General features: G+C 50.8%; 428 protein-coding genes, 4 tRNA genes, 1 other RNA gene, 10 pseudogenes and 1 other annotated feature (1 of these 444 only partly in view). Of the genes and pseudogenes, 240 read left to right on the top strand and 203 right to left on the bottom strand.

The features are described from left to right. Positions 1 to 47: 47 nt before the first annotated feature. The 5 genes from WC1_RS11650 to WC1_RS11665 all read right to left on the bottom strand — a co-directional run bounded on the left by WC1_RS11650 (position 48) and on the right by WC1_RS11665 (position 1,939). A tRNA-Tyr gene (locus tag WC1_RS11650) sits at positions 48 to 132 on the bottom strand. A 36-nt stretch (positions 133 to 168) separates the two neighbouring features. Then, positions 169 to 300, bottom strand: a non-coding RNA gene (locus WC1_RS23725) — RtT sRNA. A gap of 44 nt (positions 301 to 344) precedes the next feature. Next, positions 345 to 429: transfer RNA gene (locus WC1_RS11655), tRNA-Tyr, on the bottom strand. Between the two features lie 156 nt (positions 430 to 585). Continuing rightward, entirely contained in the window at positions 586 to 1,428 is an 843-nt protein-coding gene (purU, locus tag WC1_RS11660; RefSeq protein ID WP_003020737.1) for a formyltetrahydrofolate deformylase, read from the bottom strand. 55 nt (positions 1,429 to 1,483) lie between these two features. Beyond that, on the bottom strand, positions 1,484 to 1,939 hold the full coding sequence (locus WC1_RS11665; protein ID WP_016150345.1) for a YchJ family protein: 456 nt from the start codon (positions 1,937 to 1,939) through the stop codon (positions 1,484 to 1,486). Positions 1,940 to 2,050: 111 nt separating this feature from the next. Between WC1_RS11665 and rssA the strand changes: the two genes are divergently transcribed. The 3 genes from rssA to galU all read left to right on the top strand — a co-directional run bounded on the left by rssA (position 2,051) and on the right by galU (position 5,179). Continuing rightward, positions 2,051 to 2,962, top strand: a complete 912-nt coding sequence (gene rssA, locus WC1_RS11670) for a patatin-like phospholipase RssA (RefSeq protein WP_003020732.1) — start codon at positions 2,051 to 2,053, stop codon at positions 2,960 to 2,962. Positions 2,963 to 3,052: 90 nt separating this feature from the next. Beyond that, a complete protein-coding gene (gene rssB, locus WC1_RS11675) occupies positions 3,053 to 4,066 on the top strand; it encodes a two-component system response regulator RssB (RefSeq protein ID WP_003841305.1) in 1,014 nt (337 codons plus the stop codon). 204 nt (positions 4,067 to 4,270) lie between these two features. Beyond that, positions 4,271 to 5,179 carry a UTP--glucose-1-phosphate uridylyltransferase GalU gene (gene galU / locus WC1_RS11680; RefSeq protein WP_003020727.1) on the top strand — a complete coding sequence of 303 codons (909 nt, stop codon included), beginning with the start codon at positions 4,271 to 4,273 and terminating at the stop codon, positions 5,177 to 5,179. Positions 5,180 to 5,315: 136 nt separating this feature from the next. On the opposite strand, the gene hns is transcribed toward galU, so the two are convergent. Then, on the bottom strand, positions 5,316 to 5,729 hold the full coding sequence (gene hns, locus WC1_RS11685) for a histone-like nucleoid-structuring protein H-NS (protein WP_003020723.1): 414 nt from the start codon (positions 5,727 to 5,729) through the stop codon (positions 5,316 to 5,318). Between the two features lie 610 nt (positions 5,730 to 6,339). Here hns and tdk point away from each other — a divergent pair. Further along, complete coding sequence (gene tdk / locus WC1_RS11690) at positions 6,340 to 6,957, top strand: thymidine kinase (RefSeq protein ID WP_003020720.1); 618 nt, start codon at positions 6,340 to 6,342, stop codon at positions 6,955 to 6,957. A 236-nt stretch (positions 6,958 to 7,193) separates the two neighbouring features. Here tdk and adhE read toward each other — a convergent pair whose 3' ends face one another. Continuing rightward, positions 7,194 to 9,872: a bifunctional acetaldehyde-CoA/alcohol dehydrogenase gene (gene adhE, locus WC1_RS11695; protein WP_003020717.1), complete on the bottom strand. Its 2,679-nt coding sequence runs from the start codon at positions 9,870 to 9,872 to the stop codon at positions 7,194 to 7,196. A 487-nt stretch (positions 9,873 to 10,359) separates the two neighbouring features. Between adhE and ychE the strand changes: the two genes are divergently transcribed. From ychE to WC1_RS11730, 7 genes are all read left to right on the top strand, one after another. Then, entirely contained in the window at positions 10,360 to 11,007 is a 648-nt protein-coding gene (gene ychE / locus WC1_RS11700; RefSeq protein WP_003020714.1) for an NAAT family transporter YchE, read from the top strand. Positions 11,008 to 11,778: 771 nt separating this feature from the next. After that, positions 11,779 to 13,410 carry an oligopeptide ABC transporter substrate-binding protein OppA gene (oppA, locus tag WC1_RS11705; RefSeq protein WP_016150344.1) on the top strand — a complete coding sequence of 544 codons (1,632 nt, stop codon included), beginning with the start codon at positions 11,779 to 11,781 and terminating at the stop codon, positions 13,408 to 13,410. Between the two features lie 122 nt (positions 13,411 to 13,532). Beyond that, complete coding sequence (oppB, locus tag WC1_RS11710; RefSeq protein ID WP_003020708.1) at positions 13,533 to 14,453, top strand: oligopeptide ABC transporter permease OppB; 921 nt, start codon at positions 13,533 to 13,535, stop codon at positions 14,451 to 14,453. Between the two features lie 14 nt (positions 14,454 to 14,467). Beyond that, on the top strand, positions 14,468 to 15,376 hold the full coding sequence (gene oppC, locus WC1_RS11715) for an oligopeptide ABC transporter permease OppC (protein WP_016150343.1): 909 nt from the start codon (positions 14,468 to 14,470) through the stop codon (positions 15,374 to 15,376). 11 nt (positions 15,377 to 15,387) lie between these two features. Next, positions 15,388 to 16,401, top strand: a complete 1,014-nt coding sequence (gene oppD, locus WC1_RS11720) for a murein tripeptide/oligopeptide ABC transporter ATP-binding protein OppD (protein WP_003833364.1) — start codon at positions 15,388 to 15,390, stop codon at positions 16,399 to 16,401. Further along, positions 16,398 to 17,402, top strand: a complete 1,005-nt coding sequence (gene oppF / locus WC1_RS11725; protein WP_003020696.1) for a murein tripeptide/oligopeptide ABC transporter ATP-binding protein OppF — start codon at positions 16,398 to 16,400, stop codon at positions 17,400 to 17,402. The genes oppD and oppF overlap by 4 nt, the downstream gene beginning before the upstream one ends. A gap of 45 nt (positions 17,403 to 17,447) precedes the next feature. Continuing rightward, complete coding sequence (locus WC1_RS11730) at positions 17,448 to 18,284, top strand: ion transporter (RefSeq protein ID WP_003020693.1); 837 nt, start codon at positions 17,448 to 17,450, stop codon at positions 18,282 to 18,284. 37 nt (positions 18,285 to 18,321) lie between these two features. Here the strand turns inward: WC1_RS11730 and WC1_RS11735 are convergent, their stop codons facing one another. Together WC1_RS11735 and cls are read right to left on the bottom strand one after the other, a co-directional pair. Continuing rightward, positions 18,322 to 18,651 carry an HI1450 family dsDNA-mimic protein gene (locus tag WC1_RS11735; RefSeq protein WP_003020691.1) on the bottom strand — a complete coding sequence of 110 codons (330 nt, stop codon included), beginning with the start codon at positions 18,649 to 18,651 and terminating at the stop codon, positions 18,322 to 18,324. A 34-nt stretch (positions 18,652 to 18,685) separates the two neighbouring features. Then, entirely contained in the window at positions 18,686 to 20,146 is a 1,461-nt protein-coding gene (gene cls, locus WC1_RS11740) for a cardiolipin synthase (RefSeq protein ID WP_003020687.1), read from the bottom strand. A 142-nt stretch (positions 20,147 to 20,288) separates the two neighbouring features. On the opposite strand from cls, the gene WC1_RS24720 reads away from it, so the two are divergent. Next, complete coding sequence (locus WC1_RS24720) at positions 20,289 to 20,462, top strand: YciY family protein (RefSeq protein ID WP_003020684.1); 174 nt, start codon at positions 20,289 to 20,291, stop codon at positions 20,460 to 20,462. Between the two features lie 50 nt (positions 20,463 to 20,512). Here WC1_RS24720 and WC1_RS11745 read toward each other — a convergent pair whose 3' ends face one another. Next, positions 20,513 to 20,809 carry a YciI family protein gene (locus tag WC1_RS11745; RefSeq protein WP_003020675.1) on the bottom strand — a complete coding sequence of 99 codons (297 nt, stop codon included), beginning with the start codon at positions 20,807 to 20,809 and terminating at the stop codon, positions 20,513 to 20,515. A 215-nt stretch (positions 20,810 to 21,024) separates the two neighbouring features. Between WC1_RS11745 and tonB the strand changes: the two genes are divergently transcribed. After that, positions 21,025 to 21,753, top strand: a complete 729-nt coding sequence (gene tonB / locus WC1_RS11750; protein ID WP_168150127.1) for a TonB system transport protein TonB — start codon at positions 21,025 to 21,027, stop codon at positions 21,751 to 21,753. A gap of 64 nt (positions 21,754 to 21,817) precedes the next feature. On the opposite strand, the gene yciA is transcribed toward tonB, so the two are convergent. The 4 genes and pseudogenes from yciA to WC1_RS24970 form a co-directional block, all read right to left on the bottom strand. Further along, a complete protein-coding gene (yciA, locus tag WC1_RS11755; protein ID WP_003020670.1) occupies positions 21,818 to 22,219 on the bottom strand; it encodes an acyl-CoA thioester hydrolase YciA in 402 nt (133 codons plus the stop codon). Positions 22,220 to 22,384: 165 nt separating this feature from the next. After that, on the bottom strand, positions 22,385 to 22,924 hold the full coding sequence (locus WC1_RS11760) for a septation protein A (protein WP_003020667.1): 540 nt from the start codon (positions 22,922 to 22,924) through the stop codon (positions 22,385 to 22,387). A gap of 54 nt (positions 22,925 to 22,978) precedes the next feature. Continuing rightward, the gene (locus tag WC1_RS11765) at positions 22,979 to 23,722 is read right to left on the bottom strand and encodes a YciC family protein (protein ID WP_003020663.1); all 744 of its coding nucleotides are present in this window, start codon (positions 23,720 to 23,722) and stop codon (positions 22,979 to 22,981) included. A gap of 28 nt (positions 23,723 to 23,750) precedes the next feature. Then, positions 23,751 to 23,837 (bottom strand): annotated as a pseudogene (locus WC1_RS24970) (YkgJ family cysteine cluster protein); the annotation flags it as partial. A gap of 283 nt (positions 23,838 to 24,120) precedes the next feature. On the opposite strand from WC1_RS24970, the gene ompW reads away from it, so the two are divergent. Continuing rightward, positions 24,121 to 24,774 carry an outer membrane protein OmpW gene (ompW, locus tag WC1_RS11770; RefSeq protein WP_016150342.1) on the top strand — a complete coding sequence of 218 codons (654 nt, stop codon included), beginning with the start codon at positions 24,121 to 24,123 and terminating at the stop codon, positions 24,772 to 24,774. Between the two features lie 568 nt (positions 24,775 to 25,342). Next, complete coding sequence (locus WC1_RS11775; protein ID WP_003020658.1) at positions 25,343 to 26,059, top strand: YebC/PmpR family DNA-binding transcriptional regulator; 717 nt, start codon at positions 25,343 to 25,345, stop codon at positions 26,057 to 26,059. Between the two features lie 72 nt (positions 26,060 to 26,131). Here the strand turns inward: WC1_RS11775 and WC1_RS0122800 are convergent, their stop codons facing one another. Next, positions 26,132 to 26,569 (bottom strand): hypothetical protein, encoded by a 438-nt coding sequence (locus WC1_RS0122800; RefSeq protein WP_227761066.1) that lies wholly within the window; start codon positions 26,567 to 26,569, stop codon positions 26,132 to 26,134. 260 nt (positions 26,570 to 26,829) lie between these two features. Between WC1_RS0122800 and WC1_RS11780 the strand changes: the two genes are divergently transcribed. After that, a complete protein-coding gene (locus WC1_RS11780; RefSeq protein WP_003841288.1) occupies positions 26,830 to 27,105 on the top strand; it encodes a hypothetical protein in 276 nt (91 codons plus the stop codon). A 186-nt stretch (positions 27,106 to 27,291) separates the two neighbouring features. Next, a complete protein-coding gene (locus WC1_RS11785) occupies positions 27,292 to 28,764 on the top strand; it encodes a GGDEF domain-containing protein (protein ID WP_016150341.1) in 1,473 nt (490 codons plus the stop codon). 32 nt (positions 28,765 to 28,796) lie between these two features. Here WC1_RS11785 and trpA read toward each other — a convergent pair whose 3' ends face one another. From trpA to trpL, 6 genes are all read right to left on the bottom strand, one after another. Then, a complete protein-coding gene (gene trpA / locus WC1_RS11790) occupies positions 28,797 to 29,603 on the bottom strand; it encodes a tryptophan synthase subunit alpha (RefSeq protein WP_003020647.1) in 807 nt (268 codons plus the stop codon). After that, positions 29,603 to 30,796 (bottom strand): tryptophan synthase subunit beta, encoded by a 1,194-nt coding sequence (gene trpB, locus WC1_RS11795; protein ID WP_003020645.1) that lies wholly within the window; start codon positions 30,794 to 30,796, stop codon positions 29,603 to 29,605. The genes trpA and trpB overlap by 1 nt, the downstream gene beginning before the upstream one ends. Before the next feature lie 10 nt (positions 30,797 to 30,806). Continuing rightward, positions 30,807 to 32,165: a bifunctional indole-3-glycerol-phosphate synthase TrpC/phosphoribosylanthranilate isomerase TrpF gene (gene trpCF / locus WC1_RS11800; protein WP_003841280.1), complete on the bottom strand. Its 1,359-nt coding sequence runs from the start codon at positions 32,163 to 32,165 to the stop codon at positions 30,807 to 30,809. A gap of 3 nt (positions 32,166 to 32,168) precedes the next feature. Next, on the bottom strand, positions 32,169 to 33,764 hold the full coding sequence (trpD, locus tag WC1_RS11805; protein WP_003020639.1) for a bifunctional anthranilate synthase glutamate amidotransferase component TrpG/anthranilate phosphoribosyltransferase TrpD: 1,596 nt from the start codon (positions 33,762 to 33,764) through the stop codon (positions 32,169 to 32,171). Further along, complete coding sequence (locus WC1_RS11810; protein ID WP_016150340.1) at positions 33,764 to 35,326, bottom strand: anthranilate synthase component 1; 1,563 nt, start codon at positions 35,324 to 35,326, stop codon at positions 33,764 to 33,766. The genes trpD and WC1_RS11810 overlap by 1 nt, the downstream gene beginning before the upstream one ends. Positions 35,327 to 35,349: 23 nt before the next feature. Then, positions 35,350 to 35,444, bottom strand: a sequence feature (Trp leader region). Next, entirely contained in the window at positions 35,421 to 35,465 is a 45-nt protein-coding gene (trpL, locus tag WC1_RS24715) for a trp operon leader peptide (protein WP_191229385.1), read from the bottom strand. Its footprint overlaps the feature before it by 24 nt. Positions 35,466 to 35,600: 135 nt before the next feature. On the opposite strand from trpL, the gene rnm reads away from it, so the two are divergent. From rnm to rluB, 3 genes are all read left to right on the top strand, one after another. Next, positions 35,601 to 36,479 carry an RNase RNM gene (rnm, locus tag WC1_RS11815; RefSeq protein WP_016150339.1) on the top strand — a complete coding sequence of 293 codons (879 nt, stop codon included), beginning with the start codon at positions 35,601 to 35,603 and terminating at the stop codon, positions 36,477 to 36,479. Further along, a complete protein-coding gene (locus WC1_RS11820; protein WP_003020628.1) occupies positions 36,476 to 37,096 on the top strand; it encodes an L-threonylcarbamoyladenylate synthase in 621 nt (206 codons plus the stop codon). The genes rnm and WC1_RS11820 overlap by 4 nt, the downstream gene beginning before the upstream one ends. A gap of 100 nt (positions 37,097 to 37,196) precedes the next feature. Beyond that, positions 37,197 to 38,072: a 23S rRNA pseudouridine(2605) synthase RluB gene (rluB, locus tag WC1_RS11825; protein WP_016150338.1), complete on the top strand. Its 876-nt coding sequence runs from the start codon at positions 37,197 to 37,199 to the stop codon at positions 38,070 to 38,072. Positions 38,073 to 38,155: 83 nt separating this feature from the next. On the opposite strand, the gene cobO is transcribed toward rluB, so the two are convergent. Together cobO and WC1_RS11835 are read right to left on the bottom strand one after the other, a co-directional pair. Continuing rightward, positions 38,156 to 38,746: a cob(I)yrinic acid a,c-diamide adenosyltransferase gene (gene cobO, locus WC1_RS11830; protein ID WP_016150337.1), complete on the bottom strand. Its 591-nt coding sequence runs from the start codon at positions 38,744 to 38,746 to the stop codon at positions 38,156 to 38,158. Beyond that, on the bottom strand, positions 38,743 to 39,504 hold the full coding sequence (locus WC1_RS11835; protein WP_016150336.1) for a YciK family oxidoreductase: 762 nt from the start codon (positions 39,502 to 39,504) through the stop codon (positions 38,743 to 38,745). The genes cobO and WC1_RS11835 overlap by 4 nt, the downstream gene beginning before the upstream one ends. Positions 39,505 to 39,725: 221 nt before the next feature. Here WC1_RS11835 and sohB point away from each other — a divergent pair, with 221 nt between their 5' ends. Next, on the top strand, positions 39,726 to 40,772 hold the full coding sequence (sohB, locus tag WC1_RS11840; protein WP_003843986.1) for a protease SohB: 1,047 nt from the start codon (positions 39,726 to 39,728) through the stop codon (positions 40,770 to 40,772). 110 nt (positions 40,773 to 40,882) lie between these two features. On the opposite strand, the gene WC1_RS11845 is transcribed toward sohB, so the two are convergent. Beyond that, the gene (locus WC1_RS11845) at positions 40,883 to 41,134 is read right to left on the bottom strand and encodes a YciN family protein (RefSeq protein ID WP_003020616.1); all 252 of its coding nucleotides are present in this window, start codon (positions 41,132 to 41,134) and stop codon (positions 40,883 to 40,885) included. A gap of 398 nt (positions 41,135 to 41,532) precedes the next feature. On the opposite strand from WC1_RS11845, the gene topA reads away from it, so the two are divergent. The 5 genes from topA to acnA all read left to right on the top strand — a co-directional run bounded on the left by topA (position 41,533) and on the right by acnA (position 48,922). After that, on the top strand, positions 41,533 to 44,130 hold the full coding sequence (gene topA / locus WC1_RS11850; protein WP_016150334.1) for a type I DNA topoisomerase: 2,598 nt from the start codon (positions 41,533 to 41,535) through the stop codon (positions 44,128 to 44,130). A gap of 208 nt (positions 44,131 to 44,338) precedes the next feature. Next, on the top strand, positions 44,339 to 45,313 hold the full coding sequence (gene cysB / locus WC1_RS11855; protein ID WP_003020610.1) for an HTH-type transcriptional regulator CysB: 975 nt from the start codon (positions 44,339 to 44,341) through the stop codon (positions 45,311 to 45,313). Between the two features lie 314 nt (positions 45,314 to 45,627). After that, positions 45,628 to 45,768 carry a YmiA family putative membrane protein gene (locus WC1_RS23705; protein WP_231385734.1) on the top strand — a complete coding sequence of 47 codons (141 nt, stop codon included), beginning with the start codon at positions 45,628 to 45,630 and terminating at the stop codon, positions 45,766 to 45,768. A gap of 2 nt (positions 45,769 to 45,770) precedes the next feature. After that, entirely contained in the window at positions 45,771 to 45,941 is a 171-nt protein-coding gene (locus tag WC1_RS24860) for a hypothetical protein (protein ID WP_008322403.1), read from the top strand. Positions 45,942 to 46,246: 305 nt separating this feature from the next. Continuing rightward, positions 46,247 to 48,922 carry an aconitate hydratase AcnA gene (gene acnA, locus WC1_RS11860; protein WP_016150332.1) on the top strand — a complete coding sequence of 892 codons (2,676 nt, stop codon included), beginning with the start codon at positions 46,247 to 46,249 and terminating at the stop codon, positions 48,920 to 48,922. A 49-nt stretch (positions 48,923 to 48,971) separates the two neighbouring features. Here acnA and ribA read toward each other — a convergent pair whose 3' ends face one another. Then, positions 48,972 to 49,562 (bottom strand): GTP cyclohydrolase II, encoded by a 591-nt coding sequence (ribA, locus tag WC1_RS11865; protein WP_003020601.1) that lies wholly within the window; start codon positions 49,560 to 49,562, stop codon positions 48,972 to 48,974. 202 nt (positions 49,563 to 49,764) lie between these two features. Here ribA and pgpB point away from each other — a divergent pair, with 202 nt between their 5' ends. From pgpB to yciH, 5 genes are all read left to right on the top strand, one after another. Then, positions 49,765 to 50,529 carry a phosphatidylglycerophosphatase B gene (pgpB, locus tag WC1_RS11870; RefSeq protein WP_003840717.1) on the top strand — a complete coding sequence of 255 codons (765 nt, stop codon included), beginning with the start codon at positions 49,765 to 49,767 and terminating at the stop codon, positions 50,527 to 50,529. 149 nt (positions 50,530 to 50,678) lie between these two features. Further along, on the top strand, positions 50,679 to 50,987 hold the full coding sequence (locus tag WC1_RS11875; RefSeq protein WP_003020595.1) for a LapA family protein: 309 nt from the start codon (positions 50,679 to 50,681) through the stop codon (positions 50,985 to 50,987). 6 nt (positions 50,988 to 50,993) lie between these two features. Continuing rightward, positions 50,994 to 52,163 carry a lipopolysaccharide assembly protein LapB gene (gene lapB, locus WC1_RS11880; protein ID WP_003020592.1) on the top strand — a complete coding sequence of 390 codons (1,170 nt, stop codon included), beginning with the start codon at positions 50,994 to 50,996 and terminating at the stop codon, positions 52,161 to 52,163. A 190-nt stretch (positions 52,164 to 52,353) separates the two neighbouring features. Then, entirely contained in the window at positions 52,354 to 53,091 is a 738-nt protein-coding gene (pyrF, locus tag WC1_RS11885) for an orotidine-5'-phosphate decarboxylase (protein WP_003840720.1), read from the top strand. Further along, positions 53,092 to 53,418 carry a stress response translation initiation inhibitor YciH gene (yciH, locus tag WC1_RS11890; RefSeq protein ID WP_003843984.1) on the top strand — a complete coding sequence of 109 codons (327 nt, stop codon included), beginning with the start codon at positions 53,092 to 53,094 and terminating at the stop codon, positions 53,416 to 53,418. A gap of 91 nt (positions 53,419 to 53,509) precedes the next feature. On the opposite strand, the gene osmB is transcribed toward yciH, so the two are convergent. The 7 genes from osmB to fabI all read right to left on the bottom strand — a co-directional run bounded on the left by osmB (position 53,510) and on the right by fabI (position 61,622). Next, positions 53,510 to 53,728, bottom strand: coding sequence for an osmotically-inducible lipoprotein OsmB (gene osmB / locus WC1_RS11895; protein WP_003020583.1), 219 nt, complete (start codon positions 53,726 to 53,728; stop codon positions 53,510 to 53,512). A gap of 268 nt (positions 53,729 to 53,996) precedes the next feature. Then, the gene (locus WC1_RS11900; protein ID WP_003020580.1) at positions 53,997 to 54,749 is read right to left on the bottom strand and encodes a DNA-binding transcriptional regulator YciT; all 753 of its coding nucleotides are present in this window, start codon (positions 54,747 to 54,749) and stop codon (positions 53,997 to 53,999) included. Between the two features lie 95 nt (positions 54,750 to 54,844). After that, positions 54,845 to 55,027, bottom strand: a complete 183-nt coding sequence (locus WC1_RS11905; RefSeq protein WP_003020577.1) for a YciZ family protein — start codon at positions 55,025 to 55,027, stop codon at positions 54,845 to 54,847. A gap of 183 nt (positions 55,028 to 55,210) precedes the next feature. Further along, positions 55,211 to 57,202, bottom strand: coding sequence for a cyclic di-GMP phosphodiesterase (gene pdeR / locus WC1_RS11910; RefSeq protein ID WP_016150331.1), 1,992 nt, complete (start codon positions 57,200 to 57,202; stop codon positions 55,211 to 55,213). A 264-nt stretch (positions 57,203 to 57,466) separates the two neighbouring features. Continuing rightward, complete coding sequence (locus WC1_RS11915) at positions 57,467 to 59,401, bottom strand: exoribonuclease II (RefSeq protein WP_016150330.1); 1,935 nt, start codon at positions 59,399 to 59,401, stop codon at positions 57,467 to 57,469. 89 nt (positions 59,402 to 59,490) lie between these two features. Then, positions 59,491 to 60,636, bottom strand: coding sequence for a CMD domain-containing protein (locus tag WC1_RS11920; protein ID WP_016150329.1), 1,146 nt, complete (start codon positions 60,634 to 60,636; stop codon positions 59,491 to 59,493). A 197-nt stretch (positions 60,637 to 60,833) separates the two neighbouring features. After that, positions 60,834 to 61,622, bottom strand: a complete 789-nt coding sequence (gene fabI / locus WC1_RS11925) for an enoyl-ACP reductase FabI (RefSeq protein ID WP_003020565.1) — start codon at positions 61,620 to 61,622, stop codon at positions 60,834 to 60,836. A 442-nt stretch (positions 61,623 to 62,064) separates the two neighbouring features. On the opposite strand from fabI, the gene WC1_RS11930 reads away from it, so the two are divergent. Next, positions 62,065 to 62,754 carry an EAL domain-containing protein gene (locus WC1_RS11930; protein WP_016150328.1) on the top strand — a complete coding sequence of 230 codons (690 nt, stop codon included), beginning with the start codon at positions 62,065 to 62,067 and terminating at the stop codon, positions 62,752 to 62,754. Between the two features lie 37 nt (positions 62,755 to 62,791). On the opposite strand, the gene sapF is transcribed toward WC1_RS11930, so the two are convergent. The 5 genes from sapF to sapA are packed head-to-tail and all read right to left on the bottom strand — an operon-like array spanning position 62,792 to position 68,074. Beyond that, positions 62,792 to 63,598, bottom strand: coding sequence for a peptide ABC transporter ATP-binding protein SapF (gene sapF / locus WC1_RS11935; protein ID WP_003020558.1), 807 nt, complete (start codon positions 63,596 to 63,598; stop codon positions 62,792 to 62,794). Position 63,599: 1 nt separating this feature from the next. Beyond that, a complete protein-coding gene (gene sapD, locus WC1_RS11940) occupies positions 63,600 to 64,592 on the bottom strand; it encodes a peptide ABC transporter ATP-binding protein SapD (protein WP_003020556.1) in 993 nt (330 codons plus the stop codon). Further along, complete coding sequence (gene sapC, locus WC1_RS11945; protein ID WP_003020550.1) at positions 64,592 to 65,482, bottom strand: peptide ABC transporter permease SapC; 891 nt, start codon at positions 65,480 to 65,482, stop codon at positions 64,592 to 64,594. The genes sapD and sapC overlap by 1 nt, the downstream gene beginning before the upstream one ends. After that, positions 65,469 to 66,434, bottom strand: coding sequence for a peptide ABC transporter permease SapB (gene sapB / locus WC1_RS11950; protein WP_003020545.1), 966 nt, complete (start codon positions 66,432 to 66,434; stop codon positions 65,469 to 65,471). The genes sapC and sapB overlap by 14 nt, the downstream gene beginning before the upstream one ends. Next, positions 66,431 to 68,074 carry an ABC transporter substrate-binding protein SapA gene (gene sapA / locus WC1_RS11955; protein WP_003840735.1) on the bottom strand — a complete coding sequence of 548 codons (1,644 nt, stop codon included), beginning with the start codon at positions 68,072 to 68,074 and terminating at the stop codon, positions 66,431 to 66,433. The genes sapB and sapA overlap by 4 nt, the downstream gene beginning before the upstream one ends. 311 nt (positions 68,075 to 68,385) lie before the next feature. On the opposite strand from sapA, the gene WC1_RS23690 reads away from it, so the two are divergent. Further along, entirely contained in the window at positions 68,386 to 68,709 is a 324-nt protein-coding gene (locus tag WC1_RS23690) for a hypothetical protein (protein ID WP_003840736.1), read from the top strand. 8 nt (positions 68,710 to 68,717) lie between these two features. On the opposite strand, the pseudogene WC1_RS0122795 reads toward WC1_RS23690, so the two are convergent. Both WC1_RS0122795 and pspF read right to left on the bottom strand, forming a co-directional pair. Then, positions 68,718 to 69,005: pseudogene (locus tag WC1_RS0122795) on the bottom strand (pentapeptide repeat-containing protein); the annotation flags it as partial. A 44-nt stretch (positions 69,006 to 69,049) separates the two neighbouring features. Next, positions 69,050 to 70,039, bottom strand: coding sequence for a phage shock protein operon transcriptional activator (gene pspF / locus WC1_RS11960; protein WP_196809693.1), 990 nt, complete (start codon positions 70,037 to 70,039; stop codon positions 69,050 to 69,052). A gap of 155 nt (positions 70,040 to 70,194) precedes the next feature. Here pspF and pspA point away from each other — a divergent pair, with 155 nt between their 5' ends. From pspA to WC1_RS12035, 15 genes are all read left to right on the top strand, one after another. After that, positions 70,195 to 70,863, top strand: a complete 669-nt coding sequence (pspA, locus tag WC1_RS11965) for a phage shock protein PspA (protein WP_016150325.1) — start codon at positions 70,195 to 70,197, stop codon at positions 70,861 to 70,863. Positions 70,864 to 70,917: 54 nt separating this feature from the next. Continuing rightward, complete coding sequence (gene pspB / locus WC1_RS11970) at positions 70,918 to 71,142, top strand: envelope stress response membrane protein PspB (RefSeq protein WP_003020509.1); 225 nt, start codon at positions 70,918 to 70,920, stop codon at positions 71,140 to 71,142. Further along, on the top strand, positions 71,142 to 71,501 hold the full coding sequence (gene pspC, locus WC1_RS11975) for an envelope stress response membrane protein PspC (RefSeq protein ID WP_003020497.1): 360 nt from the start codon (positions 71,142 to 71,144) through the stop codon (positions 71,499 to 71,501). The genes pspB and pspC overlap by 1 nt, the downstream gene beginning before the upstream one ends. An 8-nt stretch (positions 71,502 to 71,509) precedes the next feature. Further along, positions 71,510 to 71,740, top strand: coding sequence for a phage shock protein PspD (gene pspD, locus WC1_RS11980; RefSeq protein WP_003020493.1), 231 nt, complete (start codon positions 71,510 to 71,512; stop codon positions 71,738 to 71,740). Between the two features lie 164 nt (positions 71,741 to 71,904). Continuing rightward, positions 71,905 to 73,611 carry a sugar phosphorylase gene (locus tag WC1_RS11985; protein WP_016150324.1) on the top strand — a complete coding sequence of 569 codons (1,707 nt, stop codon included), beginning with the start codon at positions 71,905 to 71,907 and terminating at the stop codon, positions 73,609 to 73,611. 16 nt (positions 73,612 to 73,627) lie between these two features. Then, the gene (locus tag WC1_RS11990; RefSeq protein ID WP_003840753.1) at positions 73,628 to 74,920 is read left to right on the top strand and encodes an ABC transporter substrate-binding protein; all 1,293 of its coding nucleotides are present in this window, start codon (positions 73,628 to 73,630) and stop codon (positions 74,918 to 74,920) included. Positions 74,921 to 74,940: 20 nt separating this feature from the next. Beyond that, entirely contained in the window at positions 74,941 to 75,822 is an 882-nt protein-coding gene (locus tag WC1_RS11995) for a carbohydrate ABC transporter permease (RefSeq protein WP_003840754.1), read from the top strand. Continuing rightward, a complete protein-coding gene (locus tag WC1_RS12000; protein WP_016150322.1) occupies positions 75,809 to 76,651 on the top strand; it encodes a carbohydrate ABC transporter permease in 843 nt (280 codons plus the stop codon). The genes WC1_RS11995 and WC1_RS12000 overlap by 14 nt, the downstream gene beginning before the upstream one ends. A 27-nt stretch (positions 76,652 to 76,678) precedes the next feature. Continuing rightward, on the top strand, positions 76,679 to 77,731 hold the full coding sequence (locus WC1_RS12005) for a D-guloside 3-dehydrogenase (RefSeq protein ID WP_003843972.1): 1,053 nt from the start codon (positions 76,679 to 76,681) through the stop codon (positions 77,729 to 77,731). Positions 77,732 to 77,747: 16 nt separating this feature from the next. Then, a complete protein-coding gene (locus WC1_RS12010; RefSeq protein WP_003843971.1) occupies positions 77,748 to 78,536 on the top strand; it encodes a 3-dehydro-D-guloside 4-epimerase in 789 nt (262 codons plus the stop codon). 10 nt (positions 78,537 to 78,546) lie between these two features. Next, positions 78,547 to 79,602: a D-glucoside 3-dehydrogenase gene (locus WC1_RS12015; protein ID WP_016150321.1), complete on the top strand. Its 1,056-nt coding sequence runs from the start codon at positions 78,547 to 78,549 to the stop codon at positions 79,600 to 79,602. Next, entirely contained in the window at positions 79,599 to 81,875 is a 2,277-nt protein-coding gene (locus tag WC1_RS12020; RefSeq protein WP_016150320.1) for a glycoside hydrolase family 65 protein, read from the top strand. Before WC1_RS12015 ends, WC1_RS12020 begins: the two co-directional genes overlap by 4 nt. After that, on the top strand, positions 81,872 to 82,540 hold the full coding sequence (pgmB, locus tag WC1_RS12025; protein WP_016150319.1) for a beta-phosphoglucomutase: 669 nt from the start codon (positions 81,872 to 81,874) through the stop codon (positions 82,538 to 82,540). Before WC1_RS12020 ends, pgmB begins: the two co-directional genes overlap by 4 nt. 10 nt (positions 82,541 to 82,550) lie before the next feature. Continuing rightward, a complete protein-coding gene (locus WC1_RS12030) occupies positions 82,551 to 83,633 on the top strand; it encodes an ABC transporter ATP-binding protein (protein WP_016150318.1) in 1,083 nt (360 codons plus the stop codon). A 67-nt stretch (positions 83,634 to 83,700) separates the two neighbouring features. Next, positions 83,701 to 84,606, top strand: coding sequence for an OmpG family monomeric porin (locus tag WC1_RS12035; protein ID WP_016150317.1), 906 nt, complete (start codon positions 83,701 to 83,703; stop codon positions 84,604 to 84,606). Between the two features lie 32 nt (positions 84,607 to 84,638). On the opposite strand, the gene WC1_RS12040 is transcribed toward WC1_RS12035, so the two are convergent. Beyond that, positions 84,639 to 85,649: a LacI family DNA-binding transcriptional regulator gene (locus tag WC1_RS12040; RefSeq protein WP_016150316.1), complete on the bottom strand. Its 1,011-nt coding sequence runs from the start codon at positions 85,647 to 85,649 to the stop codon at positions 84,639 to 84,641. A 228-nt stretch (positions 85,650 to 85,877) separates the two neighbouring features. Here WC1_RS12040 and pspE point away from each other — a divergent pair, with 228 nt between their 5' ends. The 4 genes from pspE (at position 85,878) to tyrR (ending at position 90,484) form a co-directional block, all read left to right on the top strand. Beyond that, positions 85,878 to 86,195, top strand: coding sequence for a thiosulfate sulfurtransferase PspE (pspE, locus tag WC1_RS12045; protein ID WP_003020447.1), 318 nt, complete (start codon positions 85,878 to 85,880; stop codon positions 86,193 to 86,195). Between the two features lie 142 nt (positions 86,196 to 86,337). Next, positions 86,338 to 87,735: a YcjX family GTP-binding protein gene (locus WC1_RS12050; RefSeq protein WP_016150315.1), complete on the top strand. Its 1,398-nt coding sequence runs from the start codon at positions 86,338 to 86,340 to the stop codon at positions 87,733 to 87,735. Continuing rightward, positions 87,732 to 88,793 carry a YcjF family protein gene (locus tag WC1_RS12055; RefSeq protein WP_016150314.1) on the top strand — a complete coding sequence of 354 codons (1,062 nt, stop codon included), beginning with the start codon at positions 87,732 to 87,734 and terminating at the stop codon, positions 88,791 to 88,793. Before WC1_RS12050 ends, WC1_RS12055 begins: the two co-directional genes overlap by 4 nt. 146 nt (positions 88,794 to 88,939) lie before the next feature. Continuing rightward, entirely contained in the window at positions 88,940 to 90,484 is a 1,545-nt protein-coding gene (gene tyrR / locus WC1_RS12060; protein ID WP_003020438.1) for a transcriptional regulator TyrR, read from the top strand. A gap of 53 nt (positions 90,485 to 90,537) precedes the next feature. Here tyrR and tpx read toward each other — a convergent pair whose 3' ends face one another. After that, positions 90,538 to 91,044, bottom strand: a complete 507-nt coding sequence (gene tpx / locus WC1_RS12065) for a thiol peroxidase (RefSeq protein ID WP_003020437.1) — start codon at positions 91,042 to 91,044, stop codon at positions 90,538 to 90,540. A 115-nt stretch (positions 91,045 to 91,159) separates the two neighbouring features. Here tpx and ycjG point away from each other — a divergent pair, with 115 nt between their 5' ends. Beyond that, the gene (gene ycjG / locus WC1_RS12070) at positions 91,160 to 92,125 is read left to right on the top strand and encodes an L-Ala-D/L-Glu epimerase (protein ID WP_003840784.1); all 966 of its coding nucleotides are present in this window, start codon (positions 91,160 to 91,162) and stop codon (positions 92,123 to 92,125) included. On the opposite strand, the gene mpaA is transcribed toward ycjG, so the two are convergent. Next, on the bottom strand, positions 92,100 to 92,828 hold the full coding sequence (gene mpaA / locus WC1_RS12075; RefSeq protein ID WP_003020433.1) for a murein tripeptide amidase MpaA: 729 nt from the start codon (positions 92,826 to 92,828) through the stop codon (positions 92,100 to 92,102). The two genes, ycjG and mpaA, sit on opposite strands and share 26 nt — an antisense overlap. A 184-nt stretch (positions 92,829 to 93,012) precedes the next feature. Here mpaA and mppA point away from each other — a divergent pair, with 184 nt between their 5' ends. Continuing rightward, on the top strand, positions 93,013 to 94,626 hold the full coding sequence (gene mppA / locus WC1_RS12080) for a murein tripeptide ABC transporter substrate-binding protein MppA (RefSeq protein WP_003840789.1): 1,614 nt from the start codon (positions 93,013 to 93,015) through the stop codon (positions 94,624 to 94,626). A gap of 37 nt (positions 94,627 to 94,663) precedes the next feature. Here mppA and WC1_RS12085 read toward each other — a convergent pair whose 3' ends face one another. Continuing rightward, on the bottom strand, positions 94,664 to 95,227 hold the full coding sequence (locus WC1_RS12085) for a MarR family winged helix-turn-helix transcriptional regulator (RefSeq protein ID WP_003840791.1): 564 nt from the start codon (positions 95,225 to 95,227) through the stop codon (positions 94,664 to 94,666). A gap of 114 nt (positions 95,228 to 95,341) precedes the next feature. Between WC1_RS12085 and WC1_RS12090 the strand changes: the two genes are divergently transcribed. Both WC1_RS12090 and WC1_RS12095 read left to right on the top strand, forming a co-directional pair. Next, positions 95,342 to 95,572: a glutaredoxin family protein gene (locus WC1_RS12090; RefSeq protein WP_016150313.1), complete on the top strand. Its 231-nt coding sequence runs from the start codon at positions 95,342 to 95,344 to the stop codon at positions 95,570 to 95,572. A gap of 66 nt (positions 95,573 to 95,638) precedes the next feature. Next, complete coding sequence (locus WC1_RS12095; RefSeq protein ID WP_016150312.1) at positions 95,639 to 95,923, top strand: Rho-binding antiterminator; 285 nt, start codon at positions 95,639 to 95,641, stop codon at positions 95,921 to 95,923. Here WC1_RS12095 and WC1_RS12100 read toward each other — a convergent pair. Further along, complete coding sequence (locus WC1_RS12100) at positions 95,920 to 96,690, bottom strand: DeoR/GlpR family DNA-binding transcription regulator (RefSeq protein ID WP_003843948.1); 771 nt, start codon at positions 96,688 to 96,690, stop codon at positions 95,920 to 95,922. The two genes, WC1_RS12095 and WC1_RS12100, sit on opposite strands and share 4 nt — an antisense overlap. A 120-nt stretch (positions 96,691 to 96,810) precedes the next feature. Between WC1_RS12100 and WC1_RS12105 the strand changes: the two genes are divergently transcribed. Both WC1_RS12105 and WC1_RS12110 read left to right on the top strand, forming a co-directional pair. After that, positions 96,811 to 97,194, top strand: a complete 384-nt coding sequence (locus WC1_RS12105) for a VOC family protein (RefSeq protein WP_016150311.1) — start codon at positions 96,811 to 96,813, stop codon at positions 97,192 to 97,194. 172 nt (positions 97,195 to 97,366) lie between these two features. Next, complete coding sequence (locus WC1_RS12110; protein ID WP_016150310.1) at positions 97,367 to 97,876, top strand: zinc-binding dehydrogenase; 510 nt, start codon at positions 97,367 to 97,369, stop codon at positions 97,874 to 97,876. Between the two features lie 37 nt (positions 97,877 to 97,913). Here WC1_RS12110 and WC1_RS12115 read toward each other — a convergent pair whose 3' ends face one another. Next, on the bottom strand, positions 97,914 to 98,945 hold the full coding sequence (locus WC1_RS12115; RefSeq protein ID WP_003843943.1) for a mechanosensitive ion channel family protein: 1,032 nt from the start codon (positions 98,943 to 98,945) through the stop codon (positions 97,914 to 97,916). A 244-nt stretch (positions 98,946 to 99,189) separates the two neighbouring features. Between WC1_RS12115 and WC1_RS12120 the strand changes: the two genes are divergently transcribed. Next, positions 99,190 to 99,450 carry a DUF2534 family protein gene (locus tag WC1_RS12120; protein WP_003020403.1) on the top strand — a complete coding sequence of 87 codons (261 nt, stop codon included), beginning with the start codon at positions 99,190 to 99,192 and terminating at the stop codon, positions 99,448 to 99,450. Between the two features lie 48 nt (positions 99,451 to 99,498). Here WC1_RS12120 and uspE read toward each other — a convergent pair whose 3' ends face one another. The 3 genes from uspE to ogt all read right to left on the bottom strand — a co-directional run bounded on the left by uspE (position 99,499) and on the right by ogt (position 102,063). After that, the gene (uspE, locus tag WC1_RS12125) at positions 99,499 to 100,449 is read right to left on the bottom strand and encodes a universal stress protein UspE (RefSeq protein ID WP_003840808.1); all 951 of its coding nucleotides are present in this window, start codon (positions 100,447 to 100,449) and stop codon (positions 99,499 to 99,501) included. A gap of 151 nt (positions 100,450 to 100,600) precedes the next feature. After that, positions 100,601 to 101,353 carry a fumarate/nitrate reduction transcriptional regulator Fnr gene (fnr, locus tag WC1_RS12130; RefSeq protein WP_003020397.1) on the bottom strand — a complete coding sequence of 251 codons (753 nt, stop codon included), beginning with the start codon at positions 101,351 to 101,353 and terminating at the stop codon, positions 100,601 to 100,603. Positions 101,354 to 101,547: 194 nt separating this feature from the next. Continuing rightward, entirely contained in the window at positions 101,548 to 102,063 is a 516-nt protein-coding gene (gene ogt, locus WC1_RS12135; protein ID WP_016150309.1) for a methylated-DNA--[protein]-cysteine S-methyltransferase, read from the bottom strand. Positions 102,064 to 102,288: 225 nt separating this feature from the next. On the opposite strand from ogt, the gene smrA reads away from it, so the two are divergent. Further along, on the top strand, positions 102,289 to 102,852 hold the full coding sequence (gene smrA / locus WC1_RS12140; protein ID WP_003843940.1) for a DNA endonuclease SmrA: 564 nt from the start codon (positions 102,289 to 102,291) through the stop codon (positions 102,850 to 102,852). Positions 102,853 to 102,864: 12 nt separating this feature from the next. Here the strand turns inward: smrA and WC1_RS12145 are convergent, their stop codons facing one another. Further along, positions 102,865 to 104,097: a sensor domain-containing diguanylate cyclase gene (locus tag WC1_RS12145; RefSeq protein WP_016150308.1), complete on the bottom strand. Its 1,233-nt coding sequence runs from the start codon at positions 104,095 to 104,097 to the stop codon at positions 102,865 to 102,867. 67 nt (positions 104,098 to 104,164) lie between these two features. Then, positions 104,165 to 106,279: a putative bifunctional diguanylate cyclase/phosphodiesterase gene (locus WC1_RS12150; RefSeq protein ID WP_016150307.1), complete on the bottom strand. Its 2,115-nt coding sequence runs from the start codon at positions 106,277 to 106,279 to the stop codon at positions 104,165 to 104,167. Between the two features lie 411 nt (positions 106,280 to 106,690). Here WC1_RS12150 and WC1_RS12155 point away from each other — a divergent pair, with 411 nt between their 5' ends. The 4 genes from WC1_RS12155 to dbpA all read left to right on the top strand — a co-directional run bounded on the left by WC1_RS12155 (position 106,691) and on the right by dbpA (position 110,783). Then, positions 106,691 to 107,800: a methyl-accepting chemotaxis protein gene (locus tag WC1_RS12155; RefSeq protein WP_016150306.1), complete on the top strand. Its 1,110-nt coding sequence runs from the start codon at positions 106,691 to 106,693 to the stop codon at positions 107,798 to 107,800. A 154-nt stretch (positions 107,801 to 107,954) separates the two neighbouring features. Beyond that, positions 107,955 to 108,938, top strand: a complete 984-nt coding sequence (zntB, locus tag WC1_RS12160; protein ID WP_003020379.1) for a zinc transporter ZntB — start codon at positions 107,955 to 107,957, stop codon at positions 108,936 to 108,938. A gap of 275 nt (positions 108,939 to 109,213) precedes the next feature. Further along, positions 109,214 to 109,381, top strand: coding sequence for a proline-rich small protein YnaL (locus WC1_RS25080; protein WP_008322343.1), 168 nt, complete (start codon positions 109,214 to 109,216; stop codon positions 109,379 to 109,381). A 28-nt stretch (positions 109,382 to 109,409) separates the two neighbouring features. Beyond that, positions 109,410 to 110,783 (top strand): ATP-dependent RNA helicase DbpA, encoded by a 1,374-nt coding sequence (gene dbpA / locus WC1_RS12165; RefSeq protein WP_003843930.1) that lies wholly within the window; start codon positions 109,410 to 109,412, stop codon positions 110,781 to 110,783. 93 nt (positions 110,784 to 110,876) lie between these two features. On the opposite strand, the gene ttcA is transcribed toward dbpA, so the two are convergent. The 5 genes from ttcA to nifJ all read right to left on the bottom strand — a co-directional run bounded on the left by ttcA (position 110,877) and on the right by nifJ (position 117,930). After that, a complete protein-coding gene (ttcA, locus tag WC1_RS12170) occupies positions 110,877 to 111,812 on the bottom strand; it encodes a tRNA 2-thiocytidine(32) synthetase TtcA (RefSeq protein WP_003833209.1) in 936 nt (311 codons plus the stop codon). 198 nt (positions 111,813 to 112,010) lie between these two features. After that, positions 112,011 to 112,445: a universal stress protein UspF gene (uspF, locus tag WC1_RS12175; RefSeq protein ID WP_003020369.1), complete on the bottom strand. Its 435-nt coding sequence runs from the start codon at positions 112,443 to 112,445 to the stop codon at positions 112,011 to 112,013. Between the two features lie 81 nt (positions 112,446 to 112,526). Beyond that, positions 112,527 to 112,739, bottom strand: coding sequence for a KTSC domain-containing protein (locus tag WC1_RS12180; protein WP_003020366.1), 213 nt, complete (start codon positions 112,737 to 112,739; stop codon positions 112,527 to 112,529). Between the two features lie 145 nt (positions 112,740 to 112,884). Beyond that, positions 112,885 to 114,039, bottom strand: coding sequence for a porin OmpC (gene ompC, locus WC1_RS12185; protein ID WP_016150305.1), 1,155 nt, complete (start codon positions 114,037 to 114,039; stop codon positions 112,885 to 112,887). Positions 114,040 to 114,405: 366 nt separating this feature from the next. Next, entirely contained in the window at positions 114,406 to 117,930 is a 3,525-nt protein-coding gene (gene nifJ / locus WC1_RS12190; RefSeq protein WP_016150304.1) for a pyruvate:ferredoxin (flavodoxin) oxidoreductase, read from the bottom strand. A gap of 274 nt (positions 117,931 to 118,204) precedes the next feature. On the opposite strand from nifJ, the gene WC1_RS23680 reads away from it, so the two are divergent. Beyond that, positions 118,205 to 118,471, top strand: coding sequence for a putative hemolysin (locus WC1_RS23680; RefSeq protein WP_003020360.1), 267 nt, complete (start codon positions 118,205 to 118,207; stop codon positions 118,469 to 118,471). 13 nt (positions 118,472 to 118,484) lie between these two features. Here the strand turns inward: WC1_RS23680 and hslJ are convergent, their stop codons facing one another. Both hslJ and WC1_RS12200 read right to left on the bottom strand, forming a co-directional pair. Next, a complete protein-coding gene (gene hslJ, locus WC1_RS12195) occupies positions 118,485 to 118,904 on the bottom strand; it encodes a heat shock protein HslJ (RefSeq protein ID WP_003840829.1) in 420 nt (139 codons plus the stop codon). Positions 118,905 to 119,016: 112 nt separating this feature from the next. Beyond that, a complete protein-coding gene (locus tag WC1_RS12200) occupies positions 119,017 to 120,006 on the bottom strand; it encodes a 2-hydroxyacid dehydrogenase (protein ID WP_003020354.1) in 990 nt (329 codons plus the stop codon). A 615-nt stretch (positions 120,007 to 120,621) separates the two neighbouring features. Here WC1_RS12200 and WC1_RS12205 point away from each other — a divergent pair. From WC1_RS12205 to WC1_RS0122790, 4 genes are all read left to right on the top strand, one after another. Further along, positions 120,622 to 123,261, top strand: coding sequence for a YdbH family protein (locus tag WC1_RS12205; RefSeq protein WP_016150303.1), 2,640 nt, complete (start codon positions 120,622 to 120,624; stop codon positions 123,259 to 123,261). Further along, a complete protein-coding gene (locus WC1_RS12210) occupies positions 123,258 to 123,449 on the top strand; it encodes a YnbE family lipoprotein (protein WP_003020350.1) in 192 nt (63 codons plus the stop codon). Before WC1_RS12205 ends, WC1_RS12210 begins: the two co-directional genes overlap by 4 nt. A gap of 7 nt (positions 123,450 to 123,456) precedes the next feature. Continuing rightward, the gene (locus WC1_RS12215) at positions 123,457 to 123,783 is read left to right on the top strand and encodes a YdbL family probable chaperone protein (RefSeq protein ID WP_016150302.1); all 327 of its coding nucleotides are present in this window, start codon (positions 123,457 to 123,459) and stop codon (positions 123,781 to 123,783) included. Positions 123,784 to 123,905: 122 nt separating this feature from the next. After that, positions 123,906 to 124,097 (top strand): hypothetical protein, encoded by a 192-nt coding sequence (locus tag WC1_RS0122790; RefSeq protein ID WP_003020344.1) that lies wholly within the window; start codon positions 123,906 to 123,908, stop codon positions 124,095 to 124,097. A 43-nt stretch (positions 124,098 to 124,140) separates the two neighbouring features. Here WC1_RS0122790 and azoR read toward each other — a convergent pair whose 3' ends face one another. Further along, positions 124,141 to 124,746: an FMN-dependent NADH-azoreductase gene (gene azoR / locus WC1_RS12220; RefSeq protein WP_016150301.1), complete on the bottom strand. Its 606-nt coding sequence runs from the start codon at positions 124,744 to 124,746 to the stop codon at positions 124,141 to 124,143. Between the two features lie 201 nt (positions 124,747 to 124,947). Between azoR and hrpA the strand changes: the two genes are divergently transcribed. From hrpA to aldA, 3 genes are all read left to right on the top strand, one after another. After that, positions 124,948 to 128,850, top strand: coding sequence for an ATP-dependent RNA helicase HrpA (hrpA, locus tag WC1_RS12225; RefSeq protein WP_016150300.1), 3,903 nt, complete (start codon positions 124,948 to 124,950; stop codon positions 128,848 to 128,850). An 80-nt stretch (positions 128,851 to 128,930) separates the two neighbouring features. Then, positions 128,931 to 129,728, top strand: a complete 798-nt coding sequence (locus tag WC1_RS12230) for a YdcF family protein (RefSeq protein ID WP_171820670.1) — start codon at positions 128,931 to 128,933, stop codon at positions 129,726 to 129,728. A gap of 199 nt (positions 129,729 to 129,927) precedes the next feature. Continuing rightward, entirely contained in the window at positions 129,928 to 131,367 is a 1,440-nt protein-coding gene (gene aldA / locus WC1_RS12235; protein ID WP_016150298.1) for an aldehyde dehydrogenase, read from the top strand. 41 nt (positions 131,368 to 131,408) lie between these two features. Here the strand turns inward: aldA and WC1_RS12240 are convergent, their stop codons facing one another. After that, on the bottom strand, positions 131,409 to 132,335 hold the full coding sequence (locus tag WC1_RS12240; protein WP_016150297.1) for an alpha/beta hydrolase: 927 nt from the start codon (positions 132,333 to 132,335) through the stop codon (positions 131,409 to 131,411). 126 nt (positions 132,336 to 132,461) lie between these two features. Then, positions 132,462 to 133,463 carry a type I glyceraldehyde-3-phosphate dehydrogenase gene (gene gap / locus WC1_RS12245; RefSeq protein ID WP_003020325.1) on the bottom strand — a complete coding sequence of 334 codons (1,002 nt, stop codon included), beginning with the start codon at positions 133,461 to 133,463 and terminating at the stop codon, positions 132,462 to 132,464. A gap of 189 nt (positions 133,464 to 133,652) precedes the next feature. Between gap (WC1_RS12245) and cybB the strand changes: the two genes are divergently transcribed. The 3 genes from cybB to WC1_RS12260 all read left to right on the top strand — a co-directional run bounded on the left by cybB (position 133,653) and on the right by WC1_RS12260 (position 136,046). Beyond that, positions 133,653 to 134,183 (top strand): cytochrome b561, encoded by a 531-nt coding sequence (cybB, locus tag WC1_RS12250; protein WP_003020322.1) that lies wholly within the window; start codon positions 133,653 to 133,655, stop codon positions 134,181 to 134,183. A gap of 172 nt (positions 134,184 to 134,355) precedes the next feature. Then, on the top strand, positions 134,356 to 134,775 hold the full coding sequence (locus WC1_RS12255) for a translesion error-prone DNA polymerase V autoproteolytic subunit (RefSeq protein WP_016150296.1): 420 nt from the start codon (positions 134,356 to 134,358) through the stop codon (positions 134,773 to 134,775). Positions 134,776 to 134,777: 2 nt separating this feature from the next. After that, positions 134,778 to 136,046: a Y-family DNA polymerase gene (locus WC1_RS12260; RefSeq protein WP_016150295.1), complete on the top strand. Its 1,269-nt coding sequence runs from the start codon at positions 134,778 to 134,780 to the stop codon at positions 136,044 to 136,046. Positions 136,047 to 136,168: 122 nt separating this feature from the next. Here the strand turns inward: WC1_RS12260 and fdnI (WC1_RS12265) are convergent, their stop codons facing one another. Genes fdnI (WC1_RS12265) through fdnG (WC1_RS0122785) form a run of 3 tightly spaced genes read right to left on the bottom strand, consistent with a single transcriptional unit; the run spans position 136,169 to position 140,765 of the window. Beyond that, on the bottom strand, positions 136,169 to 136,822 hold the full coding sequence (gene fdnI, locus WC1_RS12265) for a formate dehydrogenase-N subunit gamma (protein WP_003020312.1): 654 nt from the start codon (positions 136,820 to 136,822) through the stop codon (positions 136,169 to 136,171). Then, positions 136,815 to 137,702, bottom strand: coding sequence for a formate dehydrogenase subunit beta (gene fdxH / locus WC1_RS12270; RefSeq protein WP_003020306.1), 888 nt, complete (start codon positions 137,700 to 137,702; stop codon positions 136,815 to 136,817). Before fdxH ends, fdnI (WC1_RS12265) begins: the two co-directional genes overlap by 8 nt. 12 nt (positions 137,703 to 137,714) lie before the next feature. Continuing rightward, positions 137,715 to 140,765: a formate dehydrogenase-N subunit alpha gene (fdnG, locus tag WC1_RS0122785; RefSeq protein ID WP_016150294.1), complete on the bottom strand. Its 3,051-nt coding sequence runs from the start codon at positions 140,763 to 140,765 to the stop codon at positions 137,715 to 137,717. Positions 140,766 to 140,940: 175 nt separating this feature from the next. Between fdnG (WC1_RS0122785) and WC1_RS24710 the strand changes: the two are divergent. The 6 genes and pseudogenes from WC1_RS24710 to WC1_RS12295 form a co-directional block, all read left to right on the top strand. Continuing rightward, positions 140,941 to 141,116 (top strand): annotated as a pseudogene (locus tag WC1_RS24710) (DUF4113 domain-containing protein); the annotation flags it as partial. A gap of 175 nt (positions 141,117 to 141,291) precedes the next feature. Continuing rightward, positions 141,292 to 141,891 (top strand): reactive chlorine resistance membrane protein RclC, encoded by a 600-nt coding sequence (gene rclC / locus WC1_RS12275; RefSeq protein ID WP_032948090.1) that lies wholly within the window; start codon positions 141,292 to 141,294, stop codon positions 141,889 to 141,891. Between the two features lie 34 nt (positions 141,892 to 141,925). After that, positions 141,926 to 142,384 carry a DUF302 domain-containing protein gene (locus tag WC1_RS12280; protein WP_008322331.1) on the top strand — a complete coding sequence of 153 codons (459 nt, stop codon included), beginning with the start codon at positions 141,926 to 141,928 and terminating at the stop codon, positions 142,382 to 142,384. A 121-nt stretch (positions 142,385 to 142,505) separates the two neighbouring features. Next, complete coding sequence (locus tag WC1_RS12285) at positions 142,506 to 142,781, top strand: metal/formaldehyde-sensitive transcriptional repressor (RefSeq protein WP_003020296.1); 276 nt, start codon at positions 142,506 to 142,508, stop codon at positions 142,779 to 142,781. 32 nt (positions 142,782 to 142,813) lie between these two features. After that, positions 142,814 to 143,932 carry an S-(hydroxymethyl)glutathione dehydrogenase/class III alcohol dehydrogenase gene (locus WC1_RS12290; RefSeq protein ID WP_003020293.1) on the top strand — a complete coding sequence of 373 codons (1,119 nt, stop codon included), beginning with the start codon at positions 142,814 to 142,816 and terminating at the stop codon, positions 143,930 to 143,932. 169 nt (positions 143,933 to 144,101) lie between these two features. Next, positions 144,102 to 145,790, top strand: a complete 1,689-nt coding sequence (locus WC1_RS12295) for a methyl-accepting chemotaxis protein (RefSeq protein ID WP_003836088.1) — start codon at positions 144,102 to 144,104, stop codon at positions 145,788 to 145,790. A gap of 49 nt (positions 145,791 to 145,839) precedes the next feature. Here WC1_RS12295 and WC1_RS12300 read toward each other — a convergent pair whose 3' ends face one another. From WC1_RS12300 to pcaQ, 7 genes are all read right to left on the bottom strand, one after another. After that, a complete protein-coding gene (locus WC1_RS12300) occupies positions 145,840 to 146,916 on the bottom strand; it encodes a fimbrial protein (RefSeq protein ID WP_016150292.1) in 1,077 nt (358 codons plus the stop codon). Positions 146,917 to 146,936: 20 nt separating this feature from the next. Beyond that, on the bottom strand, positions 146,937 to 147,518 hold the full coding sequence (locus WC1_RS12305) for a fimbrial protein (RefSeq protein ID WP_003836094.1): 582 nt from the start codon (positions 147,516 to 147,518) through the stop codon (positions 146,937 to 146,939). An 8-nt stretch (positions 147,519 to 147,526) separates the two neighbouring features. After that, positions 147,527 to 148,069: a fimbrial protein gene (locus WC1_RS12310; protein ID WP_003843747.1), complete on the bottom strand. Its 543-nt coding sequence runs from the start codon at positions 148,067 to 148,069 to the stop codon at positions 147,527 to 147,529. A 3-nt stretch (positions 148,070 to 148,072) separates the two neighbouring features. Next, on the bottom strand, positions 148,073 to 150,658 hold the full coding sequence (locus tag WC1_RS12315) for an outer membrane usher protein (RefSeq protein ID WP_016150291.1): 2,586 nt from the start codon (positions 150,656 to 150,658) through the stop codon (positions 148,073 to 148,075). Positions 150,659 to 150,682: 24 nt separating this feature from the next. Continuing rightward, positions 150,683 to 151,405: a fimbria/pilus periplasmic chaperone gene (locus tag WC1_RS12320; RefSeq protein WP_032935666.1), complete on the bottom strand. Its 723-nt coding sequence runs from the start codon at positions 151,403 to 151,405 to the stop codon at positions 150,683 to 150,685. A gap of 85 nt (positions 151,406 to 151,490) precedes the next feature. Beyond that, complete coding sequence (locus WC1_RS12325) at positions 151,491 to 152,048, bottom strand: fimbrial protein (protein WP_003836101.1); 558 nt, start codon at positions 152,046 to 152,048, stop codon at positions 151,491 to 151,493. A gap of 387 nt (positions 152,049 to 152,435) precedes the next feature. Further along, positions 152,436 to 153,359, bottom strand: coding sequence for a pca operon transcription factor PcaQ (pcaQ, locus tag WC1_RS12330; protein ID WP_003843743.1), 924 nt, complete (start codon positions 153,357 to 153,359; stop codon positions 152,436 to 152,438). A gap of 231 nt (positions 153,360 to 153,590) precedes the next feature. On the opposite strand from pcaQ, the gene WC1_RS12335 reads away from it, so the two are divergent. From WC1_RS12335 to WC1_RS12350, 4 genes are all read left to right on the top strand, one after another. Further along, complete coding sequence (locus tag WC1_RS12335; protein ID WP_016150289.1) at positions 153,591 to 154,493, top strand: manganese-dependent inorganic pyrophosphatase; 903 nt, start codon at positions 153,591 to 153,593, stop codon at positions 154,491 to 154,493. A gap of 120 nt (positions 154,494 to 154,613) precedes the next feature. After that, positions 154,614 to 155,957 (top strand): 2-oxoadipate dioxygenase/decarboxylase HglS, encoded by a 1,344-nt coding sequence (locus tag WC1_RS12340; protein ID WP_003020282.1) that lies wholly within the window; start codon positions 154,614 to 154,616, stop codon positions 155,955 to 155,957. A 193-nt stretch (positions 155,958 to 156,150) separates the two neighbouring features. Further along, a complete protein-coding gene (locus tag WC1_RS12345; RefSeq protein WP_003836107.1) occupies positions 156,151 to 157,806 on the top strand; it encodes a glucan biosynthesis protein D in 1,656 nt (551 codons plus the stop codon). A gap of 167 nt (positions 157,807 to 157,973) precedes the next feature. Continuing rightward, the gene (locus tag WC1_RS12350) at positions 157,974 to 158,198 is read left to right on the top strand and encodes an HP1242/YdcH family protein (protein WP_003020276.1); all 225 of its coding nucleotides are present in this window, start codon (positions 157,974 to 157,976) and stop codon (positions 158,196 to 158,198) included. Positions 158,199 to 158,264: 66 nt separating this feature from the next. Here the strand turns inward: WC1_RS12350 and alr are convergent, their stop codons facing one another. Beyond that, positions 158,265 to 159,491: an alanine racemase gene (gene alr / locus WC1_RS12355; RefSeq protein ID WP_016150287.1), complete on the bottom strand. Its 1,227-nt coding sequence runs from the start codon at positions 159,489 to 159,491 to the stop codon at positions 158,265 to 158,267. 218 nt (positions 159,492 to 159,709) lie between these two features. Here alr and rimL point away from each other — a divergent pair, with 218 nt between their 5' ends. Then, positions 159,710 to 160,255 (top strand): 50S ribosomal protein L7/L12-serine acetyltransferase, encoded by a 546-nt coding sequence (gene rimL / locus WC1_RS12360; RefSeq protein ID WP_016150286.1) that lies wholly within the window; start codon positions 159,710 to 159,712, stop codon positions 160,253 to 160,255. On the opposite strand, the gene ydcK is transcribed toward rimL, so the two are convergent. After that, complete coding sequence (gene ydcK, locus WC1_RS12365; protein WP_016150285.1) at positions 160,247 to 161,227, bottom strand: YdcK family protein; 981 nt, start codon at positions 161,225 to 161,227, stop codon at positions 160,247 to 160,249. The genes rimL and ydcK overlap by 9 nt on opposite strands. A 113-nt stretch (positions 161,228 to 161,340) precedes the next feature. On the opposite strand from ydcK, the gene tehA reads away from it, so the two are divergent. From tehA to WC1_RS12380, 3 genes are all read left to right on the top strand, one after another. Then, positions 161,341 to 162,342 (top strand): dicarboxylate transporter/tellurite-resistance protein TehA, encoded by a 1,002-nt coding sequence (gene tehA / locus WC1_RS12370; RefSeq protein WP_003020259.1) that lies wholly within the window; start codon positions 161,341 to 161,343, stop codon positions 162,340 to 162,342. Further along, entirely contained in the window at positions 162,342 to 162,938 is a 597-nt protein-coding gene (tehB, locus tag WC1_RS12375) for a tellurite resistance methyltransferase TehB (RefSeq protein ID WP_016150284.1), read from the top strand. Before tehA ends, tehB begins: the two co-directional genes overlap by 1 nt. Before the next feature lie 168 nt (positions 162,939 to 163,106). Continuing rightward, the gene (locus WC1_RS12380) at positions 163,107 to 163,778 is read left to right on the top strand and encodes a DUF3313 domain-containing protein (RefSeq protein WP_003020253.1); all 672 of its coding nucleotides are present in this window, start codon (positions 163,107 to 163,109) and stop codon (positions 163,776 to 163,778) included. 37 nt (positions 163,779 to 163,815) lie between these two features. Here the strand turns inward: WC1_RS12380 and WC1_RS12385 are convergent, their stop codons facing one another. Further along, complete coding sequence (locus tag WC1_RS12385) at positions 163,816 to 164,724, bottom strand: DMT family transporter (RefSeq protein WP_016150283.1); 909 nt, start codon at positions 164,722 to 164,724, stop codon at positions 163,816 to 163,818. 185 nt (positions 164,725 to 164,909) lie between these two features. Here WC1_RS12385 and WC1_RS12390 point away from each other — a divergent pair, with 185 nt between their 5' ends. Continuing rightward, positions 164,910 to 165,779: an AraC family transcriptional regulator gene (locus WC1_RS12390; protein WP_003836123.1), complete on the top strand. Its 870-nt coding sequence runs from the start codon at positions 164,910 to 164,912 to the stop codon at positions 165,777 to 165,779. Here the strand turns inward: WC1_RS12390 and WC1_RS12395 are convergent. Continuing rightward, a complete protein-coding gene (locus WC1_RS12395) occupies positions 165,762 to 166,928 on the bottom strand; it encodes a benzoate/H(+) symporter BenE family transporter (RefSeq protein WP_016150282.1) in 1,167 nt (388 codons plus the stop codon). The genes WC1_RS12390 and WC1_RS12395 overlap by 18 nt on opposite strands. Before the next feature lie 104 nt (positions 166,929 to 167,032). On the opposite strand from WC1_RS12395, the gene WC1_RS12400 reads away from it, so the two are divergent. Next, complete coding sequence (locus WC1_RS12400; protein ID WP_003836127.1) at positions 167,033 to 167,569, top strand: helix-turn-helix domain-containing protein; 537 nt, start codon at positions 167,033 to 167,035, stop codon at positions 167,567 to 167,569. A gap of 79 nt (positions 167,570 to 167,648) precedes the next feature. Further along, on the top strand, positions 167,649 to 169,616 hold the full coding sequence (locus WC1_RS12405; RefSeq protein WP_016150281.1) for a peptidase U32 family protein: 1,968 nt from the start codon (positions 167,649 to 167,651) through the stop codon (positions 169,614 to 169,616). Here the strand turns inward: WC1_RS12405 and WC1_RS12410 are convergent. The 4 genes from WC1_RS12410 to WC1_RS12420 all read right to left on the bottom strand — a co-directional run bounded on the left by WC1_RS12410 (position 169,613) and on the right by WC1_RS12420 (position 172,571). Continuing rightward, positions 169,613 to 169,843: a DUF2554 family protein gene (locus tag WC1_RS12410; protein WP_003020233.1), complete on the bottom strand. Its 231-nt coding sequence runs from the start codon at positions 169,841 to 169,843 to the stop codon at positions 169,613 to 169,615. The genes WC1_RS12405 and WC1_RS12410 overlap by 4 nt on opposite strands. Before the next feature lie 189 nt (positions 169,844 to 170,032). Next, on the bottom strand, positions 170,033 to 170,158 hold the full coding sequence (locus tag WC1_RS23655) for a DUF2474 domain-containing protein (RefSeq protein ID WP_003020230.1): 126 nt from the start codon (positions 170,156 to 170,158) through the stop codon (positions 170,033 to 170,035). Next, entirely contained in the window at positions 170,158 to 171,168 is a 1,011-nt protein-coding gene (gene cydB, locus WC1_RS12415) for a cytochrome d ubiquinol oxidase subunit II (protein WP_003020227.1), read from the bottom strand. Before cydB ends, WC1_RS23655 begins: the two co-directional genes overlap by 1 nt. Next, complete coding sequence (locus WC1_RS12420; protein ID WP_003020224.1) at positions 171,168 to 172,571, bottom strand: cytochrome ubiquinol oxidase subunit I; 1,404 nt, start codon at positions 172,569 to 172,571, stop codon at positions 171,168 to 171,170. The genes cydB and WC1_RS12420 overlap by 1 nt, the downstream gene beginning before the upstream one ends. Positions 172,572 to 172,834: 263 nt before the next feature. Between WC1_RS12420 and WC1_RS23650 the strand changes: the two genes are divergently transcribed. From WC1_RS23650 to patD, 8 genes are all read left to right on the top strand, one after another. Then, positions 172,835 to 173,011, top strand: coding sequence for a type II toxin-antitoxin system HicA family toxin (locus WC1_RS23650; RefSeq protein WP_003020221.1), 177 nt, complete (start codon positions 172,835 to 172,837; stop codon positions 173,009 to 173,011). A gap of 46 nt (positions 173,012 to 173,057) precedes the next feature. Next, positions 173,058 to 173,474: a type II toxin-antitoxin system HicB family antitoxin gene (locus tag WC1_RS12425; protein ID WP_123924900.1), complete on the top strand. Its 417-nt coding sequence runs from the start codon at positions 173,058 to 173,060 to the stop codon at positions 173,472 to 173,474. 92 nt (positions 173,475 to 173,566) lie between these two features. Further along, positions 173,567 to 174,976, top strand: coding sequence for an aminotransferase-like domain-containing protein (locus WC1_RS12430; protein WP_016150280.1), 1,410 nt, complete (start codon positions 173,567 to 173,569; stop codon positions 174,974 to 174,976). 327 nt (positions 174,977 to 175,303) lie between these two features. Then, positions 175,304 to 176,449, top strand: coding sequence for a putative ABC transporter substrate-binding protein YdcS (gene ydcS / locus WC1_RS12435; protein WP_003020212.1), 1,146 nt, complete (start codon positions 175,304 to 175,306; stop codon positions 176,447 to 176,449). A 16-nt stretch (positions 176,450 to 176,465) separates the two neighbouring features. Then, entirely contained in the window at positions 176,466 to 177,482 is a 1,017-nt protein-coding gene (locus WC1_RS12440; protein WP_003020210.1) for an ABC transporter ATP-binding protein, read from the top strand. Then, positions 177,483 to 178,427 carry an ABC transporter permease gene (locus tag WC1_RS12445; RefSeq protein ID WP_003843727.1) on the top strand — a complete coding sequence of 315 codons (945 nt, stop codon included), beginning with the start codon at positions 177,483 to 177,485 and terminating at the stop codon, positions 178,425 to 178,427. Continuing rightward, complete coding sequence (locus WC1_RS12450; RefSeq protein ID WP_003020204.1) at positions 178,417 to 179,223, top strand: ABC transporter permease; 807 nt, start codon at positions 178,417 to 178,419, stop codon at positions 179,221 to 179,223. Before WC1_RS12445 ends, WC1_RS12450 begins: the two co-directional genes overlap by 11 nt. Before the next feature lie 21 nt (positions 179,224 to 179,244). Continuing rightward, the gene (patD, locus tag WC1_RS12455) at positions 179,245 to 180,672 is read left to right on the top strand and encodes an aminobutyraldehyde dehydrogenase (protein WP_016150279.1); all 1,428 of its coding nucleotides are present in this window, start codon (positions 179,245 to 179,247) and stop codon (positions 180,670 to 180,672) included. A gap of 193 nt (positions 180,673 to 180,865) precedes the next feature. Here patD and WC1_RS12460 read toward each other — a convergent pair whose 3' ends face one another. Next, positions 180,866 to 181,993 (bottom strand): multidrug effflux MFS transporter, encoded by a 1,128-nt coding sequence (locus WC1_RS12460; RefSeq protein WP_016150278.1) that lies wholly within the window; start codon positions 181,991 to 181,993, stop codon positions 180,866 to 180,868. Between the two features lie 101 nt (positions 181,994 to 182,094). On the opposite strand from WC1_RS12460, the gene WC1_RS12465 reads away from it, so the two are divergent. Then, complete coding sequence (locus WC1_RS12465; protein ID WP_032948089.1) at positions 182,095 to 182,874, top strand: AraC family transcriptional regulator; 780 nt, start codon at positions 182,095 to 182,097, stop codon at positions 182,872 to 182,874. A 120-nt stretch (positions 182,875 to 182,994) separates the two neighbouring features. On the opposite strand, the gene yncL is transcribed toward WC1_RS12465, so the two are convergent. Beyond that, complete coding sequence (yncL, locus tag WC1_RS23645) at positions 182,995 to 183,090, bottom strand: stress response membrane protein YncL (protein ID WP_071524268.1); 96 nt, start codon at positions 183,088 to 183,090, stop codon at positions 182,995 to 182,997. 192 nt (positions 183,091 to 183,282) lie between these two features. Here yncL and WC1_RS23640 point away from each other — a divergent pair, with 192 nt between their 5' ends. Then, entirely contained in the window at positions 183,283 to 183,456 is a 174-nt protein-coding gene (locus WC1_RS23640; RefSeq protein ID WP_003020198.1) for a GhoT/OrtT family toxin, read from the top strand. A gap of 19 nt (positions 183,457 to 183,475) precedes the next feature. On the opposite strand, the gene WC1_RS12470 is transcribed toward WC1_RS23640, so the two are convergent. The 3 genes from WC1_RS12470 to WC1_RS12480 are packed head-to-tail and all read right to left on the bottom strand — an operon-like array spanning position 183,476 to position 189,928. Then, the gene (locus WC1_RS12470) at positions 183,476 to 185,638 is read right to left on the bottom strand and encodes a virulence factor SrfC family protein (protein ID WP_016150276.1); all 2,163 of its coding nucleotides are present in this window, start codon (positions 185,636 to 185,638) and stop codon (positions 183,476 to 183,478) included. Continuing rightward, entirely contained in the window at positions 185,635 to 188,616 is a 2,982-nt protein-coding gene (locus tag WC1_RS12475) for a virulence factor SrfB (protein WP_016150275.1), read from the bottom strand. Before WC1_RS12475 ends, WC1_RS12470 begins: the two co-directional genes overlap by 4 nt. Positions 188,617 to 188,620: 4 nt before the next feature. Continuing rightward, complete coding sequence (locus WC1_RS12480; RefSeq protein WP_016150274.1) at positions 188,621 to 189,928, bottom strand: SrfA family protein; 1,308 nt, start codon at positions 189,926 to 189,928, stop codon at positions 188,621 to 188,623. Positions 189,929 to 190,210: 282 nt separating this feature from the next. Between WC1_RS12480 and WC1_RS12485 the strand changes: the two genes are divergently transcribed. Further along, a complete protein-coding gene (locus tag WC1_RS12485; RefSeq protein WP_003836160.1) occupies positions 190,211 to 191,809 on the top strand; it encodes an ABC transporter substrate-binding protein in 1,599 nt (532 codons plus the stop codon). A 17-nt stretch (positions 191,810 to 191,826) separates the two neighbouring features. Continuing rightward, positions 191,827 to 192,060: a YdcY family protein gene (locus WC1_RS12490; protein WP_003020183.1), complete on the top strand. Its 234-nt coding sequence runs from the start codon at positions 191,827 to 191,829 to the stop codon at positions 192,058 to 192,060. 60 nt (positions 192,061 to 192,120) lie between these two features. On the opposite strand, the gene WC1_RS12495 is transcribed toward WC1_RS12490, so the two are convergent. Together WC1_RS12495 and mddA are read right to left on the bottom strand one after the other, a co-directional pair. Then, positions 192,121 to 192,570 (bottom strand): DMT family transporter, encoded by a 450-nt coding sequence (locus tag WC1_RS12495; protein ID WP_016150273.1) that lies wholly within the window; start codon positions 192,568 to 192,570, stop codon positions 192,121 to 192,123. Beyond that, positions 192,567 to 193,085, bottom strand: coding sequence for a GNAT family N-acetyltransferase (gene mddA, locus WC1_RS12500; RefSeq protein ID WP_003836165.1), 519 nt, complete (start codon positions 193,083 to 193,085; stop codon positions 192,567 to 192,569). Before mddA ends, WC1_RS12495 begins: the two co-directional genes overlap by 4 nt. A 37-nt stretch (positions 193,086 to 193,122) precedes the next feature. On the opposite strand from mddA, the gene WC1_RS12505 reads away from it, so the two are divergent. The 4 genes from WC1_RS12505 (at position 193,123) to WC1_RS12520 (ending at position 196,476) form a co-directional block, all read left to right on the top strand. After that, positions 193,123 to 193,698, top strand: a complete 576-nt coding sequence (locus tag WC1_RS12505) for a helix-turn-helix domain-containing protein (RefSeq protein WP_003020168.1) — start codon at positions 193,123 to 193,125, stop codon at positions 193,696 to 193,698. A gap of 58 nt (positions 193,699 to 193,756) precedes the next feature. Next, the gene (locus WC1_RS12510) at positions 193,757 to 194,791 is read left to right on the top strand and encodes an NADP-dependent oxidoreductase (RefSeq protein ID WP_016150272.1); all 1,035 of its coding nucleotides are present in this window, start codon (positions 193,757 to 193,759) and stop codon (positions 194,789 to 194,791) included. A gap of 264 nt (positions 194,792 to 195,055) precedes the next feature. Continuing rightward, the gene (locus tag WC1_RS12515) at positions 195,056 to 196,117 is read left to right on the top strand and encodes a 7-bladed beta-propeller protein YncE (RefSeq protein ID WP_003020161.1); all 1,062 of its coding nucleotides are present in this window, start codon (positions 195,056 to 195,058) and stop codon (positions 196,115 to 196,117) included. A 137-nt stretch (positions 196,118 to 196,254) separates the two neighbouring features. After that, the gene (locus WC1_RS12520) at positions 196,255 to 196,476 is read left to right on the top strand and encodes a YgdI/YgdR family lipoprotein (protein ID WP_003020157.1); all 222 of its coding nucleotides are present in this window, start codon (positions 196,255 to 196,257) and stop codon (positions 196,474 to 196,476) included. A 41-nt stretch (positions 196,477 to 196,517) separates the two neighbouring features. Here the strand turns inward: WC1_RS12520 and ansP are convergent, their stop codons facing one another. Together ansP and WC1_RS12530 are read right to left on the bottom strand one after the other, a co-directional pair. Further along, positions 196,518 to 197,960 (bottom strand): L-asparagine permease, encoded by a 1,443-nt coding sequence (gene ansP / locus WC1_RS12525; protein WP_003843715.1) that lies wholly within the window; start codon positions 197,958 to 197,960, stop codon positions 196,518 to 196,520. A gap of 279 nt (positions 197,961 to 198,239) precedes the next feature. Continuing rightward, a complete protein-coding gene (locus WC1_RS12530; RefSeq protein ID WP_016150271.1) occupies positions 198,240 to 199,781 on the bottom strand; it encodes a methyl-accepting chemotaxis protein in 1,542 nt (513 codons plus the stop codon). A 507-nt stretch (positions 199,782 to 200,288) separates the two neighbouring features. Between WC1_RS12530 and WC1_RS12535 the strand changes: the two genes are divergently transcribed. The 6 genes and pseudogenes from WC1_RS12535 to WC1_RS12565 all read left to right on the top strand — a co-directional run bounded on the left by WC1_RS12535 (position 200,289) and on the right by WC1_RS12565 (position 206,905). Further along, on the top strand, positions 200,289 to 201,287 hold the full coding sequence (locus WC1_RS12535) for an MsnO8 family LLM class oxidoreductase (RefSeq protein ID WP_016150270.1): 999 nt from the start codon (positions 200,289 to 200,291) through the stop codon (positions 201,285 to 201,287). Beyond that, complete coding sequence (locus WC1_RS12540; RefSeq protein WP_016150269.1) at positions 201,287 to 202,408, top strand: amidohydrolase; 1,122 nt, start codon at positions 201,287 to 201,289, stop codon at positions 202,406 to 202,408. The genes WC1_RS12535 and WC1_RS12540 overlap by 1 nt, the downstream gene beginning before the upstream one ends. A 25-nt stretch (positions 202,409 to 202,433) precedes the next feature. Then, positions 202,434 to 204,692, top strand: a pseudogene (locus WC1_RS24855) (NtaA/DmoA family FMN-dependent monooxygenase). A 10-nt stretch (positions 204,693 to 204,702) separates the two neighbouring features. Then, on the top strand, positions 204,703 to 205,212 hold the full coding sequence (locus WC1_RS12555) for a GNAT family N-acetyltransferase (protein WP_003843710.1): 510 nt from the start codon (positions 204,703 to 204,705) through the stop codon (positions 205,210 to 205,212). A 9-nt stretch (positions 205,213 to 205,221) separates the two neighbouring features. Further along, on the top strand, positions 205,222 to 206,148 hold the full coding sequence (locus tag WC1_RS12560; RefSeq protein WP_003836182.1) for an amino acid ABC transporter permease: 927 nt from the start codon (positions 205,222 to 205,224) through the stop codon (positions 206,146 to 206,148). Next, on the top strand, positions 206,132 to 206,905 hold the full coding sequence (locus tag WC1_RS12565) for an amino acid ABC transporter ATP-binding protein (RefSeq protein WP_003836184.1): 774 nt from the start codon (positions 206,132 to 206,134) through the stop codon (positions 206,903 to 206,905). Before WC1_RS12560 ends, WC1_RS12565 begins: the two co-directional genes overlap by 17 nt. Before the next feature lie 36 nt (positions 206,906 to 206,941). Here the strand turns inward: WC1_RS12565 and WC1_RS12570 are convergent, their stop codons facing one another. Together WC1_RS12570 and WC1_RS12575 are read right to left on the bottom strand one after the other, a co-directional pair. After that, the gene (locus WC1_RS12570; protein ID WP_016150267.1) at positions 206,942 to 207,931 is read right to left on the bottom strand and encodes a zinc-dependent alcohol dehydrogenase family protein; all 990 of its coding nucleotides are present in this window, start codon (positions 207,929 to 207,931) and stop codon (positions 206,942 to 206,944) included. A gap of 98 nt (positions 207,932 to 208,029) precedes the next feature. Further along, on the bottom strand, positions 208,030 to 208,950 hold the full coding sequence (locus WC1_RS12575; protein WP_016150266.1) for a LysR family transcriptional regulator: 921 nt from the start codon (positions 208,948 to 208,950) through the stop codon (positions 208,030 to 208,032). A gap of 112 nt (positions 208,951 to 209,062) precedes the next feature. Here WC1_RS12575 and WC1_RS12580 point away from each other — a divergent pair, with 112 nt between their 5' ends. Beyond that, the gene (locus tag WC1_RS12580; RefSeq protein ID WP_016150265.1) at positions 209,063 to 209,680 is read left to right on the top strand and encodes a glutathione S-transferase family protein; all 618 of its coding nucleotides are present in this window, start codon (positions 209,063 to 209,065) and stop codon (positions 209,678 to 209,680) included. Positions 209,681 to 209,749: 69 nt separating this feature from the next. Here WC1_RS12580 and WC1_RS0122780 read toward each other — a convergent pair. Beyond that, positions 209,750 to 209,872 (bottom strand): annotated as a pseudogene (locus WC1_RS0122780) (glucarate transporter); the annotation flags it as partial. Positions 209,873 to 209,879: 7 nt separating this feature from the next. Here WC1_RS0122780 and WC1_RS23635 point away from each other — a divergent pair. The 3 genes and pseudogenes from WC1_RS23635 to pptA all read left to right on the top strand — a co-directional run bounded on the left by WC1_RS23635 (position 209,880) and on the right by pptA (position 210,408). Beyond that, entirely contained in the window at positions 209,880 to 210,023 is a 144-nt protein-coding gene (locus WC1_RS23635) for a LacI family DNA-binding transcriptional regulator (RefSeq protein ID WP_016150264.1), read from the top strand. Continuing rightward, positions 210,010 to 210,129 (top strand): annotated as a pseudogene (locus WC1_RS24705) (GntR family transcriptional regulator); the annotation flags it as partial. The gene WC1_RS23635 and the pseudogene WC1_RS24705, both read left to right, overlap by 14 nt. Before the next feature lie 51 nt (positions 210,130 to 210,180). Beyond that, on the top strand, positions 210,181 to 210,408 hold the full coding sequence (gene pptA, locus WC1_RS0122775; RefSeq protein WP_032947978.1) for a tautomerase PptA: 228 nt from the start codon (positions 210,181 to 210,183) through the stop codon (positions 210,406 to 210,408). Positions 210,409 to 210,436: 28 nt separating this feature from the next. On the opposite strand, the gene WC1_RS12585 is transcribed toward pptA, so the two are convergent. Then, positions 210,437 to 211,009 (bottom strand): flavin reductase family protein, encoded by a 573-nt coding sequence (locus tag WC1_RS12585; protein ID WP_003020117.1) that lies wholly within the window; start codon positions 211,007 to 211,009, stop codon positions 210,437 to 210,439. A 157-nt stretch (positions 211,010 to 211,166) separates the two neighbouring features. Here WC1_RS12585 and nhoA point away from each other — a divergent pair, with 157 nt between their 5' ends. Both nhoA and WC1_RS24965 read left to right on the top strand, forming a co-directional pair. After that, positions 211,167 to 212,012 (top strand): N-hydroxyarylamine O-acetyltransferase, encoded by an 846-nt coding sequence (gene nhoA / locus WC1_RS12590; RefSeq protein WP_016150262.1) that lies wholly within the window; start codon positions 211,167 to 211,169, stop codon positions 212,010 to 212,012. 44 nt (positions 212,013 to 212,056) lie between these two features. Continuing rightward, a pseudogene (locus WC1_RS24965) lies at positions 212,057 to 212,155 on the top strand (hypothetical protein); the annotation flags it as partial. A gap of 37 nt (positions 212,156 to 212,192) precedes the next feature. Here the strand turns inward: WC1_RS24965 and WC1_RS12595 are convergent. From WC1_RS12595 to WC1_RS12630, 9 genes are all read right to left on the bottom strand, one after another. Continuing rightward, positions 212,193 to 212,606: a hypothetical protein gene (locus WC1_RS12595; protein ID WP_016150261.1), complete on the bottom strand. Its 414-nt coding sequence runs from the start codon at positions 212,604 to 212,606 to the stop codon at positions 212,193 to 212,195. Then, a complete protein-coding gene (locus tag WC1_RS24960; protein ID WP_016150260.1) occupies positions 212,584 to 214,374 on the bottom strand; it encodes a PAAR domain-containing protein in 1,791 nt (596 codons plus the stop codon). Before WC1_RS24960 ends, WC1_RS12595 begins: the two co-directional genes overlap by 23 nt. Positions 214,375 to 214,927: 553 nt before the next feature. After that, positions 214,928 to 215,821 carry a PhzF family isomerase gene (locus tag WC1_RS12600; protein WP_016150259.1) on the bottom strand — a complete coding sequence of 298 codons (894 nt, stop codon included), beginning with the start codon at positions 215,819 to 215,821 and terminating at the stop codon, positions 214,928 to 214,930. A 98-nt stretch (positions 215,822 to 215,919) separates the two neighbouring features. Further along, complete coding sequence (gene narI / locus WC1_RS12605; protein WP_003020109.1) at positions 215,920 to 216,600, bottom strand: respiratory nitrate reductase subunit gamma; 681 nt, start codon at positions 216,598 to 216,600, stop codon at positions 215,920 to 215,922. Beyond that, the gene (gene narW / locus WC1_RS12610; RefSeq protein WP_003836210.1) at positions 216,597 to 217,292 is read right to left on the bottom strand and encodes a nitrate reductase molybdenum cofactor assembly chaperone; all 696 of its coding nucleotides are present in this window, start codon (positions 217,290 to 217,292) and stop codon (positions 216,597 to 216,599) included. The genes narI and narW overlap by 4 nt, the downstream gene beginning before the upstream one ends. After that, positions 217,292 to 218,836 (bottom strand): nitrate reductase subunit beta, encoded by a 1,545-nt coding sequence (gene narH, locus WC1_RS12615; protein WP_003020103.1) that lies wholly within the window; start codon positions 218,834 to 218,836, stop codon positions 217,292 to 217,294. The genes narW and narH overlap by 1 nt, the downstream gene beginning before the upstream one ends. Next, entirely contained in the window at positions 218,833 to 222,573 is a 3,741-nt protein-coding gene (locus tag WC1_RS12620; RefSeq protein ID WP_003843700.1) for a nitrate reductase subunit alpha, read from the bottom strand. Before WC1_RS12620 ends, narH begins: the two co-directional genes overlap by 4 nt. 49 nt (positions 222,574 to 222,622) lie before the next feature. Beyond that, positions 222,623 to 224,008: a NarK family nitrate/nitrite MFS transporter gene (locus WC1_RS12625; protein ID WP_003020098.1), complete on the bottom strand. Its 1,386-nt coding sequence runs from the start codon at positions 224,006 to 224,008 to the stop codon at positions 222,623 to 222,625. A gap of 211 nt (positions 224,009 to 224,219) precedes the next feature. Further along, on the bottom strand, positions 224,220 to 224,798 hold the full coding sequence (locus tag WC1_RS12630; RefSeq protein WP_016150258.1) for a TetR family transcriptional regulator: 579 nt from the start codon (positions 224,796 to 224,798) through the stop codon (positions 224,220 to 224,222). Positions 224,799 to 224,914: 116 nt separating this feature from the next. Here WC1_RS12630 and WC1_RS12635 point away from each other — a divergent pair, with 116 nt between their 5' ends. Beyond that, a complete protein-coding gene (locus WC1_RS12635) occupies positions 224,915 to 226,399 on the top strand; it encodes an MFS transporter (protein ID WP_003836218.1) in 1,485 nt (494 codons plus the stop codon). A gap of 3 nt (positions 226,400 to 226,402) precedes the next feature. Here WC1_RS12635 and WC1_RS12640 read toward each other — a convergent pair whose 3' ends face one another. From WC1_RS12640 to yddG, 3 genes are all read right to left on the bottom strand, one after another. Next, positions 226,403 to 226,783: a GFA family protein gene (locus WC1_RS12640; protein ID WP_085951544.1), complete on the bottom strand. Its 381-nt coding sequence runs from the start codon at positions 226,781 to 226,783 to the stop codon at positions 226,403 to 226,405. 143 nt (positions 226,784 to 226,926) lie between these two features. Further along, positions 226,927 to 228,009, bottom strand: a complete 1,083-nt coding sequence (ompD, locus tag WC1_RS12645; protein WP_003836220.1) for a porin OmpD — start codon at positions 228,007 to 228,009, stop codon at positions 226,927 to 226,929. A gap of 460 nt (positions 228,010 to 228,469) precedes the next feature. After that, positions 228,470 to 229,351, bottom strand: a complete 882-nt coding sequence (gene yddG / locus WC1_RS12650; protein ID WP_016150257.1) for an aromatic amino acid efflux DMT transporter YddG — start codon at positions 229,349 to 229,351, stop codon at positions 228,470 to 228,472. A 287-nt stretch (positions 229,352 to 229,638) separates the two neighbouring features. Between yddG and fdnG (WC1_RS12660) the strand changes: the two genes are divergently transcribed. From fdnG (WC1_RS12660) to WC1_RS12675, 4 genes are all read left to right on the top strand, one after another. Beyond that, positions 229,639 to 232,686, top strand: a complete 3,048-nt coding sequence (gene fdnG / locus WC1_RS12660) for a formate dehydrogenase-N subunit alpha (protein WP_119174237.1) — start codon at positions 229,639 to 229,641, stop codon at positions 232,684 to 232,686. 13 nt (positions 232,687 to 232,699) lie between these two features. After that, on the top strand, positions 232,700 to 233,584 hold the full coding sequence (gene fdnH / locus WC1_RS12665; protein ID WP_003833024.1) for a formate dehydrogenase N subunit beta: 885 nt from the start codon (positions 232,700 to 232,702) through the stop codon (positions 233,582 to 233,584). Next, the gene (gene fdnI, locus WC1_RS12670) at positions 233,577 to 234,233 is read left to right on the top strand and encodes a formate dehydrogenase-N subunit gamma (RefSeq protein WP_003020054.1); all 657 of its coding nucleotides are present in this window, start codon (positions 233,577 to 233,579) and stop codon (positions 234,231 to 234,233) included. Before fdnH ends, fdnI (WC1_RS12670) begins: the two co-directional genes overlap by 8 nt. Positions 234,234 to 234,362: 129 nt before the next feature. Further along, entirely contained in the window at positions 234,363 to 234,965 is a 603-nt protein-coding gene (locus WC1_RS12675; RefSeq protein WP_016150255.1) for an inorganic diphosphatase, read from the top strand. Between the two features lie 43 nt (positions 234,966 to 235,008). Here WC1_RS12675 and WC1_RS12680 read toward each other — a convergent pair whose 3' ends face one another. The 3 genes from WC1_RS12680 to WC1_RS12690 all read right to left on the bottom strand — a co-directional run bounded on the left by WC1_RS12680 (position 235,009) and on the right by WC1_RS12690 (position 237,507). Beyond that, positions 235,009 to 235,293, bottom strand: a complete 285-nt coding sequence (locus tag WC1_RS12680; protein ID WP_003836231.1) for a HigA family addiction module antitoxin — start codon at positions 235,291 to 235,293, stop codon at positions 235,009 to 235,011. Continuing rightward, positions 235,293 to 235,571, bottom strand: a complete 279-nt coding sequence (locus WC1_RS12685) for a type II toxin-antitoxin system RelE/ParE family toxin (RefSeq protein ID WP_003836234.1) — start codon at positions 235,569 to 235,571, stop codon at positions 235,293 to 235,295. Before WC1_RS12685 ends, WC1_RS12680 begins: the two co-directional genes overlap by 1 nt. A gap of 220 nt (positions 235,572 to 235,791) precedes the next feature. Continuing rightward, positions 235,792 to 237,507: an ABC-F family ATP-binding cassette domain-containing protein gene (locus tag WC1_RS12690; RefSeq protein ID WP_016150254.1), complete on the bottom strand. Its 1,716-nt coding sequence runs from the start codon at positions 237,505 to 237,507 to the stop codon at positions 235,792 to 235,794. A gap of 418 nt (positions 237,508 to 237,925) precedes the next feature. Between WC1_RS12690 and WC1_RS12695 the strand changes: the two genes are divergently transcribed. Continuing rightward, positions 237,926 to 238,828 carry an endonuclease/exonuclease/phosphatase family protein gene (locus tag WC1_RS12695; RefSeq protein WP_016150253.1) on the top strand — a complete coding sequence of 301 codons (903 nt, stop codon included), beginning with the start codon at positions 237,926 to 237,928 and terminating at the stop codon, positions 238,826 to 238,828. A 68-nt stretch (positions 238,829 to 238,896) separates the two neighbouring features. Here the strand turns inward: WC1_RS12695 and maeA are convergent, their stop codons facing one another. Both maeA and sra read right to left on the bottom strand, forming a co-directional pair. Beyond that, positions 238,897 to 240,594: a malate dehydrogenase gene (gene maeA, locus WC1_RS12700; RefSeq protein ID WP_003836239.1), complete on the bottom strand. Its 1,698-nt coding sequence runs from the start codon at positions 240,592 to 240,594 to the stop codon at positions 238,897 to 238,899. Positions 240,595 to 240,773: 179 nt separating this feature from the next. Then, a complete protein-coding gene (gene sra, locus WC1_RS12705) occupies positions 240,774 to 240,914 on the bottom strand; it encodes a stationary-phase-induced ribosome-associated protein (RefSeq protein ID WP_003020039.1) in 141 nt (46 codons plus the stop codon). A gap of 227 nt (positions 240,915 to 241,141) precedes the next feature. Between sra and osmC the strand changes: the two genes are divergently transcribed. Continuing rightward, on the top strand, positions 241,142 to 241,573 hold the full coding sequence (osmC, locus tag WC1_RS12710; RefSeq protein WP_003020036.1) for a peroxiredoxin OsmC: 432 nt from the start codon (positions 241,142 to 241,144) through the stop codon (positions 241,571 to 241,573). Positions 241,574 to 241,620: 47 nt separating this feature from the next. On the opposite strand, the gene WC1_RS12715 is transcribed toward osmC, so the two are convergent. The 6 genes from WC1_RS12715 to WC1_RS12740 are packed head-to-tail and all read right to left on the bottom strand — an operon-like array spanning position 241,621 to position 247,330. Beyond that, positions 241,621 to 242,391: a 3-hydroxybutyrate dehydrogenase gene (locus WC1_RS12715; protein WP_003843689.1), complete on the bottom strand. Its 771-nt coding sequence runs from the start codon at positions 242,389 to 242,391 to the stop codon at positions 241,621 to 241,623. Positions 242,392 to 242,402: 11 nt separating this feature from the next. Then, positions 242,403 to 243,797, bottom strand: a complete 1,395-nt coding sequence (locus WC1_RS12720; protein WP_196491835.1) for a GntP family permease — start codon at positions 243,795 to 243,797, stop codon at positions 242,403 to 242,405. 37 nt (positions 243,798 to 243,834) lie between these two features. Beyond that, the gene (locus tag WC1_RS12725) at positions 243,835 to 244,758 is read right to left on the bottom strand and encodes a 3-hydroxyacyl-CoA dehydrogenase family protein (RefSeq protein ID WP_016150252.1); all 924 of its coding nucleotides are present in this window, start codon (positions 244,756 to 244,758) and stop codon (positions 243,835 to 243,837) included. Continuing rightward, on the bottom strand, positions 244,748 to 245,953 hold the full coding sequence (locus WC1_RS12730) for an acetyl-CoA C-acetyltransferase (RefSeq protein WP_016150251.1): 1,206 nt from the start codon (positions 245,951 to 245,953) through the stop codon (positions 244,748 to 244,750). Before WC1_RS12730 ends, WC1_RS12725 begins: the two co-directional genes overlap by 11 nt. A 10-nt stretch (positions 245,954 to 245,963) precedes the next feature. Further along, entirely contained in the window at positions 245,964 to 246,620 is a 657-nt protein-coding gene (locus WC1_RS12735; RefSeq protein ID WP_003020022.1) for a CoA transferase subunit B, read from the bottom strand. A 2-nt stretch (positions 246,621 to 246,622) separates the two neighbouring features. After that, positions 246,623 to 247,330 carry a CoA transferase subunit A gene (locus WC1_RS12740; RefSeq protein WP_016150250.1) on the bottom strand — a complete coding sequence of 236 codons (708 nt, stop codon included), beginning with the start codon at positions 247,328 to 247,330 and terminating at the stop codon, positions 246,623 to 246,625. Between the two features lie 142 nt (positions 247,331 to 247,472). On the opposite strand from WC1_RS12740, the gene WC1_RS12745 reads away from it, so the two are divergent. Further along, the gene (locus WC1_RS12745) at positions 247,473 to 248,363 is read left to right on the top strand and encodes a LysR family transcriptional regulator (protein ID WP_003020016.1); all 891 of its coding nucleotides are present in this window, start codon (positions 247,473 to 247,475) and stop codon (positions 248,361 to 248,363) included. A gap of 19 nt (positions 248,364 to 248,382) precedes the next feature. Here WC1_RS12745 and WC1_RS12750 read toward each other — a convergent pair whose 3' ends face one another. The 7 genes from WC1_RS12750 to WC1_RS12780 are packed head-to-tail and all read right to left on the bottom strand — an operon-like array spanning position 248,383 to position 255,300. Then, the gene (locus tag WC1_RS12750; protein ID WP_016150249.1) at positions 248,383 to 249,318 is read right to left on the bottom strand and encodes an ABC transporter ATP-binding protein; all 936 of its coding nucleotides are present in this window, start codon (positions 249,316 to 249,318) and stop codon (positions 248,383 to 248,385) included. After that, a complete protein-coding gene (locus tag WC1_RS12755) occupies positions 249,311 to 250,297 on the bottom strand; it encodes an ABC transporter ATP-binding protein (protein ID WP_003020012.1) in 987 nt (328 codons plus the stop codon). The genes WC1_RS12750 and WC1_RS12755 overlap by 8 nt, the downstream gene beginning before the upstream one ends. After that, positions 250,294 to 251,190, bottom strand: a complete 897-nt coding sequence (gene ddpC, locus WC1_RS12760; RefSeq protein WP_003843682.1) for a D,D-dipeptide ABC transporter permease — start codon at positions 251,188 to 251,190, stop codon at positions 250,294 to 250,296. Before ddpC ends, WC1_RS12755 begins: the two co-directional genes overlap by 4 nt. After that, positions 251,187 to 252,209, bottom strand: a complete 1,023-nt coding sequence (locus WC1_RS12765; protein WP_003020008.1) for an ABC transporter permease — start codon at positions 252,207 to 252,209, stop codon at positions 251,187 to 251,189. Before WC1_RS12765 ends, ddpC begins: the two co-directional genes overlap by 4 nt. Before the next feature lie 44 nt (positions 252,210 to 252,253). Further along, positions 252,254 to 253,816 (bottom strand): ABC transporter substrate-binding protein, encoded by a 1,563-nt coding sequence (locus WC1_RS12770; protein ID WP_003843680.1) that lies wholly within the window; start codon positions 253,814 to 253,816, stop codon positions 252,254 to 252,256. A gap of 15 nt (positions 253,817 to 253,831) precedes the next feature. Further along, positions 253,832 to 254,419, bottom strand: a complete 588-nt coding sequence (gene ddpX, locus WC1_RS12775) for a D-alanyl-D-alanine dipeptidase (protein ID WP_003020004.1) — start codon at positions 254,417 to 254,419, stop codon at positions 253,832 to 253,834. A gap of 14 nt (positions 254,420 to 254,433) precedes the next feature. Further along, complete coding sequence (locus tag WC1_RS12780) at positions 254,434 to 255,300, bottom strand: MurR/RpiR family transcriptional regulator (RefSeq protein ID WP_003843679.1); 867 nt, start codon at positions 255,298 to 255,300, stop codon at positions 254,434 to 254,436. Between the two features lie 401 nt (positions 255,301 to 255,701). Between WC1_RS12780 and hdeB the strand changes: the two genes are divergently transcribed. The 5 genes from hdeB to WC1_RS12805 all read left to right on the top strand — a co-directional run bounded on the left by hdeB (position 255,702) and on the right by WC1_RS12805 (position 260,461). Beyond that, positions 255,702 to 256,031: an acid-activated periplasmic chaperone HdeB gene (gene hdeB / locus WC1_RS12785; protein WP_003019999.1), complete on the top strand. Its 330-nt coding sequence runs from the start codon at positions 255,702 to 255,704 to the stop codon at positions 256,029 to 256,031. Between the two features lie 155 nt (positions 256,032 to 256,186). Next, positions 256,187 to 258,130, top strand: a complete 1,944-nt coding sequence (locus WC1_RS12790; protein WP_003843677.1) for a methyl-accepting chemotaxis protein — start codon at positions 256,187 to 256,189, stop codon at positions 258,128 to 258,130. A 179-nt stretch (positions 258,131 to 258,309) separates the two neighbouring features. Next, on the top strand, positions 258,310 to 258,624 hold the full coding sequence (locus WC1_RS12795; RefSeq protein WP_003836258.1) for a helix-turn-helix domain-containing protein: 315 nt from the start codon (positions 258,310 to 258,312) through the stop codon (positions 258,622 to 258,624). Then, entirely contained in the window at positions 258,617 to 259,888 is a 1,272-nt protein-coding gene (locus tag WC1_RS12800; RefSeq protein ID WP_016150248.1) for a type II toxin-antitoxin system HipA family toxin, read from the top strand. Before WC1_RS12795 ends, WC1_RS12800 begins: the two co-directional genes overlap by 8 nt. A gap of 54 nt (positions 259,889 to 259,942) precedes the next feature. Further along, on the top strand, positions 259,943 to 260,461 hold the full coding sequence (locus WC1_RS12805; protein ID WP_003836260.1) for a hypothetical protein: 519 nt from the start codon (positions 259,943 to 259,945) through the stop codon (positions 260,459 to 260,461). On the opposite strand, the gene WC1_RS12810 is transcribed toward WC1_RS12805, so the two are convergent. From WC1_RS12810 to WC1_RS12830, 5 genes are all read right to left on the bottom strand, one after another. After that, positions 260,458 to 261,825 carry a glycoside hydrolase family 10-like protein gene (locus tag WC1_RS12810; protein WP_016150247.1) on the bottom strand — a complete coding sequence of 456 codons (1,368 nt, stop codon included), beginning with the start codon at positions 261,823 to 261,825 and terminating at the stop codon, positions 260,458 to 260,460. The two genes, WC1_RS12805 and WC1_RS12810, sit on opposite strands and share 4 nt — an antisense overlap. 12 nt (positions 261,826 to 261,837) lie before the next feature. Continuing rightward, complete coding sequence (locus tag WC1_RS12815; RefSeq protein WP_003019974.1) at positions 261,838 to 262,125, bottom strand: VF530 family protein; 288 nt, start codon at positions 262,123 to 262,125, stop codon at positions 261,838 to 261,840. A 134-nt stretch (positions 262,126 to 262,259) separates the two neighbouring features. Then, positions 262,260 to 263,588 (bottom strand): HlyD family type I secretion periplasmic adaptor subunit, encoded by a 1,329-nt coding sequence (locus WC1_RS12820; RefSeq protein WP_170926215.1) that lies wholly within the window; start codon positions 263,586 to 263,588, stop codon positions 262,260 to 262,262. Next, the gene (locus WC1_RS12825) at positions 263,588 to 265,327 is read right to left on the bottom strand and encodes a type I secretion system permease/ATPase (RefSeq protein ID WP_016150245.1); all 1,740 of its coding nucleotides are present in this window, start codon (positions 265,325 to 265,327) and stop codon (positions 263,588 to 263,590) included. The genes WC1_RS12820 and WC1_RS12825 overlap by 1 nt, the downstream gene beginning before the upstream one ends. Positions 265,328 to 265,337: 10 nt before the next feature. Next, complete coding sequence (locus WC1_RS12830; RefSeq protein ID WP_016150244.1) at positions 265,338 to 270,668, bottom strand: peroxidase family protein; 5,331 nt, start codon at positions 270,666 to 270,668, stop codon at positions 265,338 to 265,340. Between the two features lie 1,001 nt (positions 270,669 to 271,669). Here WC1_RS12830 and WC1_RS12835 point away from each other — a divergent pair. The 7 genes from WC1_RS12835 to WC1_RS12865 are packed head-to-tail and all read left to right on the top strand — an operon-like array spanning position 271,670 to position 278,697. After that, complete coding sequence (locus WC1_RS12835; protein ID WP_016150243.1) at positions 271,670 to 272,224, top strand: fimbrial protein; 555 nt, start codon at positions 271,670 to 271,672, stop codon at positions 272,222 to 272,224. Positions 272,225 to 272,238: 14 nt separating this feature from the next. Beyond that, positions 272,239 to 272,952 (top strand): fimbrial biogenesis chaperone, encoded by a 714-nt coding sequence (locus WC1_RS12840; protein ID WP_016150242.1) that lies wholly within the window; start codon positions 272,239 to 272,241, stop codon positions 272,950 to 272,952. Then, positions 272,939 to 275,416, top strand: a complete 2,478-nt coding sequence (locus WC1_RS12845; RefSeq protein WP_016150241.1) for a fimbria/pilus outer membrane usher protein — start codon at positions 272,939 to 272,941, stop codon at positions 275,414 to 275,416. Before WC1_RS12840 ends, WC1_RS12845 begins: the two co-directional genes overlap by 14 nt. Then, positions 275,413 to 276,756, top strand: coding sequence for a fimbrial protein (locus tag WC1_RS12850; RefSeq protein WP_016150240.1), 1,344 nt, complete (start codon positions 275,413 to 275,415; stop codon positions 276,754 to 276,756). The genes WC1_RS12845 and WC1_RS12850 overlap by 4 nt, the downstream gene beginning before the upstream one ends. 7 nt (positions 276,757 to 276,763) lie before the next feature. Further along, positions 276,764 to 277,420 (top strand): fimbrial biogenesis chaperone, encoded by a 657-nt coding sequence (locus WC1_RS12855; protein ID WP_016150239.1) that lies wholly within the window; start codon positions 276,764 to 276,766, stop codon positions 277,418 to 277,420. 55 nt (positions 277,421 to 277,475) lie between these two features. Continuing rightward, a complete protein-coding gene (locus WC1_RS12860; RefSeq protein ID WP_016150238.1) occupies positions 277,476 to 278,240 on the top strand; it encodes a winged helix-turn-helix domain-containing protein in 765 nt (254 codons plus the stop codon). Next, on the top strand, positions 278,227 to 278,697 hold the full coding sequence (locus WC1_RS12865; protein ID WP_016150237.1) for a hypothetical protein: 471 nt from the start codon (positions 278,227 to 278,229) through the stop codon (positions 278,695 to 278,697). Before WC1_RS12860 ends, WC1_RS12865 begins: the two co-directional genes overlap by 14 nt. Positions 278,698 to 278,966: 269 nt before the next feature. Here WC1_RS12865 and WC1_RS12870 read toward each other — a convergent pair whose 3' ends face one another. Next, positions 278,967 to 279,500 (bottom strand): GNAT family N-acetyltransferase, encoded by a 534-nt coding sequence (locus tag WC1_RS12870; RefSeq protein WP_016150236.1) that lies wholly within the window; start codon positions 279,498 to 279,500, stop codon positions 278,967 to 278,969. A 110-nt stretch (positions 279,501 to 279,610) separates the two neighbouring features. On the opposite strand from WC1_RS12870, the gene tam reads away from it, so the two are divergent. Both tam and WC1_RS12880 read left to right on the top strand, forming a co-directional pair. Further along, entirely contained in the window at positions 279,611 to 280,369 is a 759-nt protein-coding gene (gene tam, locus WC1_RS12875; protein WP_003836295.1) for a trans-aconitate 2-methyltransferase, read from the top strand. A 131-nt stretch (positions 280,370 to 280,500) separates the two neighbouring features. Continuing rightward, positions 280,501 to 280,878: a GFA family protein gene (locus WC1_RS12880; protein WP_016150235.1), complete on the top strand. Its 378-nt coding sequence runs from the start codon at positions 280,501 to 280,503 to the stop codon at positions 280,876 to 280,878. Here the strand turns inward: WC1_RS12880 and WC1_RS12885 are convergent. From WC1_RS12885 to sad, 7 genes are all read right to left on the bottom strand, one after another. Further along, the gene (locus tag WC1_RS12885; protein WP_016150234.1) at positions 280,875 to 281,789 is read right to left on the bottom strand and encodes a bestrophin family protein; all 915 of its coding nucleotides are present in this window, start codon (positions 281,787 to 281,789) and stop codon (positions 280,875 to 280,877) included. The two genes, WC1_RS12880 and WC1_RS12885, sit on opposite strands and share 4 nt — an antisense overlap. A gap of 215 nt (positions 281,790 to 282,004) precedes the next feature. After that, positions 282,005 to 283,456: a tagaturonate reductase gene (locus WC1_RS12890; protein WP_016150233.1), complete on the bottom strand. Its 1,452-nt coding sequence runs from the start codon at positions 283,454 to 283,456 to the stop codon at positions 282,005 to 282,007. A gap of 106 nt (positions 283,457 to 283,562) precedes the next feature. Then, entirely contained in the window at positions 283,563 to 284,090 is a 528-nt protein-coding gene (locus tag WC1_RS12895; protein ID WP_016150232.1) for a GNAT family N-acetyltransferase, read from the bottom strand. A gap of 80 nt (positions 284,091 to 284,170) precedes the next feature. Beyond that, positions 284,171 to 284,530, bottom strand: a complete 360-nt coding sequence (locus WC1_RS12900; protein ID WP_003836300.1) for a DUF4186 domain-containing protein — start codon at positions 284,528 to 284,530, stop codon at positions 284,171 to 284,173. Next, entirely contained in the window at positions 284,530 to 285,456 is a 927-nt protein-coding gene (gene glsB / locus WC1_RS12905) for a glutaminase B (RefSeq protein WP_003032436.1), read from the bottom strand. Before glsB ends, WC1_RS12900 begins: the two co-directional genes overlap by 1 nt. A 62-nt stretch (positions 285,457 to 285,518) precedes the next feature. After that, the gene (locus WC1_RS12910) at positions 285,519 to 287,096 is read right to left on the bottom strand and encodes a methyl-accepting chemotaxis protein (protein ID WP_016150231.1); all 1,578 of its coding nucleotides are present in this window, start codon (positions 287,094 to 287,096) and stop codon (positions 285,519 to 285,521) included. 103 nt (positions 287,097 to 287,199) lie between these two features. After that, positions 287,200 to 288,588: a succinate-semialdehyde dehydrogenase gene (sad, locus tag WC1_RS12915; RefSeq protein ID WP_016150230.1), complete on the bottom strand. Its 1,389-nt coding sequence runs from the start codon at positions 288,586 to 288,588 to the stop codon at positions 287,200 to 287,202. 103 nt (positions 288,589 to 288,691) lie between these two features. Here sad and WC1_RS12920 point away from each other — a divergent pair, with 103 nt between their 5' ends. Together WC1_RS12920 and WC1_RS12925 are read left to right on the top strand one after the other, a co-directional pair. Next, on the top strand, positions 288,692 to 289,567 hold the full coding sequence (locus tag WC1_RS12920) for a putrescine utilization regulator PtrR (protein WP_003832938.1): 876 nt from the start codon (positions 288,692 to 288,694) through the stop codon (positions 289,565 to 289,567). A 222-nt stretch (positions 289,568 to 289,789) separates the two neighbouring features. After that, positions 289,790 to 290,986 (top strand): sugar transporter, encoded by a 1,197-nt coding sequence (locus tag WC1_RS12925; RefSeq protein ID WP_003032430.1) that lies wholly within the window; start codon positions 289,790 to 289,792, stop codon positions 290,984 to 290,986. Positions 290,987 to 291,022: 36 nt separating this feature from the next. On the opposite strand, the gene WC1_RS12930 is transcribed toward WC1_RS12925, so the two are convergent. Next, the gene (locus WC1_RS12930; RefSeq protein WP_003032428.1) at positions 291,023 to 291,688 is read right to left on the bottom strand and encodes a MarC family NAAT transporter; all 666 of its coding nucleotides are present in this window, start codon (positions 291,686 to 291,688) and stop codon (positions 291,023 to 291,025) included. A gap of 257 nt (positions 291,689 to 291,945) precedes the next feature. Between WC1_RS12930 and marR the strand changes: the two genes are divergently transcribed. Genes marR through marB form a run of 3 tightly spaced genes read left to right on the top strand, consistent with a single transcriptional unit; the run spans position 291,946 to position 293,031 of the window. After that, positions 291,946 to 292,380: a multiple antibiotic resistance transcriptional regulator MarR gene (gene marR / locus WC1_RS12935; RefSeq protein WP_003032426.1), complete on the top strand. Its 435-nt coding sequence runs from the start codon at positions 291,946 to 291,948 to the stop codon at positions 292,378 to 292,380. Between the two features lie 18 nt (positions 292,381 to 292,398). Beyond that, positions 292,399 to 292,782 carry an MDR efflux pump AcrAB transcriptional activator MarA gene (marA, locus tag WC1_RS12940; protein ID WP_003032424.1) on the top strand — a complete coding sequence of 128 codons (384 nt, stop codon included), beginning with the start codon at positions 292,399 to 292,401 and terminating at the stop codon, positions 292,780 to 292,782. 30 nt (positions 292,783 to 292,812) lie between these two features. Then, positions 292,813 to 293,031 (top strand): multiple antibiotic resistance protein MarB, encoded by a 219-nt coding sequence (marB, locus tag WC1_RS12945; protein WP_003032422.1) that lies wholly within the window; start codon positions 292,813 to 292,815, stop codon positions 293,029 to 293,031. A gap of 30 nt (positions 293,032 to 293,061) precedes the next feature. Here marB and eamA read toward each other — a convergent pair whose 3' ends face one another. Continuing rightward, a complete protein-coding gene (gene eamA, locus WC1_RS12950; protein WP_016150229.1) occupies positions 293,062 to 293,961 on the bottom strand; it encodes an O-acetylserine/cysteine exporter in 900 nt (299 codons plus the stop codon). 198 nt (positions 293,962 to 294,159) lie between these two features. On the opposite strand from eamA, the gene ydeE reads away from it, so the two are divergent. Beyond that, positions 294,160 to 295,347, top strand: a complete 1,188-nt coding sequence (gene ydeE, locus WC1_RS12955) for an efflux MFS transporter YdeE (protein ID WP_016150228.1) — start codon at positions 294,160 to 294,162, stop codon at positions 295,345 to 295,347. Positions 295,348 to 295,390: 43 nt separating this feature from the next. On the opposite strand, the gene urtE is transcribed toward ydeE, so the two are convergent. From urtE to urtA, 5 genes are read right to left on the bottom strand one after another with little or no spacing between them, the layout of a single operon-like run. Then, complete coding sequence (gene urtE, locus WC1_RS12960; RefSeq protein ID WP_003032416.1) at positions 295,391 to 296,089, bottom strand: urea ABC transporter ATP-binding subunit UrtE; 699 nt, start codon at positions 296,087 to 296,089, stop codon at positions 295,391 to 295,393. A gap of 9 nt (positions 296,090 to 296,098) precedes the next feature. Continuing rightward, positions 296,099 to 296,896, bottom strand: coding sequence for an urea ABC transporter ATP-binding protein UrtD (gene urtD / locus WC1_RS12965; protein ID WP_003032414.1), 798 nt, complete (start codon positions 296,894 to 296,896; stop codon positions 296,099 to 296,101). Next, positions 296,896 to 297,969: an urea ABC transporter permease subunit UrtC gene (urtC, locus tag WC1_RS12970; protein ID WP_016150227.1), complete on the bottom strand. Its 1,074-nt coding sequence runs from the start codon at positions 297,967 to 297,969 to the stop codon at positions 296,896 to 296,898. The genes urtD and urtC overlap by 1 nt, the downstream gene beginning before the upstream one ends. After that, positions 297,969 to 299,543: an urea ABC transporter permease subunit UrtB gene (urtB, locus tag WC1_RS12975; protein WP_016150226.1), complete on the bottom strand. Its 1,575-nt coding sequence runs from the start codon at positions 299,541 to 299,543 to the stop codon at positions 297,969 to 297,971. Before urtB ends, urtC begins: the two co-directional genes overlap by 1 nt. Positions 299,544 to 299,586: 43 nt before the next feature. Continuing rightward, positions 299,587 to 300,858, bottom strand: coding sequence for an urea ABC transporter substrate-binding protein (urtA, locus tag WC1_RS12980; RefSeq protein ID WP_003032408.1), 1,272 nt, complete (start codon positions 300,856 to 300,858; stop codon positions 299,587 to 299,589). Positions 300,859 to 301,344: 486 nt separating this feature from the next. Here urtA and mgtS point away from each other — a divergent pair, with 486 nt between their 5' ends. Further along, positions 301,345 to 301,440, top strand: a complete 96-nt coding sequence (gene mgtS, locus WC1_RS24695; protein ID WP_003032406.1) for a protein MgtS — start codon at positions 301,345 to 301,347, stop codon at positions 301,438 to 301,440. Between the two features lie 283 nt (positions 301,441 to 301,723). On the opposite strand, the gene WC1_RS12990 is transcribed toward mgtS, so the two are convergent. The 3 genes from WC1_RS12990 to dcp form a co-directional block, all read right to left on the bottom strand. Next, positions 301,724 to 302,650, bottom strand: coding sequence for a diguanylate cyclase (locus tag WC1_RS12990; protein WP_016150225.1), 927 nt, complete (start codon positions 302,648 to 302,650; stop codon positions 301,724 to 301,726). Positions 302,651 to 302,847: 197 nt separating this feature from the next. Then, positions 302,848 to 303,066 carry a hypothetical protein gene (locus WC1_RS12995; RefSeq protein WP_003836310.1) on the bottom strand — a complete coding sequence of 73 codons (219 nt, stop codon included), beginning with the start codon at positions 303,064 to 303,066 and terminating at the stop codon, positions 302,848 to 302,850. Positions 303,067 to 303,354: 288 nt separating this feature from the next. Beyond that, complete coding sequence (gene dcp, locus WC1_RS13000; protein WP_016150224.1) at positions 303,355 to 305,400, bottom strand: peptidyl-dipeptidase Dcp; 2,046 nt, start codon at positions 305,398 to 305,400, stop codon at positions 303,355 to 303,357. A gap of 137 nt (positions 305,401 to 305,537) precedes the next feature. On the opposite strand from dcp, the gene ydfG reads away from it, so the two are divergent. The 3 genes from ydfG to ydfZ all read left to right on the top strand — a co-directional run bounded on the left by ydfG (position 305,538) and on the right by ydfZ (position 307,452). Continuing rightward, a complete protein-coding gene (gene ydfG / locus WC1_RS13005) occupies positions 305,538 to 306,284 on the top strand; it encodes a bifunctional NADP-dependent 3-hydroxy acid dehydrogenase/3-hydroxypropionate dehydrogenase YdfG (protein ID WP_003032398.1) in 747 nt (248 codons plus the stop codon). Positions 306,285 to 306,370: 86 nt separating this feature from the next. After that, positions 306,371 to 307,057 carry a GntR family transcriptional regulator gene (locus tag WC1_RS13010; protein ID WP_003032396.1) on the top strand — a complete coding sequence of 229 codons (687 nt, stop codon included), beginning with the start codon at positions 306,371 to 306,373 and terminating at the stop codon, positions 307,055 to 307,057. A 191-nt stretch (positions 307,058 to 307,248) separates the two neighbouring features. After that, positions 307,249 to 307,452: a putative selenium delivery protein YdfZ gene (ydfZ, locus tag WC1_RS13015; RefSeq protein WP_003032393.1), complete on the top strand. Its 204-nt coding sequence runs from the start codon at positions 307,249 to 307,251 to the stop codon at positions 307,450 to 307,452. A 75-nt stretch (positions 307,453 to 307,527) separates the two neighbouring features. Here the strand turns inward: ydfZ and WC1_RS13020 are convergent, their stop codons facing one another. From WC1_RS13020 to WC1_RS13035, 4 genes are all read right to left on the bottom strand, one after another. Further along, a complete protein-coding gene (locus tag WC1_RS13020) occupies positions 307,528 to 308,994 on the bottom strand; it encodes a mannitol dehydrogenase family protein (protein WP_016150223.1) in 1,467 nt (488 codons plus the stop codon). 163 nt (positions 308,995 to 309,157) lie between these two features. Then, a complete protein-coding gene (locus WC1_RS13025) occupies positions 309,158 to 310,492 on the bottom strand; it encodes an MFS transporter (RefSeq protein WP_003836325.1) in 1,335 nt (444 codons plus the stop codon). A gap of 60 nt (positions 310,493 to 310,552) precedes the next feature. Continuing rightward, positions 310,553 to 311,767, bottom strand: coding sequence for a starvation-sensing protein RspA (gene rspA / locus WC1_RS13030; RefSeq protein WP_003032386.1), 1,215 nt, complete (start codon positions 311,765 to 311,767; stop codon positions 310,553 to 310,555). A 107-nt stretch (positions 311,768 to 311,874) separates the two neighbouring features. Then, on the bottom strand, positions 311,875 to 312,201 hold the full coding sequence (locus tag WC1_RS13035) for a YnfA family protein (protein ID WP_003032384.1): 327 nt from the start codon (positions 312,199 to 312,201) through the stop codon (positions 311,875 to 311,877). A gap of 153 nt (positions 312,202 to 312,354) precedes the next feature. On the opposite strand from WC1_RS13035, the gene WC1_RS13040 reads away from it, so the two are divergent. Continuing rightward, positions 312,355 to 312,696: a DUF1283 family protein gene (locus WC1_RS13040; RefSeq protein WP_003032382.1), complete on the top strand. Its 342-nt coding sequence runs from the start codon at positions 312,355 to 312,357 to the stop codon at positions 312,694 to 312,696. A 35-nt stretch (positions 312,697 to 312,731) separates the two neighbouring features. Beyond that, positions 312,732 to 313,292: a spermidine N1-acetyltransferase gene (gene speG / locus WC1_RS13045; protein ID WP_003032379.1), complete on the top strand. Its 561-nt coding sequence runs from the start codon at positions 312,732 to 312,734 to the stop codon at positions 313,290 to 313,292. Between the two features lie 7 nt (positions 313,293 to 313,299). Here the strand turns inward: speG and WC1_RS13050 are convergent, their stop codons facing one another. After that, a complete protein-coding gene (locus tag WC1_RS13050; RefSeq protein ID WP_003843601.1) occupies positions 313,300 to 314,010 on the bottom strand; it encodes a YnfC family lipoprotein in 711 nt (236 codons plus the stop codon). A 102-nt stretch (positions 314,011 to 314,112) separates the two neighbouring features. Here WC1_RS13050 and WC1_RS13055 point away from each other — a divergent pair, with 102 nt between their 5' ends. From WC1_RS13055 to clcB, 6 genes are all read left to right on the top strand, one after another. Beyond that, a complete protein-coding gene (locus tag WC1_RS13055) occupies positions 314,113 to 314,421 on the top strand; it encodes a DUF1161 domain-containing protein (RefSeq protein ID WP_096890173.1) in 309 nt (102 codons plus the stop codon). Between the two features lie 148 nt (positions 314,422 to 314,569). Then, on the top strand, positions 314,570 to 317,008 hold the full coding sequence (gene ynfE / locus WC1_RS13060) for a selenate/tellurate reductase subunit YnfE (protein ID WP_016150220.1): 2,439 nt from the start codon (positions 314,570 to 314,572) through the stop codon (positions 317,006 to 317,008). Between the two features lie 10 nt (positions 317,009 to 317,018). Beyond that, positions 317,019 to 317,636, top strand: coding sequence for a DMSO/selenate family reductase complex B subunit (locus tag WC1_RS13065; protein ID WP_016150219.1), 618 nt, complete (start codon positions 317,019 to 317,021; stop codon positions 317,634 to 317,636). A 1-nt stretch (position 317,637) separates the two neighbouring features. Continuing rightward, positions 317,638 to 318,492 (top strand): dimethyl sulfoxide reductase anchor subunit family protein, encoded by an 855-nt coding sequence (locus tag WC1_RS13070; protein ID WP_016150218.1) that lies wholly within the window; start codon positions 317,638 to 317,640, stop codon positions 318,490 to 318,492. Between the two features lie 42 nt (positions 318,493 to 318,534). Further along, positions 318,535 to 319,149 carry a Tat proofreading chaperone DmsD gene (dmsD, locus tag WC1_RS13075; protein WP_003028918.1) on the top strand — a complete coding sequence of 205 codons (615 nt, stop codon included), beginning with the start codon at positions 318,535 to 318,537 and terminating at the stop codon, positions 319,147 to 319,149. Between the two features lie 119 nt (positions 319,150 to 319,268). Next, positions 319,269 to 320,558 (top strand): voltage-gated ClC-type chloride channel ClcB, encoded by a 1,290-nt coding sequence (gene clcB, locus WC1_RS13080; protein WP_032941314.1) that lies wholly within the window; start codon positions 319,269 to 319,271, stop codon positions 320,556 to 320,558. Here clcB and bioD read toward each other — a convergent pair. The 3 genes from bioD to WC1_RS13095 form a co-directional block, all read right to left on the bottom strand. Next, complete coding sequence (gene bioD, locus WC1_RS13085; protein WP_003028922.1) at positions 320,514 to 321,209, bottom strand: dethiobiotin synthase; 696 nt, start codon at positions 321,207 to 321,209, stop codon at positions 320,514 to 320,516. The genes clcB and bioD overlap by 45 nt on opposite strands. Positions 321,210 to 321,334: 125 nt before the next feature. Further along, a complete protein-coding gene (mlc, locus tag WC1_RS13090; protein WP_003028923.1) occupies positions 321,335 to 322,555 on the bottom strand; it encodes a sugar metabolism global transcriptional regulator Mlc in 1,221 nt (406 codons plus the stop codon). Between the two features lie 118 nt (positions 322,556 to 322,673). After that, complete coding sequence (locus WC1_RS13095; protein WP_003836337.1) at positions 322,674 to 323,582, bottom strand: LysR family transcriptional regulator; 909 nt, start codon at positions 323,580 to 323,582, stop codon at positions 322,674 to 322,676. A gap of 107 nt (positions 323,583 to 323,689) precedes the next feature. On the opposite strand from WC1_RS13095, the gene WC1_RS13100 reads away from it, so the two are divergent. Beyond that, entirely contained in the window at positions 323,690 to 324,943 is a 1,254-nt protein-coding gene (locus WC1_RS13100) for an MFS transporter (RefSeq protein ID WP_016150216.1), read from the top strand. 30 nt (positions 324,944 to 324,973) lie between these two features. On the opposite strand, the gene WC1_RS13105 is transcribed toward WC1_RS13100, so the two are convergent. The 3 genes from WC1_RS13105 to WC1_RS13115 all read right to left on the bottom strand — a co-directional run bounded on the left by WC1_RS13105 (position 324,974) and on the right by WC1_RS13115 (position 328,016). Then, positions 324,974 to 325,663, bottom strand: coding sequence for a CPBP family intramembrane glutamic endopeptidase (locus WC1_RS13105; RefSeq protein ID WP_003028926.1), 690 nt, complete (start codon positions 325,661 to 325,663; stop codon positions 324,974 to 324,976). 143 nt (positions 325,664 to 325,806) lie between these two features. Then, complete coding sequence (locus WC1_RS13110) at positions 325,807 to 327,297, bottom strand: sensor histidine kinase (RefSeq protein WP_016150215.1); 1,491 nt, start codon at positions 327,295 to 327,297, stop codon at positions 325,807 to 325,809. Then, positions 327,294 to 328,016, bottom strand: coding sequence for a response regulator transcription factor (locus WC1_RS13115; protein WP_003028928.1), 723 nt, complete (start codon positions 328,014 to 328,016; stop codon positions 327,294 to 327,296). The genes WC1_RS13110 and WC1_RS13115 overlap by 4 nt, the downstream gene beginning before the upstream one ends. A gap of 189 nt (positions 328,017 to 328,205) precedes the next feature. Here WC1_RS13115 and msrP point away from each other — a divergent pair, with 189 nt between their 5' ends. The 5 genes from msrP to WC1_RS13140 all read left to right on the top strand — a co-directional run bounded on the left by msrP (position 328,206) and on the right by WC1_RS13140 (position 332,996). Beyond that, the gene (gene msrP / locus WC1_RS13120; protein WP_016150214.1) at positions 328,206 to 329,210 is read left to right on the top strand and encodes a protein-methionine-sulfoxide reductase catalytic subunit MsrP; all 1,005 of its coding nucleotides are present in this window, start codon (positions 328,206 to 328,208) and stop codon (positions 329,208 to 329,210) included. Then, complete coding sequence (gene msrQ, locus WC1_RS13125; protein WP_016150213.1) at positions 329,210 to 329,836, top strand: protein-methionine-sulfoxide reductase heme-binding subunit MsrQ; 627 nt, start codon at positions 329,210 to 329,212, stop codon at positions 329,834 to 329,836. The genes msrP and msrQ overlap by 1 nt, the downstream gene beginning before the upstream one ends. A 47-nt stretch (positions 329,837 to 329,883) precedes the next feature. After that, the gene (locus WC1_RS13130) at positions 329,884 to 331,371 is read left to right on the top strand and encodes a carboxypeptidase M32 (protein ID WP_016150212.1); all 1,488 of its coding nucleotides are present in this window, start codon (positions 329,884 to 329,886) and stop codon (positions 331,369 to 331,371) included. A gap of 137 nt (positions 331,372 to 331,508) precedes the next feature. Then, positions 331,509 to 331,904 carry an acid resistance repetitive basic protein Asr gene (gene asr / locus WC1_RS13135; RefSeq protein ID WP_003028934.1) on the top strand — a complete coding sequence of 132 codons (396 nt, stop codon included), beginning with the start codon at positions 331,509 to 331,511 and terminating at the stop codon, positions 331,902 to 331,904. Between the two features lie 270 nt (positions 331,905 to 332,174). After that, positions 332,175 to 332,996 carry a trypsin-like serine peptidase gene (locus tag WC1_RS13140; RefSeq protein WP_003836367.1) on the top strand — a complete coding sequence of 274 codons (822 nt, stop codon included), beginning with the start codon at positions 332,175 to 332,177 and terminating at the stop codon, positions 332,994 to 332,996. 34 nt (positions 332,997 to 333,030) lie between these two features. Here the strand turns inward: WC1_RS13140 and mdtI are convergent, their stop codons facing one another. Next, a complete protein-coding gene (gene mdtI, locus WC1_RS13145) occupies positions 333,031 to 333,360 on the bottom strand; it encodes a multidrug/spermidine efflux SMR transporter subunit MdtI (RefSeq protein WP_003028939.1) in 330 nt (109 codons plus the stop codon). Next, entirely contained in the window at positions 333,347 to 333,712 is a 366-nt protein-coding gene (mdtJ, locus tag WC1_RS13150) for a multidrug/spermidine efflux SMR transporter subunit MdtJ (protein WP_161799268.1), read from the bottom strand. The genes mdtI and mdtJ overlap by 14 nt, the downstream gene beginning before the upstream one ends. 416 nt (positions 333,713 to 334,128) lie before the next feature. On the opposite strand from mdtJ, the gene WC1_RS13155 reads away from it, so the two are divergent. Further along, positions 334,129 to 335,163 (top strand): AI-2E family transporter, encoded by a 1,035-nt coding sequence (locus WC1_RS13155; protein ID WP_016150211.1) that lies wholly within the window; start codon positions 334,129 to 334,131, stop codon positions 335,161 to 335,163. A 46-nt stretch (positions 335,164 to 335,209) separates the two neighbouring features. Here the strand turns inward: WC1_RS13155 and pntB are convergent, their stop codons facing one another. Then, positions 335,210 to 336,598 (bottom strand): Re/Si-specific NAD(P)(+) transhydrogenase subunit beta, encoded by a 1,389-nt coding sequence (gene pntB / locus WC1_RS13160; RefSeq protein WP_003028943.1) that lies wholly within the window; start codon positions 336,596 to 336,598, stop codon positions 335,210 to 335,212. Positions 336,599 to 336,608: 10 nt separating this feature from the next. Next, positions 336,609 to 338,138 (bottom strand): Re/Si-specific NAD(P)(+) transhydrogenase subunit alpha, encoded by a 1,530-nt coding sequence (gene pntA / locus WC1_RS13165; RefSeq protein WP_016150210.1) that lies wholly within the window; start codon positions 338,136 to 338,138, stop codon positions 336,609 to 336,611. Between the two features lie 525 nt (positions 338,139 to 338,663). Between pntA and ydgH the strand changes: the two genes are divergently transcribed. The 3 genes from ydgH (at position 338,664) to folM (ending at position 341,995) form a co-directional block, all read left to right on the top strand. Continuing rightward, positions 338,664 to 339,608 carry a DUF1471 family protein YdgH gene (gene ydgH, locus WC1_RS13170; RefSeq protein ID WP_003028946.1) on the top strand — a complete coding sequence of 315 codons (945 nt, stop codon included), beginning with the start codon at positions 338,664 to 338,666 and terminating at the stop codon, positions 339,606 to 339,608. A gap of 245 nt (positions 339,609 to 339,853) precedes the next feature. After that, positions 339,854 to 341,236: an amino acid permease gene (locus WC1_RS13175; RefSeq protein ID WP_016150209.1), complete on the top strand. Its 1,383-nt coding sequence runs from the start codon at positions 339,854 to 339,856 to the stop codon at positions 341,234 to 341,236. A gap of 36 nt (positions 341,237 to 341,272) precedes the next feature. Further along, positions 341,273 to 341,995, top strand: coding sequence for a dihydromonapterin reductase (gene folM, locus WC1_RS13180; protein ID WP_016150208.1), 723 nt, complete (start codon positions 341,273 to 341,275; stop codon positions 341,993 to 341,995). On the opposite strand, the gene WC1_RS13185 is transcribed toward folM, so the two are convergent. After that, complete coding sequence (locus tag WC1_RS13185; protein ID WP_003028950.1) at positions 341,992 to 342,327, bottom strand: GlpM family protein; 336 nt, start codon at positions 342,325 to 342,327, stop codon at positions 341,992 to 341,994. The genes folM and WC1_RS13185 overlap by 4 nt on opposite strands. 118 nt (positions 342,328 to 342,445) lie before the next feature. On the opposite strand from WC1_RS13185, the gene rstA reads away from it, so the two are divergent. After that, a complete protein-coding gene (rstA, locus tag WC1_RS13190) occupies positions 342,446 to 343,189 on the top strand; it encodes a two-component system response regulator RstA (protein ID WP_170864051.1) in 744 nt (247 codons plus the stop codon). A 246-nt stretch (positions 343,190 to 343,435) separates the two neighbouring features. Next, a complete protein-coding gene (locus WC1_RS13195; RefSeq protein ID WP_016150206.1) occupies positions 343,436 to 344,776 on the top strand; it encodes an L-cystine transporter in 1,341 nt (446 codons plus the stop codon). A gap of 52 nt (positions 344,777 to 344,828) precedes the next feature. Here the strand turns inward: WC1_RS13195 and WC1_RS13200 are convergent, their stop codons facing one another. Beyond that, complete coding sequence (locus WC1_RS13200) at positions 344,829 to 345,857, bottom strand: HoxN/HupN/NixA family nickel/cobalt transporter (protein ID WP_016150205.1); 1,029 nt, start codon at positions 345,855 to 345,857, stop codon at positions 344,829 to 344,831. 115 nt (positions 345,858 to 345,972) lie between these two features. Then, entirely contained in the window at positions 345,973 to 346,815 is an 843-nt protein-coding gene (locus tag WC1_RS13205) for an aminoglycoside phosphotransferase family protein (RefSeq protein WP_016150204.1), read from the bottom strand. 190 nt (positions 346,816 to 347,005) lie between these two features. On the opposite strand from WC1_RS13205, the gene WC1_RS13210 reads away from it, so the two are divergent. After that, the gene (locus WC1_RS13210) at positions 347,006 to 347,797 is read left to right on the top strand and encodes an MBL fold metallo-hydrolase (RefSeq protein ID WP_016150203.1); all 792 of its coding nucleotides are present in this window, start codon (positions 347,006 to 347,008) and stop codon (positions 347,795 to 347,797) included. Positions 347,798 to 347,823: 26 nt separating this feature from the next. Here the strand turns inward: WC1_RS13210 and WC1_RS13215 are convergent, their stop codons facing one another. After that, complete coding sequence (locus tag WC1_RS13215) at positions 347,824 to 348,168, bottom strand: DUF1294 domain-containing protein (RefSeq protein ID WP_003028959.1); 345 nt, start codon at positions 348,166 to 348,168, stop codon at positions 347,824 to 347,826. Positions 348,169 to 348,402: 234 nt separating this feature from the next. Here WC1_RS13215 and WC1_RS13220 point away from each other — a divergent pair, with 234 nt between their 5' ends. From WC1_RS13220 to tus, 3 genes are all read left to right on the top strand, one after another. Next, entirely contained in the window at positions 348,403 to 348,921 is a 519-nt protein-coding gene (locus WC1_RS13220; protein ID WP_003028960.1) for a membrane protein, read from the top strand. A gap of 228 nt (positions 348,922 to 349,149) precedes the next feature. Further along, a complete protein-coding gene (gene rstB, locus WC1_RS13225; RefSeq protein ID WP_003028962.1) occupies positions 349,150 to 350,451 on the top strand; it encodes a two-component system sensor histidine kinase RstB in 1,302 nt (433 codons plus the stop codon). Between the two features lie 73 nt (positions 350,452 to 350,524). Then, positions 350,525 to 351,454 carry a DNA replication terminus site-binding protein gene (gene tus, locus WC1_RS13230; RefSeq protein ID WP_016150202.1) on the top strand — a complete coding sequence of 310 codons (930 nt, stop codon included), beginning with the start codon at positions 350,525 to 350,527 and terminating at the stop codon, positions 351,452 to 351,454. Here the strand turns inward: tus and fumC are convergent. After that, positions 351,451 to 352,854 (bottom strand): class II fumarate hydratase, encoded by a 1,404-nt coding sequence (fumC, locus tag WC1_RS13235; RefSeq protein ID WP_003028966.1) that lies wholly within the window; start codon positions 352,852 to 352,854, stop codon positions 351,451 to 351,453. The two genes, tus and fumC, sit on opposite strands and share 4 nt — an antisense overlap. A gap of 141 nt (positions 352,855 to 352,995) precedes the next feature. Beyond that, positions 352,996 to 354,642, bottom strand: coding sequence for a class I fumarate hydratase (gene fumB / locus WC1_RS13240; RefSeq protein ID WP_003028969.1), 1,647 nt, complete (start codon positions 354,640 to 354,642; stop codon positions 352,996 to 352,998). Positions 354,643 to 354,904: 262 nt separating this feature from the next. On the opposite strand from fumB, the gene manA reads away from it, so the two are divergent. Next, on the top strand, positions 354,905 to 356,080 hold the full coding sequence (manA, locus tag WC1_RS13245) for a mannose-6-phosphate isomerase (RefSeq protein WP_016150201.1): 1,176 nt from the start codon (positions 354,905 to 354,907) through the stop codon (positions 356,078 to 356,080). A gap of 106 nt (positions 356,081 to 356,186) precedes the next feature. Further along, positions 356,187 to 357,695 (top strand): YdgA family protein, encoded by a 1,509-nt coding sequence (locus tag WC1_RS13250; protein WP_016150200.1) that lies wholly within the window; start codon positions 356,187 to 356,189, stop codon positions 357,693 to 357,695. A gap of 47 nt (positions 357,696 to 357,742) precedes the next feature. On the opposite strand, the gene WC1_RS13255 is transcribed toward WC1_RS13250, so the two are convergent. Next, positions 357,743 to 358,771, bottom strand: a complete 1,029-nt coding sequence (locus tag WC1_RS13255) for a Mal regulon transcriptional regulator MalI (RefSeq protein ID WP_003843556.1) — start codon at positions 358,769 to 358,771, stop codon at positions 357,743 to 357,745. A gap of 169 nt (positions 358,772 to 358,940) precedes the next feature. On the opposite strand from WC1_RS13255, the gene malX reads away from it, so the two are divergent. The 3 genes from malX (at position 358,941) to add (ending at position 362,818) form a co-directional block, all read left to right on the top strand. Next, positions 358,941 to 360,533 (top strand): maltose/glucose-specific PTS transporter subunit IIBC, encoded by a 1,593-nt coding sequence (gene malX / locus WC1_RS13260; protein ID WP_003843555.1) that lies wholly within the window; start codon positions 358,941 to 358,943, stop codon positions 360,531 to 360,533. Between the two features lie 10 nt (positions 360,534 to 360,543). Continuing rightward, a complete protein-coding gene (locus tag WC1_RS13265; RefSeq protein WP_016150199.1) occupies positions 360,544 to 361,716 on the top strand; it encodes a MalY/PatB family protein in 1,173 nt (390 codons plus the stop codon). A gap of 100 nt (positions 361,717 to 361,816) precedes the next feature. Next, positions 361,817 to 362,818 carry an adenosine deaminase gene (add, locus tag WC1_RS13270; RefSeq protein WP_003843551.1) on the top strand — a complete coding sequence of 334 codons (1,002 nt, stop codon included), beginning with the start codon at positions 361,817 to 361,819 and terminating at the stop codon, positions 362,816 to 362,818. A 101-nt stretch (positions 362,819 to 362,919) separates the two neighbouring features. Here the strand turns inward: add and WC1_RS13275 are convergent, their stop codons facing one another. Then, entirely contained in the window at positions 362,920 to 363,960 is a 1,041-nt protein-coding gene (locus tag WC1_RS13275; RefSeq protein ID WP_016150198.1) for an oxidoreductase, read from the bottom strand. A gap of 240 nt (positions 363,961 to 364,200) precedes the next feature. Between WC1_RS13275 and blr the strand changes: the two genes are divergently transcribed. The 12 genes from blr to gstA all read left to right on the top strand — a co-directional run bounded on the left by blr (position 364,201) and on the right by gstA (position 374,461). Beyond that, positions 364,201 to 364,326 (top strand): division septum protein Blr, encoded by a 126-nt coding sequence (blr, locus tag WC1_RS0122765; RefSeq protein ID WP_003029134.1) that lies wholly within the window; start codon positions 364,201 to 364,203, stop codon positions 364,324 to 364,326. Positions 364,327 to 364,617: 291 nt separating this feature from the next. Next, a complete protein-coding gene (gene ydgT / locus WC1_RS13280) occupies positions 364,618 to 364,833 on the top strand; it encodes a transcription modulator YdgT (RefSeq protein ID WP_003029138.1) in 216 nt (71 codons plus the stop codon). 91 nt (positions 364,834 to 364,924) lie between these two features. Then, positions 364,925 to 365,365: a DUF2569 domain-containing protein gene (locus WC1_RS13285; RefSeq protein WP_016150197.1), complete on the top strand. Its 441-nt coding sequence runs from the start codon at positions 364,925 to 364,927 to the stop codon at positions 365,363 to 365,365. A gap of 76 nt (positions 365,366 to 365,441) precedes the next feature. Next, positions 365,442 to 366,023, top strand: a complete 582-nt coding sequence (gene rsxA / locus WC1_RS13290) for an electron transport complex subunit RsxA (protein WP_003029144.1) — start codon at positions 365,442 to 365,444, stop codon at positions 366,021 to 366,023. Next, positions 366,023 to 366,601, top strand: a complete 579-nt coding sequence (gene rsxB / locus WC1_RS13295; RefSeq protein ID WP_003029148.1) for an electron transport complex subunit RsxB — start codon at positions 366,023 to 366,025, stop codon at positions 366,599 to 366,601. The genes rsxA and rsxB overlap by 1 nt, the downstream gene beginning before the upstream one ends. Further along, the gene (gene rsxC, locus WC1_RS13300) at positions 366,594 to 368,618 is read left to right on the top strand and encodes an electron transport complex subunit RsxC (RefSeq protein WP_016150196.1); all 2,025 of its coding nucleotides are present in this window, start codon (positions 366,594 to 366,596) and stop codon (positions 368,616 to 368,618) included. Before rsxB ends, rsxC begins: the two co-directional genes overlap by 8 nt. After that, positions 368,619 to 369,671, top strand: a complete 1,053-nt coding sequence (gene rsxD, locus WC1_RS13305) for an electron transport complex subunit RsxD (protein WP_016150195.1) — start codon at positions 368,619 to 368,621, stop codon at positions 369,669 to 369,671. A 9-nt stretch (positions 369,672 to 369,680) separates the two neighbouring features. Continuing rightward, positions 369,681 to 370,301, top strand: coding sequence for an electron transport complex subunit RsxG (gene rsxG, locus WC1_RS13310; protein ID WP_003029155.1), 621 nt, complete (start codon positions 369,681 to 369,683; stop codon positions 370,299 to 370,301). A gap of 3 nt (positions 370,302 to 370,304) precedes the next feature. Next, positions 370,305 to 371,000, top strand: coding sequence for an electron transport complex subunit E (locus tag WC1_RS13315; protein WP_003843545.1), 696 nt, complete (start codon positions 370,305 to 370,307; stop codon positions 370,998 to 371,000). Continuing rightward, positions 370,997 to 371,632 carry an endonuclease III gene (gene nth / locus WC1_RS13320; protein ID WP_003029161.1) on the top strand — a complete coding sequence of 212 codons (636 nt, stop codon included), beginning with the start codon at positions 370,997 to 370,999 and terminating at the stop codon, positions 371,630 to 371,632. Before WC1_RS13315 ends, nth begins: the two co-directional genes overlap by 4 nt. 613 nt (positions 371,633 to 372,245) lie before the next feature. Further along, positions 372,246 to 373,751, top strand: a complete 1,506-nt coding sequence (gene dtpA / locus WC1_RS13325) for a dipeptide/tripeptide permease DtpA (RefSeq protein WP_003029162.1) — start codon at positions 372,246 to 372,248, stop codon at positions 373,749 to 373,751. Between the two features lie 104 nt (positions 373,752 to 373,855). Next, a complete protein-coding gene (gene gstA, locus WC1_RS13330) occupies positions 373,856 to 374,461 on the top strand; it encodes a glutathione transferase GstA (protein WP_003029164.1) in 606 nt (201 codons plus the stop codon). Positions 374,462 to 374,544: 83 nt separating this feature from the next. On the opposite strand, the gene pdxY is transcribed toward gstA, so the two are convergent. The 5 genes from pdxY to anmK all read right to left on the bottom strand — a co-directional run bounded on the left by pdxY (position 374,545) and on the right by anmK (position 379,125). After that, positions 374,545 to 375,405 carry a pyridoxal kinase PdxY gene (gene pdxY / locus WC1_RS13335; RefSeq protein ID WP_016150194.1) on the bottom strand — a complete coding sequence of 287 codons (861 nt, stop codon included), beginning with the start codon at positions 375,403 to 375,405 and terminating at the stop codon, positions 374,545 to 374,547. A 64-nt stretch (positions 375,406 to 375,469) separates the two neighbouring features. Continuing rightward, on the bottom strand, positions 375,470 to 376,744 hold the full coding sequence (tyrS, locus tag WC1_RS13340) for a tyrosine--tRNA ligase (RefSeq protein WP_003029168.1): 1,275 nt from the start codon (positions 376,742 to 376,744) through the stop codon (positions 375,470 to 375,472). Between the two features lie 126 nt (positions 376,745 to 376,870). Further along, positions 376,871 to 377,527 carry a pyridoxamine 5'-phosphate oxidase gene (gene pdxH, locus WC1_RS13345; protein ID WP_003029169.1) on the bottom strand — a complete coding sequence of 219 codons (657 nt, stop codon included), beginning with the start codon at positions 377,525 to 377,527 and terminating at the stop codon, positions 376,871 to 376,873. A gap of 59 nt (positions 377,528 to 377,586) precedes the next feature. Then, positions 377,587 to 377,916 carry a C-type lysozyme inhibitor gene (gene mliC, locus WC1_RS13350; protein WP_003029170.1) on the bottom strand — a complete coding sequence of 110 codons (330 nt, stop codon included), beginning with the start codon at positions 377,914 to 377,916 and terminating at the stop codon, positions 377,587 to 377,589. Positions 377,917 to 378,003: 87 nt separating this feature from the next. Continuing rightward, positions 378,004 to 379,125: an anhydro-N-acetylmuramic acid kinase gene (gene anmK / locus WC1_RS13355; RefSeq protein WP_003029171.1), complete on the bottom strand. Its 1,122-nt coding sequence runs from the start codon at positions 379,123 to 379,125 to the stop codon at positions 378,004 to 378,006. A gap of 274 nt (positions 379,126 to 379,399) precedes the next feature. Here anmK and slyB point away from each other — a divergent pair, with 274 nt between their 5' ends. Continuing rightward, positions 379,400 to 379,867, top strand: a complete 468-nt coding sequence (gene slyB, locus WC1_RS13360) for an outer membrane lipoprotein SlyB (RefSeq protein WP_003029175.1) — start codon at positions 379,400 to 379,402, stop codon at positions 379,865 to 379,867. A 47-nt stretch (positions 379,868 to 379,914) separates the two neighbouring features. On the opposite strand, the gene slyA is transcribed toward slyB, so the two are convergent. After that, positions 379,915 to 380,355 (bottom strand): transcriptional regulator SlyA, encoded by a 441-nt coding sequence (gene slyA / locus WC1_RS13365; RefSeq protein WP_019076732.1) that lies wholly within the window; start codon positions 380,353 to 380,355, stop codon positions 379,915 to 379,917. Between the two features lie 192 nt (positions 380,356 to 380,547). On the opposite strand from slyA, the gene WC1_RS13370 reads away from it, so the two are divergent. The 3 genes and pseudogenes from WC1_RS13370 to WC1_RS13380 all read left to right on the top strand — a co-directional run bounded on the left by WC1_RS13370 (position 380,548) and on the right by WC1_RS13380 (position 383,687). Further along, entirely contained in the window at positions 380,548 to 380,784 is a 237-nt protein-coding gene (locus WC1_RS13370) for a DUF1656 domain-containing protein (protein ID WP_003029180.1), read from the top strand. 2 nt (positions 380,785 to 380,786) lie between these two features. After that, positions 380,787 to 381,650, top strand: a complete 864-nt coding sequence (locus WC1_RS13375) for an efflux RND transporter periplasmic adaptor subunit (RefSeq protein ID WP_003836440.1) — start codon at positions 380,787 to 380,789, stop codon at positions 381,648 to 381,650. Continuing rightward, a pseudogene (locus tag WC1_RS13380) lies at positions 381,647 to 383,687 on the top strand (FUSC family protein). Before WC1_RS13375 ends, WC1_RS13380 begins: the two are co-directional and overlap by 4 nt. Here the strand turns inward: WC1_RS13380 and sodC are convergent. The 3 genes from sodC to WC1_RS13395 form a co-directional block, all read right to left on the bottom strand. After that, a complete protein-coding gene (gene sodC, locus WC1_RS13385) occupies positions 383,663 to 384,187 on the bottom strand; it encodes a superoxide dismutase [Cu-Zn] SodC (RefSeq protein WP_003029187.1) in 525 nt (174 codons plus the stop codon). The pseudogene WC1_RS13380 and the gene sodC overlap by 25 nt on opposite strands. Positions 384,188 to 384,268: 81 nt before the next feature. Continuing rightward, a complete protein-coding gene (locus WC1_RS13390; protein WP_003029189.1) occupies positions 384,269 to 385,165 on the bottom strand; it encodes an aldo/keto reductase in 897 nt (298 codons plus the stop codon). A 49-nt stretch (positions 385,166 to 385,214) separates the two neighbouring features. Next, complete coding sequence (locus WC1_RS13395) at positions 385,215 to 385,454, bottom strand: DUF1289 domain-containing protein (RefSeq protein WP_003029191.1); 240 nt, start codon at positions 385,452 to 385,454, stop codon at positions 385,215 to 385,217. 101 nt (positions 385,455 to 385,555) lie between these two features. Between WC1_RS13395 and WC1_RS13400 the strand changes: the two genes are divergently transcribed. The 4 genes from WC1_RS13400 (at position 385,556) to rnt (ending at position 388,555) form a co-directional block, all read left to right on the top strand. Next, positions 385,556 to 386,155 carry a TetR/AcrR family transcriptional regulator gene (locus WC1_RS13400; protein ID WP_016150191.1) on the top strand — a complete coding sequence of 200 codons (600 nt, stop codon included), beginning with the start codon at positions 385,556 to 385,558 and terminating at the stop codon, positions 386,153 to 386,155. A gap of 54 nt (positions 386,156 to 386,209) precedes the next feature. After that, positions 386,210 to 387,307: an alkene reductase gene (locus WC1_RS13405; protein ID WP_003029197.1), complete on the top strand. Its 1,098-nt coding sequence runs from the start codon at positions 386,210 to 386,212 to the stop codon at positions 387,305 to 387,307. A gap of 97 nt (positions 387,308 to 387,404) precedes the next feature. Further along, positions 387,405 to 387,812, top strand: a complete 408-nt coding sequence (gloA, locus tag WC1_RS13410) for a lactoylglutathione lyase (RefSeq protein WP_003029198.1) — start codon at positions 387,405 to 387,407, stop codon at positions 387,810 to 387,812. Positions 387,813 to 387,907: 95 nt separating this feature from the next. Further along, the gene (rnt, locus tag WC1_RS13415) at positions 387,908 to 388,555 is read left to right on the top strand and encodes a ribonuclease T (RefSeq protein WP_003029200.1); all 648 of its coding nucleotides are present in this window, start codon (positions 387,908 to 387,910) and stop codon (positions 388,553 to 388,555) included. A 53-nt stretch (positions 388,556 to 388,608) separates the two neighbouring features. Here rnt and grxD read toward each other — a convergent pair whose 3' ends face one another. Beyond that, positions 388,609 to 388,956 carry a monothiol glutaredoxin 4 gene (gene grxD, locus WC1_RS13420; RefSeq protein ID WP_003832760.1) on the bottom strand — a complete coding sequence of 116 codons (348 nt, stop codon included), beginning with the start codon at positions 388,954 to 388,956 and terminating at the stop codon, positions 388,609 to 388,611. Between the two features lie 334 nt (positions 388,957 to 389,290). On the opposite strand from grxD, the gene WC1_RS13425 reads away from it, so the two are divergent. Together WC1_RS13425 and sodB are read left to right on the top strand one after the other, a co-directional pair. Beyond that, entirely contained in the window at positions 389,291 to 390,121 is an 831-nt protein-coding gene (locus WC1_RS13425; RefSeq protein ID WP_016150190.1) for a C40 family peptidase, read from the top strand. A gap of 127 nt (positions 390,122 to 390,248) precedes the next feature. Continuing rightward, the gene (gene sodB, locus WC1_RS13430; RefSeq protein ID WP_003029205.1) at positions 390,249 to 390,830 is read left to right on the top strand and encodes a superoxide dismutase [Fe]; all 582 of its coding nucleotides are present in this window, start codon (positions 390,249 to 390,251) and stop codon (positions 390,828 to 390,830) included. Positions 390,831 to 390,869: 39 nt separating this feature from the next. Here the strand turns inward: sodB and WC1_RS13435 are convergent, their stop codons facing one another. Continuing rightward, positions 390,870 to 392,039, bottom strand: a complete 1,170-nt coding sequence (locus WC1_RS13435) for an MFS transporter (RefSeq protein ID WP_016150189.1) — start codon at positions 392,037 to 392,039, stop codon at positions 390,870 to 390,872. A gap of 176 nt (positions 392,040 to 392,215) precedes the next feature. Further along, entirely contained in the window at positions 392,216 to 392,305 is a 90-nt protein-coding gene (gene cydH, locus WC1_RS24685; RefSeq protein ID WP_003029209.1) for a cytochrome bd-I accessory subunit CydH, read from the bottom strand. 297 nt (positions 392,306 to 392,602) lie between these two features. On the opposite strand from cydH, the gene purR reads away from it, so the two are divergent. Then, positions 392,603 to 393,628: an HTH-type transcriptional repressor PurR gene (purR, locus tag WC1_RS13440; RefSeq protein WP_003029211.1), complete on the top strand. Its 1,026-nt coding sequence runs from the start codon at positions 392,603 to 392,605 to the stop codon at positions 393,626 to 393,628. On the opposite strand, the gene punR is transcribed toward purR, so the two are convergent. Beyond that, positions 393,625 to 394,557 (bottom strand): DNA-binding transcriptional activator PunR, encoded by a 933-nt coding sequence (gene punR, locus WC1_RS13445; RefSeq protein WP_016150188.1) that lies wholly within the window; start codon positions 394,555 to 394,557, stop codon positions 393,625 to 393,627. The two genes, purR and punR, sit on opposite strands and share 4 nt — an antisense overlap. A 113-nt stretch (positions 394,558 to 394,670) precedes the next feature. Between punR and punC the strand changes: the two genes are divergently transcribed. Together punC and cfa are read left to right on the top strand one after the other, a co-directional pair. Next, positions 394,671 to 395,876, top strand: a complete 1,206-nt coding sequence (punC, locus tag WC1_RS13450; protein ID WP_003836456.1) for a purine nucleoside transporter PunC — start codon at positions 394,671 to 394,673, stop codon at positions 395,874 to 395,876. Between the two features lie 290 nt (positions 395,877 to 396,166). Continuing rightward, on the top strand, positions 396,167 to 397,315 hold the full coding sequence (cfa, locus tag WC1_RS13455; protein WP_016150187.1) for a cyclopropane fatty acyl phospholipid synthase: 1,149 nt from the start codon (positions 396,167 to 396,169) through the stop codon (positions 397,313 to 397,315). Between the two features lie 41 nt (positions 397,316 to 397,356). Here the strand turns inward: cfa and WC1_RS13460 are convergent, their stop codons facing one another. After that, on the bottom strand, positions 397,357 to 398,004 hold the full coding sequence (locus tag WC1_RS13460) for a riboflavin synthase (RefSeq protein WP_003832752.1): 648 nt from the start codon (positions 398,002 to 398,004) through the stop codon (positions 397,357 to 397,359). 217 nt (positions 398,005 to 398,221) lie between these two features. On the opposite strand from WC1_RS13460, the gene mdtK reads away from it, so the two are divergent. Further along, positions 398,222 to 399,595 (top strand): multidrug efflux MATE transporter MdtK, encoded by a 1,374-nt coding sequence (mdtK, locus tag WC1_RS13465; protein ID WP_003029224.1) that lies wholly within the window; start codon positions 398,222 to 398,224, stop codon positions 399,593 to 399,595. Between the two features lie 39 nt (positions 399,596 to 399,634). Here mdtK and WC1_RS13470 read toward each other — a convergent pair whose 3' ends face one another. Next, entirely contained in the window at positions 399,635 to 400,333 is a 699-nt protein-coding gene (locus WC1_RS13470) for an RluA family pseudouridine synthase (protein ID WP_016150186.1), read from the bottom strand. Between the two features lie 129 nt (positions 400,334 to 400,462). On the opposite strand from WC1_RS13470, the gene WC1_RS13475 reads away from it, so the two are divergent. The 11 genes from WC1_RS13475 to trpS all read left to right on the top strand — a co-directional run bounded on the left by WC1_RS13475 (position 400,463) and on the right by trpS (position 411,820). Continuing rightward, the gene (locus WC1_RS13475; protein WP_016150185.1) at positions 400,463 to 401,254 is read left to right on the top strand and encodes a PhzF family phenazine biosynthesis protein; all 792 of its coding nucleotides are present in this window, start codon (positions 400,463 to 400,465) and stop codon (positions 401,252 to 401,254) included. A gap of 36 nt (positions 401,255 to 401,290) precedes the next feature. After that, on the top strand, positions 401,291 to 401,599 hold the full coding sequence (locus tag WC1_RS13480) for a monooxygenase (RefSeq protein WP_003836470.1): 309 nt from the start codon (positions 401,291 to 401,293) through the stop codon (positions 401,597 to 401,599). Positions 401,600 to 401,821: 222 nt separating this feature from the next. Then, a complete protein-coding gene (locus tag WC1_RS13485) occupies positions 401,822 to 402,217 on the top strand; it encodes a RidA family protein (protein ID WP_003029233.1) in 396 nt (131 codons plus the stop codon). Between the two features lie 27 nt (positions 402,218 to 402,244). Next, complete coding sequence (locus tag WC1_RS13490) at positions 402,245 to 403,213, top strand: threo-3-hydroxy-L-aspartate ammonia-lyase (RefSeq protein WP_016150184.1); 969 nt, start codon at positions 402,245 to 402,247, stop codon at positions 403,211 to 403,213. A gap of 127 nt (positions 403,214 to 403,340) precedes the next feature. Further along, entirely contained in the window at positions 403,341 to 403,982 is a 642-nt protein-coding gene (locus tag WC1_RS13495; RefSeq protein WP_003029239.1) for a helix-turn-helix transcriptional regulator, read from the top strand. Positions 403,983 to 404,391: 409 nt separating this feature from the next. Further along, complete coding sequence (locus WC1_RS13500; RefSeq protein WP_016150183.1) at positions 404,392 to 404,886, top strand: putative pterin-binding protein; 495 nt, start codon at positions 404,392 to 404,394, stop codon at positions 404,884 to 404,886. 17 nt (positions 404,887 to 404,903) lie between these two features. Continuing rightward, entirely contained in the window at positions 404,904 to 406,868 is a 1,965-nt protein-coding gene (locus WC1_RS13505) for a putative bifunctional diguanylate cyclase/phosphodiesterase (RefSeq protein ID WP_016150182.1), read from the top strand. Positions 406,869 to 406,952: 84 nt separating this feature from the next. Then, positions 406,953 to 407,435 carry a glutathione peroxidase gene (locus WC1_RS13510; protein WP_003843523.1) on the top strand — a complete coding sequence of 161 codons (483 nt, stop codon included), beginning with the start codon at positions 406,953 to 406,955 and terminating at the stop codon, positions 407,433 to 407,435. 165 nt (positions 407,436 to 407,600) lie between these two features. Then, positions 407,601 to 408,710, top strand: coding sequence for an AI-2E family transporter (locus WC1_RS13515; RefSeq protein WP_003836479.1), 1,110 nt, complete (start codon positions 407,601 to 407,603; stop codon positions 408,708 to 408,710). A gap of 119 nt (positions 408,711 to 408,829) precedes the next feature. After that, positions 408,830 to 410,614: a diguanylate cyclase gene (locus WC1_RS13520; RefSeq protein ID WP_016150181.1), complete on the top strand. Its 1,785-nt coding sequence runs from the start codon at positions 408,830 to 408,832 to the stop codon at positions 410,612 to 410,614. 201 nt (positions 410,615 to 410,815) lie between these two features. Then, positions 410,816 to 411,820 (top strand): tryptophan--tRNA ligase, encoded by a 1,005-nt coding sequence (gene trpS, locus WC1_RS13525; RefSeq protein ID WP_016150180.1) that lies wholly within the window; start codon positions 410,816 to 410,818, stop codon positions 411,818 to 411,820. 420 nt (positions 411,821 to 412,240) lie between these two features. Here the strand turns inward: trpS and WC1_RS13530 are convergent, their stop codons facing one another. From WC1_RS13530 to WC1_RS25120, 3 genes and pseudogenes are all read right to left on the bottom strand, one after another. Then, positions 412,241 to 412,987, bottom strand: a complete 747-nt coding sequence (locus tag WC1_RS13530; protein ID WP_003029256.1) for an SDR family NAD(P)-dependent oxidoreductase — start codon at positions 412,985 to 412,987, stop codon at positions 412,241 to 412,243. Positions 412,988 to 413,057: 70 nt separating this feature from the next. Next, complete coding sequence (locus tag WC1_RS13535) at positions 413,058 to 413,747, bottom strand: helix-turn-helix transcriptional regulator (protein ID WP_003836487.1); 690 nt, start codon at positions 413,745 to 413,747, stop codon at positions 413,058 to 413,060. A 134-nt stretch (positions 413,748 to 413,881) separates the two neighbouring features. Continuing rightward, positions 413,882 to 414,055 (bottom strand): annotated as a pseudogene (locus WC1_RS25120) (DNA methylase); the annotation flags it as partial. Between the two features lie 658 nt (positions 414,056 to 414,713). Between WC1_RS25120 and WC1_RS13540 the strand changes: the two are divergent. The 12 genes and pseudogenes from WC1_RS13540 to WC1_RS13595 all read left to right on the top strand — a co-directional run bounded on the left by WC1_RS13540 (position 414,714) and on the right by WC1_RS13595 (position 424,705). Then, positions 414,714 to 415,019, top strand: coding sequence for a helix-turn-helix domain-containing protein (locus WC1_RS13540; protein WP_003836489.1), 306 nt, complete (start codon positions 414,714 to 414,716; stop codon positions 415,017 to 415,019). A 225-nt stretch (positions 415,020 to 415,244) separates the two neighbouring features. Then, positions 415,245 to 415,949, top strand: coding sequence for a DUF1120 domain-containing protein (locus tag WC1_RS13545; RefSeq protein WP_016150178.1), 705 nt, complete (start codon positions 415,245 to 415,247; stop codon positions 415,947 to 415,949). A 99-nt stretch (positions 415,950 to 416,048) separates the two neighbouring features. Next, complete coding sequence (locus tag WC1_RS13550; protein ID WP_003029264.1) at positions 416,049 to 416,753, top strand: fimbria/pilus chaperone family protein; 705 nt, start codon at positions 416,049 to 416,051, stop codon at positions 416,751 to 416,753. Positions 416,754 to 416,955: 202 nt separating this feature from the next. After that, positions 416,956 to 419,289, top strand: coding sequence for a fimbrial biogenesis usher protein (locus tag WC1_RS13555; protein WP_231385712.1), 2,334 nt, complete (start codon positions 416,956 to 416,958; stop codon positions 419,287 to 419,289). Then, positions 419,286 to 419,837 carry a DUF1120 domain-containing protein gene (locus WC1_RS13560; protein WP_016150176.1) on the top strand — a complete coding sequence of 184 codons (552 nt, stop codon included), beginning with the start codon at positions 419,286 to 419,288 and terminating at the stop codon, positions 419,835 to 419,837. Before WC1_RS13555 ends, WC1_RS13560 begins: the two co-directional genes overlap by 4 nt. Before the next feature lie 4 nt (positions 419,838 to 419,841). Further along, positions 419,842 to 420,624 (top strand): DUF1120 domain-containing protein, encoded by a 783-nt coding sequence (locus WC1_RS13565; RefSeq protein ID WP_016150175.1) that lies wholly within the window; start codon positions 419,842 to 419,844, stop codon positions 420,622 to 420,624. 72 nt (positions 420,625 to 420,696) lie between these two features. Continuing rightward, positions 420,697 to 421,677, top strand: a complete 981-nt coding sequence (locus WC1_RS13570; RefSeq protein ID WP_003029273.1) for a GlxA family transcriptional regulator — start codon at positions 420,697 to 420,699, stop codon at positions 421,675 to 421,677. A 78-nt stretch (positions 421,678 to 421,755) separates the two neighbouring features. Further along, the gene (gene gap / locus WC1_RS13575) at positions 421,756 to 422,766 is read left to right on the top strand and encodes a type I glyceraldehyde-3-phosphate dehydrogenase (RefSeq protein WP_016150174.1); all 1,011 of its coding nucleotides are present in this window, start codon (positions 421,756 to 421,758) and stop codon (positions 422,764 to 422,766) included. A gap of 212 nt (positions 422,767 to 422,978) precedes the next feature. After that, a pseudogene (locus tag WC1_RS24680) lies at positions 422,979 to 423,456 on the top strand (glutathione peroxidase). A gap of 199 nt (positions 423,457 to 423,655) precedes the next feature. After that, positions 423,656 to 423,732 (top strand) — tRNA-Val (locus WC1_RS13585). A 4-nt stretch (positions 423,733 to 423,736) separates the two neighbouring features. After that, positions 423,737 to 423,813 (top strand) — tRNA-Val (locus tag WC1_RS13590). Positions 423,814 to 423,982: 169 nt separating this feature from the next. Continuing rightward, positions 423,983 to 424,705 carry a substrate-binding domain-containing protein gene (locus tag WC1_RS13595; protein ID WP_016150171.1) on the top strand — a complete coding sequence of 241 codons (723 nt, stop codon included), beginning with the start codon at positions 423,983 to 423,985 and terminating at the stop codon, positions 424,703 to 424,705. Here WC1_RS13595 and WC1_RS13600 read toward each other — a convergent pair. The 4 genes from WC1_RS13600 to puuE form a co-directional block, all read right to left on the bottom strand. Then, positions 424,692 to 425,444: an ABC transporter ATP-binding protein gene (locus WC1_RS13600; RefSeq protein WP_016150170.1), complete on the bottom strand. Its 753-nt coding sequence runs from the start codon at positions 425,442 to 425,444 to the stop codon at positions 424,692 to 424,694. The two genes, WC1_RS13595 and WC1_RS13600, sit on opposite strands and share 14 nt — an antisense overlap. Next, a complete protein-coding gene (locus tag WC1_RS13605; RefSeq protein WP_016150169.1) occupies positions 425,441 to 426,445 on the bottom strand; it encodes a FecCD family ABC transporter permease in 1,005 nt (334 codons plus the stop codon). Before WC1_RS13605 ends, WC1_RS13600 begins: the two co-directional genes overlap by 4 nt. Further along, positions 426,432 to 427,487 carry an ABC transporter substrate-binding protein gene (locus WC1_RS13610; protein ID WP_016150168.1) on the bottom strand — a complete coding sequence of 352 codons (1,056 nt, stop codon included), beginning with the start codon at positions 427,485 to 427,487 and terminating at the stop codon, positions 426,432 to 426,434. Before WC1_RS13610 ends, WC1_RS13605 begins: the two co-directional genes overlap by 14 nt. Positions 427,488 to 427,667: 180 nt before the next feature. Then, positions 427,668 to 428,930, bottom strand: a complete 1,263-nt coding sequence (gene puuE / locus WC1_RS13615; RefSeq protein ID WP_016150167.1) for a 4-aminobutyrate transaminase — start codon at positions 428,928 to 428,930, stop codon at positions 427,668 to 427,670. 106 nt (positions 428,931 to 429,036) lie between these two features. Here puuE and WC1_RS13620 point away from each other — a divergent pair, with 106 nt between their 5' ends. Then, the gene (locus WC1_RS13620; RefSeq protein ID WP_016150166.1) at positions 429,037 to 430,512 is read left to right on the top strand and encodes a MocR-like pyridoxine biosynthesis transcription factor PdxR; all 1,476 of its coding nucleotides are present in this window, start codon (positions 429,037 to 429,039) and stop codon (positions 430,510 to 430,512) included. Between the two features lie 43 nt (positions 430,513 to 430,555). Here WC1_RS13620 and WC1_RS13625 read toward each other — a convergent pair whose 3' ends face one another. From WC1_RS13625 to WC1_RS13640, 4 genes are all read right to left on the bottom strand, one after another. Beyond that, positions 430,556 to 431,764 carry a c-type cytochrome gene (locus WC1_RS13625; protein WP_016150165.1) on the bottom strand — a complete coding sequence of 403 codons (1,209 nt, stop codon included), beginning with the start codon at positions 431,762 to 431,764 and terminating at the stop codon, positions 430,556 to 430,558. A gap of 3 nt (positions 431,765 to 431,767) precedes the next feature. Then, positions 431,768 to 433,660: an NAD(P)-binding protein gene (locus WC1_RS13630; protein ID WP_016150164.1), complete on the bottom strand. Its 1,893-nt coding sequence runs from the start codon at positions 433,658 to 433,660 to the stop codon at positions 431,768 to 431,770. Positions 433,661 to 433,748: 88 nt separating this feature from the next. After that, positions 433,749 to 434,222 carry an ester cyclase gene (locus WC1_RS13635; protein ID WP_003029299.1) on the bottom strand — a complete coding sequence of 158 codons (474 nt, stop codon included), beginning with the start codon at positions 434,220 to 434,222 and terminating at the stop codon, positions 433,749 to 433,751. Between the two features lie 11 nt (positions 434,223 to 434,233). Beyond that, entirely contained in the window at positions 434,234 to 435,661 is a 1,428-nt protein-coding gene (locus WC1_RS13640; RefSeq protein WP_016150163.1) for a gamma-aminobutyraldehyde dehydrogenase, read from the bottom strand. Between the two features lie 315 nt (positions 435,662 to 435,976). Between WC1_RS13640 and WC1_RS13645 the strand changes: the two genes are divergently transcribed. Together WC1_RS13645 and WC1_RS13650 are read left to right on the top strand one after the other, a co-directional pair. Beyond that, a complete protein-coding gene (locus WC1_RS13645) occupies positions 435,977 to 436,702 on the top strand; it encodes a FadR/GntR family transcriptional regulator (protein WP_016150162.1) in 726 nt (241 codons plus the stop codon). A 24-nt stretch (positions 436,703 to 436,726) separates the two neighbouring features. Continuing rightward, the gene (locus WC1_RS13650) at positions 436,727 to 437,425 is read left to right on the top strand and encodes a cache domain-containing protein (protein WP_003029308.1); all 699 of its coding nucleotides are present in this window, start codon (positions 436,727 to 436,729) and stop codon (positions 437,423 to 437,425) included. A 21-nt stretch (positions 437,426 to 437,446) separates the two neighbouring features. Here the strand turns inward: WC1_RS13650 and WC1_RS13655 are convergent, their stop codons facing one another. Next, positions 437,447 to 438,928, bottom strand: a complete 1,482-nt coding sequence (locus WC1_RS13655; protein ID WP_016150161.1) for an APC family permease — start codon at positions 438,926 to 438,928, stop codon at positions 437,447 to 437,449. Positions 438,929 to 439,259: 331 nt separating this feature from the next. Between WC1_RS13655 and WC1_RS24675 the strand changes: the two genes are divergently transcribed. The 5 genes from WC1_RS24675 to WC1_RS13675 all read left to right on the top strand — a co-directional run bounded on the left by WC1_RS24675 (position 439,260) and on the right by WC1_RS13675 (position 442,715). Next, a complete protein-coding gene (locus WC1_RS24675; RefSeq protein ID WP_003832695.1) occupies positions 439,260 to 439,400 on the top strand; it encodes a hypothetical protein in 141 nt (46 codons plus the stop codon). A gap of 209 nt (positions 439,401 to 439,609) precedes the next feature. Beyond that, positions 439,610 to 440,443 carry an ABC transporter substrate-binding protein gene (locus WC1_RS13660; protein ID WP_016150160.1) on the top strand — a complete coding sequence of 278 codons (834 nt, stop codon included), beginning with the start codon at positions 439,610 to 439,612 and terminating at the stop codon, positions 440,441 to 440,443. Between the two features lies 1 nt (position 440,444). Continuing rightward, entirely contained in the window at positions 440,445 to 441,263 is an 819-nt protein-coding gene (locus WC1_RS13665) for an amino acid ABC transporter ATP-binding protein (protein WP_016150159.1), read from the top strand. Then, positions 441,263 to 442,048 (top strand): amino acid ABC transporter permease, encoded by a 786-nt coding sequence (locus WC1_RS13670; RefSeq protein WP_016150158.1) that lies wholly within the window; start codon positions 441,263 to 441,265, stop codon positions 442,046 to 442,048. Before WC1_RS13665 ends, WC1_RS13670 begins: the two co-directional genes overlap by 1 nt. Next, complete coding sequence (locus tag WC1_RS13675; protein WP_016150157.1) at positions 442,038 to 442,715, top strand: amino acid ABC transporter permease; 678 nt, start codon at positions 442,038 to 442,040, stop codon at positions 442,713 to 442,715. Before WC1_RS13670 ends, WC1_RS13675 begins: the two co-directional genes overlap by 11 nt. 9 nt (positions 442,716 to 442,724) lie before the next feature. Here WC1_RS13675 and ydhT read toward each other — a convergent pair whose 3' ends face one another. From ydhT to ttrS, 9 genes are all read right to left on the bottom strand, one after another. After that, entirely contained in the window at positions 442,725 to 443,489 is a 765-nt protein-coding gene (ydhT, locus tag WC1_RS13680; protein WP_016150156.1) for a protein YdhT, read from the bottom strand. Positions 443,490 to 443,540: 51 nt separating this feature from the next. Then, positions 443,541 to 444,326 carry a thiosulfate reductase cytochrome B subunit gene (gene phsC, locus WC1_RS13685; RefSeq protein WP_003029330.1) on the bottom strand — a complete coding sequence of 262 codons (786 nt, stop codon included), beginning with the start codon at positions 444,324 to 444,326 and terminating at the stop codon, positions 443,541 to 443,543. Continuing rightward, positions 444,323 to 444,991, bottom strand: a complete 669-nt coding sequence (locus tag WC1_RS0122755; RefSeq protein ID WP_046670786.1) for a 4Fe-4S dicluster domain-containing protein — start codon at positions 444,989 to 444,991, stop codon at positions 444,323 to 444,325. Before WC1_RS0122755 ends, phsC begins: the two co-directional genes overlap by 4 nt. A 63-nt stretch (positions 444,992 to 445,054) precedes the next feature. Beyond that, positions 445,055 to 445,720, bottom strand: a complete 666-nt coding sequence (locus WC1_RS13690) for a YdhW family putative oxidoreductase system protein (RefSeq protein WP_003836542.1) — start codon at positions 445,718 to 445,720, stop codon at positions 445,055 to 445,057. Positions 445,721 to 445,730: 10 nt separating this feature from the next. Next, entirely contained in the window at positions 445,731 to 447,833 is a 2,103-nt protein-coding gene (locus tag WC1_RS13695; RefSeq protein ID WP_016150154.1) for an aldehyde ferredoxin oxidoreductase, read from the bottom strand. Between the two features lie 120 nt (positions 447,834 to 447,953). Then, positions 447,954 to 448,580, bottom strand: coding sequence for a ferredoxin-like protein (locus tag WC1_RS13700; protein WP_003029338.1), 627 nt, complete (start codon positions 448,578 to 448,580; stop codon positions 447,954 to 447,956). A gap of 481 nt (positions 448,581 to 449,061) precedes the next feature. Continuing rightward, positions 449,062 to 449,271 carry a fumarate hydratase FumD gene (gene fumD / locus WC1_RS13705; RefSeq protein ID WP_003029345.1) on the bottom strand — a complete coding sequence of 70 codons (210 nt, stop codon included), beginning with the start codon at positions 449,269 to 449,271 and terminating at the stop codon, positions 449,062 to 449,064. A 92-nt stretch (positions 449,272 to 449,363) separates the two neighbouring features. Then, a complete protein-coding gene (gene ttrR / locus WC1_RS13710; RefSeq protein ID WP_016150153.1) occupies positions 449,364 to 449,948 on the bottom strand; it encodes a tetrathionate respiration response regulator TtrR in 585 nt (194 codons plus the stop codon). Next, positions 449,923 to 451,656 carry a tetrathionate respiration histidine kinase TtrS gene (gene ttrS, locus WC1_RS13715; protein WP_087878857.1) on the bottom strand — a complete coding sequence of 578 codons (1,734 nt, stop codon included), beginning with the start codon at positions 451,654 to 451,656 and terminating at the stop codon, positions 449,923 to 449,925. The genes ttrR and ttrS overlap by 26 nt, the downstream gene beginning before the upstream one ends. A 227-nt stretch (positions 451,657 to 451,883) precedes the next feature. On the opposite strand from ttrS, the gene ttrB reads away from it, so the two are divergent. Then, positions 451,884 to 452,618, top strand: coding sequence for a tetrathionate reductase subunit TtrB (gene ttrB, locus WC1_RS13720; protein ID WP_016150151.1), 735 nt, complete (start codon positions 451,884 to 451,886; stop codon positions 452,616 to 452,618). Next, positions 452,619 to 452,777, top strand: partial view of a tetrathionate reductase subunit TtrC gene (ttrC, locus tag WC1_RS13725; RefSeq protein WP_016150150.1) — the 5' portion only. 864 nt of this gene lie beyond the right edge of the window; only the first 159 of its 1,023 coding nucleotides appear in the window; it begins with the start codon at positions 452,619 to 452,621; its stop codon lies off the right edge, out of view. It begins immediately after the preceding gene.

The following is a 452,777-nucleotide window of genomic DNA, read 5'->3' as shown; positions in this document are numbered from 1 at the left end:
ATTTGGGGCATTGCAGATTGATTTTGTGTTGGTGCTTTATGAAGTGATGGTGGTGGGGGAAGGATTCGAACCTTCGAAGTCGATGACGGCAGATTTACAGTCTGCTCCCTTTGGCCGCTCGGGAACCCCACCAGGGGTATACTAATTTTGTGAGTCTAAAAGAATGAATGGTGGTGGGGGAAGGATTATTCGTCGCTTCGCTCCTCACCCTTCGGGCCGTTGCCGTTGGCAACGTTTTCTCGCTTTCGCTCGAGTCGAACCTTAATCGAAGGTTCTCACCCTTCCCCGACAAGTGCAAACTTCTGTATTGCTCACCGGGATAACTACATCGCTGTAGTAAATAATGGTGGTGAGGGAAGGATTCGAACCTTCGAAGTCGATGACGGCAGATTTACAGTCTGCTCCCTTTGGCCGCTCGGGAACCCCACCACGGGGTAATGCTAATTACTGGCCTGCTTCCGTTGGAAGCGGGGCGCATCATATCAAATGATGCGCCCCTGTAAAGCATTCCGTTGATAAAAAAGAACTGGTTGCCTGATTTTTACACGTAAAGATGTAAAGGTAACCAATTAACTTATCAATCGATTACAGAATAATCGTTCGGTTACCGTAAACAAAGACGCGCTGAGCCAGAACCTGATACAGCGCACGGCTTAAAACATTTTTTTCAACGTCGCGACCCGCGCGCATCATATCTTCGGCAGTGTAGGTGTGATCAACATGGATCACGTCCTGCATAATGATTGGGCCTTCATCAAGGTTATCATTTACGTAGTGGGCCGTCGCGCCGATGATTTTCACGCCGCGCTCATAAGCTTGATGGTACGGGCGAGCACCAATGAATGCTGGCAGGAATGAATGGTGAATATTGATAATTTTATTTGGGAAGCGTGAAACAAATGTCGGGGTCAGAACGCGCATGTATTTAGCCAGCACGACATAGTCCGGCTGATGGGCGTCGATAGCGTCAGCCATTTTCTGATCATGTTCGTCACGTGTTAAACCTTCATGGCTGACCAGCTCAAACGGAATATCAAACCGTTCAACCAGAGGACGCAACGTCTCGTGATTGCCGATCACCGCGGCGATTTCAACATCCAGCCCGCCATAATTGGCCTTCATTAACAGATCGCCCAGGCAATGCGCTTCCTTAGTGACCAAAATGACGATGCGGCGGCGGCCTGCTGGGGTTAATTCACGAATTGAGCCTTCAGGTAAGGCGCTGTCCAGATCGGCAAGCAGCGTGACGTCGTTAAAAATGCCCTCCAGTTCGGTGCGCATAAAAAAGCGTCCGGTGCGGTGGTCCACAAACTCATTGTTCTGCACGATGTTCAGTTCATGCTTGTAACAGATATTCGTAATGCGCGCGATCAGACCTTTTTGGTCCGGGCAAATAGTACGCAGCACTTTTCTTTGTAATGAATGCATTTGCAGCGGTGATCCTGTTGAGAATGTTTGCAAAATTGATACTGTCGGGCGTTGATTAGCCGCAGCACTTTTTAAATTTTTTACCGGAGCCACAAGGGCAGGTATCGTTTCGTCCAATTTGAGGGCGTGTACCGTCTATATAGTACCACTGACCGTTTTCTTTTAAAAAACGAGAGCGCTCGATAATTGCACCTGTTTTACCTTGTTCAGAAAACCGCGCGACAAAACTGACATAGCCGATATCTTCTGTGTCTGCCGTCTCTTGTTCAAAAACGGTCAGTCCGAGCCATTCTGTATGACTAAATCCTGCGATAATGTCGTCGCGAAACGAGGCCGCATGACAATCTGGATGCCAGGTTTTGATCAGGTAATCTGCGTCTTTCATCACAAAAGCACAGTAACGAGAACGCATGAGGTGTGACGGCGTAGGTGCTACTTGCGCGCCGGACACATAACGGTAGCAACATAGGCTATACTCGACAGCGCTACCACAGGGACAAAGCTGAGACACAAAGTACTCCCTGGAATATAAAAACGGCGTAAAAACGCCAGAGTGGCACTATGTTAACTGAGCGGTAGCGATGTTGCTACGTCTGCAAGCCAGGGGAAGTTTGTACGTATAATGAGAAAAATAAAAATTGGGCTGGCGCTAGGTTCCGGCGCGGCGCGAGGTTGGTCGCATATTGGGGTTATTAAAGCCCTTAAGCATATGGGCATCGATGTTGATATCGTGGCAGGGTGCTCCATCGGTTCGCTGGTTGGCGCTGCCTACGCCTGCAATAAGTTGCCTGCTCTTGAAAAGTGGGTATGTTCTTTCAGCTATTGGGATGTTTTACGGCTGATGGATCTCTCGTGGCGCAGGGGAGGTTTACTGCGCGGTGAACGGGTATTCAATCAGTACCGTAATGTCATGCCGGTAGAAGCAATTGAGCAATGCACACGCCGTTTCGCAACAGTTGCTACTAATCTGAGTACGGGGCGGGAGCTGTGGTTTACCGAAGGTGATTTGCATCTGGCTGTCCGAGCCTCCTGTAGTATTCCTGGTCTGATGTCTCCCGTGGCGCATAATGGTTACTGGCTGGTCGATGGCGCGGTGGTGAATCCCGTCCCAGTATCCCTGACTCGTGCGTTGGGGGCCGATATTGTTATCGCGGTCGACCTGCAACACGATGCGCATCTCATGCAACAAGATTTACTCTCCTTCAACGTCAATAGCGATGCCGAATCGGGTAATGATGCTGACGAGCTTTCATGGCATGCCCGTCTGAAAGAGCGATTGAGCAATATTACGGCCAGGCGTGCGGTCACGGCACCGACGGCGATGGAGATCATGACGACGTCTATTCAGGTTCTGGAAAATCGTCTGAAACGTAACCGCATGGCCGGCGACCCTCCAGACATACTGATTCAGCCGTTTTGTCCACAAATATCCACGCTGGATTTTCACCGCGCCAGTGCAGCAATTGCTGCCGGGCAGTTGGCGGTCGAGAAGAAAATGGATGAACTTCTACCCCTGGTGAAAACCAACGTCTAACGCATTTTTTATCAACACTTAAGCTAATTCTGACAGGCGTGAGTGGCAATAGCATGCCACTATTTATTAAAGCCAGTCAGGGGGGAGAATATGACGCAGCCATTGGTCGGAAAACAGATTCTTATCGTTGAGGATGAGCCGGTATTTCGCTCACTCATGGACTCATGGTTTTCCTCTTTGGGAGCGACAACGGCGGTGGCTGGCGACGGGCTTGAAGCACTTGAACTACTTGGACACTTCACACCAGACCTGATGATTTGCGATCTGGCTATGCCAAGAATGAACGGCCTCAAACTGGTTGAGTATCTACGCAATCGTGGCGATCAGACCCCGATACTGGTGATTTCTGCGACGGAAAACATGTCCGACATAGCCAAAGCGCTACGACTCGGGGTGGATGATGTCCTATTGAAGCCGGTGAAAGACCTTAATCGCTTGAGAGAAACCGTCTTTGCATGTCTTTATCCCAACATGTTTAATTCACGCGTAGAAGAAGAAGAGCGGCTGTTTCGCGACTGGGATGCGATGGTGGACGATCCTGCCGCCGCCGCGAAGCTGCTAAAAGAATTACAGCCTCCAGTGTCGCAAGTGATTTCGCACTGTCGCATTAACTATCGACAATTGGTAGTAGCGGACCAACCGGGGCTGGTGCTGGATATTGCGCCGCTGTCGGATCATGACCTTGCATTCTATTGCCTTGATGTGACGCGGGCAGGGGATAATGGTGTTTTGGCTGCATTATTATTGCGGGCGCTATTTAATGGTCTACTGCAGGAGCAACTGACACAACAAAATCAGCGGTTGCCGGAGTTAGGTACGTTATTGAAACAGGTAAATCATTTGTTGCGGCAAGCAAATTTACCAGGGCAGTTTCCCTTGCTGGTGGGGTATTACCACAGCGGATTAAAAAATCTGATTCTGGTATCTGCAGGGCTGAATGCGACATTAAATACAGGTTCCCACCAAGTGCAAATCAGCAATGGCGTTCCGCTGGGTACCTTAGGTAATACGTATCTTAATCAGTTGAGCCAACATTGTGAGTCATGGCAATGCCAAATATGGGGGGCGGGAGGGCGTCTGCGCTTGATGTTGTCTGCGGAATGAACAATTGAGAGGCGTGCAAATGAAATTGGTTCACCCTCCCCGTGCTGTAAGTGCTACTATCAGCGCCAGATTTATTCGTATTTATCTTAATTATACCGACGCGCGTCCTTTTCAGACCAGAAGTTTGTCGCTGTACTGATATACTCGGATGCGATACAGAATGATGAACACGTTCAATACATGAACAGTCCAGGAGAGTTTTAAATGGCTGCCCTTAATTCAAAAGTCAAAAAAGCCGTTATCCCAGTTGCGGGATTAGGAACCAGGATGTTACCGGCTACGAAAGCAATCCCGAAAGAGATGCTACCGTTGGTTGATAAGCCATTAATTCAGTACGTCGTAAACGAATGTATTGCTGCGGGCATCACTGAAATTGTACTTGTAACTCACTCGTCTAAAAATTCTATTGAAAACCACTTCGATACAAGCTTTGAACTTGAAGCGATGCTGGAAAAACGTGTAAAACGTCAGCTTCTGGAAGAAGTGCAATCTATTTGCCCGCCGCATGTGACTATTATGCAGGTGCGTCAGGGTCTGGCAAAAGGTCTGGGCCACGCAGTATTGTGCGCGCACCCTGTGGTTGGCGATGAACCGGTTGCTGTAATCCTGCCGGACGTAATTCTTGACGAATACGAATCTGATTTATCCCGCGACAACCTTGCCGAAATGATTCATCGTTTTGATGAAACAGGTAGCAGCCAGATTATGGTTGAACCGGTAGAAGATGTTACGGCTTATGGTGTTGTTGATTGTAAAGGCGTTGAATTATCCCCGGGCGAAAGCGTCCCGATGGTTGGCGTGGTTGAAAAACCAAAAGCTGATGTAGCGCCTTCTAATCTGGCCGTTGTGGGTCGTTACGTTCTTAGTGCCGATATCTGGCCTCTGCTGGCTAAAACCCCTCCGGGAGCGGGTGATGAAATTCAGCTGACAGATGCAATCGATATGCTGATTGAAAAAGAGACGGTTGAAGCTTATCACATGAAGGGCAAAAGCCATGACTGTGGTAATAAACTGGGCTATATGCAGGCGTTCGTCGAATATGGTATTCGCCATAATACTCTCGGCGCTGAATTTAAAGCCTGGCTGGAAGACGAGATGGGTATTAAGAAGTAACCTTCTGGTATTATCTGGTCAGAACGGCGCTGTATTAACAGCGCCGTTTTTTTATACCTAATCCGAGTAGGGCTGAGCGAAGTACCAGTAAAAAAAATCCCGCCAATGGCGGGATTTTAAGCAACGTATTTCTGAATTATTCCTTGATCAGGAAATCGTCCAGTTGTTTACCTTGCTCTTCCATCGCTTTTTTGATCACTGCCGGTGTACGACCCTGGCCAGTCCAGGTTTTAGTTTCACCGTTTTCGTCAACATAGCTATATTTAGCCGGACGTGCAGCGCGTTTAGCTTTGGTGCCAGATTTAACAGCAGCCATGCTATTCAGCAGTTCGTTCGGATCAATGCCGTCAGCGATCAGCATTTCACGATATTGTTGCAGTTTACGAGTGCGTTCTTCAACTTCAGCGGCAGCAGCGCTTTCTTCTTCGCGACGCTCGCTAACTACAACTTCTAATTTTTCCAGCATTTCTTCAAGCGTTTCCAGAGTGCATTCTCTTGCCTGCGCACGAAGAGTACGGATGTTGTTCAGAATTTTAAGTGCTTCGCTCATTGTAGTAATCTCAAACTTATATTGGGGTGGTTTGTTGAGCTAATAATAGAGCGATAAATTCAGTTGTGCAATAGCCAGGAATGTAAGGAATTCAAAATTGCGCTTTATTTAGTAACAGAATTAATTCTCCTGTCTTAAATTCCCCATGATGTTGGGCATAAAAAAGGCTTATTGGCGAGGGGGCTTCTCAGCGGTTGAGAGTAGAAATTCAAGATTCAGGTCACATTTTATGGTGTACAAATAGTATCTCTTTGCAGTGATTTCAACCTTTTGTATTAGTTTTGCTTACGTGAATTCGCTAATACATGGTGAGAGTGGGTAGATTCAATAACAATATGGGAAGGGTTTCTTTATTGCCGTATGATGATAAGTGACATTGATAAATTTCATGAGCACTATTTGCGAAAGAGAGTGTATATACGCGTCCGAGCTCGGGCCGTATGGTCGATGGTTGTATGCTCTCTAACAACCTGCTACTTAAATTCAGGCGGCACTGAGCGAGGTTGCCCGCGCATTTATACGCCTTTGGGCGCAACGCTACACCGACACTTTCGTGAAATATGATACAATCCCGCGCATATTTATTTCCCCATGTGAGGGCCTTTGGTCAATGGCACAGCTATATTTTTACTATTCTGCAATGAATGCCGGTAAGTCGACTGCATTGCTGCAATCTTCGTACAATTATCAGGAACGTGGGATGCGTGCTGTTGTATATACAGCGGAAATTGATGACCGTTTTGGTGCTGGAAAAGTAAGTTCACGTATAGGTCTGTCGTCGCCTGCAAAATTGTTTAACCAAAATTCATCTTTGTACGAAGAGATTCGTGCTGAAAATGAGCAGCAAAGAATTCACTGTGTACTGGTTGATGAGTCGCAGTTTCTGACTCGACAACAGGTTTATGAATTATCTGAAGTTGTCGATCGGCTGGATATTCCTGTGTTGTGCTATGGCTTACGCACAGATTTCCGTGGTGAATTATTTGGCGGCAGCGAATACCTGCTTGCGTGGTCAGATAAGCTCGTTGAATTAAAAACCATTTGTTTCTGTGGGCGTAAGGCCAGCATGGTTTTACGTCTTGATCAGTCTGGAAGGCCCTATAACGAGGGCGAGCAGGTGGTTATTGGCGGGAATGAACGCTATGTGTCGGTATGCCGTAAACACTACAAACAGGCGCAGTCTGAGGGCTCTCTGACGGCGATACAAGAACGACACAGCCACGATTAACCTGCAGGCTTCTGAGCGCTTATAAACACAGGGTAGGCCGGGACATTCGTCAATATTCTCTACCCTGTCAGACTCTCTTCTGACGGCTATTCTCACATCTTCCTGAATACATCTCTTACCGTCCCATTCTATTCACATGGTTAAATTGGGGATCACTCAATTTTCATAACACAAGACGAAACAAAACGGTCCCAACTGGGACCGTTTATAGTGAAACTAAAACTTATCTGAGAAAATTAAGCGGATTTCTTCGCTTTCTTTTCTGCTTTCGGTGCAGCTACTGCTTCAGTCTTAGCGGTGGTCTGGCCTTCGCTGTACTCACGACCGTAGTATGTATCCAGCAGGATCTGTTTCAGTTCAGCAATCAGCGGGTAACGTGGGTTTGCACCAGTACACTGGTCATCAAACGCATCTTCAGACAGTTTGTCCACGTGTGCCAGGAAGTCAGCTTCCTGAACGCCAGCTTCACGGATAGACTTAGGAATACCCAGCTCAGCTTTGATTTCTTCCAGCCAGCCCAGCAGTTTCTGGATTTTCGCGGCAGTACGGTCGCCCGGTGCGCTCAGACCCAGATGGTCTGCGATTTCAGCGTAGCGACGGCGTGCCTGCGGACGGTCGTACTGGCTGAATGCAGTCTGTTTAGTCGGGTTGTCGTTCGCGTTATAACGAATAACGTTGCTGATCAGCAGGGCGTTCGCCAGACCGTGAGGAATGTGGAACTGAGAACCCAGTTTGTGCGCCATTGAGTGACATACACCCAGGAAGGCGTTAGCAAACGCGATACCGGCGATGGTTGCTGCACTGTGTACACGCTCACGTGCTACCGGGTTCTTAGAACCTTCATGGTAGGACGCCGGCAGGTTTTCTTTCAGCAGTTTCAGCGCTTGCAGAGCCTGACCGTCGGAGAACTCAGAAGCCAGTACGGAAACGTAAGCTTCCAGAGCGTGAGTGACGGCATCGAGGCCACCGAACGCACACAGGGACTTCGGCATATCCATCACCAGGTTGGCGTCAACAATCGCCATATCCGGAGTCAGCGCATAGTCTGCCAGCGGGTATTTCTGCCCAGTTGCATCGTCAGTAACAACCGCAAACGGAGTCACTTCAGAGCCGGTACCGGAAGTGGTGGTGACGGCGACCATCTTCGCTTTCACACCCATTTTCGGGAACTTGTAGATACGTTTACGGATGTCCATAAAGCGCAGCGCCAGTTCTTCGAAGTGAGTTTCCGGGTGCTCGTACATAACCCACATGATTTTCGCGGCGTCCATCGGGGAACCGCCGCCCAGCGCGATGATTACGTCTGGTTTGAAGGAGTTAGCCAGCTCAGCACCTTTGCGAACAACGGTCAGAGTCGGGTCAGCTTCAACTTCAAAGAACACTTCGGTTTCAACACCAGCAGCTTTCAGAACGGAGGTGATCTGGTCTGCATAACCGTTGTTGAACAGGAAGCGGTCGGTCACGATCAGCGCACGTTTGTGACCATCGGTAATCACTTCATCCAGTGCGATTGGCAGAGAGCCACGACGGAAGTAGATAGATTTCGGAAGTTTGTGCCACAACATGTTTTCAGCTCGCTTAGCAACGGTTTTCTTGTTGATCAGGTGCTTAGGACCAACGTTTTCAGAGATGGAGTTACCACCCCAGGAACCACAACCCAGAGTCAGGGAAGGTGCGAGTTTGAAGTTGTACAGGTCACCGATACCACCCTGAGAAGCTGGGGTGTTGATCAGGATACGTGCGGTTTTCATCATCTGGCCGAAGTAAGCAACACGTTCTGGCTGGTTGTCCTGGTCAGTATACAGGCAAGAGGTATGACCGATACCGCCCATCGCAACCAGTTTTTCAGCTTTAATGACTGCGTCTTCGAAGTCCTTCGCACGGTACATTGCCAGTGTCGGAGACAGTTTTTCATGCGCAAACGGTTCGCTTTCATCGACAACCGTCACTTCACCGATCAGAATCTTAGTGGTTTCTGGTACGGAGAAGCCTGCCAGTTCAGCAATCTTGTATGCCGGCTGACCAACGATAGCTGCGTTCAGCGCGCCATTTTTCAGGATAACGTCCTGGACTGCTTTCAACTCTTTGCCCTGCAGCATGTAGCCGCCGTGAGTCGCAAAACGCTCACGTACTGCATCATATACAGAGTCAACCACGACGACAGACTGCTCAGAAGCACAGATTACGCCGTTATCGAAGGTTTTAGACATCAGAACAGATGCAACAGCACGTTTGATATCAGCGGTTTCGTCGATAACAACAGGGGTGTTACCTGCGCCTACGCCGATAGCCGGTTTACCGGAGCTGTATGCCGCTTTAACCATGCCTGGACCACCGGTCGCAAGGATCAGGTTGATGTCCGGGTGGTGCATCAGCGCATTAGACAGTTCAACGGAAGGTTGATCGATCCAGCCGATCAGATCTTTCGGTGCGCCAGCAGCGATTGCTGCTTGCAGAACGATGTCTGCTGCTTTGTTAGTTGCATCTTTTGCACGCGGATGCGGAGAGAAGATGATGGCGTTACGGGTCTTCAGGCTGATCAGTGATTTGAAGATCGCAGTAGAAGTTGGGTTAGTGGTTGGAACGATACCACAGATGATACCAATTGGTTCCGCAATAGTAATGGTACCGAAAGTGTCGTCTTCAGACAGCACACCACAGGTTTTTTCATCTTTGTAAGCGTTGTAAATGTATTCAGAAGCAAAGTGGTTTTTGATCACTTTATCTTCGACAATACCCATGCCGGATTCGGCAACGGCCATTTTCGCGAGAGGGATTCGAGCGTCTGCGGCAGCCAGAGCGGCGGCACGGAAGATTTTGTCAACCTGTTCTTGAGTGAAACTGGCATATTCACGCTGGGCTTTTTTTACGCGCTCTACAAGTGCGTTAAGTTCAGCGACATTAGTAACAGCCATGATGCTCTCCTGATAATGTTAAACTTTTTTAGTAAATCATCTGCTCGATACGAGAGTATAGACAGACCGACGAAAATTTGTGTAACGGTTTGAAAATCAAACGGTTAATTAACGTCCACTTTACTTTGATTTACTAAAAGAGCTTATACGCTAGTGCCAGTTAACTCTAACGCGTTACCTCCAGGTGGCGTAAGCAAGATTACTCACTTCTGAGTAGTAATTGCGTGATCTGGATCAAAAATTCGCAAAGCTGACACCTTTCAGCAGGCCCTTTTAGCGTTTCTCGTCAAGTGTTAATAAATTGACGTAATGAATGCTAATAACGTTAGCATAATTAATACATATTAATAACACTGAGTATTGGTAGCGTATTTACGTAGATATACGAAGATAGAAGGTGAAGTATGCTGACAAAAGGCGTATCTTCAGCGCGGATTTTATCAATTTTTATGACTCATTTTATCCGGCTAACGCTTCGGAGCTAACCGTGATCCAAACGCTATTTGATTTTCCTGTCTATTTTAAATTTTTCATTGGGTTATTTGCGTTGGTCAACCCGGTAGGGATCATCCCTGTCTTTATCAGTATGACCAGTTATCAAACTGCTGCAGCGCGAAACAAAACCAACCTTACGGCAAACCTGTCAGTCGCTATCATTCTGTGGACTTCGCTGTTTCTTGGTGATGGTATTCTGCAACTTTTCGGTATCTCAATAGATTCGTTCAGGATTGCCGGCGGCATTCTGGTTGTGACTATCGCGATGTCAATGATTAGCGGAAAACTAGGGGAAGATAAACAAAACAAACAGGAAAAATCAGAAACCGCAATCCGTGAGAGTATCGGCGTTGTACCGTTGGCATTGCCGTTGATGGCGGGACCGGGGGCGATAAGCTCAACTATTGTTTGGGGTACGCGATATCACAGTGCGATTAACCTGTTTGGCTTTTTTGTCGCGATTGCGCTGTTTGCCCTGTGCTGCTGGGGGCTGTTTCGCATGGCGCCATGGCTGGTACGACTGTTGGGACAAACTGGCATCAACGTCATTACGCGTATTATGGGGCTACTGTTAATGGCCTTGGGTATCGAATTCATTGTTACAGGTATCAAATCCATTTTCCCAGGTTTGCTGGCCTGATATCTCTCTTCTGTACAAACGGAGTCGGTCCCGGCTCCGTTTCCTTTCATTATCAGTAAAACTTCTCACTAAAGTTGAAAATCAGCATAGTGATAATAAAAAATGCTGATGGTTATTCATTTGTTTATTCATTGATTTTATGAATGTAACACTCATCCATCTGCCAGAGAGAGCCTGATATCGCTGTTATTTAATTAACATCATACTCTGGGGCTTGCTGTAGGATTATCGAAATGTTATTAGTTATTTCAGCGTTTTTTTCAGTTGAATGTGCTAATTAATAACCAATTGTTAAATTTATGTGCATTTTGACGTGGTGTTGACACCTGACAGGGTAGTTAACACCTGTCTTGATGTAATTTATTGTTTTTCATGGGTTTATTATAGAAAACCTTCATTCGTAAGACTTTCTTTGTGAGATTTATTTCCAATAAAAGAGAATTGGTTAACAAATTTGTAAAATGTATTGGCGGTTAAGAAACGCATTTGATACTTTCCGGCCAGGTATTATGCAGAAGAATTCACGTTGATGAGAATCATTTGCAGTTAGTTTCTCTCAACAGGGTAATAGCGTGTTTCCGGCAGGGGAGGCACGTAGATAATCGACGTAAGGCAGTCATACGAACCGCCAGAATAAATAAAGTCGGTGATAGCAAGCAGTAAAACAAAAAACGACCTGACGGCAGAAAATCTCCGGTGCCGTACAGTGATCCTGACAGGATTAACAGTCTGGTTAAAAAACCAGCCATAATAATGAGGGAGTACAACACAATGACTAACATCACTAAAAAAAGTTTAGTAGCTGCGGGGATCTTAACTGCGCTAGTCGCTGGAAATGTTGCCACGGCGGCAGTAGTGCCAGCGGGTGTGCAGCTTGCTGAAAAGCAGACTCTGGTGCGTAATAACGGTTCGGAAGTGCAGTCACTCGATCCCCACAAAATCGAAGGTGTACCTGAATCCAACATTAACCGTGACCTATTTGAAGGTTTATTAATCAGTGATGTCGATGGCAAACCATCGCCTGGCGTGGCTGAAAAATGGGAAAATAAAGATTTTAAAGTCTGGACATTCCATCTGCGTAAAGATGCTAAGTGGTCTGACGGCACGCCTGTTACCGCGCAAGATTTCGTGTATAGCTGGCAACGTTTGGCTAATCCAAATACTGCATCACCGTACGCCAGTTATTTGCAGTACGGTCATATCGTCAATATTGATGATATTATCGCCGGTAAAAAACCGATCACCGATCTCGGTGTAAAAGCTCTCGACGATCATACTTTTGAAGTCACCCTCAGCGAACCTGTTCCTTATTTCTACAAACTGCTTGTGCACTCTTCCGTTTCACCGGTTCCTAGAGCTGCTGTTGAAAAATTCGGCGAGAAGTGGACCCAGCCCGCTAACATCATTACTAACGGTGCGTATAAACTGAAAGACTGGGTTGTGAACGAGCGCATTGTGCTTGAGCGTAATACCAACTATTGGGACAACGCCAAAACGGTTATTAACCAGGTAACTTACCTGCCTATTTCTTCTGAAGTGACTGACGTTAACCGCTATCGCAGCGGTGAAATCGACATGACCTATAACAACATGCCGATTGAGTTATTCCAGAAACTGAAAAAAGAGATCCCGAACGAAGTCCACGTTGACCCGTATCTGTGCACCTATTATTACGAAATCAATAACCAGAAAGCACCGTTCAACGATGTTCGTGTTCGTACCGCCCTGAAGCTGGCGTTGGATCGTGACATTATCGTCAATAAAGTGAAAAACCAGGGTGACCTGCCGGCGTATAGCTTTACTCCTCCATACACCGATGGCGCGAAACTGGTTGAGCCAGAGTGGTTCAAGTGGTCTCAGGAAAAGCGTAATGAAGAAGCGAAGAAACTGCTGGCTGAGGCCGGATATACCGCTGAGAAACCGCTGACCTTTGACCTGCTGTATAACACTTCAGATCTGCATAAGAAGCTGGCTATTGCCGCGGCATCTATCTGGAAGAAAAATCTGGGTGCTAATGTGAAGCTGGAAAACCAGGAGTGGAAAACGTTCCTCGATACGCGCCATCAGGGCAACTATGATGTTTCACGTGCGGGCTGGTGTGCGGACTATAACGAACCGACGTCCTTTCTGAATATGGTGCTGTCCGACAGCTCCAATAATACCGTCCACTATGAGAGCCCGGCATTTGATAAGCTGATTGCGGATACGCTGAAAGTGACTGATGAAGCGCAGCGCAGCGAACTGTATTCGAAAGCGGAACAGCAACTGGATAAAGATTCTGCGATTGTACCGGTTTATTACTATGTCAATGCCCGCCTGGTGAAACCATGGGTTGGCGGATACTCCGGTAAAGACCCGATGGATAATATCCACGTTAAAGACTTGTATATTATCAAGCATTAATGGCAAGACGTGGGGCAATCATTTTTGCCCCACAGTGTCTTTTTTCTTCGAACTATTAATACCGCTTTACCTGAACGTCGGGGTTAAAGAGGTATAAAGGCACACGCCAGAAGGTACGGGCAATGTTAAAATTCATATTACGTCGCTGTCTGGAAGCGATTCCGACGCTGTTTATTCTTATTACGATTTCATTCTTTATGATGCGCCTTGCGCCCGGAAGCCCATTCACCGGGGAACGCGCGTTACCGCCAGAGGTGCTGGCGAATATTGAAGCGAAATATCATCTTAACGATCCTATCTCGACGCAGTATTTCAGCTATCTGAAACAGCTGGCGCATGGCGATTTTGGACCATCCTTTAAATATAAAGACTACACGGTTAACGACCTCGTTGCTTCGAGTTTTCCGGTTTCTGCGAAGCTGGGTGCGGCAGCCTTTATTCTGGCGGTACTCGTCGGCGTTAGCGCCGGGGTGATAGCCGCGCTGAAGCAAAATACACGTTGGGATTACACGGTGATGGGGGTGGCAATGACTGGGGTAGTTATCCCCAGTTTCGTGGTCGCTCCCTTATTGGTCATGATATTTGCCATAACCTTGAAATGGCTGCCCGGCGGGGGCTGGAACGGTGGGGCGTTGAAATTTATGATCCTGCCAATGGTGGCCTTGTCACTGGCCTACATCGCCAGTATCGCTCGTATTACTCGTGGTTCGATGATTGAAGTGCTGCACTCTAACTTTATTCGTACCGCGCGCGCCAAAGGGCTGCCGATGCGGCGGATTATTTTCCGCCATGCGTTAAAACCTGCGCTGTTGCCAGTGCTGTCCTATATGGGACCGGCATTTGTCGGCATTATCACTGGTTCGATGGTTATTGAAACCATCTATGGTTTGCCTGGCATTGGTCAGTTGTTCGTCAACGGCGCGTTAAACCGCGACTATTCGCTGGTTCTGAGTCTGACCATACTGGTGGGTACGCTGACCATCGTGTTTAACGCGATTGTCGATGTGCTGTATGCCGTTATCGACCCGAAAATTCGTTACTGATACTGGAGCTCGCTATGATGTTAAGTAAGAAAAACAGCGAAGCGCTGGAGAATTTCAGTGAAAAGCTGGAGGTCGAAGGCCGCAGCCTGTGGCAGGACGCGCGTCGACGCTTTATGCATAACCGAGCTGCGGTAGCAAGCCTGGTGGTGCTGGTAATTATTGCGCTGTTCGTGACGCTCGCGCCGATGCTGTCGCAGTTTACCTACTTCGATACTGACTGGGGCATGATGTCCAGTGCGCCGGATACGGAATCAGGCCACTATTTCGGTACTGACTCGTCGGGACGTGACCTCTTGGTGCGCGTGGCGATTGGCGGGCGCATCTCACTAATGGTCGGCATTGCGGCGGCGTTGGTCGCGGTGGTTGTCGGTACGCTGTACGGTTCTCTGTCGGGCTACCTCGGCGGAAAAATCGACTCGGTGATGATGCGTCTGCTGGAAATTCTCAACTCCTTCCCGTTCATGTTCTTCGTGATCCTGCTGGTCACCTTCTTTGGGCAAAATATCCTGCTGATTTTTGTCGCTATCGGGATGGTCTCCTGGCTGGATATGGCGCGTATCGTGCGTGGACAAACGCTGAGCCTCAAGCGCAAAGAGTTTATTGAAGCGGCGCAAGTGGGTGGGGTGTCTACCGCGCGTATCGTTATCCGCCATATTGTGCCGAACGTGCTGGGTGTGGTGGTGGTATACGCTTCATTGCTGGTGCCGAGCATGATCCTGTTTGAATCCTTCCTGAGCTTTTTGGGATTAGGTACGCAGGAGCCGTTAAGTAGCTGGGGCGCTCTGCTCAGTGATGGTGCCAACTCAATGGAAGTCTCACCATGGCTGCTGCTGTTTCCGGCAGGTTTCCTGGTGGTCACTTTGTTCTGTTTTAACTTTATTGGCGATGGCTTGCGTGATGCCCTCGACCCGAAAGACCGTTAAGGAGTGCAGCCATGAGCGTAATTGAAACCTCAACCGCGCCGCTCGCGCAACAACAGGCTAACGCACTGCTGAACGTAAAAGATTTGCGTGTGACGTTCGCTACCCCCGACGGCGATGTAACTGCGGTCAACGATTTAAACTTTTCTCTGCGAGCTGGAGAAACGCTGGGTATTGTCGGAGAATCCGGCTCAGGTAAATCGCAAACGGCCTTTGCCCTGATGGGCCTGCTGGCGGCTAATGGTCGTATCGGGGGCTCCGCTACGTTCAACGGACGTGAAATTCTGAACTTACCGGAACGTGAACTAAACAAACTGCGCGCCGAGCAGATCTCGATGATTTTCCAGGACCCGATGACGTCTCTCAATCCGTACATGCGGGTCGGGGAGCAGTTGATGGAAGTTCTGATGCTGCATAAAGGCATGAGCAAAGCGGAAGCTTTTGAAGAGTCAGTCAGAATGCTGGATGCGGTGAAAATGCCGGAAGCGCGTAAGCGCATGAAAATGTATCCGCATGAATTCTCCGGTGGTATGCGTCAGCGCGTAATGATCGCTATGGCGTTGCTGTGTAGGCCCAAATTACTGATAGCCGATGAACCGACCACTGCGCTCGATGTGACGGTACAGGCGCAAATCATGACGCTGCTGAATGAACTGAAAAGCGAATTCAACACCGCGATTATCATGATCACCCACGATCTGGGGGTTGTTGCCGGTATTTGCGATAAAGTTCTGGTGATGTACGCCGGTCGTACTATGGAATACGGCAGTGCGCGGGATGTCTTTTATAAGCCCGTTCATCCGTATTCGATTGGTTTGCTGAATGCCGTACCTCGTCTGGATGCAGAAGGAGAAGAGATGCTCACGATCCCGGGCAACCCACCGAACCTGCTGCGTCTGCCAAAAGGCTGTCCGTTCCAGCCGCGTTGCCCGCATGCGATGGAAATCTGTAGCAGTGCTCCGCCACTGGAGGAATTTAGTCCAGGCCGTTTGCGCGCCTGCTTTAAGCCGGTGGAGGAACTGGTATGAATGCGGTAACCGAACAACGTAAAGTGCTCCTTGAGATTGCTGACCTTAAAGTCCATTTCGATATTAAAGATGGCAAACAGTGGTTCTGGCAACCATCTAAAACCCTTAAGGCAGTTGATGGCGTAACCCTGCGACTGTATGAGGGCGAAACCCTGGGCGTGGTCGGTGAATCAGGCTGCGGGAAATCGACCTTTGCCCGTGCGATTATCGGCCTGGTGAAGGCCACCGATGGAAAGGTTGCCTGGCTGGGTAAAGATTTACTCGGCATGAAACCCGATGAGTGGCGGGAAGTACGCAGTGATATCCAGATGATTTTCCAGGATCCGCTGGCATCGTTAAACCCGCGCATGACCATTGGTGAAATCATTGCCGAACCGCTGCGTACTTATCATCCGAATCTTCCTGGTCAGGAAGTCCGCGATCGTGTGAAAGCGATGATGATGAAGGTAGGATTACTGCCCAACCTGATTAACCGCTACCCACATGAGTTTTCAGGTGGCCAGTGTCAGCGTATTGGTATTGCCCGCGCGCTGATCCTCGAACCGAAGTTGATTATCTGCGATGAACCCGTTTCGGCGCTGGACGTGTCAATCCAGGCCCAGGTGGTTAACCTGCTGCAACAACTTCAGCGAGAAATGGGATTATCGTTAATCTTCATTGCCCACGACCTCGCGGTGGTTAAACATATCTCCGACCGTGTGCTGGTTATGTATCTCGGACATGCGGTGGAATTAGGGACCTATGACGAGGTGTACCATAACCCGCTGCATCCTTATACCAAAGCGCTGATGTCTGCGGTGCCGATCCCCGATCCGGATCAGGAAAGGAACAAGGTTATCCAGTTGCTGGAAGGCGAGTTACCGTCCCCGATTAATCCTCCTTCCGGTTGCGTGTTCCGTACGCGCTGCCCGATTGCAGGGCCGGAATGCGCAAAAACGCGCCCGGTTCTCGAAGGAAGTTTCCGACACGCAGTTTCCTGCCTGAAAGTAGACCCGCTATAATTCCGAGGGCTGACAAAAGTCAGCCCTTTTTTTGGTGAGGTATCTGTGCCAGGTTTAGTCTCTTCTGTCCGCCGCGCGCTCTTTCGCAAATTATTCGATTTAAACACCCGTTCAGGGCGTCGCTTTGAAGGTATGTGCGCGCTATTCGCCTTGCTCAGCGTTATTGTTATCTTCATTGAGTCCGGAGTAGGGACGCAATACCATTTAACCTTTGAGGAATGGCGCGTTTTTGTCTGGCTGGAGATCTTTATTACTCTGGTCTTTACTCTCGAATATCTTCTGCGCTTATGCTGTTGGGCCAATCCCGCCAAATATGTGTTTAGTTTCTGGGGGATAGTTGACCTTGCCACCATTCTGCCGCTGTATGTGATGTGGCTATGGCCGGAAATCAGTCTGAGTTATGTTTTCGCCTGGCGGGCGATGCGTGTCCTGCGCGTCCTGCGTATTCTCAAGCTGTTGCGCTTTATGCCTTCTCTACGGGTGTTCTGGAATGCGTTAAAAAGTGCCCGACATCAGCTGATGTTGTTCTATTCCTTTATCGCCATTCTGATGGTGGTTTTTGGTGCGATGATGTATCTGATTGAAGGGCCAAAATATGGATTTACTACGCTGAATGCGTCGGTGTATTGGGCGATTGTTACTGTAACCACCGTCGGCTATGGCGATATCACCCCGCACACCCCGTTGGGGCGCATGGTGGCGTCCGTGCTTATCCTGATTGGTTACTCGGTGATTGCGATACCGACGGGATTGATTACCACGCACATGAGCAGTGCGTTCCAGCATCGCGGGCACCAACGAAAATGTCCCCAGTGTCAGCAGGCGCAGCACGAACATAGCGCGCAGTTTTGTAACCGTTGCGGAAGCAAACTACCGGGCTAAAAATGAAAAAAGCTGCGAGAGCAGCTTTTTTGTTTGATTATTCGCGCCAGAGAATATGGCAGAGCTTATGATCTTTTTCGCGACATAATAAAACGCGCGCAAAAATATCGTTAATCTCGCCGTCTTCTGTATCTGCCAGACCAATCACCACTTCGGCAAAGAAATCAGGGTTCAGGTCAAAATCAACATGCTCCTGCCAGTCTTCTGCCGGATCGAATAACTCGGCACCGCCGCGTTCTTCAAACTGCAAATTGAACAGAATGATATCTGCCGGATCGAGGTTATCCGCAGCCAGTTCGAGAAAAATGTCGTAAGCCTGCTCAAGCGTTTCGTCTTCGGTCAGGCGATTGTTCAAATCCATATCCATAATGACTACCTGTTTACTGTCTGATGGGCACGTTTTACAGCAACGGACTAAAGAAGTAAAACAGTCGCTCTGCTATCCGCTGCCAGAGTGGTCGTTTTACCCACAAACGGGCATCAAGCAGGCGGGAACGCGAAATATAATCATCCTGCACGGCGGCGAGATCGCCGCCGAATCCGGCATCGTCAATGACCAGCGTGATTTCAAAATTGAGCCACAGACTGCGCATATCCAGGTTAACGGTACCGACCAGGCTCAGCTCGCCATCGACCAGTACGCTCTTGGTGTGCAGCAGGCCGCCTTCGAACTGATAAATTTTAACGCCAGCTGCCAGCAACTCAGTGAAAAAGGCCCGGCTTGCCCAGCCAACCAGCAGGGAATCATTCTTACGTGGAAGAATGATACTGACGTCGACCCCGCGCTGTGCTGCCGTACAAATTGCATGCAGCAAATCGTCGCTGGGAACAAAGTAGGGCGTGGTCATAATTAAATATTCGCGCGCTGAATAAGCTGCGGTTAACAGCGCCTGATGAATCAAGTCTTCTGGGAAACCAGGACCCGAGGCAATTGTGTGAATGGTGTGCCCGCTGGCCTGCTCAAACGGCATGATATTGACGTCCGGCGGCGGGGGCAAAATGCGCTTTCCGGTCTCAATTTCCCAGTCGCAAGAATAGACGATGCCCATAGCGGTGGCTACCGGGCCTTCCATTCTTGCCATTAAATCAACCCATTGCCCAACGCCTGCATCTTGTTTGAAGAAGCGCGGATCGACCATGTTCATGCTGCCGGTATACGCAATGTAGTTGTCGATCATGATCATTTTGCGGTGCTGACGCAGGTCCATACGGCGTAAAAATACACGCATCAGGTTCACCTTCAGCGCTTCTACAACCTCGATACCTGCGTTACGCATCATCGCCGCCCAAGGGCTGCGGAAGAACGCCACGCTGCCGGCGGAGTCCAGCATCAGGCGACAGTGAATGCCACGCCTTGCGGCAGCCATTAACGACTCGGCTACCTGATCGGCCATACCACCCGGCTGCCAGATGTAGAACACCATCTCTATGTTGTGGCGCGCCAGTTGAATATCACGGATCAGCGCCTGCATCACGTCATCTGAACTGGTGAGCAGCTGCAGCTGATTTCCCTTAACGCCGGCGATTCCTTGACGACGCTCGCACAGTTTAAATAAGGAGGAGGCGACGCTGCTGTTTTCCTGCGCAAAAATATGCTTACAGGCTTTAAGATCGTTCAGCCACTTGGCCGTTGACGGCCACATTGCCCGGGCGCGTTCGGCGCGGCGTTTACCCAGGTGGAGCTCACCGAAGGACAGATAAGCAATGATCCCTACCAATGGCAGAATATAGATGATCAAAAGCCAGGCCATTGCGGAGGGCACTGCGCGTCGTTTCATTAGAATGCGTAATGTTACGCCAGCAATGAGTACCCAGTAACCCAGAATGACCAGCCAACTCACCACGGTGTAGAAGGTTGTCATAAATTTAAAAATCCTTTTGAAAGCGTATTGTTAAGAGTTTACGCATCAGGATTAATCTGGCAAATAAAAACACGGGAAAACCGCTGGTCTGCATTCGGTGTGGCGTTATAATGGCCACTCAGTGACTGAAAGAGTAGTAAACATGAAGCGTAGTAGAACGGAAGTGGGACGCTGGCGGATGCTGCGTCAGGCTAGCCGCCGTAAAGCACGTTGGCTTGAAGGACAATCGCGTCGTAATATGCGTATCCACACTATCAGAAAGTGCATTCTCAACCATCAACGCAACTCGTTGCTGTTTGCGATCCACAGCATCTGATCCCAAAAGGGCACCGCTGGCGGTGCCCAATGTCTGTTTTTGTTTTGTTTTTAAAATACTTTTTTGTACGGTTTTACTGAAACCTGCGCGTAAACGCCCGCTGCAACATACGGATCGGCTTCCGCCCACGCCTGTGCCGCCTCCAAAGATTCAAATTCGGCAATCACCGTCGAGCCGGTAAAACCCGCCGCACCGGGATCGTTACTATCGACCGCTGGCATGGGGCCCGCCGTGAGCAAACGACCTTCGTCATGAAGGAGTTGCAGGCGAGCCAGATGAGCAGGGCGCACGGAAAGACGTTTTTCGAGAGAGTCTGCGATATCTTGGGCGTAAATAACATACAGCACGGGTAGAACTCCTTGAACGGTAAAAGTCGTTAATAACGTTATTGGAAAGGCCTAACAACTGCAACGGAAAGATAACTGATATGTTAAGGCCATACTCTGAAAGTGGTTTTTTATCATAAAATCGCGTTCTAAATGTCAGTTACCGCCATGGGCTTATTGAATATGATTGCTATTTGCATTTAAAATCAGGGCCTGGTTTTTTTACTGAAACGATTATGACTTCAATGACCCTTGATTTACCTCGTCGCTTTCCCTGGCCAACGTTACTGTCTGTCGGCATTCATGGTGCCGTGGTGGCTGGTTTGCTGTATACCTCGGTACATCAGGTTATTGAACTGCCTGCGCCAGCGCAGCCGATCTCTGTCACGATGGTCGCGCCTGCCGATCTCGAACCACCTCAGGCCGTTCAGCCGCCGCCGGAACCCGTTGTCGAGCCTGAACCGGAACCAGAGCCGATTCCAGAGCCACCAAAAGAGGCGCCGGTGGTGATTGAAAAACCGAAGCCCAAGCCTAAACCGAAGCCAAAACCGGTGAAAAAGGTGGAAGAGCAGCCGAAACGCGATGTTAAACCAGCAGAACCGCGGCCGGCCTCCCCGCTGGAAAATACGGCACCTACGCGCACAATGACCAATACCGCGCCGGCAACTACCAGCAAACCGGTGGTCAGTGCGCCATCGGGCCCACGCGCTTTAAGCCGTAATCAGCCTCAGTATCCGGCGCGAGCTCAGGCGCTACGCATTGAAGGGCGGGTAAAGGTCAAATTTAATGTAACGCCGGATGGTCGGGTTGAAAATGTGGAGATCCTGTCTGCACAGCCTGCCAATATGTTTGAGCGTGAAGTGAAAAACGCGATGCGTAGATGGCGTTATGAAGCAGGTAAACCCGGTTCCGGACTCGTGGTGAATATTGTTTTCAAATTAAACGGCACAACGCAGATCGAGTAAGCATCAGGCCGTCCGGCAATGATCAAGAGTGATGATTGCCGGATAGCATTACTGGCGTGTGCTATCAGGCCAACGTGGGGATTGGACGCGGTTTCCCGTCTTTATCAACGGCAACGTAGATAAACAGAGCTTCGGTGGCCTTATAACGCTGGCCAATAGGTTCAGAAGCGACTTTCTTCACCCAAACTTCAATATTGATGCTGATTGAGGTTGTCCCGCGCTTCACACAGCGAGCATAGCAACACACTACATCACCTACGGCGACCGGGCGCAAAAAGCTCATTCCTTCAACCCGCACCGTTACCACACGACCATGTGCGATCTCTTTGGCCTGAATCGCGCCACCTATATCCATTTGTGACATCAGCCAGCCGCCAAAAATATCACCGTTCGCGTTGGTATCGGCAGGCATGGCCAGAGTGCGTAAAACCAGTTCACCCTGGGGAGTGTTATTCGTTGTTGTCATTGTAGAACCGACTATAGAGAAAGATTACAGGCGCGATGCTACTAGAATTTGTGCGTCGAGAACAGAGGGGATGCGGCATGCAGAGCAGATGTAAGTCAGGTTGTCAGCTCTATGGAACGCGAGGGGATAAAAATTCGCCAGATCCGCAGATCTGGCGAGCATGTATTACGATTTATCTTCTTGCGGCAGATGACGGTAAATATAGACTCCACTCAGCAGCGTAAAGAATAAAGTCAGGGCGGTCAGGCCGAACACTTTGAAGTTGACCCAAATATTCTGCGGTAGCCAAAATGCAATATAGATATTCGCCAGACCACACAGGATGAAAAAGACTGCCCAGGCTAAATTTAGTTTCGACCACACTGGCTGCGGCAGGGTCAGTTCTTTACCTAACATGCGCTGGATCAGCGGCTTTTTCATCACCCACTGGCTTACCAGCAATGCACCAGCAAACAGCCCGTAAATCACCGTTACTTTCCACTTAATGAATTCATCGTTGTGGAAAAAAATAGTCAGGCCACCAAATACGGCCACCAGGACAAAGGTGATTAACGCCATCTTCTCGACCTTGCGATAGCGAACCCAGCTGTAAATCAACACTACAGCCGTCGCGACAATCAGCGCCGAGGTCGCCGCATAGATGTCGTAAAGCTTATAAAAAGCAAAAAAGACAACCAGCGGTAAAAAATCAAGAAACTGCTTCATTCTTCGATTCCGTCATCAAAAGCACCGGGTACAAGCCCGGAATGCGTTCAGGGTTTATTGGCGAATCAGCATGTACAGGCGGAACAAATAGATCAGCAACACCGCGGAGATCATATTGCTCAGCGTATTCGCCAATACCGCGCCTACATTCGGCGTAAGTACTGCAAAACTTGGCGCAAAAAGCAACAGCAGCGTTTTTGCCAGCAACCAACCGATTACTGCCGGCGCAACCAGTCGCATATTCGACCACGCCAGACGCATACTGTTGCGCATCGCGGCAAAGACACCCATTTTGTCCTGTACCAACATCACAGGTGCGAGTGCCAGCAGGATGGCCAGCAGAATACCGGGAACAACAACCAGCATAATACCGATTTGCACCAGCAGAGTAGTCAAAAAAATCAGAATAAACAGCTTTGGCAACACTGGCGCACTGGCGCCGATGGCACGTAATGCGCTGACCCGATGACCTGCTGAAATCAGCTGAATCATCAGGATGACCCCACCGGCAAGGATGGCATTACCAATCAGACCAGAAAACGTAGACGCCGCGGAAGCGCGTAGCAAAATTTGCTGTTGCTCCGGGGTCATGTTTTGCACCAGATCGAACAACCCCACGCTGCTGGTTAACTGATCGCCTTCACTGAGTTGCGCAATTTGTGCGTCAGTGGGGGAAAAGGCATGCCCTAACACCACTGTGATAAACGCGCACAACAACGATACCAGCAAGATGGTAATGAATTGATTACGGAAAAAGTTTCCCGTGTCACGGTAAACGGATTTCGCCGTGATAGACATGCACTCTCCTTGAGTTTTGCAGGTGTTCATTTGCGGGCAATTGTACCCTGGATAACTCTACAGTGGCAGCATCGCGCGATGTATGGAAAAGCATATCTTTGTAAAGCTGCGGTAATTTTTGGCTATGACTTCAGCGTCGTGCATGAACGCTGTTTGTTATCTGCGCATCACGTGCAGATAACCATCACCCATCAGCAATGAGCTGGAGGTACTTGCACATTGAAAATATATCAAAATTGATCTGAATTAATTTAACCAGGATTTTGAATGCAAGTTCTAACTTAACCTGGATCAATAAATGTTAAATTATCAAAGTCAATGTGATCCATGTTAGATCATTTATTACTCCAAAGTAGGTATATTCATTCCGCTTTTATAACCATAACGATGGAGCGGACATGAAAAAATTAACAGTTGCAGCATTGGTTTTAACAACTCTTCTCTCTGGTAACGCATTTGCGCATGAAGCTGGAGAGTTCTTTATTCGTGCAGGTTCTGCCACCGTCAGACCGACGGAAGGTGCAGGTGGTACGCTGGGCAGCTTAGGTGGCTTTGATGTCAGCAATAACACGCAGTTGGGTCTGACATTTACCTACATGGCAACCGACAATATCGGTGTTGAATTACTGGCGGCTACACCGTTCCGCCATAAAATTGGTACTGCAGCAACAGGTGATATTGCCACCGTACATCATTTGCCGCCGACGTTAATGGCACAGTGGTACTTCGGTGACTCCAGCAGTAAACTGCGTCCGTACGTAGGTGTTGGTGTGAACTACACGACCTTCTTCGATGAAGGCTTTAACGATAACGGTAAAGAAACAGGATTATCGGACCTGAGTCTGAAAGATTCCTGGGGTGCAGCAGGGCAAGTCGGTATGGACTATCTGATTAACCGCGACTGGCTGATTAACATGTCGGTCTGGTACATGGATATCGATACTACTGCGAAGTACAAATCTAATGGTGCTGTTCTGCCGCAAGCCCGTTATAGCGACAGTGTACGCCTCGATCCGTGGGTGTTTATGTTCTCTGCGGGTTATCGTTTTTAAGTTCTTCTGCAAAACTCCTCTGCAAAACTGGTCATCAAATGACCAGTTTTTTCCATTCTTTTCCACGCGTATCGTTATTTTGACCAGCCGTAGTCAACTGAGTCACGTGTGCTTCTGAATACATCAGTCAGAGATGCTGGTTGTACCGCTCCACCCATTTAGCATTTCCCTTTGTTGGAGTGGTGGAGTAAATATAGGCTAAGTATCTTGTCCCGGTACTAAACGAACACACTATCAAATAAGGCGCAGTGCAAGATGACTTGTAGCGCTCTCTTTAAGCAGTACCGCGGTAACTTTAATAGCCAGTGTGTTTATCTGGAATATCGCTTTTGTTTCTATTCTCTTATGCATTATTACTGCGGCTCATTTATTACGTACAAAAAAGAACCTGCAGATAATCAGGGGATAACTTATCCAAAATGTTAACTATTGATAAAATTAAAGTAACATATCGTAAAATTTGGATATTTTATTTTTCATGGACTAAGGTTTATACATCATGATATAATGTGATGGCAGATTATTTACCATTCAATAATGTAAATGAATTTTCGAGGAGATCATTCCAGTGGGACGTAAGTGGGCAAATATTGTTGCTAAAAAAACAGCTAAAGACGGTGCAACGTCTAATGTATATGCAAAATTCGGTGTAGAAATTTATGCTGCTGCTAAACAAGGCGAACCAGACCCAGAATTAAATACATCTTTAAAATTCGTTATTGAACGTGCGAAACAAGCTCAGGTTCCAAAACACGTTATTGATAAAGCCATTGATAAAGCCAAAGGCGGCAGCGATGAAACGTTCGTGCAAGGGCGTTATGAAGGCTTTGGTCCCAGTGGCTCACTGATTATCGCTGAAACATTGACTTCAAACGTTAACCGTACGATTGCTAATGTCCGCTCAATTTTTAATAAAAAAGGCGGGAATATCGGAGCGGCGGGTTCTGTCAGCTATATGTTTGACAATACCGGAGTAATTGTATTTGAAGGGACAGACCCTGACCATATTTTTGAAATTCTGCTTAATGCTGAAGTAGATGTTCGTGATGTAACCGAGGAAGAAGGAAACATCGTTATTTATACTGAATCTACAGATCTTCATAAAGGCATTGCAGCTCTAAAAGCAGCAGGAATTACTGAGTTCTCAACTACAGAATTAGAGATGATTGCTCAATCAGAAATTGAACTTTCACCAGAAGATTTAGAAGTCTTTGCAGGGCTTGTTGATGCTCTTGAAGATGACGATGATGTTCAAAAAGTATATCATAACGTTGCAAATCTCTAATGATAGATTAAAGAAATCTGTCATTATGGCAGATTTTTTTAACTCATAAAGTTGTAATGAGTGCACTATTTATTACAAACTCGGATATTTTCCATCATCATCAACTAAAAATATCTGAGATAGGTACCAGGTATCATTCTCTTTGGACAATTGATATTCATAAACAGGTGAATAATACTGCCTCGATAATCTGGTCGTCACGGTCGCTACTTTTTCAGAAATATGAACCGATATGATGTTCTCTTGCTCAGGATCATGACTAGACTCAGAACCAAAAGCTATAGGCTCGCCCTGAAAACCAGGTTTTGTATATTTATTCAAAAGCTCATTCCAACCCTTCTGGGCCAGGAGCATAACTTCTTGCTTTCCGTAGTTCTGATTTCTCTGAAATGACTGGTCATTCCAATATTTATAATCCCTCTGGAAAGCGGTGATTACCTGTTCCGGAGTATTTGCCAGTATGTCCCCAGCGCTTAAAAATCCAACGCTTAACATAACTAATTTAATCAACAGATGTCTCAACAAGTTCACCCATATTTGGCATGCTTTCCTTCAGTGTCTCGCAAGGGACTTTTTGAAGTCAACTTCATTAATGGTTGCACAACCAAAACGACTGAACTGTATAGATTCCGGGCATACCTGCCCGTGGTTAGCAGCCAGGAAAAATTCCCCTCGTTCTTCATTTAAAAAATTCTGGGGAAAACATCCTGCCTTTCTCCCCTTTGATGTAGTGCTACTCTTTAAGCAAACCAACTTTGAGGGGATTGCTGATGATGTTGACCCGCCATCTGCTACAGCAAAAAATCACACTTCTGGAACCGTTCTACGAGGATCAAACGGCAGCGTTTGCCGTGAGTGTTGCACGTGAATTATTGCTTTGCATGGATAAAATTGAGGCGCTGGAGAAACTTATTGCGACTCCGGTTACACTACCTTATTGCAGCGCAAGTCCGGTTTGTGAGATTGAGGCGGGCTATGCCGCAGGCGTAAACGACTGCCGCGAGGCCATCCGGCGGGCAGGGTATCCTATCGAAGGTGATGATTAGTTTGCGCTTATGTTAACAAATATGTGCTTTTATTGTATAAATCTGTAACCTACGCGCGCTGCTGCGGGCTACATCAACTTACCTGCTTCGGAGTGGCAAACATTCTCTATCAACGTACAACGCTGTTATGCAACAACATAAACGGGTAACCGATTTGGCAATACTGTTAACTATCAGGGTGGACTCGTGAAGATTGTGCAGGATAAGCTCAGAAACAGGCAGGCTCTGCTGGTATCCGGGCTCATTACGTTGATTTTTACCTCGTTGTTTCTGTTTATCATTTATGAACAGCGTATGGCGGCCGCCAGTGAAGGCGTTAGCCGCCTGCAAGCTCACATGTTGGACATTTTTAACGATAATGAACTGATTGCCGATGCGATTGGCGAGCGTTATTACCACATCAAAACCGGCGAACAGTGTGGTGTTATGGCGCAGTTTGTTCCGCGAAACAAAGATGAATGGGGAATTAACGCCGACCCAAAGCGGGTTCATTCTGCAACGGGGACGATTATTACTCAGCAACCCAACCATAATGCGCTGTGTATGTATACTGCGGCGGAGTTCATTCGCGGAATGGTTAATGAGCTAAATCCAGGCAGCTTCGATGCGCACCGTTACATTATCGCCAGCAATTCAGATTATTTTTATTGGTTTATGGATTCCGACTCGCGCAATTTCAGTTTTTCTGACTCCGAAATGGCGATGGATATTACGCATTTTTTCTATCCGCCCACCGATTTCTATACCCGGTTGTTGCAAAAAAACGTCAAAAATAAAGCTCTCAGTTCAACAAACTTCTATACCGATAAAATTACCGGTGAAAAAGCCTACAGCGTAGTGAGCTATATCTACGATCTGTCGGGTAAAGAGATATCAGACCAAATCGTTGCCTATCTGGTCTATGATCATTCGAAGCCTGAGCTGCAGGAAGCGTTAGCCGAGGCGTTTGATAATCAAATCCTTCCCGGATTGAACGTGGAGTTAGTGAATCTGACCAACAAAGAGAGCCTCTGCTTATCCGGCAAATGTGCGGGGCAATCCAGCTATTTGGTGCGCAATTTTTCGGAGAAATATGCGCTGCACTATTCGCTTTCATTAGGCCGTTTTATGGCGCGCGATACACATGCCGGGATTGTTATCCTGCTGGCGCCGTTCTTTTTCATCATCATTAGCTTCTCGTTAAAGTCATGGCTAAACGAAAGCGACCTCAAGGTTTATATCGATACTCTGACCGGCTGTTTTAACCGCCGAATACTCGACATTATCAAGCGTCGGGATTTATCACACTGTTCGGTGGTGCTACTGGACTGCAATAAATTTAAGGCCGTCAATGATACCTGGGGCCACGCGGCAGGCGATCGCGCGTTGCAAATTATCGCCAACAGGATGCTGTCAAACACTCGCACCAGCCACGATATTGTAATTCGTACCGGCGGGGATGAATTTATGATCCTGCTGTTTCGATCGCAGGCAACTGACGCCATAGCAATCGCGCAACGTATTAGCGGGCAGGTGACCAGTCATGTGTTTGTGGTGGATGGGCATACCGTGCCATTGTCAGTATCGTGGGGAATTGCAGAGGTGAACGGTGAACTGGATGTAGCCATTCAGAATGCGGATAGCGCTATGTATAGAATGAAGCACACGGAAGAAGGGTGAAACCGCCAGACGTCTCTGGCGGTTGATTTAACTTACTGGTGGGTGGCGGCTTTCATCGTGCTGACAAACGCTTTCAGCTCAGCCAGCATCTGTTCCGGTGCCGCAACATTTTTCTCAATGATTTTCACAATTGCCGAGCCGGAAATTGCACCGGCAGCACCGGCTTCAATAGCTCCGGCTACCTGTTCAGGCGCAGAGATACCGAAGCCCTGTAAAGAAGGCGGTGCATCATATTGTTTCAGCTTTTCAACCAAATGATGCAGCGGTAATGCCGCACGATTTTCGGCACCGGTCACACCTGCACGTGAAAGCAGATAAGTGTAGCCGCGACCGTAAGAGGCAATCTGGCGTAGCAGTTCTTCATCAGCGTTCGGCGGGCAGATGAAAATCGGTGCGATGTTGTGACGCAGTGCAGCAGTTCTGAATGGCGCAGACTCCTCAACAGGGACATCGGCTACCAACACAGAATCCACACCCACTTTTTCGCACTGGGCGTAAAACTCGTCAATGCCCTTGCTGAAGACCAGGTTGGCATACATCAGCAACCCAATGGGAATCGTCGGATGTTTCTGGCGAATCAGCGCCAGCATCTCAAAGCATTGCGATGGTGTGACGCCGGCGGCAAACGCACGCAGGGTGGCTTCCTGAATGGTTGGGCCATCGGCCAGCGGATCGGAGAACGGAATGCCGAGTTCAAGCGCGTCGGCACCAGCTTCAATCAGCGTATCAATGATTTTCAGTGACTGCTCAACAGACGGATCGCCCAGGGTTACGAAGGGGACAAAAGCACCTTCTTTGCGGTCCTTCAGCTGTGCAAACAGGTTTTCGTAACGTTCCATCAGATTTCCCCTCGCGCTTTCAGAATATCGTGTACGGTGAAAATGTCTTTGTCGCCGCGACCGGAGAGATTAACCACCAGTAGCTGCTCTTTTTCCGGATTTTCACGCATCATTTTCAACGCGTGTGCCAGGGCATGGGAGGACTCCAGTGCCGGAATAATCCCCTCGTGCAGACACAGCGTTTTGAAGGCTTCCAGTGCTTCATCATCGGTTATTGAAACATAATCGGCGCGACCAATGCTGTTCAGGTACGCATGCTGTGGCCCGACCGATGGGAAGTCGAGCCCGGCGGAAATAGAGTAAGACTCTTCAATCTGTCCTTCTTCGGTCTGCATCATCGGGGACTTCATGCCGAAGTAAATCCCGACACGACCATGTTTCAACGGCGCGCCGTGTTCTCCAGACTCAATCCCGTGACCGCCTGGCTCTACGCCAATCAAACCGACGCTGGTTTCATTAATAAAATCGGCGAACATACCGATGGCGTTAGAACCGCCACCCACGCAGGCGATAACGGCGTCCGGCAGACGACCTTCTTTTTCCAGAATCTGCGCCTTGGTTTCTTCACCGATCATCCGCTGGAACTCACGCACAATAGTCGGGAAGGGGTGCGGACCTGCCGCTGTACCGAGCATATAGTGCGCGGTATCGTAGCTGCCAGACCAGTCGCGCAGCGCTTCGTTACAGGCATCTTTCAGCGTTGCGGAACCGCTGTGAACGGGGATAACTTCTGCACCCATCAAACGCATACGGAAAACGTTCGGCGACTGACGTTCAACATCTTTCGCGCCCATGTAAATACGGCATTTCAACCCCAGCAGTGCGCTGGCGAGAGCAGATGCAACACCGTGCTGCCCCGCGCCTGTTTCGGCGATAATTTCCGTTTTACCCATGCGCTTCGCCAGCAACGCCTGGCCCAGCACCTGGTTGGTTTTGTGCGCGCCGCCGTGCAGTAAATCTTCACGCTTGAGATACAGCGTCGTGTTGGTGCCTTGAGTAATGTTCTGGCACTTGGTCAGTGCGGTTGGGCGACCCGCATAGTTTTTCAGCAGGTCTGTAAACTGCGCCTGAAATTCAGGATCTTTTTGCGCGCTGACAAAAGCTTCTTCCAGCTGGCGCAGGGCAGGCATCAGAATCTGTGGCACATACATACCGCCAAATTCACCAAAATACGGATTGAGTAATGTTGTCATGTCCTTTTCCTTAATATGCGCGCAGCGTCTGAAAGACCGAAGCCAGAAGACGTGCATCTTTGATGCCCGGCTGTGACTCTACGCCAGAATTGAAATCGAGACCGGCACAGCCGGTTTTTGCCGCGTCAACGCAGTTATCTGCGCCAAGTCCGCCAGCCAGTAATACGTTATCCAGCGATTGTCCGCCTAAAAGTGACCAGTCGAAGCGTTGCCCGCTGCCGCCCTGACCGTTGTCGAAGACGTATTTATCGACATGCTGATAATCACGGGCTGGCAACTTATCGCTGACGCTGAGCGCCTTCCAGATTTGTACCTGTGCGGGTAGCGCATTGCGTAGCGCGTCTACGTAGGCTTGATCTTCGCTACCATGCAGTTGCACGGCAGTGAGTCCCAGAGCAGCCGCTGTTTCACGTACGTCGATAATATCTGTGTTGCGAAACACCCCGACGTATTGCAGCGGCGCGCCGGTCATGACCTCTCGCGCTTGCTCAACGCTAACCGCGCGTGGCGATGTGGGTACAAAAATCAGTCCGCCATAAATCGCGCCGGATTTATACGCCGCGTTGGCATCCTGAGCCCGGGTTAAACCGCAGACTTTATTCTCGCCGAGCAGTACGCGACGCACGGCAGCGTGCAGATCATCATGCGACATCAGCGCGGAACCAATCAGAAAACCGTTGGCGAAGTGGCTGAGCTCGCGCACCTGACCATAGGTGTTGATCCCGGACTCGCTGATGACGGTCACACCGTGGCCCAGGCGCGGCGCAAGCTGGCGGGTGCGATTCAAATCAATCGACAAGTCGCGTAAATCGCGGTTGTTGATACCAACGACTTTGGCGCCCAGTGCGATAGCACGCTCCAGCTCTTCTTCGTTGCTGACTTCGGTCAGTACGCCCATTTTCAGGCTGTGGGCGACGGCGGCGAGTTGACGATATTGTTCATCATCGAGGACCGACAGCATCAACAAACAGGCGTCCGCCTGGTAAAAACGCGCCAGGTAAATCTGGTAAGGATCGATAATAAAGTCCTTACACAGAACAGGTTGCGGCGCGATGCGGCTGACGATAGGCAGGAAATCAAAACTGCCCTGGAAATATTTCTCATCGGTCAGTACGGAAATCGCGGAAGCATAATGTTTATAAACGCCCGCAATCTGTGCCGGATCGAAGTCATCACGGATCACGCCTTTTGACGGAGATGCTTTTTTACATTCCAGAATAAAGGCGGTGCGCGCACCTTGCAGCGCATCGTAGAAATCACGAGAGCTGGGTTGAACATCATTTTGAAAGCTGGCCAGCGGTTGTTGCTGTTTGCGGGCTTCTACCCAAATCGCCTTGTCTGCGACAATTTTCGCTAAAACGGTTTGCATCATTTACCCTCTTGCTGCCAGTGCAGTGACACGGTCATAGGCCGCACCGCTGCGCAGTACATTAATCACGGTTTGCGCATTGGCTTTCAAATCTTCTTCACCGTGCAAGCGCATTAACATGGCGACATTCGCGGCAACAGCGGCTTCATGAGCGGCTTCACCTTTACCTTGTAACAAGCGACTAAGAATGTCACGGTTTTCTTCCGGCGTGCCGCCAGCCAGCTGTTCCTGGTGGTAAGGCGTCAGGCCAAAGTCTTCTGCCGTCAGTTGATAACTCTTGATTTCCCCATCGTGCAGTTCTGCCACAATGGTCGGCGCATGCAGCGAAACTTCGTCCATGCCACCGCTGTGCACTACGGCCGCCCGCTGATATCCGAGCACACGCAGCGTTTCGGCAATCGGCAGCACCAGCTCCGGGCTGTAAACGCCGATCAGCGCCAGCGGCGGATGTGCCGGGTTAATCAACGGGCCGAGCACGTTAAACAGCGTGCGGGTTTTCAACTGCTGGCGTACCGGCATGGCATGGCGAAAACCGGTGTGGTATTTCGGCGCAAACAGAAAACACACGCCGAGATCGTCAAGCGCCTGACGGGATTTGTCGGCGTTCATATCCAGATTGATGCCAAATGCCGCTAACAGATCCGAAGAGCCTGACTTGCTGGAGACGCTGCGGTTGCCGTGTTTGGCAACTTTCAGTCCGCAAGCCGCTGCAACAAAGGCGCTGGCGGTAGAAATATTGATGCTGTTGCTGCCGTCGCCGCCGGTACCGACAATATCGGCAAACAGATAATCAGGACGCGGGAACGGAGCGGCGTTTTCCAGCAGCGCGGTTGCCGCACCGGCAATTTCATTCGGGTGTTCGCCACGGATTTTCATGCTCACCAGCGCCGCAGCCAGTTGTTCCGGCTTCAGTTCACCGCGGACCACGGCGGAGAACAGCTGGTGGCTTTCCTGCTGAGACAGCGTCTGCGCCTGGTACAGTTTCTCCAGAATTGGTTGCAGCGTATTGGTTTGTTCAAGCTTCTGTTGCGCCCAGGCCAGCGTTTGTTCCAACAGACGCGCGCCCTGGGTGGTCAGAATGGACTCCGGATGGAACTGGAAGCCGCAGACGCGATCGGTATCGTGACGCACCGCCATCACCATGCCGTTAAAGTGGGCGTTAATGGTTAATCCTGCCGGAACGTTGCTGCCAACCAGCGAATGATAGCGTGCCACCGGCAGCGGATTCGCCAGACCAGCAAACATTGCCTGACCGTCGTGTTCAATGCTGGACGCTTTGCCGTGCAGGATTTCTCCAGCCTGGCCCACATATCCACCATAGGCTTCAACAATGGCCTGATGTCCCAGACAAATGCCGATGATTGGCAGCTTGCCGCGCAGACGGGTTAACAGCTCCGGCATGCAACCTGCTTCGCTTGGCGCACCTGGGCCTGGAGAAAGCATCAGCACAGGATTTTTCATCGTTGCTAAACGGTCAATCAACGTCTGAGCCGGAATATGGTTGCGGTAAATCACCACGTTGTGACCATTAGTACGCAGCTGATCCGCCAGGTTATAGGTAAAAGAGTCGATATTATCGAGCAGCAGAATGTCAGCCATTAGAAGGTCTCCTGTGCGTGGTGCGCGGTGGCGATAGCACGCAGAACCGCGCGCGCTTTATTACGGGTTTCATCGGCTTCAGACTGCGGTACAGAATCCAGAACAATCCCGGCACCAGCTTGTACGGTGGCAATACCGTCTTCCACGAGGGCGGAACGAATGACAATACAGGTATCCAGATCGCCATGAGCCGTGAAGTAACCTACCGCGCCGCCGTAGCTGCCACGGCGACGACCTTCTGCCTCGGCGATAAGCTGCATAGCGCGAACTTTTGGCGCTCCGCTTAACGTGCCCATATTCATACAGGCGCGGTAAGCGTGCAGCACATCCAGATCGCTACGCAGCTCGCCGACCACACGCGAAACCAGGTGCATTACGAAGGAGTAACGATCGACTTTGGTGAGATCAGCAACATAGCGGCTGCCAGGCGTACAGATGCGCGCCAGGTCGTTACGCGCAAGGTCAACCAGCATCAGGTGCTCAGAAAGCTCTTTATGGTCGGTACGCATCTCCAGCTCGATTCGGCTGTCAAGGTCGCGGTCAAGCGAACCGTCAGCACGACGACCACGCGGGCGAGTGCCGGCAATCGGGTAGATCTCAATCTGGCGGCTGGTGGCATCGTATTTCAGCGAGCTTTCCGGGGAGGCGCCAAACAGCGTGAAATCGTTGTCCTGCATGAAAAACATGTATGGGCTGGGGTTACTTTTCTTCAGCACATAGTAGGCTGCCAGCGGTGACGGGCAGGGCAGCGAGAAACGTCGGGACGGAACTACCTGGAAAATTTCGCCCGCGCGAATCGCTTTTTGCATGCCACGTACTACGGCGCCGAACTCTTCATCGCTCTGATTGCACTCGCAGCGCATCTGCGGGACTTCAGTGACCGGCAACGGCGGCGCAGGCTCGGTAAGCTGCTGGCTCAGCTGCGCCAGACGGGCGTTAAGTCGCTGTTTTTCCGCATCATTGGGGGTAAAAACACTGGCCTGAATTCGGGTGCTTTTTTTCTGGTGGTCGATAACCATCAGCGTTTCTGCCAGATAGAAGCAGTAGTCAGGACAACGGTTGCCCGCTTCAAGCTGAGGTAAATCTTCAAAACCGGCAACCAGGTCGTAGGAAAACAGACCGCCGAAGAACATCGCTTCACGTTCTTGAACAGGAACATTCACCAGCCCCTGCAGTATGCGAAAAGCATCAAATACGGAAAGAGAACATAAACGGGCGTCTTCATCCAACAGCGGGCTGACGGCAGGGAATCGCAGATGACGACCATTCGGCTGTTTTTCATTCTCAACACCAGCGGGCAGGGCAGCATCCAGCAAGGGCAGCAGCGATGCGCCGTTTGTGGATAACGCCTGAATAGTGACAGTGTCACCGAGAGCGGTAATGCGCAATGCGCTGTCGACTAGCAGCAAGCTCTTCAGATCGTCTTTGCTGTCGATATCTGCAGATTCCAGCAGCAGCGTTGCCGGACGTGCGCCACACACCTGATGAAACAGCGACGTCGGATTCTCACGATAGGCGGCATCGCAGGCAAGCAGTTCGAGTATCGGTTTTTGTGTTTGCATCGTTATTCTCATTAATTTTGTTCAAAAAAAAGCCCGCTCATTAGGCGGGCCGGGTATCTGGTTGCAAATTGCAGACGTAAGACACTGCCCGAAATCAGGAAGTGCGCCACCAACCGTGCAGAAAAAATGTTGCTTTCATTGCAGATACCTTCTTCATGTGAACTTGCGTACTAGTTAACTAGTTCGATGGGGTAAAGTCAACACCTGATTTCAGTATATTTGCCGAAACCGCTATGATGGGCGTGTTACGACATTTATTGAAACGGGAGCCGCCTTGAGCGACACGAATTACGCAGTGATTTATGACCTGCATAGTCATACTACAGCCTCCGATGGGCGATTAACCCCAGAAGCCTTAGTACACCGTGCGGTAGAGATGCGAGTCGGTACACTGGCGATCACCGATCATGACACCACGGCGGGCATTGCGGCGGCAAGAGAAGAAATTTCACGTTCGGGTTTAGCGTTAAATTTGATCCCTGGTGTCGAGATATCAACTGTCTGGGAAAACCATGAGATTCATATAGTGGGTCTGAACATTGATATCGCCCATCCCATGATGTGCGAGTTTCTGGCGCAACAAACGGAACGTCGTCAGCAGCGTGCGCGCCTGATTGCCGAACGACTCGACAAAGCGCATATCCCCGGCGCGTGGGAAGGGGCGTTGCGCCTGGCTGATGGCGGGGCGGTTACGCGGGGCCATTTTGCGCGTTTCCTGGTGGAATGTGGCAAAGCCACAACCATGGCGGATGTCTTTAAAAAATATCTTGCCCGCGGGAAAACCGGTTACGTTCCGCCACAGTGGTGTACAATAGAACAAGCTATTGATGTCATTCATCATTCTGGCGGTAAGGCTGTTCTGGCTCATCCTGGGCGGTACGATCTTAGCGCTAAGTGGCTGAAAAGACTGGTTGCACATTTTGCTGAACATCGCGGCGACGCGATGGAAGTAGCGCAGTGTCAGCAGTCTCCCAATGAACGCACCCATCTGGCGACGCTTGCGCGTCAGCATCAATTGTGGGCATCGCAAGGGTCTGATTTTCATCTACCCTGCCCATGGATTGAGTTGGGTCGTAAACTTTGGTTGCCCGCAGGCGTAGAAGGCGTCTGGCAACTTTGGGAGCAGCCCGAGATCACAGAGAGGAAAGTATGAGCCAGTTTTTTTATATTCATCCCGAAAACCCGCAGCAGCGGCTGATCAATCAGGCCGTTGAAATCGTGCGTAAAGGTGGGGTGATCGTCTATCCAACCGATTCCGGCTATGCGTTGGGCTGCAAAATTGAAGATAAAGGCGCAATGGAGCGCATTTGCCGCATCCGTCACCTGCCGGACGGGCACAACTTTACGCTGATGTGCCGTGACCTGTCTGAACTGTCGACCTATTCGTTTGTCGACAACGTGGCCTTCCGTTTAATTAAAAACAACACGCCGGGCAACTACACCTTCATCCTGAAGGGGACGAAAGAGGTTCCGCGCCGCTTGTTGCAAGAAAAACGTAAGACCATCGGCCTGCGTGTACCCTCAAACCCGATAGCACTGGCGCTGCTTGAAGCGCTGGGCGAGCCGATGCTCTCCACGTCACTGATGCTGCCGGGTAGCGAATTTACCGAGTCAGATCCGGAAGAAATTAAAGACCGCCTGGAGAAACAGGTGGATTTAATTATCCACGGCGGATATCTCGGCCAACAGCCGACCACGGTCATTGATTTAACCGACGATTCTCCGGTGGTGTTGCGTGAAGGCGTCGGTGACGTTAAACCTTTCTTATAAGGGCGTGAACCGCTATACTACGCGGCCTTAAAATGGCGCTGACTGGCGCCGTTGATTCTCCTGTTCGACGCCTGTGAAGGCGACACCTAAAGGAAGCTCTATGAGCGAAAAGTTACAAAAAGTGCTGGCGCGCGCTGGCCACGGTTCTCGCCGTGAAATCGAATCTATTATTGCCGCGGGTCGCGTGAGCGTTGATGGCAAAATTGCCACGCTCGGCGATCGCGTTGAAGTCACTCCGGGTCTGAAAATCCGTATCGACGGTCATCTGATTTCGGTTAAAGAGTCTGCGGAGCAAATCTGCCGTGTTCTGGCCTATTACAAGCCAGAAGGCGAACTGTGTACCCGAAACGACCCGGAAGGTCGTCCGACCGTGTTTGATCGTTTACCAAAACTGCGTGATGCGCGCTGGATTGCCGTAGGGCGTCTGGACGTGAATACCTGCGGTTTACTGCTGTTTACCACCGATGGTGAACTGGCTAACCGTCTGATGCACCCAAGCCGCGAAGTTGAGCGTGAATATGCGGTACGTGTGTTTGGTCAGGTTGATGATGCAAAACTGCGCGATCTGAGTCGTGGCGTGCAGCTGGAAGATGGTCCGGCGGCATTTAAAACGATCAAGTTCAGCGGTGGTGAAGGGATCAACCAGTGGTATAACGTCACGCTGACCGAAGGACGTAACCGTGAAGTCCGCCGCCTGTGGGAAGCTGTAGGTGTACAGGTAAGCCGTCTGATTCGTGTCCGTTATGGTGATATCCCGCTGCCGAAAGGCCTGCCGCGTGGTGGCTGGACAGAGCTTGATCTTGCTCAGACCAACTATCTGCGTGAACTGGTGGACCTGAAGCCGGAAACGACCTCTAAAGTGGCCGTCGAGAAAGATCGTCGTCGCATGAAGGCGAATCAGATCCGTCGTGCGGTGAAGCGCCACTCTCAGGTCGGCGGCAGCCGTCGTCCGGGTGGTCGCAGCAACAACGGTTAATCATGACCAGGCCTGATAAGCAAAGCGCCATCAGGCGTTAGCGTGGAGCCGGATGCGGCGCAAACGCCTTATCCGGCCTACACTCAATAATCGATCCCTGCTTGGGCTTTCACGCCCGCTTCAAACGCATGCTTGACCGGGCGCAGCTCGCTAACCGTGTCAGCTAACTCCAGAATATCGCGATGACATCCACGGCCGGTGATAATGACCGTTTGATGGGCTGGGCGCGCTTTCAGGGCATTGATGACCTCTTCAAGCGGCAGATAGTCGTATGCCACCATGTAGGTTAGCTCATCCAGTATCACCATATCCAGTTCATCGTCGGCCAGCATCCGCTTGCCGTGTTCCCACACGGCCATACAGGCTGCGGTGTCAGACTCGCGGTTCTGCGTTTCCCAGGTAAATCCTGTCGCCATAACCTGAAACTCTACGCCGTGGGGTTCAAGTAAGTTACGTTCTCCGTTTGGCCACGTACCTTTAATAAATTGTACGACGCCGACTTTTTTACCATGACCCACCGCGCGCGTGGCGGTACCGAATGCGGCGGTGGTTTTACCCTTACCATTTCCGGTGAACACGATGATAATTCCGCGCTCATCTTTCGCTGCGGCAACGCGTGCGTCAACCCGATCTTTTACGCGCTGTTGACGTTGCTGATAGCGTTCTTCACTCATTGGGCAATTCCTGGTTTACGGCCCGGCTGGGCATCAAAAGTCATACCGGTTTTACGGCGGCTGTCATCGCCCATCAGCCACAGGTAGAGCGGCATAATATCGGCGGGAGTTTTCAATTTTTGCGGATCTTCCGTTGGGAATGCGCTGGCTCGCATGCCAGTTCGCGTCCCTCCAGGATTGATACAGTTTACGCGCAGATGACGGTTTTGATACTCATCAGCCAGAACCTGCATCATCCCTTCGGTCGCAAATTTTGAGGTGGCATATGCTCCCCAATTGGCGCGTCCCTGGCGACCGACACTGGAAGAGGTAAAGACCAGCGATCCGGCATCGGATTTGAGTAACAACGGCAGCAATGCCTGAGTCAGCATAAAAGTGGCATTTACATTTACCTGCATCACATCCTGCCAGACCTGCGGGTTTTGTTCTCTCATTGGACAAATATCGCCGAGTAATCCGGCGTTATGCAGTACGCCATCCAGACGCGGGAAATGTGCAGCAATGCGCTGCGCAAGCTGGTGACATTCTTCAGAGGTACAGGTTAGTAGATCCAGTGTAAACCACTGTGGTTGTGTTCCGTTTTCATCGGCGATAGTGCGGGCAACCTGACGCAGTTTTTCTTCGTTACGCCCAAGCAGGATAACGGTCGCGCCATAGCGTGCATAGGTCTGCGCGGCTTCGCGTCCGATACCATCGCTGGCACCGGTGATAAGAATAATGCGGCCCTGTAGAAGGTCTTGTTTAGGTTGGTAATGCACGGCTACTCCTCGGCGACGTCCTGGATATCTCGTTCGCGATAACTTTTGGGCTTTATGCCTTAAACCCTGTACTTTTTCAATCAGCCAAAGGCAATAACACCGCAAAATGAACGCTTTGTCATGCTTTTTACTGATTCAGCACTGGATGTATGAAGCAAGACGAGGTGACACGCCTGTTGTACACTGAGCGGAAGTCGCGTTGTTTAACCAAGGTGGGTCTCGTGGAATTGTTGTCTGAATATGGGTTGTTTTTGGCAAAAATTGTCACTGTCGTGGTGGCTATTGCAGTGGTGGTGATGCTGATCGTAAACGCGACACAACGCAAACGTCAGCGTGGGGAATTGCGGGTTATTAACCTCAGCGATCAATATAAAGAGATGAAGGAAGACCTGTCGCTAGCCTTATTGGATGGGCATCAGCAAAAATTCTGGCATAAGGCGCAGAAAAAGAAACAAAAGCTGGAGGCGAAAGCGGCTAAGGCAAAAGCGAAACTGGGTGACAGTACGTCATCAGATAAACCTCGTGTATGGGTGCTTGATTTTAAAGGCAGTATGGATGCCCATGAGGTCAGCGCATTACGCGAAGAGGTGACGGCTGTGCTGGCGGTTGTTAAACCTCAGGATCAAGTGGTGGTTCGTCTGGAAAGTCCGGGTGGTGTGGTACATGGTTATGGCCTGGCTGCGTCCCAGTTACAACGTCTGCGCGATAAGCAGATCCCGCTGACCGTTACGGTAGATAAAGTCGCTGCGAGCGGCGGATATATGATGGCCTGCGTGGCGGATAAAATTGTCTCGGCGCCGTTTGCTATCGTCGGCTCAATTGGCGTGGTGGCGCAGATCCCGAACTTTAACCGCTTCCTGAAAGGGAAAGATATTGATATCGAACTGCACACCGCCGGACAGTATAAGCGTACGTTGACCTTACTCGGTGAAAACACGGAAGAAGGGCGGCAGAAATTCCGCGAAGATCTGAACGAAACGCATCATCTGTTTAAAGATTTTGTGCAGCGCATGCGTCCGACTCTGGACATTGAGCAGGTTGCCACCGGTGAACACTGGTTTGGTCAACAGGCGCTGGCAAATGGGCTGGTGGATGAGATCAATACCAGCGATGAGGTGATCCTCGGGCTGATGGAAGGTCGTGAAGTATTGAACGTTCGCTATCTGCAGCGTAAAAAGCTGATGGATCGTTTTACCGGTAGTGCGGCGGAGAGCGCCGATCGTTTGCTGATGCGCTGGTGGCAGCGGGGGCAGAAGCCACTGATGTAAAATTGTCATTGCCGGATAGCGATGCTCATATATCTCCTATCCGGCCTACAAATATGCACCAGTATAGGCTGGATAAGGCGATGCCGCCATCCGGCAAATTATTACTCGTGTTAATCGATCAAGTGATACTTTTCGGAAAGTACGTGCGCCAGGTGTTTAAACATATTAAACACCGCCGTACTTTTGGGCGTTGGTAGCCCTTGCTCGTCTAAAAAGTAATCTCCGCTGAAAACCAGCACGCCGTTTCGCTGCGTAACGCCGGTGGCGACAATCCCCGCCAGCGTGTCCTCATGCTCACGAATGATTTTGTTGGCTTCAATCAGCAGTGTTTCGCGATCGATGGGTTGAGTGTCTTTATGCATGATTTACTCCTTAAACAAGGACATTAGTCTACGCTGAGCCCGCCTTATGGGCAAATATTCCCTGACATAAATGAAGGTTTTACGACAGTGTTACAACTGGCGAGATTTGTTTTTGCATGCTAATAAAGTTGCGTAACGCATTTTATCAGGTACAGTGTGACGCTTTCGTCAATCTGGCAACAGATTTGCTTGACATTCGACCAATACTTCGTCGTGCTAGAGCGTTTGTGAGAAAAAAAGCCTGTTAACTCAGTTACATGAGAGTTACATTACAAGCGCGAATCAGTTTAAAGGGTTGATATCCGCCGACGCAGAGACCATATCGATGTCTCGTCGCCAGTGGAAGGTGAATCAACGTGCGACGCATTCTGGAAGAATCAAATTAGGTAAAGGTGAATATGGGTAAAGCTCTTGTCATCGTTGAGTCCCCGGCAAAAGCCAAAACGATCAACAAGTATCTGGGTAATGACTACGTGGTGAAATCCAGCGTCGGTCATATCCGTGATTTGCCGACCAGTGGCTCAGCAACTAAAAAGAGCGCCGACTCAACCTCCACCAAAACGGCTAAAAAGCCCAAAAAGGATGAACGTGGCGCTCTCGTCAACCGTATGGGTGTTGACCCGTGGCACAACTGGGATGCGCGCTATGAAGTGCTGCCTGGTAAAGAGAAAGTTGTTTCTGAACTGAAGCAACTGGCTGAAAAAGCCGACCACATCTATCTCGCAACTGACCTTGACCGCGAAGGGGAAGCCATTGCATGGCACCTGCGGGAAGTCATCGGTGGCGACGACACCCGCTACAGCCGCGTGGTGTTTAATGAAATTACCAAAAATGCTATTCGCCAGGCGTTTGAAAAACCGGGCGAGTTGAACATCGATCGTGTTAATGCGCAACAGGCGCGCCGCTTTATGGACCGTGTTGTGGGCTATATGGTGTCGCCACTGCTGTGGAAAAAAATTGCACGCGGTCTGTCTGCCGGTCGCGTACAGTCTGTGGCTGTGCGTCTGGTGGTTGAGCGTGAACGCGAAATCAAAGCATTTGTTCCAGAAGAGTTCTGGGAAATTGATGCTAACACGACCACGCCGGGCGGCGACGCGTTGCCGCTTGAGGTGACGCATCAAAATGATAAGCCGTTCCGTCCTGTAAATCGGGAACAAACGCTTGCCGCTGTTAGCCTGTTGGAAAAAGCGCGCTATAGCGTATTGGAACGTGAAGATAAACCGACCAGCAGCAAGCCGGGCGCACCGTTCATTACCTCCACGCTACAGCAGGCTGCGAGCACGCGTCTCGGCTTCGGTGTGAAGAAAACCATGATGATGGCGCAGCGCTTGTATGAAGCGGGTTACATCACTTACATGCGTACTGACTCAACCAACCTGAGCCAGGATGCAGTGACCATGGTTCGCGATTACATCAGCGATAATTTTGGTAAAAAATATTTGCCGGAAAACGCGAATCAGTACGCCAGCAAAGAGAACTCGCAGGAAGCGCACGAAGCTATCCGTCCTTCCGATGTCGCCGTACAGGCGGAATCGCTGAAAGATATGGAAGCTGATGCGCAAAAACTGTATCAGATGATCTGGCGCCAGTTTGTTGCCTGTCAGATGACCCCAGCTAAATACGATTCCACCACGCTCACCGTGGGTGCGGGTGATTTCCGCCTGAAGGCGCGCGGTCGTATTCTGCGCTTCGATGGCTGGACGAAAGTGATGCCAGCGTTGCGTAAAGGCGATGAAGATCGCATCTTACCGGCGGTGGACAAAGGCGATACGCTGACGCTTATCGAACTGACGCCAGCACAGCACTTTACTAAACCGCCTGCGCGCTTCAGTGAAGCTTCGCTGGTTAAAGAGCTTGAAAAGCGTGGCATTGGTCGCCCATCTACCTATGCGTCGATCATTTCTACGATTCAGGATCGCGGTTATGTTCGCGTTGAAAACCGTCGCTTTTACGCTGAAAAAATGGGTGAAATCGTCACCGATCGTCTGGAAGAAAACTTCCGCGAACTGATGAACTACGATTTTACCGCGCAGATGGAAGATAGCCTCGACCAGGTGGCGAATAAAGAAGCCGAATGGAAGGGCGTACTCGACAACTTCTTCACTGATTTTACTCAGCAACTGGATAAAGCCGAGAAAGATCCTGAAGAAGGCGGTATGCGTCCGAACCAGATGGTGCTGACCAGCATTGATTGCCCGACCTGCGGACGTAAGATGGGTATTCGTACCGCCAGTACCGGCGTTTTCCTTGGTTGCTCCGGCTACGCACTTTCCCCGAAAGAGCGTTGCAAAACCACCATTAACCTGGTGCCGGAAAACGAAGTCTTGAACGTGCTGGAAGGCGACGACGCGGAAACGAACGCATTGCGCGCCAAACGCCGCTGTCAGAAGTGCGGTACGGCAATGGACAGTTATCTTATCGATCCTAAGCGTAAATTGCATGTGTGTGGTAATAACCCAACCTGCGACGGCTACGAGATCGAAGAGGGCGAGTTCCGTATCAAGGGTTATGACGGTCCTATCGTCGAGTGCGAAAAATGTGGTTCTGAAATGCACCTGAAAATGGGACGTTTCGGCAAGTACATGGCGTGTACTAACGACGAGTGCAAAAACACCCGTAAGATCCTGCGTAACGGTGAAGTCGCTCCGCCGAAAGAAGACCCAGTTCCGTTGCCGGAACTGCCGTGTGAAAAATCTGACGCGTATTTCGTGTTACGTGATGGTGCTGCAGGTATCTTCCTGGCGGCCAATACGTTCCCGAAATCACGTGAGACTCGTGCGCCGTTGGTGGAAGAGTTGTACCGCTTCCGCGATCGCCTGCCGGAAAAACTGCGTTATCTGGCAGATGCGCCGCAAACTGATCCGGATGGTAACAAGTCCATGGTTCGTTTCAGCCGTAAAACCAAGCAGCAATACGTTGCCGCTGAGAAAGACGGTAAGGCGACTGGCTGGTCCGCGTTCTTTGTTGACGGCAAATGGGTAGAAGGGAAGAAATAACAGCGTTTCGGCTGAATTTCTCCTCAAAGGGTCGCGTAAGCGGCCCTTTTTGTTTCTCGCATATTATTTTTTGTCATACCTATACAGCGTACATATAAATGATATAGTGGTTATAGTTAACAGAGTTTTTATTATTAAATCGTATTAGCAGCGCCCGCGAGCCTGCACTGAAACGATGATTTGATGGCGCGAATCGGGATGGCATAACATGAAATTACAGCAGCTTCGCTACATTGTTGAGGTGGTGAACCACAACCTTAATGTCTCCTCAACAGCGGAAGGGCTTTATACCTCGCAGCCCGGTATCAGTAAGCAAGTTCGTATGCTGGAAGATGAACTTGGCATCCAGATTTTTGCCCGTAGCGGTAAGCACCTGACGCAGGTTACGCCAGCGGGGCAGGAAGTTATTCGTATTGCGCGAGAAGTTCTGTCGAAGGTGGATGCCATTAAGTCCGTTGCTGGCGAACATACCTGGCCGGACAAAGGCTCGTTATATATCGCCACTACGCATACTCAGGCGCGTTACGCTTTGCCTAACGTGATTAAAGGTTTTATTGAGCGCTATCCTCGTGTTTCATTACATATGCACCAGGGATCGCCGACGCAAATCGCCGAAGCCGTTTCGAAAGGAAATGCAGATTTTGCTATCGCGACGGAAGCCTTGCACCTGTATGACGACCTGGTGATGTTACCTTGCTACCACTGGAACCGCTCGATCGTCGTCACGCCGGATCACCCATTGGCGGGAAAATCTTCGGTTTCTATTGAGGAACTGGCACAGTATCCGCTGGTGACCTACACGTTTGGTTTTACCGGACGCTCGGAGCTGGACACCGCGTTCAACCGCGCGGGTCTGGAGCCACGTATTGTCTTTACCGCGACCGATGCTGATGTCATTAAAACCTATGTTCGTCTGGGCCTTGGCGTGGGTGTAATTGCCAGTATGGCGGTTGATCCTGTTTCCGATCCTGACCTGGTACGCGTGGATGCTCACGATATCTTCAGCCATAGCACCACCAAAATTGGTTTTCGTCGCAGCACCTTCTTACGAAGTTACATGTATGATTTCATTCAACGTTTCGCGCCGCATCTGACGCGTGATGTGGTGGACACGGCGGTGGCGCTGCGTTCCAACGATGATATTGAAGCCATGTTTAAAGATATTAAATTGCCTGAGAAATAATAACGACTGTAACCTCGTCGGTATCCATAAGCATAGAGCGATACCGACGGGAAACACTGAATTAATTGATAATTTACCGTGAATAAATTAACCATATATAGTTTATGGAAAAAGTTCTCTAAAGTAGTTTCAAATTAGTCAGCTTGCCAAAAATTCCTTTCAAATATTTATAACCGATCAAACAATCGATTTATTTATCAGGACGAGTCTGAAAATTAACTGGCTTTTTTTCACCTTTTTTATTAGGATTCCTCCTATCTGATGATTAATTGTACCGATTGTTTGGTGCCTAAATGATAAGTGATTTCGATAGTATGAGGTTAGCGATGCCTTCAGGAAACCAGCCAGCACGCAGGGATCCGGTGATGAAACGTAAAGCCTGGTTCGCCGTATTTCTTGGTTCTGCGATATTCTGGGTTATTGTCGCACTCGTGGCCTGGAATGTGTGGGGGTAAGTATGTCCGCACCAGAGCAGCACTCTACCGAAACGCTATCGCCTCATGACCATGAACAAGAGAGCAAAACCGTCGCAGAGAAGGGGCAGAAGGTACCCGAATCCTGGAACCTTTCTCCTGAGCAACGGGCGTTTATTGATCTGTTAACTGATGATGATGAACAGAAACAATAATTCGTACGTATTTTATAATTACGATTACCTTGTGGCCTTGAATATCGAATCATTTATCCATGTAATCGTCATCAACAACCTAATCAACGTATTATCCATTGCTCTATTGCCTGCTGAATATTCATCCTATTAATCTACACGGCTAGACCTTCCTCCTCACCATCGACCTCAGTTCGCGCTTTTATATCGCCCGCTACTTTTATCATTTTGAGTTGTTATCAAAGCGTTACATTTTGTTTGTGTTATCTTTAATACTAACCCTGAGGAAAATCAGGGGATCCAACCCTGTCATTTAAGGAGGAGCTATGTCGTCGACCCTACGAGAAGCCAGTATGGACACATTGCAGGTTAAAGATAAAACCTACCGCTACTACAGTTTACCTCTGGCCGCTAAATCACTGGGTGATATCACCCGACTACCCAAATCGCTAAAAGTGTTGCTGGAAAACCTGCTTCGTTGGCAGGATGGTAATTCCGTTACCGAAGATGATATTCATGCTCTCGCGCATTGGCTGAAGACCGCCCATGCCGATCGTGAAATTGCCTATCGACCCGCTCGTGTTCTGATGCAGGATTTTACCGGCGTGCCGGCGGTGGTCGATCTTGCCGCCATGCGCGAAGCGGTGAAACGTCTGGGGGGAGATACGGCAAAAGTGAATCCGCTTTCGCCAGTGGACCTTGTCATTGACCACTCGGTAACGGTGGACCGTTTTGGTGATGATGATGCTTTTGAAGAAAACGTTCGCCTGGAAATGGAACGTAACCATGAACGTTATGTGTTCCTGAAATGGGGACAGCAGGCATTTAGTCGCTTCAGCGTTGTACCGCCGGGAACGGGGATTTGCCACCAGGTAAACCTTGAATACCTTGGCAAAGCCGTCTGGAGCGAGTTACAGGACGGTGAGTGGGTGGCTTATCCCGATACGCTGGTCGGTACCGATTCCCATACGACAATGATTAATGGTCTCGGTGTGCTGGGATGGGGCGTTGGAGGCATTGAGGCTGAAGCAGCAATGCTGGGTCAACCGGTCTCTATGCTTATCCCGGATGTTGTGGGCTTTAAACTAGTGGGCAAACTGCGGGAAGGTATCACCGCTACCGACCTGGTTTTAACCGTTACCCAGATGCTGCGTAAGCACGGCGTGGTCGGTAAATTTGTTGAATTCTACGGTGATGGCCTCGACACCTTACCGCTGGCCGATCGGGCAACCATTGCGAACATGTCACCGGAATACGGCGCAACCTGCGGTTTCTTCCCGATCGATGGCATCACTCTTGAATATATGCGTCTGAGTGGACGCAGTGAGGAGCAGGTTGAGTTGGTCAGCGCCTATGCCAAAGCGCAGGGAATGTGGCGTAATCCAGGGGATGAACCCGTATTTACCAGTTCACTGGAGCTGGATATGGGCAGTGTGGAAGCTAGCCTTGCCGGACCGAAGCGCCCGCAGGATCGGGTGGCACTGGCTGATGTTCCGAAAGCGTTTTCGGCGAGTAATGAACTCGAAGTAAATAGCTCGCTGAAAGACCGTCAGCCCGTGGACTACACCATGAGCGGTCAGCAGTATAAGCTGCCGGACGGTGCGGTGGTGATAGCAGCTATCACTTCCTGTACCAACACCTCCAACCCAAGCGTATTGATGGCGGCGGGACTGTTGGCGAAAAAAGCAGTGACACTTGGTCTGAAACGTCAGCCGTGGGTGAAAGCCTCGCTGGCGCCAGGATCGAAGGTGGTGTCTGATTATCTGGCGCAGGCTGGGTTCACGCCGTACCTTGATGAGCTGGGATTTAACCTTGTAGGTTATGGCTGTACCACCTGTATTGGTAACTCGGGTCCGTTACCCGATCCTATCGAGACAGCCATCAAAAAAGGCGATCTCACCGTTGGCGCCGTGCTTTCCGGCAACCGAAACTTTGAGGGGCGTATCCATCCGCTCGTGAAGACCAACTGGTTGGCGTCTCCGCCGCTGGTGGTGGCCTATGCGCTAGCAGGGAATATGAATATCAATCTGACGAAAGATCCGTTAGGCCATGACAGAAAGGGCGATCCCGTTTATCTGAAAGATATCTGGCCGACGGCTCAGGAAATTGCCCGTGCCGTGGAGCAGGTTTCTACCGCCATGTTCCATAAAGAGTACGCTGAAGTCTTTGAAGGTACGCCAGAATGGAAAGCTATCCAGGTTGATCGGGCTGATACCTATGGTTGGCAGTCTGACTCAACTTATATCCGCTTGTCGCCGTTCTTCGATGGTATGCAGGCTACGCCGGATCCGGTCCAGGACATTCATGGTGCGCGTATCCTCGCAATGCTTGGGGATTCCGTCACCACCGACCATATTTCTCCTGCCGGCAGTATTAAGCCGGATAGCCCGGCAGGTCGTTATCTGCAAAGCCACGGCGTTGAGCGTAAAGATTTCAACTCCTATGGTTCACGCCGCGGGAATCATGAAGTGATGATGCGCGGTACCTTTGCCAATATTCGTATTCGTAATGAGATGGTACCCGGAGTGGAAGGTGGGATGACGCGTCATTTGCCGGGAACTGAGGTAGTGGCTATCTATGATGCGGCTATGCAATATCAACAGGAGAATATCCCCCTGGCGGTTATTGCCGGGAAAGAGTATGGCTCTGGCTCCAGTCGCGACTGGGCGGCAAAAGGCCCGCGCTTGCTGGGGATTCGCGTGGTTATCGCTGAGTCCTTTGAGCGAATTCACCGTTCTAACCTGATTGGTATGGGGATTTTGCCGCTGGAGTTTCCACAGGGAGTCACGCGCAAAACGCTGGGACTAACCGGTGAGGAAGCGATCGATATTACGGACCTGCAAAACATCAAGCCGGGCGCAACAGTGTCGGTGAATATGGTTCGCTCAGATGGACGTAAAGAGGTGATTTTATGCCGCTGCCGTATCGATACTGCGACGGAGCTAACTTACTACCAAAACGATGGTATTCTGCACTACGTGATTCGTAATATGTTGAATTAAAATGCATAAAGCCTGCGAGAGCAGGCTTTATTATCGGCGGTAACAACCATTACTTGCCCAGCAAATGCCCCATCTTGGCGGCTTTGGTGTCCAGGTAATGTTCATTGTTCGGGTTACGACCCACAATCAGCGGCACGCGTTCAACAATATTGATTCCCGCTTCGGTCAGAATTTCCACTTTTTTCGGGTTATTGGTCAGCAAACGAACTTCGTCCACGCCCAGCAGCTTGAACATATCCGCACACAGCGTGAAATCACGCTCATCTGCCGCAAAGCCCAACTGATGGTTAGCCTCAACGGTATCATAACCCTGGTCCTGCAACGCGTAGGCGCGGATTTTATTGAGCAGGCCGATATTGCGTCCTTCCTGACGATGATAAAGCAGGATACCGCGCCCTTCTTCAGCAATGTGGGTGAGAGCCGCTTCGAGCTGGAAGCCGCAATCGCAACGCAGGCTAAACAATGCATCGCCAGTCAGACATTCGGAGTGGACACGCGCCAGAACAGGCGTTTGACCTGTGATATCGCCAAAAACCAGTGCGACGTGATCGTGTCCGGTTGCCAGTTCTTCAAATCCCACCATCAGGAAATCACCCCAGGGGGTTGGCAGTTTGGCTTCTGCCACACGTTTAAGCTGCATGTAATTCTCCAGATTATGCTGGCACTGTCGTGCCGTCGCCTGTTGGCTTCTTGTTCTGTATTGCACTATTTTGCCATAAGGCAACGATGTTCACCTAATCGCGACAACGGATTCGCCTTTGGAATGGCACAAAAATGTCAATTTTCCCGGCATGCACTTTTTTCAGTTATGATTGTGAGACTTATCGACGAAAGGAGAGGCAATGCTGTCAATTGCAAAGCGCACTGCGGTCGGGGCCGGGCTGCTACTTATTATGCCGGTTGCTGTATGGGTATCGGGTTGGAGCTGGCAGCCGGGACACAACGTTTGGTGGCTAAAATCTCTGTACTGGGTAACGGAAACGGTGACGCAGCCGTGGGGGATTATCACTCACGTTGTGCTCTGCGCATGGTTTCTGTGGTGTCTGCGTTTTCGTCTGAAAGCTGCGGTAATGCTGTTTGCGATCCTGGCCGTGGCAATTTTAGTCGGTCAGGGTGTGAAGTCCTGGGTTAAAGACAGGGTGCAGGAACCTCGGCCCTTTGTCGTATGGCTGGAAAAAACGCACCATATCCCGGTTGATGAGTTCTACACTTTAAAACGTAAAGATCGTGGCAACTTAGTTAAAGAGCAATTGGCCGAACAACAGGATATTCCGACGTTTCTACGTAAGCACTGGCAAAAAGAAACGGGTTTTGCCTTTCCGTCAGGACATACGATGTTTGCTGCCAGTTGGGCTTTACTGGCAGTAGGGCTGTTATGGCCACGCCGACGTACGCTGACGATTGTGTTTTTGCTTATCTGGGCGACAGGTGTTATGGGTAGCCGCTTGCTGTTGGGCATGCACTGGCCGCGTGATTTGGTCGTTGCAACGCTGATTTCATGGTTGCTGGTAACGCTGGCGACCTGGCTCGCGCAGCGAGTATGCGGACCACTTACGCCGCCTGTGCAGGAGGCAAAAGAAATCGCGCAACGCGAGCAAGAAAGCTAGCTATGATTGATTTTTCAAATTTTGCCCTTAAATCAGAAAGCGGAAAGCGCTTTTCCATTTCGCACTCGTTGTGAAAATGGTAATTTAAAGGGCTCAACGCGGTAAGTTGTACACGATTTATTCGCTTAAACCACATAACGGGAAGTAATGTGAAATATTTACTCATTTTCTTACTGGTGTTGGCGATTTTTGTTATTTCGGTGACATTAGGTGCGCAAAACGATCAACAGGTTACGTTTAATTACCTGCTGGCTCAGGGTGAGTATCGTATCTCTACGCTGCTTGCTGTATTGTTTGCCGCAGGTTTTGCGATTGGTTGGTTAATTTGCGGCCTTTTCTGGCTGAAGGTTCGTGTGTCTCTTGCGCGCGCCGAACGTAAAATCAAACGACTGGAAAACCAGCTTACGCCTGCGACCGACGTTGCGGTTTCTGCCGATTCGTCGGTTGTGAAGGAATAATTATTTATGTTGGAGTTGTTGTTTCTGCTTTTACCTGTAGCCGCTGCCTATGGGTGGTATATGGGTCGCAGAAGTGCGCAACAAACCAAGCAGGATGAAGCTAACCGTCTTTCCCGTGACTATGTCGCCGGGGTTAACTTCCTCCTGAGCAACCAACAAGACAAAGCGGTGGATCTGTTCCTCGATATGCTAAAAGAGGATACGGGCACCGTTGAGGCTCATCTCACTCTCGGAAACCTGTTTCGCTCGCGCGGTGAAGTCGATCGCGCAATCCGCATCCATCAAACGTTAATGGAAAGTGCTTCGCTGACCTACGAGCAGCGTTTGTTGGCCGTACAACAGCTGGGGCGCGATTACATGGCCGCAGGTCTGTACGACCGCGCGGAAGACATGTTCAATCAGCTTACCGATGAAACAGATTTTCGCGTCGGTGCATTACAGCAACTGCTGCAAATTTATCAGGCGACCAGCGATTGGCAGAAAGCCATTGATGTCGCAGAACGTCTGGTGAAGCTAGGCAAAGATAAACAGCGTATTGAGATAGCCCACTTCTACTGCGAACTGGCCTTACAGCAGATGGGCAGCGACGATATGGATCGTGCCATGGCGCTGTTGAAAAAAGGGGCTGCGGCAGACAAAAACAGTGCCCGGGTTTCCATCATGATGGGCCGTGTGTACATGGTGAAAGGCGAGTACGCGAAGGCCGTTGAAAGTCTGCAACGCGTGATTTCTCAGGATAAAGAACTGGTCAGCGAAACGCTGGAAATGCTGCAAAGCTGCTACCAGCATCTGGGGAAAACCGATGAGTGGGCAGAGTTTTTACGTCGGGCCGTTGAAGAGAATACTGGCGCCGCCGCCGAGCTGATGCTGGCCGATATTCTTGAAGCGCGTGAGGGGACTGATACCGCTCAGGTTTATATTACCCGCCAACTACAACGCCATCCTACGATGCGCGTTTTCCACAAATTAATGGATTACCATCTTAACGAAGCAGAAGAAGGGCGCGCGAAAGAGAGCCTGATGGTTCTGCGCGATATGGTCGGGGAGCAGGTGCGCAGCAAGCCGCGCTATCGTTGCCAGAAGTGCGGATTTACCGCATATACACTGTACTGGCACTGCCCATCTTGTCGCTCATGGTCAACCATTAAGCCTATTCGCGGACTTGATGGGTTGTAATTTTTAAAAAAACCTTACTTTAGTTACAACATACTGATGTTGAGTAACAAAGCCATACTCAGCTGCCGTGGCCAAATTCGCCTGGCAGAAATGGAATCGCGCCTGTTAATTTTCTATTACTGCAGGTAGAATGCACGCCGTTTACCCATTTCGCGCTACTGTCGGCGCCCATCCTCAAGAAGGTCTGGTCATGACGTTTACTGCTTCATCTTCTTCTCGTGCTGTTACTGATTCTCCTGTCGTTGTCGCTCTCGATTATTCCAATCGTGATAAAGCATTAGCTTTTGTCGACAGAATTGATCCTCGTGATTGCCGTTTGAAAGTGGGCAAAGAGATGTTCACGCTTTTTGGACCTCAGTTGGTTCGCGATCTACAACAGCGTGGCTTTGACGTTTTTCTTGATTTGAAATTTCATGATATTCCCAACACTACCGCGCATGCCGTTGCTGCAGCGGCTGAGCTTGGCGTGTGGATGGTTAACGTTCATGCTTCTGGTGGGGCGCGTATGATGACCGCCGCACGTGAAGCCTTATTACCTTTTGGCAAGGACGCACCGCTGCTGATTGCGGTAACGGTTCTGACCAGTATGGAAGCCAGCGACCTCGCCGATCTCGGCGTGACGTTGTCACCTGCAGAACATGCTGAAAGGCTGGCGCGCTTAACCCAGCATTGCGGTTTGGATGGCGTTGTATGCTCCGCGCAGGAAGCGGTGCGATTCAAGCAGGCGTTTGGCCAGGCATTTAAATTGGTTACGCCGGGTATTCGTCCTGAAGGCAGCGAGGCGGGCGACCAGCGTCGCATTATGACGCCGGAACAAGCACAGTCAGCTGGTGTGGATTATATGGTTATTGGCCGTCCGGTCACGCAGTCGGCAGATCCGGCTCAGACGCTGAAGATGATTAATGCCTCACTGAAACGAGGTGCGTAAATGAACGACTCAAACTCTCGCCTGGTCTACTCAACCGACTCCGGGCGCATTGATGAACCAAAAGCTGCTCCTGTGCGTCCACAAGGCGATGGCATTGTCCGTATCCAGCGCCAGACCAGTGGCCGCAAAGGTAAGGGCGTGTGTTTGATTACCGGTATTGATCAAGATGATGCCGAACTGACCAAATTAGCTGCGGAACTGAAGAAAAAATGTGGTTGTGGCGGGGCAGTGAAGGATGGCGTGATTGAGATACAGGGTGATAAACGCGACCTGATTAAATCGCTGCTGGAAGCCAAAGGAATGAAAGTTAAACTGGCTGGCGGTTAATAAAAAAAGCCACGGAATATTTCCGTGGCTTTTTAATAATACAGACCTGAAAAAGTAAACGTATTATTATATCGAGCCGTTCAACCGTAGATTATTTACCCACCTGGTGGCCAATGATACCACCTACTGCAGCACCACCCAGCGTACCCAGCGTGCTGCCGTCAGTCAGGACTGCACCACCTATTGCACCTGCACCAGCACCGATTGCAGTGTTACGATCGCGTTTGGACCAGTTAGAGCAGGCGCTCAGCGACATTGCCAGAGTAATCGCCAGAATGGCAGCGGTCATTTTTTTGCTCGTTACTAACATAATACTTTCTCCTGAATTATTGATTCACGGAATCCAGTGTTCTTTAAGAATAGCGCTAAATTTAGGCTAACGAAGATATTTCCGTGAAACCGTTTAGCGAAGGCATTACAAACACTATCCTGAAGTTGGAGGTTCGTTCCTGTTATATCGCTAACATTAATTTTACGACTTAATCCTGTTAACGACAGGTAAAAAGTCTTAATTGGACTGTCAGATAACTCTCAGAGAGGAGATGATTTGCCAACTGACAAATCATCTGCTGAAGATGTTACGCGTGGGCATCAATGATATTGACGGTTAATCCGGAATGCTCAAGCTGCATTTGTACGCTGGCGCTAAGTCTGGAGTCCGTGACTACGCGGCTGAATCGCTCTAATGGACCCAGCGTGTACGGGTGAATGGCTTCGAATTTTGAGCTGTCAGTAAGCACAATAACTTCTGCACCTTTTTCCAGCACCGCGTTAACCACATCAGAACGCATCATGTCGCGTCCGGTGAAGCCGGTGTCAGCCTGCCAGCCATCAATGCCGATAAAGGCCTTGCTGAAGTGTACCTGCTGGATAAACTGGCGAGTTAAGGGCCCAACCATACTTTCGCTTTTTTTCTGATAGATGCCGCCAAGGAGAATCACTTCGCAGGGGGTTTCTTTCAGCAGATGGGCTATATAGCTGCTGACGGTAATGATGGTGACATCTTTTTGCTCCGCGAGCGTTCTGGCTAAGAGCGCATTGCTGCTGCCGTTTTCAATGAATACGGACTCACCTGGGCTTACCAGCGATGCGGCGAATTCAGCCAGCTCACGCTTCAGCGTAAAATTAGTCATCATGCGCGTTTCCACATCATCGCTGTTCAATGAAACAGCAAAACCGTGCGCACGGCGTAAATAACTCTGTTTTTCCAGTGTGTTCAGATCCTGTCGAATCGTCACTTCTGAGACACCGGTGATTTTTGCCAGTTCGGCAACGCTCATCTGACCTTTATCAGTCACCATCTGCAAAATAGATTGTTGTCGGGAATTCATAATATTAATTTTATTGCGATATCGTATCGGAAATTAAACGGAAACTGCCTCACGTGCAGTTTGCTTATAGCAGCGACATTAAAGGGTTAATGTCGTCAGATCTCCCAGGGAGCCTTGTGCTTTTTGGGCAAGGATTCGGCATCTTCTTTGGTCATGTTTAGCAGCTCAGCCTTCAGAATTTCGAGATTATGGATAGCTGAGTGGTAATCACCTGCAACGAGGATATCCAGCACGGTATCAATGCGTTCGGCCAGACGCTGAGCGTCGATATCAGACATGGTTATCATCCTAATGGCAATAGAGTTTGAATTTCATGATGCAGAATTTCATGGCAAAAGAGAAGGGAAAAATAGTATTAACTATCAACGATAGAAGAATATTATATATTCTGTGATTACATGAAGATAGGATCGTTACGTAATGTCCATTTATGGCTATTTTCAACGTTTGATCCCACTGCATTAGCGTGTTTTTTTATTGAGGTGCCGTCGATACCAACGCTCAAACGCGGCGGCTGGCATTGGTTTGGCAAACAAAAAACCCTGACGCTCGTTGACGCCATTTTTGGTTAAAAACGCATCCTCTTTCGCGCTTTCAACACCTTCGGCGATGACCTGCAGGTTGAGTGCCTGTGCGACCGCAACAATGGCACGTACCAGCGACTGCGAAACAGGTTGTTTGTGTACATCCCTGACAAAGGTTTGATCCAGTTTAATTGCATCAAGCGGGAACCGGGCCAGTTGAGACAGTGACGAATAGCCGGTACCAAAATCATCCAAATGGATTTGCGCCCCCATCTGGCTAAACTGCTGAATGACGGACAGTGCCAACTGCTCATTTTCAATTAAACTGCTTTCCGTTAACTCGACATCGATGGGGCAATATTCAAAGTCGAGTTCATGAAGCACCTGCTTGAGATCGGTAAATAGCGTCTGATCGGCGAGCTGCCGGGCAGAAACGTTTACCGCCACGCGCAGATTGATTCCCTTTGCGCGCCATTTTGCTATCTGACGCACAACGTCCAGAATAACCCAGCGACCCAGAGGAACGATAAGCCCTGATTCTTCGGCGTAGGAGATAAATTCCAGTGGTGGAATGAGGCCACGTTCCGGAGACTGCCAGCGAACCAGCGCCTCCAGGCTGCGCACTTCGCCTCGCCAGGTTATCTTTGGCTGATAATGGATAACCAGTTGATCGTTTTCCAGCGCCTTGCGCAGATTAGTATCCAGCCACAGATATTCAAATACCCGCTGATTCATTTCCGGAGAGAAAACACAAAACTGTCCACGGCCACCTTCTTTTGCGGTGTACATGGCCGTATCGGCGTTACGAATGACGCTCTCGCAGTCCTGACCATGTTGTGGAGCGAGGGAAATACCAATAGAGCATCCGGTATAGATTTCAATCAGGCCGATGCGAAAAGGTTGACGCAGGCGTGTCAGAATACGCGACGCGGTGGCTTCCAGTGAACCCTGGGATGTTTCGGTGGCAAGGACAATAAACTCATCGCCGCCAAACCGTGCCAGTAACTGGTTTTCGCTAAGGCAACTGAGTATTGCCAGCGATACGCTTTGCAAAAGCTGATCGCCAAACATATGCCCGTAGGCATCGTTTACCTTTTTGAAGTTATCCAGATCGAGGTACACAATCCCGACCTGAGTATCGCCCGCGTTCTCAATCGCATTGCTGATCAGATCATGAATAGCGTTGCGATTGGGTAATCCAGTGATAGAGTCGGTATTCGCCAACACCCGCAAACGCTCCTGGGCGCGGCGTTCTTCAGTGATATCGGTCCCGGAACAGATCAGAAATATTTCGTTCTTGCCGCTACCGTTATGCACAAATTTATTACGAAATAAAAACAGACGCTGTCCTTTGCAGGTCTTCACCCAGCGTTCAACTTCATATGAGTTACCTTCGCGAAAAAAGACCTCGATATTGCGTCGTGATGCGGCAGCTTCACGTCGACTCATAAATAATGTGAATACACTTTGGCCAATGACTTCACGTTCTTTGAGTCCGGTATACTCTTCGCACAGTCGATTAAACCGCTGAATGTTGCCCATACGATCAAGAATGACAATGACTGAATTGGCTTCAGAAACCACCTGTTCGGCAAAAGAGAGGCCATGAGCCAGGTCACGGGCTACGGAAGGGGTGTCATCCCAGGCGGATGCGCTACCAGCCCATTCACGCTTATTGATTTTTCGGCCGACCAGATGCACGGGAATGTTGTCATCTTCAATCGGCAACGTCATTAATAAACTTGACGTAATTACCGTCATCTCGCGAATGCGTTCGGCTTGTTCCGGGGATAATTCGATGGTCTGATCGGCCTCTGACGTTTCTTCGACAGAGAAATGCAGGATGTTGCAATCCTCTGACAAACGCCAGTAAGGGTTATTAGTGCCAACATAGCTATACAACGTAATCAGCTCCCGGACGTCTTTCATGATGTGTACTATCCCGTTTAAAGCGCATAGAGCCTCAAAAGTATGGGTAGCCATGATTCATTCAGGGTGATTATGGCTGAACGTATTGTTTTTTTTATATATTTATGTGTAATCCAGAATCCGTAAAAAGCAAAGCCAACGGAGCTGAAAAATAGTAAATAAATTTTTTGACTGGATGAAAGAAGTGTAGTGCGCGGTTGAAATTTGGGAGGTAAAAAGAAAACGACCTTTCAAAAATGAGAAAGGTCGCTTGATTTATGCGTGTTACGCGGCTGGACGCGCGATAACGCTGCGGGTTTCCATCCGTACTTCAGCGATAGTTACGTCAATCACATCCGTGACTTTGTAAACAACTTCACCTTTAATTTGCACGGTGCCGCTTTCCTGGCTGCATACCAGTTCATCACGAACGGCGTGCAGGAACGGTGCTGGAATAAAGGCAACAGCGCCATTATCAACCAAGCGCACGCGCATGCCACCGCGGCTGACGTCAATGATCTCGGCCGCAAAGCGGGTGTCGGTACCGGCTTTATCACTCAGGAAACGGGCGTAAAGCCAGTCACCCACGTCACGCTCAGCCATCCGGTTCAGGCGACGACGTTCTGCCATTTGCACGGTGGTATCATCCTGAGGTCGGGCGATGGTTTCGCCTTTGATGACAGCCTTAAGCAGACGGTGGTTGATCATATCGCCATACTTACGGATTGGGGAAGTCCAGGTGGCATATGCCTCCAGACCCAGCCCAAAGTGTGGACCTGGCTCAATACTTATTTCAGCGTAAGACTGGAAGCGGCGAATTCGGCTGTCGAGGAAGCCTGATGGCTGAGCATCCAGTTCGCGGCGCAGTTTGCAGAAACCTTCCAGAGTCAGGACTTCTTCGGCATCGACGTGCATACCGTGGGTTTTCAGCAGCGCGGCCAGAGCGTCGGCGTTGGCCGGGTCGAATCCCATATGGACGTTATAAATACCGAAGCCCAGCTTGTCGCGAAGCACACGGGCGGCGCAAATATTTGCCGCAATCATGGATTCTTCCACAATACGGTTTGCGATGCGGCGTGGTTCAGCGACGATGTCCAGTACTTCACCTTTTTCACCGAGAACGAAACGGTAATCCGGGCGATCTTTAAAGACCAGCGCGTGGTTATGGCGCCACTCTCCTCGGCTCAGACAAATACGATGCAGCAGACGGATCTGTTCCGCAATCGCGTCGTTTTCTGGTTGCCACTCGCCTGTACCTTCCAGCCAGTCGGAAACATTGTCATAGGCCAGCTTCGCTTTTGACTCAATTGTCGCAGCGAAAAAGGTGATGTTGTCTTCAATCGCGCCATCGGCGGTAATGCTCATACGACAAGCTAAAACCGGGCGCACTTCGTTCGCGCGCAGAGAGCAGAGATCGTCAGACAATTCACGTGGCAACATCGGGATATTGAACCCCGGTAAATAATTGGTGAACGCGCGAATTTTTGCCGTTTTATCCAGCTTACTGCCTTCTGCAATCCAGGCTGTTGGGTCGGCAATGGCGACGGTTAATTGTAGCGTGCCGTCAGCTTGTTCTTCAGCATACAGCGCATCGTCCATATCTTCGGTGCTGGCGCTGTCGATGGTGACGAAATGAAGGGCGGTTAAATCTTCACGAACCAGGCCTTCGTCCAGCATTTCGGTTGCTACGCCGTCCGGTGCTTCTTTTTCCAGATTATGGCGTGCCAGTGTGACCCACCACGGGACAAAGTGGTCATCAGCAAAAGTGATAAATTGGGTTAACTCGGCGTAGAAGGTGCGATCGCCTTTCAGCGGGTGACGGCGCATTTCTGCAACCGCCCAGTCGCCTTCTTTAAATTCATGTTCAACGCCACGGGTGGCACGACAAGGAATAGCATCTTTCAGTAACGGATGATCCGGTACGATGGACAGACGATCATTTTTGCCCTGAACTTTACCCACGAAGCGCGTCAGGAAGGGTTCGATCAGTTCTTCCGGCTCTGCAGACTCACGATCTTTTTCTGTATGGATAACCGCAACAATGCGGTCGCCATGCATCACTTTTTTCATCTGCGGCGGTGGAATGAAATAGCTTTTTTGTGCATCGACTTCCAGGAAGCCAAAGCCTTTTTCCGTGGCTTTTACCACCCCTTCAGCACGTGGCGTCTGGGAATGTAGTTGCTGTTTAAGCTGCGCTAGCAGCGGGTTGTCCTGAAGCATAATTGTCTATTTTCGTGGCTAAAAGAGCGGCTGACAGTTTTACGCGATTCTGCCAGTGGCAGCAAGCGCTCTTTCAGTAAGTGGATCGGTTAATCAGTGTCGCCCAGCGCGATTTTCAAGCGATTCAACCATCCGCACAATCCACTCCAGGCTAGCAGGTTGATGGCCTGCTCTGAAGAGATTCCCTGATCGAACAAAGACGTTAACAGTGCGGTGCTAAAGCGGTCGGGCGCCCGGGTCAGCCATTGTACCGCCTGTAGGGTAACGCGCTCAACCGGATGTCGTTGTTCCCAACGTTGTAATTCACGTTCATCCAGGCGAAGCAGGGCGATAACGTCGACTAATTCATTTGCTGTATGCGCCTGCTCGTTAAAGCAGGCCACGCTGCCGTTAATTCGTGACGTCACCAGCGCTGCCAGTGAAAATTCCTGTACTGATACAGTGCTGCGCCGGACAGAGGAAATCAGCGTCGTGAGTAAATCTAAAATGACCGGTGAATGTATCAATAATGGCACCAACGCTTGCAGTTCATCGGGATATCCTCTGGCAGAATTCTCAGCATGGGGGGGATATTTTTCGATCGGGAATGGTGCAGCATGCCAGGTTGTCTTTGTGGCGTTAAATAACGAAGCGTGAGCAAATTGCTGAATATCCAGCCCCGGTATTCGGCGTACCGGATGACCAGACCAGGCCTGAAACAGGGCCACGGTTCGGGCCTGAAAACCGATGAAGCCGATGATTTGATTCATCAGAATATTATCGCTGGTGGTCAGTCCGACCGCTTCCAGATGCTGACGGTCGCGTTCGCCTATCACGGCAGGAGAGCTGGCAAGTTGGCGAGCATATTGGGTGATTTGTGCCAGTCGATGGTTACTTTCCCGCGAGGAGTCCGGACCGGGAAGCGGTGTTAAACGCGCGGCATAGTGATTACATAATCGCTGCACACCATACACCTGAGCGACGGTCAGGGCTGTACTCATCCGTTCATAGGCACTGAACGTATGCATCTGATTCAGGTTTACATGAGCCGGGAAGAGCATCTGGGCAAGTTTACGGGCAGGGGTTAACCAGGATTGAAAGGGCGAAAGAGCGTCATCAGGTAATGCCAGATCCAGTAAAAAACTGTCGTCGACATGAGCGGCTTCCGGGACCAGCGGCAGAACATCATGCGGATACGTGCTGGATTGCGTCTCATGATACCAGTGGCTTTTGCCTTCAATTCGGCGTTGTTCCATGGGCGTTCCTTGGTCTAAAAGTGGCGACCCGGACTTGTCGTCATACTACTACGCCGGATCGTTTGCGCTGCAATATCCTGACGTAAGCAAATGAGGGGATGAAAGATTGTTACGTGATAATAAATATCAGAAAGGCATATGTGGTGGCTGAGGGGAGTGTCATGGGCGGTGCAAGACCGCCCATCGAGGTCTTAGGATTATTTAAGTTCCAGCTCGTTCATTGCGGCGATGCTGAAGCCACCGTCAACGTGTACGACTTCACCAGAGATACCGGCAGAGAGATCGGAGCACAGAAATGCTGCGGAGTTACCCACATCTTCAATGGTAACGGTGCGGCGAATCGGTGTAACTGCTTCACAGTGCGCCAGCATTTTACGGAAATCTTTAATGCCAGAAGCGGCGAGTGTACGGATTGGACCTGCGGAAATGGCATTCACACGCACGCCTTCAGGCCCCATCGCATTAGCCATATAACGGACGTTCGCTTCCAGGGAGGCTTTCGCCAGGCCCATGACGTTATAGTTAGGGATTGCACGTTCTGCGCCCAGATAGGACAACGTCAGTAGCGCAGAGCCAGGGTTTAGCATGGAACGACATGCTTTTGCCATCGCAACAAAGCTGTAAGCGCTAATGTCATGCGCAATTTTAAATCCTTCGCGGGTAACTGCGTTCACATAATCGCCATCCAGTTGGTCAGCAGGTGCGAAGCCGATTGAGTGTACGAAACCGTCGAATTTCGGCCAGGTTTTGCTCAGTTCAGCAAACATGGCGTCAATGCTGGCATCTTCAGCCACATCACACTGCAAAACAATGTTGGAGCCTAATTGCGCTGCAAATTCTTCCACACGACCTTTCAGCTTGTCGTTCTGGTAGGTGAACGCCAGTTCAGCACCTTCGCGATGCATCGCCTGAGCGATTCCCCATGCGATAGACAATTTACTGGCAAGGCCTGTCACCAGAATACGCTTACCTGATAAAAAACCCATGGCTTTAATCCTTTTTGTTAACACTTATCTTTTACCAATCAATGAATTATGATTGACGCGTTAAGCTCACTCGAAATTGGTCTGAAATTATATCCCACGCCTTTTCCCTGAGGAATGGTTATCAACCTCACGTGACCAGTCACTTCATTGCATGTGGGGAGTATATCATTCCCCTCCGGTTATGCTTCGTTCAGGCATTTAACGTCGGTGAATCAGAGAAAATGCAAGGTTTCAAAGGCATTGAAATGGTATTATTTCATTGCTAGCTGATGTTAATAAACATAGCAAGGTAGGAACTTTCTTAAAACAAAAAATATGACAATATTCAGCTTGTTATGATATATTGTTTTTATCGATCAATATCGACACATTGATCGATATTATTGATTGATTGTGATTAGAAGTGCATTATCATGACGTTATGATCAATTGGAGTGGTCTTATGCACTATCATTTCATCGCGGAAACGATGAGAGACACAACAGATAAATTACTGGGCGTAGAGATCAACGCCCGGTTTACTTCAGATACGGTTCAACCGTTGCATCCAGATTTCATCATTTCAGCGTGGGATAGCGAACAAAAGCGTAATTTCATGCTCGAGCAAATTCGATTAATTGCCGAAAAGCGTGACTGGTTTGAGCGCAACAGCCTTATTTGTACTCTGAAACTCATTGACGAAATGGCGCTGCTGGCGATTGGTGATCCAGCCATCAAGTCGGCCTTACAGGCACTACCATTTATTGCACTGGAACTTTCAGAACGTTTTCTGACGAATACAGTGTGCCTGAATAGTCTGTTGATTAATTCACTTCGCGACGGCCCAAACGCATTGTGGTTAGGCGATCTTGGCTCCGGCAGCGTAGGGGCCAGCCCGCTGGTTTGCGGTCATTTTGACGTTGTTAAATTGGATCGCGGTTTTTTCCTGGAACAGGTAGAAAAACCGATGTTCCCGGTGCTGATCAAAAATATCAGGGAATATTGCGACCGTGTTGTCGTGAAGGGAGTCGAAACAGCACAACTTGTCGACGAGGCCAGTGCTGCAGGTGTCTGGGCAATGCAGGGTGCCCTTTACCCGTCAGTCACGTTTACCGAAGTTGATACGCTGCTCTTACCTACGTTGTGTCACTGATGGCAGAATGCCCCCCGGTTGAGGGGGCAGTCGTTTGTTAGCGATCTTTCCGCCAGGCGTCGGCGGTAAGCGCTTCGCCGAAATGACCTGCAATTAGGCGACGGGTAAGTTCATGCAACGGGGAGGCCAGAACGTCCGCTGTACTGCCGCGCTCAACAACTTCGCCCTGATGCATGACTAATACCTGGTCGCTGATGTGCTTCATCATGCCAATATGTTGAGTCACATAGATATATGAAATCCCTTGTTTTTCCTGTAATTCCAGCATCAGATTGATGAGCTGCGAACGCATCGACATGTCCAGAGAAGCAAGGGCTTCGTCGGCGATAATGACTTTGGGTCGTAAAATGAGCGCACGGGCAAGGCCCAGACGCTGTTTTTGTCCCGGCGCTAACATATGCGGGTAATAGCTTACGTGATCGGGCAGCAGTCCGACCATGCGCATGGTCTCCACGATCTGTTTACGACGCTGCTCAGGCTCGAGGTCGGTATTCAGACGTAGCGGAAAATCGAGGATCTGCGAGATACGTTGCCGAGGATTAAGCGATGTTGACGGATCCTGGAAAATCATACGGATCCGCTGACTACGAAATGAATAATCACCATATTTTAACGGATGATCGTCAATCAGCAGCTCACCGCTGGTAGGTTCAATCATACCCGCCAACATTTTTGCCAGCGTAGATTTCCCTGAACCGTTTTCACCAATGACGGCGAGCGTCTGACGTTCGCGCAGGGTGAAACTCAGGGGCTTGACGGCCTCAACGGTCTGGCGGCGAAATAAACCTGTCCGGTAGCGAAAGGTTTTGCTCAGGTTACGAACTTCGAGCAGGGTTTCTACCATCTCACTCTCTCTCCATGTTCAGCGGGAAATGACAGGCGTAGAGATGATTCTTTGCTCCGGTCAGTCTTGGGGTTTCAATACATTCGCGTTGTGCATAAGGGCAGCGCGGCCCCAGACGACAGCCGATGGGTAATTGTTCCAGCAATGGAATTGCTCCTGGCATGGTATTCAGGCGGCTTTTGTGCGGCATTGCGCTACCAAAATCAGGAATAGCGCGAATCAACGCTTGAGTATAAGGATGATGCGGAATGGTCACCAAATCTTTACTTGGCGCGGTTTCCACCGTTTGTCCGCAGTACATAACGTTGATTTTGTCAGCCCACTGGCTGAGCATTTGCAGGTCATGGCTTATCAACAAAATGGTGGTATTGCTGTTTTGATTCAGACGGGTTAGCAGACGGAAAATTTGCGCCTGGGTGGTTGGCTCCATCGCGTTCGTCGGTTCATCGGCAATCAGCAAACGCGGCTGATTCGCCAATGCGATAGCGATCATGACCTTCTGGCATTCGCCGTCGGTTAGCTCATATGGGAAGCTGCGCATGGCATCTTTATGGTCTTTTATCCCGACGCGGTGTAAGAGTTCAATCGCACGGCGTTTGCGCCAGCCGATGCGCTGCCACCAGCGGCCCTTGTAAGTCCAGGCAGGAATGTTTTGCATTAGCTGCCGTCCGATCCGCTCAGACGGATCGAGACATGACTGTGGCTCCTGAAAGATCATAGAGACGTTATGACCGACCAGTTTGCGTCGTTCACGCGCGGAAAGACGTAGCAGATCGATATCATCAAAACGCATACGGTCTGCGGTTACGCGCCAGTTATCTTTAGCGACGCCGCAAATGGCCTTAGCGATCAGACTTTTGCCGGAACCAGACTCGCCGACCAGCCCGCGGATTTCACCCTCGTTGAGGGTCATGCTGACGCGATCAACGGCCTTAACCCAGTCGTCACCGGTTCTGAATTCTATCGTCAGGTTGCGGATATCCAGTAATGGCATTATTCCACCCCCGCAATAATTGCGCGGCGCACGCCGTCACCCAGTAGGTTAACCAGCAGCACGCTTATCATAATTGCTGCGCCTGGCAGCATGACCGTCCACGGTGCGACATAAATCAGCTCCAGCGCGTCGCCGAGCATGGCCCCCCATTCCGGGGATGGCAGCTGTGCGCCAAGGTCGAGAAAACCCAGCGCGGCGATATCCAGAATCGCCATCGACAGTGCGCGGGTGATTTCAGTAATCAGACCGGCGGTAATATTGGGCAGAACGGCAAACCACAGAATATTCAGTGTGGTTGCACCATCCAGGCGAGCGGCAATGACGTATTCTTTCTCCAGCTCGTCATGCACCATGCTGTAAACGGAGCGTACCATGCGCGGCAGCAACGCCAGCCAGACCGCAAACATGGCGTGTGTCAGATGCGGTCCGGCAAAGGCCACCACAATAATCGCCAGCAGCAGAGAAGGGATCGACAGCAGGGTGTCCAGAATGTGGTTCAGCACTGCGGAGCGCAAGCCGTGCGTCGCACCGGCAACTACGCCCAATACAAGGCCACACAGTGTGGCGGCAAGAGTGACGACAAACGCGCCTCCAACGGTCGGGGCCGCGCCGCTGAGCAGACGACTTAAAACGTCTCGTCCCAGATCGTCTGTTCCGAGGAAGAAAGAGACTTCGCCATAGCGTGACCATGACGGCGGTAAAAGCTGATAGCCGAGAAATTGCTGATCGATGCCGTAAGGGGCAAACCAACCACCAAAAATACACAAAACAGCCAATCCCGCGCAGCCGTACAGGCCGATCATCGCAGTTGCATCACCATAGAAATTGCGCCATGCGGTGCGTAACGTACCTGGCGGGCGTTTTTCGCTATAGACGCTATCGTAAGGCATACCATTCCTTATGTTTCAGAGGGTTAGCCATAGCACCCAAAATATCAGAGATGACGTTAACGATGATAACCAGTGAACCAATCACCATCACGCCCGCTGAAATCGCCGCGTAATCCTGCTGGCGAATCGCGTTAATCAACCAACGGCCAAGACCAGGCCAGCTAAAGACCATCTCGGTGATCATCGCCAGCGTCAGCATGGTGGAAAACTGTAAGCCCAGACGCGGGATCACCGGCGGCAGGGCGTTGTGCAGAACGTGACGGCGCAGAATCGTTAAGCGTGACAAACCGCGTGTGGCTGCCGCTTTGACGTAGTTCTGATCAAAGACCTCAATGGTGCTGATACGCATCAGGCGGATGACTTCGGTGGTGGGCGCAACGGAGAGCGTTAGCACCGGGAGCACCATATGACGGATAGCGCTGACCAGCATTTCATCGCGCCAGGGTGAGTCGGAGATCCACGCATCAATAATGGCAAAACCGGTAACGGGTTTCACCTCGTAGAGAAGATCAAAACGCCCGGAAACGGGTAACCAGCCGAGGGTCAGTGAGAAGAGCAATGTCAGCAGCAGAGCCAGCCAAAAAACGGGGATAGAAAACCCCATCAGAGCCAATGCGCTGATGCAACGATCCTGCCATTTGTTGCGCGTGATGCCTGCCAGCATACCAACGGGGATCCCGACCATTAGTGCAAAACCAAAGGCAAGAATGCACAGTTCCATTGTGGCCGGGAACACCTCTTTCAGCTGTTCTGAGATCAACTGACCATTGATACTGGATACGCCGAAATCCCAGTGAATGAGACCATTGAACCAGAATACCCAAGCGTTCCACAACGATGCGCCCTGTAACGGCGCATGAGGTGTGAAGTAGCTCAGGCTGAATCCAATAAAGGTCAGAAAGAACAGGGTGACCAGCAGCAACAAAAATCGACGCAGGGTGAAGATAATCATGGTTTTTTCACCTCATCTTTCTTTTCCCGGGACACCCCGGCAAAAGAGGAATTGCCGAACGGACTGAGCACCAGCCCTTTGATGTCGTAGCGGTAAGCCTGTAGACGCAGTGAAGAGGCCAGCGGCAGGATCGGTAACTCTTGCGCTAGAATATTTTGCGCTTCGTCATAGGCATCTATTCGCGATGAAAGCTGCTGCGAAGAGAGGGCTTTGCGCAGAATGCTGTCAAACTGCGGATTACACCAGTGGGCAAAGTTGGTCTGCGAATTGATGGCGGCACAGCTGAGCAACGGCCGGAAAAAACTGTCAGGATCGTTACTGTCCGTCGCCCAGCCGGATAACGTCAGATCATGGTTCATATCCATTAATCTTGCCTCCTGAAAACGGCCTTCTACCGGGATGATCTTCACTTTCACACCCACCTGAGCCATATCTGCCTGAATCAGCTCTGCGGTTTTCAGCGGACTGGGGTTCCAGGCCTGAGAGCTGGTAGGAACCCAAAGTTGTAACGTCAGATTCTCCAGCCCCAGCGCTTTTAGCTGCTCGCGCGATTTTGCCGGGTTGTACTCTGTAATTTTAGCTTCGTTATCATAAGCCCACGAGGCGCGAGGCAAAATAGATGCCGCGGTCTCTGCCGTCCCGTAGTAGATAGACTGCATTAACCGTTGGTTGTTGATCGCTAGCGCCAGCGCATGCCGCACTGCAGGGTTATTCAACGGCGGTTTATTGGTGTTGAACGCCAGGTAGGCAATGTTCATCCCCGGGCGCAGCGTCAGACGCAGGCGAGGGTCATCGCGCAATATGCTGAGCTGGCTGGCAGCAGGCCAGGCTAAAACGTCACATTCGCCGGTCAGTAACTTTGATAACCGTCCGGTTCCGCCAGAACCGAGGTCCACTACCACCTGCGGCATCAGAGGAGTGCCACGCCAGAATTTTTCATGCCGCTGCAACCGAATATATTGGCCGGCACGATTCTCCGAAAGTTGGTACGGTCCTGTGCCGACAGGTTGTCTGTCGAGCAGTTCCTGACGATCCTGTTTTGCCAGGTTAGCCGCATATTCCGCCGACATTACGGAGGCATAGTGTGTGGCAAGATGCCACATAAAGGAGGCATCAGGTTGAGTTAAGCGGAATTCAACGGTGTTGTTGTCCAGTTTGCGCACACTTTGGACGTTATCGGCGAACTGCAGGCTGTCGAAGTAGGGGAAATTGCTGCCGTTCACATTGTGCCATGGATGGTGGCGATCAAAGATGCGCTCGAAGGTAAACACCACATCGTCTGCATTCAGTTTGCGGGTGGGAGTGAACCAGGCGGTCTTTTGAAACTGTACGTCACGACGCAGATGGAAGCGGTAGGTTGCGCCGTTATCCAGCACCTCCCAGCTTTCAGCCAGCTCAGGCACCAGTCGATAGGTGTAGGGATCTACATCAAGCAGTCGGTCATACAATTGGGCCGCTAACGTGTCGACGATGAGACCACTGCTCGTTTTTTGCGGGTTGAACGTATTGACCTGCCCGCTGACGCAATAGACAAACCCACTGTCACGTATATCAGCGTGCGAAGCTTGCTCAGGCGCAGCAGCAGCCTGACCACTCAGAAATCCAGCCATCACGATCAGAGATGATAAAACCAGGCGCATAATTTTAATGGATTATATAAAGAGGCTATCTTACTAATACTTAATGACATTTGCCATTACCGTTTGTTTTTGGGAGCAACAGGTTCGATAAGCGCGAGTTCAACACCGCGTCATGGTCAAAATTCATACCTGCTATCCACTTTGAATCTACTCTGTTAACTATCTTAGCATTTTCATGCCCCATCTGACTTGCTATAAACGCGGTGCAGGATGTGGACAGTTGGCGTAATTTGTTACGGTTTCCTCGCTGTGACAAAATGCGTAAGCGATTACAATGCGTTAGTGTACGAATCAACGGGAATATTTAATAAATGAGCAACTTAGCGGATTATGTCAATGCTATAAAAATAGGCAAAAATGTTATTTGTATTGAGGATGTCAGTAAACGGGATGACATGGCTGAAGTTGAGATTATAAATAAGACATGGCTTCATGATTCGGGAGTGGTTATTCGTTGTTCTCGCGAAAATGAATTGGTTAAATATTCATCAAATGCCTGTCCAGAATGCAGCATTAGATGGCATGTCGTTGATGCGGCAGGTCAGGATATTCGTCCACTGGAGAAAACGTTTCACAATGCTTGCCAGGAGTCGTACTGGTTAAAAGTAAATCGTCAAACGCATCTCCCGGTGTAAACGCTGGGCTAACCAATCACAGCGATACCAAGCCGCTCCATGAGCAACGATGCCTGGTAATTGTCTAACTTAACGCCTTGTAAATCAACACCCCGAATATCTAAGTCACCTAACTCCGAATTGGTCAGATCGCAATGTGCGAAGTTTGCTGCTTGCCAGTCGAAAGTAGAAAACTCGCCGCCGGAGAGATCTGAGCCACTGAATGTCGCACCCAGTACCTGAGTCCCCATCCAGCGGTTCTCCCGCAGCTCACACTTTTCCAACACGACTTTCGAAAAATTGGCGTAGCTTAGATGAGGTTATGCGTCAAACCCGCCAGTATGACACTTGCAAATGCGTGCTAGATCTGGTGCTTCTTCAGCAAGGCTCGTAGCTGATGATAAGTGAGACCCAGTAATTCAGCGGCTTTTTTCTGGTTAAATTTAGCCAGCAGTAAGCTGGTTTGTAGAAAGCCTTTCTCTTGTTGCTGCTGGAATTCACGCAGATCCAGCGGTAATGCTACAGATGTTGGTTTTGCTTCCTGCACCTGAGATTCCACGACATGACGGCGGAAGGGGTCAATGATTATCTCATCCAGCGGGTAATCACTGGTCCCATGTCGATAAACGGATCGCTCCACGACGTTTTTCAGTTCACGAATATTGCCTGGCCAACGGTAGTGGAGGAGCGTTTCTCTGGCTTCGGCACTAAACCCTGGAAACAGTGGTAACCCGATCTCGCGACACATCTGAATGGCAAAATGCTCGGCCATTAACATTATGTCGCTTTGGCGTTCGCGTAACGGTGGGAGTTGCACTACGTCAAAGGCCAGACGATCCAGCAGGTCCGCGCGAAAAGTACCTTCGTTGACCATGCGAGGTAAGTCGGCATTGGTTGCACAAACAAGTCGTACGTTAACCTGCAACGGCTGGCTGCCGCCAACACGTTCCAGCTCTCCATATTCAATAACGCGCAGCAATTTTTCCTGCACCAACATCGGGGCGGTTGCCAGTTCATCGAGAAACAGCGTACCGCCGTCGGCGCGTTCGAAACGTCCAGGATGGCGTTTTTGAGCGCCGGTAAAGGCACCTGCTTCGTGACCAAACAGTTCGGAATCAAGCAAGTTCTCGTTGAGCGCTGCGCAGTTAAGCGAAATAAACGGGCCTTGCCAACGGGTGGACAGATAGTGCAGGCGGTTGGCAATAAGCTCTTTCCCAGTACCTCGCTCACCGATAACCAGGACAGGCTTATCCAGCGGTGCCAGATGAGAAACCTGCTCCAGCACTTCAATAAAGCTGTTTGCTTCACCCAGAAGATTGTCTTTGTATCCTGCCATGATGAAATTCACCATTTGTTAGTGTTATTCACCAATTTACCCTAATTCTCTCGCCAGGTAAAATTAGATATAATTATTAAAATCAATGAGATAAAAAGTTGGCACGCCAAGTGCATTACGAAATCAGCAGGGCATAGCCCGATATCAGAACAGTAAGTGAGGATTACATTATGGGTATTTTTTCTCGTTTTGCCGACATCGTGAACGCCAACATTAATGCGTTGCTGGAAAAGGCTGAAGATCCGCAGAAGCTGGTGCGGTTAATGATCCAGGAAATGGAAGATACGCTGGTTGAGGTGCGTTCAAACTCCGCACGCGCTCTGGCAGAAAAGAAACAATTATCTCGTCGTATCGAACAGGCCAGCGCGCAACAGGCAGAGTGGCAAGAAAAAGCTGAGCTGGCTCTGCGCAAAGAGAAAGAAGATTTGGCGCGTTCTGCGTTAATCGAAAAACAGAAATTGACTGACCTGATTGCCTCTCTGGAGCATGAAGTCACGCTGGTTGACGATACGCTGGCGCGTATGAAAAAAGAGATTGGTGAGCTGGAAAATAAACTCAGTGAAACCCGTGCTCGTCAGCAGGCACTGATGTTACGTCATCAGGCAGCGAGTTCTTCATGTGATGTTCGTCGTCAACTGGACAGCGGTAAACTTGATGAAGCGATGGCGCGCTTTGAATCTTTCGAGCGTCGTATCGATCAGATGGAAGCTGAGGCTGAAAGCCATAATTTCGGTAAACAGAAGTCCCTGGATCAGCAATTTGCTGACCTGAAAGCAGATGATGAAATCAGCGAGCAGCTGGCGCAACTTAAAGCCAAAATGCAGCAAGACAAGCAATAATAACATCTGGCGGCGCCCGATCGCGCCGCCGCTCATCACCTGTAAGGAGTACTCATGAGCGCGCTATTTCTGGCTATCCCGTTAACTATCTTTGTGCTGTTTGTTTTACCGATTTGGCTCTGGCTGCATTACAGCAACCGTTCCAGCCGTGGTGAACTGTCGCAAAGTGAACAGCAACGTCTGGTCGAACTCAACGACGACGCACAGCGGATGCGTGAGCGCATTCAGGCGCTGGAAGACATCCTTGATGCTGAACATCCAAACTGGAGGGACCGCTAATGGGGGGCGTTAATCTGAACAAAAAACTGTGGCGTATTCCTCAGCAGGGCATGGTGAAGGGGGTTTGTGCGGGTATTGCGCATTATCTCGATGTACCTGTGAAGCTGGTACGGATCCTGGTGGTGCTGTCAGTCTTTTTTGGTCTGGCCTTTTTCACCTTCGTCGCCTATATCGTGCTGACATTTGTGTTGGACCCGATGCCGGACAATGTAGTTTCCGGCGAGCAGCAGCCATCAAGCGGTGAGCTGTTGGATGCCGTCGATCGCGAGCTGGCGGCTAGTGAAAAGCGTTTGCGTGAAATGGAACGTTATGTGACGTCCGATACTTTTTCCTTACGTAGTCGTTTCCGCCAATTGTGAGGTTAGAAATGAACAATCGCTGGCAACGTGCCGGGCAAAGGGTTAAGCCGGGCTTTAAAATAGCAGGTAAGCTGGTGCTTTTAACGGCGCTTCGCTACGGCCCGGCAGGGGTAGCAGGGTGGGCGGTGAAATCCGTCGCCCGACGCCCGCTAAAAATGCTGCTGGCGTTGGTTCTGGAACCTGTGTTGAGTCGGGCAGCGGCAAAATTGTCGAAACGATATTCCGGTAATCGAACCTGATATTTGAATCAGTAAAAGCAAGCAACAATTAATCAACATTCCCTCAGTTAATTTGCGGCAGCTCACAAATACGATTTTTTGGCTGCCAAAATTCTTTTTTTACCCCCCTTCAGACCACCTCAGCTAATTGACAGCTTATTTTACGCAGAGTAGTCTCTTGGTTCATGGGACCGCTACCACGAGAATCGAAGGTGAACCAAAAAATCCAAAAATGCCTGACAGAAGTTTATGGTCATACATTTACTTCATGCCACTATGAAGCGCTGTTTGCACGTTTAGAGAAATCACAGGGATTAATTAAAAAAATCCGTAAAGCGCATTGGGATGAGGGCGATGTGGTGCTTATTACCTACGCCGATCAATTCCACGGGGTTGGTAAAAAACCGTTGCCGACGTTTAATCAGTTTTATAATGAATGGTTTAAGTCGACATTTTCTCATGTGCATCTTCTGCCATTTTATCCGTGGTCATCGGATGATGGTTTTTCCGTGATTAATTACCATCAGGTTGCCGAAGAAACCGGTGACTGGAATGATATTAAGGAATTAGGTGAGTCCAGTCGACTGATGTTTGATTTTGTTTGTAACCATATGTCAGCTAAAAGCGAGTGGTTTAATAATTATTTGCAACAGCTTGACGGTTATGAAAATTTCTTTATTGCAATGGATCCTGATACGGACCTGAGCAACGTCACACGTCCACGCGCATTACCGTTACTGACACCATTTACGCTAAAAGATAACACCGTGCGCCATTTATGGACGACGTTCAGCGATGACCAGATCGATCTCAACTATGCCAACCCGGTGGTATTACTGGCGATGGTCGATGTGCTGCTGAGCTATCTTGAGCAGGGCGCAGATTATGTTCGCCTGGATGCGGTTGGCTTTATGTGGAAAGAGCCTGGAACGAGCTGTATTCATCTGGAAAAAACGCATCAGCTTATCAAACTATTCCGCGCTATTGCGGACTGCGTGGCGCCTGGTACGGCGATTATTACCGAAACCAACGTCCCGCATAAGGATAACGTGTCCTACTACGGTAATGGCCATGATGAAGCGCATATGGTGTACCAGTTCTCGCTGCCGCCGCTGGTGCTGCATGCGGTACAACGCCAGGACACGTCGATATTGTGCCAGTGGGCGCAATCACTGGAGCTGCCGTCTGGTGAGACAACCTGGTTTAATTTTCTCGCATCACATGATGGCATTGGTCTCAACCCATTACGCGGTTTGTTGCCTGAAGACGAGATCATGCGGCTGGTGACAGAACTACAACAGGAAGGTGCGCTGGTTAACTGGAAAAATAACCCTGATGGCAGTCGCAGCCCGTATGAAATTAACGTGACATATATGGATGCGCTAACCCCTGGTAATTGTAGCGATGCCGAACGGTTTTCTCGCTTTATTCTCGCACATGCCATTTTGCTGAGTTTTCCAGGCGTGCCGGCGGTTTACATTCAAAGCATACTTGGATCACGCAATGATTATAAAGGTGTTGAGACGTTCGGTTATAACCGCGCGATCAACCGCAAAAAATATCAGGTGAGACAAATAGAAGCGGAGCTGGCAGATGAAACCAGTTTGCGTCACGCTATTTATCATGAGTTATCCCGACTAATTGTAATACGTCGTAATAATAAAGCATTTCATCCTGATAGTGATTTTCAAATTAACAGTATTACACCAGCCGTAATGCAAATTAAACGTACTGCGGAAACAGGTGAGGAAATTACCGGGTTATTTAATGTCAGCGGTCATACTCAAACCATTCGTATTGATATAGAAAATGGAGTTGATTTGATTGGCGGTAAAACTATTTCCGGTAAGGAATTAACGTTGTACGCCTGGCAGGTCATGTGGGTTAAGTAATAAAAAGGAACATTTCATGCTTAAAGCTAAAATTGTGCTGATTTCAGCACTGGTTTCCTGCGCCCTGGTTTCCGGGTGTAAGGATGATAAAAAGTCCTCTGTCGCGATTGAATTTATGCACTCTTCTGTTGAGCAGGAGCGGCAGGCGGTCATTGCAAAACTGATTGAGCGTTTTGAAAAAGAAAACCCGGGCATCAGCGTCAAACAGGTTCCTGTGGAAGAAGATGCTTACAACACCAAGGTCATCACCCTGGCGCGCAGCGGTTCACTACCTGAAGTCATTGAAACCAGCCATGACTACGCGAAAGTTATGGATAAAGAATCCCTCATCGACCGTAAAGCGGTAGCGCAGGTCATCAACGGTGTAGGTGAGGGAACTTTTTATGATGGTGTCCTGCGTATTGTACGCACTGAAGACGGTAGTGCATGGACCGGGGTTCCGGTCAGCGCCTGGATTGGCGGGATCTGGTACCGCAAAGATGTGCTGGCAAAAGCCGGACTGGAAGAGCCAAAAGACTGGCAGCAATTGCTAAACGTGGCGCAGAAGCTCAACAATCCTGGCAGTAAGAAATACGGCATTGCGCTGCCGACGGCAGAAAGCGTTTTGACCGAACAGTCATTCTCCCAGTTTGCGCTCTCTAACCAGGCCAACGTTTTTGATGCGCAGGGAAAGATTACGCTCGACACACCTGAAATGGCGCAGGCGTTGCAGTATTACCGCCAACTTGCCATGAACACTATGCCTGGTTCGAACGACATCATGGAAGTCAAAGATGCTTTCATGAACGGCACGGCGCCAATGGCGATTTATTCCACCTATATCCTCCCGGCGGTGATCAAAGAGGGCGATCCTAAAAATGTTGGCTTTATGGTGCCGACGGAAAAAAATTCCGCTGTTTACGGCATGCTGACGTCGCTGACCATTACCGCAGGTCAAAAAACCGAAGAAACAGAAGCGGCAGAGAAATTTGTCACCTTTATGGAGCAGGCAGACAACATTGCGGACTGGGTCATGATGTCGCCAGGGGCGGCGCTGCCGGTCAACAAAGCGGTGGTGAATACTTCGACGTGGAAAGATAACGCTGTTATCAAAGCGCTGGGTGAATTACCCGATCAACTGATTGCCGAACTGCCAAATATTCAGGTCTTTGGTGCCGTCGGTGATAAGAACTTTACCCGCATGGGCGACGTAACCGGCTCCGGCATCGTGAGTACCATGGTGCACAACGTCACGGTAGGAAAAGCTGACCTTTCATCGACCATCAAGGCAAGCCAGACAAAACTGGATGACCTCGTTGAACAGCGCTAATGGGGAAATGGAAAGCCGTGATGAATAAGTTCTTTTCAGGTCGATCTGATATGCCATTTGCCATGCTGCTGCTGGCGCCCAGCTTGCTGTTATTGGGCGGTTTAGTGGCGTGGCCAATGATATCTAACATCGAAATCAGCTTTATGCGTTTGCCGCTTAATCCGCAAATTGAGTCTACGTTTGTCGGGCTGAGCAACTATATCCGTATCTTATCCGATCCCGGATTCTGGCATTCGCTGTGGATGACGGTCTGGTATACCGCGCTGGTTGTGGCAGGGAGCACGGTGCTGGGGCTGGGAGTGGCGATGTTTTTTAACCGTGAGTTTCGTCTGCGGAAAACTGCGCGCTCACTGGTCATCCTCTCTTACGTAACGCCATCAATTTCGCTGGTGTTTGCCTGGAAATACATGTTCAACAACGGCTACGGCATTGTGAACTACCTCGGCGTGGATCTGTTGCATCTCTACGATCAGGCTCCGCTGTGGTTCGACAATCCCGGTAGCAGCTTCGCGCTGGTCGTGTTGTTCGCCATCTGGCGCTACTTCCCGTATGCCTTTATCTCGTTTCTGGCGATTTTACAGACTATTGATAAATCGTTGTATGAGGCGGCAGAAATGGATGGCGCGAACGCCTGGCAACGGTTTCGCATCGTCACGCTGCCAGCGATCATGCCGGTACTGGCGACCGTAGTCACACTGCGTACGATCTGGATGTTTTATATGTTCGCCGATGTTTATCTGCTGACCACTAAAGTCGATATTCTCGGGGTCTATCTCTATAAAACAGCGTTTGCATTTAATGACTTAGGTAAAGCAGCCGCGATTTCTGTTGTCCTCTTCGTCATCATTTTCGCTGTTATCCTGCTGACCAGAAAACGGGTGAACCTCAATGGCAACAAATAAGCGCACGCTTGGCCGCATTGGCTTTTACTGTGGATTAATTGTCTTCCTGGGCATCACGTTATTTCCATTTTTTGTGATGCTGATGACCTCATTTAAAAGCGCAAAAGAGGCGATTTCGCTGCATCCGACGCTGTTACCGCAGCAATGGACGCTGGAACATTACATCGACATCTTCAACCCGATGATTTTCCCGTTTGTTGACTACTTCCGTAATAGCCTGGTGGTATCGGTGACTTCTTCGGTGGTGGCGGTATTTCTGGGCGTGCTCGGGGCGTATGCGCTTTCCCGCCTGCGTTTTAAGGGACGAATGACCATCAATGCCAGTTTTTACACGGTGTACATGTTTTCGGGGATCCTGCTGGTGGTGCCGTTATTCAAGATCATTTCGGCACTCGGCATCTACGACACCGAAATGGCGTTGATTATCACTATGGTCACCCAGACGCTGCCGACCGCAGTGTTCATGTTGAAAAGCTATTTCGACACCATTCCGGATGAGATCGAAGAAGCCGCGATGATGGATGGGTTGAACCGTCTGCAGATCATCTTTCGTATTACCGTGCCGTTGGCAATGTCTGGTCTGGTTTCGGTCTTTGTGTACTGCTTTATGGTGGCGTGGAATGACTATCTGTTTGCTTCGATTTTCCTTTCCAGCGCCAGCAATTTTACCTTACCGGTCGGTCTGAACGCGCTGTTCAGTACACCTGACTATATCTGGGGACGCATGATGGCTGCATCGTTAGTCACTGCATTGCCGGTGGTCATTATGTATGCGCTTTCCGAACGTTTTATTAAAAGTGGTTTGACCGCTGGCGGCGTGAAAGGCTAAGCGGCCAGTTTAATTAAGGAGTTGTAAATGAAGAAGTTAGTTGCCACAGAACCGCGCGTTGCAGCGCTGGTGGAATATGAAGACAGAGCGGTATCCGCCAATGAAGTTAAAGTTCGCGTTAAATTTGGCGCGCCGAAACATGGCACGGAAGTGGTCGATTTTCGCGCTGCCAGCCCGTTTATTGACGAAGATTTTAACGGTGAATGGCAAATGTTTATGCCGCGTCCGGAAGAGGCACCACGCGGGATCGAATTCGGTAAATTCCAGCTTGGCAATATGGTGGTGGGCGATGTTATTGAGTGTGGCAGCGATGTGACCGAATACGCCGTTGGCGATTCAGTTTGCGGCTACGGTCCTCTGGCTGAAACGGTTATTTTTAATGCGGTGAACAACTACAAACTGCGCAAAATGCCTGAAGGCAGTTCGTGGAAAAATGCCGTGTGCTATGACCCGGCACAGTTCGCCATGAGCGGTGTGCGCGACGCCAATGTGCGCGTCGGTGACTTTGTGGTCGTCGTGGGCTTAGGCGCAATTGGCCAGATTGCCGTGCAACTGGCTAAGAAAGCGGGAGCTTCAGTGGTCATCGGCGTGGATCCGATTGCCCATCGCTGCGATATCGCGCGTCGCCATGGCGCGGATTTCTGTCTGAATCCGATTGGCACCGATGTAGGCATGGAAATTAAGAAGCTGACCGGTAAGCAGGGCGCAGATGTGATCATCGAAACCAGTGGCTATGCAGATGCGCTGCAGTCGGCGTTACGCGGTCTGGCCTATGGTGGAACCATTTCCTATGTCGCTTTCGCGAAACCTTTTGCTGAAGGTTTCAACCTGGGGCGTGAAGCGCACTTCAACAACGCCAAAATTGTCTTCTCTCGCGCCTGCAGTGAACCGAATCCAGATTATCCGCGCTGGAGCCGCAAGCGTATTGAGGAGACCTGCTGGGAACTGTTGATGAACGGTTACCTGAACTGTGAAGAACTGATCGACCCGGTAGTGACTTTCGCCAGCAGCCCGGAAAGCTATATGCAGTATGTCGATCGCCATCCGGAAAAGAGCATCAAAATGGGTGTGACGTTTTAATTAAGGAATGCAGAAGATGAAAATTGGAACACAGAATCAGGCTTTTTTCCCGGAAAATATTCTCGAGAAATTCCGTTATATCAAAGAGATGGGGTTTGACGGTTTTGAAATTGACGGTAAGTTGCTGGTCAATAACCTTGATGAAGTAAAAGCGGCGATAAAAGAAACAGGTTTGCCTGTTACCACTGCCTGTGGAGGATATGACGGTTGGATCGGTGATTTTATCGAAGAGCGTCGTTTAAACGGGTTGCGGCAGATTACCCGCATTCTCGAAGCGCTGGCCGAAGTTGGCGGACAAGGCATTATTGTACCTGCTGCATGGGGCATGTTTACCTTCCGCCTACCGCCGATGACCTCTCCGCGTAGCCAGGAAGGCGATCGTAAAGCTATCAGTGATTCATTGATTTATCTTGATAAAGTTGCCCAGCGTACGGGTACGGTGGTGTATCTGGAACCGCTCAACCGCTATCAGGATCATATGATCAACACCCTGGCGGATGCCCGTCGCTATATCGTGGAAAATAATCTGAAGCATGTGCAAATCATTGGTGATTTTTACCATATGAATATCGAAGAAGACGATATGGCACAGGCGCTGCACGACAATCGCGATCTGCTGGGTCACGTCCATATTGCGGATAACCATCGTTATCAGCCGGGAAGCGGTACGCTGGATTTCACTGCACTGTTTGACCAGTTACGTGAAGATAATTATCAGGGCTACGTTGTGTACGAAGGGCGCGTACGAGCAGAGAATCTGCCGGAAGCGTATCGTCAGTCACTGGCCTGGCTGCGTACTTGCTAAGAGGATTTCCGTGAAAAGTGCACTGACAAGCGCTCCGTTACGTGTCGCCATTATTGGTGCCGGGCAGGTGGCGGATAAAGTTCATGCTTCGTACTACTGCACCCGCAACGATCTGGAACTGGTGGCTGTCTGCGACAGCCGCCTGTCACAGGCGCGGTTGTTTGCAGAAAAATACGGTAATCCGCAGGTTTGGGACGATCCGCAAACGATGTTACGCGAAGCTAAGCCAGATATCATCAGCATCTGCTCGCCCAATCGCTTTCATTATGAACACACCATGTTGGCATTGAACGCTGGATGCCATGTGATGTGCGAGAAACCTCCGGCAATGACGCCAGACGAGGCGTTGGAAATGTGTAAAACGGCGCGTCGGGTGGGAAAAGTACTGGCTTATGATTTTCATCATCGTTTTGCGCTGGATACGCAACTACTTCGTGAGCAGGTGATGGCCGGTATTCTGGGTGAAATCTATGTCACCAATGTCCGCGCTTTGCGCCGCTGCGGCGTGCCCGGCTGGGGAGTGTTTACCAACAAAGAACTGCAGGGCGGCGGGCCGCTGATTGATCTTGGTATTCATATGCTTGATGCCGCCATGTATGTGCTGGGGTTCCCGGCGGTAAAGCGTGTTAACGCGCACAGCTATCAGCGCATTGGCACGCTTAAAAACAGCGGTCAGTTTGGGAAATGGGATCCCACCACATATACCGTGGAGGATTCTTTGTTCGGCACGATTGAATTTCATAACGGCGGTATCCTGCGCCTGGAAACCTCTTTCGCGCTGAATATCCCGGAACAATCGATTATGAACGTTAATTTCTGCGGCGATTTGGCGGGGGCGACGTTATTCCCGGCCCAGGTTTACACCGACCGTGATGGTGCGCTTGACGTGCTGCTTGCGCGCGAGATGGCTGATGACAACCGTCATTATCGCAGCATGGAAGCCTTCGTTAACCATGTTCAGGGCGAGCCTGTCACTATTGCTGACGCAGAGCAGGGCGTCGTTATTCAACAACTGGTTGCCGCACTGTACCAATCGGCTGAAACAGGGACCTACGTAGACTTATGACGAAGCCAGTAATGCTAACTGAACCGGCATTTTGCCCACATAGCCTGAATAAATATGCGTCACTCATGACGACCGGTAACGGGTATATGGGAATTCGCGCCAGCCACGAGGAAGCTTACACCTTACAGACTCGTGGCATGTATCTGGCTGGGTTGTATCACCGTGCGGGTAAAGGCGAAATTAATGAACTGGTTAATCTACCCGATGTAGTCGGAGTGGAGATCACGCTTAATGGCGAGATTTTCTCGCTAACCAGCGGCGTGATTGAAAGCTGGCATCGCGAACTGGATTTTGCCAGCGGGGAATTGCGCCGTGCGCTTATCTGGCATGCGCCTGGCGGGGCGCGTTTCGCTATTGAGAGTCGGCGGTTTGTCTCAGCACAGAAGCTGCCGCTGTTTGCTATGGAAGTGGTCGTAACGCCACTGGATGCCGATGCCAGCATTGGTATCTCAACCGGTATTGATGCCACGATCACCAATCATGGTCGTCAGCATCTGGATGAAACACAGATTAGAGTATTTGGTCAGCATCTTCTGCAGGGCATTTACACAACCCAGGACAATCGCAACGATATCGCGATCACCTCATATTGTGACGTCGACGGCGCAGCGCAGCGCTGCTTCACCGCGAAAGAACGTCGGTTGTTACAACACAACACCGTGCAGGCGCAAGCCGGGCAGCGCGTCACGCTGACGAAAATGAGTTGGGTTGACTGGACGAGCGAACGCAACCTGTCGCTTGAGACCTGGGGATGCCAGTCGCTGCGTAACATTGAAGCATGCGCGCAACAGGGATATGACGCTCTGTTGGCTGAGTCGAGCGCCAACTGGCATGCCTGGTGGCAAACTCGTCGCGTTCAGGTTACCAGCTCTGATATTAGCGATCAGCGCGCGCTGGACTATGCCCTCTATCATCTGCGTGTGATGACCCCAGACCATGATGAGCGCAGCAGTATTGCGGCCAAAGGTCTGACGGGGGAAGGGTATAAAGGCCACATCTTCTGGGATACTGAGGTCTTTTTGTTACCGTTTCACTTGTTTACCGAACCGAAAACCGCGAGAGGTCTATTGCGTTACCGCTGGCATAATTTGCCGGGCGCGCGTGAGAAAGCCCGCCGTAACGGTTGGCAGGGCGCGTTGTTCCCGTGGGAAAGCGCTCGCAGCGGTGATGAGGAAACGCCTGAATTCGCGGCGATCAACATCCGTACCGGGCTGCGGCAAAAAGTGGCCTCCGCACAGGCTGAACATCACCTCGTGGCGGATGTTGCCTGGGCGGTAATCAATTACTGGCATGCCACAGGGGATCTAAACTTCATGACCCGTGAGGGCATGACGCTACTGCTGGAAACGGCGAAGTTCTGGATTAGCAGGGCTGTCATGGTCAACGATCGTTTAGAGATCCACGATGTGATTGGCCCGGATGAATACACTGAGCATGTGAACAACAATGCGTTCACCAACTACATGGCCAGGTACAACGTAGAGCAGGCGCTGGGTTTTGCCCGTCGGTTGGGCTGTGGCGATGACACGTTTATTCATCGCGCAGAGCATTTTTTACAGTATCTCTGGCGACCGGAAGTGCAGCCCGATGGCGTGCTTCCTCAGGATGATACCTTCCTGAACAAACCGGTTATCGATCTGTCGCAGTACAAAGCCAAAGCGGGCAAGCAGACCATTTTGCTCGATTACTCCCGTGCAGAAGTCAATGAGATGCAAATTCTCAAACAGGCTGATGTCGTGATGCTGACCTACATGTTGCCGGAGCAATTTAGCCCGCAAACCTGTCTGGCTAACCTGCGTTATTACGAGCCACGTACGATTCACGACTCCTCTTTGAGTAAGGCGATTCACGGGATTGTGGCTGCGCGTTGTGGTGATTCGGCTCAGGGGTATCGGTTTTGGCGCGAAGGTTCGCTAATCGATCTCGGGGATGACCCGCACAGCTGCGATGATGGTATTCATGCGGCGGCAACGGGCGCAATCTGGTTGGGCGCTATCCAGGGATTTGCCGGAGTGAATGTTCGCCATGGGGAGTTACATCTTGCCCCTGCATTACCGGAACATTGGCAAACACTGTCTTTCCCACTGCGCTGGCAGGGTATCGATTTGCAGGTAACCATCAATGCAACTGAAATCCGTATTAACAGCGCCGAGCAGATTACTCTTTGGGTAAAAGGGGAAAAGATCTCTGTTCAGGGGGAGATAGTTATCTGCAATGACGCCATTATTTCGCCCACTTATGGGACCGCTACCACGAAAGGGGATGATGAATGATCCTCAAACCACAGGCCATCATTTTTGATTTAGATGGCGTGATTACCGACACTGCACATCTGCATTTTCTCGCCTGGCGGCAGGTAGCCGGTGAAATAGGGATTGCGATTAACGAGGCATTTAATGACAGCCTGAAAGGGATTAGTCGCGGCGAATCGCTACAGCGTATTTTGCAATATGGCGGGAAAGCGGGAGAGTTTACACCTGAGGTTTGCGCACAATTGGCCGAGAGAAAAAACAGACTGTATGTCCATTCTTTGCGCCAGTTGACGGTGAACTCGGTATTGCCGGGAATACGTGAGCTGCTGATGACGTTGCGGGAAGAGCGGATTCCGGTGGGGCTGGCCTCTGTGTCGCTCAATGCCCCTGCGATTTTACAAGCGCTTGATCTTAAATCTTATTTTGATTTCTGTGCGGATGCCGCGCTAATTTCTCGCTCGAAACCGGATCCGGAGATTTTTCTGGCAGCCTGTGCCGGCCTTGGCGCTGACCCGCAGCAGTGTATTGGCATAGAAGATGCTCAGGCGGGTATTGATGCGATCAACGCCTGCGGCATGCTCTCTGTTGGCATTGGTACGGGGCTGAACGGAGCAAGCTTGCAACTTCCTTCAACCGAATTTCTGACGTGGCCGTGCTTATCGGCTCTCTGGCAACACGACAAGTAAAGGATTCAACATGGCACAGCTTTCGTTGCAACACATTCAAAAAATTTACGACAACCAGGTACACGTTGTTAAAGACTTCAATCTGGAAATTGAAGACAAAGAGTTTATTGTTTTTGTTGGCCCTTCAGGCTGTGGGAAATCAACGACGTTGCGCATGATCGCCGGTCTGGAGGAGATCAGCGGTGGCGATCTGCTGATTGACGGTAAACGGATGAACGATGTGCCGGCGAAATCGCGCAACATTGCGATGGTCTTTCAGAACTACGCGTTGTACCCGCACATGACAGTCTATGACAACATGGCGTTTGGCCTGAAAATGCAGAAAATTGCCCCTGCCGTGATTGAGGAACGTGTCAACTGGGCGGCGCAAATCCTTGGCCTGCGCGATTATCTGCAACGTAAACCGGGTGCGTTATCCGGTGGTCAGCGTCAACGTGTGGCACTGGGGCGTGCGATTGTTCGTGAGGCAGGGGTCTTCCTGATGGATGAACCCTTATCGAATCTCGATGCCAAACTTCGCGTACAGATGCGGGCAGAAATAAGCAAGCTGCATCAGAAACTCAATACCACCATGATATATGTTACCCACGATCAAACAGAAGCCATGACGATGGCGACGCGTATTGTGATTATGAAGGATGGTATTGTTCAGCAGGTTGGTGCGCCGAAAACAGTTTATAACCACCCAGCAAATATGTTTGTCGCAGGATTTATTGGCTCACCGGCCATGAACTTTATTCGTGGCGCGATTGACGGTGACAAGTTTGTTACTGAAACACTAAAATTAACGATTCCAGAGAATAAATTAGCACAATTAAAAGAACAGGGTTATGAACATCAGGCGGTCACGCTGGGAATTCGCCCTGAAGATATACTTCCGCAGCTTAATAATGAAAATAGTGTACCGGCAAAAATTAGCGTTGCAGAATTAACTGGCGCTGAATTTATGCTTTATACCATTGTTGGGGGGCATGAGTTAGTGGTCCGTGCTGGGGCAGTGAATGATTATCACGCAGGAGAAAACATCACTATTCATTTTGATATGGCGAAATGCCATTTCTTTGATACTGAAACTGAAGTGGCTATTCAATAAAATTCCGGGGGATAATAATCCCCCGCGCCTTGGGGCATTTTTGCGAGTATTTTAACAAGGAATAATAATGAAAACCCTACTGTCCGCGACTGCGCTGATTATGAGCGCAGGAATGGCCTGCGCGCAGGCTGCTGAAAAGAATGACTGGCACTTTAATATCGGTGCTATGTACGAAATAGAAAACGTTGAAGGTCAGGGCGAAGATATGGATGGACTGGCTGAGCCGTCCGTCTATTTTAATGCGTCCAATGGGCCGTGGAAAATATCGCTGGCCTATTACCAGGAAGGACCGGTTGATTACAGCGAGGGCAAGCGCGGTACATGGTTTGACCGCCCTGAACTGGAAGTCCGCTATCAATTCCTTGAAAGCGAGAATGTTAATTTCGGTCTGACCGGTGGCTTTCGTAATTACGGTTATCACTATGTCAATGAACCCGGAAAAGATACAGCTAATATGCAGCGCTGGAAAGTGCAGCCAGATTGGGATGTTAAACTTACCGATGATCTGCGCTTTAGCGGCTGGTTTGCGATGTATCAATTCGTTAATGATTTGAGCACCACCGGCTACTCTGATAGCCGCGTCGAAAGTGAGAGCGGGTTGAATTATACGTTTAACAAAACAGTAGGGTTAACGGTCAACTATTACCTTGAACGCGGCTTTAATCTGGCAGATTCGCGTAATAATGGTGAGTTCTCAACCCAGGAAATTCGTGCTTATCTGCCTCTGTCCTTCGGCAATACAACCCTGACGCCGTATACCCGTATCGGGCTTGATCGCTGGTCAAACTGGGACTGGCAGGATGATCCTGAACGCGAAGGCCATAATTTCAATCGCCTCGGTTTATTGTATGCGTATGATTTCCAGAACGGTTTATCAATGTCTCTGGAGTATGCTTATGAATGGGAAGATCATGACGAAGGTGAAAGCGACAGGTTCCATTATGCTGGCATAGGCGTGAACTACGCATTCTAAAAATGAACAGGGGCATTATTATGCCCCTGTTTTTACACCAGTGAGTCCGCCAATGATATTTGCGTTCTCACCGTGATATTCTGTAATCCTTTTTCACCTGCAATCAGATTAAATAATAAATTACAACTTTGTTCACCCAACTGCTGAGTAGGTACATCAATTCCACCAGGAACTGGTGTGAGCATAAAAGAAAGTAGCTCATTACTATAGCCTACAACGGCAAGTTGCTTTGGAATGGAAATGTTTTTCTCGGCCGCTACGCGATATAAACTCATTAACTTCAAGCTGTCTGTCGCAAATACGGCATCGGGTAACGGTTGCTGACTAAGTAATTTTCGAGAAGCAAGTAGGGCGGTTTCATGAGTATACCCCCCGTCAATAACCCACTCATCGCGCATTTTAATATTATGTGCCTGAAGGCTGGATTTATAACCGTTAACGCGATCGATAGAAACATGAACGTCAAGCGGTGCATGCAAACAGGCTATATTACGGTGGCCACTCTCAATCAGCGCATTTGTCAGCGTAATACTGTCGCGATAATTATCGGTGTCTACAGAATAGACATTAGTGTAGTCACCTTCAACCTTCCCGATAACCACAACCGGGACGTTGTATTTATCCAACCGAGCAAAAAATGATTCATCGGCAGGAGAGCTCAGCATAATGATCCCTTTGATCAACTTCTGCTTAATTTTGCTCTCACATTTTTGTAAATCATCTTCGGTGCTTCGCGACGTCTGCAATATGACATCAAAACCGACTTCTTCAGCCTTGGCAGTAATTGCATGCAATACTTCAGAGAAAAACGGATTACCGGCAGTTGTTTTTGCAGAACGGGTGGATATCACCATTATTGCATCAAATCCGGAAGAGGTAAGCGCGCGAGCTAGTTTATTAGGCTGATACTGTAACTCATCAATTGCGCGCAGCACCTTTTCAAGCGCCTCCGGCGAGATGTTGGTTTGCTTATTAAGCACGCGCGATACCGTGGATTTTGATACGCCAGCGGCTCGTGCAATATCATAAATGGTAGGAGACATAGATCCCAAGCTCCGTCCGAGAGTCAATGGCGGACATATTATGGAGTTAAGTGGCGAATGACAACAATCTCGGAATGCGAGTTGGAAAATCAAAAGGCTAACCGCACTATGTGCGTGCTGAGGAACAATCGTCCACGGGTGCGGACGGTGATAATGCGGTCGCAATATTTTCTTAAGAACTGGCGTATAGTGTAAGGGTTAAATCCAACTATCAGTCAGGAAGATATTATGTTGAAGAAAAGCGTATTAGCGTTGGCACTGGTTATTGGCATGCCGGTTTATGCTGCCGAGCACTGGATTGATGTTCGCGTTCCTGAACAGTACCAACAGCAGCATATTCAGGGGGCTGTCAACATCCCGTTAAAAGAGATCAAGGCGCGTATCGTAACTGAAGTTCCAGATAAGAACGATACCGTGAAGCTCTATTGCAACTCCGGGCGTCAATCAGGGCAGGCGAAAGATATGCTGACTGAAATGGGCTACACGCAGGTGACCAACGAAGGTGGCATCAATCAGATAGCGCTTCCTAAAGTAGAGAATAAATAAACCGCCCACATTCATTCTGCTACAGGCGGTAAGAATAATGCCGCCTGATACAGCTCAGGTAGTTGATAAGTAAGAATTGACCCCTATCTTTACTTCCTGTTTGTTATAATTTCTTCGGTTCCTTCAGCAAAACGGGATGGCGATGAAGCGACTTAAAAATGAATTCAATTCGCTGGTTAATCGCGGCGTAGACCGGCATTTACGCCTGGCTGTCACCGGACTTAGCCGGAGCGGTAAAACGGCGTTTATCACCGCAATGGTAAATCAGTTACTCAATATTCATGCCGGTGCGCGTTTGCCGTTGCTCAGTTGCGTGCGCGAAGAGCGTCTGCTTGGCGTGAAACGGGTTCCACAACGCGACTTTGGTATTCCGCGCTTTACCTATGATGAAGGACTGGCGCAGCTGTATGGCTCTCCGCCGACCTGGCCGACACCAACGCGCGGTGTGAGTGAAATTCGTCTGGCGCTGCGTTACAAGTCTAATGACTCATTACTGCGCCACTTTAAAGACACCTCCACGCTGTACCTGGAAATCGTCGATTATCCGGGGGAGTGGCTACTCGATTTACCGATGCTGGCCCAGGATTATTTGAGCTGGTCGCGGCAAATGACCGGATTATTACAGGGTCAGCGTGGCGAATGGTCGGCAAAATGGCGGCAGTTAAGCCACGGGCTGGATCCACTGGCACCTGCTGACGAAAACCGTCTGGCGGAAATTGCTGCTGCCTGGACGGAGTATCTGCATCAATGCAAGCAGCAGGGACTGCACTTTATTCAGCCGGGCCGTTTTGTTCTGCCAGGAGATATGGCGGGCGCGCCTGCGTTGCAATTCTTCCCGTGGCCGGACGTTGATGCCTGGGGAGAATCGAAGCTGGCGCAGGCAGATAAACACACCAATGCGGGCATGCTGCGCGACAGGTTTAATTACTACTGTGAAAAAGTCGTGAAGGGATTTTATAAGAATCACTTCCTGCGCTTTGATCGTCAGATTGTGCTGGTCGATTGCCTGCAACCGCTCAACAGCGGGCCACAGGCGTTTAACGACATGCGTCTGGCGCTGACCCAACTGATGCAAAGTTTCCATTATGGACAGCGCACGCTGTTTCGTCGGCTGTTTTCTCCGGTGATCGACAAACTGCTGTTTGCCGCCACCAAAGCTGACCATGTCACGGTCGATCAGCACGCCAATATGGTGTCGCTTTTACAGCAGTTGATCCAGGATGCCTGGCAAAACGCTGCGTTCGAAGGCATCAGCATGGATTGTCTGGGGCTGGCATCGGTGCAGGCAACCACCAGCGGCCTGATCGATGTGAAGGGTGAGAAGATCCCCGCGCTGCGTGGTAATCGTCTGAGCGATGGCGAACCGCTGACGGTCTATCCTGGTGAAGTCCCCGCGCGTTTACCTGGACAAGCGTTTTGGGACAGCCAGGGCTTCCAGTTTGAGGCATTTCGCCCGCAGGTGATGGATGTCGATAAGCCCTTACCGCATATTCGTCTTGATACCGCGCTGGAGTTTTTAATAGGAGATAAATTGCGATGAGCGAGCCGTTAAAACCGCGTATCGATTTTTCAGGTCCGCTGGATGTGGAACAAAATGCGGCGTTTAAAGCGCAGCAGATGTTTAACGAAACGGAGGCGCAGACTTTTTCTCCGGCGACAGTGGATGAACCACTGGAAGACGAAGGTCAGGCAGAAGCCGTTATTGATGCGGCCCTTCGCCCTAAACGTAGTCTGTGGCGTAAGATGGTGATGGGTGGCCTGGCGCTGTTTGGCGTGAGCGTTGTCGCTCAGGGTTTGCAGTGGACCATGAATGCCTGGCAGACTCAGGATTGGGTCGCGCTGGGAGGATGTGCCGCAGGCGCATTGATTATCGGTGCAGGGGTTGGATCAGTGGCGACCGAATGGCGTCGGCTATGGCGATTGCGTCAGCGCGCGCACGAGCGCGATGAAGCGCGAGATCTGCTCCACAGCCATGGAACCGGAAAAGGCCGTGCATTTTGTGAAAAGCTGGCGCAGCAGGCGGGCATCGATCAGTCTCATCCGGCATTGCAGCGCTGGTATGCCTCAATTCATGAAACGCAGAACGATCGCGAAGTGGTCAGTCTATACGCCCATCTGGTGCAGCCGGTGCTGGATGCGCAAGCCCGGCGTGAGATTAGCCGTTCAGCGGCAGAGTCCACGCTGATGATTGCCGTCAGCCCGCTGGCGCTGGTGGATATGGCGTTTATCGCCTGGCGCAATCTGCGGCTGATTAATCGTATTGCTTCGCTGTATGGCATTGAGCTGGGTTATTACAGCCGCCTGCGTTTGTTCCGTCTGGTGCTGTTGAATATCGCTTTTGCCGGGGCCAGTGAACTGGTGCGGGAAGTAGGGATGGACTGGATGTCGCAGGATTTAGCCGCCCGCTTATCGACACGTGCAGCTCAGGGCATTGGCGCGGGCTTATTAACGGCGCGTCTGGGTATCAAAGCCATGGAACTATGCCGACCGCTACCGTGGATCGATGATGATAAGCCTCGGCTGGGTGATTTCCGCCGCCAACTGATTGGTCAGGTGAAAGAGACCTTACAAAAGAATAAATCTCCGCGCGAAAGTTAGCTATAAACAGGCGCCGATCGTTTAACTTTACGCCCCGGCGCCCAATTTTCCAGCTCGCTGTCAATATTTGTTGACAGAGTTCTTCCTGCAAACCAAATACTGGCTTATCATTTAACACATAATCCCTTGTCCAGGTGAAGGTTCCTATGCGTTTGGAAGTCTTTTGTGAAGACCGTCTTGGTCTGACCCGCGAACTGCTCGATTTACTGGTGCTGAGAAGCATTGATTTACGCGGTATCGAGATTGACCCCATCGGGCGAATTTACCTTAATTTTGCGGAGCTGGAGTTCACCAACTTCAGCAGTCTGATGGCTGAAATCCGTCGTATTTCAGGGGTTACGGATGTGCGTACCGTACCCTGGATGCCTTCCGAACGTGAACATCTGGCGCTGAGCGCGCTGCTTGAAGCGTTGCCAGAACCGGTCCTTTCTCTGGATATGAAAAGCAAAGTCGAGATGGCGAACCCTGCGAGCTGTCAGCTTTTCGCGCATACTCAGGATCGGATGCGCAATCATACCGCCGCCCAGTTAATAAATGGGTTTAACTTCCAGCGCTGGCTGGAAAGCAATCCGCAGGATTCCCAGAGCGAACATGTCGTGATTAACGGACAGAATTTCCTGATGGAAATTACGCCTGTCCATTTGCAGGGCGAAAATCAGGAGCAGATGCTGACCGGTGCGGTGGTGATGTTGCGCTCCACTATCCGAATGGGACGCCAGCTGCAAAATATGACTACGCAGGATCTCAGCGCGTTTAGCCAGATTATTGCCGTCAGCGCCAAAATGAAACATGTGGTGGAACAGGCGCGTAAGCTGGCGACGCTGAGCGCGCCGCTGCTGATTACCGGTAATACCGGCACCGGCAAAGATCTCTTTGCTCATGCCTGCCACCTGGCAAGTCCGCGTGCCTCAAAACCGTATCTGGCGCTGAACTGCGCGTCAATTCCTGAAGATGCGGTTGAAAGCGAGCTGTTTGGCCATGCGCCGGAAGGTAAAAAAGGCTTCTTTGAGCAGGCGAATGGCGGTTCGGTTCTGTTAGATGAAATTGGCGAAATGTCGCCACGTATGCAGACCAAATTGCTGCGTTTTCTCAATGACGGCACGTTCCGTCGTGTGGGAGAAGATCACGAAGTTCATGTTGATGTTCGCGTGATTTGCGCAACGCAAAAGAACCTTGTGGAACTGGTGCAGAAAGGACTTTTCCGTGAAGACCTCTATTATCGTCTTAATGTACTAACGCTAAACCTGCCGCCGCTGCGCGATTGCCCACAAGATATTATGCCGCTTACCGAACTGTTTGTGGCGCGTTTTGCCGACGAGCAGGGCGTGCCGCGTCCGAAACTGTCCGCAGATCTCAGCACGGTACTAACTCGTTATGGCTGGCCGGGCAACGTGCGTCAGCTTAAAAATGCGATCTACCGGGCGCTGACCCAGCTAGAAGGCTATGAGCTACGACCACAGGATATTTTGCTGCCGGATTACGATGCGGCAACGGTTGCTGTCGGAGAAGAGGTGATGGAAGGGTCGCTGGATGAAATCACCAGCCGCTTTGAACGCTCCGTGCTGACGCAGCTGTATATGAATTATCCCAGCACGCGCAAGCTGGCCAAGCGCTTGGGTGTTTCGCATACTGCAATTGCCAATAAATTGCGTGAGTATGGACTGAGCCAGCAGAAAAAAAGCGAAGAGTAATGCCGTAAATGAAAATGCCTCCATGCGGAGGCATTTTTGTATGCAGACGCAGCTTACGCTTTCAGTACGTCCAGCGCAGCAGTGTAGTCTGGTTCGTTGGTGATTTCATTGACCAGCTGGCTGAAAACAACGTTATCATTTTCATCAATAACGACCACGGCACGTGCGGCCAGGCCTTTCAGCGGGCCTTCAGCGATTTCAACACCGTAGTTTTTCAGGAATTCTGCGTTGCGCAGGGTGGACAGCGTGATAACGTTGCTCAGACCTTCCGCGCCGCAAAAACGAGAGTGGGCGAATGGCAGGTCGGCTGAGATGCACAGTACGACGGTATTGTCGATTTCTGTCGCCAGTTGGTTAAACTTACGTACCGATGCCGCGCAAACGCCGGTATCGATGCTTGGGAAAATATTCAGCACTTTGCGCTTGCCTGCGAACTGGCCCAGCGTAACGTCAGACAGGTCTTTAGCCACAAGGGTAAAAGCCTGAGCTTTGCTTCCAGCCTGAGGAATAGAGCCGGCAACTGCAACCGGGTTGCCCTGGAAATGAACGGTTTGTGACATGGTTATCTTCCTGTTTACATATAGTTAACGTCGAGGCTAGTTTATGCCATCAGCAGTTAACACGGCAAACGCTATTTGCGGATATCCGCTTCAGGGACTGCATTAAGGAAAACAAATGAGAACAGTTAAGGTATATGAGGAAGCCTGGCCGCTGCACACTCCCTTTGTCATTGCCCGTGGGAGCCGGACCGAAGCGCATGTGGTGGTTGTCGAAGTGGAAGAAAACGGCGTCACAGGTATTGGCGAGTGCACACCGTACCCGCGCTACGGTGAAAGCGATGCCTCAGTGCTGGCGCAAATTATGAGCATTGCGCCACAACTGGAAAACGGAATGACGCGTGAAGAGCTGCAAAAGCAGCTGCCAGCGGGGGCAGCGCGTAATGCCGTGGATTGCGCGTTGTGGGATCTAAGCGCGCGTCAACAGCAGCAGTCGCTGGCGGAATTAGTGGGAAGTGAACTGGCGGAAGTGGTGACTACGGCGCAAACCGTAGTGATTGGCTCGCCGGAACAAATGGCTGCGAGCGCGGCTGCGCTGTGGGAAAATGGCGCGAAATTGCTGAAAGTTAAACTGGATGCTCGCTTGATTAGTGAGCGAATGGTTGCCATTCGTGCGGCTGTTCCTGACGCCACGATTATTGTCGACGCCAACGAATCCTGGCGGGCAGAAGGCCTTGCGGCACGCTGTCAGCTGCTGGCTGATTTAGGGGTTGCGATGCTGGAGCAGCCGCTGCCGGCGCAGGATGATGCCGCGCTGGAGAATTTTGTACATCCGCTACCCATCTGCGCAGATGAAAGCTGCCACACCCGTAGCAGTCTGAAAGCGCTGCACGGACGCTATGAAATGGTTAATATCAAACTGGACAAAACAGGCGGCCTGACGGAAGCGCTCGCGCTGGCAACCGAAGCACGCGAGCAGGGATTTGCGCTGATGCTGGGCTGTATGCTGTGTACCTCCCGGGCGATCGGCGCGGCGTTACCCCTTACACCACTGGTTAGCTTTGCCGATCTTGATGGCCCAACGTGGCTTGCCACCGATGCGGTGCCAGCCCTGCATTTTACGACCGGGCAGCTCCATCTCTAGGGTGCCAGCGCAGGAGATTGGACATGGCCAGCAGGTATTTTTCGCTCGCTTCATCCGATGAAATGGGCGGAAATTCGGCGGTTATACAGTGTAAGTTTAGGTCTGCGCACCAGCTACCAAAAGAGCCGGGCGTTTCATAACCTACACTGGTGACCAGAGGCAATTCAAACGATTGTGCCAGCCACGCGCCCAGCTCGCTGCTTCTGGGATCTTCAATACAGGCCAGTGGATCGTGAAAAGAGACTACCCAGGCGGGATGAATTCGGTGAATAAGCTGACACAATGCCTGGGTTTCTGGTTCCGAGCCCGGATGATCGCCGGTCAACAACACCACATCACGCTCTTCTGCGCTACTGTTCCAGCGATACACCGTTTCGCCTGCTTTCCAGTTTGCGGCGGGAAAGTTACGGTTAAGATCGACGCCGTTCGCATTTGCGCGCAGCCCAAGCTGGCAACCGTCAGGGTTTACGGCTAGCACCACATGATGGCGACGCAGGGAAGGGTTAAGCGTACGCAATGCGCAGGAAAGGGTAACGACCGAGGAGTTTTCGTCGCCGTGCGTTCCCGCCAGTATCAGGCCGCTTTCACGATCGGCTGCCAGTGCAGGAAACCAGATTAGCGGTGCGCCTAACAATGAACGTCCGTAATGTTCGGTTCCAGGTGGGAATGCGCCGCGCTCGGCACGGGGACGGGTAACGGTCATAGTCATCTCTGAATGCTTGGATTGTTACTCGCAGTGTTGTGCAAAATGTATGGATAATCAAATCGTTTTCACACACTTATCTTTTCAGGTGTAATATCACTTTCTTGTCGGAAGTTAATTGCATTTCCTGCTGGCGATACAAATAATTACACATTCACTTAGTAGCCGGAATCGAGGGTATCTTATGCAGCATTCTGTTTCAGTAACCTGTTGTGCGTTGTTGGTTAGCAGCATTTCTTTATCCTGGGCTGCTGATGTTCCCAGCGGAACGGTACTGGCAGAGAAACAAGAACTGGTGCGTCATATAAAAGACGAACCGGCGTCGCTTGATCCGGCAAAGGCCGTCGGGCTCCCTGAGATTCAGGTAATTCGTGATTTATTTGAAGGGCTGGTCAACCAGAATGAGAAGGGTGAGATCGTACCTGGCGTCGCTACCCAGTGGAAGAGTAACGATAACCGCATCTGGACGTTTACGCTGCGCGACAATGCGCAATGGGCGGATGGTACGCCCGTAACGGCGCAGGATTTTGTCTACAGCTGGCAGCGTCTGGTTGATCCAAAAACGCTGTCGCCGTTTGCCTGGTTTGCTGCGCTGGCGGGCATTAATAATGCTCAGGCTATTATCGATGGCAAAGCCACGCCTGATAAACTTGGCGTTAGTGCTGTCGATGCACGGACATTGAAAGTTCAACTGGATAAACCGCTGCCCTGGTTTGCCAATCTGACGGCGAGTTTTGCATTTTATCCGGTACAAAAAGCCAACGTTGAGAGCGGCAAAGAGTGGACCAAACCGGGTAACCTGATTGGTAACGGCGCCTATGTGCTAAAAAATCGCGTCGTGAACGAAAAACTGGAAGTTGTCCCGAACACGCATTATTGGGACAACGCCAAAACAGTGCTGCAAAAAGTTACCTTCCTGCCAATTAACCAGGAATCGGCAGCGACCAAACGCTATCTTGCTGGTGATATTGATATCACGGAATCCTTCCCGAAAAATATGTACCAGAAACTGCTGAAGGATATCCCGGGTCAGGTTTACACCCCGCCGCAGCTTGGTACTTATTATTATGCCTTTAATACCCAGAAGGGACCGACTGCCGATTCACGCGTGCGTCTGGCGCTCAGCATGACTATCGATCGTCGCCTGATGGCGGAGAAGGTGCTGGGTACCGGTGAGAAGCCAGCATGGCATTTTACGCCGGATGTAACGGCAGGATTTGTGCCGGAACCTTCACCGTTTGAGCAAATGAGTCAGGAAGAATTGAACGCGCAGGCGAAAACGCTGCTGCGTGCGGCGGGCTATGGTCCACAGAAACCGCTTAAACTGACGCTGCTGTACAACACCTCAGAAAATCATCAGAAGATTGCTATCGCAGTGGCTTCTATGTGGAAGAAAAACCTTGGTGTTGACGTGAAACTGCAGAACCAGGAATGGAAAACCTATATTGATAGTCGTAATACCGGCAACTTTGATGTGATCCGTGCCTCCTGGGTGGGTGACTACAATGAACCTTCTACGTTCTTGTCGCTATTAACATCGACCCATACGGGCAATATCTCCCGCTTTAATAATCCGGCATACGATAAAGTGTTGACCCAGGCTACTCTGGAGAATACAGAAAAAGCGCGGAATGCTGATTATAACGCTGCGGAGAAAATTCTGATGGAACAGGCGCCTATTGCGCCGATCTATCAGTACACTAATGGGCGTTTAATTAAACCGTGGCTGAAAGGGTATCCGATTACTAACCCTGAAGATGTGGCCTATAGCCGCACAATGTATATCGTTAAGCACTGACAGAGATAATGGCTGGTGTGATTTTGCATCAGCCATTCTACGTTTCCGGCGGTTGATGCTCACGGCAAATCAGCAACGAGTCTTCTTCACTTAATCTCTCTTTCGTCAGATTACAAAATCCCTGGCCGTCAATTTTTTGGTGGAACCGACAGCTATGGCAAAGACCAAAGCCAGGCACATTGTTGGTCCTCTGGATCCCGCGTAACAGTTCTAACAGCAGCTCTCTGAGTACGCTCGCCCGTTCACCCATTGCCGATTCACCCTCCACTAAAAACGTGGGGGGCAGCAGGGCTTCCAATAAGGTATTGGCCGACTCACTTAAGTGTAGATGGACGCTACGTTTATCACGGTCATCCGGTTTGCGAACAATCAACCCTTTGTTTTCCAACAGCTTCAGCGATTGCGACACGGTACCTTTGGTGAGACCAAGGTAGTCTGTCACGCCAAGCGGCGTATTGGAATAACGGTTACAACGGGCCAGATACATTAACGCACTAAGTTGTACTGGCTGGAGATCCACCAGTAAAGGATGCTGGCGAAACCACATCCGTGTCAGGCTGGAAAGCCGGTCAAGTACGTCGAAAAGTGACATGTCGGTCATAACAAATCCTCCTCGGCATATAGTATCGATTGAAAACTATATTGACAAAGAATAAAAGCAACGTACTATAAATTATAGTATCGAATCGATACTATAATCTAAAGGAGATGTATCATGACTAAAGCTCGTTTCTATCATGCAGGTTGCCCGGTTTGTGTTTCCGCAGAACAAGCTCTTCTGCAGCACTTGTCTGCGGATGTTGAAATCGATGTGGTTCATCTGGGAGAGCATCCTGATCGGGTTACCGAGGCTGAAGTGGCTGGCGTGAAATCTGTGCCGGCGCTGGTGATTGACGGCAATGTGCTGCATATTAATTTTGGCGCTCCCATTGAAGCGTTGAAATAGCTGGATAGTTCGGGAAGTTGCGTTGGCGATTTCCCGAATATACAAGACGTTGGGGAAGGTAACGCGATGAAAACGACCGAAGAGTATCACCCGATAGATTGCGATCTTCATGATTATCTGGAAATCGCCTGCATGTACCACTATTGGTTGCGCATTGAACTAACGGATGGCACATGTTTTGATGCTAAAGCGTTGACGACGTGTACCACCGTGGAAAAAGAAGAATTTCTGGTAGTGGGGCAATCTGAAAATCAGCAAAAAATCCGTCTGGATTGTCTGTCAGCTATCACCGCGCTGACGCCAGGAGCGACGTTTAGCACAGTAAGTTTTCAGAGAGCCTGCCGCGGTTAGACGGTATAAATCCGAATATCGTGCGCCTGGAATGCTGTGGCGTACTCTTTGCTGATGTTGTCCTCTACAACAATCACATCAATATTGCTGCTTTCGGTAACGACATATCGGGCGACGGCTGGGATTTTTTCAGCGGTTAGCGCGACGATAGTTTCATTACATTGTTTGATCACCGCTTTTTTGAACTCACAATCCGCGTAATCAAACCCCGTTAAGCCGGATTCAGGCGACATCGCACAGCCGCCAATAAATCCCTGATCGAATAAAATGTCCTGCACTTGCGCGATGGCGGAAGCTCCCACACACCCGCCAGAAGATCTCTGTACCGCGCCGCCCAGCATAATGACCTCAAACAGCGGTTTTTTTAGCAAAACGGCGGCAATCTCCGGTGAATTTGTCACCACGGTTAACGCCAGTTCGGCGGGCAGAGCTTCTGCCATCGCCAGATTGGTGCTACCCGTGTCGATAAAAATACAGCTTCCGGATTTGACCAGTCTGGCACATCGCTGCGCGATGTTGCTCTTTTTGGCCACATTAATACCCTTGCGCACGGCAATGTCTTCGGATTCAGGGAGTGCAATTACCGCGCCACCATAGACCTTCTTGCACACGCCATCTTTGCTCAATTCATGCAAGTCACGACGAATTGTATGTTCAGAAACACCTAATCGGTTCGCGAGTTCAGAACAAATGACTCTGCCGTTTTCTTGCAGGATCTGATAGATAAGCGCCTGGCGCTGTTCCGGGAATGCGGCGTAATCGAGCATAGATACTCCAGGTAAAATAAACATCGAGCAATAAAGTGCATGATCGTGCATTATGATTAACGATGTCAACATCCCTTACAGGGACCGTACTATTCTGGATACAACGGAAAGAGGTAAGCTATGAAAATTGCGCATATGGCGTTATGGACACAGAATCTCGAGCAGCAAGCTCGCTTCTGGGTCTCATTTTTTGACGGTAAGATCAACGAGAAATACTGCAGTAAAACCAACCCTGGGTTTGAATCTTATTTTGTCAAAATTGGCGAGGATATTGCAATTGAGTTAATGACCAAATCGGGTCTTGTCGGGCAGCAACCTGACAATAATCGTTGCGGATGGGTACACCTCGCCATTTCTGTTGGCGGCAATGAAAATGTTGATGCCGTTGCAATGCAAGCGCAGAAACAGGGGATATTAGTCTCAGGTCCGCGCACTACGGGCGATGGTTATTACGAAGCGGTGATAAAAGATCCTGACGGCAATTTAATCGAGATTGTGGCGTAAGTCATCAATCAGTAACCTGCAAATAAAGAGTACCTGCTGCTTATTATTGATGAGCCCAGCTCATAAGTTTGTCTTTCTTTTCCTCTCTAATCACCGACACGTCGAGTCTCTATAATTTTACTGTTTTCAGCCCCCGGTGGTGCAATGTTGCCACCGCTCTGGAGAGTCGAATATGCAATACCAACTGGATGCGGGACTCACGCTCAACAAACTTGCAAATGCACTGGGCGCGGAAGTTACGCTGTTTACGCGTTCACCGGGCAAAGAAGCTGATGCCAGACGTTTGGGTGCCAGTCATGTTGTGCTTTCCACTGACAGTGAGCAGATGAAAGCGACAGCGAATCAGTTTGATCTGATTATCGATACTGTGCCCTACGTTCATGACCTGAACCCGTATATCCCAACCCTGGCACTAAGCGGTACGCTGGTGCTGGTTGGTTATCTCGGTGCGTTGGATCCGTTTCTGAATACGGTTCCCCTGATCCTTGGACGTAGGTCTGTGGCGGGTTCAGTTATTGGCGGTATTGCCGAAACGCAAGAGATGCTCGATTTTTGCGGTCAGCATGGTATTACCGCCGATGTTGAAGTGATCAATATTCAGGATATTAATCATGCCTGGCAGCGGATGTTGAAAAGCGATGTGCAATACCGCTTTGTAATTGATATTGCCTCATTGAAATAAGTACAAAAAAGACGCGGATTTCCGCGTCTTTTTTTTGTTAGTGTGTCGACGGCGATGCTTCAGGATTATCCATATACAGCGTCTGGCTGGGGAACGCAAAGTCGGCGCCATTTGCCTGGACTATCGTGATAATCTTTAAATAAACGTCTTGCTGTACCGCGAGCCATTCCTTCCAGACGGTGGTTTTCGTGAAGCAATACACCATGATATTCAACGATGAATCGGCAAATTCATTAAAATAGACCAACAGAGTTTGTTTCTGGTCTATTCCTGGATGGTTTTGCAGCATTTCTCTGACCGACTCGACAACAGCACCGACTTTATCGGCATCCTCATATCGTAACCCGATCACCGTTTTAATACGCCGGTTGGTCATGCGCCCTGGATTTTCTACGCTGATGGAGGAGAAAATCGAGTTTGGCACATACAACGGACGATGGTCGAAGGTGTTTATTTTAGTCATTCGCCAGCCAATTTCGGCCACTGTGCCTTCAATATTGCGGTCCGGGGAGCGGATCCAGTCGCCGATGCTAAACGGTCTGTCGAAATAGAGCATAATACCTGAGAAGAAGTTGCTCAGAATATCTTTCCCCGCCATACCCACAGCGATACCGCCAATGCCGCCAAAGGTTAACAGGCCGGATAAGCTCATACCGAAGTGTTCGCCATACAGTAAAATGATGGCAACCACGATGGTAATTTTGATGATACGCGACAGGATCCTCGCGCTGGTGATATCTCTGCCTTTATTAATCTGCGTCTTTTCAAACTGATTAATCACCAGAAAAAGTTTGATGGTCAGGATTAACGCAATCAATGAGGTGCAGATAAAGTCGACCACGCTGGGGGAGATAAATTTCAGGCTGTAACTTTCGATAACGTTATTAGCAATGCTGCCAAACGTCCCAATGATAATGGCATAGACAAAAAATTGTGCGGCATGAAATATGAATCCTTTGCAGCGACGCTCTCCACGATGATACCAGACGCTCATCAGGACCAGCGCGGCACAGCAGCTGAGAATTACCGTCAAATTAAACGCATTATTCATAAACAGTTCAGCGATCATGATTCTTCCTGGCAACTCCATGTTATCTAAATATCATCTGACATCTTAATCCCCAGATATTTTACTCAGTTAGGGCGGTCAGATCATTAATCAAAAGGAGAGATAAATAATGCAATCAGCGTTATTTTCAGCGAAATAGTGCTGACGTCAACCCAGTATGCGGTTTATGTAGCAGACAGTCAGTTGATGTCATGGTATTGTTAGCGCAAAGTAACAAGGTTTTCATCTGCAAAAGGACAGTACTATGATCATGGCTAAGCTGAAAACAGCGAAGGGACGGAAATTTTTGTTGTGCCTGCTTGGAGTGTTTATTATCGCAGCGTCGGTCGTGACGCGCGCGACGATCGGCGGCGTTATTGAACAGTATGACATTCCGCTATCCGACTGGACCGCTTCAATGTATGCCATTCAATCTGCAATGATTTGTGTCTACAGCATGGTGTTTACGATTCTGTTGGCTATCCCGCTTGGTATCTATTTCCTCGGCGGCGAGGAGCAACACTAGGCGTTTAAAATGCCGGATGATATCGCCATCCGGCATTTTATTATGTGGTTAATCGTCTTCTTCGTCGTCCAGTTCAACTGGCGTCTGATATTCATCTGGCTTGATGACCAGCAGGTCACAGCGTAGATGATCGATAACCTGTTCCGCGGTATTACCAAGAAACGCGGCAGAAATACCGGTACGTCCGACGGTCCCCAATACCACAATACCTGCCTGTAAGTGCTCGGCTAAATCAGGAATGACCTCTTCAGGTAAGCCTTTTTCAACGTGCGTCACTTTCTCATCAATACTGAATTTCTGGCGTAGCGCCTTCATGGCCAGCAGATGCTGTCCACGGATTGCGTCGTTATAAACGCTGGGATCAAATTCAGGCAGTTCAATCGCGATGTTGATTGGCGTAACAGGGTAGGCGCCTACCAGATGCACTTCGGTATGGTTAACCTGTTCTGCAAGCTGTAGCGTCTCTTTGACCAGTTTTTCATTGAGCGCGTTGTGATAAGCCTCTTCACTGGCGAGGTTTACTGCAACCAGTGCTTTACCCCCTTCAGGCCATGGCTGGTCTTTCACCATCCATACCGGACTTGGACATTTACGCAATAAATGCCAGTCGGTTGGCGTAAATATTACGGCTTCGAGGCGGTCGTGTTGGTGCGCCATCTTGAGGACCAGGTCATGCTTGGCGCTGATGACTTCCTGGATAATGGCTTCAAAGGGTCGGTTATGCCAGACCACTTTAATCTCCAGAGGGATCCCTGCTTCGATATAGTATTTCGCTTGTTCACGTATCCATGCAGTTCGCTGGCTGATAACCCCCTGACGCATTGCCGTACGCTCATCGGGCGACAGCAGGGTAGTCATCTCATAGGAAAAGTCATAGATCGGCAAAAAGGCTTTAATTTTGCCACCAATCCGTTGATGCAAATAAACAGCTCGCCGTAATGCTGGTTGATCGTCCTGGTTCGGGTCGATGACGACCAGCATATTTTTATACATAGCCATACAGGGTCTCCTTACAACTGTCATCGCAGTTTGTAACTAAAAGAGTAACCCAATAATGTGGTTTGAAACAGGGAATAACCTCCTGCCAGATCAATAAATCGGGATAATTTAGCGATTTGACAGAAGGATAACAGAGATGCTTGCGGAAAGATTACGCAACGTTACGCGTATGGCCAGCAAGAACTGCCAGCGCGTCGCTATTCTCAATAGTGATGTATTTGCCTTTCACCGCCAGCATACCGCTTTTCTGGAAACGACCCAGCAGGCGGCTGATGGTTTCAACCGTCAGACCGAGGTAGTTACCGATGTCGCCACGGGTCATGGTCAGGCGGAATTCACGAGGCGAGAATCCACGCTGGGCAAAGCGACGAGACAAATTGTAGATAAAGGCCGCCAGGCGCTCTTCAGCGTTTTTCTTCGACAACAACAGGATCATATCCTGGTCGCCTTTGATTTCGCCACTCATCAGACGCATCATCTGCTGACGCAGATTTGGCATTTTGCCGGACAGGTCATCAAGGGTTTCGAAAGGAATTTCGCATACCATCGAGGTTTCCAGCGCCTGAGCAAAGCTCGGGTGATGTCCGCTGCCAATCGCGTCAAAACCGACCAGATCGCCCGCCAGATGGAAGCCAGTAATCTGCTCATCGCCTTGTTCGGTAATGGTATAGCTTTTAATCGTTCCGGAGCGGATAGCATAGAGTGATTTAAGCTCATCACCTGCTTTAAAGAGCGTCTGCCCCTTTTGGATAGGCTTTTTGCGCTCGATGATGTTATCGAGCTGGTCAAGCTCATGCTCGTTAAGTGTGAACGGGATGCAAAGCTGGCTGATGCTGCAATCCTGGCAATGGATAGCACAACCGCCAGACTGAATGCGCCGTATAATTCGCTTTTCCGGGATCATAGGTCTGCTCAAGCCGTAATTGATATTTGTCAATTTTAACATCTTTTTGGTGAGCACGTAAGCCTGAGCTACTCCCAAGAGAGAATAATTCAAGCATAACTGGAGTGAATATTTGTATCTGCTTGATTAACCACAATTAATTTGGGATCGCATTATGCGGAAGTGTGATGGATAAGGCATTAATTGCCTGGAATCTAGAGTAGCAAATAACCTTCGTGACGCAATAACCACTCTTTTCGTTGTACGCCACCGGCATATCCGGTCATGGTGCCGTTACGTCCAATGACGCGATGACAGGGGACCACAATGCTTATTGGATTGGAGCCATTAGCTGCGCCGACGGCTCTTGCAGCACCGGGGCGTCCCAACTGTTCGGCCAGTTGACCATAATGCATGACCTGCCCGCAGGGGATAGTGCGTAACGCTTGCCAGACTTCACGCTGGAAAGGCGTCCCAGCGGTTGCCGTTTCCAGCGTGTCAATGATGCTGAGGTTTCCGGCAAAATACTCAGCGAGTTTGTCGCTTAATCCACCTGGGTTTTTGGCGGTAATGCGCTGATAACCTTCTGTGCGGTAATGAATATTAAGCAATTGTTCCATGCGATCGCTGTGCTGATCCCATTCCACTGCGCGCAGGCGAAATTGCTCATCACAAATAACCCACAGCGGGCCCAGCGGCGTGTCGATGGTGTCTTCCAGTAAGTTAAGCATCCGTTTCTCTCATTACAGCATTCAGGCGAGGCTACACATTATCACGCCAGTGACCGTCGCAGCTATACCTCTAAAAATGGATATCAACTTGTCGTGAGTAGATCGGTTCAGCGCGACGGATCCGGTTAATTATTGGAAATAACCGTAAACCGTTACCGGTATAGTTGTCGGTATAATAGTGCGCGGTTATGATAATGCCCATCGCAATACGCTGGAGGATGAAACATGAACCTTGATGATGCATCGTTGTTTCTTGACGCTATGGGGGATGTTCAACCGCTGAAAAGCCATACCGATGTACACTGGCAGCCCATGCGCAATCTTCGCACTCCGGCGCGTATCGATACGCTTCAACTGGATAATTTTCTTTCGACGGGATTTCTCGATATTGTCCCGTTAAGTGTGCCGCTCGAGTTTCGTCGCGAAGGTTTACAGAACGGTGTGACTGACAAGCTGCGAAACGGAAAATACCCGCAGCAGGCGAGTCTTAATCTTATTCGCCAACCTGTTGAAACATGTCGTCAGATGCTCTTTAGCTTTATTCTGCAGGCGCAGCAAGAAGGGTTGCGTAACGTGCTGGTGATACACGGCAAGGGACGTGACGATAATTCTCATGCCAATATTATTCGCAGCTACGTAGCGCGCTGGTTGACGGAATTTGACGACGTGCAAGCATACTGCGCCGCACTGCCGCATCACGGCGGCAGCGGGGCATGCTATGTGGCATTGCGTAAAACCGCGCAGGCAAAACAGGATAACTGGGAGCGTCACGCTAAACGTAGTCGCTGAACGACGTAAACATCAGGCGGCCAGCACTCTGTTCCTGCCTTCGTTCTTGGCTTTGTACAACGCGTCGTCAACACGTTTGAATAACTCATCGATACTTTCATTTGTTTCGTGCCGTGCTACACCAATGCTGACGGTAAAGCGGGGAAGGCCAGGGAGAGTCACCTTTGCCACTGTCGCACGGATCACTTCTGCTAGGTTGAGAGCGACATCCAGCGACGTTCGCGGCAGGAGCAGCACAAATTCTTCACCACCCCAGCGAAAAATAAGATCGTCTTTTCGCGCACAGGATTCCAGGGTACGTGCCAGAGCACACAGCACTTCGTCGCCTTTTAAATGGCCAAACAGATCGTTAATGCTTTTAAAGCGATCCGTATCGATCAACAACAGGCTGTAGTCCTGCGTCAATGATATCGCATGCGTCTGTTCCGGCTCGGTTACCTGATAAAAATGTCGGCGGTTAAGTAATCCCGTTAAAACATCTCGCAGGGCCGCACGCTCCAGCTCCTGTTCCAGCCGCTTTTGTTCGGTAATGTCATGAATAATGCACAACATCAGTTTATTACCGTAAATTTCGATCGGTCCGGCGTAGGTTTGCACATGACGGGAAGTCCCATCAGCCAGTTTATGGACAAAATGCAAAGGTTTATGGCCGCCGGGCAGATGGGCGATTTCATGCATCACCGGAAGTATATGGCGGCCCAGCATATTGATTTCCCATGTATGTTTCTGACACATCACATCATGAGTGTATCCATAAAAATTGAGCGCACTGAGGTTTGCATCCACGATCAACCCATCGCGGGACGGATCAATAAGTAACATTGGCGCGGAATTAGTCTGGAAGAAGCGCGCATAAAATCCCTGTTTTTTCCGCTGATAGGTTGCTGAACGGCTCGCTTTCAGACCCTGTGCAGCAGGCGTCTCAATGCCTTCGAAAAGGATGACTTCACCCATGCCAGGCAGGGGTTTAATGGAAAGGCGACTTGCCATCGCAATCTCTTCACCGTCGCGGTAAACCGTGAGAATTTCCACTACATGGTGATGATTTCGCAAGTCGCTGAGATACATGGTTAAGTCATTTTGAGCATGCGTTGAAAATGTTCCCTTGCGGAGCGGGGAAAAACAGAGACCCTGCATTAGCTCCCGTGCAACGTTATTAGCGAACACCAGCTCTTCGGTATGTGGCAAAACAATCCACACCGGAATGGTTAATAAATCCAGTGAATGCAGCTCGGTTGTGCTCATCGATAATCCCGTTATTTTTATCTGCTGTGTTGCCTGTTAAATGGCGAATATTTTTAGATATTACGTCTCACAATGTTATTGATTGTCGGTGAGACAAGGGGGGTACAACTGGCTTTTGCTTGATGCTGTTTTCTTGTTGTATCAGTTCATGAATCTTATGTGCTGGCAGCGGTTTTGCAAACAAGAAACCTTGCAGCATGCTACACCCCATCTGAGTAAGGAGTATTTCCTGTTCCTGGGTTTCTATTCCTTCTGCCACCACACGCATATTCATGGAGTGAGCTATGTCAATAATGGTAGACACAATTTTTGTGTTTTTGCTGTTCTCGCTGATATCTTTGACAAATATCCTGTCAATTTTTAATTCGCGCGCCGGAAGAGACTTCAGCATCAATATATTTGAATAACCTGTACCGAAATCATCAATAGATACGGTGATCCCCAAAGCAGAAAAAGCATTCAGGACTTCCACACTGCGTTTCAAATTTTTAAGGGCGGTGCTTTCAGTGAGTTCCAGCGTGAGGCAGGCAGGTGACAGTTGATACTGCGCCAGGGCGTTACAAACAACATCAATAATATCATGCTGTTCAAACTGGGCGGGTGAGAGGTTAACGGCGAGCGTCCATTCTGTATTTCCCTGTAATTTCCATTGATGCAACTGCAGGCATGCCTGCTGGATAACCCATTTCCCAACGGGAATAATCAGGCCCGTATCTTCCAACGCAGAAAGAAATTCGGCTGGCAGCAGCATGCCGCGTTCCGGATGATGCCAGCGTAATAATGCTTCAAAACCGGTCAGGGAATGATCTCCAGCGGTATATTTAGGCTGATACCATAGCTCAAACTGGTTGCGTTCAAGCGCTTGCGACAATTCTTGTAAAAATGTCGGCGGTGTATCCGCGATAGCTTCCATTTCCGGATGATAAATAGCCCAGCCGTTTCTGCCCGCCTGTTTGACATGATACATCGCCATATCGGCCTTCACTTTTAGCTCATGCAGCGTTGAGCCATGCTCAGGGTAAATACTGCTCCCCGCACTTAACGAAACCCGAATGGTATGTTCGAACAAGGTAAAGGGTTCACCGATCACATCGGCAATCCGCGTCAGCAGGGTGGAGATATCCTGCTGGTTGCAGTCTGGAACCAGCAGGATAAATTCATCGCCCCCCAGTCTTGCCAGCGTCATTGAGTTATCAAGGCAAGTGAAGATTCGCTGTGTACTGGCTATCAGTAGCTGATCGCCAATGTGATGTCCCCAGGTATCGTTAACGACTTTAAAACGATCGAGGTCGATAAATACCAACGCGAAATGCTGCTGATGCAGTTTAGAATGCCGCAGGCAGGCCAGTAAGCAGGTGTCTATTTGCGTACGATTAGCGAGACCGGTCAGCGCGTCGAAGTGAACCTGATGCTCAAGCTGGCAGTTCAACTGATGCAGATTGTCAGCCAGTCGGGAGGTACGGAGTTGCGAATCCACCATCGAAACCACCAGCATGATCCCCAAAATAACAAGCGTGACGGCGCAGACCCAGATAGAAAGTTCCAGCGTGCTGAGACCATCGTGCGCAGTGTGTCCAAAATGGGTGAACGTAGCTGCTCCCATACCGGTGTAATGCATAGAGGCTATTGCCAGCGCCATAATAAAGGCAGCAATAAGCCGATTTATTAGCGCTCGACGGCTATTTTGGCGTAAGTGAAAGGCCAGCCACAAACCCACGCCAGACGCAGCGACGGCAATAATCACGGAGAGTAGGATCAGCGAGCGATCCCAGGTTATAGCCACATGTTCGATAACGGCATACATACCAACGTAGTGCATTGTAACAACACCGGCACTTAATATGCTGGTAGCAATGAGCAGGCGTTTTGTTGATAGCGTATTACCAGAAATGGCGATATTGATGGCGACTGTCGCAGAAATGAGCGCAATAAAGAACGAAAACGCGGTGAGGGATAAATGGTAATTTATTGGCATACTCATTTTCATGGCCAGCATACCGATAAAATGCATCGACCAGATCCCCATACCCAGCGTAGCGCCGCCAGAGAGTCGCCAGAAGGTAGATTCACGTCTGCTGGAAATTGCCACTTTGCCCGCGCTGTCGAGGGCAATAAAGGAGGCAATAAACGCGACAATAAAGGAAATCCCAATCAATACAGGGTCCCACGACACGTGCAACATCTTACTACCTATCAAAAAAAAGACGTGATGATAAATTTAGCAGGTTTTGTCCAGTTAACCTGATAAAACCTGGGATGTTCTTGTGTTTTTACAATGACTATTAGGGGGAAGGGGCAAACATCGAAAATGATAGACCTTTACTTATACAAATATTCATCAGATTTATAATTCTGTGCATTTTATGCACACGGCGTGCTTGCCATCACAATAATCTAACGACAAGCACCAGCATCACCCTTTGCAGGATAAAACACCTGGTTAATGTAAACTAATAGTGTAATTACCTGTCTTAAGTGAAAGGATTGCAGACTCTCATTGAAAGTTCGTCTTTCGTCTCCGCGTTATGGAAATTTGCATTGCAGATGCTATAAAAAATAATATCCACGTTATTTCTTAGCGCACAGGACTAAAATGTTAAATGATATTAGCGTCAGAACCTTTATTATTTTATTTCTGCTCATTACGGCGGTCGCTCTCAATGTTTTTGAAATAATATTTTCCGCTCCCCCGGTAATTATCATTGGAACTAATTTGGTCAGTTTTACTTCTATATTATGTTTGTGGTGGTACATGACGAAATATTTAGTCGTGCCAATTAATACGGTTAAAAGAAGCATTGAGGAGGTAACCTCCGGGAATCTGGCGATTAGTATTCCAGAGTTTGGCAATAACTGTGCGGGAAGATTAATACCGGGCATTAATAGTTTATCAAGTAATATTTCAACACTCGTTAATGAGATCAGAACATCTTCACAAACGGCGATGGCGCTCTCTGAACAGCTTGCGGAACGCAGCGCTGAGTTATCAGTAAAAACAGAGCAGCAATCCGGAGCATTAATGCAAACGGCTGCCAACATGGATGAAATAGCGGTCAGCACGCGTAACAATGCAGAGAATACGCAAATGGCGAGTGCTAAGGCCAATATTGCAACACTATCTGCCCGGCAGGGCGGTGATTTAATGGTGCAGGTCGCAACCAATATGCAGTCGATCACCGAGTGCGCCCAGCAGATGACAGAAATTATTACCCTGATAGATGGTATTGCATTCCAGACAAATATTCTGGCATTGAATGCCGCCGTAGAAGCGGCGAGAGCGGGAGAACATGGCAAAGGTTTTTCCGTGGTGGCCGGAGAGGTACGAATGCTCGCGCACCGTAGCGCAGATGCCGCTAAGAATATTAAACATCTGATTGCCCAAACTCATGAAAACGTTCAGCAAGGTGCGGCTATTGTGCGTGAAGCTGAAAAAAATATGCAGGATATTGTTGGTGGTGCCGGGCAATTAAACCAACTGATGGGCGAGATATTAACCACTACGCAGGAGCAGGAGAAAGGGATCATCAGTATTACTCATGCGCTCGCGGAACTGGAAAACGTTACCCAGAGTAACGCCATTATGGTGGATGAACTGTCTGACTCTTCGGATATTCTGAAAAATCAAGTGACTGACCTCCAGTCGCGAACGCACAAGTTTCGTTTAAGTCACGCTTTTGAATCTGAGAGACGCCAGCGGGCTTAACAGGGTGCCTCGCAACAAGCGCCACATTTGTCGGCGCTTTTTTTGTTATCAGATACTTTTATGAGTCATTTCAGCACAATGGGACAATGAGATATTGCTTAACATATTCTGACGGCTAGACTAACGAAAAAAGCTGAATGTTTGTGGAGGCGCTGTGGAAGCCATTAAGGGAACGGATGTTAATGTGCCGGATGCCGTGTTTGCCTGGCTGTTGGATGGGCGTGGTGGGGTGAAACCACTGGAAGATAACGATGTTATCGACACTCAGCATCCCTGCTGGCTGCATCTTAATTATACTCATCCTGAAAGTGCGCAATGGCTGGCGACAACGCCCTTACTCCCCAATAACGTGCGTGATGCGCTGGCGGGTGAAAGCACGCGCCCGCGTGTCAGCAGGGTAGGAGAAGGTACGTTAATTACGCTGCGCTGTATCAACGGCAGCACCGACGAGCGGCCTGACCAACTGGTAGCGATGCGTTTATATATGGATGAACGTCTGATTGTCTCAACGCGTCAGCGCAAAGTGCTGGCACTGGATGACGTGGTCAGCGACCTCCAGGAAGGTACAGGGCCAGCTGATTGTGGCGGTTGGCTGGTGGATGTTTGTGATGCGCTGACCGATCATGCCAGCGAATTTATCGAACAGTTGCACGACAAAATTATCGATCTGGAAGATAACCTGCTCGATCAGCAGATCCCGCCGCGTGGCTTCCTGGCATTACTGCGTAAGCAGTTAATTGTGATGCGCCGTTATATGGCGCCACAGCGTGATGTCTATGCCCGCCTGGCGAGCGAAAGGTTGTCCTGGATGACTGACGACCATCGGCGACGGATGCAGGATATCGCTGACAGGTTGGGGAGAGGACTGGATGAAATCGATGCCTGTATTGCCAGGACCGGTATCATGGCGGATGAAATTGCGCAGGTGATGCAGGAGTCTCTGGCTCGTCGAACGTATACAATGTCATTGATGGCAATGGTTTTTCTTCCCAGCACATTCTTAACCGGGCTTTTCGGCGTTAACCTCGGCGGTATCCCCGGCGGTGGTTGGCAGTTCGGTTTCTCACTTTTTTGTATTCTGTTAGTGGTCCTGATTGGTGGTGTTACTTTATGGTTGCATCGTAGTAAATGGTTGTAACAACAACGTTTTTTAGTGACTTTTGCGCATGAAAACGTCCTGAATTTTGAGCGAGGTCAATAAACCATCTACCTATTCGGGGCAATATCTCTCTCGCAGGTGAATGCAACGTCAAGCGATGGGCGTTGCGCTCCATATTGTCTTACTTCCTTTTTTGAATTACTGCATAGCACAATTGATTCGTACGACGCCGACTTAGATTAGTCGGCTTTTTTTTGCCTGCAGGAAATCAGCGTCTACCCTAAAAGAGTCAACCTGAATGACTGGAGGAGTATATGACCTGTCTGATTGCAACTGCGCACACGGATTCGCTCCCGACTGACCCGGTTCCCATTCCCGATCCCATTCCTCGTCCGCAGCCAATGCCGGATCCGCCGCCGGATGAAGAACCTATTAAATTGTCGCATCGTAGGCGCAGATCTGCGAGGATACGCGCCTGCTGAATGTGAGTTTTTACCGCGAGATTAAATTGTGACTGCTTTTTCAACCCTGAATGTTTTACCTGCTGCCCAACTCGAGAATCTTAACGAGCTGGGTTATCTTGAAATGACGCCTGTTCAGGCTGCCGCATTACCGGCAATCCTGGCGGGGAAAGATGTTCGCGTGCAGGCTAAAACCGGCAGTGGCAAAACGGCGGCCTTTGGTCTCGGGTTATTACAGCACATTGATGCTGCGCTGTTTCAGACGCAGTCACTGGTGCTGTGTCCGACGCGCGAGCTTGCCGACCAGGTGGCGGGTGAGTTGCGTCGCTTAGCCCGTTTTCTGCCAAACACCAAGATCTTAACGCTATGCGGTGGGCAGCCCTTTGGTGCACAGCGTGACTCTCTGCAGCATGCACCTCATATTATTGTCGCCACGCCGGGGCGTTTACTCGACCACCTGCAAAAAGGCACCGTTTCTCTGGAAGCCCTGAATACGCTGGTTATGGATGAAGCCGACCGCATGCTGGATATGGGCTTTAGCGATGCGATTGATGATGTCATTCGCTTTGCACCAGCTTCTCGCCAGACCTTGCTGTTTTCTGCGACCTGGCCGGAAGCCATTGCCGCCATCAGTGGCCGGGTGCAACAAAATCCATTAACCATTGAAATTGATACGGTCGATGCGTTACCGGCGATTGAACAGCAGTTTTTCGAAACCTCCAGCCACGGAAAAATTCCGCTGCTGCAAAAATTGCTCAGCCAGCACCAGCCTGCTTCATGCGTCGTTTTTTGCAACACCAAAAAAGACTGTCAGGCCGTGTGTGACGCATTGAATGCGGCGGGGCAAAGCGCACTTTCACTGCATGGCGATCTTGAACAGCGCGATCGCGACCAGACGCTGGTGCGTTTTGCCAACGGCAGCGCACGCGTTCTGGTTGCTACCGATGTGGCCGCACGTGGCCTGGATATTAAATCACTCGAACTGGTGGTTAACTTCGAACTGGCGTGGGATCCGGAGGTTCATGTCCATCGTATCGGACGTACCGCGCGAGCCGGTAACAGCGGTCTGGCGATTAGTTTCTGTGCGCCGGAAGAAGCACAGCGTGCCAATATTCTTTCTGAAATGCTGCAATTGAAGCTGAACTGGCTGCCAGCGCCAGCTAACGTGTCAATCCTGCCGCTGGAAGCAGAGATGGCGACGTTATGCATTGATGGTGGCAAAAAGGCTAAAATGCGTCCTGGTGATGTTCTGGGGGCTCTGACCGGTGATATTGGCCTGGATGGCGCCGATATCGGCAAAATTGCCGTTCATCCGGCACACGTCTATGTCGCCGTTCGCCAGAACATAGCGCACAAGGCGTGGAAACAATTGCAAAACGGTAAGATTAAAGGCAAGACTTGCCGAGTTCGTTTATTGAAATAAATACCCATTGGAGTGCCTGATGGCACTCCGCTTACCAGGCCTACAACGGGTATATGCTCGTTGTAGGCCTGATAAGACGTTTACAAAATCGCCTTACTTCACTTCCACCACGTTCAGGCGTAACTCATCCAGTTGAGCATCATCTTCCTCTGGCTGCCAGCCCGCAGGCTGTAGCGGGATCTCTTCACGATCGAACGCTAAATCACCGCCGTCCACAACCTCTGAACCGTGCTTAATGCCTTTAAAATCGAACAGATTGATATCGCTCAGATGTGAAGGCACAACGTTCTGCATCGCACTGAACATGGTTTCAATCCGACCTGGATAGCGTTTGTCCCAGTCACGCAGCATGTCAGCAATGACCTGACGCTGCAGGTTAGGCTGTGAGCCGCACAGATTGCACGGAATAATCGGGAAACCTTTCGCTTCGGAGAAGCGCTCGATATCTTTCTCACGGCAGTAAGCCAGCGGGCGGATCACGATGTGCTTACCGTCATCACTCATCAGCTTCGGCGGCATACCTTTCATTTTTCCGCCGTAGAACATGTTTAAAAACAGCGTTTGCAGGATGTCGTCGCGATGGTGGCCGAGCGCAATCTTGGTGGCACCTAACTCGGTTGCCGTACGGTACAGAATGCCGCGACGCAGGCGAGAGCAGAGCGAGCAGGTCGTTTTGCCTTCAGGGATTTTGTCTTTGACGATCCCGTAAGTGTTTTCTTCGACAATCTTGTACTCAACGCCCAGCTGTTCCAGATACTCCGGCAGAATGTGCTCTGGGAAGCCAGGTTGTTTTTGATCGAGGTTAACCGCAACCAAGGAAAAACTGATCGGGGCGCTTTGCTGCAAATTACGCAGGATCTCCAGCATGGTATAGCTGTCTTTCCCGCCGGAAAGACACACCATAATGCGATCGCCGTCTTCGATCATATTGAAGTCGGCAATGGCTTCGCCCACGTTACGACGCAGACGTTTTTGCAATTTGTTCAGGTTGTATTGTTCTTTCTTGCTAATATCTTGATTTTGCGACATTTAATAGAGGCTCAATTCATAGTGTGGCATCAGAAGAGTATGCATCACGCCGGATAGTCCGGCAAAAGAAGTCTGATATAAAAACTGTGGCGTGTATGGTACGGATAAGCGGGAAAAATGTCAGCACATTTAGGACAGGAATCGTGGGGTATAAGTGGTAGAAACAAAAAGCCCGCAGCGATGTGCGGGCCTGAAAGCTTAGCGGACTACCAGTACCGAACACTCCGCATGACGCACTACTGCTGCGGCGTTAGAGCCCAGCAGGTAGGTGGTGATGTCAGGTCGGTGTGAGGCAATAATGACCATATCAGCCGGTAATTTTTTGGCGATCTCCAGAATCTTATCTTTCGGCGCACCTTCTGCGACATGAATGTGCACTCTGTCCGTTGGGATATTGAACTTCTTGATAATCTCTTCCAGTTGAGATTTTGCTTCGGCTTTCAGATCGTCCATGGCCGGTAACTCTGCCGAGTAGGCCAGTCCCAGAGAAGCGTAGTAGGGCAGTGACGGAATTACGGTCAGAAAATGGACCTGCGCATCGTCAATTTTGGCCTCTGCTTCAACATGGGCAATAACGCGTTGAGTTAATTCTGAGTCTGAAATATCGATGGGTACAAGAATCGTTCTGTTCATAAAACCTCCTGTTTAAGTATCCACCTAAAGCTTACCGCGTAATGGCACTTTATGTACAATGACAAAGATCACATTTTGGCATCACTTTATTTTGATTTCAGGAAACTTGCCTTTTATTACGCCGTCGTAAAATCGACCTTTCGAGACCACGCTCAGGAAATCACGAAAAATACGGGCAGGGACAGGCTGATATTGCAGGGTAGCCAATTGGTGAAAGCGAATTTCCAGCGTGTGAGAGGATTCGTCATAACCGACGGATGCAATACGGGATGATTTTACAGGATGATGATTCATTGCAGGTATCCTCTACTACAGGTCTTAATGCAAGATATCATCTATCAGAGAGATGTTTTAACGCAACAGATATAATGTTTTGATCTGGATAAAACAGAATTGTTAGAACATAAAGAGAGCCCGCTGTTGCCAGCGGGCTGACGGATTAGAACTGGTAAACCATACCCAGTGCTACAGTGTCATCAGTAGAGATGTCATTGCGAGTGTAGAAGCTGTCGTCTTCGTCCAGCAGGTTGATTTTGTAATCAACATAGGTGGAGAAGTTTTTGTTGAAGTAGTAAGTAGCGCCTACAGAAGCATATTTGACCAGATCTTTGTCACCGCTTGTTCCTGCTGGGCTTGCAGCAGTACCTGGCATAGTCAGATCCTTACCTTTAGACATCAGGAAAGAAACTTCCGGACGCAGACCGAAGTCGAACTGGTATTGCGCAGTCACTTCAAAGTTCTGAGTTTTGTTGGCGATAGTATTATCACTACCGTCAGAACCACCATACGGAGTCATATTGCGGGTTTCAGAGTACATGGTTGCCAGGTAGATATTGTTCGCGTCGTATTTCAGACCAGCAGTCCATGCGTCAGCTTTATCACCACCTGCAGTTGAATGGTTTACCTGCTCGTTAGTACGGTCAGAAGAAGTGTATGCGGCACCGAAGCTTACGCCCATACCCAGATCGTAGGTAGAGGAGATACCGAAGCCGTCACCGTTAGAGTTCTTCATGTTACGATCGTCGCCACCGTTATTGGTGCCTTCTTGTTCTGGTGACTGATTTTCGTTCGCGCCTTGGTACTGCAGCGCAACGTTCAGACCGTCAACCAGACCAAAGAAGTCGGTGTTACGGTAGGTTGCAACACCGTTTGCACGACCGGTCATGAAGTTGTCTGCTTTGGTGTAAGAGTCGCCACCGAATTCTGGCAGCATATCGGTCCAGCCTTCAACGTCGTACATGACGCCGTAGTTACGGCCGTAGTCGAATGAACCGTAGTCGCCGACTTTAATACCTGCGAATGCCAGACGAGTCCAGGAGTCGCCTTTATCGCCTTCGGTGCCGTTGGCCTGAACCTGATATTCCCATTGGCCATAACCGGTGATCATATCGTTAACCTGAGTTTCGCCTTTGAAGCCCATACGCATATAAGTCTGATCGCCATCGCTGTTAGCGTCGTCAGAGAAATAATGCAGGCCGTCTACTTTACCGTAGAGATCTAATTTGTTGCCGTCTTTATTATATACTTCAGCAGCGTGAGCAGCGCCTGCAGCCAGCAGGGCAGGAATTACGAGAGCCAGTACTTTTCTGTTCATTGAAATAATCCTTTAGTTTTTTTATTAACCTGTGACTACCCATGTAGGGAGTAAAAGCATGCTAAAGGAGAAGTTCCGTAAAGAGATAAATATGAATTGTTACGCCTTAAGTAAAACCTTAAATAAATAATTCTACGGAAATGATGATAATTGCGATGAATGTGTTGCGTGAAAATATATAAAATAAAAATTATACAATTGAATTTTGTTGGGCTATTCTGCGCGTGTTATATGCCTTTATTGTCACGTTTTATTTTTCGTTGGTATATTGATGGTAATTATTAATTAGCCAGCGAATAAATTGACAAGCCCGAACAACTGTTCGGGCTTTTTTTTTGGTTCCAGGCAAATACTGAGATAAATGTATTACTCGGCACCGCTCTTTTCTGCTTTACCTGCCAGTTGGGCCAGGAAGTCGTAGCGTTTTTGCAGATCGGCGGCGGCGTCTTTCCACAGCTGCTCAGCAACTTCTGGCTGTTGGGCATTCAGGCGGCGGAAGCGCTGCTCGTTAAGCAATGTTTCGGCCAGCGCGTCTGACGGTGGGCGAGAGTCCAGCGCCAGCGGCAATTTACCTTCATCTGCACGACGCGGATCAAAGCGGTACAGCGGCCAGAATCCGGTCGCCGTCAGCTGGCGCATCTGATCGTGGCTTAGCGCGAGATCGTAACCGTGCTCCTCACATGGGCTATAGGCGATAATCAGCGACGGACCCGGATAGGCTTCTGCTTCCTGAATCGCTTTCACCGTCTGGTTCAACTGTGCGCCCAGAGAGATCTGTGCAACATACACGTGCCCGTACATCATCATACTGACGCCAAGATCTTTACGCGCCTTGCGCTTGCCGTGTTCGCCAAATTTGGTGACAGCCCCGAGCGGTGTGGCTTTCGACGCTTGTCCACCCGTGTTGGAGTAACATTGAGTATCCAGCACCAGAATATTGACGTTCTCGGTCAGACTCAGGACGTGATCCAGACCGCCAAAACCAATATCGTAAGCCCAGCCGTCGCCGCCAATCAGCCAGATGGATTTCTCGACCAACGCGTCGGCATCGGTTAACAGCTGCTGTGCGCCTTCGACATCTTTCAGGTGCTGGCGCAGCGCGGCAACTTGTTCACGGCGTACTTCTGGCGTCGCTTCAGCGCGCAGGGCGTCATTCAGTTCAGCCGGAATGTTATCGGCAAACTGTTCCAATAAACGCATAACGCGCACACGGTGCTGATCCACCGTCAGACGGAAGCCCAGACCGAACTCGGCGTTATCCTCAAACAGTGAGTTTGCCCACGCTGGCCCACGACCGTTAGCGTCGGTGGTATACGGCGTTGAGGGCAGGTTACCGCCATAAATCGATGAACAGCCGGTCGCATTGGCGATCAGCATGCGGTCGCCGTACAGCTGCGTAAGCAGTTTGATATACGGTGTTTCACCACAGCCCGAGCAGGCGCCGGAATATTCAAACAGCGGCGTTATCAACTGTGAGGTACGAATATCAATGCGTTCCAGTTTAGTGCGGTCTATTTCCGGCAGATTGAGGAAGAAGTCGTAGTTAACTTTTTCTTCTTCAACATGCTCAAGGCGCGACATCATATTGATGGCCTTGATCTCCGGATTCTGCCTGTCTTTCGCCGGGCACACTTCGACGCACAGATTACAACCGGTGCAATCCTCAGGCGCAACCTGCAGGACATATTTCTGACCGCGCATATCGCGTGATTTCACATCCAGAGAATGCAGGCTGGCAGGGGCGTTTTCCATCGCTTCTGGTGAAACCACTTTGGCGCGGATTGCCGAGTGCGGGCAAGCGGCAACGCAGTGGTTACACTGGGTACACAGCTCTTCCTTCCAGATGGGGATCTCTTCGGCGATATTGCGTTTTTCCCAACGCGTGGTGCCCATTGGCCAGGTGCCGTCTGGCGGCAGCGCGGATACGGGAAGAGCATCACCCAGACCGGCGAGCATTGCCGCGGTAACGGTTTTCACGAAATCCGGCGCGGCATCAGAAATCACCGGTGGGCGGTTAGCGCTGTGCGGGTCAACTGGCTGGAGTGCCACTTCGGCGACGGATTCACGCGCCAGAGCCAGCGCCTGCCAGTTACGTTCAACCAGATCCTGACCTTTACTGCTATAGCTTTTCGCAATCGCACCCTGCAATTCAACCAACGCGCTGTCGCCGGGTAAGATTTGCGTCAAATGGAAGAATGCCATTTGCATAACGGTGTTAATACGCGCTGCCAGACCGCATTCGCGAGCGATTTTGGCCGCATTAATCACGTAGAAACGGGCCTTCTTCTGATTCAGTACTGCCTGAACTTCCTGCGGCAAACGCGCCCAGACTTCATCCACGTTGTAAGGAGTATTAAGCAGGAAGATCCCGCCTGGTTTCAGGCGCTCGGCCATCTGATACTTATCGATAAATTGCAGTTGGTGACAGCCAACAAAATCGGCTTGTGAAACCAGATACGCTGATCGAATAGGCTGCTCGCTGACGCGCAGGTGAGAAACCGTCAGACCGCCTGCTTTTTTCGAGTCATACACGAAATAACCCTGCGCATACCACGGCGTCGAGTTACCGATAATCTTGATATTATTTTTGGTGGCCGACACGCTGCCGTCACTGCCCAGACCGTAGAACAGCGCTTCGAGCTTCGCGGTACCGGGCAGGGTGCTTTCCGGTAGCGGTAGTGACAGGTTGGTGACATCATCATAGATACCAACCGTAAAGCGAGGTTTCGGCTTCGCGCTACTCAGCTCAGTAAAGACCGCCATGACGCAGTCCGGGCCAAACTCTTTGGAAGAAAGGCCATAACGCCCGCCAATTACGCGCGGTAGGGTTTCCCGCTCGCCGCAGTTAAAGGCTTCCGCCAGCGCGGTCATTACATCCAGATACAGCGGTTCTGCCTGAGCACCCGGCTCTTTAGTGCGATCCAGAACGGCGATGCTGCGTACGGTTTCCGGCAGGGCGCGCAGTAAATGTTTGGCAGAGAATGGGCGGAACAGCCGAACTTTCAGGACGCCAACTTTCTCTCCACGAGCAAGTAACTCTTCGACGACTTCTTCGCAGGTACCAATTGCAGAACCCATCAAGATAATGACACGTTCCGCCTGTGGATGACCGTAATACTCAAAGGGTTGATACTGGCGGCCCGTCGCCGCGGCGAAGTCGTTCATCGCCTGTTCGACGTTTTCGTAAACCGCGTTGTACCAGGGGTTTGTCGCTTCACGCGACTGGAAGTAGGTATCCGGGTTCGCAGATGTCCCGCGAATAACGGGATGTTCAGGGTTTAGCGCGCGGGCACGATGCGCATCAATTTCAGCTTGCGGCATCAGGCTGAGGATCGTGTCATCGGCCAGCGGCACAATTTTATTGATTTCATGCGATGTGCGGAAACCATCAAAGAAATGAATAAACGGAACCCGACTTTTCAGAGTGGCCATTTGTGAAATGAGCGCAAAGTCCTGTGCTTCCTGTACGCTGCTGGCACACAGCATCGCGCACCCTGTCTGGCGCACTGCCATTACGTCGGAATGGTCACCGAAGATAGACAGCGCATGAGTAGCAATGGTACGCGCGGCAACGTGCAGCACAAATGGCGTCAACTGACCGGCCAGTTTATACAGCGTTGGGATCATCAGCAACAGGCCCTGCGATGAGGTAAACGACGTAGAGAGCGCACCGGTCTGCAATGCACCGTGAACGGTCGCGATTGCGCCGCCTTCTGACTGCATTTCTACGACGCGAGGGGTATCTCCCCAGACGTTTTTAAGCCCGTTTCCGGCCCAGGCATCTGCCTGTTCAGCCATTGTCGAACTGGGCGTAATCGGGTAGATGGCGATAACTTCGCTGGTACGAAATGCGACTGAAGCAACCGCACCATTACCGTCAATTGTGATCATACTGACACCCTTACATTGCGCAAAAAGAGGGACCCGCGTAACTGCGGCGAATCCTGTAGTTATCTTTCTATTTTAGCAAAAGCGCTAAAGACAGATTTTCGCTTTTGTGTCCTGGGAATAATCAGAATGAATGGTTTGATCAAAGGAGTAGCCAAAAAATTGCCAGAAAATGTAAACAGCACGCATAAATGCGCATTTTGCCTCTCGACGGCAGTGTTTCCGCTGCCTATTATTTATGGCTGTGTCGTTTGGTTAATATTCAGAGGGGAGTAAGATGCGCGCAGCGTTTTGGGTAGGGTGTGCCGCGTTATTATTATCGGCGTGCAGCAGTGAACCTGTTCAGCAGGCAACAGCCGCTCATGTCGCACCGGGGATGAAGGCCGCAATGTCCAGTTCTGGAGAGGCAAATTGCGCCATGATTGGAGGTTCGCTCTCCGTGGCACGCCAACTGGATGGTTCTGCCATCGGCATGTGTGCATTACCTAACGGCAAACGCTGTAGTGAGCAGTCGCTTGCCGCCGGAAGCTGTGGGAATTATTGAGCCACTGCTTTTACTACATTAAATCTGCCAGTTTAAACGTCAACGTTTGTTCTGCCGTAGCCAGTGTTAACTGGTCAGCAGTCAGATCAACTTGTGCGCCTTGCTTAAACATCTCGCTGACGATGCCGTCGAGCGCGTTAAGCTGTGGATCGGCGCACATCATGCGCGTCATTGCCATGTCTTTCACTTTTAATTCACCGTCGGACAGCTTGCCCTGACCATGGAACTGATTACACATTTTTCCCGACACCGTCATATTTTCACCGAAACTTAATTCAGGTGGGTTATTGGCGACGGTTACCGGCTTACCATTGACGCTCTGCAAAACGAAGCGGTGATGCTGCAACTGTTCGCGATTGACGGACACTTTTCCATTGCTCACACAGCCAGCCATCAGCATGCTGAGCGCAATCAACGTGACAACTTTCTTCATTCTATTTCTCTGGGTTTGTGACGGGAATACATTCAATATAATAATGATACTGAGTGTTTTATCATCGGTGATTGTCTGAAAATGCTCCCCTGAATCCAGGGGAGCACGGAAATCAGAAGAGGGCGTTTGGACAGGTTTCGCCTTTGGAGATTTGTGCCAGATTCTGTAGCGTAGTCTCAGAAATGCTGGTTAACGCTTCGGCGGTCAGGAACGCCTGGTGCCCGGTAAACAGCACGTTATGACAGGCCGACAGACGACGGAACACATCATCCTGAATCACGTCATTGGATTTATCTTCAAAGAACAGATCGCGTTCGTTTTCATACACGTCCATACCCAGAGAACCAATTTTCTGGTTTTTCAGCGCATCGATAGCGGCTTGCGAGTCGATCAATGCACCACGACTGGTGTTAATAACCATCACGCCGTTTTTCATTTGCTCAAAGGCTTCGTGATTGAGCAGATGATAATTCTCCGGTGTTAACGGGCAGTGCAGAGAGATGACATCGGACTCGGCAAATAGCGTTTTAAGATCGACATATTCAACGCCTAACTCCAGCGCAGCAGCGCTTGGGTAGGGATCAAACGCCAGCAGGCGCATACCAAAACCTTTCAGGATCCGCAGGGCCGCAATACCGATTTTACCGGTACCGATCACCCCAGCCGTTTTGCCATACATGGTAAAGCCGGTCAGCCCTTCAAGAGAGAAGTTGGCATCACGGGTACGCTGATAAGCGCGGTGAATGCGGCGATTCAGCGTCATCATCATGCCAATCGCATGCTCAGCGACGGCTTCCGGTGAATAGGCTGGCACACGTACGACCTGCATACCCAGCTCTTTTGCAGCGTCGAGATCGACGTTGTTGAACCCGGCGCAACGTAGCGCGATATATTTCACGCCATGCTTTTTCAGCTCTTCCAGAACAGGGCGGCTACCATCGTCGTTGACGAAAATGCACACGGCTTCGCAGCCATGGGCGGTTTTGGCTGTTTTTTCCGTCAACAGAAAGTCAAAGAATTCAAGTTCAAAACCAAAAGCCTCGTTAACCTGCTGCAGATACTTCTTGTCGTACTGTTTTGTACTATAGATGGCGAGTTTCATAAGACTTTCTCCAGTGATTTTGACGTCACATTAATCCAATTCAAATTATTTTACAAAATATAAAAAGTTATTGATAGTCATAGACGTAATGAATAATTCCAACGTATATCTGGTTAGTGTGGGCAGATTACGCGTTTTCAACAACTGGAGAATTTTCATCCAGCTCATGCCGGTAAAGACAACGTGGTTAAAAAGCCAGCCGAATCACATCCTGACAGCTACGCTTATACAGGTAGCAAATATCGGGAGGAGTCATGCTAACTCATTCTGAAGCAAAACGATGGGCCACCTTAATGCTGAAGGCGGCATTATGCGATGGTATGAAACCTGATGAGATTTCCCGGCAGGTACATCTGGTCTGCGATCATCATGGTAGGGAGTGCCTCGAAGAACTCATTGAAGAAATTCTGATAGAAGCTGGTCGTATAGGACCTAAACATAGCGATGGACAACTGAGGCCCCATTGAGTCTGAATCTTAATATCCCCGACGGCACGTGTAACAGCGTGCCTATAAAACGGTTATCTATCCTTAATGTGGGCATATCCAGTTAAACATGCCACAATACGGGCCTAAACCGGCTTAAATTTTTGCTAAATCAGGATATTAACTACCCATGAAGGGTAAATATAAAGCCGTTCTGGCACTCCTCTTATTATTGATTCTCGTGCCGCTGACGCTAGTGATGACGCTTGGCCTGTGGGTGCCTACGTTGGTGGGTATCTGGTTACCCGTTGGAACACGCATCGCGCTGGACGAGAGCCCGCGGCTGACACGGCATGGGTTACATATACCTGAACTCCGCTATCTGGTTGAAGATTGTCCGCTAGCGCGCATTACTCAGGCGGATCTGTCTCACCCCAGCCGCTGGTTGCTGAATGTCGGGACCATCGAGCTGGACTCAGCTTGCCTGGCCAAATTGCCGCAGACCGAGCCGTCGCCAGTAGCGCCCAAAACGCTGGCTGAATGGCAGTCAATGCTGCCTAATACCTGGATTAACATCGACAAACTTATTCTCTCTCCATGGCAGGAATGGCAGGGAAAACTGTCACTCTCGCTCACTCCCTCCACTCAACAGCTGCGTTACCAGGGGGAAAAAGTTAAATTCCAGGGGCGTTTGCACGGGCAAAACCTCACAGTAACTGAGCTGGATGTTGCGGCATTTGAAGGCCAGCCGCCGGTAAGACTGGTCGGTGAATTTACTATGCCACTGGTGCCCGATGGACTGCCGGTAAGCGGTCATGCGGTTGCGACGTTAAGTTTGCCGCAAGAACCTACGCTTGTGGACGCCGAACTGGAGTGGCAACAAAACAGCGGACAACTGATCGTCATGGCGCGGGATAATGCCGATCCTCTGCTTGACCTTCCGTGGGAAATAACACGCCAGCAACTGACCATCAGCGACGGACGCTGGAACTGGCCTTATCAGGGATTCCCGTTAAGTGGCCGGCTGGGCATGAAAGTTGAAAACTGGCAGGCAGGACTGGAAAACGCGGTGGTGAGTGGGCGTCTGAACGTTATGACGCATGGCGACGCCGGTAAAGGAAATGCCGTATTAACGCTGGGGCCGGGTAAGCTTGGCATGGATAGTAGCGAGATGCCGCTACAGTTGACCGGTGAAGCGAAACAGGGCGATCTGATCTTCTACGCGAAATTACCCGCGAGACTCACCGGAAGTCTGAACGATCCACAATTGGCTTTCGAGCCAGGGGCGCTGCTGCGCTCACGTGGGCGGGTGATTGATTCGCTGGATATTGACGAGATTCGCTGGCCGCTGGCAGGGGTAAAAGTCACGCAACGCGGTGTCGATGGGCGTCTGCAGGCTATTTTACGCGCTCACGAAAACCAGATGGGGGGCTTTGAACTGCATCTCGATGGTCTGGCAAATGATTTTCTTCCTGATGCTGGTCGTTGGCAGTGGCGATATTGGGGTGAAGGCAGCTTTACGCCGATGCATGCCCGTTGGGACGTAGCGGGTAAGGGGGAATGGCATGACAATACCCTGAAGCTATTTGATCTTTCCACCGGATTTGATCATCTGCAATACGGCACGATGAAGGTGGAAAACCCACGCCTGGTGATGGACGAACCGATAGTCTGGGTGCGGGATGCAACCAAACCGACATTTAGCGGCGCGCTGTCGCTGGACGCAGGGAACACCACCTTCACCGGGGGAAGCGTGTTACCACCATCGACGCTGAAGTTCAGCGTCGATGGTAGCGATCCGACAATCTTCCAGTTCAAAGGCCAGCTTCACGCTGGGGCGATTGGGCCCGTACAGTTGAATGGTCGTTGGGACGGTATCCGCCTGCGCGGACAGGCCTGGTGGCCAAAACAATCGCTCACCGTATTCCAACCGCTGATCCCACCTGACTGGAAAATGAAGCTACGAGAAGGTGAGCTGTATGCGCAGGTCGCGTTTTCGGCAGCCCCGGAGCAGGGCTTTGAAGCGGGCGGTCATGGAGTGTTAAAAGGCGGTAGCGCCTGGATGCCCGATAACCAAATCAACGGTGTCGATTTTGTATTGCCTTTCCGGTTTAGTGAAGGTGCATGGCAACTAGGTACGCGTGGACCTATTTCATTGCGTATTGCGGAAGTGGTGAATCAGGTGACAGTGAAAAATATCGCCGCCGATCTGCAGGGGGCGTACCCCTGGAGTGAAAACAACCCGTTATTGTTGAGCGATGTCAGCGCTGATCTGCTGGGGGGTAAAATCATCATGCAGCAACTGCGGATGCCGCAGCACGATCCGGCCTTATTGCGAGTGCAGAATATCTCTTCCAGCGAGCTTATCAGTGCGGTTAACCCCAAACAGTTCGCCATGTCTGGCCCGGTCAGTGGCGCGTTGCCATTATGGCTGGATAATGAAAAATGGATCATTAAAGACGGCTGGTTGACTAATCCAGGGCCGATGACGTTGCGTATTGATAAGGATACCGCTGATGCGGTCGTCAAAGATAACATGGCGGCGGGGGCGGCCATTAACTGGCTGCGTTATATGGAAATAAGCCATTCGTGGACGAAAATAAATCTGGATAACCTCGGTGTCTTAACCATGCAGTCAACCGTGACTGGCAATAGTCGGGTGGATGGCAAAGTAGGTACAGTTAATTTGAATTATACCCACGAGGAAAACGTCTTTACGCTATGGCGCAGCTTGCGTTTTGGCGACAATTTACAGGCATGGCTTGAACAAAATGCAGCGCTGCCGGAAACCCATTGCCCGGAAGGCAAGGAATGTGAGGAACAACAATGAAAACGATAGCTGCCATGCTGGGTCTGCTGGCTTCATCTCTGCTGGTAGGGTGCACTCCCAGAATCGAAGTGGCTGCGCCAAAAGAGCCCATCACCATTAATATGAACGTCAAAATCGAGCATGAGATCCATATCAAAGTTGATAAAGACGTCGAAAGCTTATTGAAATCGCGCAGCGATTTGTTCTGAGGTCATGATGAGAAAACAGTTTGCAGTGGCGCTGGCCGTCCTGAGTTTACTCAGTAGCAATGCGTGGGCATTGACCCTGAATGAAGCCAGAACTCAGGGTCGAGTAGGGGAAACGCTCAATGGCTATCTGGTTGCATTGCAAACCGATGCCGAAACGCAGGCACTGGTGAGTGAGATTAATAAAGCGCGCAACGCCAGCTATCAGCAACTGGCAGAGAGCAATAATATTCCGCCAGATGAAGTAGCAAAAATGGCCGGGCAAAAGCTGGTTGCTCGCGCTAAACCGGGTGAATACGTCCAGGGTATAAATGGTAAGTGGTTGCGGAAAGAATAAATCTCTTTGTACACAACCCCTGGTCACGACGCTGACTTACTCATCGACATCGCAATAGTTGCCACACGGCATAAAATGGATGCTGATATAGTCCAACACCGGTCGCGTTGTGGGGTGAAATCATGTGGCTTCTCAAGTGGTATGTCTGGAATCGTTGGGTATTCAAACTGTTAAGCCGGGATGTCGCGGAGCCTGAACAATTTTTGCTTCATTGCTGGGAAGAGAATCTGGCGAAATGCAGGGATTATGCAACCATCTGGCGTGATATTAATCGCATTCACGGCAAACAGATACGGGTACAGGTAAAGAAGTAAGTGCCGGAGAAACCCTCTCACCGGACGGTGAGAGGGGGAATTATCAGGCAGCAACTACGCTGTCGATAGCGGCTTTCGCGTCGGATTGTGCTTTAGACGCCACTTCCGGGCCGTAAGCAATACCTTCAGCAAAGACGACATTCACGTCGGTGATGCCGATAAAGCCCAGGAATACGTTCAGGTACGGCGTGATCAGGTCGGTTGGTGTATCTTTATGGATACCACCACGGCTGGTCAGCACCACAGCGCGTTTACCCGTCACCAGACCTTCCGGGCCTTTCTCGGTATAACGGAAAGTCACACCAGCGCGGGCAATCAGGTCAAAGTAGTTTTTCAACTGCGTTGGGATGTTGAAGTTGTACATCGGCGCGGCGATAACAATCACATCATGCGCTTTCAGCTCAGCAATCAGCTCATCGGACAGCGCCAGCGCTTCCTGCTGACGCGGTGTCAGCGGTGTATCGCTCGGGCGCATCGCACCCACCAGTTCGCCATCCAGTACCGGTACAGGATTTGCAGCCAGGTCACGGATAGTGATTTCATCAGCAGAGTGCTTTTCACGCCACTGTTCAACAAAATAATCAGACAACTGACCAGACTGAGAGTACCCTGCCAGAATACTGGATTTAAGAACTAATACCTTGCTCATGGGTGTTTCCTTTTATGTGTTTGAAGGGGGTGAGCCCCGTTGCTTGTTGACACTTTATTCACAATCCTGTCGCAGTGATAGCGCAATATATCGAATCCTATGTTCGAAATTATTGAACAACACATGAAAAGCGCCGATGTGGTACTCTATACCCATCATCTAAAAGAGATTTAACCCGGCAGAGCACTGCCTTTTAACGCTATGACAGAACAACAAAAATTAACCTTCAACATGTTGCAGCAACAGCTGGATTCATTGATGCTGCGTGACAGACAGCGTTTTGCCCGCCGCCTGCACGGCGTGAAGAAGGTTAAAAATCCTGATGCACAACAGGCCATTTACCAGGAGATGGCGAAAGAGATTGAGCAGGCAGCCGGTAAAGTTGTGCTGCGTGAAGCGGCGCGTCCGGAAATCAGCTATCCGGAAAACCTGCCCGTCAGCCAGAAAAAACAGGATATTCTGGACGCAATTCGCGATCATCAGGTGGTGATTGTTGCTGGCGAGACCGGCTCGGGGAAAACCACCCAGTTACCCAAAATCTGTATGGAACTGGGGCGCGGGGTAAAAGGGCTGATCGGCCATACCCAACCGCGTCGTCTGGCGGCGCGCACCGTGGCGAACCGTATTGCGGAAGAGCTGCAGACCGAGCCGGGCGGCTGTATTGGTTATAAAGTTCGTTTCAGTGATCATGTCAGTGATAACACCATGGTCAAGCTGATGACGGACGGTATCCTGCTGGCGGAAATCCAGCAGGATCGACTGCTGATGCAGTACGACACCATCATCATCGATGAAGCGCATGAACGCAGTCTGAATATCGACTTTCTGCTCGGCTATCTGAAAGAACTTCTGCCGCGTCGCCCGGATCTAAAAATTATCATCACTTCGGCGACCATCGATCCTGAACGCTTTTCAAAGCATTTCAATAACGCGCCGATTATCGAAGTCTCCGGCCGAACGTATCCGGTGGAAGTGCGCTATCGCCCGATTGTTGAAGATGCAGATGACACCGAGCGTGACCAACTGCAGGCGATTTTTGATGCCGTAGATGAGCTAGGCCGTGAAAGTCAGGGCGACATTCTGATCTTCATGAGCGGCGAACGTGAAATCCGTGATACCGCCGATGCCCTGAATAAACTGGATTTACGCCACACCGAAGTGTTGCCGCTGTATGCGCGTCTTTCAAACAGTGAGCAGAACCGTGTATTCCAGTCGCACAGTGGTCGCCGTATCGTGCTGGCGACCAACGTGGCAGAAACGTCGCTGACCGTTCCGGGAATCAAATACGTCATTGATCCAGGCACCGCGCGTATCAGTCGCTACAGTTACCGCACCAAAGTTCAGCGCTTGCCGATTGAACCGGTGTCGCAGGCTTCTGCCAACCAGCGTAAAGGCCGCTGTGGTCGTGTTTCGGAAGGGATCTGTATTCGTCTGTATTCCGAAGACGATTTCCTGTCGCGTCCGGAGTTTACCGACCCGGAGATCCTGCGTACCAACCTGGCATCCGTTATTTTGCAGATGACCGCGTTGGGGCTGGGCGATATCGCGGCGTTCCCGTTTGTTGAAGCGCCGGATAAGCGCAATATTCAGGACGGTGTACGCCTGCTCGAAGAGCTGGGGGCGATAACCACCGACGAACAGGTAACAGCTTACAAGTTAACGCCGTTGGGCCGTCAGCTGTCGCAACTGCCGGTGGATCCGCGTCTGGCGCGCATGGTGCTGGAAGCGCAAAAACATGGCTGCGTACGTGAGGCGATGATCATTACCTCGGCGCTGTCCATTCAGGATCCGCGCGAGCGTCCAATGGACAAGCAGCAGGCTTCCGACGAGAAGCACCGCCGTTTCCACGACAAAGAGTCTGATTTCCTCGCGTTTGTGAACCTGTGGAACTATCTCGGCGAGCAGCAAAAAGCGTTGTCGTCAAACCAGTTTCGTCGCCAGTGCAAAGTCGACTTTCTGAACTATCTGCGCGTGCGAGAGTGGCAGGATATCTACACACAACTGCGCCAGGTGGTGAAAGAGTTGGGTATTCCGGTTAACAGCGAACCTGCTGAATATCGGGAGATCCACGTCGCGTTGCTGACCGGTTTACTGTCTCATATCGGGATGAAAGATACCGATAAACAGGAGTTTACCGGGGCGCGTAACGCTCGCTTCTCGATCTTCCCGGGGTCAGGTTTATTCAAAAAACCGCCGAAGTGGACGATGGTAGCGGAGTTGGTGGAAACCAGCCGCTTGTGGGGACGCATTGCCGCGCGTATCGATCCTGAATGGGTGGAGCCGGTAGCCCAGCATCTGATCAAACGTTCATACAGTGAGCCGCACTGGGAACGCGCGCAGGGTGCTGTGATGGCGACAGAAAAAGTCACTGTCTACGGCTTACCGATTGTTGCGGCCCGTAAGGTGAATTACAGTCAGATCGATCCTGCGTTATCGCGTGAACTGTTCATTCGTCATGCGCTGGTGGAAGGTGACTGGCAAACGCGCCATGCGTTTTTCCGCGATAACCTGAAACTACGAGCGGAGGTGGAAGAGTTAGAGCACAAATCACGCCGCCGCGACATTCTCGTCGATGACGAAACGATGTTTGAGTTCTACGACCAACGTATCAGCCATGAGGTGGTTTCTGCTCGTCACTTTGATAGCTGGTGGAAAAAGGTCAGCCGTGAAACACCGGATCTGCTCAACTTTGAAAAGAGCATGCTCATCAAAGAGGGCGCGGAGAAAATCAGTAAGCTGGATTATCCGAACTTCTGGCATCAGGGTAACCTTAAGCTGCGCCTGAGCTACCAGTTCGAACCCGGAGCCGATGCGGACGGTGTGACCGTACATATTCCACTCCCGCTGCTCAACCAGATCGACGAGAGCGGTTTTGAATGGCAAATTCCAGGGCTGCGCCGCGAACTGGTGATCGCTCTGATTAAGTCGTTACCAAAACCGGTACGACGCAACTTTGTACCCGCACCGAACTATGCGGAAGCGTTTTTAGGCCGCGTCACGCCGCTGGAACTGCCGCTGCTGGACTCGCTGGAGCGTGAACTGCGCCGCATGACTGGCGTCACCGTTGACCGTGAAGACTGGCATTGGGATCAGGTGCCCGATCACCTGAAAATCACCTTCCGGGTGGTGGACGATAAAAACAAGAAGCTGCAGGAAGGGCGTTCGTTACAGGCGCTGAAAGACCTGCTGAAGGGCAAAGTTCAGGAAACGCTGTCGGCGGTGGCGGATGACGGTATCGAACAGAGCGGGCTGCACATCTGGAGCTTCGGTCAGTTGCCAGAAAGCTATGAGCAAAAACGCGGCAACTATAAAGTCAAAGCGTGGCCAGCGCTAGTCGATGAGCGTGACAGCGTTGCCATCAAACTGTTTGATAATCCGCTGGAACAACAGCAGGCGATGTGGTGCGGTTTACGCCGCCTGTTGCTGCTGAATATTCCTTCGCCAATCAAATATTTGCACGAGAAGCTGCCCAATAAAGCCAAGCTGGGGCTGTACTTTAACCCGTACGGTAAAGTTCTGGATTTGATTGACGACTGTATCTCCTGCGGTGTGGATCAGCTAATTGACGCCAACGGTGGTCCGGTGTGGACCGAAGAAGGCTTTGCGGCGTTGCATGAAAAAGTGCGGGCTGAACTGAACGATACGGTGGTGGAGATTGCGAAGCAGGTCGAACAGATCCTGACCGCAGTGTTTAATATCAACAAACGTCTGAAAGGTCGCGTAGATATGACCATGGCGCTGGGGCTTTCGGATATCAAAGCGCAAATGGGCGGGCTGGTCTACCGTGGATTCGTCACCGGCAACGGTTTCAAACGTCTGGGCGATACGCTGCGTTATTTGCAGGCGATTGAAAAACGGTTGGAGAAACTGGCCATCGATCCACACCGCGATCGCGCGCAGATGCTGAAAGTGGACAGCGTGCAGCAGGCCTGGCAGCAGTGGTTCAATAAACTGACGCCCGCGCGCCGCGAAGATGACGATGTCAAAGAGATCCGCTGGATGATAGAAGAGCTACGCGTCAGCTACTTTGCCCAGCAGCTTGGCACGCCGTATCCGATTTCGGATAAGCGTATCCTGCAGGCAATGGATCAGATTACGGGTTAACGCAGTGCTGGACCGTAGGCCGGATAAGGCGTAGTCGCCATCCGGCATCTGTATCCGGTAAAGCATAAATTCCAGGAGTCATGAACATGAGACAGTTTCCGCCACTTTCCGCTAGCACCCTTGCGGCGATTAACACCGTGGGGCAATGGCTGGCGCAAAATGATTTCGCTGAAAATATTACGGTGCAGACAGATTGCGTGATTCTGGCCGGGAACGCAGTGATCCCGACCATCGATGCAGCCTGTCGGATAGCGAAAGAGCAACAGGTTCCCTTGCTGATTAGCGGCGGTATCGGTCACTCAACGACCTTTCTGTATGCCGCCATCGCAGAGCATCCACGCTACCACACGATTCGTACCACTGGTCGCGCGGAAGCGGCGATCCTTGCCGATATCGCGCACCAGTTCTGGCACATTCCTGGTGAGAAGATTTGGGTAGAGGATCAGTCCACCAACTGTGGGGAGAACGCCCGGTTTAGCTGTGCGTTACTGCGTCAGGCGACCCAAACCATGGGGACCGTCATTGTGGTGCAAGACCCTACCATGCAGCGCCGCACCATGGCGACATTTGAACGCGTCACGCGTGACGATCCGCAGGCCCCACGCTGGATCAGTTTCCCCGGTTTTGTCCCCGAGTTGATTGAGCAGGGCGACGGCGTGGATTTTGCCCCGACCGCCGAAGGTCTGTGGTCGGTGGATCGTTACCTGTCTCTCATTACCGGTGAGCTTCCGCGCCTGCGTGATGATGCAACCGGCTACGGGCCTTGCGGCCGCGATTTTATCGCCCATGTTGATATTCCTCAGGACGTTGAGCAAGCCTGGCAGCAGCTAAAAAATGATACCGCGCTGACCGACTTACTTGAGAGCCGTTCTCTGTAATCCCTTCTGCCCGTTTGTCGGCGTTTTACGGCAAACGGGCAGAAAGCCCACCCGTTTTTTCTCTTAATCATCACTTTGCCAGGCGCTTTTATGAAGCAGTTCACAGAACCGCCACTCCAGCGATAATGCGCCATGCATGATTGATATTAATTAACAATAGTTTTACTTGTTGAAAACAAATCAATCACAGGAGAGCCGCATGTCAGTACCCGTACAACATCCTATGTATATCGATGGGCAGTTTGTGACTTGGCACGATGACGCCTGGATTGATGTCGTCAATCCGGCCACGGAAGAGATTATCTCGCGTATTCCCGATGGGCGTGCCGAAGACGCACGTAAAGCGATCGATGCCGCGGATCGCGCTCAGCCGCAATGGGAAGCGTTGCCTGCCATTGAACGGGCAAACTGGTTACGCAAAATTTCTGCGGGTATCCGCCAGCGAGCCGATGAAATCAGCGCGTTGATTGTGGCGGAAGGTGGAAAAATTCGACAACTGGCTGACGTTGAAGTCGCGTTTACCGCCGACTATATCGATTACATGGCGGAGTGGGCGCGTCGCTATGAAGGTGAGATCCTGCAAAGCGATCGCCCGGGTGAGAATATCCTGCTGTTTAAGCGTGCACTGGGCGTGACGACGGGCATTCTGCCGTGGAACTTCCCGTTTTTCCTGATTGCCCGCAAACTGGCTCCCGCCTTGCTGACGGGGAATACCATAGTCATTAAGCCGAGTGAATTCACACCGAATAACGCCATCGCCTTTGCCAAAATTGTTGATGACATTGGTTTACCGCGCGGGGTCTTTAATCTGGTGCTGGGACGCGGTGAAACGGTCGGTCAGGAGCTGGCCGGAAACCCCAAGGTGGCGATGGTGAGTATGACCGGCAGCGTCGGCGCGGGCGAAAAAATTATGGCCGCAGCGGCCAAAAACATCACTAAAGTTTGTCTGGAGTTGGGTGGTAAAGCTCCGGCTATCGTGATGGACGATGCTGACCTTGAGCTGGCGGTGAAGGCCATTGTTGACTCGCGGGTGATCAATACCGGACAGGTATGCAACTGTGCTGAGCGCGTATACGTTCAGAAAGGTATCTATGACCAGTTCGTTAATCGTTTGGGTGAGGCGATGAAAGCCGTGCAGTTTGGCAATCCGGCCGAACGCAATGACATTGCGATGGGGCCGCTGATTAACGCCGCTGCGCTGGATCGTGTGGAGCAGAAAGTCGCACGAGCGGTGCAGGAAGGGGCCAGAGTGGTGCTGGGCGGTAAGGCTGTTATCGGCAAAGGTTATTACTACCCGCCGACGTTACTGCTAGACGTGCGCCAGGAGATGGCGATTATGCACGAGGAGACGTTTGGTCCGGTGCTGCCGGTGGTGGCGTTTGATACGCTGGAACAGGCGTTGACAATGGCCAATGACAGCGACTACGGTCTGACCTCATCGATTTATACGCAGAATCTGAATACGGCAATGAAGGCGATTAAGGGACTGAAGTTTGGCGAAACCTATATTAATCGTGAAAACTTCGAGGCGATGCAGGGCTTCCACGCTGGCTGGCGTAAGTCCGGGATTGGCGGGGCTGATGGTAAACATGGTCTGAACGAATACCTGCAAACGCAAGTGGTGTATCTGCAGTCCTAAGTTTTTCGCCGGGTGAGTCTGTACGCCACCCGGCCCAATCTTCACACTTTAGTGGCTACCCAGTTCATCATCATTTCCGGCCAGATTGCCAGCGGTAACCCTTGCGCATCACGAATACCAAATCCGTGCTTACCGCGTTCAAACAGATGCATTTCGACCGGAACGCCCTGCTCACGTAGCGCATTAAAGAAGACCAGGCTGTTTTCTACCTTCACCGCCGGATCGTCAATGGCGTGTAGCAGGAATGTCGGCGGCGTTGTGCTATCCACGCGTTCTTCCAGAGAATAGTGGCGCAGATCTTCCTTTTCGGGCTTAGCGCCAACCAGCTCAAGACGAGATCCCGGGTGACCGATGTCTTCGCGCAGAGTGACAACCGGGTACACCAGTCCCATAAACGCAGGGCGCGCAGGTTGCTCGTCTACGTTATCTATCGGCATATAAACCGTTTCGGCAAACCGGGTTCCCAGACTGGCGGCCACGTGACCACCGGAAGAGAAGCCCAACACACCGATACGATCAGGGTTAATTTTCCATTCATGGGCGTTGGCGCGAATGTAGCGCATGGCGCGCTGGGCATCGGCCAGCGGCGCGTTTGCGCCTTCCTCATGGCCATCACCCGGCATGCGGTAGGTCATCACAAACAGGGTATAACCGCGAGCGTTAAAGAACGGTGCCAGTACGCTGCCTTCTTTATCCATCACCACGCGACGATAAGAGCCGCCTGGCGTGACAAGGATCCCTATGCCGTTAGGTTTTGCGGGGGCATAAACGGTAATTTCCGGGGCGCGAATACCGGTGACCGCACGATCATACTGAGATGTTCCTGTATGTCGGGGTTCAAGCGTAAACACCGCATCGCTGTTTTTTGCTCCGGGGGCTTCACCCTGCGGCCAGAATGAGACGGTGGTGGCCTTAGCAACGGCTTGCTCCATCATGTTTTCTAACGTTTCACGACTCAGTGCTTCCATTACTATGCTCCCTCAGTGGCAAAGGTTAGCTATAGCACAGTCAGTGAATCGAAAACGGGGAGAGACTCACAACGTATTGAATTCGCGGGAAATGAAAGAGGGCGGAGGCGAGCCTCCGCCAGAACATTAGAGCTTGATAAATTTATCCAGCGTACGAATAAGTTGGGTGACAAAACCGTATTCGTTATCGTACCAGGCGACTGTTTTTACCAGTTGCAGATCGCCCACTTCGGTAATTTCGGTTTGTGTCGCATCAAATACCGAACCGAAATGCGAGCCAATGACATCTGACGAGACGATTTCCTCATCGGTATAACCAAATGACTCATTGTCTTGCGTGGCTTTTTTCAGCGCGTTGTTGACCTCTTCAGCAGTGACTTTTTTCCCCAATACCGATACCAGTTCCGTGACGGATCCTGTTTTCACCGGAACACGCTGGGCGTGGCCTTTTAATTTTCCGCTCAATGCCGGAATGACCAGACCAATGGCTTTGGCGGCTCCGGTGGTATGGGGAATGATATTCTCCGCTGCTGCCCGTGAGGCGCGCAGATCTTTCCCGCGAGGTCCATCAACCAGCGACTGCGTTCCCGTGTAGGCGTGGATGGTGGTCATGGTGCCAAGCTGAATACCGAAGCTGTCGTGCAGGGCTTTCGCCATCGGTGCGAGGCAGTTAGTGGTGCACGATGCGACCGAGATAATCCGATCGTTCGCATCCATTGTATCGTCGTTGACGTTAAAGACGATGGTTTTCATATCGCCAGCCGGGGCGGATATCAGCACTTTTTTGGCCCCTGCATCCAGGTGCGCGTTGGCTTTTTCTGTCGAGGTATAAAAACCGGTGCATTCGATGATTATCTCAGCGCCAGTCGTTTTCCACGGAATATTTTTGGCCTCTTTTTCTGCGTAAACCGCGATTTTTTTACCGTCGACAATCAGCGCGTCTTCGGTAAAGTCGATGCTCCAGGGAAACGGGCCGTAGTTTGAATCGTGCTTTAACAGATAGGCGAGAATTTTGGGCGAAGTGAGGTCATTAATGGCCACAACCTCCACGTTGCTTTTGACTTCCAGTAGTCGACGCAATACCAGACGACCGATACGACCAAAACCGTTAATGCCAATTTTACTCATGGTTTTCTCCTGTCAGGATGAGGCGGTACGACATATTTTCCCTACCAGGCTTAGTCCAGACAGGCATCCTCGGCAATAGCGGTTCTTGCGGTTAAGCGTAAGCGACTGAAAATGGGTGAACAAAAGTTAATGAATTTTTAACAAAAGCCCGTTATGTTGACGCATTATTGTTTTTATTCAGGAAGTGTTATGGGGAATAAGTATTCTGGCCTGCAAATCGGTATTCACTGGCTGGTCTTTTTGTTGGTTATTGTGGCGTACAGCGCCATGGAGTTTCGCGGATTTTTCCCGCGCAGCTATCGCCCCTTGTTCAACATGGTGCACGTCTCCTGCGGTATCACTATTTTAACGCTGATGGTGGCGCGTCTGCTGGTCAGGCTGAAATACCCGGCTCCGCCGATTGTGCCAAAACCAAAGCCGATGATGACCGGAATGGCGCATCTGGGGCATCTGGTTATCTATCTGTTGTTTATTGTCCTGCCGATTATTGGGTTGGTGATGATGTACAACCGGGGTAACCCGTGGATTGCATTCGGCATCGTTATGCCGCATGCGGCAGAGGCCAACTTTGATTTAGTGGATATGCTGAAGTCCTGGCACGTGACGCTGGCAAACCTGGGTTATTTTGTTATTGCTCTGCATGCTGCTGCTGCCCTGATGCATCACTATTTCTGGAAGGACAATACGTTGTTGCGCATGATGCCGCGAAAACGCTCCTGAGGTAATGCCCCACTAATGTGGGGCATTTTTTTAGCCGATTATTTTTCCAGACATCATAAAAGCTTATCGACAAGATGGTTAAACAACGCTCAATTCGCCACACTTGTCACTTGATCACTGTCTTCATTAAAACTACTGTATATAAATACAGTTATATGAGAGGCAGATTATTATGTTGTTTTTCCAGCCAGTTGAACACCGCGAAATCAAACACTTCCCGCTATTTAGCGATCTCGTGCCCTGCGGTTTTCCCTCTCCTGCGCAGGATTACGTTGAGAAACGTATCGATCTCAACGATCTGTTGGTGCAGCATCCCAGTGCAACCTATTTTGTTAAATCGTCTGGCGACTCCATGATGGGGGCAGGGATCGGTGCTGGCGACTTGCTGGTAGTCGACAGTGCCAGAAAAGCGGCCCACGGAGACATTGTGGTTGCTGCTATTGAAGGCGAATTCACCGTTAAGCGCCTGCAATTGCATCCGGTGGTGATGTTGAGGCCAGAGAACAGCGCCTACGCGCCGATCATGATCGGCAGCGAGGACACGCTGGATATATTTGGCGTGGTGACATTCATCATTAAATCTGCGGGCTGATTATGTTTGCGCTAGTGGATGTTAATTCATTTTATGCCAGCTGTGAGTCGGCATTCCGGCCCGATCTGAAGGGTAAACCCGTTGTCGTTCTTTCAAATAACGATGGCTGTGTCATTGCCAGTAGCGCGGAGGCAAAAGCGCTTGGCGTTAATATGGGCGCGCCATACTTCAAACAGAAAGATCTGTTCAGGCGCTATGGCGTGTTCTGTTTTAGTTCGAACTACGAATTGTATGCGGATATGAGCAGCAGGGTGATGTCGATTCTGGAGGAGCTGTCGCCGCGCGTGGAGATGTACAGTATTGATGAAGCCTTTTGCGATTTAACGGGCGTGCGAAACTGCCGGAATCTGACGGATTTTGGTCGGGAAATCAGAGCAACCATTTTACAAAAAACACGCCTCAAGGTTGGGGTCGGTATCGCCCAGACCAAAACCCTGGCCAAGCTGGCTAACCATGCTGCCAAAAAGTGGCAGGAACAGACTGGCGGGGTGGTGGATCTCTCGAATATTGAGCGCCAGCGTAAGCTGATGACTGCGCTCCCGGTTGATGAAGTCTGGGGTGTTGGACGCCGTATCAGTAAAAAACTTGACGCTATGGGCATTAAAACGGTCTGCGACTTGGCAGATACCGATATTCGCTTTATCCGCAAACATTTCAACGTTGTGCTTGAGCGCACTGTGCGGGAATTGCGCGGTGAACCTTGCCTGGAGCTGGAGGAGTTTGCGCCAGTTAAGCAGGAAATTATCTGCTCAAGATCGTTTGGTGAAAAACTCACGGATTACAACGCGATGCGAGAGGCAATTTGTACCTATGCTTCACGTGCTGCGGAAAAGCTGCGCAGAGAGCACCAGTTCTGCCGGTTTATCTCTACGTTTATCAAAACCAGCCCATTTTCCCTGAATGAACCGTATTACGGTAACAGCGCATCGATAAAACTGCTGACACCAACCCAGGATAGTCGGGAAATTATAAGGGCGGCCACATGTAGCCTGGACGCAATATGGCGAGAGGGGCTACGTTATCAAAAAGCAGGGGTCATGCTGGGCGATTTTTTTAGCTCAGGTGTTGCACAGTTGAATCTTTTTGATGACAACGCTCCACGGCATAACAGCGATAAGCTGATGGCCGTTCTGGATACGCTCAATGCTGAAAAGGGTAAAGGAACGCTCTATTTTGCCGGACAAGGTATACAACAACCGTGGGCGATGAAGCGAGATATGCTCTCTCCGCGTTATACCACGAGATACAGTGATTTGCTGCGGGTTGGGTAGGGTTTGTTCATCATTGAATGGAGGGCCTTTTATTCGCCTGATAATCAGGTCTCGCAGCGCCGCAGCATATCACTGGGCCATTGAGAGAATAAGACCGCTGAATAACAGCGGTCTTATTGATTTTATTTAGACTCTAATTCCGGTGCTTTTTCTTCAGTAAGTTCAACCTCACGATACCAGCGAGGATGGTGTTTCTTCGCCCAGCGTCGACTCACTTTCCCTTCGATCATACCTTTAATTGAACCTTTTACCCAAAACGCCATGTACATATGGATCAGAATGGCGTGGATCAGCACAATGGCTGCTGTCGCGTGGATTAACAAACTCCAACGAACAATGTTAATTGAGAAATAATGGGCAAAGTAGGGCCTCCAGATAATAACGCCGGTAATCAGTAATACCAGAATTAGACTCATGATGCTCCAGAACATCATTTTCTGCCCTGCGTTGTATTTCCCCACATCAGCGACTTTATGCTCATTGCCTTTAAGTACCTCAACGATCCCTTTAATCCAGGGAAGGTCCTGTTTATCGGGAATGTTGTGGTGTACAAAACGGACGAACATAAACATCAGCACGATGAAAATCATCACCCCGAAAAACGGATGTAGAATTCGCCCCATTTGCGGTGTACCGAAAGTTTCGGTGAGCCATTGCAACGTCGGGAAGAACAGCGCAATACCGGAAAGCGACACCAGGAAGAAGCTTATTACCACCGTCCAGTGACAAGCACGGTCGATGAATTTGGTGCGCAGAATCATTTTGCTTTTACTCATGACCGTTCTCCTCTTCATCATCATCCGTCTCTTTGTTTGGGCCGACTCCCACGTAGTGGTAAATCAGCCCGGCAAAGGTGGCGATAAATCCGGCGGCGGAGAGTGGTTTTAAAATCCCCTTCCAGAGGTTCACTGGTGCGGCGATTTTTGGCTCATCCGGCAGATTGTGGTACAGCGATGGTTGATCCGCGTGATGAAGTACATACATCACGTGGGTGCCGCCGACCCCTTGTGGGTTGTAGATGCCCGCATTGGCATAGCCGCGTTTTTTCAACTGCGCCACGCGAGTTTCCGCTACATTGAGCATCTCTTTTTTGGTGCCAAACTGGATAGCGCCGGTCGGACAAGTTTTCACGCAGGCCGGTTCCTGGCCCACGCTGACCCGGTCAACACACAGCGTACATTTGTAGACCCGGTTATCTTCGGGATTAAGTCGCGGAATATTGAACGGGCAGCCAGCAATGCAGTAGCCACAGCCAATACAGTGCTCGGACTGAAAGTCGACAATCCCGTTGGCATACTGAATGATTGCTCCAGCGGATGGACAGGCTTTCAAACAGCCGGGATCGGCGCAGTGCATGCAGCCGTCTTTGCGGATCAGCCATTCCAGCTTGTCGTTTTGGGTGGTTTCGCTAAAGCGCATCACCGTCCAGGACTTAGCGCTGAGATCGGTCGGGTTGTCGTAGACGCCGTTGCAGTAGCCCACTTCATCGCGAATATCGTTCCACTCTGAGCAGGCGACCTGACAGCCTTTACAGCCAATACAGGTAGTGACATCAATTAATTTTGCCACTTCTGCACGGTAATCCCGCGCCTGGGGCGGCGGCGTGATGCTGTTCGTCGCCGAGCGTTTAATAATATCTTGTGATTGCATAGCCATGAGTTCCCTTCCTTACGCTCGCTCGATGTTGACCAGAAACGCTTTATACTCCGGTGTTTGCGAGTTCGCGTCACCCACCGATGGCGTTAACGTATTGGCGAGGAACCCTTTGCGTGTGGCGCCTTCAAAGCCCCAGTGACAAGGGATACCGATAGTATCGACTTGCTTACCATCGATCGTCAGCGTTTGCAGACGTTTGGTGACCACCGCCTTCGCTTTGATAAAGCCGCGTTTCGACATCACTTTCACCGTATCACCTGCCGCAATGCCTTTTTTGCTCGCCAGCGCCTCACCGATTTCGATGAATTGATCGGGTTGAGCAATGGCGTTGAGCAGCGCATGTTTGGTCCAGTGGCGGAACAGTTCGGTAATGGAGTAAGTTGTGGCGACGTACGGGAAGGCATCCGCTTTACCCATATTGGCGATATCGTCATGGTAGATACGCGCAACCGGGCTGGATACAACATCCGGGTGCAGCGGGTTGGTACCAATAGGCGACTCAATGGGTTCGTAATGTTCCGGGAATGGCCCGTCGTTCATTTTGTCGATGGAGAACAGACGCGCTACGCCTTCCGGATTCATGATAAACGGACCAACGTTGCTGCCCGGTGCGGCCTGGCCGTAGTCGGCTACGTCCATACCGGCCCATTTTTTGCCATTCCAATGCAGCAGGGTTCGTTTGGGATCCCACGGTTTTCCTGATGGATCGGCCGAAGCGCGATTGTAGAGAATACGGCGGTTGGCAGGCCATGACCACGCCCAGCCCGGTGTGCAGCCCAGACCATACGGATCGCTGTTGTCGCGATTGGCCATCTGGTTGCCTTGTTCTGTCCAGCTTCCGCAGTAGACCCAGCAGAAACTGCTGGTCGAGCCGTCATCGCGCAACTGTGCAAAGCTGCTGAGCTGCTGGCCTTTTTTGGCTATAAGCTGGCCTTTGTCATCATAAAGGTCTTCAAGCGCCTGGCCATTTGCTTCACGCGCAATCTCTTCTGGGTGTGGGTCGTAGGGATCTTTATAATTCCAGGCAATATTCAACAAGGGTTGCGGATTCGCTCCACCTTCCTGTTGATACAACTCGCGCAGCCGCATAAACAGGCGACCAAGGATCTTCCCGTCATGTAAGGCTTCACCTGGTGGTTCTGCCGCAGCCCAGTGCCACTGCAACCAACGCCCTGAGTTAGCGATTGAACCATTTTCTTCAGCAAAGCAGGAAGAGGGCAGACGGAAAACTTCGGTCTGAATATCTGCCGGGTTTACATCGTTCATCTCGCCATGATTTTGCCAAAAATTGGACGACTCAGTGACCAGCGGATCGATAACCACCATATATTTCAGTTTTGAAAGCGCGCGAGTTGATTTGTTTTTATCTGGAAACGCCGCCAGCGGATTGAAGCCCTGAACGATGTAACCATTAATCTTCCCTTCGAGCATCAATTCAGCCTGGGTCATTACGTCATACAGGCGATCCCATTTAGGTAGCCAGTCGTAGCCCCAGTTATTTTCCACTGTTGCATTGTCGCCCCAGAAACTTTTCATCATGCTAACAAAGAACTTCGGCGTATTTTGCCAGTAATTGACCTCATTCACGCCTAGCGCAGGCGGCGTGATTTGCGAAATATAGGTCTGGTAGTCTGGCTGTTTTTCCGACGGCAGCGGCATATAGCCCGGCAGGTTCGTCGACAACAAGCCAAGATCGGTATAGCCCTGAATATTGGAGTGGCCACGTAAGGCGTTAACGCCACCGCCCGCCATGCCTATATTGCCCAGTAGCAACTGGAGCATAGCGGCGGCGCGGATAATCTGTGCCCCGGCGGAGTGGTGTGTCCAACCCAACGCATACAGAATAGTAGCGGTGCGGTCAGGCACGCTGGTGCTGGCGAGAATTTCGCAGATACGATTGAAATCTGCCACTGAGGTCCCACACAACCGGTTAACCATTTCTGGCGTATAGCGGTCGACGTGGGCTTTCAGCAAATTCCACACGCAGCGTGGATGAGACAATGTTTCATCACGCAGGGCATTACCCTGTTCGTCAAGCTGATAGAACCAGCTCGATTTATCGTACTGGCGCTTTTTATCGTCATAGCCACTGAACAAGCCGTCGTCGAACTGATAGTCATCACGGATAATCAGGCTGGCGTTGGTGTAATGGCGCACATAGTCGTGCTGCACCTGGTTGTTTTCGAGCAGATAACGGATTACACCGAGCAGGAATGCGGTGTCGGAACCCGCGCGTATTGGCGCATACAGATCGGCGACGGCGGCACTACGGTTAAAACGCGGGTCGACTACCACCACGGTGGCGTCGTTTTTAGTTTGCGCTTCGACTACCCATTTAAAGCCTACCGGATGTGCCTCAGCGGCATTACCGCCCATAATAAGCACTACGTTGGCATTTTTAATATCGACCCAGTTGTTGGTCATCGCACCACGTCCAAACGTTGGTGCAAGAGCAGCAACGGTGGGGCCATGACATAACCGTGCTTGACAGTCGATAGCGACCATACCTAGTCCGCGAGCAAATTTACCGTCGAGGATCCCGGTTTCATTACTTGCCGCTGAGGAGCATAGCATGCCCGTGGTGGACCATCGGTTGACGGTAACGCCCTGGGCATTTTTCTCAATAAAGTTGGCATCGCGGTCATCTTTCATAAGTCGGGCAATACGATTAATCGCATCATCCCAGCTAATACGCTGCCATTTATCCGAACCCGGTGCGCGATATTCGGGATACTGCAGACGGGTTTCACTATGAATATAATCCAGCACGCCAGCGCCTTTAGGGCACAACGATCCACGGCTCACCGGATGATCCGGATCGCCCTCAATATGGTAGATACTTTCTTTGACGTTTTTGGCTGTATCGCCAAGGCTGTACATCAGCATGCCGCAGCCTACTGAGCAGTACGTACAGTTATTACGTGTCTCTTTTGCTTTTAAGAGTTTGTATTGACGGGTTTCCGCGTGAACGGAAAAAGATGATAAGAATCCGAGAGATGCAACAGTTGTTCCTGCCATACCGCCCGCGCAGATTCGAAAGAACTGCCTCCGGCTGAGCTCCATTTTTTTCTCCAGCTTAAACTTAAGACATGAAAAAGTATGGTTATTGTAAGGTTAAATTGTTTTATAAACCATTAACTTTTAGTGGTTATTGACGTGGGAGCATATTAATGCTGTAAGCCTGGGGTATGGATTGGTAAAAATTGATCATGTCAGGTTGGTTGCCGATACGTACGGTGAACTGAATCTTTTTGACGACAACCTAACGCCGCGGCGTAACAGCGATAAACTGATGGAGGTATCTGGGAAAAGGATAAAGGAACGCTCTGCTTTGCCGGACAAGGGATACAGCAACCGTGGGCGATGAAGAGAGACATGCTTTCACCACGTTATACAACGATTTGCTACGAGTAGTTTGATAGCCAAACCGAAAACAAGGAGTTCATTCCACTCAACCGAACTTATCCATAGTCTATATTTTGACCTTTACAGACGATCAAACAAAAATTATAGATTCCTGAACATATAGTCATATAAATAACAAGGTTATAAAGGTCGTGATTTCTACAACACAGGACCTCTGGATATGATGGATAAACTATACCAATATGTTTCAACGAAAGAAAACGTGGGAATAAATCTTTGTCGCATTTCTATTGCCATTGTATTTATGTGGATAGGATTGTTGAAGTTCATTCCCTATGAAGCAGATAGCATCGTTCCTTTTGTAGCTAATAGCCCATTTATGTCTTTCTTTTATAACGATCCGAGTAATTATACTCAGTTTATGAACCATGAGGGCGAATTAATAGAGGCTAACCGCGCATGGCATCATGCGAATAATACTTATGAGTACTCTACCGGACTTGGTATTGTTGAAGTCATTTTTTCATTATTAATCCTTGCTCATTATGTGTCACCAAAAATCGGCTTTTGGGGGGCAACACTTGCCTTCTTAACTCCTTTTGTCACTCTGACATTCCTGATATTTACACCAGAAACATGGGTAAGTGGCCAGGATTCTCACACCGGGTTTCCCTATCTTTCTGGCGCCGGGCGACTGGTCTTAAAAGACACGATAATGATGGCTGCGGGTCTTATTGCGATGGTGCATTCTGCCAAGTGTATCCTTGCACAGAATCAGCACGAGAGAGATTATACCGGCAAAGTATCCGCTGGTCTTAGATAGCTTTCCAGACTATCGTTAAATTAAGGATGTTGTGATGCTTCGGTCTCTAAAAAATATATTTATTACAGCTGCATTGTATCTGCTTATGACGGTAACCAGTCATGCTGCCAACACCGGGAATACTATGATCAAAACGTATAGTACTTATAATTACCAGCAGACCAGAGAGCATCTCATTGCTGCCATTGAGAGTAATAATCTTGTTTTTTTTGGAGAATTTGATCATGCGAAAGAGGCTAAAAATGCTGGACTAACCATGTTACCCACAACCGTCATTATTTTTGGCAATCCTAAAGGTGGCACATCATTAATGCAGGCATATCCTGATATGGCGCTCGATCTTCCCTTTAGAGTATTGATTCGGGAAGAGTCGGATGGACGTGTAGTCGTTGGATATCATCCGGTTGAGATATTACAGACTTATGGACCAGATACTGCGGCAATTCAACCCTTAAAAAATCTGGAAAAATTAGTTCAGAAAGCCATTCAGTGACCTGGCGACCAGGGCTCATCTGACGAGGCCTGGTCGTCACCCTCTCATTAAATAGATGTTAGTTTTTTACAATTACATAAAAATTCTGATAGTATACCCCCCTATAGTATATGGAGGGCGTATGCCGCATTCACCCGAAGATAAAAAACGCATTCTCACTCGTGTACGCCGTATTCGCGGTCAGGTTGATGCGCTTGAGCGCGCACTGGAATCTGGCGAACCATGCCTGTCGATCCTGCAACAAATTGCCGCCGTACGCGGCGCATCCAATGGTCTGATGGGCGAAATGGTTGAGATCCACCTGAAAGATGAACTGGTCAGTGGGGAGACAACACCAGACCAGCGAGCTGTGCGCATGGCTGAGATCGGCCATCTTCTGCGTGCTTATCTAAAATAACACCATCACCTTGCAATAATGGGAAGAGACAAATGAAATCACGTGCAGCAGTTGCATTTGGCCCCGGCCAACCGTTAAAAATTGTTGAAATCGACGTCGCACCACCAAAGAAAGGTGAAGTGCTGGTTAAAATTACCCACACCGGCGTGTGCCATACTGACGCTTTTACGCTCTCAGGCGACGATCCGGAAGGCGTGTTCCCGGCGGTACTGGGCCATGAAGGCGGCGGCATTGTGGTTGAAGTGGGGGAAGGCGTCACCAGCCTGAAACCGGGCGATCATGTGATCCCGCTGTACACCGCAGAGTGCGGCGAGTGCAAGTTCTGTAAATCGGGTAAAACTAACTTGTGCCAGGCCGTGCGGGCGACACAGGGCAAAGGTCTGATGCCTGATGGCACAACGCGCTTCTCGTATAACGGCGAGCCGATTTATCACTATATGGGCACCAGTACCTTCAGCGAATATACCGTTTGCGCAGAGATCTCGCTGGCGAAGGTTAACCCGCAGGCTCCGCTGGATAAAGTGTGTCTGCTGGGATGTGGCGTGACCACCGGTATCGGAGCGGTCCATAACACCGCGAAAGTGAAGGAAGGCGATACCGTAGCCGTATTTGGTCTGGGCGGTATTGGCCTGGCGGTGATTCAGGGCGCAGTGCAGGCAAAAGCCGGGCGTATTCTGGCTGTTGATACCAATCCGGAGAAATTCAAATTGGCTGGTGAAATGGGCGCGACCGATTTCATCAACCCAAACGATTACGATAAGCCGGTGCAGGACGTGATTGTTGAGCTCACCGACGGTGGCGTGGACTTTAGCTTTGAGTGTATCGGCAACGTTAACGTGATGCGTGCGGCGCTGGAGTGTTGCCATAAAGGGTGGGGCGAAAGCATCATCATTGGGGTGGCGGGTGCCGGTCAGGAGATCAAAACACGTCCGTTCCAGTTAGTAACCGGTCGCGTGTGGCGTGGTTCCGCGTTTGGCGGCGTAAAAGGGCGCACTCAGTTGCCGGGTATGGTCGAAGAAGCAATGAGCGGAAAAATTCAGTTAGATCCGTTTATTACGCATCGCCTGCCTCTGGAGCAGATTAACGAAGCGTTCGATTTAATGCATCAGGGTAAATCCATCCGTACTGTTATCCATTTTGGTGATAACTGATTCATTGGCCAGCGGATTTCACCGCTGGCACTTTCCTGAATTTTTTAGAATTATGTTGTGAAAGTGTGACGAATCCGGCGCTTTTCACGGTAAGTAAACTTCCCGGATTGCCGATGACTATCTAACGGGCGTGTTTTCACGCATAAACCCTACAAGAGAGTCGACGGTCATGGACAACACTACATCGATGCAAGCCCTGCATAAACTGGGCTTTCTGCATCAAATCCGACTGGTTCCGCTGTTTTCCTCCATTCTCGGTGGCATCCTTCTGCTATTCGCCTTAAGTTCCGGGCTGGCAGGTTATTTTCTTATGCAGGCCGATCGCGATCAGCGCGATGTAACCGATGAGATTCAGGTCCGGATGGGGTTATCTAACAGCTCTAACCACTTACGCACCGCGCGTATCAACATGATCCATGCTGGTGCGGCGAGCCGTATTGCTGAAATGGATGACATGAAGGCCAATATTGCCGAGGCAGAAAAACGTATTAAGCAATCGCAGGACGGTTTCAATACTTATATGGCTCGTGCGGTGAAAACTACTGCCGGAGAGGCGTTAGACGCTGAACTGAGCGCCAATTTCAAAGCCTATATCGATGGCTTACAGCCTATGCTCAAGTACGCTAAAAACGGCATGTTCGAGGCGATCATCAACCATGAAAATGAACAGGCCAGACCGCTGGACTCTGCTTACAACAAGGTATTGTTAAAGGCGATCGATATTCGTACCGCCAGGGCGAATCAGTTAAGCGAACAGGCGCACCAACGTACACAGCTTGGCATGGCCTTTATGCTGGGGGCATTCGTTCTTGCGCTGGCACTGACCGTGATGACGTTTATTGTTCTGCGCCGTACCGTTATTCATCCTCTGTTACGTGCGGCCCAGCGCATTGAGCAAATTTCAGAAGGGGACCTGACAATGCCAGAGGAACCCACCGGGCGCAGCGAAATTGGGCGCCTGAGCCGTCATCTGCAGACAATGCAACGGTCGCTGGCGAAAACAGTGGGCACGGTACGTCAGGGCGCGGAAGAAATCTACCGCGGTACCAGTGAGATTTCGGCGGGTAATACCGATCTGTCTTCACGTACCGAACAACAGGCCGCGGCGATTGAACAAACGGCGGCCAGCATGGAAGAGCTGACGGCTACGGTGAAGCAAAACGCCGACAACGCGCATCATGCGAGTACGCTGGCGGAAGATGCATCCGGCAAGGCCAGCCGGGGCGGTCAGATGGTCTCTGGTGTGGTGAAAACCATGGGCAATATCTCAACGAGCTCGAAGAAAATCTCTGAAATTACCGCCGTTATTAACAGCATTGCCTTCCAGACCAATATCCTGGCGCTGAACGCGGCGGTTGAGGCGGCGCGGGCAGGAGAGCAGGGGCGTGGGTTTGCAGTGGTGGCTAGTGAGGTCCGTACGCTGGCAAGCCGCAGCGCTCAGGCGGCAAAAGAGATAGAAGGATTGATCAGCGAATCAGTCCGATTGATTGACCAGGGCTCTGGAGAAGTCGTCGCGGCGGGCAATACGATGACGGATATTGTCGATGCGGTAAAACGCGTGACCGACATTATGCTGGAAATTGCGGCGGCCTCTGATGAACAAAGCCGGGGCATCGTCCAGGTAAGCCAGGCGATTTCAGAGATGGATAAGGTCACACAGCAAAACGCCTCATTGGTTGAAGAAGCATCGGCTGCTGCGGCCTCTCTTGAAGAGCAGGCCGCACGCTTAACGGAAGCCGTCGGCACATTCCGTTTAACCGGGACAAGCGCAATTAGACGCGTTACACCTGCCGTTCATCCATCGGTTTCACTGCCAAAATCAAACACGGTAAATACGGATAACTGGGAAACATTCTGACAGGCCAGCCATCCGGTAATACGATCCTTTGTATTACCGGATTTACTATCTATTTGTACGTGGCACTAATAGTTCCCGCTGCGGTGAACGCGCCAGGGGTGTAGTCATCGCAGGTACTGTTATTGCTGGCGGAGGTGCAGGTGAGTAACCCGGCCATGGTGATATCTTTCGCCGTTACGATGGAACCAAAGTCGATGGACACTGAAGAATTTGTGTCATTCGCCGACAGATATTGCCGGGACGATCCCTCGTAAGAAACCGCCACTCCCCGTCCGCCCGCTGCTGAGGTGCCAGTTGTGGTATTGGCGAGAATAGACAACCCGCTATTATCATAAGCCGCTTTGGTCGACGTCAGTTTAAGGGTAACCCCTGAAGCATTAACGCAGTTGCTATTTTTCAAGGTGAAGGTTTTTCGTGGTTTGTCATTACCCACATCGCCAAAGTCGATGGTGGTGGGGGATACGGATAAATTACAGGTTGGCGTGGCGAATTTTACGGTGAATGAAGATGCGTTTACTGTAGCGACAACCTGTTGACTACTTACATCTTCATTCCCTGCTTTAAACCTGCCTACTTCACCATTTATAACAGGATGCGCTTCACCATTACCTATTGAGGAAACCACCCCACGCTGCCAAACTTCGATGTATAATCCAACAGGAAAACCTCCTTCTGCGGCATTATCGATCTCACGTGTCCAACTCGTATTAGACGGAATGTAAGCTGTATAAGTAGCATTAATAGAATTAGCTATGTAAATGTTATAATATATTCCAGGTATGCTCGTTGGAAAAAAAACTCTGTTGTAGCTATATTTTGTACTACCACTGGTGCTGGTATAACTATCGTATTGCGTACCGCTTGTTGCTGTGGATCTTCCATAAAAATCAGAACCATCATTACCTGTATTACAAGTTATGTGACCATATTCTCCCGCACTGAGCGTCCCCAATAGCACGGGTGTTGTACTGGATGGGTTATAATTATTCACGACTAACGTTCCCGCGCTTACCGTGCTGGTATTAATTTTGTCAAAATAACACTCCTTAGCCTGCACCTGATATGAATAAATTCCGTTCAACAGCAATGCCACAAAAGAAATTGATCGTGAAATCATCGTGCTCATATTAACCTGCCGTTTATCCATTATTTGTAGCTCACGCTGATTTGCACCTGACTTAATACGCCACCTGGAGTGACCGTTTTTGCTGAATCCACTTTTTGAAAACGAGCCGAAAGGGTGATATCAGAATAGGTAGTGGTTGAACCTTTATAGTTAACAATATTGACGGCAGAGGTATTGTCTTTATTAAGCACATTAATAGCAACTGGACTTGTTCTCCCCTCAAAGACCACAACGCCCACGTTTCCCGCTGCAGTCATCGGACCGGTATATTCATTCGGGAATATCTGATTACCGGTGAGTTGCGCTTTTTGCGGCTTAAAGCTCAACACCAGCGTTTTGGCGAGAGAGCCTGAATCACAGCGGAAGCTAATCTTCAGGGGCTGTGTGGGGACGTTACCCTTCGTTGTTGCTGATAAATTCGCCCATGCGCCGCCAGCGGCGAACTCGCTCGCGTCTAAGTCGCCCAAATCAACATCGGAGGCGGTGATGTCACAGCTACCAGTAACCAACTCCGCCTTAACCGTTAATACATTTGTATTGGTACTGTTCGCGGCCCATAGCGGCGTGGATATCAGCAATAAGGCTATTGGTATAAATTTCATGGTGGCTCCTACTGATAGGTGGTGGTGAACGTCAACGAACCGTTGAAGGTGCCACTTGTCGCGGTGGTTGAGTAAGACGTTGGACGCAGAGATAAAACCAGGTTCAGGGCCTTATTGGTGCGCTCAGTTGAGGTCCAGTCAAACGGCGTACTGCTATTGAGAACTAACAGAGAATTTGGGGAGCCAGAACGATACAAAACTGCTGCGGCCCCGTTATTCCCACCATAGAGTTCGGTTGGATAGCCGTTGTACCACGAAGAGGCTTTAATACCCGTTTTCATCCAGGTAACCGTCTGGTTTGTACTGGATCCGATCGTGCAGTTGCTGTACTGCAACGAAAAATCTTTCAGCGTATTAGCGCCCTGAGCTTCCAGTTCTGCGCGGGTTAATACACCAAAATCAATGGTCTGGTTCACCGCTTTGCTTGAACCAACAACAATATTGACGGTGCAGGTCATAGCAAGCAAATTGGCTTTAAAGTTAACCACGACATCTGCCGCAAAGAGATGTGGGCTGCATAATAGAAAAGAAACAAGCATTACCTGGCGCATAAGCTATTTCCCGGCTCCTGGCATCTGGCAAATTAACGTCTCCAGACGAATTGATTTTCCGATCATCGCGGGCGCGTCAGGGATCTGGTAGCTCACATCGCAGTAGCTTGCGGCGTCGCTCCCCCAAATAACCTTCAGGCTGCCACGTTGTTCGATCCCGCGTAAAAAGGCGCGGCCCGCCTGACCCATTGCGCCAACGGATTCTCCCTGTTCATTGAGAATGTTCGCGCCCAATGGAATGAAACTGTTATCGCTACGTCTGAGCGTGACAAACACCGATTGACCTTGCTGGGTGGCGAAGGTGACTTTCACCACGGCGCCATCGCGCGGAACCACGGCGGCGGAGGTGTTTTTCACTTCGACGTCTGCCTTGATGGTGCTGAGATCCAGCCCGACGGTATTCTCGGCATAAGGCGAAAGACTGGTGGCAACTGCATATCCGGCACTGTCAATCTCACCATACCCATTGGTGGTGGTCGCGCCATCTGCACCTTGCGCTTCAATAAGGGCTATGGCGCTTTGTGCGTTGACATTACCCGGTAACAGCGTCAATCCACCGCTGTGTAACAGCACACCGCCGTTATTGTTTAGGGAATACTGCTGGTTATGATTTTTATCGACTGTAGCGGAAACGCTGGTCGCTCCATGCGCGCCGTTATAGGTGGAATATCCGCTGACGGAATAGGTGTCTTCTCCCTGGCTGGCCTGGTTAGCGGTAGTACTGAGGCTGTAGTTCCATTTATTGTTGCTACTGTTACCACTGGCCGTACTGGTGAAACCATTGTTGCCGCTAAAGTCGCTATTGGCGCTGAGGTTCAGACTGGAGAATGCTGGTTGATCGTTTTGAGCGTTGCTACCAAAAGGAATACTCAACCCAACGTACAGGCTGTCATCTTCATCACCCCATTCGTTATAACTACGCTGCAGCGAGATATTCCACGAGATGGTGCGGAAAGTATTGCTGTAGCCCAGCGAATACTGAGACGTTTTGTCTGAGCTACCCCAATAACTCGTCCAGGTGCCGCTGAGATAGAATGAGCCGTAATCCTCTCCGTTGAGGACAATAGGTTGATTGACGTTAGCCTGAAGCTCATTTTTGGAATGACTGTAGCTGTTGCGATACGCATCGTTACGGTTAGTATCGTGATCGTCGCTATAACTATCGATGCTATTTTGCAAAGAGATGACGTCATTAAGCGAGAGGTAATCTTTGGTGCTGTATCGATAGGCGCTAAAGCTGAAATTGGTCTGTGTTGCGTCCAGCACATTACTGTAGCTTACACGGTAACTCTGCCCCTGCAGAGCGCCAATATCTTCAAGTGAAGCGCGAGAGTGGATAACATCGACTGCGATAGCACCAAGACGCGTATTCATCGCCAGACCCAGCATCCCCGCCAGATAGTCATCTTCCATTGACTGTATGCCGCCATACAGCGTGAAAATATCGCTCAGTCCATAATTACCGTTCGTGGTGAGCACCCAGGGGGAGTCGCTGTTGTCATTGTTGTCTAATGTCCCAACGGCAAAATCCCAGTCAACTTCACCCTTGGTCATTAACTGAGCAACAGAGGCATACGGTACGGTGAATAGCCGTTTTGACCCATCAGCTTCTTCCACGGTAACGTCGAGGTCAGCGCCGTTGATTGCCACATAATAATCCTTCAGAGCAAAAGGACCTGGCGGAACGGTAGTTTCATAGATGATGCGCGACTGCTGTCGTACGGTAATTTTGGCATTACTGTTGGCCACGCCGTTGATGACGGGAACGTAGCGACCATCATGCGGATCCATGCGTTTGTCGTTATACAGATGTATGCCTTTAATGCCGATACTATCCAGTACTTCGCTGCGAGAGGTGACCTGGCCCAGTTCCATTTGTGCCCGCATAGGGGGTAAATCCCGTGCTAAATAGAGATCGTAGCTGTCCCAGGTTGCACTATCGTCTTTTGTCCAGTTCAGCGCGCCGCTGGAACGTAACCGCCATGCTCCAAGGTTGAGACCATAGCCGAGCCCCAGATAACCACTGTCAGAGGCGCTACCGTCATTTTCACTGTGATAACCGCTGAAGCTCCAGTTCAGTATTGCAGCAGGAATACCGGCATCCCAGCGTGCGGGGTTGACATAACCCGCAGGGTGGCTGACGAGAAACAGTTGCGGAATTGTGAGCATCAGGATCTGTGAATTAGGATCGTAACTCACGCTGGATGAGGGGTAATAATCCGCCAGGATATAGCATTGCGATTCACCTTCGTCCGCATCTGCCGTGGGAAGTTTGCTTACATCAACGTTTGCTTCATCGAGCACCTCACGAGTCAGGCAGGGAGACGCGTTCGGGGTGTGGTTGTCAATAAACTGGATCTTTGCAGTTTGCTGTTGCTCACCGTTAATCCAAACTGAGACGGTATATATACCGGGTTTCACCGGGTTGCCGCGTGCATATTGTGACACGTCGATTGCCGATTTTTTACCTGCATTGCTGAAGATAAAGTCATCGTTGAATTCAATGTAATTATCGTCAGCAAAACCTGTCTGACAAATAGCCAATAATACCCATACTGAGGTCGCTAACCGGTGTTTTGACATTGACATAGAGCAATCCTTGCACGCGTTTTTTTATTTATCCGTTACGTCAACGTTAGCCCCGTAATCATTGACTGCTGTCCATGAAACGGATTCTAGCCGGGGAGTGGTGAGCGTTTTCACTTCATAGCTGGCGCTGGAAAAAGGGGCGACCATGTCGGGCTCAATTTTGTATTTTTTCCCCCCGGAAGTGATGTTAGCTCCAACAAGCGAAACAAAATAAGGAGAGTCATTTTTCGCCGTCGCCCAAATTTGTTTACCTTGGTTTGCAAGGCTCCATTTCAGATGTTGGATTGCGTCATCCGCCGAACCAGGAAGGGATGCGGGGCGATAAAAAACCTTGATGCGGGTTTTCAGCGCGATCTGCAGCTGATTTGATTTAGCGGCATCTTTATTTTTTCCGGGGATTTCAAGTGCATTAAACCAATACACGCTTTCACGATCGGTGGGTAACGGTTGCCCGTCCCAGTTTAAGCGTACGGTCAGTCCCTGTTTAGGATCGACCCGACTGACTGGGGGGGAGGCGATAAAAGGAACGTTTAAGGTTTGCGGATCAACATCTTCATGACCATCGTCTAACCAGGACTGGACTAATAAAGGTTGTTGCCCCTGATTAACCATTTTAATTAGTGCCTCCTTCGCGTCGGAAGGGTAAATAACACGGGTAGCGTTAATCACTATGCTGGCGACTGACGAATAGCTAAAAGAGATAGCGGCAGAAAATATAATTAATCTGAATGTATTTTGTGGAATCATATCATTTGTGTCTTGGTTAAATAGCTGCAACCTTGAATTAAAGTTGCAGCAGAGTTATTAACTAATGTTGATCTTATACAGCTTGTTAGGGGTAGGTTGTTACAAAGGTGGTATTCGCTTTCACTACACCAACAGTCGGCGTACCAGAACCTGAGTAGATATAACCGACGGTATAATTAAATACTGCACCGTTGGTGGTATCGTAAGTGGCTTCAGATTGCGGTGTGGCTGATGTAAAATCGATAATGGTACTGGTTGCGGTATCTTCTACCTGGAAACCCGCATCTTTATCTCCTGCGGCAGCGTTTAACAATGCTTTGCTGGTGCTATTGTAATTACCGGTTGTTGAAAATTGCCCTTTTACTTTACCACCCGCTGGTTCAGTGGCGCAGTTTTTAACGGTGATCTGAAATTTGGTTTTCATCGCAGGACTACTGACAGCCGCTTGCATCGCAGGAACAGTGATATCTGGCAGTTTGACCTCTTTGGAAGCAGAAATACCATCAATACTGACATCACAGGTTGATGATGTAATATTTCCTGAAAAATCAATGTTTGCAGAATCAGAACCAGCCGCTTGGGCCTGAAAAGTAGCACCTGCGACCAGAAGCGCTACTGCGCTTAAACAATTAACAAATTTCACGTTATTTTCCTTAATAACAAATTAAATGGCGAAAACATTATATGTCGTGAGATTCTGACTGAATAGCGGGTGAAGCTGAGGTTAGTGTTTTTTAAGAATTTGTTTAGAGGTAATAGCTAATTATTTAATGTAATATGAAATTAACTTAATTGGATTGATTTTTTATTCTTCATTGAATTCCAAGAAGAAATTTTTAGATGTAAGTTTGTGTCGGGGATTTCGTCCGCCATTATTCGACAGAGATATCATCAATAATAAGTGTTGCTTAAATTGCTTTTAAGAAAAAATACGCTTTTAGCTGTGTTTTATGACGGTTTCACCGTCCATATATTGAACATTTACATGAATTGGGCCTGTAGGTACTAACAGGCCCAATCATCAATACGATTAAACAGGTACGGTTTTGCGTATTGCGGCGATAAGGATCTGCGCGGCCTGAGAGAGTTGCACATCGACACGAGTAAGAATCCCGATGGGTTCACCCGCCCCGTGGGTAGGTATCGGCAACGACACCAGCGTCGCCTGGCGTAAATCCTCTCTAACCGCACCTGAAGGGACAAACCATACATAGTCGTAATCAACCGTCAGTTGGCGGGAGAGCGATGCTGACAGTGTTTCAATGCAGCCAGGCGGCATTTTACAGCCCTGACTTTGCAACAATGCTTCTGCGTGCTGGCGAGGCGCGGTTCCTTTTGGCGAAACCACCACCGGCCACTCCATTACCCGACTTAACGTGATGGTTTCCTGCAACAACGGGTGGTTAGGGCGCACGACCAGTTTAAGTGATTCCAGAAACAACAATTCATAATTCAGACCGACCATCAATTCCGGATCGGCCATGCGACCAATGCCGAGATCAATTTCTCCGGACTTTAAACCCGCCAGGATCATTGGGTTACTCATGGTGGCAACCTGCAGCGTGGTCTCCATTTGCTGCTTGTGGAAAGGACCAATTACCGCAGGCAGAATGCCCAGTGCCGCGGTGGGTAAGGCCCCAATCCGTACGACATCAGTCTGCGATTCTTCGCGCTGATTTAACGCTTGCCCGGCAGTGTTGAGCGCATCCAGCACTCTTACCGCGTGGGTAAGAAACTGCTCTCCTGGCAGCGTTAACTGCGCGCCAAGGCGGCCACGCTCAAAGAGCCGGGTCCCGGTCAGTTGCTCCAGTTCATTTAGCGTTTTGGAGAGTGCCGGTTGACTCAGGTTAAGGGTCTCAGCCGCGCGCCCCAACGTTCCCTGCTGTGCAACGGCGACAAAAGTATGAAGATGGCGCAAGCGAATGCGCTGATTGAACAGAACATTTTTTTCCATAAGCGATGTTAAAAACAGAGCCGTATCGGTGACAAGTAAAGTTGTTTGTTTTTGATAACCTGATAGCAAAATATTATTAACATTTATCATGTTTTACTTACAACTGATTTATTTTGCTTATGTTTTGTACAGCGTTGCTGGGTGGTGGGATCATGGAAGGGAGTATGTTCAGTCGTTATACTTTGGTTATTGTTTACTTTTGAACGATTTCTCTTCACAAGGCACTGATGAATGATACATGTAATAGGGCACCTTAATCCCGATAGCGATGCCATCTGCACCGCCGCAATGACGGCTCGTTGGCTTAGTTTACGTGGCCAGCAGGCGACGGCATGGCGTTTGGGCGAGCCTAACCGCGAAACGCAGTTTATCTTTGAGCATGCGGGGCTGACGATGCCTGAACGGTTGACGTTTGAACTGACCGATCGTGATGTCTGGCTGGTCGATTTCACCGAGCCTGCTCAGGGGCCGGAATCGTTGACAGAAAGTAACGTGGTGGGAATTATCGATCATCACCGACTTGGTGGGTTAGTCACCCGTCTGCCACCGGAAGTGTGGGTGAAGCCCGTCGGCAGTAGCGCAACCCTGCTGTGGCAACTGATGCCGGAAGATGAACGCAACCAGTTATCTTCCGCTGAGGCTATTTTACTGCTCGGCGCCGTATTGAGTGACACTGTCACGCTTCGTTCACCAACGACCACCACTGACGATCGCCTGGCGGTTGATGCGCTGGCCCAAAAAACCGGAGTGGATCTTGACGCTTTCAGTCGCGACCTGCTGTCAGCCAAAACAAGCGTGGAAGGGATGAGCGCCCGCGAACTTTTGCAGAAAGACATTAAAACCTTCACCATCCATGGACATTCAGTCTGTGTAGCGCAGCTTGAACTGTATGCGCTGCAACAGGTGGATGCGGTGCTGGACGATCTCCGTCAGGAAATGGCGCGCTATGCAGAGGAAAAGAATGCTGCGTTGGTCGTGCTGATGCTCACCGACATCAATCTGGGTGACACCAGCCTGTGGTTTGCTGGAGCAGAACTTTCAGACATCCCGCAACCCTGCAAGGTAGAAGGTATGCTTAGCCGTAAAAAACAGATGCTCCCCTGGCTGGAAAGTCATTTGAAACCCCGTCAGTAGGTACTGTTCATCGTTTATATGGGTGGGAAGTTTACGCGGGGTCACACTTTGTAAATTCTTCCCACCGGAGTCAGCGGTGTTTTCTACACTCCAGGTAATATTCACTGGAGGCATGACATTATGGCGAACACCATCACGGCAGATGAGATTCGGGAACAATTTTCGCAGGCAATGTCAGCAATGTACCAGCAGGAAGTCCCGCAATACGGCACGTTGCTGGAACTTGTCGCTGATGTGAATCTGGCGGTACTGGAAAATAATCCGACGCTGCATGAAAAACTGGCGAATGCGGATGAACTGGCCCGGCTAAACGTTGAGCGCCATGGCGCTATTCGAGTGGGTACCGCGCAGGAGCTTTCTACGCTGCGCCGAATGTTTGCCGTTATGGGCATGTATCCGGTGAGTTATTACGATCTCTCCCAGGCAGGCGTCCCCGTACATTCCACAGCCTTTCGTCCCATCGACGATGCCTCGCTATCGCGCAACCCGTTTCGGGTATTCACCTCGTTATTACGGCTCGAACTAATCGAAAACGCCGCGCTGCGGCAAAAAGCCGCTGAGATCCTCGCGAAACGCGACATTTTCACTCGCCGTTGTCACGAGCTGCTGGATGAATTTGATGCGCAGGGCAGTTTTACATCTGAACAGGCGCAAGAGTTTGTGCATGAAGCGCTGGAAACATTCCGCTGGCATCAGCACGCCACGGTCGATGAAGAGACCTATCACGCATTGCATAACGAACACCGGCTGATTGCTGATGTAGTGTGTTTCCCCGGTTGCCATATCAACCACCTGACGCCGCGTACGCTGGATATCGACCGGGTGCAGTCGATGATGCCGGAATGCGGCATTGAACCGAAAATACTGATTGAAGGGCCGCCACGCCGCGAGGTGCCCATTTTATTACGTCAGACGAGTTTCAAAGCGCTGGAAGAACCGGTGTTGTTTGCCGGTGAAATGCGCGGCACTCACACGGCACGTTTCGGTGAAATCGAACAGCGCGGTGTGGCCCTGACGCCGAAAGGCAGAGCGTTATACGACGAATTGCTGAATAAAGCGGGAACGGGGAAAGACAATCTGACGCACCAGTTACATCTTCAGGAGGTGTTCAAGGCGTTCCCGGACAGTGAGTTTCTGCTGCGCCAGCAGGGACTCGCCTGGTTTCGTTATCGACTGACGCCATCAGGCGAAGCGCATCGCCAGGCAATCCGTCCGGATGACGACCCGCAACCGCTCATTGAGCGAGGGTGGCTGGTTGCGCAACCCATCACTTACGAAGATTTTTTACCGGTGAGCGCCGCAGGGATTTTCCAGTCCAATCTGGGGAATGAAACGCAGGCTCGCAGCCACGGGAATTCCAGCCGCGACGCGTTTGAACAGGCGCTGGGTTGCGCGGTTTATGATGAGTTTGCGCTGTATCAGGAGGCGCAAGAGCGAAGTAAACGTCGGTGTGGTTTACTTTAATGGAATTTACATGGGATTCGGTCTGTTCCCATCGACATAAAATATTTTCGATTTTGTACAGATAATCGGCGACCAACAATTGGATTATTAATGAATTTTGTCTAGAGTGAGCGGTCAGAAATGTGCACTCTCTTGCCGCTGATTTTGACCGGCGCGGGACCATTTACACGACCAGAAGGACTCACTTTCAGGCATGAATCGCAGACGATTTATTAAAGGTTCAATGGCAATGGCCGCCGTGTGCGGAACCAGTGGTATTGCATCACTCTTTTCCCGCGCCGCCTTTGCGGCAGAGTCTGACATTGCAGACGGAAAAACCGTACGTTTTGATTTTTCCGTTCTGCAATCGATGGCCCATGACTTAGCACAGAAACCCTGGGGCGGCGCACCGCGCGCGTTACCGGACACGCTGGCGAAACTGACGCCGCAGGCCTATAACAGCATTCAATATGACGCAGAGCAGTCTCTGTGGAACAACGTTGAAAATCGTCAGCTTGATGCGCAGTTCTTCCACGTGGGAATGGGTTTTCGTCGCCGTGTACGCATGTTCTCGGTTGATGGCAGTACGCATATGGCGCGTGAAATTCACTTCCGTCCGGAACTGTTTAAATATAACGATGCGGGCGTGGATACCAAACAGCTGGAAGGGCAGACTGACCTCGGATTCGCCGGGTTCCGTGTTTTTAAAGCGCCAGAACTGGCCCGCCGCGATGTCGTTTCTTTCCTGGGTGCCAGCTATTTCCGCGCCGTGGATGACACCTATCAGTACGGTTTATCGGCCCGCGGTCTGGCGGTAGATACCTACACCGACAGCAAAGAAGAATTTCCTGATTTCACCTCTTTCTGGTTCGAGACGGTTAAACCGGGCGCAACCTCCTTTACCGTGTATGCACTTCTCGACAGCCCAAGCGTAACCGGTGCATTCAAGTTCGTGATCCACTGCGAGAAAACGCAGGTGATTATGGATGTGCAAAACCACATCTATGCGCGCAAAGACATCAAGCAGCTCGGCATTGCGCCGATGACCAGCATGTTCAGCTGCGGTAACAATGAGCGTCGAATGTGCGACACTATTCACCCGCAAATTCATGACTCCGATCGTCTGGCGATGTGGCGGGGCAATGGCGAGTGGATCTGCCGCCCGCTGAATAACCCGCAAAAGCTGCAGTTCAACGCCTATACCGATAACAACCCGAAAGGGTTTGGCTTGCTGCAACTCGATCGCGACTTCTCCCATTACCAGGACATCATGGGCTGGTATAACAAGCGTCCAAGCCTGTGGGTCGAACCGCGCAACCAGTGGGGCAAGGGGACCATCGGCCTGATGGAGATCCCGACGACCGGCGAAACGCTGGATAACGTTGTCTGCTTCTGGCAGCCTGAGAAGAAGATCAAAGCCGGCGATGAGCTGGAATTCAAATATCGCCTGTACTGGAGCGCTCAGCCACCGGTGCGTTCACCGCTGGCTCGTGTGATGGCGACCCGGACAGGCATGGGCGGTTTTCCGGAAGGATGGGCGCCGGGCGAGCACTACCCGGAAAAATGGGCGCGCCGTTTTGCCGTTGATTTTGTTGGTGGCGATCTAAAAGCTGCTGCGCCGAAAGGCATTGAACCGGTGATTACGCTCTCAAGCGGTGAAGCGAAACAGATTGAGATCCTCTACGTGGAGCCAATCGACGGTTATCGCATACAGTTTGACTGGTATCCGACCTCTGACTCAACCGATCCGGTAGATATGCGTATGTTCCTGCGTTGTCAGGGTGACGCCATCAGCGAAACCTGGCTGTATCAGTACTTCCCACCAGCGCCGGATAAACGTCAGTACGTTGACGACCGCGAGATGCGTTAATCACTCTCTTTACGGCTCTCCTGATGGGGAGCCGTATCTGCATTCATCCTCATAACGACTCTGTACACTATTTACTCGATCCTGTTCGCATTTTTCTGTATGGCAAATGGGTACTCTGTGAGTGTGTATTTCTTATACACGTTCTTGTCCACTAACAGGGAGAAAGTATGTTTCCAGAATACAGAGACCTTATTTCCCGACTGAAATCCGAGAACCCTCGCTTTCTGTCCTTATTCGAAAAACACAACAGCCTTGATCATGAGATCTCCAGACTGGAAGGTTCGGATGGTCGGGGGTATAGCTTGGACATTGTTCGTCTTAAGAAACAGAAACTCCACCTGAAGGAAGATTTGCTCAAAATTTTGCAAAGAGAGAGTGTCAGTGAGAGCTAAGTAGAATGGCGCTTGCTGTGTAAAAGGGCTTCCAGCGAGAAAAGGAAGCCCTTCCTGTTTTAGGTGTTAATCGACCATCACGCGTTTGTTCGTCGCCCCCCAGAGGATCGACATTTCAGTGAACAGCGCGCCGCTAATTTCTTCGACTTCTTCTGCGCTAACCTGCGCATTTCCCTGTTTACCGAACAGTATCACTTCATCGCCAGATGCAACCTGCGGTAAATCGGTCACATCGACGATCACGGTATTCATGGATGTTTTACCCAGGACCGGAACCCGCTGGCCGCGGATCAGCACGTGTCCCGCGTTACTGAATACACGGCGATAACCATCGGCATAACCTGTCGGGATATTGGCCAGAACGGAATCACGTTTAAGGGTATAGGTTCTGTCATATCCGACGGTGTTTCCTTTGGGGTAATGGTTTACCGACGCGATGGCGGATTTAAATGTCATGACGCGTTTGTATTCGGTGCTGGCGATGGTATCGCCATAAAAAATACCGCCAACACGGACCATGTCGAGCCAGGATTCAGGAACGGTCAGGGTGGCGAACGTATTCGCAACATGCAGGGTGACATCTTCGCGTTTAAGCCCGGTAATTTTCAGTACCTGGGCCGATTGCGTATTGAAACGGGCCAGATCGCGTTTTACCACTGCCGCATCTTCTTCCGGGAAATGCGACATGATGCCAACAATTTTCAGGCCGGGTAATGCGGAAATAGCGTGGGCTTCTTCCAGACCTGCGGCGGTACTGACTTCCAGACCGTTACGCGACATACCGCCAGAGTTCAGTGCCAGATGAATACGAATGATTTTACCTTTCTCCTGAGCAATGGCACTCAGACGCTTAGCCATATCCAGATTACCGATCAGCTCTTCGGTATCGAAGTCCGCTGCCTGGCGCATCTCTTTTTCCGTCGCGTTGCGAACGCGCATGAGCTGTGATGTATAGCCTGACTGGCGAACGGTTCTAATCTCCTCATTGCTGGCGATGCCAATACACTGCACGCCGTTTTGCATCATCACCGGCGTTACCAGTGAGAGATCGTGGCCATACGCGTCTCCTTTAAGAATGGCGCACATCCGGGTTTTATCTGCCAGCAGTTGCTGAACTTTATGAATGTTATATTCCAGTGCGCTACGGGAAATTTCCAGCGTGGTATTATCCACGACCTGTTGCTGATTGACTGCAAAGGGAACGGGGCCTGCTTGAGTGGAGGAAACGGGTTGGTGACAGGCGGTAATCAGTAAAAGCGGAATAAGTGCTAAACGACCCAAAGGTGCTGCCATGCTTGCTCCTTAGCAATAAAGTGAAAGTGTTATTGTCATCATTACGGTCTATCCATGAGGGGATACCCGGATCACCAGAGTAACGGGTTCCACGCCAGAGATTCTTTCTAAGTGATTGCTGTTACAGCATAAAAATAAGACCTCCCCGACTCTAAACAGAGTAATATCGGCTACTGCCAGTCAGAAATGCCCCGTTTACGATTGCAAAGGAGATAAACATGTCAGAAATAATTATCGTTAGTGACGCGCTGGAACTGCGTGCCGTCGAAGAACAACACGTCACCCCTCTGCATCAGTTGGTGCTTAAAAATAAAGTCTGGCTCCAGCAGTCGCTGAACTGGCCGCAGTTTGTGACGTCTGAGGAGGACACCCGCAAGAATGTGCAGGGCAATATGATGTTGCACCAGCGCGGCTACGCCAAAATGTTCCTTATTTTCGAACAAGGGGAGGTGGCTGGCGTTATCTCGTTTAACCAGATAGAACCGCTGAACAGAGCCGCTTATATTGGTTATTGGCTGGACGAAGATCACCAGGGCAAAGGTATTCTGTCTCAGGCGCTACAGGCATTGATTCAGCATTATGCGCAGCGCCAGGAGATTCGCCGCTTCGTGATTAAATGTCGTGTAGATAACGTCAAGAGCAACCAGGTGGCGTTGCGTAATGGCTTCCAACTGGAAGGATGCTTACGACAAGCGGAGTTCCTCAATGGCGATTACTATGATGTGAATCTCTATGCCCGCATCATTGATGACTCTTCAGAATAAACCGGCGATAGGGGTGCGCGTAATACGTTGTTCGCCGTTGATCACTTTTGGCCCGCGCAGATGGATCGCATCGCCATCAAAGGCTTCAACTTGGGCCTGACCGGTTATCTCAATATGATGCTCGATCAGCACTTCACCCAGAATACAGGCGTGGCCTTCAATCAGGATGTGCCCATCCAGCAGAATTGGGCCGCCGCGTAATTTTGCATGCCCCCCGACCAGCACATGGTGCTTCAGCACACAGTTACCTTCAACCTCCGCGTGTTCCGCCACCTGCGAGCTATAGCGCAGGGTAGGAATGGCGTCTTCATCAGTTCCGGCGATGACACGCGCATGTCCATAGACTTTAGCGCAATCGCAGATCCAGACATTATTCTCTTCGTTACCTTCTACCCGTGCAAAATCAAAAACTTCAGCCCGATGTTCTATAAAGGCATAGTTGATAATTGCATCACCATAGATCTGCACCTGATGCACCACGCGTGAATTGCTGACTGTCGCTCGATCGTAAATTTGCAGGAGCTGGTCGTTTTCACGAGTTAGTCCTTTGGCGGCGATAATTTCAGAGTCACACACAATGCGCGCATCACCGCAGAGAAGGCACTCACCGCGAACAACAGAATCCCGAATGGTGACGTTGTCACGTATTTGCGCGTTATCGCTGATTTCTGCTCGGTCAATCCAGGCGGCATCACCAATCTGCGCGCCATCTCTGACCACGCTTGCCTGTGTAATACGGGCATTTCCGGATATCGTCGCGCCGGAAAACGCGAGCGCATTCTCATCGTAAATCCAGCAATCACCACTTTGCGAAAGCACGCTTTCATCATCAATCCAGCCACCGAGCGTACCGGCTTTAACATCATTAAAATCAATGAGCGCAATTATCTGGCGTAGTAATACGCTCTTTTTATTGCCATTATCCTGGTAACTAAAGGCGCGAGGTTCATCGCCCAGACGATATTTGGTCATAGCTCATTTCCATGTTGCGCACCTTAGTTAAACGTAGCAAAGTTTTCCGCACTGGCTAAATTCGTGGAAATTCCATAAAATGCATTTCAAATATACTTTAAAAAATAAACAAAATGAGTAAGAGCAAGCAAAGTGAGCGAGTCCTCAATCTTCCGGCCGGTTATTTTGGCATGGTACTGGGCATCATCGGGATGGGGTTCGCGTGGCGATATGCCAGCCAGGTATGGCCTGTAAGCCACTGGATTGGCGACGGTTTAGTGATCCTTGCGATGGTCATCTGGGGATTGTTGACGCTGGCCTTTATTAGTCGTTTACTGCGTTTTCCTCATAGCGTACTGGCGGAAATTCGTCATCCGGTGATGAGCAGTTTTGTCAGTCTGTTTCCGGCTACAACGATGCTGGTCGCGATTGGTTTTGTCCCGTGGTATCGACCGCTGGCGATTGTGTTGTTCAGCATCGGCGTGGTGATACAACTGGCGTATGCAGCCTGGCAAACGGCTGGATTATGGCGTGGCGAGCACCCGGAAGAGGCCACCACACCGGGTCTGTATCTGCCAACCGTTGCCAATAACTTTATCAGCGCCATGGCCTGTGGTGCGCTTGGCTTCAACGATGCCGGGTTGGTGTTTTTGGGCGCAGGGGTATTTTCCTGGCTCAGTCTCGAGCCGGTTATTCTGCAGCGTTTACGAAGCTGCGGCGAGCTGCCGACGGTTTTACGGACTTCACTTGGTATACAACTGGCGCCTGCGCTGGTCGCCTGTAGCGCGTGGCTTAGTGTGAACGGTGGCGAGGGAGATACGTTAGCCAAAATGCTGTTCGGCTATGGTCTGCTGCAACTTCTGTTTATGCTACGCCTGATGCCGTGGTATTTGTCACAGCCGTTTAATGCGTCTTTCTGGAGCTTCTCGTTCGGCGTGTCGGCACTGGCGACTACGGGGCTGCATTTAGGGCACGGCAGCGAGTCAGGTTTTTTTCATACGCTGGCGATCCCGCTGTTTATTTTTACCAATTTTATCATTGCGCTATTACTGATACGTACGTTTGCATTGCTGATGCAGGGAAAACTGCTTATTCGCACCGAACGTGCTGCATTACTGAAATCTGAGGATAAATAATGATCCGTTGTGACGAAAACTACTTTACTGAGAAATATGATTTGACCCGCACGCATTCCGATGTCGTCGACGCGGCAAAAATTGTTGCCCCGGGCAAAACGTTAGATCTGGGCTGCGGGAATGGCCGTAACAGTCTGTACCTGGCGGCCAACGGTTATGACGTTACCGCATGGGACAAGAATCCGATGAGCATCGCCAATCTGGAACGCATTAAAAACGCGGAAGGGCTGACTAATCTGCACGCTGAGGTGGCGGATCTCAATGTGCTAAACTTTGACGGTGAATACGATTTTATTCTTTCTACCGTGGTGATGATGTTCCTGGACGCGAAAACCATCCCGGGCCTGATTGAAAATATGCAGCGCTGCACCAACCCAGGTGGGTATAACCTGATCGTCGCGGCAATGGATACCGATGATTTTCCGTGCACCGTTGGGTTCCCGTTTGCGTTTAAAACAGGGGAGTTACGCCGCTACTACACAGGTTGGGATCTGCTGAAATATAACGAAGACGTAGGTGAACTTCATCGTACGGATGAGCACGGCAACCGAATTAAACTACGCTTTGCAACAATGCTGGCGCGTAAAACGGTCTGACCTGCCCATTTGTGATAACTCTTTCTACGTACAGCATTTTTTTTGTGCTGAATATTAAGAAAACGTTAAGATAAAATTGTGCGGGCCTTACCATTTTTAGTTCATCCAAAATGATTTCCTTTTGCTATTATTTCAGATGCATATCTGCAAATACTAAGGGATCGTTCCATGCGTGCTCAAACTTTATTTAAAGTTGCAGTGCTTACGGGTTTACTGGCGTTATCAGGCTGTGCTTCAAAAATAACGCAGCCTGATAAATATTCAGGTTTTTTAAAAGATTACTCCGGCCTGAAGGAAACAAAATCTGCAACCGGACAGCCGGTGCTGCGTTGGGTTGATCCCAACTTTAATGAGTCTAAATACGATAACATCGTTTATAACCCGATCACGTATTATCCGGTTCCTAAACCAACCACCCAGGTCGGTCAGCAGGTTCTTGATAAGCTGTTGAGCTATACCAATACCCAAATGAAAACTGCCCTGGCAAAACGTAAACCGCTGGTTACGACGCCAGGCTCGCGCAGTCTGATTTTCCGCGGGGCAATCACCGGTGTTGCTACCAGCAAAGAAGGGCTGCAGTTCTATGAAGTGGTCCCGGTTGCACTGCTCGTTGCGGGTACGCAAATGGCGACGGGGCACCGTACCATGGATACGCACCTCTTTTTCGAAGGTGAGTTGATTGATGCGGCAACCAATAAACCTGTCATTAAAGTTGTACGTCAGGGTGAAGGCAAAGACCTGAACAACGAAAGTACGCCGATGGCGTTCGAAACGTTGAAGAAAGTTGTTGATGACATGGCGACTGATGCTTCCATGTTTGACGTAAACAAAAAACAATAATAACGAAGAACGCACCATCCCTGGATGGTGCGTTTTTTTATGCCGCCCGGCGACGATATACGAGTTTACCCATCAGCGTTTCTGGTCGGGCAAACATCACCAGATTCCCCAGCAAAATCAATACTAATCCTACAATCGCATTAACCTGCCAGACATACCCTTCATACAACGTAGACAGCGTTAGCGCCACCAGTGGAAAAAGCAGTGTACTGTATGCCGCTTTACTGGGACCAATGCGTCCGACCAGCGTGAAATAGGCGCCGAAGGCGATTACCGAACCAAAAATAGCCAGATACAACAGCGCACTGAAATAACTGAAGGTCCACTGTGGCGTGAAGCTGTCGCCGCGCACCAGCGCAATGGTAGCAATCAACACGGTGCCGTACAGCATCGCCCAACTGTTGGTGGTCATCACCTCGAGACCTTTTTTCTGATGACGCAGACTTATCATATTGCCCAGTGAGAAACCAAAAGTGCCGAGGGCGCTTAAACCAATCCCCAGCAGCAGCGAGTGATTCAACCCGCTGTTGACCAAATCCTGCCAGAACAAGGTGACGATACCTGTCAGCCCCAGCCCGGCGGCAACATAAAAGCGTCCTGGTGGTTTTTGACCAAAAAACAGGTAGCTATTAACCGCATTGAACAGGACCGCCATCGAGAAAATGACGGATTCGAGACCGGTATTGATCCACGCAGCGGCAGTGTAAAAACACCAGAAGTTAAAGCAAAAAACGCATCCACCTTGTAACAGACAAAACAGATGGTCGCGTCCGGAAAGCTTACGCAATTTCCCGCTGATCAGCAGGATGGCTATCATCACGGTGCTGGCGATGGCAAAGCGCCAGAAGATGGAAACCGGCGCCGCAACCGGGCCTTGTTGCAGGTAAATCGCAATCCATGTCGTTCCCCAAATCACCACCACCAGGCAGTACAACAGTCCGTTCATACAACTCTCTCTTTTTGGTCTTCAGGCGCACACTGTGCCACGTCGGGTAGCAGGGGGCTTTCATCGGCTTGCGGTGGACTTGCAAAATCTTGCGCTTTTTTTAGTGTAAAGGTGAAAAGGAAGCTGTTAACGATATGTAGCTGATATAGACTGAAAGCCTGCTAACTTATTTTGAATGTGATGGTATGTCTCAGCCCTACGGTGCCTTTGAAAACTTACGCAAACACAATGCCGTGCTGCACGAGTCGGTTGCGTTACATTCGGGGATCCAACTGGCTGCCTGGTCAAACAAGCGCGACACCATTACCCAGTATTGCGATCACCACACGCTCAGTTTATACATCGCGGATGGCTACGAGAGTTATCACAAAACGGCGGGAGGCTGGAAGAATGGCGGCGGACCGGATCGTTTTTGCCTGATGCCAAAAGAGAGTGAGTCCAGTTGGGATATTCGTGACGATCTTTCCTTTGTTCATCTCTATTGTACCGACGCTCACCTGCGCGAAGTGGGTGAAAAAGTCTGGGACAAAAGCCCTTATAGCTTCACGCTGGACGAGCATACTTTTGGCAGCGACCCGGGGATCACGGCGGTTTACCGTCAGTTTTTGCTTGGTAACGACTGGCTGCAACCCGCTAATCACCTCACGCTTAGCGCGGCATCTTCACTACTGTTAACGCATCTGATCCAGCATTACAGCAACGTTCAATGGCGGCTTCCCGTTGTCACCGGAGGGCTTGCACCTGCCACCTTGCGTAACGTGCTGGCCTATATTGAAGCACATCTGGCGTATCCCATAACGTTGAGCGATCTGGCTGGTGAGGCAGCGCTAAGCGAATTCCATTTTGCCAGAATGTTTCGCCAGTCGATGAATATGGCGCCGCATCAGTACGTCATGCAACGCCGTATGGCACTGGCGCAGCAACTGGTCTGTTATTCATCACGCAGTCTGTCGGATATTGCAATGGCCTGCGGATTTAGCTCGGCGAGTCATTTCAGTAACCGGTTTAAACAAGTGACAGGTAAAACACCAACGCAGCTACGCGCGGCGAAATAACGTCAACACTGCGTAGCAAATACCGCCGACAACCAGCCCCCAGAATGCAGACCCAATGCCAAATACCGTCAGACCACTGGCCGTAACCAGAAAAGTTACGATGGCCGCATCGCGTTCAGCTTCATTATGTAAGGCTTGATATAAACTACCGCTAATCGTGCCGAGTAATGCAAGACCAGCAAGCATCTGGATCCAGCTTACGGGCAGGGCTGCCATCAGTCCTGTAACCGAACCGCCAAACACCCCAGCCAGAAGATAGAAGACGCCTGCTGCCGCTGCGGCGAGCCAGCGCCGATTTGCATTCGGATGCGCTTCAGGACTTTGGCAAATTGCGGCGGTTATGGCGGCGATGCAGATGGAATAGACGCCAAAAGGTGAAAATAGCAGCGCCAGTAGACCCGTAAAAACAATCAGAGGGGAAACGGGTAACGAATATCCTGATGCTTTCATGGTCGCAATACCGGGGGCATTTTGCGAAGCCATAGTGACCAGAAATAACGGTAGTGCAATGCTGATACTCTGGGCTAATGAAAAGTGCGGGGTAATAAACGCTGGGATAACCGGTGACAGATTAACATCATTAGTGACAATGTCACCTTTCATCAAGGCGATGGCAATACCCACTAACATCGCAGCGATAACGGCATATCTTGGGGCAATAACTTTTAGCACCAGCCATGCCACCAGCATACTACCGCACAAAATAAGCTCACTGTTCAGGCTATTAAATGCCTGCAAACCAAAACGCAGTAAGATCCCAGCCAACATGGCTGATGCCAGCGAGTGGGGAATGATTTTCATCAGGCGGGCAAACAGTCCGGTTACGCCGCACAGCACAATCAGCGCGTTAGCCACGATAAAAACGCCGATGGCATCCTGAATAGATACCCCGTGCAGGCCCGTCACCAGCAGCGCGGCACCGGGCGTTGACCATGCGGTAAGTACAGGAGCGCGATACCACAATGTCAGCACCAGCGTACTGACTCCCATTGCTAACCCCAGTGCGGTCATCCAACCTGCAATTTGCCCGGTAGTCGCACCTGCGGCGAGTGCCGCTTGCCAGATAATGGCCGCCGAACTGGCATAGCCAACCAGGACCGCCACAAAACCCGATAATACAGTGGGCAGGGGGATGGAGAATGCACGCATATTCACTCCGTGTGCGTTATAACGGTCAATCACTGTAGCACTGTGCGTTATAGCGTACAAGTGCTAAACTGTAGCCCCGAGTAAGGAGAGCGACGAAGGAGAAAATGGACAACTTAACCCACTATCTGGCCACAACGCTCAGGACATTACGTCACCAGCGGGAATGGAGTCTTTCGCGTCTGGCGGAGGAAACTGGCGTCTCAAAAGCGATGCTGGGGCAGATTGAACGTAATGAATCCAGTCCAACGGTGGCGACATTGTGGAAAATTGCCACTGGGCTGAACGTCCCGTTTTCAACGTTTATTTCACCACCAGAGTCAGACGGCACGCTAACATTCGATCCCCAGCAGCAGGCAATGGTCGTCACGCCGTTGTTCCCGTGGGATCCTCAACTGTGCTTCGATCATTTTTCGATACTATTGGCGCCCGGCGCGCTCAGTGAATCTACTCCGCATGAGACCGGCGTAATAGAGCACGTGGTGGTGATTAATGGTCTGCTGGATATGTGTATTGAGGGGCAGTGGCGCACCCTTAAATCTGGTGAGGGTGTCCGTTTCGCCGGAGATATGGCACACAGTTACCGTAACAGCAGCGAACAAACGGTGCACTTTCATTCGCTGATCCATTACCCGCGCAGTTAATCGGGAAAACTATTCCGAAAAGCTGCGCTTGTGACTACAATAGCCGCCATTTTTACCGCTTGTGGATGGTAACAACTGTATGCGCCAGCAGCCTCATCACCTTGAATTGTTAAGCCCGGCTCGGGATACCGCCATTGCGCGTGAAGCCATTTTGCACGGCGCTGACGCCGTTTACATTGGTGGACCGGGTTTTGGCGCGCGCCATAACGCCAGTAATAGCCTGAAAGATATCGCCGAACTGGTGCCTTTCGCCCATCGCTATGGGGCGAAAATCTTTGTGACGCTAAATACTATCTTGCACGATGATGAACTGGAACCCGCGCAGCGGTTAATTACCGATTTGTATCAGACCGGTGTTGATGCTCTGATCGTACAGGATATGGGGATCCTGGAACTGGATATTCCCCCGATTGAACTGCATGCCAGCACCCAATGTGATATTCGCAGCGTTGAGAAGGCGAAATTTCTTGCTGATGTCGGATTCACCCAGATTGTCCTTGCGCGCGAACTGAGCCTTGAACAAATTAACGCCATCCATCAGGCTACCGATGCGACCATTGAGTTTTTCATTCACGGCGCGCTGTGCGTTGCCTATTCAGGTCAGTGTTATATTTCACATGCGCAAACCGGACGCAGTGCTAACCGTGGCGACTGTTCCCAGGCTTGCCGTCTGCCGTATACCCTGAAAGACGATCAGGGACGCGTGGTGTCCTATGAAAAACACCTGCTGTCGATGAAAGACAACGATCAGACCGCCAACCTCGGCGCATTGATTGACGCAGGTGTGCGTTCCTTCAAAATTGAAGGGCGCTATAAGGACATGAGTTATGTAAAGAATATTACCGCGCATTATCGCCAGATGCTCGATGCCATCATTGAAGAGCGCGGCGACCTGGCCCGTTCATCAGCGGGACGTACCGAACATTTCTTTACCCCATCCACGGAGAAAACCTTCCATCGTGGCAGCACCGATTATTTTGTGAATGCCCGTAAAGGGGATATCGGCGCATTCGACTCACCAAAGTTTATCGGTTTGCCGGTCGGCGAAGTCCTGAAGGTGGCGAAAGATCATCTCGATGTTGAGGTGACAGAACCGCTGGCTAACGGGGATGGCCTGAACGTGTTAATCAAACGTGAGGTTGTTGGATTCCGCGCCAACACCGTGGAAAAAACGGGGAACAATCGTTATCGGGTATGGCCGAATGAAATGCCTGCCGATCTGCACAAAGTGCGTCCGCATCATCCGCTGAATCGCAACCTCGATCATAACTGGCAGCAAGCGTTAACCAAAACCTCCAGCGAACGCCGTGTTGCGATCGATATTGAGCTCGGCGGCTGGCAGGAGCAGTTGATTCTGACGCTCACCAGTGAAGAGGGCGTGAGCATCACCCATACGCTGGATGGCCAGTTTGAGGAAGCGAACAATGCGGAAAAAGCGTTGAGTAACCTACAGGACGGACTGGCAAAACTTGGGCAGACGATGTACTACGCCCGCAATATTCAGGTGAATCTGCCGGGCGCGCTGTTCGTGCCAAACGGTCAACTAAATCAGTTACGACGTGAAGCCGTTGATATGCTGGATACAGCGCGCCTGCAAAGCTATAAGCGCGGCAGCCGCAAACCAGTATCCCAGCCAGCGCCGGTTTATCCGCAAACGCACTTGAGTTTCCTGGCTAACGTCTACAACCAAAAAGCGCGTGAGTTTTATCACCGTTATGGCGTTCAGTTGATTGATGCAGCCTATGAAGCGCATGAAGAAAAGGGCGAAGTACCGGTGATGATCACCAAACATTGCCTGCGTTTCGCCTTTAACCTGTGTCCGAAACAGGCGAAAGGGAACATCAAGAGCTGGAAAGCGACACCAATGCAACTGGTTAACGGCGATGAAGTCCTGACGCTGAAATTTGATTGCCGACCGTGCGAAATGCACGTGATCGGCAAGATGAAACATCACATTCTGAAGATGCCGTTGCCGGGTAGCGTCGTGGCTTCGGTCAGTCCGGAAGAACTGATGAAGACACTGCCGAAGCGTAAGGTTAATCGTTAGCTCAGATGCGTATCGGGTTTGCGTGATTTTTGCCAGTGATGGTGTTCACGAAGATCGGCGGCGGATTCTTCCGCCGTCACTCGCAGCTCATCGCTGTCGGCCGTGTGTCGTAGTAAATGATCGGCATCCTGCACCTGAAGATATTCATGTCCCTGATTAGTAGCGAAAAGTTGACCGGAAAAAAGCGCGCTGGCCAGCAATAACACTGTTAACCCTTTCTTAAACATCATGCACCCTCTGGTACGTTAGCTGCGGAATTGGCGATAATTTCGCCTGGTGACTATTCAATATTTTAATCGGGATAATGACAATCTCTGTTTTGTCATTTCGATGTTTTTTACATTTTTGTTTAGTCGATGTTGGGTTTTGTAACACCCGGGCAGTGCAGCGCTGCCCGGGTGTTATCACGGAGAGATTCAGGACTTAAATCCGGCGGCCGTCATCAGGAGACGAAAGAACATGCCAACAGCGGCGAGGGCCAGCACGCTGCCGCCCCAGAGGATCACCAGCCACATCAGGCGTTTCCAGATTGTTTGTTGCATCAATGATACCCCTCACCATGTTGAACTTTGCCGCGGAAAACGTAGTAGCTCCAGAAGGTGTACACCAGGATTATCGGGATAATCAGCAGTGCGCCAACCAACATAAAGCCCTGACTCTGTGCCGGAGCCGCCGCTTGCCAGAGCGTAATGGACGGCGGAATGATGTGTGGCCAGATACTGATCCCCAGTCCGCTAAACCCGAGGAAAATCAGCCCCAGTGTCAATACAAAAGGCAGCGTATGGCAGTTATGTTGCCCCAGTGAACGCCACAGCCAGATACTGATAAGCGCAACCAGCAGCGGAACCGGCATCAGGAACCACAGGTTGGGCAGACTAAACCAACGCTCGGCAATCGCGCTATGCGCCAGTGGTGTCCACAGGCTGATAATGGCAATCACAATCAACATTGCCAGCAGCAGTTTTTTGGCCACGCGACGCATTTTATCCTGCAACGGATTTTCACTTTTCATCACCAGCCATGTCGCCCCCAGCAGGGCATAGGCTACAACCAGGCCAACGCCGCAGAACAACGTGAACGGGGTCAACCAGTCGAAAGGACCGCCGCTGTAGCTGCGTCCGGTAACGGAAAATCCGTTGAGTACGGCACCCACCACCACGCCCTGGGTGAATGTCGCCAGGATTGAACCGCTGAGAAAGGCTTTATCCCAGAATGGTCGATGCGCCGGCGTGGCCTTGAAGCGAAACTCAAACGCGACGCCGCGAAAAATCAGGCCGATTAGCATCAGGGTCAACGGGATCGTCAGCGCATCGACAATCACCGCATAGGCCAGCGGGAACGCGCCAAATAACCCGGCCCCGCCCAACACCAGCCAGGTTTCATTCCCATCCCATACGGGAGCGACGCTGTTAACCATCACATCGCGGTCATCAGCGTCCTGAATCGCGGGGAATAAAATGCCAATCCCGAGATCAAAACCGTCCATCACGATATACATCAGCGTGGCGAACACGATAATCACAAACCAGATAACTGATAAATCGATACCCATTAGCGATGAGCCTCCGGTTGAGAATCAAGGACGGCAGCCGAAAGCGGCCGGGCAGGCGTGCCGGTTGGCGGAATTGTTGGGTCATCTTCATGTGGCCCCTTGCGGATCAGGCGTATCATGTAGCTGTAACCCACACCAAACACTGAGCTGTACACCACAAAGAAGGACAGCAGGCTGATGCTCATATGTAAATCACCATGTGCGGAAACCGCATCCGCCGTACGTTGCAGACCGTAAACCACCCACGGTTGACGGCCAACTTCAGTGGTCACCCAACCGGCAAGGATGGCAATCAGACCTGAGGGGCCCATCCACAAGGCAAAGCGCAGGAAAGGGCGCGAGGTGTATAAACGCTGCTTATAGCGCAGCCACAGGGCAAAAGCGCCCAGCAGGATCATCAGCATGCCTAGCCCGGCCATTATGCGAAACGACCAGAACACCATAGTTGAGTTAGGCCTGTCTTCTTTAGGAAACTCTTTTAGTGCCGGGACCTGTTTATCCAGACTATGGGTCAGAATCAGACTGCCCAGCGCCGGGATTTCCAGCCCATAGCGAGTGCGCTCTTGCTCCATATCCGGCCAGCCGAAGAGTAGTAGCGGGGTTGGTTCGCCGGGCGGATTTTCCCAGTGCCCTTCAATCGCAGCAATTTTTGCCGGCTGATGCTTCAACGTATTCAAACCGTGCATATCGCCAATCAAAGCCTGCAGTGGGGCGACGATTAACGTCATCCATAGCGCCATTGAGAACATGGCGCGAATAGCCGGGGTGTTGTTCCCGCGCAATAAATGCCATGCCCCCGACGCTGCGACAAACAACGCACTGCTGAGGAAAGCGGCAACGGACATATGCAGCAAACGATAAGGGAATGAAGGATTGAAAATAACGGCGAACCAGTCAACGGGAACGACCTGGCCGTTAACTATTTCATAGCCTTGCGGTGTCTGCATCCAGCTGTTAGAGGCGAGGATCCAGAAGGTTGAAATAATGGTACCCAGTGCGACCATGCAGGTGGCAAAGAAGTGAAGCCCTGGGCCAACCCGGTTCCAGCCAAACAGCATTACCCCGAGAAAACCTGCTTCAAGGAAGAAGGCGGTGAGCACTTCATAGGTTAGAAGCGGCCCGGTGATGCTACCGGCGAACTCGGAAAAACCACTCCAGTTGGTACCGAACTGATAAGCCATCACCAGCCCAGAAACTACACCCATACCAAAGTTTACGGCGAATATTTTCGACCAGAAATGGTATAGCGAACGCCAGGTGGGATTTTTCGTCTTTAGCCATAACCCCTCAAGTACTGCCAGATAACTGGCGAGGCCGATGGTAATGGCCGGAAAGATGATGTGAAAGGATACCGTAAACGCGAACTGGATCCTCGCCAGGTGAAACGCGTCAAGACCGAACATGCTTAACTCCGCAGGCAAAATTGATTTGGCGCAATTCTAAGCCTGAGAAGCAATGCGGGGCAGAAACAGAACAGTTCTTTTTAACCATAACAGTTGCAGTGCTGTTATAGGTTGTACACGCTGATATGAAATCTGGAAGCTGGATTCCTGTTATTAGATAGCGTCCTCCCCACGTTAGTGATTTTGCGATATTAATAGCAAGGTAATTAAAAGGTAATCATAAATGTTTACTTTGTGTGTATAATAGACGACAGGGAGGCGCAGTGAAGCAAAGTGAGTTTAGACGCTGGCTTGAATCTCAGGGAGTTGCTGTTACAAACGGCTCAAATCATCTGAAACTGAGATATCAGGGAAGGCGTAGCGTTATGCCCAGACATCCAGGTGATGAAATAAAAGAAGCCTTGCGAAAAGCGATTATTAAGCAGCTTGACTTACAGTAATCATCATCACTACAAGGTTGATTATATGAGAGATTTTGAAAATCCTATGCGTTATCCTGTTACTCTAACACCGGCAGTGGAAGGTGGGTTTGTGGTTTCTTTCCCGGATATTCCGGAAGCATTAACTCAGGGAAATACTCGCCATGACGCTTTGCAGGCCGCGCAGGCGGCATTGATTACCGCTTTTGAATTCTATTTCGACGACAACGAGGCGATTCCACTCCCTTCGGCGGTTAGCGCTGAAGATGACTACGTAGAAATACCGCTGAGCGTTGCGTCTAAGGTTCTTCTGCTGAATGCCTTCCTTGAATCAAAAATCACCCAGCAGGAGCTGGCGAACAGGATCGGCAGACCTAAGCAGGAGATCACCCGTTTATTTGATTTAAAGCACACGACAAAAATTGATGCCGTGCAGATTGCTGCGCGCGCCTTAGGCAAAGAGCTGGCGTTAACGATGTTGTAAAACTGTTAACTATAACAGTTATAAAAAACACCCTGATTATGTAAACTGATATACACAGTGATTGTCACCGACACCGGTAATCAGGATCAAAAATGAAAAAGTACCAGCGACTGGCAGAGCAAATTCGCGATCAAATTGCGTCTGGTGTATGGCAGCCAGGCGATCGCTTGCCTTCCTTGCGTGAGCAAGTGGTCAGCAGCGGAATGAGTTTTATGACCGTCGGACACGCATACCAGTTGCTGGAAAGCCAGGGGCGGATTATCGCCCGGCCGCAGTCTGGTTATTATGTCGCCGCGCGCCCCGAACGTGAACTGGCAGCGCCGCAGGTGCAGGTCACGCGCGACGAAGCGGTGGATATCAATACCTATATTTTTGATATGTTGCAGGCCAGCCGGGATGCGTCAGTGATGCCCTTTGCCTCCGCATTCCCCGACCCGCGTCTGTTTCCACTTCAACAGTTGAACCGCTCGTTGGCGCAGGTGAGTAAAACCGCCACCGCCATGAGTGTGATTGAAAACCTGCCCCCGGGGAATGCTGAGCTGCGTCATGCCATTGCCCGTCGCTATGCTCAACAGGGGATGACCATTTCACCGGACGAAATCGTCATCACCACCGGCGCGCTGGAAGCCCTCAACCTGAGCCTGCAAGCAGTCACTGAACCGGGTGACTGGGTGATTGTCGAAAACCCCTGTTTTTATGGGGCGTTGCAGGCCCTGGAGCGATTACGTCTGAAGGCGCTGTCGGTAGCCACCGACGTTAACGAGGGGATCGATCTTGCCGCGTTGGAGCAGGCGTTGCAGGAATATCCGGTAAAAGCCTGCTGGCTAATGACCAACAGCCAAAATCCGCTGGGTTTTACGCTCAGCGCAGAGAAAAAGGCGCGTCTGGTTGCCTTGCTGGAAAAATACCACGTAATGCTGATTGAAGATGATGTTTACAGCGAGCTGTACTTTGGCCGCGAAAAACCGCTACCAGCCAAAGCCTGGGATCGTGCCGATAGCGTTCTGCATTGTTCGTCTTTCTCGAAGTGTCTGGTGCCAGGATTTCGTATTGGCTGGGTGGCAGCAGGGAAACATGCCCGGCGTATTCAGCGACTCCAGCTAATGAGCACCTTATCTACCAGTTCGCCCATGCAGCTTGCACTTGTTGATTATCTTTCAACCCGGCGCTATGACGCGCATTTGCGACGCTTGCGTCGGCAACTGGCTGAACGTAAACAACAGGCCTGGCAAACGCTGCTGCGTCATCTTCCGGCGGAAGTCAAAATTCACCACAACGACAGTGGTTATTTTCTGTGGCTGGAGCTGCCGGAACCGCTTGATGCTGGTGTGCTCAGTACCCATGCGCTGGCACACCACATCAGCATTGCGCCGGGGAAAATGTTCTCGACCTCGGGAAGCTGGACACGTTTTTTTCGTTTTAATACTGCATGGCACTGGGGAGAGCGCGAAGAGCAGGCCGTAAAACAGCTTGGCAAATTAATTCGTGAAATGATGAAATAAACCATAACGCGCTATTCAATATAAATGAATAGCGCATTCTTATTTTCGAAATAGTGAATGTTGAACCACGGTATTATTTATATCGGGTGCGGCCATACAAAATATCAATAGTTAATACTATTGCCACCTCTGCGTCTAACTCCTTGTCTATACTCCAGAAGATTACCCCCAGGTCAGAGTCTGTAGCGTAATGAGCGTTAGCTCACAACCTGATTAAATTTCCTTGCACCAGCAGGAACGCTTACCACACCCCGACTATTTTTAGAAAAGGACATATATTTACGGCAAGGCTGCCGCTCAATATTTTTTCGACAGGAGTAAGACGTTATGAGCAAGCAACTTGCCCTCAGTAGCCTGTGTGCCTTCAGCATGACGCTGATGACTGCGCAGGCAGCCGAACCCCCCACATCATTAGATAAACCGGAAGGCCGCCTGGATATTATTGCCTGGCCGGGTTATATCGAACGTGGGCAAACCGATAAACAATATGACTGGGTCTCGCAGTTTGAGAAAGATACCGGCTGTGCGGTCAATGTAAAAACGGCGGCCACCTCTGATGAGATGGTCAGCCTGATGGCTAAAGGCGGTTACGACTTGGTAACCGCTTCTGGTGATGCCTCACTGCGCCTGATAATGGGAAAACGCGTTCAGCCGATTAATACTGCGCTTATCCCTAACTGGAAAACCCTTGATCCGCGAGTGGTAAAAGGGGAGTGGTTTAACGTTGGCGGTAAAGTTTACGGTACGCCATACCAGTGGGGACCAAACCTGCTGATGTATAACACCAAAACCTTCCCAACGCCGCCGGACAGCTGGAACGTGGTATTCGTTGAACAAAATCTGCCTGACGGGAAAAGCAATAAAGGTCGCGTTCAGGCTTACGATGGCCCGATCTATATTGCCGACGCCGCATTATTCGTTAAAGCCACCCAGCCGCAGTTGGGTATTACCGACCCCTATCAGCTCACTGAAAAACAGTATCAGGCGGTGATCAAAGTCCTGAGCGATCAGCACGCGTTGATCCATCGCTATTGGCACGATACCACCGTGCAAATGAGCGATTTCAAAAACGAAGGCGTAGTGGCGTCAAGCGCCTGGCCTTATCAGGCTAACGCCTTGAAAGGCGAAGGTCAGCCAATTGCCACGGTCTTCCCAAAAGAGGGGGTTACCGGATGGGCTGATACCACCATGCTGCACAGTGAAGCGAAACACCCGGTTTGCGCTTACAAATGGATGAACTGGTCATTAACCCCGAAAGTACAGGGCGACGTAGCCGCCTGGTTTGGTTCTCTGCCAGTGGTGCCTGAAGGTTGTAAAGCCAGCCCGTTACTGGGTGAAAAAGGCTGTGAAACCAACGGCTATAGCTATTTTGACAAAATTGCCTTCTGGAAAACGCCAATTGCCGAAGGTGGAAAATTCGTTCCTTACAGTCGCTGGACGCAGGATTACATCGCCATTATGGGTGGTCGTTAATTCCGCTGGGGGTTTTATGACGTACGCAGTGGAGTTTCATAACGTCTCGCGTTTGTATGGGGATGTTCGTGCAGTGGATGGGGTGAGTATTGCGATTAACGACGGTGAGTTTTTCTCTATGCTGGGGCCATCCGGCTCCGGCAAGACCACCTGTCTGCGCCTGATTGCCGGGTTTGAGCAACTGTCAGGCGGCGCGATCACTATTTTTGGTAAACAGGCCAGCGAATTACCGCCCTGGGAACGGGACGTCAATACGGTATTTCAGGATTACGCGTTATTCCCGCACATGTCGATCCTCGACAACGTCGCCTATGGGCTGATGGTTAAAGGCATTGATAAAAAACAACGCCACGCGAAAGCACGTGAAGCACTGGATAAGGTCGCACTCGGTTTTGTTTATGAACGTAAACCCTCGCAGCTTTCCGGTGGGCAACGTCAGCGTGTGGCTATTGCCCGGGCGCTGGTCAATGAACCGCGCGTCCTGCTGTTGGATGAACCGCTCGGAGCATTGGATCTCAAACTGCGTGAGCAGATGCAGCTGGAGCTGAAAAAATTACAGCAATCCCTTGGCATCACCTTCATCTTTGTCACCCACGATCAGGGTGAAGCCCTGTCGATGTCCGATCGGGTGGCGGTGTTTAATAACGGTCGCATCGAACAGGTGGATTCTCCGCGTGAACTTTACATGCGTCCGCGGACGCCGTTTGTGGCAAGTTTCGTCGGAACGTCAAATGTCTTTGATGCGACGATGTCGGCGAACGTTTGTGGGCTACAGGGTATGTTCTCCCTACGTCCCGAACATATTCGCTTGAATGATGCCGGAGGAGAAGTCCAGGCCCGGGGTGTTATTCAGGCGGTGCAGTATCAGGGGGCGGCGACGCGGTTTGAGCTGAAACTTGCCGGAGGGGAAAAACTGCTGGTTAGCCAGGCGAACCTGACGGGAGAAATGCTACCGTCAACGTTGTCGCCGGGTCAGCAGGTGATGGCATCGTGGTCCCGCGACGTGATGGTACCGCTGGTTGAGGAGAGGTGAATGGCTATGAACGTCTTACATTCGCCTCCACAGTCGACAAGCCTGAACCGGATCTCAGGTTACTTCTGGCGTAATCCGGGGATGGGGCTGTTTTTGCTGCTCCTTGGACCACTGATGTGGTTTGGCATTGTCTACTTCGGCTCATTATTGACGCTGTTGTGGCAAGGTTTTTATACCTTCGACGATTTCACTATGTCGGTCACGCCGGACCTGACGCTGGCGAATTTGCAGGCGCTGTTTAATCCTGCTAACTACGACATCATTTTGCGTACCCTGACGATGGCGGTGGCGGTCACCATTGCCAGCGCGATTCTGGCGTTTCCGATGGCGTGGTATATGGCGCGCTATACCAGCGGCAAAATGAAAGCCTTTTTTTACATTGCCGTAATGTTGCCAATGTGGGCCAGCTACATCGTTAAAGCCTATGCGTGGACGCTGCTGTTAGCTAAAGACGGTGTGGCGCAGTGGTTTTTAACCCATCTTGGGCTGGAGCCGCTACTGCTTTCGTTCCTGACGCTGCCTGCGGTAGGTGGCAATACGTTGTCAACTTCAGGCTTAGGGCGCTTTCTTGTGTTCGTCTACATCTGGCTGCCGTTTATGATCCTGCCGGTACAGGCCGCGCTGGAGAGACTTCCGCCGTCACTGTTACAGGCCTCCGCTGATTTGGGCGCGCGTCCGCGTCAAACCTTCCGCTATGTGGTCCTTCCGCTGGCAATACCCGGTATCGCTGCGGGATCTATCTTTACCTTCTCTCTGACGTTGGGCGACTTTATCGTGCCACAGTTGGTGGGACCACCAGGCTATTTCATCGGCAACATGGTGTATTCGCAACAAGGGGCGATCGGCAATATGCCGATGGCGGCGGCATTTACTCTGGTGCCGATTGTGTTAATCGCACTGTATCTGGCGTTCGTGAAGCGTCTGGGAGCTTTCGATGCACTCTGAACGCGCGCCCTGGTTACTCAAACTGGCGGCATGGGGCGGGGTTATTTTCCTGCACTTTCCCATCCTCATCATCGCCACCTATGCTTTTAATACTGAGGAGGCTGCTTTTAGTTTTCCACCGCAGGGATTAACGCTGAAGTGGTTTAGCGTTGCGGCGCAGCGTAGCGATATCCTGGAGTCTGTGACGTTGTCACTTAAGATCGCTGCGTTGTCGACCGCTATTGCCCTTGTTCTGGGGACGCTGGCCGCGGCCGCGCTGTGGCGTAGGGACTTTTTTGGCAAAAGTGCAATATCGCTGTTGCTACTGTTGCCGATCGCGCTGCCGGGCATTATTACCGGCCTTGCGCTGTTGACGGCGTTTAAAACCATCAACCTGGAACCGGGTTTTCTCACGATCGTAGTGGGCCATGCGACGTTTTGCGTGGTGGTGGTGTTTAACAACGTTGTGGCGCGTTTTCGCCGTACCTCATGGAGTCTGGTTGAAGCGTCTATGGATCTTGGCGCCAACGGCTGGCAAACCTTTCGTTACGTCGTGCTGCCCAATCTGGCATCGGCACTACTGGCGGGCGGGATGCTGGCGTTTGCCTTGTCGTTTGATGAAATCATCGTGACAACGTTCACCGCCGGACATGAAAGAACACTTCCGCTGTGGCTGCTTAATCAATTGGGCCGTCCACGGGATGTGCCGGTCACCAACGTTGTGGCATTGCTGGTAATGCTGGTGACAACACTGCCAATTTTAGGGGCCTGGTGGCTAACGCGTGAAGGCGACACTCTCGCCGGAAACGGTAAATAAACGACGATATGGGAAATTGCTATGCAACATCAATTACTGATTAATGGCGAGCTGGTCAACGGTGAAGGTGAAAAGCAGCCAGTCTATAACCCTGCCACTGGTGAACTCATTCTGGAGATTGCTGAGGCGTCAGCCATGCAGGTTGATGCCGCGGTGCGTGCGGCAGACACCGCGTTTGCCTCCTGGGGGCAAACCACGCCGAAAGTCCGCTCTGAACTGCTGCTGAAACTGGCGGACGCTATTGCCGATAACGCGCAAACCTTCGCTGAGCTGGAGTCACTTAACTGCGGTAAGCCACTGCACTGTGTCCTTAACGATGAAATTCCAGCTATTGTCGACGTTTTTCGCTTCTTTGCCGGGGCGGCTCGAACTCTGCAAGGACAGGCGGCCGGAGAGTATCTGGAAGGACATACGTCGATGATTCGCCGTGATCCGCTCGGCGTGGTGGCCTCTATTGCTCCGTGGAACTATCCGCTGATGATGGCGGCGTGGAAGCTGGCTCCAGCGTTGGCTGCGGGAAACTGTGTGGTGATTAAACCATCAGAAATTACCCCGCTGACGGCGCTTAAATTGGCTGAATTTGCCAAAGATATTTACCCGGCTGGCGTTATCAACGTCCTGTTTGGTCGCGGTAAAACGGTGGGCGATCCGCTGACCGGCCATGAAAAAGTCCGCATGGTTTCTCTGACTGGCTCCATTGCAACCGGTGAACACATTATTCAGCACACCGCGCCGTCAATTAAGCGCACACATATGGAACTGGGCGGCAAAGCTCCGGTGATCATTTTTGATGATGCCGATCTGGATGCGGTAGTGAGCGGCGTGCGGACCTTTGGTTATTACAATGCCGGGCAAGACTGTACCGCCGCTTGTCGAATCTATGCCCAAAAAGGCATTTATGACGCGTTGGTTGAGAAACTCGGCGCCGCGGTTGCCAGCCTGAAAATTGGTGCGCCGAACGACGAATCGACGGAACTGGGACCGGTAAGTTCGCAGGCACATCTTGATCGCGTGACTAAAGCTGTCGATGAGGCCAAAGCCCTGGGGCATATCAAAGTTATCACCGGCGGCAAGAAAGTGGATGGCGCAGGCTACTACTTTGCCCCAACGCTGCTGGCCGGGGCGAAGCAAGAAGATGCCATCGTGCAGCGGGAAGTTTTCGGCCCGGTGGTCAGCGTGACCGTATTTGATGATGAAGACCAGGTGCTGGCGTGGGCAAATGATTCGAAATACGGACTGGCATCTTCCGTCTGGACCCGGGATGTTGGGCGTGCGCATCGCTTTAGCGCTCGCCTGCAATATGGTTGCACCTGGGTCAATACCCATTTCACGCTGGTTAGCGAGATGCCGCACGGTGGGCAAAAACAGTCTGGGTATGGCAAGGATATGTCGGTTTATGGGCTGGAAGATTACACTATTGTTCGCCATGTCATGATCAAGCATGAGTAATCTTTTAAGCGCGAGCGGTAAATGGGGCACGGATAGCTAAATATCGGCAAACGTGTGTCTATACTATTCGCGCCACTGGCCTCGTCGCCATCGGACGGCGGTAAGTTGGAAATATCCGCGAGGTCAGGCTAATTGATAAAATAAAGCCCCAGCATATTGCCGGGGCTTTGTGCTTTCAGGAGCGCCATCGGGTTTATCTGCGGCCCAGGCTGCAAAGCCAGGCGAGTAGGGCACAGACGCTCAGAACTAGCCCCAGTTGTTGCACCATGCCTGCAAATCCCAGCATCATTCCCAGCAACAGGTAATAGCTTAATCCAAACAATGCCCCCGCGGCTCCGGCCTGTTCACGATAATGACGCAGCGCCTGACTCAGCACATTGGGAATGGCGATACCATAGGCAATCACCACGCCGAACACCGGAATCAGGATCCACGCAGAGTGCTGTAAGCACCACGCTACGAGACCTGACAACGCTGCCAGCGCACAGGCATAACGTACCAGTTGTTCCGGCGTCAGACCTGTCGTTAACAGTCTTTGGTTCAGCAGGCTACCCGACAGAGAAGCAAACGCAAGTAGCAACCCCGTCAAGCCAAAGGCTCTGGAGCTCCATCCCAATTGCCCAAAAAGAAACGGCGCCAGGCTGTAATAGCTAAACAGCATGGTGTTCAGTAGAGCAACCAGTATGGCGTTTTTCCACAGCTCATAGTCACGCGCCATGCGGGAGAGTAGCGCAGCAAGCCTTGGTCTGAGCGTATGTTCGGGCCGGGTTTCTGGCAGCATGGTCACGGTCAGCATCAGCAGTAGCAGCGCCAGCAGCACAAGGGCAATAAATACCCCGGTATGACCATACAAACTGACCAACCATCCTCCGCTTAGCAGACCGAAAACCGGACTCAATGCCAACGCGGCACCCATCACAGAAAAGACGCGGGATAGCGCAGTTGATTCATAGCTGTCCCTTAGCATGGTCTGTACCACTACAGATCCGGCAGCAGCTCCAATGGCCGAGACCATCCGTGCCAGCAGCAGAACGCTGAAATCAGTGGCAACAACGGCCATGAGGGAACCCGTGGCGTAGCACAGGAGTCCAGCCATCATCGCCCGGCGTCGCCCGATGCAGTCGCTCAGCCATCCCCACATCGCCACGCCGACGGCGAAGGCAACAAAATAAACGGAGAGTGTTTGAGCCGCGCGCTCACTGCTGACGTGATAAGACGTCGCAATACCTGGCAATGCCGGGCTGTAAATGGTTTCCACCAGTTGTGGAAACATAATCAGGAATGTGAGAAGCCACAGCGGCGGTCGATGAAATGTGTTCATAGCAATATCCAGAGAAACAGAAAACAGGTGGGCATTATTGCTGAAAGGAAAATGTCGCGTTACCATTATCAGGACTATAAATGTCAGATATCGGACAGAAGATGAAAATTGCCCCAGATGATGCTTTTGATGCGGACAGCTTTGATAAACCGGTAATCGGGATTGCTTCCGAGATGGGCGTACACGATTCAGGACGGCACAGCCATCTTCGTCATCAGCTACTTTATTCGGCAGCGGGAAGCATTACGATTGAGCTGGAACAGGCGTTGTGTCTGCTACCGCCACGTCGTGCGGTCTGGATCCCAGCCGGTACGGTACATCGCGCCATAATGCGCGGCGTGATGGCTTATCGTTCTTTGTACTTCTCAACCACGTTGCCGTTATCTGATTTACCGCTGCAGATAGTCGACGTTAACCCTCTCTTTTTTGAGGTGATAGAACGTATGTCTTTCTGGCCATGGGATATGCCAGCCGCGAAGCAGGCCAGCCTCATCACCGTTTTTTGTGAGGAAATACGCGCCGCCCGCAGTGAAAACTGGACGTTGCAGTTTCCCTCAGATCCGCGGTTGAACGTGTGGCTAGAGGGATTACGTATGGGCGAACTCCCACCGCGACTGAATCAATTGTCCCGACGGGTTGGGGCATGTGAGAGAACAATCGGTCGAATATTTACCCGGGATACCGGGATGAATTATCAGAACTGGCGGCAGCAATTCAGGTTGCTAAAAGCCATGGAGATGCTGGCGGATGGATGCCCTATTAGCCAGGTGGCGCAATATCTGGAGTTTGTCAGCGACAGCGCTTTTATCGCGTTCTTCCATCAGCATACCGGCACAACACCAGGCCGTTATTCGGGCAATATAATGCCGCAGAAGGATTAGGGACATTACATACTAAGGATAATTTACCCGGCGGCGGGAGAGTGGGAAGATCGTGCACTAATGGCAGAGAGAAGTCCCTCTCTGCCAACGGACGCTGCAATTAATCAAACAAGAACCACATCAAGCAAACCAGCCGAACCTTGCGGAAATCAGACTGAAAAGTCCTACAGCAGCAAATATATTTATCAGCACCACCGTTTTACTGGAAACATTCATTTGTGCCACCTTTCGTTTTAACCCATATGGGTATAGTACGGGTTATAACTATCCGCAATAGTACGAATTCTGAACATAATGAAAATGGGTTGTTTTACAGCCGCTTTTCTTAAATTAATTAATAAAACTTGATGTGGGTCATGAAAAATAGCATATTGCGCGCGATTTCACCTTTCGGCCCGGATGCCTTACATGTCTCTGTACCAAAAAATGTTGGTTTTTTATGCGGTGATGGCCGTTATCACGGCAATCATCACCTGGTTTCTTTCCCGCGATAAAAAGCGAATTCGCTTTCTCAGTGCGGTATTAGTCGGTGCGACCTGGCCGATGAGTTTTCCCGTCGCGTTAATGTTCTCTCTCTTCTGATGACGGCGTAAACGCCGCTTCAGGCGGAAAGCAGGGCATCTAATCGCTTTTTGTCGACTTCGCTGACATCCTGTGGATGCTGATACCCCACGTTCTCATTCGCACGGGTATACAAAGCGACCAGCCAGTCGTATACGTAGCGGCTTGCGCCGTGCGAAGGTTGTTCATCCAGCTTCGTCAGGCGTAACATCGGCTGTTGCTTCGGCGCGCTAAAAATAGCCGTTCCTTTCTGGATCCTGCTGGCAGGGCGTTGCTCCTCTGCAACGTCGGCAAATCCAAGCCAAGTAATAAAATCACCGATATCGGCGTATAGCTGCGCGGCACAGACGCTTTCGCGCTGCATAATGCGCTGTAAGCGTTGCGGCATCTCCAGGCGATAGCTGGTGGTGACGAGGATGTCAGCAACCTGCCTTAACGTACGGGGATCGAGTCGTAAACGGCGGGCATTATTTTCATCGCGACACCACTGGCGCACGTGGTTAATCCACATTTTGTGTGCCTGATATCCGGTCTCCTGGCTTTCCGGTGAGTGCATTGTGTCACGCACTTCGGCAAACAGGTCAATCTCTTCATTAAATAAACCACTTACCTGCTCCTCGCGCGGTTGCTGAATACGCAGCAGCGACTCAAAAATGCGCATCGGCGGGAGCAAACCATCCAGCAGTTCGCCATGCTTTGCCGCCTGAGCCTGTAGCTGGCGGATCACTGACTCATTGCTTGCTGATTCGGTCTCAACGGGATTAATCCAGCCGATTAGGGTTTCGCGTACGCGCTGTTGGTGCTGTTCACGCAGGGAGGTCAGCCTGGCCTGGCGCTGCTGTGGTGAGGTTGCCTGAGTCAACCATTCGACGAGGCGTTGTAAGCTGTGTTTATCCAGCGCCTGCAGCGTGCCCCAGTGCAGTCCGGGTTTGCCCATTAATTGCTGCACGGATTCGTCAAGATTTTGCTGGGTACTAAAACGCGCATCCTGCGGGGTAATGGCCCAGACCACGCCTGGCAATGCGGCGTCGTGGACGGGTTGAGTATCGTTAACCCAGCCCAATAGCTTGCGGGTGATGGCGGGCGTCTGGGCGCGGGTAGAGACAGCGTTGCAGATTAAGAGCACATCCGGTTGCAGGTGCTGGCGATAATGTTCCAGCATCCAGCCTAATTTTGCCTGCCACAGTGGATGCGGATGAGTATCCGGGGCGAGGGGAATATCGAGCAGATCGACATTCTCCAGCACTGCGTCTTCAACCGTCAGGATCAGTTCGCGCGTGAGCAGCGCCAGTGACGACAAAGAAAGGCTAACTGCATTGAGCAACTGATGATTTTCAATCGGATGAACCACCACATCGCTTTGCGCCTCATTATTGCCGGTCAATGCCACCTGGGTCAGGAAACTTTCGGCAGGTAAACCAAAATGATCAACCAGCAGACTCAGCGGGGCCGCTAATTCTTGCGCGTGTCCGGTTTGTTGCAACGTGTGCGCCAGAGTCAGCCACTGCTGCGTCAGCTCTGGTTGTTCTCCCCACAGTAGTGCCCAGGCGTTTGCCCGGGTAGTCAGATCCAGTGCGGGCAGCAACGTGGCAAACTGGTGCCATAGCGCATCGTCAATTTGCTGCTGGTTTGCCGGTACGCAGGAGCGCCAGAAACGACCGATTGCCGCAACATCATGTGCGGTAATGCCCGGCACAGGGTGACGCTGACGTAGCGTTTGCCATTTTTCCAGGCGCGCCTCAATAATCGATTTCTCGACCTGCCGGTTATCCGGGAGCGCGCTGAACTGGGCGATAAATAGCTGTACCAGTTCCGCTTCACTGAGTAACCGCAGACGCAACGGCCATTCGCTATCATGCGGATTTTCATCGCGCGTAAAGCGGATCGCCATATTGGTTGGCGCATGGCCAGGATTAATATGCGAGAAATAATCAAAGCTGCGATCCGGGGTAACAATATTCACTTTGCCAGTGGCATTGCTGCACAATGCCGCAAGCAGATGTGCTTTTGCCGATTGTGAATGTCCGTATAACCCTATACATCCTTGCGATGAAAAGGTTGTCTCCAGCGCAGATTCACTCACTGCGGCTAGCGTAAGCTGTGCCAGCAGGGCATCCGCTTCATCATCAAGACGCGCCGCACGTTGACGGGTATCTACCACCCACTCGATGGCGGCCTGCGCGGTATTAAACATCTTACTCATTTCAGGTACACGCTCCCGCTATCGATCCAGTAATGGCTTCCGCTATGGCGACGGTCTGCCAGCGTATTCAGTTTTAACGTTAAGGCATTGGCGGCAACGGGGGTGCCATCCTGTAACCAGGCATCGCTCAGGACGAAGAATTCTGGGCCACTTTCTTTGCTGCCGCCGCGTAGCTGCAGCCGTACATTCAACACGCCATCTCCGGCGATGGTTTTTGCCAGTTCGGCGGAATTTATGCTGAGCGTATACAGCGGCGTGGCAGGCCAGCGGCTGTTTGCCAGTTGCCGGAATCCTAACGTCACGTTGCCACGTAACGGGAAGTGCAACCGGGCATCCAGCTTCGCACCGGGTTTATCCAGATCAATATCGTGATACCAGATGTTCTCATCGCGCAGGGTATTGACCGTGTTATCCAGTACGCCAAGATAACGTACGGTCGAGTAAGCGCCGATATCGGCAGCTTTAAAGTTAAAACGCGGCAAACGCAAATCCAGCGCCAGGCTGCACAGCATGGCGCCGACTGCCGCGGTGGATTTGGGATTACCAATCCGCCCTTGTTGGCTGAACGGATACCACTCATGCACGCGGTAGTTATCCATCCAGATCATACGGTTAACCGGAACAGGTTGCAGATGGCGGATCAACGCCTGTACGCCCGGTAAACAGGCGGGCCTGCCGGTCACTAATAAAATATCGCAGCGATAATGTGAAATAGCCTCACAAACCGCGTGCAGCGGGGAAGTCAGGGTAAATTGCCCCGCTAACAGAGCTTCTTGTAACTGCCTGAACTGTACCTGCAACGGCACGCTCAGAACATCAAATGCTGGCGAACCTGCTGGCAACGCATGGTCGATAGCCTGCTGGATGTAGTTCATCACGTTGCGCGTTGGTCGTTGGCTCAGGAGTTCTCCGAATGTGGCATGCAGACCAGCGACCGGATCGTTAATATCGCTTTGTTCCCAGGCACTGAGTACCGCATGACCGAGTGGCATAAAGAGCTGCAATGCCGTTTGTTGACGCAAAATCGCCTGGGTATCGATACGACCGGAATCGCCAAACAGCGTGGCCAGCAATGCAGCGGCATCGGTCACGCCAGCTTGTTGTAAGCGGGTTTGCAGCGCAGGCAACACGCAACGCTGAATCACGTCCAGAAGCATGTCATCGCCTGCCACCTTAAAACCCTCACGGAACAGCAAATGCGGGGTAATTTTAACGTTCGCGCCGACGCCGTCATCAAGCTGATAATGGACGACGGCCATATCCGTTGTCCCGCCGCCAATGTCGATCGATGCCACGCGCAGCGCCCGACCTTTAGTCTCACCGGGTTCCGGCAAACGGTCCGGGCGGGCAAGGGCGTTAAAGAATGATTCGGTGTGGCCATCGTAGTGAGAGATAGCCTCGTTATACAGCCACACCAGTTGCCCGCAGCTGGCTTCATCCCATTCCATCTGAATTTCAGGTACGGGAACCACACTCTTTTCCTGCTGTTTACGGGTAGTGAAGTCTTCATCCTGCGGGTGCCAGCCCATTGCTTTCCAGACCAGGGCAATAGCTTCAAACATGCGCAGGCGGAAAATCTCGCGCTCCTGTTTGGGCATCGCCGACGGTAGGGTCAGGATCAGCGTCCGTAACTGACGAGGAGATGCCGGGAATCCGAGGCGCAACCGCGTCGCTACGCTGTTAATTTGCCCCAGCGCTTGGGCCAGTATTTCGCATAACATATGCGTCATCAGCGTGCTGCGGCTGTATTGCGGTGAGAATACCGGCAGACGATCGTCCTGCGGCAGGCTGAACAGCGGTTGCCCGTCATCGTTCATCAGGTTCATCAGCGGGAAGGCGGTAGCCAGCGGCTCGCGCTGGGTTTTGCCATTCATCTGGCTAAAGCGCCAGTCATGTAACACCGGCGTTTCATCCCACAGATAACGGCGCGGGCTGGAGATCCCACTATTGCCCTCGGTGCCCATACGCTGCATCGCCAGCTTACGGGCTTCATCACCCACACGCACAATCGACGGCCAGATAAAGGCGTCATCACGTCCGCTCTCAACGGAAAAATGCTGCTTACCAAAGCGCGCTTCGGAAAACTCCAGCCGGCTGGTGAACAGCGGATCGTTGAGGAACTGCGGCTCGCTTAACGAACGGACCTGCAATTCAGCGGTCTGACGCAGCCCGTCATTGGCATCCCCGTGATCTTCAATCAGGACGCCACAGGTATGGGTATTACCGATATCTAAAATAAGATCGACGGGAATAGCGGGTGTGCTAAGGGTATGCGTAACCAGTTTCACTTCCGGGACAGAAAGCTGCTCGCCTAACAGAGTCAGCACATTCAGCCAGTGCGCCTGGTATTCAAAGTTACGCAGCGCCAGCTGGATCTCTTGTTCTGAGCGATTCTCATGTTGGGTGACATGGTGCATAAAAGATTCGCGCAACCAGCCGTCAATCCAGGTCTGGTCAAGGAAATCAGCAATTTCACTGTCATGCCAGGCCAGAGCGAATCGTGTCCCGTTGAGCAGGTCGTTTTCATTAGGCGTTAACGCTGCAGGGGCATTTTCAGTGAGCTGGCTATCCAGCGCCACGGTAACGCGGTGGGTGTTGCCCGTGCTGTCGGGTTGCGCCAGTTTTCGTACCTGCACGCGCGCCCAGTTATCCGGGCCTTCAACAAACGTGCGCGGTGGGTTAAAGCGCAGAAACGGCAGCGGCAGCCAGACACCGTCGAGGACATCCAGCGAATAATGCAGCGTCTGGGTACTTTCCGGCTTCACCACTTCGGGCTGACCGCCAGTGCTGCCAGGCAAGGTATAGCGACCCGTTGCCAGATCGAAATCCAGCCGTAGCAGGGGACCGTTTGCCGTTTTGCGCACAAAGCGGCCATGGTGCGCAGATTCCTGCGGCGTCAGGCCAAAATCCAGGAATTGAACACCGCTATTGGCGATGAGCGTCACGCTCTGCTTGTAATCACACAGATTCACCAACATAGAATCAGGCACCTATCTTTTTGATTGTCAGAGGGATTTCCGCGTGATCATCATAACGCGCGGTACAGGCGGCGACGTCGTTGGTTCCCGCTTTGCAGGTAATTTCAGGCATCGGATAACGTGACCCGTCTGTACAACGAGCATTGCCGCGACTCTTAATCATTAATTCACCCGACTGGTGCAAACCGGAGAAAATCTCGGCACGACAAACAATATTGTCACCATGAACTACGCGAGCAGTGCCTTTATTGGCCTGGATCTGATAGCGCAGCGACGGCGCTTTGCCGCTCACCGGATCTTTAACATCGACCAGGACGCGCCAGTTACCATTGAGGAAACGCGTCGTTCCTGCCTTCATCTGATTGGCATCCATCACCAGCGCATCTTTTGGAATCGCGGCGATCACCACCGGTCCTTCTACAGGTTTCTCTTTCTTCGCAGCTGGAGTCACTTCAGCACGATGCAAAGGCAGAGCAGATGCCAGTGCTGGCAGTGGTGCCATATCAATCTTAGCGACTTCAACAGCGGCGGCTTCGGGTACGGGCTGGGTGGTCTGTTGCTTCCACAGCAGCGGCCCAACGATGGCGGCAATGATGACTGCGGCAACGGGCAGGCTCCACAGCGGCAGGCGGCGCGCAGGTTTCTCTTGTGCCAGCGGCGGTGTAACCTCCGGTTCGTTAACTATAACCGGTGGCTGTGGCTCAGGTTCAGCCGGTTTAGCCAGCTCGACGACTGGCGTCAATAAAGGCGCATCAGCCTCGGCGAAGGTGATTTCCGGGGGGATTTCTTCTTCCTGTTCCGGCTCTGCTACGGTAACGACAGGAGGAATATCGGCAAGTTGCAGGCAATCGAGCACATCGTCGCGGGGATTTTCATTCAGATTGACGAAGCCCCAGAACGTAATAACGGGTTTGCCATCAACCAGAAACACGTGGTTTTCACCGGGAAACTGGATGGCTTTTTCGAGCAGAGAGCCAAACAGCTGTAGGGAGGTTTTTCCCGACTGCAGGCTTTTACGGCTCAGAGCCGCAGCATTTTCCAGCGTGCTTCCCAGATAGCGCAGCGCACGAAAACGTGCTTCTTCATCAGCGGCTTTCCACGCCACGGCTTTCCCTTCTATCGGGGAATACCAGTCAACCCGATCGCCGTTGTCGTTAATTTGTGGGATCGCCAAACAATCCACCATCGCCTGCTGTTTACGCAGACGAAGCGTTTCACGAATTTGCAATGCTGAATCAAAAACGGCCTGACCACCGCCGCCCACGGCCTGATAGTCATCCAAATTGCCGCTGCGCAAGAGAGTTTTTGCCACGTTGTTACCCCTTAGACTTCTTCACGTATCTACTTTACGTTTTATAAAAACGAGCAAACGGAGAAAGAGAGGCAAAAAGGGGCTAATTTTCATGGCATAGAGTGCCGGGAAAAATCTTGACGTTTTGAAAAAGACTTAAGGGAAATTAATTCGCTTAGGGTGATGAATTATTCAGCGAAATACACCGGATTAGAATAACCTGATAGTGATTTGTTATTGGTCAGTTTTTGTCAGCTATGCTCTGATATCTCGGTTAATAATAAAATAAGAAGGCTTATAACCATGATTGCAAGGAAAACGTTACTCGCGCTGGCTCTCAGCACCGTCATACCGTCAGGCGTTGCGTTCGCGGCCAATACTGACACCATCATCTATTGTTCTGAAGCATCGCCGGAGTCATTTAACCCGCAAATTGCCAGTTCCGGTCCCTCATTTGTGGCCAGTTCACAAGTGCTCTACAACCGACTCATCAACTTTGATCCGGTAAAGAATACCCCGGTACCATCTCTGGCAACGGACTGGACGATTTCTCCGGACGGTAAGACTTACACCTTTACCCTGCGTCAAGGCGTGAAATTCAACAGTAATAAATTCTTTAAACCGACCCGCGACTTCAACGCTGACGACGTGATTTTCTCGGTATTACGGCAGAAGGATGCCGATCATCCGTATCACAAGGTTTCTCAGGGAAGCTATGAATACTTTAACGATGTCGGTCTGGATAAACTGATTAAAGAAGTTAAGAAGCTCGATGATTATCACGTTCAGTTTGTCCTGAATGAACCTAACGCTGCGTTTCTTGCCGACTGGGGAATGGATTTTGCCTCGATTCTCTCTGCGGAATATGCCGACGCGATGCTGAAAAAAGGTACACCGGAAAACGTCGACAACTGGCCTATTGGCACCGGGCCTTACGTGCTGCAGCAGTACAAGCAGGACTCGCAAATCCGCTATCTTGCCAACCCTAACTACTGGGATGGCGCCGTTCCAACGAAACACCTGATCTTCTCAATCACGCCAAACGTCCAGACGCGGCTGGCAAAACTGCAAACCAATGAATGCCAAATAATCCCAGCACCTGCGCCCGTACAGTTTGACGAGATTAAAAAGAATAAAGATTTGACGCTGCATTCGGTTGACGCGCTGAACGTTGGATATCTGGCGTTTAATACCGAGAAAAAACCGTTTGATAACGTACTGGTGCGTCAGGCTTTGAACTACGCAACGGACAAAAAGGCCATTATTAACGCTGTCTTTTTAGGTTCTGGTACGGTGGCAAAATCACCGATTCCGCCGAATATGCTGGGGTTCAATAAAGATCTGCAGGATTACGCTTACGACCCGCAAAAAGCGAAAGACCTTCTGAAGCAGGCAGGGCTGGAAAATGGCTTTGAAGCGACGTTGTGGTCAATGCCGGTCCAGCGCCCATACAACCCGAACTCCCGACGGATTGCCGAGATGATCCAGAGCGACTGGGCAAAGGTGGGCGTGAAGGCGAAAATTGTATCGTATGAGTGGGGTGAATATCTCTCCGGAATGCGTAAAGGTGAGCATGACACCGCGTTGTTTGGTTGGATGTCAGACAACGGCGATCCGGATAACTTCGCGGATGTGCTGCTGGGCTGCGACAGCATAAAAACCGGATCTAACGCCGCGCGCTGGTGCGATAAAGAGTATAATTCGCTGGTTGAAAAGGCGAAACTGGTGAGCAAACCGGAAGAGCGCGCCGCGCTTTACCAGCAGTCACAAGAGATTTTCTACCAGCAGGCTCCTTGGATAGCCCTGGCAAACGGTAAAACGTTCTACGCTACGCGTAGCAACGTCAGCGGATACAGCGTTAGCCTGATGGGCAGTGATTTTTCAAAAGCAAAATTAAATTAATGAGTTAAGGAGAGGTTATGTCGCATCTGGATGAGGTCAGCGCACGTGTTGATGCCGCCATTGAGGAGAGCGTCATTACGCATATGAATGAATTGCTGATTGAGCTCAGCGATGATGTCGCGTTGAGCCGGGAAGACCGCTATACCCAGCAACAGCGTTTGCGTACGGCTATCGCCCATCATGGCCGTCAGCATAAAGAAGATATGGAAGCCCGTCGCGAACAGTTGACCAAAGGCGGCACTATTCTTTGATATTTCCTCGCCGGATCTTATCCGGCCTACAGGCGCGTTCTGTAGGTCGGATAAGCGCAATTAAAACGAACGTCTTGCCACCAGCCATGCCCCGATCACCAGCAGTACCGCACCACAGATTGGGCCCACCAACGCCCGTAGCGGCACGCCGTGACTACGCAGAATATCCAGTATCAGCCCCCCGATAAGCTGGCTGGCAACCAGTACCGCAATCGTCGTGGCAGCGCCTACATTTTGATATCCACTAATGCTGGCGAAAACAAAGAACGATCCCAACAAGCCGGGGATGAGTGTCCACCAGCGTATGCTGGAAACCAATTCACCAAACCCTGCTAAACCTTGCTTAAACCACAATATGCTGACAAACAGCACGATCCCGACCAGCGAGTTAAGTAACATGGCGATAAGGATCGTCGAGGACGTCTGCGTGATGCGTACCATCAAGGTATTTTGCACCACCAGACCAATACCAGCGGCAATCAGAAAGGAGAGGGTCAGCGTCTGGTTCATCTAAGGGCATCCGGTTCACGACGATCGTCTAACTGCAACTGCATGAAGGTCAGATCCAGCCACCGCCCAAATTTGGTTCCAACCTGTGGCATTTGCGCGGTGGTTTTAAAGCCCAGCAAGCTGTGCAGATGCAGTGATGCCTGATTCTGAGACTCAATCCCTGCCACCATTACATGCTTGCCGCATGCGCGGGCTTCGTCTATCAGTCTGCTGAGTAGTGCTCGTCCGAGTCCTTTTCCCTGATGTTCTGGATGGACATACACCGAATGTTCAACGGTATGACGGAAGCCATCAAAGTTACGCCAGTCGCCAAAGGAGGCGTATCCCGTAACCACGCCATTCTCTTCACTCACCAGTACCGGATACCCCATCAATTGTCGGGATTCATACCAGGAAATACGGTTTTCGGCATCGACCGTTTGATCATTCCAGATAGCCGCCGTATGCAGTACCGCATGGTTGTAGATTTCTGCAATGGCGGCGCAGTCTTCTTTGCTGGCAAATCGAATTGACATGTTGAACCTCAGGGCTTGTTCACTATAGTATTACAATATGAATACTATTGAAGACAGTATAAATCAACGGATCAGTGCAAGAATTCGCATTGAGCGGGAATCTCGCGGTTGGTCACTCACGGAACTTGCCGAGCGCGCGGGCGTGTCGCGGGCCATGATCCATAAAATAGAACGCGGCGAGAGTAGTCCAACGGCTACGCTGCTGGGTAGACTTTCCGGTGCGTTTGGCATCAGCATGTCTACCCTGATTGCGCGCGCTGAAATGCAGGAGGGCAAGCTGCTGCGCTTCGCTGACCAGCCCGTCTGGCACGATCCGCAAAGCCACTATCTGCGCCGCCATGTTTCACCGCGCAGCGATCTACCTATCGATCTGGTGCAGATTGAATTACCCGCCGGAAGTGATATCCCGATGCCAGCTTCTTCCTATGTGCAGGCCAGACAACTTATCTGGTTACAGCAGGGGGAATTAGTTTTTGTGGAAGGGGACATACGCCATGAAATGCAGGCAGGTGATTGCCTGGAACTTGGCCCGCCGAATGACTGTCGGTTTATCAATGAAACCGCGAAACCCTGCGTTTACCTGGTTGTGCGGTTAAACCACGTCGTCAGCTAAATAGCAGGCGCAGACTGCTACTATTGATGGATTCATGCCAAAAGCAGAGGAGCACATCATGGGTCAACAGACTAATCGTAACCGTCGCTGGGTACTGGCTTCCCGTCCACATGGCGCGCCAGTCCCAGAGAACTTCCGTCTTGAAGAAGATGAGGTGGCATCCCCGGGCGAAGGCCAGGTTTTGCTGCGCACTGTTTATCTTTCCCTCGATCCCTACATGCGTGGCCGCATGAGCGATGAGCCATCTTACTCACCACCAGTAGAGATTGGTGGTGTTATGGTGGGTGGTACCGTAAGTCGCGTGGTGTCATCCCGCCATCCGGACTACCAGCCAGGCGAATGGGTATTGAGCTACAGCGGTTGGCAGGACTATGACATCTCCGACGGTAACGGACTGGTGAAGCTTGGCGCTCATCCCGAACATCCCTCCTGGGCGCTGGGTGTTATGGGTATGCCGGGGTTTACCGCTTATATGGGCCTGCTGGATATCGGTCAGCCGAAAGCGGGAGAAACGCTGGTGGTAGCCGCCGCAACCGGGCCGGTTGGCGCAACGGTTGGGCAGATCGGTAAGCTTAAAGGCTGTCGGGTAATCGGTGTGGCTGGTGGGGCAGAGAAATGTCGACATGCCACAGAGGTGCTGGGCTTTGATGTTTGCCTCGATCACCACGCACAAGATTTTGCGCAACAACTGGCAAAAGCCTGCCCACAAGGAATTGATATTTATTATGAAAACGTCGGCGGAAAAGTATTTGATGCCGTTCTGCCATTGCTCAATACTTCTGCGCGGATTCCGCTTTGTGGCCTGGTCAGTGGTTATAACGCAACGTCGCTTCCGACCGGACCTGACAGATTACCGCTGTTAATGGCAACCCTGCTGAAAAAGCGTATCCGGATGCAGGGTTTTATCATTGGTCAGGATTATGGTCACCGCATTCAGGAGTTTCAGCGGGAGATGGGGCGCTGGCTTAAAGAGGACAAAATCCACTACCGCGAGCAGGTGACCGACGGCCTGGAAAATGCGCCACAAACCTTTATCGGTCTGCTGACCGGCAAAAACTTCGGCAAGGTAGTTATTCGTCTTGCTGAGGATTGATGCGTAAGAGTGGAAGACGGTGAATGTCTGTAACCAGGCCTGCTTCGTACGAAATGTAGGTCTGGTAAAATGCCAATGACGTTATCTGGATGAAAAGCGATTATTCATGGAGAAAATGAGAAGGTTACAACCCGAAAGCGAATAAATACTCCACATTGAGATAAATAATGATTACTATTCTCATTCTTAAAAAGGCAAAACCATGATTTTGCTCATTGAAGCTATGTGAAGCAGTAACAAACGAATTTATCAAAGGGAGTCGTCATGTCTTTACGTCATCTGTTTTCACCGCGTCTGCGTGGTTCTTTACTGTTAGGTTCACTGCTCGTTGCATCATCTTTTACTACGCAGGCTGCAGAAGAACTGCTGCGCAAAGCCGTCGGTAAAGGCGCTTATGAAATGGCGTACAGCCAACAAGAGAACGCGCTGTGGCTGGCGACCTCACAGAGCCGCAAACTGGATACCGGCGGGGTGGTTTACCGCCTTGACCCGGTCACCCTCGAAGTGACTCAGGTGATTCATAACGATCTCAAACCGTTTGGTGCCACCATCAATAACGCCACGCAAACGCTGTGGTTCGGCAACACGGTAAATAGCGCGGTAACGGCGATGGATGCTAAAACGGGCGCGGTGAAAGGACGTCTGGTGCTGGATGCGCGTAAGCGTTCTGAAGATGTTCGCCCGCTGCAACCGCGTGAGCTGGCCGCAGATGACGCCACTAACACGGTATACATTAGCGGTATTGGTAAAGAGAGCGTGATTTGGGTGGTGGACGGTGATGCCATTAAATTGAAGGACACCATCCAAAATACCGGCAAAATGAGCACCGCTCTGGCTGTCGACAGCAAGGCTAAGCGCTTGTACACCGCCAATGCGGACGGTGAATTCATTACCATCGATACCACCACCAACAAAATTCTCAGCCGCAAAAAACTGCTGGATGATGGCAAAGAGCATTTCTTTATCAACCTGAGCCTGGACACAGCGGGCAACCGTGCATTTGTCACCGACTCTAAAGCGGCGGAAGTGTTGGTAATCGACACCCGTAACGGCAACGTACTGGCAAAAGTCGCCGCGCCGGAATCCCTTGCCGTGCTGTTCAACCCGACGCGTAATGAAGCCTACGTGACCCATCGCCAGGCCGGTAAAGTGAGTGTGATCGACGCGAAAAGCTATAAAGTCGTCAAAACATTCGAGACCCCAACATTCCCGAATAGCCTGGCGCTCTCTGCCGATGGTAAAACCCTGTACGTCAGCGTGAAACAGAAATCTACCCGTGAGCAGGAAGCTACCCAGCCGGACGATGTTATTCGTATTGCGCTGTAAAAAATCAGGAGGGGGAAACCCCTCCTGTCATTTCTCTAAACCCCACGATACGCCTCGTTACACCCCGCCAGTAGCCCGACCCACTTCAGGGACTTACACTACGCCCTCAACGGCTAACTGAATAACACGGGAATACCATGAAAAAGCCATTTATCTGTCTTTGTGCAGGCGTAATGCTGTTTACCCTGGCAGGATGCACCACTGATTACGTCATGACGACCAAAAGCGGACAAACCATTACCACCCAGGGTAAGCCAAAACTGGATAAAGATACGGGAATGACCAGTTATACCGATCAGGATGGAAACGCGCGGGAAATTAACAGCAACGATGTAGCGCAGTTGATTGAAGCGAACTAAAAAAGAGGGCCTGAAGGGTTAACCTGTCAGGCCTTCAGCCATTACGGCGCGGTGCGGTGGATTTCCGCGACGCGCTTACGCACGCCGAACCAGCCTGCAACCAGCAGGATGGCAATCAACGGTAATGACGCGATAGTGTAGGTGCCGTTTGGATAGTCAAACGCCATCAACACCAGCACGCTCAGCAGGAACACCAGGGTTAGCCACGAGGTAAACGGAGCGCCCGGCAGTTTAAAGCTAACGTCTGCCGTTTTACCTTCTTTTATGGCCCGGCGCAGACGCATCTGACAGACCATGATAAAGCCCCACGACGCAATAATGCCCAACGACGCGAAGTTCAACACGATCTCAAACACCTGCGACGGCACCAGATAGTTCAGAAATACCCCGACGACATAGACGACCAGCGTGGCGAGGATCCCAGCCCAGGGTACCTGTTGGCGGCTCATTTTAGCCATGAATTTCGGCGCCGATCCGCCCATCGACATGGAACGTAAAATACGTCCGGTACAGTACAGCCCAGAGTTAAGGCTGGAAAGCGCCGCGGTGAGCACCACGATATTCATGATACTGCCGATATACGGCACGCCCAGTTTGGAGAAGAAGGTAACAAACGGGCTTTGCCCTGCCTGATAGGCATTCCACGGCAGTAACAGAACCAGCAGCACGACAGAACCCACATAGAACAGACCAATACGCCAGATAACGCTATTGATCGCTTTCGGCACCATGGTTTGTGGATCTTTGCATTCTCCAGCAGCTGTGCCCACAAGTTCAATGGAGGCAAACGCGAAAACCACCCCCTGAACCAGTACCAGCGCCGGCAGCAGGCCATGTGGGAAGAATCCACCGTTGTCGGTGATCAGGTGAAAACCCGTGGCGTTACCATCCAATGGCTTTCCAGTGCCTAAAAAGACGGTACCCACCACCAGGAAAATCACAATCGCCAACACTTTGACCAGTGCAAACCAAAACTCCATCTCCGCGAACCACTTCACGCCGATCATGTTCATGGTGCCGACAATGGCCAGCGCGCCTAGGGCGAATACCCACTGCGGTACATCACCAAATGCGCCCCAGTAATGCATATACAACGCCACCGCGGTGATATCGACAATGCCGGTCATCGCCCAGTTGATAAAGTACATCCAGCCAGCCACATAGGCGGCTTTCTCACCTAAAAATTCACGGGCATAGGAGACAAAGCTGCCGCTGGAAGGGCGATGTAAAACCAGTTCGCCAAGCGCGCGCAGTATAAAGAACGAAAAAATACCGCACACCAAATAAACCAGCGCCAAAGCAGGACCAGCCATCTGCAAGCGCGCGCCAGCCCCTAAAAACAACCCGGTACCAATTGCGCCGCCAATGGCGATCATCTGTACCTGTCGATTTCCCATCGCTTTGTGATACCCCTCTTCGTGGGCATTCAACCAGCGTCGTTTCGCCGCATGTTGTTCCGCGGCTTGCGTGTTGTTTGTGTTCATTACTTTTCCTGTTGACCTGACAAAAATACAAATCCTTTTTGCCGCACCTGCTGCGGCGAAAACAGCCTTACCCTTCATTGTGTTACGGGGGAAAACTGCCGGCCGAGCATCCTACATTCAATTGTTCGGTTCCGCAAAGCCCCGATAACAAGAATTCAGCATTTTTGTACAGCCTGCACTGGCGCGGTGTGGCCTCGATTCAGCCAATAAAAGAAAAGGGCGTAAATACCTGGAGAGGAGTGCGCTTATCGAGACATTCACCCGATAAGCGCCGTAAGGTTATGCTGATACGCCAAAGACCTGAACGGCCTGCTGTAAGCGCGATGAACGTTGAGTCAGATCGGCGGTAGCATCGGTGACACGTTCCACCATCTCGGCATTATTGTGTGTCATGGTGCCTACGCGTGAAATCGAATCGTTAATCAGATCCAGCGCCAGGGTTTGCTCACGCGTCGCCAGACTAATATCTTTGATCATCATCGACATCTGCAGGACATCGCCAATCATCCCGGTAAGATGCGTCTCCGTTTGTTCTACCATTTTGACGCCGCTATTCACGTTGGCGACGTTCTTCTCAATCAACTGTTTGATCTCTTTTGCTGCAGACGCTGAGTGCTGTGCCAGATTACGGACCTCTGCCGCCACAACGGCGAAACCGCGTCCTGACTCTCCGGCTCGCGCGGCCTCGACCGCGGCATTGAGCGCCAGAATATTGGTCTGAAAGGCGATACTATCAATGACGCCGATGATGTCGACGATCTGCCCGTTGTCACGCGATATCGCCTGCATCATGGCGATAGTTTGTTTCATGATATCGCCGCCTTCTGCCGCATTGGCGCTGGTTTTATCGGCCATGGTCATAGTATGTGCCGCAGTCTCAGCAGTTTGCTGTACCGCGCTACCAATTTCTTCAATGGCGGCAGCGGTTTGTTGCAGGTCGGCGGAGGTTTCTTCGGAACGCTTATGCAGCGCCGTACCTTCTTTTGATACTCGCTGACTGATAGCGCGAATACCGGATATTTGCGTACTGACATCATCGACCAGTGAATTCAGATTAAGCCCGGACTGATTAACCAGGCGCATCAGCATTCCGATCTCATCCACCCGATTTAAATGACAGTTATCAGGTTTTCTCCCGGATACCACTTTCTTCATTTGCGTCAGTAGCGTATTAACTGGCTGACAGATTTGATACTTAAGGTAAATAGCAAGCATCAGAAATAAGAACAGCAACCCTCCCGCCTGAATAAATGGATTAACAGGAGCAAAAAGAAATAGCACAGCGAGCAGGGCGATTACCCCTAAAGAATAATTGACGCGCTGGCTAATGCTCAGCCATTTAAACATTGATGCCCATGACAATATGCCGCGGCGAATGATGATGCCTTTAAAAAGTCGAAACCCTTTAAACTGCTGGCTATTAATTTTTTGATATAAACTTTCGCTTTGAGTTATTTCATCGCGCGAAGGAACGGTACGCACTGAAATGTAGCCAGTGAGCTTTTCATTGTGCCAGACCGGTGTAACGTTGGCGCGAACCCAGTAATGGTCGCCATTCTGCCGACGGTTTTTAACCATCCCCGTCCAGCTGTCTCCCTGCTGTAGCGTGTACCACATATCGGCGAACGCCGCGGGAGGCATATCAGGATGGCGAATAATATTATGCGGTTCGCCCATTAATTGCTGTTCGTTAAATCCGCTGGCATCAATAAATGCGGAGTTGGCGTAGGTAATATGACTTTCTTTATCCGTCGTAGAAAGCAGCGTCGCTTTATCGTTAAGTGCGTGCTCAATTTGTGTAACGGGCATGTTACTTTTCATAGAGGTCCCATGATGCTATGTATAATCCATACAAAAATCCCCGCAATAAAATCGGGGGATATTAGAAATCTGTTTTCAACCGTTTTAATAAGAAACGTTGCATTCTCTACTAATCATCATTTCTGTGGAAGTAGTTAAAATAAAAATTTCCATGTAAATCATTCATCCCGCGTCATAAAAGTGAAACAATTAATACAAGCGCATAACGTTACAAGTCGTTTAAACTGACTTAACGTAAATTGCGCTAAAAAACCATTTCGAAAAAAGAAAACTGGCATGAAAAGATTTTGATGTTATTACCGTGATATCAACGACCCTATTATATTTTGTAGGCTATTAATTGCGGGTGTTTTTCAGTTTAGCGGTACAGGGCGATCCAAATTTTAACCCTGGCTGCTGCAGGGTTTGTTATCTACTTTTTAGCTGAGTAAATGTGAATTAAATGTTTCAATATGGCTATTTGATAAATTAATAATAAAGACATGTTAACAAACATAGGCTCGTAACATGTCATATCGCCTGAGTATTCTGGATAAAAGCCCCATCGGGGAAGGTGAAACTGCCGCGACTGCGCTTTCCCGGACGTTGCGCCTGGCGCAACTGGCGGAAGAGTGGGGGTACCATCGTTTCTGGATCGCGGAACACCATAATACGCCACAGCTGGCCAGTCCATCGCCGGAGCTGGTGATCGCCTGGATCCTCGGGCAAACCCAGCGTATCCGCGTTGGTTCCGGCGGCGTGATGCTGCAACATTACAGCCCGTACAAAGTGGCGGAAAACTTCAATCTTCTGGCATCACTGGCTCCTGGACGTGTCGATCTCGGCGTAGGGAAGGCCCCTGGCGGGTTACCGTTGTCGACTCAGGCGTTACAGCATGGACTGCATCAGGAAGAAAAAGGCAGTTTTGCCGATCAGCTTTCTCAGCTTAACGGCTGGCTGGCGCTGAACGGAACGGAAAGCGGGGAAACGGTATTCCCGACGCCAATCCCACCAATACCGCCAGAAGGATTTGTACTCGGAGCCAGTGTGCAAAGCGCACAGTTAGCAGCGAAATCCGACTGGAATTTTATCTTCGCTGCGCACCTCAACGGTGACAAAGCGTTATTACGTGAGGTTTTGTCATTCTGGCAGACCCACAGCGACCGCCCGACGATAGTCGCCGTTCAGGTGATTGTGGCTGACAGTCACGATACCGCTGCGCAACTGGCGGAAAACGTGCAAATCTGGGGCGTTGAGCTGGAAAATGGTCAACGCGTTACAGTCGCCAGCGAAGAGCAAGCCCTGGCATTCGCCGCACAGGCGGGTAGTTCGCCACGCAAAATCGCGCGTCGTGAACTGGCGTTGTTACACGGCACCGCTCAAGAGGTGATGGTAAAGCTGAATGCTCTGCATACGCAATTTGGTATTGATGAGTTCATTATCGACACGCCAGTGGCGGAGGGCCACGCGCGGCTGACATCGCTGCGTTTGTTGGCACAAGTCCATAATGCCGTGGAGGTGCTCTGATGACCCTCAGTTCAACGCTTATCAACTGGCGTCGCGAATTACATCAGCACCCGGAGCTTTCCCTGCAGGAGGAAGCAACCACCGGGCGCATTCAGGCCTGGTTGCACGCTGCGGATGTCGACATTCTGCCGTTCGAGCTGAAAACCGGTCTGGTCGCGGAAATCGGCCAGGGAGAAGATGTCATCGCGCTGCGAGCGGATATCGATGCGCTACCGATAGAAGAAAGCGCCGACGTTCCGTTTCGCTCCCTCACACCGGGCGTGATGCATGCCTGCGGGCATGACGTCCATACCAGCGTCATGCTTGGAGCAGCACTGCTGCTTAAACAACAGGAAACAACCTTACCGGGGCGAGTACGAATTTTGTTTCAACCAGCTGAAGAGAGTTTCGGCGGCGCAAAAACGTTGATCCGCGCCGGTGCGTTGCAAAACGTAGCGGCTATTTTTGGTATGCACAATGAGCCCGGTTTGCCGGTGGGCGAATTTGCCACACGCGGCGGTGCGTTCTATGCCAATGTCGATCGCTTCATGCTGCGTATAAATGGCAAGGGCGCACATGCGGCGCGTCCGCATGAAGGCAAAGATGCCATCCTGCTTGCCAGCCAGTTGGTAACCGTGTTGCAAAGCGTTGCCAGTCGCGACGTTAACACGCTGGATTCGGTGGTACTCAGCGTGACCCGTATTCAGGGAGGAAATACATGGAACGTACTGCCAGAGTCCGTTGAGCTGGAAGGGACGCTCAGAACGCACCGGACTCAGGTACAGCAGCAGGTTAAAGCACGGGTTAATGACATCGCTGCCGGATTTGCCCATGCCTTTGGCGCACAAATAGACGTTATCTGGCATGCAGGGCCGACCGCGTTGGTGAACGATGCGCGTTGGGCCGATATCGCCACCACGGTGGCGAAACAGTCAGGCTACACAACTCACCATGCTGACCTGCATATGGGCGGGGAGGATTTTGCCGTCTACCTGCAAAATACGCCAGGCGCATTTGTCAGTATTGGCAGCGCCAGTGAATACGGATTACATCACCCGGGATTTAATCCAGACGAACGTTTAATTGAACCTGCCGCACATTACTTTGCGCAGTTAGCAAAAACGGCATTCGCACACCTTTAAGTTTACCTGTTGGGTAGAGGTTATTATGGCTGAAAATCGGCAACTACGGCTCGGAACTATTCTGCATGGCGCATCGGGAAATATGTCCGCATGGCGCCACCCGGCGGCTCAGGCCGATGCCAGTATTAATTTTGAGTTTGTCAAAGAGACGGCGCTTATTGCGGAAAAAGGGAAGCTGGATTTTATTTTTGTCGCCGATGGTCTGTATATTAATGAAAAATCAATCCCGCACTTTTTAAATCGTTTTGAGCCGCTAACAGTATTATCCGCTTTGGCCAGCATCACCCAGAATCTGGGACTGGTTGGCACAGTGTCCACATCATACAGCGAGCCGTTTACGACCGCACGACAGTTCGCCAGCCTGGACCATCTCAGCAACGGGCGTGCGGGCTGGAACGTGGTTACGTCGCCTCTGGAAGGATCGGCAAAAAACTATTCTCGCGCTCAGCATCCGGAGCATGCCCAGCGTTATCGTATTGCCGATGAATATTTACAGGTAGTGAAAGGACTGTGGGATTCCTGGGAAGACGATGCTTTTACCCGTAATAAAACAAGCGGGGAATTTTTTAATCCGCATAAACTGCACACGCTAAACCATCATGGAGATTATTTCCAGGTCGCCGGGCCGTTAAATATTGGGCGTACGCCACAAGGTCATCCGATTATATTTCAGGCGGGAGCTTCAGCTGATGGCAAAAAATTAGCGGCGCAGCATGCTGATGCCATTTTTACCCATCAGGAGTCGCTGGCAGAGGCTAAGGCGTTCTATCAGGATGTAAAAAGTCAGCTGGAAATCGCCGGACGACATCCCGATCAACTGCATATATTCCAGGGCGTCAGCGTTATTGTTGGCGACAGCGAAGAGGACGTTGAGCAGCAGTATCAGACTACCGCTGCGCTGGTCTCCGTTACCGACGCGCTGAACTATCTTGGCCGCTACTTTGAACATCATGATTTTGCCCAATATCCGCTGGACGCACCGTTCCCGGATCTTGGCTCTCTCGGACAAAACAGCTTTCGCAGTACGACTGATGAGATCAAACGCAACGCGCGCGAGCGTGGCTTAACACTCCGTCAGGTTGCTCTGGAAGCGGCCAGCCCACGTCCGCGTTTCAGCGGCACGCCGGAACAGGTCGCCGACGGCCTGCAGCAGTGGTTCGACGAGAAAGCCGCAGACGGTTTTATTATCCAGGGCGGAACGCCGGATACCTTCCCGCGTTTTGTCGAACAGGTTGTCCCTGTGCTTCAGGCGCGGGGCCTGTTCCGCCATGAATATCCCGGTACGACCCTGCGCGCAAGCCTGGGATTAACGACACCTGCAAATCAATTCGCACAATAAGAGAAAAACGCTATGCAGAAAAAATCAGTATTCCTCGCGCTGTCGCTGGCTTTCAGCGCGACTGTCTGGGCAAATGATGTGACGATTAACGGCACGGGCGTAAGTCTGGAAGCCAATAAAACGCCGATCAATACGGCAAAGAATCCGCAGGCGATTGCGCAATTGCCTGCAAATCTGCACCTGGCCGTACCGGGTAAATTCACCGTGGCGATTGCCGGGCTCAGTCAACCGCCGCTGACCGTCTTTGCCGATGACAATAAGACGCTGATCGGCAGCGAGGCGGACATCGCGCGTCTGGTGGCTGACAGTTTGGGGCTGGAACTCAACGTCGTACCTACGTCATGGGAAGACTGGCCGCTGGGCGTCACTTCCGGCAAATACGATGCCGCGATCAGCAATATTACCGTCACCAAAGCACGCAAAGAAAAATTCGATTTCGCGACGTATCGGAAGGACTCTCTTGGCTTTTATGTCAAAACCGGTAGCAAGCTGAAGAAAATCGAGCAGGCGGAAGATATCGCTGGACTGCGCATTATCGTCGGTTCAGGGACGAACCAGGAAGCCATCCTGCTGGCCTGGAACGATGAGAACGTGAAGAAAGGGTTACAGCCGTTTACGCCGGTGTATACCAAAGATGATGCCGCGCAAACCCTGGCCCTACAGTCAGGTCGCGCCGATGCCTACTTCGGTCCTAATGTAATCGGCGCATGGAAAGCTGCACTCAACGGTAAAACGCAATTGGTGGGTAGTGTTGATGGCGGTTGGCCAAAAGCGGCACACATTGCTGTGACGCTGAAAAAGGACAGCGGTCTGGTTCTGCCGGTACAAACCGCCCTCAACGGCGTGATTGGCAACGGCGATTATGACAAGGTGCTGAATCGCTGGGGAGAAGGGGTGGAACGCATTCCGCAATCTGAAATCAACCCGGCCGGTTTAGGCGATTAAGGAGGTCATCGTGAGCGATCAATTTCGCGTGGTCTCACCTGAAGCCAGCGAGCTACAGCCCATTTTGAACGGTCTGTTCGGTGAGTATGCTGCCCGCTATGGCGATTATTTTTCTCGTGACGCTGAAGTGGAACTGACCGAATGGTATCTGGCACCGCAGGGACTTTTTGTGATCCTGGAGCGTGGCGGCGAAATTATCGCCACCGGGGCTTACAAACCTTACGACAAGGACACTGCCGAGATTAAGCGTATCTGGACAAAAAGCAGCCTGCGTCAGCAGGGACTGGCGGCGCGTGTAGTGCAGGAACTGGAACGTCGGGCGCTACTCGCGGGCTACAGCCGGATATATCTGACCACAGGATTTCGCCAGCCGGAGGCCGTCAGACTTTATTTAAGCCAGGGCTACGATCCGCAATTTGATACGACGCGCAATCCCGAAGAGTACAGCCAGCCACCGTTTGATGGACGGCTGCGCTTTACCAAACTGCTGACTATTGCCGGTCAGGCCAGAATCGCCTGAGGAGAGAAGATGAAAACGACAGATAGCATTAAAGTCGTACCGGCGCGTTACCCCATGCGCACCGTTGGCGCGATCATTGCTTTGTTTGCCCTGGCGGTGATTCTCCAGTCTGTGGCGTTTAATCCGCGCTGGGAATGGAGTGTGTTTGCCCGCTGGTTCTTCGATCCGGTGATTTTGTCTGGTCTTGGACAAACGCTGTTACTGACACTTATCGGGACGCTGTTGAGTATTCTCATCGGCGGTCTGCTGGCGCTGGCGCGGCTTTCATCTTCCTGGCTGTTGAACTGTCTGGCCTGGGGGTACATCTGGCTGTTTCGTTCGTTACCACTGATTGTGGTGCTAATCGTTCTGTACAACTTCTCCTATCTATACGACACGCTGACGATTGGTATTCCGTTTACTCCCATTCAGTGGGGAAGTTTTGAGACCATCAATGTACTCGGTCAGTTTTCCACTGCGGTGGTTGGCCTGACGCTGGTGCAAAGCGCCTATACCGCTGAGATTATACGTGGTGGATTTTTGGGGGTTGATCACGGTCAGTACGAGGCAGCGGCAGCACTGGGCTTACCGGCAGGGCGACGTACGCTGCGGATTATTCTGCCGCAGGCGCTGCGCACCATTTTGCCTGCTGGCTTCAATGAAATCATCAGCCTGGCGAAAGGGACGGCGATGGTATACGTGCTGGCAATGCCGGAGCTGTTCTACACCATCCAGATGATATACAACCGCACGCAGGAAGTGATCCCGCTGCTGATGGTGGGTGCGGTGTGGTATCTGGTGATCACCAGCATTCTGTCGCTTATTCAGCATCTGGTCGAACGTGCGCTGGCACGCAGCGAACGACGTTCAGCGATCAACACCGTCCGGGTGAGCCGTGCAGAAAAACGCAGTCGTCAACGTCCACAGCAGGAGGCCGTCCATGTCCCACTCGCCTGAAGGTCATATTTCTATTACCGGCGTCAGCAAATACTTTGGTCGCCACAAAGCATTGGATAATGTGTCGCTGGAGATCCCTCCCGGAACGGTTACGGTCATTCTCGGGCCGTCCGGTTCAGGGAAATCCACACTCCTGCGTACCATCAACCATCTGGAACGCGTCGATGAGGGTTTTATTCAAATCGATGGCGATTACATTGGCTATCGTCGGCAGGGAGACAAGCTGTATGAGCTGAAAGAGGCGGAAATTTTGCGCCAGCGGGTTAACGTCGGCTATGTGTTCCAGAACTTTAATCTGTTCCCGCACTTAACGGTGCTGGAGAACCTTATTGAAGCACCCATTGCGCACGGACTGGCATCGCGTAAAGCCGCCACCGAGCGGGCATTAACGCTGCTTGATGCGGTAGGGTTGCGCAATAAAGCCGATGCCTGGTCGCGTCACTTATCTGGCGGTCAGCAGCAGCGTATCGCTATTGCCCGTGCACTGGCGCTAAATCCGCGCGTCATGCTGTTTGATGAGCCTACATCTGCACTGGATCCTGAACTGGTGGGCGAAGTCCTGGATGTCATCAAAGCGCTGGCGAAGTCGGGAACCACGCTGGTGGTGGTGACGCACGAGATTGGCTTCGCTCGGGAAGTGGCGGATCAGGTGGTGTTTATGGTTGATGGCAAAATCGTCGAGCAGGGCAGCAGCGAGCAGGTGTTGAATCATCCACGCCACACGCGCACCCAGCAGTTTTTGTCGAAAGTGCTTTGAGGGTAATTTGCGGCACAAGACTGTGCCGCACAAGGATTACAGGGTGACGACGATTTTGCCCACCTGACCGTTGGCTTCCATGTATTGATGTGCTTCAACGATATCATCAAAGGCAAAGGTTTTATCAATCAGCGGTTTGAGCTTACCGGATTGCAGTCCTTCAAAGATAAACCGTTTCGCCCGCGAAAGTTTTTCTGCGTCCGCGGTGATTTCGAAAATCTCATAGCCGCGGAAGGTCAGATGACGACCGAGTATCTCAATTACCGGAATCGACAAATCACGCGCATCAAGAGAGCCATACTGGAAAAAGAGTCCGCCGGCAGGCATCACCTGGGCAATTTTTGCCACGCCAGGGCCACCGACCGGATCGAAGACCACGCGGGTACCTTTGCCGTCAGTGATCCGGTTAATCTCCGCCACCAGATCCTGCTCCTGGCTGGCGATAACCTCTGCCGCGCCAAGTTGCAGAAGCTGGGCACGTTTCTCACTGGTGCGCGTCATCGCAATCGGTTTTGCTCCCCGCATGTTAGCAATCTGAATTGCCGCCAGTCCGACGCTGCTGGAAGCAGCATTGATCAGCACGTTATCACCAGGCTTAATATCCGCATATTCAACCAGCGCGCCGAAAGCGGTCACATACATCATCCAGCTCGCCGCGGCTTCCTCGAAGCTAAGATTCTCTGGATGTTTGACGACAGCATGGGCTGGAGCATTGACGACTTCACCGTACATACCATACTCATGGAAGCTGAAAGCCGGGATGACGCTGACGCTATCGCCGGGCGCAAACTCACGCACGTTGTCTCCCACGGATTCAACAACGCCAGAAGCCTCATAGCCCAGACGCGCCGGGAATTTGGGTTGGTAAATATACTGGCCGGTACGATACATAATTTCCGCCCGGTTGATGCCGATTGCGCGCACGCGGATCTGAACGTCATCAGCACCTGGCGCCGGAACCTGTATATCCTCAATTGTCAGGACGTCAGCGCCACCTGATTGATTAAAAACCACGACCTTAGACATAGCAAACCTCTGTAAATTGTTCTGTATTGGGTCTGCACAATTTAACGGCTCAGATGAGGGTGAAAAACCGCCGTTGCGGAACTTCACTATTACTCAGATTATAATAATCCCTGTAGGCGCGATTTTTGCTCGGTAAAAAGCGCATACAGCCAGTCAATAAACACCCGAACGCGGGGGGCAAGATGACGCCTGTCCGGGTAGAGCACGGAAACGGGTTTTGATTCCCCAGCATAATCGGCCAGCACCTCTACGAGCTGGCCCGACTGGATCCAGGGGGCCAGTACCGCGTGCACACCGTGGATGATACCGAGTCCGGATAAACAGCCTGTCAAAAGGATGTCGGAGTTATCAACGCTGATGTGACCTGTGGGGATAAACGACACGGTTTCACCCTCACGGACGAAGGACCATTCCAGTGCTTCACGATGACGTTCACTGAAAAAGTTAATTGCCTGATGTCGGGATAAATCCTCTGGCGTCTGCGGTACGCCGTGTTTTTGCAGATAATCCGGTGACGCGCATGTCACCATTTTTACCTCACCAAGCCGCCGTGAAATCAGAGAAGAGTCTTGTAACTCGCCAATGCGAATCATGCAGTCGATACCTTCGGCAAGCAGATCGATTCTGCGGTCGGTGGAGGTGAGGACAATCTCAATATCCGGGTAGCGCGACTGGAAATCGTTCAGGGCCGGGACTAATACCGAGTGAGCCAGCGACAGGGGGGCATTCACCCTGAGTTTTCCGCGCGGAGGGCGGGTGGGTGAGAAAGAAGCCATGATGTCATCAACGTCACTGAGCAGGATTTTTGTGCGTTGGTAAAAAGCGTCACCTTCTTCCGTCAGACTCACTTTACGAGTCGTGCGGTTAAGCAACTTTGTCCCCAGATCGTCTTCAAGATGTTGAATAGCTTTGGTCACTGCAGGGCGGTGCAGGTGTAACACGTCTGCTGCTCTGGCAAATCCACCTTGCTCAACAACCTGTACAAAAATGTTCATATATTCAAACATACTGGAACGCATGGCTTATTCTCCCCCGGTATTCGACCATTGTTATTATGAAAGTAATAATCACGTCTGCATAGGTTGCCGAATGCTGCTCTACACTTAGGGTTTTAACTTTGGGGATTGCAGCATGATTAAGGTCTATGGGGTACCGGGCTGGGGATCGGCCATCAGTGAAGTGATGCTCACACTGGCGGAGATCCCTTATCATTTTATTAATGTCGACGGTTTTGACAGTGACGGCCCTCAGCGGGAGTTGCTTAAGACGATGAATCCACTATGCCAGGTGCCCACGCTGGTACTGGAAAATGGCAGTGTGATGACGGAAACGGCGGCGATCGCGCTGATGATCCTCGATCGTCGCCCTGAACTTTCACCACCCGTTGGACACGCCGAACGCCAGCAGTTTCAGCGTCTGTTGATATGGCTGGTGGCAAATGTCTATCCCACGTTTACCTATGCCGACTATCCAGAACGCTGGGTACCGGACGCCCCGGCGCAGTTGAAAAAGAACTGCATTGAGTACCGTAAATCCCTCTATATGTGGCTGAACGATCAGCTAAACGCCGAGCCGTACGCATTCGGGGATCAGCTAACACTACTGGACGTATATATTGCCGTTATGCGCACCTGGGGACCAGGGCATGACTGGTTTCAGGACAACACGCCGAATATTAGCGCTATCGCTGATGCAGTTTGTCAGCATCCGAGGCTACGTACTGTACTGAAAAACAATAAGATTATTTGAATAAAAAAACGCTGTTCCGCAGGTGTGCAAATCCCGGAACAGCGGGCAAACTATCGCCATAAGATTAAATTACGCGACAGAAGGGGTCAGCGTAATACGATCCAATGGACTCACGATAAACAGATAAGAAATCAGGCCAATCAGCCCCATCGAACCGACGTACAGAATGGCGTAATCAAAAGACTGGGGATTGTCACCCATGAGGGTGAGCAGGGCGCTAAATAGCCCGCAGCTGGTGCGCCCGAAAACCGTGGAAAAAGTGATGCAGGCGGTGGCAGACTATTTGCTGAAAAAAGGTTATCGTCGTCATGGTATTGCGGCTGACGCACATCACCACAGTTAGCGTCGACCGACGAGCTATTGGACAACGCGCCGCCTCTCTGCTTGCCGATCGTATCGAACAAATTCCACGTGGAGGCGATATTATTGATGTCGGATTTCACCTGGTTGAAGAGAGTCCGCATAAGTTACCTGCATCCCAAAACAATAAGGAACCTGTCATGCCGCACGTTGATATCAAATGTTTTCCACGCGATCTGAATAACGAACAAAAATCCGCGCTGGCGGCGGATATTACCGAAGTCATTATTCGTCATTTACAAAGCAAAGAGAGTTCAGTGAGCGTGGCGCTGAATGAAGTTGAGCCGGGGGAGTGGCAGAGCGTGTGGGATGCGGAAATTGCGCCACAGATGACGAGGCTGATTAAAAAACCCGGCTACAGCATGTGAAAGAGAACGGGCGATTATTGCGCCCGTATTATTCAGCCGCTGTTATGCGTTTCCCGCTGGTGACAAACGTTCCGGCGCCAAGATGATGCAGGGTATTGAGTTTATCATCATCAAACTGCCAGCGTCCTTCCACGAAAGCTCGCTCATCAGCGGCAGCCGAGACCACTTCCCCAAACAGGGTGTCATATTTTTCCTGTGCCGCCGTTGCAGGCAGCAGACGACACTCCATCCAGGCCAGACATTTCGCTTCTATTAACGGTAATCCCAGCACCGGACCTTTTACCACCGGAATACCGTAGCAGTTAAATTTATCTTCCACGCGACCGGAAACGCTGCCCACCGCGTAAGTCCAGTTGGTAGCGGCCACGCCCGGAATAACAATACCGAACTTGCCGCTACGCTCAATCAGTTCACGCGACCAGGCAGTCTTATCAACAACAATTGCAATCCGCGGCGGTTCAAATTCCACCGGCATTGACCATGCCGCCGCCATCACATTGCGCCGCTCGGTATGCTCATCACGGCTGGTGATCAGTATCGTAGGGCCGTGGTTAAGCAGCCGACTGGCATGTTTTAATTCGATTGAACGGAAATGGCTCATGGATGCTCCTGGGCTGAGAGATAACACACCACAATAGATATAGATATTAACGGTATTAGCGATTTTGTCGCCTCGTCTGGAGGAACAACGCACAAAATCGACGGCGTAAAATTAAAAATGCGTTATAAGTACTGCATTAATCGAACAGGAACTCCCTATGACGCCTTTTTTAACCGCTTATTTTGCCCGTATTGGCTGGTCAGATTCGGCCAGCGTCGACATTGAAACTTTAAAAGCGCTGCATTTACTGCACAACGGCGCGATTCCGTTTGAAAACCTGGATGTATTACTGCCAAGAGAGATGCAGCTTGACGATTTGTCGCTGGAAGAGAAGCTGGTGACGGCGCGTCGTGGCGGTTATTGCTTTGAACAGAATGGAGTGTTTGAGCGCGCGTTACGCGAAATCGGTTTTAACGTACGCAGCCTTCTCGGACGTGTGGTACTGGCAAATCCGTCAAGTCTGCCGCCGCGCACGCATCGTCTGTTGCTGGTTGAATTACAGGGAGAGCAGTGGATCGCCGACGTTGGCTTCGGCGGGCAAACGCTGACGGCGCCGATTCGTCTGCAGGCCGACATTGAGCAGCAAACGCCACACGGCGAATATCGTCTGGTTCAGGAGGGGGACGATTGGATCCTGCAGTTCCGCCATCACGATCACTGGCAATCAATGTACCGTTTTGACCTGGTCGTGCAGCACCAGAGCGATTATCTGATGGGCAATTTCTGGTCCGCGCACTGGCCACAATCGCATTTTCGTCATCATTTGCTGATGTGTCGTCATCTTCCGGACGGCGGTAAGCTGACGTTGACCAATTTTCATTTCACCCGTTATCAGGATGGTCGGGCGATAGAGCAGATTAATCTACCCGATGTCGCCAGCCTGTATGCCTTGCTGCAGGAACAGTTTGGACTGGGCGTGGATGACGCGAAGCATGGGTTTACCGAAGATGAGCTGGCGACGGTCATGGCGGCGTTTGATACGCATCCAGAGGCGGGGAAATAGGGGTATCGGAAGTCATGCCGGATGCGGCGTTATCGCCTTATCCGGCAGACCCTAAAGTAAATCCGAATGTATTTGTAAGCGGGTTACTACCTGTTGCTACATATGGCTGGATTGTTGATCAAATTTATGGGGCATTGAAATAAAAAATAACAAGCACTCCAATGGAGTCCCTTTGAATTATCATTCAAATAATGCGTGTAAAATAAATCCTATTAACATTGGTGGAATCGATATAATCCAAAGAAAACCCTCAATTCTAAATCCAATAGTTAATTTCATTGGTAAGGAATTAATGTAATTATATTGCTCTATTGTCATATCATGATTAGAGAACTTGTTATACGGCAATATTAATGAATCCATAATAAAACCAACTTTTGCATGGTATGACCCTGGTGTTAATATCAGGCTAGCTTCTTTTGCTAATCCTGCCATAATAGGCAATCTATTATACTTTTTAATATATAAATCAACAACCATAGCATAATATTTTTTATTTACCAATGAAATAATAACAATAAGTAACATTCCAATCATGGAGAATGTTATTAAATATAAAATAAAGTTTGGATTATTTTTTAAATAATTGCTCATAAATTATATGTTCTCCGAATAATTCACCATAATGTTCAGCACTATCCTCGACAACTTTTGCGGTTCCTATACTTACGCCAACCCCCGTTACAAAGCATAAACTAGCACCTACGGCGCCCACTTCCGTAGTTACTAGCCCAAGAACCCACATGCAGGCACCTCGCGCAGCTAAACCACTGGCCCAACCAACCCCCATACTCGTCCCCTGTTTAAAACCAAACTTACTATATTCAGTAATTGCAGCCTTTTTGCAAGCATCTTCACGGCCTCTGGAACAAGCGTCATATACATTTGCTGAATAACCAGCAAAATCTAAGCCAACACCAATGTATCCTACATTTTTTATTATTTTTATCAATTTGGAAGAATGTTCAATATAATTCGCATATCCTTCAATATTATCGACTCCAGATTGGTTCCACTTATGCATAACAGAAGATGTTGAGAGGCCCAGCGCTTTCTTTATACTGTTATATTCTTCTAAATTTAATTGTGATTTAGAGAACTTATTTAATACAATATCCAATCTTTTAAAAAGCCTCGATCTTTGTCCAAAAAACTCCTCTCCAGATATTTTTCCATTATTATGCGTGTAAGTTTTTTTGTATAGATCTTCAATTTCTTTTAATATGTCATTTATCTCTTCATAGTATCCTTTGCCTATTTCACTTATATATCCAAAACCATCCCCGGCCTTACCTAAATAATCTCCATAAAGCTGATATGAAAATGTATCTACGACGGCTCTGTTATCGTGTAAAAGTTTTGCTTCCTCTATAGTAAGAGGTTCAAGTGCTTTATCAATTTTATCTCGTGCTTTTTGCAGAGTCTGAATCTGCTTTTGATCTTGCTTTTCAGGATCAACAACAATCAATATAGAGCCTGGTTTTTTTTCCATTTCTGGATTTAGCTTGCGGTATAACTCTTTTACTCCTGATGGCGGATTGACTATTAACTCACACTCATATTTCTTAGGTGATGTTTGATCTGGTACTACACAAAAACCAGGTTCTACCGTTTGTCTTGCTTCTGGGGGGCGCTGCTGCCGTACAGGTGGTGTATCAGGTATTGAATTACTGGTACTATTTACTGACTGAAAACTGGACAAAAGGTATTCATCATATCTGTATGTTATATTAAAATGCGGTGTAAACCTGCAATGACATTTGCATGAACCTCTGCTGTGTGCGGAACCTGCAAGGAGACATATTATTTCGGTTTCATAATCTGATAAATCTCGCCCCATCCTTGAGTAAATATCAAATAAATGTTTGGGAATCCTTGTTCGAAAACCTGTGCTAAAATTTGAAGTTAAGAATTTATTTTTCTTTTCTCCAGTAATGATTTTTTTCCGTCCAAGTATTATCCCTCCAGCCGTACCAATAAAATCATCGTGTTCAAATCTTTCATCGAAGTCTCTAAGTGAATCATGCGAGCGTCTATGTAAACCGGTTTCCTCTTGCATTTGTCTGAATATTTCTGAAGAAGGTGTTATTTTTCGACCTTCATGATCAATATCGTTATCAAATGCACTTTTGAAGGTGTCTCTATATAAAATCCTGCTTGCTTCTATATGTGAGCCATTTGGTACGCCACCCTCAATTTGGTATCGTTGACCATCAAAACCACATATATACTCATCCCCCTCACATGCTATTTTTACTCCTCTAATACGAGGAAGGTCGGAATTTTCTAAAATATAACCACCACAACTTGTTCTATCTCCCGGAGATAATAAAAATCCTTTCTTAGCATCCCAGAAACTCATATGACAAATCCTTATTTTAAATATCAAGACTAAAGAAAGTATGATATCAAACTATTTGTAATTTAATTATTGTGACTACCATCGCAAATTATAAAAAAGCCTGAATCTTTTTTAAAATAATTCAGGCATTCTATAACCAGTTTAATTGAAATTCATTAGATAAATGCCTCGTAAACTCTTTTTCTTTTCTATGATGAGATTAATCTCATTAAGCCCGTCATTTGACAGTGGAACCTGTAATGCCTTCTCCCATTTTAACGTGGTTTCACGTTTCTCAATAATATAATCATATCTGTCATAATGTTTTTTCCGATGATTTTATTAGTATGTTGATTAACAATGTCTTTTTCATTCTCTGTGAAGTGGAGCGTTCCAGACAAGGTTTTAAATGTTCTCCTTATGTCGCGCATTGAGAATACAGATTCTAAATTCTTTTTCGCAAAAATATTTACTGGCTCTGCCCAATAAGAAGAACTTAAGCCTATGGTCGATTTTAAAGTTCGCTTTAGTTTGTCTGTTTTGATTGTAGGCCTTATCCGGCCTACGGGAACAATTAAAAATCTATCGCCCATTCGGCGTGAAACAGGATCACTGCCGAACCGGTAATGGTCACTTTTTCCGGCAGGTTTTCACGGATAGCCACCGTCACATCAACAATACCGTCACGCCCGAGCGCGCGGCCCTGATGCCCCTGAACACGTAGCGTTTTTCCGTCATGCGGCATCAACCCATGTTGAACCAGCCACGCGCCCATTGGACCGTTGGCATTGCCGGTAACCGGATCTTCCACAATACCAATAGCAGGCGAGAACATGCGGCCATCGGTGGCGTTTTCGCCCTTGCGAATTTGAAAAGGGAAGAAACCGTTACAGCCAATTTGCTTGCTGATAGCGGTCAGGGCAGGCAAATCCGGGGAAAGGGCGTCGAGGTCCACCTCAGGCTTCAGCGCAATCATTACTTTAGAGTGTCCGGTAGTGGCTACCTGAATGGGTAATCCGGGCAGCATATCGTCTTCGCTCAGGTGCAGTGCATCGATTATCGCGGCACGTACAGCACCTTCCAGCGGAGCTTCGAATCCAGGTACGCCTTGTTCAAGGCTGATGCGATAGTCATTGTCACTTGCTTCAATATCGACCCGATGACGACCGGCGAGCGAGGTTTGCCAGACGGTGCTGTTGCCCAGACCCAGCACCTTGGCGCGCACATAATGTGCGGCGACGGTAGCGTGTCCACAGATAGGAACTTCGACCGTCGGCGTGAAATAACGAATGCGAACATCGCTGTCGTCACTGGTCAGCAGGAATGCGGTTTCCGAATGACGCAGCTCGCGAGCAATAAGTTGCATCTGTGCTTCGCTCAATCCGTCAGCATGCAACACCACTCCCGCTGAATTGCCGCGAAAGGGTACTGAAGTAAAGGCATCGACGTGATAAACCTGTGGTTTCATTAGCGTTCTCCCTGGGATGGAGAAGCATCATAACGTACAAAAAGCGGGATAGCGATCCAGGCCCGGTAAGCGCTAGCGCTACCGGGCAGCAGAGGAAATTAGCGACGCGAACGCACTATCTGATAACGGCGGGTAAAGTACTCAAACGGCGCACTCCACACGTGGACCAGTCGGGTGAACGGGAACAGCAGGAAAATGGTCATCCCCAGAACCAGATGCACACGGAAAATCCACGCCACGCCATCCAGATGCGCAGACGCACCGCCCTGGAAGGTCACCACCGACTGCGCCCAACCGACCAGTTTTAGCATTTCACTGCCGTCAGGATGCTGTGCAGAGAACGGGATAGTGGTTAAACCGAGAATACATTGAATCAGCAGAACGCAGAGGATCAGAATATCGGCGGTCGAGGAGGTTGCGCGAATGCGCGGGTTAGTCAACCGGCGCACCAGCAGGCCAGCGCCACCCACCAGTGTGAGCACGCCACAAAGTCCGCCGGCAATCATCGCCATCTGCTGCTTTACCGCAATCGGCAGGAACCAGGCATACATCCAGTGCGGCGTTAACATGCCAAACAGGTGCCCGAAAAAGATCCCCAGAATGCCGATGTGGAACAGGTTTGACCACAACACCATGCCGCGTTTGTCCAACATCTGGCTGGAAGACGCGCGCCAGGTGTATTGCCCGTAGTCGTAGCGTAGCCAACTGCCGAGGATAAACACCGTACCGCACAGGTACGGATAGATATCGTAAAAAAAGACGTTCAGGTACTGTATCATTTCGGGCCTCCCGCGCTGACGTCGACATACTGAGGTGCCACGTCCTGGCTAAAGCGTCGTTGATAGTTTTGTAACGGTGAACTGTCACAGGCGGTGGCATTATCTTCGATAAACTTCACCTGTTCCTCTTCCCAGACTGCATCCAGCGCCTGTCGGGTATCGTCGCGCGTTTCCGCGCCAACTTGCTTAGTGACACTGTCACTCGAAAGAGGACTTCCGGCAAGCTGCAACAGGGCATCAAACAGTTGATACCACGGCGTATCGCGCTGTTTTAAGCGCCCGCCAAGCAACGCCAGAATCGGTGCGACGTTCTGCAGTCCTTCTTTGGCCTCCGCTTCCGGTAACACGCTTAAGTACTCAAGATATAAAGGCAGGTGATCCGGCAGTTCGCGACAGTTTAGCTGCAGCCCGACCTTTTCATACTGCGCCAACAAATCAACCATCGCCTGGCCCCGGTCACGGGACTCGGCGTGCACATGCTCAAACAGCAGCAGAGAGGTGGCCCGACCCCGGTCAAAGATTTCGCACCATTCGGCTTGTTTATCCAGTAACGGCGCATTGAGCAGCTCCTGGCTAAAATCACTCAGCATGGGGGCATCGCTGGCCACAAGCGCCAGCGCGTCGTCTTTACACTCCCATAGCAGCTCGTCGGGGTACTCCATCAGCAGGCCGATAACCTTCAGGATTTGCATTATTCACCCTCCGCTTTATCGCGCACTTCGGTGATGTCGATGGCATCAATACGGCTGCTGTTGAACAGGTTGAATTTGGTGTCGGAACCATGACAACCGTCGCCGAAGGTAAATCCGCAGCCGTTTTTCTCCGGGAAGGCATCACGCGCCATTTCGCGGTGACTGGTCGGGATCACAAAGCGGTCTTCATAGTTGGCGATGGCCAGATAACGATACATCTCCTCGACCTGCTCAACGCTCAGACCCACTTCCTCAATCGCGCGGGTGTCCGTGACGCCTTCTACGGTTTGCGCACGCATATAGTGGCGCATGGCCATCATCCGTTTGAGCGCCCTCAGCACCGGACCGGTATCACCCGCACTGAGCATATTGGCGAGGTACTGAACCGGAATTCGCAGCGACTCAACCGCAGGCAAAATGTTGCCATTGTGCGGCAGTCCGCCCGCGTCGGCGACCGACTGAATCGGTGACAATGGCGGCACATACCAGACCATCGGCAGGGTGCGATACTCCGGGTGCAGCGGTAGCGCCAGCTTCCAGTCCATCGCCATTTTGTAAACCGGCGAGCGCTGAGCTGCTTCGATGACGTTGTGTGGAATACCTTGTTTTAGCGCCTCTTCAATCACCGCCGGATCGTTCGGGTTGAGGAACACATCGCACTGACGCTCGTAGAGATCGGTTTCATGCTCGGTGCTCGCTGCTTCCTCAATACGGTCGGCGTCGTACAGCAATACCCCGAGATAACGGATACGCCCAACGCAGGTTTCTGAACACACCGTCGGCTGGCCGGACTCAATACGCGGGTAGCAGAAAATGCACTTCTCTGACTTACCGCTCTTCCAGTTAAAGTAGATTTTTTTGTACGGACAGCCGCTGATGCACAAGCGCCAACCGCGACATTTGTCCTGGTCGATCAGCACAATGCCGTCTTCTTCACGCTTATAGATAGCACCGCTCGGGCAGGTGGCGACACAGCTTGGATTCAGACAGTGCTCGCACAGGCGCGGTAAATACATCATAAACGTGTTTTCGAACTGACCGTACATCTCCTTTTGCATCTTCTCGAAGTTACGGTCGCGGGCGCGTTTTGAAAATTCGCCGCCAAGCAGTTCTTCCCAGTTTGGACCCCAGATAATCTTGTCCATCCGTTTACCATCTATCAGCGAACGCGGACGCGCGGTGGGCTGATTCTTGCTCTCCGGCGCGCTATGCAGATGCTGATAATCGTAGGTAAACGGTTCATAGTAATCATCGATTTGCGGGATCACCGGGTTGGCGAAAATTTTGGTGATCACGCCCATCTTACCGCCCAGACGCGGTCTTATCTTGCCGTTGACATCGCGAACCCAGCCGCCTTGCCACTCTTCCTGATCTTCCCAGTTTTTCGGATAACCAATCCCCGGTTTAGTCTCGACGTTGTTAAACCACGCATATTCCATCCCTTCACGCCCGGTCCAGACGTTTTTACAGGTGACGGAGCAGGTGTGGCAGCCGATGCACTTATCCAGATTAAGAACCATGCCTACCTGTGAGCGTATTTTCATTTTTTCGCCTCCTGTACCTGATCGCGACCTTCATCATCCAGCCAGTTAATGTTTTTCATTTTTCTAATCATGATGAACTCATCGCGGTTAGAGCCGACCGTCCCGTAATAATTGAAGCTGTATGCCAGTTGCGCATAGCCGCCAATCATATGCGTGGGTTTCGGGCAGACGCGGGTGACCGAGTTATGGATCCCGCCACGCATCCCGGTGACTTCCGAGCCAGGGATATTCATGATTCGCTCCTGAGCGTGATACATCATGGTCATTCCCGGCGGCACGCGTTGACTCACCACTGCACGCGCGGTGAGCGCACCGTTGGCGTTGAAGGCTTCAATCCAGTCGTTATCCTCAATGCCCAGCTCTTTGGCATCGGTCTCGCTGATCCAGACAATTGGGCCGCCGCGCGAAAGCGTCAGCATCAGCAGGTTTTCACTGTAGGTAGAGTGGATCCCCCATTTCTGGTGCGGCGTCAGGAAGTTGAGGGCTTTTTCCGGGAAGCCGTTAGGCGGAACTTCGCGCATTTCACTGACGCTGCGAGTATCGATAGGCGGACGATACGCCACCAGGCTTTCACCGAACGCTCGCATCCACGCGTGATCCTGGTACAGCTGCTGGCGACCGGACAGGGTACGCCATGGGATCAACTCGTGGACGTTGGTATAGCCTGCGTTATAGGAGACATGTTCGCTTTCAAGGCCGGACCAGGTAGGGCTGGAGATGATTTTGCGTGGCTGCGCCTGGATATCGCGAAAACGGATCTTCTCGTCTTCTTTATTCAACGCCAGATGCGTATGGTCGCGTCCGGTCATCGCCCCCAGCGCTTCCCAGGCTTTCACCGCTACCTGACCGTTTGTTTCTGGCGCCAGGGCGAGGATCACCTCAGAGGCATCCAGCGCGGTGTCAATCAGCGGTCGGCCTTTTGCCGGGCCTTCGCGTTTGGTGTAGTTCAGCTTGCCGAGGAAATCGACTTCCGCCTGGGTATTCCACGCAATGCCTTTCCCACCGTTACCAAGCTTGTCCATGAGCGGACCGAGTGAAGTAAAACGTTCGTAGGTGGCGGGGTAGTCACGTTCCACAACGGCGATATTCGGTGCCGTTTTCCCCGGGAGGAGATCGCATTCGCCTTTGCGCCAGTCCAGAATGTCAAACGGCTGCGCCAGCTCTGCCGGAGAGTCGTGTTGCAGTGGTTGCAACACCACATCCGTTTCTTGTCCAAGGTGTCCGACACATACCTCGGAGAACACTTTGGCGATGCCTTTATAAATTTCCCAGTCACTCTTCGATTCCCATGCCGGGTCGACCGCCGCGGACAACGGGTGAATAAACGGATGCATATCCGAGGTGTTCATATCGTCTTTTTCATACCAGGTAGCGGTTGGCAAAACGATATCGGAGAACAAACAGGTGCTGGACATACGGAAATCGAGCGTGACCAGCAGATCGAGCTTGCCCTCTATCGCCGCGGACTGCCATTCAACCTCTTCAGGTTTAATACCCTCACTTGAACCGAGCGCTTCCCCCTGGATCCCGCTTTCGGTACCCAGTAAATACTTGAGCATGTATTCATGCCCTTTACCTGAGGAACCGAGCAGGTTAGAGCGCCAGACGAAGAGGTTGCGTGGGTGGTTTTTGCCGCTATCTGGCTGCTCGCAGGCAAAACGAATATCACCCGACTTCAGCGCTTGGGCAGTGTATTGCGCAGGAGATAACCCAGCTTGTTCTGCCTTCGCTTTGACGGTCAATGGGTTAAGGTTAAGCTGCGGCGCAGAGGGCAGCCAGCCCATTCGTTCAGCACGTACGTTAAAGTCAATCAAATGTCCGCTAAACTTCGACGCATCGGCCAGCGGAGAGAGGAGTTCTTGCGCGGTGAGTTTTTCATAACGCCACTGACTGGAATGATTGTAGAAAAACGAAGTGCTGTTCATCTGACGAGGTGGGCGGTTCCAGTCCAGGGCAAAGGCCAGCGGCAACCAACCGGTTTGCGGACGCAGTTTCTCCTGACCCACATAGTGCGCCCAGCCGCCGCCGCTTTGTCCCACGCAACCACAGAACACCAGGATGTTAATCATCCCGCGGTAGTTCATGTCCATGTGATACCAGTGGTTAACGCCAGCCCCGAGGATGATCATCGAACGGCCATGCGTTTTGTGCGCGGTATCGGCAAACTCACGGGCGATTTGTTCGATATGACGGCGTGGCACGCCGGTAATTTGCTCACCCCAGGCCGGGGTGTAGGCTTTTACTTCGCTGTAATCTTGTGCGCTATGAACATCATCCAGACCACGGTCGAGGCCGTAATTCGCCAGCACCAGATCATAGACGCTCACCACCGGGCAACGGCTACCGTCAGCGAGGGTAAGATATTTTACTGGTAGTTGACGGACCAGCACTGGTTCCTGTTTTACACTGCGAAAATGTGGGTTTTCGTTGCCGCCAAAATAGGGGAATGCCACGCCGGTCACGTCATCATGCTGACCAAGCAGCGAGAGGGAAAGTTCAGTTTCAGCGCCAGCCGCCAGGGGTTCCAGGTTCCATTTGCCTTTCTCGCCCCAGCGAAAACCGATGGATCCATTCGGGACAACCAGTTCACCTTCGCGGTTGAAAGCCACCGTTTTCCACTCTGGATTGTTGCTTTCGCCGAGACCATCAACAAGGTCTGAGGCGCGCATCATGCGTCCAGGCACGTAGCTGCCATCTTCGCGGGCATCCAGCAGCACCAGCATCGGCATATCGGTATAGCGACGACAGTAATTGAGGAAATAATCGCTGGGATTGTCGAGATGGAACTCTTTCAGGATGACGTGGCCCATCGCCATTGCCAGCGCGCTGTCTGTCCCTTGTTTCGGTGCCAGCCACTGGTCGCACAGTTTGGCTACTTCCGAGTAGTCTGGCGTAATGGCAATCGTCTTGGTGCCTTTGTAGCGTACTTCAGTAAAAAAGTGCGCGTCCGGGGTACGGGTCTGCGGCACGTTAGAGCCCCAGGCGATGATATAGCTGGAGTTATACCAGTCGGCGGATTCAGGAACGTCGGTCTGCTCGCCCCAGGTCATCGGTGACGCTGGCGGTAAGTCGCAGTACCAGTCATAGAAGCTCAGACAGGTTCCGCCCAGTAGCGAGAGATAACGCGTACCTGCGGCATAGGAGACCATCGACATTGCGGGGATGGGCGAGAATCCGGCCACACGATCCGGGCCGTAGGTTTTCACCGTCCAGACGTTGGCAGCAGCAATCAGTTGATTAAGTTCTTTCCAGTTGGAACGGATAAACCCACCGCGCCCGCGTACCTGCTTGTAGCTCTGGCATTTTTGCGGGTCGTTCATAATGGATTCCCAGGCCAGCACCGGATCGGGCTGGCGGGACAGGGCGTCGCGCCACAATTCGATTAAGCGTTTACGCACCAGTGGATATTTCAGGCGGTTAGCGCTGTAGAGATACCACGAGTAACTTGCGCCGCGTGGGCAGCCACGGGGCTCATGATTTGGCAGGTCAGGGCGGGTACGCGGGTAGTCGGTTTGCTGAGTTTCCCAGGTTACCAGCCCGTTTTTGACGTAGATTTTCCAGCTGCATGAGCCGGTACAGTTAACGCCGTGGGTAGAACGCACAATTTTATCGAACTGCCAGCGCTGACGATAGCTGTCTTCCCAGTCCCGGTTGGTGTGCATTACTTGCCCATGCCCCTCGGCAAACGTATCGCCCTTTTGTTTAAAGTAGCGAAAGCGGTCTAACAGTTTACTCATGACATAACTCCTGCTTCGAATAACGTTGCCTACACAGGCCAAAAGATGACTATTTTTTTTGTGATTTACGGCCGTAAACCAGCCAGGTCACCAGCACGCAGACGATGTAGAACACAAGGAATATTTTCATGGCGCCGACCGGAGATCCGGTCAGCGCCAGCGATGAACCAAACGCTTTCGGGATAAAGAAGCCCCCGACAGCGCCAATTGCGGAGATAAATCCCAGGGCGGCTGCGGTATCGGTTACCGCCTCACGCTGGGCCTGTTCTTCAGTACCACCGTGCAGCTTCACCCGGTAAATGGTGATTTTGCGAAAGATCACCGCAATCATCTGGAAGGTCGAACCGCTGCCCAGACCCGCGGTCAGGAACAAGCCCATAAACACCAGGTAAAACGCGATAAAGCTTCCTTCGCCCGAGCCGGGCAAAGTGAGAAACAGCAGGGCGCTGAACAGTGCCATAAAGATGAAGTTAATTAAGGTGACCCGCACACCACCAAACTTGTCAGAGATAACACCGCCCGCCGATCGCGCCAGCGCACCGATAAAGGGCCCGAAGAACGCCAGTTGCAGAATATTCACGTCAGGGAACTGTGTTTTCGCCAGCATGGCAAAGCCTGCTGAAAAACCGATAAATGAACCGAAGGTGGCGAGATACAGCAGACTTAATAACCACAAATGAAAACGCTTGAGGACCGGTAGCTGGGAGGCAATTGAGGCCTTCGAACTGGCAATGTCGTTCATTCCTATGCCCGCTGCCACGGTCGCTATCAGCAGTAGCGGCACCCAAATCCATGCGGCATTGGCCAGTGACAGTAACGATCCGTCAGCTTGTGGTACGCCCTGCACGCCCAGGAAGGTAAAAATGGGGAGAAAGATCACCAGCGGCGCGATCAACTGCATCACGCTGACACCGAGGTTGCCGAGGCCACCGTTAATGCCTAGTGCGCTGCCTTGCTTCGCTTTGGGGAAGAAAAAACTGATATTGCCCATGCTGGAGGCAAAGTTAGCGCCAGCAAACCCACACATCAGCGCAATGATAATAAATACGCCAAACGGAGTAGCGGTATTTTGCACGGCAAAACCGAGCCAGACGCAGGGAATAACCAGAATGACGGTGCTAAAAATGGTCCAACGGCGCCCCCCAAATATAGGTACCATAAAGGAGTAGGGAACGCGCAATATTGCACCAGAAAGAGAAGGTAATGCCGTTAATAAAAACAGTTGATCGGTGGTAAAATTAAAACCAATTTTATTCAGATTGACAGCAACAGCGCTGAACAACATCCAGACGCAAAACGCAAGCAGCAAGCAACTCACTGATATCCAGAGGTTTCTTCGGGCAATGTGCTTACCTTTGTTTTCCCAAAAGGCAGGATTTTCGGGTTTCCAGTCAGTTAAAAGATAACGATTATTTTTCTCATTTGATGCTGACATATTATTCTCCATGCACATGCCGTTCATGAAAAAGAAATAAACGCATACAGCGCCGCGCGAGTTCTTTTAGAAACTATTGAAAAGTTTTGGGAATATTGACTGAAAGAATAGATAAAAAAGCGCAATAACGCGGCGTGATGAGGGAATTACACGTTGCTTAAGTGTTACCAATTGTAAATATAAAAGATGTATTATTAATTCATCTATAACATCAATTAACTAACTCTAACGTAATCATACGATCCAGGTGGCGTTCGAATGCAGGATCGGCCATTTCTTCAATGCCTAATACATAGATGCCATCCAGACCGCATACCAACGCAATTAAACGCCACGCCACATCGGCAGCATCCGGGCCTGGAGAAAACTCACCGGCATTCTGTCCCTGAGAGATGATAGCGGCGGTTTCTTCGTGCCACATCCGCATGGTCAGCAGGTAAGCGCTTTTGATTTCCGGATCTTTATCCGCCAGAACCTGCGCTTCACGCCATAGTTTTATATAGGGTTCGAACCCGCCATCTTCGCTGCCCAGCATGGCATGCAGCCGTTCACGGAAGCTGGCGTTTGCGCTGACCAGTTCGGCATCCAGAAGAGTACGGATCAGTTGCACAAAAGCGAGGGATTTTAACTCGCCGGCAGACGTAAAGTGATGATGCACCTGGCCGGTTGACACCTGAGCTTCCGTGGCAATACGCCGCACCGTCATGGCGGTAAATCCTTCCTCAAGCGCGACGCGCATTGCCGCCTGCAGAATCACTTCCCGACGTTCATCCCGATTTAGATAGCTCATCGTTCCTCCCATATCCGTTTAGCACGCAGTCTAACAAAAAGTTGGACATACGTTCAAATTTCCGTAGGATCGCCGAACCTGGACGTGTGTCCAGTTTCAGTTTTGAAGGGAGTTTTATGTTTCGTCAGTGGTTAACGTTAGTGATTATTGTGCTGGTCTACATCCCTGTTGCGATTGATGCAACGGTGCTGCACGTTGCCGCGCCCACGCTGAGTATGACGCTGGGCGCCAGTGGCAACGAGCTGCTGTGGATCATTGATATTTATTCCCTGGTAATGGCCGGTATGGTATTGCCAATGGGCGCGCTGGGCGATCGCATCGGCTTTAAACGCCTGCTGCTGTTAGGTGGAGGCTTGTTTGGTCTGGCATCACTGGCGGCCGCTTTTGCTCATAGCGCCAGCTGGCTGATTGTCACCCGGGCCGTGTTGGCGATTGGCGCGGCGATGATTGTGCCGGCAACGCTTGCGGGGATTCGCGCCACGTTCGCTGAGCAACGGCATCGTAATATGGCGCTCGGCGTCTGGGCCGCGGTTGGTTCCGGCGGTGCGGCGTTTGGCCCACTGGTTGGCGGGATGCTACTGGAGCACTTCTACTGGGGATCCGTATTCTTAATTAATGTACCGATTGTCCTGGTGGTAATGGCCTTAACCGCACGCTTAGTGCCGCGTCAGGCTGGACGTCGCGATCAATCGTTAAATTTTGGTCATGCGATAATGCTGATTGTCGCCATTCTGCTGCTGGTTTACAGCGCCAAAACCGCGCTGAAAGGGCATACGGCGACCGTTGCCATCGCCCTGACGCTGTTAACCGGCGCTTTGCTGCTGTGGCAGTTTGTCCGCATCCAGCTTGCGGCAGCCCGCCCGATGATTGATATGCGGTTGTTCACGCATCGCATAATCTTAAGTGGCGTAGTGATGGCGATGACCGCGATGATAACGCTGGTGGGTTTCGAGTTACTGATGGCTCAGGAGCTACAGTTTGTCCACGGCTTAACACCGTATCAGGCAGGGTTGTTCATGCTGCCGGTGATGCTGGCAAGTGGTTTCAGCGGACCGATTGCCGGTATGTTGGTTTCACGTCTGGGATTACGTTGTGTGGCGACTGCGGGTATGGCGCTGAGCGCTGTTAGCTTTTACGGCCTGGCGATGACGGATTTCAGTAGTCAACAGGTACAAGCCTGGATTTTGATGGCTTTGCTCGGCTTCAGCGCCGCCAGTGCGCTTCTGGCTTCAACAGCGGCTATCATGGCAGCAGCACCTGCGGAAAAAGCCGCGGCCGCGGGTGCCATCGAGACAATGGCTTATGAACTGGGAGCCGGACTTGGGATCGCTATCTTTGGTTTGCTGTTGAGCCGTAGCTTTTCTGCATCGATTCTGCCGCCAGCCGGACTTAATCCGCAGGAAATGGAACGTGCCTCATCGTCAATGGGGGAGGCGGTACAACTGGCGCACTCGCTCCCGTCGTCACTGAGTGAGGCATTGCTGACGGCTGCCAGAGAAGCGTTCACCTGGTCACATAGCGTGGCCTTAAGCAGCGCCGGCAGCATGCTTATCGTATTAGCGATAGGAATGTGGTTCAGTCTGGCAAAGGTACAACGTTAATAACTAGTGAGCTAAATGACAGGGGTAATCCATCTCTTCGACTTCTTTCCCACTCAGTCGAGCGTATTGCCCCGTCAATCTCCAGAACGCAGGCTGTGTTTCCGTATAGATTTCTGCTGCTAATATCAGGCGGCGGCGATCTACCTCATTAAGCTCCAGAAGTGTCCACGGAATAAAGTAGCGATCGCTGTCCGTCAACGTAAACCACAGTGGGCATCCGCAGCCGGAACAGAAGAACCGTTCACCACGATTTGAGGAAGGAAAGTGCGAAGGTTCTACCGATTCTGGTGACATCAGCGGGTGAGCGCTGGCTTCCAGATACATGGCGATGCCGCCAGACCATTTCTGACACAGCGTACAATGGCAGGCATAGACATCCAGCATTTCGACGTCGACGGTAAAATGACTCTGTCCGCAAAGACAACGACCAGTGAATGTCTGCACGGCATACTCCTTATGACCGAGTCTACATCAAGAGAAAAAGCCAGCCCTTGAAGGACTGGCTTTGTATTCTGACTACAACAAAATTAGAACTGGTAGTTCAGACCAACAGCCACGATGTTGTCAGTTGACACTTTCGCTGCATTGGTGAAGTTGTTGTCATCCAGCAGGTTGATTTTGTAATCAACGAAGGTGGACATGTTTTTGTTGAAGTAGTAAGTAGCACCCAGGTCTACGTATTCAACCAGATCCTGGTCGCCGTAACCGTTGATGTCTTTACCTTTGGATTTCAGGTAAGCAACGGACGGACGCAGACCGAAGTCGAACTGGTACTGAGCAACTACTTCAAAGTTTTGTGCTTTATCTGCAATACCAGTAACACCGGAGCCACCATAGGTGGTCATGTTGCGGGTTTCAGAGTAGGTGGTTGCCAGGTAGATGTTGTTCGCATCATATTTCAGACCAGCGGCCCATACTTCAGCGTTTTTACCGGAAGCCATGAAACCGCCGTTACCGACAGACTGTTTGTCGGTACGGTCAGATTTCGCATAGGTAGCACCTACGCCAAAGCCTTCATACTCATAAGTGGTAGACAGACCGAAGCCGTCACCGTTAGCTTCTTTCAGGTTGTCACGGTCATTTTTGCCCTGGTACTGAGCAGCAAAGTTCAGACCTTCAACCAGACCGAAGAAGTCGGTGTTACGGTAGGTTGCAACGCCAGTAGTACGGCCAGTCATGAATACGTCAGTCTGGGTCCAGGTATCACCACCGAACTCAGGCAGGACGTCGGTCCATGCGCCGATGTCGTAGGCCACGCCGTAGTTACGACCGTAGTCGAAAGAACCGTATTCAGCGAATTTCAGACCAGCGAATGCCAGACGAGTTTTGTCTGCTTCAGAGCCCTGGGATTCAGAACGGTTGCCTTTGAATTCATATTCCCACTGACCAAAACCAACCAGCTGGTCATTGATCTGAGTTTCACCTTTGAAGCCCAGACGCGCGTAGGTTTTGTCGCCATCGCTGCCGTTGTCGTCAGAGAAGTAGTGCTGAGCGTGAACTTTTCCGTAGATATCCAGTTTGTTTGCGTCTTTGTTATATACCTCAGCTGCGTTTACCGCACCTGCCGCCAACAGGCTAGTCACTGCCACTGCAACTAATTTAAGTTTCATTCTAAATAATCCTTATAATTTTTTCTTGGTGTGTTTCCTAAACCATTGCTAAACGAAGGGGTTCGTCAATGGCAAACTATTTTTAAATGACGCAGTGGTATAAGTTCAATAATAAGTTTCATAATATTGCGAAATATTTGAAGTTGTGTGATCCAGATCTACATAATACGGTTGATTGTATTAATCTTTATATGTGACAAATCTGAATGGGTATATTTACGTAGGGGACTATTGTCAGGGCTATGATTTAAATGGCGTTAGTTCCGCATGTGTAATATATGCATATGAATGGATATAGATAACCGCATAATATTTTCGTGTGTTAACTAATTACCATATATTTAACATTTAATTAAACAAATTAAAACATAAATCGCAAGTGGAATGAACAATTATTATTCATCAATTTGTCTAAAGTATAGCCGGGTTTTATTTGTTTGTGATAAAACCCGGTTTTTTTTCAGGCGCGGCGCGTTGCCAGCCAACAAAGTAGCGAACCCGCGCAGACCATCAGTGCGCCCTGCCAGAAAGATAGCGAAAGCGGTGCACTGAGTAACACAGCAGCCAGTGCAGAAGAGAGCACAGGGGTAAAATAGGATCCTACGGCCATGATGGTCACGTTGCCATGCAAAATGCCAATATTCCACGCCGCATAGGCAAATCCTAACGTTAATGCCGCTGAGAACATTTTAATAGTCACCGAAGTGCTGAAAATCATTTCTGGTTGCGGAGTCATAAAATAGTAAATCCACAAACTTGCGGCTGTTAGTAAAACGAACACGGTGATGCCGTTAAAGCCTTTTGCATATTTATTGGTCACCGTGCAATACGTTGCCCAGATAAAAGCGCCGAGAAAGGCGAGAAAATAGCTCAGCGGACTGCTGGCAACATTGCTGATAATTTCATCAAGGTTAAGACCGTTTTCACCACCCAATACCCAACAAACCCCGGTCAATGCGATAATTAATCCAGGGATCACCAGCCAGGTTGTTTTTTGACCATTAAATAAAATAGCAAACAATATCGTCAAACTCGGCCAGAGATAATTGACCATACCGACTTCAATAGCCTGGTGACGAGTAGCCGCATAACCGAGAGCCAGCGCTAAACATATTTCATAAGTAACAAAAAGCACGCTACCAGCGATTAAATAGCGCACAGGAATTTTTCTGATATTCGGAAAGCCGACGGTAAATATCAGCAACAGACCACTTAAGGAAAAAATCATTGCTGCGCCGCCCGTAGGACCCAGTCCTTCACTTACCCCACGCATGAGTCCGACCATCGTGCTCCAGAGCACGATGGCAATGAGCCCAATTAACGTTGCCTTTTGTTTTGTCATTCTGATTGTCTGTCCATGGTACTGGCAAAAATTTAAGCTGAAATTTATAGCACTTTTATACCGTAGCGCGCTAATTAATTGCCTTTCCCATACTCCCTTATGGGTACAAGAGTTAAACAAAGTGCACTATTTAGTAGCGGAACCGTTTCGTTATTGATTTGACGCAAAAAAAATATGGATATAGCTGATAGTTTCGTCGCGAAGTTGTACATGGCATCTTTCAGACTGCCGCGCTGGCGCAATTTGAGAGATTTCCTGTACGAACCCCTGCAAAAAAGAGGAAAGCAATGGACGTCAGCCGCAGACAATTTTTTAAAATCTGCGCGGGCGGTATGGCGGGAACTACAGTGGCCGCTTTGGGTTTTGCACCCAAAATGGCACTGGCTCAGGCGCGAAACTATAAGCTGTTACGCGCCAAAGAGATCCGAAACACCTGCACATACTGTTCCGTAGGTTGCGGGCTATTAATGTATAGCCTGGGAGATGGAGCAAAAAACGCCAAAGAGTCGATTTACCATATTGAAGGGGATCCGGATCATCCGGTGAGCCGCGGGGCATTATGTCCTAAGGGCGCTGGATTACTGGATTACGTGCACAGTGAAAACCGTCTGCGTTACCCGGAATATCGCGCCCCTGGTTCCGACAAATGGCAGCGTATCAGCTGGGATGAAGCATTCACCCGTATCGCGAAGCTGATGAAAACTGACCGTGACGCCAACTTTATTGAGAAGAATGAGCAGGGCGTAACGGTAAACCGCTGGCTTTCAACCGGGATGCTGTGTGCATCTGCGGCAAGTAATGAAACCGGTATGCTGACGCAAAAATTTGTGCGCTCACTCGGCATGCTGGCAGTAGACAACCAGGCGCGCGTCTGACACGGACCAACGGTAGCAAGTCTTGCTCCAACATTTGGTCGCGGTGCGATGACCAACCACTGGGTTGATATTAAAAACGCTAACGTCGTGATGGTGATGGGCGGTAACGCCGCTGAAGCACATCCGGTGGGATTCCGCTGGGCGATGGAAGCAAAAAACAACAATGATGCCACGCTGATTGTTGTTGACCCTCGTTTTACACGTACAGCTTCGGTGGCGGATATCTATGCGCCAATTCGTTCCGGCACGGACATTACGTTCCTGTCCGGCGTCTTGCTGTACCTGATTGAAAACAACAAAATCAACGCTGAATACGTTAAGCATTACACCAACGCCAGCCTGCTGGTGCGGGATGACTTTGCTTTCGAAGACGGTCTGTTCAGCGGTTATGACGCAAACAAACGCCAATATGATAAATCGTCCTGGAACTACCAGTTCGATGAAAACGGCTACGCGAAACGCGATGAAACGTTAAGCCATCCTCGCTGTGTCTGGAACCTGCTAAAACAGCACGTTTCCCGCTACACGCCGGATGTGGTGGAAAACATTTGTGGTACGCCGAAAGAAGACTTCCTGAAAGTCTGCGAAGTGCTGGCTTCCACCAGCGCAGCCGATCGCACCACCACGTTCCTGTATGCGTTGGGTTGGACTCAGCATACCGTCGGGGCACAGAACATCCGCACCATGGCGATGATCCAGTTGCTGCTCGGCAACATGGGGATGGCAGGTGGCGGTGTCAACGCCTTACGCGGTCACTCCAACATTCAGGGGTTAACCGATTTAGGTCTGCTCTCTACCAGCCTGCCGGGCTACCTGACGCTGCCGTCAGAGAAACAGACAGATCTGCAAACCTATCTGGCCGCGAACACGCCAAAAGCGACATTGGCCGATCAGGTTAACTACTGGGGCAACTATCCGAAGTTCTTCGTCAGCTTGATGAAATCTTTCTACGGCAATGCTGCACAGAAAGAAAACGACTGGGGCTTTGAGTGGCTGCCGAAGTGGGATCAGTCCTACGACGTCATCAAATACTTCAACATGATGGATAGCGGGAAAGTCACCGGCTACATCTGTCAGGGCTTTAACCCTGTTGCGTCCTTCCCGGACAAAAACAAAGTGGTGCAGAGCCTCAGCAAACTGAAGTATCTGGTGGTTATCGATCCGCTGGTGACCGAAACCTCAACGTTCTGGCAGAACCACGGCGAGTCAAACGACGTTGATCCTGCGTCGATTCAGACCGAAGTCTTCCGTTTGCCTTCTACCTGCTTTGCGGAAGAGGACGGCTCCATCGCCAACTCCGGACGCTGGTTACAGTGGCACTGGAAAGGTCAGGACGCACCGGGCGAAGCCCGCAACGACGGCGAAATTCTGGCCGGTATTTACCACCGTCTGCGAGACATGTATCGCACTGAAGGCGGTAGAGCTGTAGAACCCGTTCTGAAAATGAGCTGGAACTATAAGCAGCCGGACGAACCGCACTCAGAGGAAGTGGCGAAAGAGAACAACGGCTATGCGCTGGAAGATCTCTATGATGCCAACGGTGTACTGGTTGCGAAGAAAGGTCAGTTGCTCAACAGCTTTGCGTTGCTGCGCGATGATGGTTCTACGTCATCATCCTGCTGGATTTATACCGGTAGCTGGACCGAGCAGGGCAACCAGATGGCCAATCGCGATAACGCCGATCCGTCAGGTCTGGGTAATACGCTGGGCTGGGCCTGGGCATGGCCGCTGAACCGTCGCGTGTTGTATAACCGCGCTTCGGCGGATCCACAGGGTAAACCGTGGGATCCAAAACGCATGCTTATCCAGTGGAACGGTACGAAGTGGACGGGTAACGATATCCCGGACTTCAATACCGCGGCACCGGGCAGTGGCACCAATCCATTTATCATGCAGCCGGAAGGGCTGGGGCGTCTGTTTGCTATCGATAAGATGGCGGAAGGTCCGTTCCCGGAACACTACGAGCCGATGGAAACGCCGCTGGGTACTAACCCGCTGCACCCGAATGTGATCTCCAACCCGGCAGCGCGTCTGTACGAGGCGGATAAACTCCGTATGGGCACGAAACAGGACTTCCCGTACGTCGGGACGACCTATCGTCTGACCGAACATTTCCATACCTGGACCAAGCACGCATTGCTGAATGCGATTGCCCAGCCAGAGCAGTTTGTGGAAATCAGCGAAACGCTGGCGGCAGCGAAAGGGATAAACAACGGCGATCACGTGAAAGTTAGCAGTAAACGTGGATTTATTCGCGCAGTTGCCGTGGTGACCCGTCGTCTGCGTACCCTGAACGTCAACGGTCAGCAGGTTGAAACGGTTGGGATCCCAATCCACTGGGGCTTTGAAGGAGTCGCGCGTAAAGGCTTTATCGCCAACACCCTGACGCCGAATGTCGGTGATGCAAACTCGCAAACGCCGGAATACAAAGCGTTTTTAGTTAACATCGAGAAGGCGTAAGGGAGGCGAACATATGTCTATGGAAACGCAGGACATCATCAAACGGTCCGCAACAAACTCCATCACGCCGCCACCTCAGGCCCGTGATTACAAAGCCGAGGTCGCGAAGCTGATCGACGTTTCCACCTGTATAGGCTGCAAGGCCTGTCAGGTGGCATGCTCAGAGTGGAACGATATCCGCGATGAAGTTGGCCACTGCGTCGGGGTGTATGACAACCCCGCCGATCTCAGCGCCAAGTCCTGGACGGTGATGCGGTTTACCGAAACCGAACAGAACGGCAAGCTGGAATGGCTGATTCGTAAAGACGGCTGTATGCACTGTGAAGATCCGGGCTGCCTGAAGGCATGCCCGTCTGCCGGGGCAATCATCCAGTACGCCAACGGGATTGTCGATTTCCAGTCAGAACACTGTATTGGCTGCGGCTACTGTATTGCCGGGTGTCCATTTAATATTCCGCGCCTCAATAAAGAGGATAACCGCGTGTATAAATGTACGCTGTGTGTCGACCGGGTCAGCGTCGGGCAGGAACCTGCCTGCGTGAAGACCTGTCCGACCGGGGCAATACATTTCGGCACCAAGCAGGAAATGCTGGAAATGGGCGAACAGCGTGTGGCAAAACTGAAAGCACGCGGTTTCGAACACGCCGGTCTCTACAACCCGGAAGGTGTGGGTGGTACGCACGTTATGTACGTTCTGCATCATGCCAACCAGCCGGAGCTGTATCACGGCCTGCCGAAAGATCCGCAGATCGATACCTCTATTAATCTGTGGAAAGGGGCGCTGAAACCGCTGGCCGCTGCCGGATTTATCGCCACCTTCGCCGGGCTGATTTACCACTACATTGGTATCGGTCCGAATAAGGAAGTGGACGACGACGAGGAGGATCATCATGAGTAAGTCGAAAATGATTGTGCGCACGAAGTTTATCGACCGCGCCTGTCACTGGACGGTGGTGATCTGCTTCTTCCTGGTGGCGCTGTCGGGGATTTCGTTCTTCTTCCCGACTCTGCAATGGCTGACGCAAACCTTCGGTACGCCGCAGATGGGACGCATTTTGCACCCGTTCTTCGGCATACTGATCTTCGTCGCGCTAATGTTCATGTTTGTGCGCTTTGTGCACCACAACATCCCGGATAAAAAAGATATTCCGTGGCTGAAAAACATTGTGGAAGTGCTGAAAGGCAATGAACACAAAGTGGCGGATGTGGGCAAGTACAACGCCGGGCAGAAAATGATGTTCTGGTCGATCATGAGCATGATTTTCGTGCTGCTGATTACCGGTATTATTATCTGGCGTCCATACTTTGCACAGTTCTTCCCAATGCAGGTCGTGCGCTATAGCCTGCTGATCCATGCGGCGGCGGGGATTATCCTGATGCACGCCATCCTCATCCATATGTATATGGCATTCTGGGTGAAAGGTTCGATTAAAGGCATGGTTGAAGGGAAGGTGAGCCGTCGCTGGGCGAAGAAACATCACCCACGTTGGTATCGCGAAGTTGAAAGACAAGAAGCGAAAAAAGAGAGCGAGGAAGGGGTTAACTAATCCCTGATGTTCCCTCTACGCAATGGCGCTACATCGGTAGCGCCATTTTTTTGCCAAAAAAACGTCATGTTTCTGTCATCTGCTGAACGTAAGGTGTTGTCTTTCCAATAATAGAAGAGTTAAAAGACAATGCATCTGGTGAAAAAACTACTCGCAATCAGCGTGTTTCTTTGTGCTTCAGCTCAGGCGCAGAACATCCTCGAATTTCCTCAGCCGGAGAATAACCCGGAAGAGTTTTATGCCGTAACCGAAATCCCGGCAGGTGGAATGATTAAATATGAAACCGACGCCAAAACCGGGTTTATCGTTGCCGATCGCTTCCAGTCAATGCCGGTTGCCTATCCCGCCAACTACGGTTCACTAACCCAGTCTTTAGCCGGTGACGGCGATCCGCTGGATGTTATCTTTTATACTCGTGCGCCGCTGGCCCCGGGGACGTTGATTAAGCTGCGCGCAATAGGCGTCCTGAAGATGATCGACGGCGGTGAAAAGGACGACAAAATTGTCGCCGTGCCGGCCAGTAAAATTGACCCCACTTATGACAACATCAAAGAATTGAGCGATCTGCCCAATATTGAAGTTCAACGTCTGGAATCTTTCTTCCGCGTGTACAAAGATCTGCCGGAAGGGCGCAAGAAGGTCGAATTAAACGGTTTCAACGACGCCGCTACGGCAAAGCAAGAGATCAAACAGGCCTGGGATGCCTGGAAAGAGAAAAAATCACAGCAATAAATGGTATGCCGGATGGCAAAAGTTTATCCGGCATTTACTTTTATCACTGTACTGCCAGCTTACGCAGGCGTGAAATATCCACGCTTTTTTGGGCCTCTGCCAGACTCCAGGTAGTTTGCAGGTTTAACCACATTTCGGGTGAGCTGCCAATCACCACAGAGAGTTTAATCGCCATCTCAGGCGTTAGGGCTGCTTTCCCGGTTAATAGTCGACTTGCGGTTGAAGGTGCAATCTCCATAGCTCTGGCAAACTCGCGCAGGCTGACATTGAGTTCTTCCAGCGCTTCCTGAATGATATCCCCAGGACGGGGATGATTTGCCATCTTCATCAATGATAGTCCTCGTAGTCCAGTATGTACGCGTCGCCATTGACGAATTCAAACGTAATACGCCAGTTACCTGAAACAGCTATTGCCCATATGCCATCACGATCACCTACCAGAGGATGTAGCTTATAACCGGGCATATTGATATCTGTAACCTTGCTTGCCGCATCAATAACGGCAAGCCTGTGTCGTAATCGTCGGACATGTTTCGCCATAACGCCTGATGTTCTTCCATGAAGAAACAAATCTCGCAATCCCTTGTGTCTGAAGTTCATGATCATCCGTATCATCCTTGTTCCTTCAAGAGGAACACTACCATTAATGTTCCGTGAAGCGCAACGCCAAGATTGCGATTTTTAAAATTGTGCGGCGAATGCGCTAAAAGAAAAAGGGAGAAGGGGAATATCTGGAAAGCGTCACGCAAGAATTGCCGGATTGCAGGCCTACACGCGCATTTTGCTGGTGTAGGCCGGATAAGCTTGCGCCATCCGGCAATAAAGATTACTTCAGTTGTGAGTTCAGACGCTCAATCTCTTTACGCCATTGCGCCTGTAACAGCGGTTTTTGATGTTTCGGCTTGCGGGCGAGATCGTCGGCCAGACGCTGTTCCAGATCGAGGAGTTGTTCCAGCAATCCATCGCTGTCACAGCTTATTTCAGCTTTCGCTTCGACCACCGTTTTGGGAACGGTTATCTCCGCGGACGTTTCCCTAATACGCGCATTGACCGCCTCCAGATCGTGCCATTCACTGAGTTCGCCATTGTCGATTAACCAGAACCGGTTACAGCTTTGGCTGATAAGCTGCCGGTCGTGACTGACCAGCAACACGCCGCCGTTATAGCTTTGTAGCGTTTCTGCCAGCGCCTCTTTACCTTCCATATCCAGATGGTTGGTCGGTTCATCGAGCATCAGCAGACTGTAGCGCGCGAGCGTCAGCCCCACAAACAGCAGCCGGGAGCGCTCACCGCCGCTTAACGTGCTGACTCGCTGCGCATGACGAACCCACGGAAATCCCGCGCTAATCAACGCCATCTTGCGAATCTCTGGCTGCGGGGCAAACGCTTCCAGCGCGTCAAACAATGAATCGTTATCGGCAAGCTGATGCAACGTCTGGTCGTAATAACCCAGGGTAACGCGCGGGTGTAACACCAGTGAAGGCGATGCCAGCTGTGACTGAAACTGTTGCCAGATAAGCCTTAATAGCGATGATTTCCCGCAACCGTTACGCCCGACAATCGCCACGCGATCGCCGCTTTTTAACCGGATACCGGCAATGGAAAACAGTGTATCTGCACCGGGAGCAGGGACTACAGACAGATTGGTCATCTCCAGCAAACGATCTGCACGCAGGGAATCACCCTGCAATGTTAGTGTCCACTGACTTCCTGCCGTCACTTCTGTCTGCACCTCTTTCAGGCGCTGCACCTGTTTTTCCATCTGCTTGGCCTTGCGGGAGAGATCTTCGTTGTCGTAGATCCGCCCCCAGGTTGCCAGCCGTTTGCCGCTGGCGGTAACCCGGTCTATCTCTTTTTGCTCAGCCTTGTGGCGCAGAGCATCGCTGACGTCTCTTTCTGCCAGCGCCTGACGTGCCGCGCTACAGGGTAGATCAAAGGCATGGAGAGTGCGATCGCGTAGGATCCACGTTCCGTGAGTCACCGCGTCCAGCAACTGCGGGTCGTGGGAAACCACCACAAAACTGCCAGACCAGTTCTGTAAGAACTGCTCCAGCCACAGTAATGTTGGCAAATCCAGATGGTTACCCGGTTCATCCAGCAGCAGCAGGTCAGGATTACGCATCAGCGCCCGCGCTAATAGCAAGCGTGTGTGCTGGCCACCGCTCAACGTTTGCGCTGTCAGAGATAAATTCTCTGGCGTGAAACCCATTTCGGCAAGCAGCGCTTCAACCCGCCATTGTTGAGCCGCACGCTCATGCTCAGGAAGTTGAGCGAGAACGGCTTCCTGCAGCGTAAGAGGCAGTATATCGTCAGGTAGATGTTGTTCTACACGCGCGAGATGGCAGTGATTCGCTTGCGCGATTGCTCCACTGGTGGGCGAAATCGTGCCATCGAGCAGTTTTAACAACGTGCTTTTTCCGCAGCCGTTGTAACCGATAAGCCCGATGCGGTCGCCTTTTTTCAGGGTAAAGGAAAGATCGTCGAATAGCGTGCCGAATGCCGTATCAACGTGTAAGGATTGTGCGGTTAGTAATGTGCTCATTGTTGCTTACTCAAGAGTTACAGGCGTGAAAACGCCTCGTCAAACATCGCTGACGATAACCCGGTAAGCCCGAGAGAAGGGGATTTAGAAGTTAGCTTCGCTCAAGCAGAAGTTATCGCAGCACGATACCGATAACGCTTGAGCACTGGCGATCGCCAAAAGCATGTGAAACGATAAAACGTTCACAGTACAGCATAAGTATCCTCCTTTTGTTTTTCAGAATGTTGATCGGTGATGAAAGTGTAATCGCAACATACGCAGTAGCGCAAGCTTTGAACGCCCAGCAGATTACAAGACAAATAAATCATGCAAAACTTAATTTTCTTCGCGTCGAAAGCTTGGGTTAATGATCACAATAACGATCAATATTCTCCGGTATCCTATCGCGCACTATTTTATTATTTGGAGAATAGATGACATGAAAAAAACAATGACATTGACGATGATTGCGCTGGGATGTTTATTTGTAAATGCACAAGCAAGTGAAAAACTAGCGGGTAATGAGATACTTAAAGTGCAAAAAGGTGGAGTTCCTGACAAAATTTACACGCAGAATAAACCGCATTTAAAGATTGCCACCTATAACATTGGTAAAAATGAAGCATCTGCTGATGTGGCGGATTTTACGGCACTTAATTCGGCAATTAAAAAAATTGATGCGGATATTATTGCTGTACCAGAGGTTGATAATAAAACAGGGCGCAGTCAAAAGATTGATCAACTCAAAAAAATCGCTGATGCCAATAAACTGTATTACGCCTTCGGTAAAGCCCTCGATTTTGATGGCGGTGAGTACGGGTTAGGACTGCTTTCCAAATATAAAATATTGCATACACAGGTGGTAAAATTACCGTCGGGTAATGCTGAACAACGCGTGGCGTTACTGGCGCAGGTTGACGTTCCTGGGTTTGATTCTGCTCCCATCATTATGGTGACTCATCTCGACTGGCAAAAAGACCCCACCATGCGTACGGAACAAGCCCGCTATCTGTTAGATATCAGCATTGGCGACGCGACATCAGATTTCCCGGATATCGCCTCCTCAATTAAGATCCTTGCAGGGGATTTTAATTCGACCCGGGATGAGCAGCCACTTAAAGAAATACGTTACTTTTTCAATGAAGTGACGAAAGAAGGAATTGATACGCGCAGTTGGCCAGCCGTTAATCCTGCGATCGATATAGACCATATTTTCACGTTTAAAGGTCAGAAGTGGAACGTCAAAAACCTGGAAATCCCACATAATTCGCCAGAGTTTACGTGGTCTACGGCGAGCGATCACCTGCCGGTTATTGCTGAACTTGAACTTTCAGAACAGTAATCTACATACAGTATTTCGTTCATCGAACGCTTAAAATTGCCCGGCAGACTCAGCTGCCGGGCAAACCGTCAAATAGAAGTACGACGGTAGTCGCGATATTCCGCCTGCCAGAAATTATCGTCAATAGCCTGTTGCAGCGCTTCAGCGGAGGTTTTCACCGCCACACCTTGCTGCTGGGCCATTTTACCGACAGCAAAGGCAATGGCACGAGAAACCGTCTGAATATCTTTCAGTTCCGGTAGCACCAGTCCTTCACCGTTGAGCACCAGCGGTGAATACTGTGCCAGCGTTTCACTGGCCGACATCAGCATTTCATCAGTGATGCGCGACGCGCCAGAAGCAATCACGCCAAGGCCAATACCCGGGAAGATGTACGCGTTATTACACTGGGCGATCGGGTAAGTTTTCTCTTTCCACACTACCGGTGCAAACGGGCTACCGGTCGCAACCAGCGCGTTGCCTTCGGTCCAGGCGATAATATCCTGCGGCGTGGCTTCTACACGAGAAGTCGGGTTAGACAGCGGCATGACGATCGGACGCGGACAATGCTTGTGCATTTCGCGGATGATCTCTTCGGTAAACAGACCAACCTGTCCGGAAACCCCGATCAGGATGTCAGGTTTAACGTTGCGGACCACATCGAGCAACGACAGGACATCTTCTTGTGTATCCCAGTGCTGCAGATTTTCGCGTTTTTGCACCAGTTTGGTCTGGAAGGAGAGCAGGTTCGGCATTTTGTCGGTTAAGAGGCCGAAGCGATCGACCATGAATACGCGTTGACGCGCCGCTTCTTCGCTTAAACCTTCTCGCTGGATTTGCGCAATGATCTGCTCGGCGATCCCGCATCCGGCGGAACCCGCGCCGAGGAAGACGATGTTTTGTTCGCTCAGCTGGCTTCCGGCCGCGCGGCTAGCCGCAATCAGCGTACCGACGGTAACCGCCGCGGTGCCCTGAATATCGTCGTTAAATGAGCAAATTTCATCGCGATAACGGGTCAGCAGTGGCATAGCGTTTTTCTGGGCGAAATCTTCAAACTGCAACAGCACGTCCGGCCAGCGATGCTTCACGGCCTGGATGAATTCATCAACAAATTCGTAGTATTCATCATCAGTGATACGCGGATTGCGCCAGCCCATATACAGCGGATCGTTCAGCAGTTGCTGGTTGTTGGTCCCCACGTCCAGTACCACCGGAAGTGTATAGGCCGGGCTAATTCCGCCACATGCGGTATACAGCGACAGTTTACCGATTGGAATGCCCATCCCGCCGATCCCCTGATCGCCAAGACCTAAAATACGTTCGCCATCGGTGACAACGATGACCTTGATATTGTGGTTAGGGACGTTTTGCAGGATATCGTCCATATTGTGGCGGTTCTGATAAGAGATAAACACGCCGCGCGCACGACGATAAATCTCAGAGAAACGCTCACAGGCTGCGCCGACCGTTGGGGTATAGATAACTGGCATCATCTCATCCAGGTGATTATGCACCAGTCGGTAAAACAGGGTTTCGTTGGTGTCCTGGATGTTGCGCAGGTAAATATGTTTGTCGATTTCGGTTTTGAAGCCCTGATATTGGATCCAGGCGCGTTCAGCCTGTTCTTCAATCGTTTCGACGACTTCCGGCAGTAACCCCAGCAGGTTGAAGTTACGGCGTTCTTCCACACTGAAGGCGCTCCCTTTATTCAGTAAAGGGAATTCCAGCAGTACCGGGCCAGCGTAAGGGATGTAAAGGGAACGCAGTTTTTTAGTTTCGTTTTCCATGTCACTCACTCTTTTTTGAATAACCGTCCCTGGCGCTCTTTATGATCGTATGTGGCCTGTCCGCCAGGGAAACGGGCGAAGTATAAAGCATTGTGAATGGGTTAAGGGGTTTTATAAGCAAAAACACCACTGCGGTTGCAATGGTGTTTATCTCGTTACTCAGTCAGACGTGCGAAAGGCTACTTGCCGTCAGCGCGGCGCTTTCTTCCAGTAGGATTGTTGACCACGTTGGTTTTGTCACCTTCGGTCACGATTTTACGTTGATTTGAGATTTTGTGGTCCAGTCCGAGAATATGACGGGCCTGACGGTTCGATTTCATTCTAACTCCTTAATCCTGTTACTGGTTTCAAGGGCGAGCCCGTATGAGAACGGACGAAATACAACCTGATATAAAGCCGATGTTCAACATAACGGCTTTCTGGATGGTCGGTCATTTTATCTGAAAGGTCAATGCTTAAGCGGCAAATGAGAACTATCCCGTATGTAACATGCTTTTCCCCGGGCGTCCTATACTAGTAACTCCGACGACAACACAGGAGAGCGATAATGACTATCCATAAGAAAGGTCAGGCACACTGGGAAGGCGACATTAAGCGCGGCAAAGGCACTGTGTCGACCGAAAGTGGCGTGTTGAATCAGCAACCGTATGGGTTTAATACACGATTTGAAGGTGAGAAAGGCACCAATCCTGAAGAGTTGATTGGCGCGGCCCATGCAGCCTGCTTTTCGATGGCGCTTTCACTGATGCTGGGTGAAGCAGGGTTTACCCCAGATGCCATTGATACCACTGCCGATGTTTCTCTGGATAAGGTAGATGCCGGGTTTGCGATCACTAAAGTCGCGTTGCATAGCCAAGTGAGCGTGCCGGGGATAGACGCCGCCACGTTTGACGGCATCATCCAGAAAGCAAAAGCCGGATGCCCGGTATCTCAGGTTCTGAAAGCGGAAATAACGCTGGATTACAAACTGAAGTCTTAATAAAGTCGTGCCGGATGTGACCAGTTCTTATCCGGCACCTGATGATGTTATTGCGCTACCCAACCGCCATCCATATTCCACGCTACGCCACGCACTTGCGCCGCACCGTCTGAACATAAGAATAACGCGAGATTCCCTAACTGCTCTGGGGTAACGAATTCGCGCGACGGCTGCTTTTCAGCCAGCAAGGCGTCACGGGCTGCCTCAGGCTCTGCGCCTTCGGCAATACGCTTATCGATCTGCTGCTGGACCAGCGGCGTTAGCACCCAGCCGGGACACAGCGCATTGCAGGTGATTTCCGTCTGTGCGGTTTCCAGCGCGATGGTCTTGGTTAATCCCACCACACCGTGCTTCGCTGCTACGTAGGCAGATTTCTCTTTTGAAGCCACCAGGCCGTGAACAGAAGCGATATTAATGATGCGCCCCCAGTTTCGCGCGCGCATACCGGGAAGCGCCAGACGCGTGGTGTGAAAAACGGAGGAGAGGTTAATCGCGATAATCGCGTTCCATTTATCAACCGGGAAGGTTTCTATCGGTGAAACATGCTGGATCCCGGCGTTATTGATAAGAATATCCACACCGCCGAATTCGCTCTCTGCATAGCGCATCATGTCGGCAATTTGCGCTTCATCGCTCAGATCCGCGCCATGATAGCCTGGCGTTTTGCCATACTGCGCAACAGCGTCTTTGGCAGCATCAACATCACCAAACCCGTTGAGGATCAGGGTGGCGCCAGCTTGCGCCAGCACCTGTGCGATACCTAATCCGATACCACTGGTCGAGCCGGTAACCAGGGCGGTTTTTCCCGTTAAGTTCATGATGATTCTCCTTAAACAATTCCGGTGGTGTAGAAGACGCCGATGACAAACAGTACGGCCAGACTTTTAATGATGGTAATAGCGAAAATTCCGCCATACGCCTGACGATGACTAAGGCCGGTGATAGCCAATAAGGTAATGACCGCGCCGTTATGCGGTAGGGTGTCCATACCGCCGCTGGCCATAGATGCCACGCGGTGGAAGACTTCAAGTGGGATATTGGCGGCATGTGCGGCAGCGATGAAAGTGTCAGACATGGCGGCAAGGGCAATACTCATCCCGCCAGACGCCGAACCGGTGATCCCGGCAAGCGTGGTAATGCTGATAGCCTCATTGAGCAGCGGGTCAGGAATAGCCGCCAGCGCTTTTGACAGCACAAGGAAGCCCGGCAGGGCGGCGATCACTGCGCCAAAACCGTACTCTGACGCGGTGTTCATCGCCGCGAGGATCGCGCCACCAACTGCCGTTCTGCTGCCTTCAGCCAGGCGACCTTTAATGTTGCGGTAGCCGAAGAGCACCACCAGCAGAATCCCAGAAATCAGCGCCGCTTCCACTGCCCAGATAGCGGTGATTTTACCGACTTCGGTGGTAATTGGTTTGGCAAGACCCGGAAGTTCAAGTTGATGCGTGGCACCATACCACTGTGGGATCCAGCGGGTAAACAGCAGGTTAAATACCCCAACCAGGATCAGCGGAGAGATCGCGATGATCGGGTTCGGCAGATTAATGTTATCCGGCGTTTCCGGCTCGTTTAACAGTTCAGTGCCATAGCCTTCATTCTTTGCCTGCGCTTTACGACGCTGACGTTCGAGATAAACCAGACCGACGAAAATAATAAACAGCGAGCCTATCAGCCCCAGCCACGGCGCAGCCCAGGCGTTAGTCCCAAAGAAGCTGGTCGGAATAATGTTCTGGATCTGCGGCGTGCCTGGCAGAGCATCCATAGTGAAAGAGAATGCGCCCAGCGCAACGGTGGCCGGGATCAGGCGCTTAGGAATATTACTCTGGCGGAACAGCTCCGCCGCAAATGGATACACCGCAAACGCCACGACGAACAGCGAAACCCCGCCGTAGGTTAACAGCGCGCACACCAGCACGATCACCGGGATGGCGTGACGACGACCGAGGATGTTGATAGCGGCGGCAACAATGGAACGTGAAAATCCAGATAACTCGATTAACTTGCCAAACACTGCACCCAGCAAGAACACCGGGAAGTAAAGCTTCACAAAACCGACCATTTTTTCCATAAACAGGCCGGTGAAAGCGGGGCCGACGGCGCTGGGTTCAGTGAGTAATACAGCACCTAATGCCGCGATGGGGGCAAACAGAATGACGCTGTATCCGCGATAGGCTGCAAGCATCAGCAGGCCCAGCGCTGCCAGGGCGATTAATACACTCATCATGACTCCTTATTATTATATTGGGGTACAGAAAGAGACGTTATGGTTTCAGGGCAAAACGCAGTTGATGCTCTCTGCGTTGCTGGATGTACTCCTTGCGCGAATCATCCCAGCGATAAAATCCCTGACCGCTGCGTAAACCGGTATCACCGTTGGCTACCTTGTCAGCGACCAACGACATCATCTCGCTGCCGGTTGCCAGTTCCGGGAGCAGATGCCGACAAATATCCTGCACCGTAGAGAGTCCGGTCATATCTGCCGCTTCCAGCGGACCAACCATCGCATAGCGACGTCCGAGCGAGGCACGCATGACCTGATCCACCACCTCTGCGCTGGCGATGCCGCTTTTAACGATATGAAGCGCTTCACGCAGCAAAGCAAACTGCAGTCGATTGCCGACAAACCCTGGTGCGGCGCGATCGAGCACGACGGCTTCCAGTTGCATCGAGAGCAGCAACTGTTGCAGCTCACGCAGGTATTCCGCTTTGGTGGCGGTGCCGGGGACAATTTCGACCAGCGGAATAAAATGTGGCGGGTGCCAGAAATGGGCGATGAGCAGCCGCTCAGGATGGACAAGCTTTTCTGCCAGCGCATCCGGCGGCAGGCCGCTGGTATTACTGGCAATGACGGCCTCAGGCGCGATCAGATCTTCCAGTTGCGCATACAACGCGTGCTTGAGCTCGAGCCGCTCCGGGATCGCTTCAATCAGTAACCCGCACGCAGCAATCTCCGGTAGCGAAGTCGTACCGTGCAGACGACTCACAACCTGTTCTTTTTCGTCTGCGGCAAACTGTTCGGCGGTAATCAGCTCATCCAGAATACCGCTGGCAACGGCGCTAATTTCTGCAATTCGGCTGCTATCGGTGTCATACAGCCAGATATCGTGACCATAACGGGCGAAGTGGGTGGCAATACCGACCCCCATTAACCCCGCCCCCAGAACGCAGACAGGCTTACTTTGCATGAGAGACCTCCTGCAAACGCTCTACCGCCAGCGCTACGCCCTGACCACCGCCTACGCACAGCGTAGCCAGCCCTTTGGTCGCGTTACTGCGGGCCATTTCGTGCAACAGTGTCACCAGGATTCGGCAACCAGATGCGCCGATGGGATGGCCCAGCGCAATCGCGCCGCCATTTACGTTCACCCGGTCGCTGTCCCAGTTCAGGGATTCGCCAACCGCCAGCGCTTGTGCGGCAAAGGCTTCGTTGGCCTCAATGAGATCGACATCATTCAACGTCCAGCCAGCTCGCTTCAGGCACTGGAGTGACGCTTCTACCGGCCCAATGCCCATAATGGCGGGATCGACACCAGAAACCGCGTAGCCTGTTACCCGGGCAAGCACTGGCAAATTGAGTTCTGCGGCTTTGCCGGCGCTCATCAACATCACCGCGGCGGCACCATCATTGATGGATGATGCATTTCCGGCGGTCACCGTACCGTTTCCTGGCCGAAATGCTGGTTTAAGTTGCGCCAGCTTGTCGGCCTGAGTATCCGGGCGAGGCTGTTCGTCACGGTCCACCACACGTGGCGGCTTTTTGCCTTGTGGGACGCTAACCGGCGTGATTTCCGCGCTAAAACGACCCGCTTCAATGGCAGCGGCGGCTTTTTGCTGGGAGCGCAGGGCAAAAGCGTCCTGCTGCTCACGACTGATTACGAACTTATCCGCCAGATTTTCAGCAGTAATACCCATGTGATAGTCGTTGAACGCATCCCACAGGCCGTCATGCACCACGCTGTCTTTCATACTGGCATGACCCAACCGCAGGCCGGCCCGCGCGCCGTCGAGAAAATAGGGCGCATTGCTCATGCTCTCCTGGCCTCCGGCAATCACGATTTGCGCATCGCCACAGCGAATTGCCTGTACCGCCTGATGCACCGCCTTCAGGCCAGAACCGCACACCAGATTAATGGTTAACGCCGGTGTGGTTGACGGCAGTCCTGCGCGTAACGCCGTTTGTCTGGCCGGATTCTGGCCGCAGCCTGCCGTCAGAACCTGACCTAAAATCACTTCATCAATTTGTTCAGGCGCCACAGCCGTTTTTTCCAGCAGCGAACGGACAACCGCTGTACCTAACTCCACGGCGGAAAGTGGTGCCAGCGCACCATGAAAACTGCCAATCGGGGTGCGCGTTGCCGCGACAATTACAACATCCTGCATGGTCAGCTCCTCAGTTAAATTGCATTTCGGGGACAGTTTCGGGCACGATCAGCTTGCCGGCGGTTCTGGCGACGATTTCATCCACACTGATACCCGGGGCGCGTTCACGCAGAATGAACGCCCCGTCGGCAATTTCCAGCAGAGCCAGGTCGGTAAGCACGCGTTTGATGCAGGCCACGCCGGTCAACGGCAGGGTGCAGGCGGGAAGCAGTTTGGACTCACCGCTTTTGGAAGCATGGGTCATTACCACGATGATGTTGTCGGCTCCGGCAACCAGGTCCATCGCGCCGCCCATGCCTTTCACCATTTTTCCGGGGATCATCCATGAGGCGATATTGCCGTTAACATCGACTTCAAACGCACCGAGCACCGTCAGATCAACGTGGCCGCCGCGGATCATGGCGAAGGATTGCGCAGAGTCGAAAATCGCCGCGCCTTTGCGCGCCGTCACGGTCTGTTTCCCGGCGTTAATCATGTCGGCATCAATTTCGTCTTCTGTGGGAAACGGCCCCATACCCAGCAAACCATTCTCTGATTGCAGCATCACGTCCATGCCATCAGGGATATAATTTGCCACCAGAGTGGGAATGCCGATCCCAAGGTTGACGTAATAACCGTCGCGCAGCTCGCGGGCGACGCGCATCGCCATTTGTTCACGCGTTAACATGGTCAGGCTCCTTTCTGGCGCAGGGTGCGTTGTTCAATACGTTTTTCAAACTGCCCCTGAATAATGCGGTTAACGAAAATTCCGGGAGTGTGAATCGCTGCAGGGTCCAGTTCTCCGGGAGGGACAATCTCTTCGACTTCCACGACGGTAATGCGCCCGGCGGCGGCCATCAGCGGATTAAAGTTCTGTGCGGTGTGGCGATAGATGACGTTGCCGTACCAGTCGGCTTTCCAGCCTTTAACCAATGCAAAATCACCGGTTATCGCCTGTTCAAGGATGTAAGGGCGTCCGGCAAACTCGCGAACCTCTTTCCCTTCCGCTACGGGGGTTCCATATCCAGTCGCGGTAAAAAATGCCGGGATCCCCGCGCCGCCCGCGCGCAACTGCTCTGCCAGCGTACCCTGTGGCGTCAGGATGGCTTCCAGTTCGCCGCTAAGCACCTGCTTCTCAAACAGGGCGTTTTCCCCTACATAGGACGCGACCACTTTGCGCACCTGGCGCGTTTCCAGCAGTACGCCAAGGCCAAAGTCATCCACGCCACAGTTGTTTGATACAACGGTAAGTCCCTGTACTTCTCGACGGCGTACTTCGGTAATCAGGTTTTCAGGGATCCCACATAAACCAAAACCGCCCGCCAGCAGCGTCATGTTGTCGGTCAGTCCTTCCAGCGCCTCTTGATAAGTGGCAACACGTTTATCCAGTCCAGCCATACACTTGCCTCCCCAGTTGTCCTTGCCGACATCATTGGGGGTGAAAAATGATTTGTTAATTTTAAATTTGTGACTCACTCATTGGGTTTTTTTATCAATTTAATGTTAATTAAAGGTATTCAACAAGTTAAAGGAATGCGAAATGGGAATGAGCATCAAACAGTTACGCGCGTTTTTAGCGGTAGCTCACACTCTGAATTTTGCTCATGCCAGTGAAAGACTGAACATGTCGCAACCCGCATTAAGCCTGGCGATTAAAGGACTGGAAGATTCGCTGGGAGGGGCGTTACTGTTGAGAACCACCCGCAAAGTGACTCTGACGCAGGAGGGAGAAACGCTGCTGAATATGGGGAGACAGCTGCTGGCGGACTGGGAGAATACGGAAGAAGCCATGCGCCAACGCTTTACGCTACAGCGCGGTAAAATCTCGATCGCCGCCATGCCCTCATTTGCCGCTAACGTCCTGCCATCGGTACTGAAAACGTTTCGTGATTCTTATTCTGGTATCAACGTAACGGTTCATGATGTGATCAATGAACACGTGATTGAAATGGTCAGTGAAGGGCGGGTCGAGATGGGCATAGCCTTCGAGCCGGACTATTCGGGACATCTGCATTTCACGCCGCTCGGCGTGGATCGTTTTATCGCGATTGTGCCGCCAACCTGTCGGCTGGCAGACAGGGATCGTATTGCATGGCGCGAACTGCTGACGCTGGATTTCATCACCTTGCAACGTCCGTCAGCCGTGCGGCTGATGCTGGAAGAACAACTGGTGCAAAGCGGACATACGCTGGAAGTAGCGCTGGAGAGCCATCAATTAGTAACCGTTGGCCGTCTGGTGGCTAACGGTCTGGGCGGTAGCGCCGTACCTGCACTATGCCGCACGCAAATGACAGAGTTAGGCGCAACCTGTATCGATCTGGATACTCCAGTGATCCAGCGTCGGATCGGGGTTTTGCGTTCGGCACATCATAAATTATCTACTGCTTCCGAGGTGCTGGTGGATTCACTGAAAAAGGCGTATCGCACCTGACTTTTCACTACGGCTCAGGTCATGTAACCGCCCGCCAGCAGCGAACGTCACATCCGGTATCACTTTTCAGTAATGCCTGTTTCTTCTCACAACCGCGGGTCGCTAACGGACATCTGTCACGAAAAAAACAGCCCTGTGGCAGGGTTCGATTCCCCGGGAGTTCTGTTTTCCGCAACACCAAATCTTCCGCCAGCGGCGCGCCCGTTTTAGGGACAGAGTCCAGCAATAATCGCGTGTAAGGATGGGCAGGTTGAGTGAGAACCCGCTGCGCATCGCCCAGCTCAACAATTTGCCCGAGGTACATCACCGCCACACGGTCGCTCATATGGCGGACCACCGACACGTTATGCGATATCAATACGTAGGTCAGATTTCTGCGCGCCTGAAGTGACACCAGAAGATTGAGAATTTGCGCCTGCACAGAGATATCCAGTGCTGAAGTGGGCTCATCGAGGACGATAACATCCGGCTCTGACGATAGCGCCCGGGCGATGGCAATACGCTGGCGTTGTCCACCTGAAAACGCATGCGGCAGACGGTCGAGATATTCCGGGCGGATGCCTACCTGTTGGGCTAAATCTTCAGCAAGCATGCGGCGCTCACGTTCCGGACTTCGTTTTTGGATCCATACCGGCTCAGTGATCGTGCGCCACACCGGTAAGCGAGGATCCAGCGATGAAAGAGGGTCCTGAAAGACCATTTGCATACCGTTATGCTGTTTATCACCACGGCGAGAATAGCTTCCCTGGCTGGGTTTCAGCATGCCCATCAGCAGTTGCGCCAGCGTACTTTTTCCACAACCGGATTCGCCAACAATCCCCAGCGTTTCACCCTGGCGAATCTGTAAATCCAGACCGTTGAGCGCATGCACCCGTTCCGTAACCTTGCCAAGCCAGTTTTTACGCGCAGGAAAGTTGACATGAACATCCTGCAGCGCCAGAAAAAAATCAGACATGTGTTGTCTCCAGTTGTGGATACCAGCAGGCAGATTGTTGATCTACGCCTCCCTGACTACTTAACGCAGGCGTTTCTTCACAACGAGGACCAGCGGCAAAACAGCGCTCACGAAATGCGCATCCGGCAGGTAAGCAGGTTAGGTTCGGTACGGTGCCGGGGATCGCAGGTAACAATGCGCGTGGTTCGCCGTGTTCCGGCGCGCATTTCAGCAAGCCGATGGAATAGGGATGCGTCGGACGTTGAATAACGGTTTGCGTCGGGCCACTCTCAATCACGCTCCCGGCATACATGACGTACAACCGGTCGCATAACTGTGAAACCACCGCCATATCATGACTGATAAATAACACGGCTGTTCCGCTGGCCCGTGCTTTTAACTTCAGCAAACGCAGCACCTGCAGTTGCACCGTGACGTCCAGCGCGGTGGTCGGTTCATCGGCAATAATAAGCTCTGGCTCGCACGAAAAGGCCAGCGCAATCATCACGCGTTGGCGCATCCCGCCGGAAAGCTCAAACGGAAATCGTTTCATGACCTCCGGCGCGTCCGGGATTTGCATCTCTTCGAGTAGAGCGACGGCTTTATGACGGGCATCCGTGCGGCTTAACGCCTGGTGATGGCGGATTACCTCCACCATTTGCTGGCCGATACGCCGGGTCGGATTCAGTGCCGTCATGGGCTCCTGAAAGATCATCGCGACGCGTGCGCCGCGCCATTGGCGCATTTGTTTCTCACTGGCGTTGAGCACATCTTCACCCAGCAGTGAAACGCGTCCCTGGTGAATACGATAGCTTCCCTCCGGAAGCAGACGCATGGTGAGCATGGCGGTCACGGACTTACCGGAACCGGATTCACCCACCACACCAACGATTTCTCCACGGTTGATGTGCAGTGATACATGGTTCAGCGCATGCACATCAGCTTTATAGCCGGGGAAACTCAGATGTAAATCTTCGATTTCCAGTACGGGTTGTGTCATGACTGTTTTCCTCCGGCTTTCGGATCAAGCAGATCGCGAATACCATCGCCAAAGAGATTAAAGCCCACGGCGGTAATCAGAATGGCCGCGCCGGGAAAAGCGCAATACCACCACTGATCAAGCACATAATTGCGGCCAATTGCGACCATCGCGCCCCATTCAGCGCTCGGCTGCTGTGCGCCCAGACCAATAAACCCGAGCGTGGCGGCCATCAGGATCGCACTGCCGATATCCAGCGAGGCCTGCACGATGAGCGGGGGCAGCGAATTGCGTAAAATGTGCCAGCTAATCAGATGCCAGCGTGAAGCCCCGTAAGTGCGCGCCGCCTGTACATAGGTGAACTGACGCACCACTAACGTCTGACCGCGTGCGAGGCGCACATAGAAAGGGATACGGACGATGGCAATCGCCAGCATGGCGTTAAACAGGCTGGGGCCCAGCGCGGCGGCCAACGCCATCGTCAGCACCAGCGAAGGAATGGACAGCATAATGTCCATCATCCGCATAATTATCGCGTCGGCGCGCCCGCCCATGACACCCGACAAGCAGCCCAGCAGTGATCCCAATCCCCCGGCGATACCCACCACCACCAGACCCGCAACGACCGACTGCTGACTTCCTACCAGAACGCGACTGAACAGATCGCGACCGACTTCATCGGTACCAAACCAGTGAGCGGCTGACGGGGGCAGCAGGCGCGCACTCAAATTGATGGCATTAGGATCGTGTGGCGTTATCCACGGCGACAGCACCATCAGCAGCAGTATCAATACGATGATGACCCCGCCAACCAGCGTCAGCGGGCTACTTTTCATCATCCAGAACAGTTTGGCCCAGTCCGTGCGGCGGCGTGCTGTCTGAGGGGCGGTCGGCATTTCTTGTGTGAGCATCATTCAGCACCTCCACGTCCAATTCGAGGATCTACCCACAAATAGAGCAAATCCACCACCAGGTTGACCAGCACATAGGCGAACGAGACCACCACGGCAAATCCCATTACCGCCGGGAAGTCGAGTGCCTGAATTGAGGTCACCACCCAAGCGCCCATGCCTGGCCAGGCAAAGACCGTTTCGGTCAATACCGCACCGTAGAGCAGATCGCCCAGCGCCAGACCGAGGACGGTGATTGATGGGATGAGAGCGTTAGGCAATGCATAGCACAGCACGATGTACCAGCCCGGTAACCCGCTGGCGCGGGCGGTACGAATGTAATCTTCACTCAGTTGCTCCAGCATGGCGGAACGAATCTGGCGGGCAACGATCCCAAGATGTACAAAAGCCAGTGTCAGCGACGGCAAAATCAGGTGCTGAAGCGCATTGAAAAAGACTTCGCCGTTGCCTTCCAGCAGTGCATCAATCAGGTAGAACCCGGTGACGTGAGCAGGTGGATCCAGCCAGTCGTCTAAACGTCCACCGCCGGGTAAAATTTGCAGATGACCGTAAAACAGCACGATAACCCCCAGCCCCAGCCAGAATGCTGGCGTGGAGATACCGGTAATTGCCATTAGCCGAACAAGGTGATCAAGCCAGCGGTTACGCCAGACCGCAGATAAAATACCCAGCGGGATACCTATCACCAGCGCCAGCAACAAAGAGCAGAAAGCCAGCTCAAGGGTAGCGGGGAAGAAAATGCGCAGTTCATCCAGTACCGGACGCCCGGTGCGAATGGAGGTGCCTAAATCGCCGTGAAAAATGTCGCTGACATAGCGAAAAAACTGGACATACAGCGGTTGATTCAGCCCCAGCTGTTGGCGAATATTTTCGACAATTTCATCGCTGGCGCGGTCGCCCGCCAGCAGCCGTGCGGGGTCGCCAGGTATCAGATGTGAAATAATAAAGGTGATTACGCAAACACCGATAACCACCAGAATAAGTCCCCAGCATCGCTGGCGCAAAATACTCCAGAACGTCATTAGCTTCCCCTTGCGGAGCCAGAGCGGCTCCGCGTAAACGTGGCTTATTTACTCATGGTGGAGATATTGAAGACCTGTTCCAGCATGGGGTTGAATACAAATCCTTTGACGTCTTTGTTCATCGCCAACTGATAGTTTTTCTGGAATAAATAGACGTAGGCCGCTTCATCAATCACGATGGTTTGCGCCTGCTGGTAGTCATTGGTTCTGGCCACCTGATCGGTCGTAGCCAGCGCGCTACGTAGCAGCTTATCGACCTCACTGTTTTCATAGAACGAACGGTTACCCGGCAAGCCTTTCTTATCTGACTCAAACCAGTAGTTCATAAACATGTACGGGTCGGCAAAATCCGGACTCCAGTTGCCAATGGCAATGTCGTAATCGCCTTTGCCCACGCGGTCACGCATGGTGGCGTTCGCCAGTTTTTCCAGCTTCACCTTAATGCCCAGTTTGCCAAGGCTTGCCTGGGTAGCGAGCGCGATAGGTTCCCAGTTTGGATCATTATCTGAGTACAGGAAGCTCAGGCTTTCAGGTTTGGTGGCAACTTTGTCCCACGCTGCTTTGGCTTTGGCTTCATCGAAGCTGTACTGCATGGCCTTATCGTCAAAACCCCACATGCCTTCGGGGATTGGGCCACGCATTTGCTTTCCATTGCCGCTCAGGATCCCGTTGACCATGCCTTTATAATCGGTGGCCCACGAGATAGCGCGGCGTAAATCCACCTGATTGAGCGGGGCCTTACTGTTGTTGAGATACAGATAAGTCACGCGCAATGAGGGATAATCCGCCACGTTCACTTTGCCTTCCTGTTTTAAAGCAGCAAGCTGGTCAACAGGAAGCGCATCGGCAATGTCGATATCGCCACGGGACAGTTGCAGGCGACGGGAGGCGCTTTCACCAATGATTTTGACTGAGACGCGCTTAAACGTCGGTTTTGTACCGGCATAATGCGGGTTAGGCACCAGCACCAGTTGTTGTCCCTTTTGCCAACTCTTCAGCATGAAGGGACCAGAGCCTGCCGTGTTCTGTGCCAGGAATCCGCGGGCATCGTCTGCGGCATGCTCTTTTAAGATGGCCGGGTTAATGATTGAGGCACCGTCATTTGCCAGCGTATACAGAAACGGAGCAAACGGCTGGCTGAGGGTAAACTTCACCGTGGTGTTATCAATGGCCTCAACCTTCAGATCTTTCGGGAAAGCCTCCGCAGGTCCCTGACCAATCTTGAGCAATCGTTCGAAGGATTGCTTTACCGCATCAGCCGTCACCGGTGTTCCGTCGGCGAATTTGGCATCGTTTTTCAGGGTAAACGTCCACTCTTTCTGGTCGTCCGAGGCTTTCCAGCCGCTGGCTAAATCGCCTTCAACTTCCGTGGAACCTTTACCACCATCTGTTTTGTACTGAACCAACCGCTGGTAAGAGGGATAGGTGACCGTCCAGTCATTGTTATCTATGGTCACAGCGGGATCGAGCGTCTGCGGATCGGCGGCTTTACCAATCACTAACATATCTTTGGGAACGGCAGCCTGCGCGGCAGGCAGGGCTACCGCTAACGCAACGGCTATCAGAGCGGGGCGGAAAAAAGCGTTTAACGCAGGTGTAGTCTTCATAACCAGGCTCCAGAATTAAAGGGGATGTTGTGTTGTTATAGACGTGACAGTGTAACAATCTATTTGATCGTCAAGCAGCGGGTAACGGGCGGCATCAGGTAATTCAAAATGCCACCATTCGCTGTTAATACCGACAAAACCACCACCAAACATAATGGCATTGAGCAGCAGGCGGTTACGCTGCGCTGCCGGAGGAACAGACGGATGCCAGGCATGGGAACGGTCGTGCATTTCATCAAAACCGGCCCCCATATCAAGGAGATGGCCGCGATCGTCCATCAACGTGACGTCAATGGCCGTACCCCGACTGTGATTGGAACCAATGGCAACATCGACAACATATTGCGGGTCGGGACAGGCATTCCACAGTATCGCCTGCGCCTGCTGGGGGCGATACGCGTCGTACACCACCAGCGACAAGCCCGCCAGTTGCGCAATGCTGATGCTTTTTGCCAGCGCGGTTACCGCCTCGGTGTGCAACAGGCAACGCGCTTCCCTGTAGATAGGTGCGCCGGTAATGTTGTCGGCAGTAGCGTATTTAAGATCGATATGCAGCGACGGAAATATCACCGACAGATCGACCAGTTCTGGGAGTTCTGACATAGCACGTTTCCTGTTTATTGTTCGAATTGACCAAATTGTTGTTGTAACTGGCGATTAGTTTGCAGGCGTCCTGCGAGGGCGTCACCCAGTTGCGCCACCACCGCAGAAAGTAATAAGTTGAACAGACAGCTCACCGGTGCCAGTGAGTCCCAGAAATGTCCGGTGTCGGTTTTTACCTGAAGCAAATCAATGGAATAATCCCTGGCCCATGGGCACCACACATCGGTAATTAGCGCCAGCGGAATGCAGCGTTCAGTGGCGACACGGCAATATTGTCGCGAAATAGCGGAGTAGGCGCGCATATCGGTAATAACCACGTAAGGCTTGCTGAATCCCGAGTTCAGCGACTCTACCCAACTGCCGGAAAGACCTTCGGAGTAGCTGACTTTAGGTCGCAGATATTCCAGGTGACTAAAAAAGGCGTTAGCGATCCCACGGGTGGACTGGATCCCGAGGATGTACACGGCTTCCGCATGCGCCAACTGCTGTGCAATGCGTAGAAAAGTCTCACCCTGAGCAAGTTGGTAGACGTGGGTAATGGCGTCGATTTCCAGTAACAGCGACTGGTGCGCCCGATCTGGCAGGCTTTGTTGCTGGTGCCAGGAATCCAGTCGTTCATTCATTCCCCAGGGCTGATAAGGAACTACAGGCAGCTCACGCAGACTGGCTTTTGCATCCTCCAGGTTACGAAAGCCCAGTTTACGCAGATAACGTCCGACGGTAATGCCGCTGGTTCCGGTCGCTTTAGCGATGCCATCCGCGGTTTCAAATGGGATCTGCACAGCATGGGCTAACAGCCACCCAGCCACGCGCTTTTCGCTGGGCGTCAGCTGGCTAAAGGTTTGCTCTATGCGGGTAAATAACTCTGGTTTGGCTGTCATTACCTTCTCGCTGTTACTTGTCTGTCAGATTACGGCTCACTGTTAGCGAATTAACAATGCAGGACGCGTGCCAAGCTGCTAACAGCGGCATGCTGGCTGTTTTTGTTAAAACTCCGCTCAAATTCGTTAACTAATGATCAACATTTGTGCAGCGTAGTTCAGTTTTGGTGCAACGGCAGAGGAAGCGGGGTATGAATCTGCTGATTTCGTCGGAACGATCACATTGTGAGCAATATTTATCCCTAAGACATAAGAATCAGTAATTGAAAATATAAATTTCAGCCATATCAATAACACCAATCTTTATTCTTATGACTATAAGGGTATTATTTTTCACGAGCTACATTAACGGTGTTAAGCGCAAGTGTAGATATTATTTATATTATACATGGAGTACTACAATGAATAAATTCTCCCTTTCTACAGCAGGTATTCTGGTCGCAGCGCTGTTAACCAGTGTCAGCGTCAATGCAGCAACAGATAACGCTAAAACTGAAGTGACTCCGAAAGGCATGAACTGTCAGGAGTTTATTGATTTGAACCCACAAACTATGGCTCCGGTGGCCTTCTGGGTGCTCAATGAAGACGAAGATTTCAAAGGTGGCGATTACGTAGACTATAACGAAACCGTTACGACTGCAGTTCCTCTGACCGTTGAACTTTGTAAGAAACATCCGCAGAGCGAATTAAGTAAAATAAAAGACGAAATCAAAAAAGAATTATCTAAATAAAATTAAGCCGTTATTAAAACCCAGCCAAAGTGCTGGGTTTTGTTATTTGTGACATTGTCACTTTTTTCTTTTGCAATACTTAAGAAATCTTTATAAAGATATAAACGCCTGTGCCGATACTGGATAAAAGTTAGCCTTTTGCAGAAGGAGTTTGTATGGCCTGGTATCCTACTCGTATTTCAACGCGTTTAACCATCGGCGGCATTCTGCTGCTTGCAGTAACGACTATTGTTATCGTGGTGATTATGCTCTGGCGTGGTCAGCCGCGCGTCGTTGAAATCAACACCGCCCTGATCGAAGAAACAGGGCAAGGTTTAACCCGTCAGTTGAGTACCGTATTGTCCCGAATTGAAGGTGAGACAGTCAGCATGTCGCGACTGGCTGAAGTGTTGCCTAACGATGAATCTCTGTATCAAAGCGTCGTTCCGCATCTGATTGGTGAAGGTAAAGACTCGATTATTACCGGCGGCGGCATCTGGCCAGAACCAGACGCCTTCACCGCAGGTGTGGAGAAAAGAAGCTTTTTCTGGGCGCGTAATGCCGAAGGAAAGCTTGTCTATTCCAACGATTATAACGTCGAAGGATCAAGCGGATACCACAATGAAAGCTGGTATCAGCACGCCAAAGGGCAATCACAAAACAACTGCCAATGGTCTGATGTTTACCAGGATGCCAGTTCAGGCGTCAACATGGTGACATGCAGCGTGCCTTATCAGCAGGCGGGCAAGTTTGCCGGTGTCGCTACCACCGATATCCGTCTGGATAACGTCGCAACTTTCATGCAGCAGCAGGGCAACAGTACTGGCGGTTACGCGTTTGTGGTAGACAAGCAGGGACAAATTCTCTATTTCCCGCAGGCCGACCTGGCCAAACATAAAACCATTAACGATCTGGCGCAAAGCGCGCAGTGGCTTATCCCGGTGCAGAACGGTCTGAAATCTTTGCGCCCGACAGATGGGGTGAAGACCATAACGCTGGAAAATGATCTCGTCCTGAATACAGCGTCACAGGTCATGCTGTTCCCGATGCCAGATACCGGCTGGGTCGTAGGGCTTGTGACACCAGAATCACGTATTGTCGGTCTTGCCAAAGTGATGATGCAGGACGTTCTGGAGGTATTGATCCCTATCATGACGCTGTTGCTGGTGGGATCATGGCTGGTGGTTCGTCGACTAATTTCACGTCTCGATGATACTCGTCAGGCTCTTGATGACATCGCGCAGGGAGAAGGTGATCTTACCCGTCGTCTGGATGTTCGCGGCAAAGATGAGATTTCGGCTATCGCCGAGGCGTTTAACCTGTTCGTCGATAAAATCTCGGCCATCCTGATCACCGTCAGAAGCAGTAGCACAGTGGTGGCGAATAACGCCGTTAGCCTGGCTGACAGTAATATGGAGCTTTCATCTCGCGTAACGCAGCAGGCCGCTGCGCTGGAAGAGAGTTCAGCGGCTATGGAGCAGTTAAATGCGACCGTTCATCAAAACGCCAGTAATACACAGTTGGCGGATGAGCTATCCGATAACACAGCGCAAACGGCCAACCGTTGCGGTGATGTGATGCAAGGCGTTATCTCTACGATGGATAATGTCAGCGCCTCATCCGGCAGAATGGTGGAAATTGTCGCAGTCATCGACAGCATTGCGTTCCAGACCAATATTCTCGCCCTGAATGCCGCGGTTGAAGCCGCCAGAGCGGGTGATGCTGGCAGAGGGTTTGCCGTCGTGGCCTCCGAAGTGCGCACGCTGGCTCAGCGCAGTGCCACCGCCGCCCAGGAAATTAAAGCGTTGATTGATGAATCCGTTTCTCATGTTGGTAGCGGAAGTCAGCAAATTCACACTGCCGGCGAACGTCTGGGAGAACTGGTCAGCAATGTGCGTCAGGTACGCCAGTTGATGGGGGAAATACGCGTTGCGGGTGAAGAACAGCGTAAAGGTGTTTCCGAAGTTACGCTCGCCGTTACCGAAATGGACAGCACCGTTCAGCAGAATGCCTCGTTAATTGATGATGCCGCAGCACGGACGCAGGCGCTGAAAGAGGAGGCGGAACAGCTGGCATTGCTGGTCTCTTCTTTCAGATTACCTGAGCCTTCCGTTGCCTGATAACCACATCCTATCCGGGTACAGATCTTGTGCCCGGATAATTCCAGTATAATGGTGCTTAACCATGATTAATTGATTTAACTCCTCTTTATTGTGTCTTACAAAACTTTGAATCATTCTCCTCTTAACTCTATAATATTGGGTGTAAAGTCGTTTTTATTCCAATAAGAGCCAATATTATGGATTTAACGCTCAATACAGCAGCCGATATCGTCAAACTACTTTGCGACAGATTGCGTAAGGAACGGCTCGCGCAGCAAATGACGCAGGCAGATGTTGCCGCGCGTTCAGGTGTCGGTGTGAATACCGTTTCGAATCTGGAGGCCGGTAAAAATGTAGGATTTGAGAATCTGGTCAAAGTCGCGATGGTGTTAGGCTATGGTGACGCGCTGGAGGGCTTATTCAAACCCAGGATCGACAGTCTGGATGATATTTTGCGTTACGAGAAGAGCGCGGCACGCCAGCGGGTGAAAAGGAAAAATACTGATGCCTGAGCAAGTCGATGTCTTTTATGAAGGCTGGGGTGAAAAATGGTTGTGGGGAAAACTGGTGTCTTCCTCAGCCCTGACCGGACGCCCGTTGATCGCCTTTGAATACAGTGAAGACGCTATACGTAAGGGGCTGGAGCTGTCCCGGTTAAGGTTACCGCTGAACGGTCCTCGTTTACGCAGGGATTTCCCGGCTCATCAGTTGGGATTACCAGGCCCCGTGTACGATTCGCTACCTGATGGTTGGGGTATGCTGTTGATGGATCGTTTATTTAAACGCCGTGGACTCAACGCAGCGCGCATAGGACCTCTGGAGAGGTTAACTTGGGTCGGCAATAACGCAATGGGCGCCATGACGTTCCGGCCCGTTCAGTCAGATGTCGAGACGCTTTCAAAAGAGGATGTTCCTCTCGAACAACTGGCATCTGAGGTTCAGGAAGTCCTGAGCGGCGAAGGCGGGGAATTCTTGCAAAAACTGCTCCAGATGGGCGGTTCACCGCAAGGGGCCAGGCCAAAAGCGTTACTTTATCGTGACAGTGTCACGTCAAAGTTCACCACTGCGCCCCTCCCGGAGAGCGAAAGCTGGTTGATTAAATTTCCTGCCAGGCATGAGCATGCTGAGGTATGTGCCATCGAAGCGGTGTATGCTGAATGTTTGCGGCAATGCGGGATCACTACGCCTGATACCGCGTATTTTAATCTGCCTGACGGGCAGGCGGCATTTGCTACCCGCCGTTTCGACCGTGACCAGTCGGTCCGTATTCCTATGCAGAGCCTGGCGGCATTTACCGGTGCAAATTACCAGATACCCGGTGCTTTAGATTACCGGGATTTTCTGCGCGCCACACAGATTTGTACCAATGATGTCAGAGAAAAAGCGAAAGCGTTCGAACGCGTGGTTTTCAACGTGGCATTTAACAACCGCGATGACCATCCCAAAAACTTTGCCTATTTAATGTCAGCCGCAGGAAACTGGACTTTGGCTCCGGCTTACGACGTGACCTGGTGCGAAGGACCCGGCGGGTATCATCAAATGGACGTGCTGGGAGAAGCGCTGGATATCGAAAGAAAGCACCTGCAGCAGCTTGGCGTACAGGAAGCTGAGCTATCAGCTGAGCATGTGAACGCTATAATCGACAAGATCTGCCACCATGCAACAGCGTTAAGCGTTACAGCCAAAGACAAATACGCCGATCAGATAACACAAACTACGCTGAATACGATACAGAAACAGATTAATGATAATGTCCGCCGGTTAATGTCCCTGTGATGCAGAGACAGCCGCTACACTTAGCGAAGAATTAAATCTGAGCGAGGCAACGTTATGGCTGAATTTGTCGTGAATATGCTGAAAAACACGCCAGTTTGGGTGTATCTGCTGTTTGCCTTTCTACTGTATCGAGGGATTAAAGCCAGAACACCTGCCACTGTCACGCTGGAAAAGCTGGCGCTGATCCCCGCTATTTTTTTAGTCTGGGATATCTACGATTTAATCACTTATCGCGACCCGACCCTCATTACGTATATTCAGTGGGCGATAGGTATCCTCAGCGGCGCAATCATTGGCTACATATTAATTAACCCCGGTCGTTTGAGCCGCAGTAGCGCACCACGGAGTATTCACCGTCCGGCAGATTATTCCGCATTGCCATTTATGCTGATGGCATTCGGCGTTAAGTACGTACTTGGCGTACTTAACGCCATTTCCCCCGACGTTTTACGTCAACCCGCAATGAGCGCCCTGGCTATCATTACTGGCGGCATGTTCGCCGGAATTTTTGTGGGGAAATTTACCCGCTACGTGAGCGTCTGGCTCAGGCTTCCCGCTCAGAACAACCATTAACGTCCCCAACGATTGCGAATATAGGTCACAGCTTCCTGCGTTTGCGGTTGATTAAGGTAATCTTCGCGAAACAGGATCGTGCCGTTAATGTACGGTTCGGTCTCGTTTAAATCGAGCTGCTTTTTCAGTTCCGGCACACCGCCTTTGACCGTCCAGTCTGGCTCTTTTCTCGATGGTTCACCGACTTTATACAGCGCTACACCAATGTAGAGGCGAGTGTTGGTTGATTTCACTACATCTGCCCACCATTTTGCCAGTACATCGTAGCGCGCTGCGTCGCGGGCAAAAGGCCAGTAGAGTTGCGGTGCGATGTAATCCAGCAAGCCTTGTTGCACCCAACGGCGGGTGTCGGCATAAGACTCATCATACGCTGCCGCACCGCGCGTGTCGGAGCCCGCTGGATCGTGCGAACGGTTGCGCCATACGCCCGCAGGGCTGACACCGAATTCAACCTCAGGCTTGAGTTTCTTGATAGTCCGTGATACCTGGGCAATCAGCCGTTGCGTGTTATCTCGGCGCCAGTCAGCTTTGGAAGCGAATCCCTGGCCGTATCTTCTGAACGTCTGGCTGTCATTGAGCGCAGAGCCGGGAGACTCGGTATAGAAGTAATCATCAAACTGCACACCGTCAACAGGGTAATTCTCAACCACTTCCGCCACGATGCTGGTTATCCAGTCACGCACTTCGGGAATACCGGGGTCTAACACAAAACGCTCGCCCGCGGTGCGGATCCAGTCCCGATGCAGGACGTATACACTGGACGGTGTTTGTGACAGCGTGCTGTTTAATTCAGTGACCGTCGAAGGTTTGGTGTTTACAGACACGCGATAGGGGTTAAGCCAGGCATGAACTTTCATGCCGCGCTTATGCGCTTCATCGAGCATAAACTGCAGCGGATCGTAACCCGGATCCTGACCAATCCTACCGGTCAGGGTATCTGACCATGGCAAGATTTTAGACTGCCACAACGCGGTGGCATCAGGTTTCACCTGGAAAAAAACGGTGTTAATACCAAGTCGTTTCAGGTTGTCCAGCTTATCCGTCAGCGCTTTTTGCTGCTGGCTGATGCGAGCGGCAGGCGAACTGATGTTGACAGATGAAATCGGCGGCCAGTCCAGACGCGAAACCGTTGCCAGCCAGATACCACGCACCGGGTCCTTGCTTTGCTGCGGTTTACTCACCGGAGGCTGTGGCGTAATTCTGGAGCCGGGCGGTTGTGAAGAACAGCTGCCAAGTAACAACATACTGCCCACAAGTACAGCAAACCATTTCATGTTGGTCAGCGGTAGTCTGGCACGAAAACGGGCGATAATCTTCGCCAGTTTTTTCTGATAATTTCCTGAAAAGAAACCGGATGCTGCCATCTGATTTTGCTCTTATTTCTTCTTATTGCGGCTGTTAGCCCAGGGATCGAAGGCCGGTTCGGGAGTGTTATTTGAGGCCTGGTCATGTAGAGAGTCCAGGTACAGTGCTTCTACTTCTGCCCGTGCCCACGGCGTACGGCGCAGAAACTTCAAACTGGATTTAACGCTCGGTTCATTTTTAAAGCAGTTGATATTAATGCGTTGCGCCAGCTCAGCCCAACCATAACGTTCAACCAGGGCATTGACCTGCATTTCTAGCGTCACGCCATGTAAAGGGTCTTTAGAATTATGAGCATTCATATGAAGTCCAGTTCAGTGGTTCCAGATTTTGTCAGTAGTGAGACGGGAAGAAGGTTACAAGAAAGCAAAGCTGCCAGCAACGGCAGAAAGCGGTATGGCGCGACAAGCCGTACGTCATACCGGCAATGGATGATTCAATACTCTTTAAAAGCCAGTTCCAGACGGGCAATCAACGGTTTAAACAGGTAGCTCATCAGGGTTCGTTCACCGGTCTTGATCGTCACGCTGGCGGGCATTCCCGCTTTAATTTTGTAATCGCCCAGCAAACGCGCGCCCTCTGCTGAAACCTGTACTTCCGCAAGGTAGTAAGGCTGCTGAGTGGCTTCATCAATTAAACGGTCCGCAGAGATAGTCAGAACCTGGGCCGGAACCGAAGGTAACAGCGCATGGTTAAGGGCAGGGAACAGCACATCAACGGTTAAACCGGGGACCAGTTTATCAATGGCATGTACGGGTATTTTGGCATCAATTTGCATCGGTTGTCCGGCGGCGACGATATCCATCAAATGTTCTCCGGGCTGAATGACGCCGCCCACGGTACTGACTTTAACATCCAGCACAATACCGTTAATCGGTGAGCGGATCTCGGTGTTATCCAGTTCATGACGCGTTGATACCAATTCATCCTCCAGCATTGCCACTTCTTTTTGGTTTTCCGTCAGTTCAGACTCAACTTCACGTAAATACTGATGACGCACCTGGTAGGCTTTAATTTTTAATTCGTTCTGCTGCGATTTCAGTTTGGCAATGTTAAGAATATCTTCTGAAACGCTGCCAGATATTTCTGCTGCCTCGCGCTCCAGCACCAGTAATTGTGCTTTGGGATAATAGTTTTTTTCGCTCAGCGCCCGAATAGCCCCTAACTCCCGGTTAATCAGAGAAAACTGGTGGTCGCGATAACCTTTTATTTTATTGAGATTATCCGTCTGTCCAACCAGACCATCGAGCGTCTCCTGAATCATCGACAGTTCATCCTGAATCGTTTTGCGACGGGTATCGAAAAGTTTAGCCTGCAGATTTCTGACTTCTGATAGCCGTTTATTGCCAGAGAATTGCTGCGTCAGCGTAGTATTAAAGCGGATCACATCCAGGTCATCGCGTTCTGCTAACAGGCGATCTTCGATACTTTTTGCAGAAATATACTGGGCATTCAACGCGCTGAAACGCATTTCAAGCTGCATTTTATCCAACCGGACGAGGACCTGATTTTTCTTAACGAAGTCGCCTTCTTTGATAAAGATATCGGTTACCCGACCGCCGCTCAGATGCTGAATGGTTTTGCGGTTACTCGATACGGTAACCGTACCATCGGCGACCACGCCCGCATCTAACGGAGCTTGCACTGCCCAGAGGATAAAACTACCGACACCAAGCACAATGACGATCACGCCCCGGATAATCGGCGACCAGATATTGGTATCTACGCCAGCAGAGGCCGTGTTGTGGGGGTTCTTTTTCATCATCAAGCCTCACGTTGCTGTTCAGTCGTGGATGGAGAAGGCGTAGCCACCGGTTTCAGTACGTTGGCCTGACGCAAATGGGCAAAAACCTGATCGCGGGTACCAAACTCCTGTATAACGCCATCGTTAAGCAGCAAAACCTTATTGACCACGCCGAGCAGCGTCGGGCGGTGTGAGATAATGACTGTGGTTTGTCCCTGGGTACGCAGAGCATTGATGGCTTTAACGAGTGCAAATTCGCCCGCGTCGTCAAGATTGGCATTCGGTTCATCAAGCACGATAAACGCAGGATTGTTATACACGGCGCGCGCCAGCCCGATGCGCTGTCGCTGCCCACCGGAGAGCTGGTATCCACCTGCGCCCAGCAGAGTGTCATAACCTTGCGGCAAGCGCAGGATCATCTCATGAACGCCTGCCAGTAATGCGGCGGCGACGATAAGCTCACTGTCATTCTGCGCGAAGCGGGCAATGTTTTGTGCGATGGTACCGTCAAACAGTTCCACATCCTGCGGCAGATAGCCAATAGACGGGCCCAGCAGCGCTTTATCCCACTGGCATATATCTGCGCCATCTAATCTGACTTTCCCTGATAACGGTTTCCAGACACCAACCAGAACCTTTGCCAGCGAGGTTTTTCCTGAGGCTGAAGGGCCGATAATTCCCAGCACTTCACCTTGCTCCAGCTGGAATGAGATATTACGCAGTAGCGGAGAAGGCTGGCCGGGGGCTGCAGCGAAGACGCTTTCGACGCTGATGTTGCCATTCGGACGCGGCAGGGTCAGTACCTCTTTCGGCGCCGGATACTCCTTCAGCAAGGTTGAGAGCTGATGCCACGCGCTACGAAACTGCACGAACTGCTTCCAGCTGCCAATGACTTGTTCTACCGGGTTGAGGACGCGGCCAAGAATGATCGAGGCGGCAATCATCAAGCCCGGGGTAATATGGCCGCCGATCACCAGTAAAGCCCCGGCGCCCAGCGCAATCGACTGCAGCAATACCCGCACAAAGCGGCTGAGACTGCTTAACCCGGCCGTTTTGTCGGCAATCTGTGTTTGTAGCGCCAGCACTTTGTTATGTTGCTCCTGCCAGTTGGACTTCAGGGTCGAAAGCATCCCCATCGCTTCAATGGCATCGGCGTTTTGCAGCTGTTTATTCAGTTTGCTGGCATTGTTAATGGTTAAGGCGTGCGCTTGCTGAATCGGACGCTTGGTAGAGATTTCAGATACCAGCGTCAGAATAAATAATAATGTTATTCCGCCGAGAGAAAGATATCCCAGCAGGGGATGGACCAAAAAGGCGATGAACAGATATATCGGCGTCCAGGGAATATCCAGTAAGGCGAACAGACTATTCCCGGAAAGAAACTGACGGATCTGATCCAGTTCGGCTAAAGATTGCGCCGGGTTGTTATCACCGGTAACCATCTTTCTTTTAAAGGCTGCGTTAAAGACCAGCTGACTTAGCTTTATATCCAGCCTGTTGCCAAGCCTGACCATAACCTGCGCGCGGGCAGATTCAATCATGGCAATAACGATGTACAAGCCGACAATCAATAAGGTTAACATTAACAGCGTGGTGGTATTTTTACTGACCAGCACACGATCGTAAACCTGTAGCATATAAATTGCCGGCGCCAGCATAAGCATATTAATCACACAACTAAAAAACAGCAGCATCAGAAAAGTGGGTTTCGTTCCCTTTAATGCATCATTCAGTTCTGTTGGCGTATGCTGGCGCGACATAGTCTTCTCCTTATACGATCAATGAACTATTGCCATTGTTGCTGGCAAGGGTAGTGGGCATTTCCAGATAAAAGTCACCAATATTCACGGTGGTCGAATTGACGCCCACCAATGTGATGGTGTCTGTACCGATAGTCACAATGGTGTTGCCATTGTTTCCGGTGATAGACACGCTGCTGGCAAAATTACCCGCGTTGATACCTAACAAGACGAGATCAAGGAAGTCCTGCCCGCCGTTGGGGTTACTGTCAAAACCGGTAATTCGGTCCTGCCCAAAGTTGGCCCCAAAGGCGAAGATGTCGCTCCCGGTACCACCGTCCAGAATGTCGTTACCTTCCTGACCATTGAGAATATCGTCCCCACTACCGCCGGAGAGGGTATCCGCGCCCGCACCGCCAATCATGACATCGTTGCCAACACCACCTTGCAGGTTATCAGCGCCATCTCCGCCATCGAGGAAGTCATTCCCGATACCACCAAACAACTGGTCGTTACCGCCCATACCAAACAGATAGTCGTTACCAGAACCGCCCGTGATGGTATTTGCAATGGCATTACCGGTACCGATAAAACTGCCGTTGCCGGTAAATACCAGTTCTTCCACGTTATCGGTGAGGTCGTAGCTGCTGAGGCTGGTTCGGACAACGTCCGTGCCGCCATTCACACCTTCGATAACCACATCACCGAAATCATCAACGATGTAGGTATCATCGCCCGCGCCGCCGGTCATACTGTCGGCACCAAGCCCGCCATCAAGCGTGTCGTTACCGGCATCACCTTGCAGAATATCTTGTCCCGCCTGACCAGAGAGGCTGTCGTTTCCAGCACCGCCGATGAGCAGATCGTCACCTGCACCGCCAAGTAAGGTGTCATTACCGCCTTCACCGCGCAGGATATCGCTCCAGGCAGTACCGACGAGGGTGTTAGCCCCGTTGGTACCAACAATCAGATCGCCCACAGGCTGGGTGGTGGTCGACGTCAGGACAACAGGGGGGTTGCCTTCATCGTCGACGACGGTAACGACCACCTGCAACGTTCTGCCGACCATAGCCTGGCCCGGCGTATAGGTAGCGGATGTCGCACCGTTAATGTTGACGAATCCGGTTGGCGAACTCATTCTCCATTGATAAGTGAAATTACCGCCGCTCAGACCATCAGCGTCAGAAATGCCTGAAACCACCGCTGTCAGCGTCAGGCTTTCAGTTGGGGTGAGGTCGTTAATTACCGGCATACCGGTCGTGACCTGATTGCGCGGGAGGATTGCCTGAGTTTGTGCCGACACCAGGGTTTCAGCGTCACCCATGCGGTCGTTAAAACTGGCGACCACACGCAACGGTGCGCCCTGAATAGCGCCAGGCACTCTGAACTCAACGCCTGTTGCCTGATCTCGCCATTGGCCGTTGACGAATGCCTGCCAGGTCATAGTGATGGCCACATCCGCCGCCAGCCCGTTACCATCCAGCAAGTTCGCCACGTTGACGCGCAGCAGGTCACCCACCGAAGGATTAGGATTGCTGATGGTCAGATCGCCCGTCGCTTGTTGCCCCGTCACCCACAGCTGCTTCCCATCGCCAAACTCCAGTTTTTCGATGTTCAACAGACGATCGATGCCATCATTGAGGTTCAGCGCGGCATCCGGCGTAGCGTGATCGACGCGCAGGCTACCGTCCGCCATACGGGTAAAGACATAGTTGCTGCTGACATCACGGTACACCGCGACGTCAGTTTCCGTGCCGTTACCTTCATGCAGAATTTCGCGCACAATCGACAGTTGATTCGGTTTCAGCGTGCCGGCCAGCATGTACGATTTCAGTTCGGCCATACCTTCGGCGCTGGTGAGTCCCGCCATACCCGTAACGGCAATACGAACGTTGAGCCACGCATCACCATCAATGATATCGTTACCAGCTTTACCCATGATGCGGTCGCTACCACCACCACCGAGTAAAATATCGCTACCATCATCAGGGTTCAGTAGCACCGCGTCCGGATTTGTAGAACGCTCTACGCCGAGAATAGCCTGTAGACCGTTGATCCGGTCCGCACCTTCCTGGGTCAGGTTGTTAGAGAGGGGAACGCCCTGAACAGGCGCAGTACCTATCGGCTGTTCTGTTCCGATCAGGATATCGTCGTGTTTCCAGCCCGACAGCCCTTCAACAAGATCAAAACGGTCGCGTAGAATAAACTCCTGCTGGTTGACGAAAATAGGGATCCCAAGGTCAGAGTTAGCGCCATTTGGGTCGCCTTTATGGATAGCCCAGTCGAAACCGGCCATGCCATTATTGCGCTGGATCCCCGCGCCCTGAACCATGATGTCGTCACCGGCTTCGCCATCGTAGTCGGTGTCGTTACCCTGACCGTTGAGGACATCGTGACCGATAATGGTACTGTTGAAGAACAACTCAGAGTTGTCACCCGCCAGCGTGTCAAACCCGTCGCCGCCTTCCAGCCAGTCATTGCCTTCGTTGCCCATCAGGAAATCACCACCCGAGCCGCCAAGCGCAAAGTCGTTATCCTGACCCGAGAAGACCTCCTGCGCATCTTCGCCGACCACCACGAAGTCGCTGCCGCTGCCACCAAAGACCAGATCGTTTCCGTTACCGGAAAAGATAACGTCATGTCCGGCATCGCCATGCAGGAAGTCCGCATCACCAACAGGCGTTCCGGTATCGGTAATAATGTCATCACCGTCACCGCCGTGGACCACATCTGCTTCGTCACCGCCGTCCAGTCGGTCATCTCCGCCATCGCCCCACAGGCTGTCGATCCCTTTACCGCCGATTAACGTATCGTTGCCTGCCGTCCCACCAAGCACCACATGCCCATCGCCGGTATATTTCAGATACCCACCATCGGCAAAACTATCGCCGTCAACATCCACCCCTGGGTCGCGACGCACCAACAACGGCGAGAGTAGATCTTTCAGCGGATTACCCCATTTCGGGTCGATTTCCGTTTGCAGCACGCGGTTCACTTCAAAAATATGGTCCGGAGTCTGGAACAGATTAGCGGGCAGGTGGGAGGAACCCTCATCACCAAGATCGCTGTTACGCATTACCAGCGCGGAAAACGAGTTGGCCTCCAGTTCATTGAGTAAGTTCAGCCCCTGAACGCGGCTCAGATAGTAGAAACGATCACCGTCCTGAAGCATTTCCATTTGTGTTTCAAAGACGAAGTTGAAGGTTGAGCCGAGCATGCCGCCAAATTCATTTTTGCGCTCAGCCAGCCCGCCAATCCAGAAATCGACCATATTCAGACCGGTCTCTTTGGTTGCCCACGCTCCGGTACTGTTAAAGAAATCCATCGCATCCGCAGGCGGGGAATTGTTAGCATCACCAAATAACAGGAAGTTAACCGCTGCGCGCTTACCTTCAAGGCTGGTAGCGTTAAGGATCAGTTCGTGCTGGCCATAGGCGGCCATAAAGTTAATGATTGAAGCGGGATTTTTCAGGTAGGTAGTGAAGTCAGCCCAACTGGTATAAGGCTTTAGTTGGCTATCGCCGCTTAAAGCAAAAAACTGCTCGCGGGCCTGGTTCAGCGTCGGCATTGCGGTGTCACGGCCACGGGCTATATTAAGCGCGCCTAAATCGAGGGGCAGGCCGATGAGATTATTACGCAGAGCATCGGTAATAAATTCATCAATTTCGTTACCCACCTGACGCGTCATACCACGCACTATTGCGCCGATAGCCTGATCGTCCGTGACGGTGGCCCCGTTGATTTGATTAAATGCTACCGGATTCAGGAATGCTGAAATCAGGTCAATATCACCGCTTTGCATATCAATGTCGGTACGCGCCACGGTTTCTGTCAGCATTGAATGCCCAAAACGGTAAACAACATGCGCAAACTCTGCAAAGATCAGCGGGTTAATATCCGCCGTGTTGGAGAAGACAAACGGATCGACGGCAGGTTGTACGGTACGGGCAAACTCCTCGAATACGAGGTGCTGATATTGCATTTCCGTGGAGAAGCGGCCTGCCTGGAATAAGTACTCACCGTTCCATACCAGAGTATTGGTATCGGCAGGTAATTCCGTGATTTGGTGGTTGGGCATCAACCACTGATTAATGAGGTCGATATCGCCGGTTTCCAGCAGAGTGGTTTTATACTGCTCAACCAGGCGGTTATGCTCGCTGTGAAAAACGGCGTGCACCGCAGTTAAACCTATATTTTCGTTCCCGCGCCCGTCACCGGTGATAAAGTGGCGATCGAGCAGTTCGTTATCATAGGTTCCTGCCGGTTGCGGTCCTTCTCCGCCGATGGCGCTGTCATCATCTGCCAGCAGACCAGCTTTTGGCACGGCAGTATGAGCGATGTCATCCAGAAACGCATGACCGGTGCGGAACGTCTCCGCGGGTAACAGGCCTCCGTTGGCTTCAACCAGCCCCCCGGTGGTAACAATCTGTACCTTTCCGTTTTCACTTAAAATCAAATTACCGTAGCGATCCGTTGCCAGCAGGGGAACATTAAACACGTCCTGATCGGTAAGTTTAATGCCAAGCAGGGTTTCAGCCTGGTTTTTAACGTCGGCCCAGGTCGCCAGTCCACCGTTCGCACCACCCAATAAATTCCCGGTAGGCTCAGGTTTCCCATCAATAATGACGTATTCGCGGATGAAAATTTGATGTGAAGGATGGGAGGTGTAGGTTTGGTTTTGGTCGATGAAGGGGGTCGTCAGGTTTACTGTCTCTCGATTTTCATCCACCGTTGCCCGGGTTAATAGCATAAAGTTTGTCGACGACCCTTCAACATATAAAGGGTCATCGGGCTGGAGCGGAATGAAAACGATACCGTTGCCTCCTTTCGGAATCAGATCCAGACCATGGTCGAAAAACTGGCCAAAGAAGGTCATCCAGCCGTTAAAAGCAGGGGAGAGACCGATATCGGGAGACTGATTGGGAATGGATAAGCTGCCATCCCCAGTAACAGTCCCGCCACCGGGCGCATCTTTTAATGCGTTAAAAGCCTCCAGCGCGGCCGGGTTTGAGGTCGTCTGGTCTGAAATTAAATTGCTTATTATTCGTGGGTCGGCATCAATAACAGTGCCACCAATTTGGATATAACTGGTCATTTGATCCGCATCCTGCCAGTTTAATGCGGTTAATCTCGGCATTGTCTGATCGGCAGAACCGTATAACTCCTGACCTGGTAAAAGGTTATTCCATGAGCCATCTACCGTGCGAAGTCCATAGGGCAAGAGTGGGCTGGAGACTAATTCCCGAAGCATTTCAGCATTAACGCTCCCGTCTGGGTTAGTTGCCGCTTCGGATATTTTGATCTGCTTAAGAATAAAAGCAAGATCGTGCAGGGTGACAGTAAAGTCATATTGTGAGGCCATAAGTCATTACCCCTATCTTTACTTGTATTAGCTATCATCATTCGTTCTCATGTTTATAAAAAACATGTGAGAATGAGTCGTATTTAGTGCTTGATTGTTATTGCTTGTACAACTCCATTTAATAAAACGCTCAGATTATCAATGACGTATTTAGCGTCATCTTCGTGGATATTCACATCGCGAAATAATGTATTCGCAGGTTTAAAAGTTTGCTATTTGTGTGCAAGAGACACACTTGCTCTCTTGAATTATCAGGCATATTCAAGGTCTGCTGCGTCGCAAGTTTGAGCGTAGTAAGGGTTAGATGTGTTGTTTTTTTCTCACATTACATTTCTGTGATGATCATAACTATGGTTTTTCCTTTGCCGACTTCACTCATACTTTTCTATGAATAAGATTGTATTTTCATTTCTTTACATTAGGGGGTGGCAATTTATTTTTACACCGAAGACAACGTTGAGTAGACTGCATTGACGCTTCAATTTATGAGGAAAATATAACGTTATCTCGGTTAAACATTCCTCTCATCTTAAAATTATGTGCTACTTTGCCAGGTTGAATTAACCCGGGCAAGTTATGTTAACACCAGTACGAACACGGGTAATAACGAAGGTTAACTTTAAGACTAAACGGTCAAAAGGTTGGCTATGGCTGCATTAACCTGTGATGAATATGGTCTTTATCGTGTTTAATTCGGGTTAAGAAAATTTTTCTTAGGGAAATTACGCCTGTAGATAAAATTTAATATAAACAATGATTTGCATCGAAAGCATCGAGATTTAGATCTTATTTAAGACCGACCTAATATGATTTGAGAAAACAAAGGTTTTAATCTCTGGGATTATTCTTAAACTAGCAATCATCGTAGGGTTAATCCTACGGAGTCATAAGACATTACTGGCGTCGCTGTATCCCTCAATAAATACTCCGCTCTTAGCGGAGAGGGACTATTGAATTATTTATTACGATACCGATGTATTTATTAATTAAGGACAGACAATATGAAAATCAATAATCCTCATACCAGTTACATATTTGCAGCTGGTGGCCTTGCGTTATTGTTAGCGCAGATAGCGTATGCTGATTCAGCAAATACCATCACCTTTAAAGGCGAAGTGACCGAACAAACTTGCGAGGTCACGGTTAACGGTGTAAATGCACGGCCGGTAGTATTACTGCCGTCGGTTGCGAAAAGCGATCTCGCGGCGGCAGCATCTTCAGCAGGCCTGACAACATTCACCCTCGGCGTTACTGGTTGTACTGTTGATTCTAATGCGTTGGATATTAAAACCGTCTTCGTTGCAAATAATATGACCGAGCGTGGAAACCTGGCTAATACGGGTACAGCGCAAAATGTTGAATTACAACTGCTGACCGATAGCGCGGGCACTACGCCGATTGATTTGCGTACTGGAACTCCAGTTGCAGGAATCACCGTTGCGGCCGGAAATACGTCCGGTGAGCACGACTTTGCCGTGCAGTATTTTAGCCCGAACGGTGGAGCAACCGCCGGGACAGTTGTCGGCACTGTGCAATACGCCATTTCCTATTTGTAAGCGAGATCTGCGTGATGAAAGGATTGGCTATTGGTTTAGTTGGAATGATGATGTGCTTCTGCGTGCAGGCAAGCATAGTGATGACCGGCAACCGGATAATCTATCCGGCAGACAGCCGGGAAGTCAGTGTGCAATTAACTAATCGCGGCGACGTCCCTGGTGTCGTTCAGGTTTGGCTTGATGATGGCGATGCACAATCCGTACCACAAACTGCGGCCGCTCCTTTTGTCACTACGCCACCGGTCTTTCGGATGGCGGCCCACGCGGGGCAAACTGTGCGGCTGCGTTACATCGGCAAACCCATTGCACAGGACAGGGAATCGCTATGGTGGTTTAACTTCATTCAGATCCCGCCCATAAATAAGGATGCGCAAAACGATAACCAGCTTCTGGTGCTGGTACGTAGTCGCGTAAAAGTATTGGTAAGACCCAAAGGGCTGGTGGGTTCGCCGCTGGAGATGGCGAACACCAGCCGGGTCTGGCTGCAGAATGGCAAGCTGCATTTACGCAATAACAGTGGTTTCTATCTTGCGCTCTCGTCACTTGACGTCAGCGGTGCGGGAAAAAAACAGCGCATTCAGAGCGAAACGATCGCACCGTGGGCGACAATGTCGTGGCCTGCAAAAATTTCGCAATTGAACGACGCGCAAATGCGCTGGATTAACGATCAGGGAGCCTCATTAAGCGGGCGCGTGGCATTGGAGAAACAGGACAATGTCCGAAACTAATCCACGCTGGTGGTGGCTTTTTTTGCCAGCAGCTATGCCTGTTTTTGCCAGCAATTACACCTTTGACGAAACATTGTTGCTTGGGAGTGGTTACGAAAAAAGCCTGGCAATGCTCAACGATCCGGATGCGGTGGTCGCGGGACGTTATAGCGTGGATATCTGGCTCAATGGACGGTATGTAGGGCGGGATGATGTGTTGTTTCGCCAGAATACAGCAGGGCGTACCGAACCCTGTCTTCCGGCGAAATTCTGGGATGAACAGGGCGTAACAGCAGCGTCGGAACAAGCGCAGGATTGCTTCGCCCCTGAAGCTCGGATCAGCGGTGGACGCTGGGATTTTGACCAGAGCTTATTGCGTCTGAATCTCAGCGTTCCTCAGGCGGCATTAAAACGTACCCCCATGGATTATGTACCGCCGTCGCAGTGGCAAAGCGGCGAGAGCGTGTTGTTCAGTAACTACAATCTGCACGCCTATCACAATAAAAATAACGGTCAGCAAAGTGATTATGGTTGGCTGGGACTGAGCAGCGGATTCAACATGGGGAGTTGGCAATTTCGCCAACAGTCGTCTGCCAACTGGCGGCGCGATGGCGATCGAGAAAGCCAACGTTGGGATGCGCTGCAAACCTGGCTTCAACACCCTGTCGCATCTCTGGAAAGTTTACTGACGGTAGGCGAAAGCTACACCTCGGGAAATCTGCTTGGCAGCATGGCGTTTACAGGTGTCAAACTGGAAACCGATCAACGAATGTGGCCACAGTCGCGACGCGGCTACGCCCCAGAAATTCGTGGTACGGCATCTACACCTTCACGCGTTGTGGTTAAGCAGAATGGTCGAACGCTTTACGAAACCAGCGTACCACAAGGCCCTTTTGTACTCGATGATTTGCCGAATACAGCCTGGGACGGTGATTTACAAGTTGAAATCACCGGCGCCGATAACAAAAAGAGTAGCTATACCGTGCCATATGCCAGCGTACCTTTATCACTGCGTCGCGGCGTCTGGCGCTACGGTCTGGTGGCAGGTAAGACCCGGGATTACAGCGCGGCCGATGGTCTGTTTACCGATTTCACGCTGGAGCGCGGGATGACGAATCTCCTGACCGCTAATGGCGCTTTGCGGATCGGCGACGACTATCAGGCACTGCTGATGGGAGGCGTTCTGGCAACGTCGATGGGCGCTTTTGGTGTCGATGTTACCGGTTCGCGGGCCCGGATTGCTTCTCAAACCATGAGTGGCTGGCGGCTGCAAACCAACTGGAGCAAAACGTTCACCCCGACAGGAACTCACGTCGCGCTGGCGGGTTATCGCTATTCCACAGAAGGGTATCGTGACTACGGTGACGTTCTGGGTGAGCGAAGCGTCAGCGGAAGCAATACGCAATGGCGCTCGGATACGCTGCGTCAAAAAAACCAGTTTACCGTTACTGTGAACCAAACGTTGAGCAGCTACGGAAACCTATGGCTGTCGGGATCAATGATGGATTACTACAGTGACCGTGGCAGCAGCACTCAGTTGCAGGCTGGGTATAACACCACCTTTGGACGAATGACACTAGGTATGTCATTCAGCCGACAGGACACCTGGTGGCGTAACGGCGACCGTTCACAAGTGCAAAAAGAAAACATGGCAACGCTTACCGTCTCAATGCCTTTGGGTATAGGCGAACGTGAGCATACGCTGGCGCTGTCGGCGAGTCAGGCTCAACAGGCTGGGCGCAATGCGCAGTTGGCATTGTCTGGTGCGCTTGATCAGGATGAAACCCTTAATTACGCGCTGTCTACTGGCTGGCAACAGGGGCAAGGTGAGTCAAACAGCGTGACCGACTGGGGTGGTTCACTGCAAAAAAATACGGCTTTCGGCACGCTAAACGGCAGCGTCTCACAGTCACAAAACTATCAGCAATGGTCTGCAGGGGTACGCGGGGCGCTCGTTGTACATCGCCATGGCATTGTTGCCGGCCCGTGGGTTGGCGACACATTTGCCCTGGTGGAAGCGCCAGGCGCTGCGGGAGCCAGAGTCGGGGGCGGACAGGGTGCAACCGTCAACAGCGGGGGTTATGCGCTGGTCCCCTCATTGACACCTTATCGTTATAACAATGTGACTCTCGACGGCAGTGGAATGAACTCCAACGCAGAGCTTCAGGAGAGTCAACGGCGCATTGCGCCAATGGCAGGGGCCGCAGTAAAACTGCGTTTTGCAACGCTCTCTGGCTATCCGCTACTCATCACTGTGAAGAGTGACGTGACGTTACCGATGGGAGCGGCAGTGACCGACGGTCGAGGTCGTGTAGTCGGGATGGTTGCCCAGGCGAACCAGGTATATGCCCGCGTTGAAGACGAAGAGGGACTATTGATGCTGGAAAGCAGTGATTGTTCATTGCCGTGGAAACTTAACCAACAACAACGTACAGAACCGTTAATTGCATTAACGGTCGCTTGCGTAACAAAAGGGCGCTCATGAAACTATTTTTTCTGGTGCTGGCGCTGTTTTCTTGTCAGATACAGGCCGCATGTGAATACATTATTTATCCATATAAATCAGGAAGTAGTGGCGCACAAGGCACGCACAGGCTTAGTGCAAGTACGGACGGCATTGCCAATGACTGGCGCTCCGGCGGCGGCAACGATGCCTGGAACGGGCTATTGCCGGGATTGAGTAAATCTGTCGATATCACCAGTAATAGCAGTTTTCAGCCGGCAGGGACGATCCTGACCTCCAGCGGCGGGATCCCTTTTACCACTTATGCCCATAAAGGCGGCGGTTACGATCCTGAGCAGGTATTTTTCCGTTGTACACCGGACACCGCCGGACAACTCTATGAAGCCTGGTCAACTAACGGCGATGACACCGTGGCTGGCTGGTATGAAGCAACGGATGTACCTGGCGCGTATCTGACCATCATGAAAAACGTCGCATTACGCTTGACGCACGATGCGACAGGCAGCGTCTTTACCGACAGCTGGCAGCAACGCCCACTGGAAAACCTGGATCTTGATACCAATGGCAACTTCCTGATTAAGGCCAAGAACTTCTCGACGATAAGTGCCGAGTTGATTAAAACGCTGGATACACGCTACTACGCCAACCAGGCGCAGTCTGCTACTTACAATAGTTATGTGAATCCCAATGCTTACGTGGTTTTTCGTGGGCCCGGTACAACTTCGTGGGGTATCAAGATAGGTCAGCCACACCGTGGAGGAAATTGGACTGGCTGGGCGAATGACTGGCCGTCAGTGATTAGCCTGTACAATAACGGGATCTTCGTCAAACGTGCAGCAATGTGTCAGGTTACCGATTTTACGCCCGTTGTGCATCTGCCGCCAATTTCCGTGGCCCAGCTCAAGCAGGGGGAGTATTCATCAGCGCCCTTCCAGATAGGATTTGCCTGCGAATCAACGGTGGTTTCCGGTGTGGCTACCGGGAAGAGCAATGTCGCAATGGGGCTGCTTGCACCGGAAAGCAGCGTCAACAGCGCCTGGGGTTTTAATTTGATTACTGGTAAAACCGTAACCTGGCTATTAGATACGCAATATGGCGCTCCCGGGCGGGCTCGCGGCGTTGGCGTGCGAGTTTACCGCGCGGGTAGTCCGGTGAATTTTATGGCGGTATCAACTGTCGGCAGCGGTAGCGAAGGCGGCTGGATGCCAGTCATTGGCAGCAATACGCAGCAAAATGGCAGCCAGGATGGCATCAATTACTACAGCGAAAGCTTCGAAGCTCGTCTGGCAAGTTTTGGTGCAGATACGTTAACGGCGGGGGGCTACCAGTCACATGTACAAGTTTTATTGCGTATTCAGTAGCCTCTGGATGTTGGCATTTGGCCTACATGCGGCGGTTAACATCAGTACTACTCGGGTCATCTTCAACCACGGAGAGACTCAACGCTCGGTGATGTTAGTCAACGACGGTAATTATCCCGTGGTGGTTCAAAGTTGGGTAGATGACGGCACGCCAGAGAAAGGGCCATCTCAGGCCAGCTCGCCTTTTATCGTGCTTCCCCCGGTGCTAAAAATTCTCCCCGGTGAACAACGCGAGATAAAGGTGATGACGACTGGGGCGGGGCTTGCCAACGATTATGAGTCGTTATTCTGGCTCAACGTGTACCAGGTTCCAGCGGAGTTGAAAAATAGCCCAACTGGTGAAAAAGTGCGCTTAACGTTAAGAAATCAGCTAAAAGTCCTATGGAGACCGAAAAACACAGGCGTGTTGACTGAAAAAAGCATCAATCTTCTGAGTTTTCACCATGAAAACGGGGGGATTTACGCTGTTAATCAGAGTTCCTGGAACATATCTCTGGCTAATGTAACTTCAGGAGACTATTCCATAACTGGAATAGTGGTTTCACCGCGTTCCCGGCAGGTAATTTTTAAGTCAGCACCTCCTGAAATGCTGAATAATAAGATAAACTTTACTGTGATTAACGATGAAGGAAATCGTTGGGGATTTTCAACTGTCGTAAATTAACGCTGGCAGTGCTCGCTCTAGCTAAATTGACAAAAATCCATATTCAGGGAACATAATGGCACACGTGTTTTTGCTTAACAGTACCGTTGTATTCTGGCCAGAGCGGAACGTACTTTACGCGAAATCAGATGAGACCAAACGTATAACATTAAGCAATCCGGCAACCCGTTGTTTACTATTATTAATTCAACAACAGGGGCAGGTTATTGAACGTGATTATTTCTTTGAGCATGTCTGGTATATTAACGGTGCGCAGGTCACCAATAATACGTTCTATCAGAATATTTCCTTGCTGCGTCGCGCGTTTAAAGAACTTGGCCTGAATGAAGAACTTATCGTAACCGTACCGAAAGTCGGGATCCGCCTTGAGCCACAACTGGAAGTGCTGGAACAGAAGATTGAAGAACCGCTTAGCGATCTCTCTGTCACGCCATCGGTAACGCCGGTAAATACAGTGACAAAATCACTGCGTATGCGCTCACTGTGCTGGATTCTGGCGGGTGTTGTGTGCTGCGTTATAGCCGCAATAGTGACCTGGGAGGCACAGTTTGATCCCAAACTCAGTCGCTATGTGTCTTTAGGCGTAGGGGAGGGATGCCACTGGTACGTCAATCAGGATGTGCTTAAATTTGATCAGCACCAGCAGTTTATCAAAACAAATACGCTGGATTGTCAAAGTTATCCCTGGGTTTATCTCACGCTGTATCCTAATTTCCCGCGGATCTCCGCATTAACTTGTCGAAAGCAATTTAGCCGCTGGCAGGATAATGATTGTGTGACCCATTATTATTTCGCGGAGTCCAGACATGTGGGGACGTAATATAAAATGGTGTGTTGGCATCATCTTAGCAGTAGCGTTAACAATTGCAGTCACGATGACGTTACAAAACTGGCAGCGGTCACATTTTGATTGCTCCGGAGAATTAGTAATGGAGTATCCAGATATTCGTGGTGATATTTCAGTCAGGTACGTTTTTAATGGCAGCAATGGGGTGGCTATTTTACGCGGAAAAATCACTGATAATAACGGTGAAAAGCTGGCGGTAAATCAAAATGTCTGGTTTACCTTTACCCGCAAGGATGATGATTACTTTATGGAATCCGGAAATGTCGCTTCAAGTTCCGGTGGCACTAACATTCATCCATTGTTAGCGAGAACGTTGCCAGATTTTTTCCTTAAACCCAAAGAACCATTTTATTTCAGCATATTGCGACTCAATAGCAGTACATGGCAGTTCTATACCAGCCGTTCGCCGTCGGTGTTTTGTCAGCGTTAAACCGTTGAGATTGCACTCTGTATAGCGTTTGCATCCAGAGTGCTTGTGCTCAAAGCATTTCAACTGCAGGAGCGAACTTTGTTGCTCAGACCTTCATGATTGGTTATTCGACAGAGAAATCAGAAGGGGCGAAGACTGAACAGGTCCATGGGGTTAGAAGCCTAATACAGTTCAAATTCAATTTAACATAATATACATTATGCGCACTTAGATGGAGTAAGAAAGAACCTGTGTTTTTTTGGTCGTCCTTGTGCAGCTGAAACATAGTGTTAAACGGCGCTGCTGCGTATCAGACGATACAGAACATGTTGTGCTAATCGATGATCTGGCGGCAACGCGGGATGCACAAACTCTTCTGCTTTACTCATGCCAAGGCGTATCATCAGGTTCTCAGACGGTTTGTTCAGCACCGAAGTAAAAGAAACCACCTCAGTTAACGCCAGTTCCTCGAAAGCAAAAGTCAGGCAGGCTTCGGCAGCTTCCAATGCAAACCCCTGATGCCAGAATGATTTCGCAAGACGCCAGCCTATTTCAGTACAGGGTGAAAAATGAAACTTATCAGGTTGTGGATGTAAACCTACGCAGCCCACAAACTGGTGTGTTTCTTGTAGTTCAACGGCCCAAAATCCCCAGCCGCGCTCTGTAATGCCTTCCTGGAATCTTGCGGCAAGATTGTCGCTTTCCGTCCGTAGCAATGGAGCCGGAAAAAAACGCATCACATCGGAATCGGTATTTAACGCGGCGAATGGCGCTCTGTCTTTCGCTTCCCACTGACGGAGAATCAGTCTCGATGTTTCCAGCATAAATCTGCCCTTATCATTCATTTTCATATAATCTTCTAAAAGAAGCTGCTCATCGGCAAGGACTAATGAACCCCCTTTCCGCCTTTTCTTCTTATACTGGAGATTCATACATGGCCGACTGGAACCCTTCGCTTTATTTGCAATATAAAACTGAACGTTCAAGACCCGCAGCGGAATTACTTAGCAGAGTGGCGTTAGAAAGTGTTCGTTCAGTTGTCGATCTTGGCTGTGGCCCGGGAAACAGTACAGCATTACTGCATCAGCGCTGGCCTTCAGCTCAAATAACTGGGGTTGATACCTCACCCGCGATGCTTAATGAAGCGCGCAACACATTACCAAAATGCCATTTTATTGAAGCGGATATCAGTACGTTTCAGGCAGAGCACCCCGTGGATCTGCTTTATGCCAATGCATCGTTACAGTGGGTACCCGATCACTATGAATTATTCCCGCACCTGGTCTCACAACTGAGTCACAATGGCGTTCTGGCCGTGCAAATGCCAGATAACTGGCTGGAGCCAACGCATGTATTGATGCGCGAAGTGGCTTATGAACAAGATTACCCAGACCGTGGCCGTGCTCCGCTTCCTGGCGTTCACGCCTACTATGATATTTTGACCGAAGCGGGTTGTGATGTAGATATCTGGCGTACAACGTATTATCACATTATGGATTCGCATCAGGCAATTATCGACTGGGTAAGCTCGACGGGCCTGCGCCCCTGGTTGCAGGATTTGAGCGAAAGCGAGCAACGTCATTACCTGGCGCGCTACCATGAACTGCTCCAGGAACAATATCCGTTGCAGGAGAACGGCAAAATTTTACTGGCATTTCCGCGATTGTTTATTGTTGCCAGACGCAATAGTTAAGCGTTTATCATCTGGCAGATCACAGGAATAAACTATCAGCCATGCGTACCCTCGCCTTTTTATCATAAGGATCTAGTGGCTATGTCTGGCTTCTGCTAGTGTCTTGCAATATGTTTCTGACGGGGGTTGTTATGTCTAAAGTCTACATTGGTGGGTGTCTGTGTGGCTCGATCCGTTTCACTGCCAGCAGTCCTAATAATTCCCATACCTGCTCCTGCGATATATGCCGGAAACATACGGGCGCCCCTACCGTCGTCTGGATTGAGTTTGATGCAGAAAATGTAGAATGGACGGGAAAAGCCGGAAAACCGAAAACCTGGCGCTCATCAGCAACGACCTGTCGGGCCTTTTGCCCTCAGTGCGGCAGCTCCGTGGGCGCCATCGATGACGCCCCGGTCATTGCGCTTTTAGCCGGTGCTTTTGACGATCCTAACGATGAAGACCTTGCACCGGAGTTTCATTCGTTTTCCGATATGCAGCCCGCGTGGTGGCAAAACGAACGTCGCTAAGTGAGTTGATAGTGCTTATCCGGCATATGCTTTGCTGGCACATTTGTTTCATCATTCATTTGCAGCAAATCGATTTCGATTGCATTGCAAATCGCATCCAGCGGCAGATCGTTGTTCTCAGTGCCAAACGGATCTTCAAGCTCTTCTGCAAGCGTGTCGAGCGAAATAAAAGTATAGGAAATAAGCACTGAAATAAACGGTGTCATGTAGTGCAGATCGACCACCAATGCAAATGGCAACATGATACAAAACAGGTACACAGTACGATGAAGGATCAAGGTATAAGCAAACGGCACCGGGGTATTAGCAATCCGCTCACAACCGGCCAGTACTGCAGACATATCATTTAACCTATTGTTTAAACTGTGAAATAATATGTCAGACAGTTGACCATTACGTCTGCGTACGGCCAACCACTCGCCCATCAGCAACAAGATGCGGTTTGCCGGTGATTGTGAGGCAAATACCGTCTGCATATCTTTCTCGCTCAGGTACTTCGCTAACGGCTCTGCCTGAGGCTGTCGGCGTAAAGTCATGCGTAAACAGTGGGCAAATGCGATTTGCAGATGAACAAAATACCTCAGATCAGCGTCGTCCGGTAAGGTGGTTTTAACCTCTCGCAGTAATGAGCGGGAAGTTATCATCAACTGCCCCCACAGGTGTCGGGCCTCAACGTAACGTGAATAGCAGGCGTTATTGCGAAACCCCAGAAAAATAGCTATCGCCACGCCGAGAATGCTGAACGGTGCCAGGGTAAATTTGATACCCAGCATCGTATACCATGGCAGGATGATAATAACCACAATAGAAAGAAGGAAATTAAGAAGCAGCCGGGTAAAGATTTTTGATAATACGGAGCCATGCCAGACAAATATCAGGCGTATCCAGTGTTGTTGGGGACGAACGATCATGGTTATCTTCGGGAAAATGTGAAATCCGTCACATTAGACGCGATAGCGATCAATGTTGCAAGTTAATCGCAACATTATCCAAACAACTTTTGCCCTGCTCAAAACGAAGCCGCACGGAAGTTACAGACTGGGTTAATGACATAAATAACACAGTATGTTGTAACTAATTTATATCCAGAAAAAACCCGGCCTGAGCCGGGTTGTCGGTAGTCGTCTTAGCACAGTGGCTTAACGGCTTCCCGCATACCTTTTGCCAGAATGGTATCCAGATCGGCAGAAACTTGCTCCACCAGCCCAGAAACCTGGGTCAGGTCTTGCTCCCAATGTTCTTTGACCGCCAGTACAGTACGCACCAACGCCTCAGTACTTATCTGGCGATCGCGATGTTGGCTCCACAGTTGTTGGAAACGTTCAATCCAGTGCGCATCATCCTGGACCGGATAAGACTCACCGTTACGCTCCCCGCGGTAGAACGCAATCAACGCCGCCAGCGCAAACGTCAGACGTGCGGGCAATTGACCGCTGGCCTGTTGCCCGGCCAGCAGTTGCGGCAATATGCGGGTACGGAATTTAGTCATGCCGTTCAGGGCAATCGACAACAACTGATGCTTGATGTACGGGTTGCAGAAACGCCCCGTCACCGCACTGGCAAAGGACGCCAGCTCATCGCGCGGTAAATCCAGTACCGGAATGATTTCTTCATAAATAGCTTTTTCAACGAAGGCGCAAATTTCTGCGTCATTCATCGCCTCGCCCACGGTGTCCAACCCTGCCTGCCAGGCAACAGGAACCAGCGCAGTGTGAGCACCGTTGAGAATCGCCACTTTGCGCTCTTTGTACGGTTTGATGTCATCCACAATCAGGACATTCAGCGGATACTTATCCAGACGTAGTTCTGCGGCTAATGACTTCGGCCCCTGAATGACAAACAGATAGAAGTGTTCTGCCGTGTCGAGGAAAGCGTCATGATAGCCCAGTTCAGCTTCGAGCTTAGCTACCTCATCACGCGGATAGCCGGTAACAATACGGTCCACCAGCGTAGAGCAAAATGCATTGGCCTGATCCAGCCACTGAATAAACGCTTCCGGCAGCATCCATTCCTGAGCGTAGCGCAGAACCAGTTCACGCAGCGCATCACCGTTATAATCAATCAGTTCGCACGGGATGATAATCCAGCCTTTATCCAATGCGCCGTTAAAATAGCTGAAGCGTTCGAACAGCAGACGCGCCAGTTTAGCCGGATAACTTACCGCTGGTGCGTCGTCAAACTTATCGCCCGCGTGGTAACTGATACCTGCTTCCGTGGTGTTAGAGAACACAAAACGCATATCAGGATTATGTGCCAGCTTCAGGAACTCATCGTATTCGCTATAAACGCTGATTTCACGGTTAACTGAACGAATTAGACGAGCATCGCTGACAGCCTCGCCTTTCTCATTCAAACCACGAATGATAGTAGTATAGAGGCCATCCTGCGTACTCAGCGATGGCGGGAAGGTACTTTCGATAGGACGAACAATGACCACACCAGCGTTCAGATCGGTATGTTCGTTCAGCAGATCAACCTGCCAGTCTACAAAGGCGCGCAGGAAGTTTCCTTCACCAAACTGAATAATGCGTTCAGGATACTGAGCACCGGGGAAATCGCGACGATTTAGTGTTTGCACAATGGGTTCCCTTTATGATTAGTCATACAACCTGATTGAATTGGTCCAATAGGTTAGCAAACTTTAATACATTGAAACCCTGTTTTGATCAATCCCCGGCGACAAATTAGAGCGTTTTATAGAAAAGTGTGGTCCCGGTCAGCGTCCCATCGGGCATTTGGGCATAGTCAGGTATCACTCCTACCTTTTTCCACCCGCAATTGTGGTAGAACAACTCCGCGCCACTGCCCGTCGCCGTATCAAGTACCAGCAGTGTTTTACCTTGTTGACGCGCGTAACTTTCCAGTTCGGTCATCAATTCACGAGCCAGGCCACCGCGTCGCGCTGAGGGGTGAACCAGCAGTTTGGCAACATCAGCACGATGAGGTTGATTTTCAGGTTGATCGATAATGAGTTGGACGGTACCGACAAGCGCCCCCTGCGCGTTCTGCGTACCAAGAACGATCCGTTCTCCGCGAGAAACACTTTGCGCGACGTTCATCCAGAAAGGCTCTGATTTTTCGCGATTAAAGGGCAGCATAAAACTGATGGAGGCGCCGTCATTGACGCACCGTTCAAGAACATCGCTGAGCTCGTCGATTCGCGACAGAATCTGTGCAGCGCTCAGCACAAAGCAGTGTTTGCCGGAAGCCATGGTTTCTCCTTAGATTGACCCCTTCATACTGCTTTTAACAATTACACAACACAAGGGGTCATATCATAGGATAATGTTATCTATGGCTTGTTCATCTGAAGTACTAACCAGTGATAAATAACCGTGACAACGTAACGTTTTTGTTCATCGTTTAGCGCTACGCCCTGAGGTATATCATGCCATTTCGCCAGACACCCTCGACAGCACGTTGCCGTAGCATGTTGAGCGATAAATACCGGGTGACCACGCATGGGAGTCTGTTTACCATCATTGGCGGGAAACGCAGGCGCCAGTCGTTTAGCAATAAAATCCGCAGCATGTTGTTCGATAACCGGCGCCCCTTTATCCAGACAATACTGCCTTTCTTTCTGACCAAGACGAAACCGCGAGCGAAACGTTGATTTCGCCAGCCGGGCAAAAAGAGGATCGAGCGTATTCATCAGTAAACCGAGCGCCCCAGCTGTTGTGTTAATTGCTCCAGCACGGCGATACCGGCCAGTGAATTTCCCGCCGGGTCCAGTTCCGGACTCCAGACAGCAATCGCCATCTCATGAGGCACGATCGCCACGATGCCGCCACCCACACCAGATTTCGCCGGAAGCCCGACCCGCCAGGCAAACTCCCCTGCGTTCTGATACATGCCGCTGGTCGCCATTAGCGCATTGATCTGCCTGGCCTGCATCGGCGTCACCACGGGTTCCGCAAGATGAAAGGCATGTCCTTGATTTGCCAAAAAGACAAAGGTTCGCGCCAACTCCACACAGCTCATTTTCAGCGCGCAGTAGTGAAAGTAATTTTGCAAAACGGTGGTCACGTCATGGTGAAAATTGCCGAAGGATTTCATCAGCCAGGCAATAGCGGCATTACGCGCCGAGTGCTCAAACTCTGATCGCGCGACCGTCGCATCATAAGCGATATCCGAAACACCGCTTAACGCCCGTACCACTTCCAGCATCCGTTGACGCGGTGCGCTTAGACGCCCTTGCAACATATCGCAAACCACCAGCGCCCCGGCGTTAATAAAGGGATTGCGAGGGATACCCTGCTCCATTTCCAACTGCACCAGGGAGTTAAAAGGATGACCAGAAGGATCTTTGCCGACACGCTGCCAAATCTCCTCTTCCTGATAGTGACGCATTGCCACGACCAGGCTGAGCACCTTTGAAATCGACTGAATAGAAAAACGTTCTTGCGCATCTCCCGCCTGATAGTGCTGTCCATCAACGGTACAGATAGCAATACCCAGTTTTGAACCGTCGACAGAGGCTAATGCCGGAATATAATCAGCGACTTTACCCTGACCAATCAGCGGACGAACCTGCTGCACAATGGTCTCTAAAATTGAATTGTCCATGGCCCTGGCCACAACATGCTCCTTGCTCGCAGGTATGAAAGGCCTGCGAGTATAACAGAGCTGAATACGCAGCGTCAGGCCGGAAGGCGGAATCTGGCCACGGCCTGCATAAGCTGGCGGGATTCATGGTGTAGCTGCAAGGAAGAGTCAGATGCAGCATTCACCAGCTCGCTGGTTTGCCGGGCTTCACCGTTCAGGACATGCAGCTTTCGAGTCAACTGGTGAATATTGTTCCCTTGATTTAAGGTTGCAGTCGAAATGTCGTTCAGCAACGCGCCAAGATTCTCAACCAGTGCGATAACCTGCTGCAAATTCTTATCCAGCCCGTTAACCGCGTGAAAGCCCTCTTCAATGCCCTGTAACGAGTGTTTAATCAGTGTCTGAATGTTTTGCGTAGACTGACCGCTTTTTCGCGCCAGCAGCCCAACTTCTTTCGCAACCACGGCAAACCCGCGCCCTTGCTCCCCGGCATGTGCTGCCTCGATTGCCGCGTTAAGAGCCAGGATATTTGTCTGAAATGCAATATTATTGATAAGCGTTGTAATACCTCGCATTTCAGACGAACGTGTCACAATCGCCTGCATTGACGTATTTACCGTCGCCATCATTCGGTCCCCGCCTGCCGCAACATCTCGCGCCTGCACAGCGCGTTGATTCGCCAGTTCAGCAAAGCCACTGTTATCCTCAACATGCATTTCCAGCAACGAAATATGCGATGTCACGCTGCTTAACTCTTCACTTTGTTTCGCCGACTGCTGATATAGCTGTTTATTGTTCTGCGCAAGTTCGTTGATATTTTCTACCATTGCAGTGGTGGCATCGTTCACCTGCTGCACCAGCGCGCAGAGACCTTGCTGCATTGCAGCAATACGCGAACTTAATTGCGTCACTTCCCGGTTAAACTGACTTACCTGCGGGGCCGGGCGAGACAGGTCCCCCGCTGCTAAAATATCGATATGATCGATCAGCCGTCGCAGTGGCATAATCACCCAACGGGACATACTGCGCCAGACCAGAAAGGCGATAACCACCAGCACGAGAGGAATAAACAAAAATAGATTCTGTAAACGCTCAAGACTGGTCAACAGCTGCTGACGCCCAGCTTCCGCATGTCGCCCACTGTGCTGCTGAAAGCGCGCGTAATTAGCGTTAAAGTCCGTCTGAAAGGCCTGCACGGGTACGGCAAAAAACGCATCAATGGAACCTGACTGCATCAGCCCATCCGCCTGCTCCTGAATACCGCTATAAAAACGCTGATAGCTCTCCGTTAGATCCGGATCCGGCTGCGGTTTCATATCCCGCCAGGCATCCCATGCACTTTTTGACTGCGCCAGCGCCCGGTATGCCTCTTCCATTAACGGACGCCAACTCCCGTCCGAACCGGTGGCGGCATCCTGCATAAAATAAACTCCCGCACGGTTAAGTAAATCGCTGGCAGATAATAACGCCACCCGCGCTTCATCAACTTTCGCCTGTTGTATAAGCGCGAGTTGATTACGTCCTTCATTATGCTGTGCGCCGCTTACTGAGGCCGAAAGCATTAAGGAGGACGCGACCTGCAAAACAGAGAACAGCGCAATAATGCAAAAAATGCCGGTTAACAGACCAAACTGATGGGGAATAAGACGACGGAAAATTTGCGTTATGTTCATATTACTCTTCTGTATCAAAGCGTTAGACGCGAGTTTACGGAGAGTAAATGACAGAAAAATTGCAGAAATAAGACAGGTGCCTCCAGCGGAGACACCTACACCATCAAAGGCGGTTTTTCCAGACAGTCTGCACGTTACAAAACTCATGCAGACCAAAGTGCGAAAGCTCTCGGCCAAAACCACTTTTCTTCACACCGCCAAAGGCAACGCGGGCATCGCTGGCACTGTAACCATTGATGAATACGCCACCACACTCCAGGCGCGACGCCATCTTCTGCGCCAGCACTTCATCCGCAGTAAATACCGTGGCAGATAAGCCGAAATCACTGTCATTCGCCAGCGCTAAGGCATGTTCCGCATTCTTCGCCACGGTAATTGCCGCAACCGGACCAAACAGCTCCTGGCGGAACGCCGTCATCTCTGGAGTAACATCGCACAGTACCGTCACGGCATAGTAATTACCATGTCCCGCAATTTTTTCCCCGCCGAGAAGTAACCGCGCCCCTTCGGCAAGGGTGGCTTCAACCTGCTGGTGCAGCTCATCACGCAGATCAAATCGCGCCATCGGCCCCAGATCGTTTTCTTCGTTCAGCGGATCGCCCATTTTGAGCGCGCTCGCTGCGGCCACAAAGCGTGAAGTAAATTCTGCCGCTATCCCTTCTTCGATAATAAAGCGTTTGGCTGCCGCACAAACCTGCCCGGTGTTCTGATAACGCCCGGCGACCGCCGCCTTAACGGCCAGATCGAGGTCTGCATCATTAAGGACAATAAACGGATCGGAGCCCCCCAGCTCAAGTACGCATTTTTTCAGCGCCGCACCCGCCTGAGCACCAATCGCCGCACCGGCGCGTACACTACCCGTTACCGTTACCGCCGCGATACGCGGATCGTAGATCATCTGACTGACTCCGGCGTTATCAGCATTTACCCAACCGTAAACACCGGCGGGCACGCCTGCATCAGCAAAAACCTGCGCGATAATAGCAGCACAGCCGGTTACGTTAGGCGCATGCTTTAACAAATAGCCATTACCAGCCAGCAAAATCGGAATGGCGCCACGCATTACCTGCCAGAGTGGGAAGTTCCACGGCATGATCGCCAGAATAGTCCCTACCGGACGATACTCAATCACCGCCTGGTTGTTCTCCACCAGCGTGGGTTCCGGACTGAGCATCGCCGGTCCATGCTCGGCGTACCAGTCACACAACGCAGCTGACTTGGCGACTTCAGCACGCGCCTGCTTAATGGGTTTACCCATTTCACGTGAGATACACTGCGCCATCTCTTCCGCACGATGGCGCAGAGCTTGCCCAATATGGCGCAGCATTTGCGCACGGTGCTCAACCGAAGTGTGTTTCCATTCGCTATAGCCATTCGCTGCAAGGTTCAGCGCATGATCAATCTCTTCCACGCTGGCCCACGGCGTCGCCGTCAGTCTTTCACCGCTGGTAGGGTCAATGGAAATCGCATGTGTTGCTGCTGTGATAGTCATTAAGTGCCTCTCTTTATCGCAGGGTATGGTTATATCATGAGCATATTTACTCTTTCTGAAAAATGAATAATATTAACCATACCATTCACGAATAGAGAAAATTATGGATCTGACGCAGTTGGAAATGTTTAATGCCGTCGCGGAAACTGGCAGTATTACGCAGGCCGCTGCGAAGGTTCATCGCGTGCCATCTAATCTCACCACCCGTATACGTCAGCTTGAAGCCGACCTGGGTGTTGATCTGTTTATTCGTGAAAACCAGCGTCTGCGGCTTTCCCCATCCGGGCACAACTTTTTGCGCTACAGCCAGCGGATCCTCGCGCTGGTTGAGGAAGCCAGGATGGTCGTCGCCGGGGATGAGCCGCAAGGACTCTTCTCTCTCGGCTCGCTTGAAAGTACGGCTGCAGTACGCATCCCCGCCACGCTGGCTGAATATAACCAGCGTTACCCCAAAATTCAGTTCGCGTTAGCGACAGGTCCTTCTGGCACAATGCTGGACGGCGTGCTCGACGGTACATTGAACGCTGCCTTTGTCGATGGCCCTATTACCCATCCAGGCCTTGAAGGAATGCCGGTCTACCGTGAAGAGATGATGATTGTCACTCCTAACGGTCATCCCCCCATTAAGCGGGCCAGCGACGTCAACGGTTGCAGTATTTACGCCTTTCGCGCCAACTGTTCCTATCGCCGCCATTTTGAAAGCTGGTTTCATGCCGATCGCGCCATGCCCGGCACCATTCACGAAATGGAGTCATATCACGGTATGCTGGCCTGCGTCATTGCCGGAGCGGGTATCGCACTGATCCCGCGTTCGATGCTGGAGAGCATGCCAGGGCATCATCAGGTCAACGCCTGGCCGCTAAGCGAGAACTGGCGCTGGCTGAATACATGGCTGGTCTGGCGCAGAGGCGCAATGACGCGGCAGCTGGAAGCGTTTATAGAGGTGTTGAACCCTCAGTTATCACAGAGCCCGGAGTAGCTGGCTATCCTCAAAGAACATGAATAACTGTATATCCGGGTGAAGTCATACGCCCGGAATTTCATTATTATTGAAATACTTAAAAATATGAGGAATGTTCGACAGCAAATTGTAGCGCCCTGCCAATGAAATGAGATCCGCATCACAAAATGATTGTATTTTCGCCAGCAAACGTTTTAAGATCGTGGCCTTACCTTTTCGCAGCTGATCCTCTTATTTGATATGACAACAGACACTGTTTCCCGCAAGGTCGCGTGGCTACGGGTAGTTACGCTTGCCATTGCCGGTTTTATTTTCAATACCACAGAGTTTGTCCCTGTCGGTTTGCTTTCCGACATCGCACAAAGCTTCAATATGCAGACCGCTCAGGTCGGGATCATGCTGACGATCTACGCCTGGGTTGTTGCCTTGATGTCGCTCCCCTTCATGTTACTTACCAGTCAGGTGGAGCGCCGAAAACTTCTGATCTGTCTGTTTGTTGTGTTTATCGCCAGCCATGTGCTCTCTTTCCTGGCATGGAATTTTACCGTGTTGGTAATTAGCCGTATTGGTATTGCCTTTGCGCACGCTATTTTCTGGTCGATCACCGCATCGCTGGCAATTCGCCTGGCTCCTGCCGGGAAACGTGCACAGGCTCTCAGCCTGATTGCCACTGGCACTGCGCTGGCGATGGTATTGGGGCTGCCCATCGGGCGTATCGTCGGTCAGTATTTTGGCTGGCGCACAACCTTCTTCGCCATCGGTATGGGGGCGTTAGTTACCCTGCTTTGCCTGATTAAGCTCCTTCCCAAACTACCCAGTGAGCACTCCGGCTCTTTAAAAAGCCTGCCCGTGTTATTCCATCGCCCGGCATTGATGAGTCTGTATCTACTGACGGTGATTGTGGTCACCGCGCACTATACGGCCTATAGCTATATCGAACCGTTTGTGCAGACCGTTGCGGGCCTGAGCGCAAACTTTGCTACTGTCCTGTTGCTGGTTCTGGGTGGTGCGGGAATTGTCGGTAGCGTCATTTTCGGTAAGCTGGGTAATCTGCATGCGTCCGTACTGATTAGCAGTGCCATTGCCCTCTTGACGATATGCCTGGTACTGTTACTTCCCGCCGCTGACAGCGAAATGCACCTTGCCATCCTGAGTATTTTCTGGGGCGTCGCTATCATGCTGATAGGCCTGGGTATGCAGGTGAAAGTTCTGGCGCTTGCTCCGGATGCGACTGACGTCGCAATGGCGCTATTCTCAGGAATCTTTAATATCGGTATTGGCGCTGGCGCGCTGGTAGGCAATCAGGTGAGTTTGCACTGGTCGATGTCTACGATTGGTTACGTCGGCGCAGTGCCTGCCGTTGCCGCGTTGATATGGTCGGTGATTATCTTTCGTAAATGGCCGGTATCACTGGAAGAACAGCCTCAGCATTCATAAAAAATATGCCCGGTAAATATTACCGGGCATAGTGTTTTAAGCGTAGGTTTTGATAATTTCCAGCACGCCGTTAATAATAAACTGCACGCCCATACACACCAGCAGGAAGCCCATCAAACGAGAAATCGCTTCGATACCACCTTTACCGACCAGCCGCATGATCCCCCCGGAACTGCGCAAACAGCCCCACAGGATAATCCCGACAACCGCAAAAATAATCGGCGGCGCGATCATGATCACCCAGTCCGGAAATTCGGAGCCATGACGCACGGTTGACGCGGAACTGATGATCATCGCAATCGTCCCCGGACCGGCAGTGCTTGGCATGGCCAGCGGTACAAAGGCGATATTGGCCGTCGGTTCGTCTTCCAGCTCTTCAGACTTGCTTCTCGCTTCCGGAGAATCATGCGCCTTCTGCTGTGGAAACAGCATCCGAAAGCCGATAAACGCAACGATTAACCCACCCGCAATACGTAACCCGGGAATCGAAATCCCGAACGTATTCATTACCACCTGCCCGGCGTAGTAGGCCACCATCATAATGGCAAATACATAGACAGATGCCATGAGTGACTGACGGTTACGCTCTGCGCTGTTCATATTGCCGGCGAGGCCAAGGAACAACGCCACTGTGGTTAACGGGTTTGCCAACGGTAACAGGACTACCAGCCCCAGTCCTATTGCTTTAAACAAGTCCATCATAATGTCATCTTTCCTGTGCGTTAATCGTCAGCGGCAAGTATACGGTGAAATCCGCGAGATAAGCCATTTTCGTGATGTAAGGATTCATTTTTCATCCGCACGTATAAACCATAATTATCAAACCGTTAAAATTCCACTCGCCAGGTATTTAGTCTGATGATTTAGCAAAACGTGGCATTTGCGGATCCATTCGTTTGACTTATATTTGCCTAAGCAATAATATCAGCCGTGACTAACTACTTGCCAGGGCAACCATTGTGAAAAACACCAGTGATCTGTTTAACGAAATCATCCCACTGGGTCGTTTGATCTATATGGTTAATCAGAAAAAAGATCGTTTGCTAAACGACTATCTGTCACCGCTGGATATCACGGCATCGCAGTTCAAGGTGCTCTGCTCCATCCGTTGCGCGGTGTGCATCACCCCTGTCGAATTGAAAAAAGTGCTGTCTGTCGACCTTGGCGCCCTGACGCGGATGCTGGACAGACTGGCCTGTAAAGGCTGGATAGAAAGGCTTCCGAATCCACATGATAAGCGTGGCGTGCTGGTAAAACTCACCGATCATGGCGCAGCAATTTGCGAGCAGTGTCATCAATTAGTAGGGCAAGACCTGCACCAGGAACTAACAAAAAACTTAACGGCGGATGAAGTAGCCACACTTGAGCACTTGCTTAAGAGAATCCTGCCGTAAACAGAAAGAGGTATGACGATGTCCAGACGCAATACTGACACAATCACTATTCATAGCATTTTGGACTGGATCGAAAATAACCTTGAATCGCCGCTCTCACTGGAAAAAGTGTCTGAGCGTTCAGGTTACTCCAAATGGCACCTGCAACGGATGTTTAAAAAAGAAACCGGTCATTCACTGGGTCAATACATTCGCAGCCGTAAAATGACTGAAATAGCGCAAAAATTAAAAGAGAGTAACGAGCCCATTCTTTATCTGGCAGAGCGTTACGGTTTTGAGTCTCAGCAGACGCTGACCCGGACATTCAAAAACTATTTTGATGTTCCGCCGCACAAATACCGTATGACGAATATGCATGGCGAATCGCGCTATTTGCTTCCACTCAATCAATGTAATTGCTAATCGCCAGTTAACGACGTAACCGAGGAAATCATGAAACTTCTGTCTTATGCAATGCTGGCCCTGCTGTTTGTTGTTTCGGGTCAGAGCATGGCGGAACAGACCGCGCAACCTGCCACACAGAACAGTCGCGACGCGATGATTATGCCCCCTGCGCACGATCAGTCCCCGTTCGATTTTAATCATATGGGTGCAGGCAGCGACAAGTCCGACGAATTAGGTGTGCCTTATTACAATCTGCGCAACCTGTAATTATATTGCCCCGCTACTGCGGGGCTTTTTTTAGCCCTTCACCGACGCAACTTTACGCAACCGAAAACCAAACACATTGATATACAGCCCAGCCATGATCAGTAGCGCACCAAGTAGCTGTAATCCGCTAAGTGTTTCGTCCAGCAGTACGGCCGCACTCGCCAGACCGACAACCGGCACCAACAGCGATAGCGGCGCTACCCGCCAGGTCTCATAGCGTCCGAGTAACGAACCCCAGATGCCATAACCCACAATGGTCGCCACAAACGCCAGATACACCAGTGACAGAATAGTCGTCAAATCTATCGCCACCAGACTTTGGGTAATTTGCGCTGGACCATCGAGAAGTAATGAGGCCAGGAAGAACGGAACAATGGGGATTAACGCGCTCCATACCACCAACGACATAACGGCCGGACGCGATGTATGCTGCATGATTTTTTTGTTAAAGATATTGCCGCAGGCCCAGCTTAGCGCCGCCGCCAGCGTCAGCATAAAACCGAGCATGCCAACATGCTGACCGTTCAGACTGGCTTCAATCAGTACCAGCACACCAAATACCGCCAGCGCAATTCCTACCAGCTGTTTACCCTGCAGACGTTCGCCAAAGGCGAATGCCCCCAGAATGATGGTGAAAAACGCCTGAGCCTGTAATACCAGAGAAGCTAACCCGGCAGGCATACCGAATTTGATGGCGCTGAAGAGAAACGCGAACTGTCCAAAACTAATTGTCAGGCCGTAGCCGAGTAAAAGCGAAAGCGGAATTTTCGGGCGGGCAACAAAAAAAATCGCCGGGAACGCCACCAACAAAAAGCGTAACCCTGCCAACATCAACGGCGGCATATTGTGCAAACCCACTTTAATGACAACAAAGTTCAGTCCCCAAACCACAACGACCAGTAACGCCAATAACCCGTCTTTACGCGACATACCACCGCCCCTGCAAATATTAAATTTTTGTAAACAAGTTAAAGTAACGGAAATCGTTGTACCGTAACAGATCATTAATTCAGGTAGGCCACACAGGGCATTTTCGGACAACTTATTGGGTGTACATCACACTTTTAGCATGCTATTTGTTTCTGATATCTAAAAAAAACATAACAACATGCATTGTCGGGCAGGAAAATGAATATCTCTCTGAGAAGGTCCACTCTCGCGTTACTTGCGTCATCTTTGTTATTAACCATTGGTCGTGGCGCCACGCTGCCATTTATGACGATTTACCTCAGTCGACAGTATCAACTGAGCGTCGACCTGATCGGTTATGCGATGACGGTTGCACTGACCATAGGCGTCGTCTTCAGCCTTGGCTTTGGTATTCTGGCCGACAAGTTCGATAAAAAACGCTATATGTTGCTGGCTATCTGCGGCTTTGCCTCCGGCTTTATTGCTATTCCGCTGGTGCATAACGTCGTGATAGTGGTTTTGCTCTTTGCCCTGATCAACTGCGCCTACTCCGTCTTCGCCACGGTGCTGAAAGCCTGGTTTGCCGATAACTTGTCTGCGACCAACAAAACGAAAATTTTCTCACTTAACTATACCGTGCTGAACATCGGCTGGACCGTTGGTCCGCCGCTGGGCACGCTGCTGGTTATGCAAAGCATTAACCTGCCGTTCTGGCTGGCTGCCGCCTGTTCTGCGCTACCTCTGGTGTTTATCCAGACGTGGGTAAAACGTTCACCGGCAACCGCAGAAGGTGTAAATGCCGCTGTTTGGTCCCCTTCAGTACTGCTGCGCGACAGAGCATTATTCTGGTTTACGCTGTCAGCATTTTTGGCATCATTCGTTGGCGGCGCCTTTGCATCCTGTATTTCGCAATACGTTATGGTGGTCGCCGATGGCGATTTTGCCGAGAAAGTGGTGGCAGTCGTCCTGCCCGTCAACGCCGCCATCGTAGTATCACTGCAGTACGCACTTGGTCGCAGGCTCACCGCCACGAATATCCGCCCGTTAATGACATTGGGTACAGTCTTCTTTGTCGTTGGCCTGGTTGGTTTCGCTTTCTCCGGCAACAGTCTGTTGTTATGGGGAATTTCTGCTGCCTTTTTCACTATCGGCGAAGTCATCTACGCGCCGGGTGAATACATGCTTATCGACAACATCGCGCCAGCAGGTATGAAAGCCAGCTATTTTTCCGCCCAGTCGTTAGGCTGGCTTGGCGCAGCGGTTAACCCATTAGTCAGCGGCGTCATTTTAACCACATTGCCACCATGGTCGCTGTTTGTGGCGCTGATAGTGGCGATCGTTCTTGCCTGGGCGCTAATGATAAAAGGCATGCGCGCCAAACCCTGGGGCCAGACGGCGGTCTGCTAGTTATTATGTTCGCGACAGAGCCACAGTCGCTCTGTCGCATACCTCAGATAGCAACCAGTCCCCGAACGCCCTCGGCCTCCATATTTTTACCGTCGCCGCTTTGAATAATGCTGCCCCGCGACATCAACAGGTATTTGTCGGCGAGCTGCTCGGCAAAATCATAGAACTGCTCCACCAGCAAAATGGCCATATCGCCGCGATGCGCCAGTTGGGAAATCACCTGACCAATCTCTTTAATCACCGACGGCTGGATCCCCTCGGTAGGCTCATCAAGGATCAGCAATTGTGGGCGACTTGCCAGTGCTCGCCCAATCGCCAGTTGCTGCTGCTGCCCGCCGGACAAATCTCCGCCCCGCCGATGCTTCATTTCCTGTAAAACCGGAAAGAGCGCGTAAATATCATCCGGCACATGTCGGGCCTCCGGTGCTGAAAAACGGGAAAGGCCGAGCAGCAAATTCTCTTCTACCGTCAAACGAGGAAAAATATCACGCCCCTGCGGGACATACGCCACACCGGCCCTGACCCGCTGATGCGGCTTCCAGTGAGTGACATTTTTCTCCTGCCAGAGCACGCTTCCGCTGCGGGCCGGAATAAGCCCCATCAGACACTTAAGTAGCGTTGTTTTCCCCACGCCGTTACGCCCCAGCAGACATGTCACCTCACCGATACGCGCTTCAAAGTTCACCCCGCGCAGAATATGACTGCCGCCATAATATTGATTCAGTTCTTTCACCTGCAGCATCTGCACTCCTTAACGCCCGAGATAAACTTCAATAACCTGCTCGTTGGCCTGCACTTCACGAAGGCTCCCCTGAGCCAGGACACGTCCTTGATGTAATACTGTAACGCGATCGGCAATGGTTTCGACAAATCCCATATCGTGCTCAACAACCATCAGAGAGTGCTTACCGGCAAGCTGGCGAAACAGCTCCGCCGTGTATTCCGTTTCCGCATCCGTCATCCCCGCCGCGGGTTCATCCAGTAGCAGTAAATGTGGCTCCTGTACCAGCAGCATGCCAATTTCGAGAAACTGTTTTTGCCCATGCGAAAGCAGACCGGCGCTGCGGGCCCGCTCATTACCCAGCCGCAACAGCGCCAGTACTTCATCAATACGATCCCGCTGTTCGCCTGAGAGTCGTGCCCGTAGAGAACCCCAGACAGATTTATCATTTTTCAGCGCCAGCTCCAGGTTATCTTCCACCGTTAATGCTTCAAATACCGTGGGCTTTTGAAATTTCCGTCCAATCCCCTGACGTGCAATGGCAATGGGATCCAGCGTCGTTAAGTCGGTCGACTGATCGTATATCGCACGACCACTTTGCGGCCTGGTTTTGCCGGTAATGACATCCATTAACGTCGTTTTTCCGGCGCCGTTGGGTCCGATGATGCAACGCAGTTCCCCAACCCCAATATTGAGCGTGAGATCGGTTAGCGCCTGAAAGCCATCGAAGTTAACGTTAATTTTTTCCAGCTGTAGCACCGGATCAGTCTGGTTGCGAAACCGATCCCCCGGCATCTGGCGAGTAAATAGCCCTTCATCTGGCTGCATTATTTGTCTCCCTTGCGAAACAGACCAATTACACCTCGGGGTAAAAACAGCGTAACGCCAATAAAGATCAGGCCAAGAAACAGCTGCCAGTATTCCGGCATAATCACCGTAAACAGGCTTTTCGCACCGTTCACCAACACGGCGCCGAATACCGGGCCGATCAGGGTTCCACGTCCGCCGAGGGCAACCCAAATCGCCGCTTCAATCGAGTTGGTCGGCGACATTTCGCTGGGGTTAATGATCCCCACCTGCGGAACATACAGCGCCCCTGCCAGGCCGCACAGTACAGCGGAAAGCGTCCACACCAGTAACTTGAAACCTTTCGGATCGTAACCACAGAACATCAGACGGTTCTCTGCATCCCGCACGGCAGTCAAAATACGACCGAACTTACTGCGGGCCAGCGCCAGTCCCAGCCATAATGCCAGCACCAGCAGCATGACCGTCGCCAGAAACAGCGCGATACGGGTTGAGGTGGCGGTTACCGGGAATCCCAGAATGGTGGTAAAGCCGGTAAAACCGTTATTTCCCCCAAAACCCGTTTCGTTGCGAAAAAACAGCAGCATTCCTGCGAACGTTAGGGCCTGGGTCATGATAGAGAAATAGACCCCTTTGATTTTTGACCGAAAGGCAAACCAACCGAATACCAGCGCCAGCAGGCCAGGAACCAGAACGACCAGCAGGAGCGCCCAGATAAAATGTTGCGTCCCCCACCAAAACCACGGCAACTCGCTCCACGACAGGAATGACATGAAGGCCGGTAATCCTTCGCCAGAGGCCTGGCGCATCAGGTACATTCCCATCGCATACCCTCCCAGCGCAAAGAAAATACCGTGTCCCAGCGAGAGCATGCCGGCATAGCCCCACACCAGATCCAGCGCGACCGCGACAATGGCATAACAGAGAATTTTCCCGGCCAGCGTTAGCGTCCACACCGATATAGCCAGCGGATGGTCCGCAGGTAACAGCGCAAGAAACGGCAGAGTAATCAACGCCAGCAATAACCCCAGCCCCAGGATGCGCGTCGCGCGTGGCGCTTTACGCGCCAGCGTTAATGTCATTGGCATCGTCATCAGTCAATAACCCTCCCTTTTAGCGCGAACAACCCCTGCGGACGTTTCTGAATAAACAGAATAATCAGCACCAGAATCATGATTTTGCCTAGAATCGCCCCCACCTGAGGCTCCAGAATTTTATTGAAGATCCCCAGTCCAAACGCCGCGGCCACGCTCCCGGCGAGTTGTCCCACGCCGCCCAGTACCACCACCAAAAAAGAATCGATAATGTAGCTTTGCCCCAACTCCGGTCCTACGTTACCTAATTGCGAGAGCGCCACGCCTCCCAGTCCGGCAATGCCTGAACCAAGGCCAAAGGCCAGCATATCGACGCGTCCGGTAGGTACGCCGCAGCAGGCCGCCATATTGCGATTTTGCGTCACGGCACGCACACGCAGCCCGAGACGCGTTTTATTCAACAGCAGCCATGTGAAGAACAGCACCAGCATGGCAAAGCCAAGCACCACAATTCGGTTCCACGGTAAAATCAGATTGGCATAAACCTGAATCCCCCCTGAAAGCCATGCCGGATTGGCGACTTCCAGGTTTTGCGCGCCGAAGGACATACGCACCAACTGGATGAGCATCAGGCTGATCCCCCAGGTCGCCAGCAGCGTTTCGAGAGGACGCCCGTATAAATGGCGGATCACCCCGCGCTCAAGCAGCATTCCCACCGCCGCGGTAAGTAAAAAGGCAACCGGCAGCGCAATAACCGGATACCAGGCTAGCCATTGCGGGAAAAACTGGCTCATCAGCTGTTGTACCATCCAGGTACAGTAAGCCCCGAGCATTAACATCTCGCCATGCGCCATATTAATGACGCCGAGTAATCCATAGGTTATAGCCAGACCCAATGCCGCCAGCAGCAAAATTGAGCCCAGTGACAGCCCCATAAAGGCCTGTCCAAGAAGATCGCCAATCTTCATGCGATGCGCGATGGAATTCAGGCTTTCGCCAGCGGCAGCACGCACGCGGGTATCGGGTTCATGTTCAGCCTGGGTGAATGGTTGCAGGCGCGCCTGAGTTTCAGGATCATTTGACGCCCCTAATAGTTCGATTGCCTGACGTCTGACCTCCGGCGAGGAACTGTTCAGCTGCAGATTTGCCAGTGCAATAGCCAGCGCGGATTTCACATCACCATTTGACTCCTGAGCCAGTCGTTGCTGTAAAAACGGCAGCATATCCGGCTGTGCCTCACGCTGTAATGTACGAGCTGCCTCTAACCTTAATATGACACTGTCACTTAAAAGCAGATGGACAGCCAACGCTCCTGCCACCAGATTACGCAGGCGGTTAGTCAGGCGAATTTTTTTTAGCTCGCCGTTTGGGGTTGTCGCTGTTCCTAACGGTTGTGCGTGCGAGCCGTTCATGATGAAGGTATTTTTCGCGTTATCAGTCAGCAGATTCTCATTTCGCAACGCGCTGAGCAGCGGGATGCGCTGAACATCGGGATTCACCGCCCATTGTTCAAGCAAGGCGGCCTGCTGAGTTCGATTTGCGGCTGTAAAGGTATCGGCATCTGATGCCTGTGCTATCCACGGCAAAAACCACGTCAGCAACAACACACCACGAATAAAGCGCATAGCTTTCATGAGCGTTCTCCAAAGCGGTACCCTCCCGCAGGAGGGCACACGATCAGTTGCTGGCGGTTTTCACAGGCTGTTCAGATTTTTTATCATTACCAGCGATGTACGGACTCCATGGCTGGGCGCGGACCGGCTCATCGGTTTGCCATACCACGTTAAACTGGCCATTGCCCTCAATCTCGCCAATCATGACGGGTTTATGCAGGTGATGGTTGGTCGCATCCATGGTCAGGGTAAAGCCTGATGGCGCAGCGAAGGATTGCCCCGCCATTGCAGCGCGAACTTTATCCACATCGGTCGTTCCGGCTTTTTCTACCGCCTGCGCCCACATATGGAGGCCAACATACGTAGCTTCCATGGGGTCGTTTGTCACCACCGATTCAGCATTTGGTAATTTGTGCGCTTTGGCATACGCCCGGTAATCCGCGACAAACTTCTTGTTGGCAGCGTTATCGACGGACTCAAAGTAGTTCCAGGCTGCAAGGTTGCCCACCAGCGGTTTGGTATCAATACCGCGTAACTCCTCCTCACCCACGGAGAATGCCACCACAGGAACATCGGTGGCTTTCAGGCCCTGGTTGGCCAACTCTTTATAGAATGGAACGTTAGAATCGCCGTTGATGGTTGATACCACCGCCGTTTTCCCCCCTGCGGCGAATTTTTTAATACTGGCGACAATGGTCTGGTAATCGCTGTGTCCGAATGGGGTGTACACCTCTTCGATGTCTTTATCGGCAACTCCTTTTGAGTGCAAAAAGGCGCGTAGAATTTTGTTGGTCGTGCGTGGATAAACATAATCCGTGCCCAGCAGGAAGAAGCGTTTCGCGCTGCCGCCGTCCTCACTCATCAGATACTCAACCGCAGGGATCGCCTGCTGGTTGGGGGCTGCGCCGGTATAGAAGACGTTAGGCGACATCTCCTCACCTTCATATTGCACTGGGTAAAACAGCAGACCGTTCAATTCTTCAAATACTGGTAGAACCGATTTACGCGAAACCGATGTCCAGCAGCCAAAAACTGCCGCTACCTTATCCTGACTCAGCAACTGCCTTGCTTTTTCAGCAAATAAGGGCCAGTTCGAGGCTGGGTCAACCACCACCGGTTCCAGCTTTTTACCCAACACACCGCCCTGAGCATTAATTTCATCGATGGTCATCAACGCCACATCTTTTAGCGGCGTTTCGGATATGGCCATCGTGCCGGATAAAGAATGCATGATGCCAACTTTGATGGTGTCGGCTGCCTGAACGCTAAAACTCACGCCCATTGCTACAACAGAGGCAGAAAGTGCAAAAGCTTTTAAAAATGTACGACGCTGCATAGTTTCACTCCTGAAATTAAACTTGCTGAAAGCTCCGGTGCAGCCGGGCAGACAAAACGGTGCAAATTAAAGGTGTTCAGAAGTGATAAGGCAAAAACGATGCCAGATATTAAAACATCATATAAAATCAATAAATTAGCATCTCGAGCACAAAAATCAGTATTACATTTTCCCACCAAACGGGTTAATCAAAGGAAAAATTGAACCACCATGAGACAACTCTGCATTATAAACGTGCAACAATCTGTGTCAGCAGCACACTGTCATAGCAGCGTCTCAGGGTTTAAAAACAGGATTATTTGTGCGCAGATAAATGTGTCTCGTCACTATTATTTATTTTATTCGACGTGCTCATGTCAAAAATTTACTTTTCAGCCGAAATAATCACACAGTTCAGCCTTTGTTTAAGATTGAATTGCTACTATAGTCATAAGCGAGGTGAACTTAAGGTAAGAGAGGAAACTCACAGATAAAGGAGCATTTACTATGCTGGGTAATATGAATATTTTTATGGCTGTTCTGGGAATTATTTTATTTTCCGGTTTCCTGGCCGCGTATTTTAGCCACAGATGGGATGATTGATGAACGGAGATAGTCCTGCACCGACCCGGCCCCTTGTTGCGTAGCTGCACAAGGGGCCATTTTTTTGCCCAAATCGCGCTCGTGGTACCTTTTTCCTGATTTACAGATAAAAAAAACCGCCGGATAAACCAGCGGTAAATGCTTGCATGGATAGATTTGTGTTTTGCTTTTATACGCTATCTGGCAATTCCCTGCGAAGATAACGGATAGTCAGCTAACCTATCATCAACAACCCCAATGAAAGTTAAACGAAACGCAACTACCTCAAAGCGTTTTCGAAAACTCACGCACTGAGGGGATACGAGGTCCCGTCATTGGTGTCCACCAACGCGATCTGCTCATTTTCATCCATAAACATACAGCGATTTCTGCCGGTCTGTTTCCCCTGATACATCGCCCTGTCAGCCCGACCAAGCGCGGTATCCAGCGTTTCACCCGGTTGAACCCGGGTTATGCCAGCCGTTACCGTGATAGCGATCTCTCCATCAGAGTAGGGAATTTTTTTCTGACCAATCAAACGACAAAGTCTCAAACCCGCCTGGCATGCCTGCTCGTCCGTTTTTGTTCTGATGATGATAATGAACTCTTCTCCACCGTAGCGGTACGCCACCTCATCATATCGCGTCCATGACAATAAATTTGATGCCAGAGCCCGCAATACAACGTCACCAACCAAATGGCCGTAGGTATCGTTAACGTATTTAAAACGATCGATATCTAACAACAATATATAGAGATTAAGCGGTTCGGCATCGAGTAGTTGTTGGTCAAATGACTCATCAAGCATTCTTCTCCCGGGTAAACCCGTTAATACATCGATATTACTGCGGATATTCAATAAATATATCTTGTAGTCCATTACAGCAGACGTAAATGCCAATAGCGCGTCCTGGAAGCTGTCGAAATGCCATGGATGGCTACGATTCTCCACTATTGCCAATAGCAACTCCTTTCCTATTACATGCATTTTTTCATGAGCAGAATAAATCTTGCTCACATAACTACTACCATCCTCATTGTTCAGCGATTGATCATTTATCCATTTCCCAAATCGACAAACAGAATGAGCGTTGTCACCCGTAATATCGGGATGAGTAACATCTGAGGACACTGCGCAGCGGAACATTTTTACCAGCCATTTGTAGTGGGCATCAATTGAGTTGTTCAACTCATTTATGATTGCATCTATTTCCTTCGTATTTCTCATCATCACGTTCTCTCTCCCTGTTCGAGCGTTTCTGATGGAATTATCTTAACGATAAAAAAGAAAATTTATGTAAATTTTTTAATAGTAATTAATAAGCCGCGATTAACAATAGCATTGCGCTATGCCACTGGTCGCGGCATAGCGAGTATCGCCGACTCAGTTCATACCTGGCTCAAATTGGTCGCGGTTCATTGAGCCTTTTATTTTCGCGGATAGATAAAAACCGATAAGAAAGCTGATGTGTATGCCTTAAGCTTTTTATAGCTATGAATGTCCAGTGTCAGTGATGCTACCGTCAGAGTTGTTACGGTCAGGATAAAAATTACAATATCCTCTGCTGTCGCCAGTGGCCAATTCTCAAAGTAGGTTTGCAGACTGTTAAGGACGATTTTATCAACAAGTTCTGTACGTTCAGGCATGTTTAAGACCTCTATGAAGTTCAACGTTTTGGAACAATGATTGTCGCACAGAGTAAAAGTAACTTTTTCCGGTAAGGACGTTAAATTGCAGGGTTCTTTTCTTAGATAATTCAAATAAACGGGCATCACATCCGGTTGTTGATGCGCGAAGCGACAGTAAGCAGTAGGCCGGATGGCGCTTCGCTATCCGGCCTACTGCATAATTCCCTTTTCATCACAATGATGAATTTATCGGCATCATTATGTTTAACTAAGCTGAATTGAGGACTTTCCCCCTCTGAACAAACCTTACGCGCTCAAACCACGATGTTCCAGCATCGACTCCATTCGTGGTTCTCGTCCACTCCACTGGCGATAGAGTTCAGCTAAATCAGTGCTATTTCCGCGGGACAAAATCGCTTCGCGGAATTTCTGCCCGTTTTCACGGGTTAATCCGCCCTGCTCTACAAACCACTGATAGCCGTCATCGGCCAGCATTTGCGTCCACAGATAGGCGTAATAACCCGCGGCATAACCGCCGCCGAAGATATGGGCAAAATAACTGCTGCGATAACGTGGTGGCACGGCCTTGAGATCCAAACCTTCTGCTGCCAGCGCCTGTTGTTCAAATTGATCGACCGAAAGAGATAACGCGCTATTTTCCAGACCGTGCCAGCGCATATCCAGCAATGCAGCACTGAGCAGTTCGGTCATGTCGTAACCTTTGTTAAACAGGCTGGCCTGCTGCATTTTATCTCGCAACGCCTGCGGCATTTGCTCCCCGGTAACAACATGACGAGCAAAACGAGCAAAGACCTGCGGATGACTCGCCCAGTGTTCGTTAATCTGCGAAGGAAATTCAACAAAATCACGCGGAGTGTTGGTCCCTGAAAGCGTGGCGTAACGCTGAGTGGCGAACAGACCGTGCAACGTGTGCCCAAACTCATGAAATAACGTAATAACATCATCCCACAATAACAATGCAGGCTGACCTTTTGCCGGTTTTTGATAATTACACACGTTGTAAATAACCGGCCGGGTTTCATTGAGTTGCGATTGCTCAACAAAATTGCCCATCCAGGCACCACCGCTTTTCGATTCCCGGGCAAAGAAATCGCCGTAAAATAACGCCAGACCTACGCCATCGTGATCAAATATTTCCCATACCCTAACATCCGGGTGATAAACAGGAATGTCGAACCGTTCTATAAATTTTATGCCAAAGAGTTGATTGGCCGTCCAGAAAACGCCTTCGTTCAGCACCGTATCAAGGGCAAAGTAAGGTTTGAGCTGCGCCTCATCCAGAGCATATTTCTCACGACGAACCTGCTCAGCATAAAATGCCCAGTCCCAAGCCTCGACGTTAAATTGCCCCTGTTCGTGATTGATAACATTCTGGATTTCGGCCTGTTCATCTAATGCCCGAGCTCGCGCGGCAGGAACAATCGCCCGCATGAAAGTCAGTGCAGCTTCCGGTGTTTTTGCCATCTGGTCGGCAATTTTCCATGCAGCGTAATTGGCAAAACCGAGTAGTTTCGCCTGCTGCATCCGGATCTCGACCAGTCGCTGAATAATAGCCCGAGTATCGTTAGCGTCATTGTTTTCTGCTCTCTTCCATGCGCGGGTGAACAGACTTTCACGTGTATGGCGATCGCGTAACGCCGCAAGCGCCGGTTGCTGAGTCGTGTTCAATAGCGGGATAACCCAACGCGCGTCGAGCCCTTTCTCCCTTGCAGCTTCAGCGGCAACGGCAATTTCCTCAGCGCTGAGTCCCTCCAGATAACGTGCATCATCCACCACCAGAGCAGCAGACTTGTTCGCTGCCAGCAGCCGTTGGTTAAACTGGCTGGTCAGCGTGGCGGACTCTGTATTGAGCGCTTTAAGGTTCGCTTTATCAGTCTCATTCAGACATGCGCCGGCCAGTACAAAACGCTGGTGGATGACCTCCAGCAAGCGTAATGATTCGCTTTCCAGCCTCAGAGAACCTCTCCGTTGCCAGACAGCGTCAACGCGCGAGAAGAGTGCTTCATTGAGATAGATATCATTGGCAAGGCTCGCCAGTTCCGCGGAAAACTCTTCGTCAAGGTGCTGTAGTTCATCGTTGGTGTGCGCCGCCGTCATCGCGAAGAAAACGCTGGTTACGCGTGTCAACAAAGCGCCGCTTTGTTCAAGCGCCAGCAACGTATTGGCAAAATCAGGGGCTAGCGGGTTTTGCACAATCGCCTCGATCTCTGCACGTTTTTGCCGCACGCCTTCATCGAACGCCGGGCGATAGTGCTGCACCTCTATCTGATCAAACTGCGGGGCCTGATACGGCAACGTGCTGTGACGTAAAAAAGGATTCGTTAACGACATTTTTCACTCCTGAAAACGATTTGTTTACCAGAGTAGACTTCCCAGGAATCAACCGCAATCGCGTTACGCAGGAATAGCTCTGAACGGAAATGACGTGCTATGTTAGTACTACATAAAAAGCGTTGAGGAACAGTGAGATGATCGTTTTAGTAACCGGAGCAACCGCAGGTTTTGGTGAGTGCATTACGCGTCGTTTTATTGAGAATGGGCATAAAGTTATTGCCACCGGACGCCGCCAGGAGCGCCTGCAGGAACTGAAAGAGGAATTGGGTGACCGCCTCTATACCGCGCAACTGGACGTACGTAATCGTGCATCAATTGAAGAGATGCTGGACGCCCTCCCTGCTGAATGGCGCAATATTGATGTTCTGGTCAACAACGCAGGTCTGGCGCTGGGCCTTGAGCCTGCCCATAAGGCCAGCGTTGAAGACTGGGAAAATATGATCGACACCAACAACAAGGGGCTGGTTTATATGACCCGTGCCGTTCTGCCAGGCATGGTTGAACGCAACCGCGGTCATATTATCAATATCGGTTCTACAGCGGGCAGTTGGCCATACGCTGGCGGTAACGTCTACGGTGCGACCAAAGCATTTGTTCGCCAGTTTAGCCTGAATTTACGTACTGATTTACACGGCACTGCCATTCGCGTTACCGACATCGAACCGGGTCTGGTTGGCGGTACGGAATTCTCTAATGTCCGTTTCAAAGGTGATGATGCCAAAGCTGAAAAAGCCTACGAAAATACCACGGCGCTGACCCCGCAAGATGTCACAGAAGCGGTATGGTGGGTGGCTTCTTTACCGGCTCATGTCAATATCAACACCCTTGAAATGATGCCTGTCACACAGTCTTTTGCCGGGCTGAGTATTCATCGGAGCTAATTTATCTGCCCGGCCTTGCGCCGGGTATAGATAGCCTGAAAGAAGTGATAAAATATCCGGGTTAACTCTCTAAAAAGTAAGAATGAATGACCGTAGAAACGCAGCTCAACCCTACACAGCCAGTAAATCAACAGATTTACCGTATTCTTCGCCGTGATATCGTGCATTGTCTGATCGCACCCGGTACACCGCTGTCTGAGAAAGAGGTTTCCGTACGCTTTAATGTGTCGCGCCAGCCGGTACGAGAAGCATTCATCAAACTGGCAGAAAACGGTCTGATTCAGATCCGCCCACAGCGTGGCAGCTATGTGAACAAGATTTCGCTGTCGCAGGTGCAAAATGGTTGTTTTGTCCGCCAGGCGATTGAATGTGCCGTGGTACGCCGCGCCGCATCGCTGATCAACGACCAACAGTGCTATCAGCTTGAACAAAATTTGCATCAGCAGCGCATAGCAATTGACCGAAAACAGATCAATGATTTCTTCCAGCTTGATGATGAGTTTCATCAGAAACTGGCTTTAATCGCCGAGTGCCAACTCGCCTGGGATACCGTTGAGAATATAAAGGCTACAATTGACCGCGTTCGTTATATGAGCCTGGATCATATTTCCCCGCCTGAAATGCTGTTACGCCAGCATCACGATATCTTTGCCGCCCTTGAGAAGCATGATGGCGATGCGGTCGAGCGCGCAATGATGCTCCATCTCCAGGAAATTGGTGAGTCCGTTCAGCTTATTCGTCAGGAAAATAGCGACTGGTTCAGCGAAGATTAATACTACGCTCGCCTCACACCGGGGTGAGTTTCTCCTGCGTTTTCCCCTCTCCTGCATAACTGCATAAAAAAAGCTGTGATTTTGATCGAAAACAAAAAAAATCCTTAACGAGAAGCGTATTTATATTGCGCCCGTTACGTGGGACTAAAAGCCCACGGGCTTTGACGGTAAGTTGGAAAGGAGAAAACACCATGAAAACATACGATCGTAACCGTAACGCAATCACCACTGGCAGCCGCGTCATGATCAGCGACACCGGGCTCACAGGCCGCATTACAGCGATAGATACCGATGGCCTGACCGCTGAGCAGATTCGCCGCGGAAAAACAGTGGAAATCGAAGGGTGTGAAGGCAAATATGCCCCCCTCGAGCTGATTCGTTTAGGCATGAACTAATTGGTGTGAATGCCAGAAAAAACAGCGCCATCTGGCCCGTTGAAAGCCAGATGGCGACATAAAACATAATCTTCGTTACTTCAGTTTTGCTGCATACTTCGCAACCGTCGCCTTCGCTCCTTCAGCCAGTAAAGCAAGATATGCTTGTGTAACCTGGTTTTTGAACAATTCAACCTGCGGCAGTTCACGACCAAAGATAGCATCAATCGCCAGCAGCGCCTGAACGCGCTCTTCGCCCTCGTTACTGCTACGCACCGCATTCTGGATCACGGGCAACAGCGGATCGCTAATTTCAATCGCCTGGCCCTGCTCATCCACACCGCCGACGTAGCGCATCCAGCCCGCCACGCCCAGCGCCAGTAAATCAAAGTGACTGCCGTTAACAATGTGCCAACGAACGGAATCAAGCATACGCTGCGGCAATTTTTGGCTTCCGTCCATAGCGATCTGCCAGGTACGATGACGCAGTGCCGGGTTGCTGTAACGCTCAATTAACAGATCGGCATAACGCTGTAGATCAACACCTTTTACTTTCAGCGTGGGTGCTTGTTCCTGCAACATCAGCGCACGAGCAGCAAGACGATAGTTTTCATCGTCCATACAATCATTAATGTGTTGATAACCAGCCAGATAACCAAGATAAGCCAGGAAAGAGTGGCTGCCGTTGAGCATACGCAGTTTCATCTCTTCAAACGGAATGACATCTGCCACCAGCTCCGCTCCTGCCTTCTCCCATTCAGGGCGACCGGAAACAAAGTTATCTTCGATAACCCACTGACGGAAAGGCTCACATGCCACACCTGCCGGGTCGCGTACGCCAGTGATGTGTTCAATTTTGTCCAGAGTCTCTGGGGTAACTGCCGGGACAATTCGGTCAACCATAGTCGACGGGAACGTCACATGTTGTTCGATCCACGCAGCCAGTTCTTCATCCACCGCTCTGGCATACGCGGTGACAACATTACGCATTACATGACCGTTTTCAGGCATGTTGTCGCAGGACATCACAGTAAAGGCGGCTAAACCTGCCGCTTTGCGGCGTGCCAAAGCCTCAACCACTACGCCTGGCGCAGTTTTTGGCTGTTTTGGGTTTTGCAGATCGGCGGCAATCATTGGATTGTCTAACATCAGTTCACCGGTCGCCGGAGAATGGCAGTATCCTTTCTCCGTTATGGTCAGGGAAACGATCGCGACCTGTGGTTCACACATCGCTGCCAGTACGCTTTCCAGACCATCAACCTGTGCATGCAATGCATTTTTCACCACGCCCACGACTCTCGCAGTCCAGGCATCAGCAGACATCTCTGCAACGGTATACAGATTATCTTGCTGTTTCAGATCGAAAATCTGCTGCTCGCCGCCAATCAGATTCACTTCGCAGTAGCCCCAGTCACTGCCGTGGTCTGCAGCCAAAATGTCAGCGTAAACCCCCTGATGTGCGCGGTGAAACGCGCCAAACCCCAGATGAACAATACGCGGAACCAGTTTTGTACGATCGTAGTCAGGAAGTGCAGCCTTTGCCGCTAAGAGCTTGTTTTGCATGGTATGGCCTACTTATAAATGAAATCAGGACTGTTCCAGAGTAACGCCTGTATGGTTGTATGTTTTGATTTGCATTAAGCTTTTTATGATTGGTATGACATCAATATCTAAGCTATATACCACCTGAAAGATGAATATGGCGGCACACTGCCGCCAAAGAAGATTAGTGTTTCTGCCACTGCTGGTATTCACGTTTTAGTCTCTGCGGCGCGGTTTCAGGCATCATTAGCAAACCAATGACTGAGATGACGCCTAGTACAATCACGTAGGTTGCCAGTCCATAATAATGCCCACCAGTAACCTGCAGAATCTTCACAGCCACCAGCCCCAGGATCCCACTACCTATCAGCGATCCTAACTGCCAAATTAATGCAATACCGCTACAGCGAATGTGCGTAGGGAAAAGCTCCGGGAAATAAGAGGCCTGAGGCGCATAGCACATACTATGTCCAAAACTCAGAACCAGAATCATCACAAGCTGTGTTAGCCAGAAATTATCCTGATTAATTGCCAGGAAGAATGGAATAATCATAACAACCTGAAGAAGCGCACCCATAATATAGACGGGTTTACGCCCAATTCTGTCACACAGCGATCCCATTAGAGGTATGGCAACAATTTCTATTATCACTGCGACAATCATTGTCTCCATCAAGATATTTGCATCAAGATTATTTGCTTTACCGTAAGCAAGGACAATCACAGTAAACATAGCAAATGTGCAAGCTTCAATAAGCTTAGCGCACACTCCCTTAACAACAATACCAGGGAAATCACGAATGACTTCGACTAATGGTCGCGATTCTTCTGCTTTTGTCTCCCTAATCTGAGCAAAGACTGGTGACTCATCAATTTTTAAGCGGATAAACAGCCCAACAATAACCAGTAGCAGGCTTAACAGGAACGGTATACGCCACCCATAATCCATCATTGCCTCTGGAGAAAGCGTGGCATTCAACAACGCAAAGAGTGCCAAAGGCAGAAGGAAGCCAACCGGAGCGCCGATTTGAACCCAACTGGAGAAAAAACCACGATGCTTGGGTTCAGAGTATTCAGCAGTCATCAGTACTGCACCGGCTTGTTCACCTCCAACACCAAAGCCTTGTAATACACGAATAAAAATAAGTAAAGCTGGGGCCCATACACCTATTTTTTCGTATGTAGGTAACAAGCCAATACAGAATGTCCCTAAGCCAACGATTAATATCGTAATCACCAGAGCTTTTTTGCGTCCAACTTTATCGCCAATATGTCCAAAGACAATTCCGCCTAATGGTCTTGCGAGGAAACCAACAGCATAGGTAGCAAAAGCCGCGAGTGTACTAATTAACGGATCATCACTTGGGAAAAATAAATGGCCAAAAAAGAGTACAGCTGCTGTGCCATATGCAAAAAAATCATAATACTCAGCAGCAGTACCAATTGCGGATGCTGAAGCCACTCGGCGAATAATGGGCTTATTATCTACGTTGTTTTTAATATCGACTGAACTAACCATAAGTTTAACCTTCTGTAGGGTATTGGGTTAATCAACATCTTTCGTACGTAAAATTTATATTTACCAGTTCCACAGCGTGCCATCTTCCAGGCGAGCAACAGGCAGATATGCAGGGTCATACGGATATTTCGCCGCCAGTTTTTCGTCAAACTCGATCCCAAGGCCGGGTTTGTCTCCTGGGTGCATATAGCCGTTATCAAAGGTCCAGTTATGTGGGAATACTTCCAGCATCTGCTCGGAATAGCCCATATATTCCTGTACGCCGAAGTTCGGCACCCACAGATCAAAATGCAGCGCGGCGGCCATGCACACAGGCGATAGATCGGAAGGTCCATGTGAACCGGTACGTACCTGATACAGCGACGCGAAATCAGCAATCCGGCGCATACCGGTGATACCACCTGCATGGGTGATGGTGGTGCGGATATAGTCGATCAATTGTTCTTCGATCAGCTGTTTGCAGTCCCAGATGCTATTGAACACTTCCCCTACCGCAATCGGCGTGACGGTATGCTGGCGGATCAGGCGGAAGCACTCCTGGTTTTCAGCTGGGGTTGGGTCTTCCATCCAGAACAGACGATATTGCTCAATGCTTTTGCCAAAACGGGCCGCTTCAATTGGCGTCAGACGGTGATGCATGTCGTGCAGGAGATGTTCGTTGAAACCGAATTTATCGCGCACGGCTTCAAACAGTTTTGGCGTGAAATCGAGATATTTCTCCGTTGACCATAACTGTTCTTCCGGCCATTGCCCTTTAGTGGCAGGTTCATAGGCTAGTCCTTTGCCTTTAGACATACCGTAAGTGGTTTTCATGCCCGGTACGCCACACTGCACGCGAATCGCTTTAAAACCCATTTCTTTATGACGCGCATAATCTTCCAGTACGTCATCAACGGTATGGCCAGTGGTGTGGCAATAAACCATAACTCCTTCACGAGAAGCACCGCCGAGTAACTGGTACAACGGCATATTGGCTGCTTTCGCTTTGATGTCCCACAATGCCATATCCACTGCGGAAATCGCCGACATGGTGACCGGCCCACGACGCCAGTACGCGCCTTTGTAGAAAAACTGCCAGATATCCTCAATACGATGCGCATCGCGACCAATAAGCTGCGGACACACGTGATCTTTCAGATACGACGCCACGGACAGCTCGCGTCCATTTAACGTGGCATCTCCCAGCCCGGTGATCCCATCTTCTGTCGTAATTTTCAACGTCACAAAATTACGCCCAGGACAGGTAACAAAAACATCAGCCCCAACAATCTTCATTTCTTATTCCCTACATCTGTTCTTGTGATGCATGAAATTTACTCAACTGAGCTACTACCATACAAGTATAAAAATCAAAAAAACTCTGCTTGATCACAAAAAAGGCGCTATGCGCGCCCCCATCCAGCCACAATGATCAACATGCCGCACAACGCCACCAGCGCGCCAGACCAGTCATACAAACTGAGTTTTACACCATCGACAATGCGTAGCCATAGCAGCGCGGTCACCACGTAAACACCGCCATAGGCTGCGTATACACGCCCGCTGGCTGCCGGATGGAGTGTCAGCAACCAGACGAATAAAGCCAGTGACATCCCGGCGGGTATCAGCAACCAGGCTGTAGCCCCTCGCTTAAGCCAAAGCCAGGGTAAAAAGCAGCCAATGATTTCGCATAACGCGGTGACGAAAAAAAGAAATGTGGTCTTAAGCATTGATGTTATTCAGTTACCTTCGGTTTAACTATGATACGACAGAATCTCGTTAGCGTATCCATATCCACCGGGTGGGTATGCCCGCAAACCGGAATAGTGTAGAATTTAACCCTGTTTTATCGTTTTTACCCTTTCCCATAAAAGGAATTCGCCATGAAAATTACACTGACCAAACGCCTGTGCCTGACGGCTATGCTGACGCTGGCTGCGGCTGTGTACACCTCTTCCGCATTTGCTGAAACCAGTAAACTGGTCATTGAATCCGGGGACAGTGCGCAAAGTCGTCAACAAGCAGCAATGGAAAAGGAACAATGGAACGATACGCGTCAGCTTCGCCAGAAAGTCAACAAACGTGCAGAGAAAGAGTGGGACAAAGCCGATACAGCCTTTGATAGCCGTGATAAATGCGAACAGAGCGCTAATATTAATGCGTACTGGGAACCTAACACATTGCGCTGCCTTGACCGCCGTACTGGCCGAACCGTTGCCCCATAATCATTGCACTTTGAAGGATATTGAAAGGATACGATATGACTAGCGCCCTCAGTGTTAAGTTGCGCCCGCTGGAGCGTGAAGATTTACGATTCGTCCATCAGCTTGATAATAACGCCAGCGTAATGCGTTACTGGTTTGAAGAACCTTACGAAGCGTTTGTTGAGCTGTCAGACCTGTATGACAAACACATTCACGACCAAAGCGAACGTCGCTTTGTGGTGGAATGCGACGGTGAAAAAGCCGGACTCGTGGAACTGGTTGAAATTAACCATGTGCACCGACGGGCGGAATTCCAGATCATTATTTCCCCTGATTATCAGGGCAAAGGTCTGGCTTCCCGGGCTGCTAAGCTGGCGATGGATTACGGCTTTACTGTACTCAATTTATATAAGCTGTATCTGATCGTTGATAAAGAGAACGAAAAAGCTATCCACATCTACCGTAAACTTGGCTTTATGGTCGAAGGCGAGCTGATTCATGAATTCTTTATCAACGGCCAATACCGCAACACTATACGTATGTGTATCTTCCAGCAGCAGTATCTGGCAGAACATAAAACGTCAGGTCCTAACCTGCTGCAACCTACCGCTCAATAAAGTCTGACTAATAGTACGCGATGGTGTTTTCAATTGAGTAATGGTGTTCAACTGCCGGCTTCACGCTCTCGTCAACGATAACGAGCTGGCAGTTGACCGGATTTGCGTATTCATCGTATTTGCACGTTTGTTTGACGTTGCCTACCGGATGATTGTTGAGCAGGCTCACCGCGGTGTAATCCAGCTTCTTCAACGGATCGACCGACGGTTTGGCATCAACCTGTAATGTATTGTCCTTATTGACGGTTGTTTTACCCAGCGGGTAGCCTTCCGCATCGTATCTATATTGCACCTTCATCTCTTTCCCCGTGGCAGAAACGACAAAACCGTTATCGTCGGTATCCCACACCACTCCTGCTGCAGGCAGTTCCGCCAGTTGGCATTTGCCCTGTAAACGGATCCGTTTTTCCAGCGTTTCGGCATCCCGGTAGTAGTTTGCATCCAGGACCAGCGCCATACCGGTATTGTTTTCAATATCGTGCAGTTCAAGCGTATCGAAACACCCTTCCTGTGACAGCGTACCAACGACACGCTTAGTGACCTCACCTTTATCATTGAGCAGCGTCTGGCTGAAATCTTTCACCGGCCCACGCAGCGGGTCGAAATCAAATTCATTGGAAAAACTGGCCATTTCCGGCGTAAAGGAAACCAGCCCTTTGGCGTTATCACAGCCAACCAGCACGACGCACAGGAAACCTAACAGGGTCTGTTTCTTCACATTTTTCACCGGGATAAGAAGATAATTCTCAATCATATTAGCAAATACAGTTATTTACACCAGAAATGCTAATCTTAGTTTAAGTCGATCATAAAGGAGCTGATGATGAAATACATACCAGGAATTGCCGCGATCATGTTGGTAGTCGCTTCCCCGCAGGTTCTGGCGGCACCCGCGTCATGCGAACGCGTAAAAAGCGATATCGAACAACGCATCATCAATAATGGTGTAGCTGAATCCAGCTTCACGCTGAATATAGTCCCCAACGATCAGGCCGATCAACCTGACTCACTGGTAGTCGGACATTGTGCAAATGATACGCACAAAATTCTCTATACCCGGACCAACAGCGGCAACGCCCCCGCCAATAGCACATCTGCACAAGACGGACACGTCGCCGAACCGCAATAAATCTCACCCTCCGTGCGCGGAGGGTTACTCCAGTTTGATATGCATTAAGATGACATACTCATAAATGGGTAAACTCACTCCATTATTAGCATGCTATTAATTTCGCTGTAGAGATTAATATATAGCGATAACTATAATGGAGTGAGTTATGTCTGATACTGAGCAATATGGAGGCATCAGCCGCAGGACGTTAGTGAAATCCTCGGCTATCGGTTCGCTGGCGCTTGCCGCAGGCGGGCTGTCATTACCTTTTGGAATGCGCACCGCCGCCGCTGCGGTACAACAGGCGATACAACCGGCTGAAGAGAAAGTGGTTTGGGGCGCGTGTTCCGTAAACTGCGGCAGCCGTTGTGCCCTGCAACTCCACGTCAAAGATGACGAAGTCGTATGGGTGGAGTCCGATACGACCGGAGACGATCTTTATGGTCAACACCAGGTTCGTGCCTGTCTGCGTGGGCGTTCAATCCGCCGACGGATCAATCATCCGGATCGTCTGAATTATCCGATGAAGCGCGTAGGCAAACGTGGTGAGGGAAAATTCGAACGTATAACCTGGCAGGAAGCGCTGGATACCATCAGTGACAGTTTAAAAAATACCGTGGAGAAATACGGTAATGAAGCTGTTTATATTAATTACACCTCAGGCATTGTAGGCGGCAACATTACGCGTTCCTCTCCTTATGCCTCGCTGGTCGCTCGCCTGATGAACTGCTATGGCGGTTTCCTGAGCCATTACGGCACTTACAGCACCGCACAAATCGCGGCAGCAATGCCCTATACCTACGGCTCAAATGACGGTAACAGCACATCCGACATCGAAAACACGAAACTGGTAGTAATGTTTGGCAATAATCCTGCCGAAACGCGCATGAGCGGCGGCGGAATAACGTACTTCCTTGAACAGGCCCGGGAGCGATCTAATGCCCGGATGATCGTCATTGATCCGCGCTATACCGATACCGCTGCGGGTCGTGAAGATGAGTGGATCCCTATCCGTCCGGGAACCGATGCCGCACTCGTGGCGGGACTTGCCTGGGTTATGATTAACGAAAATCTTGTCGACCAGGCGTTCCTCGACACATATTGCATCGGTTATGACGAGAAAACCCTACCCGCCGACGCCCCCGCTAACGGACATTACAAGGCCTATATTCTTGGCAACGGCGATGACGGTATCGCTAAAACGCCCCAATGGGCCTCGCATGTCACCGGGATCCCCGCCGATCGCATTATCAAACTGGCTCGGGAAATCGGCAGCACAAAACCGGCATATATTTGTCAGGGCTGGGGGCCGCAACGTCAGGCTAACGGCGAACTGACTTCACGGGCGATCGCGATGTTGCCTATCCTGACCGGCAACGTTGGCATCAACGGCGGCAATAGCGGTGCACGAGAATCAACCTACACCATCACGATTGAACGCATGCCGCTGCCGGAGAATCCCATCAAGACCCAGATATCCTGCTTTAGCTGGACCGACGCCATCGCTCGTGGCCCGGAAATGACCGCAACCCGCGATGGCGTGCGCGGGAAAGATAAGCTCGATGTACCGATTAAATTTATCTGGAACTACGCGGGCAACACCATTACTAATCAGCACTCAGATATCAATAAAACGCATGAGATCCTTCAGGATGATACGAAATGCGAAATGATAGTGGTCATCGAAAACTTCATGACATCCTCGGCCAAATATGCCGATATTCTGCTGCCGGACTTAATGACCGTCGAACAGGAAGACATTATTCCTAACGACTATGCGGGCAACATGGGATACCTCATTTTTATTCAACCCGCGACGTCACCGAAGTTCGAGCGTAAACCGATCTACTGGATAATGAGCGAAGTCGCCAAACGCCTTGGCAATGATATTTATCAACGCTTTACGGAAGGCCGTACTCAGGAACAGTGGCTCCAGTATTTGTATGCAAAAATGCTGGCCAAAGACCCCGCGCTGCCTTCCTATGACGAGCTGAAAAAAATGGGGATCTATAAACGTAAAGACCCTAACGGGCATTTTGTCGCTTATAAAAAATTCCGCGACGATCCGCAGGCCAATCCGCTCAAAACACCGTCCGGAAAGATTGAAATTTATTCCAGTCGACTGGCGAAAATAGCCAACACCTGGGAGTTGCAAAAGGACGAAGTAATTAGCCCGCTTCCCGTCTACGCCTCTACGTTTGAAGGGTGGGATGATCCGAAACGCAGCGCATTTCCGCTGCAGTTGTTTGGCTTCCATTACAAATCCCGTACGCACTCCAGCTACGGCAATATCGATGTTCTGCAGGCGTCCTGCCGCCAGGAAGTGTGGATCAACCCTGTCGATGCCCAAAAGCGTGGTATTGCAAATGGCGATATGGTGCGGGTCTTTAACGACCGCGGTGAAGTACGTATTGCGGCCAAAGTGACGCCGCGGATCCTGCCTGGCGTCAGCGCAATGGGCCAGGGTGCATGGCACGATGCCGATATGACCGGCGACAAAATTGATCATGGCGCCTGCGTCAATACGCTGACAACACAGCGCCCTTCACCGCTGGCAAAAGGCAACCCACAGCACACTAATCTGGTCGAGATCGAGAAGGTTTAAGGACTAACCCATGACAACTCAGTATGGATTTTTTATTGATTCCAGTCGTTGTACCGGATGCAAAACCTGCGAACTGGCCTGCAAAGACTACAAGGATCTCACGCCCGACGTCAGTTTCCGCCGGATTTACGAATACGCCGGAGGTGACTGGCAGGAAGACAACGGCGTCTGGCGACAGAACGTTTTCGCCTACTACCTCTCCATTGCCTGTAACCACTGTGAAGATCCGGCCTGTACCAAGGTTTGCCCCAGCGGGGCTATGCATAAACGTGATGATGGTTTTGTGGTCGTTGATGAAGATGTGTGTATTGGCTGTCGTTACTGCCACATGGCCTGTCCGTACGGCGCACCGCAGTACAATGCCGCCAAAGGGCATATGACCAAGTGCGATGGCTGTCATGACCGCGTGGCAGACGGCAAAAAGCCTGTCTGCGTCGAGTCCTGTCCGCTGCGTGCGCTGGACTTCGGTCCCATTGATGAACTGCGCGAAAAACATGGTGAGCTGGCAGCCGTCGCCCCGCTGCCGGGTGCGCACTTCACCAGACCGAGTATTGTGATCAAACCAAACGCCAATTGCCGCCCGACCGGGGATACCACGGGTTTTCTGGCTAATCCAAAGGAGGTGTAAAATGGGAAATGGATGGCATGAATGGCCGCTGGTACTGTTCACGGTGCTGGGCCAGTGCGTAGCCGGGGCGCTGATCGTAAGTGGCTACGGCTGGCTAACCACTAAAGACGATGCGGTAAAGCAGCGTATTGTGCGCAGCATGTTTTTTCTGTGGCTGGTGATGGGCATCGCCTTTCTCGCCTCAGTCATACATTTAGGTTCGCCGCTGCGCGCGTTTAACTCGCTGAACCGAATTGGCGCATCGGCGCTGAGTAACGAAATTGCCAGCGGTTCGCTGTTTTTCGCTGTCGGTGGCCTGTGGTGGCTGGTGGCGTTTCTCGGTAGAATGCCCGCAACGTTAGGTAAAATCTGGCTGCTGTTGAGCATGTTGCTGGGCCTGGTATTTGTCTATGCGATGACCAACGTCTACCAGATAGACACCGTCCCAACCTGGTATAATGGCTATACTACACTGGCGTTTTTCATGACGATGCTGCTCAGTGGACCACTGTTTGCCGCCCTGCTGCTGCGGGCTGCGGGTGTTTCCTGCAGCCCTGCCAGATTCGCCGGTATCAGCGTGCTGGCCCTGCTGGTGACCGTGGCTGTTGTTGTGCTGCAGGGACTGTCGCTCGGCGAAATCCACAGTTCGGTACAAAACGCTGGCGCGCTGGTGCCCGACTACGCAAGCCTGCAGGTCTGGCGCATCCTCCTGCTGGTTGCGGGGCTGGGCTGCTGGATATGCCCGCTTGTCCGTCGCAAAGAACCGCCCGTCGGCGGACTGGCGCTGGGCTTAGTGTCCGTCCTCGCCGGTGAAATCATTGGCCGCGGCTTGTTTTACGGTTTACATATGACAGTCGGAATGGCTGTCGCAGGTTAATTTTCGGGTGCGGGGCAACCCGCACTTTTCAGGATTGTTTGCATGACCCATTTTTCACAACGTGACAACTTTTCCACCGCAGCGCGTGTGCTCGGCGCGCTGTTTTACTATGCCCCAGACAGTGCCGAAGCTTCGGCACTGGTCAGTGCGTTAAGCAACGATGGTTGGCAGGCGCAGTGGCCGCTTGAAAAGACAACGCTTTCGCCGTTAGTTGCACAGTTTCAGGCTGAGGCCGATGAGTCTCTCCCGCAGGCCTGGCAACGTCTGTTTGTTGGCCCTTATGCGCTCCCTTCTCCGCCCTGGGGATCCGTCTGGCTGGATCGTGAAAACGTGTTGTTTGGCGACTCCACGCTGGCTCTGCGTCAGTGGATGCGTGACAACGGTATCCAGTTTGCTATGCAGCAAAATGAGCCAGAAGATCACTTTGGTTCACTACTGTTACTGACGGCCTGGCTTGCTGAGAACGAACGCCACACCGAGTGCGAACAGCTGCTGGCCTGGCATCTGTTCCCATGGTCATCGCGCTTCCTTAATGTGTTTATCGAAAAAGCCGATCACCCGTTCTACCAGGCGCTGGGTGAGCTGGCGCGTCTGACGCTGGCACAGTGGCAATCACAGTTACTGATCCCGGTAGCCGATAAGCCTTTGTTTCGTTAATTTCGTCACAGGTAGGATGCATACTGCCTGTGGTGCATCCTGTTGCGCACGCTGAGCTTTTGCTTCTGTTGTCAAATAGCCGCAAAATAAAACGTCTGAAACTTCCTCTCTGGCCACACATGCATCATTTACATGCTTATCCTGACCTGCGCGCCATGTTCCGCCGTCTGCTGATCGCCGCGTTGATTGGCGTCCTTGCTGCGCTGGCCGTCGCAGGATTTCGTCATGCCATGCTGCTTCTCGAATGGTTGTTTCTGAGCAATAACACGGGGAGTCTGGTCAACGCTGCGACAAACCTTTCGCCTTTAAGGCGTATGCTGACACCTGCACTCGGCGGTCTGGCGGCTGGATTACTACTGTGGGGCTGGCAAAAATTTAACCGTTTACGCCCACAGGCTCCCACTGATTATATGGAAGCTCTACAAACCGACGGACAATTTGACGTCAGTGCAAGCCTGGTGAAATCGCTGGCCTCGTTACTGGTTGTCGCCAGCGGGAGCGCTATCGGACGCGAAGGTGCCATGATTTTACTGGCGGCGCTGGCGGCTTCCTGCTTTGCTCAACGCTTTACCCCACGTACAGAATGGAAGTTATGGATTGCCTGCGGCGCCGCAGCGGGTATGGCCGGAGCCTATCATGCCCCGCTGGCGGGCAGTTTATTTATTGCCGAAGTGTTGTTTGGCACGCTGATCCTCGCATCACTGGGACCGGTAGTGGTGTCCGCCGTAGTCGCATTACTCACCACCAATCTGCTTAGCGACAGCAATGCGCTGCTGTATACCGTTCACCTGTCTCGGGAATTGCATACTCTGGAATACGTTATGATTGTCAGCACCGGTCTGGCTGCTGGCTTCTGCGGACCGCTCTTCATGTGGCTGATGACCACCAGCCATAATGGTTTTTTGCGCTTAAAACTCTCGCCGCCGTGGCAACTGGCGCTTGGTGGGTTGATCGTTGGCCTGCTTTCATTGCTCACGCCTGCAGTCTGGGGTAATGGCTACAGCGTGGTGCAGTCATATTTACTTTCGCCACCGCTGCTGGCCGTAGTTAGCGGGATTTTTATCTGCAAATTACTGGCGGTGCTTGCCAGCAGTGGATCCGGTGCGCCAGGTGGCGTGTTTACGCCAACGCTGTTTGTCGGCTTGTCGGTGGGCATGCTGCTGGGTCAGGTATGGGGATTATGGCTTCCGGGCTCGGATGAAATTGCTATTTTGCTGGGCTTAACGGGGATGGCCACGCTACTGGCTGCTACCACGCATGCACCAATAATGTCGACCTTGATGGTTTGTGAAATGACCGGGGAGTATCGCCTGCTCCCCGGATTACTGATTGCCTGTGTCCTGGCGTCGGTGCTGTCGCGTACGTTACGCCACGACTCTATCTACCGACAGCACGCTGCCGAGCATTGACAGACGGATGTACTGCGATAGCTCACGCTGCTCTGCACGAGGCAGATAAGGCAGTTCACCGATAAGCGGGGCAGGTAATTTTTTACCCAGCACATCAATGATTTCCGCATAATGCGCCAGCCCCGGGTTGATTCGGTTCGCGACCCAGCCAATCAGCGGCAGTCCGTCGCTGGCAATCGCCTGTGCGGTGAGGATAGCATGATTAATACAGCCTTCCTGGATACCCACAACCATCAGCACCGGCAGTTGTTCCTGCACCACCCATTCCGATAACGGACGCAGATCGTTCATCAAGCTCCGCCAGCCTCCGGTGCCTTCCACGACAACGTGATCGACTTTTTCGCTGAGGCTTGCGAGACCGTTGGATAACAGGGTGTAATTGACCGGACCACTATGCGCTACGCTACTTTCGTCTTCGCTGAGCGCAATCGGGTTGACCGCTTCGTAAGGCAGTTCGATAGTGGACACGCTTTGCAGCACCAGCGCATCTTTGTTGCGCAGACCTTCGGGCGTCTCTTTGCTACCTTTGGCTACAGGTTTGTAACCCGCAACGCTTTTACCCCCTGACGCTAACGCTTGTAGTAATGCGCGGGAAACCACGGTCTTCCCAACAGAAGTGTCTGTACCTGTAATAAAGAAACGCTTCAGCATCACTAACTCCACCGTTATGCTTTGAAAATATAAGTCAGGAAAATAAAACAGTGGAGAAAGTCTAAGGTATGACGACCAGGATCAGCTTGAGATAGCGCAATTTTTCGTACAACAGTTAAAAAATGTTAACCCTGTAATAGACGAATCAACAAAGAACCGTTATACATCGCGTCCTTAACGAGCGCCGCCCCCGCCATCGTCCCCTGATTGGTAAACTGCGTACTTTCAACGACTATATGCTGACTGTAAGCCGGAAGTGCCTGCTGACGAATGCTGTCAGCGATGGTAGGGAACAAGATATCTGCCGCTTTACTGAGCGGAGACCCAATCAATATCTTTTGCGGGTTGAACAAATTCACCATGATGGCAAGAATTCTGCCGACGTGGGTCCCGACGCCGCTAATGATATCTTTCGCCAATAAATCACCCTGCATTGCTGCCAGACACAGTGCGTCTACCGTCAGCGGTTGTCCGTGTAAAGAAGAACTCATTGACTGCTTCAAGCGCACCTGCGCCAGTTCGAGCACGCTGTCGACGCTGGCGATCGTTTCCAGACAACCATGGTTACCGCAGTAGCAGCGTTTACCGTACGGATCCACCTGCGTATGGCCAATTTCCACCAGGCTACTGCTGCCTGCATGCAGTAAATGACCGTCAGTGATCACCCCGGCACCCACGTTATGATCGATCACCACCTGAATGACGTCGCGCGCACCACGCGATGCGCCGAAAAGCGCCTCAGCCATGGTCCAGGCGCTAATATCATGCTGAATATAGACCGGTACGCCAGTGTGGTTCTCAAGCGCCTGGCCCAGCGGCATCTCTTTGACATCTTCGTAAAATGGCATGCGATGCACGATACCGTTTTCAGTATCAATAATGCCGGGTAAGGTGATGGCGATGGAGGTTAAGCGTTCCAGCTTTTGTTGATGGCGGATGAAAAACTGGTCGACCTGGGTAATAACACGTTCCAGAAGCGGTGTTTCACTGACCAGCTCCATTTCAAGACAATCTTCTACCACCAGTTTGCTGCTCAGATCGCGCAGTGCCAGAAAGATCTCGCCGCGACTGATACGGATGGATAAATAGTGCCAGGCTTCCGTTTCAACAACCAGCCCAACTGCCGGACGCCCACGGCTGCCCGCTTCCTTGATTTCCAGCTCTTGCACCAGGTGCGCTTCGAGCATTTCGCGGACAATTTTAGTAATACTGGCAGGCGCCAATTGCGCCAGGCGAGAGAGATCAATACGCGATACCGGACCCAGCTGATCAATCAGGCGATAAACCGCGCCAGCATTGGTCTGCTTAATTTGATCGATATGCCCAGGCTGACTATCAGCAACCACCACTTACTCCCTTTATTTTCGCGCTCCGAAATAATCTGCGGGCTATGGTGAAGCACTTCAATGGCTCCCGTCAACTTTTTACTTAGCCTTGTGATTTACTGCACATTTTCACTCATTTTTAAACTAAATTAATCGCCTGAACGGCCGCCAGCAGCTGCTCACGAAAACGTTGCGCGGCGTGACTTTGCTCATGATGCTTTGGCCACACTAACCACATTTCCGAGACAGCATCTTCTTCCGCTATCGGGATCCAACACATTTCATATAGCTGCACCCGTTTAAAAGAAGCAGGAAGTATAGAAACCCCTAATCCTGCAGCCACCAGCCCGATGATAGTCATCGCTTCGCCAACCTCCTGCGCAATCGTCGGTTTTAGTCCATAGCGACGCATCAGGCCAAGAATATCGTCATACAACCCTGTCCCCACATGGGGATCAAAAAAGACAAATGGTTCATTCGCCAGCTCGGCCAACGTGACCACGGGTTTTTGCGCCAACGGATGCGCGCGTGGGATCATCGCCATCAGTGGTTCATGCAGAATGATTTCACGCTCCAGCGTTTCCGGAAGCTGCGTATTGCGCAGAAGTCCCAAATCCAGCGTCCCTTCATTAAGCGGGGCAATTTGCTCACGTGTGTTCATTTCGCGGGTTTGCATATGCACTGCCGGGTAGCTTTGGCGAAACAGAGATAACGTATCTGAAACGGCTTTGATAAACGGCGCCGACGACGTAAAGCCGATACGCAATTCCCCTGCTTCTCCCAAATGCAAACGCTCAGCCCTGGCGGCGGCTTCATTAACCAGCCCGAGGATCTGCCGACTGTCTGCAAGAAACTGCTTTCCGGCAGAGGTCAGCGCCACGCTACGGTTAGTTCGGGCAAGTAACCGGGCGCCAACCTGCTGTTCAAGGATCTGGATCTGCTGGCTTAGCGGCGGTTGCGAAATGTTTAATCGCGCTGCCGCCCGACCAAAATGCAACTCTTCGGCAACGGCCACAAAGTAACGTAAATGACGCAGTTCGATATTCATATTTTTAAAATATTATTTGAGATTATTAATATATTAGACAGAATATTGTGATTTTCATACTCTTAAGGCTGGTCCTGTAGATGTAATTGGATGAGCAAGGATTTCAAGTGAGCCGTACAACAACTGTCGATACCGCGCCAACAAGCGATGTTGATGAACAGATAGTTACCCCGCCGGATGGTTTTATCAAACGCGGAACATCCCCATTTATGCGTGTCACGCTGGCGCTGTTTTCCGCCGGACTGGCGACTTTTGCCCTCCTCTATTGCGTACAACCCATACTGCCTGTGCTTTCGCACGAGTTTGGTGTCTCTCCTGCCAGCAGTAGTATTTCGCTCTCCATTTCAACGGCGATGCTGGCGATAGGGTTACTGTTTACCGGCCCACTTTCAGATGCTATTGGCCGCAAGCCGGTGATGGTTACCGCGCTGCTGCTCGCCTCTTGTTGTACGCTCCTTTCAACAATGATGACCAGCTGGCACGGTATTTTAATCATGCGGGCGCTGATAGGACTTTCACTGAGCGGCGTCGCGGCGGTAGGGATGACCTATCTGAGTGAAGAGATTCATCCCAGTTTCGTCGCCTTCTCAATGGGCTTGTATATCAGCGGTAACTCGATTGGCGGTATGAGTGGTCGCTTGATCAGCGGCGTGTTTACCGACTTTTTTAACTGGCGTATCGCGCTGGCGGCGATCGGCTGTTTTGCCCTTGCCTCTGCGCTGATGTTCTGGAAAATCCTGCCGGAATCTCGTCATTTCAGACCAACGTCGCTGCGCCCGAAAACGTTGTTTATCAACTTCCGCTTGCACTGGCGCGACAGAGGCTTGCCGCTGCTGTTTGCGGAAGGTTTTTTACTGATGGGATCGTTTGTCACGCTGTTTAACTACATCGGCTATCGCCTGATGCTCTCTCCGTGGGAGCTCAGCCAGGCGGTTGTCGGTCTGTTATCTGTGGCGTATCTGACCGGGACCTGGAGTTCGCCAAAAGCAGGTTCTATGACCACTCGTTATAGCCGTGGCCCGGTAATGCTCTTTTCAACTGGCGTGATGCTGGTTGGACTGTTGATGACCCTGTTCACATCGCTATGGCTGATCTTCGCCGGGATGCTGCTCTTTTCAGCCGGTTTTTTTGCCGCGCACTCCGTAGCAAGCAGCTGGATTGGACCACGGGCAAAACGCGCTAAAGGCCAGGCTTCTTCCCTGTATCTGTTCAGCTATTATCTGGGATCCAGTATTGCCGGTACGCTCGGCGGCGTATTCTGGCACAGCTACGGCTGGAACGGCGTGGGCGGATTTATCGCCCTGATGCTGGTGCTGGCGTTGCTGGTCGGCGCACGTTTGCACCATCGTCTGCACGTATAATCCCCGATGCCCGGATTCCGGGCATCGCCTTTATGAATCAGGCAGTAACGTCTGGGCTCCCATTTGCAGAGCAATAACCGTCCCGTTCATCACTATATGCAGCATGATCGGCATCAACAGGCCGTTGCTTTTCAGTCTGGCGATGATCAAAACCTGCGACACAAGAAACAACATCAGCAACGTACGTAGATCCACATACTGCGTATGCATGATGGCAAAAATGACCGATACCACCACTGACGACAGCCAGGTTTTATTATTGAACCAGTACTGGAACGCGTTGAATAAACAGCCTCTGAAAACAATTTCTTCATAAACTGGCGCAATAAATATCAGAGTCAACGTAGATAACCACAATGCGTAACTACTTAAGGATATTTGGCTGGTCACCCACGCTTCGGTTTGTCTGAGACCCAAAATCAATGGCAGGATAAGCTGAATAAACAGCAGCGCCGCGAACAAAATGGTAAACCACCTGGCGTTGAAAATGCCTTTGCCCAGCCCCTCTCTTTTTCTGAAGAAGAAGTAATACAGCGGAACCAGCACAACAAATTCCAATGCAAACAACAGCGGGAAAAGTAGCCCTTTGGCAAGCAGGTCCTGACTCGCGGGGAAAAACAACGGGGTAAACGTGAGGCCAAACATCAGTAAAAACATTGAAAAGCAGCCAGCTACTGCTTTGGTCCTGGCGATATACAGGTTGTCGGCATCCTGTGACATACAATCTCCTTGCGCTCATCGAAGATAAGTTGATGAATTACTGATACATGATAAAAATTCTCATTATCACTGACAACCTACCAACTTTTACGCAATGCCCATTGGGGCAATGCCAAAACCCTCTTTACTCCGGAACTTCACCGTCAACTACTCAGGGGAGAATCCGCCAGCGGCAACGAAAAACGGAAGCAGGCCCCTGCCGTTGAGCTAACCAGGCTGATATCCCCTCCATGCAGCTCGAGCATTCTACGCACGATCAGTAAGCCCAAGCCGCCGCGCTCAGCCCTCTGCTCACGGAGAACTAACGCGGTCGGGCGCTGAAACAATACTTCTCGCACAGCTTCTTCTACCCCAGGCCCGCTGTCCTGCACTTCGGCTAATAAACGGTCTGCATCACGCCAGACTTTTAGCCGCACTTCACCTCCGTCAGGCGTATGACGGATAGCGTTATCCAGCAGATTCGTCACAACTCTTTCTATCATCGATAAATCGGCATTCACCAGCGGTAACGGCCCCATTACGTCAAGGTGCAACTGCAAATGACGCGTGGCAACAGGGAGATCAAATTTCTGTGCCACATCCTGGATCAATTCACCAATAGCAAAACGTTCACGCTGCGGTTTTATACCGCCATGCTCCAGTCTTGCCAGCTCAAACAGCTGTTGTGACAGATGACGAACTTTATGTCCCTGGCGCAGCGCGATACTAAGATAATGCCGGTTTTCCTCCGGCGTCATCGTATCGGCTTTCAGCGACAGCATTTCCAGATACCCCAGCAATGAAGTCAGCGGCGTGCGTAAATCGTGCGAAATATTGGCTATAAACTCTCTGCGCTGACGATCGCTGTCCGCTAATAGATCCCACTGCTGCGCAATTTTCTGCGCTAACTCGATAAACGCATTGTTCAGCAACGCAATTTCATTTGCCGGGGCCGGTTCGGGATTTTTTTGCGCCAGCTGTTTGATGACGCTAATGCTGTCCTGTTCCAGTTTGACCACCTGCCCAGTCAACCTTTTCACTGGATTCGTCACCCATCGCCACACCAGAAAACCTGCCATTCCGCCGGCTAATAAAACCAGTATTAACGTCCAGGCCACGGTATTCCAGAGCGTTTTTTGCCAGGCGGTATTCGCCAACATATTCAGATCTTCGCCCTGCAGAATAATGTACAAATAGCCATGCAGCTCACCGTTATATAAAACCGGCGCGGCGCTGAATACCTTTTGCTGGCTGCTGCGCGGATCGTTGCCATATACGGGCAACGCATTTGAGTTAAGGAAATCCTGAATCGGCTGCACGCTAATTTTCTGCCGCTGGATATGCCCCGGCGGTGCGGCATCAGCGAGTATTTCACCTGATGGTGAAACCAGATACAGCTCCACGCTGGGGTTGAGCGTCATCAGGTGATTAAACAATCCTTTTAAGGTCTGCCGATTAACCTGCCCGCTGGCATCAATAAGCGACTCACTTTTGACAATCTTGCTCGCCAGCTCCAGCGAGAGCCTTTGCACCATCGCGTCGCCATATTGTTTGCTACTGCGAACCTGGACAGCACTGACGGCAACCGCACAAATCAGCATAATGGCGGTAAAGACCAGAGTCAGACGCTGGCTCAGCGACAGGCGATAAATCATGGCTGATGCTCCGCATTAACCGCAGCAAGCTTATAGCCTCGTCCCCAAACCGTGAGAATAATTTCCGGCTCCGCAGCATCCTTTTCAATTTTGGTCCGCAGACGATTAATATGACTGTTCACCGTATGCTCATACCCTTCATGCTGGTAGCCCCACACCTGATCTAACAGCGCCTGGCGCGAAAAGACCTCGCCTGGATGACGGGCGAAAAAATAGAGCAGATCGAATTCTCGCGGTGTCAAATCGAGGGATTTACCATGCAGCCGAACTTCCCGGGCTAAAGGGTCAATCTCTACGCCATGAACGGTGATAATCCCCGCCTCCATACGCAGGTTCTGACTCATCGCTTCCTGACGGCGAAACAACGCCTTCACCCGAGCCATCAACTCCAGCACCGAGAAAGGCTTGGCCAGATAATCATCGGCCCCCATTTCCAACCCCAATACACGGTGCGTTTCGCTGGTCCGGGCGCTGATAATAATAACGGGCAAATAAAAACTCATTTGGCGAATGCGACGACAAATCTCCAGCCCGTCGACACCCGGCAGCATCAAATCGAGGATAACGGCATCCCAAACGTGTTTCTCCAGTTGTTCAAGCGCTCGCGTGCCGTCCGCTTCATGAACTATCTCGTAACCCTCATCCTTCAGGCTAAGCTGCAAAAGTGAGGCAATATCGCTGTCATCTTCCACCAAAAATATCTTTTTCGCGCCTGCCATCAGTGTCATCCCCCTCTCGTCGTGCTGAAAGCTTACCTCAGGCAAGGGGCGGAAGTTATCACAAAATTTTTAACTTTTCGTGAGGATCCAGGGATACGCATACGCGCAGTATGTCGTTATAGACACACCAGGCATCAACAGGGAAACGTCGCTTTGTTTTCCTTAACATGAAAATAAAAAGGAAAAGTTATGCAGAAAAAACGTCCACTTCGGGAAGCTGATGTTACAGCCGAATCAGTTTTTTTTATGCAACGACGACAAATCCTCAAAGCACTTGGGATAGGCGCGGCGGCGGCCACGCTGTCTTCCCCTACACGGGCTAATTTGTTGGATTGGTTTAAAGGCAACGATCGACCACCAGCACCCGCAGGCAAAGCGCTCGAATTTACAAAGCCCGAGCGCTGGCAAAACAGCCTGTCTCTGACGCCAGAAGACAAGGTGACGGGCTACAACAATTTCTATGAATTTGGTCTGGATAAAGCAGATCCTGCCGCCAATGCCGGTAGTCTGAAAACCGATCCCTGGACATTGACGATCAACGGAGAGGTCAACAAACCTTTAACCTTGGATCATGATGCGCTGACCACTCGCTTTCCGTTAGAAGAGCGTATTTACCGGATGCGTTGCGTTGAAGCATGGTCGATGGTTGTGCCGTGGGTTGGATTTCCTTTGCATAAATTATTGGCGCTGGTTGAGCCAACCAGTCACGCCAAATACGTCGCCTTTGAAACTCGCTACGCCCCTGATGAAATGCCCGGCCAGAAAGATCGCTTCATTGGCGGTGGGTTAAAATATCCCTATGTTGAAGGTCTGCGTTTGGATGAAGCCATGCATCCGCTAACACTGCTGACCGTAGGCGTATATGGCAAAGCATTGCCGCCGCAAAATGGGGCGCCGATACGCTTGACCGTACCCTGGAAGTACGGCTTCAAGGGCATTAAATCGATAGTCAGTATTACGCTGACGCGTGAGCAGCCGCCGACGACCTGGAATATGTCAGCACCGAATGAATACGGTTTTTACGCCAACGTAAATCCGCAGGTCGATCACCCTCGTTGGTCTCAGGCTACTGAACGGTTTATCGGTTCGGGTGGCATTCTTGATGTGCAGCGACAGCCCACGTTACCTTTTAATGGTTATGCCGATGAGGTGGCATCGTTATATCGGGGTATGGATCTTCGGGAGTATTTTTAGTGAGATTGACCGCAAAACAGATAACCGGCCTGAAAGTGCTGCTGCATCTCGCCGGTTTTTTACCCCTGCTATGGCTCTTTTGGGCCGCGCAGCATGGCGGGTTGGGTGCCGACCCGGGAAAAGATATCCAGCACTTTACGGGCATTACCGCGCTAAAGTTTTTGCTTGCTACTTTGCTGGTATCCCCGCTTGCACGCTACGCAAAGCAGCCTTTGTTGTTTCGTACCCGGCGGTTGTTAGGTTTATGGTGCTTTGCATGGGCCACACTGCATATGGCCAGCTATGCTCTACTGGAACTGGGTATACAAAATCTGGGATTGTTGGGTCGTGAACTGGTTTCACGCCCATGGCTAACCCTGGGCATGACCGGTTGGATTATCTTATTCCTGTTGACGTTGACCTCCACGCAAGCCGCGCAGCGTAAAATGGGCAAACGCTGGCAAACATTGCACAACTACGTCTACCTGGCCGCCATATTGCTACCGCTGCATTACCTGTGGTCGGTAAAAGTGTTATCACCGCTCCCTATTATCTACGGCATCTGTTTTGTGGTTCTGTTGGCTTTTCGCTATAAAAAACTTTTACGAAAAACCAGGTATAAAGGTGTGTTTATGAAAAGTGAGTGAATCACGGTAAACTTCTTAACCACACCTAAACAGAACGAGAACAAAAAATGAGTAACAATGATAATTACCATCAGCTCACCCGCACGTTCCAGCGGCTCTCTCGCTTCTCCCACCTTTCGGCAATCGCCAGTTGGGACATGTTTACCATGATGCCGTCGGGAGGAAGCAAAGCCCGCGGCGAAGCGCTGGCCGAGCTGAGCGTGCTTGAACACCAACTGTTAACCGATCCGAAAGTGGCAATGTGGATCTCCGCAGCACAACAGGAAGACCTCAACGATGTAGAACAGGCGAACCTGCGCGAAATGTCGCGACTGCATCACCAGGCATCCTTGTTGCCGGAATCGTTGGTAGAAGCAAAATCACTTGCGGGAAGCCGCTGCGAGCATGCCTGGCGTAGCCAGCGACCGGCAAATGACTGGGAAGGATTTTCCGAAAACCTGAAAGAGGTTGTGAAGTATAGCCGCGAAGAAGCCCGACTGCGCGCAGAAGCTAAAGGCTGTTCGCCGTATGACGCGTTACTGGACATTTTTGAACCGGGAATGACCAGCGCGCAGTTGGACAACCTTTTCGCGGACGTTAAAACCTGGCTTCCCGATCTGCTAAACAAGGTAGTGGCAAAGCAGTCTCAACAGTCGCTCATCGCCCCGGTAGGCCCCTTCCCAACAGCTGTACAGCGAGAGTTGGGTCTTGAAACAATGGCACAGCTAGGTTTCGACTTTACCGCTGGTCGGCTGGATATCAGTGCACATCCCTTCTGTGGCGGCGTACCAGAAGATGTTCGCATTACCACCCGCTATGATGAAAACGAATTACTCAGTGCGCTGTTTGGCGTGATCCATGAAACCGGTCACGCCCGCTATGAGCAAAATCTTCCGCGTAACTGGTCAGGGCAACCTATCGCTCTGGCACGCTCAACCGCCATTCATGAGTCCCAGAGTCTGTTCTTTGAGATGCAACTGGGACGCAGTAAAGCCTTTCTGACACGGTTAATTCCTGCTGTAACGCGCTACTTTGGCGATCAGGCTGCATTTGAAGAAAGCAATTTCATCGCCTGGAACCAGCAGGTCAAACCCGGGTTTATCCGTGTTGATGCCGACGAGGTGAGTTATCCCGCTCACGTGATCCTGCGTTATGAAATCGAACGTGCGCTCATTAATGGCGATATTGAAGTGGATGATATCCCGGCATTGTGGAATGAGAAAATGCAGGCCTGGCTGGGGCTGTCAACGATCGGAAACTATCGTAACGGTTGTATGCAGGATATTCACTGGACCGACGGCGGCTTTGGCTACTTCCCTTCCTATACCTTGGGCGCTATGTATGCGGCGCAGTTGTTCAGTGCCGCTAACCACGCATTACCTGATTTGAATCAGTCTATTGCGCAAGGTGAGTTTGGTCCCCTGTTTGACTGGTTACGTCAGAACATCTGGCAGCATGGCAGCCGTTTCACCACTGAACAGCTTATTACCCAGGCCACCGGAGAGCCGCTTAGCAGCCGTTATTTCCGCACCCACCTGGAAGCCCGCTATTTGTAATCTCATACCGTGAGTCATTGTACATATCGTTACACACCGATACCAATGACTCACGGAAGCCCTGTGATTACAGCGATATAGTTATTTCAACGGCCCCGCAGTGGGGTTGAATGAAAAACCAAATCGAGGGTATGAGAATGAAAAAAGTATTAGCTCTGGTTGTTGCCGCTGCTATGGGTCTGTCTTCTGCTGCATTTGCTGCTGAAACAACTGCTACAACCGCTCCGGCTGCTGCAGCAACCACTAAAGCTGCGCCGGCAAAAACCACGCATCATAAAAAACAGCACAAAGCAGCACCGCAGAAAGCACAGGCTGCCAAGAAACACGCTAAAAAATCCACCACAAAACCGGCTGTAGAACAGAAAGCACCAGAGCAGAAAGCTCAGGCTGCTAAAAAACACACCAAAAAAGCTGCAACCAAACCAGCTGCAGAACAAAAAGCACCAGAGCAGAAAGCTCAGGCTGCTAAAAAACACACCAAAAAAGCAGTAAAACACGACACTGCTAAACCAGCAGCTCAACCTGCAGCATAACGCATTTGTAGTCACTATGGCGTCCCCCACGCCATAGCATACGGCGCTAGATCGACCTGATGTAGCGCCGCCTTTCGGAGGGTAAAATGGTGTCACATTACCGCTTTGAGTTAATTCTTATTACGCTGATAATTTGCGCCATCATCGCCATGCGTTTTTATCTTGCCTGAATGTAGTTATCTGATTTTACTCCCACTTTCACGTCGTCCCGTCTATAGTATTAACTGAGGGTTTGCTGTTAATAATCATAATTCCCCACCAGAGCGTGATATGCATAAAACCATTGCTGTATTACTGGGTTCACTTTGTTTACTTCCTGTCGTTGCGCATGCGGACAAGCCTGCAACGGACAGCGCTGAAGCAGAAAATATAAAAACGCTGTTTTTTGGTCATGACGATCGCATAAAGGTGACTGACCCTACACAATCGCCGTGGGACGCTATCGGGCAACTGGAAACCGCCAGCGGTAACCTGTGTACCGCCACGCTCATTTCGCCACATCTGGCCCTGACGGCCGGACACTGTTTACTCACCCCCCCGAAAGGTAAGCCGGACAAAGCCGTCGCATTGCGCTTCGTGTCTAAAAAGGGTCTCTGGCGCTATGAAATCCACGACATTGAAGGCCGGGTTGCGCCCTCACTTGCCAAACGTTTAAAAGCCGATGGTGATGGCTGGATAGTGCCGCCTGCCGCAGCCCCGTGGGATTTTGGTCTGGTGGTGCTGCGTAATCCGCCGTCTGGCATCACACCGCTGCCACTGTTTGATGGCGACAAGGACGCGTTAACCGCGGCGCTAAAAACTGCAGATCGTAAAGTCACGCAGTCGGGCTATCCTGAAGATCATCTGGACGACCTGTACACACATCAGGATTGTGTGGTGACCGGCTGGGCGCAGAATACCGTCTTGTCACACCAGTGCGACACGCTCCCGGGCGACAGCGGTTCGCCATTGATGTTGCAGACAGAGTCTGGCTGGCAGTTGATTGGTGTGCAAAGCTCCGCTCCAGCAGCCAAAGATCGCTGGCGGGCAGATAATCGCGCCATATCCGTGACCGGTTTTCGCGAGAAGCTGGAAGCGTTAGCGCAGGAATAACACATGCTGCCCGCATTAACGGGCAGCATGGATATCAGGCAAGTTTTATCATTATCATTCCGGCCAGCAGCAGTATCACGCCGATCCAGCCCTTGTTATTCAGGCGCTGACCAAACAGCACCCAACCTGCCGCTAACGTCGCGGCAATACCGAATCCGCCCCACAGGGCATAAGCCACCGAAAGATCGATACCTTTTACCGCTTGCGACAGCGCGCTAAAGGCCGCTAATACGGCAGCTAACGACAGCACGCCATAAATCTTGCGGCGAAAACCATCAGAAAATTTCAAAAAGACGTTAGCGACGATTTCCAGCACGATAGCCATACCCAGCCAGGCACCGTGAACCCATTCAAACTGTTGCATGGGTCACCTCTTTGCCTGGTTTAACAGGCTTTCGGGTGCCGGATTTAATCAGCACAATGCCGACCACCAGTGAAGCCAGTCCTGCCACCTTCAATGTGGACAAGGTTTCGTCAAATAACAGCACGCTAAACAGCGTAATAAATAAAATACCGATCCCTTCCCACAGGGCATAGGCCACACCAAGGGCAATTTTTTTAACGGCAAAACTGAGAAAAATATACGATAAGGCGATCATTACCAGCATTAAAATAAAGCCCGAATTACCATGGCCGACGCTTGCCCATTTCATTGAAAGCGTACCAGTAATTTCAGCCGCGATGGCCAGACCTAATAATATCCAGTAAAACATGATGCTTCTCCTGCTTGAGAATATAGTCCTTTGGGCCTACTGCATGCAGTAAACCAAAAAATAAAATTAGTTAGCTCAGCGCACAGCGCCAGCTCAGGCAGAAGAAGGGACTAAAGCGCGTTGCGCCAGTGTTGCTCACCCGCAAGCAAGAAAGTGGAAGAGGTACGAAGAAGTGAAGGTAAACGCAAAAACATCCTGAACATATTGTCCATAATATTACAATTATCCGCAGTGTTGCTTCTCATCATCGCGGATGATAATTGTCCTCGGTAGTTAAACACAGATGATTTGTATCATAGCTTCAATACGAACTCAAAGTCTTTTCACTTCTTTACCTGCCCCGTTTGATTTTTGTTATAACGGCTCGACGCAAATCACACTATTATTCAGATTCAAAAATCAAAAACGCAGGAATACACATGGCGAAACCGATCATCACGCTTAACGGTCTAAAAATAGTCATTATGCTGGGCATGCTGGTTATCATTCTGAGCGGCATTCGCTTTGCCGCAGATATCATCGTCCCCTTTATTCTGGCGTTATTTATAGCCGTTGTGCTGAACCCCGTGGTGCAGCGGATGGTCAAGATTCGCATACCGCGCGTATTTGCGGTGTCATTGCTCATCGTTATTATTGTAATGCTAATGGTACTGCTGTTAGCGTATTTAGGTACATCCTTAAATGAGCTTGCGCGTACGCTACCGCAATATCGCTCTTCACTGGTTATTCCACTAAAAAATCTTGAACCATGGTTACAACGCGCAGGGATCGGCGTTTCCGTGGATGAGCTCGTCAAATATATCGATCCAAACGCGGCAATGACGCTGGTGACCAATTTGCTGGCGCAGCTTTCGAATGCTATGTCATCGATCTTTTTACTGCTACTGACGGTAGTTTTTATGCTGCTGGAAGTACCGCAACTGCCCAACAAACTAAAACAAATGATGAGTCGCCCCATTGAAGGTATGGCGGCGATTCAACGCGCCATCGACAGCGTATCTCACTATCTGGTGCTTAAAACGGCAATCAGCATTGTGACCGGGTTGGTCGCCTGGGGCATGCTTGCTGCATTGGATGTGCGCTTTGCCTTTGTCTGGGGATTACTGGCCTTCGCCCTGAACTACATCCCTAATATCGGTTCGGTATTGGCGGCCATTCCCCCTATTGCTCAGGTGCTGGTATTTAGCGGCCTTTACGATGCGCTGGTGGTTCTGGCAGGCTATCTGGTCATCAACCTGGTATTCGGGAATATCCTCGAGCCGCGGATCATGGGGCGTGGACTTGGACTGTCTACGCTGGTGGTTTTTTTGTCGTTAATCTTCTGGGGCTGGCTGCTCGGCCCTGTTGGGATGCTGCTTTCTGTTCCGCTAACCATCATTGTGAAAATCGCGCTAGAGCAAACCAATGGCGGTCAAAGCATTGCAGTGTTACTGAGCGATCTCAACAAAGAGTAAAATGCAAAACGGCCTCCGCAGAGGCCGTCTTAGTTTTCACTGACGATTACAACGCTTTCAGAATCGCATCCACGCTGGCTTTGGCATCGCCAAACAGCATATGGGTGTTTTCTTTAAAGAACAGCGGGTTCTGCACACCAGCATAGCCCGTGTTCATCGAACGTTTGAACACGATGACGTTCTGCGCTTTCCATACTTCAAGCACCGGCATACCGGCGATCGGGCTGTTCGGGTCATCCTGCGCCGCCGGGTTTACCGTATCGTTGGCACCAATCACCAGCACGGTATCGGTATCGGCGAAATCATCGTTGATCTCGTCCATTTCCAGCACGATGTCATAAGGGACTTTGGCTTCCGCCAGCAGTACGTTCATATGACCGGGCAAACGCCCTGCTACCGGGTGAATACCGAAGCGCACTTTGATGCCGCGTGCGCGCAGTTTCTCGGTGATTTCCGCGACCGGATACTGTGCCTGAGCCACTGCCATGCCGTAGCCCGGGGTGATGATCACGGAGTGCGAGTTCTTCAGCATTTCTGCTGTGTCTTCCGCAGTAATCTCACGGTGCTCACCGACTTCTTCTTCTGATCCGGTAGAAGAACCGTCAGAACCAAAACCACCTGCAATAACGCTGAAAAATGAACGGTTCATCGCCTTACACATAATGTAAGACAGGATCGCACCAGAAGAACCGACCAGCGCACCGGTAACGATCAGCAGATCGTTGCTCAGCATAAAGCCCGCCGCCGCAGCAGCCCATCCTGAATAGGAGTTGAGCATTGAAACGACCACCGGCATATCCGCACCACCAATGGAGGCCACCAGATGCCAGCCAAAAGCCAGTGCAATTATGGTCATCACCAGCAGCGCCAGAACCTGCAGGCCCACGCTTTCGGTACGGACAAATACCACCAGCAGCAGGAAAGAAACAACCAGCGCCGCCAGATTCATTTTGTGACGATTCGGCAGCATCAGCGGTTTAGAGGAGATCTTGCCGCGCAGTTTGCCAAAGGCCACCACAGAACCGGTAAAGGTTACCGCACCGATGAAGATACCCAGGAACACTTCCGTCAGGTGAATGTTCACCAGAATCGGCTCCAGGCCCGTGTCGTGATACAGGTAGCTGTTGAAGCCCACCAGTACCGCTGCCAGACCAACGAAGCTGTGCAGAATTGCCACCAGCTCCGGCATCTCGGTCATCTCAACTTTTTTCGCCAGACGAATACCAATCGCGCCGCCGATGATCATCGCCACCAGGATCCACGCAACGTTGCCGGTATCTGGGCCAAAAATCGTGGCAATCAGCGCAATCGCCATCCCGGCGATACCGTAGTTGTTACCCTGCTGAGAGGTTTCGTGTTTCGAAAGCCCCGCCAGACTAAAAATAAACAGGATAGCGGCAACAATGTATGCAGCTGTAACTAATCCTCCAGACATATGTTACCCCTTAGTTTTTCCGGAACATTTTCAGCATGCGCTGAGTCACGGTGAAGCCACCGAAAATATTAATGCTGGCAATAAGCACCGCGATAAAGCTCAGGAAACTCACCCAGCCACCCTGGCCAATTTGCAATAACGCCCCAACCACGATAATCCCTGAGATAGCGTTAGTCACAGACATCAGCGGAGTATGCAACGCATGTGACACATTCCAGACCACGTAGTAACCCACCACGCAGGAAAGCGCGAACACCGTAAAGTGACCAAGGAACTCTTTCGGCGCAACGTCGGCGAGCCAGCCAAACAAAATCACCACCAGCGCCATCAGTGCATATTTGCGCCACGGAGAGACAGGTTTTTTCTCTTCTTTCGGTGCAGGTGCGGCTTTTTGCGCAGCCTGCGGCTGAGCAGAAACCTGGATAGGTGGCGCAGGCCAGGTGATTTCACCCTCGCGAACCACCGTGACACCGCGAACAACCACGTCGTCAAAATCGACGGTGATATTGCCGTCTTTCTCTTTGCACAACAGTTTGAGCAGGTTGACGAGGTTGGTGCCGTAAAGCTGGGAAGATTGCGTTGGCAAACGGCCAGGCAGGTCGGTATAGCCGATAACCTTCACCCCGTTCTCGGTGGTTGTCACCTGATTAGGCACGGTATATTCGCAGTTACCGCCGTTTTGCGCGGCAAGATCGACAATTACGCTGCCCGCTTTCATCGAATCGACCATTTCACGGGTGATCAGTTTCGGGGCCGGTTTGCCCGGGATCAGCGCAGTGGTAACAATAATGTCGACGTCTTTCGCCTGTGCAGCGAAGAGTTCCATTTCGGCTTTGATGAACGCCTCGGACATCACTTTGGCATAGCCATCACCGCTGCCCGCTTCTTCTTTAAAGTCCAGTTCAAGGAACTCGGCGCCCATACTCTGCACTTGTTCCTTCACTTCCGGACGGGTATCAAAAGCACGCACGATAGCGCCCAGGCTGTTTGCCGCACCGATCGCCGCAAGACCTGCCACACCCGCACCAATCACCATGACCTTGGCAGGTGGAACCTTGCCTGCGGCGGTGATCTGGCCGGTGAAGAAGCGACCGAATTCATGTGCAGCTTCAACAATAGCGCGATACCCGGCGATGTTCGCCATTGAGCTCAAAGCATCCAGCGACTGTGCGCGCGAAATACGCGGCACGGAGTCCATCGCCATAACTGTCACGTTTCGCTCTGCAAGCTTTTGCAACAGTTCAGGGTTTTGCGCGGGCCAAAGAAAGCTCACCAGCGTCGTGCCCGGATTGAGTAACGGAATTTCCGCCTCCTCCGGCGCATTGACCTTCAGGATGATCTCTGACTGCCAGACTGCATTTCCATCAACAATTTCTGCGCCTGCTTGTACAAACGCCTTATCGTCAAAACTCGCCAGTTGACCTGCACCGCTTTCAACCGCGACGCTGAAACCTAACTTAAGCAGCTGCTCAACCGTCTTCGGCGTGGCTGCAACGCGGGTTTCATTGGTTAACCGTTCTCTTGGTATGCCAATTCGCATAATGTTCCCTTCCATCTGTAATTATGATGATGGTTTATCAATGTTCGCACGAGGCATGCGCGCACTCTCGAGAGAGGTCAGTGTTACCTCAATAAAATAAAACAGTAACAAACTCTGTATAACCTACTGAAAATGACGCCTGTGATCTAGCGCCAAAAAACAGTATTTATTATGAAATTCGCAAAATAGAGATTAATCGAACCTCAGACAGATAAAATGCCCTAAAAATAGCCCACAAAGGCTGATAATTCGCTTAAGCGAAGCGGCAAAACATGATTACGTACCTGCCAAAAACAATTAATTAACATTAAATTAACTTATGAAATTCAACTGCTTTATCAGTTTTGGTCACCAAACGCCGAATTTTTCGGCATATCACTAAATGTTATCGATGTTGTTAAGCCAGGTGGCACGATGAGTGAAAAATGACGCAGACACTGACGCAATTTAAATGCAATAATCAGCGACGTTTCTAGTCAATAACAATACCAGTACCTGGTTTGCGCAAGGCGAAGGATTATTTTTATGAAGCTTAAGAACACTCTCCTGGCGTCCGCACTTATTTCTGCGACTGCTTTTTCTGTCAATGCAGCGACAGAATTGACGCCGGAGCAAGCGGCTGCCCTGAAACCCTATGACCGCATTGTGGTCACCGGTCGTTTTAATGCTATCGGTGATGCAGTTGCTGCCGTATCACGCCGTGCAGATAAAGACGGTGCAGCCTCCTTTTATGTTGTTGATACTTCAGATTTTGGCAGCGGCGGTAACTGGCGCGTTGTTGCCGACGTCTATAAAGCTGACGCTGAAAAAGCGGAAGCGTCAAAAAACCGTATCATTAACGGCGTTATGGAATTGCCTAAAGATCAGGCCGTTCTGATTGAACCTTACGATACCGTTACGGTACAGGGTTTCTACCGTAGCCAGCCTGAAGTAAACGATGCAATCACCAAAGCTGCGAGAGAGAAAGGTGCATATTCCTTCTATATCGTGCGCCAGGTCGATGCCAACCAGGGCGGCAACCAGCGTATTACCGCATTCATCTACAAAGCTGATGCGAAAAAACGCGTCGTGCAAAGCCCTGATGCAATCCCAGCAGATTCTGATGCCGGACGCGCCGCATTAGCAGCAGGTGGCGAAGCCGCGAAGAAAGTTGAGATCCCAGGCGTTGCGACTACCGCTTCTCCGAGTGCTGAAGTCGGTCGCTTCTTCGAAACGCAATCCACCAAAGGCGGACGTTACACTGTCACGCTACCGGATGGAACCAAAGTTGAAGAACTGAACAAAGCGACCGCCGCCATGATGGTACCGTTCGACAGCATCAAGTTCACCGGTAACTACGGCAACATGACGGAAGTTTCTTATCAGGTAGCAAAACGCGCTGCGAAAAAAGGCGCGAAGTATTATCACATCACCCGCCAGTGGTCAGAACGTGGTAACAACGTGACGATCAGCGCCGATCTGTATAAGTAATACCCAATGTATTATCAGGTCTACAGTCCTTGTAGACCTGATAATTTCGCGCAGTTCTGCTCCCAGACAAAACAAAAACAGCAGTATTAAGACGACTTTTCACACTATTAGTCACAAATATCTCTATCCCCATTGCATGCGTTCTCTTCTCTCCGTAAAATCCCGCGCCTTAGTGGCTTTCACCATTTTTATGCGGTTTGCCAAAATAATTATTCTCTCACTCTCGTTTTTGTAACTGGATACAAATGGAAAAGAAATTGGGTCTGAGCGCACTGACCGCGCTGGTTTTAAGCTCAATGCTCGGCGCTGGCGTTTTCAGCCTGCCACAAAACATGGCGGCAGTAGCCAGCCCGGCTGCATTACTGATTGGTTGGGCGATTACCGGTGCGGGTATTCTTTTGCTCGCCTTTGCCATGCTGATCCTGACGCGTATCCGTCCTGAACTGGATGGCGGTATTTTTACCTATGCGCGTGAAGGTTTTGGCGAGCTGATTGGCTTCTGCTCCGCGTGGGGATACTGGCTGTGTGCCGTTATCGCTAACGTTTCGTATCTGGTCATTGTCTTCTCTGCACTCAGCTTCTTTACCGACACGCCTGAGTTACGTCTGTTTGGCGACGGTAATACCTGGCAGTCGATTGTGGGCGCATCGATGCTGCTGTGGATCGTACACTTCCTTGTGCTGCGCGGTGTGCAAACGGCAGCCAGTATTAACCTGGTCGCGACGCTGGCGAAATTACTACCGCTGGGTCTGTTTATCGTGCTGGCGTTCATGCTGTTTAAGCTCGACACCTTTACTCTCGATTTTACCGGCGTAGCATTGGGCGTTCCCGTCTGGGAGCAGGTCAAAAACACCATGCTCATCACCTTGTGGGTATTCATCGGTGTGGAAGGCGCGGTGGTGGTTTCTGCCCGTGCCAGAAACAAACGCGATGTCGGACGCGCCACGCTGCTGGCGGTACTTGCCGCACTGGGCGTTTACCTGCTGGTCACCCTGCTGTCTCTGGGCGTTGTCGCACGTCCCGAACTGGCGGAGATCCGTAACCCATCAATGGCCGGTCTGATGGTTAAAATGATGGGACCATGGGGCGAAATTATTATTGCCGCAGGTCTGATTGTTTCCGTGTGTGGTGCCTATCTAAGCTGGACGATTATGGCGGCGGAAGTGCCGTTCCTCGCCTCCACGCACAAAGCGTTTCCGCGCATTTTTGCGCGACAGAACGCGCAAGGCGCGCCATCGGCGTCGCTATGGCTGACCAACATCTGCGTACAGGTCTGCCTGGTGCTGATCTGGCTTACTGGTTCCGACTACAATACGTTATTGACTATCGCCTCAGAGATGATTCTGGTGCCCTATTTGCTGGTCGGCGCATTTCTGTTAAAAATTGCTACCCGTCCGATTCATAAGGCTGTCGGTATCGGGGCGAGTATTTATGGCATATGGTTATTGTATGCGTCAGGTCCGATGCACCTGCTGCTGTCCGTAGTGCTGTATGCGCCAGGACTGCTGGTTTTCCTTTATGCCCGTAAAACGCACGCGCATGAAAACGTATTAAAACGCCAGGAGATGGCGCTGATCGGCCTGCTGCTTGTTGCTGCTGTGCCGGCTACCTGGATGCTGATGGGGTAACGTTATACCCATCGTTCGCGACATATGGAGATTACGATGGGTAAAAAAAACCCTTTGCCAATTCTTATCACCGGAGGTGGTCGTCGTATCGGCCTCGCCGTCGCATGGCACTTTCTGAACCAAAAACAGCCAGTTATCGTCAGCTACCGTACGCACTATCCTGCCATTGACGGCCTGCGAGAAGCGGGCGCGATTTGTATCCCTGCTGACTTTTCCACGGATGAAGGCGTGCTGGCCTTTGCTGATGAGGTCAAAGCTCAGACGGATGGCTTGCGCGCTATTGTGCATAATGCCAGTGCCTGGCTTGCAGAAAAGCCTGGTACACCGCTGACCGATGTGCTGTCAGCCATGATGCAGATTCATGTCAATACGCCCTACCTGCTCAACCATGCACTGGAAGGATTGCTACGCGGTCATGGACACGCGGCCAGCGATATAATCCATTTTACTGATTATGTTGTGGAGCGCGGCAGCGACAAGCACATTGCTTATGCTGCCAGCAAAGCGGCGCTGGATAATATGACCCGCTCGTTCGCGCGCAAACTGGCACCGGAAGTGAAAGTGAACGCGATTGCCCCTTCACTTATCCTGTTTAACGAGGGTGATGATGCAGAGTATCGCCAGCAGGCACTGAACAAATCACTGATGAAAACCGCACCAGGTGAAAAAGAGGTCATTGATTTAATTGACTATCTGTTAACCAGCTGTTTTGTCACCGGACGTAGTTTTGCCCTTGATGGTGGCCGTCATCTGCGTTAGTGCAGTTTGATCCAACAAAAGATCAGCAACCACGCGCTCAGGCCCCAGCACACCACTGATCCGCCGAGCGCAACGGGTAAGCGCATAAATCCGGTGAAATACCACAGTGAAACGAGGTAGACAAAATAGGGAATAATCGACCACATGCTGAATATGATGGTTGTACGTAACGCCTCGATCCCGCGTTCACTGGCCACGATATAGTGGGCAATCAACGCAAACGTCGGGAACAACGGAATTAATCCGGCAATATAGTAATTCTTTGTTTTCGCCAGCAAGCCAATCAACACCACTACCAGCGCACCGAGCGCCGCTTTTATAACGAGTCCCATCACTCTGCCTTAACACATCAATAACATCAGCCCCTAGCATAACGGAAGCGTTCTTGTTTAGAAAAGATTAATGGAAGGAAAAATCAGGGCGGTGTATGTTGGCGTTTTATATTCAAAAATTAATGATATGAACACCATCGTATTTGTTGAAGATGATCCCGAAGTTGGCTCACTGATTGCAGCCTATTTGGCCCGGCATGATATTGAGGTTATCCTTGAACCTCGTGGTGATTTGGCCGAGGAGAAAATCCTGCACGTTCAACCCGATCTGGTGTTATTAGATATCATGCTGCCGGGCAAAGACGGGATGACTATCTGCCGAGATTTACGCGGACGCTGGCAAGGCCCGATTGTCCTGCTCACCTCGCTGGATAGCGACATGAACCATATCCTGGCACTGGAAATGGGCGCCTGTGACTATATTCTGAAAACCACGCCGCCAGCGGTGCTGCTGGCTCGCCTGCGTCTGCACCTGCGTCAGAATGAGTACTCAACCCAGTCTAAAGGCATTCAATCGGCGACCATCACACCGCACACAACGCTGCGCTTCGGCACACTCACTATCGACCCAACCAACCGCTCCGTGCTGCTCGGCGGCGAGCAAGTTTCCCTTTCCACCGCTGATTTTGAATTACTGTGGGAGTTGGCAACCCATGCCGGGCAGATTATGGACCGCGATGCGTTGCTGAAGAACCTGCGTGGCGTAAGCTATGACGGCATGGATCGCAGCGTAGATGTCGCGATTTCCCGGTTACGCAAAAAACTGCTCGATAACGCGACTGAACCTTATCGAATCAAAACCGTGCGCAATAAAGGTTATCTCTTTGCACCCCACGCCTGGGACGACGAGCCACAGAAGTAATGCCACCGGGCCGATCTCATCGATCGGCTGGATTATTCACAATACGTTACACTGTCACTTAAAATCGTCTACAGAACAGGCATACAAACGCCATCCGACGCCGTTCCACACTTTTTGTGTGGCTGTTACCCTCCCCCCTCCCTATAATCCGTCGCGGTCCTGAACCCGTATGGTTCATCATTTTTTTTCGTACTAACAAAACTCTTTCCGGCATTTCAGGTGCTGAATGAGGCAAGAGGCTACAATATGTTCGTTTCGCTCGCGTATATCGCGTTCTTTTTGGTTTGTTCATGGGCAATTTTCAGAATCAACCAAAAAAGTCACTCTCTTTCAAAAAGCGTCTTCATCGCTATTTTTACGGGTGCCGTTATCGGTTTATCCCTGCATTTCATTGCTGCTGACGAAAGAAAAACAGTTATCGACTGGTACAATGTTATCGGCAACGGCTATGTGAATTTACTGAAGCTGGTTGCGGTACCGCTGATTTTCATCTCTATTCTCTCAGCCATTAATAAGCTCGAAAACAGCGCTGGCATTGGGAAAATGTCGTTAACCATCGTCGGATGCATGCTCTGTCTGGTAATGGTTGCCGGTTTTATTGGGCTGTTGACTGCGCATGTATTAGGCCTGGACGCCAGTGCGTTTGTTCATATGCAGTCCACGCTGACGGCAGACGATGTAAATAAAACAGCCGCCATTTCACTGCCTAAACTGGTTACATCTCTGATCCCCACGAATATCTTCCTCGATCTAACAGGGGCCAGAAGCGTTTCCGTCATTGGCATTGTTATCTTCACCCTACTTGCCGGCGTGGCATTATTAAAGGTCAAACAGGACGCCCCGCAAGAAGGTGAAAAATTAAGTGCTGGCATTAACGCTATCCAGATTTGGGTGATGAAAATGGTGCGTATCGTTATTGCTCTCACCCCTTATGGTGTGATGGCATTAATGGCAGGCGTATTTTCCGCGTATCGATTTGAACAATTTGCCAGTCTGTTAGGCTTTATTGCTGCCTGTTACCTTGCGATTCTGATGATGTTTATCGTCCACGCACTGATACTGGTTCTGAGCGGTAATAATCCCGTTCACTATTTTAAAACTGTCTGGCCAGTTTTAACCTTTGCATTTGTTTCACGCAGCAGTGCAGCATCTATTCCACTGGCTATTTCCGCACAAGAAAAATTTGGCGTGCAAAACACCATTGCCAATATTGCGGCTTCATTCGGCTCCAGCATGGGTCAAAATGGCTGTGCCGGGATCTATCCGGCTATTATGGTGGCGATGATTGCTCCAACAATTGGGATTGATCCGCTATCAGTACATTTTTTGCTCGCCATGCTACCTGCGATTGCGCTGGGTTCTATTGGGGTGGCGGGTGTAGGCGGTGGCGGAACATTTGCTGCGCTGATCGTCCTTTCAACACTGAACTTCCCGGTCGCGCTGGTGGGGATTTTCATTGCTATCGAGCCTGTCGTCGATATGGCCAGAACGGCATTAAACGTGAACGGTTCGATGATGTCTGGCGTGCTGGCTAACAGGCTCCTGAAAAAGAGTGCTGAAAAACCACAACCCGTGAACGCGAATTAGTCAGTCCTAAAAAGATCAAAGCCTTCCTGTTGCTGGAAGGCTTTCTTTTGTGTCAACTAAACGTCAGCCCGTCGTATTTTTTCCAACGGTAATTTACGGCAGAGATAATCCAGCAGCTGATAAAGACGCCAATAATCACAAAACCGACATTCCCCATATGGTCACTTAAATTGCTAACGGTATCCCACAAACCACCCTGAAGCGAAAACGCGTCAGAGAGAAGCCCCAGCGCCTCCAGTCCGCCAATAAATAGCGCCACAATCACGGAAGTCCCGGTAATGGTCATATTGTAATAGAGCTTGCGTTGCGGCTTATTGAACGCCCATCCGTAGGCCTCAACCATCAGAATACTGTCGAGACAATCAATTAACGCCATACCGCAGGTAAACAGCGCCGGGAACACGAGAATTGACCAAACAGACATGCCACTGGACGCGCTTGAAGCAGAAATTCCCAGCAAAGAAATTTCAGTGGCGGTATCAAAACCCAGACCAAAAAGAAAACCGACAAAATACATATGCCAGTCTTTGCCTACCAACCGAAACGCTGAGCGGAAAAGCCAGTTCAGAGGACCTGAAACTGTAATGTCTTCCGTGGTGCCATCGTAAGTACCGGTGCGTTTAAGATGGCGGAATGCCTTCCAGACCTGGCAGAAAATAATGAGATTAATGGTAGCCAGAATCAGCAAAAACGCGGCAGAAACCGAAGTTCCTATCAGACCGCCGACATTCTGAAACCATGCCATATGTTGCTTAAACACGCTGGTGGTCAGTGCAATGCCTATGCTTGCCAGTACCACAATGGTGGAGTGTCCCAATGAAAACCAGGCTCCCGTCGTCAGGGCGCGTTTTTTCTGCTGCATGAGTTTACGTGTAGCGCTGTCTATCGCGGCGATATGATCGGCATCGACAGCATGGCGCAAACCGTAGCACCACGCAATCAGACTCAGTGCAAGCAATGACGTGTTGTTGCTAAACGCGGTGAAAGCCCACAGCCACGCCACGATGTTTGCCCCAATGAGTAAGACCATCAACAAAAGAATATTCGGGCGTTTTTTAAATAATGAAAACAATGCGTTCATTGTTTCCCACCAATTAAATTTGAGCTAAACAACACACCACCACTCACTGATTAATTAATATAACGTTGATCAGGCTAATGATAACTCTTAAGAATTACTAACCCAGTGTCGTAGATCAAAGTTGATTATCACCTGAAGCAAGTTCCGCCATCGCTAGCTCCGCGATACGCAGAGGTACCGTTGCGCTGTCCCCCTCTTGCAGAAACCAGACGGACGACAACCCACACCAGGCAACAATCCACATCAGCAAACGTTGCCGTTCAATTCTTGCGATTTCAGACACAATGTTGACTCGTTGTGTGAATGTTTCCGGCTCAATGGCAACAGGTCTGGTGGGTTCGGCAAGATCAGGGTTAGTAAAAATATTGGCGTAATCAAAGCCACGCTCGCCTAGCAGCCCTTTGGGATCGATAGCCAGCCATCCTCTCGTTCCGAAATCAAGAATATTGCCGTGGTGTAGGTCGCCGTGTAATACGACTTCATCTTGGGGTGAAGATAGCAGTACATTTGCCACCGCTGCACAACGCGTCAGGATACCACCATGCTTTTTCGCGGCGGGAGCCAGGTCGCTAAACCAATGGTGCAGAGGTGTTAACGCTGGCGTAGACGCATTCCGGGAGAAATGGAGTCTACTGGCAGCATGGCAAATAATGCGACAAGCCTGCGCATCGTTACCAGTCCAGGACATGTCCGCTAAAGACCCTGTCCCTGTCGCACGTTCCAGCAGAATCGCCCCTGCTGCATGAGCAAGTACTTTCGCTGCGCCATTTCCGTTCCACCAGACCATGAGTTCACAGCCGATCCGTTCACTGTCATCGTCGGTGATTTTAAGTATGGCTTTCTGACCGTCCCTGATGACCACTACAGGCAAAAGCTGTGATGTGTGTGTTTCAACCGGTTCACCATCTGGAGTGAGTCCCCAACGGTTGAGCCAGGTGTTGAACAGGCGATTTTCCAAACAATATCCTCATTTTTCTCTGGAAGATGGTAACCAAAAGGATCCGTGTCGGCATTATTCCTGTTTTCTTTTGGTTGAGCTACAACCTCCCACAGCCGTCATCACTGACTTAACGGGTTGAGCACTAACAGGCACATCCTTGTGTATCTGTGTGCCATGCTGACTGTGTTCGGTAAATAAGGAGGACACGATGATCACGTTATGCAAAACCTGTGGAACATCCTATGAGGTAACTGGTGCCCATCCGGAACAGTGCGATATCTGCCAGGATGAACGCCAGTATGTCCCTGCGAGCGGACAGGAATGGGTCGATTTTACCGCCCTGTGTGCATCGCATACAAATAAGTGGAAGCAACACGACAGTACTCTCCTCAGCATCCGCACCGTTCCTGATTTTGCAATTGATCAGCGCGCGTTTATTCTGCGTACCTCTGAAGGCAATATTTTATGGGACTGCATTGCCTCGCTCGACGATGCCACAAAAACGCTAATAACGTCCCTTGGCGGGCTTAAGGCTATCGCGATATCGCATCCTCATTACTACACCACCATGCAGGACTGGGCTGCAGAATTTAACGCACCGATTTACCTTCATGCCAGCGACAGAAGGTGGGTAATGCGCGACAGCCCGTGGATTAGATTCTGGGATGGCGACACCATTGAGTTAACCCGTGACGTCACGGTGATACGTCTCGGCGGACACTTTGCTGGCGGCTGCGTCCTGCACTGGGCGCGTGACGAAGGCGTGGTGCTTTCCGGCGACATCGTCCAGGTTACGCCAGGTGCGCATGCCGTCTCTTTTATGTGGAGCTACCCTAATATGCTACCGTTGCCAGCTGCAACGGTCAGCAACATTACCCAGAGACTGAGTAAAGTGAAATTTAAGCAACTTTACGGCGCATTTGCAGGAAAAGATATTACGCAAAATGCCGATGAAATTGTGCGGCGTTCAGGTGAAAAGTATATTTCCTGCCTCAGATAAACCGGCAGTTTATTCACCAACCAGACTCAGGAAGGTAAAAATGGATAGAACTGATAAACCACGCCCATCACAGAAATACTCACTATCACGCTGATAATGAAGTAGGTTTTGAAAGGCTGCTTTTGTGTTTTATGGCGAAAGATTTGTTGACCCGCTATCGCGCCACCCCATCCGCCCACAACGCCAAACACCAGCAATGTGGATTCCGGCACTCTACGCCAGTCCTTGCGTGCCGCCATTTTGTCCACGCCGTATAACAGCAACGTCAGTATGTTGGCGAGTAGAAACCATATAACAAGAGGGTGAGCGGTGAAAATGCAGCCGATCGCTGCAAAAATGAGTAGCGAATAACAACAGCGATTGAGATTCATATTTTCAGTCACAGCACTTTTCAGGAAGTTTCGTCACCCATTATACGCAAGGTCAGTCATCCCTGCCATGGGTGAGAATACCCCTTTTATTTTTATGCCTATATCCCCAGAAATAGCGGAAATTCTCTGGTCTGCGGCGTACCTAACAATTCAAACAAGAGAATCATTTTCATTATTCAGAACAAATGGTAATTTATTAAATCCAAATGGAGAAATTGTTCTGGAGTCGCAGGGATGAGAAAATACTCATATCCATATTTGTTTTTTGTCACCGTATTATCTCTCGGCGCAATTTTTCTTTTTTACTGGTGGAAGGTAACGATATACAGAGCAACTTTTCTCTATCCGCTCACATCAAAATACCTCATGCTTATTTCTCTGGCAGTGTCATTTTTAATCACCCTATTTCTGGTAGGTAATGGGATAATGAAAAAAAGTCCCTTCCAAACTTATCTGAAATTATTTGGTAGCATCAGCATTGCCATGGTGCTGTTTTCAGTGATCACAATTATGGCGATAACCTGGTTCATTCCAGGTGTCCCCTCGTCCTATACCGCTCCATACACCTACTCTACAGGAAGTTCTAAAAGCTGTTCGGGGGCTGATGTTGACGATCCGGATCTCGGGACTAACATCAGAATTTGCTATCCCGAAGGTAACTACGAATATAACAACACAATCTATGTTGAGAAACGAAGTAACCTTTTAGGTGCGGTCGTAACATACGCCAGAACAACCCCATCCCGATTTTGATTAACTTGCCGCGTACAAAGCAATGCGTTATCAAGCGAAAGGTCATTTCGCCCCCGTAGGGGCCATAAGAATGCAGAAAAGAGTTATACAGTGTACTCTGCCAGGATAAACACGCCAGATGGTGATCAGATAACCTTTCTGCTCCCACGCATCGGCGGATATTGCTGTGCCCCTTTTCCCCTGAGGGACACGAGAACTCGCTAACTTATTGAGCGTTCGGTGATTTTTATGAAGAAACTGTTTGTGCAGTTTTACCTCCTGCTGTTTGTCTGCTTTTTGGTGATGACCCTGTTGGTCGGCCTGGTATACAAATTCACCGCAGAACGCGCAGGCAGACAGTCGCTCGACGATTTGATGAAAAGCTCGTTGTACCTGATGCGCAGTGAACTACGCGAAATCCCGCCACGCGATTGGGGTAAGACGCTGAAGGAAATGGACTTAAACCTCTCATTTGACCTGCGTGTTGAACCGCTGAATAAGTACACACTGGATGCCCCAACCATGCAGCGTTTGCGCGAAGGCGATATTGTGGCTCTTGACGATCAATACACCTTTATTCAACGCATTCCTCGCAGCCATTATGTGCTGGCAGTCGGCCCGGTTCCTTACCTCTATTTTCTTCATCAAATGCGCCTGCTGGACATCGCGCTGATGGCATTTATTGCTATCTCACTGGCCTTCCCGGTACTGATCTGGATGCGTCCACACTGGCAAGAAATGCTAAGACTCGAATCCGCCGCACAACGTTTTGGTGAAGGACATCTGAGTGAACGCCTTCATTTTGACAACGGTTCCAGCTTTGAGCGCCTGGGCGTAGCGTTTAACCAAATGGCCGACAATATCAATGCGCTGATCGCCAGTAAAAAACAGCTCATCGATGGTATTGCCCATGAGCTTCGTACTCCGCTGGTACGTTTACGTTACCGGCTGGAAATGAGTGATAACCTCACCGGGCAGGAATCTCAGGCGCTTAATCGTGATATCGGCCAACTGGAAGCGTTGATCGAAGAGTTACTGACCTACGCCCGCCTGGATCGCCCGCAAAATGAACTGAAGCTCAGTGTACCTGACCTGCCTGTTTGGTTGACAACCCATCTGGAGGATGTGCAAAGCGTGAATCCTGGCCGTACGGTGCACTTACGTCATCTCGAAACTGGCGACTACGGCGCGTTGGATATGCGCCTGATGGAGCGGGTCCTGGATAATTTGCTGAACAATGCCCTGCGCTATTGCCAGTCTACAGTGCAAGCCAGTCTGCTGCTGAACGGCAATCAAGCCACGCTGGTAGTGGAAGACGACGGTCCCGGTATTGCACCAGACGCTCGCGAACAGGTTTTTGAACCGTTTGTACGCCTTGACCCCAGCCGTGACCGGGCAACCGGGGGTTGTGGGCTTGGGTTAGCCATCGTCCACTCAATTGCTTTGGCTATGGGGGGGACGGTCGTCTGTGATGAAAGTGAACTTGGCGGCGCCCGGTTTACTTTCCGTTGGCCCGTCTGGCATAACATTCCCGAAATCTCAGCTGCCTGACCTATTCTGCTCGGTGGTCAGGCGGCGGAGGTTGTGCTATAAAAAAGTATGTTGTAACTAAAATGGTAAACCTATGGCCCGTTACGATCTTGTTGACCGCCTGAACGGCACCTTTCGCCAGATGGAACAAGAACTGGCACTTTTGAACGAACACCTGTTGCAGCAGACGCTGCTGATTGCGCGCGTATTCTCGTTACCGGAAGTGGCTAAAGAGGCAGAGCATGCCCCTCTGCAGAGCATTAATGTTAAGCAGCATTTAGGCAAAGAGGCTGAAGCGCTGGCACTGCTCCATTACCGTCGCCTGTTTATTCAGCAGCAGTCCGAAAACCGCAGCAGCAAAGCGGCCGTCCGCCTACCGGGTGTATTGTGCTATCAGGTTGATAACGCGGCGCAATGTACTCTGGAAGAACAAATCCAGCGTATAAACCAGTTGAAAACCACCTTCGAGCGCATTGTTACAGTGGAATCAGGGCTGGCACCGGCAGCACGTTTCGAATGGGTGCATCGTCATCTGCCAGGGCTGATTACTCTGAATGCCTATCGCACGCTAACCGTAGTCCGCGATCCTGCCACCCTACGATTTGGCTGGGCTAATAAGCACATCATTAAAAACCTGAAACGCGATGAAGTACTGCAGCAACTGGAAAAAAGCCTGACGTCACCGCGCAGCGTACATCCCTGGACACGTGAAGAATGGCAGGCGAAGCTTGAACGCGAATATCAGGATATCGCCGCCTTACCGCAGCAGGCCCGCCTGAAGATCAAAAGGCCGATAAAAGTGCAGCCTATTGCCCGCGTCTGGTACAAAGGAGAGCAAAAACAGGTGCAATATGCCTGCCCGACGCCACTGATTGCTTTGCTTAATAACGACAACGGTATGACCGTACCGGATATCGGTGAGCTACTGAATTATGATGCCGAAAACGTTCAGCATCGTTTTAAACCTCAGGCGCAGCCGTTGAGATTGATTATTCCCCGGCTGCACCTGTACGTTGCGGATTAACTGCCTGGCCGCATGCTGCCAACCATCAGCTCCGGGCGTACCCAGCTGTCGAACTCCGCTTCGGTTAGATATCCCAGCGCCAGAGCGGAGGCTTTTAAGGTCAGCCCTTCTTTATGGGCTTTTTTGGCAATTTCAGCCGCTTTATCGTAACCGATATGGGTATTGAGCGCGGTCACCAGCATTAGCGACTCGTTGAGCAGTTGATCGATTCGTTCACGATTAGGCTCAATCCCCGTTGCGCAGTGTTCGTTAAAGCTTTCCATACCGTCCGCCAGCAGGCGTACCGACTGCAGGAAGTTGTGGATGACCATCGGTCGATAGACGTTGAGCTCAAAGTTACCTGACGCCCCGCCCATGTTGATGGCAACATCGTTGCCCATCACCTGGCAGCAAAGCATAGTCAGCGCTTCACACTGGGTTGGATTGACCTTGCCTGGCATGATCGAGCTGCCCGGTTCGTTTTCCGGAATTGAAATTTCCCCAATACCACACCGTGGACCGGATGCCAGCCAGCGTACATCGTTGGCGATTTTCATCAGCGACGCTGCCAGTCCTTTTAGCGCGCCGTGAGCATGAACCAGGGCATCGCAGGTGGCCAGCGCTTCAAATTTATTCGGTGCGGTAACGAACGGCGCACAGGTGATGACCCGCAGTTCATCCGCAACCCGGCGGGCGTATTCGGGATGAGTGTTCAGTCCGGTACCTACCGCGGTTCCCCCCAACGCCAGCTCCGCCACGTGCGGTAAGCTGTTTTCAATGTGTCTGAGGTTATGTTCTAGCATTGCTACCCAGCCGGAAATCTCCTGGCCAAGCGTAAGTGGAGTTGCATCTTGCAGATGTGTACGACCAATTTTAACGATATCGGCGAAAGCGTGGGACTTATCACTGAGCGTTTTGGTCAACACATTTAATTGAGGGATCAGTGATTTACGCAGCGCCAGCAGTGCGGCAACGTGCATTGCAGTCGGGAAGACATCGTTCGAGCTTTGGCTTTTATTGACATCATCGTTGGGGTGTACTTTTCGCTCCATCCCCCGCACGCCGCCCAGCAACTCGCTGGCTCGGTTTGCCAACACCTCGTTCATGTTCATATTGCTTTGCGTGCCGGACCCAGTTTGCCAGATGGCCAGCGGGAACTCATCGCGGTGTTTATCTGCCAACACCTCATCTGCAGCCTGCATAATAGCCCTGGCTTTATCCTCCGCCAGCAGCCCAAGATCCTGATTAACCTTTGCTGCGGCGCGTTTCGTCAGCGCCAGCGCATGGATCAACGAGACCGGCATTTTCTCCGTAGAGATACGAAAATGTTCCAGTGAACGTTGGGTTTGCGCGCCCCAAAGCTTATCGGCAGGAACATCAATCGCCCCCATTGAATCATTCTCGCGGCGTACCGTTACCATTACCTGCTCCTTACATTAACAATTGATTAGGTTATGTTTCGACATTGCCCACTTGCGTTGGTCTTATGAGTATTAACGAGGATAAAACTGTCGTTTGGTGGTTCGTGCGGTAAAAAAAACCGCCCCGAAGGGCGGTTGACGTTACTTAACGCAGCGTGCGCACTGCGACGTCTGAATTTGCTGGAAGAAATCATTGCCTTTGTCATCCACCAGGATAAACGCCGGGAAATCTTCCACTTCAATTTTCCAGATGGCTTCCATCCCGAGTTCCGGGTATTCCACGCACTCCAGACTCTTGATACTGCCCTGGGCCAGCACCGCGGCAGGGCCGCCAATACTGCCTAAATAGAAGCCGCCATGTTTATGGCAAGCATCGGTCACCTGCTGGCTACGGTTGCCTTTCGCCAGCATAATCATGCTCCCACCAGCGGCCTGAAGCTGGTCAACATACGAGTCCATACGTCCGGCCGTGGTTGGGCCAAGCGAACCAGAGGCGTAGCCTTCCGGCGTTTTTGCCGGACCGGCGTAATAGATCGGGTGATCTTTAACATACTGCGGCAAACTTTCACCGTTATCCAGACGTTCTTTCAGTTTCGCATGCGCAATATCACGGCCAACAATAATTGTACCGTTGAGCGACAGACGCGTAGAGACCGGATACTGCGACAGCTGGGCCAGGATCTCTTTCATCGGACGATTGAGATCAACGCGCACCGCTTCGCCCTCTCCCGCCTGACGCAACTCTTCTGGAATGTACTTACCTGGATTATGTTCCAGTTTTTCGATCCAGATACCTTCACGGTTGATTTTGGCTTTGATATTTCGATCGGCTGAGCAAGAGACGCCCATACCAACCGGGCACGACGCGCCGTGACGCGGCAGGCGGATCACGCGGATATCATGCGCGAAGTACTTCCCGCCAAACTGCGCACCCAGCCCCAAATTCTGCGCTTCAATCAGCAGCTCTTTTTCCAGCTCCACATCACGGAATGCCTGCCCATGTTCGTTACCTTCGGTCGGCAGCTCATCGTAGTATTTAGCCGAAGCCAGTTTCACCGTTTTCAGCGTAGCTTCCGCTGACGTTCCGCCGATCACAAACGCAATGTGATACGGCGGACAAGCCGCAGTACCCAGCGTACGCATCTTTTCAACCAGGTAATTTTTTAATTTGCCCGGCGTGAGCAGCGCTTTGGTTTCCTGGTACAGATAGGTTTTGTTCGCCGAACCGCCACCTTTGGCAATACACAGGAATTTGTATTCATCGCCGTCGACGGTATACAAATCAATCTGTGCTGGCAGGTTGGTGCCGGTGTTCACCTCTTTATACATATCCAGCGCTGCGTTTTGTGAATAGCGCAGGTTGTCTTCGATGTAGGTGTTATAGACGCCTCGAGCCAGCGCCTCCTCATCGCCACCACCGGTCCAGACACGCTGACCTTTTTTACCCACGATAATCGCGGTTCCGGTGTCCTGACAGGTCGGCAAAATGCCTTTTGCCGCGATGTCAGAGTTACGCAGAAATTGCAGGGCCACATACTTGTCGTTTTCGCTGGCCTCCGGGTCACGCAGAATATCGGCTACCTGCTGTTGATGTGCGGGACGCAGCATAAACGACGCATCATGAAAGGCCTGACGAGCCAGCAGGGTTAAAGCTTGTGGCGCGACTTTAACAATCTCCTGCCCTTCAAATTCGGCAACAGAGACATAGTCGCTGGTCAGCAGATAGTATTCGGTATCATCCTTTTTGAGGGGGAAAGGATGCTGATAATGAAAGGGTTTGTTTGACATTGTGCTCTCACTTACTGCTCGGTCTGGTTATTCTCTGGGCAGATGTTCCGTTGCCCTGCTTCCCTGCCGCAGATCCGGTTGTAGAAGGAAGGGCTGTCTGCAACCGGAATCTCTCAGGGTATTAAAAGCGAGTCTCCATATCCTACACATTTTTTTAACAAAAACTGAGACAAGTACGACTTTTTACATGTGCAGGTTACTTCCCTCAGGGTTTCTTGGTTTAATAGCCGTAGAAAATTCCACATTGAAACAGGGCTTGATAATGCAAAAACTCATCAACTCAGTGCAAAACTACGCCTGGGGAAGTAAAACGGCGTTAACGGAACTCTATGGCATTGCCAACCCCACTCAGCAACCGATGGCTGAGTTGTGGATGGGTGCGCATCCGAAAAGCAGTTCGCAGGTTCTGGGCGCTGACGGCCAGACGGTTGCTCTGCGCGACGTTATCGAGCACGATAAATCCGCACTGCTGGGCGATGCCGTTGCGCAGCGTTTTGGTGAGCTGCCCTTCCTGTTTAAAGTGCTCTGCGCTGCACAACCGCTTTCGATTCAGGTTCATCCTAACAAGCACAACTCTGAAATTGGATTTGCCAAAGAAAACGCCGCAGGGATCCCGATGGATGCGGCTGAGCGCAACTACAAAGATCCTAACCACAAACCGGAACTGGTTTTTGCTTTGACGCCTTTCCTGGCGATGAACGCATTCCGCGAGTTCTCTGACATTGTTGCATTGTTACAACCCGTCTCCGCCGCACATCCGGCTATTGCGCATTTCCTGGAAGAGCCGAGTGCAGAACGTCTGAGCTATCTTTTCGCCAGCTTGCTGAATATGCAGGCTGAGGAGAAATCCCATGCGTTGGCGATCCTGAAATCAGCGCTGAACAGCCAGCAGGGTGAACCCTGGCAAACCATCCGTCTGATCGCCGACGTCTACTCGAACGACAGTGGGCTCTTCTCCCCGCTGCTGCTCAATGTGGTGAAACTCAATCCAGGCGAAGCTATGTTCTTATTTGCCGAAACCCCGCACGCTTACCTGCAAGGTGTGGCGCTTGAGGTGATGGCTAACTCGGACAACGTGCTGCGTGCCGGACTGACGCCAAAATATATTGATATCCCGGAACTGGTCGCCAACGTGCAGTTTGTCGCCAAGCCAGCAAACCAGTTACTGACCACGCCGGTTAAGTCTGATGGCGAACTGGATTTCCCGATCCCGGTTGACGATTTTGCGTTCTCCCTGCATGAGCTTACAACCAGTGGCGCAGATATCAGCCAGCAAAGTGCGGCCATTTTGTTCTGCATAGAAGGTGAAGCTGTACTGAGCAAAGGCGAGCAACGTCTGGTTCTGCGACCGGGTGAATCGGCCTTTATTGGCGCGAATGAATCTCCGGTTAACATCAGTGGCGCAGGTCGTTTAGCCCGGGTTTATAACAAGCTTTAGCAAGATACTGATATTTTTAACAACTCTTGCTAAGCTGTAGTAAGTTAAAGACATGTCACTCCTCCAGGCGTCTTCAAACGCCTGGTTTTATTTTATGGATATCAAAATGAAAAAATCGCTGGTAGCTGCGGGTGTGGTGGTTGCGCTGGGTATCGTCTGGACGGGCGGCGCCTGGTACACAGGAAAGAAACTCGAAACGCATCTCGCCGAGATGGTGACGCAGGCAAACGATCAGTTAAAACGTTTCTCCCCTGAGGCGGGTATTGAACTGAGTTATCAAAACTACCAGCGCGGGGTGTTCAATAGCCAACTGCAATTGGTGGTGAAACCAATAGCCGGGCAGGCAGATTCCTGGCTGAAACCGGGGCAAAGTATTGTCCTGGATGAAACGGTGGATCACGGTCCCTTCCCACTGGCCCAACTGAAGTCACTGAATCTGGTTCCGGCTATGGCCTCCGTGAAAACGACGCTGGTGAATAACGACGTTACCAAACCGCTGTTTGATATTGCCAAGGGTGAGTCGCCATTTGTCATTAACTCCCGTATCAGCTACAGCGGCGATACCCGTTCCGATCTTTCCCTTAAACCACTGAACTACGAGAAAGGCGACGAAAAAGTAGCCTTCAGCGGCGGGGAATTCCAGTTTACAGCAGACAAAGAAGGTAACGCTGTCTCGCTGACAGGCAATGCGCAAAGCGGCGTGGTCAATGCTGTCAACGAGTATGACCAGAAAGTACAAATGACTTTCAATAATCTGAAGACTGAGGGTTCCAGCAGTATTGCCAGCTTTGGTGAGCGCATCGGCGACCAGAAATTGTCACTCGAAAAACTGTCGATCTCGGTCGAGGGTAAAGAGTTGGCGGTTCTGGAGGGCATGGGTATCGATGGCAAATCCGATCTGGTTAACGACGGTAAAACTGTCAACAGTCAGTTGGATTACACGCTGAACAGCCTTAAATTACAGGGCCAGGATATGGGTAGCGGTAAGCTGACGCTGAAAGTTGCCCAGATTGACGGTGAAGCCCTGCATCAGTTCAGTCAGCAGTATAGCGCCCAAACCAAGGCGCTGATGGCGCAGATCGATGTGGTACAAAATCCTGAGTTTTATCAGCAAAAAGTCACCGAAGCTTTCTTCAATGCGCTGCCGATACTGATGAAAGGCGAGCCGGTTATCACCATTGCCCCGCTGAGCTGGAAAAATGCGAAAGGTGAAACCGCATTTAATCTGTCACTGCTGCTAAAAGATCCGACAGCAAATACTGAGGAACCACAAACACTGGCTCAGGAAGTGGATCGTTCGGTCAAATCACTGGATGCCAAGCTGACGATTCCGGTCGATATGGCGACTGAGTTCATGACGCAGATCGCCAAAATTGAAGGCTATCAGCAGGAGCAAGCGGCCGATCTTGCGAAGCAACAGGTGAATGGCCTGGCGGCAATGGGTCAGATGTTCCGTATTACAACGATGCAGGACAACGTCATCGGCTCCAGCCTGCAATACGCAAACGGACAGGTTACGTTAAACGGACAAAAAATGCCGCTGGATGAGTTTGTTGGCATGTTCGGTATGCCTTCTCTCGGCGAACCGGATGCCCCGGCTATCCCGCAACAGTAAATACGCGTGACAAAAGGCCCGATAACCGTGTGTTTATCGGGCCTTTTTTATTTGGCCACCACCAGACGAGCGGAAAGCGTCAGGTTACGCGAATGACCATCATCGTGCCCAATGCGCTGCAGCATGCGCTCAGCAAGGGTATATCCCATTTCACGCGCAGGCGTGCAGGCCCAAATAATGGGGATATCGTCCAGTGCATTTTCCGCTACATCGGCAAATCCCGCTAAGGAGATCTGCTGTTCGAAATAGCGATCTACGCCAATTTCACCACTCTGACGCCCCGCTCTCATCAGGCCAAACCAGGCGCCAACGGCAATGGTTTCGTTGTAGCACACCACTGCGCTGATCGTTGGGTTACGACGTAACAGCGCGGTTACCTCCTCTGCGGCCTGCTTCTGGCTGGATGAACACTCCAGCACCCAGTCGCTATGAAACGGTAAACCATACTTTAGCAACGTCGTACAATAGCCGCCGACACGCTCTGCGCGAGTCAATGAGGAACTCTGCCCCCCCAACCACGCTATTCGCTGATGCCCGTGGCGGATAAGATGTTCAACCAGCAATTGCGAAGCCTGCATGTTGTCAGGTCTGACGGTGTCGACATCATCCAGGTAGCTTGCCCGAGAAGCAAACACCACCGGTATCCCCTTATCGGCGGCCAGTTGTTGTAGGTCGTCGCTACTGCCGGCAGCCCCGGCGATCACCACACCATCAACCCCTTGATTTAGCAACATAGCGAAACGCTGCGCGAGCTGTTCGCCATCTTTGCCACCATGTAATAAAAAGACCATGCGCCCCTGCGTTTCTAATGCTTCCGTCAGTCCCGCCGTCAACTCGGCGTAAAACGGCGTAGAAAGATCGCGCACAATCAAACCAATTACCCCGCTCTGCCCGCCACGCAGCGCCGATGCCTGGCGATTACGCACAAACCCGAGTTGCTCAATAGCGGCATTCACGCGTTCGCCTGTCGCGGATGAAATACGACCTTTTCCACTAAGCACCAATGAGACAGTACTGACCGAAACGCCCGCGGCCAGCGCAACATCATGGATGGTTATTTTTTTGGCTATAGCCATAAAAACGGAAAACTCCCTGATAACGTGACGGATAAAACGTTTTATCAATCACTTATATTTATACGCCCTATTATCGTTCGATAATGTGATTTATACCGCACTAAAATTAGGTAAAACGTTTTATCTTCTCGCCATCATTAGTCAGCTAGCTTTTACGAGGAGTCGTTTGATGACGACGAGAACTACACCAAAAATAACGTTATGGGAATTTTTCCAGCAGTTGGGCAAAACCTTCATGCTCCCCGTAGCGCTACTCTCATTTTGCGGGATCATGTTGGGGATCGGCAGCTCGTTAAGCAGCCATGATGTCTTAACGCTGATCCCGGCATTAGGTAATCCGGTACTGCAGGCCATCTTTACCTGGATGAGCAAAGTAGGCTCATTTGCGTTTAGTTTCTTACCGGTGATGTTCTGTATTGCCATACCTCTCGGCCTTGCTCGCGAGAACAAAGGCGTAGCGGCATTTGCCGGTTTTGTTGGTTATGCGGTCATGAACCTTGCCGTCAACTTCTGGTTAACCGCGAAAGGTATCTTACCTACCACGGATGCCGCGATCCTGAAGGCCAACAACGTGCAGAATATCCTGGGGATCCAGTCGATCGATACTGGGATCCTCGGTGCTGTTATTGCCGGGATCATCGTCTGGATGCTGCATGAACGTTTCCACAACATTCGTCTGCCGGATGCGCTGGCTTTCTTCGGCGGCACCCGCTTTGTGCCTATCATCTCCTCGGTGGTGATGGGGCTGGTCGGGCTGGTAATTCCCCTGATCTGGCCGGTTTTCGCTATGGGCATTACCGGGCTCGGCCACATCATCAACAGCGCGGGAGAATTTGGCCCAATGCTGTTTGGTACCGGCGAACGTCTGCTGCTGCCGTTTGGTCTGCATCATATTCTGGTGGCGCTCATTCGCTTCACCGAGGCTGGCGGCACGCAAGAAGTCTGCGGTCACAGCGTGAGCGGCGCACTGACTATTTTCCAGGCCCAACTGAGCTGCCCGACAACACAAGGTTTCTCTGAAAGCGCAACCCGCTTCCTGTCGCAGGGCAAAATGCCTGCGTTCCTTGGTGGTTTACCGGGGGCAGCGCTCGCTATGTACCACTGTGCTCGCCCTGAAAATCGTCATAAAATTAAAGGGTTATTAATTTCCGGTCTTATTGCCTGTGTGATCGGCGGTACCACCGAGCCCCTTGAGTTCTTATTCCTGTTCGTTGCCCCAGTTCTGTATGTGATCCACGCCCTGCTGACCGGTCTTGGCTTCACTGTGATGGCAGTGCTTGGCGTCACCATCGGTAACACCGACGGTAACCTGATTGACTTCGTGGTGTTCGGCATCCTGCATGGACTCTCTACCAAGTGGTATCTGGTCCCTGTTGTGGCGGCGATCTGGTTCGCGGTGTACTACGTCATCTTCCGTTTCGCCATCACACGCTTCAATTTGAAGACACCAGGTCGGGACGTCGAAATTGCCAGCAATATCGAAAAAGTAATGGCTGGAGCGCCGGGTAAATCCGGTTACAACGTCCCTGCCATTCTGGCGGCGCTTGGCGGTGCGGAAAACATCGTCAGCCTGGATAACTGCATTACCCGTCTGCGTTTGTCAGTGAAGGATATGTCTCTTGTGAATGTACAGGCACTGAAGGACAATCGCGCCATTGGCGTAGTGCAACTCAATCAGCATAATCTTCAGGTCGTTATTGGCCCACAGGTCCAGTCAGTGAAAGACGAGATCGCAGTTCTGATGAACACCGTACAAGCTTAAGGACAATGATATGTTTGATTTTTCAAAGGTTGTGGACAGGCATGGTACCTGGTGCACTCAGTGGGATTACGTTGCCGACCGTTTTGGTTCAGCCGACCTGCTGCCGTTCACCATCTCCGATATGGATTTTGCCACCGCACCCTGTATTCTGGAGGCGCTGACTCAGCGCCTGTCACATGGCGTGTTGGGTTACAGTCGCTGGAAAAATGATGAATTTCTTGCGGCGATTAGTCACTGGTTTCTATCGCGTCATAATACCCAAATCGATCCTCAGTCGCTGGTTTATGGCCCCTCGGTCATCTATATGGTATCGGAGCTGATCCGCCAGTGGTCTTCTGCGGGTGATGCGGTGGTGATTCATACGCCGGCGTACGACGCGTTTTACAAAGCAATTGAAGGTAATCAGCGCGTGGTGCGCGCTGTCGAACTGGAAAAACGCACTGACGGTTGGTACTGCGACATGGCCGCGCTGGAGAATGCCCTGTCTCGTCCAGAGAGCAAAATTCTTCTGCTCTGTAGCCCACAAAATCCGACGGGCAAAGTGTGGACGCGTGATGAGCTGGAAACCATGGCAGAACTGTGTCAGCGCCATGGTGTAAAAGTTATTTCCGATGAGATCCATATGGATATGGTATGGGGGGATCACCCACATATCCCCTGGAGTAATGTCGCGCGCGACAGCTGGGCGCTGCTCACTTCCGGTTCAAAAAGTTTTAATATTCCGGCACTGACCGGGGCTTACGGAATTATTGAAGACGCTCAAAGCCGTAACGATTATCTCTGCGCATTAAAAGGTCGCGATGGTCTTTCCTCACCAGCAGTACTCGCGCTGAGCGCACATATTGCCGCCTATCATCAGGGCGCAAGCTGGCTTGATGCGCTGCGGGATTACCTTACCAGCAATCTGCATTACGTCGCCCGCGAGCTTAATGCCGCATTCCCCGAACTGAACTGGCGGGTTCCGCAATCCACCTATCTGGCATGGATTGACCTGCGTCCGCTCAACATTGATGACCACGCATTGCAGGAAGCGCTCATCCACCAGCAGAAAGTCGCCATCATGCCCGGATACACATACGGCGAAGAAGGACGCGGTTTTGTGCGCCTGAATGCCGGATGTCCACGATCCAAACTTGAAAAAGGCGTTCAGGGGTTGATTAACGGCATACGTTCTGTACGCTAATAAAGTTTGCGCAATGAAATTATTCATTGCGCAACATAGATTTTTATCCCGATTTTTTCTTATAATACGACGCACTTTACCTAAATACACGAGTGCGACCATGATTGATACTTCCCTCCCCTTGACCGACGTCCATCGCCACCTTGATGGTAACATCCGTGCCCAAACGATTCTGGATCTGGGTCGTCAGTTCAATTTAACGCTCCCGGCACAAACGTTGGAAACGTTGATCCCTCATGTGCAAGTGACATCCACTGAGCCAGATTTAGTGAGTTTTTTATCCAAGCTCGACTGGGGCGTGAAGGTACTGGCCTCGCTGGATGCCTGTCGCCGCGTGGCATTTGAAAATATTGAGGATGCAGCACGTAACGGTCTGCACTATGTAGAATTACGTTTTTCACCAGGCTATATGGCGATGGCGCATCAGCTCCCGGTGGCAGGTGTGGTTGAAGCCGTCATCGCAGGCGTGCGCGAGGGCTGCAAGACCTTTGGCGTCGAAGCACGCTTAATTGGCATTATGAGCCGTACTTTTGGCGAAGCCGCCTGTCTGCAGGAACTGGATGCGCTGTTAGCCCACCGAGATCATATTACGGCACTGGATCTAGCCGGTGACGAACTGGGATTCCCTGGCAGTCTGTTCCTGTCCCATTTCAACCAGGCACGCGACGCCGGCTGGCATATTACCGTGCATGCGGGCGAAGCCGCGGGACCAGAAAGCATCTGGCAGGCCATTAAAGAGCTGGGCGCTGAGCGTATTGGTCACGGCGTTAAAGCCGTTGAAGATCGTGCGTTGATGGATTACCTCGCCGAGCATCGTATCGGCATCGAATCCTGCCTGACATCAAACATTCAGACCAGCACCGTTGCCTCACTAGCGAACCATCCGCTGAAAACGTTCCTTGAGCATGGCGTTATTGCCAGTTTGAATACGGACGACCCGGCTGTTCAGGGTGTGGATATTATTCACGAGTACACCATTGCCGCACCAGCTGCAGGCCTAACGCGCGAACAGATCCGCCAGGCGCAAATCAACGGTCTGGAAATGGCATTCCTGAGTAACGAAGAAAAACGAGCCTTGCGCGAGAAAGTCGGCGCAGCGTAACGGGTAAAGTGCTGAATGGCGCTAACGCTTATCCGGCCTACGTTGGTTTTCATTGTAGGCCGGATAAAATGCCTGAGCATCTCCATCCGGCATTAGTCCAATCAAGCAAGGCACAGCGTCGAACGATGTTTCGCAGATTCGATACCCAGCTCAATCAGCTCCATAATTTGGATAGCCTGTCTCGCCGGTACCGGGTTTTCACCGTTACCGTTTAACGCATCACGAATGCCAGCATAGTACGCCGGATAGTTGCCTGGTACAGTAAGCCAGGTTTCTTCAACCTGCTCTTCGCCTTCTACTCGCGTCAAAACGCCATCGCGCATATCATAACCCCAGTCTTCCTGTGGTAGTCGCTCGCCATTTTTAAGACGCTCTTCCTGCGGGTCAAGACCATACTTCACATAGCTGCCACGCGATCCGTGCACAATATAACGGGCCGATTCTGCGGCAGCGAGCATGGTGCCATGCAGGATCACACGACGCTGCGGATACGTCAGGATGGCATGGAAGTAATCCGTCGCCTGCGCGCCCGGACGCAACTGGGCCAGGTCTACCGTCAGGCTGACGGGCAAACCAAACTGATTAATCGCCTGATCCAAAAGATGCGGTGCTAAATCGTACCAGATACCGCTTCCCGGACCGCCCTGTTCACGCCAACGGTCACGAACCTGCGGGCGGAAACGATCGAAATGGGATTCGAAATACGCCACCTCTCCCAAAACACCATCCGCCAGCAGAGCTTTCAGCGTCAGAAAATCACTGTCCCAGCGACGGTTATGGAACACAGACAGCACGCGCCCGAGGCTGCGCGCCAGCGTATCCAGCTCACGAGCTTGTGACAGTGTCACAGTAAAAGGCTTATCAACAACCACATGTTTGCCCGCTTCCAGCGCAGCTTTCGCTAATGGAAAGTGTGTGTCATTAGGCGTGGGGATCACAATCAGGTCGATATTTGGATCGTTAAAAAGATGCTTAGGCTCAGCAACAACCGCCACCGTAGGCCAGTCTGCCTTCACTTTTGCTTCATCACTACTGGAAACTGCAGCCAGTTCCAGGCCCGGCGTGCCCACAATCAGGGGGGCATGGAAGGTTTTACTGGCATAACCATAGCCAATTAGCCCAACGCGGATGTTGTCACTCATGTTATTGCCTCTCAATTCAGGACTGACCTATTTCACACCATACCTTGCAACGTCTCAATAGTTTAATAACCTTCGCGCTACAAAGGTTGTTTTTAACTTAAGTCAAACATATGCCACTTATGCTTAACTTGCAGCGAAAAAGAGGGAGAAATCGTTCCCAACCATCTTGCTGTATTAATGAGAGATTAGTAACATTTGCAGCCTGTGTTTATGGATAAATCAAAGCAAATGTCATCAGTAATGAATCGTCTTATTGAATTAACAGGTTGGATTGTTCTCGCCGTCTCCGTGATCCTGCTGGGTGTTGCCAATCATATTGACAATTACCAGCCACCAGAGCCCGTTGCGGCAGTGCAGAAGAAATAAGCATCCGCAACCTTTTATTGCCCGGCAATTAACATTGGTAGTTGCAGGGTTTGTCGGTAAAAGATCGCTTTCTGTCAAAAAAAGCGAATTATGCCGCATCCCGCTCCGCTGCATATTGCCAGCGATCGCTAAGCGCGTTACCCTTGCCGAAGACGCGCATAGCGCCTGCTTTTTCACAGGTATGAACACTCTTCTTACATTTGCACGTAAATCCGCTTTTACCTGTGCACGTTGTTTATTTTTATATTTTCTACTCCGTTGGTATTATTTTATTAATATGGATCTGCATTTATGACTGTTCAGGATTACTTATTAAAATTCCGCAAAATCAGTTCACTCGAAAGTCTGGAAAAACTTTTCGACCATTTAAACTACACGCTCACCGACGATAGCGACATGATCAATATGTACCGTGCCGCAGACCATCGCCGTGCGGAGCTTATATCCGGAGGCCGTCTGTTTGATGTTGGTCAGGTACCTAAATCAGTCTGGCATTACGTGCAATAGAGAAGAAAGTAGCGCTCAACGTTAAAAGCTTTATAATAATCGCCCCAAAATGAATGGCATGATTGATTGCGCGCGTAAAACTGGAGAAGAGATGACTACCACACCGGCACAACGTATCGGAGGCTGGCTACTTGGGCCACTGGCCTGGCTGTTAGTCGCGTTGTTGAGCGCTTCGCTGGCGTTATTACTTTATGTCACTGCGCTGGCAACACCGCAAACCTTCAAAACGCTGGGTGAGCAAAGTACAGCAAATTTGCTGTTATGGGGCGTCTCCTTTGTTACCGCGATCGCCATGTGGTATTACACACTGTGGCTGACAATTGCGTTTTTCAAACGCAGAGCCTGTGTGCCCAAGCATTACATTCTGTGGCTGCTGATCTCCATGTTGCTGGCGATTAAAGCGTTTGCGTTTTCACCTGTCCCAGACGCTTTTGCCGTGCGCCAACTGCTGTTCCCATTACTGGCCGCAGCACTGTTGGTGCCCTACTTCAAGCGATCGCAGCGCGTTAAATCGACGTTTGTGAACCCGTAATAACCCTACAGTTAACCTGTTGTCGCCTGTTGTAGATTGTCAGATAATAGGCGGCTTTTTTATTTCAGGCCGAAAAATGACTGATTACCTGCTGCTGTTTGTCGGAACTGTACTGGTCAATAACTTTGTACTGGTCAAGTTTCTGGGCCTCTGCCCGTTTATGGGCGTTTCCAAAAAACTGGAAACCGCAATGGGTATGGGCCTTGCCACGACGTTTGTCATGACACTGGCATCCATCTGCGCATGGCTGATTGATACCTGGATCCTAATCCCGCTCAATCTCATCTATCTGCGCACGCTGGCTTTTATTCTGGTTATCGCCGTCGTCGTGCAGTTTACCGAAATGGTTGTGCGCAAAACCAGCCCTGCGCTGTACCGCCTGCTGGGGATCTTCCTACCGCTGATCACGACTAACTGCGCAGTGTTAGGTGTGGCGCTGCTGAACATCAACCTCGGCCATAACTTTTTACAGTCGGCGCTATACGGTTTTTCCGCCGCCGTCGGCTTCTCGCTGGTGATGGTACTGTTCGCCGCGATCCGCGAACGCCTCGCCGTGGCGGACGTCCCGGCGCCGTTTCGCGGGAATGCGATTGCGCTGATTACCGCTGGTTTAATGTCATTGGCCTTTATGGGCTTTAGTGGTTTGGTGAAGTTGTAATGAATGCTATCTGGATTGCCGTTGCCGCAGTGAGTGTACTGGGTCTGGCGTTCGGCGCTATTTTGGGGTACGCCTCACGACGTTTTGCCGTTGAAGATGATCCAGTCGTGGAGAAAATTGATGAAATTCTCCCGCAAAGCCAGTGTGGGCAGTGCGGCTATCCGGGCTGTCATCCTTACGCTGAAGCGATCGGCTCTCAGGGTGAAAAAATTAACCGTTGCGCCCCCGGTGGCGAAGCGGTGATGTTAAAAATTGCCGCCCTGCTGAACGTCGATCCGCAGCCTATTGATGGTGATGAACAAGACGTTACGCCGGTGCGTATGCTGGCGGTCATTGATGAAAATAACTGTATCGGGTGCACTAAGTGTATTCAGGCCTGCCCGGTCGATGCGATCGTGGGCGCGACCCGCGCCATGCACACGGTAATGAGCGATCTCTGCACTGGGTGCAACCTGTGTGTTGACCCGTGCCCGACGCAATGCATTGAATTACGCCCGGTAGCCGAGACACCCGATAGCTGGAAATGGGATTTAAATACCATCCCTGTGCGCATCATTCCCGTGGAACAACATGTTTAAGTTATTCTCTGCATTCAGAAAAAATAAAATCTGGGACTTTGATGGTGGCATTCATCCACCAGAAATGAAAACCCAGTCAAACGGAACACCGTTGCGACAGGTTCCGCTGGCACCGCGTTTCGTTATTCCGCTGAAACAACATATTGGTGCGGAGGGTGAGCTGTGCGTAAACGTGGGTGACACCGTGCTGCGTGGTCAGGCATTAACCCGCGGGCGTGGCAAAATGCTTCCAGTCCATGCGCCAACATCAGGTACCGTGGTTGCCATTGCCCCGCACTCCACCGCACATCCTTCGGCACTGGCTGAGTTGAGCGTTATCATAGACGCCGATGGCGAAGACCGCTGGATTGAGCGAGACGGCTGGACCGATTACCGCTCCCACAGCCGGGAAGAGCTGATTGCGCGTATTCATCAGTTCGGCGTCGCCGGGCTGGGTGGCGCAGGTTTTCCCACCGGCGTTAAACTGCAGGGCGGCGGAGATAAAATTGAAACGCTGATCATTAACGCCGCTGAATGCGAGCCGTACATTACAGCAGATGACCGCCTGATGCAGGACTGTGCGGCGCAGGTCGTCGAAGGAATCCGCATCCTGGCGCACATTCTTCAGCCACGCGAGATCCTCCTCGGCATAGAAGATAACAAACCGCAGGCAATATCTATGCTGCGCGCGGTGCTGGCTGATTCACACGACATCAGTTTGCGCGTAATCCCCACCAAGTACCCTTCCGGCGGGGCTAAACAGTTAACACAAATCCTGACTGGCAAGCAGGTTCCCCACGGTGGACGCTCCTCAGATATCGGCGTATTGATGCAAAACGTCGGAACCGCCTATGCAATTAAACGTGCAGTAATTGACGGTGAGCCGATCACCGAACGTGTCGTGACGCTTACCGGTGAGGCCGTCAGCCGTCCGGGCAACGTCTGGGCGCGTTTGGGCACGCCGGTTCGTCATCTGCTCAACGACGCGGGCTTCTGCCCTTCCGCCGACCAGATGGTGATTATGGGCGGACCGCTGATGGGGTTTACGCTGCCATGGCTGGATGTCCCGGTGGTGAAGATTACCAACTGTCTTCTGGCCCCCTCTGCCAGTGAAATGGGTGAAACGCCGGAAGAGAAAGGCTGCATTCGCTGTAGCGCATGCGCCGATGCCTGTCCGGCGGATCTCCTGCCACAACAGCTTTATTGGTTCAGTAAAGGGCAACAGCACGACAAAGCAACGGCCCACAATATCGCCGACTGCATTGAATGCGGTGCCTGCGCCTGGGTATGCCCAAGCAATATTCCGCTGGTGCAGTATTTCCGCCAGGAAAAAGCCGAGATTTACGCCATTAGCCAGGAAGAAAAACGAGCCGCTGAAGCGAAAGCACGGTTTGAAGCCCGACAGGCGCGCCTTGAACGTGAAAAAGCAGCGCGTCTTGAACGCCATAAGAGCGCCGCTGCTCAACCGGCGGCCAAAGACCATGATGCCATTGCCGCCGCGCTGGCTCGCGTAAAAGAAAAACAGGCTCAGGCGCTGCAGCCGGTAGTAATTCAGGCAGGTGAAAAACCTGACAATAGCGCAGTGATTGCCGCACGCGAGGCGCGTAAGGCGCAAGCTCGTGCTTCCCGTAAGGAAAATTCGCCGCAAAGTGAAGGCAGCAGCACGGGTACAGATCCGCGTAAAGCTGCCGTCGAAGCGGCAATTGCTCGCGCCAAAGCCCGCAAGCTCGAACAGCAGGCTGTACCGGAAACAGCCGAGCCGGTTGATCCACGCAAAGCCGCCGTGGAAGCGGCCATCACCCGCGCCAAAGCCCGCAAGCTCGAGCAGCAAGTGGTAACGGAAACAGCCGAGCCGGTTGATCCACGTAAAGCCGCCGTGGAAGCGGCCATTGCCCGCGCCAAGGCCCGCAAGCTCGAACAGCAAGTGGTAACGGAAACAGCCGAGCCGGTTGATCCACGTAAAGCCGCCGTCGCGGCCGCTATCGCACGCGCTCAGGCAAAGAAAGCCGCACAGCAGCAGGTTGTTAACGAGGAATAAATGGTATTCAGAATAGCAAGCTCCCCTTATACCCATAACCAGCGCCAGACATCACGTATCATGATGTTGGTGTTACTTGCGGCATTGCCGGGGATCGCCGCACAGCTGTGGTTCTTCGGCTGGGGTACGTTGTTCCAGATAGTTCTGGCCGCCATCAGCGCTATCGCCGCCGAAGCGGGCGTGCTTAAACTGCGTAAACAACCCATTGTGCCGATTTTAAAAGACAACTCTGCGTTACTCACCGGGTTGCTGCTGGCCGTGAGTATTCCCCCGCTCGCCCCCTGGTGGATGGTGGTATTGGGCACGGTATTCGCGGTTATCATTGCGAAACAGCTGTATGGCGGTCTCGGTCAGAACCCGTTTAACCCTGCCATGATTGGTTACGTCGTGCTGCTAATCTCATTTCCAGTACAGATGACCAGTTGGCTGCCGCCGCACGAAATTGCGGCTACAGTGCCTGGGTTCTTTGACGCGCTGAACGTTATCCTTAGCGGCCATACCGTCAGCGGTGGGGATATGAATACACTGCGTATGGGCATTGATGGTATCAGCCAGGCAACGCCTCTCGATACCTTTAAGACATCACTGCATGCCGGGCATACCGTTGAACAGGTGATGCAATACCCGATTTACAGCGGTGTGCTGGCAGGCGCGGGCTGGCAGTGGGTTAATCTTGCCTGGCTGGCGGGTGGTATCGTTCTGTTATGGCAGGGGGCGATTCGCTGGCATATCCCGGTTAGCTTCCTGCTGTCGCTCGCAGTTTGCGCCACTCTGGGATGGTTGTTCTCACCTGAGTCACTCGCGTCTCCTCAGTTACACCTGCTTTCCGGCGCAACCATGCTGGGTGCATTTTTTATTCTTACCGACCCCGTTACGGCCTCGACAACTAACCGCGGCCGCCTGATTTTTGGCGCACTTGCGGGGTTGTTAGTATGGTTGATTCGCAGTTTTGGCGGTTATCCTGACGGTGTAGCCTTTGCCGTATTACTGGCAAATATCACGGTTCCCCTGATTGATTATTACACCCGCCCTCGCGTGTACGGACATCGCTAAGGACTCCCAATGCTGAAAACGATTCGTAAACACGGTATTACGCTGGCACTGTTTGCTGCTGGTTCAACGGGATTAACCGCGGCAATCAATCAATTAACCAAGTCCACCATTGATGAACAGGCCGCGCTGCAGCAAAAGGCACTGTTCGATCAGGTGCTACCTGGCGATCGCTACAATAATAACTTGTCTGAGAGCTGTTATCTGGTCAATGCGCAGGCATTGGGCAAAGGTACTCACCGCGTGTATATTGCCCGCCAGGACGACCGTCCCGTTGCAGCAATTCTTGAAGCTACGGCGCCAGATGGGTATTCCGGGGCGATTCAACTGCTGGTCGGTGTCGATTTTACGGGTACCGTGTTGGGTACGCGGGTAACCGAGCATCATGAAACCCCGGGACTGGGCGATAAAATCGAACTGCGACTGTCCGACTGGATCACCCACTTTAGCGGCAAAACGATCGCTACGGGTAACGATGCCCACTGGGCTGTGAAAAAAGACGGCGGCGACTTTGACCAGTTTACTGGCGCAACCATTACGCCGCGGGCGGTAGTGAACGCAGTAAAACGCGCCGGTTTGTATGCGCAGACGCTACCCGCGCAGCTTCCTCAACTTAGCGCTTGTGGAGAATAAATCATGAGCGAAATTAAAGACGTTATTGTCCAGGGGTTATGGAAAAATAACTCCGCGCTTGTGCAGCTACTCGGGATGTGTCCGCTGTTGGCCGTTACCTCTACCGCCACTAACGCGCTGGGGCTGGGGCTCGCGACGACGCTCGTTCTGACGCTGACCAACCTGACGATTTCGGCCCTTCGTCGCTGGACTCCGCCTGAAATCCGTATTCCAATTTATGTCATGATCATCGCCTCCGTGGTGAGTGCGGTGCAGATGCTGATCAATGCCTATGCCTTTGGCCTGTATCAGTCTCTGGGCATCTTTATCCCACTGATTGTGACAAACTGTATTGTTGTTGGCCGCGCAGAGGCCTTCGCCGCCAAAAAAGGCCCTGCATTATCCGCACTCGATGGTTTTTCCATCGGTATGGGGGCGACCGGCGCCATGTTTGTTCTGGGCTCGCTGCGCGAAATAATTGGTAACGGTACACTGTTTGATGGCGCAGACGGTTTGTTGGGTAGCTGGGCCAAAGTATTGCGCGTTGAGATCTTCCATACTGATACGCCGTTTCTGCTGGCCATGCTGCCACCAGGCGCGTTTATTGGTCTGGGCTTGATGCTGGCAGTTAAGTACCTGATTGATGAGAGAATGAAGAAACGTCGTGCCGAAGCGGCTGTCGCGGACAGTCCAACTGGTGAAACAGGGAATGTCTCATGAACAAAGCAAAACGTCTGGAAATACTGACTCGCCTGCGGGATAACAACCCGCATCCGACAACCGAGCTTAATTTTACATCGCCGTTTGAACTGCTGATTTCGGTCTTGCTTTCCGCTCAGGCCACCGATGTCAGCGTCAATAAAGCGACGGCTAAACTATACCCCGTTGCCAATACGCCTGCTGCGATGCTGGAGCTCGGAGTTGAAGGTGTTAAGTCCTACATCAAGACAATCGGTTTGTTTAACAGCAAAGCGGAAAACGTAATTAAAACCTGCCGCATTCTGCTGGAACAACATAATGGTGAAGTGCCTGAAGACCGTGCTGCGTTAGAAGCTCTCCCCGGCGTTGGGCGCAAGACGGCTAATGTGGTATTAAATACCGCCTTTGGCTGGCCCACTATTGCCGTAGATACCCACATTTTCCGGGTATGTAACCGGACACAATTCGCCCCAGGTAAAAACGTCGAGCAGGTAGAAGAAAAGCTACTGAAAGTTGTACCCAGTGAATTTAAAGTCGATTGCCACCACTGGTTAATTCTTCATGGCCGCTACACCTGTATAGCCAGAAAGCCACGTTGTGGTTCCTGTATCATCGAAGATCTCTGCGAATTCAAAGAGAAAGTCGATATCTAATGCTGCCGGGGCATCCTCTTTGCCCCATACATACATAACGTTTAGTTATGCACTCCCCAAAGTTTCTTTTCCCGACAATGATGCCATTCAATTGCTCAAATCTAATGCAATATTCTTGTTAATTAACACCTGAGCAGGTTAATCGTTTTTTTAGCAAAAGAAATTTCTATCTATACGTGATCCAGATCATCCAGCCAACACAATGTTAATAAGTTTTTATTTTTTAGTTAAGGTGACAATTAGATGACCTAACTGCACAGTTTATAAACAAAACATTACACTGCCTATTTTTCAGATAATGGCCTATATCACTGGATTCAACCTTAAATAGCAGAACATATCGCCACATTCCGGTTTTAGCGGTGATTAAACAGTGTAAAAATCTGCCATTTTACAAATGAAGAAATTTAACGCTAGATAACATTTCGCAGCCCCGACGATTTCACCAGTCATGATATATGTAACAGATTATTACAAACCACTTGTCTGAATGGTCAAGATAGTGAACATTACTTGCCGTTTCCCCTCCCACTATAACAATCGGACGGATGAACTTGACTCATCACGTACCTGAACACCCCCGTTGATATGGGATGTAAAAAAAGAGGTAAAAGTGTCTACTGCAAACAATAAACCAACAGAAAGCGTAAGTTTAAACGCCTTCAAACAACCAAAAGCGTTCTATCTCATTTTCTCTATTGAGCTGTGGGAACGTTTTGGTTATTACGGCCTGCAAGGGATCATGGCCGTCTACCTGGTTAAACAACTGGGCATGTCAGAAGCGGATTCCATCACCCTTTTCTCCTCCTTTAGCGCCCTGGTATATGGCCTGGTTGCGATTGGCGGCTGGTTAGGTGATAAAGTTCTGGGTACAAAACGCGTCATTATGCTGGGTGCCGTTGTCCTGGCCATTGGTTATGCGCTGGTAGCATGGTCCGGTCACGATGCGGGTATCGTTTATATGGGCATGGCGGCTATCGCGGTCGGTAACGGCCTGTTTAAAGCAAACCCATCCTCCCTGCTCTCTACCTGCTATGCCAAAGATGACCCGCGTCTTGATGGTGCATTTACCATGTACTACATGTCCGTCAACATCGGTTCATTCTTCTCTATGCTGGCAACGCCATGGTTAGCTGCGCGTTACGGCTGGAGCACCGCGTTTGCGCTGAGCGTCGTGGGTATGCTGATTACCGTTGTTAACTTCGCATTCTGTCAGCGCTGGGTTAAACAATACGGTTCTAAACCTGACTTTGAACCAATCAACTTCCGTAACCTGCTGCTGACTATCGTTGGCGTTGTGGTTCTGATCGCGATTGCGACCTGGCTGCTGCACAACCAGCAGATCGCACGTATGGTTCTGGGTGTAATTGCTATCGGTATCGTGTTTATCTTCGGTAAAGAAGCCTTCACCATGAAAGGCGCTGCACGTCGTAAAATGATCGTCGCCTTCATTCTGATGCTGGAAGCGATTATCTTCTTCGTGCTGTACAGCCAGATGCCGACCTCACTGAACTTCTTTGCGATTCGTAACGTTGAGCACTCTATTCTTGGCATTGCTTTCGAACCTGAACAGTACCAGGCGCTGAATCCGTTCTGGATCATCATTGGTAGCCCAATCCTCGCCGCTATCTATAACAAGATGGGCGATACCCTGCCGATGCCAACCAAGTTTGCGATTGGTATGGTGCTGTGTTCCGGTGCATTCCTGATCCTGCCGCTGGGCGCGAAATTCGCTACCGATGCGGGCATCGTTTCCGTTAACTGGCTGATTATCTGCTATGGCCTGCAAAGTATCGGTGAGCTGATGATCTCCGGTCTGGGTCTGGCAATGGTGGCACAGCTGGTTCCGCAACGCCTGATGGGCTTCATCATGGGTAGCTGGTTCCTGACCACTGCCGGTGCAAACATCATCGGTGGCTACGTCGCTAACATGATGGCTGTACCAGAGAATGTGACTGACCCGCTGATGTCCCTTGAAGTCTACGGTCGTGTGTTCCTGCAGATTGGTGTTGCGACGGCTGTTATCGCTGTTCTGATGCTGCTGACGGCTCCGAAACTGAACCGTATGACTCAGGATGACGAAGCCGATGAGAAAGCCGCTAAGGCCGCGACAGCGTAATTCTCAGGGAAACTCATTTTCAGGCCGCTAACTGTTGTTAGCGGCTTTTTTTTTGCATGAGGTAGCACTACCATACGATATACCTCAGCCAAAAGGAGTTACCGATGAAACTGTTCTACAAACCGGGCGCTTGTTCTCTCGCTTCCCACATCACACTTCGTGAGAGCGGTAAAGATTTCACGCTGGATGGTGTTGATCTGATGAAGAAACGTCTGGAAAATGGCGATGATTTTTTCGCGGTAAACCCAAAAGGGCAAGTTCCCGCACTGCTGCTGGATGACGGTACGCTACTTACCGAAGGTGTCGCCATCATGCAATACCTGGCGGACAGCGTGCCAGACCGTCAGCTCCTTGCCCCTACCAGCAGCCTCTCCCGTTACAAAACCATCGAATGGCTTAACTACATTGCGACAGAACTGCATAAAGGCTTTACGCCACTGTTCCGTCCCGATACGCCGGAAGACTTCAAGCCAACCGTTCGCGCGCTGCTGGAGAAAAAAATGCAGTATGTGAACGACTCGCTAAAAGATAACCAATGGATCTGCGGCCCGCGCTTCAGCATCGCCGATGCCTACCTGTTTACCGTACTGCGTTGGGCCTATGCCGTTAAGCTGAATATGGCAGGATTAAGCCATATCGACGCGTATATGGCGCGTATGGCTGAACGCCCGGCGGTTGCCGCGGCGCTTAAAGCAGAAGGGTTAAATTAATTGTTGTTGCCGGGTGGTGCTTGCGCTTGCCCGGCCTACAGCTAAAAATATGCCCGATAAGCGTGAACGCCATCGGGCATTGATTACAGCTGCGTTGCGCTGAAGTAGTGTTCAGGCTTGGCGATGCGATCCTGTGCAGCCACCACCTGCAGCTCATACTCGTGCATCTCTTTGGTGGAGATCATCACTTCGTACACTGCCGCAGTCACATGCTCAAGCGCCTGCTGTAAAGACGCGCCCTGTAACAGTTTCACCAGCAACAAGCCACTGGTAACATCACCCACACCAACCGGTTGACGTGCGCCAAAATCGACCAGCGGGCGACTGATATGCCACGCCTGCTCAGCGGTGACCAGCAGCATCTCGAAACGGTCGGTGCTAATACCTGCGCGTGCCAGATGCTTCACCAGTACAATTTCAGGTCCCTGAGCGATCAGTTCACGCGCCGCCGCAACAGCCTCATCAACATTGTTCACCGCATGCTCGCACAGAATTTCGAGCTCAACCAAATTCGGGGCAATAATGTCACTAGCCGGAAGCGCATGACGAACATGAAATTCCGCCACACCCGGAGCTACGATACATCCCTTTTCAGGGTGTCCCATCACCGGATCGCAAAAGTATTTTGCCTGCGGGTTGGCCGCTTTTACTTTACGTACAATACCCAGAATATGCTCGCCCTGTTCAGCTGAGCCAAGATAGCCGCTCAGTACTGCGTCACAGGTCTGGAGTTTATCAATATCAGCAATGCCCTGGACAATTTCAGTCAGATGGCTCGGCGGCATAACGCAACCGGTCCATTTGCCATACTGCGTGTGGTTTGAAAACTGGACGGTATTCAACGGCCAGACGTTTGCGCCAAGACGACGCATCGGAAATTCTGCTGCACTGTTGCCCGCATGGCCAAAAACAACGTGGGACTGGATGGCGAGGATATTCTTCATTTTACTTATCACAACCCTGAAAAAATAAAGGGGCGTAGTTTCCCACGCCCCTGCTAACGCAATCTTACTTCCAGCAAATCAGACAATAGTTCTTCTTGCCACGGCGCAGTAAGGTATAGCGCCCGAACAGGATATCACTCTCCTGGAAGAAATATTCCGGATCGGACTGCTTCTCACCGTTGATGGTCACCGCGTTAGACGCAATGGTCTTACGGGCCTGACCGCGAGAAGGTTGCAGCTCGGAGTCTACCAGCGCCTGCATCAAATCGGCACCTTTATCCATCTCGATCATCGGCACGCCATCCTGCGCCAGCTGTTCGAAATCTGCTTCACTCAAATCGCTGAGATTGCCATTGAACAAGCTTTCGGTAATGCGTTTTGCCGCGACCAGACCTTCTTCACCGTGAACCAGACGCGTAACCTGTTCGGCCAGAACATACTGGGCACGCGGCGCTTTACCGCTGTTTTTATCTTCTTCTTCCAGCGCATTGATCTCTTCAATATCCATGAAAGTGAAGAATTTCAGGAAGCGATAAACGTCCGCATCGGCGGTGTTGATCCAGAACTGGTAGAATTTGTACGGACTGGTTTTCTTCGGATCCAGCCACACTGCGCCGCCTTCCGTCTTACCGAATTTGGTGCCATCAGCTTTAGTAATCAGTGGTACGGTCAGACCAAACACCTGATTCTGGTGCAGACGACGGGTCAAATCGATACCCGAAGTAATGTTACCCCACTGGTCAGAACCACCAATCTGCAGTGCCACGCCGTGCAGCTTATTCAGGCAGGCAAAGTCATAACCCTGCAGCAGATTGTAAGAAAACTCAGTAAAGGAGATCCCCTGATCGTCACGGTTCAGACGCTGCTTAACCGCTTCTTTGTTGATCATCTGGTTAACGGAGAAGTGTTTGCCGATATCACGCAGGAAAGTCAGTACGTTCATACCGCCAAACCAGTCGTAGTTGTTCGCAGCAATCGCCGAGTTGTCGCCACAGTCGAAATCGAGGAACGGTGCAACCTGTTTGCGGATTTTATCCACCCACTCCTGCACAGTGTCTTCGGTATTCAGTTTACGCTCGGCGGCTTTAAAGCTCGGGTCACCAATCAGACCGGTTGCGCCACCTACCAGTGCGACAGGCTTATGGCCTGCCTGCTGGAAGCGTTTCAGGCATAACAATGGAACCAGATGCCCCAAATGCAAGCTGTCAGCGGTAGGATCGAAGCCGCAATAGAGCGCGATCGGGCCTTGCGCCAGTCGCTCTGCTAACGCTTCCTCGTCCGTCACCTGGGCCACCAGCCCCCGCTCTTGCAATTGTTTAATCAAGTTACTGCTTGCCATCAAAATCTCCATGTATAAAACGACTGCACCTTTGCCGGTACACGACTTTTCGCCTGATGCGAAAGAAACATAGAATAAAGCGCCGGATTGATCAGCACCAGCGCTTAAAACAAGAAATTTGCATCTTTAGGGGGCCAGGCGATCAATTTTCCACGCGTTATCTTCGCGTTGGTATAAAAAACGATCGTGTAAGCGGTTTTCACCACCTTGCCAGAACTCCATTTGCTCAATACTCACGCGAAAGCCGCCCCAGAAACTGGGCAGCGGAACTTCTCCTTGCTGAAACTTCTGCTTCAACTCGAGAAATTTACTTTCAAGAATACCACGAGCTGAGATCCTGCTGGATTGCTTAGAGACCCAGGCGCCAATCTGGCTATCGCGTGGGCGACTGTGGAAGTATTTCACTACTTCTAACGTGGAGAGACGCTCAGCCTTGCCGATCACCATCACCTGCCGTTCCAGCGTATGCCAGGGAAATAAAAGGCTGATGCGTGGATTTTTCTCGATCTGATGCGCCTTACGGCTGCCAAGGTTGGTATAGAACACCAGCCCTTTGTCATCATAATGTTTGAGTAACACGATACGCTGATACGGCTGGCCATTTTCATCGACGGTCGCAACGACCATCGCGGTGGGATCGGCCAGTTTGGCGTCACAGGCTTGCCCCAGCCAGCGCTCAAACAGCGCAAGGGGTTCGGCGGGAAGATCGCGGCGGCGAAGACCGCCTTTCGTGTATTCACGGCGCAGATGCGCGATTTGCTGCAATTCGTCGTTATCAGACATGATGTTGGGCTACGGATTGTCAGTGGGTGACGCTATTGTGCGCCGCCCAGGTGAAAATCTCAACGCTTCGGGTTCTGTAACTGACAGTTATTTAGCACAATTCTGTCTCGTTTATAGACCGTTGCCTCGTCGCCTTTAGACCAGAAAACGTAGATCCCATCGGTATAGCGCGCACCTGATGCCGACACGCCCTGTTTGAGGTTCAATAGCTGATTATCATAAACAAAGCTTGCCGTCTGGCGGGTATTGTTCAGCTTGACGGTAAGCGGTTTTTCGTCGCAGCGGTATTCGAGCGTATCCGTTTGCATACGCTCAACAAATTGGTTGTATACGCTACACCCGCTAAGCAGTACCGGCAGACACACTAACAATAGTTTTTTCATAGCCATATCCTGAAGACTTTCCTGGTCCCGGAGGGTAATGGAACCCTCCCTAATATCCCTAGTTTACCGGCATACGGTGCTGAATAATTTCAGTTAACTCTGAGTTCGTGGGTTAGCAGGATAAATCGCCCCTAAAACGCTCGGCTCTGATGCGCCAGTCACAGAAGGCAGATTTCCAGGTAATCCGGCCAGTGTCCGCCACGCCAGCCAGGCAAAGGCTAACGCTTCCATATCATCGCCGCTGATCCCGGCTTCATCCGTTGAGGTGACCTCTGTTCCCGGCAATAGTGCCGCCAGACGCATCATCAGCAGCGGATTACGGCTTCCTCCACCGCAGACCATGAGCCGTTCACAACCGCCGCTTAGCAAGACCTGCTCTGAAATGGTCACCGCGGTCAGTTCGGCAAGCGTCGCCTGCACATCCCGCGGACTAATCCCCGGGAACTGCACCAGATGACGTTCTATCCAGCCATAATTGAAATACTCACGACCAGTACTTTTCGGCGCAGGCGCGGAGAAATAAGGGTCGTTAAGCATATTTTGCAGTAACGGCAGGATAACCATTCCCGAAATGGCCCACTGTGCATCTTTGTCGTAAGGTTGACCGCATTGCCGCCAGATCCAGGCATCCATCAGCATATTGCCCGGCCCGGTGTCGTATCCGCGAACGGGTTGTTGCGGAATAAGCAGAGACAGATTGGCAATCCCGCCGATGTTTAACACCATCCGCCGTTCCGTTGGATGTGCCAGCAGTGCCTGATGAAACGCGGGAACGAGCGGTGCACCCTGCCCGCCAAGGGCGATATCACGTCGACGAAAATCGCCGACTACGGTTATCCCTGTACGCGCAACAATCTGGTTGTTATCGCCAATTTGCAGCGTGTGTGGCGCAGCACCGTTCGGTTCATGCCACACGGTTTGCCCGTGGCAACCAATCGCAACGATATCCTGCGGTTTCAATTTTTCTTGCGCCAATAACGCATTCACTGCCTCAGCAAATAAATAACCGAGCTGTGCGTCCAACTGACCAAACTGAGAAAGTGTAAGCTGCTGCCCCTGGCAGATATCCAGAATCGCTTGTTTAACATGAATGGGGATGGGCCAGGTCAGACTCGCCTGCTGCGCAACCATCGTTTCATCTATTGTCGCCAGCACAACATCGACGCCATCAAGGCTGGTTCCAGACATTACACCGATAAAACGGCCCGATTTCATAGGTCATCCTTTTAAGCAAATTAGCCTTGACACTCAACCATAAAGTGTCGACTAATGCCATGCTTCCTTAATGATTTTTGGTGGCTAATCATTACAATGATCGTTTAATTACATCAATTACATGAATGATTCGTTTATACTCGGTTGATCCGATTTCGGTTAAGATTTTCATATTGTTCCAGTAGAACATGTGATCTTAGGCTCACAAATGCCATATAATTTAACCATGAAGGGTGCTTTATTAGCGTTTCGTGGTGACAAAGGAGATTTGTAAATGATTAAACGTGTGCTGATTGTTTCATTAATGGGCGTATCTTTAGCGGGTTGCGTTAACAATGATAGCCTTTCAGGTGACGTGTATACCGCATCCGAAGCGAAACAAGTTCAGAACGTTACCTACGGTACGATTGTTCATGTTCGTCCGGTGCAAATCCAGGGTGGCGATGACGCAAACGTGATTGGTGCTATTGGTGGTGCGGTACTCGGCGGGTTCCTCGGTAACACCGTCGGTGGCGGTACGGGTCGTTCATTAGCGACGGCTGCAGGCGCAGTTGCCGGTGGCGTAGCGGGTCAAGGCGTACAAGGTGCGATGAATAAAACCCAGGGTGTGGAACTGGAAATCCGTAAGGATGATGGTAATACCATCATGGTGGTTCAGAAACAGGGTGCGACCAAGTTTTCAGCCGGCCAGCGCGTTGTTATGGCTAACAACGGCAGCCAGGTTACCGTGTCTCCACGCTAATCAAATTCACGTGTGGTCAGCCCCTGGCCACACGTCATTTTTTTGCTTCAGCCCTGTGACTGCAGCTCAATAATATTGTGTTCCAGCCTGGCGACCAGTTTAATCAGCAGATCAATTTCCTCAGCTGAAATCCCTTCCAAAATTTCTCCACGCGTCTTGTTGATAACCGCTTCCATATCAGCGATCAGCGGCTCTGCTTTTTCTGTCAGTTTAATTCTCTTTGCCCGACGATCGCTGGCGCAAGTCTGTCGTGAAATGAGTCCCTTTTCCTCTAACTGGTCAAGCGTACGTACCAACGAAGGCTGCTCGATGCCAATCGCTTTAGCCAACTGAATCTGCGATTGATCCGGCGGCAACTGATGAATGTTGTGCAGCGTAACCCAATGCGTCTGCGTCAACTCCAGAGGTTTCAGGCGATGGTCAATCAGAGCACGCCAAATGCGCACCAACCGTGCCAGATCAGAACCTAATGGCGATTCCAATTTCATCTCCTTATAATTAGCTTGCTAAGTTATTGTGCTGATTTTAGAATAGTGTGCAGCATTTGTATTCCCAAAACAAATGTATTGCCAAATTTGCTTACCGGCTGACATTTTTTCAGACATCATGCGTTACGGAGACTCATTGTCTCTTTTTTGCTAAACCTATAGCAATGCTCTCTTCCGCCAAGGATTTTGCCCGTGAAGTTTATGTTTAATGCAACAGGATTGCCCCTACAAGATTTAATGATCGGCGCATCTGTCTACTTCCCTCCTGTTTTCAAGGCGATTGTAGCAGGCTTTATTCTCTGGTTGGTTGTTCATCGCCTACTGCGCGACTGGATTTACTCTGGCGAAATCTGGCATCCCTTGTTAATGGATCTGTCACTCTTTACGCTTTGCGTATGTCTGGCCTTTGTTATGCTGATAGCGTGGTGATTATGTCGCTTAAAACCGTTAAATACTTCTCCACTATTATAGTCGCTGCAATCGCAGTTTTCGCCGGATGGTGGATGTGGAATTACTATATGCAATCGCCCTGGACACGTGATGGCAAAGTGCGAGCTGAGCAGGTCAGCATTACACCACAGGTGTCAGGTAGCATTAGCGAACTCTATATAAAAGATAACCAGTTTGTGAATAAAGGCGATGTCCTTTTTATTATCGACAAGACACCATTTCACATTGCTGAACTGAATGCGCAAGCGCAACTTGCAAAAGCGCAGTCTGACCTGGCGAAAGCCAATAACGAAGCCAACCGCCGCCGTCATTTATCGCAAAATTACATCTCAGCCGAGGATCTGGATACCGCAAATCTCAACGTGAAAGCCATGCAGGCGAGTGTTGAAGCAGCAGAGGCCAGTCTGCGTCAGGCACAGTGGCAATTGACGCAAACGGTGGTCAAAGCCCCCGTAGCGGGCTGGGTCACCAATCTTTCAACCCGTCCCGGAGACTACGCTTCAACCGGAAAACCTCTGTTTGCTCTCGTCGACAGTCACTCTTTTTATGTAATGGGGTATTTTGAAGAAACTAAGTTGCGCCACATTCGCGAAGGTGCACCTGCCCTCATCACGCTCTACAGCGGTGATATAAAGTTACAGGGTCACGTTTCCAGTATTGGTCGTGCTATCTACGATCAAAGTGTGGAAAGTGATTCCGGCCTGATTCCAGATATCAAGCCCAACGTGCCGTGGGTGCGTCTGGCGCAGCGTATCCCGGTACGCATCGAATTCGACGCCCTGCCGCGGGATGTCACGCTGGTATCAGGTACAACCTGCAGCGTATCCATCGGCCAGCGTAAATGAAACTACCCCGCCTGACACCTGGCAATTTGCCGTGGTTTAAAGCCACGGCGGCACAGTGGCGTTATGCGCTGCGTAACACCATTGCGATGTGTCTGGCGTTAACTTTTGCTTATTATCTGAATCTGGACGAACCCTATTGGGCGATGACCTCAGCGGCGGTGGTCAGTTTTCCCACCGTTGGCGGGGTTATCAGCAAAAGTCTGGGTCGCGTGGCGGGGAGCTTACTGGGTGCCACCGCCGCATTGATTATTGCCGGTCATACCCTTAATGAGCCGTGGTTGTTCTTGCTGAGCATGTCGGTGTGGATCGGTTTTTGTACCTGGGCCTGTGCGCATTTCACCAATAACGTTGCCTACGCCTTTCAACTGGCGGGTTATACGGCGGCAATCATTGCGTTTCCCATGGTCAATACCGTGGAAATTACGCAGTTATGGGATATCGCGCAGGCACGCGTGTGCGAAGTCATCGTCGGTATCTTGTGTGGCGGTGTGATGATGATGATCCTGCCCAGCACCTCCGATGGCATCACGTTACTGACTGCATTGAAAAACATGCATTCACGTTTACTGGAACATGCCAGCCTACTCTGGCAACCAGAAACCACGGACGCCATTCGCACAGCCCATGAAAGTGTTATCGGTCAGATTCTTACCATGAACCTGCTGCGTATTCAGGCGTTCTGGAGCCACTACCGTTTTCGCCGACAAAATGCTTTGCTCAATTCACTGTTGCATCAGCAGTTAAGGATGACCAGCGTGATTTCCAGTCTGCGCAGGATGCTGCTGAACTGGCCTAATCCCCCGTCCAATACCCGGGAAATTATCGAGCAGTTGCTCAGCGAACTGATAAAATCCAATGCTAATAGCTACACCGTCGCACGTATTATTGCCCCACTGCGACCCGTCGATGCACGCGACTATCGACACGTCGCCTTCTGGCAACGACTGCGTTATTTTTGTCGGCTCTACCTGCGCAGCAGTCATTATCTGCATTTACTGGAAAATGGCGTTACCGCCGAGCGTATTAATATCGTCCGCACGCCGGGGCTTGCCCGTCATACCGATAATGCGGAAGCTATCTGGAGCGGGTTACGTACGTTCTGTACTTTGATGCTTATCGGCGCATGGAGCATTGGCGCACAATGGGAATCAGGCTCTGGCGCCCTCACGCTCGCCGCCATCAGCAGTGTGCTGTATTCCGCCGTTGCCACGCCGTTCAAGTCGCTTTCTTTGCTGATGCGCACGCTGGTTTTGCTGTCGCTGTTTAGCTTTGTGGTTAAGTTTGGCCTGATGGTGCAAATTTCCGACCTCTGGCAATTCATTCTCTTTCTCTTCCCGCTACTCGCCACCATGCAACTGTTAAAGCTGCAAATGCCAGCGCTGGCAGGTCTTTGGGGGCAACTGATTGTATTTATGGGTTCGTTTATCGCGGTGACCAATCCGCCGGTATATGATTTTGCTGATTTCCTGAATGACAATATGGCGAAAATCACTGGTGTGGCGCTGTCATGGCTGGCCTTCGCCATTCTGCGGCCCGGTTCGGATGCACGGAAAAGTCGCCGCCATATTCGCGCCCTGCGCCGAGATTTTGTCGATCAGCTCAGCCGACACCCATCACTCAGTGAAAACGAATTTGAATCGCTGACCTATCATCACGTCAGCCAGCTCAGCAGCAGTCAGGATGCGCTGGCTCGACGCTGGTTATTACGTTGGGGGGTCGTATTGCTGAACTGCTCGCACGTAGTGTGGCAACTGCGCACCTGGGAGGCGCGTTCGGATCCGCTGGCTCGCGTCAGGGACGTGTGTATCTCTCTGCTGCGCGATGTAATGAGCGAACGTGGCGTCCAGCAACGACCACTGAATGCCACGCTGAGTGAGCTACAACGCATTTGCGATGCGCTTGCCCACCATCATCAACCTGCTGCACAGGAGTTATCGGCATTGATCTGGCGGCTACACTGCTCGCTCTCACAACTCGAACAGGCGCCACCGCCGGGCACTCTCAGTAGTTGATTATTTGATAACACCACAGGCGTAGCGCGCTCCGCCACCGCCAAGCGGTTTCGGTTGATCGGACATATTATCGCCGCCCACATGGATCATCAGCGCTTTGCCTTTAACCTCATCGAGCGTTTTGAGGCGCGGCGCAATGACCGGTGTTGTGGCGTTTCCGTCGTTATTCACCACCAGCAGCGGCAGGTCACCCATATGACCTGCGCCTTCCGGGCCTTCGTGTTTGCCGGTTTGGTGCGGATCATAATGGCCTCCAGCCGATTCCGCGGCTGAGGCTTTCCCTTCTTTAATCGCCGGTTGGCAGCTGCCGTTCATATGCACGTGGAAGCCATGTTCTCCCGGCGGCAACGCTTTCAGATCGGGCGAAAACTCCAGCCCCTTTGCGGTTTCAGCAATAGTGACCGTACCAATCGCCTGGCCAACGCCTTGCGACGTGACCAGATTCATCGTCACTTTTTCTTCAATGGCAGCCTGCGCACCTGCACAGGCGAGTAGAGTGATGATGGCCAAACTCAAACGCTTCATAAGACCTCCGTCCAAAAGGTGTCTGATTGTTAAGTGTAAACCAGTGACGCAATTTTGAACGGAGATGCACCAAAAACACGATTAAGGTACGTCGTAACCCAGTGCAGCTTTACGAATGCGGAACCATTGCTGGCGAGACATGTTCAGCGTCTCAGACTCAATGGCGGCGCGTACGCGCTCTATTTTTCCTGAGCCTATAATCGGCAGCGGCTGAGACGGCAAACGTAAAATCCAGGCGTACACCACCTGTTCAATAGACTGCGCGTTTAGCTCTTCTGCGATCGCGGCAAGTTCATTTCGTAATGGCTGGAACGCATCGTCATTAAACAAGCGACCGCCGCCGAGGCAGGACCAGGCCATTGGACGAATACGCAACTGCTGCAGTTGATCTAAAGTGCCATCCAGCAGGAGCGGCTGATGTACCGGAGAGATTTCAACCTGGTTGGTCGCCAGCGTAAACGGCAGACGCGATTGCAACAATGAGAACTGTGCCGGGGTGAAATTAGAGACACCAAAGTGACGCACTTTGCCACTGTGGTGCAATTTTTTGAAAGCGTCGGCGACGTCGTCAGCATCCATAAGCGGATCGGGGCGGTGGATCAGCAACAGATCAATATGATCGGTCGCCAGCAGCTTCAGCGATTCTTCCGCACTGGCAATAATATGCGCGCTGTCGGTAATGTAATGGCCCAGCGCATTTTCCGCGCGCGCCGTCGTCGCGATCCCGCATTTGGTCACAATCTGCATTTTTTCACGCAAATGGGGAGCCAGTTTCATAGCCTCACCAAACGCCGCTTCACACTGATATCCACCGTAGATATCGGCGTGATCGACGGTGGTCACGCCCAAATCCAGATGCTCTTCAATAAAGCTGACTAGCTGGCGCGCGGACATATTCCAGTCCATCAGGCGCCAGTACCCCATCACAAAGCGAGAAAATTCCGGGCCTTGCGGCGCAATAGTAATACGCTGAACCATAGCAGCTTCCTTTTAAGTGAATGTGCCTCGAGTATACGCAATTACGCTTTTAAAAGAGTGAAGGTTGTTGCGGTTCTTCCGAAGGGTTGGCTTTGTTCGCACGTAATTTACGCATCAGGCGCTGACGACAAAGCCGTAGCACTTCCTGCTTTTGGGCATCGCTCATCTTTTGCCAGTTAAAACGCTCATCCCGACTGCGAAAACAGCCACGGCAAAATCCGCGTTCGTCAGACTGACATATTCCACGGCATGGGCTCTGGACGGGGAAAAACTCCAGCTGTTCGGCCACATCCCCTCCTTTAGTAAGATTGATATACTTATTGAAGACGTTAACTGAATTTCTCGCAAGCGCTATTGCATTAGACCGACTGGTCTATTACACTCCTGTTCATGAACAAAATCACTGAACACGATACACGCGAACATCTGCTGGCGACTGGCGAACTGCTGTGTATGCAGCGCGGCTTCACCGGCATGGGTTTAAGCGAACTACTGAAAACCGCTGAAGTACCCAAAGGTTCGTTTTATCATTACTTTCGCTCTAAAGAAGCGTTCGGTGTCGCGATGCTGGAACGCCACTACGCGGCCTATCATCAGCGACTGGCTACACACTTTGATACGGGTGCGGGAAACTACCGCGACCGCATTCTGGCCTACTATCAGGAAACCCTGAACCAGTTTAGCCAGCACGGCATTATTAGCGGCTGTTTAACTGTAAAACTGTCTGCCGAAGTGTGCGATCTGTCAGAAGATATGCGCACAGCGATGGATAAAGGCGCGCGGCACATTATTGTGCTGTTAGCGCAGGCGCTGGAGAAAGGTCAGGCCAACCATTGCCTGTCTTTTGTTGGCGAGCCGTTACAGCAGGCGCAGGTACTGTATGCGCTGTGGCTTGGCGCCAACCTGCAGGCCAAGATTTCTCGTAGCGCCACTCCGCTGGAAAATGCGCTGGCGCACGTTAAAAACATCATCACAACGCCTGCCGTTTAACAGGCGTTTTTATTTTCCTTATTACTAGACGACCGGTCTATTCAGGAGTGCCACATGTCATCTGAAAAACTGTTTTCCCCACTGAAAGTGGGTGCCATTACGGCAGCAAACCGCGTATTCATGGCGCCACTGACGCGTCTGCGCAGTATTGAGCCTGGCGACATCCCTACTCCGCTGATGGCCGAGTATTACCGTCAACGCGCCAGCGCGGGTCTTATTATCAGCGAAGCGACGCAGATTTCCGCACAGGCGAAAGGTTATGCCGGAGCACCCGGCTTACACAGCGAAGCGCAAATTGCCGCATGGAAGAAAATCACCGCTGCCGTACACGCTGAGCAAGGTCATATTGCTGTCCAGTTGTGGCACACCGGACGCATCTCTCACGCCAGTCTGCAGCCAAATGGTCAAGCTCCAGTTGCACCTTCCGCGATCAGTGCTGGAACCCGCACCTCGCTGCGCGATGAAAACGGCCTGGCAACGCGTGCCGATACCTCAATGCCACGTGCGCTGGAAACCGAAGAGATTCCGGGCATCGTTAATGACTTCCGTCAGGCGATAGCCAACGCGCGCGAAGCGGGTTTCGACATGGTTGAACTGCACTCTGCCCACGGCTACCTGCTGCACCAGTTCCTGTCGCCAACCTCTAATCAGCGAACCGATCAATACGGCGGTAGCGTCGAAAATCGTGCGCGTCTTGTGCTGGAAGTGGTTGATGCCGGTATTAAAGAATGGGGTGCCGATCGTATTGGTATTCGCGTCTCCCCGATTGGCTCATTCCAGAACGTTGACAACGGTCCGAACGAAGAAGCCGATGCGCTGTATCTGATTGAACAATTGGGCAAGCGTGGAATCGCTTACCTGCACATGTCTGAGCCGGACTGGGCCGGTGGCGAGCCGTATTCCGATGCGTTCCGCGAAAAAGTTCGCGCGCGCTTCCACGGTCCTATCATTGGTGCTGGTGCCTACACCCCTGAAAAGGCAGAAGCGCTGATCGAGAAAGGTCTGATCGACGCCGTTGCTTTTGGTCGTGCCTATATTGCTAACCCGGATCTGGTGGCGCGTCTGCAACGCAAAGCGGAGCTGAATCCACAACGTGCTGAGAGCTTCTACGGCGGCGGCGCGGAAGGTTACACCGACTATCCTACCCTCTAACGTCACAATCTCCGTTCTGCCATTGATAGCGGCGTAACAACGCCGCTATACTAAAACAACATTTTGAATGTATTAGCCATTTTCGAAGGGGAAAAAGATGCGTTTACTCCATACCATGCTGCGCGTGGGTGACCTGCAGCGTTCCATCGAGTTTTATACCAACGTGCTGGGCATGAAGCTGCTGCGTACCAGCGAAAACCCTGAATACAAGTACTCTCTGGCTTTTGTCGGCTACGGTCCTGAAACCAGTGAAGCCGTAATCGAACTGACCTATAACTGGGGTGTCGACAAGTATGAGCTGGGTACTGCCTATGGCCATATCGCCCTGAGCGTAGACAACGCGGCTGAAGCCTGTGAACGTATTCGCCAGAATGGCGGTAACGTAACGCGTGAAGCGGGTCCGGTAAAAGGCGGCACCACAGTGATTGCGTTCGTTGAAGATCCGGACGGCTATAAAATTGAGCTGATCGAAGAGAAAGACGCCGGGCGCGGCCTGGGCGACTAACTTCCCCCTCGGGCGCAGATCGTCTGTGCCCGTAGTTTTATACTCATCATTTTGCCATAATACGCGCTGCAATTTTCCCGTATTAAGAGACCCAGATGTCCGATAACGCTCAACTTTCCGGTCTGTGTGACCGTTTTCGTGGTTTTTATCCTGTCGTCATTGATGTCGAAACCGCAGGGTTCAATGCCAAAACCGATGCGCTGCTTGAGATTGCAGCCATCACACTGAAAATGGATGAACAAGGCTGGCTGATGCCGGACACGACGTTACATTTCCACGTAGAGCCGTTTGAAGGCGCGAATCTGCAGCCGGAGGCCCTCGCCTTTAACGGTATTGACCCGAACAATCCGCTACGCGGCGCGGTCAGCGAATATGACGCTCTGCATGCCATCTTCAAAATGGTGCGTAAAGGCATTAAAGACAGCGGCTGCAATCGGGCAATCATGGTGGCGCATAACGCTACGTTCGACCACAGTTTCATGATGGCAGCGGCAGAACGCGCCTCGCTGAAACGGAATCCGTTTCATCCGTTTGTCACCTTTGATACGGCGGCATTAAGCGGTCTGTCATTGGGGCAAACGGTGTTGTCAAAAGCGTGCCTGGCGGCGGGAATGGAGTTTGACGGGAATCAGGCACACTCGGCACTGTATGACACCGAACGTACGGCCGTGCTGTTTTGCGAAATCGTTAACCGCTGGAAACGTCTCGGTGGTTGGCCTCTTCCCGTGCCTGAAGAAGCATAACGGCGACATAAAAAAAGCGACCATTTCAGGTCGCTTTTTTACTTCTGCTGATATTACTCAGCGTCCGGCTCTTCGGTTTTGTATTTCGCAGCTGTTTCTTTAATCAGCTGCTGCAACTCACCGCGCTGGTACATTTCGATCAAAATGTCACAACCGCCAACCAGCTCACCATCAACCCACAGTTGTGGGAAAGTTGGCCAGTTTGCATATTTCGGCAGTTCGGCGCGAATATCCGGGTTCTGCAGAATATCAACGTAAGCAAAGCGTTCACCACAGGCTGACAGCGCCTGCACAGCCTGAGCGGAGAAACCGCAGCTTGGCAGTTTAGGAGAACCTTTCATGTACAGGAGAATCGGGTTTTCAGCGATCTGGCGCTGGATTTTTTCGATAGTGGTGCTCATTATCTTGCTTCCTTAAACTTCTTTTACGGCAGTAGTCTGACATTGTAACGGGTCAGACAGGCAACGGAAAATAACATTTTCATTACGCGTTATTATTTTATCCCCTGACGCTAAAAGTTGCATTCATAATCTCATTTATCCCCTTCAAACATGTGGATTTGATTATCTGTTCACCAACTCTAACGTTAATTGATGTTTTTTTTTGCGGTCGGTTACGAAACATAGTTTTAAACAAAAAAAGCTATTAACTTTCCCTCTTTCTATAGATTAGAATCGTCAAGTTTTGAAAATCACACGCAGGCACGATAGACCTGCCTTACCAGAGGACTGCTCAGTGGCGCGGATAAACCGAATCTCGATCACGCTCTGTGCTTTACTTTTTACTACACTGCCCTTTACGCCTATGGCTCATGCTTCCAAGCAAGCCAGGGCGACACCTACCAATTCTCACACCATCAAAACGGTAGATAAAAAGAAAAGCGCAACAACCAGCCAAAAAACAACAAAGACCAGCAAGAAAACGGCGACAAAAACCACCAGTAAAACCAGCACCAAAACCGCTTCCTCTTCTAAAAAACGCACTGCCACTCCGGCAAAGTCGACTAAAACTGCAAATCGTCGTGGTAAAACTGCCGTAGCACAAACCGCAACTGTTACCTGGACTGAAAAATGCACACCGCGCAAAGGTCATAAACCACGCTGCGTGAAGGTGAAAACCACTGCACCAACTACGCTTGCTGACGCCCATAAAGTGAAAGTGCAGAAAGCGACTAAAACCGCTATGTCCACTTTGATGAACCAAATCGGTAAACCTTATCGTTGGGGCGGTTCCTCGCCAAGAACCGGGTTTGACTGCAGCGGTCTGGTTTATTACGCCTATAAAGATCTTGTGAAGTTCCGCATTCCGCGTACCGCGAACGAAATGTATCATCTGCGTGATGCCGCACCGATTGAACGTGGCGAACTGAAAAATGGCGATCTGGTCTTCTTTCGTACCCAGGGTCGCGGAACGGCCGATCACGTCGGCGTCTATGTCGGAAACGGTAAGTTTATTCAGTCACCGCGTAGCGGGCAGGAAATTCAAATCACCTCTCTGAGCGAAGATTACTGGCAGCGCCACTATGTGGGCGCTCGTCGGGTAATGACGCCAAAAACAATTCGCTAAAAACTTACCCTACAGAACACACTGTAGGGTAAGTTCTTCTTTTGCATAACCTTTCAATTTGCTACCCTATCCTTACTCACAATGAGGCTATTGTGTGTACTCAATATAAATAATAAGGAGAGAAGCAATGTCGTTTGAATTACCTGCATTACCGTATGCCAAAGATGCTCTGGCACCGCACATTTCTGCCGAAACGCTGGAATATCACTATGGCAAACACCATCAAACCTACGTGACCAATCTGAACAATCTGATTAAAGGCACGGCGTTTGAAGGCAAATCACTGGAAGAGATCGTTCGTAGCTCTGAAGGCGGTGTATTCAATAACGCAGCACAAGTATGGAACCACACGTTCTACTGGAACTGCCTGGCACCGAACGCAGGTGGCGAACCAACCGGTAAACTGGCCGATGCAATTGCCGCCTCCTTTGGCAGCTTTGCAGATTTCAAAGCGCAGTTCACCGATGCCGCTATCAAAAACTTCGGTTCTGGCTGGACCTGGCTGGTTAAAGGAACTGATGGCAAACTGGCTATCGTCTCCACCTCCAACGCAGGTACTCCGCTGACCACCGACGCGACGCCGCTGATGACCGTTGACGTATGGGAACACGCCTACTACATCGACTATCGCAATGCCCGTCCTGGCTACCTGGAACATTTCTGGGCGCTGGTGAACTGGGAATTTGTTGCGAAGAACTTCGCAGCATAAAAAAGATAACGCAGAAGGGCTTCCTTCTGCGTTTTTGCATTAATTCGTGGTCGTGAAAGCCTCTTCTGGCTGTCTTCTTGCGGAAATAAACACCAGCAGCAGCGCAAGACCCGCCACAATCGCCCCCATCACTGGCACAAAACTGTAGCCCAGGCCGCCTGATATCACCGCCCCACCGGCCGCTGCACCCAGAGCGTTCCCCAGATTAAACGCGCCAATATTGACTGACGATGATAATCCAGGTGCTTCACTGGCAACGCGCATCACACGCATCTGCAACGGTGGAACGACCGCGAACGTCGCCGCGCCCCAGACCACCATACTGATCGCCGCCCCCAGCTCATTACTCGCAAGGAAAGGAATGGCCAGCATAATAACCATCAGCAGCAGTAAAAAGCCTTTCAACGTACCGTTGACTGAACGGTCAGCAAACTTGCCACCAAAGTAGTTACCGATCGAGAAACCAATGCCTATCAACACCAGCATCCCGGTAACAAATGCCGGAGTGGCATGAGTGATAGTATGCAGAACCGGCGAGATGTAGGTATAAAGCGTGAACATCGCCCCAGCACCCAGTACGGTAGTCAGTAACGCCGACAACACCTGTGGGCGCATAAGTACCGCCAGTTCGCTGCGAACATCCGGGCGCTCTCCCGCTCCCCCCTTGGGTAAGGAGAAGAACAGGCTGACCATAGCAATGACGCCCAGACCCGCAGTGGCCATAAATGACATGCGCCAGCCGATGGTTTCACCAAGCCATGTCGCCGCCGGAACGCCGCCAATATTGGCGATGGTTAACCCCATAAACATCGTTGCTACGGCGCTGGCCTGCTTATGTTTGGGTACAACACTGGCAGCAACCACTGAACCGAGACCAAAAAAGGCCCCATGGTTAAGACTGGTCAAAATACGCGATAGCATTAGCGTGGTGTAATCCGGCGAGATAGCAGAAAGCACATTACCCAGCGTGAAAATCGCCATCAGGAATATCAAAGCATTACGTCGCGCGCGATGAGACAGCAGCAATGTCATCAGCGGTGCACCTACCATCACACCTACCGCATAGGCGCTGATCAGCATGCCGGCCGCCGGAATCGAGACATCCACACCTTTGGCTATGACGGGCAATAATCCCATTGGCGAAAATTCGGTGGTGCCAATGCCAAACGCTCCGATCGCCAGCGCCAGTAAAGGATAATTGAGTTTCATATTGCGACTCCGTAACGTCGAGCCGTGGCGCGACATAAAATAAGAGTCAAAAGCATGACATTGATCGCAAAATTAATAAAGTTAACAAAATTGCAAAAGACTTTTGCTAATTCGCAAACAATAGAAGAGATAGACGAGCGGAAAGAGTGAGGGAGAGCTAACTCCCTCGGGGGAAATCAATGCAGCGCTGCGGTCAGGCCACCCGCGACGATCAAACCCAGAACAATAATGGTAGTCACTAACGAAAATTTCAGATCGGTGCTCATCAAGTTTTCTCCTTTTTATTCCCACACAAAAAGTGATATTGCGCATTTTTACACACTTGAAAGCAAAAATCTCTCACGATTTATATTGATAACTGCTTTTAACTCTTCCCCTTTTCGTTAAGATCAGACAAAATTCCACGCTTACTTGATTAGCGTACCGGCCATTGACCCCTTCCTGACGTTCCGTGTCGTTTTCCCGGCGTGCCGCAACCCTTACGTTGCGCTAAGGGTGTGTAAAGGCAAACGTTTACCTGGAGTATTCTCAGGAGCTTAGGATATGGTCTGGAGTGAGATGTAATGGCAACAATTAAAGATGTAGCGAAGCGAGCAAACGTTTCCACTACAACCGTATCACACGTAATTAACAAGACGCGCTTTGTCGCGGAAGAAACGCGTAATGCTGTCTGGGCAGCGATCAAAGAACTGCACTATTCTCCGAGCGCAGTTGCCCGCAGCCTGAAGGTGAATCACACCAAGTCTATTGGCTTGCTGGCGACCAGCAGCGAAGCGGCCTATTTCGCAGAAATTATCGAAGCCGTGGAGAAAAACTGTTTCCAGAAAGGCTATACGCTGATTCTGGGTAACGCATGGAACAGTCTCGAAAAGCAGCAGGCCTATCTGTCGATGATGGCGCAAAAGCGCGTTGATGGTCTGCTGGTGATGTGTTCTGAGTATCCGGAGTCGCTGCTTTCGATGCTCGAAGAGTATCGCCATATTCCGATGGTCGTCATGGACTGGGGCGAAGCTAAAGCCGACTTTACCGATACGGTCATTGATAACGCCTTCGAAGGCGGTTACATGGCGGGTCGGTATCTGGTAGAACGCGGTCATCGTGAAATTGGCGTGATCCCAGGTCCAATGGAACGTAATACCGGGGCCGGGCGTCTGGCGGGCTTTATGAAAGCGATGGAAGAAGCGCTGATTAAAGTGCCTGATAACTGGATTGTCCAGGGCGATTTCGAGCCTGAGTCCGGCTATCGCGCCATGCAGCAAATTCTGTCGCAATCGCATCGTCCGACCGCTGTCTTCTGCGGTGGCGATATTATGGCGATGGGTGCGCTGTGCGCCGCTGACGAAATGGGTCTGCGCGTACCACAGGATGTCTCACTCATCGGCTACGACAACGTGCGCAACGCCCGCTTCTTCACGCCGGCCTTAACGACCATTCACCAGCCGAAGGATTCACTAGGTGAAACGGCCTTCAACATGCTGTTAGACCGTATCGTGAATAAACGTGAAGAGTCACAGTCTATCGAGGTGCATCCACGTCTGGTTGAGCGTCGCTCCGTTGCCGACGGTCCGTTCCGCGATTATCGCCGTTAAGCCTGTTGTGCGGGAGTCTCATCTGGCTCCCGCAGCCATTCCTTGTTCAACGTTTCACTATCCCCTAAATAGTCCAGCAGCCAACTCAATGCCGGTGACGTATCGTTCTGCTGCCATGTCAGACAGCATGCGGCATCAGGAAAGGGGTTCTCCAGTTGCAGCGCAACCCACTTGCCGCTATCGATCCACGGCTTGGCAAAATGCGTCGGTACCATGCCCACGCATAATCCCGCGGACAAACAGGTCGCAGAAGATTCCCAGTCGGGCACGACGACGCGTTTTTGGTTATCCAGCAGCCAGGTAATACGCTTTGGCAGCGTACGGGAGGTATCTTCGCGTACCAGTGACGGCCAGTTGCGCAACGTATCATCACTTAGCGGTCCGGGCATTGACGCCAGTGGATGATGGCCGGCTACCACGCAGCTCCAGCTCAGCATTCCCATATCGCGGAAGGTATAGCGCCCCCCTACCGGAATCGCCTGTGTGGCGCCGATGGCCAGCTCCACGCGTCCATCGGACAGCGCGTCCCATACGCCGTTAAACACTTCCTGAAAAACTAACAACTCCACATCATCAAAGTGACGGTAAAAATCCACGATCATCTGTCGGGTACGATCCGGGCGGACAATGTTATCGACTGCGATCGCCAGCTGTCCGCGCCAGCCGTTGGCAATTTGCTGGCATTGCTGGCGCGTGATCTGCATTTTTTTGATAACAGAGCGACCTTCTTTTAAAAACCATGCCCCGGCAGGCGTTAATTCCACATCCCGATGGCGTCGCTCAAAAAGTGGTACCGCTAGCCACTCTTCCAGTTGGCGCACAGTGTAGCTTACCGCCGAAGGTACACGGTGTAACTCCTGCGCGGCCGAACTAAAGCTACCGTTACGCGCAACCGCATCAACCACTTCAAGTGAATATTCCGACCACATATTCTGCCTGCAAAAATTTTGAAATCAGTAAGCAAATATTAGCGTTTCACAGCGAGAATTACACTCACTACACTCAGCGGCATTGTTCTACTGCTAAAAAAAGAGAAATGATGATGCAACCTGGGAAAGGGTTTTTAGTCTGGCTGGCGGGCCTTAGCGTGCTCGGCTTTCTGGCAACAGATATGTATCTGCCCGCCTTCGCCGCAATTCAGTCCGATCTGCAAACGCCTGCATCTGCCGTCAGCGCTAGCCTGAGCTTGTTCTTAGCCGGTTTTGCCGTCGCACAACTGCTGTGGGGACCGCTCTCTGACCACTATGGTCGCAAGCCTATTTTGCTGCTGGGTTTATCTATTTTCGCACTGGGCAGTCTGGGCATGCTGTGGGTTGAAAACGCCACAGGCCTGCTGGTGCTGCGATTTGTTCAGGCCGTTGGCGTCTGTGCAGCATCGGTTATCTGGCAAGCGCTGGTTACCGACTATTATCCTTCACAAAAAGTAAACCGCATCTTTGCCACCATTATGCCGCTGGTCGGGTTATCACCTGCCCTCGCCCCGTTATTAGGTAGTTGGATCCTGGTACATTTTTCCTGGCAGGCCATTTTTGCCACCCTATTCGCCATTACTCTGATTCTGATGCTTCCGGCGCTGCGTTTAAAGCCTACAGCTAAAGCACGCGATGACAGCCAGGATAAACTGACTTTCACCACCTTGCTGCGCTCGAAAACTTACCGTGGAAACGTGCTGATTTATGCCGCCTGTTCCGCGAGCTTTTTTGCATGGCTGACGGGTTCCCCGTTCATCCTTAGCGAAATGGGTTATAGCCCAGCGGTAATTGGTCTGAGCTATGTTCCGCAAACTATCGCCTTTTTAATCGGTGGTTACGGCTGTCGTGCTGCGCTGCAAAAATGGCAGGGTCGTCAGCTGCTGCCCTGGTTACTCATTCTGTATGCCTTCAGCGTTGTAGGCACCTGGGCGACCGGCTTTATTCATCATGTCGCATTGGCTGAAATCCTGATCCCATTCTGCGTTATGGCGATTGCGAACGGCGCAATCTACCCTATCGTTGTCGCGCAGGCATTACGCCCTTTCCCACAGGCCACTGGACGCGCTGCCGCATTGCAGAATACGCTGCAACTGGGTTTATGCTTCCTGGCAAGCCTTGTCGTTTCCTGGTTGATTGCTACCCCGCTGCTCACCACTACCAGCGTTATGCTGACCACGGTATTGCTGGCTGCTGTAGGTTACAAAATGCAATCGCAGAAAACTGACGCCCCGCAAACAGATGACCGCGCGCAAATTGCCCACGGAGAGTCTCACTAATAATTGTCGCGGGCAATTAATTAGCCCGCTAAGAATTATCGGTTGAATCGTCAAAAATTCAGGCCTATACTGATTTCCGGATGTTAAAAAAACGATAATTTTTATGTGTTAACGGGAACAAGAATGTTCCCGTATTCCCACGGATGGTCTTTTCGGCAAGGGTTCCTCCCTTCCTCTGTTCTACGTCGGATTATAGATTCACGGATTAATTCCGTGAGATTTCTCACAAAGCCCAAAAAAGCGTCTACGCTGTTTTAAGGTTCTGATCACCGACCAGTGATGGAGAAGCTATGAGTTCATCGTGTATAGAAGACGTCAGCGTACCGGATGATGACTGGTACCGCATCACCAATGAATTATTGAGCCGTGCAGGCATTACCATTAATGGCCCGGCACCGGCGGATATTCGCGTAAAGAACCCCGATTTTTTCAAACGAGTATTGCAGGAAGGATCGTTAGGGTTGGGTGAAAGTTATATGGATGGCTGGTGGGAATGCGACCGGCTGGATATGTTTTTTAGTAAAGTCCTGCGCGCCGGTCTTGAAAACCAACTCCCCCGCCACTTCAAAGATACGTTACGAATTGCCGCTGCTCGCTTGTTCAATTTGCAGACCAAAAAGCGTGCATGGGTTGTCGGCAAAGAACATTACGATTTAGGCAACGATCTCTTTACTCGCATGTTGGACCCCTATATGCAGTATTCCTGCGCCTACTGGAAAGATGCCGATACCCTGGAATCTGCCCAGCAGGCGAAGCTAAAAATAATTGCTGAAAAATTGCAGTTGAAGCCAGGGATGCGGGTGCTCGATATAGGCTGCGGCTGGGGCGGCTTATCCCAGTTTATGGCATCGCAATATGGCGTAAGCGTGGTGGGTGTAACCATTTCGGCAGAACAGCAGAAAATGGCGCAGTCACGGTGTGCGGGGCTTGATGTCACAATTTTGCTGCAGGATTATCGTGACCTGAATGACAAATTCGATCGTATTGTTTCCGTCGGCATGTTTGAGCATGTAGGGCCGAAAAACTACGCCACCTATTTTGACGTGGTCGATCGCAATTTAAAACCGGATGGTCTCTTTTTACTGCATAGCATCGGCTCCAAAAAGACCGACAATAACGTTGATCCGTGGATCAATAAATATATCTTCCCGAACGGCTGTTTACCATCAGTTCGCCAGATTGCCAACGCCAGCGAGCCACATTTTGTAATGGAAGACTGGCATAATTTTGGCGCGGATTACGACACGACGCTGATGGCCTGGCACGAACGTTTCATTAACTCCTGGCCTGAAATCGCCGATAACTATACCGAACGTTTCAAGCGGATGTTCAGCTATTATCTGAACGCTTGTGCCGGAGCGTTTCGAGCTCGCGATATTCAGTTATGGCAGGTGGTATTTTCTCGCGGCGTTGAACACGGCCTGCGCGTTCCCCGTTAATCGTTATCGCCCCCGTATCAACGAGGGCTTAACTCTCAGGCTTAGGCTCCCGCTTCGCCCGTTATGTTGCTGATGGCGCTTTCACGCGCCGCCAGTACACGCTCAACAGTATCAACCACCGCCTGCGTTTGGGGATCGATTTCGATATTGACCCTTGCGCCCAGCTTTTTCTTGCCAAGCGTCGTACGCTCCAGCGTTTCCGGGATCAAGTGCACACAGAAACGCGTCGGCGTCACTTCACCGACCGTCAGACTGATACCGTCAATACCAATAAATCCTTTGTACAGGATATATTTCATCAGCGACGGGTCCTGGACTTTAAACCACACCTGACGGTTATTCTCCGAGGTCAGAATTTTCGACACTTCGGCAGTGGTCATAATATGGCCCGACATTAAATGTCCGCCAATCTCATCACTGAATTTTGCCGCACGCTCAACGTTAACCAAATCACCGACCTTCAGATCGCCCAGATTGGTGATACGCAGCGTTTCTTTCATCAGGTCAAAGCTTATCTGGTTACCGTTAATTTCGGTGACCGTCAGGCAGCACCCATTGTGGGCAACCGATGCGCCGGTCTCCAGCGCATCCAGCATATATTCAGGCAACTCCACAACATGCGTACGAAAATTTGGTTTTTCATCAATGGACACCAATTTTGCGGTGCCCTGCACAATACCCGTAAACATACTTCCTACTCCTGAACTCAATTAAGACATCTCTGCACAGCACAATAGCAGGTGGAAATTCAGGTTGCCAGCAATGCGCCACCAGCGCCTGTTTTTTCACTGGAGAATTACGTATTCCTCGCTACAATAGACTGAAATTTCCCCTGCTTTTTCTCCTTGCTGCCATATAAGGCGGCTTTTTTAGTCTCTCAAATAACAACAATATAGTGGTGTACACGTGCAAAAGTATGTAAGTGAAGCGCGTCAGTTATTAGCTCTGGCAATACCGGTGATTCTTGCGCAAATCGCTCAAACCGCAATGGGATTCGTTGATACCGTCATGGCGGGCGGATACAGCGCTACTGATATGGCGGCAGTCGCCATTGGTACCTCCATCTGGTTACCTGCCATTCTGTTTGGTCATGGACTACTGCTGGCTTTGACGCCGGTCATTGCGCAACTCAATGGTTCCGGACGCCGCGACCGTATCGCCCATCAAATACGTCAGGGATTCTGGCTGGCGGGCAGCGTCTCCGTGCTGATTATGGTTGTGCTATGGAACGCAGGGTACATTATTCGCTCCATGCATAACATTGATCCGGCGCTGGCGGATAAAGCCGTTGGCTACCTGCGTGCCTTGCTGTGGGGCGCACCGGGGTATTTGTTCTTCCAGGTAGCCCGTAACCAGTGCGAAGGATTAGCCAAAACTAAACCAGCGATGGTGATGGGCTTTCTCGGCCTGCTGGTGAACATTCCGGTTAACTACGTTTTCATTTATGGACATTTAGGCATGCCGGAACTGGGTGGCGTAGGCTGCGGCGTGGCTACGGCGGCTGTTTACTGGGTGATGTTTATCGCCATGCTCTCTTACATCAAACGAGCGCGCTCAATGCGCGATATCCGTAATGAGCGTGGTTTCCAGAAACCTGACACCGCAGTAATGAAGCGTCTGGTGCAACTGGGTTTACCTATCGCGCTGGCGTTATTTTTCGAGGTAACGCTGTTTGCGGTGGTCGCTCTGCTGGTTTCCCCGCTGGGGATTGTCGACGTGGCCGGACACCAGATCGCACTGAACTTCAGTTCGTTAATGTTCGTCCTGCCGATGTCTCTGGCTGCTGCCGTCACCATTCGTGTCGGTTATCGTCTGGGCCAGGGCTCCACGCTGGATGCACAAACTGCAGCCAGAACGGGCCTGGGTGTCGGTGTCTGCATGGCGGTCGTAACGGCGCTTTTCACCGTGACATTCCGCGAGCATATTGCCCTGCTCTACAACAATAATCCGGAAGTCGTCACCCTGGCCGCGCAGCTCATGTTACTGGCCGCGGTGTATCAAATATCGGACTCTATCCAGGTTATTGGCAGCGGGATCCTGCGTGGTTATAAAGATACGCGTTCCATTTTCTTTATAACCTTTACAGCCTACTGGGTGCTGGGTCTGCCGAGTGGCTATATTCTGGCGCTGACCGATCTGGTGGTTGACCGCATGGGGCCAGCAGGATTCTGGATGGGCTTTATTATCGGCCTGACCTCTGCGGCGGTGCTGATGATGCTGCGGATGCGCTTTCTGCAACGCCAGCCGTCAGCGGTTATATTGCAACGAGCTGCACGATAATGCCTAAATAGCCGCCGTCTGGCGGCTTTTTTTACATCCTCAGAACGGACTGGCGTTTTGGGCGTTCATCCACGCTTCACTAATGGGATGCCTGAAATGCAGTTCACTGGCATGCAGCATCAGTCGCGGCACCCTTTCAGTGCCAGGCAGCAGACGCCCGCCATACAAATCACAGCCTAAAATCGGATGTCCCAACAGCTGACAGTGGATCCGCAGTTGGTGGGTCCGCCCGGTTTCAGGCATCAGTTGTACCCGCGTCAAGGGGAGCAACGCCCCCTTTTCCTGACGATGATAAAAGCGCTCGACAACCTGATAGCGCGAACGTGCGGGTTTGCCGTTGAGAGCACAAATTGACATTAATGGAAACAGCGACGGTTCTTTGGCAATCGCTGCATCGATAACTCCTTCGTCGTTTTCCAGATGCCCGCATAACAGTGCGCTGTACACCTTAGTGACCGTACGCTGGCTGAACTGCTGGCAAAGCGCAGCGTTGATAGCCTTGTTACGGGCGACCACCATCAGCCCAGAAGTGCCGAAATCAAGCCGATGTACCAGCGTGCAGCCAGGGTAAATCTGTACCAGCCGATGATGTACCGAATCGAGATTCTGCGGATTTTTGCCCGACAAGCTAAGTAACCCGCTGGGTTTATTGATTAGCACCAGATGCTCGTCCCGATAGAGGATCTCTATCTCGTCATGACAAGGCGGGGCAATAAAGGTATCGAGGATCGTAGACATCAGGCGGCCAGAATGAGGTGTGGGGACGGATGATAACGAATTTTCACCGCAGTGGCGAATCGGAGCGCTGACCCAATGGCTGGCATGGTAGAGTGTGATTTATCCTGAGTGCGATGAGAGGGTTATTCTGTGCAACAAATCGATTTTTACATGGTGGATGCTTTTACCACCACGACGTTTGGCGGTAATGCCGCAGCAGTCTGTCCGCTCACGGACTGGTTGCCCGATGAAACATTATTAAAGATGGCGCAGCAGCATAACCAGTCAGAAACCGCTTTTTTTGTCGCCAATGAGAATGGTTTTGAGCTGCGTTGGTTTACCACTCAGGGTGAAATCAATCTGTGTGGGCATGCCACGCTCGCCGCCGCGCATGTCATCTTTGAACATCTGGATTACCCGGATACAAAAATCCATTTTGCTACCCGCTTTGTGGGACCGCTGACGGTCACGCGCAGCGGTGAATGGCTGACGCTCGATTTTCCAGCCTGGCAAAGCGAATCTGCCATGCCGCCCACTTTACTGCTGGAAACATTAGGCATCACCGAATACAAGGAGATGCGCGTGGCACGCGATTACATGGTGGTGTTGGAAAATCAACAGCAGGTTGAGGCTGTTCGCCCAAACATCCACGCCATGCTTCCGCTGGGGAAAATGGTGTGCATCACCGCGCCGGGTGACGGGGAATACGATTTTGTCAGCCGTTTCTTCTGCCCGGGTGAAGCCGTCGCTGAAGACCCGGTCACAGGCTCGGCACATAGCATGCTGATCCCTTACTGGGCTGCAAAACTGAATAAAACACAGATGCTGGCGCGCCAGGTCTCTGAGCGCGGCGGGGATTTACGCTGTCAGTTAGCAGGAACGCGTGTTTATATCAGTGGACAGGCAATAACTTATCTGACCGGTAAAGTGCTGCTGCGCTAGCAGCCTTACCCGAAATAACCAATCCATGGAGGATTTATGTCGAACAAACTCGTGCAGATACACTTTGATTTTCATGGTCCGTTTGGGGCTGAGATGTCGAGTCAGCTCGTTGAACTGGCCGAATCAATCAACCAGGAGCCGGGGTTCATCTGGAAAATCTGGACCGAGAACGAAGCAAATCACGAAGCGGGTGGCATCTACCTGTTCCGGGACGAAGACACCGCTCAGGCCTATATCAAAAAGCATACCGCCCGTCTGAAGCATCTGGGTGTGGAAGACGTGACGTTCAAAATATTCGATATCAATGAACCGTTAACTAAAATTAACCACGGTCACATCGGCTAGTATTTTGCCTTAGACGCCCCGCCCGGGGCGTTTCTTCACTCTCCTGCCTTCCCCTCTTCGTTCCTACCCAGGTTAGCGATTTACGTTAGCCACATTTGCAATAGTTCACAAAATCATCACCCGCGAAAATTATCTCTAGCCGAAAGTGGCATATAGGCGTATAAAATAATACAAATTGTATTATTTTATACAAAGTGAATCATTAGCTACAGGAGGTTTATTATGTCCGCGGACATTACACTGAACTCATCTGCTGGAAGCTTCCCGCCAGCAGGTCATTACTCGCACAGTACAACGGCTGGCGGTTTCGTCTTCATTTCTGGGCAATTGCCGGTCACTTTCGACGGCGAGAAAAAAGCGGATGCCTCTTTTGAAGATCAAACCCGGCTGGTGCTACAGAATATTGATGCTTGTCTGGCGGGTGCTGGAGTTTCCCGCCAGCATCTGGTGTCAGTTCGCGTCTATGTGACGGATATGAATCAGTGGCCGACGTTTAACAAAATCTATGGGGAGTGGATCGGTGATTTCCGTCCATCCCGTGCTGTAGCCGGTGTTGCGGAACTTCATTATGGTTTTGCGCTGGAAGTTGAAGCTATGGCGTTGGCCCCGCAAGCGTGACATTTAACAACATACAGGTGAACAACAATGACTGAAATGACACTGCCTGATTATAACGATGTTGCCGCTGCGGCAGCGCGCATCGCAGATTATGCTAACAAAACGCCGGTGATGACATCCCGAACGGTTAATGAAGAATTTGGCGCGGAAGTCTTCTTTAAGTGCGAAAATTTCCAGAGAATGGGCGCCTTCAAATTTCGCGGCGCTATGAATGCGCTACGCCAGTTCACACCACAACAACGTGCTGCGGGTGTCGTGACGTTTTCTTCCGGTAACCATGCGCAGGCCATTGCACTGTCGGCAAAATTATTGGGGATTCCAGCAACAATTATCATGCCGCATGATGCTCCGGTAGCTAAAGTTGCAGCAACAAAAGGCTATGGCGGAAAGGTGGTAACTTACGATCGCTATACTGAAGATCGTGAAAAAATTGGTCGGGACCTGGCAGAGAAACAGGGGTTAACGCTGATCCCCCCTTACGACCATCCGCACGTGATTGCAGGCCAGGGCACCGCCACAAAAGAGCTGATTGAAGAAGTGGGTCAGTTAGACGCCCTTTTCGTTTGTCTGGGCGGTGGCGGCCTGCTCTCAGGATCCGCTCTGGCGGCCAGACATCTGTCTCCTGACTGCATCGTCTATGGTGTCGAACCTGAAGCGGGTAACGATGGTCAACAGTCGTTTCGTAGCGGAAAAATTGTTCATATCGATACGCCCAAAACCATTGCTGACGGTGCTCAGACCCAACATCTCGGGAACTATACGTTTCAGATTATCCAGCAAAACGTGAACGATATTCTGACGGTTTCAGACGCTGAGTTAATCACCTCAATGAAATTTATCGCTGAACGCATGAAAATCGTCGTTGAGCCGACCGGGTGTCTGGGTTTTGCTGCCGCCAGAGCGCGCAAAGCTGAACTTCGCGGCAAGAAAGTCGGCATTATCATCAGCGGTGGAAACGTGGATATCAGCCGCTACAGTGAATTTCTGGCCGGATGATAAACAGGGTATCTGTCATGCAGATACCCTAATGTTACTGTCTGTACATTGCCGTCTGGAAAAACGATCCCAGGTCACTGTAAACTGCTCGCAATCATGGCAACAGGCATCACCGCAGGAGACTGGCATGCCAAAAACCGACAATAACTCGCTTCTCAGCCAAATTGATACTATCGCCAGGGGATTGAGTGAGACCTTCTCTCCGTTTTGCGAAGTGGTGGTTCATGACCTCAAAAATCCTGAACATGCCATTTTATCCATCCATAATAATCTGTCCGGACGTCAACCCGGCCAGCCAGCAACCGAGCTTGGCCTGGCGAGAATCGCATCGCCTGACTTTCCCAGCATCATTGCGAACTACAGTAATCAGTTTGCCGATGGTCGCCCGGTGAAAAGTACCTCAATTGGCATCAAGGACGAAGAAGGCAGATACGTAGCAGCTCTCTGTCTGAATGTAGATATGACGCTGTTTCGTGGTATGCAGAGTGCTCTTGCGCGTTTTACTGAAACCGAAAACTCCCCCATTAAGGAACATATCGATCCCGGCAGTAACGAAGTCATCCGCCAGCGTATTGATGACTTTGCCGCTAAACGCGCTACGACGGCCCGAGCCCTTAAACCTCAAGACCGTAAGCTGCTGATTCAACAATTACGCCAGGACGGTTTGCTCAACGTACGCAAATCTATGGATACGGTGGCGCAGCATCTGGGCGTATCGAGGGCCACCGCCTACCTGTATGCCCGCCAGTCAGTTCAGGCGGGTGAATAAACGGGTTCTGTTGAACCGCACCAGCCGCAGTATAAAAAGTCTGATCTTGCTTACCGACACGAAGCGCTCCCGCTATACTTTGGCCCGCTTCGTATCCTATATAGCCATCAACCAGTAAACAACGCCCGCCGCTGGGAAAAAAATAAACCTTTATTTTCGTAGGTATTTATTGGCACTGGGTCAATAAATGATTTATTTTTGTACATACATAGTGAGATTACGTTTTCCTCTAATAACTTCATCAGCATTGATTAAACATCATAATAAAACAAACAAAACCTAACTCATTGATTTAGAGGAATAAAAATACAGCTGAATTTATTGCGTCAATAATACCTATGCAATATATATAAATAGAGTGATATCTAAATTATAATTCTTTTACATCCGGCTGATTGGTGAGGTAAGAATGCGGTTAATCGTAATGTTAGTAAGCTTTGTGCTCACCACCCAGCTCTGGGCGGGTGAACTTCCCCAGCCTTCCGGTACAGTTCTTTTAACGCTGTCCGGTAATATTGAAAATACAAATGCAGACGGGAAAGCCGTTTTTGATACCGCCAGCCTTGAGAAGCTGGGCATGGTCAGTTTCCAGACCACCTCCCCCTGGTATAATGGACGCACTACTTTTACGGGTATTCCACTACAAAAGCTCATGGATTACGTCGGCGCGAGCGGCTCGGTTGTAAAGGTCACTGCGCTCAATGACTACACCACCGTAATCCCTCTCAGTGATTTCAAAAAATACAATGCCATCCTTGCGTTAAAAATCAACGGAAAATATATGCGCGTCCGTGATAAAGGTCCTTTATTCATTGTGTACCCCTATGACAGCATGCCGGAACTGAATAATCAGATTTATTATTCAAGGTCTGCTTGGCAGGTCAGTAGTATGGATATTGAGTAAGCGTTCAGAGGAACATCATGAACAGAATACTGGCTGGCATCATCTTTTTTCTTTTTATATCTACCGGATATATCTCTTTCCTCGTGCATGAACGGCAACAAGAGTTACAGAAACTGACTCATTACACCGATTCCTGGTCTGCTGCTCAGCTGGTATCACAATATTACCGATTCGAGTCATTGCTGGGTCTTTACACTATCGATGATACGATGAATCTCGATGATGTACGCATGCGCCTCGACATTATGCTCAGCCAGAGTGATTTAATAAAAGAAGGTGACCTGGGGCGCTACATAGAAAGCAATATAGCCCACCGTGAGCTGGCGGTAAAACTTGAAAACACCCTTAGTTTTCTGGATGTTAATCTAGAGAAAATGAACCGTTCAGCACTCCAGGCTTATCTGAAAAAAATGCATACTCTGGATGCGCCACTGGGTCGTCTTTCATCTGGTGCGTTAAACAAAGATGTTAACTCGATCAATAACGCCAACCAAAAAATTCAAACGCTGTACTATATTTACTCAGCAACCTCGGTGCTGCTGATAATACTGAGTGCGATTCTGGGAGTGCTCATTTTCTATCAAAACAGAAATATTCTGCGGGCGCACCTGCAGGTCAAGAGTCTTGCCGAAGAACTGCAGAAATCTAAAGAAAAGCTGCAAATCCAGAATGCTAAACTGGAATATGACGTCTACCATGACTCTCTTACCGAGATGAATAATCGTCAACTATTCTGGAGCGATTTAAATAAAACAATTGAGATAGCAGAAAAAAATCACGATTCTGTGACTGTGATGTTGTTTGATTTAGATCGATTCAAAGAGGTAAATGATACGTATGGTCATGATGCCGGTGATATGTTGCTACGCCAGATATCAGACCGACTGGTTTCAATGAGTCTTACTTCGGATACGCTGTATCGCCTGGGTGGAGATGAATTTGCGTTTCTCTCAAGTGGCCTGACAGAAAGCCACGCCGTTTCGCGGGCCCAGAAAATATGTGAATTTATCAGCCAGCCCTACACTATTTATAACACGATTATCAACATAACCACCTGTGTTGGCATTGTTATCTCAGACACTGAACGCCGTTCCGACTATCTTTATAAATTTGCCGATCTGGCCCTTTATGAAGCCAAAGGTGAAGGCTCAGGTAAGATAAAAGTCTTCCGACAACGAATGTTAGAAAAGCTACAAGAAAGCAGAACGCTTGAGCATGATATGGCATTGGCAATAGTGAACAAAGAATTCGTGGTTTATTATCAGCCCATTGTTGACTCCTTCAGCCAGGAAATTTATAGCTATGAAGCCCTAATTCGTTGGCTCCATCCTCTAAAGGGCATCCTGTCGCCGGATAACTTTATTCCTGTTGCTGAAAAAACCGGAATGATTAATGAGATGGGGAAAGTAGTGCTTGAAATTGCCTGCAGGGAAGCTGCTTGTTGGGCGGTTCCTGCTAAAATTTCAGTAAATGTCTCCCCTGTCCAGCTAAGCAGCAAAGCCTTTGTCGGTATCGTACTGTCTATTCTGAAAGAAACTGGACTCCCAGCCGATCGTCTTGAACTGGAAGTAACAGAGTCCTCTCTCTTCACTGAGAGTACGACGCCGATGAATACGCTTAATAAGCTCAGAGCCCTGGGCGTAAAAATCTCCATCGATGATTTTGGTACCGGATATTCTTCTCTTTCGCGCCTGAGCAAGCTTGCCTTCGATAAAATTAAAATAGACAAGTCTTTTGTGCATTCAATATCCGCACATGAAGATGCGCTTAATATCATCAAACTGATCACGGGCATGGCGAAATCCCTCAATATGAAGGCTGTTGCTGAAGGTGTTGAAACAAAGGAGCAACTAAAAAGCCTTCAGGCGCTGGGCTGCGATTTCGCCCAAGGATATCTGTTTGGTAAACCTCAACCTTGTGTCAATGAGGAAATCAGAAATGGTCAAGTTGTGCCAATAAACAACAGAAAAACGATGCCATGAAGATTTTCTATCAGGCTTCAACTGCCCGTAACGCGTTGAGCGGCAATGTCGACGCTAAACTCACCCTGACCTGAGGCTTAAAAAATGAGCACCTTTCATCAACTTACCGCCACCAGCCTGAATGGTCAGCTTATTTCAATGGCCGACTATGCAGGCAAACTGGTACTGGTGGTTAATACCGCCAGCCATTGTGGCTTTACGCCACAATATGCGGGCCTTGAAGCACTGTATAAGAAATACGACACACAGGGCCTGGTGGTGCTTGGTTTCCCCTGCAACCAGTTTGGTAAGCAGGAACCCGGTGGGGCGGACGAAATCGCGCAGACCTGCTACGTCAACTACGGCGTGAGTTTTCCAATGTTTGAGAAAGTGGAGGTTAACGGTGCCGCTACACACCCGGTATTTCGTTACCTGAAAGATGAATTACCCGGCATACTGGGTGGGAGGATCAAGTGGAACTTCACTAAATTTCTGGTCGGACGCGACGGAAAACCGCTTAAGCGTTTTGCCCCCTTCACCACTCCAGAAAAAATAGAAACCGTCATCCTTGATGCACTAAAAATCTAATGGTTGCTGTCATTCGAATATCACATTAATACTGTGGATATTCATTGGTTTTTATCTTCAGTAAGTCACCGTTTTAGCCAAAATAAGCGGCAATCTTCAGCTAAAGTTGGTAAATCCCCTGAACGGTTCTATAGTCTGGACTGCTTTTCATTACAGGGTTCACTAATGCGATTTAACGGACTGACTAAAGGTTTCTTCATTTTCATACTTGCCCTCGTGACCTGGGCGTTCTTCGATGTGCTGTCCCCCTACTTTTCCGCCATTTTGTGGGCCGCGATATTAACGACTATCTTTAACCCGGTAAAAAACAGACTGCGCAGCGCTCTTGGCGAACGCAACGGACTGGCATCGTTGATTACCATCGTCATTATCTGTCTGATTGTCTTTATCCCGCTGATGGTAATCCTGTCATCGCTGGCCATTGAACTGAACGTGGTGTACACCAAACTGCAACAGAATGACACGCAGTTCCCGGAGGTCGTCGCTTCTGTTCTTTCGTATCTTCCTGACTGGGCCAGAGGTTTTCTGGCAGAACACAATCTGGATGATGTCGCGCAGATCCAGAAAAAACTGTCCGATGTCGTGCTGCAGGGTGGACAGTACCTCGCCGGCAGCGCGTTCCTGATTGGTAAAGGAACATTCGGCTTTGCTATTAGCTTCGGCATCATGCTGTATCTACTGTTCTTCTTACTGAAGGACGGACCGTACCTGGTGCGCCAGATTCTGGACTCATTACCGCTTTCTGATTTTGCCAAACAGCACCTGTTTGCAAAATTCGTCGGCGTGACGCGGGCAACCGTCAAGGGCACGGCGGTCGTCGCTTTGGTTCAGGGTATTCTTGGCGGCATCGCGTTTGCGATTGTAGATATCGATGGTAGCGTTCTGTGGGGCGCGTTGATGGCGTTTCTCTCCCTCGTGCCCGCCGTCGGTTCAGCGATCGTCTGGGTACCAGCAGCAATATTTCTGTTCGCCACCCATCAGCTATGGCAAGGGCTGTTTATCGTTGGCTTCTTTGTGATCATCGTTGGGCTGGTGGACAATATCCTGCGCCCGCTGCTGGTAGGTAAAGACACCAAAATGCCTGATTACCTGATCCTGATAAGCACCCTCGGTGGAATGGAGATCTACGGTATCAACGGCTTTGTGATTGGCCCACTGATTGCCGCACTATTCATTACCTGCTGGAACCTGTTTTCTGGGCGTGACCATGAAGGTAACGTGGAAGGAATTGACGAAGCCTTTATGGAAGAAGGAAAAAATCCTCCAGATCTGTGATGGCCGGACGATAACAAAAGGCGGTCTTCGGACCGCCTTTTTTATTTTCACGCAAAATCATACGTTTTCTATAATTTCAATCATGCGTATTCATTAATCGTCGCAGAAGGAACTAATCAGTGCGAATTGCCACAATCACCAACTGGGCCTATAGCGCGACGGTATGTCTGACCATCGCCTCCGGTATTGTCATGCTGATGGCATCCAGCGCCGATAACACCGAACGCCAGGTGGTAGAGCAGCGTTATCAATTCGATCAGTTGACCGAAGAAGTGGAGCTTGACGCCTGGTCGCTGTCCGACCTGGCGCGCGACTATGTTATTGCAAAAGATCCTGAGGTGCTCAACGCCTACCGTCAGAAAGAAGCGTCGATGAAAGCCGTTGAGCATCGTCTGTCGAAGCTCAAAGACCTTGGTGCAACGGATGAAGAGCTGGCGCTATTGCACGAAGGGCTGCAGATTGTGGATGCTCTGCAGGATGAGCAGGCCGAGGCGCTTGCCAGCGTCGCGCGTGGAGAAGAGTCGCAGGCCATCACCCTGCTGTACGGGAAAGCCTATGAACAGGAACTGGAGCGAGCCCAGGACCGTATAGATCATTTCCGCCAGTTACTCGATAGCCGCGTACGCAACATGATTGAAGATGCAACCCAGTCATCCCGCATGCTGCGGACGGCTTCCGAAGTGATGGTCGGTCTGACGGCGCTGCTGTTTTTATTCGTTCTCGGTTTCATTTTAAAGCGTCGTGTCCTGCGCCCCGTCGTGCGTTTGAGCGATGTCGTAAACCGTCTCGCATCGCAGGATTATGCCGTTGAGACGCCCAGCTTTAACCAGATAGACGAAATAGGCGACATGGCACAGGCGATCCGGATATTCCGCGAGAACGGTCTGGCTCGTCAGAGACTGGAGAAGGAGCGAGATGCCGACTGGGCAATCCGCGATCTGCTGGCACGTATGACGCAGCGTCTGCAGGGCTGCGAGAATTTTGCCGATGTCATCAATGTGGCGGAACTGTTTGCACCGAATATTGCCCCAGGTATTGCCGGGCGGCTTTACATACTGGACCGGGAACCCTGGCAAATGCGCTGCGTTGCACAATGGCTCTCACCACAGGGTAAAGCGGATGCGTTCCACCCGGACGAATGCTGGGCTGTGCGCCGCGGCCAGAGCCACCCTCCGGTACAAGGTGAACCCGATATCGCCTGCTACCATCTGCCGGATTCATGCCAGCAGCATACCCTGTGCGTTCCGCTGATTGCCCAGGGAGAAGCCATCGGTCTGCTCTCATTCCAGAACCTTAGCGATGATTCCGCCCCCTCTCGTGCGTATCTGGAGCTAATGGCAGAAGCACTCGGCCTCGCATTAGCCAACCAGCGTCTGCGTGACGCCCTGCTGGAGAAAGCGCTCTACGATCCGCTAACTGGTCTACGCAACCGTCATCATCTGGAAGATACCTTACGCACTCAGATGAGCCAGGCCGTACGCAACAAGGAGCCGATCAGTTGCCTGATGATCGATATTGACCATTTTAAAAATATTAATGATCGCTTTGGTCACGAGGCGGGAGACAGCGTGATAAAAAGTATCGCCGCCACCATTCAGCGCGTGGTTCACGACAGCGGCATGGCCTTCCGCTATGGCGGTGAGGAGTTTCTGGTGCTGCTGGCCAATACGGATGAACAGGCCGCCAACCGCCTTGCGACGGATATTTATAACGGCGTACGCGAACTGTCGCTGCGCTTTGGCGTCTCTGAAATTGGTCACGTCGATGTCTCTATTGGCGTAGCCAGCTATCCGCAGCACGCCCAGAGCGACAACCTGCTGCGTGCTGCAGACGTGGCGCTGTATCGCGCTAAAGAGCTGGGACGTTCGCGCATCGTGAGCTTTGGCATGCTGGAGGCCAGTTGAACATGGCTTTACCTCAACGCCAGGCGGTGATATGTTAATTCAATGAACACAAAACACGATATCACCGCTTTTAATTACAACTTGTGGTGGCTGCCTTCTTAAAGGCGGTCAGAATGTGTTTTTCCCATTTTTAGATAACCGCCGAAAGGCGGTTATTTGCATTTAGAGACCCCTTTCGGTTTTATGACTAAGGAGTCTTACATGAACAATAAAACCATCATCCTCACTGGCGATCGTCCCACCGGACCGCTGCATCTTGGCCATTATGTGGGGTCATTGCGCCAGCGCGCCGCGCTGCAACATGATTATCGGCAGTTTATATTGGTGGCTGATCTGCAAGGGCTAACCGATAACGGCAGCACACCGCAAAAGATCCGCAACAATATTCCCGAGGTACTTGCCGACTATCTTGCCGCAGGAATAGATCCTTCACTGACCACTATTTGTTTGCAATCGGCCCTGCCTGCCCTTGCGGAACTGACCGCGCTTTATATGAATATCGTCACCGTGGCTCGCGTAGAGCGTAATCCTACGGTTAAAAACGAAATTGCGCAGAAAGGGTTTGCCCGCTCGTTACCGGTTGGTTTTCTGGTTTATCCCATCAGTCAGGCGGCAGATATTACGGCCTTCAAAGCCGAAGTGGTTCCCGTCGGCGACGATCAGTTGCCAATGATTGAACAGACTAATGAAATCGTGCACAAGATGAATAGCCTGTTACCGGCCCCCGTCTTATCGCACTGCAAAGCGCTGCTGAGTGAAACCAGCCGCCTACCAGGGATCGACGGGAATGCCAAAATGTCAAAATCGCTTGGTAACACATTGCTCCTGTCAGCCAGCGAAGAAACCATTCATCACGCGGTCAGTGTAATGTACACCGACCCCAATCATCTGAAAGTATCCGACCCGGGGCAAATCGACGGCAATATGGTATTCATTTACCTCGACGCTTTTCATCCGGATAAAGCAAAAGTGGCGGAAATGAAAGCGCATTACCAACGGGGTGGACTGGGTGACCGGACATGCAAAAACGAGCTGGAGGTGTGCTTGCAGGAACTCATCGCCCCAATGCGCGAGCTGCGGGCAACCTACATTCAGGATAAAGGCATGCTGATGGCAATGCTCAAAAAAGGCAGTGAACAGGCGCACGAGATCACGCAGCAGACATTAAGAGAAGTGAAGCAAGGGCTGGGTTTGCCGGTGTTCTGAACTCGACCTATTACAGTCGGCCCAATAAATAAAGACAGCTCCCAACGAGTTACCTTCGCCGGGAGCTTTCAGAATCTTCCCCACGTTTTATCAGCAAAATGCACTAATGTTTTATTTCGAAATCAAAACCTCATTTCAGGCGATGGCCCCTCTGAGAAAAGGCATGGATTGTCGCCGAAGAGACTATGCTACTCAACGAGTGGCAAAAGGAAGCATTTCATCTGTATCTACAGACAAAGATGCCCGTTTTTCAATGTGAGTTAAACCAATGGAAAGTCGATCATTTATTCTCATATTAGTTCAAACTGGAGATGCTGTTATCATTACCCCTATAATAGGAGCATTAAATATATTATAACGCTCCTATTGAACCTACCGCTTTGGTTAGGTAATGCTTATAGTTTAAAACGTTAGAGAAATTTACTCGGCTAAATATCCACCATCAATTGGATAAACTCCTCCGGTACAGAATGCGGATTTGTCTGATAGCAAAAACAAGATGAAGTCTGCTATTTCTTGCATTTTTGCCATCCTTTTCATAGGGTGGCTATTGGCGAAGCTATGTACGATATTTTCAGGAAGTGCACTCATTCGCGGGGTCTGGACATAACCAGGAGCGACTGCATTTACTCGAATTCCTTGACATGCAAATTCTAGCGCTGCGGTTTGGGTTAAACCAATTATACCATGCTTAGCCACGGTGTAAGGCGCTAATCCAGGAATGCCAACCAGGCCATTTACGGCAGATAAATTCACTATTGAGCCACCAAACTTCATCATCTGAGGTATTTCATATTTTAGGCAGTAAAAAACTCCGCTCAATGAGGTGGCAATAACCTTATCCCAGTTCTCAACTGTTTGCTCTGTTATGTTTTTACCATGATCACCTGTTAAGCCTGCATTATTTACAGCATAATCAAGTCTGCCGAAGCGTTCGATAACCTCATCGATCATTTGTCGTACTTGTTCGGGCTGTGATACATCACATCCGATCCCCATCGCTTGTTGACCCTGTGAAGATAATTGTTTCGCTTTTTGTTTAGCCTGCTCTGACGAACGGGCGACAATAATGACCTTAGCACCATGTATGTGTAATTGCTTTGCGACGGCCTCACCTATTCCTGTAGTGCTTCCTGTTATCACAGCAATTTTATTTTGGAAATTCATACTCCCCCCAAAGATGTAGAATTGAACCTTTCATCTGGGTTAGTATACAAATGAGCTGTGACAGTTTTTGTCAGTACTCTTTCTCCTCGCTAATCCCTTCTTTTACTCTCCATTTTTTCAATAAAACCGCCCTGCTTTCACTATAAAAGGAATCCAGTTGCTCAATTTCCTTAATTTTGTCAGTCCTAAAGTGGCGAAAATCATTTCTCATCTCACACCATGCAACCAAAAGCCAACATGACTCCATGTATACCAACCCAATGGGCCATATGACTCGAGAAGAGTAAGAGTCTTTCTTATCACAATACTTTATTTTGATTCTCTTTCGCTTTTTAATAGCATTGCGAATATCTTCAAAAAACATCTCATTTTTTTCTGAAGGACCAATCAGATAGGATTGACTTTCAATAAGATTTTTCAACTCACCGGAAATGACGGTATGTATTTTGGCAAGTGCATTCTTAGCGATAATTTTGAAATCATGGTCCGTATTATGAGAGACCCAATTCAATCCAAGCGTAATAGCATTGACTTCTTCATGAGACAGGTTTAAGGGTGGCAAATGAAAATCAGATTTAACGATATAACCAATTCCAGCACCACCTTCAATGCATACCCCTTGATGCTGCAGCGTTTTTATATCTCTGTAAAGGGAACGCACACTTATCCCTAATCTTTCTGAGAGTGTGGATGCAGTGATCGGATATCTTTGTGCCCTTAATATCTGTAGTAATTCGAGAAGCCTTTCTGTTCTAGTCATAGTGATAAATCCATCATGATCCTGAGACGATTTCTTAAAGCATCTATTAGATAAGCATCTTAGTACAAAGCAAGTGTAGATGGCTAAGTTGAACTGCCCCAAGGTCTGATACCGCGCTAAGTTCGTAATGCGTTCATCAGTGCGTCTGTTTTGAGGACACATTTCATCTCATTGCAGGTGGGTTGTAGCCATTCATCGCTTTTGTCGCCGGCAATACTGTGTCGGAAAGGCCACGGACTCCGACCAACTGCGGGGGATCTGTGGGGGATGAAATCAACGGCACGATCCGGAAAGAAGCGGAAAAGCAGCCCGTCCTGTGTCCACGCAGGCGCGGTACACTGGAGCCAACAATGGATATCCTTACGCATCACGCGATATGGACATGGAACCGCAAGGCGTCATTACAAAACATTCGTAAAGCTTTTCGGATAGTATATCGTGCTGTGGGTGTGAGTGAATTCAGGCAACGGGCAGATATCACCGCAATTTTTACTCTGAACTATCAATTATGAGTCCCCTTTAATCATCAATATTATTGTTGAGACCTGACAATGGTCATTACAGGCTTTATTTCTAATTTTCAGCACCAGATACCCGCTGATATTTATAGAACACATCTGTAATTTACTCCTTATTGGTGTAACGTGTAACTATATATTTCACGGAGTAACCAAATAATAGTATTTATGATTGCACGTGAAACTATTAGTGTATTCATGACTGTGAGATAAGTAGATCGTTATCATATATTATCTTTATATTTCATGAAGATATGATGAAACCTCAAATTCATTTAATTTATTGAAACAATCGTTTAACCTGTTTTGATAGCTTTATTCTATTGATGATTTACTGACCGATCGATATTAACTTGTTTTAAGAGTAAAGGATGTTTGCAATACTTTTATGGCCGAAATATATGTCAACAAATAAATCAACATAAACAAATAGTAAACGGAGTCGCTAATGCACTTGAAATACAATATATCTAACGTTAACGCCAGAATCGGTCGATTCGTTCGTAGCAACCGACAAAAAATGAATATGAGCGCAGAAGAGTTAGCTGTTGAGTTAAATATATGTCAGCAGCATGTATCACGGTTTGAACGGGGGCAGTGCGCTTTTACGTTAGAGTTTATTCTGCGAATTCTGAACGTTTTTAACATAAGACTGAGTCATCTTGTCAGTGAAGTTTTCTATGAGGATTCACAGGTATTTAGCAAGGCCAGAAACATTATCCAAAACAATTCAATGACTAAGACCATTAATTAACGAGCTTGATTTTTTAAAAACAGCATTTACTGGACAATATTCTTCAAGAGAAACTAAATACAACATATTGCTTTTGTATTTCTCTAATTTTTACCGGGTGTGAATATCTAAAACCTGCTACGTGAAGAAAGTCATGCTCCGCATCGCCATGTTTACTTGAATAAAGTGAACATGGCGCTGCACAGGCGTTGTATTTTTAAATCCATAATTAGGAATATTACTTAAATGAAATTAAATAAACTACTGGTTGCTTTATCACTTACTTTTATTTCCGGCTCAGTCCTTGCGGCAGGTGGAGACACGGCCACGCTTAAAGTCACCGGAAAATTAGTGCCGGGCGCATGCGCCGTCAATCTGGATAACGCCGGTATTGTTGACTACGGAACAATGTTAATGACGAACCTGTCTGCAACTGAAGACAATCAACTGCCGGAAAAACGTATTAATATGGGTATTAAATGCAATTCCGAACGACTTGTTGCGTATACCCTTCATGATGAACGTAGAGATTCTCTTTATAATGGTGTGATTAAAAATGCCACCGTTGATGGCAGCGATATACCCGCAAGCAGCAATCAATTTGGTCTGGGGCTTACGAACGACGGTGAAACAACACTGGGGGCATATACTGTTATTAACTGGTTCCCTGATATGACTTATTCGGGTAGCACTGACAATCTGGTGTTTATCAGTAAAAAAATTACCAGCGACGACTGGTCACGCACGGCCTCTGGCAGCACCGTAAACGGCGTGGATGTTGCGGCCAGGTTACACACCTTAGGAAATCCTGATACATTAACCCCGGCAGCTTTCTCTGAATTGAAAGTTCCATTATCTATTAAAGGAGTTCTTCGCAAAGGGGAAGACCTTAAGATTACGGATGAAACGAATCTCGACGGTGAGGCAACGATTTCTCTGGTTTATCTTTAATAATATCCCGTAAATTAATACGATAAAATCAATTTTATCGACTCTGTTTATTACCGGGCCATGTTCTAATGGCCCGGTAAATATACTGGAATAACTACAATGCGTCAGCCATTTTTCTTCTGGAAAGTTCTTTTCATTCTTTCACTTTTCCTGATATGCGTCCCACAGGTTAGTATGGCCACCGGAATGCAGCCTGACAGTTCCCTTTTACTGATCCAGGAAAAGGAAAGCGGAGGCAGCATGAATGTCACCAATACAGACAATATCCCTTCCCTGCTTTACACACAGGTCATTAATGTTGACGGTGAGGATGACACGATTAAACTCCTGCCGACTCAGCCGGTAGTCCGGGTTGAAGGAGGTAAGACTCAGCAAGTTCGATTTATTCTTAAAACGGAAAAGCCGCTAATTACTGAGCATCTTAAACGTGTCATTTTCGAAGGTATCCCCCCAAAAATTCCCGGTAGTAACAAAATTGGTATTACCATACGTCAGAATTTACCCGTACTTATTCATCCAGAAGGATTACCGGAACGAAAAGATCCCTGGACGTTACTTACATGGCATAAAGAAGGCAATCAGCTGAAAGTTACTAATCCAGGCCCCTATGTCGTCCGCCTGGCCCAGCAGTTTGTCACACTACCGTCGAAGACACAATTTGACCTCGGGAGAACGTATTTACTGCCGGGCCAGCATATAACCTTATCATCAGCATCCTCGCTTACGGCTGATAACGAAGTACGTTTTGTTCCAGTCAGCCGTTACGGTGTTCAGGTGTCGGAGTTTATTGCTTCGCTAAATTGAAAGAAACTTTAGCGCCAGACCGGATGTCAGGTTTCAACGCTGAATATTTATTATAAAAACCTATTTCGCATCAGAACGATTTATATCCGAGCTCCTGCAAGGATAGCTATAAGGTTAATAAATGCCCTTTAATTTAATCAGAACATTGCCTGTTCACAGGTATGCATATTATTTATTTCTCGGTCTACTTGGTAGTTACAGTATGATGTTATCCGCCGAACCTTTACTATTTGATGACGGAAGATTAAAAAACCGTGGACTGGATGCTGGTCTGAGTCATTATTTTTCTCACGCCGCACGTTTTTCACCAGGCGAATATCCTGTTAGTTGGGTGATTAACGGGCGCAATAAACGTCAGCTTATGACGCGATTTAATGCGCAGGGCGAACCCTGTATAACCCCTGAAACATCCCGAAATCTCGGACTTGCGTATGAGTTTAATCAAGGATGTCTGGATTATCAGACGCTTTATCCCGCAGCACAGTTAACGGCAGACCCGTATAAAAATCAGATTAGTATTACAGTTCCGACATCTGCGCTGACGCCAGAAAGCATCTTATTACGGAAGGATATTATTCAGGGAGGCACATCGGGGCTGCTTAATTATAATCTGCAGTCGTCAACCACAGTTCAGTCCGGAAAGCACGAAACTTATCAACTGGGACTATTTGAATCAGGACTGAATCTGAATGACTGGCTGCTTCGCAGTCGTCATACGGTATCGTACAGTGACGGAACACGTCGTTCTCAGCGACTATATACTTATGTCCAGAAGACGTTTCAGTCGCTACAACAGACCTTTCAGGCAGGAGAGATATACGCTCGTCAGACGCTACTCGCCATTCCTGGATTAACGGGGCTTCAACTGTTTCCTGATAGTGCACTGCGTCCTGCTCGTAGCGGCGTTTCTGTTCAGGGAATAGCGCGTTCCGCGCAGGCTCGTGTTGAGGTTTATCAAAACGGACAGTTAATCGAGGCAACACAGGTTCCTGAAGGACCGTTTTCATTAGATAACATTTCCATGCTCAGCACGCAGTTTCCGCTGGATGTGAAAGTGACGGAACAGGATGGTCAGTTAACAACGTTTTCAGTACCTGTCACGGCCTTACAAACTCCGGCCGACGCTCCCCTTTATGGGTCTGTGGCACTCGGTAAAGTGCGCGAGACAGTTGCCAGCGATGAATCGGCCCCCTGGCTCATTACCGGAAGTCAGGGGATGCGGATTTCCCGACAGGCAACGCTAAGCGGTAGCGCTCTGGCCTCAGCACAGTATCAATCCGCGGCGGCATCCCTGAGTTTTATTCCGATACCGGCATGGTCACTGTCGCTGCAAACCACGATGGCACAGGAACAGTACACGCATCATGCGGGCAGCAAGGAAAGCCTCAGTCTCCGCTACCAGCTTAACCCTTCCGCCAGTATTCAGGCGGCCTGGACCACAACATCTGCGGGATTTCGTGAGCTCAGCGACGCTGTAAATCATACGACTTCCACAGCGAACAGTTACTACAATGTGGGAGGTAACTGGGCTCATGAACATTTAGGTCTGTTTTCGCTGAGTTACTCGACCTCCTCCGCGCGTGACCATGCCGCCACACCGAAATCATGGTATGCCTCATGGTCAAAAAACTGGCGCTGGGCTGGACATGGTCAGATTAACCTTTCGGCCACATGGCAACGTGTTTCTGGCTCCCGGACGAGTACGCAACGTGACGATGATGTCTTTTATATCCGACTTGGGCTGCCTCTGGGACACGATCGCGTAAATCTGTCCCTTCGTCGACAGGGCTCCCGGACTTATAACGATGTTCAGACCAGCGGACAATGGGACGATATGTCATATTCGCTATCGGCAGGACGGGACTGGCAAAATGCACAAAATACCATCAGCGGCAGTTTTGGGCAGAATTTGCATTATGCCCAGATGAGTGGGTATGCCAGCCAGACCGCCAATTATTGGGGGTATGGCGGTTCGCTAAGCGGTGGGATTTCCTTTAATCAGGAAGGGATACTTTTTTCACCTTATGCGATTCAGGAATCATACGGCGCGCTTTCATTAAATTCTCCGCTTTCCGGGATCAAAGTATCTACCCCGCAGGGCCCCGTCTGGACTGATTATCGCGGCAAAGCGCTGGTTCCCGGCTTAACACCGTGGCAGCCCTCTCGTCTCAATATTGATGTTAAAACGTTGCCCAGACATGTCGACTTAACCAATGGTGCCGCGGAGCTTACCGTTTCGCGAGGAGCCGTCGCATTCACACAATTCAGGGTATCAGACACCCGCAGGGTACTCATGACAGTCAGACGTATTGACGGAAAGCTTCTGTCTAAAGGAAAAGGGATCGTAGACAGCGATGGGCAGTACGTGACGAATTCTCTGGAAAAAGGCCTGGTTTTCTTTAGCAACCTGCAGCCCGGTGAGTCGTTCTTTGTGGGGGATGACAACGGTAGCCCCATGTGCCAGCTACAGTATTCCCTGCCCCCAACACCACCTCAGGATGGTTTATATGAAGAGTTAACGGGAGTATGCGAATGATTCGTTTAATATCATTATGTTGCGGCATCTATTTTATTGTCAGTCCGGTCGTTCAAGCGCAGTGCAATATTATTGCCAGCCAGTTGCGCCACGAATACGGCAAAGTCCGGTTTCAGGATACTGAGCCCAGCGGGCAGGTACAATGGCAGCAGTTGCCCGCCCGTCAGGTACAGGTACAGGTGCGGTGTGATGTTCCTCAACCCATACATATCCGGTTTGATGACAATGACCGTCGAGGACTCGACTTCAGTTTCGGTGAGGAGGGACGGGCAACGGTGATGTTCAGTGAAGCGTTTGTCGATAATAAGAGCAGCCAGTTCGTTGTTCACCACGAGCTTAATAAATCGTCTGAATCACGGTCGCAGACCCCTATTGCTGTTCTCAACGGAGACACAGTTGAGCTCCAGCAGCATCATCAGCCCGTGAACGGGATGTCGGCCACTTTCCTGCTTACGGTTATTCCCCGTGTACAGGCCCGCAGCTTTCAGGTTTCAGATCAGCAGGCGTCAACATTGTCATTACGTATGACCGTACCAGAGAGAGAATAACTCGATGATTTCATTTTGGTTCAAGGAAATTTTTCAGCGTGTTATATACCACCAGTCAAGTGTTACAGGAAAGATGCGCCTGATTTCGCTTATTAAAAGCCGGATACATCGGTGGCTTTGTTGTGCCGGGGGGATATTTTGCCTGTTGATTACGAAGGCGTATGCGGAAAATACGGTGGATGTGAGCTTTTCAGCTGAAATGATCCCGGCGGCATGCCGGGTATCGCTGGATAATGGCGGCACTGTGGATTACGGTACGCTGAGTCTCTCATCGATCCGTTCTTCACCTCCCTATCTGTTGACGCCACGTGTTATCGGCTTGCATATACAGTGCGAGAGCCTGCGACAGGTGGCATGGATGGTCAATGATGAAAAAGCGGAAACCCGGGTCCGTAACCTGATAATTGACTCTCACGATGATAAGACATCTGGTCGGCATTCATCTGACACCCTCTTTGGACTGGGTGTTACCTCAGGTCAAAAACCGATTGGTGGTTACCTGATAACCGCATTAGCCGGGGAGAGCGCCGTGGAAGGCGATATCGCGTCATGGGGGTATCAGACGGGGGAACAAGAACGGAGCATGTGGCAATCAGCCGGGACAGCACTAACACTGATTTCAGGCATCATGAGACTGACTCCGGTGGATGCGAAAAATAATCCCGTGGCAATTCGTCAGTTGACAATCCCCCTCAGGATCTCTGCCGCCATTGCCTCCGATGGCCTGAGCTTACAGGATGAGACTGAGTTACAGGGCGAGGCCACAATCAGCCTGATTTATTTGTAATATTGGGACAAGAATAGTATCCCGCAACACATGTCTGTTGACTTATTTTGTAAAAAGACTACTTTTCAGGACATGAAGAAGATACTCATCATTGTTCCCGATGGCGGCATGCTGTTTGAATCCGCCGGTATTGCCGACATCATGATGCAGGCCAACCGCCTGCATCCCAAAAGCGCTACGGAAACCTGTTATCAGGTTCAGTTAGCCACAACGCAACCACATCAGGTGATCCATGGTCAGTCCGGCCTGAACCTACTGGCAGATCATCGCCTGCATGAGATAGATCCTCGCGAACCTCTCGATACCATCATTATCACCGGCAGAGGTCAAAATCCGCAGGAAGGAATTGCTGTGGTTGACTGGCTGCGCCTTGCCGCTCCCCATGCCCGCCGCATTGCATCCATTTGCGGCGGTGCGATGCTGCTGGCACAAACCGGGCTGCTGGACGGCAGACGAGCCACCACCCACTGGAAACTACTTGAAACCATGCAGGCAGAATTCCCTCAGGTGCGCGTCGAAAGCGGTCCGCTTTATATTCAGGACGAACACATCTGGACATCGGGTGGCGTGAGCTCCGGCTTTGATCTAACGCTAGCGCTGGTTGAAGAGGATTATGGTTTCAGTCTGGCGCGCGACGTCGCTCAAGACTTCGTCATGTACCTGCGCCGTCCTGGGGGCCAGCTGCAGTTTAGCCGCTACAACCTTCAGCATACCAGTACTCTGGGCCCGATTAACGATCTGCTGGTCTGGCTGCTTGAGAACCTCACCGCCGACCTCAGCGTGGATAAACTGGCGGAAAAAGTCGCCATGAGTCCACGTAACTTCACCCGCGTGTTTACCCGGGAAACAGGAGCTTCACCGGCGCGCTATGTAGCTGAAGCTCGTCTGGCCGCCGCCCGGCAGCGTCTGGAGCAGACCAACGAGACGCTGGAGCGTATTGCCGAACAAACGGGATTCGGCAGCAGCATCAACCTGCGACGACTATTCGAAAAACAGCTTCACCTGACCCCGGGCGAATATCGCCAGCGTTTTCATTGTCGTAAAATGGCCTAAAGTGATCCTTTTTTGTCGTTTACGCCAAGCAGTGATCGGCCTAAATTTATGCCAGAGACAACAGATAAGGAGTTGATCATGGTAAAGGTCGGTATTAACGGTTTTGGCCGTATCGGACGTAACGTACTGCGTGCTGCACTGGGTAACTCGGATATTCAGATTGTGGCAATCAACGATCTGACTGACAGTAAAACATTGGCGCACCTGCTGAAATACGATTCGCTGCTGGGTAAACTCGATGCCGACGTCGCCGCCAGTGAGGGGCAACTGGTCGTTAACGGTAATTCCATTACTGTTTTTAGCGAACGCGACCCAGCCAAAATCCCCTGGCGTCAACGTGAAGTCGATATTGTCATTGAAGCAACCGGCTTCTTCACTGAACGAGACAAGGCGGCAGTACATATCCACAGCGGTGGCGCAAAGCGCGTAATTATCTCTGCTCCAGGTAAAAACGATGATTTAACCATCGTGATGGGCGTTAACGATCATCTCTACTCGGCGGATAAACACTTTGTCGTCAGCAACGGTAGCTGCACCACCAACGGTCTGGCACCTGCCGCGCAGGTTTTGCACCAACATTTCGGTATTAAGCATGGTCTGATGAACACCACCCATGCCTACACCAACAGCCAGGCGCTGCACGACCAACCGGAAAAAGATCTTCGTGGCGCCCGCGCCGCTGCATTGTCGATAGTGCCCTACTCAAGCGGTGCTGCAAAGGCGCTTGGCAAAGTCATCCCTGAGCTGGATGGTCGCTTAACCGGTTATTCGCTGCGCGTACCAGTTCCGGTAGTGTCAATTGTCGACCTGACCGTCACGCTTGAGCGGGATGTAACGGAAGAAGAAGTCAATAATGCATTTCGTAACGCCGCCGCGACGGGGCCGCTGAAAGGGATCCTGGGCTATAGCGATGAACCGCTCGTTTCAAGCGACTACCAGGGTGACCCGCGTTCATCCATTATCGACGGCCTGTCAACGTTGGTAATTGGTGGCAATATGGTCAAAATTCTCGCCTGGTACGATAACGAATGGGGATTCTCCAATCGGCTCGTCGACCTGGCGCTGTTAATGGCAAAAAACGAGCGCTAACTCCTGCTTCCCACGCCCTCTTAAAATCCACGCCTGGCTTGGATTTTTTAACTCTGCCACGGCAGATTAAATGTGAGTTTGATGGCGGAGCAATTCCTCTCAACTTAGTCATTTTATTAATCTTACGGTTGCTACCATAATAAAAAGTCACTAAGCGAAGCCTATAACCCGCAGGCAATATGAGTAATGTGAACTTAATTGAGGATTCCGGTATGACCACCTTTCATCAACTTACTGCCACCAGTCTCAATGGCCAACCCATCTCGATGGCCGATTACGCTGGCAAACTGGTGCTGGTGGTTAATACCGCCAGTCATTGTGGATTCACGCCACAATAGCAGGCCTCGAAGTGCTCGATAAGAAGTACGCCGCACAGGGTCTGGTGGTGCTGGGTTTCCCCTGCAACCAGTTCGGTAAACAGGAACCTGGTGGAGCCGATGAAATCGCACAAACCTGTCACATCGACTACGGTGTGAGCTTCCCGATGTTTGAGAAAGTGGACGTCAACGGCGCTGGGACGCATCCGGTGTTTCGTTTCCTGAAAGATGAATTACCCGGCGTGCTGGGTGGATCAAGTGGAACTTCACTAAATTCCTGATCGGGCGCGACGGTAAGCCGCTTAAGCGTTTTGCCCCCTACACGACTCAAGAGAAAATAGAAGCCACGATCCTTGCAACACTAAAAGACTGAGTGCTCATGTCATTCAAACCGTTCCCATTATGCCCCTGCCTGCTGCCTGAATAAAAAACACGCTGCAAAATCAACAAAATATAATCAACTTGCTTAATTACTCTGCAATCGCGTGAGATCAGGAAGAAAAATGCCATTTCCCTCTTGCCTCATTCGGTCTGTGCCGCTAATATTCGTCCCCGTTGTCACCTACAACGTTGCGTTCATAGCTCAGTTGGTTAGAGCACCACCTTGACATGGTGGGGGTCGTTGGTTCGAGTCCAATTGAACGCACCATCTTGCGTCCGTAGCTCAGTTGGTTAGAGCACCACCTTGACATGGTGGGGGTCGGTGGTTCGAGTCCACTCGGACGCACCAAATCATCTCTTCGATTTGGTGCTATTTCCCCTCAAAACTATCGTTTATCTTCAGTTTTATCATTTCCTACGTTGCTACAATAGCAATGCGTTAAATCATTCTAAATTCCATGCTCAACGCGTATCATTCATCTTCTTCGTATAATGTCTTTCGTCAGAGCCCGAATACCATGCCCTCTTCCATTCTCCTGTTCGCCGCGGGCAGTTTACGCCCAGCATTTACTCCGCTGATAAGCCAGTTCACGCGCATGAGTGGAATAGACGTCAAGGTTGAATATGGTCCGGCCGGTTTACTGCGCGAGCGTATTGAAGCGGGTGAACCGTGTGCGCTCTTTGCCTCCGCTAACCGGGAACATCCGCAAAACCTGCTGGTACGTAATAAAGCCGTCTCAACGCACACCTTTTGCTGGAACAAACTGAGCCTTGTCAGCAACCGAATCGGAACCTGGCTGGATTTACTCCGCGACCCAACGCTGCGACCAGGGACATCAACGCCCGGCTGCGACCCTTCCGGAGACTATACCTGGGCATTTTTCGACAATATGGATGTACTGGAACCAGGACTCGGGCAGCAACTTCGGGCGCGCGCTATCCCACTGGTTGGTGGCCGTGATACGGTTAAAATCCCGCAAGGAGAACTGGCGAGCGCCTGGATCCTGCGCCAGGGGCTGGCCGATCTGTTTATCGGTTACGCGCATTACGCACACGCGCTGCACGCGATGACCGACGTACATTACGTGGCTATTCCGGACGAGCACAATATTTTTTGCGAATACCAACTGGCGGTGCTTGATGCATCCAAAGAAGTCATGGCGCTGGTTGAATTCATACTTTCCCGCAGCGGTCAGGCGTTCCTTACCGCCGCAGGATTCTTACCGCTTAACGCCGAATAGAAAACAACGGTGCGATAAACGGCGTAGGGTGATTCTCCACGCTAAGTTTTCGCAGCGGTAAGCCATAGGCCAGAAACAGATTCTCTTCGGTCACAATGCTGTCCGTTGGCCCTGCCCGCCATTTACCTTCAGGGAGTAGCAGCAAAGTATGGGAAGCAACCTGCAACGCATGAAGCGGATCGTGGGTCGAAAAGAGAATGCTGCATCCCTGTTGATGGGCCAAATCGCTGATGAGCTGGAGCACCACATGCTGATTGGCGAGATCCAGCGCGGAACACGGTTCATCAAGTAACAACGTTTGACACTCAGTCACCAGAGCCCGGGCAATCATCACTAACTGTTGCTGCCCGCCAGAAAGTGAGCCAAATGAGCTGGAGGCAAGATGCGCAATACTCAACTGCTCTAATGCCTGCATTGCTCTTTGTTGATCCTGCTGGCTGGGTTGCGCAAAAAGCTTCACGTGCTGTGCCCGCCCCATCAATACCACGTCGCTGACCGTATAAGGAAACGGTAGATGGCTATGCTGTGCCACAATTCCTATCCCACCGTTATTTTCAATACTCCCGCCTAAAGCAGGCAGCGTGCCGGTTAGCGTATCAAGCAGCGTACTTTTACCCAGACCGTTACGTCCAAGCACGGCCCAGATATCACCTTTCTGGCAACAGAACGTTAGCGGCTCAAATAGCGGCGCGCGATACCCATAAGAAAGCTGATTTACGCGCAGTGCGGCAGGTATCATGATTTCTCCCGACGGCTGGTACGAATGAGCAAGAAAGCAAACAACGGCGCACCGAACAATGCGGTGATGATCCCCAGCGGTATCTCCGCGTGCATCAGGGTGCGGGCAATATCATCCACGACAATCATAAAACCGCCCCCCAACCAGAAGGCACACGGCAGTAGACGACGATGATCAACGCCCACCAGCAAACGCGCCAGATGCGGAATAACCAACCCAACCCAGGCAATACTGCCGCTGACCGCCACCTGAGCGGCGACCAAAAATGCGCAGCACACCAAAACGCTGCGTCGCAGAGGAACCACCGCCACCCCCAGTGCTCTGGCATCTTTGTCATTGAGCGATAACAGGTTTATCCGCCAGCGTAGCTGGAACAAAACCGTCGCGGCGATACCGACTGGAACCGCCAATAGCAGTACTTTATGCCAGTTGGCCGTCGCGAAGCTCCCCAGCAGCCAGAACACAATATTAGGTAACGTCTCTTCGGTATCAGCCTGATATTGGATCAGGCTCACCAGCGCGGCAAAAAAGCCGCTCAAAATGATACCTGACAGGATCAACACCAGCGTATTCTCCAGCCCCTGTAACGCAGCAATGGCATACACCAGGATCAATGCCATCAGACCGAAGAAAAACGTTGACCCCATCATCAGCAAGGGCGAAAGACCGAGCAGGATGGCCAGCGTTCCGCCAAAGGCCGCCCCCGACGTCACACCGATAATATGCGGGTCGACCAGCGGATTATGAAATACTCCTTGCAACGTCGCCCCGCATAACCCCAGCGCGCCCCCCGCCAGCAGCGCCATCAGAATACGCGGTAATCTGACCGTCCAGATCACCTGGCTGGCTATTCCCTCAGCGTCGCTATAGTGCGTCAGGTGGTAAAACACCTCGCTTAACGACAGCGGATATTGTCCGAGGCATAGCGAACTGACGCCCAGCAACAGGACCACAACGATTAAGAGCGGTTGCTGGGGCAAAAAACGGTTACTTAGCTGCATCAGACTGCCAGTTCACACGATAAAAACGCTGATAGTAATCTTGCGCCTGCGCATCAACGTCCACATCTTTATAGGCATCCGAATACAGTTTTTTGGCCATCCACAGTTCACCGATCGCCAACGCCTCCGGCATCGGATAGCCCCAGGCTTTGGCGTATTCAGGCATCAACCAGACACGATGATTTTTCACCGCATCAATCCCCTGCCAGTTCGGATCGTTTTGGATCTGAGTTACCACCTGCGGATAGCGATCCTGGACAAAAATCACCTGCGGGTTCCACGCTAATACCTGCTCCAGCGCAACCTGACGGGCCCCTTTCACACTGGCAGCCGCCACGTTCAATCCCCCCGCGTGCTGCATCATCAGTCCTGTGTACTTCCCGGAGCCGTAAGTCATCAGGTCGGGGTTAGCCATATAAATACGGACTTTTTGCGCATCCGGGATGTTTGCAACCGGCGCATTGAATTTTGCTCGTGCCGCAAAAACGTAGTCGATTAACGTTTCAGCCTGCGGTTTGCGCCCCACGACATCCGCAATCAGGCGAATACCCTGCTTTAACCCTTCGTTGTAGACCTGCTCTTCATCGGCCATAGTCGGGTTCATTTTATTCTGTTGCCCGTCGGCATCTTTGCGCAATGAGATAGCAACGACCGGAATACCGGCGTTCTGAATCTGCTGGATCATCTCCGCGGGCGCATAGTTGGCGACAAACACCACCTGTGGATGAATTGCCAGCAGGCTTTCAATGTTCACGCTGGTGAGATCGCCCGGCGTCGGCAATGTAGTAATCGTCGGCATAAAGCGCGCAAATTCAGGCCCGAGCTGTTTTTTCCAGCTCGACATCACGCCAACAATGTCCTGCTGCGCATTGAGCTGGACCAGAATATTCAACGTCTGGTGTTGCAGCACGACCACTTTGTCCACATGGTCAGGAATCGTGACCTGACGACCAAGCTGATCGGTGATCGTACGGTCGGCCTGCGCAGAAAACGCAAACAACATGCTGGCGCATACCAGCACAAAAGAGCGGAAAGTTAACATGGGATACCATCTGAATAGAGGAGTAAAAACGATATGTATTAAATTATATAACGTAATGACTGGCAACCCATTCGCGATAAATACCGCACTACACACGAGGAAGATCAATTTATGCCAGCAATAATAAAGCCGACGGTGATGACAACCGTCGGCTTTATGTCTTTTCTGCGGTATACGGGACTATTTCGTCGCCGCTTTGATGATCTGAAGCGCTTTGGCGAACTGATCCTGCGGAATCGTCAGCGGGTAAAGGAAACGAATAACGTTGCCATACTGACCGCAGGTCAGCAGCAGCAGTCCTTGCTCAAGGGCTTTCTTCTGCACGCGTTGTGCGGCGGAAGCGTTGGGTTCCCCTGTCACTGGATCACAGAATTCAGCAGCAATCATAGAACCTAAACCACGCACTTCGGCCAGTTCAGGACACCCTGCTTGCGCATCTGTCAGAGCGGCGCGCAGCTGTTCGCCGAGGGCCGCCGCACGCTGGCACAGCTGTTCATCATGAATAATGTCCAGTACTGCATGGGCCGCCGCGATCGACAGCGGGTTCCCGGCGTAAGTTCCACCCAGACCACCCGGCGCAGGTGCATCCATGATTTCGGCTTTGCCCACGACGCCAGACAGCGGCATACCGCCCGCGAGGCTTTTCGCCATGGTCATCAGGTCCGCTTTATCGGCGTAATGATCCATCGCAAACAGCTGGCCCGTACGGGCAAACCCGCTTTGTACTTCATCGGCGATCATCACGATGCCATGCTCGTCGCAAATACGGCGGATGGCGGCCACAAATTCCGGCGGTGCCACCACGAAGCCCCCTTCGCCCTGGACGGGTTCGAAGATAATCGCCGCAACCTGGGTTGGGTCGATATCGGCTTTAAACAGACGCTCAATCGCTTTTAGGGAATCCGCCGTGGAAATACCCTGCAATTCAGAAGGATACGGAGCATGGTAAACAGAGCCAGGGAACGGACCGAAACCTTTTTTATAGGGTGCCACCTTGCCGGTTAACGCCATCGTCATGTAAGTACGACCATGAAAACCACCGCCAAATGCGATAACGCCAGGACGCCCGGTATGTGCGCGTGCAATTTTCACCGCGTTTTCTACCGCTTCAGCCCCGGTGGTGAAGAATGTGGTTTTACGCTTGCCATCGATTGGCGCGACGGCGTTGATTTTCTCAGCCAAAGACACATAGCTTTCGTACGGGACAATCTGATAAGCCGTATGGGTAAAAGCCTGAAGTTGCGCTTCGACTGCCTGCACCAGGCGAGGATGGCGGTGTCCGGTGTTCAGCACGGCAATCCCGGCGGCAAAATCAATGTACTGATTGCCTTCGATATCGGTAATCGTGCTGTTTTCTGCCGACTGGGCATAAAAATCACACATCACACCCACGCCACGCGGGGTGGCATCCAGACGACGTTGTTGCAGGTTTTTATTGTTCATTCTCTACACCTTGTCCATTAATACATTTCGGTTGAATTACCCTTTAAATTTAGACGCCGTCTGGTACTTTAATCGAGAGCCAAATCGTTTTATTTTAAGGATCCAAATGCGTTCACTTGCCGGAGATGTGATCAAGCAGGCATTTAGTCAGCAGACTGACGAAAAACTACATCGCCGCCTGTATGCCGCCATTTGTAGTTGCATCCTCGAAGGTAGCCTGAAACCGGCTACCCGAATGCCTCCGTCGCGTGACCTGGCAGGAGAGCTGGCGCTATCGCGCAATACCGTCCTGCGGGTTTACGAGCAGTTGCAGGCCGAAGGTTATATTTCTGCGCGTACCAGTAGCGGCACATTTGTCACTGACAGCGTGCTGGACAATCTCAACCTGCGTCCCAATAAAGAACCTGTTGCTGCCGCTCTGGAGGATCACACCCGCTTATCTGCCCGCTGCCTTGAGCTGTTAGGTAATGCCAGCGCCAGTCCCCGTCAGTGGGGCGCGTTTATTCCAGGCGTACCTGATGTAGAGCATTTTCCGCACCGGGTGCTCAAAAAAATTCAGGACAGGCTGGCAAGACGATTGCGCCCGGAGTTTCTCACTTACGATGCCGCAGGCGGTGTGAATGAGCTGAAAGAAGCACTGGCAGACTATCTGCGCACCGCTCGCGGCGTGCGGTGTTCGCCGGAGCAAATTCTGATTACCGAAGGTATTCACCAGGCGCTGGATCTGGTGACCCGAACGTTATGCAACCCGGGCGATTACGCCTGGATTGAGGAGCCGGGCTACTGGGGAATCAAAAATATTCTGCGTATCAATGCGGTAAATTTTTCAGCTATCCCGGTTGATGAACAAGGTATGGTCCCGCCGGATGCAGGCGAAACACCGCCAAAACTTATTTTTGTGACACCGTCACATCAATACCCTCTCGGTTCGGTGATGAGCCTCAGTCGCCGCCGGCAACTTATCTTTCGCGCACGTGAAACGCGAAGTTGGATAGTGGAAGATGATTACGACAGTGAGTTCCGCTTTTCCGGCCAGCCGATCCCCTCTTTGCAGGGGCTGGAAGAAGAGACACCGGTCATCTACATCGGGACATTCAGTAAGACACTCTATCCCGCACTTCGACTCGGGTATGTCGTGCTACCTAAATCGTTAGCCGCTCCGCTGAAAAAGGTTCATAACGACCTCTATCGTGGTGGACATCTGTTGATTCAGGCCGCGCTGGCGGAGTTTATTCGCGAGGGTTATTACGCAGCGCACATTCGGAAAATGCGCCAACTATACAGTCGTCGTCGCCAGATGCTGGTAGAGCTTATCAGCCGCCAGCTTGGTGAACATTATCTTGGTTCCTTCAGCAGCAACGCCGGGCTGCATATGATCTTACAGTTACCCGCAGGGAGCGATGACGCGGTCATTGCCCAACAAGCGAATGCGCAAGGGTTGTTGGTGCGCCCGTTATCACGCTATTACGTGAATGAAGAGAAACGCAGCGGCCTGTTGCTGGGGTTTGCAAGTATTGAAGAGCATGAAATGCCGGCGGCGTTTACCCGACTCGCGGATATTATCAGGGTAAACACCGTGTAAGCACTGCCGGATGGTGGTGCAAGCACCTTATCCGGCATACTGTTTAATGTGACGCTTTTTTAATCCCAGCCAGATCTTCATGGCTTACTTCGCCATTCCCTTCACCCCAGGTCTTACGCACGTAATTAATCACGTCGCGCATTTCGTTGTCACTTAACATGCCTCCGTAAGCGGGCATCTTGAAGGAGACGCTGCCACGCGTTGTCGGTGTTTCTGCGCCGTGGGCAATCACTCTGAACAGCGGCGTCGGGTCATCAACCATGACCAGCGGATTGTTGACCAAAGAAGGTGCGTTATCATCCGTACCTTTCCCTTCCAGACCGTGACAAGTTGAACAGTAACGGTTATAGGTCACTTTTCCCGCCTCAGGTGAATTCGACCAGGATGCTGTAGTCGCAGCAGCACGCACCGTTTCAGGCTTCGCGCTTTTCAGACTCAGCAGATATTGGGCGATCGCCGTGGCATCTTCGTCGGTCAGATACTGTGTACTCTGCGTGACGACTTCAGCCATCGAACCTGAAACCGCAGCATGCTTGCTCTTACCGGTCAGCAACAGCGATTTTAACGCCTGCTCAGACATTCCGCTGCCCCGCAGCGAAGGTGCATACCAGCCGTCAATCATCGCTCCGCTCAGGTACTCGGCATCTGCATGAGTATAGGCTTTTTCATTCATCGCCATGCCTCTCGGTGTATGGCAAGAACCGCAGTGCCCGGGACCTTCCACCAGATAAGCGCCCCGTTTTATCAGAGCTGTGTTGTCATCTGGTTTCGCGCTATCTACTGTCGTCGCTGGCGCGTCGGTAAACAGCCAGTTCCAGATATGCAGTGGCCAGCGGGCGGAGAGTAGCCACGGAATGGCATTCTCTTTATTGGGTTGCGCAGACGGTGTGACATCATGCATAAAATAGCGATACAGCGCCTGAACATCCTCGTCAGAAAGTTTTGCATAAGAGGGATAAGGCATGGCCGGATAGAGCGGATGACCGTCTTTGGCAATTCCCTGGCGTACCGCCTTTTCAAAATCCTCGTATGAGTAATTACCAATACCCTGTGCCTTGTCCGGGGTAATGTTGGTCGAATAAATATCCCCCACCGGAGTAGGAAACTTTTTACCCCCCGCCATCGCTGCACCACCTTCAGCGGTATGACAGGCGACGCAGTCTGAAATTCGCGCGATGTATTCACCGTTAGATTCAGCAGCGCTTACCGAAGCGGTAAATAAACAGGCGGCGAGAATGGTTACGTTACGCATAGATCACCCCATATCCTTGAGTTCATTAACCGCACGCCATGCCTGATCGATTGCTGTGTGGGCATAAGCACTCCAGTCAGAATCGGAGTTAGCGATGGCAATGCGACCGACTGGCTGACGCGCCCGCTCGATAATTTCTGGCATTTTATCCATATCATCGAACAGTGAATTGGCGTAGTACGCATAGCCATGCGCCCAGCGGTTAACGGTAATGGCGGAGATATCGCGTTGATTATCAAAACCTGTTGAGCCAAACATCTCCTGCAACTGGGAGCGAATCATCTCCTCATGCGCCGCAAAAGTGGTCCCCAGCAAATAGGCTCGTCCTAGGCGGAACTGCTCTCTGGCCGATAGGTTACTGCCCGGGTAGGTCGGCACATAGACCATGTGAATGACCATCGGATCGTCCGGGGAGGCCGGATGCTGATACCCACCAATACTGACCGGATAGTCGAGCTTAACCCGGCTGTAAGGTGCCGCTGGAGAATAAAATTCATGTACGCCAAGCTGTTTGAACGCCTGCCAGTTTTTTACCACCACGTTGGTGTACACCAGCGGAGCCTTGACGTTCAGTTTGAGATCCGCCTGCTGCTGTTCCGGCATCTCAGGCACCAGATACGGGATCATCATGTTATAGCCTGCCATGATGGTGTTCTTACCGCGCACACGGTGCATTTTACCGTCACGCAGATAGGTCACCACAACGCCATCCTGCACGTTGGCCGCATTAATCACTGTGCTGTTCAGGCGCAGGCGCGTGGTGTTTTCTGGTAGATCCAGCTTTTCATAATGTAATCTGGCGAGAACAGAGTCTTCCATAGTGTTACCCGGTAGCGCATCCGGCAGCATATACCTGACTAACAGTCGGGCCAGACCGGCGTTACCGTCCGGGAAATGGTAAACATACGGCTCTTCGAGGTCGGCCAGCGACTCTCCGTCCAACGGCGGTAACCCCATCCCTTCCATGCCGGGTAAGGCGCACGCCCTGGCATCGCTGCAGGAGATGCCTTCAATGCCGATGGCAAAGAAGTCATTGGAACGCTGCTGAAAATAGAGCAGCGCCATTTTGCTCAAACCCACTTTTGTTGCTAAAAATTCACTGTAGCTGTGGGTATCCAGCCATTCCATTTTCTCATCGACCGTCATCCCCGGAAGGTAATCGCCAGGGCGTACATGCAGGTCGATCAGCGCTTTTCTGTCGTTCTCACCTAGCGGAAAATCATTGATAAAGTCTTCAATTTTACGGCCATTGAGCCTGTCCGGCGGAATATCATCAGATACCGCGCGGCCCGGATCGCCGCTGACGATTTTTGTTACGCCAAAATTCTTCTTGTCGAAAAAAACCCCGCGACTGAGCTGCCAGTCGGGGTAGAAGTTTACGTCAAAACTCTCTTTTAACCGCGTGACGCTGACGCCCACGGTTTCCATCAGTTTTTGTACTTCAGGGCTGAAATTATGCGCGGGTGACTGGAATGCTTCGCTGCCGCCATAACCGAGTAATTTCTTGCCCGAGCTGGTAAATTCATTACGTTTGGCGTGTCCGCCAAAATCGTCATGGTTATCGAGGATCAGGATCCGGCTATTTTGCCCGGCAACTTGACGCCAAAAACAACCGGCAGCTAACCCGCTAATCCCGCCCCCAACAATCACCAGATCGTACTCTTCCTCAACGGGCAGAGCGTTTAAATCAAAATGCTTCTGCTCGCGGCCTAGCGCATGCGCCATTTCAAATGATCCAGGATGATTACCCCGCAGCCCTGTCAGCGCAGGAGGATAATAATTTCCATCTATAAATGCGTTTCCCTTTCCTGTCGCCCTGACCCACTCCAGCGGGGTAAGTCCCGCCGCAATAGTCACCGCGACGCCGTTGAGAAAATCACGTCTGGTAATTGCCATTAACTTTTTTCCTTATTGCTACACACTGCCTTTAATACGACAAAAATAAGAGAAATACCCCTTCTTAGTTATAAAGGGACACAACCGACTACTTCACTGGCTTTAACTCTTCATCCAGTTTTTTAGAATCATAATAATCACCCTGCCAGGTGATTTTTCCTGCTTTAACATGAATATAGCTTACGCCTTCAAATTTGATCGGATTATTTGTCGGCGGACTCCCTGCCCATTCACCACTATTTTTGCCTGAAAATTCCCAACGGAATGCCACGGTGTCTTCGTCGTAGACGGGTTTGCCAACCATTTTCCAGTTCAGATCTGGCACCGCCTTAATAAAAGCGCCGATAACCTCTTTTTCCGCTTTTTCTCTCCCGTTTACCGGTTCACCCGCGGCGGCATCATAATAAACCGCATCATCCGCAAGATATTGAGCGGCTCGCGAAGCATCATGCGCATTCCACGCCGCCATATATTCTTTTACGGTATTCAGTGATGTACTTTCTGCAAAGCTATAGCCCGAGAGCATCACTAATGAAAGCACCGCAATTTTTACTGTTTTCATCGTAATCCTCTCTATTCAGAAATGTCACACATGATATGTTTCACCCGAGTATATTCTTCGAGTGAATAGGATGAGAGATCTTTGCCATAACCCGATTTTTTGAACCCGCCGTGCGGCATTTCGGCACACAGAGGAATGTGATTGTTAATCCACACCGTGCCAAAATCGAGGTCAATGCTGAAGCGCTGCGCGCGACCATGGTTACGGGTCCAGACGCTGGCGGCAAGACCATACTCCACATCATTCGCTTTGTGTAGTGCCTCTTCGTCAGTAGAAAACGACTGAATGGTCATTACCGGACCAAATACTTCACGCTGAATAGCTTCATCATTTTGATGCAATCCGGAGACAATCGTCGGCTCAAAATAGAAGCCCGGACCTGGCCCGGCGCGCCCACCGGTTTCAATTTTTGCATGTGCCGGTAAACGCTCAATAAAACCTTTCACCTGCTCCAGTTGATTCCGGCTATTCAATGCGCCGTACAGCGCATTCTGATCTTCTGGCGGCCCAAATTTGATACTTTTTGTTTTCTGGATCAGTTTTTCCAGAAACTCAGCATAGATGGATTGCTCTACCAGGATCCGCGTAGCCGCTGTGCAATCCTGCCCGGCATTGAAAAAGCCTGCCGTAGTGATTGTCGCAATCGCCTTGTCCATATCCGCATCGGCGAACACGACTGCAGGCGCTTTCCCGCCCAATTCCAGATGTGCTTTAGTCAGATTCGCCGCTGCTGATGCCGCAACCTGCAAGCCCGCGCGGACCGAACCGGTAATCGAAACCAGTGAAGCCTTCGGATTTGAAACCACCAGCGAACCAGTGCTGGCTTTGCCCAACACGACGTTAAACGCCCCCATCGGAAACAACGGTGCGGCCAGTTCAGCCAACAGCAGCGTACTCACTGGAGTGGTGTCGCTTGGCTTTAACACGACCGTGTTGCCTGTCGCCAGCGCTGGTGCAATCTTCCACACCGCCATCATGAACGGGTAGTTCCACGGCGTCACTTGCCCAACGATACCCAGCGGTTCACGACGGATGGTCGATGTAAACCCGGCGGAATATTCTCCGGCCGCCTTCCCTTCAAGACAGCGCGCCGCGCCAGCAAAAAAACGGATGGTATCGCAGGATGCCGCAATCTCCTCTTTCTCAATAAAATGGCGAAGCTGACCGGTTTCCTGACTCTGCGCGGTTACCAGTCGCTCAACGTTGCGTTCAATCTCATCAGCCAGCAGCAACAACGCCTTTTGCCGCTGTGCTGGCGTCGATTTTCTCCAGATGCTAAACGCCGCCTCCGCTGCTGAGTAGGCTTGTTCTACCTCCGCCTCGTTAGCGTTGGGAGAAATTGCGTATGTTTCACCGTCAACCGGACTCACCAGTTCGAAGCTATCTTCGCTACTGCCTGCTACATAGTGCCCATTAATAAAATGCTTCAGGGTTTTCATGTTTGTCTCCCGCCAATTAATACATAAAGAATCTTATGTAATATATATATTGTAAAATTTTTTCAAATGCGCAACATTGGCACTATGATAAGCCTCGCATTTTTAACTTAATTTTCACATTTGTAAGGTAAGGCTTTTCATTGCCAGCTGACGCGTTATGCTCAGCTCATCATGAGGTTATCGGGACACACATCCGCTTGTGCAGTGACGTTGCGCCCAGGCATGTAAAATAACTCGGCCATTCTTACCTTCCTTGCCCGACGGGCATGTGTTAAAAATGGTCGTTGTTTCAGGGAATTGAGTACAGAAAAGATTATGATTACTCACGCGGTCATATTTGCGCCTATCGGGCAGGTCAGTCGTTCAGACCAGATAGTCCAGCGCCTTTCAAATGCCATTATCACGGGGTTGCTGGAGCCAAAAGAACAGCTTCCCAACGAAACTGATTTGGCAAAAATGATGGGTGTCTCACATATCACTATCAGAGAAGCGCTAAACACGCTTCGGGCTAATAATCTTATCCATACGGTTCGCGGTCGTAATGGCGGGAGCTTCGTCTGCGAAAATATCGATGGCAAAAATAGCGCCCTACACCCGTTCAAAGCGATCAGTACGGATTATCTGTCTGATCTGGGTGAAATGCATTGCGCCATTATTAGCCATAGCGCGAGGCTGGCTTCCCGACGGATGACCGGTGCGGATATCGCCAAATTTCGCGAGTTTGTCGAGGTACTCAGAAAGGCAAACTCACCTGAGCTGATGACCCAGGCCGATATGCGTTGTCTGCTGGCGATTGCTGCCAGTTCGCATTCAGCGCGACTGGCCAATCAGGAGCTGCAAGTTCAGGCTGAATGGGCATCACTTGTGGCGATACTTTATCGCACAGACAGTATTCATGCGGAAATTATCGCGCTTTATTCAGCGCTGGCCGATGCACTGGCTGCTCACAACGAGGCAGAGTCAGTACAGTTTGCCACACGGATCATCGACAGGTTTACCTACTACCTTATTGAAAAAAAGCTGAAATATAACTCGAACTGACAATCAGTGAAGGCAGGACAGACAATGAGCTCTTCGACATCCCTAAGCGCATTAATCCGTAAAATTGATGACATTACTGTTTCTACCGTAGATTCTACCGTTGCGCTAGCGAGGAGCATCCATGAGGCGATTTCAGGGGTACAAAAGGCCTCAGCCGAGGTCGTCCTCGACCCATCAGTAAGATCCACCGTTCAACAGCACATCAAGCGCACGCTCAGTGACAACCATTACTGTTCAGGGGCGGGATTCGCCAGCCATATTGAGAGCACCGCAAACACAAAAGAGTACTGGTTGCTGGAGTGGTGGTATAAGAAAGATAACGGTTTGAGCCAGGCGCATCTGGATTTGGATCAGGCCACGCAACAACGACTGGATTTCAGAACCTTTGAGTGGTTTAAGCATTCTCCTCCGGCTGGCAAAGCCTATATCCACGGTCCCTACGTCGACTATATTTGCAATATTTCCTATACCCTAACGTCAGCCGTCCCGGTCTACTACAACGACCAGTTTCTCGGTGTTGCCGCGGTCGATTTGCTGGTCAGTCAGATAGAAGCCGAACTGCTCTCCTGCGCTCATCCTGATTATGTGATTCTGACCAATCTGGAAAACAGGATCATTTTCTCCAGTTGGCCACGTTTTCGCGTGGGTGAATTGCTGTCACCTGCAAATAGTACCGTGGTGTATCAGAGCGACTACTTTATCCTTTATCACTATCAAAACTAAGGGCCCGAAGGCCCTTAGTTTCTAGTTATCCTGCCCCATATTGAGCTTACTGGCGTACGAAATGGCGTCGTTTTCCGGCGCCGCTGAACGACCAAACGGACGGGTCAGGAACATATAAATAAGTCCCGAGCCAACGACAATCGCCAGGCCGAACAGGACCGTCCAACGGTCAATGAAGTCGCTGCTGTCTGCCGGTTGCGCCAGTAACCAGATCCCACACAATCCGTAAGCTAACGCCAGCACATTCACGATTACGCCCCAACCGCCAATGGTCCACTCCCCCGCCGGTTTCCAGCCTTTCAGGCGCTGACGCAGCGCGGCCAGCACAACCATCTGGAACGAGATGTAAATCCCGATAACAGCAAACGCGGTGATACGCGACAGGTTATCTGGCTGGAAATAAACCCAAACACAGATGATCACTGGCAGTAGGCAACTGACGACCATGGCATTATCCGGAACACCATTTTTAGAGATTTTGGCCATCCATTCACTTCCCGGCAGCATTCTGTCGCGGGAGAAAGAAAAGATAAGACGGCTTAACGCAGCCTGGAGAGACAAAATGCACGACAACATGGCGATAATCGCGACGACGATAAAGACAGTCGCGCCGGTTTCACCCAGAGCTTCATTAAGGATTGCCGGGATCGGATCGGACGTTTTGCCATTCACGATGCTGACCAGATTCGGTGAAGCCAGCAGATAACCCATAACAGAAATAATGGCGGAAATCGCGCCGAATACGATGCTTAAAATCATCGCCACTGGGATCTTTTTACTGGGATTCTGCACCTCTTCCGCAACGTTACCGCAGGCCTCAAAGCCAAAGAACATAAACAGTCCCATCAGCGCAGCAGACATAAATGCGGTGGAATAGCTGCCGTCATGAGCCAGCACACCCATCGAGTCAAAAATTACAGAGAACGGCTGCGAACGGTGGAAAATCAGCAGATAAATCCCCAGCGCGATCACGCTAACAATTTCACACCAGAAACCAATTTTCGCCACCCGGGCCAGATTTTTAGTCCCGGACATATTAACCGCCATCATCAACAGCAGCAGCAGAACGGAAGTCACCAACATCGTGGCTGGAGTCTGACCATAATGGAAGAGTGATTCAACAAACGTTGATGTATATTCCGCGATCGACGTAATGGTGACCACCAGTGCCCACAGGTAGATCCAGGCGGCGATCCACGCATATTTCTTGCCCCACAACCTTCTGGCCCAAGGGTAAAGCCCGCCGGTTATCGGATACTGGGAAGCGACCTCACCAAACACCAGCGCCACCAAAAGTTGCCCACATGCGACGATTAAAATCCACCATACTGCAGGCGGCCCCGCCAGCGTTACGGCCAGCGCAAACAGCGAGTAGACGGCGGTAAGCGGCGACAGGTAGGTAAAACCCAACGCAAAGTTTGAAATTAAACCGATCGATCTATTGAACTGTTCTTTGCCATCTTTTTGAAAATTATCGTTTTTCTTATCAGGTGTCTGTTCCATATAGCTTTCTCTTTTGTGGAATAGTCGCAGGGTTGAACAATTAATGTATAAAAGATATTAAGTTATATGTATAGTGATTTTGTCGCAGATTTGTTAAAAATGATCGCGCATCACGTTAATGAAAAAGTGGATTAAAACGGTAGAGAGAGCGAGAATTTTGCGGTATTTACAACCAACAATTCTTTAGCAATTGCGAACCGTGGGCCACTTTGGCGGATAAATACGCACAGCGGATTGCGTTCGATGCTAAGTAGCAAGAATCGCTGCTGTTAAGCAACATTTTTGCAATATAATAACGTGATGTTAAACGCTGAACCTGAGCAGGTGAATGATGGAAATTGATCTCGATAATCTGGTCTTTGATGGACTGGAAGAAGCGCAAGAGCGTAACGCTGAACGTCTGGAAGATGCAGACAAGAAAGCGCAAGAAATTATTGCTGATAATGATTGCGGTGACGCCTGCAAAATCTGATTTCCGAACCGGCGCAATGCCGGTTTTTTTTTACCTCCTGGCTATGCCCTCTCGCCTGGCTACATATCGCATTGCGTTTACCCACTGTTAACACCTTTTTCACTAATAACATTTTGTAAATAGATAAGAATTTTTTCTTATTTTGTCCTGAACCTGAGTTATGGGAGCGTAAAAAGCACAAACCAAAAAAAACGACAGGGACTTACAAAATGATGGTAACAAAAACTCACAGCGCGAAAAAAACACTGCTGGCACTCGGCATCCTGCTGGCATCAGGCATTAGCGTCTCACAGGCTCAGGCCGACCGACTGGCCGATATCAAAGCCGCAGGCGTAGTAAAAGTCGCAACATTTGACGCGAACCCGCCGTTTGGCTCCATCGATGCCAAAACGCATAAGATTGTCGGCTACGACGTCGATTTTGCCGAAGCGCTGGCCAAATCTCTTGGTGTAAAACTGGAACTGGTGGCGACCAATCCGGCAAACCGAATTCCGTTATTACAATCTGGTAAAGCCGATTTAATCGTTGCGGATATCACGATCACGCCTGAGCGGTCGCAGGTAATAGATTTCTCCGTCCCCTATTTTGTTACCGGCCAGCAGTTTCTTGTGCCAGCAAAATCTCCGGATAAGCTCGATCAATACAGCAAAGCACGCATCGGCGCGGTAAAAGGCACTACTGGTGAACAGGCACTGCATCAGCGCTTCCCGCAGTCGCGCGTACTGGCCTATGACGATATCCCGCTGGCGTTAACTGCACTGCGCAACGGCAATGTTCAGGCCATCACCCAGGACAGTACGATTCTGGCCGGTTTATTAGGCGGTGCGCCGGATAAAGCAGATTTCAAAATTCTACCGGACCTGCTGAGCAAAGAAGAGATTGGCGTGGGGGTGAAAAAAGGTGAGCCAGCGTTGTTAAAAGCCGTCAACGATGAACTTTTGAAGCTGGAATCTACCGGGCAGGCGGCCAAAATTTATGATGTCTGGTTTGGTCCTGAAACCAAAAATCCACAAGCCCGCGCTTTTAAAATAGAAGCCAAATAATATGCTCTCAGCCCTTTTTCATCGATCCGCAGCTTCGGCTGCGGATTTTACCCATTTGCGTCAGGCGAGCGTCGAACTACGCAATGTGGTTAAAGAGTATGGCGCTCAAACTGTACTTAACGGCGTCAACCTGACAGTTGAGCCCGGTGAAGTGGTGACCATTCTGGGACCTTCCGGTTCTGGAAAGTCCACTCTTATACGTCTTATCAACCAGTTGGAGTCGCTCAGCGATGGCGAAATCTTCATTGATGGTAAACCAATTAGCCAGTTGCGCGGGGCGGCATTACGCCAGCTACGCAGCCGTATCGGTTTCGTATTTCAGCAATTCAATCTCTATTCGCATCTGACTGCACTGCAAAACATCGCGCTGGCGCTGGAATATGTTCACGGCTGGAATAAGACGGAAGCAGATCGTCGGGCACTTGAGTTGCTGGAAAAGGTGGGACTGGCGGAAAAAGCTAATGCCTATGCCGCACAGTTGTCCGGTGGACAGCAGCAGCGCGTGGCCATCGCCCGCGCGCTGGCTTCATCACCGCAAATTATTCTGTTTGATGAGCCCACCTCCGCGCTGGATCCTGAAATGATCGGCGAGGTATTGCAGGTGATGAAAAATCTCGCCCACAGCGGTATCACCATGATCGTCGTGACCCACGAAATGCATTTCGCCCGCGAGATTGCCGATCGTGTGGTTTTCATCGATGGTGGCGATATTCTTGAAGTGGCCCCGCCGGAGGATTTTTTCGTCCAACCACAGCACCCGAGAACCCAGCGTTTCCTGAAAAAAGTGCTCGACCCGTTACACCAGGAGTCATCATCATAATGCATGCAATGGACTGGCAGGGAGTGCTGAGCGGGCAACCCCTGCAATGGATAATTTCTGGTTTTCTTACCACGCTTTGGGTGACGCTGGCAGGTATCGTGCTCGCCACGCTCATTGCCATCTCACTGCTCAGCCTGCGACTGACGGGCAATCGTCTCGCTAAAACGATGGTCGGGGTGTGGGTCTCGGTGTTTCGCAATACACCTTTACTGGTGCAACTGATGTTCTGGTATTTTGCCGCATGGAACTGGCTTCCCCGTGACGTCATTAGCTTCATCAATGCTGATCATCCATGGTCAATTCTGCCGGGTGATGTCTGGTGGTTAACGCCGGAGTTTATCTGTTCAGCATGGGGACTGAGCGTATTTACCTCAGCATTTTTGGTCGAAGAGATCGCCTCAGGTTTACAGGCAGTTTCTGCCGGACAACGCGAGGCTGCCGTGGCGCAGGGGTTTTCATCCTGGGCGATATTTCGTCACATTCTGCTGCCTCAGGGACTGGCAAACGCCTGGCAACCCATTGTTGGGCAATATCTCAACCTGATGAAGCTTTCCTCGCTTGCCAGCGGTATTGGATTTGCTGAGCTCACCTACCAGGTACGGCAAATTGAGAGCTACAACGCGCACGCGCTGGAAGCCTTTGCCGTTGGCACCGCACTCTATCTGTTTACCGGCATCGTGCTGGGTATGTTGCTTACGCGTCTTGGCCCGCGGCCGGCGGCGGGTAAATCGTCAAAGGTAAGAATGCGCATCTTCAGCGTCAGGAGCATACTGCATGATCGCTAATATTTCGGTCATTACCGACAATCTTGACTATCTCCTGTGGGGACGTGTGGCTGAGGGGCAACCCGGCGGTGTACTGCTCACTTTGCTGATGGCTATCGGTGCGGCTTTGCTGGCGCTGCCTGGCGGGATCGTTCTTGCCTGCTGCGCCTGGCGATTTCCAGGCGCGGTTCGCAACGGGTTGTTTATCTGGGCGGAATTTATTCGCGGCATTCCGCTCATCTTTGTGATTTTCTGGATGTGGTATTTGCTACCCATGCTGACCGGAAGCGATCTGCTCGGTGCCGTTACCGTGACGCTGGCGCTGGCATGGTTCACCGCCGCTTCGGTGATGCACTCGGTGTATGCTGGAATTAGCGCACTGCCTGGTGGGCAATATGAAGCGGCAGTCGTTCAGGGGTTTCGCCCGGATCAGGCCCTGTGGCTTATCTTGCTGCCGCAGGTGCTGCGTAACGTACTGCCGTCGTTGACGGGGATTTTCATTGGGCTACTGAAGGACACGTCACTGGCATTTATCGTTAACGTACCGGAACTCACGACGGTTGCCGGTCAGGTTAACAGCCGGGTGCAAATCTACCCGGCAGCCATTTTTATCTTTACCGGACTGGTCTATTACCTGCTGTGCTTTAGCCTGGAGAAAATCACCCAGCGCCGCTTCGCACTAAAATGACCTCTCGGCTCAACATTCCACAAACTGATGGTCTTCGTTGAGCCGATATTTCACGCCCGCCCGAATGTTTTTTTCCCCTTCAACGGCAAGCGCAAAGCGCATTCTCTCGCCATCGTGATAAGCCAGCGCCGCACATCCGCCGGGACCGAGCGTTATCGAATCTACAGTACCGGTACTGGCAACAACGGCGTTCTCTCCGCTGGCAATAATGTGGATATTGTCCGCGCAGTTAGCGATTTTTGCCTCTGCGCCAAAACAGGCTACCTGGGTTAAATCACCGCTACTGGCAACCCGGTTTCGGTCGCCAAGCGAACTGATGCGTACGCGCATGCCGGTACTGGCGATACGCGTTCCGTCGCCCACACTGCTGATACGCGCCGAATTTCCCGCAATCGCTATTCGCCCACGATCGCCTGAACTGCCGATATGCGTGTTATAGCCTACACTGCCAATCCGTGCGCTGTAACCGGCACTGGCGATCTGTGCGGCATACCCGGCGCTGGCAATTTTAACGTTGTCACCCGCACTGCTAAATCGGGCATAATCTTCCACACTCGCCAACGGACGACTGGTTTCCTCCGCTGCTTGCTCACAGGAAATATTCCCCATTGCGTCAATATCCTGCTGAGCAAAACTCGCCTCTTCCCGCCATTTCGACCAGCCGTATTCCACCAGGCTATTTGCCCAATCGGTATACCCTTCCCGCTGGAGCGCGCGATGAACATCGGCATAGCTTCCTCCTGCGGGAAACGCGCGTAGAAACCAGCGATACATGACGGGCCCAACACGCCAGGCCCGTAAGTCACTTCGTGTAATCATCATCGCTTAATGCCGGTGGTAGCCATCCACCATACACTTGAAGGTTTCGCCCGGCGTGCGGCCCGTAGTGCAAAGATAAAGATGCCCAAAAATGAAAAACAGACTGACAATTGCCAGCGCAAAGTGCGCCTGAAGCAGCCAGTAACGCACACCAGGAAACAGATCTCCGACGACCGTCGGGTAAAGCGATAACAACCCAGAAATCAGCAGTAGTGGCAGCAACCCATACATCACGCCAACGTAGGCCGCTTGCTGTAGCGGATTGAATTTAGAACGCGGCGATGCCGGGAATGGGTGTGACTCGCCCTGCATAATGCCAAACAGGTAAAAACGTGTTTGTCTTTGCGCGCGAGCGATCCAGCCCTGACGTTGAATAATATAGTGATGTCCGTTGCCGCCAATCAGGTTGATCAGCACAAAACCAACCCAGCAGGCGAGTAGCAAAAAGCCGCAAACCTCATGAACGGTAAGCAGGCTTTTCATTACCGGTGCGCTGACGGCAGAGAAGTGATTGACCAGGCCACTGACCAGAAGTAGCAAAAACAGCAGCGCATTCGACCAGTGCCACAAACGAACAGCCTTCGAATATAAATAGACCTTCTCACCGTGCCCTGCCGACGTTTTATGTGCCGCCCGAAAGCGCAGCATGGCGTGAAGCGCCAGCACCAGCCACATTCCCACCAGCATTAACCCGGCAACGACTAACCACACGGGCCAGTAGTCCGGTGAAAACAGGGGAACATACTGCGCAAGCTGGGCGTGAAACTGTTCGGCATTTTGCGACGCGTTCATACATTTTCCTTTTTAATCAAATGTTGACCGAACCGACGATACAGATGGGGTTTCCCGGCGCCTGCAAGTTGATATTCGTAATACTTGTTTTCTCGCAACCAGGTCTGAATTTCCTGGCTATCTTCACGGCCAAAAATCAGCGCATGTTCCGGGCAAGCGTTAACACAGATCGGTGGAAAACCTTTCGCCAGGCGTGATTCAGCGCAAAAGTCGCATTTATCCGCCACTTTGGTATGCGGGTTGAGATAACGAACCTGATAAGGACACGCACCAATACAGTAACTGCAGCCGATACAGGAAGACGTATCTACTCGCACAATACCGTTCTCATCCCGCCAGGAGGCACCGGTCGGACACACCTCAATACAAGGCGCATCATCACAATGCTGGCAGGATTGACGGAAGTAGTGATACAGCGTTTCGTTGTCGTTGTCCGAGACTGGAATATGCGCTATCGACAAACGGCTGCCCTGGGCAGGAACATGGTTGGTTTTCCTGCAGGCCCGCGCGCAGATATTACATCCGTTACACAGTGATTCGTCGTGAATCATGACGTAACGAACGGCTTTAGGGCTCCTGGTACTCGCTAACAGATTTTGACCTGGGCCGGTGAAAAAAATCACCGTCCCCATGCCAATGACAAATTTTCGTCGGGTGAAGGACATCGGGTTATCCTCTAAACTGTGACAGTGGTCGTCCACACGTTCCATGACATCAACCTGAATAATTCAGGGGTTCTGATACTGCTCAACCTCAAGCCATTCACACAGGCCGTACGCTTTTCCATAACTCATAAAACGTTCGCTAAACAGATAAGGTTCCGCATTTGACGATTCCACAGTACGTATATCTGCGTAATCGGGATGCGTTTCCATAGCCGTTAGCGCCGCTGTAATCTGCTGAGATTCAAAGCTATACGGCGGTTGCGTCAACATGGCGACCTTATAGGGGCGAGGATACGTGCGGCCGTCGAAGCGTACCGCCTCGGCAATCGCACGGCAGATGTCGTTTTCCACCACCTGCACGCACATGTCGGCGTAGTTTGCCGTCATGGTTTGCGTTGAGTAGAAATAGACATCTTCCGCGCCCTGCACACGGGTGATATCCGCGTTAATTGCGTCCTGACACAGCACATCCAGCAGCACGGATAGATCGGTTTCAGGGACCGAATAAGGTGGCTGCAGAAACACGCTGCGCCCCACCAATTGCCCCGATGCCGAATGCTGGCGGATAAAATCTGCCACAATCGACTCCGGGCTGGCAGGATCCTGAACCTGCGGCGCAGTCACCTGCTCTACCGACGGGTGAAACGCCTGCAGCCAGTGTCTCTTTTGACTATCAACCTCGTCAGGAAGCGCCTCTACGGGTGCCAGAACGTTGCTCACGTTAGTCATCTCACGTTCCTTACGCTGGCAACAGATCTTGCGCCGCCAAATCAGCTGCCACGTCTTCAAGTCCGAGTCGGTTCAGGGTTTCACGCGTTGGGCAACCCAGCTCTGGATCCCAGCCCATTTCCTGATAGAACATCGTCAATGACTGACGCATATCCTCCCTGTCCATCTTGTCGGTTCCTTCAGTGAAGACCGGGATCTTCGGATCTTTATCGAATACCCAGGAGCAGATGAGATCGTGCTCATTGCGCATATCCTTGGTTTGCATCAGTTTGACCGTATAAGCGCGATGCAGTGTAAAGATGCGTTCAGCGGCAAGGTCCAGACTCGCCTGCGTGGTTTCATCACCGGTGACTGCCTGGAAGAACTTCGCCTCCAGATCCAAGTCTCCGCGATAGTTACGGCTCTTGAGTGGTGAAACCGTCATCGGCCAAACCCAGTTACACAACGTAACCGCGTTATGCAGACAGACTTTCAGCAGCGTCCATTTGGCATATTTGATCTTGGCAGCATTGATCGGGGTGTAGTTTTTGGTTTCATCGTAGGCATCCTGTGAACCAAACAGCTCGCCCGCCACTTCGCGCTGCAATTTCAACGGCAAACCGGAGCCGATGAAGTTGATATGGGTGTGCGCCATGCAGTCACGGTTAAACATACAGTTGGTGATCGCCCCCACCTGCGCTGAAGCCTCGTTCGCATGGTGAACAGGAAAACCGAACGGCGACCACAGTTTATTTTTGGCATAACCCCAGTACTCTTCGCCCAAATCCCAGCGTTCAGCAATGGCATACGAGCCGTCCGCAAGGTGACTGAGTTCCCCCACGCGATGCGCCAACCGATAGTAGAAGTCTTTAATAAAATTAGGATCACCCGCTTCCAACTGATCCCAGCGGATTTCCGCATACTCTTCAGCCGGCAGTACGCGCTTAAAGACGCCTTTCGAATAGCAATAAGTAAAATCACGGTGCAACTGGCCGTAGTTACACCAGATACCGTAATCGTCAAACAGGTTCAGACCAATCAGGTTTCCCACCACGCGCCCATCGTCTTTATCGTCAAAATCTTTCGGGCCATGGGGGAAAATGGTGGTGTGTACAAAGTTCGCCACACAAGTGTTGCCGCCGGTACTCGGCACGCCAAAATCTTTCACCCGCGGAACATTGAGCTGCGACATACAACGAATAGGGCATGAATGACAGCCGCTCATTTTGACCGTGTATTTTTCTGCGGCTGGCCCCAGATCGAACACCGATTTATAGGTACGGAAACCTACCGTATTTTGATTGCCCGGCGGGATTTCCCCGGTTTCGATTGGTCCGCCTTCTGCTGCGCCCCAGAACAGCCCTTTACGCGCCGTCCAGCGCGAGTTTGGCGAAGAGTATTCTGCCCAGGCCTGCGGGGTGCTTGGCACAACGTGGTTGTTGTTAGCGCCGATGAGCTCGGTCATCATGTAGTCATTGAGCCGCTTCATCTCTTTGCGATCGGCAATATTGACGCCTTTGGTCCCTTCTACCGCAATAGCCTTCAGGTTTTTCGAGCCCATTACTGCGCCAGTACCAGCTCCGCCGCTGTGGTTGCGACTGTTGATCATGCAGGAGAGCGGCACCAGATTTTCCCCCGCCTGGCCAATCGCGGCGACGCAGGTTTCCGGGCTGGTGATGCGACAAATTTCTTCAGTTGTGGCTCGCGTCCCCTTACCCCACAGGAAATCGGCTTTTTCGATGCTAACCTTATCGTCTTTAATGTTGATCCAGACCGGCGATGCGGACTTGCCTTCAATAATAATGGCGTCGTAACCGGCGAATTTCATTTGTGCAGCAAAGAAACCGCCCATATGAGCATCCACGACTAAATTGCCTTTGGTAAAAGTCGATAAGGAGGTGATATTGACGCGGGAGCTACAGGGAGCGCCAGAACCCGTTAATGGTCCGGTGGCAAAAACCAACTTATTCCCTTCATCAAAAGGCATGGTGCCTGGCGGGACTTCGTCGTACATAATTTTATAACCAAAGCCCATCCCACCGACAAATTTTTTAAATTTACTGGAATCTTCAAGGGTGATATTACCCGTGGTGAGATTGACCCGTAAAATAGTACCTGTCCAACCATTAGCCATCATGTTTTCCTTTGCAAGAAGGTTTAATAGATATACCCGCCATTCTTCAGGCAGCTTTTTTATCCAAAACTGCGGTATTTTTGGCAATTAATGGCGCGAATCAGGTATGCCTGCTATCTATCAAACAGTAATATCTTTCCACTCGATAATTTTTAATGCCCCAGTCGGACAAGCATTGGCGCATTCCCCGCATAACACACATTTTGAGGACTTTTTCGTTTCGGTATTTACGGTCGCCATCATCCACGGGCAGGCTGTGGTACACGCGCTACAGCCAATACAGCGTTTGTGGTCCACCGCAATACAACCGTCTTCCTGCTTCCAGGTAATTGCACCTATCGGGCAGACCTTCATACACTGCGGATCTTTGCATTGCCGGCAGGTATCAGCGGTATAGTTTAAATCGCCATACAGCCCACCACCGGACCCGACACCATCATCGCCAAAGAAGAAATTGCGATGGATTTTTATCCGGGAAAAGAAGGTACCCACCGCACCATCGTTATAATTGGTACAGGAAATTTCGCAGCGGTGACAGCCCGTACAGCGAGCTCGCTGGGTCACCAAAACCCCTTTAGGCGTATTGATAAGCCCAACAGTCCCACTATCGACATCTTCCTGCTTACAACCAAAAAGGGATAACAGCGCGGGAGCAATCGTTAATCCCGCCAGTCCTTTTCCTGATATCCGCAGAAATTCTAGTCGCGTTAAACCACAATCTAAAAATGGACGATCAACCTGGTTCATTTATTTCGCATCCTCTTCGCAAATGCTGTGGTAGCAACACCTTCAGGCTAATTTAAACCAGCGCAGGTCAAGCCATATCGGGCGGTTAATGTTGCCAACAACACGTAAATTTTTGCCCTAACCTGATCGCATAAATGACGGTGGTTAAACTGAATGAATCTAATCCTTTAGGGTTAGGCACAGAAATAATGTGGTTATTCAGCATGCATAGTCTTGATCGTCATCAATTAAAAAACGGAAGGGATATAATTAATGCGGAGTGAGATTTATTATCATTAAGATAAATTGAAATAGCACTTCATATGTATTGCAAATATTTGTGACTCCACTCTCATATATATTTTTATATATCATCCGATATACAATTAAATATATAGCGAGTTTGATAGCATTAATTGCAACGCTAAATTATAATTATTGATAGATTAACGTAATGAGAATAAGAGGACGGCGAGAGAAACTACCGCCCTCTTTTTGCGGATTATCCGGCCAATGCTTTAATTACGGTCTCAATAGCCTGTTTTTCTAACTCACTGCGCTTCACACGCTGGTTCGCAAGGGTGGTTCTCAGTACTCCCGCAATGACGATATGCTTAGGCTCTTGTCCCAGATCGCGCATTTCCAGCACTACTTTACCGACTACTCTGCACATTTCACGGTACAACTCGTCGTCTTTCGTCTGATTTCCCATTTTTGCCCGCTCGTCATTAACTCAAACCAACAGCATATATCACTCTGAGTATTTAGACAAAATTCAATGAAAATCAAAGAAATGTCATCATTCTACTGAACTCTCTGAAGTCGATTTACAAGCTCAGCAAGACTTCCCGCCTGCATTTTTTCCATCACCCGCGCCCGGTGCACTTCAACCGTACGCACGGCAATATTCATGGCATCAGCAATTTCCCGATTCATTAATCCTTTTGCTACCAGATGCGCCAGTTCCCGTTCTTTTGGCGTAAGCTGTTGATAGCAGCAGATGATCTCTTGTCGCGAGAACGCCGCTGCCGAGACCTGCAAGGCATGTTCTAATGCTGCCTGAAGCGGCACGGCTGACACCGGTTTTTGCAAAAAATCGACCGCGCCACGTTTCATTTGCTCAACCGCCATCGGCACATCGCCATGCCCGGTGAGAAAGACCACCGCCAGCGTGCTTGCTTTCTGACGCATGATTTCATGCACAGCGTGCCCATCCAGTACCGGCATACGCATATCCAGCAGCAGTACACCCACCTGGTGCAGATTTGCCTCAGCGAGGAATTTCTCACCTTGCTCCCAGCAAGACACGTCATATCCCAGACTTTCCAATAAAAACGCACAGGCCTGGGTGACGGCAATGTCGTCATCCAGCAGATGAATTATCGCCACTACGGCCTCCTTCCCGATTTGGTTTAAAATATAATGTCACTCTCGCCCCCGCTTTTCCGTCCGGGGCCTGCTGATTGTTGATCTCAATATCTCCGTTTGCGTAGCGCACCAGTCGCTGACAAATGACCAGTCCTAGTCCCATGCCTTCTTTACGCGTGGTCATAAACGGCTGAAAAGCTTGGTACAACTGCGTCTCGTCAATGCCTCCGGCATTATCCTGCACCTGAATACTCACACCGCCATCCTGACGCAAGGCGCTAAACCATACTGTCGTAGCTCCTGCCTGGGCGGCATTGAGTACCAGATTGGCCAGCACCTGCTCAAGAAGAACGCTTGGCAGCGTCAATGTTAACGCCTTGCTGACCTGTGTGTGCAGCGTTACCGCCGGGAATTGCTGGGGCATGCGCAGTAATTGCCAGACGTGATGGATAGCATCGTGAACGTTGATGGCTTGCCAGTCATCGGGAAGTACCGGATTGCCCTGTGCCTGGCTGACCCACTGCCGGAGATTGCGCAGCGTATCGGCCCCCCTTTGTGCCTGGGTGTCGATGTGCTCAAGCACGGGCAGCAACGGATGCTGCTCATCCTGACCGCGCAGGCGAATCAGACAGCCTTGGGCATAATGGCGGATAGCCGACAACGGCTGATTGAGCTCATGGGCAAAACCGGAGGTCATCTCCCCCAGCACGCTCATTTGTCGGGCAGTCTCCAGCGCCTGTTCCTGTTTGTGCAACAACACATTGTTCCGCTCTAGCTGCCTGCCGCGTCGGCGAACCAACAGCATTACCCAGATGTAATTGAGCGTCAGCAACAGCAACACGATGGCAACGCCCCCCATTGCCAGTCGGTGTTGAATAAACCAGCTTTTGACATCCAGCCACAGCTGACGCTGCTGCGGATGCTGGCGGACATCGCGCAACAACGCTTCCACCTCGCGGGTCGAGGCGGGCGCTCCCCAGCGAAATGTCGCGTTTTGCGGTGCATTGAACAGCACCCGCGTGACGCGATCGGCCAGCTCGTCACTCACTGCAGGTAGTGCGGCAAATGACCAGTCAGGATAGAGCGGTGTACTGGTCAGACAGGGAATTGAGGTCGGATGGTTCAACACGGTCATAAAATCGGTTTTACGAATGAGGCCTTCTTCATCCATTTTTTCCAGCAGGCACACCGGCACGATCACCGCCTGCACGGCTTTTTCACGTAATAAATAGAGTAAGGCATCGGCGGGAAATCCGGTAAACGTCAGACGTAAATCGCGTTCAGGGCGCAGACCGGCATCACTGAGCGCTTTATATCCCAGCAAATAGCCGCCAAAAGCCTGAGCATCAATGGCGCCAACCGTTTTGCCGATCAGATCGTGTGGGGAGGTTATCCCGCTGTCGCGTCTGACGAGGATCGCGCTGCCGATCACGTTACTGGTGGCTTTCCCACCACGGGTGGAGCGTAGCGAAGCCAGCCAGCGCAGCGCAGAACGGCTGTTTAGCTGAACAAACTGCGCCGGATTAGTAACAACAAACTGCACCGTTCCACGATTCACCGCCTCCTGCATCTGGTGCAGATCCAGCGGTTGAATATGAAACTGTTCGCCGGGGATTTGCTGATTCAACAATGTTTCCAGCGGCTGCCAGTGATTACGTGTAGAAACCTCCCCGCGCATCGCCAAAACGCCAATGTTCCATGTCTGCGCCCTGACCGCGCCGCTTAGCATCCACAGCGACGCCAGCACTGTCAGACATCTTACTACGTTGCGTCCCACTCAATTGTCCCTGTCAATTATGTTGTTTTAGATCAACAACAAGCCGGGTATGTGGTTAACCACAATAGAGTATACCCCGTCACGATTTTTACACTGTAAATCATTGAGATTCTTTATTCATCACACGCAAATCAACGGCGTGACCAATGTTTCGTTGTTGCATCGTGACGGGAGAAAATATGGACAGCAGTAAACGGCAGTTTCTCCAGCAACTTGGCGTCCTGACCGCTGGCGCATCACTGGTTCCGCTGGCTCAGGCGAAATTTCCCTTTTCGCCTGAACGCCATGAAGGCTCACAACAGCATCGCTACGCCATGCTGGTTGACCTGCGACGCTGTATTGGCTGCCAGGCCTGTACCGTCAGTTGCGCCATTGAAAATCAGACGCCACAGGGCGAATTTCGTACCCTCGTCAACCAGTATCAAGTACAGATTGAAGGTCAGCAAAGCGTCACCAACGTCCTGCTGCCGCGACTATGCAACCATTGTGATAATCCCCCTTGCGTGCCCGTTTGCCCGGTACAGGCCACTTTCCAACGCGAAGACGGCATCGTGGTGGTCGACAACACACGCTGCGTTGGCTGCGCCTATTGCGTGCAGGCCTGCCCTTATGATGCGCGATTCATCAACCATGAAACGCAAACCGCCGATAAATGTACCTTCTGCGTTCACCGCCTCGAAGCGGGGCTGCTTCCGGCCTGTGTAGAATCCTGCGTCGGCGGCGCGCGCATCATTGGTGATATTAAAGATCCACACAGCCGCATTTCACAAATGCTGCATGAACACCATGACACCATCAAAGTCCTGAAGCCGGAAAGCGGTACGTCTCCTCACGTGTTCTATCTGGGACTGGATGAGGCATTTGTCACCCCATTGATTGGACGTGCTCAACCCGCTCTCTGGCAGGAGGTTTAAATGAACCATTCACTAATTATCGACGAGGTTCTGGCCCATCCCCAGGACGTAAGCTGGTTACCCTGGGCCGTACAATATTTCTTTTTCATCGGCATTGCCGCCTGCGCCGCACTGTTTGCCTGCGTTCTCCACTGGCGCAAAAAAGAAACGGCAGATCTG

This window comes from Citrobacter sp. KTE30, from assembly GCF_000398825.1.
Classification (GTDB): domain Bacteria; phylum Pseudomonadota; class Gammaproteobacteria; order Enterobacterales; family Enterobacteriaceae; genus Citrobacter; species Citrobacter freundii.
Note: the sequence above shows the minus strand (reverse complement) of the source record. Positions and strands in the feature narration are given on the sequence as shown.

Coding starts and splice junctions, on each gene's coding strand:
- gstA (WP_003029164.1), top strand. CDS start 373,856: ATGAAACTGTTCTACAAACCGGGCGCTTGTTCTCTCGCTTCCCACATC.
- tyrR (WP_003020438.1), top strand. CDS start 88,940: ATGCGTTTGGAAGTCTTTTGTGAAGACCGTCTTGGTCTGACCCGCGAA.
- ogt (WP_016150309.1), bottom strand. CDS start 102,063: ATGCTTAACTTACTGGAAGACACCATCGACACGCCGCTGGGCCCGCTG.
- hdeB (WP_003019999.1), top strand. CDS start 255,702: ATGAATAAATTCTCCCTTTCTACAGCAGGTATTCTGGTCGCAGCGCTG.
- WC1_RS12055 (WP_016150314.1), top strand. CDS start 87,732: ATGAGCGAGCCGTTAAAACCGCGTATCGATTTTTCAGGTCCGCTGGAT.
- WC1_RS12575 (WP_016150266.1), bottom strand. CDS start 208,950: ATGCGTTCCAGTATGTTTGAATATATGAACATTTTTGTACAGGTTGTT.
- WC1_RS13700 (WP_003029338.1), bottom strand. CDS start 448,580: ATGAACCAGGTTGATCGTCCATTTTTAGATTGTGGTTTAACGCGACTA.
- WC1_RS12790 (WP_003843677.1), top strand. CDS start 256,187: ATGGCCTGGTATCCTACTCGTATTTCAACGCGTTTAACCATCGGCGGC.
- WC1_RS13630 (WP_016150164.1), bottom strand. CDS start 433,660: ATGGCAATTACCAGACGTGATTTTCTCAACGGCGTCGCGGTGACTATT.
- tus (WP_016150202.1), top strand. CDS start 350,525: ATGGCCCGTTACGATCTTGTTGACCGCCTGAACGGCACCTTTCGCCAG.
- WC1_RS13035 (WP_003032384.1), bottom strand. CDS start 312,201: ATGCTTAAGACCACATTTCTTTTTTTCGTCACCGCGTTATGCGAAATC.
- WC1_RS11900 (WP_003020580.1), bottom strand. CDS start 54,749: ATGAATTCCCGACAACAATCTATTTTGCAGATGGTGACTGATAAAGGT.
- bioD (WP_003028922.1), bottom strand. CDS start 321,209: ATGCTGAAGCGTTTCTTTATTACAGGTACAGACACTTCTGTTGGGAAG.
- WC1_RS24960 (WP_016150260.1), bottom strand. CDS start 214,374: ATGAGTTTCTGGGATGCTAAGAAAGGATTTTTATTATCTCCGGGAGAT.
- WC1_RS12930 (WP_003032428.1), bottom strand. CDS start 291,688: ATGATGGACTTGTTTAAAGCAATAGGACTGGGGCTGGTAGTCCTGTTA.
- WC1_RS23655 (WP_003020230.1), bottom strand. CDS start 170,158: ATGCAACAAACAATCTGGAAACGCCTGATGTGGCTGGTGATCCTCTGG.
- WC1_RS13560 (WP_016150176.1), top strand. CDS start 419,286: ATGATTCGTTTAATATCATTATGTTGCGGCATCTATTTTATTGTCAGT.
- pspF (WP_196809693.1), bottom strand. CDS start 70,039: ATGGTGAATTTCATCATGGCAGGATACAAAGACAATCTTCTGGGTGAA.
- WC1_RS12050 (WP_016150315.1), top strand. CDS start 86,338: ATGAAGCGACTTAAAAATGAATTCAATTCGCTGGTTAATCGCGGCGTA.
- WC1_RS12310 (WP_003843747.1), bottom strand. CDS start 148,069: ATGCGCCAGGTAATGCTTGTTTCTTTTCTATTATGCAGCCCACATCTC.
- WC1_RS13400 (WP_016150191.1), top strand. CDS start 385,556: ATGAACAAAATCACTGAACACGATACACGCGAACATCTGCTGGCGACT.
- yncL (WP_071524268.1), bottom strand. CDS start 183,090: ATGAATGTTTCCAGTAAAACGGTGGTGCTGATAAATATATTTGCTGCT.
- narH (WP_003020103.1), bottom strand. CDS start 218,836: ATGAAAATACGCTCACAGGTAGGCATGGTTCTTAATCTGGATAAGTGC.
- WC1_RS12105 (WP_016150311.1), top strand. CDS start 96,811: ATGAAAATTGCGCATATGGCGTTATGGACACAGAATCTCGAGCAGCAA.
- WC1_RS12180 (WP_003020366.1), bottom strand. CDS start 112,739: ATGAATCATCATCCTGTAAAATCATCCCGTATTGCATCCGTCGGTTAT.
- urtE (WP_003032416.1), bottom strand. CDS start 296,089: ATGCTGCAGGTGAAAGAACTGAATCAATATTATGGCGGCAGTCATATT.
- rclC (WP_032948090.1), top strand. CDS start 141,292: ATGGATAAACTATACCAATATGTTTCAACGAAAGAAAACGTGGGAATA.
- WC1_RS12640 (WP_085951544.1), bottom strand. CDS start 226,783: ATGCTGGATGTCTATGCCTGCCATTGTACGCTGTGTCAGAAATGGTCT.
- grxD (WP_003832760.1), bottom strand. CDS start 388,956: ATGAGCACCACTATCGAAAAAATCCAGCGCCAGATCGCTGAAAACCCG.
- WC1_RS12825 (WP_016150245.1), bottom strand. CDS start 265,327: ATGTCGCGCCAGCATACGCCAACAGAACTGAATGATGCATTAAAGGGA.
- WC1_RS12090 (WP_016150313.1), top strand. CDS start 95,342: ATGACTAAAGCTCGTTTCTATCATGCAGGTTGCCCGGTTTGTGTTTCC.
- ydcS (WP_003020212.1), top strand. CDS start 175,304: ATGAGCAAGCAACTTGCCCTCAGTAGCCTGTGTGCCTTCAGCATGACG.
- WC1_RS12040 (WP_016150316.1), bottom strand. CDS start 85,649: ATGTCTCCTACCATTTATGATATTGCACGAGCCGCTGGCGTATCAAAA.
- fdxH (WP_003020306.1), bottom strand. CDS start 137,702: ATGGCTATGCAATCACAAGATATTATTAAACGCTCGGCGACGAACAGC.
- ydgH (WP_003028946.1), top strand. CDS start 338,664: ATGAAGCTTAAGAACACTCTCCTGGCGTCCGCACTTATTTCTGCGACT.
- WC1_RS13605 (WP_016150169.1), bottom strand. CDS start 426,445: ATGCAGCTAAGTAACCGTTTTTTGCCCCAGCAACCGCTCTTAATCGTT.
- WC1_RS13065 (WP_016150219.1), top strand. CDS start 317,019: ATGACAACTCAGTATGGATTTTTTATTGATTCCAGTCGTTGTACCGGA.
- pspC (WP_003020497.1), top strand. CDS start 71,142: ATGGGGGGCGTTAATCTGAACAAAAAACTGTGGCGTATTCCTCAGCAG.
- WC1_RS13515 (WP_003836479.1), top strand. CDS start 407,601: ATGCGATTTAACGGACTGACTAAAGGTTTCTTCATTTTCATACTTGCC.
- rsxG (WP_003029155.1), top strand. CDS start 369,681: ATGCTGAAAACGATTCGTAAACACGGTATTACGCTGGCACTGTTTGCT.
- WC1_RS13215 (WP_003028959.1), bottom strand. CDS start 348,168: ATGAATCTCAATCGCTGTTGTTATTCGCTACTCATTTTTGCAGCGATC.
- WC1_RS0122755 (WP_046670786.1), bottom strand. CDS start 444,991: ATGTCCTTCACCCGACGAAAATTTGTCATTGGCATGGGGACGGTGATT.
- WC1_RS13095 (WP_003836337.1), bottom strand. CDS start 323,582: ATGAATATCGAACTGCGTCATTTACGTTACTTTGTGGCCGTTGCCGAA.
- oppA (WP_016150344.1), top strand. CDS start 11,779: ATGACTAACATCACTAAAAAAAGTTTAGTAGCTGCGGGGATCTTAACT.
- WC1_RS13390 (WP_003029189.1), bottom strand. CDS start 385,165: ATGGTTCAGCGTATTACTATTGCGCCGCAAGGCCCGGAATTTTCTCGC.
- WC1_RS13265 (WP_016150199.1), top strand. CDS start 360,544: ATGTTTGATTTTTCAAAGGTTGTGGACAGGCATGGTACCTGGTGCACT.
- nifJ (WP_016150304.1), bottom strand. CDS start 117,930: ATGATCACAATTGACGGTAATGGTGCGGTTGCTTCAGTCGCATTTCGT.
- WC1_RS13625 (WP_016150165.1), bottom strand. CDS start 431,764: ATGCGTAACGTAACCATTCTCGCCGCCTGTTTATTTACCGCTTCGGTA.
- WC1_RS12445 (WP_003843727.1), top strand. CDS start 177,483: ATGGCTATGAACGTCTTACATTCGCCTCCACAGTCGACAAGCCTGAAC.
- oppC (WP_016150343.1), top strand. CDS start 14,468: ATGATGTTAAGTAAGAAAAACAGCGAAGCGCTGGAGAATTTCAGTGAA.
- WC1_RS12290 (WP_003020293.1), top strand. CDS start 142,814: ATGAAATCACGTGCAGCAGTTGCATTTGGCCCCGGCCAACCGTTAAAA.
- fumB (WP_003028969.1), bottom strand. CDS start 354,642: ATGTCAAACAAACCCTTTCATTATCAGCATCCTTTCCCCCTCAAAAAG.
- WC1_RS12595 (WP_016150261.1), bottom strand. CDS start 212,606: ATGAGCAATTATTTAAAAAATAATCCAAACTTTATTTTATATTTAATA.
- WC1_RS12030 (WP_016150318.1), top strand. CDS start 82,551: ATGGCACAGCTTTCGTTGCAACACATTCAAAAAATTTACGACAACCAG.
- WC1_RS12635 (WP_003836218.1), top strand. CDS start 224,915: ATGTTTCGTCAGTGGTTAACGTTAGTGATTATTGTGCTGGTCTACATC.
- WC1_RS13460 (WP_003832752.1), bottom strand. CDS start 398,004: ATGTTTACGGGTATTGTGCAGGGCACCGCAAAATTGGTGTCCATTGAT.
- WC1_RS13315 (WP_003843545.1), top strand. CDS start 370,305: ATGAGCGAAATTAAAGACGTTATTGTCCAGGGGTTATGGAAAAATAAC.
- WC1_RS12350 (WP_003020276.1), top strand. CDS start 157,974: ATGTTTCCAGAATACAGAGACCTTATTTCCCGACTGAAATCCGAGAAC.
- cysB (WP_003020610.1), top strand. CDS start 44,339: ATGAAATTACAGCAGCTTCGCTACATTGTTGAGGTGGTGAACCACAAC.
- pspD (WP_003020493.1), top strand. CDS start 71,510: ATGAACAATCGCTGGCAACGTGCCGGGCAAAGGGTTAAGCCGGGCTTT.
- WC1_RS12385 (WP_016150283.1), bottom strand. CDS start 164,724: ATGAACGGACTGTTGTACTGCCTGGTGGTGGTGATTTGGGGAACGACA.
- gap (WP_003020325.1), bottom strand. CDS start 133,463: ATGAGTAAAATTGGCATTAACGGTTTTGGTCGTATCGGTCGTCTGGTA.
- sapC (WP_003020550.1), bottom strand. CDS start 65,482: ATGCCTTACGATAGCGTCTATAGCGAAAAACGCCCGCCAGGTACGTTA.
- fdnH (WP_003833024.1), top strand. CDS start 232,700: ATGTCTATGGAAACGCAGGACATCATCAAACGGTCCGCAACAAACTCC.
- WC1_RS12340 (WP_003020282.1), top strand. CDS start 154,614: ATGGCGAACACCATCACGGCAGATGAGATTCGGGAACAATTTTCGCAG.
- WC1_RS12145 (WP_016150308.1), bottom strand. CDS start 104,097: ATGAGCACAACCGAGCTGCATTCACTGGATTTATTAACCATTCCGGTG.
- WC1_RS12475 (WP_016150275.1), bottom strand. CDS start 188,616: ATGTTGGTGAATCTGTGTGATTACAAGCAGAGCGTGACGCTCATCGCC.
- pntB (WP_003028943.1), bottom strand. CDS start 336,598: ATGTCTGGAGGATTAGTTACAGCTGCATACATTGTTGCCGCTATCCTG.
- WC1_RS12240 (WP_016150297.1), bottom strand. CDS start 132,335: ATGGAAGCACTGAGTCGTGAAACGTTAGAAAACATGATGGAGCAAGCC.
- WC1_RS12120 (WP_003020403.1), top strand. CDS start 99,190: ATGATCATGGCTAAGCTGAAAACAGCGAAGGGACGGAAATTTTTGTTG.
- WC1_RS13510 (WP_003843523.1), top strand. CDS start 406,953: ATGAGCACCTTTCATCAACTTACCGCCACCAGCCTGAATGGTCAGCTT.
- hrpA (WP_016150300.1), top strand. CDS start 124,948: ATGACAGAACAACAAAAATTAACCTTCAACATGTTGCAGCAACAGCTG.
- WC1_RS13545 (WP_016150178.1), top strand. CDS start 415,245: ATGAAATTAAATAAACTACTGGTTGCTTTATCACTTACTTTTATTTCC.
- tdk (WP_003020720.1), top strand. CDS start 6,340: ATGGCACAGCTATATTTTTACTATTCTGCAATGAATGCCGGTAAGTCG.
- sapF (WP_003020558.1), bottom strand. CDS start 63,598: ATGGTAGAAACCCTGCTCGAAGTTCGTAACCTGAGCAAAACCTTTCGC.
- WC1_RS0122790 (WP_003020344.1), top strand. CDS start 123,906: ATGTGGCTTCTCAAGTGGTATGTCTGGAATCGTTGGGTATTCAAACTG.
- WC1_RS13435 (WP_016150189.1), bottom strand. CDS start 392,039: ATGAAACTCAATTATCCTTTACTGGCGCTGGCGATCGGAGCGTTTGGC.
- WC1_RS12580 (WP_016150265.1), top strand. CDS start 209,063: ATGATTAAGGTCTATGGGGTACCGGGCTGGGGATCGGCCATCAGTGAA.
- WC1_RS12155 (WP_016150306.1), top strand. CDS start 106,691: ATGTTAAATGATATTAGCGTCAGAACCTTTATTATTTTATTTCTGCTC.
- WC1_RS12800 (WP_016150248.1), top strand. CDS start 258,617: ATGCCTGAGCAAGTCGATGTCTTTTATGAAGGCTGGGGTGAAAAATGG.
- maeA (WP_003836239.1), bottom strand. CDS start 240,594: ATGGAAAACGAAACTAAAAAACTGCGTTCCCTTTACATCCCTTACGCT.
- fumC (WP_003028966.1), bottom strand. CDS start 352,854: ATGGTAACGGTACGCCGCGAGAATGATTCAATGGGGGCGATTGATGTT.
- dcp (WP_016150224.1), bottom strand. CDS start 305,400: ATGTCGTTAACGAATCCTTTTTTACGTCACAGCACGTTGCCGTATCAG.
- WC1_RS12795 (WP_003836258.1), top strand. CDS start 258,310: ATGGATTTAACGCTCAATACAGCAGCCGATATCGTCAAACTACTTTGC.
- WC1_RS12285 (WP_003020296.1), top strand. CDS start 142,506: ATGCCGCATTCACCCGAAGATAAAAAACGCATTCTCACTCGTGTACGC.
- WC1_RS12425 (WP_123924900.1), top strand. CDS start 173,058: ATGCGTTATCCTGTTACTCTAACACCGGCAGTGGAAGGTGGGTTTGTG.
- WC1_RS12870 (WP_016150236.1), bottom strand. CDS start 279,500: ATGCTGGAAACATCGAGACTGATTCTCCGTCAGTGGGAAGCGAAAGAC.
- urtA (WP_003032408.1), bottom strand. CDS start 300,858: ATGCAGCGTCGTACATTTTTAAAAGCTTTTGCACTTTCTGCCTCTGTT.
- WC1_RS13495 (WP_003029239.1), top strand. CDS start 403,341: ATGCCAAAAACCGACAATAACTCGCTTCTCAGCCAAATTGATACTATC.
- WC1_RS12860 (WP_016150238.1), top strand. CDS start 277,476: ATGGCACACGTGTTTTTGCTTAACAGTACCGTTGTATTCTGGCCAGAG.
- anmK (WP_003029171.1), bottom strand. CDS start 379,125: ATGAAATCGGGCCGTTTTATCGGTGTAATGTCTGGAACCAGCCTTGAT.
- acnA (WP_016150332.1), top strand. CDS start 46,247: ATGTCGTCGACCCTACGAGAAGCCAGTATGGACACATTGCAGGTTAAA.
- WC1_RS13595 (WP_016150171.1), top strand. CDS start 423,983: ATGCCCTCTTCCATTCTCCTGTTCGCCGCGGGCAGTTTACGCCCAGCA.
- osmB (WP_003020583.1), bottom strand. CDS start 53,728: ATGTTAGTAACGAGCAAAAAAATGACCGCTGCCATTCTGGCGATTACT.
- WC1_RS12625 (WP_003020098.1), bottom strand. CDS start 224,008: ATGTCAGCATCAAATGAGAAAAATAATCGTTATCTTTTAACTGACTGG.
- WC1_RS13505 (WP_016150182.1), top strand. CDS start 404,904: ATGAACAGAATACTGGCTGGCATCATCTTTTTTCTTTTTATATCTACC.
- pntA (WP_016150210.1), bottom strand. CDS start 338,138: ATGCGAATTGGCATACCAAGAGAACGGTTAACCAATGAAACCCGCGTT.
- WC1_RS13530 (WP_003029256.1), bottom strand. CDS start 412,987: ATGAATTTCCAAAATAAAATTGCTGTGATAACAGGAAGCACTACAGGA.
- WC1_RS13675 (WP_016150157.1), top strand. CDS start 442,038: ATGATCGCTAATATTTCGGTCATTACCGACAATCTTGACTATCTCCTG.
- WC1_RS23680 (WP_003020360.1), top strand. CDS start 118,205: ATGCGCGCAGCGTTTTGGGTAGGGTGTGCCGCGTTATTATTATCGGCG.
- WC1_RS13620 (WP_016150166.1), top strand. CDS start 429,037: ATGCGTTCACTTGCCGGAGATGTGATCAAGCAGGCATTTAGTCAGCAG.
- WC1_RS13070 (WP_016150218.1), top strand. CDS start 317,638: ATGGGAAATGGATGGCATGAATGGCCGCTGGTACTGTTCACGGTGCTG.
- WC1_RS13550 (WP_003029264.1), top strand. CDS start 416,049: ATGCGTCAGCCATTTTTCTTCTGGAAAGTTCTTTTCATTCTTTCACTT.
- puuE (WP_016150167.1), bottom strand. CDS start 428,930: ATGAACAATAAAAACCTGCAACAACGTCGTCTGGATGCCACCCCGCGT.
- WC1_RS23635 (WP_016150264.1), top strand. CDS start 209,880: ATGAGGGTGAGCAGGGCGCTAAATAGCCCGCAGCTGGTGCGCCCGAAA.
- WC1_RS12100 (WP_003843948.1), bottom strand. CDS start 96,690: ATGCTCGATTACGCCGCATTCCCGGAACAGCGCCAGGCGCTTATCTAT.
- WC1_RS11985 (WP_016150324.1), top strand. CDS start 71,905: ATGGGACCGCTACCACGAGAATCGAAGGTGAACCAAAAAATCCAAAAA.
- WC1_RS11845 (WP_003020616.1), bottom strand. CDS start 41,134: ATGCATAAAGACACTCAACCCATCGATCGCGAAACACTGCTGATTGAA.
- WC1_RS12430 (WP_016150280.1), top strand. CDS start 173,567: ATGAAAAAGTACCAGCGACTGGCAGAGCAAATTCGCGATCAAATTGCG.
- slyA (WP_019076732.1), bottom strand. CDS start 380,355: ATGAAATTGGAATCGCCATTAGGTTCTGATCTGGCACGGTTGGTGCGC.
- WC1_RS13010 (WP_003032396.1), top strand. CDS start 306,371: ATGACCGTAGAAACGCAGCTCAACCCTACACAGCCAGTAAATCAACAG.
- fdnG (WP_016150294.1), bottom strand. CDS start 140,765: ATGGAGCTCAGCCGGAGGCAGTTCTTTCGAATCTGCGCGGGCGGTATG.
- WC1_RS13130 (WP_016150212.1), top strand. CDS start 329,884: ATGAGTAACAATGATAATTACCATCAGCTCACCCGCACGTTCCAGCGG.
- WC1_RS12505 (WP_003020168.1), top strand. CDS start 193,123: ATGAATACTATTGAAGACAGTATAAATCAACGGATCAGTGCAAGAATT.
- tyrS (WP_003029168.1), bottom strand. CDS start 376,744: ATGGCAAGCAGTAACTTGATTAAACAATTGCAAGAGCGGGGGCTGGTG.
- WC1_RS12410 (WP_003020233.1), bottom strand. CDS start 169,843: ATGTTTAAGAAAGGGTTAACAGTGTTATTGCTGGCCAGCGCGCTTTTT.
- sapA (WP_003840735.1), bottom strand. CDS start 68,074: ATGCGCCTGGTTTTATCATCTCTGATCGTGATGGCTGGATTTCTGAGT.
- add (WP_003843551.1), top strand. CDS start 361,817: ATGATTGATACTTCCCTCCCCTTGACCGACGTCCATCGCCACCTTGAT.
- mddA (WP_003836165.1), bottom strand. CDS start 193,085: ATGTCAATTCGATTTGCCAGCAAAGAAGACTGCGCCGCCATTGCAGAA.
- WC1_RS11905 (WP_003020577.1), bottom strand. CDS start 55,027: ATGTCTGATATCGACGCTCAGCGTCTGGCCGAACGCATTGATACCGTG.
- pcaQ (WP_003843743.1), bottom strand. CDS start 153,359: ATGGAAAAAAATGTTCTGTTCAATCAGCGCATTCGCTTGCGCCATCTT.
- alr (WP_016150287.1), bottom strand. CDS start 159,491: ATGGCAGCACCTTTGGGTCGTTTAGCACTTATTCCGCTTTTACTGATT.
- pdxH (WP_003029169.1), bottom strand. CDS start 377,527: ATGTCTGATAACGACGAATTGCAGCAAATCGCGCATCTGCGCCGTGAA.
- uspE (WP_003840808.1), bottom strand. CDS start 100,449: ATGGCTATGTATAAAAATATGCTGGTCGTCATCGACCCGAACCAGGAC.
- WC1_RS12085 (WP_003840791.1), bottom strand. CDS start 95,227: ATGACCGACATGTCACTTTTCGACGTACTTGACCGGCTTTCCAGCCTG.
- WC1_RS12675 (WP_016150255.1), top strand. CDS start 234,363: ATGCATCTGGTGAAAAAACTACTCGCAATCAGCGTGTTTCTTTGTGCT.
- urtD (WP_003032414.1), bottom strand. CDS start 296,896: ATGCAGCCAGATGAAGGGCTATTTACTCGCCAGATGCCGGGGGATCGG.
- WC1_RS12020 (WP_016150320.1), top strand. CDS start 79,599: ATGACGAAGCCAGTAATGCTAACTGAACCGGCATTTTGCCCACATAGC.
- WC1_RS13565 (WP_016150175.1), top strand. CDS start 419,842: ATGATTTCATTTTGGTTCAAGGAAATTTTTCAGCGTGTTATATACCAC.
- WC1_RS12995 (WP_003836310.1), bottom strand. CDS start 303,066: ATGCCTGAACGTACAGAACTTGTTGATAAAATCGTCCTTAACAGTCTG.
- ribA (WP_003020601.1), bottom strand. CDS start 49,562: ATGCAGCTTAAACGTGTGGCAGAAGCCAAACTGCCAACCCCCTGGGGT.
- WC1_RS13115 (WP_003028928.1), bottom strand. CDS start 328,016: ATGGCAGGCGCGAAAAAGATATTTTTGGTGGAAGATGACAGCGATATT.
- uspF (WP_003020369.1), bottom strand. CDS start 112,445: ATGAACAGAACGATTCTTGTACCCATCGATATTTCAGACTCAGAATTA.
- WC1_RS13210 (WP_016150203.1), top strand. CDS start 347,006: ATGATCACGTTATGCAAAACCTGTGGAACATCCTATGAGGTAACTGGT.
- urtB (WP_016150226.1), bottom strand. CDS start 299,543: ATGAAAGCTATGCGCTTTATTCGTGGTGTGTTGTTGCTGACGTGGTTT.
- urtC (WP_016150227.1), bottom strand. CDS start 297,969: ATGACGATGCCAATGACATTAACGCTGGCGCGTAAAGCGCCACGCGCG.
- cls (WP_003020687.1), bottom strand. CDS start 20,146: ATGACAACCTTCTACACCGTGGTGAGTTGGCTGGTCATTCTGGGTTAC.
- WC1_RS24675 (WP_003832695.1), top strand. CDS start 439,260: ATGGAAATTGATCTCGATAATCTGGTCTTTGATGGACTGGAAGAAGCG.
- WC1_RS12735 (WP_003020022.1), bottom strand. CDS start 246,620: ATGTTAACGCGTGAACAAATGGCGATGCGCGTCGCCCGCGAGCTGCGC.
- narW (WP_003836210.1), bottom strand. CDS start 217,292: ATGCAAATCCTGAAGGTTATCGGCCTGCTGATGGAGTACCCCGACGAG.
- rsxA (WP_003029144.1), top strand. CDS start 365,442: ATGACTGATTACCTGCTGCTGTTTGTCGGAACTGTACTGGTCAATAAC.
- rsxB (WP_003029148.1), top strand. CDS start 366,023: ATGAATGCTATCTGGATTGCCGTTGCCGCAGTGAGTGTACTGGGTCTG.
- WC1_RS12585 (WP_003020117.1), bottom strand. CDS start 211,009: ATGAGCCATTTCCGTTCAATCGAATTAAAACATGCCAGTCGGCTGCTT.
- WC1_RS12390 (WP_003836123.1), top strand. CDS start 164,910: ATGTCTCAGCCCTACGGTGCCTTTGAAAACTTACGCAAACACAATGCC.
- WC1_RS12530 (WP_016150271.1), bottom strand. CDS start 199,781: ATGAAAAGTAACATGCCCGTTACACAAATTGAGCACGCACTTAACGAT.
- sra (WP_003020039.1), bottom strand. CDS start 240,914: ATGAAATCGAACCGTCAGGCCCGTCATATTCTCGGACTGGACCACAAA.
- ttrB (WP_016150151.1), top strand. CDS start 451,884: ATGGACAGCAGTAAACGGCAGTTTCTCCAGCAACTTGGCGTCCTGACC.
- WC1_RS13535 (WP_003836487.1), bottom strand. CDS start 413,747: ATGACTAGAACAGAAAGGCTTCTCGAATTACTACAGATATTAAGGGCA.
- WC1_RS12815 (WP_003019974.1), bottom strand. CDS start 262,125: ATGAATGCTCATAATTCTAAAGACCCTTTACATGGCGTGACGCTAGAA.
- WC1_RS13600 (WP_016150170.1), bottom strand. CDS start 425,444: ATGATACCTGCCGCACTGCGCGTAAATCAGCTTTCTTATGGGTATCGC.
- WC1_RS12600 (WP_016150259.1), bottom strand. CDS start 215,821: ATGAAACCACAGGTTTATCACGTCGATGCCTTTACTTCAGTACCCTTT.
- ydfG (WP_003032398.1), top strand. CDS start 305,538: ATGATCGTTTTAGTAACCGGAGCAACCGCAGGTTTTGGTGAGTGCATT.
- WC1_RS12720 (WP_196491835.1), bottom strand. CDS start 243,797: ATGATGAGTGTATTAATCGCCCTGGCAGCGCTGGGCCTGCTGATGCTT.
- WC1_RS12715 (WP_003843689.1), bottom strand. CDS start 242,391: ATGAACTTAACGGGAAAAACCGCCCTGGTTACCGGCTCGACCAGTGGT.
- WC1_RS13570 (WP_003029273.1), top strand. CDS start 420,697: ATGAAGAAGATACTCATCATTGTTCCCGATGGCGGCATGCTGTTTGAA.
- sapD (WP_003020556.1), bottom strand. CDS start 64,592: ATGCCATTACTGGATATCCGCAACCTGACGATAGAATTCAGAACCGGT.
- WC1_RS12400 (WP_003836127.1), top strand. CDS start 167,033: ATGGACAACTTAACCCACTATCTGGCCACAACGCTCAGGACATTACGT.
- WC1_RS12560 (WP_003836182.1), top strand. CDS start 205,222: ATGAAAACGACAGATAGCATTAAAGTCGTACCGGCGCGTTACCCCATG.
- WC1_RS13660 (WP_016150160.1), top strand. CDS start 439,610: ATGATGGTAACAAAAACTCACAGCGCGAAAAAAACACTGCTGGCACTC.
- asr (WP_003028934.1), top strand. CDS start 331,509: ATGAAAAAAGTATTAGCTCTGGTTGTTGCCGCTGCTATGGGTCTGTCT.
- WC1_RS13490 (WP_016150184.1), top strand. CDS start 402,245: ATGACTGAAATGACACTGCCTGATTATAACGATGTTGCCGCTGCGGCA.
- WC1_RS12855 (WP_016150239.1), top strand. CDS start 276,764: ATGTTGGCATTTGGCCTACATGCGGCGGTTAACATCAGTACTACTCGG.
- gloA (WP_003029198.1), top strand. CDS start 387,405: ATGCGTTTACTCCATACCATGCTGCGCGTGGGTGACCTGCAGCGTTCC.
- trpA (WP_003020647.1), bottom strand. CDS start 29,603: ATGGAACGTTACGAAAACCTGTTTGCACAGCTGAAGGACCGCAAAGAA.
- rssB (WP_003841305.1), top strand. CDS start 3,053: ATGACGCAGCCATTGGTCGGAAAACAGATTCTTATCGTTGAGGATGAG.
- WC1_RS13690 (WP_003836542.1), bottom strand. CDS start 445,720: ATGACTAACGTGAGCAACGTTCTGGCACCCGTAGAGGCGCTTCCTGAC.
- WC1_RS12835 (WP_016150243.1), top strand. CDS start 271,670: ATGAAAATCAATAATCCTCATACCAGTTACATATTTGCAGCTGGTGGC.
- WC1_RS13220 (WP_003028960.1), top strand. CDS start 348,403: ATGAGAAAATACTCATATCCATATTTGTTTTTTGTCACCGTATTATCT.
- WC1_RS12335 (WP_016150289.1), top strand. CDS start 153,591: ATGATACATGTAATAGGGCACCTTAATCCCGATAGCGATGCCATCTGC.
- ttrS (WP_087878857.1), bottom strand. CDS start 451,656: ATGCTAAGCGGCGCGGTCAGGGCGCAGACATGGAACATTGGCGTTTTG.
- pptA (WP_032947978.1), top strand. CDS start 210,181: ATGCCGCACGTTGATATCAAATGTTTTCCACGCGATCTGAATAACGAA.
- topA (WP_016150334.1), top strand. CDS start 41,533: ATGGGTAAAGCTCTTGTCATCGTTGAGTCCCCGGCAAAAGCCAAAACG.
- WC1_RS12515 (WP_003020161.1), top strand. CDS start 195,056: ATGTCTTTACGTCATCTGTTTTCACCGCGTCTGCGTGGTTCTTTACTG.
- cydH (WP_003029209.1), bottom strand. CDS start 392,305: ATGAGCACCGATCTGAAATTTTCGTTAGTGACTACCATTATTGTTCTG.
- WC1_RS12820 (WP_170926215.1), bottom strand. CDS start 263,588: ATGATGAAAAAGAACCCCCACAACACGGCCTCTGCTGGCGTAGATACC.
- WC1_RS13695 (WP_016150154.1), bottom strand. CDS start 447,833: ATGGCTAATGGTTGGACAGGTACTATTTTACGGGTCAATCTCACCACG.
- WC1_RS23690 (WP_003840736.1), top strand. CDS start 68,386: ATGAGCAACTTAGCGGATTATGTCAATGCTATAAAAATAGGCAAAAAT.
- slyB (WP_003029175.1), top strand. CDS start 379,400: ATGATTAAACGTGTGCTGATTGTTTCATTAATGGGCGTATCTTTAGCG.
- punR (WP_016150188.1), bottom strand. CDS start 394,557: ATGTGGTCGGAATATTCACTTGAAGTGGTTGATGCGGTTGCGCGTAAC.
- WC1_RS12300 (WP_016150292.1), bottom strand. CDS start 146,916: ATGAGCACGATGATTTCACGATCAATTTCTTTTGTGGCATTGCTGTTG.
- cybB (WP_003020322.1), top strand. CDS start 133,653: ATGGGGAATAAGTATTCTGGCCTGCAAATCGGTATTCACTGGCTGGTC.
- WC1_RS12925 (WP_003032430.1), top strand. CDS start 289,790: ATGACAACAGACACTGTTTCCCGCAAGGTCGCGTGGCTACGGGTAGTT.
- WC1_RS12280 (WP_008322331.1), top strand. CDS start 141,926: ATGCTTCGGTCTCTAAAAAATATATTTATTACAGCTGCATTGTATCTG.
- marB (WP_003032422.1), top strand. CDS start 292,813: ATGAAACTTCTGTCTTATGCAATGCTGGCCCTGCTGTTTGTTGTTTCG.
- ddpX (WP_003020004.1), bottom strand. CDS start 254,419: ATGTCAGAACTCCCAGAACTGGTCGATCTGTCGGTGATATTTCCGTCG.
- manA (WP_016150201.1), top strand. CDS start 354,905: ATGCAAAAACTCATCAACTCAGTGCAAAACTACGCCTGGGGAAGTAAA.
- WC1_RS12510 (WP_016150272.1), top strand. CDS start 193,757: ATGGGTCAACAGACTAATCGTAACCGTCGCTGGGTACTGGCTTCCCGT.
- WC1_RS13375 (WP_003836440.1), top strand. CDS start 380,787: ATGTCGCTTAAAACCGTTAAATACTTCTCCACTATTATAGTCGCTGCA.
- WC1_RS13175 (WP_016150209.1), top strand. CDS start 339,854: ATGGAAAAGAAATTGGGTCTGAGCGCACTGACCGCGCTGGTTTTAAGC.
- WC1_RS12520 (WP_003020157.1), top strand. CDS start 196,255: ATGAAAAAGCCATTTATCTGTCTTTGTGCAGGCGTAATGCTGTTTACC.
- gap (WP_016150174.1), top strand. CDS start 421,756: ATGGTAAAGGTCGGTATTAACGGTTTTGGCCGTATCGGACGTAACGTA.
- pyrF (WP_003840720.1), top strand. CDS start 52,354: ATGACGTTTACTGCTTCATCTTCTTCTCGTGCTGTTACTGATTCTCCT.
- WC1_RS11760 (WP_003020667.1), bottom strand. CDS start 22,924: ATGAAGCAGTTTCTTGATTTTTTACCGCTGGTTGTCTTTTTTGCTTTT.
- ttcA (WP_003833209.1), bottom strand. CDS start 111,812: ATGTCGCAAAATCAAGATATTAGCAAGAAAGAACAATACAACCTGAAC.
- WC1_RS13255 (WP_003843556.1), bottom strand. CDS start 358,771: ATGGCTATAGCCAAAAAAATAACCATCCATGATGTTGCGCTGGCCGCG.
- WC1_RS12630 (WP_016150258.1), bottom strand. CDS start 224,798: ATGAGCTATCTAAATCGGGATGAACGTCGGGAAGTGATTCTGCAGGCG.
- WC1_RS12740 (WP_016150250.1), bottom strand. CDS start 247,330: ATGGCTGGACTGGATAAACGTGTTGCCACTTATCAAGAGGCGCTGGAA.
- galU (WP_003020727.1), top strand. CDS start 4,271: ATGGCTGCCCTTAATTCAAAAGTCAAAAAAGCCGTTATCCCAGTTGCG.
- mpaA (WP_003020433.1), bottom strand. CDS start 92,828: ATGACCGTTACCCGTCCCCGTGCCGAGCGCGGCGCATTCCCACCTGGA.
- WC1_RS12490 (WP_003020183.1), top strand. CDS start 191,827: ATGTCGCATCTGGATGAGGTCAGCGCACGTGTTGATGCCGCCATTGAG.
- folM (WP_016150208.1), top strand. CDS start 341,273: ATGGGTAAAAAAAACCCTTTGCCAATTCTTATCACCGGAGGTGGTCGT.
- WC1_RS12990 (WP_016150225.1), bottom strand. CDS start 302,650: ATGATGAGAAATACGAAGGAAATAGATGCAATCATAAATGAGTTGAAC.
- WC1_RS12405 (WP_016150281.1), top strand. CDS start 167,649: ATGCGCCAGCAGCCTCATCACCTTGAATTGTTAAGCCCGGCTCGGGAT.
- azoR (WP_016150301.1), bottom strand. CDS start 124,746: ATGAGCAAGGTATTAGTTCTTAAATCCAGTATTCTGGCAGGGTACTCT.
- tehB (WP_016150284.1), top strand. CDS start 162,342: ATGATCCGTTGTGACGAAAACTACTTTACTGAGAAATATGATTTGACC.
- WC1_RS13470 (WP_016150186.1), bottom strand. CDS start 400,333: ATGTCTACGATCCTCGATACCTTTATTGCCCCGCCTTGTCATGACGAG.
- WC1_RS23640 (WP_003020198.1), top strand. CDS start 183,283: ATGTCTCTGTACCAAAAAATGTTGGTTTTTTATGCGGTGATGGCCGTT.
- WC1_RS12210 (WP_003020350.1), top strand. CDS start 123,258: ATGAAAACGATAGCTGCCATGCTGGGTCTGCTGGCTTCATCTCTGCTG.
- adhE (WP_003020717.1), bottom strand. CDS start 9,872: ATGGCTGTTACTAATGTCGCTGAACTTAACGCACTTGTAGAGCGCGTA.
- nhoA (WP_016150262.1), top strand. CDS start 211,167: ATGACGCCTTTTTTAACCGCTTATTTTGCCCGTATTGGCTGGTCAGAT.
- WC1_RS12200 (WP_003020354.1), bottom strand. CDS start 120,006: ATGAAACTCGCCATCTATAGTACAAAACAGTACGACAAGAAGTATCTG.
- WC1_RS13480 (WP_003836470.1), top strand. CDS start 401,291: ATGTCGAACAAACTCGTGCAGATACACTTTGATTTTCATGGTCCGTTT.
- WC1_RS12730 (WP_016150251.1), bottom strand. CDS start 245,953: ATGCAGGATGTTGTAATTGTCGCGGCAACGCGCACCCCGATTGGCAGT.
- rsxD (WP_016150195.1), top strand. CDS start 368,619: ATGGTATTCAGAATAGCAAGCTCCCCTTATACCCATAACCAGCGCCAG.
- WC1_RS12840 (WP_016150242.1), top strand. CDS start 272,239: ATGAAAGGATTGGCTATTGGTTTAGTTGGAATGATGATGTGCTTCTGC.
- WC1_RS12690 (WP_016150254.1), bottom strand. CDS start 237,507: ATGAGCACATTACTAACCGCACAATCCTTACACGTTGATACGGCATTC.
- narI (WP_003020109.1), bottom strand. CDS start 216,600: ATGATACAGTACCTGAACGTCTTTTTTTACGATATCTATCCGTACCTG.
- WC1_RS12910 (WP_016150231.1), bottom strand. CDS start 287,096: ATGAACATAACGCAAATTTTCCGTCGTCTTATTCCCCATCAGTTTGGT.
- fdnI (WP_003020312.1), bottom strand. CDS start 136,822: ATGAGTAAAAGCAAAATGATTCTGCGCACCAAATTCATCGACCGTGCT.
- WC1_RS11920 (WP_016150329.1), bottom strand. CDS start 60,636: ATGGAACAACGCCGAATTGAAGGCAAAAGCCACTGGTATCATGAGACG.
- ydhT (WP_016150156.1), bottom strand. CDS start 443,489: ATGTATCGCTGGTTTCTACGCGCGTTTCCCGCAGGAGGAAGCTATGCC.
- WC1_RS13555 (WP_231385712.1), top strand. CDS start 416,956: ATGATGTTATCCGCCGAACCTTTACTATTTGATGACGGAAGATTAAAA.
- sodC (WP_003029187.1), bottom strand. CDS start 384,187: ATGAAGCGTTTGAGTTTGGCCATCATCACTCTACTCGCCTGTGCAGGT.
- eamA (WP_016150229.1), bottom strand. CDS start 293,961: ATGTCGCGTAAAGACGGGTTATTGGCGTTACTGGTCGTTGTGGTTTGG.
- WC1_RS12570 (WP_016150267.1), bottom strand. CDS start 207,931: ATGTCTAAGGTCGTGGTTTTTAATCAATCAGGTGGCGCTGACGTCCTG.
- WC1_RS12495 (WP_016150273.1), bottom strand. CDS start 192,570: ATGAACCAGACGCTGACCCTCTCCTTTCTGATTGCCGCTGGTATTGGT.
- WC1_RS13285 (WP_016150197.1), top strand. CDS start 364,925: ATGACTACCACACCGGCACAACGTATCGGAGGCTGGCTACTTGGGCCA.
- WC1_RS12885 (WP_016150234.1), bottom strand. CDS start 281,789: ATGATCGTTCGTCCCCAACAACACTGGATACGCCTGATATTTGTCTGG.
- WC1_RS12865 (WP_016150237.1), top strand. CDS start 278,227: ATGTGGGGACGTAATATAAAATGGTGTGTTGGCATCATCTTAGCAGTA.
- dmsD (WP_003028918.1), top strand. CDS start 318,535: ATGACCCATTTTTCACAACGTGACAACTTTTCCACCGCAGCGCGTGTG.
- cfa (WP_016150187.1), top strand. CDS start 396,167: ATGAGTTCATCGTGTATAGAAGACGTCAGCGTACCGGATGATGACTGG.
- fumD (WP_003029345.1), bottom strand. CDS start 449,271: ATGGGAAATCAGACGAAAGACGACGAGTTGTACCGTGAAATGTGCAGA.
- rimL (WP_016150286.1), top strand. CDS start 159,710: ATGTCAGAAATAATTATCGTTAGTGACGCGCTGGAACTGCGTGCCGTC.
- WC1_RS13610 (WP_016150168.1), bottom strand. CDS start 427,487: ATGTTAACTTTCCGCTCTTTTGTGCTGGTATGCGCCAGCATGTTGTTT.
- msrP (WP_016150214.1), top strand. CDS start 328,206: ATGCAGAAAAAACGTCCACTTCGGGAAGCTGATGTTACAGCCGAATCA.
- WC1_RS13655 (WP_016150161.1), bottom strand. CDS start 438,928: ATGGAACAGACACCTGATAAGAAAAACGATAATTTTCAAAAAGATGGC.
- lapB (WP_003020592.1), top strand. CDS start 50,994: ATGTTGGAGTTGTTGTTTCTGCTTTTACCTGTAGCCGCTGCCTATGGG.
- yddG (WP_016150257.1), bottom strand. CDS start 229,351: ATGACAAAACAAAAGGCAACGTTAATTGGGCTCATTGCCATCGTGCTC.
- sodB (WP_003029205.1), top strand. CDS start 390,249: ATGTCGTTTGAATTACCTGCATTACCGTATGCCAAAGATGCTCTGGCA.
- WC1_RS23705 (WP_231385734.1), top strand. CDS start 45,628: ATGAGGTTAGCGATGCCTTCAGGAAACCAGCCAGCACGCAGGGATCCG.
- WC1_RS13635 (WP_003029299.1), bottom strand. CDS start 434,222: ATGAAAACAGTAAAAATTGCGGTGCTTTCATTAGTGATGCTCTCGGGC.
- ycjG (WP_003840784.1), top strand. CDS start 91,160: ATGAGAACAGTTAAGGTATATGAGGAAGCCTGGCCGCTGCACACTCCC.
- yciH (WP_003843984.1), top strand. CDS start 53,092: ATGAACGACTCAAACTCTCGCCTGGTCTACTCAACCGACTCCGGGCGC.
- WC1_RS12780 (WP_003843679.1), bottom strand. CDS start 255,300: ATGACAGCCAAACCAGAGTTATTTACCCGCATAGAGCAAACCTTTAGC.
- WC1_RS12115 (WP_003843943.1), bottom strand. CDS start 98,945: ATGATCGCTGAACTGTTTATGAATAATGCGTTTAATTTGACGGTAATT.
- WC1_RS11930 (WP_016150328.1), top strand. CDS start 62,065: ATGCACTATCATTTCATCGCGGAAACGATGAGAGACACAACAGATAAA.
- trpCF (WP_003841280.1), bottom strand. CDS start 32,165: ATGCAAACCGTTTTAGCGAAAATTGTCGCAGACAAGGCGATTTGGGTA.
- WC1_RS12895 (WP_016150232.1), bottom strand. CDS start 284,090: ATGGCTTCCGGCAAACACTGCTTTGTGCTGAGCGCTGCACAGATTCTG.
- speG (WP_003032379.1), top strand. CDS start 312,732: ATGACTAGCGCCCTCAGTGTTAAGTTGCGCCCGCTGGAGCGTGAAGAT.
- WC1_RS13155 (WP_016150211.1), top strand. CDS start 334,129: ATGGCGAAACCGATCATCACGCTTAACGGTCTAAAAATAGTCATTATG.
- WC1_RS12295 (WP_003836088.1), top strand. CDS start 144,102: ATGGACAACACTACATCGATGCAAGCCCTGCATAAACTGGGCTTTCTG.
- WC1_RS13055 (WP_096890173.1), top strand. CDS start 314,113: ATGATGAAATACATACCAGGAATTGCCGCGATCATGTTGGTAGTCGCT.
- WC1_RS12465 (WP_032948089.1), top strand. CDS start 182,095: ATGAAAATTGCCCCAGATGATGCTTTTGATGCGGACAGCTTTGATAAA.
- cobO (WP_016150337.1), bottom strand. CDS start 38,746: ATGAGTGAAGAACGCTATCAGCAACGTCAACAGCGCGTAAAAGATCGG.
- WC1_RS11990 (WP_003840753.1), top strand. CDS start 73,628: ATGCTTAAAGCTAAAATTGTGCTGATTTCAGCACTGGTTTCCTGCGCC.
- WC1_RS13640 (WP_016150163.1), bottom strand. CDS start 435,661: ATGAAAACCCTGAAGCATTTTATTAATGGGCACTATGTAGCAGGCAGT.
- pgmB (WP_016150319.1), top strand. CDS start 81,872: ATGATCCTCAAACCACAGGCCATCATTTTTGATTTAGATGGCGTGATT.
- WC1_RS12320 (WP_032935666.1), bottom strand. CDS start 151,405: ATGATTCCACAAAATACATTCAGATTAATTATATTTTCTGCCGCTATC.
- WC1_RS11995 (WP_003840754.1), top strand. CDS start 74,941: ATGAATAAGTTCTTTTCAGGTCGATCTGATATGCCATTTGCCATGCTG.
- ompC (WP_016150305.1), bottom strand. CDS start 114,039: ATGAACAGAAAAGTACTGGCTCTCGTAATTCCTGCCCTGCTGGCTGCA.
- WC1_RS12920 (WP_003832938.1), top strand. CDS start 288,692: ATGGATCTGACGCAGTTGGAAATGTTTAATGCCGTCGCGGAAACTGGC.
- WC1_RS13405 (WP_003029197.1), top strand. CDS start 386,210: ATGTCATCTGAAAAACTGTTTTCCCCACTGAAAGTGGGTGCCATTACG.
- WC1_RS12315 (WP_016150291.1), bottom strand. CDS start 150,658: ATGTCAATGTCAAAACACCGGTTAGCGACCTCAGTATGGGTATTATTG.
- rspA (WP_003032386.1), bottom strand. CDS start 311,767: ATGAAGATTGTTGGGGCTGATGTTTTTGTTACCTGTCCTGGGCGTAAT.
- ompD (WP_003836220.1), bottom strand. CDS start 228,009: ATGAAACTTAAATTAGTTGCAGTGGCAGTGACTAGCCTGTTGGCGGCA.
- WC1_RS12845 (WP_016150241.1), top strand. CDS start 272,939: ATGTCCGAAACTAATCCACGCTGGTGGTGGCTTTTTTTGCCAGCAGCT.
- WC1_RS12755 (WP_003020012.1), bottom strand. CDS start 250,297: ATGACACAACCCGTACTGGAAATCGAAGATTTACATCTGAGTTTCCCC.
- cydB (WP_003020227.1), bottom strand. CDS start 171,168: ATGGGTATCGATTTATCAGTTATCTGGTTTGTGATTATCGTGTTCGCC.
- WC1_RS12830 (WP_016150244.1), bottom strand. CDS start 270,668: ATGGCCTCACAATATGACTTTACTGTCACCCTGCACGATCTTGCTTTT.
- WC1_RS11735 (WP_003020691.1), bottom strand. CDS start 18,651: ATGGATATGGATTTGAACAATCGCCTGACCGAAGACGAAACGCTTGAG.
- WC1_RS13025 (WP_003836325.1), bottom strand. CDS start 310,492: ATGGTTAGTTCAGTCGATATTAAAAACAACGTAGATAATAAGCCCATT.
- WC1_RS12810 (WP_016150247.1), bottom strand. CDS start 261,825: ATGGCAGCATCCGGTTTCTTTTCAGGAAATTATCAGAAAAAACTGGCG.
- oppF (WP_003020696.1), top strand. CDS start 16,398: ATGAATGCGGTAACCGAACAACGTAAAGTGCTCCTTGAGATTGCTGAC.
- patD (WP_016150279.1), top strand. CDS start 179,245: ATGCAACATCAATTACTGATTAATGGCGAGCTGGTCAACGGTGAAGGT.
- WC1_RS12695 (WP_016150253.1), top strand. CDS start 237,926: ATGAAAAAAACAATGACATTGACGATGATTGCGCTGGGATGTTTATTT.
- mgtS (WP_003032406.1), top strand. CDS start 301,345: ATGCTGGGTAATATGAATATTTTTATGGCTGTTCTGGGAATTATTTTA.
- WC1_RS12805 (WP_003836260.1), top strand. CDS start 259,943: ATGGCTGAATTTGTCGTGAATATGCTGAAAAACACGCCAGTTTGGGTG.
- WC1_RS12305 (WP_003836094.1), bottom strand. CDS start 147,518: ATGAAATTTATACCAATAGCCTTATTGCTGATATCCACGCCGCTATGG.
- mliC (WP_003029170.1), bottom strand. CDS start 377,916: ATGGCTATGAAAAAACTATTGTTAGTGTGTCTGCCGGTACTGCTTAGC.
- ydeE (WP_016150228.1), top strand. CDS start 294,160: ATGAATATCTCTCTGAGAAGGTCCACTCTCGCGTTACTTGCGTCATCT.
- WC1_RS12685 (WP_003836234.1), bottom strand. CDS start 235,571: ATGATCATGAACTTCAGACACAAGGGATTGCGAGATTTGTTTCTTCAT.
- punC (WP_003836456.1), top strand. CDS start 394,671: ATGCAACCTGGGAAAGGGTTTTTAGTCTGGCTGGCGGGCCTTAGCGTG.
- WC1_RS12380 (WP_003020253.1), top strand. CDS start 163,107: ATGCGTGCTCAAACTTTATTTAAAGTTGCAGTGCTTACGGGTTTACTG.
- WC1_RS13185 (WP_003028950.1), bottom strand. CDS start 342,327: ATGGGACTCGTTATAAAAGCGGCGCTCGGTGCGCTGGTAGTGGTGTTG.
- hslJ (WP_003840829.1), bottom strand. CDS start 118,904: ATGAAGAAAGTTGTCACGTTGATTGCGCTCAGCATGCTGATGGCTGGC.
- WC1_RS12770 (WP_003843680.1), bottom strand. CDS start 253,816: ATGAAGACTACACCTGCGTTAAACGCTTTTTTCCGCCCCGCTCTGATA.
- WC1_RS13485 (WP_003029233.1), top strand. CDS start 401,822: ATGTCCGCGGACATTACACTGAACTCATCTGCTGGAAGCTTCCCGCCA.
- WC1_RS13540 (WP_003836489.1), top strand. CDS start 414,714: ATGCACTTGAAATACAATATATCTAACGTTAACGCCAGAATCGGTCGA.
- sad (WP_016150230.1), bottom strand. CDS start 288,588: ATGACTATCACAGCAGCAACACATGCGATTTCCATTGACCCTACCAGC.
- WC1_RS12880 (WP_016150235.1), top strand. CDS start 280,501: ATGTCTAAAGTCTACATTGGTGGGTGTCTGTGTGGCTCGATCCGTTTC.
- sapB (WP_003020545.1), bottom strand. CDS start 66,434: ATGATTATCTTCACCCTGCGTCGATTTTTGTTGCTGCTGGTCACCCTG.
- WC1_RS13110 (WP_016150215.1), bottom strand. CDS start 327,297: ATGATTTATCGCCTGTCGCTGAGCCAGCGTCTGACTCTGGTCTTTACC.
- rssA (WP_003020732.1), top strand. CDS start 2,051: ATGAGAAAAATAAAAATTGGGCTGGCGCTAGGTTCCGGCGCGGCGCGA.
- rnt (WP_003029200.1), top strand. CDS start 387,908: ATGTCCGATAACGCTCAACTTTCCGGTCTGTGTGACCGTTTTCGTGGT.
- WC1_RS12420 (WP_003020224.1), bottom strand. CDS start 172,571: ATGTTCGGTCTTGACGCGTTTCACCTGGCGAGGATCCAGTTCGCGTTT.
- pgpB (WP_003840717.1), top strand. CDS start 49,765: ATGCTGTCAATTGCAAAGCGCACTGCGGTCGGGGCCGGGCTGCTACTT.
- hns (WP_003020723.1), bottom strand. CDS start 5,729: ATGAGCGAAGCACTTAAAATTCTGAACAACATCCGTACTCTTCGTGCG.
- WC1_RS11820 (WP_003020628.1), top strand. CDS start 36,476: ATGAGCCAGTTTTTTTATATTCATCCCGAAAACCCGCAGCAGCGGCTG.
- WC1_RS12010 (WP_003843971.1), top strand. CDS start 77,748: ATGAAAATTGGAACACAGAATCAGGCTTTTTTCCCGGAAAATATTCTC.
- WC1_RS12485 (WP_003836160.1), top strand. CDS start 190,211: ATGATTGCAAGGAAAACGTTACTCGCGCTGGCTCTCAGCACCGTCATA.
- mppA (WP_003840789.1), top strand. CDS start 93,013: ATGCAGCATTCTGTTTCAGTAACCTGTTGTGCGTTGTTGGTTAGCAGC.
- WC1_RS13250 (WP_016150200.1), top strand. CDS start 356,187: ATGAAAAAATCGCTGGTAGCTGCGGGTGTGGTGGTTGCGCTGGGTATC.
- fdnI (WP_003020054.1), top strand. CDS start 233,577: ATGAGTAAGTCGAAAATGATTGTGCGCACGAAGTTTATCGACCGCGCC.
- purR (WP_003029211.1), top strand. CDS start 392,603: ATGGCAACAATTAAAGATGTAGCGAAGCGAGCAAACGTTTCCACTACA.
- WC1_RS12745 (WP_003020016.1), top strand. CDS start 247,473: ATGGGAATGAGCATCAAACAGTTACGCGCGTTTTTAGCGGTAGCTCAC.
- tpx (WP_003020437.1), bottom strand. CDS start 91,044: ATGTCACAAACCGTTCATTTCCAGGGCAACCCGGTTGCAGTTGCCGGC.
- trpB (WP_003020645.1), bottom strand. CDS start 30,796: ATGACAACATTACTCAATCCGTATTTTGGTGAATTTGGCGGTATGTAT.
- blr (WP_003029134.1), top strand. CDS start 364,201: ATGAATCGTCTTATTGAATTAACAGGTTGGATTGTTCTCGCCGTCTCC.
- WC1_RS11810 (WP_016150340.1), bottom strand. CDS start 35,326: ATGCAAACACAAAAACCGATACTCGAACTGCTTGCCTGCGATGCCGCC.
- WC1_RS12850 (WP_016150240.1), top strand. CDS start 275,413: ATGAAACTATTTTTTCTGGTGCTGGCGCTGTTTTCTTGTCAGATACAG.
- ddpC (WP_003843682.1), bottom strand. CDS start 251,190: ATGATGCTCACACAAGAAATGCCGACCGCCCCTCAGACAGCACGCCGC.
- WC1_RS13020 (WP_016150223.1), bottom strand. CDS start 308,994: ATGCAAAACAAGCTCTTAGCGGCAAAGGCTGCACTTCCTGACTACGAT.
- WC1_RS13670 (WP_016150158.1), top strand. CDS start 441,263: ATGCATGCAATGGACTGGCAGGGAGTGCTGAGCGGGCAACCCCTGCAA.
- WC1_RS12725 (WP_016150252.1), bottom strand. CDS start 244,758: ATGCAAAGTAAGCCTGTCTGCGTTCTGGGGGCGGGGTTAATGGGGGTC.
- WC1_RS24860 (WP_008322403.1), top strand. CDS start 45,771: ATGTCCGCACCAGAGCAGCACTCTACCGAAACGCTATCGCCTCATGAC.
- WC1_RS12230 (WP_171820670.1), top strand. CDS start 128,931: ATGAACATGAGACAGTTTCCGCCACTTTCCGCTAGCACCCTTGCGGCG.
- WC1_RS12215 (WP_016150302.1), top strand. CDS start 123,457: ATGAGAAAACAGTTTGCAGTGGCGCTGGCCGTCCTGAGTTTACTCAGT.
- trpS (WP_016150180.1), top strand. CDS start 410,816: ATGAACAATAAAACCATCATCCTCACTGGCGATCGTCCCACCGGACCG.
- WC1_RS12460 (WP_016150278.1), bottom strand. CDS start 181,993: ATGAACACATTTCATCGACCGCCGCTGTGGCTTCTCACATTCCTGATT.
- WC1_RS24720 (WP_003020684.1), top strand. CDS start 20,289: ATGAAGCGTAGTAGAACGGAAGTGGGACGCTGGCGGATGCTGCGTCAG.
- osmC (WP_003020036.1), top strand. CDS start 241,142: ATGACTATCCATAAGAAAGGTCAGGCACACTGGGAAGGCGACATTAAG.
- trpD (WP_003020639.1), bottom strand. CDS start 33,764: ATGGCTGACATTCTGCTGCTCGATAATATCGACTCTTTTACCTATAAC.
- oppB (WP_003020708.1), top strand. CDS start 13,533: ATGTTAAAATTCATATTACGTCGCTGTCTGGAAGCGATTCCGACGCTG.
- WC1_RS12395 (WP_016150282.1), bottom strand. CDS start 166,928: ATGCGTGCATTCTCCATCCCCCTGCCCACTGTATTATCGGGTTTTGTG.
- WC1_RS13645 (WP_016150162.1), top strand. CDS start 435,977: ATGATTACTCACGCGGTCATATTTGCGCCTATCGGGCAGGTCAGTCGT.
- WC1_RS11780 (WP_003841288.1), top strand. CDS start 26,830: ATGATGTTGACCCGCCATCTGCTACAGCAAAAAATCACACTTCTGGAA.
- ynfE (WP_016150220.1), top strand. CDS start 314,570: ATGTCTGATACTGAGCAATATGGAGGCATCAGCCGCAGGACGTTAGTG.
- WC1_RS11765 (WP_003020663.1), bottom strand. CDS start 23,722: ATGTCTATCACGGCGAAATCCGTTTACCGTGACACGGGAAACTTTTTC.
- WC1_RS13195 (WP_016150206.1), top strand. CDS start 343,436: ATGTTCGTTTCGCTCGCGTATATCGCGTTCTTTTTGGTTTGTTCATGG.
- oppD (WP_003833364.1), top strand. CDS start 15,388: ATGAGCGTAATTGAAACCTCAACCGCGCCGCTCGCGCAACAACAGGCT.
- pspE (WP_003020447.1), top strand. CDS start 85,878: ATGTTGAAGAAAAGCGTATTAGCGTTGGCACTGGTTATTGGCATGCCG.
- WC1_RS13140 (WP_003836367.1), top strand. CDS start 332,175: ATGCATAAAACCATTGCTGTATTACTGGGTTCACTTTGTTTACTTCCT.
- ydfZ (WP_003032393.1), top strand. CDS start 307,249: ATGAAAACATACGATCGTAACCGTAACGCAATCACCACTGGCAGCCGC.
- WC1_RS12620 (WP_003843700.1), bottom strand. CDS start 222,573: ATGAGTAAACTGTTAGACCGCTTTCGCTACTTTAAACAAAAGGGCGAT.
- WC1_RS12750 (WP_016150249.1), bottom strand. CDS start 249,318: ATGTCTGATTTTTTTCTGGCGCTGCAGGATGTTCATGTCAACTTTCCT.
- WC1_RS13275 (WP_016150198.1), bottom strand. CDS start 363,960: ATGAGTGACAACATCCGCGTTGGGCTAATTGGCTATGGTTATGCCAGT.
- fnr (WP_003020397.1), bottom strand. CDS start 101,353: ATGATCCCGGAAAAGCGAATTATACGGCGCATTCAGTCTGGCGGTTGT.
- pdxY (WP_016150194.1), bottom strand. CDS start 375,405: ATGAAGAATATCCTCGCCATCCAGTCCCACGTTGTTTTTGGCCATGCG.
- WC1_RS12765 (WP_003020008.1), bottom strand. CDS start 252,209: ATGACGTTCTGGAGTATTTTGCGCCAGCGATGCTGGGGACTTATTCTG.
- phsC (WP_003029330.1), bottom strand. CDS start 444,326: ATGAACGCGTCGCAAAATGCCGAACAGTTTCACGCCCAGCTTGCGCAG.
- ompW (WP_016150342.1), top strand. CDS start 24,121: ATGAAAAAATTAACAGTTGCAGCATTGGTTTTAACAACTCTTCTCTCT.
- clcB (WP_032941314.1), top strand. CDS start 319,269: ATGCATCATTTACATGCTTATCCTGACCTGCGCGCCATGTTCCGCCGT.
- WC1_RS12900 (WP_003836300.1), bottom strand. CDS start 284,530: ATGAATACGCTCGATCCTCTTTTTGCCCGGCTGGCGAAATCAACGTTT.
- purU (WP_003020737.1), bottom strand. CDS start 1,428: ATGCATTCATTACAAAGAAAAGTGCTGCGTACTATTTGCCCGGACCAA.
- tam (WP_003836295.1), top strand. CDS start 279,611: ATGGCCGACTGGAACCCTTCGCTTTATTTGCAATATAAAACTGAACGT.
- WC1_RS12205 (WP_016150303.1), top strand. CDS start 120,622: ATGAAGGGTAAATATAAAGCCGTTCTGGCACTCCTCTTATTATTGATT.
- WC1_RS12540 (WP_016150269.1), top strand. CDS start 201,287: ATGACCCTCAGTTCAACGCTTATCAACTGGCGTCGCGAATTACATCAG.
- WC1_RS12095 (WP_016150312.1), top strand. CDS start 95,639: ATGAAAACGACCGAAGAGTATCACCCGATAGATTGCGATCTTCATGAT.
- ydcK (WP_016150285.1), bottom strand. CDS start 161,227: ATGACCAAATATCGTCTGGGCGATGAACCTCGCGCCTTTAGTTACCAG.
- tehA (WP_003020259.1), top strand. CDS start 161,341: ATGAGTAAGAGCAAGCAAAGTGAGCGAGTCCTCAATCTTCCGGCCGGT.
- WC1_RS13650 (WP_003029308.1), top strand. CDS start 436,727: ATGAGCTCTTCGACATCCCTAAGCGCATTAATCCGTAAAATTGATGAC.
- rstB (WP_003028962.1), top strand. CDS start 349,150: ATGAAGAAACTGTTTGTGCAGTTTTACCTCCTGCTGTTTGTCTGCTTT.
- nth (WP_003029161.1), top strand. CDS start 370,997: ATGAACAAAGCAAAACGTCTGGAAATACTGACTCGCCTGCGGGATAAC.
- WC1_RS12345 (WP_003836107.1), top strand. CDS start 156,151: ATGAATCGCAGACGATTTATTAAAGGTTCAATGGCAATGGCCGCCGTG.
- pspA (WP_016150325.1), top strand. CDS start 70,195: ATGGGTATTTTTTCTCGTTTTGCCGACATCGTGAACGCCAACATTAAT.
- WC1_RS12440 (WP_003020210.1), top strand. CDS start 176,466: ATGACGTACGCAGTGGAGTTTCATAACGTCTCGCGTTTGTATGGGGAT.
- WC1_RS12255 (WP_016150296.1), top strand. CDS start 134,356: ATGTTGTTTTTCCAGCCAGTTGAACACCGCGAAATCAAACACTTCCCG.
- rluB (WP_016150338.1), top strand. CDS start 37,197: ATGAGCGAAAAGTTACAAAAAGTGCTGGCGCGCGCTGGCCACGGTTCT.
- WC1_RS12680 (WP_003836231.1), bottom strand. CDS start 235,293: ATGAAGATGGCAAATCATCCCCGTCCTGGGGATATCATTCAGGAAGCG.
- yciA (WP_003020670.1), bottom strand. CDS start 22,219: ATGACAACAACGAATAACACTCCCCAGGGTGAACTGGTTTTACGCACT.
- pdeR (WP_016150331.1), bottom strand. CDS start 57,202: ATGAAAGACGTCCGGGAGCTGATTACGTTGTATAGCTATGTTGGCACT.
- ansP (WP_003843715.1), bottom strand. CDS start 197,960: ATGAACACAAACAACACGCAAGCCGCGGAACAACATGCGGCGAAACGA.
- WC1_RS12470 (WP_016150276.1), bottom strand. CDS start 185,638: ATGAGTAAGATGTTTAATACCGCGCAGGCCGCCATCGAGTGGGTGGTA.
- tonB (WP_168150127.1), top strand. CDS start 21,025: ATGACTTCAATGACCCTTGATTTACCTCGTCGCTTTCCCTGGCCAACG.
- aldA (WP_016150298.1), top strand. CDS start 129,928: ATGTCAGTACCCGTACAACATCCTATGTATATCGATGGGCAGTTTGTG.
- WC1_RS12565 (WP_003836184.1), top strand. CDS start 206,132: ATGTCCCACTCGCCTGAAGGTCATATTTCTATTACCGGCGTCAGCAAA.
- WC1_RS13500 (WP_016150183.1), top strand. CDS start 404,392: ATGCGGTTAATCGTAATGTTAGTAAGCTTTGTGCTCACCACCCAGCTC.
- mdtI (WP_003028939.1), bottom strand. CDS start 333,360: ATGCAACAGTTTGAATGGGTTCACGGTGCCTGGCTGGGTATGGCTATC.
- WC1_RS12005 (WP_003843972.1), top strand. CDS start 76,679: ATGAAGAAGTTAGTTGCCACAGAACCGCGCGTTGCAGCGCTGGTGGAA.
- WC1_RS12260 (WP_016150295.1), top strand. CDS start 134,778: ATGTTTGCGCTAGTGGATGTTAATTCATTTTATGCCAGCTGTGAGTCG.
- smrA (WP_003843940.1), top strand. CDS start 102,289: ATGAACCTTGATGATGCATCGTTGTTTCTTGACGCTATGGGGGATGTT.
- WC1_RS13040 (WP_003032382.1), top strand. CDS start 312,355: ATGAAAATTACACTGACCAAACGCCTGTGCCTGACGGCTATGCTGACG.
- WC1_RS11915 (WP_016150330.1), bottom strand. CDS start 59,401: ATGCTTCAGGACAACCCGCTGCTAGCGCAGCTTAAACAGCAACTACAT.
- WC1_RS13665 (WP_016150159.1), top strand. CDS start 440,445: ATGCTCTCAGCCCTTTTTCATCGATCCGCAGCTTCGGCTGCGGATTTT.
- WC1_RS25080 (WP_008322343.1), top strand. CDS start 109,214: ATGACCTGTCTGATTGCAACTGCGCACACGGATTCGCTCCCGACTGAC.
- WC1_RS12110 (WP_016150310.1), top strand. CDS start 97,367: ATGCAATACCAACTGGATGCGGGACTCACGCTCAACAAACTTGCAAAT.
- WC1_RS13200 (WP_016150205.1), bottom strand. CDS start 345,857: ATGAACGCATTGTTTTCATTATTTAAAAAACGCCCGAATATTCTTTTG.
- rsxC (WP_016150196.1), top strand. CDS start 366,594: ATGTTTAAGTTATTCTCTGCATTCAGAAAAAATAAAATCTGGGACTTT.
- pspB (WP_003020509.1), top strand. CDS start 70,918: ATGAGCGCGCTATTTCTGGCTATCCCGTTAACTATCTTTGTGCTGTTT.
- WC1_RS12000 (WP_016150322.1), top strand. CDS start 75,809: ATGGCAACAAATAAGCGCACGCTTGGCCGCATTGGCTTTTACTGTGGA.
- fabI (WP_003020565.1), bottom strand. CDS start 61,622: ATGGGTTTTTTATCAGGTAAGCGTATTCTGGTGACAGGCCTTGCCAGT.
- WC1_RS12150 (WP_016150307.1), bottom strand. CDS start 106,279: ATGTTGCACGTGTCGTGGGACCCTGTATTGATTGGGATTTCCTTTATT.
- ydgT (WP_003029138.1), top strand. CDS start 364,618: ATGACTGTTCAGGATTACTTATTAAAATTCCGCAAAATCAGTTCACTC.
- malX (WP_003843555.1), top strand. CDS start 358,941: ATGACGACGAGAACTACACCAAAAATAACGTTATGGGAATTTTTCCAG.
- WC1_RS12535 (WP_016150270.1), top strand. CDS start 200,289: ATGTCATATCGCCTGAGTATTCTGGATAAAAGCCCCATCGGGGAAGGT.
- marA (WP_003032424.1), top strand. CDS start 292,399: ATGTCCAGACGCAATACTGACACAATCACTATTCATAGCATTTTGGAC.
- WC1_RS13105 (WP_003028926.1), bottom strand. CDS start 325,663: ATGTCACAGGATGCCGACAACCTGTATATCGCCAGGACCAAAGCAGTA.
- WC1_RS12035 (WP_016150317.1), top strand. CDS start 83,701: ATGAAAACCCTACTGTCCGCGACTGCGCTGATTATGAGCGCAGGAATG.
- WC1_RS12450 (WP_003020204.1), top strand. CDS start 178,417: ATGCACTCTGAACGCGCGCCCTGGTTACTCAAACTGGCGGCATGGGGC.